409 protein-coding genes, 1 tRNA gene and 1 other RNA gene (1 of these 411 cut by a window edge) are annotated in these 448,639 nt (G+C 67.6%); 146 read left to right on the forward strand and 265 right to left on the reverse strand.

From position 1 onward, the window contains the following. The 4 genes from VHAB30_RS19900 to VHAB30_RS19915 all read right to left on the reverse strand — a co-directional run. A partial coding sequence (locus VHAB30_RS19900) for an ABC transporter permease (protein ID WP_159278390.1) occupies positions 1-553 on the reverse strand: 553 nt, incomplete at its 3' end. 3 nt (positions 554-556) lie between these two features. Next, positions 557-1,513: an ABC transporter permease gene (locus VHAB30_RS19905; protein WP_095743846.1), complete on the reverse strand. Its 957-nt coding sequence runs from the start codon at positions 1,511-1,513 to the stop codon at positions 557-559. Continuing rightward, the gene (locus VHAB30_RS19910) at positions 1,510-2,706 is read right to left on the reverse strand and encodes a lactonase family protein (RefSeq protein ID WP_235926864.1); all 1,197 of its coding nucleotides are present in this window, start codon (positions 2,704-2,706) and stop codon (positions 1,510-1,512) included. The genes VHAB30_RS19905 and VHAB30_RS19910 overlap by 4 nt, the downstream gene beginning before the upstream one ends. A gap of 91 nt (positions 2,707-2,797) precedes the next feature. Then, the gene (locus VHAB30_RS19915) at positions 2,798-4,372 is read right to left on the reverse strand and encodes an ABC transporter substrate-binding protein (protein WP_159278392.1); all 1,575 of its coding nucleotides are present in this window, start codon (positions 4,370-4,372) and stop codon (positions 2,798-2,800) included. A 190-nt stretch (positions 4,373-4,562) separates the two neighbouring features. Here VHAB30_RS19915 and VHAB30_RS19920 point away from each other — a divergent pair, with 190 nt between their 5' ends. Beyond that, positions 4,563-4,952 carry a RidA family protein gene (locus VHAB30_RS19920; protein ID WP_062473709.1) on the forward strand — a complete coding sequence of 130 codons (390 nt, stop codon included), beginning with the start codon at positions 4,563-4,565 and terminating at the stop codon, positions 4,950-4,952. Here VHAB30_RS19920 and VHAB30_RS19925 read toward each other — a convergent pair whose 3' ends face one another. After that, a complete protein-coding gene (locus tag VHAB30_RS19925) occupies positions 4,953-5,573 on the reverse strand; it encodes an ATP-dependent Clp protease proteolytic subunit (RefSeq protein WP_070059889.1) in 621 nt (206 codons plus the stop codon). 50 nt (positions 5,574-5,623) lie between these two features. Here VHAB30_RS19925 and VHAB30_RS19930 point away from each other — a divergent pair, with 50 nt between their 5' ends. Both VHAB30_RS19930 and VHAB30_RS19935 read left to right on the forward strand, forming a co-directional pair. Continuing rightward, positions 5,624-6,424: a sigma-70 family RNA polymerase sigma factor gene (locus VHAB30_RS19930; protein WP_308789336.1), complete on the forward strand. Its 801-nt coding sequence runs from the start codon at positions 5,624-5,626 to the stop codon at positions 6,422-6,424. Continuing rightward, positions 6,421-6,975: an AAA family ATPase gene (locus VHAB30_RS19935; protein ID WP_159278393.1), complete on the forward strand. Its 555-nt coding sequence runs from the start codon at positions 6,421-6,423 to the stop codon at positions 6,973-6,975. Before VHAB30_RS19930 ends, VHAB30_RS19935 begins: the two co-directional genes overlap by 4 nt. A 3-nt stretch (positions 6,976-6,978) precedes the next feature. On the opposite strand, the gene lolD is transcribed toward VHAB30_RS19935, so the two are convergent. After that, positions 6,979-7,656, reverse strand: coding sequence for a lipoprotein-releasing ABC transporter ATP-binding protein LolD (gene lolD, locus VHAB30_RS19940; protein ID WP_095950949.1), 678 nt, complete (start codon positions 7,654-7,656; stop codon positions 6,979-6,981). Next, positions 7,649-8,905 carry a lipoprotein-releasing ABC transporter permease subunit gene (locus tag VHAB30_RS19945; protein WP_095743837.1) on the reverse strand — a complete coding sequence of 419 codons (1,257 nt, stop codon included), beginning with the start codon at positions 8,903-8,905 and terminating at the stop codon, positions 7,649-7,651. The genes lolD and VHAB30_RS19945 overlap by 8 nt, the downstream gene beginning before the upstream one ends. Positions 8,906-9,028: 123 nt before the next feature. Between VHAB30_RS19945 and VHAB30_RS19950 the strand changes: the two genes are divergently transcribed. The 4 genes from VHAB30_RS19950 (at position 9,029) to VHAB30_RS19965 (ending at position 12,804) form a co-directional block, all read left to right on the forward strand. Then, positions 9,029-10,006, forward strand: a complete 978-nt coding sequence (locus VHAB30_RS19950; RefSeq protein ID WP_159278394.1) for a hypothetical protein — start codon at positions 9,029-9,031, stop codon at positions 10,004-10,006. Then, positions 10,003-11,724 carry a single-stranded-DNA-specific exonuclease RecJ gene (recJ, locus tag VHAB30_RS19955; RefSeq protein WP_159278395.1) on the forward strand — a complete coding sequence of 574 codons (1,722 nt, stop codon included), beginning with the start codon at positions 10,003-10,005 and terminating at the stop codon, positions 11,722-11,724. The genes VHAB30_RS19950 and recJ overlap by 4 nt, the downstream gene beginning before the upstream one ends. 49 nt (positions 11,725-11,773) lie before the next feature. After that, positions 11,774-12,367: a hypothetical protein gene (locus VHAB30_RS19960; RefSeq protein ID WP_062473695.1), complete on the forward strand. Its 594-nt coding sequence runs from the start codon at positions 11,774-11,776 to the stop codon at positions 12,365-12,367. An 89-nt stretch (positions 12,368-12,456) separates the two neighbouring features. Beyond that, entirely contained in the window at positions 12,457-12,804 is a 348-nt protein-coding gene (locus VHAB30_RS19965; protein WP_095743821.1) for a zinc ribbon domain-containing protein YjdM, read from the forward strand. A 67-nt stretch (positions 12,805-12,871) separates the two neighbouring features. Here the strand turns inward: VHAB30_RS19965 and VHAB30_RS19970 are convergent, their stop codons facing one another. After that, positions 12,872-16,021 carry an ATP-binding protein gene (locus VHAB30_RS19970; RefSeq protein ID WP_159278396.1) on the reverse strand — a complete coding sequence of 1,050 codons (3,150 nt, stop codon included), beginning with the start codon at positions 16,019-16,021 and terminating at the stop codon, positions 12,872-12,874. A 141-nt stretch (positions 16,022-16,162) separates the two neighbouring features. Between VHAB30_RS19970 and VHAB30_RS19975 the strand changes: the two genes are divergently transcribed. Both VHAB30_RS19975 and VHAB30_RS19980 read left to right on the forward strand, forming a co-directional pair. Continuing rightward, complete coding sequence (locus VHAB30_RS19975) at positions 16,163-16,552, forward strand: cupin domain-containing protein (RefSeq protein ID WP_062473689.1); 390 nt, start codon at positions 16,163-16,165, stop codon at positions 16,550-16,552. Next, entirely contained in the window at positions 16,549-17,364 is an 816-nt protein-coding gene (locus tag VHAB30_RS19980; protein WP_159278397.1) for a class I SAM-dependent methyltransferase, read from the forward strand. Before VHAB30_RS19975 ends, VHAB30_RS19980 begins: the two co-directional genes overlap by 4 nt. A gap of 105 nt (positions 17,365-17,469) precedes the next feature. Here VHAB30_RS19980 and VHAB30_RS19985 read toward each other — a convergent pair. The 7 genes from VHAB30_RS19985 to VHAB30_RS20015 all read right to left on the reverse strand — a co-directional run bounded on the left by VHAB30_RS19985 (position 17,470) and on the right by VHAB30_RS20015 (position 22,735). After that, positions 17,470-17,545, reverse strand: a tRNA-Thr gene (locus VHAB30_RS19985). A 58-nt stretch (positions 17,546-17,603) separates the two neighbouring features. Next, positions 17,604-18,182 carry a ClpXP protease specificity-enhancing factor gene (locus tag VHAB30_RS19990; RefSeq protein WP_159278398.1) on the reverse strand — a complete coding sequence of 193 codons (579 nt, stop codon included), beginning with the start codon at positions 18,180-18,182 and terminating at the stop codon, positions 17,604-17,606. A gap of 41 nt (positions 18,183-18,223) precedes the next feature. Next, complete coding sequence (locus VHAB30_RS19995) at positions 18,224-18,835, reverse strand: glutathione S-transferase N-terminal domain-containing protein (protein WP_062473683.1); 612 nt, start codon at positions 18,833-18,835, stop codon at positions 18,224-18,226. A 95-nt stretch (positions 18,836-18,930) separates the two neighbouring features. Beyond that, a complete protein-coding gene (locus tag VHAB30_RS20000) occupies positions 18,931-19,707 on the reverse strand; it encodes a cytochrome c1 (protein WP_159278399.1) in 777 nt (258 codons plus the stop codon). A gap of 37 nt (positions 19,708-19,744) precedes the next feature. Continuing rightward, positions 19,745-21,181 (reverse strand): cytochrome b, encoded by a 1,437-nt coding sequence (locus VHAB30_RS20005; protein WP_070059900.1) that lies wholly within the window; start codon positions 21,179-21,181, stop codon positions 19,745-19,747. A gap of 14 nt (positions 21,182-21,195) precedes the next feature. Continuing rightward, on the reverse strand, positions 21,196-21,813 hold the full coding sequence (gene petA / locus VHAB30_RS20010; protein WP_062473677.1) for a ubiquinol-cytochrome c reductase iron-sulfur subunit: 618 nt from the start codon (positions 21,811-21,813) through the stop codon (positions 21,196-21,198). A gap of 160 nt (positions 21,814-21,973) precedes the next feature. Next, positions 21,974-22,735, reverse strand: a complete 762-nt coding sequence (locus tag VHAB30_RS20015; RefSeq protein WP_235926865.1) for a response regulator transcription factor — start codon at positions 22,733-22,735, stop codon at positions 21,974-21,976. Between the two features lie 921 nt (positions 22,736-23,656). Here VHAB30_RS20015 and VHAB30_RS20020 point away from each other — a divergent pair. Continuing rightward, positions 23,657-24,274: a YjbF family lipoprotein gene (locus tag VHAB30_RS20020; protein ID WP_159278400.1), complete on the forward strand. Its 618-nt coding sequence runs from the start codon at positions 23,657-23,659 to the stop codon at positions 24,272-24,274. Continuing rightward, entirely contained in the window at positions 24,271-27,321 is a 3,051-nt protein-coding gene (locus VHAB30_RS20025) for a YjbH domain-containing protein (protein ID WP_159278663.1), read from the forward strand. Before VHAB30_RS20020 ends, VHAB30_RS20025 begins: the two co-directional genes overlap by 4 nt. 101 nt (positions 27,322-27,422) lie before the next feature. On the opposite strand, the gene VHAB30_RS20030 is transcribed toward VHAB30_RS20025, so the two are convergent. Further along, a complete protein-coding gene (locus VHAB30_RS20030) occupies positions 27,423-29,381 on the reverse strand; it encodes a polysaccharide biosynthesis protein (RefSeq protein WP_235926867.1) in 1,959 nt (652 codons plus the stop codon). 499 nt (positions 29,382-29,880) lie between these two features. Between VHAB30_RS20030 and VHAB30_RS20035 the strand changes: the two genes are divergently transcribed. Next, positions 29,881-30,315 (forward strand): low molecular weight protein-tyrosine-phosphatase, encoded by a 435-nt coding sequence (locus tag VHAB30_RS20035; RefSeq protein ID WP_159278664.1) that lies wholly within the window; start codon positions 29,881-29,883, stop codon positions 30,313-30,315. Next, entirely contained in the window at positions 30,312-32,573 is a 2,262-nt protein-coding gene (locus VHAB30_RS20040) for a polysaccharide biosynthesis tyrosine autokinase (RefSeq protein WP_159278402.1), read from the forward strand. Before VHAB30_RS20035 ends, VHAB30_RS20040 begins: the two co-directional genes overlap by 4 nt. Positions 32,574-32,643: 70 nt before the next feature. Here the strand turns inward: VHAB30_RS20040 and VHAB30_RS20045 are convergent, their stop codons facing one another. The 17 genes from VHAB30_RS20045 to VHAB30_RS20125 form a co-directional block, all read right to left on the reverse strand. Further along, entirely contained in the window at positions 32,644-33,003 is a 360-nt protein-coding gene (locus tag VHAB30_RS20045; RefSeq protein ID WP_235926868.1) for a VanZ family protein, read from the reverse strand. Positions 33,004-33,044: 41 nt separating this feature from the next. Further along, on the reverse strand, positions 33,045-33,635 hold the full coding sequence (locus VHAB30_RS20050) for a PglD-related sugar-binding protein (RefSeq protein ID WP_159278403.1): 591 nt from the start codon (positions 33,633-33,635) through the stop codon (positions 33,045-33,047). Between the two features lie 2 nt (positions 33,636-33,637). Continuing rightward, a complete protein-coding gene (locus tag VHAB30_RS20055) occupies positions 33,638-34,198 on the reverse strand; it encodes a sugar transferase (protein ID WP_159278404.1) in 561 nt (186 codons plus the stop codon). Further along, positions 34,198-35,130: an NAD-dependent epimerase/dehydratase family protein gene (locus tag VHAB30_RS20060; RefSeq protein WP_159278405.1), complete on the reverse strand. Its 933-nt coding sequence runs from the start codon at positions 35,128-35,130 to the stop codon at positions 34,198-34,200. The genes VHAB30_RS20055 and VHAB30_RS20060 overlap by 1 nt, the downstream gene beginning before the upstream one ends. Continuing rightward, positions 35,127-36,236: a glycosyltransferase family 4 protein gene (locus VHAB30_RS20065; protein ID WP_159278406.1), complete on the reverse strand. Its 1,110-nt coding sequence runs from the start codon at positions 36,234-36,236 to the stop codon at positions 35,127-35,129. The genes VHAB30_RS20060 and VHAB30_RS20065 overlap by 4 nt, the downstream gene beginning before the upstream one ends. Next, positions 36,233-37,270, reverse strand: a complete 1,038-nt coding sequence (gene galE, locus VHAB30_RS20070) for a UDP-glucose 4-epimerase GalE (protein WP_235926869.1) — start codon at positions 37,268-37,270, stop codon at positions 36,233-36,235. Before galE ends, VHAB30_RS20065 begins: the two co-directional genes overlap by 4 nt. A 72-nt stretch (positions 37,271-37,342) precedes the next feature. Beyond that, positions 37,343-38,665 (reverse strand): hypothetical protein, encoded by a 1,323-nt coding sequence (locus tag VHAB30_RS20075; RefSeq protein ID WP_216850746.1) that lies wholly within the window; start codon positions 38,663-38,665, stop codon positions 37,343-37,345. A gap of 650 nt (positions 38,666-39,315) precedes the next feature. Continuing rightward, the gene (locus tag VHAB30_RS20080; protein WP_159278408.1) at positions 39,316-40,065 is read right to left on the reverse strand and encodes a glycosyltransferase; all 750 of its coding nucleotides are present in this window, start codon (positions 40,063-40,065) and stop codon (positions 39,316-39,318) included. A 10-nt stretch (positions 40,066-40,075) separates the two neighbouring features. Beyond that, positions 40,076-41,194, reverse strand: coding sequence for a glycosyltransferase family protein (locus VHAB30_RS20085; protein ID WP_159278409.1), 1,119 nt, complete (start codon positions 41,192-41,194; stop codon positions 40,076-40,078). 240 nt (positions 41,195-41,434) lie between these two features. Continuing rightward, positions 41,435-42,505, reverse strand: a complete 1,071-nt coding sequence (gene wecB / locus VHAB30_RS20090) for a non-hydrolyzing UDP-N-acetylglucosamine 2-epimerase (RefSeq protein WP_159278410.1) — start codon at positions 42,503-42,505, stop codon at positions 41,435-41,437. Then, a complete protein-coding gene (locus VHAB30_RS20095; RefSeq protein WP_159278411.1) occupies positions 42,502-44,196 on the reverse strand; it encodes an asparagine synthase-related protein in 1,695 nt (564 codons plus the stop codon). The genes wecB and VHAB30_RS20095 overlap by 4 nt, the downstream gene beginning before the upstream one ends. A gap of 58 nt (positions 44,197-44,254) precedes the next feature. Further along, positions 44,255-45,682 carry a lipopolysaccharide biosynthesis protein gene (locus VHAB30_RS20100; RefSeq protein WP_159278412.1) on the reverse strand — a complete coding sequence of 476 codons (1,428 nt, stop codon included), beginning with the start codon at positions 45,680-45,682 and terminating at the stop codon, positions 44,255-44,257. Between the two features lie 97 nt (positions 45,683-45,779). Then, positions 45,780-46,889, reverse strand: coding sequence for a DegT/DnrJ/EryC1/StrS family aminotransferase (locus VHAB30_RS20105; RefSeq protein WP_159278413.1), 1,110 nt, complete (start codon positions 46,887-46,889; stop codon positions 45,780-45,782). After that, entirely contained in the window at positions 46,886-47,476 is a 591-nt protein-coding gene (locus VHAB30_RS20110) for an acyltransferase (RefSeq protein WP_159278414.1), read from the reverse strand. Before VHAB30_RS20110 ends, VHAB30_RS20105 begins: the two co-directional genes overlap by 4 nt. A 17-nt stretch (positions 47,477-47,493) precedes the next feature. Continuing rightward, entirely contained in the window at positions 47,494-48,441 is a 948-nt protein-coding gene (locus tag VHAB30_RS20115) for a Gfo/Idh/MocA family protein (protein WP_159278415.1), read from the reverse strand. A 32-nt stretch (positions 48,442-48,473) separates the two neighbouring features. After that, positions 48,474-49,775 (reverse strand): Vi polysaccharide biosynthesis UDP-N-acetylglucosamine C-6 dehydrogenase TviB, encoded by a 1,302-nt coding sequence (gene tviB / locus VHAB30_RS20120; protein WP_159278416.1) that lies wholly within the window; start codon positions 49,773-49,775, stop codon positions 48,474-48,476. A 139-nt stretch (positions 49,776-49,914) separates the two neighbouring features. Continuing rightward, positions 49,915-50,988, reverse strand: a complete 1,074-nt coding sequence (locus VHAB30_RS20125) for a polysaccharide biosynthesis/export family protein (RefSeq protein WP_082818073.1) — start codon at positions 50,986-50,988, stop codon at positions 49,915-49,917. A 750-nt stretch (positions 50,989-51,738) separates the two neighbouring features. On the opposite strand from VHAB30_RS20125, the gene mscL reads away from it, so the two are divergent. Continuing rightward, positions 51,739-52,170 carry a large conductance mechanosensitive channel protein MscL gene (mscL, locus tag VHAB30_RS20130; RefSeq protein WP_062473649.1) on the forward strand — a complete coding sequence of 144 codons (432 nt, stop codon included), beginning with the start codon at positions 51,739-51,741 and terminating at the stop codon, positions 52,168-52,170. Between the two features lie 22 nt (positions 52,171-52,192). On the opposite strand, the gene pdxA is transcribed toward mscL, so the two are convergent. Genes pdxA through VHAB30_RS20145 form a run of 3 tightly spaced genes read right to left on the reverse strand, consistent with a single transcriptional unit; the run spans position 52,193 to position 55,352 of the window. Beyond that, the gene (gene pdxA / locus VHAB30_RS20135; RefSeq protein WP_159278417.1) at positions 52,193-53,233 is read right to left on the reverse strand and encodes a 4-hydroxythreonine-4-phosphate dehydrogenase PdxA; all 1,041 of its coding nucleotides are present in this window, start codon (positions 53,231-53,233) and stop codon (positions 52,193-52,195) included. Then, a complete protein-coding gene (locus VHAB30_RS20140; RefSeq protein ID WP_062473645.1) occupies positions 53,230-54,003 on the reverse strand; it encodes a Nif3-like dinuclear metal center hexameric protein in 774 nt (257 codons plus the stop codon). The genes pdxA and VHAB30_RS20140 overlap by 4 nt, the downstream gene beginning before the upstream one ends. Then, a complete protein-coding gene (locus VHAB30_RS20145) occupies positions 54,000-55,352 on the reverse strand; it encodes an MFS transporter (RefSeq protein ID WP_159278418.1) in 1,353 nt (450 codons plus the stop codon). Before VHAB30_RS20145 ends, VHAB30_RS20140 begins: the two co-directional genes overlap by 4 nt. A 292-nt stretch (positions 55,353-55,644) precedes the next feature. Between VHAB30_RS20145 and VHAB30_RS20150 the strand changes: the two genes are divergently transcribed. After that, a complete protein-coding gene (locus tag VHAB30_RS20150) occupies positions 55,645-56,805 on the forward strand; it encodes a S1C family serine protease (RefSeq protein ID WP_062473641.1) in 1,161 nt (386 codons plus the stop codon). A 101-nt stretch (positions 56,806-56,906) separates the two neighbouring features. Here VHAB30_RS20150 and tatC read toward each other — a convergent pair whose 3' ends face one another. The 9 genes from tatC to VHAB30_RS20195 all read right to left on the reverse strand — a co-directional run bounded on the left by tatC (position 56,907) and on the right by VHAB30_RS20195 (position 61,844). Then, on the reverse strand, positions 56,907-57,725 hold the full coding sequence (gene tatC, locus VHAB30_RS20155; protein ID WP_159278419.1) for a twin-arginine translocase subunit TatC: 819 nt from the start codon (positions 57,723-57,725) through the stop codon (positions 56,907-56,909). A gap of 73 nt (positions 57,726-57,798) precedes the next feature. Then, positions 57,799-58,260: a Sec-independent protein translocase protein TatB gene (tatB, locus tag VHAB30_RS20160; RefSeq protein ID WP_062471652.1), complete on the reverse strand. Its 462-nt coding sequence runs from the start codon at positions 58,258-58,260 to the stop codon at positions 57,799-57,801. Positions 58,261-58,279: 19 nt separating this feature from the next. After that, positions 58,280-58,528, reverse strand: coding sequence for a Sec-independent protein translocase subunit TatA (gene tatA, locus VHAB30_RS20165; RefSeq protein WP_159278420.1), 249 nt, complete (start codon positions 58,526-58,528; stop codon positions 58,280-58,282). 65 nt (positions 58,529-58,593) lie between these two features. Beyond that, positions 58,594-58,953, reverse strand: a complete 360-nt coding sequence (locus VHAB30_RS20170; protein WP_159278421.1) for a histidine triad nucleotide-binding protein — start codon at positions 58,951-58,953, stop codon at positions 58,594-58,596. Beyond that, positions 58,943-59,332, reverse strand: a complete 390-nt coding sequence (locus VHAB30_RS20175; RefSeq protein ID WP_056572726.1) for a DUF4870 family protein — start codon at positions 59,330-59,332, stop codon at positions 58,943-58,945. The genes VHAB30_RS20170 and VHAB30_RS20175 overlap by 11 nt, the downstream gene beginning before the upstream one ends. A 25-nt stretch (positions 59,333-59,357) precedes the next feature. Next, positions 59,358-59,747 carry a phosphoribosyl-ATP diphosphatase gene (locus VHAB30_RS20180; protein ID WP_139701050.1) on the reverse strand — a complete coding sequence of 130 codons (390 nt, stop codon included), beginning with the start codon at positions 59,745-59,747 and terminating at the stop codon, positions 59,358-59,360. Further along, entirely contained in the window at positions 59,744-60,133 is a 390-nt protein-coding gene (gene hisI / locus VHAB30_RS20185; protein WP_095743771.1) for a phosphoribosyl-AMP cyclohydrolase, read from the reverse strand. The genes VHAB30_RS20180 and hisI overlap by 4 nt, the downstream gene beginning before the upstream one ends. Before the next feature lie 42 nt (positions 60,134-60,175). Next, positions 60,176-60,961, reverse strand: a complete 786-nt coding sequence (gene hisF, locus VHAB30_RS20190; protein WP_056572731.1) for an imidazole glycerol phosphate synthase subunit HisF — start codon at positions 60,959-60,961, stop codon at positions 60,176-60,178. Between the two features lie 22 nt (positions 60,962-60,983). After that, a complete protein-coding gene (locus tag VHAB30_RS20195) occupies positions 60,984-61,844 on the reverse strand; it encodes a D-hexose-6-phosphate mutarotase (protein WP_308789337.1) in 861 nt (286 codons plus the stop codon). 105 nt (positions 61,845-61,949) lie between these two features. Here VHAB30_RS20195 and VHAB30_RS20200 point away from each other — a divergent pair, with 105 nt between their 5' ends. Further along, positions 61,950-63,257, forward strand: coding sequence for a dicarboxylate/amino acid:cation symporter (locus VHAB30_RS20200; RefSeq protein ID WP_070059926.1), 1,308 nt, complete (start codon positions 61,950-61,952; stop codon positions 63,255-63,257). 11 nt (positions 63,258-63,268) lie between these two features. Continuing rightward, a complete protein-coding gene (locus VHAB30_RS20205) occupies positions 63,269-64,183 on the forward strand; it encodes an amino acid ABC transporter substrate-binding protein (protein ID WP_159278423.1) in 915 nt (304 codons plus the stop codon). Between the two features lie 19 nt (positions 64,184-64,202). Here VHAB30_RS20205 and VHAB30_RS20210 read toward each other — a convergent pair whose 3' ends face one another. The 13 genes from VHAB30_RS20210 to VHAB30_RS20270 form a co-directional block, all read right to left on the reverse strand. After that, positions 64,203-65,375: an AAA family ATPase gene (locus VHAB30_RS20210; protein WP_159278424.1), complete on the reverse strand. Its 1,173-nt coding sequence runs from the start codon at positions 65,373-65,375 to the stop codon at positions 64,203-64,205. A gap of 20 nt (positions 65,376-65,395) precedes the next feature. Then, on the reverse strand, positions 65,396-66,139 hold the full coding sequence (gene hisA, locus VHAB30_RS20215; RefSeq protein ID WP_159278425.1) for a 1-(5-phosphoribosyl)-5-[(5-phosphoribosylamino)methylideneamino]imidazole-4-carboxamide isomerase: 744 nt from the start codon (positions 66,137-66,139) through the stop codon (positions 65,396-65,398). 63 nt (positions 66,140-66,202) lie between these two features. Further along, the gene (gene hisH, locus VHAB30_RS20220) at positions 66,203-66,862 is read right to left on the reverse strand and encodes an imidazole glycerol phosphate synthase subunit HisH (RefSeq protein WP_062471685.1); all 660 of its coding nucleotides are present in this window, start codon (positions 66,860-66,862) and stop codon (positions 66,203-66,205) included. 19 nt (positions 66,863-66,881) lie between these two features. Continuing rightward, positions 66,882-67,499, reverse strand: coding sequence for an imidazoleglycerol-phosphate dehydratase HisB (hisB, locus tag VHAB30_RS20225; protein ID WP_062471688.1), 618 nt, complete (start codon positions 67,497-67,499; stop codon positions 66,882-66,884). Then, positions 67,496-68,611, reverse strand: a complete 1,116-nt coding sequence (gene hisC / locus VHAB30_RS20230; RefSeq protein WP_159278426.1) for a histidinol-phosphate transaminase — start codon at positions 68,609-68,611, stop codon at positions 67,496-67,498. Before hisC ends, hisB begins: the two co-directional genes overlap by 4 nt. Beyond that, positions 68,608-68,988: a hypothetical protein gene (locus VHAB30_RS20235; protein ID WP_159278427.1), complete on the reverse strand. Its 381-nt coding sequence runs from the start codon at positions 68,986-68,988 to the stop codon at positions 68,608-68,610. The genes hisC and VHAB30_RS20235 overlap by 4 nt, the downstream gene beginning before the upstream one ends. Positions 68,989-69,000: 12 nt before the next feature. After that, positions 69,001-69,828: a hypothetical protein gene (locus tag VHAB30_RS20240; RefSeq protein ID WP_095949881.1), complete on the reverse strand. Its 828-nt coding sequence runs from the start codon at positions 69,826-69,828 to the stop codon at positions 69,001-69,003. 37 nt (positions 69,829-69,865) lie between these two features. Beyond that, a complete protein-coding gene (gene hisD, locus VHAB30_RS20245) occupies positions 69,866-71,188 on the reverse strand; it encodes a histidinol dehydrogenase (RefSeq protein ID WP_095949880.1) in 1,323 nt (440 codons plus the stop codon). A gap of 11 nt (positions 71,189-71,199) precedes the next feature. Then, positions 71,200-71,841 carry an ATP phosphoribosyltransferase gene (gene hisG, locus VHAB30_RS20250; protein ID WP_062471702.1) on the reverse strand — a complete coding sequence of 214 codons (642 nt, stop codon included), beginning with the start codon at positions 71,839-71,841 and terminating at the stop codon, positions 71,200-71,202. Then, a complete protein-coding gene (gene murA, locus VHAB30_RS20255; protein WP_062471705.1) occupies positions 71,838-73,127 on the reverse strand; it encodes a UDP-N-acetylglucosamine 1-carboxyvinyltransferase in 1,290 nt (429 codons plus the stop codon). Before murA ends, hisG begins: the two co-directional genes overlap by 4 nt. 42 nt (positions 73,128-73,169) lie before the next feature. Beyond that, a complete protein-coding gene (locus VHAB30_RS20260; RefSeq protein ID WP_062471708.1) occupies positions 73,170-73,412 on the reverse strand; it encodes a BolA family protein in 243 nt (80 codons plus the stop codon). Positions 73,413-73,431: 19 nt separating this feature from the next. Then, entirely contained in the window at positions 73,432-74,196 is a 765-nt protein-coding gene (locus tag VHAB30_RS20265; protein ID WP_070059933.1) for an ABC transporter permease, read from the reverse strand. Further along, positions 74,193-75,140 (reverse strand): ABC transporter ATP-binding protein, encoded by a 948-nt coding sequence (locus tag VHAB30_RS20270; protein WP_070059934.1) that lies wholly within the window; start codon positions 75,138-75,140, stop codon positions 74,193-74,195. Before VHAB30_RS20270 ends, VHAB30_RS20265 begins: the two co-directional genes overlap by 4 nt. Positions 75,141-75,547: 407 nt before the next feature. On the opposite strand from VHAB30_RS20270, the gene VHAB30_RS20275 reads away from it, so the two are divergent. Beyond that, positions 75,548-76,906: a serine hydrolase domain-containing protein gene (locus VHAB30_RS20275; RefSeq protein WP_235926870.1), complete on the forward strand. Its 1,359-nt coding sequence runs from the start codon at positions 75,548-75,550 to the stop codon at positions 76,904-76,906. 10 nt (positions 76,907-76,916) lie between these two features. Here VHAB30_RS20275 and VHAB30_RS20280 read toward each other — a convergent pair whose 3' ends face one another. The 20 genes from VHAB30_RS20280 to VHAB30_RS20375 all read right to left on the reverse strand — a co-directional run bounded on the left by VHAB30_RS20280 (position 76,917) and on the right by VHAB30_RS20375 (position 99,024). Then, positions 76,917-77,192 carry an STAS domain-containing protein gene (locus VHAB30_RS20280; protein WP_062471718.1) on the reverse strand — a complete coding sequence of 92 codons (276 nt, stop codon included), beginning with the start codon at positions 77,190-77,192 and terminating at the stop codon, positions 76,917-76,919. A gap of 12 nt (positions 77,193-77,204) precedes the next feature. Further along, positions 77,205-77,867 (reverse strand): MlaC/ttg2D family ABC transporter substrate-binding protein, encoded by a 663-nt coding sequence (locus VHAB30_RS20285; RefSeq protein ID WP_062471721.1) that lies wholly within the window; start codon positions 77,865-77,867, stop codon positions 77,205-77,207. Between the two features lie 166 nt (positions 77,868-78,033). Next, on the reverse strand, positions 78,034-78,783 hold the full coding sequence (locus tag VHAB30_RS20290) for an MlaA family lipoprotein (protein ID WP_070059937.1): 750 nt from the start codon (positions 78,781-78,783) through the stop codon (positions 78,034-78,036). Next, on the reverse strand, positions 78,780-79,268 hold the full coding sequence (gene mlaD / locus VHAB30_RS20295; protein WP_062471729.1) for an outer membrane lipid asymmetry maintenance protein MlaD: 489 nt from the start codon (positions 79,266-79,268) through the stop codon (positions 78,780-78,782). The genes VHAB30_RS20290 and mlaD overlap by 4 nt, the downstream gene beginning before the upstream one ends. A gap of 41 nt (positions 79,269-79,309) precedes the next feature. Next, a complete protein-coding gene (gene mlaE, locus VHAB30_RS20300) occupies positions 79,310-80,092 on the reverse strand; it encodes a lipid asymmetry maintenance ABC transporter permease subunit MlaE (protein ID WP_062471733.1) in 783 nt (260 codons plus the stop codon). Next, positions 80,089-80,952 (reverse strand): ABC transporter ATP-binding protein, encoded by an 864-nt coding sequence (locus VHAB30_RS20305; RefSeq protein ID WP_159278429.1) that lies wholly within the window; start codon positions 80,950-80,952, stop codon positions 80,089-80,091. Before VHAB30_RS20305 ends, mlaE begins: the two co-directional genes overlap by 4 nt. 65 nt (positions 80,953-81,017) lie before the next feature. Next, positions 81,018-82,496, reverse strand: coding sequence for a glutamate synthase subunit beta (locus VHAB30_RS20310; RefSeq protein ID WP_062471739.1), 1,479 nt, complete (start codon positions 82,494-82,496; stop codon positions 81,018-81,020). A gap of 35 nt (positions 82,497-82,531) precedes the next feature. Continuing rightward, complete coding sequence (locus tag VHAB30_RS20315; RefSeq protein ID WP_159278430.1) at positions 82,532-87,277, reverse strand: glutamate synthase-related protein; 4,746 nt, start codon at positions 87,275-87,277, stop codon at positions 82,532-82,534. A 178-nt stretch (positions 87,278-87,455) separates the two neighbouring features. Continuing rightward, positions 87,456-88,157, reverse strand: coding sequence for a transposase (locus VHAB30_RS20320; protein WP_159278431.1), 702 nt, complete (start codon positions 88,155-88,157; stop codon positions 87,456-87,458). Positions 88,158-88,346: 189 nt separating this feature from the next. Beyond that, positions 88,347-89,228, reverse strand: a complete 882-nt coding sequence (locus VHAB30_RS20325) for a class I SAM-dependent methyltransferase (protein WP_159278667.1) — start codon at positions 89,226-89,228, stop codon at positions 88,347-88,349. A 14-nt stretch (positions 89,229-89,242) separates the two neighbouring features. Beyond that, positions 89,243-89,818 (reverse strand): DUF1415 domain-containing protein, encoded by a 576-nt coding sequence (locus VHAB30_RS20330; RefSeq protein WP_159278432.1) that lies wholly within the window; start codon positions 89,816-89,818, stop codon positions 89,243-89,245. Next, positions 89,815-91,095, reverse strand: coding sequence for an MFS transporter (locus tag VHAB30_RS20335; RefSeq protein WP_159278433.1), 1,281 nt, complete (start codon positions 91,093-91,095; stop codon positions 89,815-89,817). Before VHAB30_RS20335 ends, VHAB30_RS20330 begins: the two co-directional genes overlap by 4 nt. Beyond that, the gene (locus VHAB30_RS20340; RefSeq protein WP_159278434.1) at positions 91,092-92,228 is read right to left on the reverse strand and encodes a deoxyguanosinetriphosphate triphosphohydrolase; all 1,137 of its coding nucleotides are present in this window, start codon (positions 92,226-92,228) and stop codon (positions 91,092-91,094) included. Before VHAB30_RS20340 ends, VHAB30_RS20335 begins: the two co-directional genes overlap by 4 nt. Beyond that, complete coding sequence (gene aroB / locus VHAB30_RS20345; RefSeq protein ID WP_159278435.1) at positions 92,225-93,349, reverse strand: 3-dehydroquinate synthase; 1,125 nt, start codon at positions 93,347-93,349, stop codon at positions 92,225-92,227. The genes VHAB30_RS20340 and aroB overlap by 4 nt, the downstream gene beginning before the upstream one ends. A gap of 33 nt (positions 93,350-93,382) precedes the next feature. Continuing rightward, positions 93,383-93,931, reverse strand: coding sequence for a shikimate kinase (locus VHAB30_RS31185; RefSeq protein WP_062471759.1), 549 nt, complete (start codon positions 93,929-93,931; stop codon positions 93,383-93,385). 23 nt (positions 93,932-93,954) lie between these two features. Further along, the gene (pilQ, locus tag VHAB30_RS20355; protein WP_159274012.1) at positions 93,955-96,105 is read right to left on the reverse strand and encodes a type IV pilus secretin PilQ; all 2,151 of its coding nucleotides are present in this window, start codon (positions 96,103-96,105) and stop codon (positions 93,955-93,957) included. Then, a complete protein-coding gene (locus VHAB30_RS20360; protein WP_062471766.1) occupies positions 96,102-96,644 on the reverse strand; it encodes a pilus assembly protein PilP in 543 nt (180 codons plus the stop codon). Before VHAB30_RS20360 ends, pilQ begins: the two co-directional genes overlap by 4 nt. Beyond that, on the reverse strand, positions 96,641-97,321 hold the full coding sequence (pilO, locus tag VHAB30_RS20365; RefSeq protein ID WP_070059947.1) for a type IV pilus inner membrane component PilO: 681 nt from the start codon (positions 97,319-97,321) through the stop codon (positions 96,641-96,643). The genes VHAB30_RS20360 and pilO overlap by 4 nt, the downstream gene beginning before the upstream one ends. 6 nt (positions 97,322-97,327) lie before the next feature. Next, positions 97,328-97,948 (reverse strand): PilN domain-containing protein, encoded by a 621-nt coding sequence (locus VHAB30_RS20370; RefSeq protein WP_070059948.1) that lies wholly within the window; start codon positions 97,946-97,948, stop codon positions 97,328-97,330. Beyond that, complete coding sequence (locus VHAB30_RS20375) at positions 97,945-99,024, reverse strand: pilus assembly protein PilM (protein ID WP_062471776.1); 1,080 nt, start codon at positions 99,022-99,024, stop codon at positions 97,945-97,947. The genes VHAB30_RS20370 and VHAB30_RS20375 overlap by 4 nt, the downstream gene beginning before the upstream one ends. Positions 99,025-99,275: 251 nt before the next feature. On the opposite strand from VHAB30_RS20375, the gene VHAB30_RS20380 reads away from it, so the two are divergent. Next, positions 99,276-101,687, forward strand: coding sequence for a penicillin-binding protein 1A (locus VHAB30_RS20380; RefSeq protein WP_169805026.1), 2,412 nt, complete (start codon positions 99,276-99,278; stop codon positions 101,685-101,687). A 24-nt stretch (positions 101,688-101,711) separates the two neighbouring features. On the opposite strand, the gene cyaY is transcribed toward VHAB30_RS20380, so the two are convergent. Further along, a complete protein-coding gene (gene cyaY / locus VHAB30_RS20385; RefSeq protein WP_159278436.1) occupies positions 101,712-102,044 on the reverse strand; it encodes an iron donor protein CyaY in 333 nt (110 codons plus the stop codon). Between the two features lie 12 nt (positions 102,045-102,056). On the opposite strand from cyaY, the gene lptM reads away from it, so the two are divergent. Together lptM and lysA are read left to right on the forward strand one after the other, a co-directional pair. Further along, a complete protein-coding gene (gene lptM, locus VHAB30_RS20390; RefSeq protein WP_062471782.1) occupies positions 102,057-102,308 on the forward strand; it encodes an LPS translocon maturation chaperone LptM in 252 nt (83 codons plus the stop codon). Beyond that, the gene (gene lysA / locus VHAB30_RS20395) at positions 102,305-103,582 is read left to right on the forward strand and encodes a diaminopimelate decarboxylase (RefSeq protein ID WP_159278437.1); all 1,278 of its coding nucleotides are present in this window, start codon (positions 102,305-102,307) and stop codon (positions 103,580-103,582) included. Before lptM ends, lysA begins: the two co-directional genes overlap by 4 nt. Positions 103,583-103,589: 7 nt before the next feature. Here the strand turns inward: lysA and VHAB30_RS20400 are convergent, their stop codons facing one another. The 5 genes from VHAB30_RS20400 to VHAB30_RS20420 all read right to left on the reverse strand — a co-directional run bounded on the left by VHAB30_RS20400 (position 103,590) and on the right by VHAB30_RS20420 (position 109,694). Further along, a complete protein-coding gene (locus tag VHAB30_RS20400) occupies positions 103,590-104,243 on the reverse strand; it encodes a protein-methionine-sulfoxide reductase heme-binding subunit MsrQ (RefSeq protein WP_159278668.1) in 654 nt (217 codons plus the stop codon). 31 nt (positions 104,244-104,274) lie between these two features. Next, positions 104,275-105,288 carry a protein-methionine-sulfoxide reductase catalytic subunit MsrP gene (msrP, locus tag VHAB30_RS20405; RefSeq protein ID WP_159278438.1) on the reverse strand — a complete coding sequence of 338 codons (1,014 nt, stop codon included), beginning with the start codon at positions 105,286-105,288 and terminating at the stop codon, positions 104,275-104,277. Between the two features lie 116 nt (positions 105,289-105,404). After that, positions 105,405-106,724 carry a c-type cytochrome biogenesis protein CcsB gene (gene ccsB, locus VHAB30_RS20410; RefSeq protein WP_062471791.1) on the reverse strand — a complete coding sequence of 440 codons (1,320 nt, stop codon included), beginning with the start codon at positions 106,722-106,724 and terminating at the stop codon, positions 105,405-105,407. Then, on the reverse strand, positions 106,721-108,901 hold the full coding sequence (locus tag VHAB30_RS20415; RefSeq protein WP_159278439.1) for a cytochrome c biogenesis protein ResB: 2,181 nt from the start codon (positions 108,899-108,901) through the stop codon (positions 106,721-106,723). Before VHAB30_RS20415 ends, ccsB begins: the two co-directional genes overlap by 4 nt. A 121-nt stretch (positions 108,902-109,022) precedes the next feature. Beyond that, a complete protein-coding gene (locus tag VHAB30_RS20420; RefSeq protein WP_062471798.1) occupies positions 109,023-109,694 on the reverse strand; it encodes a c-type cytochrome in 672 nt (223 codons plus the stop codon). A 71-nt stretch (positions 109,695-109,765) separates the two neighbouring features. On the opposite strand from VHAB30_RS20420, the gene yihA reads away from it, so the two are divergent. Together yihA and VHAB30_RS20430 are read left to right on the forward strand one after the other, a co-directional pair. Beyond that, the gene (yihA, locus tag VHAB30_RS20425; protein WP_159278440.1) at positions 109,766-110,503 is read left to right on the forward strand and encodes a ribosome biogenesis GTP-binding protein YihA/YsxC; all 738 of its coding nucleotides are present in this window, start codon (positions 109,766-109,768) and stop codon (positions 110,501-110,503) included. A 90-nt stretch (positions 110,504-110,593) separates the two neighbouring features. Next, a complete protein-coding gene (locus VHAB30_RS20430; RefSeq protein WP_159278441.1) occupies positions 110,594-111,508 on the forward strand; it encodes an alpha/beta fold hydrolase in 915 nt (304 codons plus the stop codon). Here VHAB30_RS20430 and VHAB30_RS20435 read toward each other — a convergent pair. Then, a complete protein-coding gene (locus VHAB30_RS20435; protein WP_159278442.1) occupies positions 111,502-112,386 on the reverse strand; it encodes an LpxL/LpxP family acyltransferase in 885 nt (294 codons plus the stop codon). The two genes, VHAB30_RS20430 and VHAB30_RS20435, sit on opposite strands and share 7 nt — an antisense overlap. Then, the gene (locus VHAB30_RS20440; protein WP_095948316.1) at positions 112,383-113,282 is read right to left on the reverse strand and encodes a lysophospholipid acyltransferase family protein; all 900 of its coding nucleotides are present in this window, start codon (positions 113,280-113,282) and stop codon (positions 112,383-112,385) included. The genes VHAB30_RS20435 and VHAB30_RS20440 overlap by 4 nt, the downstream gene beginning before the upstream one ends. Before the next feature lie 232 nt (positions 113,283-113,514). Here VHAB30_RS20440 and metK point away from each other — a divergent pair, with 232 nt between their 5' ends. Further along, positions 113,515-114,699 (forward strand): methionine adenosyltransferase, encoded by a 1,185-nt coding sequence (metK, locus tag VHAB30_RS20445; RefSeq protein WP_062471813.1) that lies wholly within the window; start codon positions 113,515-113,517, stop codon positions 114,697-114,699. A 74-nt stretch (positions 114,700-114,773) separates the two neighbouring features. On the opposite strand, the gene VHAB30_RS20450 is transcribed toward metK, so the two are convergent. Genes VHAB30_RS20450 through VHAB30_RS20465 form a run of 4 tightly spaced genes read right to left on the reverse strand, consistent with a single transcriptional unit; the run spans position 114,774 to position 120,476 of the window. Next, a complete protein-coding gene (locus VHAB30_RS20450; protein WP_159278443.1) occupies positions 114,774-116,900 on the reverse strand; it encodes a TonB-dependent receptor in 2,127 nt (708 codons plus the stop codon). Positions 116,901-116,937: 37 nt separating this feature from the next. After that, positions 116,938-117,150 (reverse strand): hypothetical protein, encoded by a 213-nt coding sequence (locus VHAB30_RS20455; protein ID WP_159278444.1) that lies wholly within the window; start codon positions 117,148-117,150, stop codon positions 116,938-116,940. After that, entirely contained in the window at positions 117,147-118,349 is a 1,203-nt protein-coding gene (locus VHAB30_RS20460; protein ID WP_159278445.1) for a PepSY-associated TM helix domain-containing protein, read from the reverse strand. Before VHAB30_RS20460 ends, VHAB30_RS20455 begins: the two co-directional genes overlap by 4 nt. Before the next feature lie 30 nt (positions 118,350-118,379). After that, entirely contained in the window at positions 118,380-120,476 is a 2,097-nt protein-coding gene (locus VHAB30_RS20465; RefSeq protein ID WP_159278446.1) for a TonB-dependent siderophore receptor, read from the reverse strand. A 174-nt stretch (positions 120,477-120,650) separates the two neighbouring features. On the opposite strand from VHAB30_RS20465, the gene VHAB30_RS20470 reads away from it, so the two are divergent. Both VHAB30_RS20470 and VHAB30_RS20475 read left to right on the forward strand, forming a co-directional pair. Continuing rightward, positions 120,651-122,243, forward strand: a complete 1,593-nt coding sequence (locus tag VHAB30_RS20470; protein ID WP_095948312.1) for a phospholipase D family protein — start codon at positions 120,651-120,653, stop codon at positions 122,241-122,243. Between the two features lie 271 nt (positions 122,244-122,514). Beyond that, entirely contained in the window at positions 122,515-124,695 is a 2,181-nt protein-coding gene (locus tag VHAB30_RS20475; protein WP_235926871.1) for a TonB-dependent receptor, read from the forward strand. Positions 124,696-124,702: 7 nt separating this feature from the next. Here VHAB30_RS20475 and VHAB30_RS20480 read toward each other — a convergent pair whose 3' ends face one another. From VHAB30_RS20480 to VHAB30_RS20500, 5 genes are read right to left on the reverse strand one after another with little or no spacing between them, the layout of a single operon-like run. Beyond that, complete coding sequence (locus tag VHAB30_RS20480) at positions 124,703-125,392, reverse strand: amino acid ABC transporter permease (protein ID WP_159278447.1); 690 nt, start codon at positions 125,390-125,392, stop codon at positions 124,703-124,705. Then, positions 125,392-126,129, reverse strand: coding sequence for an amino acid ABC transporter permease (locus VHAB30_RS20485; protein WP_062471835.1), 738 nt, complete (start codon positions 126,127-126,129; stop codon positions 125,392-125,394). The genes VHAB30_RS20480 and VHAB30_RS20485 overlap by 1 nt, the downstream gene beginning before the upstream one ends. 55 nt (positions 126,130-126,184) lie before the next feature. Further along, entirely contained in the window at positions 126,185-127,111 is a 927-nt protein-coding gene (locus tag VHAB30_RS20490) for a transporter substrate-binding domain-containing protein (protein WP_139700983.1), read from the reverse strand. A 22-nt stretch (positions 127,112-127,133) separates the two neighbouring features. After that, positions 127,134-128,306, reverse strand: coding sequence for a trans-sulfuration enzyme family protein (locus tag VHAB30_RS20495; RefSeq protein ID WP_235926872.1), 1,173 nt, complete (start codon positions 128,304-128,306; stop codon positions 127,134-127,136). Between the two features lie 8 nt (positions 128,307-128,314). Further along, positions 128,315-128,767: a hypothetical protein gene (locus VHAB30_RS20500; protein WP_159278448.1), complete on the reverse strand. Its 453-nt coding sequence runs from the start codon at positions 128,765-128,767 to the stop codon at positions 128,315-128,317. Positions 128,768-128,864: 97 nt separating this feature from the next. Between VHAB30_RS20500 and VHAB30_RS20505 the strand changes: the two genes are divergently transcribed. Further along, on the forward strand, positions 128,865-129,800 hold the full coding sequence (locus VHAB30_RS20505; protein WP_095743737.1) for a LysR substrate-binding domain-containing protein: 936 nt from the start codon (positions 128,865-128,867) through the stop codon (positions 129,798-129,800). Here VHAB30_RS20505 and VHAB30_RS20510 read toward each other — a convergent pair. Both VHAB30_RS20510 and VHAB30_RS20515 read right to left on the reverse strand, forming a co-directional pair. Beyond that, positions 129,781-132,003: a copper-transporting P-type ATPase gene (locus VHAB30_RS20510; protein WP_159278449.1), complete on the reverse strand. Its 2,223-nt coding sequence runs from the start codon at positions 132,001-132,003 to the stop codon at positions 129,781-129,783. The genes VHAB30_RS20505 and VHAB30_RS20510 overlap by 20 nt on opposite strands. Positions 132,004-132,158: 155 nt before the next feature. Then, positions 132,159-132,650 carry a cupredoxin domain-containing protein gene (locus tag VHAB30_RS20515; protein ID WP_095743735.1) on the reverse strand — a complete coding sequence of 164 codons (492 nt, stop codon included), beginning with the start codon at positions 132,648-132,650 and terminating at the stop codon, positions 132,159-132,161. 377 nt (positions 132,651-133,027) lie between these two features. Here VHAB30_RS20515 and VHAB30_RS20520 point away from each other — a divergent pair, with 377 nt between their 5' ends. Then, positions 133,028-133,318, forward strand: coding sequence for a co-chaperone GroES (locus VHAB30_RS20520; protein WP_056572926.1), 291 nt, complete (start codon positions 133,028-133,030; stop codon positions 133,316-133,318). 55 nt (positions 133,319-133,373) lie between these two features. Further along, on the forward strand, positions 133,374-135,029 hold the full coding sequence (groL, locus tag VHAB30_RS20525; protein WP_042579049.1) for a chaperonin GroEL: 1,656 nt from the start codon (positions 133,374-133,376) through the stop codon (positions 135,027-135,029). 164 nt (positions 135,030-135,193) lie between these two features. Here the strand turns inward: groL and xylB are convergent, their stop codons facing one another. The 11 genes from xylB to VHAB30_RS20580 all read right to left on the reverse strand — a co-directional run bounded on the left by xylB (position 135,194) and on the right by VHAB30_RS20580 (position 146,852). After that, positions 135,194-136,660, reverse strand: a complete 1,467-nt coding sequence (gene xylB / locus VHAB30_RS20530) for a xylulokinase (protein WP_159278450.1) — start codon at positions 136,658-136,660, stop codon at positions 135,194-135,196. 52 nt (positions 136,661-136,712) lie between these two features. Continuing rightward, positions 136,713-137,654, reverse strand: a complete 942-nt coding sequence (locus VHAB30_RS20535; protein WP_062471853.1) for an AraC family transcriptional regulator — start codon at positions 137,652-137,654, stop codon at positions 136,713-136,715. 15 nt (positions 137,655-137,669) lie between these two features. Continuing rightward, positions 137,670-138,638 (reverse strand): carbohydrate kinase family protein, encoded by a 969-nt coding sequence (locus VHAB30_RS20540; RefSeq protein ID WP_095948301.1) that lies wholly within the window; start codon positions 138,636-138,638, stop codon positions 137,670-137,672. Between the two features lie 23 nt (positions 138,639-138,661). After that, complete coding sequence (locus VHAB30_RS20545; RefSeq protein ID WP_159278451.1) at positions 138,662-139,333, reverse strand: transaldolase family protein; 672 nt, start codon at positions 139,331-139,333, stop codon at positions 138,662-138,664. Between the two features lie 26 nt (positions 139,334-139,359). Continuing rightward, the gene (locus VHAB30_RS20550) at positions 139,360-140,148 is read right to left on the reverse strand and encodes an L-iditol 2-dehydrogenase (RefSeq protein ID WP_070059982.1); all 789 of its coding nucleotides are present in this window, start codon (positions 140,146-140,148) and stop codon (positions 139,360-139,362) included. After that, entirely contained in the window at positions 140,145-141,524 is a 1,380-nt protein-coding gene (gene dalD, locus VHAB30_RS20555) for a D-arabinitol 4-dehydrogenase (protein ID WP_159278671.1), read from the reverse strand. The genes VHAB30_RS20550 and dalD overlap by 4 nt, the downstream gene beginning before the upstream one ends. 90 nt (positions 141,525-141,614) lie before the next feature. After that, positions 141,615-142,652: an ABC transporter ATP-binding protein gene (locus VHAB30_RS20560; RefSeq protein ID WP_062472672.1), complete on the reverse strand. Its 1,038-nt coding sequence runs from the start codon at positions 142,650-142,652 to the stop codon at positions 141,615-141,617. Between the two features lie 17 nt (positions 142,653-142,669). Next, positions 142,670-143,494, reverse strand: coding sequence for a carbohydrate ABC transporter permease (locus tag VHAB30_RS20565; protein WP_013539656.1), 825 nt, complete (start codon positions 143,492-143,494; stop codon positions 142,670-142,672). A gap of 13 nt (positions 143,495-143,507) precedes the next feature. Next, positions 143,508-144,365, reverse strand: coding sequence for a carbohydrate ABC transporter permease (locus VHAB30_RS20570; protein WP_062472670.1), 858 nt, complete (start codon positions 144,363-144,365; stop codon positions 143,508-143,510). 58 nt (positions 144,366-144,423) lie between these two features. Further along, complete coding sequence (locus tag VHAB30_RS20575) at positions 144,424-145,734, reverse strand: ABC transporter substrate-binding protein (RefSeq protein ID WP_062472668.1); 1,311 nt, start codon at positions 145,732-145,734, stop codon at positions 144,424-144,426. 176 nt (positions 145,735-145,910) lie between these two features. Then, complete coding sequence (locus VHAB30_RS20580) at positions 145,911-146,852, reverse strand: LysR family transcriptional regulator (protein ID WP_174250264.1); 942 nt, start codon at positions 146,850-146,852, stop codon at positions 145,911-145,913. Positions 146,853-146,945: 93 nt separating this feature from the next. Here VHAB30_RS20580 and VHAB30_RS20585 point away from each other — a divergent pair, with 93 nt between their 5' ends. Next, positions 146,946-147,926: a Bug family tripartite tricarboxylate transporter substrate binding protein gene (locus VHAB30_RS20585; RefSeq protein ID WP_159278452.1), complete on the forward strand. Its 981-nt coding sequence runs from the start codon at positions 146,946-146,948 to the stop codon at positions 147,924-147,926. A gap of 40 nt (positions 147,927-147,966) precedes the next feature. Then, positions 147,967-149,031, forward strand: coding sequence for a 4-hydroxythreonine-4-phosphate dehydrogenase PdxA (locus VHAB30_RS20590; protein WP_159278453.1), 1,065 nt, complete (start codon positions 147,967-147,969; stop codon positions 149,029-149,031). A gap of 58 nt (positions 149,032-149,089) precedes the next feature. Here VHAB30_RS20590 and VHAB30_RS20595 read toward each other — a convergent pair whose 3' ends face one another. The 3 genes from VHAB30_RS20595 to tal form a co-directional block, all read right to left on the reverse strand. Next, a complete protein-coding gene (locus VHAB30_RS20595) occupies positions 149,090-149,422 on the reverse strand; it encodes a DUF805 domain-containing protein (protein WP_159278454.1) in 333 nt (110 codons plus the stop codon). Positions 149,423-149,595: 173 nt separating this feature from the next. After that, entirely contained in the window at positions 149,596-151,149 is a 1,554-nt protein-coding gene (gene pgi / locus VHAB30_RS20600) for a glucose-6-phosphate isomerase (protein WP_159278455.1), read from the reverse strand. A gap of 2 nt (positions 151,150-151,151) precedes the next feature. Further along, entirely contained in the window at positions 151,152-152,108 is a 957-nt protein-coding gene (gene tal / locus VHAB30_RS20605; RefSeq protein WP_159278456.1) for a transaldolase, read from the reverse strand. 242 nt (positions 152,109-152,350) lie between these two features. On the opposite strand from tal, the gene VHAB30_RS20610 reads away from it, so the two are divergent. Continuing rightward, positions 152,351-153,022, forward strand: coding sequence for a lipocalin family protein (locus VHAB30_RS20610; protein ID WP_159278457.1), 672 nt, complete (start codon positions 152,351-152,353; stop codon positions 153,020-153,022). Here the strand turns inward: VHAB30_RS20610 and VHAB30_RS20615 are convergent. Genes VHAB30_RS20615 through VHAB30_RS20630 form a run of 4 tightly spaced genes read right to left on the reverse strand, consistent with a single transcriptional unit; the run spans position 152,968 to position 157,964 of the window. Beyond that, positions 152,968-153,630: an HAD family hydrolase gene (locus tag VHAB30_RS20615; RefSeq protein WP_070059991.1), complete on the reverse strand. Its 663-nt coding sequence runs from the start codon at positions 153,628-153,630 to the stop codon at positions 152,968-152,970. The two genes, VHAB30_RS20610 and VHAB30_RS20615, sit on opposite strands and share 55 nt — an antisense overlap. Positions 153,631-153,642: 12 nt before the next feature. Then, positions 153,643-154,683, reverse strand: a complete 1,041-nt coding sequence (locus VHAB30_RS20620; protein WP_139700951.1) for an ABC transporter ATP-binding protein — start codon at positions 154,681-154,683, stop codon at positions 153,643-153,645. After that, complete coding sequence (locus tag VHAB30_RS20625) at positions 154,680-156,953, reverse strand: ABC transporter permease (protein WP_159278458.1); 2,274 nt, start codon at positions 156,951-156,953, stop codon at positions 154,680-154,682. Before VHAB30_RS20625 ends, VHAB30_RS20620 begins: the two co-directional genes overlap by 4 nt. Beyond that, the gene (locus VHAB30_RS20630) at positions 156,954-157,964 is read right to left on the reverse strand and encodes an ABC transporter substrate-binding protein (protein WP_095743722.1); all 1,011 of its coding nucleotides are present in this window, start codon (positions 157,962-157,964) and stop codon (positions 156,954-156,956) included. It lies immediately after the preceding gene. Positions 157,965-158,107: 143 nt separating this feature from the next. On the opposite strand from VHAB30_RS20630, the gene zwf reads away from it, so the two are divergent. Beyond that, positions 158,108-159,580, forward strand: a complete 1,473-nt coding sequence (zwf, locus tag VHAB30_RS20635; RefSeq protein WP_062472648.1) for a glucose-6-phosphate dehydrogenase — start codon at positions 158,108-158,110, stop codon at positions 159,578-159,580. 25 nt (positions 159,581-159,605) lie between these two features. On the opposite strand, the gene ygiD is transcribed toward zwf, so the two are convergent. The 9 genes from ygiD to VHAB30_RS20680 form a co-directional block, all read right to left on the reverse strand. After that, the gene (gene ygiD, locus VHAB30_RS20640; protein WP_159278459.1) at positions 159,606-160,511 is read right to left on the reverse strand and encodes a 4,5-DOPA-extradiol-dioxygenase; all 906 of its coding nucleotides are present in this window, start codon (positions 160,509-160,511) and stop codon (positions 159,606-159,608) included. A gap of 101 nt (positions 160,512-160,612) precedes the next feature. Then, positions 160,613-162,580 (reverse strand): glycosyltransferase family 2 protein, encoded by a 1,968-nt coding sequence (locus VHAB30_RS20645; protein WP_159278460.1) that lies wholly within the window; start codon positions 162,578-162,580, stop codon positions 160,613-160,615. Continuing rightward, positions 162,577-163,617 carry an ABC transporter ATP-binding protein gene (locus tag VHAB30_RS20650; RefSeq protein ID WP_159278461.1) on the reverse strand — a complete coding sequence of 347 codons (1,041 nt, stop codon included), beginning with the start codon at positions 163,615-163,617 and terminating at the stop codon, positions 162,577-162,579. Before VHAB30_RS20650 ends, VHAB30_RS20645 begins: the two co-directional genes overlap by 4 nt. After that, complete coding sequence (locus VHAB30_RS20655; RefSeq protein ID WP_062472640.1) at positions 163,614-164,684, reverse strand: ABC transporter ATP-binding protein; 1,071 nt, start codon at positions 164,682-164,684, stop codon at positions 163,614-163,616. Before VHAB30_RS20655 ends, VHAB30_RS20650 begins: the two co-directional genes overlap by 4 nt. A 20-nt stretch (positions 164,685-164,704) precedes the next feature. Then, on the reverse strand, positions 164,705-165,616 hold the full coding sequence (locus tag VHAB30_RS20660) for an ABC transporter permease (RefSeq protein WP_095948286.1): 912 nt from the start codon (positions 165,614-165,616) through the stop codon (positions 164,705-164,707). 162 nt (positions 165,617-165,778) lie between these two features. Then, the gene (locus tag VHAB30_RS20665) at positions 165,779-167,359 is read right to left on the reverse strand and encodes an ABC transporter substrate-binding protein (RefSeq protein ID WP_062472636.1); all 1,581 of its coding nucleotides are present in this window, start codon (positions 167,357-167,359) and stop codon (positions 165,779-165,781) included. Positions 167,360-167,390: 31 nt separating this feature from the next. Then, positions 167,391-168,665: a M20 aminoacylase family protein gene (locus tag VHAB30_RS20670; RefSeq protein WP_070060001.1), complete on the reverse strand. Its 1,275-nt coding sequence runs from the start codon at positions 168,663-168,665 to the stop codon at positions 167,391-167,393. 1 nt (position 168,666) lies between these two features. Next, positions 168,667-169,647 (reverse strand): ABC transporter permease, encoded by a 981-nt coding sequence (locus VHAB30_RS20675; RefSeq protein ID WP_056573001.1) that lies wholly within the window; start codon positions 169,645-169,647, stop codon positions 168,667-168,669. Between the two features lie 184 nt (positions 169,648-169,831). Further along, positions 169,832-171,076: a porin gene (locus VHAB30_RS20680; protein ID WP_159278462.1), complete on the reverse strand. Its 1,245-nt coding sequence runs from the start codon at positions 171,074-171,076 to the stop codon at positions 169,832-169,834. A 282-nt stretch (positions 171,077-171,358) separates the two neighbouring features. Between VHAB30_RS20680 and coq7 the strand changes: the two genes are divergently transcribed. Next, positions 171,359-171,988 (forward strand): 2-polyprenyl-3-methyl-6-methoxy-1,4-benzoquinone monooxygenase, encoded by a 630-nt coding sequence (coq7, locus tag VHAB30_RS20685; RefSeq protein WP_095743715.1) that lies wholly within the window; start codon positions 171,359-171,361, stop codon positions 171,986-171,988. Positions 171,989-172,016: 28 nt separating this feature from the next. Here the strand turns inward: coq7 and VHAB30_RS20690 are convergent, their stop codons facing one another. After that, positions 172,017-172,466, reverse strand: a complete 450-nt coding sequence (locus VHAB30_RS20690) for an OsmC family protein (protein ID WP_012746235.1) — start codon at positions 172,464-172,466, stop codon at positions 172,017-172,019. Between the two features lie 272 nt (positions 172,467-172,738). Here VHAB30_RS20690 and VHAB30_RS20695 point away from each other — a divergent pair, with 272 nt between their 5' ends. Next, positions 172,739-174,022: a porin gene (locus VHAB30_RS20695; RefSeq protein ID WP_174250270.1), complete on the forward strand. Its 1,284-nt coding sequence runs from the start codon at positions 172,739-172,741 to the stop codon at positions 174,020-174,022. Between the two features lie 94 nt (positions 174,023-174,116). On the opposite strand, the gene VHAB30_RS20700 is transcribed toward VHAB30_RS20695, so the two are convergent. Then, a complete protein-coding gene (locus tag VHAB30_RS20700) occupies positions 174,117-175,247 on the reverse strand; it encodes a hypothetical protein (protein WP_159278464.1) in 1,131 nt (376 codons plus the stop codon). 73 nt (positions 175,248-175,320) lie between these two features. Between VHAB30_RS20700 and ilvA the strand changes: the two genes are divergently transcribed. Then, positions 175,321-176,886 (forward strand): threonine ammonia-lyase, biosynthetic, encoded by a 1,566-nt coding sequence (ilvA, locus tag VHAB30_RS20705; RefSeq protein ID WP_235926873.1) that lies wholly within the window; start codon positions 175,321-175,323, stop codon positions 176,884-176,886. Positions 176,887-176,915: 29 nt separating this feature from the next. Here the strand turns inward: ilvA and VHAB30_RS20710 are convergent, their stop codons facing one another. Next, complete coding sequence (locus VHAB30_RS20710; protein ID WP_159278465.1) at positions 176,916-177,548, reverse strand: type II secretion system protein N; 633 nt, start codon at positions 177,546-177,548, stop codon at positions 176,916-176,918. Between the two features lie 50 nt (positions 177,549-177,598). Between VHAB30_RS20710 and gspG the strand changes: the two genes are divergently transcribed. From gspG to VHAB30_RS20805, 19 genes are all read left to right on the forward strand, one after another. Continuing rightward, complete coding sequence (gene gspG, locus VHAB30_RS20715) at positions 177,599-178,039, forward strand: type II secretion system major pseudopilin GspG (protein WP_056573020.1); 441 nt, start codon at positions 177,599-177,601, stop codon at positions 178,037-178,039. Further along, positions 178,014-178,520, forward strand: coding sequence for a prepilin-type N-terminal cleavage/methylation domain-containing protein (locus tag VHAB30_RS20720; protein ID WP_159278466.1), 507 nt, complete (start codon positions 178,014-178,016; stop codon positions 178,518-178,520). Before gspG ends, VHAB30_RS20720 begins: the two co-directional genes overlap by 26 nt. Then, positions 178,517-178,897, forward strand: coding sequence for a type II secretion system minor pseudopilin GspI (gene gspI / locus VHAB30_RS20725; RefSeq protein WP_070060011.1), 381 nt, complete (start codon positions 178,517-178,519; stop codon positions 178,895-178,897). The genes VHAB30_RS20720 and gspI overlap by 4 nt, the downstream gene beginning before the upstream one ends. After that, positions 178,897-179,589 (forward strand): PulJ/GspJ family protein, encoded by a 693-nt coding sequence (locus tag VHAB30_RS20730; RefSeq protein WP_159278467.1) that lies wholly within the window; start codon positions 178,897-178,899, stop codon positions 179,587-179,589. Before gspI ends, VHAB30_RS20730 begins: the two co-directional genes overlap by 1 nt. After that, positions 179,586-180,632, forward strand: a complete 1,047-nt coding sequence (gspK, locus tag VHAB30_RS20735) for a type II secretion system minor pseudopilin GspK (protein WP_159278468.1) — start codon at positions 179,586-179,588, stop codon at positions 180,630-180,632. Before VHAB30_RS20730 ends, gspK begins: the two co-directional genes overlap by 4 nt. Positions 180,633-180,764: 132 nt before the next feature. Then, the gene (gspL, locus tag VHAB30_RS20740) at positions 180,765-181,976 is read left to right on the forward strand and encodes a type II secretion system protein GspL (protein WP_159278469.1); all 1,212 of its coding nucleotides are present in this window, start codon (positions 180,765-180,767) and stop codon (positions 181,974-181,976) included. Then, complete coding sequence (gspM, locus tag VHAB30_RS20745) at positions 181,973-182,524, forward strand: type II secretion system protein GspM (protein ID WP_095948277.1); 552 nt, start codon at positions 181,973-181,975, stop codon at positions 182,522-182,524. Before gspL ends, gspM begins: the two co-directional genes overlap by 4 nt. 23 nt (positions 182,525-182,547) lie before the next feature. Then, the gene (gspN, locus tag VHAB30_RS20750; protein WP_159278470.1) at positions 182,548-183,351 is read left to right on the forward strand and encodes a type II secretion system protein N; all 804 of its coding nucleotides are present in this window, start codon (positions 182,548-182,550) and stop codon (positions 183,349-183,351) included. A gap of 7 nt (positions 183,352-183,358) precedes the next feature. After that, entirely contained in the window at positions 183,359-185,692 is a 2,334-nt protein-coding gene (gspD, locus tag VHAB30_RS20755) for a type II secretion system secretin GspD (RefSeq protein ID WP_159278471.1), read from the forward strand. Positions 185,693-185,719: 27 nt separating this feature from the next. Beyond that, positions 185,720-187,111 carry a GspE/PulE family protein gene (locus VHAB30_RS20760; protein ID WP_095948274.1) on the forward strand — a complete coding sequence of 464 codons (1,392 nt, stop codon included), beginning with the start codon at positions 185,720-185,722 and terminating at the stop codon, positions 187,109-187,111. Positions 187,112-187,120: 9 nt separating this feature from the next. Continuing rightward, positions 187,121-188,365 (forward strand): type II secretion system inner membrane protein GspF, encoded by a 1,245-nt coding sequence (gspF, locus tag VHAB30_RS20765; RefSeq protein WP_159278472.1) that lies wholly within the window; start codon positions 187,121-187,123, stop codon positions 188,363-188,365. Positions 188,366-188,387: 22 nt separating this feature from the next. Continuing rightward, the gene (locus VHAB30_RS20770) at positions 188,388-189,287 is read left to right on the forward strand and encodes a 5'-nucleotidase (protein WP_099795206.1); all 900 of its coding nucleotides are present in this window, start codon (positions 188,388-188,390) and stop codon (positions 189,285-189,287) included. A gap of 456 nt (positions 189,288-189,743) precedes the next feature. Further along, a complete protein-coding gene (locus tag VHAB30_RS20775; RefSeq protein ID WP_159278473.1) occupies positions 189,744-191,801 on the forward strand; it encodes a LamG-like jellyroll fold domain-containing protein in 2,058 nt (685 codons plus the stop codon). 50 nt (positions 191,802-191,851) lie between these two features. Continuing rightward, a complete protein-coding gene (locus tag VHAB30_RS20780; RefSeq protein WP_159278474.1) occupies positions 191,852-192,028 on the forward strand; it encodes a hypothetical protein in 177 nt (58 codons plus the stop codon). 32 nt (positions 192,029-192,060) lie between these two features. After that, positions 192,061-194,280 carry a phosphocholine-specific phospholipase C gene (locus VHAB30_RS20785; protein WP_159278674.1) on the forward strand — a complete coding sequence of 740 codons (2,220 nt, stop codon included), beginning with the start codon at positions 192,061-192,063 and terminating at the stop codon, positions 194,278-194,280. A 15-nt stretch (positions 194,281-194,295) separates the two neighbouring features. Then, positions 194,296-196,539 (forward strand): phosphocholine-specific phospholipase C, encoded by a 2,244-nt coding sequence (locus tag VHAB30_RS20790; RefSeq protein ID WP_159278475.1) that lies wholly within the window; start codon positions 194,296-194,298, stop codon positions 196,537-196,539. Between the two features lie 48 nt (positions 196,540-196,587). Continuing rightward, positions 196,588-197,490 carry a LysR substrate-binding domain-containing protein gene (locus VHAB30_RS20795; RefSeq protein ID WP_159278476.1) on the forward strand — a complete coding sequence of 301 codons (903 nt, stop codon included), beginning with the start codon at positions 196,588-196,590 and terminating at the stop codon, positions 197,488-197,490. Between the two features lie 119 nt (positions 197,491-197,609). Beyond that, positions 197,610-199,025: a nucleobase:cation symporter-2 family protein gene (locus tag VHAB30_RS20800; protein ID WP_159278477.1), complete on the forward strand. Its 1,416-nt coding sequence runs from the start codon at positions 197,610-197,612 to the stop codon at positions 199,023-199,025. Then, the gene (locus VHAB30_RS20805; protein WP_159278478.1) at positions 199,022-200,458 is read left to right on the forward strand and encodes an 8-oxoguanine deaminase; all 1,437 of its coding nucleotides are present in this window, start codon (positions 199,022-199,024) and stop codon (positions 200,456-200,458) included. The genes VHAB30_RS20800 and VHAB30_RS20805 overlap by 4 nt, the downstream gene beginning before the upstream one ends. 21 nt (positions 200,459-200,479) lie before the next feature. Here the strand turns inward: VHAB30_RS20805 and VHAB30_RS20810 are convergent, their stop codons facing one another. Genes VHAB30_RS20810 through VHAB30_RS20820 form a run of 3 tightly spaced genes read right to left on the reverse strand, consistent with a single transcriptional unit; the run spans position 200,480 to position 202,699 of the window. Further along, positions 200,480-201,778, reverse strand: coding sequence for a c-type cytochrome (locus VHAB30_RS20810; RefSeq protein ID WP_159278479.1), 1,299 nt, complete (start codon positions 201,776-201,778; stop codon positions 200,480-200,482). Positions 201,779-201,785: 7 nt separating this feature from the next. Next, a complete protein-coding gene (locus tag VHAB30_RS20815) occupies positions 201,786-202,511 on the reverse strand; it encodes a c-type cytochrome (RefSeq protein ID WP_159278480.1) in 726 nt (241 codons plus the stop codon). Next, positions 202,511-202,699, reverse strand: coding sequence for a DUF2970 domain-containing protein (locus VHAB30_RS20820; RefSeq protein WP_056573062.1), 189 nt, complete (start codon positions 202,697-202,699; stop codon positions 202,511-202,513). Before VHAB30_RS20820 ends, VHAB30_RS20815 begins: the two co-directional genes overlap by 1 nt. Positions 202,700-202,798: 99 nt before the next feature. Here VHAB30_RS20820 and VHAB30_RS20825 point away from each other — a divergent pair, with 99 nt between their 5' ends. Beyond that, entirely contained in the window at positions 202,799-204,217 is a 1,419-nt protein-coding gene (locus VHAB30_RS20825) for an aminotransferase-like domain-containing protein (protein ID WP_159278481.1), read from the forward strand. 47 nt (positions 204,218-204,264) lie between these two features. Here the strand turns inward: VHAB30_RS20825 and VHAB30_RS20830 are convergent, their stop codons facing one another. Further along, the gene (locus VHAB30_RS20830; RefSeq protein WP_159278482.1) at positions 204,265-205,788 is read right to left on the reverse strand and encodes a tripartite tricarboxylate transporter permease; all 1,524 of its coding nucleotides are present in this window, start codon (positions 205,786-205,788) and stop codon (positions 204,265-204,267) included. Positions 205,789-205,798: 10 nt separating this feature from the next. After that, positions 205,799-206,221 carry a tripartite tricarboxylate transporter TctB family protein gene (locus tag VHAB30_RS20835; protein WP_390904004.1) on the reverse strand — a complete coding sequence of 141 codons (423 nt, stop codon included), beginning with the start codon at positions 206,219-206,221 and terminating at the stop codon, positions 205,799-205,801. 224 nt (positions 206,222-206,445) lie between these two features. Here VHAB30_RS20835 and VHAB30_RS20840 point away from each other — a divergent pair, with 224 nt between their 5' ends. Beyond that, on the forward strand, positions 206,446-206,835 hold the full coding sequence (locus tag VHAB30_RS20840) for an energy transducer TonB (RefSeq protein WP_159278484.1): 390 nt from the start codon (positions 206,446-206,448) through the stop codon (positions 206,833-206,835). Between the two features lie 138 nt (positions 206,836-206,973). After that, a complete protein-coding gene (locus VHAB30_RS20845) occupies positions 206,974-207,714 on the forward strand; it encodes a hypothetical protein (RefSeq protein ID WP_159278485.1) in 741 nt (246 codons plus the stop codon). Between the two features lie 14 nt (positions 207,715-207,728). Here the strand turns inward: VHAB30_RS20845 and VHAB30_RS20850 are convergent, their stop codons facing one another. Continuing rightward, positions 207,729-208,994, reverse strand: coding sequence for an MFS transporter (locus VHAB30_RS20850; RefSeq protein WP_159278486.1), 1,266 nt, complete (start codon positions 208,992-208,994; stop codon positions 207,729-207,731). Between the two features lie 95 nt (positions 208,995-209,089). Between VHAB30_RS20850 and VHAB30_RS20855 the strand changes: the two genes are divergently transcribed. Next, positions 209,090-209,542, forward strand: coding sequence for a GNAT family N-acetyltransferase (locus VHAB30_RS20855; RefSeq protein ID WP_159278487.1), 453 nt, complete (start codon positions 209,090-209,092; stop codon positions 209,540-209,542). A gap of 40 nt (positions 209,543-209,582) precedes the next feature. Here the strand turns inward: VHAB30_RS20855 and VHAB30_RS30970 are convergent, their stop codons facing one another. The 6 genes from VHAB30_RS30970 to VHAB30_RS20880 form a co-directional block, all read right to left on the reverse strand. Beyond that, complete coding sequence (locus VHAB30_RS30970) at positions 209,583-209,732, reverse strand: hypothetical protein (protein WP_167394971.1); 150 nt, start codon at positions 209,730-209,732, stop codon at positions 209,583-209,585. Between the two features lie 81 nt (positions 209,733-209,813). Continuing rightward, complete coding sequence (gene phnX / locus VHAB30_RS20860) at positions 209,814-210,647, reverse strand: phosphonoacetaldehyde hydrolase (protein ID WP_159278488.1); 834 nt, start codon at positions 210,645-210,647, stop codon at positions 209,814-209,816. A 40-nt stretch (positions 210,648-210,687) separates the two neighbouring features. Further along, on the reverse strand, positions 210,688-211,821 hold the full coding sequence (locus tag VHAB30_RS20865) for a TIGR03364 family FAD-dependent oxidoreductase (RefSeq protein WP_235926874.1): 1,134 nt from the start codon (positions 211,819-211,821) through the stop codon (positions 210,688-210,690). Further along, a complete protein-coding gene (locus VHAB30_RS20870) occupies positions 211,821-213,530 on the reverse strand; it encodes a putative 2-aminoethylphosphonate ABC transporter permease subunit (protein ID WP_159278489.1) in 1,710 nt (569 codons plus the stop codon). Before VHAB30_RS20870 ends, VHAB30_RS20865 begins: the two co-directional genes overlap by 1 nt. A gap of 324 nt (positions 213,531-213,854) precedes the next feature. After that, entirely contained in the window at positions 213,855-214,928 is a 1,074-nt protein-coding gene (locus VHAB30_RS20875) for an ABC transporter ATP-binding protein (RefSeq protein ID WP_070060031.1), read from the reverse strand. Between the two features lie 22 nt (positions 214,929-214,950). Then, positions 214,951-215,985, reverse strand: coding sequence for a putative 2-aminoethylphosphonate ABC transporter substrate-binding protein (locus tag VHAB30_RS20880; RefSeq protein ID WP_062481319.1), 1,035 nt, complete (start codon positions 215,983-215,985; stop codon positions 214,951-214,953). A gap of 207 nt (positions 215,986-216,192) precedes the next feature. Here VHAB30_RS20880 and VHAB30_RS20885 point away from each other — a divergent pair, with 207 nt between their 5' ends. Together VHAB30_RS20885 and VHAB30_RS20890 are read left to right on the forward strand one after the other, a co-directional pair. Beyond that, positions 216,193-216,753: a phosphonate degradation HD-domain oxygenase gene (locus VHAB30_RS20885; RefSeq protein WP_159278490.1), complete on the forward strand. Its 561-nt coding sequence runs from the start codon at positions 216,193-216,195 to the stop codon at positions 216,751-216,753. Positions 216,754-216,865: 112 nt separating this feature from the next. Continuing rightward, complete coding sequence (locus VHAB30_RS20890) at positions 216,866-218,677, forward strand: ABC transporter ATP-binding protein/permease (RefSeq protein WP_159278491.1); 1,812 nt, start codon at positions 216,866-216,868, stop codon at positions 218,675-218,677. On the opposite strand, the gene queC is transcribed toward VHAB30_RS20890, so the two are convergent. From queC to VHAB30_RS20910, 4 genes are all read right to left on the reverse strand, one after another. After that, a complete protein-coding gene (gene queC, locus VHAB30_RS20895) occupies positions 218,659-219,363 on the reverse strand; it encodes a 7-cyano-7-deazaguanine synthase QueC (RefSeq protein ID WP_095743689.1) in 705 nt (234 codons plus the stop codon). The two genes, VHAB30_RS20890 and queC, sit on opposite strands and share 19 nt — an antisense overlap. 49 nt (positions 219,364-219,412) lie before the next feature. Further along, positions 219,413-220,126, reverse strand: coding sequence for a hypothetical protein (locus tag VHAB30_RS20900; protein WP_159278492.1), 714 nt, complete (start codon positions 220,124-220,126; stop codon positions 219,413-219,415). A 69-nt stretch (positions 220,127-220,195) separates the two neighbouring features. Continuing rightward, positions 220,196-220,678 (reverse strand): cyanophycin metabolism-associated DUF1854 family protein, encoded by a 483-nt coding sequence (locus VHAB30_RS20905; protein WP_095743688.1) that lies wholly within the window; start codon positions 220,676-220,678, stop codon positions 220,196-220,198. Then, entirely contained in the window at positions 220,678-222,966 is a 2,289-nt protein-coding gene (locus VHAB30_RS20910) for a cyanophycin metabolism-associated ABC transporter (protein WP_159278493.1), read from the reverse strand. Before VHAB30_RS20910 ends, VHAB30_RS20905 begins: the two co-directional genes overlap by 1 nt. A gap of 139 nt (positions 222,967-223,105) precedes the next feature. On the opposite strand from VHAB30_RS20910, the gene VHAB30_RS20915 reads away from it, so the two are divergent. The 5 genes from VHAB30_RS20915 (at position 223,106) to VHAB30_RS20935 (ending at position 229,573) form a co-directional block, all read left to right on the forward strand. Further along, positions 223,106-225,349: a cyanophycin synthetase gene (locus VHAB30_RS20915; RefSeq protein WP_235926875.1), complete on the forward strand. Its 2,244-nt coding sequence runs from the start codon at positions 223,106-223,108 to the stop codon at positions 225,347-225,349. Between the two features lie 87 nt (positions 225,350-225,436). Then, entirely contained in the window at positions 225,437-228,004 is a 2,568-nt protein-coding gene (cphA, locus tag VHAB30_RS20920; RefSeq protein WP_095743685.1) for a cyanophycin synthetase, read from the forward strand. A 207-nt stretch (positions 228,005-228,211) separates the two neighbouring features. Next, positions 228,212-228,628, forward strand: a complete 417-nt coding sequence (locus VHAB30_RS20925) for a hypothetical protein (RefSeq protein ID WP_095743684.1) — start codon at positions 228,212-228,214, stop codon at positions 228,626-228,628. 47 nt (positions 228,629-228,675) lie between these two features. Next, positions 228,676-229,155 carry a hypothetical protein gene (locus VHAB30_RS20930; RefSeq protein ID WP_159278495.1) on the forward strand — a complete coding sequence of 160 codons (480 nt, stop codon included), beginning with the start codon at positions 228,676-228,678 and terminating at the stop codon, positions 229,153-229,155. 148 nt (positions 229,156-229,303) lie between these two features. Then, positions 229,304-229,573, forward strand: coding sequence for a hypothetical protein (locus VHAB30_RS20935; protein ID WP_062480564.1), 270 nt, complete (start codon positions 229,304-229,306; stop codon positions 229,571-229,573). A 49-nt stretch (positions 229,574-229,622) separates the two neighbouring features. Here VHAB30_RS20935 and VHAB30_RS20940 read toward each other — a convergent pair whose 3' ends face one another. From VHAB30_RS20940 to VHAB30_RS20985, 10 genes are read right to left on the reverse strand one after another with little or no spacing between them, the layout of a single operon-like run. Continuing rightward, a complete protein-coding gene (locus VHAB30_RS20940; protein ID WP_159278496.1) occupies positions 229,623-230,540 on the reverse strand; it encodes a dihydrodipicolinate synthase family protein in 918 nt (305 codons plus the stop codon). A 9-nt stretch (positions 230,541-230,549) separates the two neighbouring features. Continuing rightward, entirely contained in the window at positions 230,550-232,286 is a 1,737-nt protein-coding gene (locus VHAB30_RS20945) for an IlvD/Edd family dehydratase (protein ID WP_159278497.1), read from the reverse strand. Positions 232,287-232,296: 10 nt separating this feature from the next. Then, positions 232,297-233,331, reverse strand: a complete 1,035-nt coding sequence (gene yjfF / locus VHAB30_RS20950; protein ID WP_159278498.1) for a galactofuranose ABC transporter, permease protein YjfF — start codon at positions 233,329-233,331, stop codon at positions 232,297-232,299. Next, a complete protein-coding gene (locus VHAB30_RS20955; RefSeq protein WP_159278499.1) occupies positions 233,328-234,362 on the reverse strand; it encodes an ABC transporter permease in 1,035 nt (344 codons plus the stop codon). Before VHAB30_RS20955 ends, yjfF begins: the two co-directional genes overlap by 4 nt. Further along, complete coding sequence (locus tag VHAB30_RS20960; protein WP_159278500.1) at positions 234,359-235,879, reverse strand: sugar ABC transporter ATP-binding protein; 1,521 nt, start codon at positions 235,877-235,879, stop codon at positions 234,359-234,361. Before VHAB30_RS20960 ends, VHAB30_RS20955 begins: the two co-directional genes overlap by 4 nt. Positions 235,880-235,883: 4 nt before the next feature. After that, the gene (gene mmsB / locus VHAB30_RS20965) at positions 235,884-237,092 is read right to left on the reverse strand and encodes a multiple monosaccharide ABC transporter permease (RefSeq protein ID WP_159278501.1); all 1,209 of its coding nucleotides are present in this window, start codon (positions 237,090-237,092) and stop codon (positions 235,884-235,886) included. Next, positions 237,079-238,605 (reverse strand): multiple monosaccharide ABC transporter ATP-binding protein, encoded by a 1,527-nt coding sequence (gene mmsA, locus VHAB30_RS20970; protein WP_159278676.1) that lies wholly within the window; start codon positions 238,603-238,605, stop codon positions 237,079-237,081. The genes mmsB and mmsA overlap by 14 nt, the downstream gene beginning before the upstream one ends. 32 nt (positions 238,606-238,637) lie before the next feature. Further along, positions 238,638-239,708, reverse strand: coding sequence for a multiple monosaccharide ABC transporter substrate-binding protein (gene chvE / locus VHAB30_RS20975; RefSeq protein ID WP_159278502.1), 1,071 nt, complete (start codon positions 239,706-239,708; stop codon positions 238,638-238,640). 12 nt (positions 239,709-239,720) lie between these two features. Beyond that, positions 239,721-240,686: an ABC transporter substrate-binding protein gene (locus VHAB30_RS20980; RefSeq protein WP_159278503.1), complete on the reverse strand. Its 966-nt coding sequence runs from the start codon at positions 240,684-240,686 to the stop codon at positions 239,721-239,723. 37 nt (positions 240,687-240,723) lie between these two features. After that, positions 240,724-242,178, reverse strand: coding sequence for an aldehyde dehydrogenase family protein (locus tag VHAB30_RS20985; protein ID WP_159278504.1), 1,455 nt, complete (start codon positions 242,176-242,178; stop codon positions 240,724-240,726). Positions 242,179-242,325: 147 nt separating this feature from the next. On the opposite strand from VHAB30_RS20985, the gene VHAB30_RS20990 reads away from it, so the two are divergent. Next, the gene (locus VHAB30_RS20990; RefSeq protein ID WP_062480583.1) at positions 242,326-243,285 is read left to right on the forward strand and encodes a LysR family transcriptional regulator; all 960 of its coding nucleotides are present in this window, start codon (positions 242,326-242,328) and stop codon (positions 243,283-243,285) included. Here VHAB30_RS20990 and VHAB30_RS20995 read toward each other — a convergent pair whose 3' ends face one another. After that, positions 243,286-244,086: an SDR family NAD(P)-dependent oxidoreductase gene (locus VHAB30_RS20995; protein WP_159278505.1), complete on the reverse strand. Its 801-nt coding sequence runs from the start codon at positions 244,084-244,086 to the stop codon at positions 243,286-243,288. 108 nt (positions 244,087-244,194) lie between these two features. On the opposite strand from VHAB30_RS20995, the gene VHAB30_RS21000 reads away from it, so the two are divergent. Beyond that, positions 244,195-245,139 (forward strand): SMP-30/gluconolactonase/LRE family protein, encoded by a 945-nt coding sequence (locus VHAB30_RS21000; RefSeq protein WP_159278506.1) that lies wholly within the window; start codon positions 244,195-244,197, stop codon positions 245,137-245,139. Here VHAB30_RS21000 and VHAB30_RS21005 read toward each other — a convergent pair. Continuing rightward, a complete protein-coding gene (locus VHAB30_RS21005) occupies positions 245,136-246,041 on the reverse strand; it encodes a LysR family transcriptional regulator (protein ID WP_159278507.1) in 906 nt (301 codons plus the stop codon). The two genes, VHAB30_RS21000 and VHAB30_RS21005, sit on opposite strands and share 4 nt — an antisense overlap. Positions 246,042-246,275: 234 nt before the next feature. On the opposite strand from VHAB30_RS21005, the gene VHAB30_RS21010 reads away from it, so the two are divergent. Further along, positions 246,276-246,521 carry a DUF2798 domain-containing protein gene (locus tag VHAB30_RS21010; RefSeq protein WP_070060049.1) on the forward strand — a complete coding sequence of 82 codons (246 nt, stop codon included), beginning with the start codon at positions 246,276-246,278 and terminating at the stop codon, positions 246,519-246,521. A 7-nt stretch (positions 246,522-246,528) separates the two neighbouring features. On the opposite strand, the gene VHAB30_RS21015 is transcribed toward VHAB30_RS21010, so the two are convergent. The 4 genes from VHAB30_RS21015 to VHAB30_RS21030 all read right to left on the reverse strand — a co-directional run bounded on the left by VHAB30_RS21015 (position 246,529) and on the right by VHAB30_RS21030 (position 254,251). Further along, positions 246,529-247,581: an aldose epimerase family protein gene (locus VHAB30_RS21015; protein WP_159278508.1), complete on the reverse strand. Its 1,053-nt coding sequence runs from the start codon at positions 247,579-247,581 to the stop codon at positions 246,529-246,531. Next, complete coding sequence (locus VHAB30_RS21020; protein ID WP_159278509.1) at positions 247,578-248,531, reverse strand: alpha/beta hydrolase family protein; 954 nt, start codon at positions 248,529-248,531, stop codon at positions 247,578-247,580. Before VHAB30_RS21020 ends, VHAB30_RS21015 begins: the two co-directional genes overlap by 4 nt. Further along, positions 248,528-253,315: a CapA family protein gene (locus VHAB30_RS21025; RefSeq protein ID WP_159278510.1), complete on the reverse strand. Its 4,788-nt coding sequence runs from the start codon at positions 253,313-253,315 to the stop codon at positions 248,528-248,530. The genes VHAB30_RS21020 and VHAB30_RS21025 overlap by 4 nt, the downstream gene beginning before the upstream one ends. A gap of 81 nt (positions 253,316-253,396) precedes the next feature. Further along, positions 253,397-254,251 carry a LysR family transcriptional regulator gene (locus tag VHAB30_RS21030; RefSeq protein ID WP_159278511.1) on the reverse strand — a complete coding sequence of 285 codons (855 nt, stop codon included), beginning with the start codon at positions 254,249-254,251 and terminating at the stop codon, positions 253,397-253,399. 143 nt (positions 254,252-254,394) lie between these two features. Between VHAB30_RS21030 and VHAB30_RS21035 the strand changes: the two genes are divergently transcribed. Next, positions 254,395-255,369 (forward strand): DMT family transporter, encoded by a 975-nt coding sequence (locus VHAB30_RS21035; protein WP_159278512.1) that lies wholly within the window; start codon positions 254,395-254,397, stop codon positions 255,367-255,369. Between the two features lie 3 nt (positions 255,370-255,372). On the opposite strand, the gene VHAB30_RS21040 is transcribed toward VHAB30_RS21035, so the two are convergent. The 3 genes from VHAB30_RS21040 to VHAB30_RS21050 are packed head-to-tail and all read right to left on the reverse strand — an operon-like array spanning position 255,373 to position 256,938. Continuing rightward, positions 255,373-255,756, reverse strand: a complete 384-nt coding sequence (locus VHAB30_RS21040; RefSeq protein ID WP_095743667.1) for a PaaI family thioesterase — start codon at positions 255,754-255,756, stop codon at positions 255,373-255,375. Positions 255,757-255,802: 46 nt separating this feature from the next. Beyond that, on the reverse strand, positions 255,803-256,333 hold the full coding sequence (locus VHAB30_RS21045; RefSeq protein ID WP_235926877.1) for a GNAT family N-acetyltransferase: 531 nt from the start codon (positions 256,331-256,333) through the stop codon (positions 255,803-255,805). A 2-nt stretch (positions 256,334-256,335) separates the two neighbouring features. Continuing rightward, complete coding sequence (locus VHAB30_RS21050) at positions 256,336-256,938, reverse strand: helix-turn-helix domain-containing protein (protein WP_159278514.1); 603 nt, start codon at positions 256,936-256,938, stop codon at positions 256,336-256,338. 159 nt (positions 256,939-257,097) lie between these two features. Here VHAB30_RS21050 and putA point away from each other — a divergent pair, with 159 nt between their 5' ends. Further along, entirely contained in the window at positions 257,098-260,838 is a 3,741-nt protein-coding gene (gene putA, locus VHAB30_RS21055) for a trifunctional transcriptional regulator/proline dehydrogenase/L-glutamate gamma-semialdehyde dehydrogenase (RefSeq protein ID WP_159278515.1), read from the forward strand. A 6-nt stretch (positions 260,839-260,844) separates the two neighbouring features. Here putA and VHAB30_RS21060 read toward each other — a convergent pair whose 3' ends face one another. Then, a complete protein-coding gene (locus VHAB30_RS21060; protein WP_062481171.1) occupies positions 260,845-261,237 on the reverse strand; it encodes a carboxymuconolactone decarboxylase family protein in 393 nt (130 codons plus the stop codon). Positions 261,238-261,403: 166 nt separating this feature from the next. Between VHAB30_RS21060 and VHAB30_RS21065 the strand changes: the two genes are divergently transcribed. Beyond that, a complete protein-coding gene (locus VHAB30_RS21065) occupies positions 261,404-262,873 on the forward strand; it encodes a YadA family autotransporter adhesin (protein WP_159278516.1) in 1,470 nt (489 codons plus the stop codon). 53 nt (positions 262,874-262,926) lie between these two features. Continuing rightward, on the forward strand, positions 262,927-263,334 hold the full coding sequence (locus VHAB30_RS21070; RefSeq protein WP_159278517.1) for an outer membrane protein assembly factor BamE: 408 nt from the start codon (positions 262,927-262,929) through the stop codon (positions 263,332-263,334). Here the strand turns inward: VHAB30_RS21070 and VHAB30_RS21075 are convergent, their stop codons facing one another. After that, positions 263,335-263,766 (reverse strand): YbaN family protein, encoded by a 432-nt coding sequence (locus VHAB30_RS21075; RefSeq protein ID WP_370869682.1) that lies wholly within the window; start codon positions 263,764-263,766, stop codon positions 263,335-263,337. Between the two features lie 118 nt (positions 263,767-263,884). Here VHAB30_RS21075 and VHAB30_RS21080 point away from each other — a divergent pair, with 118 nt between their 5' ends. Then, on the forward strand, positions 263,885-264,397 hold the full coding sequence (locus VHAB30_RS21080; protein ID WP_070060061.1) for a bacteriohemerythrin: 513 nt from the start codon (positions 263,885-263,887) through the stop codon (positions 264,395-264,397). A 32-nt stretch (positions 264,398-264,429) separates the two neighbouring features. Here the strand turns inward: VHAB30_RS21080 and VHAB30_RS21085 are convergent, their stop codons facing one another. The 4 genes from VHAB30_RS21085 to VHAB30_RS21100 all read right to left on the reverse strand — a co-directional run bounded on the left by VHAB30_RS21085 (position 264,430) and on the right by VHAB30_RS21100 (position 268,655). Continuing rightward, complete coding sequence (locus VHAB30_RS21085; RefSeq protein WP_070060062.1) at positions 264,430-265,941, reverse strand: tripartite tricarboxylate transporter permease; 1,512 nt, start codon at positions 265,939-265,941, stop codon at positions 264,430-264,432. A 33-nt stretch (positions 265,942-265,974) separates the two neighbouring features. After that, on the reverse strand, positions 265,975-266,463 hold the full coding sequence (locus VHAB30_RS21090; protein WP_062481184.1) for a tripartite tricarboxylate transporter TctB family protein: 489 nt from the start codon (positions 266,461-266,463) through the stop codon (positions 265,975-265,977). 138 nt (positions 266,464-266,601) lie between these two features. Then, positions 266,602-267,975 carry a sensor histidine kinase gene (locus VHAB30_RS21095; protein WP_159278518.1) on the reverse strand — a complete coding sequence of 458 codons (1,374 nt, stop codon included), beginning with the start codon at positions 267,973-267,975 and terminating at the stop codon, positions 266,602-266,604. Continuing rightward, a complete protein-coding gene (locus VHAB30_RS21100; protein WP_159274070.1) occupies positions 267,972-268,655 on the reverse strand; it encodes a response regulator transcription factor in 684 nt (227 codons plus the stop codon). The genes VHAB30_RS21095 and VHAB30_RS21100 overlap by 4 nt, the downstream gene beginning before the upstream one ends. Positions 268,656-268,945: 290 nt before the next feature. Here VHAB30_RS21100 and VHAB30_RS21105 point away from each other — a divergent pair, with 290 nt between their 5' ends. Beyond that, positions 268,946-270,136, forward strand: coding sequence for a hypothetical protein (locus VHAB30_RS21105; protein ID WP_159278519.1), 1,191 nt, complete (start codon positions 268,946-268,948; stop codon positions 270,134-270,136). A 13-nt stretch (positions 270,137-270,149) separates the two neighbouring features. Here VHAB30_RS21105 and glmS read toward each other — a convergent pair whose 3' ends face one another. Beyond that, entirely contained in the window at positions 270,150-272,030 is a 1,881-nt protein-coding gene (glmS, locus tag VHAB30_RS21110; RefSeq protein WP_062481190.1) for a glutamine--fructose-6-phosphate transaminase (isomerizing), read from the reverse strand. A gap of 141 nt (positions 272,031-272,171) precedes the next feature. On the opposite strand from glmS, the gene VHAB30_RS21115 reads away from it, so the two are divergent. After that, positions 272,172-272,654 carry an Lrp/AsnC family transcriptional regulator gene (locus VHAB30_RS21115; RefSeq protein WP_159278520.1) on the forward strand — a complete coding sequence of 161 codons (483 nt, stop codon included), beginning with the start codon at positions 272,172-272,174 and terminating at the stop codon, positions 272,652-272,654. Between the two features lie 18 nt (positions 272,655-272,672). On the opposite strand, the gene otsA is transcribed toward VHAB30_RS21115, so the two are convergent. The 4 genes from otsA to VHAB30_RS21135 all read right to left on the reverse strand — a co-directional run bounded on the left by otsA (position 272,673) and on the right by VHAB30_RS21135 (position 278,110). Further along, a complete protein-coding gene (gene otsA / locus VHAB30_RS21120) occupies positions 272,673-274,058 on the reverse strand; it encodes an alpha,alpha-trehalose-phosphate synthase (UDP-forming) (protein WP_159278521.1) in 1,386 nt (461 codons plus the stop codon). After that, the gene (locus tag VHAB30_RS21125; RefSeq protein ID WP_095743654.1) at positions 274,055-275,977 is read right to left on the reverse strand and encodes a glycoside hydrolase family 15 protein; all 1,923 of its coding nucleotides are present in this window, start codon (positions 275,975-275,977) and stop codon (positions 274,055-274,057) included. The genes otsA and VHAB30_RS21125 overlap by 4 nt, the downstream gene beginning before the upstream one ends. Next, positions 275,974-276,765, reverse strand: a complete 792-nt coding sequence (gene otsB, locus VHAB30_RS21130; protein ID WP_062477959.1) for a trehalose-phosphatase — start codon at positions 276,763-276,765, stop codon at positions 275,974-275,976. The genes VHAB30_RS21125 and otsB overlap by 4 nt, the downstream gene beginning before the upstream one ends. 73 nt (positions 276,766-276,838) lie before the next feature. Continuing rightward, positions 276,839-278,110: a multifunctional CCA addition/repair protein gene (locus tag VHAB30_RS21135; protein ID WP_062477956.1), complete on the reverse strand. Its 1,272-nt coding sequence runs from the start codon at positions 278,108-278,110 to the stop codon at positions 276,839-276,841. 165 nt (positions 278,111-278,275) lie between these two features. Between VHAB30_RS21135 and VHAB30_RS21140 the strand changes: the two genes are divergently transcribed. Further along, on the forward strand, positions 278,276-279,013 hold the full coding sequence (locus VHAB30_RS21140; RefSeq protein ID WP_062477953.1) for an OmpW/AlkL family protein: 738 nt from the start codon (positions 278,276-278,278) through the stop codon (positions 279,011-279,013). 16 nt (positions 279,014-279,029) lie between these two features. Here VHAB30_RS21140 and VHAB30_RS21145 read toward each other — a convergent pair whose 3' ends face one another. From VHAB30_RS21145 to VHAB30_RS21155, 3 genes are all read right to left on the reverse strand, one after another. Next, complete coding sequence (locus tag VHAB30_RS21145) at positions 279,030-279,716, reverse strand: glutathione S-transferase family protein (protein ID WP_159278522.1); 687 nt, start codon at positions 279,714-279,716, stop codon at positions 279,030-279,032. Between the two features lie 109 nt (positions 279,717-279,825). After that, a complete protein-coding gene (locus tag VHAB30_RS21150) occupies positions 279,826-280,383 on the reverse strand; it encodes an MgtC/SapB family protein (protein ID WP_159278523.1) in 558 nt (185 codons plus the stop codon). 1 nt (position 280,384) lies between these two features. After that, complete coding sequence (locus tag VHAB30_RS21155; RefSeq protein ID WP_070060072.1) at positions 280,385-282,415, reverse strand: lytic transglycosylase domain-containing protein; 2,031 nt, start codon at positions 282,413-282,415, stop codon at positions 280,385-280,387. Between the two features lie 9 nt (positions 282,416-282,424). Here VHAB30_RS21155 and VHAB30_RS21160 point away from each other — a divergent pair, with 9 nt between their 5' ends. After that, positions 282,425-283,042, forward strand: a complete 618-nt coding sequence (locus VHAB30_RS21160; RefSeq protein ID WP_095743648.1) for a 5-formyltetrahydrofolate cyclo-ligase — start codon at positions 282,425-282,427, stop codon at positions 283,040-283,042. A gap of 6 nt (positions 283,043-283,048) precedes the next feature. Here the strand turns inward: VHAB30_RS21160 and VHAB30_RS21165 are convergent, their stop codons facing one another. Continuing rightward, positions 283,049-284,032 (reverse strand): LysR substrate-binding domain-containing protein, encoded by a 984-nt coding sequence (locus VHAB30_RS21165; RefSeq protein ID WP_062477933.1) that lies wholly within the window; start codon positions 284,030-284,032, stop codon positions 283,049-283,051. A 286-nt stretch (positions 284,033-284,318) separates the two neighbouring features. Between VHAB30_RS21165 and VHAB30_RS21170 the strand changes: the two genes are divergently transcribed. Beyond that, a complete protein-coding gene (locus VHAB30_RS21170; protein WP_062477930.1) occupies positions 284,319-284,636 on the forward strand; it encodes a DUF2917 domain-containing protein in 318 nt (105 codons plus the stop codon). Between the two features lie 93 nt (positions 284,637-284,729). Here VHAB30_RS21170 and VHAB30_RS21175 read toward each other — a convergent pair whose 3' ends face one another. Continuing rightward, a complete protein-coding gene (locus tag VHAB30_RS21175; RefSeq protein WP_070060073.1) occupies positions 284,730-285,146 on the reverse strand; it encodes a BLUF domain-containing protein in 417 nt (138 codons plus the stop codon). Positions 285,147-285,239: 93 nt separating this feature from the next. Between VHAB30_RS21175 and VHAB30_RS21180 the strand changes: the two genes are divergently transcribed. Beyond that, positions 285,240-286,010 (forward strand): Crp/Fnr family transcriptional regulator, encoded by a 771-nt coding sequence (locus VHAB30_RS21180; RefSeq protein WP_174250265.1) that lies wholly within the window; start codon positions 285,240-285,242, stop codon positions 286,008-286,010. A 14-nt stretch (positions 286,011-286,024) separates the two neighbouring features. Here VHAB30_RS21180 and VHAB30_RS21185 read toward each other — a convergent pair whose 3' ends face one another. Then, positions 286,025-286,924 carry a DUF6279 family lipoprotein gene (locus tag VHAB30_RS21185; protein WP_235926878.1) on the reverse strand — a complete coding sequence of 300 codons (900 nt, stop codon included), beginning with the start codon at positions 286,922-286,924 and terminating at the stop codon, positions 286,025-286,027. On the opposite strand from VHAB30_RS21185, the gene glmU reads away from it, so the two are divergent. Further along, a complete protein-coding gene (gene glmU, locus VHAB30_RS21190) occupies positions 286,923-288,353 on the forward strand; it encodes a bifunctional UDP-N-acetylglucosamine diphosphorylase/glucosamine-1-phosphate N-acetyltransferase GlmU (protein WP_159278524.1) in 1,431 nt (476 codons plus the stop codon). The two genes, VHAB30_RS21185 and glmU, sit on opposite strands and share 2 nt — an antisense overlap. Before the next feature lie 39 nt (positions 288,354-288,392). On the opposite strand, the gene VHAB30_RS21195 is transcribed toward glmU, so the two are convergent. Further along, complete coding sequence (locus tag VHAB30_RS21195; protein WP_062477921.1) at positions 288,393-288,728, reverse strand: hypothetical protein; 336 nt, start codon at positions 288,726-288,728, stop codon at positions 288,393-288,395. A 172-nt stretch (positions 288,729-288,900) separates the two neighbouring features. Here VHAB30_RS21195 and VHAB30_RS21200 point away from each other — a divergent pair, with 172 nt between their 5' ends. Continuing rightward, complete coding sequence (locus VHAB30_RS21200; RefSeq protein ID WP_159278525.1) at positions 288,901-290,415, forward strand: aminotransferase-like domain-containing protein; 1,515 nt, start codon at positions 288,901-288,903, stop codon at positions 290,413-290,415. Here the strand turns inward: VHAB30_RS21200 and VHAB30_RS21205 are convergent. The 8 genes from VHAB30_RS21205 to VHAB30_RS21240 form a co-directional block, all read right to left on the reverse strand. Beyond that, complete coding sequence (locus VHAB30_RS21205; RefSeq protein ID WP_159278526.1) at positions 290,388-291,314, reverse strand: ROK family protein; 927 nt, start codon at positions 291,312-291,314, stop codon at positions 290,388-290,390. The two genes, VHAB30_RS21200 and VHAB30_RS21205, sit on opposite strands and share 28 nt — an antisense overlap. A gap of 40 nt (positions 291,315-291,354) precedes the next feature. Next, a complete protein-coding gene (locus VHAB30_RS21210) occupies positions 291,355-291,549 on the reverse strand; it encodes a DUF2905 domain-containing protein (protein WP_056575522.1) in 195 nt (64 codons plus the stop codon). A 9-nt stretch (positions 291,550-291,558) separates the two neighbouring features. Continuing rightward, the gene (hisN, locus tag VHAB30_RS21215; protein WP_159278527.1) at positions 291,559-292,335 is read right to left on the reverse strand and encodes a histidinol-phosphatase; all 777 of its coding nucleotides are present in this window, start codon (positions 292,333-292,335) and stop codon (positions 291,559-291,561) included. 99 nt (positions 292,336-292,434) lie between these two features. Then, complete coding sequence (locus tag VHAB30_RS21220) at positions 292,435-293,304, reverse strand: ABC transporter permease (protein ID WP_159278528.1); 870 nt, start codon at positions 293,302-293,304, stop codon at positions 292,435-292,437. Next, a complete protein-coding gene (locus tag VHAB30_RS21225) occupies positions 293,301-294,200 on the reverse strand; it encodes an ABC transporter ATP-binding protein (protein ID WP_390904010.1) in 900 nt (299 codons plus the stop codon). The genes VHAB30_RS21220 and VHAB30_RS21225 overlap by 4 nt, the downstream gene beginning before the upstream one ends. Positions 294,201-294,204: 4 nt before the next feature. Then, the gene (locus VHAB30_RS21230) at positions 294,205-295,215 is read right to left on the reverse strand and encodes an ABC transporter substrate-binding protein (protein WP_159278529.1); all 1,011 of its coding nucleotides are present in this window, start codon (positions 295,213-295,215) and stop codon (positions 294,205-294,207) included. A gap of 34 nt (positions 295,216-295,249) precedes the next feature. Next, complete coding sequence (locus tag VHAB30_RS21235; RefSeq protein WP_159278530.1) at positions 295,250-296,149, reverse strand: TauD/TfdA dioxygenase family protein; 900 nt, start codon at positions 296,147-296,149, stop codon at positions 295,250-295,252. A gap of 412 nt (positions 296,150-296,561) precedes the next feature. Continuing rightward, positions 296,562-297,674 (reverse strand): class I SAM-dependent methyltransferase, encoded by a 1,113-nt coding sequence (locus VHAB30_RS21240; protein WP_159278531.1) that lies wholly within the window; start codon positions 297,672-297,674, stop codon positions 296,562-296,564. 42 nt (positions 297,675-297,716) lie between these two features. Between VHAB30_RS21240 and VHAB30_RS21245 the strand changes: the two genes are divergently transcribed. From VHAB30_RS21245 to VHAB30_RS21270, 6 genes are all read left to right on the forward strand, one after another. Next, on the forward strand, positions 297,717-298,502 hold the full coding sequence (locus tag VHAB30_RS21245; RefSeq protein ID WP_159278532.1) for an SDR family oxidoreductase: 786 nt from the start codon (positions 297,717-297,719) through the stop codon (positions 298,500-298,502). A gap of 14 nt (positions 298,503-298,516) precedes the next feature. After that, positions 298,517-298,894, forward strand: coding sequence for a dihydroneopterin aldolase (locus VHAB30_RS21250; RefSeq protein ID WP_056576172.1), 378 nt, complete (start codon positions 298,517-298,519; stop codon positions 298,892-298,894). A gap of 52 nt (positions 298,895-298,946) precedes the next feature. Further along, positions 298,947-299,876, forward strand: a complete 930-nt coding sequence (gene ttcA / locus VHAB30_RS21255; RefSeq protein ID WP_062477895.1) for a tRNA 2-thiocytidine(32) synthetase TtcA — start codon at positions 298,947-298,949, stop codon at positions 299,874-299,876. Between the two features lie 234 nt (positions 299,877-300,110). Next, positions 300,111-300,707 (forward strand): DUF4136 domain-containing protein, encoded by a 597-nt coding sequence (locus VHAB30_RS21260; RefSeq protein WP_373866841.1) that lies wholly within the window; start codon positions 300,111-300,113, stop codon positions 300,705-300,707. A gap of 22 nt (positions 300,708-300,729) precedes the next feature. Beyond that, entirely contained in the window at positions 300,730-301,380 is a 651-nt protein-coding gene (locus tag VHAB30_RS21265; RefSeq protein WP_070060094.1) for a histidine phosphatase family protein, read from the forward strand. A 45-nt stretch (positions 301,381-301,425) separates the two neighbouring features. Then, positions 301,426-302,118, forward strand: coding sequence for a Crp/Fnr family transcriptional regulator (locus VHAB30_RS21270; protein ID WP_159278533.1), 693 nt, complete (start codon positions 301,426-301,428; stop codon positions 302,116-302,118). A 264-nt stretch (positions 302,119-302,382) separates the two neighbouring features. On the opposite strand, the gene VHAB30_RS21275 is transcribed toward VHAB30_RS21270, so the two are convergent. Both VHAB30_RS21275 and VHAB30_RS21280 read right to left on the reverse strand, forming a co-directional pair. After that, on the reverse strand, positions 302,383-305,544 hold the full coding sequence (locus VHAB30_RS21275) for an efflux RND transporter permease subunit (protein ID WP_159278534.1): 3,162 nt from the start codon (positions 305,542-305,544) through the stop codon (positions 302,383-302,385). Further along, positions 305,541-306,686 (reverse strand): efflux RND transporter periplasmic adaptor subunit, encoded by a 1,146-nt coding sequence (locus VHAB30_RS21280; RefSeq protein WP_062477963.1) that lies wholly within the window; start codon positions 306,684-306,686, stop codon positions 305,541-305,543. The genes VHAB30_RS21275 and VHAB30_RS21280 overlap by 4 nt, the downstream gene beginning before the upstream one ends. Positions 306,687-306,939: 253 nt before the next feature. Between VHAB30_RS21280 and VHAB30_RS21285 the strand changes: the two genes are divergently transcribed. From VHAB30_RS21285 to mdoH, 7 genes are all read left to right on the forward strand, one after another. After that, positions 306,940-307,398, forward strand: coding sequence for a hypothetical protein (locus tag VHAB30_RS21285; protein ID WP_159278535.1), 459 nt, complete (start codon positions 306,940-306,942; stop codon positions 307,396-307,398). 89 nt (positions 307,399-307,487) lie between these two features. Continuing rightward, a complete protein-coding gene (gene miaB, locus VHAB30_RS21290; RefSeq protein WP_159278536.1) occupies positions 307,488-308,849 on the forward strand; it encodes a tRNA (N6-isopentenyl adenosine(37)-C2)-methylthiotransferase MiaB in 1,362 nt (453 codons plus the stop codon). Further along, on the forward strand, positions 308,849-310,276 hold the full coding sequence (locus tag VHAB30_RS21295) for a sensor histidine kinase (protein ID WP_095743632.1): 1,428 nt from the start codon (positions 308,849-308,851) through the stop codon (positions 310,274-310,276). Before miaB ends, VHAB30_RS21295 begins: the two co-directional genes overlap by 1 nt. Before the next feature lie 84 nt (positions 310,277-310,360). Then, the gene (locus VHAB30_RS21300) at positions 310,361-310,972 is read left to right on the forward strand and encodes a hypothetical protein (protein WP_235926879.1); all 612 of its coding nucleotides are present in this window, start codon (positions 310,361-310,363) and stop codon (positions 310,970-310,972) included. Further along, positions 310,969-312,357, forward strand: a complete 1,389-nt coding sequence (locus VHAB30_RS21305; RefSeq protein ID WP_159278538.1) for a sigma 54-interacting transcriptional regulator — start codon at positions 310,969-310,971, stop codon at positions 312,355-312,357. Before VHAB30_RS21300 ends, VHAB30_RS21305 begins: the two co-directional genes overlap by 4 nt. Positions 312,358-312,550: 193 nt before the next feature. Further along, entirely contained in the window at positions 312,551-312,751 is a 201-nt protein-coding gene (locus tag VHAB30_RS21310) for a hypothetical protein (protein ID WP_082818265.1), read from the forward strand. A gap of 8 nt (positions 312,752-312,759) precedes the next feature. After that, positions 312,760-314,778 (forward strand): glucans biosynthesis glucosyltransferase MdoH, encoded by a 2,019-nt coding sequence (gene mdoH, locus VHAB30_RS21315; RefSeq protein ID WP_159278539.1) that lies wholly within the window; start codon positions 312,760-312,762, stop codon positions 314,776-314,778. 90 nt (positions 314,779-314,868) lie between these two features. Here the strand turns inward: mdoH and VHAB30_RS21320 are convergent, their stop codons facing one another. After that, positions 314,869-315,204 (reverse strand): ankyrin repeat domain-containing protein, encoded by a 336-nt coding sequence (locus tag VHAB30_RS21320; protein WP_159278540.1) that lies wholly within the window; start codon positions 315,202-315,204, stop codon positions 314,869-314,871. Between the two features lie 48 nt (positions 315,205-315,252). Further along, positions 315,253-316,647, reverse strand: coding sequence for a signal recognition particle protein (gene ffh / locus VHAB30_RS21325; RefSeq protein WP_095743629.1), 1,395 nt, complete (start codon positions 316,645-316,647; stop codon positions 315,253-315,255). Positions 316,648-316,808: 161 nt separating this feature from the next. Between ffh and VHAB30_RS21330 the strand changes: the two genes are divergently transcribed. The 8 genes from VHAB30_RS21330 (at position 316,809) to VHAB30_RS21365 (ending at position 327,154) form a co-directional block, all read left to right on the forward strand. After that, positions 316,809-317,621 (forward strand): cytochrome C assembly family protein, encoded by an 813-nt coding sequence (locus VHAB30_RS21330; protein WP_056575582.1) that lies wholly within the window; start codon positions 316,809-316,811, stop codon positions 317,619-317,621. Continuing rightward, positions 317,618-317,875 carry a PP0621 family protein gene (locus tag VHAB30_RS21335; protein ID WP_062480350.1) on the forward strand — a complete coding sequence of 86 codons (258 nt, stop codon included), beginning with the start codon at positions 317,618-317,620 and terminating at the stop codon, positions 317,873-317,875. Before VHAB30_RS21330 ends, VHAB30_RS21335 begins: the two co-directional genes overlap by 4 nt. After that, entirely contained in the window at positions 317,872-319,569 is a 1,698-nt protein-coding gene (locus VHAB30_RS21340; RefSeq protein ID WP_159278541.1) for a two-component system sensor histidine kinase NtrB, read from the forward strand. The genes VHAB30_RS21335 and VHAB30_RS21340 overlap by 4 nt, the downstream gene beginning before the upstream one ends. Before the next feature lie 5 nt (positions 319,570-319,574). Continuing rightward, complete coding sequence (locus VHAB30_RS21345; RefSeq protein ID WP_159278542.1) at positions 319,575-321,125, forward strand: sigma-54-dependent transcriptional regulator; 1,551 nt, start codon at positions 319,575-319,577, stop codon at positions 321,123-321,125. After that, positions 321,112-321,729, forward strand: coding sequence for a 1,6-anhydro-N-acetylmuramyl-L-alanine amidase AmpD (gene ampD / locus VHAB30_RS21350; RefSeq protein WP_159278543.1), 618 nt, complete (start codon positions 321,112-321,114; stop codon positions 321,727-321,729). Before VHAB30_RS21345 ends, ampD begins: the two co-directional genes overlap by 14 nt. 349 nt (positions 321,730-322,078) lie before the next feature. Then, positions 322,079-324,991, forward strand: a complete 2,913-nt coding sequence (locus VHAB30_RS21355; RefSeq protein ID WP_159278544.1) for a ribonucleoside-diphosphate reductase subunit alpha — start codon at positions 322,079-322,081, stop codon at positions 324,989-324,991. Positions 324,992-325,203: 212 nt separating this feature from the next. Continuing rightward, the gene (locus tag VHAB30_RS21360; protein WP_062480340.1) at positions 325,204-326,394 is read left to right on the forward strand and encodes a ribonucleotide-diphosphate reductase subunit beta; all 1,191 of its coding nucleotides are present in this window, start codon (positions 325,204-325,206) and stop codon (positions 326,392-326,394) included. A 199-nt stretch (positions 326,395-326,593) separates the two neighbouring features. Beyond that, positions 326,594-327,154, forward strand: a complete 561-nt coding sequence (locus VHAB30_RS21365) for a histone H1-like DNA-binding protein (RefSeq protein ID WP_056575601.1) — start codon at positions 326,594-326,596, stop codon at positions 327,152-327,154. A 117-nt stretch (positions 327,155-327,271) separates the two neighbouring features. On the opposite strand, the gene VHAB30_RS21370 is transcribed toward VHAB30_RS21365, so the two are convergent. The 7 genes from VHAB30_RS21370 to VHAB30_RS21400 all read right to left on the reverse strand — a co-directional run bounded on the left by VHAB30_RS21370 (position 327,272) and on the right by VHAB30_RS21400 (position 333,686). Next, positions 327,272-328,174, reverse strand: coding sequence for a carbohydrate kinase family protein (locus VHAB30_RS21370; RefSeq protein WP_159278545.1), 903 nt, complete (start codon positions 328,172-328,174; stop codon positions 327,272-327,274). Positions 328,175-328,232: 58 nt separating this feature from the next. Next, positions 328,233-329,621 carry a zinc-ribbon and DUF3426 domain-containing protein gene (locus VHAB30_RS21375; protein WP_159278546.1) on the reverse strand — a complete coding sequence of 463 codons (1,389 nt, stop codon included), beginning with the start codon at positions 329,619-329,621 and terminating at the stop codon, positions 328,233-328,235. 82 nt (positions 329,622-329,703) lie between these two features. Then, the gene (prmA, locus tag VHAB30_RS21380; RefSeq protein WP_159278547.1) at positions 329,704-330,594 is read right to left on the reverse strand and encodes a 50S ribosomal protein L11 methyltransferase; all 891 of its coding nucleotides are present in this window, start codon (positions 330,592-330,594) and stop codon (positions 329,704-329,706) included. A gap of 20 nt (positions 330,595-330,614) precedes the next feature. Continuing rightward, positions 330,615-331,964 (reverse strand): acetyl-CoA carboxylase biotin carboxylase subunit, encoded by a 1,350-nt coding sequence (accC, locus tag VHAB30_RS21385; protein WP_062480332.1) that lies wholly within the window; start codon positions 331,962-331,964, stop codon positions 330,615-330,617. A 2-nt stretch (positions 331,965-331,966) separates the two neighbouring features. Continuing rightward, on the reverse strand, positions 331,967-332,428 hold the full coding sequence (gene accB / locus VHAB30_RS21390) for an acetyl-CoA carboxylase biotin carboxyl carrier protein (protein WP_070060113.1): 462 nt from the start codon (positions 332,426-332,428) through the stop codon (positions 331,967-331,969). A 101-nt stretch (positions 332,429-332,529) separates the two neighbouring features. Next, positions 332,530-333,090: a TlpA family protein disulfide reductase gene (locus tag VHAB30_RS21395; RefSeq protein WP_095948195.1), complete on the reverse strand. Its 561-nt coding sequence runs from the start codon at positions 333,088-333,090 to the stop codon at positions 332,530-332,532. Beyond that, a complete protein-coding gene (locus VHAB30_RS21400) occupies positions 333,090-333,686 on the reverse strand; it encodes a hypothetical protein (RefSeq protein ID WP_062481235.1) in 597 nt (198 codons plus the stop codon). Before VHAB30_RS21400 ends, VHAB30_RS21395 begins: the two co-directional genes overlap by 1 nt. A gap of 101 nt (positions 333,687-333,787) precedes the next feature. Here VHAB30_RS21400 and mpl point away from each other — a divergent pair, with 101 nt between their 5' ends. Further along, the gene (gene mpl / locus VHAB30_RS21405) at positions 333,788-335,200 is read left to right on the forward strand and encodes a UDP-N-acetylmuramate:L-alanyl-gamma-D-glutamyl-meso-diaminopimelate ligase (protein WP_159278548.1); all 1,413 of its coding nucleotides are present in this window, start codon (positions 333,788-333,790) and stop codon (positions 335,198-335,200) included. Beyond that, positions 335,197-335,706 (forward strand): cupin domain-containing protein, encoded by a 510-nt coding sequence (locus tag VHAB30_RS21410; protein ID WP_159278549.1) that lies wholly within the window; start codon positions 335,197-335,199, stop codon positions 335,704-335,706. Before mpl ends, VHAB30_RS21410 begins: the two co-directional genes overlap by 4 nt. 11 nt (positions 335,707-335,717) lie before the next feature. On the opposite strand, the gene VHAB30_RS21415 is transcribed toward VHAB30_RS21410, so the two are convergent. From VHAB30_RS21415 to VHAB30_RS21440, 6 genes are all read right to left on the reverse strand, one after another. Then, on the reverse strand, positions 335,718-336,836 hold the full coding sequence (locus tag VHAB30_RS21415) for a 3-deoxy-7-phosphoheptulonate synthase (RefSeq protein WP_062481230.1): 1,119 nt from the start codon (positions 336,834-336,836) through the stop codon (positions 335,718-335,720). A gap of 235 nt (positions 336,837-337,071) precedes the next feature. Then, positions 337,072-337,611: a hypothetical protein gene (locus VHAB30_RS21420; RefSeq protein ID WP_159278550.1), complete on the reverse strand. Its 540-nt coding sequence runs from the start codon at positions 337,609-337,611 to the stop codon at positions 337,072-337,074. A gap of 80 nt (positions 337,612-337,691) precedes the next feature. Continuing rightward, a complete protein-coding gene (tldD, locus tag VHAB30_RS21425) occupies positions 337,692-339,152 on the reverse strand; it encodes a metalloprotease TldD (RefSeq protein ID WP_095743620.1) in 1,461 nt (486 codons plus the stop codon). A 48-nt stretch (positions 339,153-339,200) separates the two neighbouring features. Beyond that, entirely contained in the window at positions 339,201-340,355 is a 1,155-nt protein-coding gene (rodA, locus tag VHAB30_RS21430; protein WP_062481224.1) for a rod shape-determining protein RodA, read from the reverse strand. Between the two features lie 35 nt (positions 340,356-340,390). After that, the gene (locus VHAB30_RS21435) at positions 340,391-342,226 is read right to left on the reverse strand and encodes a sensor histidine kinase (RefSeq protein ID WP_159278551.1); all 1,836 of its coding nucleotides are present in this window, start codon (positions 342,224-342,226) and stop codon (positions 340,391-340,393) included. A gap of 6 nt (positions 342,227-342,232) precedes the next feature. Beyond that, positions 342,233-342,976 carry a response regulator transcription factor gene (locus tag VHAB30_RS21440; RefSeq protein WP_159273880.1) on the reverse strand — a complete coding sequence of 248 codons (744 nt, stop codon included), beginning with the start codon at positions 342,974-342,976 and terminating at the stop codon, positions 342,233-342,235. Positions 342,977-343,265: 289 nt separating this feature from the next. On the opposite strand from VHAB30_RS21440, the gene VHAB30_RS21445 reads away from it, so the two are divergent. Genes VHAB30_RS21445 through mtgA form a run of 5 tightly spaced genes read left to right on the forward strand, consistent with a single transcriptional unit; the run spans position 343,266 to position 348,515 of the window. Next, positions 343,266-343,859, forward strand: coding sequence for a YqiA/YcfP family alpha/beta fold hydrolase (locus VHAB30_RS21445; RefSeq protein WP_159273879.1), 594 nt, complete (start codon positions 343,266-343,268; stop codon positions 343,857-343,859). Positions 343,860-343,911: 52 nt separating this feature from the next. Next, a complete protein-coding gene (locus VHAB30_RS21450) occupies positions 343,912-345,981 on the forward strand; it encodes a ribonuclease catalytic domain-containing protein (RefSeq protein WP_159278552.1) in 2,070 nt (689 codons plus the stop codon). A 49-nt stretch (positions 345,982-346,030) separates the two neighbouring features. Beyond that, the gene (locus tag VHAB30_RS21455) at positions 346,031-346,882 is read left to right on the forward strand and encodes an energy transducer TonB (RefSeq protein WP_062481214.1); all 852 of its coding nucleotides are present in this window, start codon (positions 346,031-346,033) and stop codon (positions 346,880-346,882) included. 35 nt (positions 346,883-346,917) lie between these two features. Further along, positions 346,918-347,775 (forward strand): shikimate dehydrogenase, encoded by an 858-nt coding sequence (aroE, locus tag VHAB30_RS21460; RefSeq protein ID WP_095948185.1) that lies wholly within the window; start codon positions 346,918-346,920, stop codon positions 347,773-347,775. Beyond that, positions 347,772-348,515 (forward strand): monofunctional biosynthetic peptidoglycan transglycosylase, encoded by a 744-nt coding sequence (mtgA, locus tag VHAB30_RS21465; RefSeq protein ID WP_062474202.1) that lies wholly within the window; start codon positions 347,772-347,774, stop codon positions 348,513-348,515. Before aroE ends, mtgA begins: the two co-directional genes overlap by 4 nt. Here mtgA and VHAB30_RS21470 read toward each other — a convergent pair. Further along, positions 348,460-348,897: a ribosomal maturation YjgA family protein gene (locus VHAB30_RS21470; RefSeq protein ID WP_159278553.1), complete on the reverse strand. Its 438-nt coding sequence runs from the start codon at positions 348,895-348,897 to the stop codon at positions 348,460-348,462. The two genes, mtgA and VHAB30_RS21470, sit on opposite strands and share 56 nt — an antisense overlap. Positions 348,898-348,906: 9 nt before the next feature. Here VHAB30_RS21470 and VHAB30_RS21475 point away from each other — a divergent pair, with 9 nt between their 5' ends. Then, on the forward strand, positions 348,907-349,776 hold the full coding sequence (locus VHAB30_RS21475) for a lysophospholipid acyltransferase family protein (protein ID WP_159278554.1): 870 nt from the start codon (positions 348,907-348,909) through the stop codon (positions 349,774-349,776). A gap of 4 nt (positions 349,777-349,780) precedes the next feature. Next, the gene (locus VHAB30_RS21480; RefSeq protein WP_062474206.1) at positions 349,781-350,770 is read left to right on the forward strand and encodes a phosphatidate cytidylyltransferase; all 990 of its coding nucleotides are present in this window, start codon (positions 349,781-349,783) and stop codon (positions 350,768-350,770) included. A gap of 19 nt (positions 350,771-350,789) precedes the next feature. On the opposite strand, the gene VHAB30_RS21485 is transcribed toward VHAB30_RS21480, so the two are convergent. Next, entirely contained in the window at positions 350,790-352,874 is a 2,085-nt protein-coding gene (locus tag VHAB30_RS21485) for an ATP-binding protein (protein ID WP_159278555.1), read from the reverse strand. A 148-nt stretch (positions 352,875-353,022) separates the two neighbouring features. On the opposite strand from VHAB30_RS21485, the gene ruvC reads away from it, so the two are divergent. Beyond that, positions 353,023-353,571: a crossover junction endodeoxyribonuclease RuvC gene (gene ruvC / locus VHAB30_RS21490; RefSeq protein ID WP_062474210.1), complete on the forward strand. Its 549-nt coding sequence runs from the start codon at positions 353,023-353,025 to the stop codon at positions 353,569-353,571. Between the two features lie 4 nt (positions 353,572-353,575). On the opposite strand, the gene VHAB30_RS21495 is transcribed toward ruvC, so the two are convergent. Beyond that, positions 353,576-354,898, reverse strand: coding sequence for a serine hydroxymethyltransferase (locus VHAB30_RS21495; protein ID WP_159278556.1), 1,323 nt, complete (start codon positions 354,896-354,898; stop codon positions 353,576-353,578). A 114-nt stretch (positions 354,899-355,012) separates the two neighbouring features. On the opposite strand from VHAB30_RS21495, the gene VHAB30_RS21500 reads away from it, so the two are divergent. Continuing rightward, on the forward strand, positions 355,013-355,960 hold the full coding sequence (locus VHAB30_RS21500) for a LysR family transcriptional regulator (protein ID WP_159278557.1): 948 nt from the start codon (positions 355,013-355,015) through the stop codon (positions 355,958-355,960). A gap of 10 nt (positions 355,961-355,970) precedes the next feature. On the opposite strand, the gene VHAB30_RS30975 is transcribed toward VHAB30_RS21500, so the two are convergent. The 21 genes from VHAB30_RS30975 to dksA all read right to left on the reverse strand — a co-directional run bounded on the left by VHAB30_RS30975 (position 355,971) and on the right by dksA (position 380,399). Further along, positions 355,971-356,147: a hypothetical protein gene (locus VHAB30_RS30975; protein ID WP_167394968.1), complete on the reverse strand. Its 177-nt coding sequence runs from the start codon at positions 356,145-356,147 to the stop codon at positions 355,971-355,973. A gap of 25 nt (positions 356,148-356,172) precedes the next feature. After that, the gene (gene lpxC / locus VHAB30_RS21505) at positions 356,173-357,096 is read right to left on the reverse strand and encodes a UDP-3-O-acyl-N-acetylglucosamine deacetylase (RefSeq protein WP_056575680.1); all 924 of its coding nucleotides are present in this window, start codon (positions 357,094-357,096) and stop codon (positions 356,173-356,175) included. A gap of 226 nt (positions 357,097-357,322) precedes the next feature. Then, entirely contained in the window at positions 357,323-358,537 is a 1,215-nt protein-coding gene (gene ftsZ / locus VHAB30_RS21510; RefSeq protein WP_062474218.1) for a cell division protein FtsZ, read from the reverse strand. Positions 358,538-358,707: 170 nt separating this feature from the next. Continuing rightward, entirely contained in the window at positions 358,708-359,937 is a 1,230-nt protein-coding gene (ftsA, locus tag VHAB30_RS21515; protein ID WP_056575685.1) for a cell division protein FtsA, read from the reverse strand. A gap of 20 nt (positions 359,938-359,957) precedes the next feature. Further along, positions 359,958-360,746, reverse strand: a complete 789-nt coding sequence (locus VHAB30_RS21520) for a cell division protein FtsQ/DivIB (protein WP_062474220.1) — start codon at positions 360,744-360,746, stop codon at positions 359,958-359,960. A 3-nt stretch (positions 360,747-360,749) separates the two neighbouring features. Further along, positions 360,750-361,721 carry a D-alanine--D-alanine ligase gene (locus VHAB30_RS21525; RefSeq protein WP_139703002.1) on the reverse strand — a complete coding sequence of 324 codons (972 nt, stop codon included), beginning with the start codon at positions 361,719-361,721 and terminating at the stop codon, positions 360,750-360,752. Then, positions 361,718-363,181, reverse strand: coding sequence for a UDP-N-acetylmuramate--L-alanine ligase (gene murC, locus VHAB30_RS21530; RefSeq protein WP_159278558.1), 1,464 nt, complete (start codon positions 363,179-363,181; stop codon positions 361,718-361,720). Before murC ends, VHAB30_RS21525 begins: the two co-directional genes overlap by 4 nt. Then, on the reverse strand, positions 363,178-364,242 hold the full coding sequence (murG, locus tag VHAB30_RS21535; protein ID WP_159278559.1) for an undecaprenyldiphospho-muramoylpentapeptide beta-N-acetylglucosaminyltransferase: 1,065 nt from the start codon (positions 364,240-364,242) through the stop codon (positions 363,178-363,180). The genes murC and murG overlap by 4 nt, the downstream gene beginning before the upstream one ends. 76 nt (positions 364,243-364,318) lie before the next feature. Further along, positions 364,319-365,614: a putative lipid II flippase FtsW gene (ftsW, locus tag VHAB30_RS21540; RefSeq protein ID WP_159278560.1), complete on the reverse strand. Its 1,296-nt coding sequence runs from the start codon at positions 365,612-365,614 to the stop codon at positions 364,319-364,321. Beyond that, the gene (murD, locus tag VHAB30_RS21545) at positions 365,611-367,875 is read right to left on the reverse strand and encodes a UDP-N-acetylmuramoyl-L-alanine--D-glutamate ligase (RefSeq protein WP_159278561.1); all 2,265 of its coding nucleotides are present in this window, start codon (positions 367,873-367,875) and stop codon (positions 365,611-365,613) included. Before murD ends, ftsW begins: the two co-directional genes overlap by 4 nt. A 10-nt stretch (positions 367,876-367,885) precedes the next feature. Further along, the gene (mraY, locus tag VHAB30_RS21550; protein WP_070060130.1) at positions 367,886-369,064 is read right to left on the reverse strand and encodes a phospho-N-acetylmuramoyl-pentapeptide-transferase; all 1,179 of its coding nucleotides are present in this window, start codon (positions 369,062-369,064) and stop codon (positions 367,886-367,888) included. A 15-nt stretch (positions 369,065-369,079) separates the two neighbouring features. After that, positions 369,080-370,519 (reverse strand): UDP-N-acetylmuramoyl-tripeptide--D-alanyl-D-alanine ligase, encoded by a 1,440-nt coding sequence (locus VHAB30_RS21555; RefSeq protein WP_159278681.1) that lies wholly within the window; start codon positions 370,517-370,519, stop codon positions 369,080-369,082. Between the two features lie 5 nt (positions 370,520-370,524). Continuing rightward, positions 370,525-372,081 carry a UDP-N-acetylmuramoyl-L-alanyl-D-glutamate--2,6-diaminopimelate ligase gene (locus VHAB30_RS21560; protein ID WP_159278562.1) on the reverse strand — a complete coding sequence of 519 codons (1,557 nt, stop codon included), beginning with the start codon at positions 372,079-372,081 and terminating at the stop codon, positions 370,525-370,527. 1 nt (position 372,082) lies between these two features. Further along, positions 372,083-373,837 (reverse strand): peptidoglycan D,D-transpeptidase FtsI family protein, encoded by a 1,755-nt coding sequence (locus VHAB30_RS21565; RefSeq protein WP_159278563.1) that lies wholly within the window; start codon positions 373,835-373,837, stop codon positions 372,083-372,085. Then, positions 373,834-374,175, reverse strand: coding sequence for a cell division protein FtsL (ftsL, locus tag VHAB30_RS21570; RefSeq protein ID WP_062474236.1), 342 nt, complete (start codon positions 374,173-374,175; stop codon positions 373,834-373,836). The genes VHAB30_RS21565 and ftsL overlap by 4 nt, the downstream gene beginning before the upstream one ends. A gap of 2 nt (positions 374,176-374,177) precedes the next feature. Next, positions 374,178-375,101: a 16S rRNA (cytosine(1402)-N(4))-methyltransferase RsmH gene (gene rsmH, locus VHAB30_RS21575; protein WP_159278564.1), complete on the reverse strand. Its 924-nt coding sequence runs from the start codon at positions 375,099-375,101 to the stop codon at positions 374,178-374,180. Between the two features lie 8 nt (positions 375,102-375,109). Next, positions 375,110-375,538, reverse strand: a complete 429-nt coding sequence (gene mraZ, locus VHAB30_RS21580) for a division/cell wall cluster transcriptional repressor MraZ (protein WP_056576192.1) — start codon at positions 375,536-375,538, stop codon at positions 375,110-375,112. A gap of 273 nt (positions 375,539-375,811) precedes the next feature. Next, a complete protein-coding gene (gene hslU / locus VHAB30_RS21585; protein WP_159278565.1) occupies positions 375,812-377,140 on the reverse strand; it encodes an ATP-dependent protease ATPase subunit HslU in 1,329 nt (442 codons plus the stop codon). Between the two features lie 2 nt (positions 377,141-377,142). Further along, the gene (hslV, locus tag VHAB30_RS21590; RefSeq protein WP_056508874.1) at positions 377,143-377,688 is read right to left on the reverse strand and encodes an ATP-dependent protease subunit HslV; all 546 of its coding nucleotides are present in this window, start codon (positions 377,686-377,688) and stop codon (positions 377,143-377,145) included. A 104-nt stretch (positions 377,689-377,792) separates the two neighbouring features. Then, positions 377,793-379,460, reverse strand: coding sequence for an STAS domain-containing protein (locus VHAB30_RS21595; RefSeq protein WP_159278566.1), 1,668 nt, complete (start codon positions 379,458-379,460; stop codon positions 377,793-377,795). A gap of 48 nt (positions 379,461-379,508) precedes the next feature. Beyond that, on the reverse strand, positions 379,509-380,399 hold the full coding sequence (gene dksA / locus VHAB30_RS21600) for an RNA polymerase-binding protein DksA (RefSeq protein WP_409574652.1): 891 nt from the start codon (positions 380,397-380,399) through the stop codon (positions 379,509-379,511). Between the two features lie 442 nt (positions 380,400-380,841). Here dksA and VHAB30_RS21605 point away from each other — a divergent pair, with 442 nt between their 5' ends. Next, complete coding sequence (locus VHAB30_RS21605) at positions 380,842-382,380, forward strand: YdgA family protein (protein ID WP_235926880.1); 1,539 nt, start codon at positions 380,842-380,844, stop codon at positions 382,378-382,380. Positions 382,381-382,458: 78 nt separating this feature from the next. On the opposite strand, the gene VHAB30_RS21610 is transcribed toward VHAB30_RS21605, so the two are convergent. Beyond that, positions 382,459-383,511 (reverse strand): CobW family GTP-binding protein, encoded by a 1,053-nt coding sequence (locus VHAB30_RS21610; RefSeq protein ID WP_159273864.1) that lies wholly within the window; start codon positions 383,509-383,511, stop codon positions 382,459-382,461. Between the two features lie 101 nt (positions 383,512-383,612). Continuing rightward, positions 383,613-384,827 (reverse strand): class I SAM-dependent rRNA methyltransferase, encoded by a 1,215-nt coding sequence (locus VHAB30_RS21615; protein WP_159278567.1) that lies wholly within the window; start codon positions 384,825-384,827, stop codon positions 383,613-383,615. Positions 384,828-384,858: 31 nt separating this feature from the next. Between VHAB30_RS21615 and VHAB30_RS21620 the strand changes: the two genes are divergently transcribed. After that, positions 384,859-386,175, forward strand: a complete 1,317-nt coding sequence (locus VHAB30_RS21620; protein WP_235926881.1) for an AAA family ATPase — start codon at positions 384,859-384,861, stop codon at positions 386,173-386,175. After that, complete coding sequence (locus VHAB30_RS21625) at positions 386,172-386,762, forward strand: DUF4276 family protein (RefSeq protein ID WP_159278569.1); 591 nt, start codon at positions 386,172-386,174, stop codon at positions 386,760-386,762. Before VHAB30_RS21620 ends, VHAB30_RS21625 begins: the two co-directional genes overlap by 4 nt. Positions 386,763-386,793: 31 nt before the next feature. Here the strand turns inward: VHAB30_RS21625 and VHAB30_RS21630 are convergent, their stop codons facing one another. The 10 genes from VHAB30_RS21630 to VHAB30_RS21675 form a co-directional block, all read right to left on the reverse strand. Next, complete coding sequence (locus VHAB30_RS21630) at positions 386,794-387,705, reverse strand: tyrosine recombinase XerC (RefSeq protein WP_159278570.1); 912 nt, start codon at positions 387,703-387,705, stop codon at positions 386,794-386,796. A gap of 40 nt (positions 387,706-387,745) precedes the next feature. Continuing rightward, complete coding sequence (locus VHAB30_RS21635; protein ID WP_235926882.1) at positions 387,746-388,390, reverse strand: YdcF family protein; 645 nt, start codon at positions 388,388-388,390, stop codon at positions 387,746-387,748. Beyond that, positions 388,387-389,082, reverse strand: coding sequence for a DUF484 family protein (locus tag VHAB30_RS21640; protein ID WP_062474254.1), 696 nt, complete (start codon positions 389,080-389,082; stop codon positions 388,387-388,389). The genes VHAB30_RS21635 and VHAB30_RS21640 overlap by 4 nt, the downstream gene beginning before the upstream one ends. Continuing rightward, positions 389,079-389,963, reverse strand: a complete 885-nt coding sequence (gene dapF / locus VHAB30_RS21645; protein WP_159278571.1) for a diaminopimelate epimerase — start codon at positions 389,961-389,963, stop codon at positions 389,079-389,081. The genes VHAB30_RS21640 and dapF overlap by 4 nt, the downstream gene beginning before the upstream one ends. Positions 389,964-390,039: 76 nt before the next feature. Continuing rightward, complete coding sequence (locus VHAB30_RS21650; protein WP_159278572.1) at positions 390,040-390,861, reverse strand: alpha/beta fold hydrolase; 822 nt, start codon at positions 390,859-390,861, stop codon at positions 390,040-390,042. Between the two features lie 57 nt (positions 390,862-390,918). Continuing rightward, complete coding sequence (locus VHAB30_RS21655) at positions 390,919-392,502, reverse strand: MFS transporter (protein WP_070060141.1); 1,584 nt, start codon at positions 392,500-392,502, stop codon at positions 390,919-390,921. Continuing rightward, entirely contained in the window at positions 392,495-392,902 is a 408-nt protein-coding gene (locus VHAB30_RS21660; RefSeq protein WP_174250267.1) for a DoxX family protein, read from the reverse strand. Before VHAB30_RS21660 ends, VHAB30_RS21655 begins: the two co-directional genes overlap by 8 nt. After that, positions 392,902-394,794 (reverse strand): amidohydrolase, encoded by a 1,893-nt coding sequence (locus VHAB30_RS21665; protein ID WP_159278684.1) that lies wholly within the window; start codon positions 394,792-394,794, stop codon positions 392,902-392,904. The genes VHAB30_RS21660 and VHAB30_RS21665 overlap by 1 nt, the downstream gene beginning before the upstream one ends. An 80-nt stretch (positions 394,795-394,874) precedes the next feature. Further along, the gene (locus tag VHAB30_RS21670; protein ID WP_159278573.1) at positions 394,875-395,171 is read right to left on the reverse strand and encodes a DUF1427 family protein; all 297 of its coding nucleotides are present in this window, start codon (positions 395,169-395,171) and stop codon (positions 394,875-394,877) included. A 29-nt stretch (positions 395,172-395,200) separates the two neighbouring features. After that, on the reverse strand, positions 395,201-395,854 hold the full coding sequence (locus tag VHAB30_RS21675; RefSeq protein WP_062474264.1) for a hydrolase: 654 nt from the start codon (positions 395,852-395,854) through the stop codon (positions 395,201-395,203). A gap of 181 nt (positions 395,855-396,035) precedes the next feature. Between VHAB30_RS21675 and VHAB30_RS21680 the strand changes: the two genes are divergently transcribed. Next, complete coding sequence (locus VHAB30_RS21680) at positions 396,036-396,947, forward strand: LysR family transcriptional regulator (protein WP_159278574.1); 912 nt, start codon at positions 396,036-396,038, stop codon at positions 396,945-396,947. A 21-nt stretch (positions 396,948-396,968) separates the two neighbouring features. Here the strand turns inward: VHAB30_RS21680 and VHAB30_RS21685 are convergent, their stop codons facing one another. Further along, positions 396,969-397,598, reverse strand: a complete 630-nt coding sequence (locus VHAB30_RS21685; RefSeq protein ID WP_070060143.1) for a 2-hydroxychromene-2-carboxylate isomerase — start codon at positions 397,596-397,598, stop codon at positions 396,969-396,971. Positions 397,599-397,762: 164 nt separating this feature from the next. Between VHAB30_RS21685 and VHAB30_RS21690 the strand changes: the two genes are divergently transcribed. Next, a complete protein-coding gene (locus VHAB30_RS21690) occupies positions 397,763-398,608 on the forward strand; it encodes an alpha/beta hydrolase (RefSeq protein WP_235926883.1) in 846 nt (281 codons plus the stop codon). 49 nt (positions 398,609-398,657) lie between these two features. Here VHAB30_RS21690 and VHAB30_RS31190 read toward each other — a convergent pair whose 3' ends face one another. Continuing rightward, on the reverse strand, positions 398,658-398,861 hold the full coding sequence (locus tag VHAB30_RS31190; protein WP_235926884.1) for a hypothetical protein: 204 nt from the start codon (positions 398,859-398,861) through the stop codon (positions 398,658-398,660). Positions 398,862-399,364: 503 nt separating this feature from the next. Between VHAB30_RS31190 and VHAB30_RS21700 the strand changes: the two genes are divergently transcribed. The 4 genes from VHAB30_RS21700 to VHAB30_RS21715 all read left to right on the forward strand — a co-directional run bounded on the left by VHAB30_RS21700 (position 399,365) and on the right by VHAB30_RS21715 (position 403,610). Continuing rightward, positions 399,365-400,849 carry a DUF262 domain-containing protein gene (locus VHAB30_RS21700; protein WP_159278577.1) on the forward strand — a complete coding sequence of 495 codons (1,485 nt, stop codon included), beginning with the start codon at positions 399,365-399,367 and terminating at the stop codon, positions 400,847-400,849. 157 nt (positions 400,850-401,006) lie between these two features. Further along, complete coding sequence (locus VHAB30_RS21705; RefSeq protein WP_159278578.1) at positions 401,007-402,209, forward strand: MFS transporter; 1,203 nt, start codon at positions 401,007-401,009, stop codon at positions 402,207-402,209. A gap of 52 nt (positions 402,210-402,261) precedes the next feature. Continuing rightward, positions 402,262-403,083 (forward strand): 2,5-didehydrogluconate reductase DkgB, encoded by an 822-nt coding sequence (dkgB, locus tag VHAB30_RS21710; protein ID WP_159278579.1) that lies wholly within the window; start codon positions 402,262-402,264, stop codon positions 403,081-403,083. Between the two features lie 101 nt (positions 403,084-403,184). Then, positions 403,185-403,610, forward strand: a complete 426-nt coding sequence (locus VHAB30_RS21715) for a PaaI family thioesterase (RefSeq protein ID WP_070060148.1) — start codon at positions 403,185-403,187, stop codon at positions 403,608-403,610. 25 nt (positions 403,611-403,635) lie between these two features. Here the strand turns inward: VHAB30_RS21715 and VHAB30_RS21720 are convergent, their stop codons facing one another. Then, positions 403,636-404,019, reverse strand: coding sequence for a hypothetical protein (locus VHAB30_RS21720; RefSeq protein WP_159278580.1), 384 nt, complete (start codon positions 404,017-404,019; stop codon positions 403,636-403,638). A gap of 131 nt (positions 404,020-404,150) precedes the next feature. Between VHAB30_RS21720 and VHAB30_RS21725 the strand changes: the two genes are divergently transcribed. Then, positions 404,151-405,005, forward strand: coding sequence for a DUF7822 domain-containing protein (locus tag VHAB30_RS21725; protein WP_159278581.1), 855 nt, complete (start codon positions 404,151-404,153; stop codon positions 405,003-405,005). Between the two features lie 4 nt (positions 405,006-405,009). On the opposite strand, the gene VHAB30_RS21730 is transcribed toward VHAB30_RS21725, so the two are convergent. Genes VHAB30_RS21730 through VHAB30_RS21750 form a run of 5 tightly spaced genes read right to left on the reverse strand, consistent with a single transcriptional unit; the run spans position 405,010 to position 409,775 of the window. Further along, complete coding sequence (locus tag VHAB30_RS21730; protein ID WP_159278582.1) at positions 405,010-405,504, reverse strand: nucleoside deaminase; 495 nt, start codon at positions 405,502-405,504, stop codon at positions 405,010-405,012. A 20-nt stretch (positions 405,505-405,524) separates the two neighbouring features. Continuing rightward, complete coding sequence (locus VHAB30_RS21735; protein WP_159278583.1) at positions 405,525-406,838, reverse strand: cyanate transporter; 1,314 nt, start codon at positions 406,836-406,838, stop codon at positions 405,525-405,527. Beyond that, positions 406,835-408,037: an amidohydrolase family protein gene (locus tag VHAB30_RS21740; protein ID WP_159278584.1), complete on the reverse strand. Its 1,203-nt coding sequence runs from the start codon at positions 408,035-408,037 to the stop codon at positions 406,835-406,837. Before VHAB30_RS21740 ends, VHAB30_RS21735 begins: the two co-directional genes overlap by 4 nt. A gap of 38 nt (positions 408,038-408,075) precedes the next feature. Continuing rightward, positions 408,076-409,551, reverse strand: coding sequence for a sodium:solute symporter family protein (locus VHAB30_RS21745; RefSeq protein ID WP_159278585.1), 1,476 nt, complete (start codon positions 409,549-409,551; stop codon positions 408,076-408,078). Then, positions 409,548-409,775, reverse strand: coding sequence for a DUF3311 domain-containing protein (locus VHAB30_RS21750; protein WP_159273847.1), 228 nt, complete (start codon positions 409,773-409,775; stop codon positions 409,548-409,550). The genes VHAB30_RS21745 and VHAB30_RS21750 overlap by 4 nt, the downstream gene beginning before the upstream one ends. A gap of 167 nt (positions 409,776-409,942) precedes the next feature. On the opposite strand from VHAB30_RS21750, the gene VHAB30_RS21755 reads away from it, so the two are divergent. The 3 genes from VHAB30_RS21755 (at position 409,943) to VHAB30_RS21765 (ending at position 412,622) form a co-directional block, all read left to right on the forward strand. Beyond that, positions 409,943-410,710 carry a GntR family transcriptional regulator gene (locus VHAB30_RS21755; protein WP_159278586.1) on the forward strand — a complete coding sequence of 256 codons (768 nt, stop codon included), beginning with the start codon at positions 409,943-409,945 and terminating at the stop codon, positions 410,708-410,710. Positions 410,711-410,790: 80 nt separating this feature from the next. Then, positions 410,791-411,738 carry a DMT family transporter gene (locus VHAB30_RS21760; protein ID WP_159278587.1) on the forward strand — a complete coding sequence of 316 codons (948 nt, stop codon included), beginning with the start codon at positions 410,791-410,793 and terminating at the stop codon, positions 411,736-411,738. A gap of 50 nt (positions 411,739-411,788) precedes the next feature. Beyond that, a complete protein-coding gene (locus VHAB30_RS21765; protein WP_159278588.1) occupies positions 411,789-412,622 on the forward strand; it encodes a TorF family putative porin in 834 nt (277 codons plus the stop codon). Here the strand turns inward: VHAB30_RS21765 and VHAB30_RS21770 are convergent, their stop codons facing one another. Next, on the reverse strand, positions 412,623-413,627 hold the full coding sequence (locus VHAB30_RS21770) for a Bug family tripartite tricarboxylate transporter substrate binding protein (protein WP_095743580.1): 1,005 nt from the start codon (positions 413,625-413,627) through the stop codon (positions 412,623-412,625). A gap of 110 nt (positions 413,628-413,737) precedes the next feature. On the opposite strand from VHAB30_RS21770, the gene VHAB30_RS21775 reads away from it, so the two are divergent. From VHAB30_RS21775 to VHAB30_RS21785, 3 genes are all read left to right on the forward strand, one after another. After that, a complete protein-coding gene (locus tag VHAB30_RS21775) occupies positions 413,738-415,420 on the forward strand; it encodes an MBL fold metallo-hydrolase (RefSeq protein WP_159278589.1) in 1,683 nt (560 codons plus the stop codon). After that, positions 415,417-416,145 (forward strand): RNA pseudouridine synthase, encoded by a 729-nt coding sequence (locus tag VHAB30_RS21780; RefSeq protein ID WP_159278590.1) that lies wholly within the window; start codon positions 415,417-415,419, stop codon positions 416,143-416,145. Before VHAB30_RS21775 ends, VHAB30_RS21780 begins: the two co-directional genes overlap by 4 nt. Positions 416,146-416,230: 85 nt before the next feature. After that, positions 416,231-416,800 (forward strand): hypothetical protein, encoded by a 570-nt coding sequence (locus VHAB30_RS21785; RefSeq protein WP_159278591.1) that lies wholly within the window; start codon positions 416,231-416,233, stop codon positions 416,798-416,800. A gap of 30 nt (positions 416,801-416,830) precedes the next feature. On the opposite strand, the gene VHAB30_RS21790 is transcribed toward VHAB30_RS21785, so the two are convergent. The 7 genes from VHAB30_RS21790 to norR all read right to left on the reverse strand — a co-directional run bounded on the left by VHAB30_RS21790 (position 416,831) and on the right by norR (position 424,204). Beyond that, positions 416,831-418,312, reverse strand: a complete 1,482-nt coding sequence (locus VHAB30_RS21790; protein WP_159278592.1) for an efflux transporter outer membrane subunit — start codon at positions 418,310-418,312, stop codon at positions 416,831-416,833. Beyond that, positions 418,309-419,232, reverse strand: a complete 924-nt coding sequence (locus VHAB30_RS21795) for an efflux RND transporter periplasmic adaptor subunit (RefSeq protein ID WP_095743575.1) — start codon at positions 419,230-419,232, stop codon at positions 418,309-418,311. Before VHAB30_RS21795 ends, VHAB30_RS21790 begins: the two co-directional genes overlap by 4 nt. Positions 419,233-419,257: 25 nt before the next feature. Then, positions 419,258-419,464: a DUF1656 domain-containing protein gene (locus tag VHAB30_RS21800; protein WP_062483051.1), complete on the reverse strand. Its 207-nt coding sequence runs from the start codon at positions 419,462-419,464 to the stop codon at positions 419,258-419,260. After that, on the reverse strand, positions 419,461-421,572 hold the full coding sequence (locus VHAB30_RS21805; protein WP_235926885.1) for an FUSC family protein: 2,112 nt from the start codon (positions 421,570-421,572) through the stop codon (positions 419,461-419,463). The genes VHAB30_RS21800 and VHAB30_RS21805 overlap by 4 nt, the downstream gene beginning before the upstream one ends. Further along, entirely contained in the window at positions 421,573-422,031 is a 459-nt protein-coding gene (locus VHAB30_RS21810; protein WP_159278687.1) for a MarR family winged helix-turn-helix transcriptional regulator, read from the reverse strand. A 158-nt stretch (positions 422,032-422,189) separates the two neighbouring features. Further along, positions 422,190-422,558: RNase P RNA component class A (gene rnpB / locus VHAB30_RS21815), an RNA gene on the reverse strand. A 59-nt stretch (positions 422,559-422,617) separates the two neighbouring features. Next, complete coding sequence (gene norR / locus VHAB30_RS21820; protein WP_159278593.1) at positions 422,618-424,204, reverse strand: nitric oxide reductase transcriptional regulator NorR; 1,587 nt, start codon at positions 424,202-424,204, stop codon at positions 422,618-422,620. Positions 424,205-424,339: 135 nt separating this feature from the next. Here norR and hmpA point away from each other — a divergent pair, with 135 nt between their 5' ends. The 5 genes from hmpA (at position 424,340) to VHAB30_RS21845 (ending at position 429,931) form a co-directional block, all read left to right on the forward strand. Continuing rightward, positions 424,340-425,524 (forward strand): NO-inducible flavohemoprotein, encoded by a 1,185-nt coding sequence (gene hmpA / locus VHAB30_RS21825; RefSeq protein WP_159278594.1) that lies wholly within the window; start codon positions 424,340-424,342, stop codon positions 425,522-425,524. Positions 425,525-425,639: 115 nt separating this feature from the next. Continuing rightward, the gene (gene cysK, locus VHAB30_RS21830; RefSeq protein WP_062478599.1) at positions 425,640-426,560 is read left to right on the forward strand and encodes a cysteine synthase A; all 921 of its coding nucleotides are present in this window, start codon (positions 425,640-425,642) and stop codon (positions 426,558-426,560) included. 73 nt (positions 426,561-426,633) lie between these two features. Further along, positions 426,634-428,259, forward strand: a complete 1,626-nt coding sequence (locus VHAB30_RS21835; protein ID WP_159278595.1) for an NAD(P)/FAD-dependent oxidoreductase — start codon at positions 426,634-426,636, stop codon at positions 428,257-428,259. 2 nt (positions 428,260-428,261) lie between these two features. After that, entirely contained in the window at positions 428,262-428,819 is a 558-nt protein-coding gene (locus VHAB30_RS21840) for a VUT family protein (RefSeq protein ID WP_139701420.1), read from the forward strand. Between the two features lie 110 nt (positions 428,820-428,929). Next, complete coding sequence (locus tag VHAB30_RS21845; RefSeq protein ID WP_159278596.1) at positions 428,930-429,931, forward strand: ProQ/FinO family protein; 1,002 nt, start codon at positions 428,930-428,932, stop codon at positions 429,929-429,931. Between the two features lie 98 nt (positions 429,932-430,029). On the opposite strand, the gene htpX is transcribed toward VHAB30_RS21845, so the two are convergent. The 7 genes from htpX to VHAB30_RS21880 all read right to left on the reverse strand — a co-directional run bounded on the left by htpX (position 430,030) and on the right by VHAB30_RS21880 (position 435,398). Continuing rightward, a complete protein-coding gene (gene htpX, locus VHAB30_RS21850; protein WP_056575841.1) occupies positions 430,030-430,902 on the reverse strand; it encodes a protease HtpX in 873 nt (290 codons plus the stop codon). A gap of 148 nt (positions 430,903-431,050) precedes the next feature. Continuing rightward, positions 431,051-431,815: a DUF3025 domain-containing protein gene (locus tag VHAB30_RS21855; protein WP_159278597.1), complete on the reverse strand. Its 765-nt coding sequence runs from the start codon at positions 431,813-431,815 to the stop codon at positions 431,051-431,053. Next, positions 431,791-432,609, reverse strand: coding sequence for an NYN domain-containing protein (locus tag VHAB30_RS21860; protein WP_159278598.1), 819 nt, complete (start codon positions 432,607-432,609; stop codon positions 431,791-431,793). Before VHAB30_RS21860 ends, VHAB30_RS21855 begins: the two co-directional genes overlap by 25 nt. Then, positions 432,606-433,637, reverse strand: coding sequence for a dihydroorotase (gene pyrC, locus VHAB30_RS21865; protein WP_062478580.1), 1,032 nt, complete (start codon positions 433,635-433,637; stop codon positions 432,606-432,608). Before pyrC ends, VHAB30_RS21860 begins: the two co-directional genes overlap by 4 nt. A 133-nt stretch (positions 433,638-433,770) precedes the next feature. Next, complete coding sequence (locus VHAB30_RS21870; RefSeq protein WP_159278599.1) at positions 433,771-434,292, reverse strand: RNA polymerase sigma factor; 522 nt, start codon at positions 434,290-434,292, stop codon at positions 433,771-433,773. Between the two features lie 3 nt (positions 434,293-434,295). Beyond that, positions 434,296-434,505 (reverse strand): YgaP family membrane protein, encoded by a 210-nt coding sequence (locus tag VHAB30_RS21875; protein WP_159278600.1) that lies wholly within the window; start codon positions 434,503-434,505, stop codon positions 434,296-434,298. A gap of 149 nt (positions 434,506-434,654) precedes the next feature. Then, positions 434,655-435,398: a peptidoglycan-binding protein gene (locus VHAB30_RS21880; protein ID WP_159278601.1), complete on the reverse strand. Its 744-nt coding sequence runs from the start codon at positions 435,396-435,398 to the stop codon at positions 434,655-434,657. 176 nt (positions 435,399-435,574) lie between these two features. Here VHAB30_RS21880 and VHAB30_RS21885 point away from each other — a divergent pair, with 176 nt between their 5' ends. After that, positions 435,575-435,913 carry a Rieske (2Fe-2S) protein gene (locus VHAB30_RS21885; protein WP_070060176.1) on the forward strand — a complete coding sequence of 113 codons (339 nt, stop codon included), beginning with the start codon at positions 435,575-435,577 and terminating at the stop codon, positions 435,911-435,913. 47 nt (positions 435,914-435,960) lie between these two features. Then, the gene (locus VHAB30_RS21890) at positions 435,961-436,203 is read left to right on the forward strand and encodes a hypothetical protein (RefSeq protein WP_062478565.1); all 243 of its coding nucleotides are present in this window, start codon (positions 435,961-435,963) and stop codon (positions 436,201-436,203) included. Here VHAB30_RS21890 and VHAB30_RS21895 read toward each other — a convergent pair. Beyond that, positions 436,188-437,105, reverse strand: a complete 918-nt coding sequence (locus VHAB30_RS21895; RefSeq protein WP_062478562.1) for a LysR family transcriptional regulator — start codon at positions 437,103-437,105, stop codon at positions 436,188-436,190. The genes VHAB30_RS21890 and VHAB30_RS21895 overlap by 16 nt on opposite strands. Positions 437,106-437,262: 157 nt before the next feature. Between VHAB30_RS21895 and VHAB30_RS21900 the strand changes: the two genes are divergently transcribed. The 9 genes from VHAB30_RS21900 to VHAB30_RS21940 all read left to right on the forward strand — a co-directional run. Next, complete coding sequence (locus tag VHAB30_RS21900) at positions 437,263-439,398, forward strand: 3-hydroxyacyl-CoA dehydrogenase NAD-binding domain-containing protein (protein ID WP_159278602.1); 2,136 nt, start codon at positions 437,263-437,265, stop codon at positions 439,396-439,398. 32 nt (positions 439,399-439,430) lie between these two features. Then, positions 439,431-440,621, forward strand: coding sequence for an acetyl-CoA C-acyltransferase (locus VHAB30_RS21905; RefSeq protein WP_062478557.1), 1,191 nt, complete (start codon positions 439,431-439,433; stop codon positions 440,619-440,621). Between the two features lie 18 nt (positions 440,622-440,639). Continuing rightward, positions 440,640-441,848 carry an acyl-CoA dehydrogenase family protein gene (locus VHAB30_RS21910; protein WP_159278603.1) on the forward strand — a complete coding sequence of 403 codons (1,209 nt, stop codon included), beginning with the start codon at positions 440,640-440,642 and terminating at the stop codon, positions 441,846-441,848. Between the two features lie 13 nt (positions 441,849-441,861). Beyond that, a complete protein-coding gene (locus VHAB30_RS21915) occupies positions 441,862-443,004 on the forward strand; it encodes an acyl-CoA dehydrogenase family protein (RefSeq protein ID WP_159278604.1) in 1,143 nt (380 codons plus the stop codon). Beyond that, complete coding sequence (locus VHAB30_RS21920) at positions 443,001-443,816, forward strand: oxepin-CoA hydrolase, alternative type (RefSeq protein ID WP_159278605.1); 816 nt, start codon at positions 443,001-443,003, stop codon at positions 443,814-443,816. The genes VHAB30_RS21915 and VHAB30_RS21920 overlap by 4 nt, the downstream gene beginning before the upstream one ends. Before the next feature lie 73 nt (positions 443,817-443,889). Further along, positions 443,890-445,098, forward strand: a complete 1,209-nt coding sequence (locus VHAB30_RS21925) for a CaiB/BaiF CoA transferase family protein (RefSeq protein ID WP_159278606.1) — start codon at positions 443,890-443,892, stop codon at positions 445,096-445,098. 44 nt (positions 445,099-445,142) lie between these two features. Next, positions 445,143-446,141 (forward strand): Bug family tripartite tricarboxylate transporter substrate binding protein, encoded by a 999-nt coding sequence (locus VHAB30_RS21930; protein WP_159278607.1) that lies wholly within the window; start codon positions 445,143-445,145, stop codon positions 446,139-446,141. 47 nt (positions 446,142-446,188) lie between these two features. Next, on the forward strand, positions 446,189-448,144 hold the full coding sequence (locus tag VHAB30_RS21935) for an acyl-CoA synthetase (RefSeq protein ID WP_159278608.1): 1,956 nt from the start codon (positions 446,189-446,191) through the stop codon (positions 448,142-448,144). A 52-nt stretch (positions 448,145-448,196) separates the two neighbouring features. Beyond that, positions 448,197-448,639 carry the beginning of a Bug family tripartite tricarboxylate transporter substrate binding protein gene (locus tag VHAB30_RS21940; protein ID WP_095743556.1) on the forward strand. 556 nt of this gene lie beyond the right edge of the window, so only the first 443 of its 999 coding nucleotides appear in the window; it begins with the start codon at positions 448,197-448,199; its stop codon lies off the right edge, out of view.

The raw sequence follows: 448,639 nt of genomic DNA on the forward strand, positions 1-448,639 counted from the left end.
ACAGGATGCGAGAGGTGCGCACGCCCAGGGCCCGTACGGCTTCGACGAACAGCAGTTCGCGCACGACCAGCGTCGAGGCCCGCACCACCCGTGCGACACGCGGCGTATAGACCAGCACCAGCGCGAGCACGGTGTTCATCAGAGAAGGTCCGAGGATGGCCACCAGCGCGATGGCCAGCAGGATGTCGGGGAAGGACATCATGGCGTCGACCACGCGCATCAGCGGTGCGTCGAGTCGGCGGAAGAAGCCCGCCATCAAACCCAGCACCGTGCCGGCGATGACCGCACCCAGCGCCGTGAGCGCGGCAATGGCCAGTGAGTAACGCGCGCCGTGCACGATGCGTGAATACATGTCGCGCCCGAGTTCGTCGGTTCCGAGCAGGTGTTCGGCGCTGGGCGCCTTCAGGCGCTGCAGCACGGCGGTGTCGTTAGGGTCGGCGGAAGCGAACAGCGGCGCACCGACAGCGAGCACGGCAATCACCAGCAGCACCAGGGCGGAGACCATCACGATGCGGCGGTGCATCAGCTGGCGGAGCATTCGAGGCATGCGCATCGTTCAGACCTTCACGCGCGGATCGACCACCGCGTACAGCAGGTCGATCGAGAAATTGATGAGCACGTAGATCGCGGCGATCACGAGCAGTGCACCTTGAATCACGGGGTAGTCGCGCCGCAGCACGGCGTTGACCACGAGGTTGCCCACGCCGGGCAGGCCGAACACGGTCTCGGTGATGACGGCGCCGCCGATCATCAGCGCGACGGTCAGACCGATCACGGTGACGATGGGCACCAGCGCGTTGCGCAGCGCGTGCTTGAGCACGACGACCTTCTCGCTCAGGCCCTTGGAGCGCGCGGTGCGCACGTAGTCTTCACCCAGCACGTCGAGCATCGAGGCGCGCGTGAAGCGGATGATGAGCGCGGAGTTCAGCAGGCCCAGCACGGTGGCCGGCAGCACCAGCGCGTGCAATCTCTCGGCAAAGGGTGCATCGGGCGCGCCGTAGCCCGACACCGGGAACCACCCGAAGGACACCGCGAAGATCTGGATCAGCACGATGCCCAGCCAGAAGCTGGGGATGCTGGCACCCAGCATCGCGATGCCGGTGAAGAACTGGTCGACCACGCGGCCGCGGAACACCGCAGAGACGATGCCGCAAGGCACGCCGATGAGCGCGGCGATGGCCACGGCCAGCAGCGCGAGCAAGGTGGTGGGCTCGGCGCGCTCCCACAGTGCTTGCGTGACCGGGCGCTGCAGGAAGATCGAGGTGCCCAGGTTGCCCTGCAGCACTTCGCGCAGCCAGTAGCCGAACTGCACGGGCAAGGGTTTATCCAGGCCGTAGTCCTTCTGCACGCGGGCGATGTCGGCGGCGGTGGCCTGGTCGCCCAGCAGCACCGAGATGGGGTCGCCCGAGGCGGCGCGCGTGAGCACGAAGACCAGCACGGCCACCAGCGCCAGCACGATGAGCATGCCGCCCGCGCGCGAGGCGATGTAGCGAAGCGATGCGCTCTTGATCATGACGAGAACTCGATGGCGGCGGCGCTGCCCACGGCCACGTACTGGCCGGTGAACTGCACGTCGCCGTTCTTCTTCACGCGGAAGATGGTCACGTTGTCGCCCTGCTTGTTGTGGCACACGTAGAGAAAGCGCCCGCTCGGCTCGAGCGTGCAGCTGCGCGGGTAGTTGCCGCGCGTCCACTCCTCGCGCACGAGCGTGGGCGCGCCGGTGCGCGCATCGACCTTGAAGATGGAGATCGAATCGTGCAGCCGGTTGAGCGACACGAAGTGCGTGCCGCCCGGCAGCATGCGGATGCCCGAGGCGTAGCTGGTGCCCTTGAAGCCGGCCGGCAGCGCCGAGGTTTCGCTCACCAGCGTGAGCACGCCGGTGGCGCCGTCGTAGCGCAGGAAGGCGATGGTCGAGGCCTCTTCGTTGACGAGGTAGACCCACTTGCCATTCGGATGGAAGGCGAAGTGGCGCGCGCCCGAGCTTTCGGACACGGCCACCGTGCTCGGCTGGCTCAGCACGCCGGTGGCGCGGTCGAAGCGGTACGAGATGACGCGATCGAGCCCCAGGTCGGCCACGAGCACGAAGTTGCCGGCCGGGTCGGCCTGCACCATGTGCGCGTGCGGGCCGTCGTGGTCGCTGGTGGCAAAGCCTTCGTGCGAGCGCGCGGCCAGCGGCACGACGTCGGCGCCGGGCTTGCAGGGCGTGGCGGCGCCGCAGGCAGCGACGTCCTTGTAGACGACGGCGGCGCGGTCGGTGTCGAAGCTGCCGTCGGCACGCAGTGCGATCACGCTGACGTCGCCGCTGGCGTAGTTGGCGGCGAACACGAAGCGCCCGTCGGGATGCACGCTCAGGTGCGCCGGGTCCTTGCCGCCGCAGGGCATCTCGGCCACGAACGACAGCGCGCCGTTCGCGCCGATGCGAAAGGCCGAGACGGAGCCGGCCTCGAACTCGTTGGCCGCGTAGAGCATCGGCAGCGTCGGATGGCGCGCCAGCGATGCGGGGTTGCGCAGCTTCGCATCGCTGCCCGCGCTGGCCACGGCCGGTGGTGCACCGGGGATGGGCTTGAGCGCGCCGGTCGCGCCGTCCACCACGAACTGGTGCACGCCCAGGCCGCGCCCGCCGCGCCACGGCTTGCCACCGTCGCTGTAGGTGCCGACGTAGGCGTACACGGGGCCCGAAGTGGTGGCTTGAGCGGGAGTGGCCATGGATGGTTTGAGTCCGAGGGCGCCGAGGCCGGAGGCCAGTGCGCTGACTTGCAGAAGTTGACGACGCGACGGCATGGCGGTGCTTGCGGCCTTACTTGATCTTCGCGTTCCAGAAGAACGGCCAGGTCGCGGGCTGGTAGTTGTCCAGCGCCGGGCTCTTGGCCGAGAGGCCGTTGAACTTGCCGACGTTGATGTAGGGCACTTCGTCGTACACCACCTGCTGCACCTTGCCCCACAGCGCGCCGCGCTTGGCCGGGTCGCTCTCGGTGTTGAAGGCGCTGAGCGCGGCCTTCTTGGCGGGCGAATCCCACCAGCCGGGCGCGCCGTCGCCCAGTTGCGGCGGCGAGAGCATGGGCTCGGGGAACTGGCCCGAGTGGGTCACGTAGATGTCCCACAGCTTCGGGTCGTTGCGGCGTTGCACCAGCGTGGCCCAGTCGACCACGTTGAGGTCGACCTTGAAGCCGGCGCGCTTGAGCTGCTCGGCCATCAGGAGCGACATGTTGTAGTGGAAGTCGTACTGGCGGCTGGTGAGCACGCGGATCGGCTCGCCCTTGTAGCCGGCCTTGGCGGCGGCGTCTTTCGCCTTGGTGGCGTTGCGCTGGTTGTAGTGGTCGGCGCCGGCCGCCGAGTAGAACGGCGAGCCCTTGGGGAAGTGGTTGGCCTCGGCCACGAAGAAGCGCGTGTCGCCGAAGCCGGCCGCGAGCATCTCGCCCTGGCCCAGCGCGGTCTGCACGGCCTGGCGCACCGCCGGGTTGGCGGCCACGCCTTCCTTGGTGTTGAGCACGAGGTAGGGGAAGCCGAACGACGGCGTCATGATCGGCAGCGTCTTGCCGCCGGCCTTCTCCAGCCGCGGCAGGGCTTCTACCGGCAGCAGGTCGGCAAAGTCGTACTGGCCGGCCAGCGCACCTTCGACGCGCGTGCTCGCGTTGGGCACGGGCACGAAGCGCAATTCTTCGATGACCGCTTCGCGCTTGCCGCCGTAGCCGCTCGCAGGTTCCTTGCGCGCGGCGTACTTGTCGAAGCGCGTGAGCAGCACGAACTGGTCGGGGCGGCGCTCCTTGAACTTGTAGGGGCCGGTGCCGACGAAATCCTTCAGCGGCGAAGCGATCGAGTCCTTGGCCATGATGGCCGCCATGCCGCTGGGCAGCGCGAGCTGCGACAGCAGCGGCGCATACGGCGCCTTCAGCACGATCTCCACACCCAGCGGGCCCTTGGCCTTGAGGCTTTCGATTTCCTTGCCCACGGCCTTGCCGCGCGGCGACTGGTCCATCCAGCGCTGCAGGCTGGCCACCACGTCGTCGGCCGTGAGCTCGCGCCCGTTGTGCAGCGCCACGCCCTTGCGCAGCGTGATCGCGTAGGTCTTGCCGTCGGCCGAGATCTTGGGCATGCCCTCGGCCAGCATCGGCACCACGTTCCACTTGGCGTCGAAGGTGTAGAGCGTCTCGTACACGTGCTGCATGATGGTTCCGACCAGATCGGCCGTGGAGGCCATCGGGTCGAGCGTCTGCGGCTCGGCCACCATCGCCAGCGTGGCGAAGTTGCGCGGGCCCTGCGCGTGGGCGCTGGGGTGAGGCAGTGCGGCACACAGCATCGCGAGCAGGGAAGCTCCCAGCAGGCTGCGCTTCGACAGGCGGGGCAGGCGCTGGACAAGACCGGCGTGAGACATGGAGAACTCCTTCATGGGGCGGACTGATTTATGAAAGAAATTTTCTTTCTAGGCCGAACTCTGAAGCAGACTTCATGCCAAATCATCCGTGTTAACCCTTGTTGAGGGGTTATTCTGAAAAAGTCTTTCAATTCAGACGGATACTGCGGCCCTCACCCGCCCCTCAACCTTGTCACTCCCAGGAGTTCCCATGCCCCTCGAATACCTCGGCGCCCCGCCCATCGCTTCCGACCGCCAGGCCCGCCCCTTCTCCCCCGCCGTGCGCGCGGGCGATTTCGTCTACGTGTCGGGCCAAGTGCCCGCCAACGCGCAGGGCGAGATCGTGGCCGGCGGCATCGAGGTGCAGACGCGCCAGGTGATGGAGAACCTGAAGACCGTGCTCGCGCTGGCCGGCGCCACGCTCGACGACGTGTGCAAGAGCACCGTCTGGCTGCACGACGCGCGCGACTTTGGTGCCTTCAACCGCGTCTACATGAGCTACTTCGGTGAAAACAAGCCGGCGCGCTCGACCACCGAGGCGCGCCTCATGGTCGATGCGAAGGTCGAGATCGACGTCGTCGCCTACAAGCCCAAGGCCTGATCAGGCCGGTCGCAGTTCGGTCTTGCGCTGCACGATGCGCGAGACCAGCCCGTACTCCACGGCCTCCGTGGCCGACAGCCAGCGGTCGCGCTCGATGTCGGCCAGCACCACATCGATGGGCTTGCCGGTTTCGCGCGCGATCTCGTGCGCGATGCGCTGGCGGGCCTTGATGATCTCCTGCGCCTGGATCGCGATGTCGGTCGCCTGCCCGCCCGCGCCGCCGCTGGGCTGGTGGATCAGGAAGCGCGTGTTGGGCAGGCACACGCGGCGCTCGCGCGGCGCCGCCAGGAACAGGTGCGTGGCCGCGCTGCCCACCCAGCCGGTGCCGATCATGTGCACCGGCGCGCTGATGAAGCGCACCACGTCGTGGATCGCGTCGCCCGACTCCAGGTGCCCGCCGGGCGAGCTCACGAGGATGTCGATGGGTTTGTCGCCGCTGTCGGCATCGAGCGCGATGAGCCGGCGCGTGACGTCGGCGGCCACGCTGTCGGTGATGCTGCCGAAGATCAGCAGCGTGCGCGACTTGAACGCCTTTTCCTCGAGGTAGGAATTGCGCGGCTCGGCCGTGGCCGCGGGCGGGGTGTCGTCGTCGGTTTCCAGTGTTGAAAACATGGGCTGCATGAAGAAAGCTCCTGTGGTTGAACTGTCTTGACGAACAAGCCCACAGTTTCGTGACATTGCGCCTGCTGTGGCAAGCTGCGCCGATGCTCGACGAACGCTATCTCTCGCAATTGCCTGCGCTGCGAAGCCGGCTGGTTCGCACCGCGGCGCGGCTGCTGGGCACGCACGCCGAGGCCGAGGACGTGGTGCAGGACACCTACCTGCGCGCGCTCGAAGCCGGCGATGCCGCGCCTCCCGCATCGACCCAGGCGTGGCTGACCACGGTGGTGCGCCACCTGGCCATCGACCGGCTGCGGCGCGAGGACTGGATGCGGCGCTGGCTGCACGATGCGGGCGACGTGCACGCGCCTGAGGCATCGTCGGCGGAAGCCGATGCGGCGCAGGCCGAGTCGGTCGAACGTGCGTTGCGGCTGCTCGCTTCAAAGCTGTCGCCCGCCGACGGTGCGGCGCTGCTGTTGCATGAGGTCTTCGAGGCCAGCTTCAAGGAGATCGCGCAGGCCAGCGGCAAGACCGAGGCGGCCTGCCGGCAGCAGGTGCATCGCGCGCTGTTGCGGCTGCGGCAGGACAGGCACGCCGACGACGAGCACGAGCGCGCCGCATCGCCCGCGCATTTCCAGGTGTACCGACAGGCGCTCCTGCAGTGCGATGCCGCGCCGCTGCGCGCCCTGCTGCGCACGCCACCGACACGCGCTTTCTCTGCATCAGCTTCGGCAACCCCGGCATCGACGCCGCACACCGTCTGCCAGCTCGTGCACCTCGGTGGCCAGCTCGGCCTCGTGCTCACGCTGGGCGACAAGGTGCTGTGCGTGCTGCCCCTGGAGGCGACGCAACCCGAAGAGGTCGCGCAGTGAGCCGGGTCGTCATCGTCTCCGGGCCGCCGGGCTCGGGGAAGACCTCGGTGTCGGCGCTGCTGGCCAAGGCCGATCCGCGCGGCCTGCACCTGCCGTCCGACCTGTTCTACGACTTTCCGGCGCACCCCGTGCCGCCCTACCGCGCCGGTGCCGACGCGCAGAACACGGCCGTGATCCGGGCCGTGTGCCGCGCGGCCGCGTCGTTCGCGGCGGACGGCTACCGGGTGTGCCTCGACGGCGTGTTCGGCCCGTGGTTTCTGCCACTGGTCGCGCGCGAATTCGAGGCGGCAGGCACGCAGGTGGCGTACGTGCTGCTCGAGGTCGATCTCGAGGAAGCGCTGACGCGCGTGCGGCAGCGTTCGGGGCCGGAGCTGGACACGATGGTGCGCACGATGCACGCCGCGTTCCAGCAACCGGCGCCCGGGCTCGATGGCCATCGCATCGCGACGATGGCGCGCACGCCCGAAGCGGTCGCGCAGGCCATCGAGCAGCGGCTGGCCGGCGACGCGCTGCGCCTCGACCTGCGGTCGTGGGCGCGCGCCGACCGCTGAGGCTCAGCCCGCCAGCCGCCCCGCCACCAGCTGCAGCACGCGGTCGCAGCGCTTGGCCAGGTCCTGGTCGTGCGTGACCATCACGAAGGCCGTGCGGTGCCGGTGCGCGAGATCGAGCATCAGCGCGAACACGGCGTCGGCGGTGCTGCGGTCGAGGTTGCCGGTGGGCTCGTCGGCCAGCACGCAGGCCGGCTGCGTGACCAGCGCACGCGCAATGGCCACGCGCTGGCGCTCGCCGCCCGACAGCTCGGCCGGCCGATGATGCAGGCGCTCGCCCAGGCCCACGCTGGCGAGGATTTTTGCCGCGGCCTGCGCCGCTTCGCCGGCCTCGACGCGGCGGATCTTCAAAGGCATCGCGACGTTGTCGAGCGCGCTGAACTCGGGCAGCAGGTGATGGAACTGGTAGACGAAGCCCAGGTGATGGTTGCGCAGCCGGCCCTGCTCGGCGGGGTCGGCATGCGCGATGTCCTTGCCGAGCAGTTCGACCTTGCCCGCGGTGGGTGCGTCAAGCCCGCCCATCAGGTGCAGCAGCGTGCTCTTGCCGGAGCCGGAGGCGCCGACGATGGCCAGCGTTTCGCCGGCATGCACGTCGAGGTCGACACCGTGCAGCACGGTGAGGTCGATGCGGCCTTCATGGAAGCGCTTGGTGAGGCCACGGGCCTTCAGGACGACATCACTCATAGCGCAGGGCCTCGGCAGGATTGACGCGGCTGGCGCGCCAGCTCGGATACAGCGTGGCCAGGAAGGCCAGGATGAGGGAAATGACCGCGATCGGCATGATGTCGCTTTGCTGCGGGTCGCTCGGCATCTTGCTGATCAGGTAGATGTCCTTGGGCAGGAAGCTGGCGTGGAAGAGCTGCTCCAGGAAGGGCACGATCACGTCGATGTTGTAGGCGATGCCCAGGCCCAGCAGCAGGCCGCCGACGGTGCCGATCACGCCCACCATGGCGCCCTGCACCACGAAGATGGCCATGATGCTGCGCGGCGAGCTGCCCAGCGTGCGCAGGATGGCGATGTCGGCGCGCTTGTCGGTCACGGTCATCACCAGCGTCGAGACGAGGTTGAAGGCCGCCACCGCGACGATCAGCGTGAGGATGATGAACATCATGCGTTTCTCGACCTGCACGGCCGCGAACCAGGTCTTGTTCTGGCGCGTCCAGTCGCGGATGAGGAACTGGCCCGGCAGCGTGACGGCGAGCTGGTCGGCCACCTCGCGCGCTTCATGCAGGTCTTTCAGCTTGAGGCGGATGCCGGTCGGGCCTTCGAGGCGGAACACCTTGGCGGCGTCTTTCTCGTGCACCATCGCCAGCGCCGAGTCGTACTCGTAGTGGCCCGAGTCGAACACGCCGACCACGGTGAACTGCTTCAGGCGCGGCACCACGCCGGCCGGCGTGACCTGGCCGCCCGGCGCCACCAGCGTGACCTGGTCGCCGGGCTGCACGAACATGGAGCGCGCCAGCTCGATGCCCAGCACGATGCCGAACTCGCCCGGCACCAGCTTGTCGAAGGTGCCGCCCTTGGCGATGCCGCCGGTGTCGGTGACCTCGGGCTCGAGCGCGGGGTCGATGCCGCGCACGATGGCGCCCTTCATGTCTTCGCCACGCGCGATGAGCGCCTGCGTGTTGATGAAAGGCGCCGCGCCGATCACCTCGGGGTTCTTGCGGGCGTCGGCCATGATGGCGTCGATGTCCTGCAAGGCCTGGCCGTCGCGCGAGAAGATCTCGATGTGCGACACCACGCTGAGCATGCGGTCGCGCACTTCCTTCTGGAAGCCGTTCATCACGCTGAGCACGATGATCAGCGCCGCCACGCCCAGGGCGATGCCGAGCATCGACACGCCGGAGATGAAGGAAATGAAGCCGTTGCGTCGCGTGGCCCGGCCTGCGCGCGTGTAGCGCCAGCCGAGCTGCAGTTCGTAGGGGAATCGCATCAGCGGCCTCGCCCCGTGGCCTCAAGGGGCATGGGCGCACCCGCGGGGGGCGGCAAATACTCGGGGTGAGGAGCGAGGGGGTAGGTCATACGGTGGAATTGTGGCATCCCGGACAATAGGGAAATGGCCGAACCTCTCCCACGTCATCTGTTGATTCCCTTTGCCGGCCGCGGTTCCCCGGCTTGCCGCGCGGCGCTCGCGACCCTGCGGCTGCCGAACCTCGAAACCCTGCTGCTGCGCCTGACGCTCGCCGACACCGACACGCAGGACGACAGCACCCGCTCCCCGCCGCACGAACGCGCGCTGGCCCGCGCGCTCGGCCTGCCTCCCGCCGACGACGGCTGCATTCCCTGGGCTGCGCTCGAAGCCCGCAAGACCGGCCTGGCCGCGCCCGGCGACCCCGAGGCCTGGGGCCTGGTGACGCTGTGCAACTGGCAGGTCGGCATCGACGACGTGGCGCTGGGCGACCCGAGCGCCATCGAGATCGACGCGGCCGAGTCGATGGCCCTGCTGACCGTGGCGCAGCCGTTCTTCGAGGAAGACGGCATCGCGCTGTACCCCAGCGACACGCCGGGCCGCTGGCTCGCCCGCGCGCCCATCTTCGACGGGCTGGCCACGGCCTCCATCGACCGCGCGGTGGGGTACCCCATTTCGCAGTGGTCGCCGCTGGGCGACGCCTCGCGGCCGCTGCGCCGGCTGCAGAACGAGATGCAGATGCTGCTGTACACGCAGCGCGTGAACGACGAGCGCACCGCGCGCGGCGTGCCGCCGATCAATTCGTTCTGGCTCAGCGGCACCGGCGTCCTGAAGGACGCCGCCCTGCCCTCGCCGCCCCTGTCGCGCACGCCGGTCGTCGAACTCGCGCTGCGCGATGCCGCGCTGCGCGACGACGGCCTGGCCTGGGCCGCCGCCTGGCAGGCCTTGGACGCCGGCGCCATCGCCGGCCTGCTCGCCGACCTCACGCGCGGCGCCGACGTGGCGCTCTCGCTGTGCGGTGACCGCGGCGCGCAGCTTTTCACCGTGCAGCCGCGCGGCCTCGCCCGCTGGGCCAAGGGCCTGTTCGACCGCAACCGCGCCACCCAGGTGCTGGAGTCCCTATGAAGATCATTGCCCGGGACATCCCGCCGCGCACCGTCTGGGCGCTGGAACAGGCCGGCGTGCACCCGCTGCTGGCGCGCCTCTTTGCCGCGCGCGGCGTGCGCGGCAAGGACGAGCTCGACGACGGCCTCGCGCGCCTGCTGCCGCCCGACACGCTGCGCGGCACGCGCGAAGCCGCCGTGCTGCTGGCCGATGCCATCGCACAGGACAAGCGCCTGTGCATCGTGGCCGACTACGACTGCGACGGCGCCACCGCCTGCGCCGTCGGCGTGCGCGGCCTGCGCCTGCTGGGCGGCAAGAACGTGAGCTACCTCGTGCCCGACCGCGTGGTCGACGGCTACGGCCTGACGCCGCCGATTGCCGAGCGCGTGGCCAACGCCGGCGCCGACATGCTGATCACCGTCGACAACGGCATTGCCAGCGTCGAAGGCGTGGCCGCCGCCAAGGCGCGCGGCCTGCAGGTGCTGGTGACCGACCACCACCTGCCCGGCCCCGAACTGCCCCTGGCCGACGTGATGGTGAACCCGAACCAGCCCGGCTGCGAGTTCGAAAGCAAGAGCATCGCCGGTGTCGGCGTGATGTTCTACGTGCTGCTCGCGCTGCGCTCCGAACTGCGCACGCGCGGCGTGTTCGACACCGCCACGCAGCCCAAGCTCGATGCGCTGTTGCCTCTCGTCGCCCTCGGCACCGTGGCCGACGTGGTGAAACTCGACGCCAACAACCGCCGCCTCGTGGCGCAGGGCCTGCGCCGCATCCGCGCGGGCGCGATGCCGGCCGGCGTGGCGGCGCTGTTCAAGGCGGCGGGGCGCACCGCCTCGGCCGCGACCACCTTCGATTTCGGCTTTGCCCTCGGCCCGCGCATCAACGCGGCCGGCCGGCTGGCCGACATGACGCTGGGCATCGAATGCCTGCTGACCGACGACGCCGGCCGCGCCGACGAACTCGCGCGCATGCTCGACGGCATCAACCGCGAGCGACGCGACATCGAGGGCGGCATGCGCGACCAGGCGCTGCTGCTGGCCGAGTCGCTGTTCGCGGCCGATGGCGAAGGCGTGGAAGCGCCGCCGCCGGCCATCAGCGTGTTCGGCGCGGACTTTCACGAAGGCGTGGTGGGCATCGTGGCCTCGCGCATCAAGGACCGCTTCCATCGCCCGACCTTCGTGTTCGCGGCCAGCGCGGCGCCGGGCAAGGAGCAGGAGCTGAAGGGCTCGGGCCGCTCGATTCCGGGCTTTCACCTGCGCGATGCGCTCGACCTCGTGGCCAAGCGCCACCCCGGCGTGCTGCTGCGCTTCGGCGGCCACGCGATGGCCGCGGGCTGCACCGTGGCGCGCGAGCACTTTCCCGTCTTCGAGCGCGCGCTGGCCCAGGTGGCCGGCGAATGGCTGGCGGAGGCCGCGCTGACGCGCCAGATCGAGACCGACGGGCCCATCGCGCGCGAGTACATGCGCATCGACCTCGTCGACACGCTGCACCGCGAGGTCTGGGGCCAGGGCTTTGCGCCGCCCACCTTCAGCGAAGAGGTCGAGGTGGTGTCGCAGCGGCTGGTGGGCGAGAAGCACCTGGCGCTCAAGCTCAAGCACCAGGGCCAGCCCATCGACGCGATCTGGTTCAGCCACACCGAGCCGCTGCCGCCGCGCGTGAAGCTGGCGTTCCGGCTGGATGCGGACGAGTGGCAAGGGGTGCGACGGTTGCGCTTTCTGGTCGAAGGCGCGGAGGTGTGACGCGGGCGGCCTAGACTGGAGGCCCATCCATTCGAACGGGCACTCTCGCATGCAGCAAGAAGCCATCTCGGCCCACGACATCTTTCCGCACATCCGTGTCGTGATGGGCATGGTCATCGGCCTGGGCGTGACCCGGCTGCTGTCGGGCGTGGCGCGCATCGTGCAGCACCCGACGCAGTACCGACTCTATGCCGTGCACCTGGCCTGGGTCGCCTCGGTGCTGCTGGCGCTGGTGCATTTCTGGTGGTGGGAGTTCGGCCTGTACCAGATCGACAGCTGGACCTTCGGCACCTACGCCTTCATCGTCAGCTACGCGATCCTGCTGTTCCTGCTGTGCGCGCTGCTCTTTCCCGACAGCATGCAGGACTACGCGAGCTACCGCGACTACTTCTACGCCCGCCGCGCGTGGTTCTTCGGCTTGCTGGCCGCCACCTACCTGCTCGACGTGGTCGACACGCTGATCAAGGGCGAGGCGCACTTCGCCCGCTTTGCGATGGAGTACCTCATCCGCACGCCCATCCTCGTGGGCCTGTGCATCGCGGCGGCCCGCTCCGCCAACCCGCGCTTTCACACGGCCTTCGTCGCGGGCACGCTGGCTTACCAGCTGTCGTGGATCTTCCGGCTCTTCGACACCTTGGATTGAGCCGCTGCGGCCAACAGGAACAGGACCTGCGTCCATGAGGGCAGGCTAGTATCCACGTCCTTCAACCGATACGGACCCCACCTACCGCCGTGAGCACCCTGCCCCCTTGCCCCCAATGCCATTCGGAATTCACCTACGAAGACGGCCTCAACCTTGTCTGCCCCGAATGCGCTCACGAATGGTCCGCCTCGGGCGCTGCCGCCGAAAGCGCGGCCGATGAGGGGCGGGTCATCAAGGATTCGGTCGGCAACGTGCTGAACGACGGCGACACCGTCACCGTCATCAAGGACCTGAAGGTCAAAGGCTCGTCGCTGGTCGTGAAGGTCGGCACCAAGGCGAAGAACATCCGCCTGATCGATGGCGATCACGACATCGATTGCAAGATCGACGGCATTGGCGCGATGAAGCTGAAGTCGGAATTCGTGCGCAAGGCTTGAGACCGGCCTGACTCGTGCGGCGCAGCGTCTCGCTGTCCGCTCGTCATGCCAGTGCCGCGCGGACTTCCTAGCTGGCCAACTCCCGGCAGCGCGCGGCGTCCAGCGCATGGCCGCAGGCGTGGAACTCCCGCGCCGCCGCGGCGAAGCCTTCGCGCGCGGCAGCGGCACGGCCGGTGGCCCGTTCGATGTGGGCCTGCGCCTCGTGCAGCGACGCGTACCAGGCCGGCAGCTTCATCACCACGTTGGCCAGGTACTCGGATTGCTGCTGGTGGCTGGCCGCCAGGTCCAGTTCGTTGGCTCTCGCGGCCGCGATGGTGGCCGGGATGGCGAAGGTGATGCGGCAGCCGGGGCAGCTTTCCAACGGGCCGCGCACGTTGGCCTCGGCCTCCTCCAGCACGCCCAGCGCGGCGTCGGGCTGCGTGGCCATCGCGATGCGGGTGCCGTAGATGCGGTCCAGCAGGTGGAAGCCGACGTCGGACTGGCGCGCGACGTCGAGCGCTTCGTCGAGCAGGCCGCGCGCCCGGTCCATCTGCCCGCGGTAGATCGCCAGCTCGGAGCGGCGCTGCAGCGACAGCGCTTCGCCCGTCGCACCGCCGATCGCGCGGTGCATGCGCCCGCCGGCCACCAGGTCCTGCTCGGCGGCGTCGAGCTGGCCGCTGAGCAGCCAGGCCTCGCCGCGCAGCGTGACCGCGAACGCGTGCCCGCGCGCTGCGCCCAGCCGCTGCGCTTCCGTGGCCAGCGCATCGGCAAACGCGATGACCTCGGCATACGGCCGCGAGCCGTAGAGGAAGCGCTGCGTGATGCACAGGTGGCCGTCGAACACGCGCACCGCCAGCTGCGGCAGGTGGCTCGTCTCCTTGAGGTCGGCCCACACGCTGCCGTGCAGGTCACCGCGCGCGTGTGCCGCCGCGGCCTGCGACCAGGAGGCGATCACGAGCGTGCCTTCGTCGCCCGTCTCCAGGGCGATCCGGCGCACTTCGGCCGAGCGGCGCGTTCCTTCGGCGGGGTCCCCGAAGCCCAGGGCCGCCGCGCCGCTGTAGGCCAGCGCTTCGGCGAGGCGCCCCGCCACCGTGGTGGGATGCACATCCTTCAGATACTGCAGGGCACCGGGCGGGTCGCTCATCTTCACTTGCGCCAAGGCCCGCTTGGCGCGCAGTTCGTGGGACAGCGCCTCCGCAGCGACGGCGGCGGCCGCATCGTAGGCGGCCAACGTGCCGGGCCGGCCCAGCGCGTCCAGGGACTCGGCACGCAGCGCCAGGGCTTCCGGCTGCGTCGCCCGGTGCGCGAGCAGCGGCTCGACGTGGCGCAACACGTCCTCGTAGGCGCCGAGGCGAAAGGCCTGGCGCGCGGCCGCCAGCGCACACGGCATCGCCCGCTCGGCATCGCCCGCGGCGAGCCAGTGATGGCCCACCAGGCCCGGTGCCGCACCGCAGTGCTCGAGCCGCGCCGCCACGTCGCGATGCCACAGCACACGCCGGTGCGGCGGGATGCCTTCGGCCAGCGCGTCCCGCACGAGGGCGTGGCGGAAGCGGTAGCGGCCATCGGCGACCACCAGCACGCCCGCGGCCAGCGCCTGGTCGAGCCGCGCCAACGCGTCGTGGCCTTCGTCGGCGGCCAGCGCCACGGCCGTGGCCACGTCGAAATCTTCGGCCGACAGCGCCAACCGGCGCAAGGCCTCCGTCGTGCCGGGGTCCAGGTCGCACAGGCGTTCGGCCAGGGCCGACGACAGGCTGCGGGACATCACCGCCGTGGCGCCGTCCGACGTGGCCGCACCGCGCGCGAGCTCGACCACGGCAAACGGCAGGCCCTCGGCACGGCGCGCGATGGCGGTGGCGGCCTCGGCCGTCATCGGTGCGTCGGCCGAGCGGGCTGCGAGCAGCGCCGCTTCTTCCTCGGACAGCGGGCCCAGTTCAAGGGCCTCCAGCTGGCCGGCGCGCTGCAGGCGCGAGGTGTTCCGATCCAGCAGGGGCGGCAGCGCGTGCCGGCACGCGAGCAGCACGAACACCGGGGGGCCGCTGGCAGCCAGCTGCGTCAGCGCCTGGGCGCTCGCGTCGTCCGCCGCGTGCGCATCGTCGACGATGAGCAGCACCGGCTTGTGCGCGGCGGTGGCCAGCAGCAGCCGGCGCACGGCGCCCACCATCTGGTGGCGCCCGAGCGGCAGGGCCAGCGGCTTCACGTCGCCCGAGGCGGTCATCTGCGCCAGCACGGCCTGGGCGTGCGCACCGATGGCCTGTGCCGCGTCGGGCAGTTCGCCGAGCAAGGGCTCCACCAGGTCGGCCGCGATGCCGTAGGGCCGGGTCCAGTCGCCGGCCTGCAACGAGCGCACCTGCCAGCCCAGGCCCCGCGCTTCTTCGGCGACGCGGCGGCAGAACGCGGTCTTGCCCATTCCCGCCGGTGCGCGCACCACCGCGCCCCCCGGACGGCCCGCGAGGCTGGCGCGCAGCCACCCCAGGACACGCACCAGCTCCATGGCACGGCCGACGAAACGCGGCGCGGCGCCCTCCAGGCCCGCCACGCATTCGCGGTACAGCGCCTCGGCCGGCGGACCGGGGCGCATGTCCAGGGTCTGCTGCAGATGGTCGCGCAGGTGGCCGTACCAGCGCAGCGCCGAAGAGCGTCGCCCGGCCGCCAGTTCCTCGCGCATCAGTTGCACATGGGCCGCTTCGTCGGTGGGGTCTTCGCGCACCAGCCGTTCCAGGTCGCCGGTCTGGCGCAGCAGCTGCAGGAACTTGTCGCGCAACCGCTGGCGCGGCGCCTCGGTCCAGGTTTCGTAGCGGGCGTCCGGCAGGAGGTCGCCGCCATAGAGTTGCGCGGCCGCCTTGCAGGCCTGCGGATCGCCGCTGCGCAGGGCCTCGTCCGCTGCGCGCTCGAACTGCTCGGCGTCGCACGCCACCGCTTGGTCGGGCAGCAGGAAAACCCGGCCGCCTCGCAGCACCAGGGCGTCGGGTTGGCCGATGAACTGGCGCGCGTGGTGCGCGGCCTTGCGCAGGTTGGCGCTGCCCGCGTCGGGGTCCAGGTGCGGCCACAGGGCGTCCACCACCTGCTCGTTCGCCAGGCTGCGCCCGGGCTGCAACGCCAGCAGCTGCAGCAGCTCGGCGGCGCGCCGGGTCAGCGGCACTGGTGGAATCTGCGGGTCATCGCCGGCCACGCTCAGGTGGAACGGGCCCAGCAGCCGGATGGACACGGCTTCGGACGGCGGAGTCGGTGGGGGCGACATCGCGATTCCTTTCCCCCGGCACGGGCCGGGAACGTTTCAGGAACGCCAAGCGTGGAGCATCAGTATGCCGTCTATCGAATCTGGCGGGTGCAACGAATAGACGCACCACCCTCGCGCCCGCGGACCCTCAAGGAGTACCTCATGCATATCGCAAAAGACGCAGTCGACGTGAAGATGGAAATTCCCGGTGCCCTGATCCGGCAGCGTCTGAATTTCGGCGACGCGACCGGCTACAGCAAGATCAGCGGCGAGTACTTCACGCTGTCGGCGGGCGTCGACACGACGCCGCTGTTCCAGGGCCTGAACAACCACAACTCCTGCCAGTGCCCGCACTGGGGGTTCGTGCTCAAGGGCCAGATCACCACCACCGACGACGCCGGGGAGCAGGAGACCGTCCAGACCAACGACCTGTTCTATTGGCCGCCCGGCCACAACGTCAAGGTCGACGCCGACGCGGAGATCGTGATGTTCAGTCCGCAACACGAACACACGCACGTGATCGACCACATGATCGAGAAGGTGAAGTCATGAACCCGAACAAGGCCCTCTGGGAAAAAGGCGACTTCACCCGCATCGCCGAGAGCATGCGCGAGAGCGGTGAAGACGTCGTGCGGCACGCGCACATCACGCCCGGCATGAAGGTGCTGGACCTCGGCTGCGGCGACGGCAACACCGCCATCCCGGCCGCCAAGCTCGGCGCGCAGGTGCTGGGCGTGGACATCGCCGCCAACCTGGTCGCCGCGGGCAACCGGCGGGCGGCCCAGGCCGGGCTGTCGGCCAGCTGCAGGTTCGAGGAAGGGGACGCCTGCGAGCTGCGGCTGGAGAACAAGTCCTTCGACCTCGTCATCAGCATGTTCGGCGCCATGTTCGCGCCCAGGCCCTTCGACGTGGCACGGGAGATGGTGCGTGTCACGCGCCCGGGCGGCCGCATCCTCATGGGCAACTGGATCCCGAACGACCCCACGCTGGTGGCGCAGATCCTGAAGATCAGCTCGTCGTATGCGCCCCCGCCGCCCGAGGGTTTCGTGAGCCCGATGGGCTGGGGCTCGACCCCGAACATCATCGAGCGCTTTGGCGCGGCGGGCGTTGCCTCGGAGGCCATCAGCTGGGAACGCGACAGCTACATCTTCGACTTCAAAGGCTCGGCAGCGGAATTCGTCGACACCTTCCGGCAGTTCTACGGCCCGACCATGAACGCATTCGACGCCGCAGCCCAGGCGGGGCGCACCGACGAACTGCGCACGGAGCTGGTGACGCTGTTCCAGAGCCAGAACCAGAGCCAGTACCCCAACACCTGCCTGATCGCCGCGACGTTCCTGCGGGTGACGGTGGAGGTGGGCTGATCCGCGGCGTTCCGTCGGCTTCTGCGGCCGGTCCGGACCGCCGGACAGGTCGAGGGAGACAAAGAAAAAGCCCGGCAACGCAGGACGTTGTCGGGCTTTTTTGATTGGTGCCGCTTGTCGGAATCGAACTGACGACCTTCCGCTTACAAGGCGGGTGCTCTACCAATTGAGCTAAAGCGGCTGAAAGAAAGCAGTGCTGGCGACGATTCTAAGCGGCCGGCTTTGGGCCGACCGCATCGTCACTTGACGCGCTTGAGCGATGGCCGGGTGCCACCACCGGCCGGCGGGCGCGGCGGCTCGTCGGTCGGGTCGGTAGCATCCGAGGCGGCGTCGACCGTCTCGTCGCCCTCTTCGCCCGTCACCAGGTGGAACACCTTGCTGGCGTCGCCTTCGGTGCCGCGCGAGGCATCGCGCAGCGGCATGCGCGGCGCGCTGTTCGGCGAAGCCGCGGCCGAGGCGGCGTCATCGCCATCGTCGGACGTGGTGGCGGCCGGCACGGGGGCCGGGAACGCCATGCCCTGTCCGTTCTCACGGGCGTAGATCGCGATCACACGGCCGACCGGCACGCTGATCTCGCGCGCCGTGCCGGCGAAGCGGGCCTTGAACTCGATGAAGTCGTTGCCCAGCTTCAGCGAGCTGGTCGCGTCGAAGCTGATGTTCAGCACGATCTCGCCGTTCTTCACGTACTCGCGCGGCACCTGGACGGTGTCGTCGACCAGCACCGCGACATAGGGCGTGAACCCGTTGTCGGTGCACCACTCGTACAGCGCCCGGATGAGGTACGGGCGGGTGGAAGAGGACTCGAGCGCGTTGATCATGAAAGGCGGCGAAAAACGAAGGAAGCAAGCACGCAGCTTACTTACTTTCGCATGACCTTTTCGGAAGGCGTCAGTGCTTCGATGTAGGCCGGGCGCGAGAAGATGCGCTCGGCGTACTTCAGCAGCGGCGCCGCGTTCTTGCTCAGGTCGATGCCGTAGTAGTCGAGGCGCCACAGCAGCGGCGCGATGGCCACGTCGAGCATCGAGAAGTTGTCGCCCAGCATGTACTTGTTCTTGAGGAACACGGGTGCGAGCTGCGTGAGGCGGTCGCGGATGTGCGAGCGGGCCTTTTCGAGCGCCTTCTCGTTGCCCTTGGCGGTGCGGTTCTCGAGCGTGGCGACGTGCACGAACAGTTCCTTCTCGAAGTTGAGCAGGAACAGGCGCACGCGGGCGCGGTCGACCGGGTCGCCGGGCATCAGCTGCGGATGCGGGAAGCGCTCGTCGATGTACTCGTTGATGATGTTCGACTCGTACAGGATCAGGTCGCGCTCGACCAGGATCGGCACCTGGCCGTACGGATTCATCACGCTGATGTCTTCGGGCTTGTTGTAGAGATCGACGTCGCGGATCTCGAAGTCCATGCCCTTTTCGAACAACACGAAGCGGCAGCGGTGGGAGAAGGGGCAGGTCGTTCCTGAATACAAGACCATCATGGCGAGAGACTCCTAAAAATCAAAAAGAGTGGGTCGCCTGGGCAACCCACTCTGTGGGACCGGACGCACGAGGCGCCCGGTCGGCGTGAACGGAATTACTTGACGTCTTTCCAGTACGAGGCGTTCAGTCGCCATACGAAAACCACCGACATGGCCAGGAACAGCAGCACCCAGACGCCGATGCGCACGCGGGTGTTCTGTGCCGGCTCGGCCATCCACTGCAAGTAGCCGACGAGGTCGCCCACTGCGCTGTCGAACTGCACCGGGGTCAGCGTGCCGGGGGTCACTTGCTCCCACTTGCCCGAGAACACATCGGTGGCATGGCCATGCTGCTCGACCTTGGTGTAGATCGGCAGGCGCTCGCCCTGCAGTTCCCACAGCGGGTTCGGCATGGCGACGCTCGGGAACAGCAGGTTGTTCCAGCCGGTGGCCTTGGTGTCGTCGCGGTAGAAGCTGCGCAGGAAGGTGTACAGGTAGTCGGGGCCCGTGCCGCCGTGGCCGGCGCGCGAACGTGCGACCAGCGTCAGGTCGGGCGGCGTGGTGCCGAACCATTCCTTGGCCTGGCGCGCGTCGATGTTGGCCTTCATGGTCTCGCCGACCTTGTCGGTCGTGAACAGAAGGTTGTCCTTGATCTGCTGCTCGCTGATGCCGATGTCCTGCAGGCGGTTGTAGCGCATGAAGGCGGCCGAGTGGCAGTTCAGGCAGTAGTTGACGAACAGCTTGGCGCCGTTCTGCAGGGCCGCCACGTCGGTGGTCTTGTTGGGCGACTTGTCCCACGCCAGACCGCCCGATTCGGCGGATGCGGCCGCGGAGAAAGTCAGGCCCAGTGCCAGACCCATGACAGCGAGCCAGCCGGAAATTCTTTTCTTCATCGTGTTTCTCTCAAGCTCTCTTGCACTTGCGCGCGCATCAATGGGCGGCGAAGACCACGCGCTCGGGCACGGTCTTGAATTCGCCCTTGCGGCTCCACCACGGCATCAGCAGGAAGAAGCCGAAGTAGAAGAGCGTGCCGATCTGCGAGATGGTCTGGGCGATGTCCAGGGCGAACGAGCCGATGACCAGGTTGCCCCAGACGCCGGGTGCCTGGATGCCCAGGTAGCCCAGGATCAGGAACAGGAACACGAACACGCCGTAGACATACTTGTGCCAGCTCGGACGGTAGCGGATCGACTTGACTTCGCTGTGGTCGAGCCACGGCAGGAAGAACAGGATGATGACCGAGCCGCCCATGATGACTACGCCCCAGAACTTGGCGTCGAAGGTCTTGAGCAGGAAGATCACGACGGCGGCCACGACCACGGCGGCAACCTTGAGGCCCATGCCCGACTTGCCCTTGATGAAGTTCCAGACGGCGGCCGCGGCGATGATCAGTGCGAACACGTTGACCATGTCGTCGGTGGTGGCGCGCAGCATCGAATAGAACGGCGTGAAGTACCAGACCGGGGCGATATGGTTCGGCGTCTTCAGCGAGTCGGCCGGGATGAAGTTGTTGTACTCCAGGAAGTACCCACCGGCTTCGGGCGCGAAGAAGATCACGGCCGAGAAGATCGTGAGGAACACCACCACGCCGAAGATGTCGTGCACCGTGTAGTACGGGTGCGACGGGATGCCGTCGAGCGGATGGCCGTCGGGACCGCGCTTGGCCTTGATCTCGATGCCGTCGGGGTTGTTCGAACCCACTTCGTGCAGCGCGATCAGGTGGGCCACCACGAGGCCGAGCAGCACCAGCGGCACGGCGATGACGTGGAAGCTGAAGAAGCGGTTCAGCGTGGCGTCGCTCACGACGTAGTCGCCGCGGATCAGCAGGGCCAGGTCAGGACCGATGAAGGGGATGGCGGCGAACAGGTTCACGATCACCTGGGCGCCCCAGTAGGACATCTGGCCCCAGGGCAGCAGGTAGCCCATGAAGGCTTCGGCCATCAGGCACAGGAAGATCGCGCAGCCGAACACCCAGATCAGCTCGCGCGGCTTGCGGTAGCTGCCGTACATGAGGCCGCGGAACATGTGCAGGTACACTACGATGAAGAACGCCGAGGCGCCCGTCGAGTGGATGTAGCGGATCAACCAGCCCCAGGGCACGTCGCGCATGATGTACTCGACCGATGCGAACGCTTGGTTCGCGTCAGGCTTGTAGTGCATGACGAGGAAGATGCCGGTCACGATCTGGATCACAAGGACCAGCATCGCGAGCGAGCCGAAGATGTACCAGAAGTTGAAATTCTTCGGTGCGTAGTACTTGCCCCACTGGTCGTTCCAGAGCTTGGTCAGCGGGAAGCGGTTGTCGACCCAGTTGAGCAGCTTCTCGCCGGCGGGGGCGTTGGGGGAAACTTCGTGAAATTCAGCCATGTTCGTGGTCTCCCTCAGGCCTTCTTGCTGTCGTCGCCGATGAGCAGGCGCGTGTCGGACAGGTACATGTGCGGAGGCACAGGGAGGTTGTCAGGAGCGGGCTTGTTCTTGAAGACGCGACCGGCGAGGTCGAACGTGGAACCGTGGCAAGGGCAGAGGAAACCGCCTTCCCAGTCGTTCGGCAGCGAGGGTTGCGGGCCGGCCTGCAGGCGGTCGACCGGCGAGCAGCCGAGGTGGGTGCAGATGCCGACCACGACCAGCACGTCGGGCTTGATCGAACGGTGGCCGTTCTGTGCGTACTTGGGCGTGAATTCGTCGGGGTGACGCTTGGAGAGCGGGTCAGCGAGCTGGCCATCGAGCTTGGCGAGTTCGGCGACCTGGTCAGGACTGCGCTTGAGGATCCAGACCGGCTTGCCGCGCCATTCGACGGTGATCTTTTCGCCGACCTTGAGGGCCGAGATGTCCACTTCGACCGCGGCGCCCGCGGCCTTGGCCTTTTCGGACGGCTGGAATGTGCTCACAAAAGGGATTGCGGTGGCCACGCCGCCCGCTACGCCGGCACAGCTGGATGCGATCAACCACGTCCGCTTGCTTGTGTCGATCCGGGGCGAGCCGGAGGTCATGTCACTCATGGGGATCCTCTAAGTCTTCTTCGCTGGAGCAGGGGCTGACCTTTGCCACAGCAAGGTCAACCCGAGATTGTAGCGGGGCGCAAAAGGGTTTTTCAATGATTGCCGCGCGTGCGCACGGCGTCGCAGCACGTGCGCGACAGCACGCGACGGCCCTCGGCGCTCAGCTCAGCAGCCCGTACTGGGTCGCCTGCCGAACGGCTTGGGTGCGCGACTTGACGGCCAGCTTGCGGTAGATCCGCTTGGCGTGGAACTCGACCGTGTTGATCGAGAGGCAGATCGCTTCGGCGATCTGCCGATTGCTCCAGCCTTGCGCGATCAGGCGCAGCACATTGAGCTCCCGAGGTGACAGCAGCCCGGGAGCAGGCATCGGAGGCGAGACCGTGTCGCCGTCGCGCAGCGCGGACTCGACACCCTCCGGTTTCGCGGACGCCGCAATCAGGCCGAGAACGCGACGCGCGACGCGTGCGTCCATCGGCGAACCGCCGCGCTCGATCGAGCGCAGCAAGAAAGAGAGTTCAGCATCGCCGGTGCTCGTCAGCAGATAGCCGGAGGCTCCTGACGAGATCGCGGCCTCGACCAGCAGGCGGTCGTCGTCCTTCGACATGGCGATGGCGTCGATCTGCGGGTAGGTACGCCGCAGGTGCGACAGGAGCGCGACACCGCCGTCATCAGTGAGGTGCATGTCGACCAGCACTAGGTCATAGGGCAGCGCGGCCAGCAGGCGGATCGCCTCCGCGTGCGTGGAGGCGATCACGACGCGGCGTCCCGGGGCCAAGTCGCAAAGGAGGCGTCGCATGCGATCGGCCAGGGCCAGGTCGCCCTCAACGATCAGGGCACCGAAGAAGGCACAGCCCAAGGCGGCGTACCGGCCGGTGAGTGCCGGCGCCGAGTGTGCGCTGCTGGCGGACAGGTGATTCATCATGAGCAGACGCCTCCGACCACGCTGTCGGCCACGGGCCCGCACACCCGCACACCTTTCGCTCCCACACCTTCAGACAATCGAATCACGCATATCCCCTTGTTGCGCCCCGCGCGCCTACCTTGAATGTCAACTTTCGTTTCGGGGTACTGCAGGAACGATGCCTGGGAGTCGGCCATGCGGCCCATCGCAACGATGGCTCGGCGAGTGCGTTGATTTCATTGAAGAAATGCGGCGGTAACGCCCGGGACCCCGCCGGTGGAGCTGCGCGCCAGTCGCCGTCGTTACGGCCATCTTGGGCGGAACGTTACGTAGCATTGAGATACACATGCACCCGTCACACTCATCCACAACAATCGAGGCAATACGCGGTTACAAGGAGGCCGTGGCAAACGCCTCATCCTCCAGGCCAAATTAGTTGCGGCACACTTCTGATGCTGCTAACCTCAAGTCAAGAGCATAAAAACCCTTTGAGAGGATCACTGTGAAGACGAACAAACTGGTTGCTACCGTCGCCCTTGCCACCCTGGCAATCTCGTCGGCTTTTGCCCAAACGCAGGTTACCCCTGCGCCCGCAAGCACCAATCGCGCATTTACGCCGGGCCCTGCTGGCGCTCCGAGCGCAACCGCTGCTGGCCTTGGCGGCCTGACCCCCGTTCAATGGGGCGCTGTTGCAGGCACCGGCGCACTGATGCTGACCCTCGGCAGCAGCAACAACGGCAACGGCGGCGGCGGCTTCTTCGTCCCTGGCACCGGCACCACCGGCACGGGCACCACCGGCACGCGTTAATGCTGGTTGCCCTCCTGAGAGGAGGGCATTCGCTGAAAAGTCCGCGCGTCGCTTCCGCCACGCGACTCTTAGAACGTTGCCTTTTGGCAACGTTTTTCTTGGGCGTTGGCGGTTGCTCCTCCGGAACTTCAGCCATGCTGGATTCAGCTCGCCTGCTGTATCGCGGTGAGTCTGCAGCAACCCAGCCCAATTTCAATCCCAGCTATCGGTACCTGCGGGCCACCGTCGACGGGCGCGTCCTTTACATGGTGCTCGGCTACATTGACCAGCGCGCCGAAGGGCCCGTCGAGGTTTGGTACAGCGGCACGGGCGAGGTCGTCCGACTTCTGAATGGTCAACTGGTCGGCACGACCGGGCTGTCCATCGACTGGCGCGACGTTCGACTTGCCAACCCACCCGCCTGGCAAGCTCACACTGCCAACACCACGCAGACCTACGCGCGCGAACGCGACCTGATGCCCGGCTATCGCTTCGGCATTCGCGACGATATCGCGCGCACATCGATCGCGCCGCCCACCGACAGCGCGCTCGCCGGCGCGCCCGCAAGCTCCTTGCGTTGGTATGAAGAGCGCAGCGTCTCCCGCCCTGCGGCAGCCTCCGTTCCTCCCGCCCGCTTCGGCGTTTCATTTACTTCTGGCGCCCCTCAGGTCGTGTATTCGGAGCAATGTATTTCCCGCGACCTCTGCATGAGCTTCGAACAGTGGACACCCCCCACACCAGCAGCCGGCACCGCGGCGCGCGCTGGTACATGAGCCCCCTCTTTCTGCGAGCCATCAGACCTCAGCATTGGCCCCGTCGAACGGCCCTTGCCTGCGCGTTGATGGCGAGTCTTGGCGCGCTGGCGGAGCCGTCGCAGAGCGCGGCGACCGTCGAGCCCGCAAATGATGCCGAGGTGCGCCCCGGTGAGAGACTGAGCACCTGGTTGTTGCGTCAGCCCGAAGGCACCGCAGCGCCCGGACTGGCATGGCGCGTACCGCAGGAACGGCTGGCCCAGCAGTTCCTGAAGAACACCCTGCTCGTGCGCCTCGAGGCGGCCAGCAGGCGCGCACCGCGCCCCGAGCAACTCGATCGGCTGAAGCTCATCACATGGCTGCAGAACCTGCCGATCACCGGCCGCGTGGCGCTGGGCATCGTGGACCCCCGCTGGCTGCAGGCGCACCCGGATCAAGACCCCGTGCTGTCGGCCGGCCAGCAGCTCATTGCGCCCTCCCCGCAATTGAAAACCATCGCGGTTGTCCGCCCCAATGGCGAGTTGTGCCACGTGGCGCACGAGGCCGGTCGGACCGCTTGGGACTACGTCATCGCCTGCGCCCCCAACACGACTCACGATTGGGCATGGGTGGCGCAGCCCGATGGCCGAACGTCCCGCGTGGGCATCGCCCCCTGGAACGGCCACCCCTCCGATGAGCCGGCACCCGGCGCATGGATCTGGGCTGCGCCGCGCGGCATGACTGAACTGGTTGACGCATCGGAAGGCATCATCAAGTTCCTGGCGACCCAGGGCCCTTCGCCTCAGACAGCGGCGCTGGGCACCACCACCGCCGCACTTGCAACAGCCAAGCCGGCCGCAGCAATCACTACGTCCATCCCGCCGTCAGCTCCGCCGGAAAGCGTCATCTCAGTGCGCCCCGACGCATCGGCCCCGCAATACAAGGCGCCTCGCACAAGCAGCAACGACTGGGGCGAAACCGGCCTGCTCCAGACGCCGACGGCACGCATGGGCGAGGCCGGCGACTTCCGCACGTCGATCAGCCACGTGTCGCCCTATACGCGGCTGAACGTGATGTTCCAGCCGCTGGATTGGCTGGAGGCCGGCTTTCGCTACACCTCAGTCAGCAACCGCACCTATTTCGCCAATACCGCTGGTCAGAGCTACAAGGACAAGAGCATCGACGTGAAAGTACGGCTGCTGCGCGAATCGGCCTATGCACCTGAATTGGCGCTGGGCTTTCGCGACCTCGGGGGCACCGGCCTCTTCTCCTCCGAGTACCTGGTCGCCAACAAGCGCTATGGCGATCTCGACTTCAGCCTCGGCATCGGCTGGGGGTACCTGGGCAGCAGCGGGAACATCCGAAATCCATTGCTCGCACTGAGCAACCGCTTCAGAACCCGCTCCGCCAGTTCGTCGACGGGTGGCGAAGCAAACTTCAACTCCTTCTTCCGAGGCCCTGCAGCCCTCTTCGGCGGCGTCGAATGGCGTACCCCCTGGGATCCCTTGACGGTCAAGCTCGAGTACGAAGGCAACAACTACAAGAACGAGCCTCAGCAGAACAACCAGGTTCAGCGCTCGCCGTTCAACATCGGACTGGAATATCGCTACTCACCCGGCGTCGCCTTCACCGCCGGCCTGGAGCGCGGCAACAAGGTGATGGTGGGCCTGACCCTGTCCACCAACATGGCGAGCATGCGGGCCAGCAAGCCCGCAGATCCGCCGCCACCCCGCTTCACGCCGGAGGCGCCGGCCAACCCACCCGGATGGGCCACCACCGCGGCGGAGATCCAGGCACGCACCGAATGGACCGTGCAGCGCATCGCGCCGCAAGGCGACAGCGCGCACGTCTGGATCACCGAAAGCCACACGGTGTACCGCGAGGCCCGCGTGCAGCAGGTCATTGCCGTCATGCATCGCGATGCACCGGCGTCGATCAAGCACTTCATCCTTCATTACAACGAGCGCGGACTGGCGCTGCACACGCAGGTCGTCGATCGCAGCGAGTGGGTGACGGCGCACTACCAGGCACAGACGCCCGCAGAACTGCGCGCGACGGACCAGCGTGACTACGCCCCGCCGCGCGGCCGGACCGAGGACGGGCTCTACGTGCCGACATCGTCGCAGCGCGCACCCACTGATACAACCGCCACCGCATCGTCCGACGAGACGCCGGCCATGGCGCCGTGGGAACGGCGCACGGAAAGACTCACCTTCGGCCTGACTCCGAGCTTCTCGCAGATCCTCGGTGGCCCTGATGCCTTCCTGCTCTATCAGCTTGGCGTCTCTGCCACTGCGGAGTACCGCTTCACGCCGAGCACCTGGGTGAACGCCGCGCTGAACTGGCGCCTGATCGACAACTTCGACAAGTTCACCTACACGGCGCCCAGCAACCTCCCGCGCGTGCGCACCTACCAGCGCGAGTACGCAACGACCAAGCGGTTCACCATGCCGGTGTTTCAGCTGACCCACGTGGGCCGGCTGAACGAAGACCAGTACTACAGCGTCTACGGCGGCGCGCTCGAGTCGATGTTTGCCGGCGTGGGCGCCGAATGGCTCTACCGCCCGTGGCGCAGCAAGTTTGCCTTCGGCATCGACATCAACCACGTACGCCAGCGCGACTTCGCACAGGACTTCGGCCTGCGCGACTACAAGGTCAATACCGGCCACGCCACGCTCTATTGGGACACGGGCTGGAACGGCGTGCAGGCCAGGATCAGCGCGGGCCAATACTTGGCAGGCGATCGCGGCATCACCCTCGACATCAGCCGCCGCTTCGACAACGGCGTGACGATCGGCGCCTGGGCCACCAAGACCAATGTGTCCGCCGCACAGTTCGGCGAAGGCAGCTTCGACAAGGGCATCTACGTTTCCATTCCCTTCGACGCCTTGCTGCCGCGCTCGAGCAAGTTCACGGCGAACTTTGCCTGGGCTCCACTGATACGGGATGGCGGTGCCAAGCTGGGACGGATCAACCCACTGTTCGAGATGACGTCGATACGGGATCCGAAGGCTTTCAGCTTCTCGCCGCCCGACGACAAAGCACCCAAGGCGGGGGACAACATCCTCGACTTCAAGCGGGCGCAGTAGGCGCCACAGGCTGAAAACAAAAGAGCCCCGATCCGGGGCTCTTTTGTTTTCAGCATCACCCCAGTGAGTCGGGGTGGGAAAAAATGAAGCAGTCTATCGAATCAGATTGCCACGGCAATTTGATTCGGCGCGGATGGCTGGTTGGCCTCGCCCACCTGCGCAGCGCCGACTGCCGCTGCGATCGGCAGAGCACGGTCACGCACACGGTGACGCTCCACATGCACCCAATCCACCACCTCCGCATGGGGCCGATAGCCGGGCAGCATCTGCGTCAGCGTCTGCTTCAGCATCGGTACATCGCTGCTTTCGAGTGCCGCATTCAGCGTCTCGAATTGGCGCCAGAGCTCATTCCAAGGCAGGCAGGGATCGTGTGCCTTCATGACACGAGGATGCGCTGTAGGCATCGCGCTGTCACCAATCAGGAGCTCTTCATAGAGCTTCTCGCCGGGCCGCAACCCGGTCACCTGGAGTTCGATATCGCCATCCGGCGAACGTTCGTCACGGACCGTGCGCCCCGAAAGCTCCACCAGCCGACGAGCGAGGTCGATGATCCTTACCGGTTCGCCCATGTCGAGCACGAAGACATCACCGCCCTGCGCCATCGCACCCGCCTGAATTACCAGCTGGGCGGCCTCGGGAATGGTCATGAAATAACGCGTGATGTCTGCATGCGTCAGCGTGATCGGGCCGCCCGCCTCGATCTGCTTGCGAAACAACGGCACTACTGAGCCACTGGAGCCGAGCACGTTGCCGAAGCGGACCATCGAGAAGCAAGTATCGGAACTCTGCTGGGCCAGCCCCTGCAACGCCATTTCGGCGACCCGCTTGCTGGCCCCCATGATGTTCGTCGGCCGCACGGCCTTGTCGGTGCTGATCAGGACAAAGTTGGGGACCTTGCACTCCATGGCAATACGCGCCGTCGTGAGCGTGCCCATCGCGTTGTTTCGCACACCCTCTGCCGGGTTGTGCTCGACGAGCGGCACATGCTTGTATGCCGCCGCGTGATAGACCGTGTCAGGGCGCCAGGCGCGCATCACTTCACGCAGCCGCGCCGCATCGCATACCGAGGCGAGCAGTGGGACGACACGTACGTTCGGCGCCAACTGCTCCAGCTCCTGGTGGATGCCATAGAGCGCGTATTCGCTCAGCTCTACGAGCAGCAGCGTGGAAGGCGACAGTTGAACGATCTGCCGGCACAGCTCACTGCCAATGGAGCCACCGGCCCCCGTGACCAGCACCACCTGACCACGGATGTGCTTGTGCAACAAGTCGGCTACCGGCTCGACCGGATCCCGCCCCAGCAAATCTTCGATGTCGACTTCAACCAGATCATTGACCTGCACCTTGCCGTTGGCCAGATCGAGCAGCCCCGGGAGCATCCGTACATGCAGATGCAATGGCAGCAACTGGTTCAGAATTTCCACGCGGCGCCCGCGGCTGGCTGAAGGCATCGCCAAGAGCACGTCTGTGATGCCCCAACCGGCAGCGTTGTTACTGAGCCAATCCGAAGACTGAATACGCAGACCGTTGATCGTGTTGCCTTGGAGGTGCGGAGCATCATCAACAAAAGCCCGAACCACCATGTCCCGGCTCTGCGCCAGCGCAGCAGCAAGCTGCAAACCCGCACTTCCCGCACCGTAGATCACCACTTGAGGCAGTTGCTTGCGCTGCAGCGCGCTCATGTAGAGACCGCCCAACCAGTAGCGCGCAAACATGCGCGAGCCAGCGATCGCCAAGAACAAAAGCAGTGGCACCAGCAAACCGACCGTGCGCGGCACCCCTCGCACGCCGACCACCGAAAAGATCAGCGCATAGCCGAGGCCAAACAACACGCACGCGCGCACGATGGCCATGACTGCAGCCGTGCCCGCATAGCGAAAGATGGCTCGGTAGAGCCCGAAAACCACAAAGAGAGGAAGCGCAAAGGCAACAGCAACAGCGACGGCTGACCACTGAACGCCACGCGGCGTCATCCACTGCTCGAAGCGAAAACTGAATGCCAACCAGACACACAGGACGCAGAGCATTGCATCGACCCCTAGAGCCAGCATGCGCTTCATGGGGCGCGGCAAAGCGAGCAAGGGCGCAGCCAGACGATTGATCACACTGAAAACTCCTGCGGCGCTTGGAGTGCGCCGCGCTGCAACAATTGTCCGTGAAGGGTACCCACCCCTCCCCCCCAATTCAGGGGATTCGCGACACTCACAATGTCATTTTTTGTATCTTCTGCATCGACATGACTTTGGTCATAGGGCGGCTGATCAGCCCATTCGATCAGTTGCCCCGTTGGCAGCAATGGCCGATTCAAGCCCAGAGTGCTTGCTGCCTGCCCACATCCGCGAGGCAGTAGGCGTCAACGCCCTGACTACAATGCCGAGGGCGTGCTTGGTCATTCTTCGGCTCTCTTGTTTAGATGGCGCGATCCAATCGCTCGACGAAGAACAAATGGTGAGGACATTTCGGCATGACATGTGATTCATGCTGGATATGAAGCACACGGCACGCAATACGCTGAATCTGACAATAGAGGCACAAGCCTTCGCAGGGAGCCCAAGTCTCATGAAATCTGTTCTGGTGGTATGCATTGGCAACATCTGCCGTAGTCCGATGGGGGAAGCACTGATTGCTGCAGCGTTGCCGCAGGTTCAAGTCGCGTCAGCGGGAACTGGGGCCTTGGTCGGGCACCAAGCAGATCCGATTGCACGCAAACTCATGGCTGAACGTGGCATCGACATCGAGGCCCACCGGGCACGCCAACTTACAGGGCAGATGTGCCAGCAGGCCGATCTCATTCTTGCGATGGATGAAGCCCAACGGATTCACATCGGGCAGCGCCATCCGTTGACCCGAGGCAAGCTGTTTCGCCTAGGCGAAGTCGCACGCGTTGACATTCCCGATCCGTATCGCATGGGCCGTCCGGCCTTCGAGCACGCCCTGCAACTCATCGCTGACGGTGCCCAAGCTTGGGCCGAACGCATCCGCAAACTCTCATGACTCCTTCTGCTTCCACTTCGGCTCCCGCCACAGCATTCGCGCGCGACGATGACGACGATGCAATTCATCTGTCCGAGTACTTCGATATCTTGCTCGACCGAAAGTGGCTGGTGGCCGGCGTTACTGCCGTCGCTCTCGTCATCGGTACGGCCTACGCGCTCCTGGCTACACCGATCTATCAATCCAACCTTTTGATTCAGGTTGAAGACTCCGCTCCGGACGCGAAGAACTTTCTTGGCGACACCGCCAACCTCTTCGATGTAAAAACGCCAGCCACAGGCGAAATCCAGATCATCCGCTCGCGAATGGTTATCGGAGGAGCCATCGAGGCAAAGCAGCTGTACATTGATGCTCAGCCTCGCTACCTTCCGTTCATCGGCGAATGGCTCTCAAGGCGCGCCAAGGAACTGTCAAGCCCGGGCTTTCTTGGCATGGGAGGGTACGTTTCTGGCACAGAAGCGGTCAACATTGCCAAGTTTGACGTGCCTTCCACGTTCGAAGATCAAAAGCCTTTCACGATCACCGCGCTAGCCGGCGATCAATACTCGCTGAGCCATCCCGATCTTGCCGAACCATTGACCGGCACTGTCGGCAAGGTACTCAACCGACAGGCTCCCGAAGGTGCCATCACCTTGGTGGTATCGCGACTCGACGGCAAACCCGGTGCCGAATTCTTGGTCTCGCGTGCATCGTTGCTCACCACCGTCGAAGACCTTCAAAGACGTCTCCAATTGGGGGAACAGGGCAAGCAGTCGAACGTAATCAGTGTTTCGCTCGAAGACAGCGACCGTGATCGCCTCCGGAGCACACTCAACGAAATCGGCGCTCAGTACGTCCGCCAAAACGTTGAGCGCAAAGCCGCCGAGGCCGAAAAAACCATTGAATTTCTTGACCGGCAGCTGCCCGAATTCAAGCAGCAGCTCGAGGACTCGGAAGACGCATACGCGCGTTTTCGCAACCAGAACGGCACCGTCGCCTTCGATGAAGAGGCCAAGGCTGCCCTGACCATGTCGGTGCAGCTGCAAACCAAGCTGCTGGAGTCCCAACAACTGCGACGTGAACTGCTTTCGCGCTTCACGGAGAGCAATCCAAAGGTCCGAATGATCGATGGCCAGATCTCAGCCATTCGCCATGAGATCGAGGGCCTCGAGACCCGTGTCAGTGCCATGCCAGCCGTGCAACGTGACGCCTTGCGGCTCGAGCGCGATGTGCGCGTCAATGGCGAGCTCTACAAGTCGCTGCTCAATAGCTCACTGCAACTGCGCCTTGTGAAGGAAGGCAAGATCGGCAACGTGCGACTGCTCGATACCGCTGTCGAACCGAAGAAGGCCGTCAAACCGCAGAAGCCCTTGGTCGTCGCGCTTTCCCTGGTGCTCGGGTTGTTGACCGGCGTGGCCTTTGCCATTGTCCGAAGCAAGCTTTCAAGTGGCATCCAGAACCCGCAAGAAATTGAGGAACGTCTCGGCCTCAATGTCTATTCCGTTGTGCCATTGGCACTCGAGCAGGAAACGATACTGGAGCATATTGCCGGCGGCGCGAAGGGTGTGCAATTGCTGGCTGTGACCTCCCCCGAGAGCCTTGCCATCGAGAGTCTGCGCAACCTGCGTGTGTCTCTGCAATTGACTTTGATGGAGACCAGCAACAATCGCGTGCTTATCACCGGGGCCACGCCTGGTGTGGGCAAGAGTTTCGTCTCCGGCAATTTCGCCGTCATCATGGCGCAGGCCGGCAAGCGTGTTCTGTTGATCGACGCCGACCTACGCAAGGGCCACCTTCAAAAGGCCTTCGGCTTGCCGCGCAAGGGCGGCTTGGCCGATGTACTGTCGGGCGAGATGACACCCGAGCAAGCGATTCATGCTCAAGTGGTCCCCAATCTAGATGTCCTGACAACAGGCGCCTATCCGTTCAACCCCGCGAACATGATGCTGTCGTCCACATTGGGCGAACTGCTGAATGACTTCTCGGAACGCTACGACCTGGTGGTGATCGACAGCCCACCAGTGTTGGTGGCTGCCGACGCCGCTGCAGTCGCGGCACATGCAGGTGCCGTGCTGCTGGTTGCTCGCGATAACCTGACCCAGTTGGGTGAGTTGAATGAGAGCGTCAAGCGCCTTGCGCATGCTGGCCAGCAAGTTAACGGCGTGGTCTTCAATGGCATGGACCTTTCGCGCAGGCACTATGGCAGCTATGGCTACAAGTACGGTGGCTACCGTTACACCGAGTACAAGTACAAAGAAGCCGGAGTGGCCTCGGAGTAATTAACAGGACGCTGCAGGGGCACCAATTTCCATTGGGCCTCTTCAGAGAACCTCTGCAAGACAACGAAAATCAGCGAACTGCTTGTCGCTGAGCCAGCCACCACGTCAGCAGCGCGAACATCTCCCCGACAAGCAGGCCCAGGCCATCGGCCCAGAGGTCGCTCCATTCAGCGTAGCGATCAGGCGTGAAAGACTGCAGTATCTCGATGAGCGCACCGTAGGCCAACAAGCAAAACAGCCGCAGCCATATACGCCCCGGCCAAGCCTTGTGCGCCAGGAAGGCCAATATTGCGAAGGCCAAAACATGATTGCTCTTGTCCCAGCCGGTGGTGGGCATGGGGGTCGAGGGAGGCGCGAGCGACAGCGCAAGAATCGCACAAACACAGGCCCAGAAAGCCCAGACGGATAACAAAGCGATCTTCGAATTCACCTGTTTACGCTCTTTCAGGCTCGGATAGCACGGAAACTACCTCAGACATCGACCACTTCGCCCGCTCGCAGCACGCGCCCAGCGGGGACTTTAACCCCATAGGCAAGCGCCGAGCCCACAGGCATCCAGGCAGAACGTCCGAGCACACTGCCTCCAGCCATGCCCGCATTGACACCGAGATGGCCGAATGACTCCACCATGCAGTCATGATCGACAACGGCGCCACAGTTGACGATCACGCCTTCACCAAGCTGAGCCCCGGTTCCCACGATAGCCCCAGCCATGATTGCAGTGCCCTCCCCGATGGTGGCCGCAGGTGACACCATGGCTGCGGGATGGACCACTATCGCCAGCGCCAATCCCTGCGCCTTCACTTGCTGATGCGCCGCCTCACGCAATACGTTATTACCGATCGCCACGATCACCGCATCGATTCGCCCGCGGCAGTCGGCCAGCATTGCCGTTGCACCCCAAACCGGACAGCCGCACAAATGATGCTGCGGCGGCTTGGCCGCGTCGTCCAGGAACGCTGTCAATGCATAGTCCTGCCCGAGCAATGCGGCCTCGGCAACGGAACGTCCATGGCCGCCCGCCCCAATGATCAGCAAGCGCTTTTTCAACTGCTTCCCCATATTCAGTGCGTCACACCCTCGCGCCTCAGCACCTTGACGAAAGTGAGCCACAGGATGCGAATATCAAACCAGAACGAGCGACGCTGAAGATATTCAACGTCGAGCTGGACTTTGGCTGGGATAGGCAACTCATCGCGCCCATTCACTTGGGCCCAGCCCGTCAGGCCCGGCACCAATAGGTGGACACCATACTGCATCCGCAGATCGATAAGATCCTGCTGATTGAAGAGTGCCGGACGGGGTCCAACAAAACTCATGTCACCGATCAAGATACTCCAAAGTTGCGGCAGTTCGTCGAGACTACTTTTGCGCAAAAAAGAGCCAATAGGCGTCAAGTACATATTGGGATCAGACAACAAGTGTGTGGCCACTGCCGGCGTGCCAACACGCATGCTGCGAAATTTAGGCATTCTGAAAATTTGATTGTTGCAGCCAACGCGACTAGACCAATAGAGCACCGGCCCTCGCGAAGTAAGACGCACAGCGAGTGCAACAATCACTAATGGGAATAAAAATATGCCGCCACTACATACAGCCAAGAAAAAATCAAAAGCTCTCTTCATTACAGTATTGCCACAACTTTGCGCAACCCCTCATCAACTGATAAGGGAGGGACCCATCCAAGAAGCTTCCGTGCCTTGCTGATATCAATCTGCAAATTGCCGCAAATTTTTTGCAACATCGCCCGGCGGCCCACTAGAAAGGCCAGCCCCTCCAACAACCACATCGGTACTGGCAGTAACCGGGCGGGCCGATCAAGCACCGCGCCCAGACTACATATCAATTCCGTCGTGGATAGGTCTTGAGCATCACCTGTGAGAAATACCTGATTGGCTGCTGCAGGGTGCAAGATGCAGCAACTTATGAAGTCGATCAAATTATCTAGTGCCACCAAAGTGCGTCGATTCTCAATCGCGCCCAACGGAAGAATGACTCCTTTTTTAATCGCAGAGACAAGCCGATTAAAATTTCCGGGCGCACCGGGTCCGTACACCATAGGAGGTCGAATAATTACGAAATTCGTACACGAGGGCTTAAGCAAATAAGTTAGCCGTTGCTCAGCCTCCCACTTGGATATTGCGTAGGGCTCAATAGGTGCAGGCGTATCGACCTCTGTAAATGGCCGCGAACTCTGACCTCCCAGAACTCCAATAGAACTTACGAATATAAAACGCTGGACACCTGTCATAGCCGCTTGCTGAGCGAGATTCAGTGTTCCATCAACGTTGACCTCCCGGAATGCGCGAAGAGGGTCGTGAGTCGATTCCCGTTGTATATGAGCGCGCCCAGCCAGATGCACAACTACCTCCACGTCTTGGAGCGCCGATTGCCAGTCAGTATGAGCATCAATGTTCGCTATCGGCACAAAATGGGCGCGAGCATGCATGCTCACAGTACGCCGGCCGGCACACACTACCTGGTGATCACGAGCAATGAGATATTGCACCAAAGCTTTACCAACAAAACCGCTGGCTCCCGTGATCAACACCTTCATAACCGAACCTCATCAATCACAGATTGATAAATCGCCATGGTGCGTCCTTGCATAATTTCAAACGAAAAATTCTCCTCATAATGAATTCTTGCGGCTCGCCCCATCGAAATTCTTCGTTCTCTGTCATGAAGCGCAGCTTTTAGGCTTTCAATTATTTTGACCTCATCACCTCGCTCCACCAAGAATCCCGTAACTTGATCAACCACCAATTCAGGAATCCCCCCTACATTAGAAGCGACCACGGGAAGTCCCCCACGCATCGCCTCAATAATTGTCAACGGAAGCCCCTCCCATTTAGATATCAAGATCAACACATCTGATGCGGCGATTCTTCTATCAACGTCACGGCAAAATCCTGAAAAAATAACTCGCCCAGTCAAACCAAGCTCCTCCACAAGCTCTCGACAACCTAGCTCCAGCGGGCCATCCCCAACCATTTCTATAGACCATGGCTGGTCTTTTATTTTCGCCAAAGCCCGCAAGAGCAACGAGTGGTCTTTTGGTTCTTCGAAGCGAGCCACCATAATTAACTTCACAATTTCGTCAACCGATTGCTCCGCTGCGGGAAACTGAACGTCACGAACACCGTTTGGGATCGCCACCAGTAGTTTTGAATCACCAACTCCCTGTCGCAGCGCCAAATCACGATCATAATTTGAAACCGTAATTATTCTCTTTGTGATTTTTGCTAAAGCGGCCTCAATAATTCGATAAATCTTTCGTTCCCAGCGAGGTACACCATCTGTGAAAGCCCAGCCATGCGCCGTAAAAATGGCTGGCACCTTTTTCAGACGTGCGGCTATTCTTCCCAGGACTCCGGCCTTTGACGAATGCAAATGAACAATATCGGGAGAAAAATCTTCAAAAATACGCAAAATCTCCCGTATTGCTTGAAAATCGTAAAAAGGGGAAATTTCTCTGACAAGGAATTTTAACGACTGCACCGCCAGTCCTTTTCTCTCCGCCAGTTCGACAAAAACACCGTTGCCGCCGACCAGAATCAATACTTCGTGACCCAAGGCCACCATCCCCTCAGCCAAATCCAGTAAATGTACGCTGGCCCCCCCTAGCGCGTCCGAGCGGGTGATGATATAGAGAATTTTCATACGCCTGATTCTTTATATCCATCCGGATTGGTGAGCTGCCACCGCCACGCATCAGCCATCATTTCATCTAACCCGCGTTCGGCCCTCCAACCCAACTCTCGAAAAGCCTTGCCTGGATCCGCCCAGCATTGCGCGACATCCCCCTCACGTCTTGGCACAATAACGAAGTCAACTTTTCGTCCACATGCACGCTCAAAAGCAGAAATCACTTCCAACACCGAATACCCGCGCCCAGTCCCTAAATTCCAAGTAGAGAGACCCGATCTACGGCCCACCGCCTCAAGCGCGCATAAGTGACCGGCCGCCAAATCTAGCACATGGATATAGTCTCGAACCCCCGTACCATCCGGGGTTGGATAATCATTTCCAAATAGTTGCAGAGCCTTCAAGCGTCCGACCGCGACTTGGCTTATGTAAGGCAACAGATTATTGGGAGTGCCATTTGGATCATCACCAATAAAGCCGCTTTTATGCGCCCCCACTGGATTGAAATAGCGCAACACCGCGATTCCCCATCTACCCTCCGCGTCAGCCAGATCTTGCAGTAGCTCTTCCACCATGAGCTTTGACCGGCCATAGGGATTTGTTGGCACCCCCGTGGGGCTATCTTCGCTCAAAGGCATTTCATTTGAATCACCATAAACCGTAGCAGAAGAACTAAATACAAGCCTATAAATCCCAAATTCAGCCATCGCTTGGCATAGCTGCAAGGTTCCGGATACGTTATTTAGATAGTAGTTCAAAGGCTGTCGCGCACTCTCTGCGACCGACTTTAGCCCAGCAAAATGCATGACCGCTTGAATTGGGTATTTCAAGAACAAATTGCGCAAACATGCGCCATCACGAACATCACCTCGTACAAAAGTCGGTGCCCGACCCGCAAGCTGCGCGATTCGAGATAGCACAACAGCTGAGCTGTTGGAGAAATTATCTAAAACTACCACGCTATGTCCGGCCTGCAGCAGGGTCAGCACGGTATGTGAGCCGAGGTAGCCCGCGCCGCCCGTCACCAAAATGCTCATCTTGCCAACCATTAAGGGTCCTTTTCAATGCAAAAACTCTAAAGGATAAATCCCAATCAACAACTACCAAGTTCCCCTATTAGTCTATCCTCTCGCTACTCCATCCCTAACCGAACGTCCGCCAAAGAATTGCAAAGCCATTCGATATACAAAAAAAACAACCATCAAAAATCCAACTATCGCGATCAATTTCTTAAAGACCAAGAGTCCGCCGAAATCTCCGGTGAATACCGCCAGCGTTGGGATAAGCAGCGAGGTACATTTTTTTGAATTTGAAATCCCAACTCTAAAAATTCGAGCAAAGAAAAAGATTGCAATGTAGGCAATAAGGCAATAATTAAAAGCAACAAGGAACGGCGAGATATAGATCAAACCTTCTCCACCAATTGCGAGCGCCTCACCAATGAAAAACGAATTCATCACGCCAATATCTTGCAGATACATTCCATAGCCGCCTGTCAGCATCATGAGGTCTTTAGAAAAGGATTCTCGATTGAAAATCATTCCCGAAAATGGAATCTCATTTATGATGTAAGAAAAATCATGCAACCGCAAAGAAAATTGCTCATACGCACCTTGAATTTGCCCGACCCCTAACCGCTCAACCAAATACAAAACGATCTCGACTTCATCAAGGGTCGGAAATTGTATTTTCGTCACAAAATAAATCAACAGAAGAGGGCCAAGAACTAAAAATGGTGCAGCAAGGAGAACCTTCCGAGGATTCATTTTTGAATTCGTCAACCGCCCCAAAAAATACAGGATCAGCATAGCAACAAGAGGCGCCTTATCTCCCTGCAGGGTGGCCGAGTAAACAATCAAAAACATATAAAGACACCATCTGCTTCTCCCAATTTTCTCACCTATCAACCCCAGCAGTATCGCGAGCAATGTATAGGAAAATCGCATGTACCCAATCGCAAACGAAGGTGCCGATATCTCGTATTTATTCTCTAGTCGAATTTGAAGAAGATCTAATCCCGAAGACAAATTGGCTATGAAGGCATGTTTTGCGCCGAAACCATGCACGACTGCCACCAAGAAGAGCGTCAAAATGGCCGAGGAATGTAAAAGCCAAATGAAGTTCCTTGATTCAACGAGAGTTTCCTCACGAATAGATTTTCCGAAGAGCAAATATTTTTTAAAAATCGTCTTAGAAAAAAATCCGATGGCGAGAAAAAGTAGTGAAGCCGCGATCATCACTATCGGCGTAGTCTCTTCTATCGATCTTTCGGTTATATAAAATGTATTGAAAGCGTAAGGCCCGAAGATCTCGTATAAAAAAGCTCCAAGCAGCACCAAAAGGAAGATTTCCCGCCCAATGAGTACGCCGCCAAATCTATTTCTCTTCAAAGAAAACTCAAATATAGTCCCCTTTAAACAGGCGCGAAATAAATAAATCACCATCAAGAGGAGAGAAAAAATCAATAAGAGGCGCACAATGTTAAGTACTAGTTAATTAGAAAATCCCGCCGCCAATCGAAGTTTTAGGAAAACTTCAAGATCGCATGCATTTGATACTGCGTGCCAGACGAACAAGAACAAGGAGATGGGCCTTCACCCTGCAGTAAATAGGCGCCGAAAGCTCTAATCGACGTGGCCCTTATCACCTGTCGCTTCTCAATTGAGTTCCAACTGCCTTACTCTTGACAGTTTTCTGTATTACACGGTGTCAACTTTTTGGTACACCACACAGGGACTGCTTCCAGCCTCTCCGCCTATTCGCAAGTCCCGCCTTTCAAAAAATTCGGCCCCCTACCGAATCACATGCAGGGCGAACACAGCCTTCACCACGACCGCAGGGCTCTGATCAGCAATCCACCATTCGAGAGTTCAGCGGTGTGGGCACCATACCGCGTCCGACACGAGACTGGATGGATTCGTGCGCTATAGCAATACGACCGTCACATGGGGCTTTCTATTTCCCTGGAAAACAACTTCTCAAGGCTCCTCTCGTCCTTCGCGCGTGCGTGGCGGACCGCAACTCCTCGCGGCCGTGATACTGACCCGCCTCCCAGTATCACGAGTCGCGGCGCAAGCACCCTTATTGCACAAGCCTACTTGGCGCGGAAATACCTCTTGAAGATCGCTAGCAATGTCGCAAGAAAGAACTTCCCCTCGCCTCTTAAAAGAAATTCTCGAAGCATAAAACCGGCGACCTCCGCGTAGCCCAAAGGGTTGCCTCGCGCCTGATCACCACCAATTCTGTACCTTATAAGAGGCTGATCAATATTTCGAAAAATAAAACCTCTATCCGTCGACGCCCTAAGCCAGAGGTCGTAGTCCTCAGACATAAACCCTCCCAAATAGCCTCGAAGAGCGATAATCGACTTTGCGCTAATTGCACAGGCCGGATGGATCATCGGATTTCTACGCCAAAGGCCAGATCGAATTCCGCGATTGTCACAAGGAAATTGCGAAACCCCAATCTCCTCATCTTGCTCATTGATCAAGATAGCCGCCCCTCCGAGTACGTCGGGATAATTTAACTCTCTTAAATATTTTTTTGTAATAGCCAGCCTATCAGGAAGGCAAACGTCATCCGCATCAATTCGCAGAATGTAGCCATCTTTTATCAAATTAACGCCGAAATTCAAATTAAAGGCCAGCTGCCCGATCGACGTTCTATGCAGACTCAATCGAGAATCTTCGTAGCTAGCCAAAAAATCCCACAACTCGTCATCGCAATTATTTGCAACAATAAAAAACGAAAAATCAGTGCATGTCTGCTCAAGAACGCTTTCAATGGCAGCCGCCAAGAAAGGACCTTTTCTATTAACACACATGAGAAAAGAGAACTTCTCCATCGGACAACCCTTATTTCAAAGCAGTCGCTGTCAGCCACGCACTTAACTCCAGCAGGAGTTTCTTCTTCTCAATATAAGGACGGGCCTGATTTAAAATATCGCCACGATCCATCTGGACTATCTGGTCTCGAAATTCCAGAATCGCAGCAATATCAGGTCGGCCTTCCTTATAAAAAACACAACCCTCTGGAAAGATGTCTCTATGCCCGCCATAGATCGCCAATCCCTGGGCCAAATATTCTCTGCTTTTCAGCGGACACGCTTCTTTCATTCCATTTCGATGAAGAGCAAATGAAGATAATCCAACTTCCGCCACGGAAATCAGGTCCTCCAATTTCTTTTTTGTCACGTGTCCATGCAAAAAAATCCGCCTATCATTTTCTGCTCTAATGCGATCCTTTTCTTCAAGATGCCCGGCGATATGCAGTACAAAGTCAGCCTTCGATTTTTCGATACTATCCAGCAATAAATCCAAGCCATGCCAACGGCTAAATTGGCTAGCGACAAAGATAAGCACAGCCACCTGATTTTTCGATTTTTCAACTTCCCGGCGAGAGACAGCAAAATCCTCCACCATCACGCCATTCGGGTAGCAGAAATTAGGCCTATCCCCCGCCTTTATCTTAGGGCGATGCTGTAGTATTTCTTTTGTGACACCGATAAATCCCGAAGATGCTTCGTGGTTACGTGCTCTACAAATGCGTTCTAACCCTATACGAAACTTATTCGCCACTCCACCCATTGCCCGCAGCTCAGAGAGCTCAAGAGTGTGATGCACCAAATAGACGGGTTTTTGACAACCAGAAATAAAGGCATGCAAAAAAGGGTCCGACGTGCTGTATCGCAATAAAATTACGTCGTATTTTTTAGACTCGGCTTTTAGCCAAGCATAATATTCCCTTCGAAAACTCATGTAATCACGAGCTCTTCGAAGGAGATTTCTTCTTTCGCCAGGCAAAACCTTCACAGAGAATTCGAAAATTCCCGCGCTTAGAGATTTGTGAGGAAGGGAGAAAATCTTGACAGTCCAATCAATCTCGAGTGCTTCCGCGGCGAGCTGCTCCCATCTCATTTGATTAATAATCCCTGAAGAAGGATTGAGCATTAAAGCGGAATGTAATACCTTCATGTCTTACGCAAGTTAAAGCTAAGATTCACCAGGATTTCTTAGACCACCGATCGTTAACCCTCGCATGGCCTCTGGGGAATAGAAAACCAAAAAAAATTAATACTTAGTCTCAAAGACCGCTCGCCCAAATCGAAAAAATCGTTCGGCCAAAATTAGATCGCAATAATATTTCAATATCTACTGCTCTTGCAAGTAAGTCGAGGGAGACAGGAAACCGAGATGAGCGTCATCGACCTTTCCTCAGAGGAAGTCGCCTGTAAGGATTTTCGATATTCTTACAGCACTAAGTCCATCCCCATATAGCTCAGCATCTGATTGAAAAGATGTGTCGCCATCAATTGCGTCTGAGATCCTCTTGGAATCTGCCCCTACTAGAGTATTAACTTGGTGTTCGACCAACTCCATCCATTCCGTTTCCTCTCTTAGCGTAATGCAAAATTTCCTATGGAAGTAGGCCTCTTTTTGAACCCCACCAGAGTCAGTGACGATAAATTTTGAATTAGCCTCAAGCCACATCATTTCCAAATATCCGACAGGTTCCGTCACATGAACGTTTGAAGGCAATGGCGCGCCGATTTTTTGAAGCTTCAGCCGAGTTCGAGGATGAAGCGGCAGAACGAATTTCACATTCTCGCTATCCAACCCTTTTAATATTTCTTTCAAATTTTGAGGGCTGTCCGTATTTTCCGCGCGATGAATTGTGCACAAAGCAAAGGCATCTTTCCTCAGCTCGGCTTGATCAAACCAGTCAGGTTTTTTAGCATGCTCTTTAAAAAGCAACGCGACATCATACATAACATCGCCTGTTCGATGGATTGCCTCCTTTGCGACCCCTTCTTTAATTAAATTTGAGCAGGCACGATCAGTTGGCGCGAACAATAGCGATGAAAGATGATCAGTAAGAACTCGATTTATCTCTTCTGGCATTTTTCTATTAAAGGATCGCAACCCAGCCTCAACGTGGGCCACCGGAATGTGAAGCTTTGAGGCAGCCAGACTTCCTGCCAAAGTGCTATCGGTGTCCCCATAAACAAGAACTCTGTCGGGCCTTTCCAACAGCATTAAGGCTTCCAATTTCTCAAGCATCCGACCGGTATTCTCACCATGGGTTCCACCTCCAATGCCCAAGTTGTGAGTCGGACAAGGTATACCAAGCTCCGTAAAGAAAACATCCGACATATTGGCGTCGTAATGCTGGCCTGTGTGAACCAGGACCTCTTGAACATTTGAATGCATCGAACTTAAAGCGCGAGAAATAACTGACGCTTTGATGAACTGAGGTCTAGCACCTATTACTGTGAGAATTTTCATTGATGACTCGCTTGGAAGGAGGGCTTAGTCTTTTTTTTCTTTACTCTCAAGGACGAAATTTCAGCTGAGTATTTTTTCAACACCATCCAGCGCGTAAAAATCGCAACGAAATTATTTGTTCGCCTCAGGTCAGAAGTACGCAGATCAGCGTAATAAAAATCTCTGGGAATATCAAACGCGGTAGAGTCTCGACGAGCAAGGAATTCGAGTGCCACCTTAAATATTGCAACAGTTCTAAAAACCCATTTATCCGGAAGCGAGAGCTTGTAAATTTTCTCCAAAATCCTTGTTAGCCTCCCCCCTCCGGGACGAGACATTGAAATACCCAATGGAGGAAACACTCTCACTTCCAAATAACGATTGTATAAACCCGATTTTCCTCGAAATCGGTAGGGCACAGAATACCAATACTCCATCAATTCGTTATCCCAAAGAGGCATTCTCCAGCGCAGCCCAAAATATTCATAAACCCGCAAAGAATTTACAACATATTTTGCAATTTTATGCTGAGCAAAAAATGCGTCGTTGCATTGAATTATTTCCTGGGCATTCAATCTTCCACAATTCGGATCAATTCGAATCAACTCCTCTAATATGTGCTCTATCACCTCATCAGGGATTTCATCGAAAAAAGGTATTTTTAGATACAGCTGGGAATCAACGACATGATTGAGCAGTCCCTTGCGCAGCAGCAAATCCTCTCGACCAATCTTGGCTTCAAACGGAACATAGCTTCCACCCAAAAAATCCCCACAAAACCCGGGAGCAACGACGGCTCCCTCTTGAATGATGCCAAGCGAAATCAGCTCGTTCAGTGCGATGAACTCTTGGTAATGTGGCGTAGAGGAGCACAAATGCGAGTAATTTAAATAATCTGCGTGCTTCCTAGAATTCAAAAAATCCTTGTACTTCTCCTCTGTGTATTCAACAAAATGCCATTGCATTCCGAGTCGCTCTGCAATTATCTTTGAGCGGGAGACCTCAGGGCTCGAAATGGTTCCATAGGTATAGGCAACTGTATTTTTGTAGCCTGCCTTCGCCACTAGTGCCGCGATATATCGTGAGTCGTACCCCCCACTCAACGGGATGACTAATTGACGCCCTTCTAGTGAAGTGATTAAGCGATTAAGCCATCTTTCACTAATTTTATCGAGCCGATCAAATTCCACTTCATCTTCTGAGATCTCAACTATGGGATTTTTATGATCGTAGTATTGAATTGACTTCAATCCTTTTTCTTTAAATCCTTCCGCTTCGAAGATTATTTCCCCTGGTCTTAATTGAAAAACCCCTTCCAGCAAGGTGGACGCCCCGATCGTAAAGCCACTCAACATATATTCGTCGAGCGACCTGAGAAGCGGTTTTGGAGTTTCTTTTAAATTCTCGACAACTTCGCGAGGGTCATCGCTGACCAAAAATTCGCTACCAGCGGAATAGAAAAGGGGAATTGATCTAAGTCGATCAACGGCGATGAGATTCATCCCCTTAGCCTTGATCATCAACGCAAAGGAACCGTTCGCTTCTTTTATTTTTGCGATAATTTCGGCGGCATTATTGAAATTTGAAAAATAACCACATGCTTCGCTAGCCCTATAAAATCTCCCACACTTATCAAAGAAATGTCCTTTGAAAAAGATGCCGTTTGCGATAACCCAGCTATCGCCTCCGCTTCTTAGGTTTAAAACGTGCATGGGATTACCTTACTCCATCGTCAAAAAAGGCGCACAACTTCATATAATTTCATGCAGACTACTTAGATTGCTCGGAAGTAAATCCATTTTTAAAATTCACGAAGTAGTAGGCAAGAATAAAAATTGTAGTGACGGCTAAGGAAAGGATGAATGCCGAGATGCTCTTTGAAGTCGCCATTCCGCCTATCAGTGGAAGCAGACAAAAGCCCCCCCATCCAAATGAGCGAAGAGTGGATCGAATCAACGGCCCCCATTCATTTTTGAGAATTTTGTTGAGCCAAAACAACATCCAAACCCAACATATAGCGCTGCCAGTGGAAAAAAGTGCTATGGCCATCTCTAGATTTTCCTGCCACGCACCTATAGCTATTGCGCCCGCGCGGACGAGGAGTAAGACAACATGAAAGAGCAGATGCTGCTTTTGTTTTTCCATGACCTCGAACAAAGTGCTAAGCGGGGAGGTGACGAATACAAAATACAACCACGGCGCCATCCATTGAGCAAAGAATCCAGCTTGGCGCCATTCGGGGCCAAACACGAACCCGAACAATTCGGGTCCAGCCACCATCAAAACCAATGCGGGAGCCGCCGCAATTTTTGTTAGCTGTCCATGAACACGAGCCATGATGCCGGCGATTTCCCCCGTTCGATAGGCTTCAGCTGCATTTGAAAGAAAAACACTTCCAATGGCCGAACCAATCACCGACATTGGCAACATTAGCACGCGCTGCGCGAGTGCGTATAGCCCTGCAGCTATGGGGCCAAATAGTGCGGCTAGCATTAATGGGGGAATTTGACTGCCGGCTGCATTTAACAACGCCGCCCATGTGGAGTAGAGAGGAAATTGCCTATACCGATAAACAATCAACGGGATGTTCGAAAATTTTGCTTGTAAAAAATTGATATTTTTTGAAGACTTCCTACAAAGAGTTCCTCCCCCAACGGCCTGCCCTATAACTTGCCCGCCGATCAAAGCTAGAGATCCAAATTTGAAGCCAAACAATTGAACGGACAACGTACTTGCCACCTGCAAAACGCGGCCTGTCGCAATAGATTGAAACTCCTTTTTTCGAATGGCCCAATAATTCAGCGTTTGATAAATTCCAGAAAAAAACACGCCAAAGGGAAAAAGCCATAAGTATTTTGAAAGCGAAGGGGCATCCAACATCCGGGAAGCCGCATCCCCAAAGAAACCTACGACAATCGCGCTCAATCCCGCAATAATCGTGACGAGCAACGCGCAGAGGACAACTATAGAAACGGCCTCTTGATCATCTTCAGGCAAAGGAATTGCCAATTCAAACCGCAGGCTCGCCACCACGGTAAAAATACCTAGCAGCCCTGCATAAATGGCCAAGACTCCAAAGTCCTCAGGAGTAAATATTCTTGTTAAAGCGGGGGCGACAAGTATTGCTAATAGTTGTGACCCTGCGGCGCCTGCAACTAACGCAACCACGCCGCGGATAAATTTGTTATTCTTTACCATATCGGTTCACGGTTAAATAAGTTTGGCAAGACCTCCCACCAAAATTCAAGGTCAGTTGGCATTATTGCCAGCCTTTTTACCCCCTCAAAAAATCAGGTCACACTTCCATATTAGCTTTGAGTAGCGCCCTCCCAAGTGATTCGACAATTAGTTCTTGCGATTTTTCTGTCAAATATGGATGAAAGGGCAAACTCAGAACTTGCTGAGCAGCCGTATCGCCCCTAGGCAATTGAAGATTGAGGTTTGCCACAGCAGGCTGCAGGTTTAATGGAGTAGGGTAGTGAATTGCAGTTGGAATGCCTGAGATATCAAGCTGTCGTTGCAATGGATTTCGATTTAAAACCCTAATTGTGTATTGCGCATATGCGCTAATATTATGGCTTTCAATATATGGAACATCTTGAACCCCTATTTCAGGCAGCATCGATTCGTATTTTTTTGCTACAATCTGGCGCAGCGAGATTTCTTCTTCAAAAATCTCCATCTTTTGCAATAGGATTGCCGCTTGCAGAGTATCCAAGCGGCTGTTGACGCCCACACGAATATGGTGGTAGCGACGGTCTTGCCCATGCCGGGCAATCTGCCGCATTACCTTGGCTAGCTCGTCGTTGTTGGTGAAGATCGCTCCGCCGTCGCCATAACACCCCAACGGCTTGCTAGGGAAGAAGCTCGCGCAGGCAACAGTGCTCAGGTTGCCACTCTTGCGCCCCTTGTAGGTGGCGCCAAAACTTTGCGCCGCATCTTCGATCACTGGAATGCCGTACCGAACTGCGATGGCGTTAATAACGTCGAAGTCGGCGCACTGGCCGTACAGGCTCACCGGAACGATGGCCTTAGTTCGCGGAGTAATCGCAGCCTCCAACAGCGCCGGATCCAGGTTATAGGTGCGCGGATCGATGTCCACGTATACAGGCTTGGCACCCAACAGCGCCACCGTTTCGGCAGTCGCAATGTAGGTGAAGCCAGGTGTGATGACTTCATCACCAGGGCCGATGCCCAGTGCCATTTGAGCGATCTGCAAAGCATCCGTGCCGTTGGCCACGGTGATGCAATGCTTGGCGCCCGTGTAGGCAGCCAGCTTCTCCTCCAATTCGGCGACTTCAGGGCCGAGAATGTATTGACCATGCGCCAACACGCGCTGAATGGCGGCATCTATCTGGTCCTTGATGCGGGCTTGCTGGGTCTTGAGGTCGATGAATTCGATCATGGCGTCTTGGCATCCAACTTGGTCACGGCATTGCCGTCGAGTACGTAGCGCGCGCCGGTGTGCGCGCAAATGGCTTCTGCTGTGCCTTTCAGCGGCAACGCGAGTTGCTCGCCGAACTCGCTCATCCAGCCGATCTGTCTGGCGGGCACGCCGACCATGAGTGCATAGGCCGGCACGTTCTTGTTGATCACGGCGCCGGCGCCGACAAAGGCGTATTCGCCTACGGTGTTGCCGCAGACGATGGTGCAATTGGCCCCCAGCGTCGCGCCGCGCTTCACGAGGGTGCGGCGGTATTCGTCCTTGCGCGTGACGGCCGAGCGCGGGTTGTAGACATTGGTGAAAACCATGCTCGGCCCGCAGAACACGTCGTCTTCCAGGGTCACCGCGTCATAGACGCTGACGTTGTTCTGGATCTTGACGTTGTGGCCGATGGTTACGTCGTTGCCGACGTAGACGTTCTGGCCCAGCGAACAGCCTTCGCCGATCGACGCCTGTGCGCTGACGTGCACCCAGTGCCAGATGCGGGTGCCGTCGCCGATGCGGGCGCCCTCGTCGACGATTGCGGTGGGGTGGGCGTTGTATGCCATGCCGGTCTCGCGGTGCGTCAGGCGAGATGCCGCACGAACGGATGCACTTCACCCTGCTCGCCTTGAACGGGCGTGGCGCTGCGGATCACGTTCACGGTTTCGATGCAGTGGCGCGCATCCTCGAGGCCATAGCCACGGCCGGCCAGAATCTCCTTGTAGCTCACCGTGTGCAGGTCGGTGAAGCCTTCCGAAAACTCGAGCTTCTCCCCGCTGATGTCGATGTTGCGGAAGGTGGTCTTCTTGCCTTTCACATCGGCCGGCAGATCGTTGGCGTCGATGGACAGGAACCAGCGCACGCGCGCGCGTTCGTATTCAAGGTAGCCCGCCGCCTTGGCCGTGCCGCTGTAGTGCACCACGTTGCGCTGCAGCTTGCCGAAGATGAAGTGCAGCATGTCGTAGAAGTGCACGCCGATGTTGGTCGCCACGCCGAACGATTTGCGGTTGTCGCCCTTCCAGCTTTCCATGTACCACTTGCCGCGAGAGGTGATGTAGGTCAGTTCGACGTCAAACTTAGTGTCCGCGGGCGCCGCTGCCACCTTGTCGCGCAACTTCAGGATGGCTTCGTGATGACGCAGCTGCAGGATGTTGAAGACGCGCTTGCCGGTTTCCTTTTCAACACGCTGCAGTTCGTCGACGAGGTCGGGCGTGGGCACCAGGGGCTTCTCGCAGATCACGTCGCAACCCAGGCGCAGGCCCGCCGCGATGTGCGGATGGTGCAGGTAGTTGGGGCTGCAGATCGACACATAGTCCAGCGCGGTCGCGGGGTTGCGCTTGAGCTGCTGCGCGTGTTCGTAGAAGCGCTCGAACTCGGTGAAGAACTCGCTCTGCGGCGAAATGCTGTCGATGACGCCGACCGAATCGTTGATATCGTAGGCCACCGCCAGATGGTTGTCGGTGTCCTTGATGGCGCGCATGTGGCGCGGAGCGATGTAACCGGCAGCGCCAATGAGGGCAAAGTTTTTCATATTGGGGAAGAAACGGGGAAACGGGAAATGGCTTACAGGCGGAACACGGAGAAGCCGCTGTCACGGGCATCCTGCGCGTTGAACAGGCTCTTGACGTCGACCAGCACGGGCTGCTTGCCTCGGCATAAAGCACGTAGCTCAGTCAGCGTCGCGCCGCGATACTCGTTGTGACCTACAGCGACCACGAGGGCATCAACCGGGTGGTCCACATCAACCCGGCCAAGTTGAAGGCCGTACTCACGGGTCACCTCTTCAGCGTCCGCCCATGGGTCCACAATTTCTACGGAAGCGCCCCATGCCTCGAACTCGCGAACCATATCAACGATCTTGCTGTTGCGGATGTCGGGGCAGTTTTCTTTGAAAGTGATGCCCAGCACGCCGATGCGGCAGCGCGGCACGTCCATGCTGTTCTTCAGCATCAGCTTGATAGTGTTGCGGGCCACGTAGCGCGCCATGTTGTCGTTGATGCGGCGCCCGGCCAGTATCACCTGAGGGTGATAGCCGACCTGTTCCGCCTTGTGCGTGAGGTAGTACGGGTCCACACCAATGCAGTGCCCCCCCACAAGGCCCGGGCGGAAGGGCAGAAAATTCCACTTGCTTCCTGCGGCCTCGAGCACGTCGAGCGTGTCGATGCCCAGGCGCTCGAAGATCACGGACAGCTCATTGACTAGCGCGATGTTCAGGTCACGCTGTGTGTTCTCGATCACCTTGGCGGCCTCGGCCACCTTGATGCTGGCGGCCTTGTGCGTGCCGGCGGTGATGATCTCGTTGTAGAGCGCATCCACAACATCGGCCACCTCGGGCGTGCTGCCACTCGTGATTTTCTTGATCTTGGTGAGCGTATTGACCTTATCGCCGGGGTTGATCCGCTCCGGGCTGTAGCCACAGAAGAAATCGACATTGAATTTCTTGCCGCTGAATTTTTCCAACACGGGCACACACACTTCTTCTGTCGCACCGGGATAGACCGTTGATTCGAAGATGACGATCGCCCCCTTCGACATGACCTTGCCGACGGTTTCGCTGGCCTTGACCAGCGGCGTCAGATCGGGACGGTTCGCATTGTCGATAGGCGTAGGCACGGTCACGATAAAGACAGCACAGTCACGCAAATCATCGGCATGCGACGTGAATGCCAGCTGCGTCGCAGCCTTCAACTCTTCGCTGGTGGTTTCGAGCGTGTGATCGTGTCCACCCTGCAGTTCCGTGATGCGTTTGGCATTGATATCGAAGCCGACCACCCGACGCTTCTTGCCAAACTCCACAGCGAGGGGAAGGCCCACGTAGCCAAGGCCGATGATCGCGATAGGTTGAGTTGATTGAATGACTTGCATATTGAAAGCACTGGAGACGAAAAATTGGCGACAGACTCGATCAAGAGTCATGCCGCCACACCGCATTCGCGGCTGCTGACTTCAAGAGCAGTCAGACCCGTGACGCAAACCTCAAAAACTCGGCCCGGGTCAGACTCAATTAGCGATGTCTGACGTAAACCTCGCTGGCGTTGTTGACCACCTGTGCCGACGGCAGGATCAGACTGACCACGCGGTTCCACTTGACCAGCGGCACCGGGTCGACATACACGACGTCCTGCGACTGCAACCGGAACTGGCTGGCTAGAGCCATCGTCGCCGGGTTCTTGGCGTTCAGATGGAAGATGGCCGGCGCGCCGGTCGCGCCTTGGCGAATCACATAGATCTGGCCGGCGTTGGAGGTGGTCGTCATCGGACCACCCGCCTCGCCCAAGGCCTCGCTGAGGCTCAAACGCCCGTTGCTGCGCATGGACAGAGCGACAGGCGCCATGATTTCGCCCATCACGAAGACCTTGGAGTCTTCCCGGTGCGCCACACGAACGGTATCGCCGTTCTTCAGGGGGATGTTGTTCCCGTCGTAGCCGGCCTCACGCAGCCGGGTCATGTCGATCGGGACTGAGCGGCCATCGCGAATGAGCGTGACGGCCGCGCGATTGGCATTGGCCGTCATGCCACCGGCACGGTTGATTGCCTCGTTCAGCGTCATGGGCACATCAGTGAAGATCTGAGACCCCGGAACGCGCACTTCGCCTTCCACATAAGCGCGACGGCTTCGGAAGGACTGGATACGCACCGTCACCTGCGGATCGCGAACATGCGGCCGCAGCAGCTTTCCGATCAGGTCAGAAGCGTCGCCTTCGCTCAGCCCTGCCACGCGCACGCGACCTATGTAGGGAAAGGCAATCTCACCATCCGCATCGACGATGAAGCCTGGCGCCACCTGCACACCAGTCGGGTCGGCCGACTGCGAAATCACAGCACCCGCATTGGGCAGCAGCTCAGGGTGGTCGTACACGATGACGCCCACGACGTCGCCCGACCCAATGGTGTAGCGCGCGCCCTTGCCAAACAAGGCCTGCACCTCAGGCGGCACGCCCTTGGGCGACACCTCCGCCAGCGTACGCACCAGCGCCAGCGAGATCGGAGTGATTTCGCCCTCAGGCGCTTCATCAGGAAGGTAGCGGAACTGCGACGGCAACTCGCCGCCCGCTTCGTAAGGCTCCACAGAACCCATGCCGGGCACCACGGCACAGCCCTGGAGCAATACCGCGCCGGCAAGCGCTACCCACGCGAGGGCTTTCGCATCTCTTCTCAATTCAGGTCCCTTGAAAGTCAGTCAGTCGTATCAACAACGAAGCGGCGATAGAACGGCAATTCCCGGAGGCATGCGAGGCTCGCACATCCGCTCTCTTGTATCGCGCTTCTTTTTCAAACACTTGTGATCGCCGCCACTACGCGGCACCATTTATGTAAAAATTTGAACAGCTATAGTCGCGCTGAAACTGGCAAATTCAGGCAACAAAGGTGCAGAATTCATCGCAGGGTCACGCAAGAATCTGGCGCACCCAGGGCGAATGCGCTCTGACAGACAGAAGTCTTGAAGGTCGATTTCGCGCGGCCGCTCCCCACTGCTCCCCTCTCATCGTACCAGTGCAGTGCACTGTCAATGGGGCTTTGCCTGCGTTCCAGGATGCTTCCGGAATGCCCGCACTGCGCCGTTTTGCCTTCTTTTCGAGAGCAAAACACGACGTATCCGGCCGGTTCTACCCATCCCGCGAAATTGGAAACAAGACGTTCCAAAGCGTAGTCGGCAAGGTTTGGCTACGGAGACTGGGTACCCTCCGTCCGTTCCGGGCAGGAGCCGCCAGCGGTCATGCCTCAGTTGCAGTCCAGCACACCCGCCGCGCCGCCGTCTTGCCCTCCCGCTTCCGCAGGCATACTGGCACCCCTTTCAACAGCAGGTCTTCAGCACCCTTTCTGAATCATGAGCATCCTCAGCGAATTCAAGGAGTTTGCCGTCAAGGGCAACGTCATCGACCTCGCCGTCGGCGTGATCATCGGGGCGGCGTTCGGCAAGATCGTCGACTCGCTCGTGGCCGACATCATCATGCCGCTCGTGGGCATGGTGTTCGGGAAGCTCGACTTCTCGAACCTCTACGTGATCCTGGGCACGGTGCCGCCGGGCGTGACGAACACGCTGGCGGAGTTGAAGAAGGCCGGCGTGCCGGTGCTGGCGTATGGCAACTTCATCACGATTGCGGTCAATTTCGTGATCCTCGCCTTCATCATCTTCATCATGGTCAAGCAGATCAACAAGCTGCGCAAGACCGAAGAGGCCGCGCCCGCAGCGCCGGCCGCCACGCCGGAAGACATCACGCTGCTGCGCGAAATCCGCGACAGCCTGAAGCGCCCCTGAGCTTTTCTTACTGGCCGCGCGCTCAGACGCCGGCCAGCGTTCGCGCCATGCGCAGCGCCTCGACAAGGCTCGAGGCATCAGCCACACCCTGGCCCGCAATGTCGAACGCCGTGCCGTGATCCGGGCTGGTGCGCACCAGCGGCAGCCCGAGCGTCACGTTCACGCCCTTCTCCACCCCGAGGTACTTGACCGGGATCAGGCCCTGGTCGTGGTACATCGCGATCACCACGTCGAACTCGCCGCTGGACGGCACGCCGGCCTTGGCGCGCGCGCGCATGAAAACGGTGTCGGGCGCATGGGGCCCGTGGGCGTCGATGCCCTCGGCGCGCGCGGCCTCGATGGCCGGCGCGATGACGGTGCGCTCTTCCGAACCGAACAGGCCGCCCTCGCCCGCGTGCGGGTTGAGCCCGGCCACGCCGATGCGCGGCGGCCGCCCGAGGGCATGGGTCAAGGCGCGGTGGGTGATGCGCAGCGTGTCCAGCACGCCGTCGAAGCGCACGGCCTCGATGGCGTCGCGCAGCGACATGTGGATGCTCACGAGCACGGTGCGCAGCTCGTCGTTGGCCAGCATCATGCGCACGGGCACGTCGGCCACGGTGCGGCCCAGATGGGCGGCGGCCTCGGCCTGCAGCAGCTCGGTGTGGCCGGGGTACGGAAAGCCGGCCGCGGCCAGCGCTTCCTTGTGCAGCGGTGCGGTGACGAGGGCCGAGATCTCGCCGCGCAATGCGGCGCGCGCAGCCCACACCACACAGTCGCCGGCGGCGCAGCCGGCTTCGGCGCTGATGCGCCCCTGCACGATGCCCTGCGGCGGCGCGATCACCTGCAGCACCGGGATGCACCCCGGCGGCACGGCAACCACTTCAGCGACGCTGGCGATCTCCACGACAGGCCACCCCAGCCGCCCCGGCGCCGCGAGCGCCTGCGAGGCTTTTCGCAGCGTGCCGACGTCGCCGGCCACGAACGCACCGCGCACGGCGTCGGGCGCGTCGCGGAAGGCCTTGGCAATGATCTCGGGGCCGATGCCGGCCGGGTCGCCGAGCGTGATCGCGATCGGCGCCTTCATGCGGGGTTGTCGATGTCGATGAATTCGTGCTTCAGCCCGAGCTGGGCCGCCACATGGGCGGCCACGGCCTGCGCGCCGTAGCGCTCGGTGGCGTGGTGGCCGCAGGCCAGGAAGGCCACGCCCAGCTCGCGGGCGTAGTGCGCCTGCGGCTCGGAAATCTCGCCGGTGATGAAGGCGTCGGCGCCGGCCGCAATGGCGGCCTCGAAGTAGCCCTGGGCACCGCCCGTGCACCACGCGATGTTCTTGATCGGGCGATGGGCCGTGTCGACCAGCGTGACGGGCCGTTTCAGCACCTTCTCGACATGGGTCGCCAGGGCCTTGGCGCTGGCGAAGTTCTCGCCGTTTTCGCGCGCGCCCAGAAAGCCCAGCTCCTGTTCGCCGAAGCGGCCGGCCGACCCCGGGTGCGCCACGAGCCCCAGCTGCAGACCGAGTTGCGCGTTGTTACCCAGCTCGGGGTGCGCGTCGAGCGGCAGGTGGTAGGCGAAGAGGTTGACGTCGTCGCCCAGCAGCAGGCCCAGGCGCTGCTTCATCCAGCCGGTGACGCAGCCGTCCTGGCCGCGCCAGAACAGGCCGTGGTGGACGAAGATGGCATCGGCCTCGGCGTGGATCGCGGCCTCGATCAGCGCGCGGCTGGCGGTCACGCCCGAGACGATCTTGCGGACCACGGTGCGCCCTTCGACCTGCAGGCCGTTGGGTCCGTAATCCTTGAAGCGCCCGGGGGCCAGCAGCAGGTCGAATGCGTGAAGCAGTTCGTGGCGTGTGGTGCTCATCGCGACATTGTCGCGCTCCCTGCGGCCGGCGCGCCATCGCGCATCGGGTGGCCGCGTGCGGCCAGGGGCCACAGGGCCAGCAGGAAGCCCAGCGCCGCCAGCGCGGCGACGTAGTGCGCCGGCGCCATGGTGTCGTGCTGCAGCCAGAGCGTGAGGATCACCGGCGTCAGGCCGCCGAAGACGGCATAAGACATGTTGTAGGCGAACGAAAGCCCCGTGAAGCGCACCGGCGCCGGAAAGGCGCGCACGCCCGCGATCGGCACCGTGGCGATGGTGCCCACGAACAGACCCACCAGCCCGTAGTGCCAGAACAGCGTGGCCGGCGTGCCGGGCAGCCCGGTGTAGAACAGGTAGGCGGTGGCAAAGAGGCCGCCCCAGCCGATGAGCATCACGGCGCGCGTGCCGATGCGGTCGCTGGCCCAGCCGACGATCACGCAGCCGATGGTCAGGGTCAGCGTGGCGAGTGCGTTGGCCTCGAGCGCCAGCGCCGCCGGAATGTGGTGCACCTTCTGCAGGTAGGTGGGCGTGTACAGCACCACCACGACGATCGCGGCCGACAGCACCCAGGTCTGCAGCCCCACGTACACGCTCGCCAGGCGGTGCTCGCGCAGCACGGTGCGCAGCGGCAGCTCGCGGGCGACCGTCTTGCGGCCGGCCAGCTCCTTGAAGACCGGCGTCTCGTGCAGGAAGCGGCGCAGGTACACCGAGAACAGCCCGAACACGCCGCCCAGGATGAAGGGAATGCGCCAGGCGAAGTCGTGCACCTGCTCGGGCCCGTAGTAGCGGTTGATGGCCACCGCCACCAGCGAGCCCAGCAGGATGCCGCCGGTGATGCCCGAGGTCAGCGTGCCGATGCCGAAGCCGTAGCGCTTGGCCGGCACGTGCTCGCCCACGAACACCCAGGCGCCGGGCATTTCGCCGCCGATGGCTGCGCCCTGCAGCACGCGCATGGCCAGCAGCAGCAGGGGTGCCGCGACGCCGATGCTCGCGTAAGTGGGCAAGAGGCCGATCACCAGCGTGGGCGCCGCCATCAGGAAGATCGACAGCGTGAACATGCGCTTGCGCCCCAGCAGGTCGCCGAAGTGCGCGATGACGATGCCACCCACGGGCCGCGCGAGGTAGCCCGCCGCGAAGATGCCGAAGGTCTGCAGCTGGCGCAGCCAGTCGGGCATGTCGACGGGGAAGAACAGCGCGCCCAACACGGTCGCGAAGAAGACGTAGATGACGAAATCGTAGAACTCGAGCGTGCCGCCGAGTGCGGACAGGGCCAGGGTCTTGTAGTCGCGCGCATCGAGCGTGCGCGCCGGAGCGGGCGCGGTGCCGTCCGTGTAGGTAGCTTCTGAGGTCATGGCAGGCAGGGGTATCGTGGCCGCTCGCCTGCCTTGAACCGGATAGGGGCAGAGCGTGGCACGCCGACGAAAGGATCGCCTGGCCGCGTCCGCCTGGTGGGCGGCGCGGAAGGCCTGAGGGGGCGATCCGGGTCGGATCGCCTGCCGATACTAAGGGTTAGCCCGTATTCACGCCCCGAAGGCCGCGCAATCTCGACCCTGCCGCGCGGTCTATGGCGCGAGGCCGGTTGAGGGACAATTGCAACCGGCGCCGTCTTTCAGCGCTTTTCCAACGCTCTTTCTTCAAGCTTTCATGAAACGCACCTGGCTGCTCTTTGCCCAAGCCGTGACCGTCCTGCTGGCGGCCTACTTCGTCGTCGCGACGCTCAAGCCCGAGTGGATCCACAAGCGCTCGACCTCGCTGGGCGGCGTGGTGTCCATCGTGGAAGCGCCCAGCGGCGCGCCGGCCGTGCCCGCCGCGGGCAGCCTGAGCGCGGCGGCCAAGAAGGCCTCGCCGGCGGTCGTGAGCATCAACACCAGCAAGGCCGCGCAGCGCCACCCGCGCAGCAACGACCCCTGGTTCCGCTTCTTCTTCGGAGACCAGGCCGACCAGCCCCAGGTGGGCCTGGGCAGCGGCGTCATCGTGAGCACCGACGGCTACATCCTCACCAACAACCACGTGGTCGAGGGCGCCGACGAAATCGAGGTCACCCTGAACGACAGCCGCCACGCGCGCGGCAAGGTGATCGGCACCGACCCCGACACCGACCTGGCCGTGCTCAAGATCGAGCTCGACAAGCTGCCGGTGATCGTGCTGGGCAACTCCGACGAGCTGCTGGTGGGCGACCAGGTGCTGGCCATCGGCAACCCCTTCGGCGTGGGCCAGACCGTGACCAGCGGCATCGTCTCGGCGCTGGGCCGCAACCAGCTGGGGATCAACCAGTTCGAGAACTTCATCCAGACCGACGCGGCCATCAACCCCGGCAACTCGGGCGGCGCGCTGATCGACGTCAACGGCAACCTGCAGGGCATCAACACCGCCATCTACTCGCGCTCGGGCGGCAGCATGGGCATCGGCTTCGCCATCCCGGTGTCGATGGCCAAGATCGTGCTCGAGGGCATCGTGAAGGAAGGCCAGGTGCGCCGCGGCTGGATCGGCGTCGAGCCGAGCGACCTGTCGCCCGAACTGGCCGAGACCTTTGGCGTGAAGGCCGACGCGGGCGTGATCATCACCGGCGTGCTGCAGAACGGCCCCGCCGCCAAGGCCGGCATCCGCCCGGGCGACGTGATCACCTCGGTGGGTGAGAAGAAGACCGACAGCGTGCAGGCCCTGCTGACCGCCGTCGCCGGCCTCAAGCCAGGCGACACAGCACGCTTCGCGCTGCAGCGCGGCACCGACAAGATGGAACTGGACGTGACGCCAGGACTGCGACCGAAGAGTCCGATCCGGCAGCAGTTGCCCAACAACGAATAGGCGGGAAACGACAGCGGCTCCGGCCGCAGATCGGACAGCAAAAAAAAGCGGCCCTCGGGCCGCTTTTGTTTTGGGGGGCAGGAGCCGATCGATCCGGGGGATCAGGAACTGCCGGAAGACCCCGAACCCGCGCCCTCTTCTTCACTCTCGGGCGCCTTGCCCGTTCCTGCGAAATAGCGCGCCCCGATGATCCCCACCTCGTACAGCAGGCACATCGGCACCGCCAGCGCGAGTTGCGAGACCACGTCGGGCGGCGTGAGCACCGCGGCCACCACGAAGGCGATCACGATGAAGTAGCCGCGGAACGAGCGCAGCTTCTCGATGGTGACCATCTCGAAGCGCACTAGCAGCATCACCACGATCGGCACCTGGAAGGCGACGCCGAAGGCGATGTACAGCGACAGGATGGCCTCCACGTACGACGAGATGTCGGGCGTGGCCGCCACCGCCGCGGGCGTGAACTTCTGGATGAAGCCGAACATCTTGTCCAGCACGAACAGCTGCACGAAGGCGATGCCGCCGTAGGCCAGCACGCTGCCGAAGAAGATCAGCGGCAAGGCGAAGCGCTTCTCGTGGCTGTACAGGCCCGGCGCGACGAACATCCAGGCCTGGTACATGAGCCAGGGCAGCGCCAGCAGCACGGCCGCCATCATCAGCACCTTGAGCGGCACGAAGAACGGCGAGAACACGCCGATGGCGATCAGCTTGGCGTCCGGCGGCATGTGCGCACGGATCGGCATGGCGATGATGTCCATCAGCCCGCCCGGACCGGGCCAGATCGCCAGCAGGATGCCCGCGACCGCGAGGCCATAGACGCAGTACAGCAGCCGGTCGCGTAGCTCGACCAGGTGCTGCACGAACGGCTGCTCGGTGCCCGCCAGCTCGTCTTCTTCTTTGTTCTTGTTGTCGGAATCGGCCATGGGGAAAGGAGAAAGCGTGGGAGACACAGGCGCACGGGGCGCCCGGGAACGCCGCAGGGCGTGCGCGCGTACGTCAGTTGATCTTGTGGGGGCGGAAGCGGGCGACCCGCGCCGCGCCCGACAGCGCCTTGGTGCGCACGCCGTTGCGCGCCTTGTACCAATTCGGCGTGGCGCCCTGCTTCAGGCGCCAGTTCTTGCGGGGATGCCTGTATTCGGGCACCGCCTGCTCGGGCTCGGCCAGTGCCGACAGGGTGTCGCCGGACGCGCCGGAAAACTGCTTCTCGAACTCGCTGGCGCCGGTGTGGATGCTGTGCTCCACGTCGCGCGCCGCGTCCTCGACCGTGGTCTTCATCTTGCGGAGCTCGTCGAGCTCCATGGAACGGTTGACTTCGGCCTTGACGTCGTTCACGTAGCGCTGTGCCTTGCCGAGCAGGGCGCCCACCGTGCGTGCAACGCGCGGCAGCTTCTCCGGCCCGATCACGATCAGCGCCACGACGCCGATGAGCGCCAGCTTCTCAATGCCGAGGTCGATCACGGATGTGTGCCTGCGGTGCTCAGGACTTCTGGCGCGCTTCGACGTCGATCGTCGACTTGTCGCTGTTGGCCGGCTGGCCGGTCACTTGCTGCGTGGGGGTCGGTGCAGCGGAGGCGTCAGGGGAGGCCGAGCCGTCCTTCATGCCGTCCTTGAAGCCCTTGACGGCGCCACCGAGATCCGAACCCATGTTCCGCAGCTTCTTGGTGCCGAAGATCATGACCACGACGAGCAGCACGATCAGCCAGTGCCAGATGGAAAAAGAACCCATGGAGAACTCCTAAGAATGTGTCCGATTTTAGTCGGGGGGAATGTGACAGTTTGGCTTAACCCTGCTCAGCCGCGAAGCCAGGGCCGGGGGCCGCCCATGACGTGCACATGGAGATGGTGAACCTCCTGCCCGCCCTCGGTGCCGGTGTTCACGACGACCCGGTAGCCGCCGTCCGGATAGGGCCGGCAGCCCTGCTCCAGCGCCAGCTGGGGGGCCAGCGTCATGATCTTGCCCATGAGCGCCGAATCCTCGGGCGTGAGCTGCGCCATCGAGGCGATGTGCTTCTTGGGCACCAGCATGAAATGCACGGGCGCCCAGGGGGCGATGTCGTGGAAACCGAACAGGTCGTCGTCTTCGTAGACCTTGCGCGAGGGGATCTTGCCTTCGATGATTTTGCAGAAGACGCAGTTCGGATCAGATGACATCTTTGGGTTCCATGGGACGGCCGTCGTTCATCCGGATCATGCCTTTCACGATCCGGTAGAGGAACCACAGCGAAATCAGGCTCCAGGCGATCCAGCCCGGCACGAACAGCAGCAGCCAGAGCCACGAGGTGACGATGTACAGCAGGCCGGCCCACAGCACCGAGCGGATGCGCCAGCTGAAGTGCGAGGCCTGCCAGGTGCCGGCCGCGTCGTCGCGCTTCACGAAATCGATCAGGAGGGCGATGAGCAGCAGCAGCACGGAGGCCTGTGCGCCCGGCACGACCGCGCCGATGGCCACGATCAGGTGCAGCACGTAGCTGACCCAGCCCCAGGTCTTGAGGGAGTCGTCGGGTTCCACGTTCACGATGTCATTGGCCATGGTCGATGCCCTTTCAATCGATCATTCAGTCGTTGGAAGCTTCGCGGGCCTGCACCTTGCGCAGGGCTTTTTCCTCGATGCCACTGGTGCCCTCGCGGCGCTCGAGCTCCGCGACGACGTCGGCCGGCGAGAAACCGTAGTGGGCCAGCGCCACCATGGTGTGGAACCACAGGTCGGCCACTTCGTTCACTATTTTCGAGCGGTCGCCGCCGTGATCGGCATCCTTGGCGGCCATCACGACCTCGGTGGCTTCCTCGCCGATCTTCTTGAGGAAGGCGTCGGGGCCCTTATGCAGCAGCCGGGCGACGTAGCTCTTCTCGGGGTCGCCACCGTTCGCGGGCAGGCGGCTCTCGAGCACCGCGGCCAGGCGGGCGAGCGCGTCGGAGGTGTTCGAATCGTTCACTGTGGCGCTCATTTGTAGATCGACTCCGGGTCTTTCAAGACCGGTTCGACCACGGTCCACTGGCCCTTCTCGTACTTGCTGAAGAAGCAGCTGTGGCGGCCGGTGTGGCAGGCGATGCCGGGCTCGTGACCCAGCTGGGTCACCTTGAGCAGCACCACGTCGTTGTCGCAGTCCAGGCGGATCTCGTGCACGGTCTGCACGTGGCCCGACTCCTCGCCCTTGAACCACAGCTTGCTGCGCGAGCGGCTGAAATACACCGCGCGGCCCAGCTCGGCGGTCTTCTCGAGCGCCTCGCGGTTCATCCACGCGAACATGAGCACGTCGTTCGTGCCTTGTTCCTGGGCGATCACGGGCACCAACCCGTTCGCGTCCCACTTCACTTCATCGAGCCAATTCATGGGGATATTGTCGAGGATAGGAAAAGACCCTTCCGGTCCCGCTCAGGCGTCGATGCGCACGGGAATCCCGCGCTCGGCCATGCGCGCCTTGGCCTCGCCCACGGTGTGCTCGCCGTAGTGGAAGATGCTCGCGGCCAGCACCGCGTCGGCGCCGCCCTTCTGGATGCCGTCGGCCAGGTCGTCGAGGTTGCCGACGCCGCCCGAGGCGATCACGGGCACGTTGACCGCGTCGCTCACGGCGCGCGTCAGGGCCAGGTCGAAGCCGCTCTTGGTGCCGTCGCGGTCCATGCTGGTGAGCAGGATCTCGCCCGCGCCGCGGCGCGCCATCTCGGTCGCCCACTGCACCACGTCCAGGCCGGTATTCTTGCGCCCGCCGTGGCTGTAGACGTCCCAGCCCGCGCCGCGCGTGGCGGCGTCTTCGGGGCTGCGGCGCTTGGCGTCGATGGCGACCACGATGCACTGCGAGCCGTACTTCTGGGCCGCGTCGCTGATCACCTGCGGATCGGCGATGGCGGCCGAGTTGAAGCTGGTCTTGTCGGCGCCCGCGTTGAGCAGCCGACGCACGTCGGCCACGGTGCGCACACCGCCGCCCACGGTCAGCGGAATGAAGACCTGCGAGGCCACCGCTTCGATGATCGGCAGGATCAGGTCGCGACCGTCGCTGGTGGCCGTGATGTCCAGAAAGGTGAGTTCGTCGGCGCCCTGCGCGTTGTAGCGCGCGGCGATCTCGACCGGGTCGCCGGCATCGCGCAGCTCGAGGAAGTTGACGCCCTTGACGACGCGGCCGCCGGTGACGTCGAGGCAGGGAATGATGCGTTTGGCAAGCATGGGGTGGTGAACCAGGGAGAAATCAGAGAACGCAAAGCTGTTGCCAGCCCTGCCATTGGGCGCCGGGCGCCAGCACGACGGGTTCGTCGATGCGGGCCGCCTCGACGCACAGCATGTGGCGAAAGCCCTCTGCGGGCATGTCCGCGAGTGTCGCACCGAGCACGGCACCGGGGTTCCAGACCACAGTTTCGGTGCAGGTTTCGCTCTGGGTGATTTCGAGCGTGCCGCCGGGCTGGACCAGCCGCAGCGGCTGCGCCGGGGCCGTGTAGACGCTGTCGAACTCGGCGTCGAACTGCAGCGCGGCAGCGGTTTCGGTCTGGCGCACGTCACGCACCGCGTCCCAGCGGGCGGCGCCCTGCAGGCCTTCGAGGCGCACGGCGGCGATGTCGTCCACGCGCAGGTAGGTGTGCAGCGCGGCCGAAAACGGCCAGGGCACGTCGCCGGTGTTGGCCAGGGTGAGCGCTGTGCGCAGCCGGCCGGCGGCGAGCGTGGCGTCCATCCGCGCCTCGAAGGCATGCGGCCAGAGCCGGCGGGTGGCGTCGTTGTCGCGCAGCACCAGCCGCAGCGTGTCGGGCGCGCCCGATTCCTCGCGAATCCAAGGCAGATTGCGCATGAAGCCATGCTTGGGGAGCATGCCGCGCTGGTTGAACTGGGGGCAGCACAGGGGAATGCCGCCGCGGATGGCAGTTTGGCCGTCAAAAACGGCCTTCGGACTCAGATACAGTCGCTCCCCACCGCGGGCCGGGGCCCAGGAAAGCACCTGGGCGCCATGCAGCGCCACCGTCAGCGTGCTGCCATCGGCCGCCACGGCGTGCAACGCCGGCTGGCCTCGAAACTCGATCGAGCGGATATCCATGTGAGGAATTGTAGGCAGCCGCCGCATCCTGACAGCGGGCCATTGCGTGCATCCGCCTTTCTTGGATACCCTGTGCCGGGTCGGTCCCGTGCACTCGAAAAGAACCACTCTCACACGACAAAGGGGATACGCATGAAGAAAAAGCTGCCCATGGCCGCCTGGATCCTGATCGCCATGGTGCTCGGCATCATCGTCGGTTACATGATCTTCACCAGCTTTCCCGACAAGAAGGCCGCCAAGGAGATCGCGGACTACGTCTCCATCGTCTCCGACGTCTTCCTGCGCCTGATCAAGATGCTGATCGGCCCGCTGGTGTTCTCCACGCTGGTGGTGGGCATCGCGCACATGGGCGACGCCAAGTCGGTGGGCCGCGTGTTCGGCAAGGCCATCGGCTGGTTCCTCACGGCCTCGCTGATCTCGCTGGTGATCGGCCTGGTCATGGCCAACCTGCTCAAGCCCGGCGAGAACCTGGGCCTGCCGCTGCCCGACATCGGCGCCTCGGCCAACCTGGCGACCAACAAGTTCACCTTCAAGGACTTCGTGAGCCACACGGTGCCCAAGTCGTTCGTGGAGGCGATGGCCAACAACGAGATCCTGCAGATCGTGGTGTTCTCGATGTTCTTCGGCGTGGCGCTGGCCTCGCTCGGCGACAAGGCCAAGACGCTGGTGGCCGCCATCGAGGAGCTGTCGCACGCCATGCTCAAGATCACGGGCTACGTCATGAAGCTCGCGCCGCTGGCGGTGCTGGCGGCCATGGCCGCCACCGTGGCCGTGAACGGGCTGGGCATTCTCGTCAAGTTCGCCGTGTTCATGCGCGACTTCTACCTGGGCCTGTTCGTGCTGTGGGGCGTGCTCATCATGGCCGGCCTGCTGTTCCTCGGACCGCGCGTGTTCAAGCTGCTGGTGCTCATCAAGGAGGCGTTCCTGCTGTCGTTCGCTACGGCGAGCTCCGAAGCCGCCTACCCGAAGATCCTGCAGGCGCTCGACCGTTTCGGCGTGAAGCGCAAGATCTCCAGCTTCGTGATGCCGATGGGCTACTCGTTCAACCTCGACGGCTCGATGATGTACTGCACCTTCGCCGTGCTGTTCATCGCACAGGCTTACGACATCCACATGCCGATCAGCACGCAGATCACCATGCTGCTGATCCTGATGCTCACCTCCAAGGGCATGGCCGGCGTGCCGCGCGCCTCGCTGGTGGTGATCGCCGCCACGCTGAACCACTTCGACATTCCCGAGGCCGGCCTGCTGCTGATCCTGGGCGTGGACACCTTCCTGGACATGGGCCGCTCGGCCACCAACGCGGTGGGCAATTCCATCGCCACGGCCGTGGTCGCCAAGTGGGAGGGCGAGCTGCTGTCCGAGAGCGATGCCGAGGCCAACGCCAAGGTGCTCGACGAGGAAGCCGCCGCCACCCTCGCCCATCCGGCGCACGCGTGAGGCGCCACGCCATGACGCGCATCGCCACGCTGCCCTCCGCTGCCGCCGCATGGCTGCTGGCGGCCGTGGTCCTGGCCTTGCCGGCCGGCCCTGCGCAGGCGCAGGAGCTCCTCACCGGCACGCTGGCCAAGGTGCGCGAGAGCGGCACCATCGCCATCGGCCACCGCGAGGCCTCGGTGCCTTTTTCGTACCTCAATGCGCGCAAGGAGCCGATCGGCTATTCCATCGAGCTGTGCCGCGCGCTCGTCACGGCCATCGAGGACACGGTCAACAAGAGTCTCACGATCAAGTGGGTGCCCGTCACCTCCGACTCGCGCATCGACGCGGTCGTGAGCGGCCAGGTCGACCTGGAGTGCGGCTCCACCACCAGCAACCTGGAGCGCCAGAAGCGCGTGGCCTTCTCGCCGACCATGTTCGTCTCGGGCACCAAGGTGCTGGTGAAGAAGGGCGCGCCGATCCAGTCGTTCCGCGACCTGGCCGGCAAGAAGGTGGCGGTGACGGCGGGCACCACCAACGAGAAGACGCTGCGCGACCTGTCGCAGAAGTTCAAGCTCAACATCGAGCTGAAGGTGGCGCGCGACCATGCCGAGTCGTTCGCGCTCGTGAAAGAAGGCCAGGCCGACGCCTTCGCCACCGACGACGTGCTGCTCTACGGCCTGATCGCCCGCGACGCCGCCAAGGCGCAGTACGAGGTGGTGGGCGACTTCCTCTCCTACGACCCGTACGCGGTCATGTACCGCAAGGGCGACCCGCAGCTCAACAAGGTGGTGGTCGACACCTTCCAGGTGCTGGCGGAAGACGGCGAGATCCACCGCCAGTACAAGCGCTGGTTCATGCGCAAGCTGCCTTCGGGGGAAAGCCTCAACCTGCCGATGAGCGCGCAGCTGGAAACGATCATCCAGACGATGGCGGTGAAGGCCGAGTAGGCCCGTCTGCCCTTCGTCCCTAGCGCGTCGGCCAATCCCAGCGCGGGATCTCGCTCATGTCGAGGTTCGCGATGCGGGTCTCGCCGAAGCGCTTTTCGAGCACCACCGGCTGCAGGCCTTCGCTGTCGTCCAGGGCGGCGATCAGGCGCGCCGCATGCGACACCACGATCACCTGCGACGACCGCGCGGCCTGCGCGATGAGGCGGCCCAGCGCGGGCAGCAGGTCGGGGTGCAGGCTGGTCTCGGGCTCGTTGAGCACCAGCAGCGCGGGCGGACGGGGCGTCAGCAGCGCCGCGATCCACAGCAGGTAGCGCAGGGTGCCATCCGACAGTTCGGCGGCCGTCAGGGGCCGCAGCAGGCCGTGCTGGTGCATCAGTGTCTCGAAGCGGTCGCCGTTCGCCTGCACCTCGACGCGGGCGCCCGGAAAGGCGTCGTCCACGGCGCTATCGAGCGCCTCGCCGTCGCCGATCTCGCGAATGGTCTGCAGGGCGGCGGCCAGGTCGGCGCCGTCGTTGGCGAGCACGGGCGTGTAGGTACCCAGCTGCGGCTGGCGCGCCGGGGCGTCGGCGTCCGAGCGGAAGTGGTCGTAGAAGCGCCAGGAGCGCATCTGCTCGCGCAGCGTGAGCATCTCGGGCGCGTCGCGCGGGTCGGCGTGCTCGGTCATCATGCTGGCGAAGGCGGGAATCGGCCGGCCGACGGCCTGCCAGCCCTTGCCGTCGCGCAGGCGCAGCGCGGCGCCCTTGCGGTCGACCAGGTGCGTGGAGGGACGCAGCAGCGGGCCGCTCCAGATCGCCTCGTGCTTGATCTGCGGGTCGTGCGAGAAGGCCGAGGACGGGATCGGCGGCGGCAGGCCGATGTCGATGGCGTAGCCGAAATCGTCGGCCTTGGCGCCGGCGAAGCCCAGCTTCAGCGCCACCGGCTCGCTGCGCGTAGTGCCCTGCACCGGCTGTTCGCCGCGCAGCATGGCCGCCGAAAAGCGCTCGGGCCCGGCCCACAGCGTGGAAGACAGCCCGCCCTCGCGCACCAGCGAGCGGATCACGCCGCCGTTGGCGATGTCGGCCAGCAGCCGCATCGCGCGGTACACGCTCGACTTGCCGCTGCCGTTGGCGCCCGTGACCACCGTGAGGCGGCCCAGCGGCACCGTCAGCTGGCGCAGCGAGCGGTAATTGGCGATGGCGAGCGCGGAGAGCACGCGCCGCTACGGCAAAGGCGTCAGGCGCCGGCCAGCTCGTCCGCGCGCGCCTGGGCGGCGGCGAAGTCGAGGTCGCCCGAGTAGATGGCGCGGCCGCAGATCACGCCCTCGACGCCTTCGGACTCGACCGCGCAGAGCTGGTCGATGTCGGCCATGTTCGAGAGGCCCCCCGAGGCGATCACGGGGATGGTCAGCGCCTGCGCGAGCTTGACGGTGGCGTCGATGTTGATGCCCGAGAGCATGCCGTCGCGGCCGATGTCGGTGTAGATGATCGATTCGACGCCGTAGTCCTCGAACTTCTTGCCCAGGTCGGCCACTTCGTGGCCCGTGAGCTTGCTCCAGCCGTCGGTGGCGACCTTGCCGTCCTTGGCATCGAGCCCCACGATGATGTGGCCGCCGAAGGCGCTGCAGGCGTCCTTCAGGAAGCCGGGGTTCTTGACCGCGGCGGTGCCGATGATCACGTAGCGCAGGCCGTCGTCGATGTAGCGCTCGATGGTGTCGAGGTCACGGATGCCGCCGCCGAGCTGCACGGGGATGTCCTCGCCGACTTCCTTCAGGATCGCCTTGATCGCTGCGTGGTTCTGCGGCTTGCCGGCGAAGGCGCCATTCAGGTCGACCAGGTGCAGCCGACGGGCGCCGGCCTGGACCCATTTGCGGGCCATGGCGGCGGGGTCTTCGCTGAAGACCGTGGATTGGTCCATGTCGCCCTGCTTGAGGCGAACGCAGTGGCCGTCTTTGAGATCAATGGCGGGAATGAGGAGCATGGAAGTGACGCGAGTGTGCGAAAGCCGGGCTGCCAACGGTGCGGCCCGGGCGGGAATATAAGGTCAGGGATTCCAGTGGAGGAAGTTGCGATACAGCTGCAGCCCATGGTCCGCACTCTTCTCCGGGTGGAACTGGGTTGCAAAAATGTTATCGCGTGCGATGGCCGCGGTAAAGCATGCCCCGTAATCGGCCTCGCCCACGCTGTGCCGGGCATCCGCCGGACATGCGTAGAAGCTGTGCACGAAATAGAAGTAGCTCTGGTCGGGAATGCCCGCCCACACCGCGTGCGGCTGGGCCTGGCGCACCTGGTTCCAGCCCATCTGCGGCACCTTGAAGCGGCTGCCGTCGGGCTGCAGGCGACCGGCCAGGTCGAACTTGACGACCTCGCCGGGAATGAGCCCCAGGCCGTCGGTCGGGCCTTCGTCGCTGCGCGACAGCAGCATCTGCATGCCCACGCACACGCCGAAGAGCGGCTTGCTGGCCGCGGCTTCGAGCACCGATTCGAGCAGGCCCGAGTCGCGCAGCTCGCGCATGCAGTCGGGCATGGCGCCCTGCCCCGGCAGCACCACGCGGGTGGCCTGGCGCACCACGTCCGGGTCGGAGGTGACGAACACCTCCACGCCCACCTGGTCGGCCGCATGGCGCACGGCCTGCGACACGGAGTGCAGGTTGCCCATGCCGTAGTCGACGACCGCGACGGAATTCTTTGCTACAGATTTCATAGCTGTTCGCTGAGGGATTTCAGAGCGAACCCTTGGTCGAAGGAATGACGCCGACGGAGCGCGGATCGAGTTCCAGCGCGCCGCGCATGGCGCGCGCGAAGGCCTTGAACACGGTCTCGCACTGGTGGTGCGCGTTCACGCCCTTCAGGTTGTCGATGTGCAGCGTGACGAAGGCGTGGTTCACGAAGCCCTGGAAGAACTCGTAGGTGAGCTGGCTGTCGAAGGTGCCGATCATCCCGCTGGTGAAGGGCACGTGCATCACGAGGCCCGGGCGACCCGAGAAGTCGATGACGACACGGCTCAGCGCCTCGTCCAGCGGCACGTAGGCATGGCCGTAGCGGCGGATGCCCTTCTTGTCACCGATGGCCTTGGCCACGGCCTGGCCGAGCGTGATGCCCACGTCTTCCACGGTGTGGTGGCCGTCGATGTGCAGGTCGCCCTCGCAGTCGATGTCCAGGTCGATCAGCCCGTGGCGGGCGATCTGGTCGAGCATGTGATCGAAAAAGCCGATGCCCGTGGAGAGCTTGGCCTTGCCGGTGCCGTCGAGGTTGACGCTGACCGTGATCTTCGTCTCGGCGGTGTGACGGGTGACCGTCGCGATGCGATCGGTGCTGCCCGGGGTCGTGGGGGTTGTCATAGTGAGGCTTCGAGCGCCGCCAGCATCTGCGTGTTCTCGTCGGCCGTTCCGACGGTGAGGCGCAGGCAGTTGGCGAGCAGTTCATGCATTTTAGAAACGTTCTTCACCAGCACCCCGCGGGCCTTCATGCCCTCGAAGGTACGGGTGGCATCGGGCACGCGCAGCAGGATCATGTTGGCGTCGCTGGGCCAGGTCTTCACGCCCGGCAGCCGGGCCAGCGCGGCCATGAGCTGGTCGCGCCCTTCGCGGATCTGACGCGCCTGGGCCTCGAACACGGCCGCGTGTTCCAGCGCGAACAGCGCGGCCTCGCAGTTGAGCACGCTGATGTTGTAGGGCGGGCGCACCTTGTCGATCTCGGCGACCAGCGCGGCAGGGCCCATGAGGTAGCCCAGGCGGATGCCGGCCAGGCCGAACTTGCTCAGGGTGCGCATCAGCAGCACGTGGCGGTGGTTCGCGAGCCGGTCGATGTAGCTGCGGGCGGCGAAGGGCTGGTAGGCCTCGTCGATCACCACCAGGCCGCCCTGCGCGCCCTGGGCCTGCACGATCTTCTCGATGACGGCGTCGTCCCAGAGGTTGGCGGTCGGGTTGTTCGGGTAGGCGAGGTAGACGATGGCCGGCTTCTCGCGCGCGATGGCGGCCAGCATGGCGGCCTCGTCGAGCTCGAAATCGGCCGTGAGCGGCACGCCGACGAAGCGCAGGCCCTGCAGCTGGGCGCTCATCGCGTACATGACGAAACCGGGCACGGGCGCGAGCACGGCGGCGCCGGGCTGGTCGCAGGCGATGCCCAGCAGCGAGATCAGTTCGTCCGAGCCGTTGCCCAGCATCAGCCCGAAGCCTTCGGGCAGGCCCGCATGGGCGGCCAGCGCGCGCTGCAGGTCGGCGCCACGGTCGCCGGGGTAGCGGTTGAGCGCCAGCGCGCCCAGGCGCGCGCCCAGTTCGGCCTGCAGCGCGGGCGGCAGGCCGTAGGGGTTCTCCATCGCGTCGAGCTTGAGGAAGCCGCGCGCGTCCTGCACCGCGTAGGCATGCATGGCGCGCACGTCGGCGCGGATGCGGTCGAGCGGCAGGCGGGTATCCGAAGCGGAGGTGGAGGCGGAAGAATCGGAAACGGTCATCGGGTGCAGCGGTAGCTGTTGCGGAGGGCGCCGGCCATGACCAGTTGCACGGGCATGTCGGCTTCGTAGCTGTCGGCGTTGCGGCTCAGCTCGGTCTGGTAGAGCGAGCGGGCCATCGAGGGTTCGAGGCGGCGGCCCTCGATGCAGAACGGCGGCACCTGGCCGTTGCGCTGCGACGACTCAACGCCCTCGCGCAGGCCTTCGAGCACGCCGACGAGGTAGTAGCTTGCGTAGGCCTTGCCGTCCTTCTCGCTGGCTTCGAGCGTGCGCAGCTCGCGGATGCTCATTGCCTGCGCGCCGACGCCGATCGCACCGGCCGCCAGGGCGAGCAGCAGCGCCGGCAGGCGCGGCAACAGCAGGACGGCGGCGCGTTGCATGGCCTCGCTGGCTTACTTGCGGTAGCGCGGCGGCGGGGCGTACGCGCCGTCGGCCGGAAAGGCGCTGGGCTGCGACGGCGAGGCGTCGCGGCGGGTGCGGCGCGGTGCGTTCGGCTCTTCGAGCTCGAACAGCGCGGCGCCGATCACGCCGATGTTGCGCACATCGCCGGCCTCGGTGTTCGCGGCGTAGGCACGGCCCGGCGTGGCGAAACGGAAGGCGGCCACTTCGCTCTGGCTCTTGCGGAAGCCCTCGATGTTGAGCGTCTGCTGCGGGCGCAGCACGTAGCCGCCATTGCGCAGGCTGCCGGGCTTGCCGTTGAGCACGTCCAGGCCGTCGACGGTGGCGATCACCTCGTAGCTGCGGTCGCTGAGGTTGCGAAAGCGCAGCGTGTAGCGCGCGCCTTCGACGCCGGCGAGGCGGAACATGTCATTGCCGCTTCGACGTGCGCGCTGCAACGGCAACGGGCGGTCGTTCTCGTCGAGCACCGACCATTCGATGTCGCCCTGGGCCAGCTGCAGGTTCAGCCGGCGCTCGGGGTTGCTGCCCGCATCGCGGCGCACGCTGGCCGCGTCGTTGTAGCCGATCGAGGCCACGTCGTCGGGCTGGTCGGACAGGCGCTTGGCGGCGACGGTGCGGGTCTTCGACTCGATGCCTTCGCCCCATTGCGTGCCGAGCTGGGCCGGCGCCGGTGCGGGCTTTGCAGCACTGGACGTGGCCGCCATCGCCGTCGTCTCGGCGCGGTTCTGCGGCATCTGGGTGCAGGCGGCCAGCAAGGCGGCACCGGCAACGAGGCCGGTGGCGAAGCGGAAAAATCGCGAGCGATAGAGGCGTTGAATCATCTGGCGTGCTCCTCCCTGAAGCGGGGTTGTTGGAGCCTCAGATCTTACGCAGGCGCATGCGCGCGGCTTCGGCGTGCGCCTGCAGGCCCTCGCCTTCGGCCAGCGTGACGGCGATCGGGCCCAGCACCTGCGCGCCGGCCTCGCTCACCTCGATGAGGCTGGAGCGCTTCTGGAAGTCGTACACGCCCAGCGGGCTCGAGAAGCGCGCCGTGCCGCTCGTCGGCAGCACGTGGTTCGGGCCGGCGCAGTAATCGCCCAGGCTCTCGCTGGTGAAGTTGCCCAGGAAGATCGCGCCGGCGTGGCGCAGCAGCGGTTCCCAGCGGTGCGGTTCGCTGCTGCTGACTTCCAGGTGTTCGGGGGCGATGCGGTTGCTGATCTCGCAGGCCTCTTCCATGCTCTTCGTGTGGATCAGCGCGCCGCGGCCGTTGAGCGAGGCGGCGATGATCTCGGCGCGCGGCATGGTCGGCAGCAGGCGGTCGATCTCGGCCTGCACGCGGTCGATGTAGGCGGCGTCGGGGCACAGCAGGATGCTCTGGGCCAGCTCGTCGTGCTCGGCCTGGCTGAACAGGTCCATGGCCACCCAGTCGGGCGGCGTGGAGCCGTCGGCCAGCACCAGGATTTCGCTCGGGCCCGCGATCATGTCGATGCCCACGGTGCCGAACACGCGGCGCTTGGCGGCGGCCACGTAGGCGTTGCCGGGGCCGGTGATCTTGTCGCAGGCCGGGATGGTGGCCGTGCCGTAGGCCAGCGCGGCCACGGCCTGCGCACCGCCGACGGTGAAGCCGCGCGTGACGCCCGCCACGTAGGCGGCGGCGAGCACGAGCTGGTTCTTCTCGCCCTTCGGCGTGGGCACGACCATGATGATTTCGCCCACGCCGGCGACGTGCGCGGGAATGGCGTTCATCAGCACGCTCGACGGATACGCGGCCTTGCCGCCCGGCACATAGATGCCCACGCGGTCCAGCGGCGTCACCTTCTGGCCGAGCAGCGTACCGTCGGCGTCGCGGTAGCTCCAGCTTTCGCCCGAGGCTTTCTTCTGCGCCTCGTGGTAGCTGCGCACGCGGCGCGCGGCAGCTTCGAGCGCGTCGCGCTGCACAGCGGGGAGCGCCTCGAAGGCGGCCTTCAGTTCGGCCTGCGTGAGTTCGAGCTCGGGCAGCGTCTTCGCATCGAGCTTGTCGAAGCGGTTGGTGTACTCCAGCACCGCCTCGTCGCCGCGCTTTTGCACGTCGGCCAGGATGTCTGCCACCACCTTCTCGATCGCCGCGTCCGCGTCCGCGGACCAATGCAGCCGCGCCTTGAATTCAGCGTCGAAGCTGGCTGAGTTCGTGGACAGTCGGGCGGGGGCTGCTTGCAGAGTCATGGGTTTGAGGTTCAGGCGGAGGGAATGGCGGACGCGAAGGCGTCGATGATGCGGCGGATGGGTTCGCGCTTGAGCTTGAGCGCGGCCTGGTTGACGACCAGCCGGGCGCTGATGTCCATGATGCGCTCCACCTCGACGAGGTGGTTGGCCTTGAGCGTGTTGCCGGTCGAGACCAGGTCGACGATGGCGTCGGCCAGGCCCGTGAGCGGCGCCAGTTCCATGCTGCCGTAGAGCTTGATCAGGTCGACGTGCACGCCCTTGCTGGCGAAGAAGTCGCGCGCCAGGCCCACGTACTTGGTGGCCACGCGCAGGCGCGAGCCCTGCTTCACGGCCGAGGCGTAGTCGTAGTCGGCGCGCACGGCCACGCTGAGGCGGCAGGCCGCGATGCGCAGGTCCAGCGGCTGGTACAGGCCCTGGTTGCCGTGCTCTAGCAGCACGTCCAGGCCGGTCACGCCCAGGTCGGCGCCGCCGTACTGCACGTAGGTGGGCACGTCGGAGGCGCGCACCAGCACCACGCGCACGTCGGGGCGGGTGGTGTCGAGGATGAGCTTGCGCGATTTCTCGGGGTCTTCGGTGACCTCGATGCCGGCGGCGGCCAGCAGGGGCATCGTCTCTTCGAAGATGCGGCCTTTGGAAAGAGCCAAAGTGATCATGCGGCGGCTCCCGTCACGCGTTCAATGTCGGCACCGAGGCCGCGCAGTTTCGATTCCATGCGGTCGTAACCCCGGTCGAGGTGGTAGATGCGGTCGACCAGCGTCTCGCCCTCGGCCACAAGGCCGGCGATGACGAGGCTGGCGGAGGCGCGCAGGTCGGTGGCCATCACGGTGGCGCCCGAGAGCTGCTGCACGCCCTCGACCATCGCGACCTTGCCTTCGACGTGGATGCGCGCGCCCAGGCGCACCATCTCGTTCACGTGCATGAAGCGGTTCTCGAAGATGGTCTCGGTGACCATCGAGGCGCCGCGCGCGATCACGTTCAGGGCCATGAACTGGGCCTGCATGTCGGTCGGGAAGCCGGGGTATTCGGTGGTGCTGAAGCTTTGCGCCTTCAGGTGGTCGTACGCGGGGCCCTGCGAGCCGATGCGGATGCCGTCGGGCTCGGTCACGACGGTGCAGCCGGCGTCGCGCAGCTTGTCGATCACGGCGTCGAGGTGGTCGCCGCGCGCGTGGCGCAGGAAGGCCTCGCCGCCCGTGGCCGCCACGGCGCACAGGAAGGTGCCGGCCTCGATGCGGTCGGCCACCACGGCGTGTTCGCAGCCGTGCAGCTTCTCGACGCCCTGGATGCGGATGTGGCTGGTGCCGTGGCCTTCGATCTTCGCGCCCATGCGGATCAGCATCTCGGCCAGGTCGACGATCTCGGGCTCCTGCGCGGCGTTCTCGAGCAGCGTCTCGCCCTCGGCCAGCGCGGCGGCCATGAGGAAGTTCTCGGTGCCGGTGACGGTGACCATGTCGGTCAGGATGCGCGCGCCCTTCAGCCGCGTGCGGCCCTCGGGCAGGCGCGCGACCATGTAGCCGTGCTCGACCACGATCTCGGCGCCCATCGCCTGCAGGCCCTTGATGTGCTGGTCGACCGGCCGCGAGCCGATGGCGCAGCCGCCCGGCAGCGACACCTTGGCGTGGCCGAAGCGCGCCAGCAGCGGGCCCAGCGCCAGCACCGAGGCGCGCATGGTCTTCACGAGTTCGTAGGGGGCCTCGGGGTTGCCGAGCTCGCCGGCGTTCAGGCGCACGGTGCCGTTGTCGTCGGCCTCGGCCGTCACGCCCATGTTGCGCACCAGCTTGAGCATGGTCGACACGTCCTGCAGGCGCGGCACGTTGTGCAGCACCACGGGCTGGTCGGTCAGCAGCGCCGCGCACAGCTCGGGCAGCGCGGCGTTCTTGGCGCCGGAAATGAGCACTTCGCCGCGAAGCTCACGCCCGCCGCGAATCAGAAGTTTGTCCATGAAGGATCCAGCGAAATCAGGAGGCCCGCAGGGGCCGGAAAGTCATTTGTCCACGGCGGCCCATTCGGCCGGCGTGTAGGTCTTCATCGAGAGCGCATGCACCTCGTCGGTGTGCATTTTCGCACCGAGGGTGGCGTAGACCCGCTGGTGGCGCTGGATGGCGCGCTTGCCCTCGAATTCGGCCGAGACGATGGTCGCGTACCAATGTCGGCCGTCGCCCTCGAGCGTGATGTGCTCGCACGGCAGATGGGCAGCGATGATGGCTTGGAGTTCGTCAGCGGTCATGGGGTCTTGGAAGGCGGGTTCAGCCGCGGATTTTGTAGCCGATGCGCAGGAGGTGAACGGCAATCGCGCTCACCACCAGCCAGGCGGAACCGACGATGCCGAAGCTCAGCCAGGGCGAAGCGTCGCTCACCCCGAAGAAGCCGTAGCGGAAGCCGTCGATCATGTAGAAAAAGGGGTTCAGGTGGCTCACGCTCTGCCAGAACGGCGGCAGCGAGCCGATCGAATAGAACACGCCCGACAGGAAGGTCATGGGCATGATCAGGAAGTTCTGGAACACGGCCATCTGGTCGAACTTCTCGGCCCAGAGCCCGGCGATGAGGCCCAGCGTGCCCAGCATGGCCGAGCCCAGCAGCGCGAACACCAGGATCCACACCGGCGCCACGAAGCTCGGCACGGCGAAGAAGACGGTCACGGCGAACACGCCCACGCCCACCGCCAGCCCGCGGATCACCGAGGAGCCCACGTAGGCGAAGAACCAGCCCCAGTGCGACAGCGGCGTGAGCAGCACGAACACGAGGTTGCCCATGATCTTGCTCTGGATGATCGAGGACGAGCTGTTCGCGAACGCGTTCTGCAGCACGCTCATCATCACGAGGCCGGGAATCAGGAAAGCGGTGTAGCCCACGGTGCCGTAGACCGTCACGCGGCCTTCGAGCACATGGCCGAACACCATGAGGTACAGCAGCGCGGTGAGCACCGGCGCGCCGACGGTCTGGAAGCCGACCTTCCAGAAGCGCAGCGTTTCCTTGTAAAGCAGCGCGCGCCACCCAGTGACCGCCATCATCGCGACACCTCCAGCGGCGTCTGCTCGCCCGCCATCAGGTCGATGAACACGTCTTCCAGGTCGGCCTTGCGCATTTCCACGTCTTCCACCGCGACGCCGGCTTCGCGGATCGCGGCCAGCAGTTGTTCGACTTCATGCGCGTTCTGCGCCGGCAGCTGCACGATGCGCCCGGTGATGCGCGCGTGCTGGGCGATGGCCCAGGGCAGCATGGCGTCGGTCTTGAAGCGCAGCACATTGCTCGCGGCCGACTTCAGCAGCTCGCTGGTGCGGTCCAGGGCGATCACCTTGCCGAGCTTGAGCATCGCGATGCGGCTGCACAGCGCCTCGGCCTCTTCGAGGTAATGGGTGGTGAGCAGCACGGTGCTGCCCTGCTTGTTGAGCTTGGCGACGAACTGCCAGAGCGTCTGGCGCAATTCGACGTCGACACCGGCCGTGGGCTCGTCGAGCACGATGACCGGCGGCTTGTGCACCAGCGCCTGCGCCACCAGCACGCGGCGCTTCATGCCGCCCGAGAGCTGGCGCATGTTGGCGGTGGCCTTGTCGGCCAGGCCCAGGCTCTGCAGCAGCTCGTCGATCCAGGCCTCGTTGTTCTTGATGCCGAAGTAGCCCGACTGGATGCGCAGCGACTCGCGCACGTTGAAGAAGGGGTCGAACACCAGCTCCTGCGGCACGATGCCGAGCTGGCGCCGGGCTTCGGCGTAGTCACGCTGCACGTCGAAGCCATGCACGCTGATCGCGCCCGCCGTGGGCCGCGACAGGCCCGCCAGCATGCTGATGAGGGTGGTCTTGCCCGCGCCGTTGGGGCCGAGCAGGCCGAAGAACTCGCCCGGCTCGATCTGGAAGGAAACCTCGTCGACCGCACGCAGCCCCTGCTTGCCTTGGGCGCGTTGCTGACGGGAGGGAGGGTAGGTCTTGGAGACCGACTGGAATGAGATCGCGGGCATGGGAGCCCGCGATTTTACGGGCGATGGGTTTTTCGGCGCTGTTCAGGGGTGAACGCGGGGAGCCGGCCGCGCTAGGCATCGGCCCGGAGTTCACCCACAATCCCGCCGGTGCCGATTTTGCGCACCGCAACCGCCCATCGCGAGGAACGCCAATGAAGTGTTTGACCCGCAGCCCCCTCCCAACCGTTGCCGCCCTGCTCCTGGCGATGGTGCTGACTGCTTGCGGGGGAGGAGGTGGAGGTGGTGGAGGCGGAGGTGGCGGCATCGCCCTTGTCGGCGGCGGCGCAGGCGCTGGCGCAGGGGGCGGCACCGCCCAACCTTGCACTTCATCTGCCGGTTCGGTCCAGCTGCCAGCCCGCGATGCACTCATTGCGCGCGCCAAGTGCCTGGAGCTGGACACGCCCTACGTGCCGCCACCCGGCGATGTGCTGGAGCACAACACGTCCGGCTATGCCAAGGCCATGTGCTCGGCGGTCTTCATCACCGGACTCGATCCTGCAGTCGCCGCCGAAACCATCGGGTACTTCACGGGGCCGTACGAACAGCGCAAGAAGGTAGGGGCGCCGGTCGTCGACCGCACCAAGAAAGAGGTGCGGATCACGATGCCCAACGGCGGTCCGACGCTGGTGGCTCGCCACTTCGGATCGCAGGGCTGCATCACGCTGCCGCCCGGCAAGGACGACGTTTTCTTCACCCCCGTCAATGTCAAGAGCGCGCTGGCCGACCCCACGACCGTGCCCTGGCCCATGGGCGATGTGCTGCCGAACGACCCGCCGCCCGCCGACGTCGACATGGCCAAGGTGAACCAGGCCCTCAGCGCCGCCTTCGAAACCACGGAGGCCTACACCGCAGCCTTCGTGGTCACGCACAAGGGGCGGCTCATCGGCGAGCGCTACATGAGCGGCATCAGCGCGACAACGCCGCTCGAATCATGGTCGATGGGCAAGAGCGTCGTGGCCACGATGATGGGCGTGCTGATCAAGCAGGGCGTGTACAAGCTCGACCAGCCCGCGCCGATTCCCGAATGGCAAGGTGCCGGCGACGGCCGCCAGCAGATCCGCATGGCCGACATCCTGCGCATGTCCAGCGGGCTGCGCATCAAGGCCCCGGACGATCCGGACTTTGACCCCAACGGCACCTACCCCGATCACATCTACTACTACACGGGGCGGATCAACGCCTTCAACTACGCCGCGACCCGACCGCAGCAATGGCCACCCAACACGGTGGGCCGCTACCGCAACACCGATCCGGTGCTTGCCAACTACCTGGTCCGCCTTGCGGTCGAGAAGCGCGGCGAAGAGTACCTCTCGTTCCCGCAGCGCGCCATCTTCGACAAGATCGGCATCCGCTCCATGGTGATCGAGACCGATCCCTACGGCAACTTCCTCACGCAAGGCTACGACTTCATGCCGGCCCGCGATTGGGCCCGGCTGGCCAATCTCTACCTGCAGGACGGCGTGTGGAACGGGGAGCGCATTCTTCCCGAGGGGTTCGTCAATTTCGTGAGCACGGCCGCACCGGCCTGGGCCGCAGACCAGCGCCCCATCTACGGGGGATTCTTCTGGATCAATGGAACGGGGGCACTGGCGGCACCGACGACGGCCTACTACATGCTCGGCGCAGGGGGCCAGTTCGTGCTCGTGATTCCGTCGCACGATCTCGTCGTCGTGCGCATCGGCCACTCCAAGGGAGAACGATTCGCGACCTCGACCCTGAACAAGGCACTCACGCTGCTGACCGCAGCAGTGCCACGCACGCGCTAGGGTGCGGGGGTCAGGGTGCAGCGGGCAGAAGGCCCGCGATGCCGTACAGCGCGGCCAGCTCGCGCAGGCGCGGCGACAGGCCCTTGACTGAGAACCCCCGGCCCAGCGCGCTGGATTCGCGCCGGCACTCGAGCAGCACCGCCAGCGCGGAGGAATCGAACTGGGCCAGTGCCGTGGCGTCGACCACGGTGGACGACGAATCGGTCTGGCCCTTGAGCCCCTGCTGCAGCATGCGCATGCAGGCAGGAGCCTCGTCGTGGGTGAGTCGGGAGGGAAGGACCAGCATGGCGTGCGCCCGTCAGCCCTTGCCGTTGCCCTTGTTGCGCGCGGCCAGCGCGGCAATCAGGCCATCGATGCCGCTCTTGTTGATTTCCTGCGCGAACTGGGTGCGGTAGGTGTCGACCAGCCACACGCCCAGCACATTCAGGTTGTAGACCTTCCAGCCGGCGCCCTGCCCCGGCGTCTTTTCGAGGCGGTAGTCCAGTTGCACCGGATCGCCGCGGCCCTTCACCTCGGTACGCACGAGCACGTCGGTGTCGGTGGGCGCGCCGCGGAACGGGCGGATGGTGACGGTCTGGTCACTCACCTGGTCGAGCGCGCCGGCGTAGGTGCGCACGAGCAGGGTCTTGAACTCGTCCTGCAGGCGCTTTTGCTGCTCGGGCGTGGCCTGGCGCCAGGCCGGGCCGACGGCCGAGGCGGTCATGCGCTGGAAGTTGACGTTGGGCATGATCTTGCTGTCGACCAGCAGCATGATCTTGTTGATGTCACCGGCCTTGATCGACGAATCGGCCTTGATGGTCTCGAGCACGTCGGTCGACAGGCGCTTGACGAGCGCGTCGGGGGCTTCGTCGGCCGCGAATGCGCTCTGGTGCACGAAAGCGGTGGCGGCGCCGAACAGCAGCGCGCCGGCCAATGCCAGGCGGCCCAGGTCGCGTCGTTGCAGCAAGATCTTGTTGTTCATGGTGAGTCCCTCAGGTTGAATTGTCTTCCCTGCATGGTGCAGCCAATGGCCCCGTGCTGAGACAGGAACGGTTTCGACAGGCGTCAGGCCGACCGGGTTCCTGAAGCGGAGGTGAAGCCTTGCAACCGGATGCAAGCAGGGCCACCCCGTCCGCCCCCTTTTGCCGTCACTTGCCGGCGTTGTCGTCGTCCGGCGGGTTGCCGTCGTAAACCTGGTTGCGGCGGCGCTGCAGGAACGCATCGCGCGTGAACGAGTACTTGTCGAGCGCGGCTTCGTCGAGCAGGCGGGTGGCACCCAGGTAGCGCGAGCGGGTGTCCACGACACGCAGGCCTGCCAGCGAATTGCGCCAGGCGATGTCGTGGATGTGACCCTGCGCGTCGCCGTACATGTCGAGCGGCCGGGCGATCGTGTCGCGCAGCGTCGAGGGGCCGAGCAGCGGCAGCACGACGTACGGGCCGGCGCCCACGCCCCAGTAGCCCAGCGTCTGGCCGAAGTCTTCCTCGTGGCGCGGCAGGCGCGCCTCGGAAGCGACGTCGAGCAGGCCGCCCAAGCCGAAGAAGGTGTTGACGTTCAGCCGCATGAAGGTCTCGGCGCTGTTCTGCAGCTTGAGCTGGGCCACGTTGTTGGCCAGGCTCCAGATGTCACCGAGGTTGCTGAAGAAGTTGGTCACGCCCTGGCGCACCAGCGAGGGCACCACGTTCTGGTAGGCAGTGGCCACGGGCTCCAGCACGGCCTCGTCGACGGTGTCGTTGAAGCGCGTCATGCCGCGGTTGTACGGCTCGAAGGGGTCGGTCGGGCTTGCGCCGGATCCGGTGGCGCATCCGGCCACGAGGGCGAAACCGACGGTGGCGGTGGCCCAACGGGCGGAGCTAGCTACACTTTTAATAGCAGTCGACGAAAAAAGTCGTGTGGTCATTTCTTGTTGGCTGTTCCCGGCGCCGTATTCCCCTCGGCGGCCTTGCTGTACAGGAACTGGCTGATCAGGTTCTCCAGCACCACGGCCGATTGGGTCGCGGTGATGGTGTCGCCGGCTTGCAGGTTCTTTTCCTCGGCGCCCGCCTCGATGCCGATGTACTGCTCGCCGAGCAGGCCACTGGTCAGGATCTTGAGCGAGCTGTCCTTGGGAAAACTGTAACGGTTTTGCAGCGCCAGCGTCACATCGGCCTGAAAGGCCTTGTCGTTGAACGCGATGGATTCCACACGACCGACCACCACGCCAGCGCTCTTGACCGCGGTCTGGGGCTTGAGCCCGCCGATGTTGTCGAAACGCGCGGTGACCGTGTAGGTCTTCTGGAAGTTCAGGCTCAGCAGGTTGGCCGACTGCAGCGCCAGGAACAGCAATGCGGCGCCGCCGATCAGCACGAACAGGCCGACCCAGATGTCGTTGGTGGAACGTTGCATGGTTTGCACTCTCTGTCTAGAACGATGGAGCCGAGGCCCCTTTAGATACTGAACATCATGGCGGTGAGCAAGAAATCGAGCCCCAAGACCGCCAGCGACGCCATCACAACGGTGCGCGTGGTGGCGCGCGACACGCCCTCGGGCGTCGGCTGGGCCTCGAAGCCCTGCAGCAACGCGACGAAGGTCACGGTGAAACCGAACACGATGCTCTTGATGACGCCGTTGCCGACGTCGCGCCAGACATCGACGCCGCCCTGCATCTGGCCCCAGAACGCGCCCGGGTCGACGCCCAGCATCAGCACGCCCACGACATAGCCGCCCATGATGCCGACCGCGCTGAACACGGCCGCCAGCAGCGGCATGGTGATGACGCCGGCCCAGAAGCGCGGCGCGAGGATGCGCTGCACCGGATCGACCGCCATCATTTCCATGGCGCTCAACTGCTCGTTGGCTTTCATGAGGCCGATCTCGGCCGTCAGCGAGGTGCCGGCCCGGCCGGTGAACAGCAGGGCCGCCACCACGGGACCGAGTTCGCGCACGAGGCTCAGCGCCACCAGCAGGCCGAGCGCCTCGGACGAGCCGTAGCGCTGCAGCGCGTAGTACATCTGCAGCCCGAGCACGAAGCCCACGAACAGGCCCGACACGCCGATGATGGCGAGCGAGTAGTTGCCCAGGAAATGGATCTGGTCGCGCACCAGCCCGAAGCGCCGCATGATCTGCGCGCCCGGGCCGAGCAGGCGCAGGAACAGCTTGGCCGCATGGCCCATGTCGGCCAATTGGCTGCGCACGGCAAAGCCGACGTCGGCGGGCTTCCACCAGGTCATGAGCGCCCTCCTTCGCCGTTGCCGAAGTCGTCTTCGATGCTGACACCGGGGTAATGGAAGCGCACCGGCCCGTCAGGCAGTGCGTTGACGAACTGATGCACCAGCGGATCGGCGCTTTCGCGCACCTCGTCGGGCCGCCCCTGCGCGGCGATGCCGCCATTGGCCAGGATGATCACGTGATCGGCGATGCGGAAGGTTTCCTCGAGGTCGTGCGACACGATGATGCTGGTGAGGCCGAGCGCATCGTTGAGCTGGCGGATCAGCCGCGCGGCCGTGCCCAGCGAGATCGGGTCGAGCCCCGCGAAGGGTTCGTCGTACATCACGAGGTCGGGGTCGAGCGCGATCGCGCGCGCCAGCGCCACGCGCCGCGCCATGCCGCCCGACACCTCGCTGGGCATCAGGTCGCGCGCGCCGCGCAGCCCGACGGCGTCCAGCTTCATGAGCACGATGTCGCGCACCAGCGCTTCCGACAGCTGCGTGTGCTCGCGCAGCGGAAAGGCCACGTTGTCGAACACGCTGATGTCGGTGAACAGCGCGCCGAACTGGAACAGCATGCCCATGCGGCGCCGCGCCGCATACAGCGTCGCGACATCGAAGTGGCCGACATCCCTCCCGTCGAACAGCACCTCGCCGCGTTGGGCGCGCTGCTGGCCGCCGATGAGGCGCAGCACGGTGGTCTTGCCGCCACCCGATGCCCCCATCAACGCCGTCACCTTGCCGCGCGGCACGGAAAACGACACGCCGTCGAGGATCGCGCGCGCGCCGTAGCCGAACGTGACATCGCGGAATTCGACGAAGGAGGAAGACGTGGGTGTGGCTGGGTCCATCTCAATAAAAAAGCCGGGCGCCTTCTCAGGCATCCCGGCATGCGGTTTCCGCGGATGATAACGGGGCCGCGAACGGCGCCGCTTCACTGAAACAAAAATCAGCGCGGTAAGTCGCTGAATCCCATCAAAAATTCGTCGACCGAACGCGCCGCTTGACGGCCCTCGCGAATTGCCCACACCACCAGCGATTGGCCGCGGCGAATGTCGCCGGCGGCGAACACCTTGGGCACATTGGTGGCGTAGCCGCCGATGAAGTCGACCGTGGCGCGCGCGTTGCCGCGGGCGTCCTTCTCGACACCGAAGGCGTCGAGCACGGTGGCCACGGGGCTGATGAAGCCCATCGCCAGCAGCACCAGGTCGGCCTTGAGGATCTGCTCGCTGCCGGGCACCTCCTGCATCTTGCCGTCCTTCCACTCGACGCGCACGGTCTTCAGGCCGGTGACCTTGCCCTTCTCGCCGATGAATTCCTTGGTCGAGATGGCGAACTCGCGCTCGCAGCCTTCTTCGTGGCTGGAGCTGGTGCGCAGCTTGATCGGCCAGTAGGGCCAGGTCAGCGGGCGGTTCTCTTCTTCCGGCGGCTGCGGCATCAGCTCGAACTGCGTGACGCTCACGGCGCCGTGGCGGTTGCTGGTGCCCACGCAGTCGGAGCCGGTGTCGCCGCCGCCAATCACGATGACGTGCTTGCCGTCGGCGCGCAGCTGGCCCTTGACCTTGTCGCCTGCGTTGACGCGGTTCTGCTGCGGCAGGAACTCCATCGCGAAATGAATGCCGTCGAGATCGCGGCCCGGCACGGGCAGGTCGCGCGACTGCTCGGCACCGCCGGTGAGCACCACAGCGTCGAAGTCTTTCTGCAGCTGCTCGGGCGTGACGGTTTCCTTGGCCAGGTTGGTGACCTTGGAGCCCTTGCCCAGCGGGTCTTTCGCGGCACCGACCATCACGCCGGTGCGGAAGGTCACGCCTTCGGCCTTCATCTGCTCGACGCGGCGGTCGATGTGCGACTTCTCCATCTTGAAGTCGGGAATGCCGTAGCGCAGCAAGCCGCCGACACGGTCGTTCTTCTCGAACAGCGTGACGTCGTGGCCGGCGCGCGCCAGTTGCTGCGCGGCAGCCATGCCGGCCGGGCCGGAGCCCACCACGGCGACCTTCTTGCCGGTCTTGTGCTTGGCGACGCGCGGCGCCACCCAGCCTTCGTCCCAGGCGCGGTCGATGATCGCGTGTTCCAGCGACTTGATGCCGACTGCGTCGTCGTTCACGTTGAGCACGCAGGCGGCCTCGCAAGGCGCGGGGCAGATGCGGCCGGTGAACTCGGGGAAGTTGTTGGTCGAGTCGAGCACCGCGAAGGCGTTCTGCCAATCGTCGCGGTACACGAGGTCGTTGAAGTCCGGAATGATGTTGTTGACCGGGCAGCCGCTGTTGCAGAACGGCGTGCCGCAGTCCATGCAACGTGCGCCCTGCACCTTGGCCTGGTCGGTGTTCAGGCCGACGACGAATTCCTTGTAGTGCTTGACGCGCTCTTCGACAGGCTTGTAGCCCTCTTCGATGCGCTCATGCTCCATGAAGCCGGTGATCTTTCCCATCGTGCTTTCCTCTGTTCTTCGTATCTATGGCGCGCTCAGACGGCGGCCGTGGCGGGCGCGGCCAGTGCGTGCGGCTCGAGGCCGACGTGGGCGTTGTTGCCGCTGCTGGCCAGCTCGACCTGGCGGTCGTGCAGTTCGGCCAGGGCGCGCTTGTACTCGTTCGGGAACACCTTGACGAACTTGGTGCGCGACTCGGCCCAGTTGTCGAGCAGCTCGCGCGCGCGCTTGCTGCCGGTCCAGCGGTGATGCTCCTCGAGCAGCTTCTTGAGCTGCGCTTCGTCGGTCTCGCCGCCGTGCCAGATCTTGCGATGCACGCTGGCGGTCTGCTCGGCCGAGGTCAGCACCTTGTCGAGCGACACCATCGAGAGGTTGCAGCGCGAGGCGAACTGGCCGTCTTCGTCGTAGACGAAAGCGACGCCGCCGCTCATGCCGGCCGCGAAGTTGCGGCCCGTCTTGCCGAGCACGGCCACCGTGCCGCCGGTCATGTATTCGCAGCCGTGGTCGCCGGTGCCTTCGATGACCGCCGTGGCGCCCGACAGGCGCACCGCGAAGCGCTCGCCGGCCACGCCGCACAGGTAGGCCTCGCCGGTGGTCGCGCCGTACAGCGCCGTGTTGCCGACGATGGTGTTGCGCGCGGCTTCACCGCGGAAGTCCAGGCTGGGGCGCACCACCACGCGGCCGCCCGAGAGGCCCTTGCCGGTGTAGTCGTTGGCGTCGCCGATCAGGTACAGCGTGATGCCGCGTGCCAGGAAGGCGCCGAACGACTGGCCGCCCGTGCCTTCGAGCTGGATGCGGATCGAGTCGTCGGGCAGGCCCTGCGGATGCACCTTGGTCAGCGCGCCCGAGAGCATCGCGCCCACCGAGCGATTGACGTTGCGTGCCACCTCGATGAACTGCACCTTCTCGCCCTTGTCGATGGCGGGACGCGACTTCTCGATGAGCTTCACGTCCAAGGCGCGCTCGAGGCCGTGGTCCTGGTTCTCGACATGGAAACGCGGCACGTCGGCCGGCACGATCGGCAGCGCGAACAGGCGGCTGAAATCCAGGCCCGAGGCCTTCCAGTGCTCGATGCCCTTGCGCATGTCGAGCAGGTCGGCGCGGCCGATCAGGTCGTCGAACTTGCGGATGCCCAGCTGGGCCATGATCTGGCGCACTTCTTCGGCAACGAAGAAGAAGTAGTTGACGACGTGCTCGGGCTTGCCCGAGAACTTCTTGCGCAGCACCGGGTCTTGCGTGGCCACGCCCACCGGGCAGGTGTTCAGGTGGCACTTGCGCATCATGATGCAGCCCTCGACCACCAGCGGCGCGGTGGCAAAGCCGAATTCGTCCGCGCCCAGCAGCGCGCCGATGGCGACGTCGCGGCCGGTCTTCATCTGGCCGTCGGCCTGCACGCGGATGCGGCTGCGCAGGCGGTTGAGCACCAGCGTCTGCTGCGTCTCGGCCAGGCCGATTTCCCACGGGCTGCCCGCATGCTTGATCGACGACCAGGGCGAGGCGCCCGTGCCGCCGTCATGGCCGGCGATCACGACGTGGTCGCTCTTGCACTTGGCCACGCCCGCGGCGATGGTGCCGACGCCGATTTCGCTCACCAGCTTGACGCTGATGCTGGCGTGCGGCGCGGTGTTCTTCAGGTCGTGGATCAGCTGGGCCAGATCCTCGATCGAGTAGATGTCGTGGTGCGGCGGAGGCGAGATGAGACCCACGCCCGGCACGGCATAGCGTTGCTTGCCGATGTACTCGGTGACCTTGCCGCCGGGCAGCTGACCGCCCTCGCCCGGCTTGGCACCTTGCGCCATCTTGATCTGGATCTGGTCGGCCGAATGCAGGTACTCGGCGGTGACGCCGAAGCGGCCCGACGCGACCTGCTTGATGCGCGAACGCAGCGAGTCGCCATCGTTCAGCGGCAGGTCGACCTCGACGTTGGCCGCACCGATCACGCTCTTGAGCGTGTCGCCCTGCTTGATCGGGATGCCCTTCAGTTCGTTGCGGTAGCGCGCGGGGTCTTCACCGCCTTCGCCCGTGTTGCTCTTGCCGCCGATGCGGTTCATGGCAATGGCGAGCGTGGCGTGCGCCTCGGTGCTGATCGAGCCGAGCGACATCGCGCCGGTGGCGAAGCGCTTGACGATCTCGGCAGCCGCCTCGACCTCGTCGACCGGGATGGCCTTGGCCGGATCGATCTTGAACTCGAACAGGCCGCGCAGCGTGAGGTGGCGGCGGTTCTGGTCGTTGATGAGCTGCGCGTATTCCTTGTACGTGTTCCAGTTGTTGGAGCGCGTGCTGTGCTGCAGCTTGGCGATGGCGTCGGGCGTCCACATGTGCTCTTCGCCGCGGGTGCGCCAGGCGTATTCGCCGCCGGCGTCCAGCATGTGGGCGAGCACGGGGTCGTCGCCGAAGGCGGCCTTGTGCATGCGGATGGCTTCCTCGGCGATCTCGAAGACGCCGATGCCTTCCACGCGGCTGGCGGTGCCGGTGAAGTACTTGTTCACCGTCTCGGTGTTCAGGCCGATGGCTTCGAACAGCTGCGCGCCGCAGTAGCTCATGTAGGTGCTGACACCCATCTTCGACATGATCTTCGACAGGCCCTTGCCGATGGCCTTGACGTAGTTGTAGACCGCCTTGTCGGCGCTCAGGTCGCCCGGCAGGTCGGCGTGCATGGCCGCCAGCGTTTCCATCGCGAGGTACGGGTGCACGGCTTCAGCACCGTAGCCGGCGAGCACGCCGAAGTGATGCACTTCGCGCGCCGAACCGGTCTCGACCACGAGGCCGGCGGTAGTGCGCAAACCTTCGCGCACGAGGTACTGGTGCACGGCCGAGAGGGCCAGCACCGCGGGGATCGCGACTTGCGTCGGGCCCACGCCGCGGTCGCTCACGATCAGGATGTTGTGGCCGCCCTTGATGGCATCGACCGCTTCGGCGCACAGCGAGGCCAGCTTGGCTTCGACGCCTTCATCGCCCCAGCCCAGCGGGTAGGTGATGTCGAGCACGTAGCTCTTGAACTTGCCCTGCGTGTAGCGGCCGATGTCGCGCAGCTTCGCCATGTCGGCGAAGTCCAGGATCGGCTGGCTCACTTCGAGCCGCATCGGCGGGTTGACCTGGTTGATGTCCAGCAGGTTCGGCTTGGGGCCGATGAAGGACACCAGCGACATCACGATGGCTTCGCGGATCGGGTCGATCGGCGGGTTGGTCACCTGCGCGAACAGCTGCTTGAAGTAGTTGTACAGCGGCTTGTTCTTGCTGGAGAGCACGGCCAGCGGGCTGTCGTTGCCCATGGAGCCGATGCCCTCTTCGCCGGCCTGCGCCATCGGGCTCATCAGGAACTTGATGTCTTCCTGCGTGTAGCCGAAGGCCTGCTGGCGGTCGAGCAGCGCAGCCTGGCTCACGGGGATCGCGGCGGGCTCGGCCTTGACGCTGTCGAGCTTGATGCGCAGGTTCTCGATCCACTGCTTGTAGGGCTTGCTGTTGGCGAGGGTGGCCTTGACCTCCTCGTCGTCGATCATGCGGCCCTGCTCCAAGTCGATGAGGAACATCTTGCCGGGCTGCAGGCGCCACTTGCGCACGATCTTCTGCTCGGGCACGGGCAACACGCCCGACTCGGAGGCCATGATGACCAGGTCGTCGTCGGTCACGCAGTAGCGCGAGGGGCGCAGGCCATTGCGGTCGAGCGTGGCGCCGATCTGGCGGCCGTCGGTAAACACGATGGAGGCCGGGCCGTCCCACGGCTCGAGCATGGCAGCGTGGTATTCGTAGAACGCGCGGCGGCGCGTGTCCATGGTGGCGTGCTGTTCCCAGGGCTCGGGAATCATCATCATCACGGCCTGGCTGATGGGGTAGCCGGCCATCGTCAAGAGCTCGAGGCAGTTGTCGAAGGTGGCGGTGTCGGACTGGCCGGCGAAGCTGATCGGGTAGAGCTTCTGCAGGTCGGCACCCAGCACGGGCGACGACATCACGCCTTCGCGCGCCTTCATCCAGTTGTAGTTGCCCTTGACCGTGTTGATTTCGCCGTTGTGGGCGACATAGCGGTACGGGTGGGCCAGCGGCCACTCGGGGAAGGTGTTGGTCGAGAAGCGCTGGTGCACGAGGCCGAGGGCCGAGACGCAACGCTTGTCTTGCAGATCTAGGTAGTAGGTGCCAACTTGGTCGGCCAGCAGCAGGCCCTTGTAGACCACGGTGCGGCTGGACATGCTCGGAACGTAGTATTCCTTGCTGTGCTTGAGCTTCAGGCGCTGGATGTTGGCGCTGGCGGTCTTGCGGATCACGTACAGCTTGCGCTCCAGCGCGTCCTGCACGATCACGTCGTTGCCGCGGCCGATGAAGATCTGGCGCAGCAGCGGTTCCTTTTCGCGCACGGTGGGCGACATGGGCATGTCGCGGTTGACCGGCACGTCGCGCCAGCCCAGCAGCACCTGGCCTTCGGCCTTGATGGCGCGTTCCATCTCCTGTTCGCAGGCTTCGCGCGAGGCGTGTTCCTTCGGCAGGAAGATCATGCCGACGCCGTATTCGCCCGGCGGGGGCAGCGTGACGCCCTGCTTGGCCATTTCTTCGCGGTACAGCAGGTCGGGCAGCTGGATCAGGATGCCCGCGCCGTCGCCCATCAGTTTGTCGGCGCCGACGGCGCCGCGGTGGTCGAGGTTCTCGAGGATCTTCAGACCCTGCAACACGATGGCGTGGCTTTTCTCGCCCTTGATGTGGGCGACGAAGCCGACGCCGCAGGCGTCGTGCTCATCGGCACCGGAATACAGACCGTGTTCTTGGAGGTGTTGAATCTCGGCAGCCGTCGTCATGGCGCGCTCCTTCAGTTTTCGCAGGGAAAGGGAGCATATTGCGATGCACAAAGAATGCCAAACACTTTAATAGGGGTCAGATTAACATTAAATCTTGAGTTTTCTTGTCAGAATTAAATTGGGGACACATTAAAAACAGCAGCACAACGCCCAACAAGGGCGCGGCTTTCGGCCGCTTTCAGTCCGGATCTTTGGCGGGCGCAGGCGGCCGGCCGGCCTTGGCCTTGATCACGCGGCGCTCGGTGGACTTCTGCAACGTGTCCAGAAAACCGTCGTCGCCGGCCGCCCAGCCGCGCAAGGTGGCCTCGGTCAGGGCCTGCTGATCGGCCGCGCGAACCCCGCCACGCACCAGTTCGGCATACGCCGCCTCCCGCGCGAAGGGCGTGTTGCCGAGCTCCCAGTACAGCGGATGCGGCGTCAGCAGGCGGTCTTGCCGCAGGCCGGCGTAGTGGCCGTGGCTGGACCACGGGAAGTCGCGCGCCTCGGTGACCATGCCGGCGCGCACCGGATTCAGGTCGATGTAGGCCATGCAGGTCAGCAGGTAGCGCTCGGTCTGGATCAGGGTCGATCTGTAGCGCCCTTCCCACAAGGTGCCGCTGCGGCCGTGGCGGTCGTTGAAGTAGCGCACGTAGCTGCGCCCGACCGACTGCATGAACTGCGGCAGGCCCGTGGCGCTGTCGGGCGTGGCCAGCAGGTGGAAGTGGTTGTCCATCAGCACGTAGGCATGCAGCGCGATGCCGAAGCGCGCGGCGTTCTCGGCCAGCAGGCCGAGCAGCTTCTCGTGATCGGCACGGTCGACGAAGATCGGCTGGCGGTTGTTGCCGCGCTGGATCACGTGGTGCGGCATGCCAGCCAGCGTGAGACGGGGGAGACGGGCCATGGTGACGGTGGACGACGCCGTCCGGGGTCAGAAGGTGCGAATGAATCCGGCGTGGCCGAGCAGCCCGCCCAGGCGCGTCCCCTCAAGGCGCAAAGCACAGCCGTAGCAGACGCTACGGCGAGCATTTGCAACGCCGAGGGGGCGTGCCTGGGCGGGATGAGCGGGCATGGCGGGTTCGTTCACACCTTCTTAATCAGCGAGGCGGAAGCGCGTGTCGCCCAGCGTGTCGAGCCCGAACTGCGCCAGCAGCTCGCGCAGCCGCGTCGCCGCACTCGCCTTGCGCTGGCCGGTGTAGCGCGCCAGGATCAGCTCGTTCTTCATGCTGTGCTCCCAGCCGACCAGTTCGGTGACGGTGACGCTGTAGCCGTTGGCTTCCAGGTACAGGCAGCGCAGCACGTTGGTGAGCTGGCTGCCGATTTCGCGCGTGTGCAGCGGATGGCGCCACAGCTCGGCCAGTGGCGTGCGCGACAGGGCCAGCGCCTTGGTCTCGCGCAGGCAGGCCGCCACTTCGGCCTGGCAGCAGGGCACGAGCACCATGCAGCGCGCCTTCTTCGCCAGGCCGAAGGCGATGGCGTCGTCGGTGGCGGTGTCGCAGGCGTGCAGCGCGGTGACCACGTCGATCTGCGCCGGCAGCTCGCTGGCCTGCGCCGACTCGGCCACGGTGAGGTTCAGGAACGACATGCGCCCGAAGCCCAGCTGCTGCGCCAGCGCGCGGGAGCGCTCGACCAGCTCGCTGCGCGTCTCGATGCCGTAGACATGGCCGCCCTGCCGCGCGCGGAAGAACAGGTCGTAGATGATGAAGCCGAGGTACGACTTGCCCGCCCCGTGGTCGGCCAGCGTGGCCTCGGCGCCCTCGCCCGGCAGCTCGCGCAACAACTGCTCGATGAACTGGAACAGGTGGTAGACCTGCTTGAGCTTGCGCCGCGAATCCTGGTTGAGCCGGCCTTCGCGCGTGAGGATGTGCAGCTCCTTGAGGAGCTCGACGGACTGGCCCGGCCGCAGGACTTCGGCCAGCTCGGCCTCGGCCTTCGCAGCCTTGTTGGTGGGGTGGGCTTTCGCGGGACGGGGCATGGTGTTCTTGTTGTTCATGGCGTGGCGCTTCCCGGGCCGACGTCGAGCGCGGTCCAGCCGGCCGGGCCCAGGGCTTCGAGCGTCTCGATGTTGCGCTCGAAGATCGCCTCGGCCTCGGGAAAAGCCTCGACCGCGCGGTCCACGCTGTCTTCGCGCAGCAGGTGCAGCGTGGGGTACGGCGCGCGATTGGTGGCGTTGTTGATGTCGTCGGCCTCGGTGCCGGCGAACTGGAAATGCGGATGGAAGCTGGCGAGCTGCAGCACGCCGTCGAAGCCCGCGCGGGCGAGCTTGCGCTCGGCGCGCTCGGTGAAATCGTTGAAGTCGAGAAAGTCCGCCAGCGCGTGGGGGACGATCAGCAAGGTGGTGTCGCGCACCTCGGCATCGAGCGCCACGAGCGCGCGGGCCTCGGCCAGCAGCGCATCGATGAGGCGGCCTTCGTGGGTGTCGAGGTAGGTGACGTAGTGGATCTGCCCCTTCACATGCACCGCCTTGGCGAAGGGGCACAGGTTGAGGCCGATCACGGCGCGCTCGAGCCAGCGCCGGGTGTCGGCTTCGGCCTGCGTGGCGTCGGTGACCGTCGGGTCGCTCATGCCGTGGCCTCCGTCAGTCGGCGGATGCGCCCGAGGCGCGCAGCGACCGCCATGCCGGCAAGCGAACAGGCCAGCGTGGCGGTCCAGGTCCAGTGCCAGCCGCCGACGCGGTGCGCGAGCCAGGCCACCGCTGGCGGCGCCAGGAACTGGCCGAGCGACGACGCCTGCTGCATCAGGCCGACGGTGGTCGACACGGTGCTCGGCCCCGGCGCCAGCCGTACGCCCAGCAGGAACAGCGTCGCCGGCACCATGCCGCCGCCGAGCGAAAAGGCACAGATCGCGGCATAGCGCATCGCGGGCGGCAGGCCCAGCGCCTCGGCCCCCTGCCCCACCTGTGCGAAGGCGGCGACACCGCCCAGCGCCATGGCCAGGAAACCCCATTGCAGCAGGCGCTCGGGCGCCACGCCGCGCTGCAGCCAGCGGCCACCCATGAGGTTGCCGACGATGTTCATCGCCGCGGCCAGCGCAGTCAGCACCGCACTCCAGGCGGCCGGCACCTTCGCATCGGCATAGATGGCGGGCAGAAAACCGATCACGGCCATCCACTGGGACGAGTACACGGCGAAGGTCAGCGCGATCAGCCACGGCGCGCGCGCACCGACCGTCTCGCGCAGCCGCGAGGCCCAGCCGGACGATGCGGGCTGCAGGCTCGCCCCGGCCACGCGGGCCCGGTCGCGTGGCACCGCCAGCCATACCCAGAGCGCCGCGCCCGCCGACACCAGCGACAGCGTCCACCACCAGTCGGCCCAGCCGCCCCAACCGATCAGGGCCGGGCCGATGAGCAGCGCCAGCGCCACGCCGAGCGGCATGTAGGCGCCCCACAAGCCCAGCGCGGCTTTGTCGGCGCCCGCCGGCGTCAGTGCGCGGATGAGTCCCGGGCCAGGCATCACCGCCATCAGGAAGCCGATGCCTTCGGCCGCGCGCAGCACGAACAGCCACAGCACCGCGTGAGACCCGCCCAGCAGACCGGCACCGACGGCGCCCCCGAGCAGGCTGGCCGTCGTCAGCACCGCCAGCCCGACCAGCATGCTGCGCCGCAGTCCGATGGAATCGGCCGCAAGCCCGGCCAGCAGGCCGAGCGTCATGCTCGCGACCTGGACCAGCGAGAGCAGGAAGCCCGCCTCGACCAGGTCGATGCCAAGCGACGCCTGCAGCGCCGGCACGGCGGGCGGCAGCTTGCCCAGGTGCAGCGCGGCGCTGACGCCGCCCAGCACGACGGCGAAGGCCGCGGCCGGCACGCGGGCCGACGCGCTGTTCGAGCGCACGGCCGCCGTCATGCGATGCCCCGGCGACCGGTCAACCGTTCGTGCTCGCGCATGGCGAAGCGGTCGGTCATGCCGGCGATGTAGTCGGCCACGGCACGGTGCCGGTCTCGGCGCTCGGCGTACGAGGCGGGCATCTCGGCGCCGCGCGCCAGGTAGGCGTCGAACAGCCCGCGCACGACCTCGCTCGCCTGGTCGGTGGTCTGCGTGACCTGCGGATGGCGGTAGAGATTGCGGAACAGGAACTGCTTGAGCGCCTCCGACTGCGCCTGCATGACGCCGCTGAAGGCCACCAGCGGCGGCGCCTGGCGCACGGCGTCGGCATCGACGGGACCCAGCGCCTCGATGGCCGCACGCGTCGTGTCGATCACGTCGTAGACCTGCGCGCTGAGCATGCGGCGGATGGTTTCATAGAGCACGCGCCGGCCTTGGCCCTGCAGGTGCGGATGCTCGGCCAGCGCTTCGCGGCGGTAGCGTTCGAACAGTTCGACGTCGGCCAATTGTTCGACGCTGATGAGGCCCGAGCGGACGCCGTCGTCGATGTCATGCGCGTTGTAGGCGATGGCGTCGGCCAGGTTGCACAGCTGCGCCTCCAGCCCCGGCTGCGTGCGGTCGAGAAAGCGACGGGCCACGCCCTGCGGTTCGGCCGCCTCGATGCGTTCGGCGTTGGCACGCGAGCAGTGTTTGAGGATGCCTTCGCGGGTCTCGAAGCTGAGGTTCAGGCCGTCGTACTGCGGGTAACGGTGCTCCAGCGCATCGACCACGCGCAGGCTCTGCAGGTTGTGCTCGAAACCGCCGTGCTCGGCCATGCAGGCGTTGAGCGCGTCCTGGCCCGCGTGGCCGAAGGGCGTATGGCCCAGGTCGTGGGCCAGCGCGATCGCCTCGACCAGGTCTTCGTTGAGCCGCAACGCACGCGCGATGGAGCGGCCCAGCTGCGCGACTTCGAGCGAATGCGTGAGCCGCGTGCGGAACAGGTCGCCCTCGTGGTTCAGGAACACCTGGGTCTTGTAGACCAGCCGGCGGAAGGCGGTGGAATGGACGATGCGGTCGCGGTCGCGCTGGAAGGCGTCGCGCGTGGGCGCGGGCGGCTCCGCGTGGCGCCGTCCGCGCGAGCGCGCGGGGTGGCAGGCGTACGCCGCAAGGCTCATGCCGCGCAGCACTGCGCGAGCACGTCGCGCACCATCGCGTCGGGCGCGCTGCGCACGACGGCGGAGCCGGGTCGGTCGATCACCACGAAGCGGATCTCGCCGGCTTCGGACTTCTTGTCGACGCGCATCAGCTCCAGATAGCGCTCGGCGCCCAGTGCCGGTCCCACGGTGGGCAGGCCGGCGCGCTCGATCAGGCGAGTCAGCCGTTCGACGAAGGCCGCGTCGACGCCGCCGAGCCGCTGCGACAGCTGCGCCGCCATGACCATGCCGCAGCCGACGGCTTCGCCGTGCAGCCACTCGCCGTAACCCAGCCCCGACTCGATGGCATGGCCGAAGGTGTGGCCGAAATTGAGGATGGCCCGCAGGCCGGTCTCGCGCTCGTCCTGGCCGACCACCAGCGCCTTGATCTCGCAGCTGCGCTTCACGGCATGGGCCAGCGCGGCCGGGTCGCGCGCCACCAGCGCTTCGATGTTCGCTTCGATCCAGTCGAAGAAGGCCATGTCGTAGATCGGACCGTACTTGATGACCTCGGCGAGGCCGGCGCTCAGTTCGCGCGGCGGCAGCGTCTGAAGCGTGTTCAAGTCGCACAGCACGAGCTGCGGCTGGTAGAACGCGCCAATCATGTTCTTGCCCAGCGGGTGGTTGATGGCTGTCTTGCCGCCCACCGAGGAGTCGACCTGCGCCAGCAGCGTGGTCGGCACCTGCACGAAGGGCACGCCGCGCATGTAGCTGGCGGCCGCGAAGCCGGTCATGTCGCCCACCACCCCGCCGCCGAGCGCGAACAGCACCGTCTTGCGGTCACTGCCGTGGCCCAGCAGGGCGTCAAAGATCAGGTTGAGCGTCTCGAGGTTCTTGTATGCCTCGCCGTCGGGCAACTCGAGCAGGTGGACCGTGCGAAAGCGGCCGGCCAGCACGGTTTGGAGGGCTCGGGCGTACAGCGGCGCCACGGTGGTGTTGCTGACGATCAGCGCGCTGGCAGCCGCGGGAACGACGCCGAAGCTGGTAGGGTCTTCCAGCAGGCCGCCGCCGATCAGGATCGGGTAGCTGCGCTCGCCGAGCTGGATCTCGACGCGTTCGGGCTTTGGCGGGGCGGAAAGTGCAGGCGAAACAGACAGGGACATGGCCGCGAGTTTAGGCGCTCGGGCCTGCCGGGGTCAGTCCGAGGGCTCTTCCGGATGGGCGCCGGGTTCGACCACCCCGGCCAGCTCGAGCTGCATCACGATGAGGTTGACCAGCACCGCGATCGACGGCCGGCCGGTGTCGACCACGTCATGGGCCGTTTCCCGGTAGAACGGGTCGCGCGCGTCGTGCAGTTCGCGCAGCCTGCCGAGCGGGTCGGCCACCTGCAGGAGCGGGCGCTTGACGTCGTGGCGCAGGCGCCGGAACAGGTCTTCGGGCGAGGAACGCAGGTAGATGACGTGGAAATGGTCGCGCAGCTGCTGCCGATTGGCCTCGCGCAGCACGGCGCCACCGCCGGTCGCCAGCACGCCATGGGGGTGGGCGGCCAGGTCGGCGATGACCGCCTGCTCGATGTCGCGGAAGGCGGCTTCGCCCTCGCGGTCGAAGAAATCACGGATCGTGCAGCCGATGCGCTGCTCGATCACATGATCGGTGTCGATGAAGGGAGTGTTCAGCCGAGCGCCCAGCCGCCGGCCCACTGCGGACTTTCCGGCGCCGGGCAACCCGACAAGTGCGACCGCCACGCGGTGGCTGCTACGCCCGCGCGTCAGCGCGCGGCGTTGCGGTCGGTAATCATCTTCGGGGTGATAAAGACGAGCATTTCGGTCTTGTTGGCAACGCGTTCGCGCTTGCGGAACAATGCCCCCATGTAGGGGATTTCACCCAGCACCGGCACGCGCGATTCGTCATTGGTTTCGGTGAGCTCGAAGATACCACCGATGACGACCGTGCCGCCGTTCTCGACCAGCACCTCGGTCTGCACGTGCTTGGTGTTGATGGCCGGGCCCGCCGAGGTGTTGACGCCGCGGGCGTCCTTGCTCACGTCCAGCGTGAGGATGATGTTGCCTTCGGGCGTGATCTGCGGCGTGACTTCGAGCTTGAGCACCGCCTTGCGGAACGAGATCGAGGTCGCGCCGCTGGAGGTGGCCTGCTGGTAGGGGATTTCCTCGCCCTGCTCGATCAGCGCCTTGGTCTGGTCGGCCGTGATGACGCGAGGGCTGGAAACCAGCTTGCCCTTGCCGTCGGCTTCGAGGGCCGAGATTTCGAGGTTCAGCATGCGCGACAAGCTCGAGTTGAACAGCGAGATCGCGAAGGTGCCTGCGGCGTTACCGGTGCCGCCAGCGTCGCCGGCGGGCAGGTTGATGAAGTTGGAGTTGGTCCAGGTGGCTGCTGCGCCGCCGACGCCGCCGGCGTTGGTGGTGGCAGGCATGACACCGAAGGTGCCGTAGGCCGGATTGCCGTTGGCCGACGCGACGCGTTCGCGGGAGATACCGCCACCCATCCGCACGCCGAGCGACTTGCCGAAGGTGTCCGAGGCTTCCACGATGCGCGCTTCGATCAGCACCTGGCGGACGGGAATGTCCAGCTTCTGGATCAGGTCGGTGACCTGCGCCAGGCGCGAAGGAATGTCGGACACGAACAGCTGGTTGGTCCGCGATTCGGCGATCACGCTGCCGCGGGGGCTCAGGATGCGCGAGGTCGCGCCGCCGCCACCACCACCGCCGCCACCCGCCGATGCACCAGTCCCCGTCAGGCCCTGTGCAATGGCAATGGCCTTCGTGTAGTTCAACTGGAACGACTGCGTGCGCAGCGGCTCCAGGTTCTCGATCGCCGCCTTGGCTTCGAACTCGAGCTTTTCCTTGGCGTTGATCTCGTCCTTGGGCGCGATCCACAGCACGCTGCCGTTCTTGCGCATGCCCAGGTTCTTCGCCTGCATGATGATGTCGAGCGCCTGGTCCCAGGGCACATCCTTCAGACGCAGCGTCAGCGCGCCGCTGACCGAATCCGAGGTCACGATGTTGAAGTTCGTGAAGTCGGCGATCACCTGCAGCAGCGAGCGGATCTCGATGTTCTGGAAGTTGAGCGACAGCTTCTCGCCGTTGTAGCCGACGCCTTGCGTGAGCTTGCTCGGGTCGACCTTGCGCGCGCGGACTTCCACCACGAACTGGTTCTCGCTCTGGTAGGCGCTGTGCTCCCAATCGCCCTTGGCATCGATCGTCATGCGCACGCGGTCGCCCGACTGCTGCGAGGTGATCAGCTGCACCGGCGTGCCGAAATCGGCCACGTCGAGGCGACGGCGCAGGCCTTCGGGCAACGTCGACTTGGTGAACTCCACGACCAGGCTCTTGCCCTGCTGCTTCACGTCGACGCCGACCTGGTTGTTCGGCAGGTCGACCAGCACGCGGCCGGTGTTGTCGGCGCCGAGGCGGAAATCGACGTCGCGCAGCGGCAGCGTGTCGCGGTTGCGGTTCTCGGCGAAAGTGGTCGCCGCGGAAGCGGCGAGTGCCGTGCCAGCCACCGGCTCGAGCACCACCAGCAGCGACTTGCCCTGGATCTCGGCCTTGTACGCCGTGGCCTGCTTCAGGTTCAGCACCACACGGCTGCGGTCACCGGCCTGCACCACGTTGACCGAGCGCAGGTTGCCCTGGTTCACTTCGATGGCCGAACGCCCGATGGCGTTCGTCACGCCCGGGAAGTCCAGCGCGATGCGCGCCGGCGTCTGCACCGAGAACCCAGCGGGCACGGCCGTGAGCGGCTGGGCCAGGTCGATGCGGATCACTTCCGCGCCCGACTGGGTCGAGCTCGTCACCGACTCGATCGCGTTTTGCGCATGGGCGACGGCCAGGGCACCGAAAGCCAGCAGACCCAGCCCGGCGGCGCGCAGCCACTGTGCCATCGTTGATTTTTTATGGTTCATTTCGCACTCTCTTGCAACTGCAGCGTGGCTACGCGTTCGATCCATTCGCCCGCGGCGTCCTGCACGATCTCGCGCAGGGCGACTTCGGTTTCGTTGATACGGGTGATGCGCCCGTAGTTGAGCCCCAGGTATTCGCCGACGCGCACCTTGTAGAGCAGCTTGTCCACACGCACGAGCGCCACCGGCTGGCCGTTGCGGTTCATGCTGCCGACCATCGCCATCGTGTCGAGCGGGAACGCCTCGAGCGCTTCCTTGCGGCGCGCCAGCTCCGGCGCGATCAGCTCGGAGGTGCTCGGCTGGTTCGACTCCCGGCGCAGCGCCTGGGTCAGCTTCAGCATGTTGAAGGGCTCGAACGACGACGCCTCGGTGTAGGCCTGCGGCGTGAACTTCTTGGGTTCGGAGATCGGCGGCACCGAGGGCTTCACCTGCGCGCGCTGCTCGACCATCCAGCGCTGCAGGTCTTCCTGGTCGGAATCGCCGCAGGCGCTCAGGCCCAGCGTGGCCAGTGCCAGCCACAGGACTTTGGCGACCGGCTTCATTTCTTCGCCTTCGGCGCCGTGGCGCGTTTCTGGGCGGCCCGCTCGTCTTCGTCGAGGTAGCGGTAGGTGCGCGCGGTGGCGTCCATCGTCAGCACGTCCTTGTCCTTCTGCGGTGTGACGGTCACGTTGTTGAGCGTCACGATGCGCGACAGGCTGGCCACGTCGGCCGCGAAGGCGCCCATGTCGTGGTAGCGACCCGTGACGCGCACGGCGATCGGCAGCTCTGCGTAGTAATCCTTGACCGACACCTGGCCCGGACGGAACAGTTCGAACTGCAGGCTGCGGCCGAGGCCGGCCTGGTTGATGTCGGAGAGCAGTGCGTCCATTTCCGCCTTGCTGGGCAGTTGCTTCTCGAGAAGGATCACGTACTGCTGCACCTGCTCGCGCTGCTTCTTCAGCAGGTCGAGGTTGGCGGCTTGCGCCACTTTCTTCTGGTAGTCGGTCCGGAGCGTGACTTCCTTGGCGCGCTCGGCTTCGAGTTCGTCGTTGGAGTTCGTGAGCCAGACAAACCACAGGCCCGCCAACACCAGCGCGGACACGGCCAGGCACAGCGCGTAGCGCGGCACCGCCGGCCACATGGAAGGATCGTTCGGATTCAGTCCGCGGAACTGGTCGCCGAAGTTCCGCAGTGCGGTGGCGACGTCGACTTTGGGGAGGGATCGGTTGCTGATGGCCATGATCGATTACCCCTTCGCCTGCGCCTTGGCGGCCAGGGCCTTCTCGGCCTCCGCCTTCTGGGCGTCGGTGGGCCGCTTGAGGCCGATGCGCATCGTGAAGTTCGCCACGCGGCGCTGGTCGCGCTGGCTCAGGTTCACGTTGGCCGAGGTGATTTCGACCAGCTCGGGCTTCACCAGCCAGGGGCTGTTGTTGCCGAGGTTGCGCAGCAGTTCCGACACGCGCTCGTTCGACTGCGCCATGCCTTGCAGGGTCACGGTCTGGTTCTCCTGCTTCATGCTGGTGAGGTAGACGCCGTCGGGCAGTTGCCGGACGAGTTCGTTGAGCAGGTGCACGGGCAAGTTGCGGTCGCCTTGCAGGTCTTCCACGGCCAGCTGACGCGCGCGCAAGGCTGCGATTTCTTCCTGCAGTGTCGAGATTTCCTTGATCTCGACTTCGAGCTTCTTGATCTCGGCCTGGAGGAAGCCGTTCTTCGATTGCTGCGCCGAAATCTGGGCCTCGAACCACAGGTAACCGAGACCGGCGATCAGGGCGCCCAGCAGTGCGGCACCACCCAGGGTGCCGTAGAAGGCCTCGCGGCGGCGCTTGCGCGCGGCTTCGCGGTGCGGAAGCAGATTGATCAGGATCACTGCAGGAACCTCCGCATGGCCAGGCCGCAGGAGGTCAGATAGGAAGGCGCTTCGCGGCGGACCTTCTTCTCGCGAATGCTGGGGCCGAAGTCCATGCCGTCGAACGGATTCACGAGCGAGCAGGCAAAAGAGGTCTGGCGGGTCACGGCATTGGTCAGCCCCGGCAGCGACGACGAGCCGCCCGCCAGCAGCACGTAGTCGACGCGGTTGTGCGGCGTGCTGGTGAAGAAGAACTGCAACGCGCGCGCGATTTCCTGCGCGATGCTTTCGACGAAGGGCTTGAGCACGCCCGAGCCGTAGTCGTCGGGCAGGTCGCCGCTGCGCTTCTTGGCTTCGGCTTCCTCGGCGGAAAAACCGTACTGGCGCACGATCAGTTGGCTCAATTGAGCGCCGCCGAAGGCCTGGTCGCGGTCGTACAGCACTTCCTGGTTGCGCAGCACCTGCATGCTGGTCGTGAAGGCGCCGACTTCGAACAGCGCCACGATGGCGTCCACGCCCTTGCCAGGGAGCTGCTCGATCAGGCGCGCCGTCGCCAGGCGAGAGGCATACGACTCGACGTCGAGAATCATGGCCTTCAGGCCCGCGGCTTCCGCCAGGCCTTCGCGGTCCTGCACCTTCTCCTTGCGGGAGGCGGCGATCAGCACTTCCACGTCGCCGACGGAGGTCGTGCTCGGCCCCGTCACGCAGAAGTCGAGACTCACTTCATCGAGCGAGAACGGGATGTACTGGTTGGCTTCGGATTCGACCTGGATCTCGAGCTCCTGCTCGCTCATGCCGCCCGGGAGGATGATCTTCTTGGTGATGACCGCCGAGGGCGGCAGCGCCAGCGCCACGTTGCGGGTCTTGGTACCGCTCTTGCGCACGACACGGCGCACGGCTTCGGCGACTTCGTCGAATTTCTCGACGTTGCCGTCGGTGATCCAGCCGCGTTCGAGCGGTTCGATGGCGCAGCGCTCCAGAACCAGCTTGCCGCTGGCCTCACGGCCGAGCTCCACCAGCTTCACGCTGGACGAACTGACGTCCAGTCCCAGCAGGGGGGCGTTCTGACGACGAAACAATGATCCAAGAGCAGCCAAGTTAGGTCCCTCTCCCCCTGTTATTTGTAACCAATGGAAAAATATGCGTTCGGTTGCATGCTAGCAGCAGGCACAGCGCCCACCAAGCGTGCAGAAAGCCCGGAACCGACAACCGTTGTCAAAACGTGACGTCAAAGCCGCATTCTGTAACTTTCTGCTTAGCCCCTGGAGAGGGAATGCGCGAGGTAACAAAGATCCGGAGGCGCCGAGGGGGCGGCTTTTTATAATGTCCGGTGACTCTCCGGGCCCCCATGCAAGAAACTTCCAGCCCGAAAGGGCGCGCCAAGACTCCTCCACCCGAACGCCCCTTCTGGCTGAAATGGCTGTTGCGTTTCGTGTTCTGGGGGGCGGGCATCGCTGCGGCGGGCCTGCTTTCCATCCTGTGCGTGGTGGCCGTGGCCCTGGCAGTGGCCTATCCCAACCTGCCGGACATCTCGGAACTCTCCGACTACCGACCCAAGCTGCCGCTGCGCGTGTTCTCCGCCGAAGGCACGCAGATCGGCGAGTTCGGGGAAGAGCGGCGCAACCTCACCCCCATCGCCGCGATCCCCAAGGTCGTGAAGGACGCCGTCCTGGCCGCCGAAGACGCGCGCTTCTATGACCACGGCGGCGTCGACTACAAGGGGCTGGTGCGCGCCGGCCTCGCCAACCTGAACCGCGTGAAGAGCCAGGGCGCCTCCACCATCACGATGCAGGTGGCCCGCAACGTCTACCTGAGTTCCGAGAAGACGCTGACCCGCAAGATCTACGAGGTGCTGCTGACCTTCAAGCTGGAGCACCTGCTCACGAAGGACCAGATCTTCGAGATCTACCTGAACCAGATCTACCTGGGCAACCGCGCCTACGGCTTCGCCGCCGCTTCCGAGGCCTACTTCGGCAAGCCGCTGTCCGAGATGACGATCGCCCAGGCCGCCATGCTGGCCGGCCTGCCGAAGGCGCCCGGCGCGAACAACCCGGTCAACAACCCGCAGCGCGCACGCGGGCGCCAGTTCTACGTGATCGACCGCATGCAGGAGGCCGGCTTCATCACCGCCGAGCAGGCAGCCGAGGCCAAGAAGGAAGAGCTGCACCTGCGCGACGCCGCCGACCCGAACCGCCTGCACGCCGAGTACGTGGCCGAAACCGTGCGCCAGCTGATGTACGCCCAGTACGGCGACAGCACCTACACGCGCGGCCTCAAGGTCTACACCTCGCTGGTCGCCGCCGACCAGGCCGCGGCCTACAAGGCCCTGCGCAAGGGCATCATGGATTACGAGCGCCGTCAGGTGTACCGCGGCCCCGAGAAGTTCATCGACCTGCCGAACGACCCCAAGGAGCTCGACGAGGCGGTGGACGACGTGCTGAACGATCACCCCGACAACGGCGACGTGATGGCGGCCGTGGTGCTCAAGGCCACGCCCAAGGAAATCCAGGCCATCCGCGCCAACGGCGACGCCGTGCAGATCACAGGCGACGGCCTCAAGCCTGCGCAGTCCGGCCTGTCGGACAAGGCACCGCCCAACATCAAGATCCGCCGCGGCGCCGTGATCCGCGTCGCGAAGACGCCCAAGAACACGTGGGAAATCACCCAGCTGCCCGAAGTGGAAGGCGCGTTCGTGGCTATGGACCCGCGCGACGGCGCCATCAAGGCGCTGGTCGGCGGGTTCGACTTCGGCAAGAACAAGTTCAACCACGTCACGCAGGCGTGGCGCCAGCCGGGTTCGAGCTTCAAGCCCTTCATCTACTCGGCGGCGCTCGAAAAGGGCTTCACCCCCGCCACGGTCATCAACGACGGCCCGCTGTTCTTCGACGCCGGCACCACCGGTGGCCAGCCCTGGGAGCCCAAGAACTACGGCGGCGGCTTCGACGGCCCGATGTCGATGCGCACCGCGCTGATGAAGTCGCGCAACCTCGTATCGATCCGCATCCTGCAATCCATCGGCACGCGCTACGCGCAAGACTGGATCACCAACTTCGGCTTCGACAAGGACAAGCACCCCGCCTACCTGCCGATGGCGCTCGGTGCCGGTGCCGTCACGCCGATGCAGATGGCGGTGGGCTATTCGGTGTTCGCCAACGGCGGCTACCGCGTGAATCCGTACCTCGTGACCCGCGTCACCGACCACAAGGACCGCGTGCTGGTCGACGTCCAGCCGCCGCTGCTCAATGAAGCCTCGCGCGCCATCCCGCAGCGCAACGCCTTCATCATGGACACGCTGCTGCAGTCCATCACGCGCGCCGGCACGGCCGCGAAGGCGCAGGCGATGCTCAAGCGCCCCGACCTCTACGGCAAGACCGGTACCACCAACGACTCGCTCGACGCCTGGTTCGCGGGCTTTCAGCCCACCATGACGGCGATCTCGTGGATCGGCTACGACACGCCGCGCAACCTGGGCGACCGCGAAACCGGCGGTGGTCTGAGTCTGCCGATCTGGATCAACTACATGGAAACCGCCCTCAAGGGCGTGCCCGTGACCGACCTGTCGACCACGCCGCCTTCAGGCATCGTGAGCGTCGGCGGCGAGTGGTACTACGACGACTACGCGCCGGGCCGCGGCGTGTCGAGCCTGGGCGTGGAATCTTCCGCGCCGGTGGCACCGGCCGAAGCCCTGAGTGGCCCGGCGATCAGCGCGCCTGCACCGCCCGAGGAGCGCAACCGCATCCTCGACCTGTTCAGGAACTGATCAAGAAAGCGGGAAAGCGGCGGCTCAGGCCGCCGCGAACGCCAGCGGCTGCCCCGCCTGCAGGGTCGCCTCGCGCGACAGGTTGCCGAAAAACTCTTCCCCGGTCTTGGTGTCCACCCACACCCGGCCGTCGTGCCGGTAGTGATAGCCGCCGGAGCGCGCCGCCAGCCAGATTTCCTGCAGCGGCTTCTGCAGGTTCACGATCAGCTGGCTGCCGTTGCGAAACGACATCGTGATCATCCCGCCGACCCGCTGGTTGTCGATGTCGGCGTCGGTCGCGTCGTTGATGCGGTCGCAGCCCTGCTCGATGGCAGCAAGCGCCGCCTCGGCGCGGTCCATGTACTCGGTGTCGGTCATTACAATTTCAGCATGTTGAATGTTCGCCAAATTCTAGTGAGCGCTCGCGCCCGCACCGCGCTCATGGTCTGCCTTGCCGCCAGCGCGGCCGGCCTTGCGGCGTGCGGACAGCGCGGCGCGCTCTATCTGCCGACCGATCCGGCGGCCGCCCAGCGCGCCACCTTGCCCCAATTGCTCACCCCCGGCGGCTCCAAAGCCTCCGACAACGAAGCGGCCCCCAAGCCCGCCGCAGCCAGCAGCGCCCCCGCCTCCCCCCAGAAATGACGACGAACACCCCCCTGCCCGGCCACCCCCACATCGCCCACCGCGACGGCGCGCTGCACGTCGAAGGCGTCGCGCTCGACGCGCTGGCGCGCACGCACGGCACGCCGCTGTTCGTCTATTCGAAGCAGTGGATGCTCGATGCCCTGGCCGCCTACCAGCGCGGCTTCGAGGGTCGCGACGCGCTCATCTGCTACGCAATGAAGGCCAACTCGTCGCTCGGCGTGCTGCGCGTGTTCGCCGAGGCCGGCTGCGGTTTCGACATCGTCTCGGGCGGCGAGCTGTCGCGCGTGCTGGCGGTGGGCGCCGATCCGAAGAAGATCATCTTCTCGGGCGTCGGCAAAACGCGCGCCGAGATGCGCCAAGCCCTGGCGGCCGGCATCGCCTGCTTCAACGTCGAGAGCGAAGCCGAGCTCGACGTGCTCAACGAGGTGGCGCTGGCCGAGAAGGTGCGCGCACCGATCAGCATCCGCATCAATCCGAACGTCGACCCGAAGACGCACCCCTACATTTCCACGGGCCTGAAGGGCAACAAGTTCGGCATCGCGCACGACCGCGCGGTGCAGGCCTACCAGCACGCCGCCCGGCTGCCGGGCCTCGAGGTGGTCGGCATCGACTGCCACATCGGCTCGCAGATCACCGAAGCCTCGCCCTACCTGGACGCCTGCGACCGCGTGCTCGACCTGGTGGAAGCCATCGAGGCGGCCGGCGTGCCGATCCATCACCTGGACTTCGGCGGCGGCCTGGGCATCGACTACAACGGCGAAGTGCCGCCCAAGGCCGATGCGCTGTGGCAGCAGCTGCTCGCCAAGCTCGACGCGCGCGGCTTCGGCCAGCGCAAGCTGGTGATCGAACCCGGCCGCTCGCTGGTCGGCAATGCCGGCGTCTGCGTGACCGAGGTGCTCTTCACCAAGCCCGGCGAGGACAAGAACTTCTGCATCGTCGACGCGGCCATGAACGACCTGCCGCGCCCCGCGATGTACCAGGCCTTCCAGAAGATCGTGCCGCTGCGCGAGCGCGCCGGCGACGCCCCGACCTACGACGTGGTGGGCCCGGTCTGCGAAAGTGGCGACTGGATCGGCCGCGACCGCGCACTCAACGTGGTGGCCGGCGACCTGCTGGCCGTGCTGTCGGCGGGTGCGTACTGCATGAGCATGGCCAGCAACTACAACACGCGCGGCCGTGCCGCCGAGGTGCTGGTGAGCGGCGCCACAGCGAAGCTGATCCGCCGTCGCGAGACGATGGAAGACCAGTTGCGCGCCGAGATCGACGGCTGATCCGGTCTCAGCCGGTGCGCAGCGGCTTCTCGCTGCCGCGCACGGCCACTGCGGGCCTGGCCTGGCGCTTGCGCGCGAAATTCCAGACGCGCCACGCCAGCAGCACGCCGATGATCGCGGCATAGACGAACACTTCGGCGAAGTTGTTCTTGCCCGCGCGCATCCAGAAGAAGTGCAGCAGCCCGAGCCCCGCGATCACATAGACCAGCTTGTGCAGCAGCTGCCAGCGCTTGGCGCCCATCGCCTTGATCGCGCGGTTGAACGACGTGGCCGCCAGCGGTGTCAGCAGCACGAAGGCCGAGAAGCCCACCAGGATGAACGGCCGCTTGGCGATGTCCTTGGCGATCTCGCCCCACTCGAAGCCCATGTCGAACCAGCTGTAGCACAGCAGGTGCAGCACCACGTAGAAGTACGCGAACAGGCCCAGCATGCGGCGCAGCCGCGCCAGCACGTTGAGCTTGGCGATCACGCGCAGCGGCGTCACCGCCAGCACGATGCAGATGAAGCGCAGGGTCCAGTCGCCCGTCGCGCGGATCAGGAACTCGGCCGGGTTCGCGCCCAGCCCGTCGGTGAAGGCACCGAAGGCCAGCCGCGCGAACGGCAGCAGGCACAGCAGGAAGACGACCGGCTTGGTCGCCGGGTGCATGAGCAGCTTGTTCAGCATGGCGCAACGACCGGGCGGGCGCGGGAGCTCAGTAGTTCTTCTTCAGGTCCATGCCGGCGTAGAGCTGGCCGACCTGTGCCTCGTAGCCGTTGAACATCTCGGTCTTGCGCCGCTTCGCGAACAGGCCGCCGCCGTCGCCGATGCGGCGCTCGGTCGCCTGGCTCCAGCGCGGGTGGTCGACGTTCGGGTTCACGTTCGAATAGAAGCCGTACTCCTGCGCCGCCGCCTTGTTCCAGGCCGTGCTCGGCTCCTTCTCGACGAAGCGGATCTTGACGATCGACTTGGCCGACTTGAAACCGTACTTCCATGGCACCACGAGCCGCACCGGCGCGCCGTTCTGGTTGGGCAGCACCTCGCCGTACATGCCGAAGGCCAGCAGCGTGAGCGGATGCATCGCCTCGTCCATGCGCAGGCCTTCGGTGTAGGGCCAGTCGAGCACGCGCGAGCCGACGAAGGGCATGGTCTTCGGATCGGCCAGCGTCACGAACTCGACGAACTTGGCATTGCCCTGCGGCTCGACCTTCTTGATGAGCTCGGCCAGCGAATAGCCCACCCACGGGATCACCATCGACCAGCCCTCGACGCAGCGCAGGCGGTAGATGCGCTCTTCCTGCGCGCTGAGCTTGAGCAGGTCCTCGATGCCGTACTTGCCCGGCTTCTTGACCAGGCCTTCGACCTCCACGGTCCACGGCCGCGTCTTGAGGGTGCCGGCGTTCTTCACCGGATCGCCCTTGTCGACGCCGAACTCGTAGTAGTTGTTGTAGCTGCTCGCGTCCTTGTAGTCGGTGAGCTTTTCCATCGTCTGCGCGCCCGGCACGGCCGATTTGGCGCCCGGCAACAGGGCCAGCTTGTGCGGGCCGGTCGCCTGGGCGAAGGCCTCGCGCCCGGCAAAGGTGGCGAGCGCCGCACCCGCGGCACCGCCGGCCATCAGCTTGAGCAGGTCGCGCCGGCCTTCGTAGGCGGCGCGCGGCGTGATCTCGCTCGACAGCGGATGGGTGAAACCCTGGGTGTCGCGACGGTGCGAACGGGAATGGAACGACATGGCAGGCCTTTCGCGTGAATCGTTGTGCTCAGGGTAGTTCGTGACATGCCCCGGTTTGGTTACGCGCCATGGTGGCGCGTGGTTTCAATTCTTCGCAAAAGGCGCAACGCCTGCGCTTACAGCGTGCCGTAGCTGTGCAGCCCGCTCAGGAACATGTTCACGCCAAGGAAGGCGAAGGTGGTCACGGCCAGGCCGGCCAGCGCCCACCAGGCCGCCACGGTGCCGCGCAGGCCCTTCACGAGGCGCATGTGCAGCCAGGCCGCGTAGTTGAGCCAGACGATCAGCGCCCAGGTTTCCTTCGGGTCCCAGCTCCAGTAGCCGCCCCAGGCGTCGGCCGCCCACAGGGCGCCGAGCACGGTCGCGATGGTGAAGAAGGCGAAGCCGACGGTGATCGACTTGTACATGACGTCGTCGAGCACCTCGTTGGCCGGCAGGCGCGCCGCGATGCGCTTGCGTCCCAGCAGGATGCCCGCCGCGATCAGCGCCGAGATGCCCGCATAGATCACCCAGTAGCTGCCGCCGGCTTCCTGCACGCGCTGGCGGAAGGCCACCGGCACGAAGCACAGCGCCACGCCCAGGAGCCAGATCGGCGTGAGCTTGTACCAGCGGGTCTCGCTCGCCTGCTCCTTGATGAGGTAGGCGAAGGCCACCATGGCCGCGAGCGCGAAGGTGCCGTAGCCGATGAAGTTGGCGGGCACGTGCAGCTTCATCCACCAGCTCTGCAGCGCGGGCACCAGCGGCTGGATCTCGTGCGCCTCGCGCACGATCGTGTACCAGAGCAAAAAGCCCACCGCCGCGCTCACCACCAGCATCACGAAGGCACCCAGCGCGCGCGTGTTGTAGCGCTCTTCGAAGTACAGGTAGAACGCAGCCGTCAGCCAGCAGAACAGCACGAACACTTCGTACAGGTTGCTCACCGGGATGTGGCCGATGTCCGGGCCGAGCTGGTGGCTTTCGTACCAGCGCACCATGGTGCCGATCAGCGCCATCGTCACGGCCGCCCAGGCCAGGCGGGAGCCGATCAGGTCGAAGGTGTCGGCCTGCTGCTTGCCGGCGGCGAAGCCGATCCAGTAGAACAGCGTGCTCATGAAGAACAGCACGCTCATCCAGAGGATGGCCGACTGGCTCGACAGGAAGTACTTGAGCCAGAACACCGAATCGGCGCGCGCCAGGTCGCCCTGGTAGGAGCTGATGGCCAGCAGCGAGGCCGCGGCCACCACCAGCGTCAGCACCCGCAGCGGGCGCCAGAACCAGCAGATGCCGATGACCGAGACCAGCGCCGCCACGAGGATCGGCTTTTCGTAGCTGTCCATCGAGCCGGCGTGGCGCATGAAGGCGAACGCGCCGCCGGCCAGCACCAGCGCCGCGAACACCCAGTCGAACAGGTTGCGGCGGGAGAGCCAGCTTTCGTGGAGCGTGAGGGTCGTGGTGTTCATGGTGACGCCGGTTCTTCTTTCTTCAGGGCGAGCAACCTGTGCTTCAGGTGCTCGAATTCGCGATCGCTGTCCAAGGTCTTGCGGTTGACCGAGAACGCCATCGTGGCGACCGTTTCGCGGCCGTCGTTGTCTCCAGAGGCGCCGCCGCCGGGTGTCAGCCACACCCACAGGCGGCGCTCGCGCACGTACAGCATGGCAAAAATACCGACGATCAGCAACAGACACCCCAGATAGACGATGTTCTTGCCAGGGGCACGCGCCACCTGGAACACGCTGGCCTGCACCTGGGTGAAGTCGGTCATCATCATCGCGACCGGCGCCGGGTAGAAGTGCGCGTCGCTCAGGGCCAGCACGGCCTGCGTGAGGTAGCCCTGCGATTTCTCGTCGTTCGGCAGCGCGGCCAGGCCGGCGCCCTCGCGGCTCAGGTTGAGCACTTCGAACAGCACGTCGTTGAGGATGCGCACCAGCACCGTGCCGGCGCGCTCGCGCTCGGCCTCGGGCACGTTGGCTTCCATGAATTCGGCGATCGCCTGCCAGCCGCCCTGCGACGCGGCGTCGGCCTTGGCGCGCTCGGCGCCCGAGAACAGCGCCAGCGCGCGGGCGGCCGACACGCGCAGCTGCTCGGCCATTTCGGGGCGCTTCGGGTCGGTCGCCTTGGCGATGTAGCGCTGGATGGCGCGCTCGCGCGTGGCGGGGTCGCCCAGCGCGGTGCGCATGCGCACGAAGCCGTCCATCGAGCCCTGCTCGTCGGCCGGCACGCGCAGGTAGCGGAACGGCTCCTCGGGCTTCTCGCGCATGCCCAGCAGGAACACCGGCTGGCCGTCGCCGGCATCGACCGGCACCATGTAGTTCTGGTACTCGCGCGCCTGGCCGGCCGCGTCGCGCAGCTTGTAGCCGATGCTCGGGCCGATGTTGCGCAGCACCTTGGGCTTGTTGGTCTTGTTGGCGGCGCCCAGGCGCGACTCGATGCCGTGGCGCAGGTCGACCTTGCGCACGTCGGCGCCGCTGCCCATGGCGCCACCGTCGGCGAAGTTCTCGACGTTGATCACGCGCAGCGCGGCGTACTCGAGCGTGAGCTTGTCCTTGCCGTTGGTGATCTCGGTGCTCGGGCCGCCGATGATGCCCTCGACCTCGAAGGGCTTGGCCGCGGCCGCCATCGGCACCGCCTTGAGCTTCACCGTGGAGCCGCCGTCGTCGAAGCTCGACTGGTAGATCTCCACGCCCTTGTAGCTGGCCGGGTGGTTCACCTCGATGCGCGCGGGCACCTGCTCGCCGCTCTCGCGGTCGTGCAGCACCACCTCGCTGGCGAACAGCTTGGGCATGCCGGTCGAGTAGTAGTCGACGATGAACTTCTTCAGCTCGATGGTGAACGGCAGCTCCTGCAGCAGCACGCCGTCGGCCTGGTTCAGGATGGCCACGTTGCCCCGCCCCCCCTCGGGCACGAGGATGTTGCCGCGGAAGGTCGGGTTGGCGGTCGACAGGCGGTGCTCGGGCGCCACGTCGGCGATCATGCCGCCGCCCGTGAACACGCTCTTGCCGTTGAACCAGGTCTGGGCGCGCACCACCAGGTCGCCGTCGAGCAGGCCGCCGATGCAGACCAGCACGATGGCGCTGTGGGCAGCGATGTAGCCCAGCTTGTGCGCGCCGCCGGCGCGCGCCGCGACCATCCAGCCGGCCGAGGCCTTGCCGTCGGCGCTGGCGTTGCGCTGTTGCAGCTTGACCTTCCAGCCGCCGCTCACGAGCAGCTGGCCGATGCGGTTGGCCGCCATGTCGGGCGTTTCAGCCAGCCGGTTCTCGGCGCGCTGGCCGAAGGCCTTGAGGCTCTGCGCGCGGATGTCTTCCTTGAAGGTGCGCAGGTCGATCAGGATGCGCGGCGTGTTGCGCGCGACGCACAGCGACGTGCTGATCACCAGGAACAGCAGGATCAGCAGAAACCACCAGGCGCTGTAGACCGAGTCGAGCCGCGCCGTGCGGAACAGCTCGGCCCAGAAAGGCCCGAACTGGTTGATGTAGTTGTTGATCGGCTCATGCTGCTTGAGCACGGTGCCGATGATCGAGGCGATGCAGATGACCGTGAGCAGCGCGATCGCGAAGCGCATCGACGACAGCAGTTCCACCGCGGCGCGAAGCAGCTGCGGGCCGCGATGCACGCGAAGGCCATGGGTGGAAACGGTCATCGGGAGGGAACCAGGAAAGAGGAAAAAAACAAAAGGGCGGGCCATCCTCCTGGATCGGCCCGCCCTTTGTTTGGGATTTTTATCGGCGGTTAGTTCACGCTGGACAGCGCGACGGCGGAAATCAGCGCAGGCCGGCGATGTAGTCGGCGACAGCCTTGATTTCGCGGTCGTTGAGCTTGGCGGCCACGCCGTTCATGGGCGAGCTGTTCAGGCGGACGTTGTCGCGGAAGGCCACGAGCTGGGTCACGGTGTAGTCGGCGTGCTGGCCGCCCAGGCGCGGGTACTGGGCCGGGAGGCCGGCACCGTTCGGGCTGTGGCAGCCGGCGCAGGCCGGGATCTGGCGATCGCCGATGCCGCCGCGGTAGATCTTCTCGCCGAGGGCGACCGTGTCCTTCTCCTTCGAGAAGCCCGGCTTGATCTTCTTGGAGCCGACGAACCAGGCGATGTTGCGCATGTCTTCTTCGGACAGCGCCGAGGCCAGCGGCTTCATGATGGCGCTCTTGCGCTTGCCGGACTTGAAGTCCTGCAGCTGCTTGAGGATGTATTCGGGGTGTTGTTGCGCCAGCTTGGGGTTGGCTGCGATGGCCGAGTTGCCGTCCGCGTTGTGGCACGAAGCACAGCTTTGGCTGTTGGCCGGCGTCGCATTGAACAGCGTGTCGCCCTTGGCGGGATCGGGCTTGGCCGGCTTGGCGGCTGCCGCTGCGGGGGCAGCTGCATGCTCATCGGCTGCAAAACTCGCGCTGGCTGCGACGCCCATGAGGGCTGCAAGCAGAATATTGGCAAACAACTTCATATCGGGGGCTTCGAATTTATGGCGCAAAACCCCGCGATTCTACAATGGCGCCCCGTTCCGAAAGCCCATTGATGACCTCCCCGCGCGCCAAGTCCGCCGCTTATCCTCCCCGCGCGGCCCCTGCCGTGGACCCGCAGGTCGCTGAACGCGAGCGCGTGGCCCTCGGTTGGCTGCACACCGCCCACTTCCTGACCAGCGCTCCGCAGCTCGAGCACCTGCCCCCGGTCGACCTGCCCGAGATCGCTTTTGTCGGCCGTTCCAACGCCGGCAAATCGACCGCCATCAACACCCTGACGCAGCAGACGCGCCTGGCCTTCGCCTCGAAGACGCCGGGCCGCACGCAGCACATCAACCTGTTCGGCATCGGCAAGCAGAAGGTCGACGACGCCGTGCTGGCCGACCTGCCCGGCTACGGCTACGCGGCCGTGCCGAAGGAAGCCAAGCTGCGCTGGCAGCGCGTGATGGGCAACTACCTCATGACGCGCGAAAGTCTGCGCGGGGTTGTCCTGATGTGCGATCCGCGCCACGGCATGACCGAGCTCGACGAGATCCTGCTCGACGTGATCCGTCCGCGCGTCGAGCAAGGCCTGAAATTCCTCGTGCTGCTGACCAAGTCCGACAAGCTCACGCGCACCGAAGCCGCCAAGGTGCTGTCGATTACGCGACTGAACGCCGGCGGCGGCGAGGTCAAACTGTTCTCGGCCCTGAAGAAGCAAGGGGTCGGCGAAGCGGCCGAGCTGCTGTGGCGCTGGGTGCACCCCGACGACGCCGCGGCAGCGCCCGCGCCGCCACCGGCCGACGACGCCTGATGCGCTAGGGGAACCGGCTGCATCGAGCGCCTCGTCTGCGAAGTTCACTATCAAAACAATAGCAACAGTCAACCCAAGGAGACACGAAGCATGATCGAGACCTTCCAACGCAGCCTGCCCAACGGCACCACCCTCAGCTGCCGCGCCGCCGGCAAGCCGGGCCAGCCGCTGATGGTGTTCCTGCACGGCTTTCCCGAGGCCGCGTTCATCTGGGACGAACTGCTCGCCTACTTCTCGGACCCGGCCCACGGCGGCTACCGCTGCGTGGCGCCCAACCTGCGCGGCTTCGAGAAATCCAGCGCCCCCACGGAAGTGGCCGACTACAAGGCCCACCTGCTGATCCAGGACATCCAGCAGCTCGTGGCCACCGAGAGCGCCGACGGCACCATGGCCGCGCTGGTGGCCCACGACTGGGGCGGCGCCTTCGCCTGGGGCTACGCCAACGCCTTCCCGCAGCAGGTCGGCAAGCTGGTCATCATCAATTCGCCGCACCCGGGCACCTTCACGCGCGAGCTGCGCAACAACCCGGCGCAGCAGCAGGCCAGCGCCTACATGCACTTCCTGGCGCGCCCCGATGCGGAGGCGCTGCTCGCGGCCGACGACTTCAAGCGCATGTGGCCCTTCTTCCTGCTGATGAAGGCCGGGCCGGACGGTTTCGGCTGGCTCACCGAAGAGGTGAAGCAGCAGTACCGCGAGGTCTGGAGCGCGGGCCTCACGGGCGCCTGCAACCTGTACCGCGTGACCCCGATGAAGCCGCCACTGCCGGGCCAGACCGTCGACAGCATTCCGGTGCTGCCGCGCGAACGCCTCACGGTGACCATGCCGACCTTCGTGTTCTGGGCACTCGACGACGCCGCGCTGCTGCCGGGCCTGCTCGAAGGGCTGGAAGAGTACGTGCCGAAGCTCGAAGTCAAGAAGGTGCCGAACGCCACCCACTGGATCGTGCACGAGCAGCCGCAGCTGGTCGCGCGCGAGATCGAGGGCTTCCTGGCCCGCAATCAGTAGATTGGCGGCTCGCCTTCCGGGCGGGTCTTGAACCGGCGGTGCACCCAGTAGTACTGGGACGGCATCGTGTCGATGTAGCCCTGCAGGCGCTCGTTCATGAGCGCCGTGTCGGCCTCGACGTCGTCGGTCGGGAAGTTCTGCCACGCCGACAGCACCTGGATCTCGTAACCACCGGGCGTGAGCTTCGCCACCACCGGCACCACCTTGGCCTTGCCCAGCCGCGCGAAGCGCGACAGCGAGGGCACGGTGGCCGCCTGCACGCCGTAGAAGGGCACGAAGATGGTCTGGTCGCGCCCGAAATCCATGTCGGGCAGCAGGTACAGCAGGCCGCCCTTGCGCAGCCCCGCGAGGATGGGCTTGATGCCGTCCACCCGGTTGAGCGCCGCCACGTCGCCGAAGCGCGTGCGGCCTTCGCGGATCCAGGCGTCGACCATCGGGTCGCGCTGGGTCGTGTAGATCGTGGCCGACGGGCGCGCCGTGTGCATGGTGAGCGCGGTGGCCGCGGCGTCGAGCCCGTAGAAGTGCGGCGCGAACAGGATCATCGGCGCGTCGCCCTCGGCGATCTCGCGGATCTCCGAGGCAGAACCGACGATCTTCAGCCGGCTCTTCACCACCTTTTCGGGCGCATGCCAGAGCCAGCTGCGGTCCAGCCACGACTGCGCGACGAAGACGAAGGTCTCGCGCGCGATGGCGCGGCGCTCGGCCTCCGACTTTCCGGGGAAGCACAGGGCCAGGTTCCGGTCGACCACGCGCCGCCGCGGCACGGCGATGGTGTGCAGCAGGCGGCCGAGGACCCTGCTGAAGCCGCGCACGAGCGGCAGGGGCAGCGGGGCCAGCACCCGCATGAAGCCGATACCGAGTCGGGAACTGAGGCTCATGGCGCGGCGCCTCCGGCGGCGTTGGCCACCACGGCGGGTTCGCCGCGCGGCTCCTTGTAGCGCGCGTAGTCCCAGACGTACTGGCCGGGCAGGCTGTGGATCAGGCGGCCGATGCCGTCGTTCATGGCGGCGGCGGCGTCTTCGATGGACGCCTCGGGGTCGGTGAGCGCGGTGCCGACGATCGGCTCGAAGCGGATCACGTAGCCCGCTCCGCGCGGCAGGCGCTCGCACACGCTGAGGAAGCAGGCGGCGCCGGTCTGTTGGGCCAAACGGGGAAGCAGGGTCATGGTGTAGGCGGGGCGGCCGAGGAAAGGCGCCCACACGCCCTGCCCCAGCGGCGGCACCTGGTCGGGCAGGATGCCGGTGTAACCGCCGCTGCGCAGCGTGCGGATCAGGCCGCGCACGCCGGTGTTGTTGGTCGGCAGGGTCTGCAGGCCGGGCCGGTCGCGCGAGCCCGCGGCGATCAGGTCGGCCATCCATTTCTTGCGCGCCGGGCGGAACAGCGCGGTGATCGGCCCGAAGTCCGCGAGAAAGCGCTCGCCGATGGCCTGGCCGCACATCTCCCAGCTGCCCAGGTGCGGCGCCACGAGGATCACGCCCTTTTTCGCGCGCATCGCGGCCTCGAAGGCCTCGACGCCTTCCCAGCGCACCACACGCGTCAGCACGCTCTCGCCCTGCGGGCGCAGCCACAGCCAGGGCAGTTCGGACGCCATGTGGCCGGCGGCGGCGATGGCGGGACGGTACTGCGCGGGCGAAAAGCCGGCGCTCTCGGCGTTGGCCTTGAAGCGGCGGCGGTAATCCGGCGCACACCACCAGACCAGCCATCCCAGCAAGGCGCCGAGCCGATGCATCAACGGCATCGGCACGCGGGCAAGCAGGCGGAACAGGGTGATCATTGAACGGGGAGGGGGAGAGAGTCAGGGAGGGTCAAAAGGCGGACGCGCGCGCATGGTATTGCGCGGCTCGAATAGAATGCAAATTGTCGCCGAGTTACGGAACAACTTGCAGGGCGACACCCACAAGCGCGAATGCGATTGTGTCCCGTCGATACGTCGACATCTGCTAAAGCGTTCGCCAGGGCTCCGCAGAGTTGGCAACGCGCCAATTGAACTTCAAGGAGTGACCACAGTGGCGAACGACTTTCTCTTTACTTCCGAATCGGTTTCCGAAGGCCATCCCGACAAGGTCGCGGACCAGATCTCGGACGCGATCCTCGACGCGATCTTCGAACAGGACCCCCGCAGCCGCGTCGCCGCCGAAACGCTGACCAACACCGGCCTCGTGGTGCTCGCCGGCGAGATCACGACCAACGCGCACGTCGACTACATCCAGGTCGCGCGCGACACCATCAAGCGCATCGGCTACGACAACACCGAGTACGGCATCGACTACAAGGGTTGCGCCGTGATGGTCTGCTACGACAAGCAGTCCAACGACATCGCCCAGGGCGTGGACCACGCCTCCGACGACCACCTGAACACCGGCGCCGGCGACCAGGGCCTGATGTTCGGCTACGCCTGCGACGAGACGCCCGAGCTGATGCCCGCGCCGATCTACTACGCGCACCGCCTCGTGGAGCGCCAGGCCCAACTGCGCAAGGACGGCCGCCTGCCCTTCCTGCGCCCTGATGCCAAGAGCCAAGTCACGATGCGCTACGTGGACGGCAAGCCCCACAGCATCGACACCGTGGTGCTCTCCACGCAGCACAGCCCCGACCAGAGCGAAACGCCGACCAAGATGAAGGCCTCGTTCAACGAAGCCATCATCGAAGAGATCATCAAGCCCGTGCTGCCCAAGGAATGGCTGCAGAACACGCGCTACCTGATCAACCCGACCGGCCGCTTCGTCATCGGCGGCCCGCAGGGCGATTGCGGCCTCACCGGCCGCAAGATCATCGTCGACACCTACGGCGGCGCCTGCCCGCACGGCGGCGGCGCGTTCTCGGGCAAGGACCCGTCGAAGGTCGACCGCTCGGCCGCCTACGCCGCGCGCTACGTGGCCAAGAACATCGTGGCCGCCGGCCTGGCGCGCCAGTGCCAGATCCAGGTGGCGTACGCCATCGGCGTCGCCCAGCCGATGAACATCACGGTCTACACCGAAGGCACCGGCGTGATCCCCGACGAGAAGATCGCCGAACTCGTGCGCGAGCACTTCGACCTGCGTCCGAAGGGCATCATCCAGATGCTCGACCTGCTGCGCCCGATCTACCAGAAGACCGCCGCCTACGGCCACTTCGGCCGCGAAGAGCCCGAGTTCACCTGGGAAGCCACGACGCAAGCGGCCGCACTGCGCGCCGCAGCCGGCCTCAAGTAAGCACTGCGACTACCGGGTCTCAAGGCCCGCCGTCCCCTCGGGGCGGCGGGCCTTTTCCTTTCATGGCGCGTTCTTCAGAAGCGGTACGCGCCGCTCAGGCCCACCGTCCAGTTGCGACCGGGCGCGGGCTCGTAGAAGCGCGCATTGCCTTCGTTGACGATGACCGAGCCCATGTAGCGGCGGTCGAACAGGTTGTCGACGCGCGCGAAGGCGTTGAAGTCCCAGCGCTCCCACTTCTTCAGGTAGCCGGCGTACAGCGCCGCCACGGCGTAGCCGTGCGCGCTCGCGGTGTTCAGGTCGTTGGCCTGGATGCGGCTCAGCGCGCGCATCTCGACGCCGGCGCGCCAGCCCTCGGGCGGCACCCAGCCGAGCGAGGCGAACAGCGACTGGCGCGCGATGCCCGGGATGCGGTTGCCCGCGTTCACGGCATTGCTGCCCGCGCAGGGCGACGGCGAGCAGAACGCATCGCGGTAGGTCGCGTCCAGCCACGTGTAGGCGAGCTGCGTGCGCCAGTGGTCGGCCGTCTCGTGCTGCCAGCCAAGCTCGAAGCCGTTGCGCCGCGTGCGCCCCGCGTTCTGGAAGGTGGCACGACCGCCGCTGTTGGTGGCGGTGACGATCTCGTCGCGCGTGCGGGTGTGGAACAACGCCGCCGTCAGCAGGCCGCCGCCCAACCGCGCCTTCGCGCCCACCTCGAGGCTGTCGTTCACCGACGGCCGCAGCCCGAAGTTGAGCCCGCTCGCGCCACCCGGGCGGTACGACAGCTCGTTGAGCGTCGGCGTCTCGAAGCCCCGGCCGGCCGAGCCGTACACCGCGAGATCGGGCGTGGCCTGGTAGCGCAGCGAGGCCACAGGCAAGGTCTTGCTGTAGCTCGCGCTGCCGCTGTCGTCGCGGTTGGCACCACCGATGTAGAGGTCGTGCGAATCGAAGTGCACACGGCTGCGGCGCACGCCGGCCTCGAGCGTCCAGCGCTCGGAAAAACGCCACGCCGCCTGCGCATACGGATCGAGGTTCCAGACCTCGTTGCGCTCGTTGCGGCGCAACCGCCCCTGCACGCCCAGCAGGGGCGCGGCCACCGGGCCCAGGTAGTTCTCGTAGCCACGGCGGCGCTCGCGCAGGCTGTCGTAGCCCAGGCCCGCCACGAGGTCGAAGGGCCGGTCGGCCAGCTGCAGTGCGGCGGTCCAGCGCAGGTCGACGCCGCCGTACTGGCGCGTGAGGTCGATCACCCCGCCCGCATGCAGCGGGCTCTGCTGCGCCGACGGCGGGATCGACTGGAACTGCACGGTCTTGCGCTCGCCGCCATAGACCATGAACTGCAGCGCCTGCTCGGCATTCAGGCGCCGCTCATAGCGCAAGCCGACCTGCGTCTGCTCGACCGTCTTGCGCGTGTCGTACTGCAGCGCGAGCGGCGCCTTGCGCGGTGCCTGCGCGACCTGCTCGGCCGTCAGGCCCAGCGGGTCCTGCGCCTCGATGCGCACGCTGTTGAGCACCAGCGTGAGCTTGTCGCCGTTGTCGAGCGCGATGCCCAGCTTGCCGTTCGCGATGTTGCGCCGCGCGGCACTCTGCTCGCGCCAGCCGTCGGTGCGAAAGTGGCTCGCGCCGAGCAGGTAGTCGACCGCGCCCTGCGAACCACTGAGCTGCAGCGACTGGCGCCAGCTGCCGAAGCTGCCGCCCGCCAGCGAGTACGACAGGCGCGGCGCGCCCTCCCCCGATGCGGTGAACGCCTGCACCACGCCGCCCGACGAATTGCCGTACAGCGCCGAGAACGGCCCGCGCAGCACCTCGACGCGGTCGACCGAGCCGATGTCGATGTTCGAGGTCTGCCCCTGCCCGTCGGGCAAGGTGGCCGGAATGCCGTCGACGTACAGGCGCACGCCGCGCACGCCGAAGGTCGAGCGCGCACCGAAGCCGCGCACCGACAGCTGCAGGTCCTGCGCGTAGTTCATGCGGTTCTGCACCTGCAGGCCCGGCACGGCGCCCAGGCTCTCCGACAGGTTGACCTGCATCCGGCTGTCGCGCATCTCGTCGCCATCGACGCGGTCGACCGAGCCGGGCACGAGAAACGGAGACAGCGTGCCGCGCGGCGTGGAAACGGTGACATCGCGCAGCGTGCCGGCCGGCGACGTGGCGGGCTGCTGGCCATGCACGGCCAGCGGAGCGCCCAGGATCAGCAGGCGAAGCGGATAGGAGAGTGCGGCATTCATCGGCACCGATTCTGCGTCGGTGCCCTGCCCCTTTCGCCTAGCGCGAACCCGTGCGCGGCGACCGGCGCCAGCCGTACCAGGCGCACACGAGCACCGGAATGCCCAGGCCCACCCAGGCCACCATGTCGCCGAGGCCGCCGTCGCTGAACAGCGCGGTGACGAGGCCGACCGTGGTCATCACGCCCAGCGCGATGGGCCAGCCCCACATGCGCCAGAAGGACTGGTGCGGTGCCTTGTGGTGCGTCGTCATGCCTGCACCTTCATGGCCGGTGCCGGGTCGGGCTGCGGGCCCGAGGCCGAGGGCGGCGCGCGCTCCGTGGCGGGCGTCGCGGTCGGGGTCGCCCGGGCCGGCACCGTGTTGCCGCGCTTGAGCCACAGGTACAGCCCGCTGCCCAGCACGATGATGGTCGCGATGTCCAGCAGCGCCCACAGGATCTGCATCGGCATGCCGCCGTAGTCGCCGAAGTGCAGAGGCTGCGACACCAGCAGGCCCGTGAGGTACCACGGCATCTTCGGCGCTGCCGTCACCTCTGCGGTCTTGGCATCGACCAGCACCGGCTGCAGCAGCTTCGAGGTGAAGGGCTCGTTGCCGCGCAGGAAGAAGGTCGTGTGGTGCGGGCTCGAGAACGAGGTGCCCGGGAAGGCGATGAACGACAGCTTCATGCCGGGCGCCTTCTGCATCGCACCTTCCATCGAGCGCTGCAGCGAGCCGCGCTCGGCCACCGGCACCACCGGCTCGTTCTTGTAGGGCGCGAGCAGCGTGCTGAGCTGGTCGTACTGCCAGTACTTGATGATCAGGTCGGCCCAGGTGTTGATCATGCCGGTGGAGCCCACCACGAACAGCCACACCAGCGTGACGATGCCCAGCAGGTTGTGCAGGTCGAGCCACTTCAGGCGCGGACGCTTCTCGCGCCGCACGGTGCCGAAGTCGAGCTTGCGCATGAACGGCGAATACAGCACCACGCCCGAGACGATGGCCACCAGCAGCAGTAGTCCCATGAAGCCCAGGAACAGCTTGCCCGGCAGCCCGGCGAACAGGTCGACGTGCAGCTTGAACATGATGTACATGAAGCCCTGGCTGAACTCCGGCTGCGCCAGCACGACGCCGGTGCGCGCATCGACCGCCACCGACTTGAAGTCTTCGGTGGGTTCGGGCGTGGGCGTGAGCGTGACGAACCACAGGCCGTCGTCGTCCTCGGGCTGCGAGACGAACTGCACCACGCGGTCGGGGTGCTTGGCGCGGCCGATCTCGACCACCTTGTCCAGGCTGATGCGCGGCGTGTTGGCCGGCATCTTCGGCGCCTCGACCTCGGTGCCCAGCAGGTGGCCGATCTCGTGGTGGAAGATCAGCGGCAGGCCGGTGATGCACAGCAGCAGCATGAACACCGTGCAGACGAGGCTGCTCCACTTGTGCACCCAGGCCCAGGTCTTGATCTTTCGGCTGTCCATGTCGTCGTGCGTCGTTGGGTGGTGAAAAGGCTAGAAGCGGTAGGTGGCGCTCGCCACGATGTTGCGTCGCGCACCGTACCAGCAGTCGCCGCGCGACAGGCAGGTGCTGAAGTACACCTTGTCCGTCACGTTGTTGATGTTGAGCGCATAGCGCCACTGGGCCGTATCGTAAGCAAACACCAGGTCGGCCAGCGCCACACCGGGGATGCGCGGGCCGGTGCCGAACTGGGTGTCGCGGAACGAACTCATCACGCGCACGCCGGCGCCCGCCGAGAAGCCGCTCATGCCGGCCACCGAGAACCTGTACTTGGCCCAGAAGCTGGCCTGGTGCTTGGGCAGGCCTTCGATCTGCGCGTCGGCGTCGGTGTAGTTGTAGTGGGCGATCAGGTCGAGGTTGGCGCCCACCGAGCCCTTGGCTTCGAGCTCCACACCCTTGGTCTTGGTCAGGCCGCGCTGCGAGAACACCTTCGGCTGCTCTTCGACGATCTGGTTCTTCTCGCGCAGGTCGTACACCGCGGCGCTGAAGGCCATGGCGCGGTTCTTCGGCTCGTACTTGACGCCGGCTTCCCACTGCTCGCCGCGCAGCGGCGAGAAGATGCGGCCTTCGCGCGGCGACTGCGGCGTGAACGACTCGCTGTAGCTCAGGTACGGCGACCAGCCCGAGGGATGGGCGTACATCACGCCCAGTCGCTTGGTGGTGGCGCTGCTCTTTTGCTCGTCGCTGCCGGCGGCGCTGGACACGGCACGGTCATGGCGCAGGCCGGCCACGAAGATCCAGTTGTCGAGCTTGATCTGGTCCTGCAGGTACAGGCCGGTCTGGCGCTGGCGGGTGCGCGGACGCGCCACGCGCTCGGGCTCGTCCACGTGGCCGTACACCGGTGCATAGAGGTCGATGGTGTCCGCAGTGGTGCCGCCCCAGACGTTCTCGCGCTGGCGCGCGAAGTCCGCGCCCACGAGCAGCGTGTGCTGGAGCGCGCCGGTCTGGAAGTGGCCCTCGACGTGGTTGTCCAGCGTCTGCGTGCGGTTGCGCGTCAGCTGGCTGTCGAAGTAGCGGGGGAACACGCGCTTGAAGATCGGGTCGGTCGACCAGCTGTCGAAGCCGCTGAACGCGCCGCCGTAGTGGTAGCGGTTGTCGTTTTCGTTCTTCGCGTAGCGGAAGTTCTGGCGCACGGTCCAGCTGTCGTTGAACTTGTGCTCGAACTGCCAGCCGAAGGTCTGGCGCTCGCTGTTGTAGTAATCGCCGGCCTCGCCGATGAAGCGGCTGGCGGGCACGCGGCCGTTCGGGTTCGGCAGCAAGGTGCCTTCCCACGGCAGGAACTGCGAGCTGCTGCCGCTCTTGTCTTTTTGCCAGAGCCCCTGCAACGTGAGCGAGGTCGCCGCGTTGGGCCGCCAGGTGAGCGACGGCGCGATCACGCTGCGGTCGTCGGGCACGTTGTCCACTTGCGAATCGGACTTGCGCTGCAGCGCGATCAGCCGGTACGACAGCGAACCGTCGGCGTTCAGCGGACCGGTCAGGTCGGCCTGTACCTGCTTGCGGCCGAAGCTGCCGAACTGCACGCCCACTTCGCGCTGAGCCTCCTGCAGCGGCCGCTTGCTGACCATGTTGACCACGCCGGCGGCCGTGCCCGCACCGAACAGCATGCCCGACGGGCCGCGCAGCACTTCGAGGCGCTCCAGCGTGTAGGGCTCGGTGCGCGTGGTGCTGGTGTAGTAGCCGTAGGCCTGGCGCAGGCCATCGAGGTAGATGTCGGGGTAGGCGCCGCGCACGCGGATCGAATCGGTGCGCGAGTCGACACCGTAGGCGTCGGAGCGCACGCCCGCCGCGTAATTGAGGGCGTCCTGCAGGTTGTTGGCGCCCTGGTCGACCATCTGGTCGCGCGTGATCACGGTGACGGACTGCGGCGTTTCCGACAGCGGCGTGTCGGTCTTGGTGGCGGTGACGGCGTTCTTCGCGCGGTAGCCGATCACGGGCGAGGTGGCGGTCTCGGCTTCGGCGTTCGCATCGACGCGCACTTCAGGCAGCGAGCCCGTGCCGCCCGTTTGCGCCAGAACGTGCTGCTGCGCGTAGATCGCCAGGCAGCCCACCAGCACCGAAGCGGCCCTGCGCCGCGCCCTCATTCTTGCCATGTTTTTATTGCCCATTGAACACTATTGATAACAATTCGCATTCTATTGTCAAGAAAGTCGCGGTCCACGGGTTTTCCAGCACACAGGGGCGAAGCGTTGCAAAACCGCCGCGGTCGCCGCCGCGCGCCGGGCTACGATGCCGCCCGCACGCCCTTGCGTGCGCTGACAGGCCCCATGCTCAAGCTCCTCGCCTCGTTGTTTCCTGCGCTGCGCGGCCCGGCGCTGGTGCTGGTCGTGCTGGTGCTCACCGGCTGCGCCGGCCTGCCGCCGCGCCTGCCCGATGGGCCGCCCTCGATCGCCATTCCCGCTTCGGCCGCCACCCCGCTCGGCCATGCCGCCGCCAGCCTCGATTCGCCGCCCGACGGCCTGTCGAGCATGCGGCCGCTGATCGAGGCCTCGTTCGCGCTCGATGCGCGGCTGGAACTCATCCGCCGCGCCCGGGCCTCGCTCGACGTGCAGACCTACCAGCTCGGCAACGACAAGACCGGCCGCCTGCTGCTGCGCGAACTGCGCGATGCCGCCCGGCGCGGCGTGCGCGTGCGCCTGCTGCTCGACGACTTCTACACCGCCGGCATGGACCGCTTGCTGCTCGGGCTGGCCGCCGAGCCCAACGCGCAGGTGCGGCTGTTCAACCCCTTCGTGAACGCACGCGACCATTCGTCGCTGCGCTGGCTGGAATTCTTCGGCGATTTCCGGCGGCTCAACCACCGCATGCACAACAAGCTGTTCATCGCCGACGGCGCCATGGCCATCGCCGGCGGGCGCAACCTCGCGGACGAGTACTTCCTGCGCAGCGAGAGCGCCAACTTCATCGACTTCGAACTGCTGTTGGCCGGCCCGGTGGTGCCGCAGTCGGCCGGGATCTTCGACACCTACTGGAACAGCGACGTGGTCTACCCGCTGCAGCGCATGGCCGGCACGACGCTCACGCCCGACGAGCTCAAGGCCGCCTTCGACGCCGCGACCTCGCCCGCCTTCGCGCCGCTGCCCGATCCGCTGGCCGCCACCGACCTGCTGGGCGACCTGCCGCTGGGCGCGCAGCTGGACAACATCGGCGAGACGCGCTGGATCCGCGCCGAAGCCGCCGCCACCGCCGACAGCCCGAACAAGGCCCTGGGCACGATGGCGCGCCCGCAGGAGTCGCTGGCGCAGCGCTTCCACGAGATGCTGGGCGCCGCGAAGTCGAACGTGGTGGTGATCTCGCCCTACTTCATTCCCGGCGACGAGGGCATGGAGCGCATCCGCATGGGCCGCGACCACGGCCTGAGCATCACCGTGGTCACCAACTCGCTGGCCGACAGCGACGAGCCCCTGGTGAACATCAACTACAACCGCTACCGCGTCGACATGCTCAAGCTGGGCGTGAACCTGTACGAGGTCAGCACGCAGCAGCTCAAGCGCAGCGGCCAGTTCCGCAGCCTGCTCAAGAAGGCGCGCGGTCGCCTGCACGCCAAGCTGGCGCTGGTCGACCGCCAGTGGGTGCTGCTGGGCTCGATGAACCTCGACCCGCGCTCGGCCCTGCTGAACACCGAGTTCGGCGTGCGCGTGCGCAGCTTCGAGCTCACGCAGGCGCTGCTCTTCGCCTACCAGCTGGACGACATGGAAGGCGTGTACCGCGTCGTGCTCAAGCCCGACGGCCAGAACGTGCAGTGGATCGGCACCGGCGACGTGCACAACGAGGTGCTCGACAGCGAGCCCGACTCCAGCATGCTCACGCGCCTGCAGCTGCTGCTGTTCTCGTGGTTCGTGCCGACCGACCAGCTGTGAGCCGCGAGCGGGCGGCCCCGCGTCGCATCCTCGCCACAAATGCAAACGCCTCGCATTTAGCTCTTTAGAATTCAGCCCGCCGCGTCCAGCGGCCGTCATGGCGTCCCGCCACGGAGCTTCTTCCGTCCGCGCTGCGCCATTGCCTCACCCAGACATTTCCAGTTCAAGGCAGGGCACGACAACGCCCTTCGTCTCTCGCGACGAAGGGCGTTGTCGCGTACGGCTGTGCCTGCGCGGCGCCGCCCTCCAAGAACAAGCACAACCGGACAACATGAAGCCCTCTTCCCGCACAGCCACCCGCACCGCCACCCCCTCGCGCCCGCTGTGGCCCCTTTCGCTGCTGGCCGGCGCCGCCCTCGCGTCGCTGTCGGGCGTCGCGCTGGCACAGGCCGCCGCCACGACCCTGAAGGAAGTCACCGTCAGCGCCGAGGACGACAAGGGCTACGCCCCGGCCGCCACCAGCACCGCCACCAAGGGCAGCGCGCCGCTGCGCGACGTGCCGCAGGCGGTGAACGTTCTGCCCGAGCAGCTGCTGCGCGACCAGGGCGCCGTGTCGATGCAGGACGCCCTGCGCAACGTGCCGGGCGTGAGCTTCAACCACGGCGACGGCCAGCGCGACCAGGTCGTGATCCGCGGCTTCAGCGGCATCTCCGACTGGTTCGTGGACGGCGTGCGCGACGACGCGCTGTACTTTCGCGACCTCTCGGACACCGAGCGCATCGAGGTGCTCAAGGGCCCGGCCGCCGTGCTCTACGGCCGCGGCTCCTCGGGCGGCCTGATCAACCGCGTGACCAAGAAGCCCGTGTTCGAGCGCCGCTTCGGCGAGGTCTCGCTGGGCCTGGGCAGCCACCACTACACGCGCAGCACGATCGACCTGAACACGCCCATCGGCGAGAACATGGCCTTCCGCCTGAACGTGGCGGGCGAGCAGTCGGACAGCTACCGCGACCAGCAGTTCACCGACCGCTACAACATCGCGCCCTCGCTGGCGATCAAGTTCAGCCCGCAGACCGACCTGCTGCTGCAGTACACCAACCTGCGCGACCAGCGCCTCACCGACTTCGGCATTCCGGCGCTCAACGGCCGCCCGGTCGACGTGCCCATCGGCGCCTACTACGGCTCGGCGCACGGCAAGCGCGACGACACCGTGACCAGCAAGGTGCAGACCTTCACCGCCACGCTGAACCACCGCTTCAGCGACGCGCTGAGCCTGCGCAACACCACGCGCTATTCGAGCTACCACCTGGACCGCAACAACACGCTGCCCAGCGGCACCACCGACCCGGTGCGCCTGACGGTGGGCCGCACGCGCGGCATCGTCGACCGCGACGAGAGCGGCTGGTTCAACCAGACCGACCTGACCTGGCGCAACGACCTGGGCGGCTTCAAGCAGGAGTGGCTGGTCGGCGCCGAGTTCGGCGTGCAGCGCAAGCGGCTGTTCAGCGTGTCTTCCGCTACAGGAGCGCAGCGCGTGAACCTGTTCAGCCCGGTGGCGGACCCGCTGCCGATCCCGCTGGCCACCTACCTCGCCGACGGCGCGATCCCGAGCAACAGCGAGTTCAAGACCGCGGCCGTCTACTTCCAGGACCAGATCACGCTGGCGCCGCACTGGAAGGCGCTGATCGGCGGGCGCTACGACGTGTTCAAGCAGGACACCAGCTTCGAGCGCAAGCTCGCGCCGCTGGAACGCACCGACCGCAAGTTCAGCCCGCGCGCCGGCGTGGTGTGGCAGCCCGACACGGTGCAGTCGTACTACGTGTCGTACAGCCGCTCATTCCAGCCCTCGGGCGAGAACTTCGCGCTGTCCACCGGCAACATCGACAACGCGCCAGAGATCACCGTCAACAAGGAAATCGGCGCCAAGTTCGACCTGCTCGACGGCGGCCTGAATCTCACGACCGCGCTGTTCAACCTGGAACGCTCGGGCATCAAGAACACCGACCCGAACAACCCGCGCCGCCAGATCAACGTCGGCACGCAGCGCACCAACGGCCTGGAGCTCGCGCTCAACGGCCGCCTGCCGGGCCGCTGGGACGTGAGCGCGGGCTATGCCTACCTCGACGCGAAGATGACCAGGTCGCTCGCCACCGTGAGTTCGCTGCAGCTGCCCGTGGGCGCCGCGATCCCGGTGCAGGGCAAGACCGCCGCGCTCACGCCGCGTCACTCAGCCTTCGTATGGGCCATGAAGGACCTCGGCCACGGCTTCAGCGCCGGCGGCGGCCTGAACTACGTCAGCGCGCGCTACGCCTCGCTGAGCAACCTCGTCACGCTGCCCTCGTACCTGACCGCCGACCTCGCGGCCAACTACAAGACCGAGCGCTACGAGATCGCGCTGAACCTGAAGAACATCGCGAACCGCAAGTACTACGTCTCGGCCCACGGCAGCGTGGACAACCTGATCCTGCCGGGACCGGGGCGCGAGGTGCAGCTGACGCTGCGCGCGAAGTTCTGAGAAGGCCTCAGGTCGCCGCCGCCACCTTGCGCCGTTGCAGCCACGTGACCCACCAGGCGCCCGCCGTGCACAGCACCAGGTAGACGACGGCGACCAGGATGTAGACCTCGACCACGCGCCCGTCGCGTTGTCCCACCTTGCTGGCGGCGCCGAGAAAGTCGTTCAGGCTGATCACGTAGACCAGCGAGGTGTCCTTGAGCAGCGCGATGGTCTGGTTGATGAGCGAGGGCGTCATGTTGCGAAAGGCCTGCGGCAGGATCACGTGCCGCATCGCCTGCCCCGGCGACATCCCCAGGGACTGCGCCGCCTGCATCTGGCCGGCGCGCACGCTGCCGATGCCGGCGCGGATGATCTCGCAGTAGTACGCGGACTCCGCGAGCACGAACGCCACGAGCGCGGCGTAGATCGGCCCGACGCCGAGGTTCGGGTCGCCGGTCACGGCGCGCAGCACCACTGGCATCAGGAAGTAGATCCACAGGATCGTGAGGATCAGCGGGATCGAGCGGAACAGGTTCACGTACCCCGCCACGAGCGCCGCCACCGGCCGCGGCGCGAAGATCCGCGTGATCGCCAGCAAGGTCCCCAGGCCGATGCCCGCGGCCATGGAGGCCGCCACCAGCAGCGCGGTCATCTGCAGGCCCTGCAGCAGGTAGGGCCAGGCGCGCTGCAGGGCGACCCAATCGAAGTCGTAGCCCATCACGCGGCGCCCAGCAGCCCGGGCACGCGCACCCGATGTTCGATGCGGCGCATCAGCACGATCACGCCGTAGGTGATCGCCATGTAGATGAGCGTCGCCACGATGAAGGCCTCGAAGGGATGGGCGCTGAACTCGCTGAGCTGGCGCGTCTGCCCGGTGAGCTCCATGAGCCCGATCGTCAGCGCGACGGCCGAGTTCTTGAACACGTTCAGGAAGTCCGAGGTCAGCGGCGGGATGACGATGCGCAGGGCCTGGGGCAGGATCACGTAGCGGTAGGCCGCCACGGTTCCCAGGCCCATCGCCATGGCCGCCTGCTTCTGGCTGCGCGGCACCGACTCGATGCCCGCGCGCACCTGCTCAGCCGCCTTCGCCGCCGTGTAGAGCGTGAGGCCCACCAGCACGGTGAGGAACTGGTTCGCGGTCGGGTTCATCTGCTTGATCGCATGGCCCCAGGCGGTCGGCAACAGCTCGGGCACCACGAAGTACCAGAGAAACAGCTGCACCAGCAGCGGCGTGTTGCGAAAGCAGTGGATGTACACCGCCGACAGCGTGCGCGCCGTCCGGTGGGGCAGCGTGCGGGCCACGCCGGCGATCAGGCCCAGGCCCAATGCCAGCGTCCAGGCCAGCAGCGACAGCGCGACCGTCCACAGCAACCCGCGCACGAGCATCAGGCCGTACAGGCCCTCCCCCGTGACCGAGGGTTTGAAGAAGATCAACCAATCCCAGGTGTAGTGCATCGCGAAGGGTGCCGGGAGGCGGTTCGGTTCGTGAAGGGGTGGCCGCGTCCGTGCCTTACAGCGGCTGGTCGCTCGGATGGCGCACGAGCTCCTGCATGTCGGGCGACATCGGGAAGTTGACCGTCACGCTGCCCTTCACCGCGATGGGCTTGAGGAAGTACTTCTCGTACAACGCGGTGAACTCGCCCGATCGCATCATCCCGGTGATCACGCCGTCCACGAGTTTCTTGAACGCCGCGTCGCCCTTGCGCAGCATGCAGCCATAGGCTTCCTTCTGCTGCGGCACGCCGACCACCTCCCAGTCCGCCGGGTTCCTGGCGCGGGCGATGTTGCTGAACAGAATGATGTCGTCCTGCGTCGCGGCCACCGCGCGCCCCGTTTCCACGGTGAGGAAGTTCTCGTTGATGTCCTTGGCCAGGATGATCTGGATGCCCCACTTGTTCTTCTCGTTGAGCTGCCGCAGCATGCGCTCCGCCGTGGTGCCCGCGCTGACCACGACGTTCTTGCCGACGAGGTCGGCCCAGTGCTTGATGCCCGAGTTCTTGCGCACCAGCAGCCGCGCGCCCACGACGAAGAAGGTCGTCGAGAACGACACCTGGTTCTGCCGCTCGGCGTTGTTGGTGGTCGAGCTGCACTCCAGGTCGACGGTCTGGTTGGCGACCAGCGGAATGCGCGTCTGCGGCGTGACTTCCAGGGTCTTGACCTCCAGCCGGGCGAGCTGCAGGTCCTTCTTCACCTGGGCGACCACGCGCTGCGAGATTTCCCAGGCGAAGCCGGCCTGCTTGTTGTGGTCGTCCAGGTAGTTGAACGGGATCGAGGCGCCGCGCGTGGCCACCGTGATCGCCCCGGTGTCCTTGATCTTCTTGAGCGTGCCGTCCAGCGGCGATGCGGTCTGCGCGGCAACGCCGGCGCACAGCGCGAGGCCGGCCATGGCGAGGAAGGAACGGATCAACGCGGCGTGAAGGGTCGGCTTGAAAGTCATCGCGGGCTCCAGGTGTCGGGGATCAGAGATCGAAACGCGTGGCGCAGGCGTCCAGCGCGCCCAGCAGCTCGTCGCGCAGGGCCTGGGGGTCGTCCAGGCCGATCGACAGGCGGACGACCGGCCCTTCGACATCGCAGAAATTGCGCCTGGCGAGTTCCTCCGCCGGGTAGAAGGCCGCGATGCTGCGCACGCCGCCCCAGCTGGCGCCGATGGCAAAGCGCTTCAGGCCGGCGAACAGCGCCCGGTAAGCGTCGTAGGGGCAGTCCACGAGCTGCAGCGACATCACGCAGCCGGGCTGCGCGAAATCGCGCGCCCACAGCGCATGGTCCGGCGCGCCGGGCAGCGCCGGAAAGAGCATGCGGCGCACGAGGCGGTGCGCGGCGAGTTGCCCGGCGATCAGGCGCGCGCTGGCGGCCTGGCGCTCCATGCGCACCTGCATCGTGTCCAGGCCGCGAGCCACCAGGAAGCAGTCCTCCGGGCTCACGGCCAGCCCCATCAGCGACTGCAGGCTGCGCAAGGACCGGTACAGGCCTTCGTCCTGGGTGGTGACGCTGCCCATCAGCACGTCCGAATGCCCGCCCATGTACTTGGTGCATGCGTGAATGCACAGGTCGACGCCGTGCGCCAGCGCGGCAAAGCCCAGCGGGCTGGCCCAGGTGTTGTCGATGGCGGTCAGCACGCCACGGGCGCGCGCCACGGCGGTGATCGCCGGCACGTCCTCCACCTCCATCGTCACCGTGCCGGGCGACTCCAGCCAGATGAGCCGCGTGTTCGGGCGCACGAGGCGCTCGATGCCCGCGCCGATGCGCGGCGCATAGAACTCGACCTCGATGCCCAGTGCCTGCAGCCGTTCGACGGCAAAGGACTTGGCCAGGCCGTAGGCGGCATCGGTCATCAAGAGGTGGTCGCCCTTCTGGAGCAGTGCGAGCAGCACGCCGCAGATGGCCGCCTGTCCGGAGGGAAAGACGATGCCGTGCGCGGCGCCGTCCAGCTCGGCGATGCGCGCCTCGAGGGCGCGCTGCGTCGGCGTGCCCGTCGTGCCGTAGCTGAAGCCGTCCGGCAGGCGGGTGCGGCGATGCACGAAATCGTCGAGCGAATCGAAGACGACCGTGGAGGCGCGCCACACCGGCGGCGCCAGGCTGGCGAAGGCGGCGTCTGCAGAGGACGTGCCGGGATGGGAAATGGATGGGTTCACGATGGAAGTCAGTTCGCGGGGGCCGATTCGATGAGCTGCAGCGCATGCTTCATCTGCTCGACGGCCATGGTTTCGAGATCGGTGTAGACCTTCATCTCCACGCCCAGGCGGGTGAAGGTTTCGCGGGCGGTGGCGATCCGGGCCGGGTCCTGGGTCTTGGGGTTGGCCAGTGCCGCCTCGAGGCGCTTGTACTCGCTGGTAAGCAAGGCCGGCTGCTCGCCGAGGGCACGCAGGCCGGCGTTGGTCATCGAACGGATGCGCAGCAGCATCTTCACGTCCGACTGCTCCATCTCGCCCTGCGCCCGCTCCAGCGCCAGCTTGGCGGCCACCGCCTGCGGGCTGTCGGGCTTGCGGGTGGCCGCAAGGGTCTGGAACCTGGCGACGTCGCTGGAAAAGTCGTGCGCCCACACGGGCGCCGCACACGCCAGGACCGTCACTGCAAGCGCTGTTCGAAGGTTCATCTCGCGTCTTTCGGGAAGTGGCTGAAGACACCGACTCTAGGACGCTGGAGATAATCCGGATCGCGCCCGAAATTCTTTCTCCATAAGCGGTTGTTATATGTTGCTCCGAGAGATCGAGGTGTTCCGTTCCGTGATGTCCGTGGGCTCCGCGAGCAAGGCGGCCGCGCTGCTGGGCGTGACGCAGCCGGCCATCAGCCAGTCGCTGCGCAGGCTGGAGGAAGCCGCGGGCTTTCCCCTGTTCCGCCGGCTGCGCGGCCGCCTGCACCCCACGCCCGAAGCGCAGGCCTTGCTGGTCGAGGTCGAGCGCGTCTTCGTGGGCCTGAGCAGCATCGAGCACCGCATGCGCAGCCTCAAGCGCTTCGGCGTCAACACGCTGCGCATGGCGGTGTACCCGGCCTTCGGCCTGAGCTTCGTTCCGCGGGTGCTGTCGCGGCTGGTGGCCGAGCGCGGCGATGCCGACGCCCGCCCGCAGATTTCGCTGCAGGTGCTCAGTTCGCGGGAGGTGCACGAGGCCGTGCTGGGGCGCCAGGTCGACTTCGGGCTGATGGCCGACGAGATGCCGACGACCGGCCTGGAGCACTCCGAATTCGCGCGCTTTCCGGGCGTGGTGGTGATGCATGCCAAGCACCGGCTGGCCCGCGCCAGGACCATCCAGCCGCATCAACTCGCCGAAGAGCCCTTCCTCGCGCTCAACCCGGAAGATGCGTCCCGGCGCCGCCTGGAGCGGGCCCTGGCGGACTGCAACGTCGCGTTGAGCGTGCTGGTCGAGACCCCTTACGCGGCCAGCGTGTGCGAGATGGCCCTGAGCGGCATGGGCATCGGCGTCGTCAACCCGGTCACCGCGCTGGAGTACGCGCAGCGCGGCCTGGCCGTGCGCCCGCTGTCGCTGGAGGTGTCCTTCGCGGGCATGCTGGTGCTGCCGCCGGGACAGCCGCTGTCCGGCCTGGCGGTGCGCGTGCTCCAGCTCATGCGCATCCAGCTGGCCGAAGACCAGAAGGCCCTGGCGGGCCTTCTCAAGCCTCGCGCCAGGTAGCGCCACGCAGGCGCAAGGCGTTGGTGATCACCGACGCCGAACTCAGGCTCATCGCCAGCGCGGCGATCATCGGCGACAGCAGCCAGCCCGTGAACGGGAACAGCACGCCCGCTGCCAGCGGCACGCCCAGGGCGTTGTAGAGGAAGGCGAAGCCCAGGTTCTGCTTCATGTTGGCGATGGTCTGCTCGGAGATGACGCGCGCCTGCGCAATGCCGCGCAGGTCGCCCTTGACCAGCGTCACCTGGGCGCTGTTCATCGCGACATCGGTGCCGGTGCCCATCGCCACGCCCACGTCGGCCTTGGCGAGCGCGGGCGCGTCGTTGATGCCGTCGCCGGCCATCGCGACGATGCGACCCTCGCGCTGCAGCCTGTCGACCAGCGCGAGCTTGTCGGCCGGCTTCACTTCGCCGTGCACTTCGTCGATGCCCAGCTTCGCGGCGACGGCCCGAGCCGTGGTCAGCCCGTCGCCCGTGGCCATGATGACGCGCAGGCCCGAGGCCTTGAGCGCGGCCAGCGCCTCCAGCGTGGTGGGCTTGATCGGGTCCGACACCGCGAGCAGGCCGGCCGCCTGGCCGTCCACCGCCAGGAACATGACGCTCGCGCCCTCGGCCCGCAGGGCCTCGGCCTGCGGCTTGAGCGCGTCGACCCGCACGCGCAGCTGTTCCATGAGCGCCGTGTTGCCGAGCGCCAGCTTCCGGCCGGCCACGGCACCGCTCACGCCGATGCCGCTGCTGGATTCGAACCCCTCGGGCGTGTCCAGCGCCAGCTGGCGCTCGCGCGCCGCCCGCACGATGGCGTCGGCCAGCGGGTGTTCGCTGCCCTGGTCCAGGCTGGCCGCCAGGCGCAGCACCTCGTCGGCCGTGAAGCCCGGCGCAGGCACCGCGCGCTCGAACTGCGGCCGGCCTTCCGTCAGGGTGCCGGTCTTGTCGACGATGAGCGCATCGACCTTGCGGAAGTTCTCGATCGCCGCGGCATCGCGGAACAGCACGCCCTGCGTGGCCGCCTTGCCGGTGGCCACCATGATCGACATCGGCGTCGCGAGGCCGAGCGCACAGGGGCAGGCAATGATGAGCACCGCCACGGCGTTGATGAGGCCGTAGACCCAGCTGGGCTGCGGCCCGAAGAACCCCCAGGCGAAGAAGGTCAGCACCGCGATGGCGATCACCGTCATGACGAAGTAGCCCGCGACCCGGTCGGCCATCCGCTGCATCGGCGCGCGCGAGCGCTGGGCCTGCGCGACCATCTGCACGATGCTCGCGAGCACGGTCTGCGAGCCGACCTTTTCCGACTGCATGACCAGCGCGCCATTGGTGTTGAGCGTCGCGCCGATGAGCTTGTCGCCCACGCGCTTGGTCACGGGCAGCGGCTCGCCGGTGAGCATCGACTCGTCGACCGCGCTGCCGCCTTCGATCACCACGCCGTCCACCGGCACCTTCTCTCCGGGGCGCACGCGCAGCTTGTCGCCGACATGCACGTGGCCGATGGGCACGTCTTCCTCGGTGCCGTCGGCGCCGATCCGGCGCGCCGTCTTGGGCGCGAGCCCCAGCAGCGACTTGATGGCCGCGGAGGTTTGCGAGCGCGCCTTGAGCTCAAGGATCTGGCCCAGCAAGGTGAGCGAAATGATCACCGCCGCCGCTTCGAAGTAGACCGACACGCGCCCCATCGACACGAACGACGCGGGGAACACGCCCGGCGCCACCGTGGCCACGACGCTGTAGACAAAGGCGGCGGCCGTGCCCAGGCCGATCAGGGTCCACATGTTCGGGCTGCGGTTCGCCACCGACTGCACCGCGCGCACAAAGAACGGCCAACCGGCCCACAGCACGATCGGCACGCTGAGCACGAGCTCGATCCAGCTTTGCGTGCCCATCTCGAACCACTGCAGGCGGTGGCCGGCCATGGCGAGCACGGTGACGACAACGCTCAGCGGCAGCGTCCAGAAGAAGCGCCGCTTGAAGTCTTTCAGCTCGGGATCTTCGCCCTCGTCGAGGGTCGGCATCTCGGGCTCCAGCGTCATGCCGCACTTGGGGCAGTTGCCCGGGTGGTCCTGCCGGATCTCCGGGTGCATGGGGCAGGTGTAGACCGTGCCTTGCGCGGCGGGCTGCGCAGGGCCCGCGGGCGCATGCCCGTGCGATGCGTGGTGATCGTGGTGGTCGTGATGACCGTGGGGGTGTCCTGCGTGCCTGGTGGACGTGTCGTTCATTCGCGTTCTCCGACAGGAAAGGGGGAAGCCCTTGAGGGGGAAGCGATCAGTGTCCAGATTGACACGATGTGAAGGTCAAGCCCTGTCGCGCGATACCCTTGAAGAAAAAGCGCCGGCATGGCGGCCGGCGCGTGAAAGACGCGTGCGCATCACGCTCACTTGCCGGCCTTGCCCACCAGCACCGCGCCCTTCATGCCAGCGTCGTAGTGGCCCGGCTGCAGGCAGCCGAAGTCGACCTTGCCGGCCTGGGTGAACTGCCAGACGATCTCGCCGGTCTTGCCCGCGGCCAGCGTGACCATGTTCGGATCGGCGTGCTCCATCTCGGGGTTCTTCTTCATGGCCTCGTAGTGCGCCAGTAGCGCCTTCTCGGTCCCGAGCACGAGCTCGTGCTTCAGGACGCCGGAGTTCTTGACGACGAAGCGCACCGTCTCCCCCTGCTTGACCTTGATGTCCGCCGGCGTGAAGCGCATCGAGTCCGTCATGTCGACCTGGACCGTGCGCGTCACCTTGGCGGCCACGCCAGGCTTGCCGACGGCGGCTTCGGCATCGTGGCCGTGGCCACCGGCATGGGTGCCCGAAGCAAAGGCGCCGGCAGCGGCCAGTGCGGCTCCTGCGGCGAAAACGGTGTTGCGGAAGGTGTGTGTCATGGTGTCCTTGGAGGTTGCCGGGATGCCGCGACTCTAGGAAGCCAAGCCCGTCCACCACCGATCACCCGGATTACAAAAAAGCAATCTGCGCGCGCGACCTCCGCGCATCGGCGACATGAGCAAGGCCTTATTTTGCCCGGGCAAAATATCTCAAAGCGTCCCGGCCGAAGGCACCCGGCCACCCGGTGTTTCCCCGGAAAAGCACGGCGGTGCCGAACGGCGGCAAGGGCGCCGCCCTTGAAAGGTCATCGAATGCCCTTATGATTAGCACTCGCTGCTGACGAGTGCTAACAGCCCTCCCATCCAGTCGACAGGTCGCCGGTTTCTCCGGCGCCCGACCACAAACAAACCCGTTTCTTACCCTTCCAGGAGATGCAATGAAACTTCGTCCTTTGGCCGATCGCGTGATCGTCAAGCGTGTTGACAGCGAAACCAAGACCGCCTCTGGCATCGTCATCCCCGACGCAGCCGCCGAAAAGCCCGATCAGGGTGAAGTCCTGGCCGTGGGCCCGGGCAAGCGCAACGACAAGGGCGAACTGGCCGCACTGACCGTCAAGGTCGGCGACCGCGTCCTGTTCGGCAAGTACAGCGGCCAGACCGTCAAGGTCGATGGCGACGAACTGCTCGTGATGAAGGAAGACGACCTGTTCGCAGTCGTCGAGAAGTAATTCTTCTCCTCCTTTCGATCCCATCCAAATTCAATCCATTCGGAGTTAATTCATCATGGCAGCAAAAGACGTAGTCTTCGGCGGCGAAGCCCGCGCACGCATGGTCGAGGGTGTCAACATCCTGGCCAACGCAGTCAAAGTGACCCTGGGCCCCAAGGGCCGCAACGTGGTGCTCGAGCGTTCGTTCGGCGCCCCCACCGTGACCAAGGACGGTGTGTCCGTGGCCAAGGAAATCGAACTCAAGGACAAGCTGCAGAACATGGGCGCCCAGCTCGTGAAGGAAGTGGCCTCCAAGACCAGCGACAACGCTGGTGACGGCACCACGACCGCCACGGTCCTGGCACAAGCCATCGTTCGCGAAGGTTTCAAGCTGGTGGCTGCCGGCATGAACCCGATGGACCTGAAGCGCGGCATCGACAAGGCTGTCACGGCCCTGGTCGCCGAGCTGAAGAAGGCTTCGAAGCCCACCACCACCTCCAAGGAAATCGCGCAAGTCGGCTCCATCTCGGCCAACAGCGACGAAACCATCGGCAAGCTCATCGCTGACGCGATGGACAAGGTCGGCAAGGAAGGCGTGATCACCGTGGAAGACGGCAAGTCGCTGGACAGCGAACTCGACGTCGTCGAAGGCATGCAGTTCGACCGCGGCTACCTGTCGCCCTACTTCATCAACAACCCCGAGAAGCAATCGGCGCTGTTGGACAACCCCTTCGTGCTGCTGTTCGACAAGAAGATCAGCAACATCCGTGACCTGCTGCCCGTGCTGGAGCAAGTCGCCAAGGCGGGCCGTCCGCTGCTGATCATTGCCGAAGAAGTCGAAGGCGAAGCCCTGGCTACCTTGGTCGTGAACACGATCCGCGGCATCCTGAAGGTCGTGGCTGTGAAGGCTCCTGGCTTCGGCGACCGCCGCAAGGCCATGCTGGAAGACATCGCCATCCTGACGGGCGGCAAGGTCATCGCTGAAGAAGTGGGCCTGACGCTCGAAAAGGTGACGCTGGCCGACCTGGGTCAAGCCAAGCGCATCGAAGTGGGCAAGGAAAACACGATCATCATCGACGGCGCTGGCGCTGCTGGTGACATCGAAGCCCGCGTGAAGCAAGTTCGCGTTCAGATCGAAGAAGCGACCAGCGACTACGACCGTGAAAAGCTGCAAGAGCGCGTGGCCAAGCTGGCCGGCGGCGTGGCAGTGATCAAGGTTGGCGCGGCCACCGAAGTCGAAATGAAGGAAAAGAAGGCTCGCGTCGAAGACGCCCTGCACGCCACCCGCGCTGCAGTGGAAGAAGGCGTTGTGGCTGGCGGCGGCGTGGCACTGCTGCGTGCCAAGCAAGCCGTGGGCGAGTCGGTCAAGGGCGACAACGCTGATCAAGAAGCCGGCATCAAGCTGGTGCTGAAGGCCATCGAAGCGCCCCTGCGCGAAATCGTGAACAACGCCGGCGGCGAAGCCTCGGTGGTGGTGAACGCTGTGCTGGCCGGCAAGGGCAACTACGGCTTCAACGCTGCGAACGACACGTACGGCGACATGCTCGAGCTGGGCATCCTGGACCCGACGAAGGTCACCCGCACCGCACTGCAGAACGCCGCTTCGGTGTCCTCGCTGCTGCTGACGACCGAAGCCATGGTTGCTGACGCACCCAAGGACGAGTCCGGCGCCGGCGGCGGTGGCATGCCCGACATGGGCGGCATGGGCGGCATGGGCGGCATGGGCATGTAATTTCGCTCGCCCCCAGGCTGCGCGGCACTTCGTGTCCGCTACGCCAACCCCCTACCGGGGGCAACACCTGCGGCCCGGCAAAGCCGGTTCCGCGGTGTTTCGCGAAATGAAAAAGCCCCGCTTCGGCGGGGCTTTTTCTATGGGCGCTCGGTATTAGATCGGGCCTATCGGAACTGGTCGCGCAGCGCCATGTAGAGCACCTGGAACCGCGCATGCCGCGTCTTGTGTCCATCGGCTCCTTCGGATGAAGGCTCCAGCGTCTGCTTCACCGGCGGCAGCGTGCACACCTCGGCGACCTCGCCCCCATCGGCCAGCCACGCCAGCCGCGCCGCACCGAGCGCCCCGCCCGTTTCGCTGCCCGCATACAGCGTCAGCGGCACCTGGAAGATGTCGGCCAACAACTGCCCCCACCAGACACTGCGCGCACCGCCGCCCACGAGCGCGACTTCGCGCAGCGGCATGTCGGCCGGCAGGCGCAGCGTGTCGAAGCCATCGCGCAAACCGAAGCTCACGCCCTCGACCACGGCATAGGCGATCTCCGCCGGGCCATGCGCATGCGTGAGGCCGAACAGCACCCCTTGCGCATTCGGGTTGTTGTGCGGCGAACGCTCGCCCGACAGGTACGGCAGGAACAGCGGGCAGCGCGCCCGGTCCGCCAGCGCGACCGACGCCGCGGCTTCGAGCAGCGCCGCCTCGTCCGCGAACTTGAAGGTCTTCGCCGCCCAGCTCACCGCGCTGGCGGCCGAGAGCATCACCGACATCTGGTGCCAGCGCCTGGGCAAGGCATGGCAGAAGGCGTGCATCGCCTGCGCGGGGTTCGGCAGGAAGCGGTCGGTCGAGACGAACACCACGCCCGAGGTGCCGAGCGAGACGAAGCCCTGCCCCGGCTCCACAAGCCCCATGCCGACCGCGCTGGCGGCGTTGTCGCCCGCGCCGCCGGCGATCTTCACGCCCTCGCGCAATCCCCAGCGCGCCGCCAGTTCCGGCTTGAGCAGCGCGGAGACTTCGCTGCCTTCGACCAGCCGCGGCATGTGAGCGCGCGTGAGCCCCGTGGCGGCGAGCAGTTCGTCGGACCAGTCGCGCGCGCCCACGTCGAGCCACAGCGTGCCGGCCGCGTCGGACATCTCGCTGACCGCTTCGCCGCTGAGCATGAAGCGCAGCCAGTCCTTGGGCAGCAGCACGCGCGCCACGCGGGCGAAGACCTCAGGCTCGTGCTCGCGCACCCACAGCAGCTTGGGCGCGGTGAAGCCGGGCATCGCGAGGTTGCCCGCGATCTCGCCCAGGCGCGGCACGGCGCGCGTGAGCGCCTCGCACTGCGCACCGCTGCGGCCGTCGTTCCAGAGGATGGCCGGGCGCAGCACCTCGCCCGCCGCGTCGAGCAGCGTGGCGCCGTGCATCTGGCCCGACAAGCCGATGGCGCGCACCTGCAGCAGCGCCTCGGCGTGCGTGGTGTGCAGCTCGGCCATGACCGCCTCGAGCGCCTGCCACCACTGGGCAGGCGCCTGCTCGGACCACAGCGGTTGCGGCCGGTCGACCGTGAGCGGCGCGCGTGCCACGCCGACGATGCGGTGATCGTCCGCGAGCAGCAATGCCTTGAGCTCGGACGTGCCGAGGTCGAGTCCCAGATACAAGATGGTCTCCCTGATGGCGCCTTCGGAGCGGGCGCGTTCGCCTTGAAAGAAGTCAGCCGAAGCGCGTGTCGGCCTGGCGCCTGAACTCGCTGGGCGTCATGCCCTTGATTTCGAGAAAGCGCCGGTTGAAGTTCGCCACGTTGTTGAAGCCCACCTGGTAGCAGATGTCGGTCACGTAGTGGTCGGTCTGCATCAGCAGGTGGCAGGCGCTGTTGATGCGCACGCGGTTCACGAAGTCGGTGAAGCTGTTGCCGGTCGAGCGGCGGAAGAAGCGGCTGAAGCGGCTCTCGCTCATGCCCAGCTCGGCGGCCACGTCCGACATCGAGATCGAGTCGGTCATGTTGTTGGTGATGCGGTTCACGATGTCGTTGATCTGGTCGACCTGCGCATCGCCGTCGCTGCCCTGCACGCCCTGCATCTGCACGCTCGACAGCAGCCGGTAGTCGGTGCACTGGGCCAGGTCGGCCATGAACTCGCAGAACAGGCCCAGGCGGCGCACGCCGCGCGCGGCCTTGATGGCGTCCCAGTGCGCCAGCGCCTGCGCCGACATGCCGAAGAACTCGATGCCGTGGCGCGCGCGGTCGAGCAGCGGCATCACGTCGCGCAGCTCGGGAATTTCGGCCGCCGCGCGCTCGATGGGTTCGTGGCGGAACTGGATCACGCGGTCGCGCCCGGCGGCGCCTTCTTCGGGCACGTCCAGCGAGATCCAGTTGTGCGGCAGGCGCGGCCCGCACAGCACGAGGTGGCCGGGCTGGAACGGCCCGATCCAGTCGCCGATGAAGGCCTTGCCCGAGGTCTCGGTGATCAGGTGCAGCTCGTAGTCTTCATGGAAGTGCCATCGCACCAGCGGGCTCGGAAAGCCGTGCGCGAGGCAGCGCACCAGGCCGGTTTCTTCCGGGGCCTCGTAGCCCAGCGACGGGGAGCGCGCGAAGTCGCGCTCCAGTTCGGGTTGGCGTTGACGAGGGATCGCGCGTTTGCGGGTGGTCGTGGTCATGGCGGCACGGATCGATCAGGGCCGGGAAGCGACGGCCTCGTTGTCTTCCTGCGAAAGCGCCGTGCGAACGGCTTCCAGCGTCGGTGGATCGGCGCCCTCGCGGGTGCAGTTCAGGGCCGCGGCGGTGGCGGCAAAGCGCATCACAGCGCGCCAGGCGTCGTCGCCCAGTTCGGCCAGTTGCGCCGGATGCTCGACGCCATGCGCCAGCAGCGCCACCGACAGCCCGGCGGTGAAGGTGTCGCCCGCACCGATGGTGTCGACCACCTCGACGCGCGGCGCGGCCACGGTGAGCGGCGCGCTGCCGGTGCGCCACAGCGTGGCGCCGGCACCGCCGCGCGTGACGACCACGGCGCGCGCGCCGGCCGTGAGGCACTCGGCCGCGAGCGCATCGACCGGCCGCCCGGGGGCGAGCAGCGCGGCGTCTTCGTCGCTGAGCTTGACCAGGTCGGCCATGGCGAACCACTCGGTGACGCGGGCGCGGTAAGCGGCCATGTCCGGGATCAGGCTGGGCCGCACGTTGGGGTCGAACACGATCACGCAGCGCCCCGTGTGGGCGGCCACGAGGTCGGCGATGCGCGACGACGCCGGCTCCTGCAGCAACGAGATCGAGCCGAAGTGCAGGAAGCGGCATTCCGCCGGCAGCTGCGGCAACGGCTCGGGCGCCCAGGTGGCGTCGGCGCTGCCGCGTGTGTAGAAGGCGTAGCGGTTGGTCTGCGGCGTGCGCTCGACAAAGGCCAGCGTCGACGGCGCGTCGCTGCGCAGGATGAGCCGGGTGTCGACGCCGTTGCGTTCGAGAAAAGCCATCAGCCGTTCGCCGAACAGGTCGGTCGACAGCTGCGTGAGAAAGCCGGTCGGCTGCCCGAGCCGCGCGCAGGCCACGGCCGTGTTCAGCGGCGAACCGCCCTCATGGCCCAGGAACGCCAGGGTCCCACCTTCGCCGGCGGTGAAATCGATCAGGGCCTCGCCCGTGAGTGCAATGCGCATGGTGCTTGGATTTTCTTCTTCTGTCAGGGCAAGGCGCGGGCGTCGGCCAGGAAACCCGCTTCGGCAGCCAGGGTGGCGGGATGGTCGAGCAGCTCGGCAAAGAGGCGCGGCGGGATGGTGATGGCGCCCACGCCCAGCCCGAGCAGCGACAGGTAGGCCGCGCGCGAGCGGATGCTCGCCACCAGCAGCCGCGTGCCCGAAGAAGGCCGCTGCGCCACCAGCGACTGCATCTGCGCGATGAGCGCCAGCCCGTCGATGCCGGCGTCTTCGAGCCGGCCGAGGTACGGCGCCGCATAGGCCGCGCCCAGTTGCGCGGCGAAGTGCGCCTGCTCGGGCGCGTACACGGCGGTCCAGGTGACGGGCACGCCCTGGGCGATGAGCCGTGCGCCGGCGTCCAGGCCCTGGCGCGTGGCGGGAATCTTGATGACGAGCTGGCCGGGGTCGAACTGCGGCAGCAGGACGGCGGCGTCTTCCAGCATGCCGTCGACCTCGCTCGAATACACCTGGGCCTGCACCTGGCGCGCGCCCAGGTCGATGCAGCGTTTCAGCAGGCCTGGCACATCGGCGCGCCCGACGCCGGCGCGTTGCAGCAGCGTCGGGTTGGTCGTCACGCCGTGCACCACCGGGTGCGGCAGGCAGGCCTGCAGCTCGGCCAGGTCGGCGCTGTCGAGGTACAGGTGGAAGTCGTCGTTCATGCAGAAATGCGGAAGGAAGGTAGGGTTCAGCTCATGACATTGCCGCCGTCGACATTGAGGGTCTGCGCCGTGATGTAGCGCGCCTCGTCGCTGGCGAGAAACACCGCCGCCCCGGCGATGTCGCCCGGCACGCCCATGCGCCCGAGCGGCACCGCGAGGCCGACACGCCGCTTCTTCTCGCCCGGCGCCAGCCCTTCGGCCTTGGCGAACAGGCTGTCGACATGGTCCCACATCGGCGTGTCGACCACACCGGGGGCGATGCCGTTGACGCGGATGCCGTGCGGCGCCATGGCCAGCGCGGCGCTCTGCGTGTAGCTGATGACGGCCGCCTTGGTCGCGCAGTAGTGCGACACCAGCGCCTCGCCGCGGCGCCCGGCCTGCGAGGCCATGTTGATGACAGACGCGCCCGGCGTGCCGGCCTCGACCATGTGGCGCAGCACGGCCTGCATCACGAAGAACATGCCCTTCACGTTGACGGCGAAGAGCTTGTCGAACGAGGCCTCGTCGCTGTCGAGCAGCGGCGCGAGGTCGAACACGGCGGCGTTGTTGAACAGCGTGTGGACAGGGCCGAAGGCGACCTGCGCCTCGGCCAGCATGTGCGCGATGGCCTGCGTGCCGGTCACGTCGGCCGCGATGTAGGCGAGCGCGTCGGGGTGGGCTTGCTGCAGTGCGCGCACGGCCTCGGGCGCGGCGGTCGCGCGGTCGATCACGCTGCAGCGTGCGCCCTCGGCGATGCAGGCCTCGGCGACCGCCAGGCCGATGCCGCCGCCGGCACCGGTCAGCAGCACATGGCGGTCCTGCAGGCGGCCGCTCATGGCGCGGCCTTCTCTTCGATGAAGCGCGCCACGCGCTTGCCGGCACGGCGCACCGCATCGACCAAGCGCGCATCGCCCGCGAGGCTGCCCCACAGCCCGGCATCGGCGCACAGCGCCGCCACCGGGTCGGCCGCGTCGCAGATGGCGTGCGCGGCGGCGTCGTCCATGCTCTGGTCCTGGTAGGCATAGGGCAGCGTGCCCCGGCGCCAGCGCTGCAGGAACGCGAGGAACAGCGCGGGCAGCATCGCCACGCTGTCGATGCCCTGCCCGGCCGCGAGCCGCTCGCGCACGGTCGGCGCGATGAAGCCCGGGATCTTCGAGAAGCCGTCGGCCGCCACGCGCTGGTTGGTGTCGCGGATCGCGGGGTTGCCGAAGCGGTCGAGCACCACGTCGCGGTAGGCCGCGAGGTCGATCGGGCTCGGGCTCAGGCACGGGATGACGTCGTCGGTCACGTAGTCGAAGGCCATGCGGCGGATGGCCGCATCGTGCGTGCCTTCGTGGATGAAGCCCAGCCCGGCCAGCGTGCCGGCCCAGGCGATGCAGCTGTGCGTGGCGTTGAGGATGCGGATCTTGGCCTCTTCGTAGGGCTGCACCGATTCGACCAGCTCCACGCCCACGCGCCCCCAATCGGGCCGGCCGGCGATGAAGTCGTCTTCGATCACCCACTGGATGAAGCTCTCAGCCGTGACCGCCGCGCCGTCGTCGCGGCCCGTGGCTGCGCGCACGCGCGCGCGCAGCTCGGGCGGCGGGCGCGGCGTGATGCGGTCGACCATCGCGTTCGGGCAGCGGGTGTTCGCATCGACCCAGGCCTGCAGCGGCACGTCGCCAACGAGCGCGATGAATTCGAGCAGGCCCGCGCGAAAGCGGTCGCCGTTGTGGCGCAGGTTGTCGCAGTTCAGCAGCGTCACGGGGCCTGCCTGCGCGGCATGCCGTGCTCGCAGGATCGCGCAGACCGCGCCGTAGATCGTCTCGCCGGCCTCGCCGCGCCGCGCGCGTTCGATGTCGGCCGCGAGATCGGCGAACGACAGGTCGAGCTTGCCCTTGGTGTCGAGGTAGTAGCCGGCCTCGGTCACGGTGAAGGAGACGATGCGCGTGGACGGCGCGGCGCCGCGTGCGATCACCGGGGCCAGCGAGGGCTCGTAGGGCAGCACCTCGCGGATCGCCTCGATCTGCTCGTAGCGGTACTCGCCCGCGGGCGACACCGTCTCGAGCGTGTAGCGCCCGCCCTGGGCCTGCAACGCCGCGACCACCTCGGCCATGTCGGGCCGGATGTTGGCGCCCGACAGCGACCAGCGGGTGTCGCCCGCATCGATCAGCCGCTGCAGGTAGACGGCCTGATGGGCGCGATGGAACGAGCCGAGGCCGAGGTGAAGCACCGTGAATTCCGAAGGCGCCGGTGGGGTGGGCACGAGGCCCGCTGCTGCGAGGGTCACGGGGAAGGTCCGTTGAAAGTAAGGGGCGTCGGATCAGGCGGCCACCGCGCGGCCTTCGCGGCTGAACAGGTGCAGCACGGACGGGTCGAGTTCGACCGCCACGTCGTCGCCGGCCTGCAGCGGCGTGCGTTCGTTCTGGCGCGCGATGAGCGGCACGCCGCCCACGTCCACGTGGATCAGCGTGTCGGCGCCCAGCGCCTCGATGAGCTCGACGCGGCCCGGCACGCCGGCGGCCGCGCCCTGCTTCGGATGCACGCGCAGGCCTTCGGGGCGCACGCCCAGGAAGCCGTCGCTGGGCAGGCGCCCGCCGGTGGCGGCGGAAAAACTCGGGATGGCGCTCGCCGCCACCATGTTCATCGACGGCATGCCGATGAACTGCGCGACGAACTGGTTGGCGGGGCGGTCGTACAGCTCCAGCGGCGTGCCGACCTGCTCGATGAGCCCGTCCTTCAGCACCACCACGCGGTCGGCCAGCGTCATGGCCTCGACCTGGTCGTGCGTGACGTAGATGGTGGTCGCCCCCAGTGCGCGGTGCAGCTTGTGGATTTCGACGCGCGTGTTGCCACGCAGCGCTGCATCGAGGTTCGACAGCGGCTCGTCGAAGAGGAACACCTTGGGCGCGCGCACGATCGCGCGCCCGATGGCCACGCGCTGGCGCTGGCCACCCGACAAATCTTTCGGCGTGCGGTCCAGGTACTGCGTGAGGTTCAGCGTCTTGGCCGCGTACTCGACCTTGGTCCTGATCTCGTCCTTGGCCACGCCCGCGAGCTTCAGCGCGAAGGACATGTTGTCGTACACGCTCATGTGCGGGTACAGCGCGTAGCTCTGGAACACCATCGCCAGGTCGCGCTTGCCCGAAGGCGTCCAGGTGATGTCCTTGCTGTCGAGCAGCAGGTTGCCGCTGGTGATGGGCTCGAGCCCCGCGATCAGCCGCAGCAGCGTCGACTTGCCGCAGCCCGAAGGCCCGACGAAGACGATGAACTCGCCCTTCTGGATCTGCAGGTCGACGCCCTTGATGATGTGGACGTCGCCAAAGCTCTTCTTGATGTTCTTGAGTTCGAGGTAGGCCATGAGATGTCTCCCTTTCTTTACTTGACGGCGCCGAAGGTCAGGCCTTGCACCAGTTGCTTCTGGCTGAACCAGCCGAACACGACGATGGGCGCGATGGCCATCAGCGAGGCGGCCGACAACTTGGCCCAGAACAGGCCCTCGGGGCTGGAGTACGAGGCGATGAGCGTGGCCAGCGTGCCGGCCTTGGCGGAAGTGAGGTTCAACGCCCAGAAGGCTTCGTTCCAGCTCAGCACCAGGCACAGCAGGCCGGTCGATGCGAGCCCGCCGACCGACAGCGGCATCACGACATGGCGGAACTCGGTCCACAGGCTCGCGCCGTCCATGCGCGCGGCTTCGAGGATCTCGTTCGGAATGTCCTTGTAGGCGCTGTAGAGCATCCACACCATGATCGGCAGGTTCGACAGCGTGAACACGATGGTGAGCGCGGTGAGCGAGTCCAGCATGCCCGCGGTCTGCGCGAGCACGTAGATCGGCACCAGCGCACCGACGGCCGGCATCATCTTGGTGGAGAGCATCCACATGAGGATGTCGCGCGTCTTCTTCGTGCGGAAGAACGCCATCGAGTACGCAGCCGGCGCCGCGATCAACAGGCCCAGGATCGTCGAGCCCAGGCTCGTGATCAGCGAGTTGCGCGCGTACAGCAGGTAGTCGCTGCGGCGCTGCACTTCGCCGAAGTTGTCGAGCGTGGGCTCGAAGATGAACAGCGGCGGCACGTGGATGGCTTGCAGCTCCGTCTTGAAGGCCGTGAGGAACAGCCAGCCGAGCGGGAAGAACAGGAGCAGCGCCACGGCCCACGCACCGACGGTGCGCAGCAGCTGGGGAAGGAAGTTGCTGGGTTGCATGGTCGTTCCTTCTTCAGTCGAGGTTCTTGCCGATGATGCGGATGAGGAACACGGCCACGATGTTGGCCAGCACCACCGCGAACAGCGCACCCGCGGAGGCCACGCCCACGTCGAAGTTCATGAGCGACTGCTTGAAGATCATGTAGGTCATGTTCGTGCTCTCGTTGCCGGGGCCGCCATTGGTGGTGATGGCGATCTCGGCGAACACGCTGAGCAGGAAGATCATCTCGATCATGATCACCACGGCCATCGGGCGGCCGAGGTGCGGAATGGTGAGATAGAAGAAGCGCTGGAACGAACTCGCGCCGTCCATGCGCGCGGCTTCCATCTGTTCGCGGTCGAGCGACTGCAACGAGGTGATGAAGATCAGGCAGGCGAAGGGCAGCCACTGCCACGCCACCATGATGATCACCGAGAACAAAGGCACGTCGGTGAGCCAGTCGACCGGCTGTGCGCCGAAGAAGCGCCACACATCGGCCAGGATGCCGTAGATGGGGTTCATCATCATGTGCTTCCACAGCAGTGCATTCACTGCGGGCATGACGAAGAAGGGCGAGATCAGCAGCACGCGCACGATGCCGCGGCCCGGGAAGGGCTCGTTCACCAAGAGCGCGAGCAGCACGCCGAACACCACGGTGATGACGATGACGCTGCCGATGAGCAGCAGCGTGTTCCACGTGGCCGGCCAGAAGTCGGGGTCGGTGACGAAGTAGTGAAAGTTCTCGAGGCCCGCGAACGTGCGTTCGCCGGGTTGCATGAGGTTGTAGTTCACGAAGGAGAAGTACAACGTCATCAGCAGCGGCACGATCATCCACAGGAAGAGCGTGAGCACGGCGGGCGCCATGAGGGCGCGGGGCAGGAGTCTTTTCATGGTCTGTTCCTCTCAGGCTGCGGCCCTCTCCCCGCGGGGAGAGGGGAAGAAGCGCGGCTTACTTGTAGTAGCCCGCTTTCTTCATCTCGCGCTCGGCGGCGAGCTGCGAGGTCTTCAGCGCCTGGTCGACCGTGACCTTGCCCGACAGCGCCGCGCTCATCTGCTGGCCCACCGCCACGCCGATGGCCTGAAACTCGGGAATGGCCGCGTACTGCACGCCGACGTACGGCGACTTGGGCAGGGTGCTGTCGCTGAGGTTGGCGCTGTCGATGGCCTTCTTCTCGGCGGCGGCGAACTTGGCGACCTTCTGGAACTCGGGGTTCGCGTAGGTCGACTTGCGCGTGCCGGTGGGCACCGTGCCCCAGCCGTGCTCCTTGGCGACGAGGTTGACGTACTCCTTGGAGGTCGCCCACTTCACGAAGGTCTGCGCGGCGGCGCCCTTGGTCGAACTGGCGGGAATGGCCAGGTTCCAGGTCCACAGCCAGTTCGCGCCCTTCGGCGTGACAGCGACGGGTGCTTGCGCGAAGGCCACCTTGTCGGCCACCTTCGACTGCTTGGGGTCGCTGATGAACGAGGCCGCGATGGTCGCGTCGACCCACATGCCGCACTTGCCTTCGTTGAAGAGCGCGAGGTTCTCGTTGAAGCTGTTGGCCGAGGCGCCCGGCGGGCCGTAGGCCTTCATGAGGTCGACGTAGAAGCCGATCGCGTCCTTCCAGGGCTTGGTGTCGATCTGCGGCTTCCACTGCATGTCGAACCACTGGCCGCCGTTCGTGTTGACCAGCGTGGTCAGGAAGGCCATGTTGTCGCCCCAGCCCGGCTTGCCGCGCAGGCACATGCCGTACAGGCCGCCCTTGGGGTCATGGATCTTGCCGGCCAGTTCCTTCACCTGCGCCCAGGTGGGCTGCTCGGGCATCTTGAAGCCGACCTTGTCGGCCAAGTCCTTGCGGTACATGAGCATCGAGCTCTCGCCGTAGAAGGGCGCGGCGTACAGCTTGCCTTCGTGCGACAGGCCGGCGCGGATGGCGGGCAGCAGGTCGTCGGCATCGTAGGCGGCATCGGTGGCGATGGGCTGCAGCCAGCCCTTCTTCGACCAGATCGGCGCTTCGTACAGGCCGATGGTCATCACGTCGAACTGGCCGCCCTTGGTGGCGATGTCGGTGGTCACGCGCTGGCGCAGCGTGCCTTCCTCGAGCGTGACCCACTTGAGCTTGATGTCGGGGTTGGCCTTTTCGAAGAAGGGCGTGAGCTTCTGCATCTCGATCATGTGGCCGTTGTTGACGGTCGCGATCACGAGTTCGGTGGCGGCGTGGGACACAAGGCCCGTGCCGATGAGTGCGAGGGCGAGGCCCGCTTTCAGAAAGCGCTTCATGGTGTCTCCTTGGGTGAGCGACGCCTCGGTATCGTGGTCGCCGTGCCCGGATTCTGGAGAAACGCGCTTGCAGCTTTGGTATTTCGAGAGTCACCACCAGTACTCTCATGCACCAGTTGGCTAGTGAAATCCCTAGTTGATGCAATTCAGGATGGAAAACTGTCTGTCTGAAGTTCTCATGCGTGCCCGCCGCCGCCCAGCAGCTGGCGCCGGAACTGCGCCGCCGCCGGCGACAGCGCGCGGTCCTCGCGGGTGATCAGGCAGATCGGCGGCACGCGCACCGGCAGCTCCACCGGCACGGTGCGCAGCACGCCCAGCCGGGCGTAGTGGCTGGCCTGGGAAGCCGGCATGACGGCGGCCATGTCGGAGTTCTCCAGCAGTGCCGTGATGGCGATGGGCGATGCCGTTTCGATGATGTCCAGCCGCGCCTGGATGCCCGCCTCGCGCATCGCCGCCTCGAAGCGCCCGCGCTGCGGCGAGCCCGGCGGCTGCAGCACCCACGACCAGCTCGCCATCTCGGCCAGCGTGACCGTGGCCGCGCGCTCGAACACCGGGTGCGCGGCGCGCACCACGACCACCTGCGACTCGCCCAGGAGCGGCACGCTCGCGTACTTGGCTTCGTCGTGGCCGTCGGTAAGGCGGCCCAGCACGAGGTCGACGTCGCCCTGCTCCAGCTGTGCCTGCATCAGGTCGCTGGTCTCGACCACCACCGACACGGCCACCTGCGGATGGCGCAGGTGGTACTCGACCAGCGCCGGCGCCAGCAGCTCTGGCACCGCGCCCGGCACGCTGCCCACGCGCAGCGCGCCGCTCAGGCCGGAGCGCAGCGCGAGCATTTCCTCGCGGGCGGTGCCGAAGTCGCTGAGCACGCGGTGGGCATAGCGGATCAGGATCTCGCCGTAGGGCGTGGGCGCCATGCCGCGCGCTAGGCGCTCGAAGAGCTGTTCGCCCAGCGACTCCTCCAGCTGCTGCAGCAGCTTGGTGGCCGCGGGCTGGCTGATGTTCATGGCCTCGGCCGCGCGGCCGAGGTGGCGGTGCGCATCGAGCCGGGCCAGCAAAAGCAGCTGGCGCGGCCTCACATGCAGCATCAGCGAGGCGTCGGTGAGGCCGGGTTTCATGCACAAAAGTATATGGAGCTTCGGCCTTTTTCGATTGGATCGCGCGACCGAAGCTCCGTAGGCTCGGGCCCACAACAAGCAGGAGACGACGCGATGACCCTCTTTCCCCTGGCCCGCGGTGCCGGCCTGGCGGCGCTGCTGGCGCTGGCCGCCTGCCTGAATGCGGGCGCGCAGCCGGCCTACCCCGACAAGCCGCTGCGCATCCTGGTCGGCGCCTCGCCCGGCGGCGGCACCGACATCCTTGCGCGCGTGCTGGCCGACAAGTTCGCGCCCGTGCTCAAGCAGCCTGTGACGGTGGAGAACCGCCCCGGCGCATCGAACACCATCGCCGGCGAACTCACGGCGCGCGCGCCGGCCGACGGCGCCACGCTGCTGCTGGCCACCAACACGGCGCAGGCCGTGGCACCGCACATCCTCAAGCTCAAGTACGCCCCGCTGAAAGACCTGCAACCCATCGGCCTCGTGGCCGTGATGCCCAACGTGCTGGTGGTGTCGGCCAGCTCGCCCTACAAGTCGGTGAAGGACCTGCTCGCCGCCATGGCCGCCAGGCCGGGCGGCTTCAAGTACGCGTCGTCGGGCATCGGCAGCACGCAGCACGTGGGCGGCGAAGCCTTCAACCTGGCCACGGGCATGACCTCGATCCACGTGCCCTACAAGGGCAGCTCGCAGGCGCACATCGACATCATCTCGGGCGAGGTCGAGATGATGTTCGACAGCACCTCGTCGGCCATGGGCCAGATCCGCGCCGGCAAGTTCCGCGCGCTGGCCGTGAGCGCACCGCAGCGCTCGCCCGAGCTGCCCGACGTGCCGACGCTGGCCGAGCAGGGCGTCAAGGGGGCCGACGTGTCCACCTGGTACGGCCTGTACGTGACGGCCGGCACGCCGCGCCCGGCGGTCGAGCGGCTGAGCGCCGAACTCACGCGCACGATGGGGCTGGCAGACGTGCAGTCGCGCATCAAGGCCCTGGGCGGCGAGCCCGGCACGCTGACCGGCGAACCCTTCGCGGCGATGAATCGGCAGGAGTTCGACCACTACGGCCGGCTCGTGCGCGACGCGCGCATCAAGGCCGAGTGAGGCCGCCCTTCCCCCTTCTTCTTTCCTCAGACATCCGACCATGCCCACCCCCTCCTCCTCCCCGCGCGTGACCTCCGCCAAACCCCGCATCGCCGTGCTGCTCGGCGACCCCAGCGGCGTCGGCCCCGAGATGGCCGTGAAGCTGCTCGCGCGCCAGCGCAACCTCGACGCCGCGCGCGTGCTGCTGATCGCCGACCCCGTCGTGCTGGCCGCGGGCGAGCGCGTGGCGGGCGCGAAGCTGGCGCCGCTGCAGGTGAACACCCTCGACAGCCTGCGCTTCGAGGACGGCCGCCCGAGCCTCCTCGTGCGCGACTGGATGGCGGGCGAGGAACCGGTGCTCGGCGAGTCGAATGAGCGCTCGGGCCGGGCCTCGTTCGAAGCGCTGGAGCTGGCCACGCAGGCCGTGCGAAACGGCCAGGCCGACGCGATCCTCTTCGCGCCGCTCAACAAGCATTCGCTGCGCCTGGGCGGCCTCGTGCACGAGGACGAACTGCGCTACATGCAGGAGCGCTTCGCGGTCACGGGCTTCGTCTGCGAGTTCAACCTCACCGGATCGCTGTGGACCTCGCGCGTGACCTCGCACATCCCGCTGAAAGACGTGGCACGGCACATCACGGTAGAAGGCGTGCGCGACGCCGTGAAGATCATCGCGTCGGCACTGCGCCGCGCCGGCGTGGCACACCCGCGCATCGCCGTGACCGGGCTCAACCCGCACGCGGGCGACGGCGGCTCGATCGGCATGGAAGAGATCGAGATCATCGCGCCCGCCATCGAACAGCTGCGCGTCGAAGGCCACGACGCGCGCGGTCCGTTCTCACCCGACACCGTGTTCATCGGCGCGCGGCGCGGCGACGTGGACGCGGTGGTATCGATGTACCACGACCAGGGCCAGATCGCGATGAAGCTCATGGGCTTCGAACAGGGCGTGACCTTGCACGGCGGCCTGCCCGTGCCCGTGGCCACCTCGGCCAGCGGCAGCGCCTTCGACATCGCCGGCCAGGGCGTGGCGCAGATCGAAGGGCTGCAGCAGGCCTTCGACCTGTGCGTGCGGATGGCAAGCGGTGCGCCTGCTGCACCTGCGTCCGTCGAGGCGGCAGTGGCCTGAGCCGCCTGGCGCCCCAAAGAAAAAGGGCCGCGTGTGCGGCCCTTTGAAGGGAAAAAGCTCAGGCGCTCGGCGGTGGGCCGTAGTCGTTGCTCTCCGGCTGCGTCGGCTGAACGAAGAAATAGATCAGCACGAGATTGATCAGCGGGATGATCGACAGCAGCAAGAACCAGCCGCTCTTGCCGATGTCGTGCAGGCGACGCGCACCCACGGCGAGTGCGGGCAGAAGCAAGCCCAGCGCTGCGATGAAATACACGTATTGATGGATCAGGCCGGTGATGATGAGCACCCCGAACTGGGCCAAAAAAAACCACCAGAACTCCGAACGCGACGCACGACCGCTGAAGTCGGTGTACTTGGCGATGCACGTCTTGACCGCTGTTTGAAAGTCCATTGACTCGCTCCTCTTGATGAATCCCAGGGAAATTTCCCCGGGGCCATCATATCGGCGCACTGTGCAACGACAAACTCGGCCAAACCGGCCACCGCGCTGCAAACCAATGGCCTAAAGGCCTAGTGGATAGAGCCTTTGGCCAAGGCTCGCAAGCCTTGCGATGAGGTGCGCCGTCAGGCGCTCAACCGCTTCAGCAGGCCGGCCGTCGAGGCATCGAGCCCCGACACATCGCCCGAGGCCAGGCGCGGTTCGATGTCGCGCGCCAGCACCTTGCCGAGTTCCACGCCCCACTGGTCGAAGCTGTTGATGCCCCACAGCGCGCCGCTGGTGAACACGCGGTGCTCGTACATCGCGAGGAAGGCGCCCAGTGCTTCGGGCGTGAGCTTCTCGAACACGAAGAAGGTGCTCGGCCGGTTGCCCGGGAAGTTCTTGTGGCCGCCTTCGTCGAGCTTGCCGACCATCAGCGCCTGCGCCTGCGCAAGCGCATTGGCCAGCAGCTTGGGGTGGTGGCCGTCGAGGTCGTGCGAGGCGTCACGCACCGCCATGAACTCGAGCGGGATCACGTCGGTGCCCTGGTGCAGCATCTGGAAGTAGGCGTGCTGGCCGTTGGTGCCGGGCTCGCCCCAGAGCACGGGCGAGGTGCCGAAGGCCAGCAGCGCGCCGCTCGCATCGACCTGCTTGCCGTTGCTCTCCATCTCGAGCTGCTGCAGGTAGGCCGGCACGCGCTTCAGGGCGCTGTGGTACGGCGCGATGCTGCGGCTCGTGAAGCGGTGGAAGTTGCGGTACCAGACATCGAGCAGGCCCAGCCGCACGGGCAGGTTCTGCTCGAGCGGCGCGGTGCGGAAGTGCTCGTCCATCGCATGCGCGCCCGCCAGCAGCCGGCGAAAGCCGTCGGCGCCGATGGCCAGCGCGATCGGCAGGCCGATGGCCGACCACAGCGAATAGCGGCCGCCCACCCAGTCCCAGAAGCCGAAGGTGGTGTCGATGCCGAACTGCTTCGCGGCCTCGACGTTGGTGGTGAGCGCGGCGAAATGGCCGGCGATGTCGGTGCCGCCCGACTGCTCGTACCAGCGCTTGGCCGAGAGCGCGTTCGTCATCGTCTCGGCCGTGGTGAAGGTCTTGGAGGCGACCAGGAACAGCGTGTGCTCGGGCGCCAGGCCCTTGAGCACGCCCGCCAGTTCGTGGCCGTCGACGTTCGAGACGAAGTGGAAGCGCTTGCCCGGCGCCACGAACTCCGCGAGGGCCAGCACGGCCATCTGCGGGCCGAGGTCGGAGCCGCCGATGCCAATGTTGACCACGTCGGTGATCGTGTGGTCGCCGCGCACCTTCTCGGCGTAGGCCAGCATGGCGTCGAGCGTGGCATGCACCTCGCGCAACTCGTGGGCCGTCTGGCGGCCGGTGGCCGCGTCGGCTGGCGCGCGCAGCAGCGTGTGCAGCACGGCGCGGTCTTCGGTGTTGTTGATGTGCGCGCCCGCGAACATGGCGTCGCGGTGGGCCTCGAGGCCGCATTCGCGCGCCAGCGCGAACAGCAGCGCCTCGGTGCGCGCGTCGATGAGGTTCTTCGACAGGTCGGCGAAGACGTGCGGCGCCTCCTGGCTGAAGCGCGCGAAGCGCCCGGCGTCGTCCACGAAGGCATGGCGAAGGTCGAACTGGCGACCGGCCGTGTCGAAGCTGGACTGCAGTTGCGCCCAGGCCGGCGCGCGGTCACAGCGCAGGGTCATGGTCATGTTTACTTGCCGCTTTCCTGCATGAGCTTTTCGAGCTTCACGGCGTCGGCCGCGAAGGCGCGGATGCCCTCGGCGAGCTTCTCGGTGGCCATGGCGTCTTCGTTGAGCGCAAAGCGGAAGCCGGCTTCGTCGTAGCTCACCTTCTCTGCGTTGCCGCTTGCGGCAGCCTTGGCGTCGAGCGCGTGCGTGAGCGGCGCGTTGCTCGCGGCCAGCTCGGCCAGCAGCTCGGGGCTGATGGTCAGCAGGTCGCAGCCAGCGAGCGCCTGGATCTGCCCCACGTTGCGGAAGCTCGCGCCCATGACCTCGGTCTTGATGCCCTGCTGCTTGTAATAGTTGAAGATTTCGCGCACCGACTTCACGCCGGGGTCGTTGGCGCCCGCGCTGGCGGCTTCGTCCCACTTCGCACCGGCCGACTTCTTGTACCAGTCGTAGATGCGGCCCACGAAGGGCGAGATGAGCTGCACGCCGGCCGCGCCGCAGGCCACGGCCTGCGCGAACGAGAACAGCAGCGTGAGGTTGGTGCGGATGCCCTTCTGCTCGAGCAGGCGCGCGGCCTCGATGCCTTCCCAGGTGGAGGCGACCTTGATCAGCAGGCGCTTCTCGGTGTCGATGCCCTCGGCCTTGTACAGCGCCACGATGCGCTCGCCGCGGGCCACGGTGGCGGCGGTGTCGAAGGACAGGCGGGCGTCGACTTCGGTGGACACGCGGCCCGGGATGATGGAGAGGATTTCGGTGCCGAAGCGCACCAGCAGGCGGTCGATGACCTCGTCGAGCGGCTTGCCGGCATGGGCCTTCACGGTTTCATCGAGCAGCGGCCGGTACTCGGCCTTCTGCACGGCCTTGAGGATCAGCGACGGGTTGGTGGTCGCGTCCTGCGGCTTGGAAATGCTGAGCTGCTTGAAGTCGCCGGTGTCGGCAACCACGGTGGTCCACTGGCGGAGTGCATCGAGTTGGTTCATGAAATCAATTATCCGGGGAGGGGTGTGACAAGTCCTGCACGCAGTTGCGCGGCGGTCGATGTTTTCATGCGAACCGTAGCACGGGTTTTCGCGAAGCTCCATCGGCCTGCAGCGCGAAGGGTTGTCGGCCGCCCTGCCCTACAGGGGCTGTGGTCCCCGGCTGACGGCAGCCAGCCGCGGCCCGGGGCACCCTGAACGGGACGCGGCATCCACGCCGAGAACGACTTTCCCCAGGAGCCCTCATGACCCCTCGCCCCCCACGCCCCGCGACCGTCGCCGGTCGCGCCTTCGACGACCGCCGCACCAGCCACGCGATCGGCACCATGGCCACCGCCTTCGTCGTGGGCGGCGTGGCCACCTGGTACGCGCTGGGCGCCGCACGCACGGCCCGTGCCCGGCCCGCCGGCCCGGCCGACGGCGCCCCGCTGATGCGCGCGCCGCTGCAGGTGGTGGCGCCGGTCGACCTGCACCGCTACGCCGGTGTCTGGCACGAACAGGCGCGGCTGCCCAACCGGTTCCAGCAGCAGTGCGCCGGCCCGGTGAGCGCCGAGTACACGCCGCAGCCCGACGGCACCGTGCAGGTGCGCAACCGCTGCGTGCGCGACGACGGCAACTTCGACGAGGCCATCGGCAGTGCGCGCGTGGTTCCCGTGGCCGGCCAGCCCGGCGCGGGACGGCTGCAGGTGCGCTTCGCTCCCGCCTGGATGGGCTGGCTGCCGCTGGTGTGGGGCGACTACTGGATTTTGAAGCTCGACCGCGACTACCAGGTGGCGCTGGTCGGCACGCCCGACCGTGAGTACCTTTGGGTGCTGTCGCGCGCGCCGCGCCTGGAGGACGACGCGCTGCAGACCGAGCTGGACTACGCCCGCAGCCTGGGGTTCGACACCGACAAGGTGGTGCTCACCGGCAGGTAGCGCTGCAGTTGCGCCGGCAGCTTGTCGGGCGCGGTGCAGTGGATGGCGTGCCAGCCGAAGGCGCGGGCCATCTCGACGTTGGCGGCCGAGTCGTCGATGAACACCGTCTGCTCGGGGTCGAGGCCGTGGCGCATGGCCAGCAGCTCGTAGATCTCGCGCTCGGGCTTGAGAAACTTCACGTCGCCCGAGAACACGCCGCCGTCGAAGCGCCGCATGAAGGCATGCCGGCGCTCGAGGGCGCGGGCGAACGGCACGGGCATGTTCGACAGGTAGTACAGGCGCAGCGGCTCGCCGGCGTCGCGCTGCACGAGCAGCTCTTCGAGCATCGCGACCGTGACGTCGATCGGCGCCAGCCGCTCCCCGAGCCCGTCGAGCATGGCGTGCAGCGACTCGGCAGGCAGCGCCAGCCGCGCCGACATGCGGGCGATGGCATCGTCCAGCGTTCGGGTGCCGCAGTCGAAGCCGGTCCAGTCGTCGTGATGGAAAAGGGCCCGGCCCAGGGCCGCGGCGGCGGCGTCAGTGGGGGCGTGAGAGGGGAGATGGGCCTGGACCAGCCGTGCCGGCTCCCAGGCGAACAGCACGGCGCCAAGATCGAAAACCACGTTCATGGCGCCATTGTTTCATGCGCCGGGCACCACGCTCACGCCATGGGTTCCGAGCGACAGGGTGGTCTGCGTGCCGGCCGCCAGCGGGCGCGACAGGTCGGTCGAGACCACGAAGACCGGCCCCAGCGGGGTGTCGAAGCCGTATTCGTAGAAGCTGCCCAGGTACGCCGACTTGCGCAGCGTGGCGGGCAGGCCATCGAGCGCGCCGATGTCCCAGGCCTCAGGCCGCACCGCCACCTTCACCGTGCCGGGCGCCACCGCGTAGCGCGGCTGCAGCCGCAGCGGGCCGAGCGTGACGCTGCCGTCGGCCTGCGCCACGGCCGGAAAAACCATCGCCTCGCCCATGAAGCCGGCGACGAACTCGCTCTCGGGGCGACCGTACAGCTGCTCGGGCGTGCCGCGCTGGGCGATCACGCCGTGGTCCATGACGATGATCTGGTCGCTCACGGCCAGCGCCTCGCTCTGGTCGTGCGTCACGTAGGCCACGGTGAGCTTCAGGCGCTGCTGCAATGAGCGGATTTCCTCGCGCATCTCGCGCCGCAGGCGGGCGTCGAGGTTGGATAGCGGCTCGTCGAACAGCAGCACCGCCGGCTCGAGCACCAGCGCGCGCGCCAGGGCCACACGCTGCTGCTGGCCGCCCGACAGCTCGCTGGGCAGGCGCTCGTCGAAGCCGACGAGGCCCACGCCCCTGAGCGCCTCGCGCGCCCGCGCCGTGGCCTCGTCCCTCTTCACGCCGCTCATGCGCAGGCCGTAGCCCACGTTCTCGATCACGTTCATGTGCGGGAACAGCGCGTAGCTCTGGAACATCATGCTCACGTTGCGCTCGCCCGGGCCGAGCGTGGTGACGTCGCGCCCGCCCATGAAGATCGAGCCCGAGGTCGGCGATTCGAGCCCCGCGATCATGCGCAGCGTGGTCGTCTTGCCGCAGCCCGAGGGGCCGAGGATGGTGGTGAGCGTGCCTACGGGCACCTCGAAGCTGATGCCCTTGACGGCCATCGGGCCGTTCTTGTCCGTGCCGTAGCGCTTGGTGACGTTGCGGAATTCGATGCCGTTCATGCTGCCAGGCTTTCCATTTTGTGATGACCCTCATGCGGAGGCGCCGTGCCGCGCCGCCCCAGCTTGCGCTCCCCCACCACGAACTGCACCAGCGCAATCGCCAGCGACATCAGCACCATGAGCACCGTGCAGTACGCGAGCGCGATGCCGTAGTCGCCATTGCCGACGCGGCCGATGATGTAGGTGGTGGCGAGTTCGTTCTCGGCCGTGACCAGGAAAATCACGGCGCTCACCGTCGTCATGGCGCGCACGAAGCTGTAGACCAGCGCAGCCACCAGCGCCGGCTTGAGCAGCGGCAGCACCACCTTGAACAGCGTCTGCGACGTGGACGCGCGCAGCATCAGCGAGGCTTCGTCGAGCGAGCGGTCCAGCTGCTTGAACGCCGCCGTGCCGGCCCGCACGCCCACCGGCAGATTGCGGAACATGAAGCACAGCACGATGATGAGCCCCGTGCCCGTGAGCTCGAAGGGCGGCACGTTGAAGGCCAGGATGTAGCTCACGCCGAGCACCGTGCCCGGGATCGCAAAGGCCAGCAGCGCGCCGAACTCGAAGGCGCCCTGCCCCTTGAACTCGTTGCGCGCCAGCAGCCAGGCGATCAGCAGGCCCAGCGCCGCGGTGATCGGCGCCGAGATGCCGGCCAGTTTCAGCGTGGTGATCAGCGAGTTCCACGCGGTGCCGGCCCACACCAGCCCGAACTGGCCCCACTCCAGCGCGAAGGCGCTCTTGAAGTGGTTGAGCGTGAAGCTGTAGTCGCGGCCCCAGGTCTGCACGAAGCCGCCCGCGAAGGCGAACAGGTAAACCACGGCGGTAAAGGCGATCCACGGCAGCGCGATGCACTGGATGGTGCGGCGCACGCCGTCGGGCAGCGCCATCGCGATGCCGGCGTCGCCCTTGCCACTCACGGTCGTGTAGTTCTGCTTGCCGAGCAGGCCGCGCTGCAGCGCGAACACGCCGAGCGCGAACAGCGTGAGCACCCAGGCCAGCGACGCGGCGCGGCCCTGGTCGTACTGCGCGCCGACGATGGCAAAGAAGATGTCGGTCGACAGCACCGAGAACTGCCCGCCCACCACCACCGGGTTGCCGAAGTCGGCAATGCTCTCGATGAAGCCGACCAGGAAGGCGTTGGCCAGCCCGGGCTTGAGCAACGGCAGTGTCACGGTGAAGAAAGCGCGGCGCCGGTCGGCGCGCAGCATCTGCGCGGCCTCTTCCAGGCTCGGCGCGATGCCCTGCACCACGCCGCGCATGATCATGAAGGCGATGGGCGTGAAGGCGAACAGCTGCGCCACCAGCACGCCGGGCATGCCGTAGAACCATCGCGTGGGCTCGATGCCGAACACGTTTTCGAGCACCTGGTTGACGATGCCCGCGCGGCCGAACAGCAAGATGAGGCCCAGGCCGACCACGAACGGCGGCGTGATGATCGGCAGCAGCGCCAGCACCCGCAGCACGCCCTGCCCACGCCGGCTGCCGCGCTCGGCCATCAGCGCCATCAGCGTGCCCAGGAAGGTGGTGCCGGCCGCGGTGAGCAGCGCCAGCACCAGCGTGTTCCAGGCCACGCCGCAGCGCACGCCACCCGCCAGGCAACCCAGGCCCCAGATGCGCTCGGTGAACACGCGCGCCGCGAAGGCCGTGATCGACCACTGCCCGTCTTCGTTGAAGAAGGCGCCCGACAGCGCCCGGCTCACCGGGTAGGCGATGAACAGCGCCATCAGCACGCCGCAGCCGACCACCGAGGCAGCCACGAACAGGTCGCCCTTGAACAGGCCGAGCCGCGCGACGCCGAAGGCCGCCAGCAGCACCAGCGCCGTGAGCGCCACGAAGCCGCCGGCGCCGATGCCGAACTGGTTGACGGCCAGTTCGCCGAACTGGGTGTTGAGTGCCGCGACGCTCCAGCCGCGCGCGCCGATGGTGAAGCCCGCCACGGCCAGGCCGATGGCGCCGATTGCGCCGCCCGCCAGCAGCCAGCGCCCCTGCGCCTTGCCGGCCGGCAAGGCCGCGCCGACAGCGCACAGCAGCAGCCCGGCCAGCCCGATGAAGAGCCAGCTGCGGCCCTGCGTGGCCGCCTGCATCAGGCCGTTGGCGCCCTCGGCTTGGCCGAAGACCTGCGGAACGGCTTCGTACCAGGTCGCGTCCTGGATCGCATACCAGGGCAGCACGAGATAAGCCGCCAGGCCCAGCGCGACCCAGGCCCAGATCCATCGCCGCGCGCGCCGGGCGGCGGCCAGGGACGCCGGGTTGGCCGGCGCGCCTTCGTTGGAACGCGCCTGCACTTAGCGCGGCAGCGAGTTGACGTCTTTTTCCCAGCGCGCGATCAGGCGGCGACGCTCGGCGCTGGCGCCGTACTTGGCGTAGTCGTAGTTGATGAACTTGATCTTCTTGAAGTCAGGAATGCGCGGATCGAGTTTGGCGCTCGCATTGCTGGGCAGCTGGAACTGCTTGTTGGCGGCGCCCAGTTCCTGCGCGGCGGGCGTGAGCGCCCATTCGTAGAACTTCTTGGCGGCGTCGAGGTTGCGCGCGCCCTTGATGACGCTCATGGAGCCGATCTCGGCGCCGGTGCCGTCGGCGGGCGTGATGGTTTCGACGGGGAAGCCCTGCATCTTCTCGCCCGGGCCGTCGTGCACGAAGCTGATGGAGATCGCGGTTTCGCCGCGCGCCACCGCCTTGATCGGGCCGGTGCCCGAGCGGGTGTACTGGCCCACGTTCTTGTGCAGCGCCTTGAGGTAGTCGAAGGCCTTGTCCTCGCCCATGAGCTGCACCAGCGTGGCGATCATGGTGTAGGCCGTGCCGCTGGAGGCCGGGTTGGCCACCTGGATGTCGCCCTTGTACTCGGGCTTGAGCAGGTCGGCCCAGGTCTTGGGCACGGGCAGCTTCTTCTTGGCGAGCAGCTCGGGGTTGTAGCCGAAGCCCAGCGGGCCCGAGTAGATGCCCACGGTCTTGTAGCCCGACTGCTTGGCCTGCTGCTGGGCCCAGGGATGCAGCTGCGTGAGCGTGGGCGACTTGTATTCGAGCGTGAGCCCCTGCTCGGCCGCCTGCAGGTGCGGGTCGCCCGTGCCGCCGAACCAGACGTCGGTCTTGGGGTTGTCCTTCTCGGCGATGAGCTGGGCCAGCGCCTCGCCCGAGCCCTTGAGCGCCATGTTGATGCGCACGCCCGTGGTGCGGGCGTAGACGGTGGAGATCACGTTGCACCACTCGGCCTGCACCGAGCAGATGACGTTGACGGTCTGCGCCGACGCGGCGGCCGACAGACCCAGCAGCGCGGCTGCCGTGAAAAGCTTCTTCATTGGTATTCCCCTGCCTCGGCAATAAAAAAAGGCCTCGCGGCCATGGGACAGCGTAGCTTTAGTACAGGTGTGCCGAATCGGTACAAGTACCATCGCGACTGGCACGTTGCCTGCTCGGCATTCAGACAAAGGAAAGTTTTCTCATGAGCTTCGATCTCGTTCTGTTCGGCGGTACTGGCGACCTTGCGTGGCGCAAGCTGATGCCCGCGCTGTTCCAGGCCTTCAGGCACGGCAGCCTGCCGCAGGACGGGCGCATCGTCGGCGTGGCACGCGACGACCTGTCCGACGACCAGTACCGCGAGCTGATCCAGTCGCGCTTCAGCGCCGTCGAAGGCGCCAAGCGCCCCTCCCCCGAGGAGTTCAAGAAGTTCGCGTCCATGCTGCACTACCTGCGCATGGACCTGTCCAAGCCCGCCGACTACGCCAGCCTGGCCGACCTGCTCAAACAGCGCGACGCCAAGACGGTCGTGATGTACGTGGCCACGGCGCCCGCGCTCTTCACGCAGGTGGTCGAGCAGATCGCCGCCGCCGGGCTCAACGGCCCGCGCACCCGCGTCGTGCTCGAAAAGCCGCTGGGCCACGACCTGGCTTCCAACCGCGCCATCAACGCCGCGGTGGGCAAGGTGCTCGAGGAGAAGCAGGTCTTTCGCATCGACCACTACCTGGGCAAGCCCTCGGTGCAGAACCTGTTCGCGATGCGCTTCGGCAACGCGCTGTTCGAGCCCATCTGGCGCCGCGAGCACATCGCCAACATCCAGATCACCATGGCCGAGGACCTGGGCGTGGAAAAGCGCGGCGCCTTCTACGACCAGACCGGCGCGCTGCGCGACATGGTGCAGAACCACGCGCTGCAGCTGCTGTGCGCCGTGGCCATGGAGCCGCCCATCAACGCGCACGCCGACGCCATCCGCGACGAGAAGCTCAAGGTGCTGCGCGCCCTCAAGCCCTGGACGCCCGAGAGCCTGGGCCTGCACGCGGTGCGCGGCCAGTACACGGCCGGCACGGCCTACGGCGAGCGGGTGCAGGGCTACCGCGACGAGCCGGGCGTGAACCCCGACAGCCGCACCGAGACCTTCGTGGCGCTGCGCACCGAGATCGCCAACTGGCGCTGGGCCGGCGTGCCCTTCTACATCCGCACCGGCAAGCGGCTGGCCTCGCGCGACGCGCGCATCGAGGTCAACTTCCGCCCCACGCCGCACGCCATCTACCGCGCCCCCGCAGGCAACGTGAACAAGCTGGTGATCAACCTGCAGCCCAAGGACGGCCTGGAACTGCACATGCTCGCGCAGGCGCAGGACAACCGCCAGCGCGGCGGCAACGGCCACGCCAGCGCCGCCCAACTGGCGCCGGTGCAGCTCGACCTGGACTTCGACAAGCGCTTCGGCGCCGAGCGCGTGGGCGCCTACGAACGCCTGCTGCTGGACGTGATCGACGGGCGCCTCAACCTGTTCGTGCGCAGCGACGAGCAGGAAGAAGCCTGGCGCTGGGTCGAGCCGCTCATCGACTCCTGGGAGTCCGACGGCGGTCCGCGCCCCTATGCAGCCGGCACCTGGGGCCCCAGCGCGTCGAGCGCCATGATCGCCCGCGACGGCTTCGCCTGGGGCGAGGAGCAGTAACGCAGCAAGGCTGCGCGGCCTTCCTTCAGCCGAACTGAAGGCAGCGCATGCTGAGCGTGCCCGACTGGAAACCTTCGTAGACCGTCTTCGCACGCTCGCCCGGCGCCGCAGCGCCCAGGGCATACAGGAAGGGAAAGTAGTGGTCCGGCGTCGCCACGGCGGTCGACGCCCCTTCGAGTTTCTCGTAGCCGATCAGCGCGCGGTCGTCCCGGCCGGCCAGCGCGGCCTTCACCGCCTCGTCGAACGACTGCGCCCACGGGCGGCTGGCCTTGAGCCCATCGGGCGTGCCGCGGTCGGTGGCGCGCAGGTTGTGCACCACGTTGCCGCTGCCCATCACGAGCACCCCCTGGTCGCGCAAGGCCGCCAGGTCGCGCCCCACCGCATGGTGGAACGCCGCCGGCTTGTCGTAGTCGATGCTGAGCTGGAAAACCGGCACGTCGGCTTTCGGGTACAGGTGCTTCAACACGGTCCAGGTGCCGTGGTCCAGCCCCCACTGCTCGGTGGCGATCACCGGCGCCTGCTTGACGGCGCCGATCGTTTCGCGCGCCAGTGCGGGATGACCGGCCGCGGGGTATTCGATGTCGAACAGCGCCTGCGGAAAGCCGCCGAAGTCGTGGATCGTCTTGGGCCGTGTCTGCACCGTGACCCCGGTCGCGCCCTGGCTGAGCCAGTGCGCCGACACGCTGAGGATCGCCGTGGGGCGCGGCAGCTCGCGGCCCCAGGCGGCGAGGCGGCGCGTGAAGGCGTTGTCCGCCAGCGCGTTCATCGGCGATCCGTGGCCGATGAAGATGACGGGCATGCGGCGCGCAGGTTGAGCGCCGGCCGCGTGCGCGATCTCGGTCATCAACGCGAACGCGGCGGTTGCGCCCAGCGCCGAGCCCATGAGAAAGCCGCGGCGGCCGAGCAGGCGGGTCATCGGGGTGGAGGTCATCGTGTCAGGGGGTGTGGATTCGGGGCCAACCCAAGACTGTGCAACAAAGTGAGGGCTTGGAAAGTGCGTTTACGCACACCGCCCGGCGCACGCACCATGGTTCACGGCACGAATGCACGCAGGCGCTCGCCCAGCGGCGCCAGGAAATCGCGCAGCAAGGGCTCGCGCATCAGCCTGTCGAGGTAGCCCGGCGCCAGTCGCCCGTTCTCCGCATACACCGCCAGCACGCGCAGGCTTTCACCACGCAGCACGGTGGTCGCGTGGACGTCGCCCTGCCGCGCGCAGGCGCCCGCCATGTCGCGCAGCAGCGCCGTGGCATCGTCGGCATCGGGCGCCCATTGCTGGCCGTAGAGCCGGGCCAGCCGCTGCGCCTCGGCGGACGGTACGTCGGGGAAGACCAGGGGCAGCAGACGCTCTCGCACACGGGTCAGCGCCGTCACATCGGTTTCCGTGAGGCCCGTGGCGTGGCGGCGCGTCAGTCGGCTCAGACTCATGCCGAGGTTGGCGAGCCGCACACCGCCGCGCACCAGTTCCAGCAGCAGGCCGAGCCATGCGAACCGGCCGAGCGTGGCGTCGAAGCCGAGCCCGCGTTGCTGGATGCGCGGCAACGACAGCATCAGGCCGCCCATCAACAGCGGTTGTTCGTGCGGCAGATGCGCCAACAGCGCGGCCAGGATCTGGTCGTGCATCTCCGGCAGGCGCTGCATCGGCGGCGGCTCCGCTTCGCCATCGCGGGTGTACCAGGCACCGACCGCGCCGATCTCCGGCGACGCCCGCAGGAACGCGGACTGCACCTGCAGGCGCTCGGGCGCACAGCGCACAGTCGGCGACCACAGCGCCAGCGCGTCGCCGCGCGCCTGCATCAACCCCCATTGCGCGGCCGCTGCCCAGCCCATCGGGACGGGCGCCTGCAACAGCAGCAGTTCGGTCAGCCGAGGGTCGGCGGCCATGCGCGCGCGAACCACGTCGACGGTGGCATCGGTGGAGCCGTCGTCCACCACGATGATCTGGTGCGGTGCGAGGCTTTGCTCGGCGATCGATGTCAGGGCCTCCGCGACATCGGCTTCGCCGTCTCGCGTCACCATCAGGACGGACACCTGCGCGGCGGGCTCAGCCGTGCTCAGTGCCTGTTGGGCCACCCATCGCTGCCGGGCCCCCGCAAGGTAGCGCTGCATCGCACCCGCCAGCACCTCATGCTGCGGCGGCAAGGACTGCAGCGCCCGCGGCCCGGCGATTTCCAGCGCACGCCGCCGCGGCGCATCGGCCACCAGCGCGCGCACGCGGTCGACCAGCTCGTCCTTCGTACACCCTTCGACCGCGTCGCGCAGCACCTGCGGAATCTCGGAATGGGGATACAGCTCCGACACCACGGCCTTGCGATGCCGCAGCAGGATCGACAGGCGCGGCAACTCGACGGTGCTGGAGTGATCGGCCTTGCGCATGTTCAGCCCGACCTTGGCGCGCGGCAGCAAGGCGTCGCGCTGCGCCGGTGTCCAGGCGGTGCCGAAGGGATAGGCGACCCGCAGTCCGGCAGCAGTCAGCGCTTCCAGCACCTGCAGCCGCCGGGGCGTCGTCTCGCCGAAGAAGATGACGTCGATGTCCTGCTGCGCATCGTCCAGCACCGCGGACGCCGGCAGCAGCGGCGTGGCCAGCGGCTCGAAGCCCGGGCCCACGTAGTCGGCGCGGTAGATGCCCAGTGCCGGGTGGTGCACCATGTTCTCGAGGCTGTACTCCCACACGTGGGCGCGCTGCAGCAGCCGTTGGTAGCCGGGCATCTCCGCGAGCAACGCGGGCAGGGCCGGCTCGAAGTTGACGACGATCGCGTTCGGCGGCAGCTCGTCGTCCGAGGGCAGGCTCAGGCCCATCGCGAAAAAGAAGAGGTTGATGTCGTCGTTGTCGACACCCGGGCCCGGCGCGATGCTCGTGGTGTAGCCGAGGCGTTCGCTGGCGAGGCGAAAGCCCTCCATCACCTCCCGCACGTTCTCGTTACCGAGCGAGCAGAAGCGCAGGTGCGGCCGGTACGGAAAGTTGTCCGCCGGCCAGCCCTGCGGACTGCCGCCTTCACTCACAAACGGCCTTCCTCCACGGCATGGCAAGCCACCTGCACGCCCTTCAGACTCAACAGCGAAGGCCGCTCCGACGAGCAGCGCGCATTGGCATGCGGGCAGCGCGGATGAAAGGCGCAACCGGTCGGCGGGTTCAGCGGATTCGGCACTTCGCCCTGCACCGGCGTGCGCGCACGGCCGGTGTGCTTCATCTGCGGGATCGCGTCGAGCAGCATGCGGGTGTACGGATGCTGCGGCTCGGCGAAGAGCTTCTGCTTGTCCGCCACCTCGACCAGCCGGCCCAAGTACATCACGCCGACCTGGTCGGCCACGTGGCGCACCACCGCGAGGTTGTGCGAGATGAAGAGATACGTCAGGCCCTGCTCGCGCTGCAGGTCCTTCATGATGTTGAGCACCTGCGCCTGCACGCTCACGTCGAGCGCCGAGGTGGGCTCGTCGCACACGAGGAACTCGGGCTGCGTGGCGAGCGCGCGCGCGATGGAGATGCGCTGGCGCTGGCCGCCCGAGAACTGGTGCGGGTACTTGCTCATGTCCAGCGGCGAGAGGCCGACCGACTGCAGCAGCTCGCCCACGCGCTGGCGCAGCGCGTCCTTGTCGCTCAGGATGCCGTGCTCGCGCAGCGGCTCGCCGATGATGTCCTCGACGATCCAGCGCGGGTTGAGGCTCGCGTAGGGGTCCTGGAAGATCATCTGGATGCGGCGGCGCAGCTGACGGCCTTCGGGCGTCTTGAACGCGGCGTGCGCGTCCTGCCCGTCGAACTGCAGGCCGCCGCGCGTGGGCGCATACAGGCCGACCAGCAGTCGCGCGACCGTGCTCTTGCCGCAGCCCGATTCGCCGACCAGCGCGAGCGTCTTGCCGCGCTCGATGGAAAAGCTCACGCCGTCCACGGCATGCAGCAGCACGCGCGGCTTGCGTTCGAGCACGCGGTTGAGCCAGGGCGGCGAGACGTCGAAGGTGCGCGCGAGGTCGTGCGCGACCACGAGCGGCTCGCCGGTCTTTGCCGCTGCGGCGTCCTTGCGGGGTTCGATCACGGCGCTCATCGGGTCACCTCTGCCAGGGGTTCGGCCGCCTCGGGCGTGGCGCGCTCGCCGGCCGCCAGGGCGTCGTGGTGCTGCGCGGCGATCTCGGCCTGGCCCGCGTGCGGGTCGGCGGCATCGTGCAGCCAGCAGGAGGCGCGCGTGGCGCCCGCGTGCATCAGCTCGGGCCGTTCGGTCAGGCAACGTGCGAAGGTGCGCGGGCAGCGCGGGTTGTAGGCGCAACCGGTCGGGATGGCATTGAGCCGCGGCATGGCGCCGTCGATCTGGTTGAGCCGTTCGCGGTCGCTGGTCATGTCGGGGATCGACGCCATCAGGCCCGAGGTGTAGGGGTGCGCGGGCTGGTGGATCACCTCGTGCACCGGGCCGATCTCGGCGATGCGGCCCGCATACATCACGGCCACGCGGTCGCAGGTCTCGGCGATCACGCCCATGTCGTGCGTGATGAGCATCACCGCCGCGCCGCGTTCCTTGCAGACCTGCTTGAGCAGCTGGATGATCTGCGCCTGGATCGACACGTCGAGCGCGGTGGTCGGCTCGTCGGCCACGATGAGCTTGGGTTCGGCCGCGAGCGCCAGGGCGATCACGACGCGCTGGCGCATGCCACCCGAGAACTGGTGCGGGAAGTGGTCGATGCGCTGTTCGGCGGCGGGAATGCCGGTGTCCTGCAGCAGGCCGATGGCGCGCTTGCGCGCTTCCGATTCGGTCACGGGCAAGTGGGTGCGGATGGTCTCGATGAGCTGGCGGCCCACGGTGTACAGCGGGTTCAGCGAGGTCAGCGGATCTTGAAAGATCGCGCCGATCTTGCGGCCGCGGATGGGGCGCATCGCATCGAAACCGAGGTTGTCGATGCGCTGGCCCTCGAGCAGGATCTCGCCGCCGGCCACGCGGCCCGGCGGTTCGAGCAGGCCGATGATGGCCGCGCCGGTGAGCGACTTGCCCGCACCCGACTCACCCACCACGCCGAGGATTTCTCCGGGCGCGATGTCGAAGGAAATGCGGTCGAGCGCGCGCAGCGTGCCGCGGCGGTTCGGAAATTCGACGACGAGGTCTTTGACCTGGAGCAGCGTCATGAGGCGTTCTCCTTTTCTGTTCAGCGCAAGCGCGGATTGAGCGCGTCGCGCAGCCAGTCGCCGAGCAGGTTCACGCTGAGTGCGATCAGCACCAGCATCAGGCCCGGGAACACCGTGATCCACCATTCACCCGAGAACAGGTACTGGTTGCCGATGCTGATGAGCGTGCCCAGCGAAGGCGAGGTCGGCGGCACGCCGACGCCCAGGAACGAGAGCGTGGCCTCGGTGATGATCGCGGTCGCGACCTGGATGGTGGCCAGCACCATCACCGGCCCCATCACGTTGGGCAGCACGTGGCGCAGCATGATGCGCAGCGGCGCCACGCCGGTGACGCGCGCGGCCTGCACGTACTCCTTGTTGCGCTCCACCAGCGTGGAGCCGCGCACGGTGCGCGCGTACTGCACCCAGCCCGTGAGCGAGATCGAGATGATCAGCACGCCGAAGGCCAGCGATTCGTGCGCGCCCGGAAAGAGCGCGCGGCCGACGCCGGCGATGAGCAGCGCCACGAGGATCGGCGGGAACGACAGCATCACGTCGCACACGCGCATGAGGAAGGAGTCGAGCCAGCCGCCGAAGAAGCCGGCCAGCAGGCCGAGCACCACGCCGACCACGACCGACAGCACCACCGACACCACGCCGACGATCAGCGAGATGCGGGCGCCATAGATCACGGCCGAAAGAATGTCGCGGCCCTGGTCGTCGGTGCCGAGGATGTATTTGGTGGAGCCTTCGGCGCTCCACGCCGGCGGCAGGCGGGCGTCGCCGAGTTCGAGGGTGGCGAGGTCGAAGGGGTTGTGCGGCGACACCCATCCGGCGAACACCGAACAGAAGACGCACACCAGCGCAATGACGGCGGCGGCGATCGCCACCGGCGAGGTGCGGAAGCTGTAGCCGACATCGCTGTCGAGCCAGCGAGCAAGGGTTTTTTTCATCGCCGGGCCGCCCCAAGAGAAAAAGCGGCCCCCTCGGGGGGCAGCAGACCTTGCGCAGCAAGGGGAGCGTGGGGGTTAGTTGTCATCGTGAAGCAAAAAAGGAATGGGCCCGCAAGAAGCGGGCCCATGGTCGGGCCGCTCTGGCAGCGGCCCACGGTCGACTTACTTGATGCTCATCCACTTGAAGTACATGAAGTTGTCGGCCAGCTGCACCAGCTCGACCTTCTTGCTCACGCCCCAGGCCAGCGACTGCTGATGCAGCGGCAGGTGGCCGATGTCGTCGGTGTGGACCTTGAAGGCTTCCTTGATCATCTCGTTGCGCTTGGCCTTGTCCGACTCGGACTGGATCTTCTTGGTCAGCTCGTCCAGCTTCGGATTGCAGTAGGCGCCCAGGTTGAACTGGCCCGTGCCCTTGTCGTCGGGGCACGAGGTGAGCGAGCTCAGCGCGTTGTGCGAGTCGTAGGTGGTCGGGGTCCAGCCCAGCATGTAGAAGCTGGTGTCGCGACGCAGGATCTTCGGGAAGTAGGTGCCCTTGGTCTCGGCCACGAGGTTGATCTTGACGCCGATCTTGGCCAGGTTGGCGGCCACGCTCTGGCAGATCTGGCCGTCGTTGACGTAGCGGTCGTTCGGGCAGTTCATCGAGACTTCGAAGCCGTTGGGGTAGCCGGCTTCGGTCAGCAGCTTCTTGGCGGCATCGACGTCGAAAGGCAAGCGCTTGTCCTGGTCGGCGGTCCAGCCGTTGATGCCCGGGCCGACGAGCAGCGCGGTGGGCTTGGAGGCGCCGCGCATCACGGTGCGCTGGATGCCGGCGATGTCGATGGCCTGGTAGAAGGCCTGGCGCACGCGCTTGTCCTTGAACGGGTTCTTGCCCTTCACGTTCGAGTACTGCAGCTCGTCGCGCTTCTGGTCCATGCCCAGGAAGATGGTGCGCATCTCGGGGCCGGTGATGACGCGGGCGTTGGGCGCGGCGTTGATGCGCGCGATGTCCTGCACGGGCACGGGCTCCATCACGTCGACTTCGCCGGAGACCAGCGCGGCCACGCGGGTCGCGGGGTTGGCGATGGGCGTGAACACGATCTCCTGCGCGTTGCCGTCGATCTTGCCCCAGTAGGTGCCGTTGCGCGTGAACACGGTGCGCACGTTGGGCTGGCGCTCGCGCACGCGGAACGGGCCGGTGCCGTTGGCCTTGAACGAGGCTGTGTTCTCGATGCCCTTGCGGCGGTCGACGGGCTTGGTGGCCTGGTTTTCCTCGCACCACTTCTTGCTCATGATCATGGTGAGCGAGATCACGTCGGGCAGGATCGGGAACGGGCCGTTGGTTTCGATTTCGACGGCGAGGTCGCCGACCTTGCGCACGGCCTTGATCTCGCTGAGCGTGGCCTTCATGTCGGAGCCGTCGCCCTGCGCACGCGCGAAGCTGAACACGACGTCGTCGGCGCTGAACGGCGTGCCGTCATGGAACACCACGCCCTTGCGCAGTTCGAAGCGCCACACGTTCGGCGAGGTCTGCTTCCAGCTCGTGGCCAGCAGCGGTGCCAGGCTCAGGTCCTTGTTGCGGCCCACGAGAGTTTCATAGACGTTGGCGGTGACGCTCAGTTGCAGCGACTCGTTGAGCGAGTGCGGGTCGAGCGACAGGGCGTCGCCCTGGTTCGCGATGCGGATGGTCTGCGCGCTGGCGACCATGCTGACGGCGCTCAGAGCGCACAGGACAGCGACCGCAGCCGCTTGCTTCTTGAAACTCATGGGAACACTCCTCGGGTTGAAATCGAACACATCACGGCGCCGCGGTGGCGGCGGCTTTCCCTGGCTGCAGGCTGCGGGTAGCAGCCAGCGGCATGCCCTGCTCGATCAGGCCCGCATGCAGTGCGGCGCCCAGCGGCAGGATCTCGTCGTTGAAGTCGTAGCGGCTGTTGTGCAGGAAGGCGCCACTGCGGGCGTCCTGGCCGATGCGCAGATAGGCACCGGCCTTCTTCTGCAGCATGAAGGAAAAATCTTCGGCGCCCATGCTGGGCTCCAGGTTGCGATCGACGTTCTTCGCGCCGACCAGCGCCTGCGCCACATCGGCCGCGAACATCGCTTCGGGCGCGGTGTTGATCGTGGCCGGGTAGATGCGTTCGTACTTGATCGTCGCGGTCGCGCCAAAGCCGGTGGCAATGGCCGTGCACAGCTCGCTCAGTCGCTGCTCGACCTGCGCCTGCACGCGCGCGCTGAAGGTGCGCACGGTGCCGACCAGCGTGGCCTCGCCCGGGATCACGCTCATGGCGCCGAGGTCGCCGGCCTGCACGGCGCAGATGCTGACGACGGCCGCGTCGATGGGGCGCACGCTGCGCGACACGATGGTCTGCGCCGCGGTGATGATGTGCGCGGCCACCACGACGGGGTCGATGGTCTGGTAGGCATGCGCGCCGTGGCCGCCCTTGCCCTTGATCTCGATCGTCACGCGGTCGGCCGCAGCCATCATCGCGCCGCGGTTGATGCCGACGGTGCCGGCCGGCATCGCGGGCCAGTTGTGCATGGCGTAGACGGCGTTCACCGGGAAGCGGTCGAACAGGCCGTCTTCGATCATCACGCGCGCACCGGCAAGGCCTTCTTCGCCGGGCTGGAAGATCAGCACGGCGGTGCCGTCGAAGTCGCGCGTCTCGGCCAGGTAGCGCGCGGCGCCGACGAGCATGGCGGTGTGGCCGTCGTGGCCGCAGCCGTGCATCAGGCCGTCGTTGGCGGAGCGCCAGCCGAAGTCGTTGTCCTCGCGCATCGGCAGCGCATCCATGTCGGCGCGCAGGCCGATCATGCGGCCGCTGGCCGTCGACTTGCCGCGGATGACGCCGACCACGCCGGTCTTGCCGATGCCCTCGTGGATCTCGTCCACGCCGCAAGCCCGCAGTGCTTCGCGCACGCGGCCCGCCGTGTAGACCTCTTCGAAGCCGAGCTCGGGGTGGGCGTGCAGGTCGCGACGAAAGGCCGTGATCTCGGGGTAGAAGCTGGCGATGTGCGCGAAGGCCCGGCCGGAGGCCTGCAGGCGCGGCGTTGCGGCAGCGGTTGCGACACTCACCTCAATGGCCTCCCGCCTTGCCCACGCGCAGCCGGGGATCGACCACGAAGTACAACAGGTCGACCACGAGGTTGATCACCACGAAGATCAGTGCGATCAGGCACAGATAGGCGGCCATCACGGGGATGTCCGCGAAGGTCACGGCCTGGATGAAGAGCAGCCCCATGCCGGGCCACTGGAACACCGACTCCGTGATGATCGCGAAGGCGATCAGGCCACCGAGCTGCAGGCCGGTGATGGTCATGACCGGCACCAGCGTGTTCTTGAGCGCATGGCCGAAGTGGATCGCGCGGTTCGACAGGCCCCGTGCACGCGCGAACTTGATGTAGTCGGTGCGCAGCACCTCGAGCATCTCGGCGCGCACCAGCCGCATGATCAGCGTGAGCTGGAAGATCGCCAGCGTCACCGCCGGCAGGATGATGTGGTGCCAGCCGTCGGCCTTGAAGAGGCCGCTGGTCCACCAGCCAAACTGCACCGTATCGCCGCGCCCGAAGCTCGGGAACCAGCCCAGCGTCACGGCGAAGACGAGGATCAGCAGGATGCCGATGAGAAAGGTCGGCAGCGACACGCCGAGCAGCGACACGGTCATGAACACCTGGCTCATGAAGGTGCCACGGCGCAGGGCGGTGTACACGCCCATCGGAATGCCGACGAACAACGCCAGGGCCGCGGCCACGAGTGCGAGTTCGAGCGTGGCCGGGAAGCGCTCGCCGATCAGGCGCGACACCTTGGCACCCTGGCGCAGGCTCAGTCCGAATTCGCCTTGCGCGGCGTTGACGAGGAAGTGCCAGAACTGCACGAAGAAGGGTCGGTCGAGCCCCAATGCGGCGCGCATTTCACGGATCTGGTCGGGCTTGGCATCCTGCCCCAGCAGGAACACGACCGGGTCGCCGACATATTGAAAGAGGAGGAAGGCAATGAACGCAACCGCGATCATCACGATCACGGCCTGGATCAGGCGGCGCAGTACAAAGGCAGTCATTCAGCAACAAGAGTGATCGCGGCATGCTAGCAGTGCAAGCAGCGTGCCCGCACGGGGGTTCCCCGGGGGTGGAGGCGCAATTTTTACGAGTGAGAACAGGCGCGCGCCAAAAGAAAAAGCCACCCGGCTTGCGCCGGGTGGCTTTCAGTCTTTCGATTCGAAGCTGGCTTGCGCCAGCATCAAATTAGAAAGCGTGACGGATACCGAAGTCGTAGCCGGTCGAGGTCTTCGGGGTGAAGCCACCCGTGGTCACGAAAGCCGGGCCGCCGACGGTCAGAGCTGCACCGTTCTTGTTGCTCACGCGAGCAACGGTAGCGTACAGAGCCGTGCGCTTCGACAGGTTGTGCACGTAGCCGATAGCCAGCTTGTTGGCCTTCGGGTCAGCAACTGCGGGCTGGAACAGCACTGCGGGCTGGTTGTAGTCGTACTTGACGCTCGAGTACGAAGCGCGGATCAGGCCAGCACCGACCGGCACGGTCACGCCGAGCAGGTAACCGGTCAGGTCGATGTCAGGACGGCCACCGGCGAACGGGGTGACTTCGTAGTCAACCTTGTTCTTGGCGCGCGACAGTTCACCGAACAGCTTCACGGGACCGAAGTCGTACGAAGCGCCCAGGTTCAGCGTGTTGACCTTGGTGGTCGTGCCGACGTAGAACTGGTCACCAACGGTGCTGCTGCCGTAAGCCAGAGCAACGTCCAGGGGGCCGTTGGCGTAGCCGAAGCGGCCGCCGACGTAACGACCTTGACGCTGGCTGTTAGCCACATCAGGCGTTGCCAGGCCAGGGCTGTACTTGGTCTTCTCAGCGAAGCCGTACTGCACTTGACCGTAGAAACCACCCAGGTTCGGCGGCAGGAAGTAGCCGATGGTGTTGCTGGCGCGGACGTAGTTGCTGGAGCCAACGTTGGTGAACGGAGCGGTCGAAGCAGCGGGGGTACCGAATGCGCCGAACGAGCCATTGGCCGTCGAGATCAGGTTGGTGCCAACGCCGTTGGTGCCGAACGGATCGAACACGGTGTCGTTCCAGAACGTCGGGGTGTAGTCACGGCCCAGACGGATTTCACCGAAACCGCCCGACAGGCTCACGGTCGAACGACGTGCGAACGTGGCGATGCCTTCTTGGCCGTTGTCGTTGCTGATCGGAGCTTCGAGCCAGAAGCTGGCGGCCAGGCCACCACCGAGGTCTTCCGTACCACGGAAGCCCAGACGGCTGGAGTTGTAGCCCGAGTTAGCCAGTTCGCGACGGCTTGCCTTGACGCTGCCCTTGTTCAGGTAGAACGGGTTCAGGAAGGTGGCACCGTTCAGGTCACGCGAGGTGGACGAGTAGCCGCTGATCGACGCGTCGACCACACCAAACAGCGTGACGGACGACTGAGCCGAGGCAACACCGGCAACAGCCAGGGCAGCCAGAGCAACTAGAGATTTTTTCATTGCAAGTTTCTCCAAGGTTAAACATAGGGCTCCGGTGCGAAGGGCTCACCGTGACTGGCACTTTTGTGCTCCCACCGGACCCCGGGCCAACCTCCTTTTGGGAAGTTGATGCTATTGCACCAGAGCCGCTGCGGCAGGGCAAAACAAATCGCCCTAAATCTTGGAAGCCCCGTGTGTTTCGTTGCAGTCGTGCAACAAAGGACTTAGACGGGTGGTTTTGCCACGATATGAAACGAAATGTGCTGTCCTTGCATCGCCGGACAGGTGCGTTCAAATAGACCCATGACCGCCCTGCTCGACCCCGCCCTCACAGCCGCCGATGCGGCTTTGCGCACGCTTTTTGCCCGATCTCACGCCACCCGGGCGCTTCCGTCCGCGATCCAGCCGCAAGGTGAATTGAGCGAATCGGAGCGCCGCGAGGCCGGTGCGCTGATGCGCGTGAATCATGTCGGCGAAGTCTGTGCACAGGCGCTGTACACCGCCCAGGCCGCCGTGGCGCGGGACCCGGCGTTGCGCGCGCACTTCCTGGAAGCCGCGCATGAAGAAACCGATCACCTGGCCTGGACCCGGCAGCGGCTGGACGACCTGGGCGCCCGCCCGTCCCTCCTGAATCCGCTCTGGTATGCAGGCGCCTTCGGTCTTGGCCTGATTGCTGGACGCCTGGGCGATCCCCTGAGCCTCGGTTTTGTTGCCGAAACCGAACGGCAGGTGGAAGCGCACCTCGAAAGCCACCTGGACCGCCTGCCGTCGACCGATCACGCGTCCCGCGCCGTGGTCGAGCAAATGAAGATCGACGAAGCCCGCCACGCCACTCAGGCCGTCGACGCGGGCGCCGCGGAACTGCCGGCCCCGGCCAAGGCCCTGATGCGCCTGGCATCGCGGGTCATGACGACCGTCGCCCACCGAATCTAGGGCCTTCGGTCGCCATCCAACGGGGGTTTCAGGTCTCGATCAGATCGAAGCTGGTCGTGATTTCCGCCGTCTTCGCCAACATGATGCTGGCGGAGCAGTAGGTTTCGTGGCTGAGGGCGATCGCCCGCTCCACGGCGGCGGCCGGAATGCCCTTGCCCGCCACGGTGAAGTGCATGTGGATCTTCGTGAAGACCTTGGGATCCTTCTCGGCGCGCTCGCTGGTCAGTTTGACGCTGCAGCGCTCGACGCGATGGCGCCCCCTCTTCAAGATGAGCACCACGTCGTAGGCGGTGCAACCGCCCGTGCCCGCGAGCACGGTTTCCATCGGCCGTGCCGCCAGGTTCTGGCCGCCGTTCTCGGGCTTGGCCGCGTCCGGGGCGCCGTCCATCATCAGGACATGGCCGCTGCCGGTCTCGGCCACGAAGCCCATGGCCGATCGAGTGCCTGCGTCACCGGTCCAACTTACTGTGCATTCCATGGTGTTCAGCTCCAATTGGGATGAATTCGTGCGGAAAAATGCGCACCAAACATCAACTTGTGTGTGGGAAAAGCATCGCCTGCTTGTTGCATCGCAACAAAGGGTGGGTATACTCTATTTCATTGCTGCGCACTTCATGGTGCGCACCCAGTTGTCTCCTCCACCCTTCCAATTGGTGGATTTAGCCCCGAGTCGCAAGACTCGGGGCTTTTTTCTTTGTGCGCCCCGATGGCCGCGCCACTCTAGCTGCCCACTGCGAAAGGGCAGCTGCTCTGGCTGCCCTGGCTGTTGCCGGTGTTGCCTCGGCTCAGTCGTCCGTCACGCTGTTTGGTGTGGTCGACGCGTCGATCAGCGGCTACTCGTCCACCTCGCGTGACCTGGGCAATGGCGTCGCGTACGACAGGCTCGGCTTCCCCATCTACAACCCGTTCTACCTGAACCGCGGCAGCATCAAGGCGAGCCGCCGTGAACTGGCCCACTCGGGCTACAACTCCAGCCGCCTGGGCTTCCGTGGCACGGAAGACCTCGGTGGTGGCTTGGCCGCCAGCTTCTGGCTCGAAGCCCCGATCAGCAACGACGATGGCCAGACGGGCGTCTCGACATTCACGCGCCGTTCGACCGTGAGCCTGTCGGGCGGGTTCGGTGAAGTCCGCCTCGGCCGCGACTACACCCCGACGTTCTGGAACGACACCGTGTTCGACCCGTTCGGCACCAATGGCGTGGGCACCAACCTGGTCTCGACGGCCAACGGCTCGTTCGGCGGTTTCACCGGCTATGCCGACGGCAAGAAGCTCCCCGACGCCCTCAAGAACGTTCCGCAGCTCCCCGATGCCGGTGGAAGCAACTACGTTCGCGCCGGCAACAGCATCGGCTACTTCCTGCCGCCGAACCTGGGTGGTTTCTACGGCCAAGTGATGTACGGCTTCCACGAGAAGACCAAGTACAGCCCGGGCACCGCAACGCCGCCCCTCGCCGAAAACGCCTCGCGCACCGGTCGCTATGTCGGCGGTCGCTTCGGCTACGCCAACGGTCCGCTGGATGTTGCGCTGGCTTACGGCAGCAGCACCGTGGGTGACCAGTTCTATGTCGGCACGACCACCAAGGTCAACACACTGAACCTGGGCGCTTCGTACGACTTCGGCCCCGTGAAGCTGTTCGGTGAACTGTCGCGCGCCAAGAACAAGGTTGACTACGAAGTCGAACCGTACCTCGGCGGCCGTCCGGACATCGATCTGACCGGCTACCTGCTCGGCGTGACCGTGCCGGTCGGTGCTGGACTGATCCGCGCTTCGTACTCGAGCGTCAAGTACGACGAGAACCTGGTTGCCCGCAACCCGTGGGAAGTGCTGCCCGCAGACAAGAAGGCCAACAAGCTGGCCATCGGCTACGTGCACAACCTGTCGAAGCGCACGGCCCTGTACGCCACCGTTGCTCGCGTGAGCAACAAGAACGGCGCATCGCTGACCGTCGGCGGCCCGGGCTTCCAAGGCACCGGCAACGGCTTCACGCCGAAGACCTCGACGGGCTACGACTTCGGCATCCGTCACGCCTTCTGATCGTTCGCTGTTGATTCACATGCTGGCCCACGCCAGTTTGAATCTGCAAACGCTCAAGCCGCCCGGTTCAAGCCGGGCGGCTTTTTGTCCTTCCTCAATTCATCCGGCCACGCCTGCTCTGCAGCAGCCCCACATTCATTTCTCCGCTCAGCACCGATGCGTAGAAACGCTCGACCATGTTGACGCTCGTTCGCGCGTTGCGCGCCAGTGTCAGCATGTCGATCCCCTGCCCATACAAGAGCCGCAACGTGATGGCCGTATGGCGCAAGCAATACAGCGTCCTCGACTGACCCAGCGGTCCTTTCTCGAGACCGGTCTTTTCGAGCACCCAGTGAAAGAAGAAATTGAGAACCGCCAGCGCGTGCTCGCGGTTCTTCAGGTGCGGCATGAAGATGTAGTCTTCCGCCCCGCCGAAACCATGGGTCTCGCGGTACGCGACCAGGCATTCATAGACACGAACGGCAGGTCGCAGGCTCACGATGGGCTGGCTGTGCCGCTTGGTCTCCGGCAGGTTCATCCGCAGGTAGACATGCTTGCCTCGCACCACCTCGATGTGCTTGTGTTTCATGAGCTTGATGTCGCTGGGGCGCACGAAGGTGTTGACCATCCAGCGGATCAGCCACGGCAACTCGTCGGGCATGACGAGCAATTCGCGAGCGATCCAGAAACGTTCGCCGGCCGTCAGCCGATCCAGCACCGGGTGCGAATGGCCGCGCAAGCTGCGCGCCGCCGCGATCAGCGCACGGTACTCCGCCACGCTGAAGCTGCCGCGCGGCTGGCTGCGCACCTTGACCTTCGGGAACACGGGGGCCTCGCGCAATGCACCGACGTGCACGCCATGCATGACCACCTTGCGGAGCAACACGAGGTACTGCGCGATCGTCGTGCTCGTAAAGCCTTGTTCCCCGAGGTGATCGATCAGGCGCTGCACGTCCGCGGTCGCGAACACGGCCACCGGCACATCGCCCAGCAACGGAACGATGTGCGCACGCAATCTGTTGCCCATGACCTGCCATGTGGGCCGTCCGATTTCGCCGCGTTGCACGCGCGCGGCCTCGGCCTGCATCAGTCCCTTCGAAAGGTCACTGACAGAAACTGATAACAAATTCTGCCCAACTGTTAGTGAATTAGCGGGCGTATGAATCGCGGGATAGGTGCGCGCAAAAAAACCGGAATCATTTGCAGCAGGAGCCTTGCGGAATAGGTTTATGACATTTGTGTCCATGCCATTCCCCGCATGCAATACCGATGCCTCTTATGATTGATGGTTAGCAAATGAAAACTCCCTGGAAAAGATCTTGCGCAATGCACCCGTTACTGCGGCGTTAACGCCCGCCGACTATCTCAGAAAAATCCTCAATGCGCGGGTCTACGACGTGGCTGTCGAGTCCGCTCTGGAGAAGGCGCGCGCGCTCAGCGAGCGGCTCGGCAATACCGTGTTGCTCAAGCGCGAGGACCAGCAACCCGTATTCAGTTTCAAACTGCGCGGTGCCTATAACAAGATGGCGCACCTGAGCAAAGCGCAATTGGCGAGCGGTGTGATTTGCGCATCGGCCGGCAATCACGCGCAAGGCGTTGCGCTCGGCGCGCGCAAGCTCGGCACGCGCGCAGTGATCGTGATGCCCGTGACCACGCCGCAATTGAAGATCGATGCGGTGCGTGGTTTCGGCGGCGAGATCGTGCTGCACGGCGACAGCTATTCCGACGCCTACCTGCATGCGCTCGAATTGCAGACGCAGCAGAACCTGACCTTCGTCCATCCCTTCGACGACCCCGACGTCATCGCGGGCCAGGGCACCATCGCGATGGAAATCCTGCGCCAGCACCAGGGCCCGCTCGACGCGGTGTTCGTGGCGATCGGCGGCGGCGGCCTCATCTCCGGCGTGGCCAACTACATCAAGGCCGTGCGGCCCGAGATCAAGGTGATCGGCGTCCAGATGAGCGACTCCGACGCGATGATGCAATCGGTCGCCGCGCACCAGCGCGTGAACCTGCCCGACGTCGGCCTGTTCTCCGACGGCACGGCCGTCAAGCTGGTCGGCGAGGAAACCTTCCGCATCGCGCAGAACCTGGTCGACGGCTACATCTCGGTCGACACCGACGCCGTGTGCGCCGCCATCAAGGACGTGTTCGTCGACACGCGCAGCATCGTCGAGCCGGCCGGCGCACTGGCCGTGGCGGCCATCAAGCAGTACGCGGCCGAGCATGGCCGCCAAGGCGAGACCTACGCAGCGATCCTGTGCGGTGCCAACATGAATTTCGACCGGCTGCGCTTCGTGGCCGAGCGGGCCGAGGTCGGCGAGGAACGCGAGGCGCTGTTCGCCGTGACCATCCCTGAAGAGCGCGGCAGCTTCCGTCGCTTTTGCGAACTCATCAGCCAGCTGCCGGCCGGCGGCGCGCCGCGCAACGTGACCGAGTTCAACTACCGCATCAGCGATGCCGCCAAGGCCCACGTGTTCGTCGGCCTCACGACCTCGGCGCGTGGCGAGTCGGCCACCATCGCGAAGGTCTTCATCGAACACGGCTTCGACGCACTCGACCTCACGCACGACGAGCTCGCCAAGGAGCACCTGCGCCACCTGGTGGGTGGCCGCACGGGGCTGGCGCACGACGAGCGCCTGCTGCGTTTCGTGTTCCCCGAGCGTCCCGGTGCGCTGCTCAAGTTCCTGAGCCTGATGCGGCCGAACTGGAACATCAGCCTGTTCCACTACCGCAACCAGGGCGCCGACTACGGGCGCATCCTCGTGGGCCTGCAGGTGCCGGCCGAAGAGTCGGCGGCCTTCGACAGCTTCCTCGAAACGCTGGGCTATCCCTGCGTCGAGGAAACGGCCAACCCGGCCTACCGCCTGTTCCTCCAGGCCTGAAGAAAAGAGAAAGAAAGCGACCGCTGCGCTTACTGCGCAGGGGTCTGCGCCTGCGGCGGCGGCTCCATCGCGGCGCCCGCCGTGGCGGCAGGTTGCAACTGCTGCTGCGGCGGCATCACCACTGCCGGCATCGTGGCCGGCAACGGGCCGGCAGGCACAGCCGGCGACACCGACGGCAGACCAGCAGGTGGCGTCGGAAGCCCCATGCTCAGCGGCGCACGCACCGGCAGCTGCAGCGTGAACGCCGCCGGCCCGTCGCGCTGGGCACCGAGCGTCGCCGCGCGCACGCCCACCGACTGCAGCACATAGCTCTCGCCGACCTTCGAGCCGACGCGGAACGGCCGCGGCGGCTTGCCGTCGATCGAGATCAGCGCCGCGCCCTGGTTCGACGGGTCCGCCACCACGCCCGACAGCGCGAAGCGGCTCGCGGCCTCCGGCGCCACGGGCGCGTTCGACGTCACCGTGACCACGCCCAGCAACCGGGCCACCGCCTCGGCATCGGCCGCGACCGGTGCGCGCGGCATCGTGGCCGCCGCAGCCACGGCGTCGGCCGGCGAGGCCAGCCGCAGCGCCCAGAACACCGCGGCGCCCGCGGCCAACGCCCAAAGCCCCGTCGTTGCAAGTGGGGCATGCCAGCGGGCTGCGGAGTAAGGACTTGTCATGGCCGCGGATTATCATGCAGCGCGCTTACCGCCTCATGTCCCCGCAAGCTATGAACAAACTCCTTCGTTCCGTCTCCCGCACCGCACAACGCGGCTTCACGCTGATCGAACTCATGGTGGTGCTTGTCATCATCGGCGTGCTCGCTGCGCTGATCGTGCCGAACGTGATCGAGCGCGCCGACGACGCCCGCGTCACCGCCGCCCGCACCGACATCAACAACCTGATGCAGGCCCTCAAGCTCTACCGCCTCGACAACCAGCGCTACCCGACCGCCGAGCAGGGCCTGCAGTCGCTGCTGACCCGCCCCACCGCGGGCCCGGCCGCGCCCAACTGGAAGCCCTACGTCGAGAAGCTGCCCAACGACCCCTGGGGCCATCCGTACCAGTACATGAACCCCGGCATCAAGGGCGAAATCGACGTGCTCTCCTTCGGCGCCGACGGACAGAGCGGCGGCGAGGGCAAGAATGCCGACATCGGCAGCTGGCAGTAAGCGCATCGCCCCCGGCCGCGTGGTGCTGCCACCGCCTCGCGCAGCGCGCGGCTTCACGCTGCTGGAGCTGATCGTGGTGATCGCGATCATCGCCATCGCGACCGCCAGCGTGAGCTTCGCGATGCGCGACACCAACGCCGCCGCGCTCGACCGCGAGGCCGACCGCCTCGCCGCCCTGCTCGAATCGGCCCGCGCCCAGTCGCGCGCCAGCGGCGTCATGGTGCGCTGGCGCCTCGTCGAAGGCGGCGGCTTCGTCTTCGACGGCCTGCCCGCCGACGCGCTGCCCACCGGCTGGACCCACGCAGGCATCACGGCCCAGCCCCTGCTGGGCGGCGACACGCCGGTGGCGGCGCTGCAGCTCGGTCCCGACCCCATCATTCCGGCGCAGCAGGTCATGTTGCACAGCGACGGCCCACCCGCGCGCGTGCTGCGCGTCGCCACCGACGGGCTGCGGCCCTTCACCGTGTTCGCCGTGCCATGACGCAACGGCTGCGGCGCGCCGGCTCCAGCCACGGCTTCACGCTGGTCGAGGTGCTGATCGCGCTGGGCATCGTCGCGCTCGCGCTGGCGGCCGGCTCGCAGGCCACGATGTCGCTCACGCGCAATGCGCAGCGCCAGTCCGACCTCGTGCTGGCCGGCCTGTGCGCGGAAAACGAACTCGCCAAGGCGCGCCTGTCGCGGCAGATGCCGGCCGTCGGCGACTCGGGCTCCATCTGCCTGCAGGCCGGCCTCACCTTCCTGGTGACGACCACGACCGTGCCCACGCTCAACCCGAATTTCCGGCGCGTCGACGTGCAGGTGCGCGACGAAGGCAGCGCACCGCTGCTGCGCGTGTCGACCGTGGTGGGGCGCGTCTGATGACGAAGCTCAGCCGCAAGCCCCCGCGCGCACGCGGCTTCACGCTGATCGAGCTGCTGGTCGCCATCGCCGTGATGGCGCTGCTCGCACTGGTGAGCTGGCGCGGCCTGGACAGCATGTCGCGCGCCACCACGCAGAACCAGCAGCGCGCCGACGCGGTGCTCACGCTGCAGGCCACGCTCGCACAGTGGAGCGCCGACCTCGACGCCATCACCCTGCTCGCGCAGACCCGCCCGATCGACTGGGACGGCCGCGTGCTGCGCATGACGCGCCGCGGCAGCGACACCAGCACGCCGACCGTGCAGGTCGTCGCCTGGACGCTGCGCCCCGGCGCGGACGGCACGCGCTGGCGGCGCTGGCAGTCGGCGCCTTTCGCCACGCGCGGCGAATGGGTGCAGGCCTGGAACCTCGCGGCCGCCTGGGCACAGGACGGCGCCGCCCCCACCGGCGGCGCCACCGATGTGGCGCTGATGCCGGTCAACAGCTGGCAGCTCGCGTACTTCCGCAACAACGCCTGGGTGCCGGCGGAGCCGCTGCCCGTGGCGGCGGCGAACCCGTCCAACCCGGCCGGCGCGCTCATCGCCATGCCCGACGGCGTGCGGCTGGTGCTGACCCTGCCGCCCGGCGACGGGCTCTCGGGCACGCTCACGCGCGACTGGGTGCGCCCGACGCTCGGGGGGCCGCGCTCATGACCTCGCCGCAACGCCATCGCGTGGCCAGCACGCGCCGCCAGCGCGGCGCCGCGCTGCTCGCCGCCATGCTGACCGTGATGCTGGTCGCCACCTTCTCCGCCGCTGCGCTCTGGCAGCAGTGGCGCTCGGCCGAGGTCGAAGGCGCTGAGCGCGCGCGCGTGCAGGCGGCCTGGGTGCTGATCGGCGCGCTCGACTGGTCGCGCCTGATCCTCGGCGAAGACGGCCGCGCCGGCGGCCCCGACCACCTCGGCGAGCCCTGGGCCGTGCCGCTCGAAGAGGCCCGCCTCACCAGCTTCCTGTCGGCCGAGAAGAACGTGGCCAGCGACAACCTCGAAGGCCTGCCCGACGCCTTCCTGTCGGGCCGCATCATCGACGCGCAGTCCAAGCTCAACGTGCTGTCGCTGGTGGACGCCGGCAAGCCGGTGCCGGCCAGCGTTGCCACCTTCACGCGCCTCTTCAACCTGCTCGGCCTGCCGGCGGGCGAGCTGACCCAGATGACCGCGCGGCTCGCGAGCGCGCTGCACACCGGCAGCACCGACGCCGCCTCAGGCGGTAGCGGCGGTGGCGGCAGCAGCGGCGGTGGCGATGCCAGCGCCGACACCGGCGCCGCTCCGCTGATGCCGCAGGAAGTCGCGCAACTCGTGTGGCTCGGCCTCTCGCCCGCCACCGCTGCCGCGCTCGAGCCCTACGTGACGATCCTGCCGGAGCGCACCACGCTCAACCTCAACACGGCCAGCGCCGAGGCCATCAGCGCGAGCGTCGAATCGCTGGGCATCGCCAGCGCGCGCCAGCTGGTGGAGCGGCGCAGGCGCTCCTTCTTCAAGAACATCGAGGAAGCCAACGCCGGCCTGCCCAGCGGCGGCTCGCGCTTCAACGCGGCCCAGCACGGCGTGGGCACCCAGTATTTCGAGGTGTACGGCCGGCTGCGGCTGGACCGCACCTGGGTGGAAGAGCACTCGCTGCTCTTTCGCAAGGGCCTGGCCGTGACCACCGTCTGGCGCACCCGTGGCGCGGGCGCCACCATGCCCCCGGCAAAACCCTGACGCCGCTTTCCTTTTCTCTGATCAAAACACCGTCAAACGCACGTAGTCTCTGCAAGATATGCTATTCAAACAATAGCAACAACTTGTAAGCCACCCTCCTACAATCACCGGCTTTTCCGACACCCCCCCGACATGACCCCGCTGCTGCTCCTTGCCCCCCTCCCTCCGGCCGATGCCGCGGGCGAGTACGACTGGGCCCAGGCCGGTGAGGACGGCATCGCCCTGCGCGACCAGGGCCGCGCGCTGCTGACGCTGCTGCCGTCGGGCCCCGAGGTCACGCTCGGCATTCCGTCCTCGGCGCTCTCATGGCACCGCGTGACCTTGCCCAAGGGCAGCATGGGCAGCACCTCGAAGCTGCGCGCCGTGCTCGACGGCCTGCTCGAAGAGCACCTGCTCGACGACCCGGAAGCCCTGCACTTCGCGCTCGCGCCCGACGCCAAGGCCGGCGAGCCGGTGTGGGTCGCGGCCTGCAACCGCATCTGGCTGCGCAGCGTCGTGCAGGGGCTCGAAGCCGCCGGCCGGCGCGTCGTGCGCATCGTTCCCGAATTCACGCCGCAGCCGGCCGACGCGCCGCCGCTGCTGCAGGTCACGGGCGAGCCCGAGGCGCCGCAACTCACGGTGTGCGACGGCGACGGCGTGGTCTCGCTGCCGCTGGCCGGCGCGGGCCTGGCCCTGTCGAACGGCCTGCCGCTGGACACCGCCGTCATCACCACCGAACCCGCCGTCGCCGAAGCGGCCGAGCACCTGCTGCAGCGCCGCGTGCCGATCGTGCAGGCGCCGCAGCGCTGGCTGCACGCCACGCGCACGCCCTGGGAGCTCGCGCAGTTCGACCTCGCCGTGACGGGCCGCGCCCGCGCCGGCAAGAAGTTCGCCTCGGTGCTTCAGACGCTGCGCTTCGCGCCCGAATGGCGCGCCGCGCGCTGGGGCGTCGTGGTGCTGCTGCTGACCCAGCTCATCGGCCTGAACGCCTGGGCCTGGAAGGAGCGCAACGCGCTCGAGTCCAAGCGCCAGGCCACGCGCGCCATCCTGACGCAGACCTTTCCCTCGGTGAAGATCGTGGTCGACGCGCCGCTGCAGATGGGCCGCGAGGTCGCCGCGCTGCAACAGGCCGTCGGCGACGTGGCACCGAGCGATTTCGAACCCATGGTCGGCGCCATCGCCACCGCCCTGCCGCCCGGGCGCTCCCCGAGCGCCATCGACTTCAGCGCCGGCCAGCTGCGCCTGCGTGGCCTCGGGCTGCAGCCGCAGGAGGTCACGCAGATCACCGCCGCGCTGTCGCCGCGCGGCTACCAGGTGCGCACCGAAGGCGACCTGCTGCTGGTACAGGCCGAGGCCAACCGATGAACTTCAGCGAACAACTCAAGGCCCGCTGGGCCGTCCTCGGGATGCGCGAGCGCCGCCTCGTCATCGGCGCCGTCGCGCTGGTGGCACTGGCCTTGCTCTGGTGGATCGCGCTCGCCCCCGCGCTGCGCACGCTGGCCGCGGCACCGGCCGAACACGCACGGCTCGACGCCCAGCTCCAGCAGATGGCCACCTTGCAGAACCGCGCGAAGGCGCTGCAGTCGCAACCGCGCCTGGCGCGCGACGACGCCCTGCGCGCGCTCGAAAGCTCGGTGCGCGACGGCCTCGGCGTCACGAACGCGCAGCTCATGACGGCCGGCGGCGACGGCGCCGCCACCGTCACGCTGCGCGGCGCGCCGGCCCAGAACCTGGCGCAATGGCTCGCACAGGCGCGCGGCAATGCCCACGCCGTGCCGCGCGAAGTGCACCTGACGCGCGCGCCCGTCGCACCGCCGCCGCCAGGCGCCAAGCCTGCGCCCGCCACGCCCGACCAACCTCCGCAACCCCGCTGGGACGGCACGCTCGTGATGGCGCTGCCCGCCCCGCGCTGAAGCAGCCCCACGCACCGCACGGCATGGCGAGACGTCCCCCGGTCCCCGACCTCCAGCCGCGCCGCGGCAGCTGGCGCTGGGCCGTGCTCGGCGCCGCGACCGGCATGCTGGTGGCGGTCGTGCTGTTCGCACCGGCGCGCTGGCTGGCCTCGGCGCTCTCGGGCTGGACGCAAGGCCGCCTGCTGCTGGTCAACCCACGCGGCACGGTCTGGAACGGCACCGCCGCCGTCGTGTTCGCCAGCGGCGCCGGCGGCACGCAGGCCGTCTCGTTGCCGGGCCTCTTGAACTGGCGCATGTGGCCGAACTGGCGCGGTCTGTCGGCGCGCCTCGACCTCTCTTGCTGCGCAGCGCAACCGCTGGGCCTGCAAGCCAGCCCGCGCGCCAACGGCCTGCAGCTCGCCTGGCAGGACGCCCGCTCGCGCTGGCCCGCCACGCTGCTCACCGGCCTGGGCGCGCCCTGGAACACGCTCAAGCTCGAAGGCGCGCTCGACCTCAACACCCGCGCTTTCGCCATGCAGTGGGACGGCCCCGCCTTGCGCATCGAGGGCCAGGCCACGCTCGACGCCACCGATGTGTCATCCGCCCTGTCGACCCTGCGGCCGATGGGCAGCTACCGCCTGTCGCTCGAAGGCGGCACGCGCCCCACGCTGCTGCTGAGCACGCGCGAAGGCAGCCTCGAACTGAACGGCAGCGGCGACTGGAGCGGCACCGCGTTGCGCTTCAACGGCGAAGCCAGCGCGGCACCGGGCCGCGAAGACGCACTTTCCAATTTGTTGAACATCATCGGGCGGCGCGACGGTGCGCGCTCGATCATCACCCTGGGTTGATCCGACCATGAAGAAGCCTCTGTCCTCGTCCGGCACCCGCCCCGGCCTCGTCGCGCTCGCGGTACGCCTGCTGATCGCGGCGTCGTTCGTGCCGGTGCTGCCGCCCGCCTACGCGCAGACCGGCGACGCCCCGCGGCGCGGCGAACCGATCACGCTGAACTTCGCCGCCGCCGACATCGAGGCCGTGGCCCGCACCATGGCCGTGGTCACGGGGCGCGACGTGGTGGTCGACCCACGCGTCAAGGGCACCATGAACCTGGTCACCGACCGCCCGCTGGCGCCGGCCGCTGCGTTCAACCAGTTTGCCGCTGCTCTGCGCCTGCAGGGCTTTGCGGTGGTGGAAGCCGACGGCCTGTACAAGGTGGTGCCCGAGGCCGACGCCAAGCTGCAGACCAGCACCGTCAACACCACGATCAGCGGTGCCAGCTCGGCCGCGGGCAACCAGATCGTCACGCAGATCTTCCGCCTGAACTACGAATCGGCCAACAGCCTGCTGCCCGTGCTGCGCCCGCTGATCCCGCCGAACAACACCATCAACGTGAACCCGGGCAACAACTCGCTCGTGATCACCGACTACGCCGACAACATGCGCCGGCTGGCGCGCATCATCGCGTCGCTCGACGTGCCCAACGCGTCCGACATCGAAGTCATCCAGCTCAAGCATTCGGTGGCCACCGACATGGTGCCGCTGGTCACGCGGCTGGTCGAAGGCGGCGGTGCGAGCGCGCCCGGTGCCGCCGCGCCGGGCGGGGCCGACGCGTCGTTCCGCACCACGCTGATGGCCGACCCGCGCAGCAACTCGCTGATTCTTCGCGCCGCCAACCCGGCACGCGCGCAGCTCGTGCGCACGCTGGTCGAGAAGCTCGACCGTGCGCCGGCCGAAAGCAGCAACGGCGCGGCCGGCAACATCTACGTGGTCTACCTGAAGAACGCCGATGCGGTGCGCCTCGCAGCCACGCTGCGCGCCGCCATGGCCGCGAGCCAGCAGCAGTCGCAGGTGCCGGGCGCGCCCGGCGCCGCGGGCAGCGCCGGCTCGTCGGTGCCGCCGGCCAGCATGCCGATGACGCAGGCCAGCTTCGGCGGCAGCAACACCCAGGGCGGCGGTTCGGCCGCGGCCAACGCGCCGCTGAACAACGCCAACCAGCCGTCCACCGGCGGCCAGATCCAGGCCGACCCGAGCACCAACTCGCTCATCATCACCGCGCCCGAGCCGCAGTACCGCCAGATGCGCGCCGTGATCGACAAGCTCGACGGGCGCCGCGCGCAGGTGATGATCGAGGCGCTCATCGTCGAGGTCAGCGCCAAGAAGGCCGCCAACTTCGGCGTGCAGTGGCAGAGCGCGCTGGGCAACAACGCCGTCATCGGCACCAACTCCAGCCTGGCCAGCGCCAACATCCTGGCGCTGACGCAGGCCCTGGCCACGCGCGACGTCGCCAACGTGCGGCCCTCCACCGGCCTGAACCTGGGCATCGCCGGCAAGATCGGCGGCCAGTACATCCTGGGCGCCATCGCCAACTTCTTCAACAGCGACGGCGACGCCAACGTGCTGTCCACGCCCAACCTGCTGACGCTGGACAACGAAGAAGCCAAGATCGTCATCGGCCAGAACGTGCCCTTCGTGACCGGCCAGTACGCCAGCACCTCGGGCTCGGTCGGCATCAACCCGTTCACCACGGTGGAGCGCAAGGACGTGGGCCTCACGCTGCGCGTGCGCCCGACCATCAACGAGAACGGCACCGTGAAGATGACCATCTTCCAGGAGACCTCCACGGTCGACCAGAACACGGCCAAGGACCCCAACGGCCCGACCACCAACAAGCGCTCCATCGAGTCGAGCGTGCTGGTGGAAGACGGCGGCCTCGTGATGCTCGGCGGCCTGCTCTCCGACAACTACGGCAACACCGTCGAGAAGGTGCCCGTGGCCGGCGACATCCCGGTGCTCGGCAACCTGTTCAAGAACGAGGTGCGCACGCGCGACAAGAGCAACCTCATGATGTTCCTGCGCCCCGCCGTGATGCGCGACGGTGCCTCCACCGAAGCCTTCGCCTACGACCGCTACGACGAGATCCGCGGCATGCAGCAGCGCACGCAGCCCAACACCGACAACATCATGCTGCGCGGTGTCGACTCGGCGCCCGTGCTGCCCGAGGCGCCGCTGGTGCGCATCAACCGCCTCAACAGCAGCGACAGCGGCAAGAAGAACAGCGAGACCCGCATGGAAGGCACGCAGCTCATCCCGCCGCCGCGCCCCGCCACCGACAACCGCCGGCTCGCGCCCAGCCCGCTGCGCGGCGCGCTGCCGCCCACCGCCGACCCGACCAGCTCGCGCGAGCTGCCCTGAGCCCCGTTTCGCACACGCCATCCCCCCATGCGCTATCCCCTGCCCTACGCGTTCGCACGCAGCCAGCAACTGCTGCTCGAAGCCACGGACGACGGCCGCCACACGCTGTGGATGTCTTCCCATCCGGCACGCAGCGCCGTCGGTGAAGTGACCCGCAAGTACGGCGTGCAGGCCTTCGAGGTGCTCGACGACGGCCCGCTCGCGCAGCGCATCAGCGCCGCTTACGCCCAGGGCGAATCGAGCGCCGCCGCGGTGGTCAGCGAAGTGCAGAACGACGCCGACCTCTCGCGCATGATGCAGGAGCTGCCGGCGGTCGAAGACCTGCTGGCCAGCGCCGGCGACGCGCCCATCATCCGCATGCTGAACGCGCTGCTCACGCAGGCCGCGCGCGACGGCGCCAGCGACATCCACATCGAGCCCTACGAGCGCACGTCGTCCGTGCGCTTTCGCATCGACGGCACGCTGCGCGAAGTGGTGCAGCCCAACCGCGCGCTGCACGCCGCGCTGATCTCGCGCCTGAAGATCATGGCCGACCTCGACATCTCCGAGAAGCGGCTGCCGCAAGACGGGCGCATCAGCCTGCGCATCGGCACGCGCGCGGTCGACGTGCGGGTGTCGACGCTGCCCAGCGCGCATGGCGAACGCGCCGTGCTGCGCCTCCTGGACAAGAGCGAATCGAAGCTCACGCTCGAATCGGTCGGCATGCAGGGCGACTCGCTGGCGCGCTTCGAAAAGCTCATTGCGCAGCCGCACGGCATCATCCTCGTGACCGGCCCTACCGGCTCGGGCAAGACCACCACGCTGTATGCCGCGCTGGCCCGGCTCGATGCGAGCCGCAGCAACATCATGACGGTGGAAGACCCCATCGAGTACGAGCTGCCGGGCGTGGGCCAGACGCAGATCAACGCAAAGATCGAACTCACCTTCGCCAAGGCCCTGCGCGCCATCCTGCGGCAAGACCCCGACGTGATCATGATCGGCGAAATCCGCGACTTCGAAACCGCGCAGATCGCCATCCAGGCCTCGCTCACCGGCCACCTCGTGCTGGCCACGCTGCACACCAACGATTCAGTGAGTGCCGTCACGCGCCTGACCGACATGGGCGTGGAGCCCTTCCTGCTGAGTTCGTCGCTGCTCGGCGTGCTGGCCCAGCGCCTCGTGCGCAAGGTCTGCACCGCCTGCGGCGGCCCGGGCTGCGAGGTCTGCGGCCAGACCGGCTACCAGGGCCGCACCGGCATCTTCGAGCTGCTCGTGGCCGACGACGAGGTGCAGGCACTCATCCACGGCAAGGCCGCCGAGAGCGCGCTGTTCGAAGCCGGCGCACGCGGCGGCCTGCGCTCCATGCGCGAAGACGGCGAACGGCTGGTGCAGGCCGGCATCACCTCGCGCGCCGAACTCTTGCGCGTCACCCGCGAGTAGCGACCCGCGATGCCCGCCTATTCCTTCGAAGCCATCGATGCCAGCGGCCAGTCGCGCGAGGGCGTGCTCGAGGCCGACACCGCGCGCGCCGCACGCGGCCTGCTGCGGGCGCAGGCGCTCATCCCGCTGTCGGTCAAGCCGGTCGGCGGTGGCGATGCGGCCGGCGGTGGCGGCAGCGCAGGCAGCACGCTCACGCGCTGGCTCGGGGGCGGCAAGCGCGTCTTCAATTCGACGAACCTCGCCGTGTGGACGCGCCAGCTCGCCGGCCTCATCTCGGCCGGCCTGCCGCTGGAACGCGCGCTCACGGCCCTCACCGACGAAGCCGAATCGGAACCGCAGCGCAACCTCGTGGCCTCGCTGCGCGCCGAGGTCAACGCGGGCTCGCCCTTCGCGCGCGCGCTGTCGGCGCACCCGCGCGAGTTCTCGCCCATCTACACCGCTGTGATCGGCGCCGGCGAGCAAAGCGGCAACCTCGGGCTCGTGCTCGAACGCCTCGCCGACGATCTCGAAGAGCGCCAGGTGCTGCAGCAGAAGCTGATCGGCGCCGCGCTGTACCCGGCCATCGTCACGCTGGTGGCGATCGTGATCGTGATCTTCCTCGTGAGCTACGTGGTGCCGCAGGTGGCGCAGGTGTTCGCGGGCACCAAGCGCTCGCTGCCCTTCCTCACGACCGTGATGCTGTCGCTGAGCGCGGCCGTGCGCAACTACGGCTGGTGGATGCTGGGCGCCGTGGTGATCGCGGCCATCGGTGCGCGCATCGCGCTGGCGCAGGAGGCCTTCCGCCTCAAGTTCGACGCCGCCTGGCTCAAGCTGCCGCTGGTCGGCAAGCTCGCGCGCGGCTACAACGCGGCACGTTTCGCCAGCACGCTCGCCATGCTGGCCACCGCCGGCGTACCCATCCTGCGCGCGCTGCAGGCCGCCTCCGAAACGCTGGGCAACCGCGCCATGCGCGCCGACGCGCTCGACGCGCTGGTGCTGGTGCGCGAAGGCGCCCCGCTGGCCTCCGCGCTGGCGCAGAAGAAACGCTTCCCGGGGCTGGTGTCGATGTTCGCGCGCCTGGGCGAACAGACCGGCACGCTGCCCGTGATGCTGCAACGCGCCGCCAACCAGCTGGGCGCCGAAGTGCAGCGCCGCGCGATGCACCTGGCCACCATCCTGGAGCCGCTGCTCATCGTCGCAATGGGCGGCGTCGTGATGCTGATCGTGCTGGCCGTGATGCTGCCTATCATCCAGCTCAATCAGTTCGTCAAGTGACGACGGACGGGGAGCCCCTCACATGCCCGTAACGCTCGAAGACAAACTCGTGGTCGCGATCTCCTCGCGGGCCCTGTTCAACCTCGAAGAAGAAAACAAGATCTTCGAGGCCGGCGACAACGAGGGCTACATGAAGCTGCAGCTCGACCGCATCGATGAACCGGCCGCCCCCGGCATCGCGTCGTCGCTGATCCGCAAGCTGCTGCGCTTCAACGAAGACGGCGTGCAGCGCGTCGAGGTGGTCATTCTTTCGCGCAACGACCCGGTGTCGGGCATGCGCATCTTCAAGTCGAGCGCCGCGGCCGACATCAAGCTGCAGCGCGGCGTGTTCACCCAAGGCCGCCCGCCCTTCGGCTACCTGCGCCCGCTGCGCGCGCACCTGTTCCTGTCGGTCAACGCGCAAGACGTGCGCGAGGCACTCGCCGCAGGCTTCCCCGCCGCGCGCGTGCTGGTCGAATCGGTGAAGGCCAGCGATGCGTGGCCGAACGAAGTGCGCATCGCCTTCGACGGCGACGCGGTGCTCTTCAGCGACGAGGCCGAGCGCGTGTTCCAGGCCGAGGGCCTCGATGCCTTCCAGGCGCACGAACTCAGCAAGGCCGACCTGCCCCTGCCCGAAGGCCCGTTCAAGCCGCTGCTGATGGCCTTGCACCGCCTGCAGATGGCGGGCAATGCGCAGATGCGCATCCGCACCGCACTGGTCACGGCGCGCAGCGCACCGGCGCACGAGCGCGCGATCCGCACGCTCATGAAATGGAACATCCGCGTCGACGAAGCGATGTTCCTGGGCGGCCTGCCCAAGGGCGAGTTCCTGCGCGAGTTCGAGCCCGACTTCTTCTTCGACGACCAGACCGGTCACGTCGATGCGGCCTCGCGGCATGTGCCTGCGGGGCATGTGTCGAGTGGCATCAGCAACGAGTCCTGACGCCGTTCAGGGCGCGATCCCGCCGACGGGGCACCTTGCTCCGCGAATGTCCTCCGGCCTGCGGCCTCCCCCTTGATTTCGCTGCGCAAGGCACCCCATCGACGTGATCGATGGGCAGTACGGCCGTTGATCGGCCGCACCCCCACGCTGCTTCCCGTGCCCAGGGCACTGGGTGCTTCCCGCAGCGAAATCAAGGAGGAGGCCGCAGGCCGGGGGACATTCGCGGAGGGAAGTACCCGGTGGCCTGGGCACGCGCCCCAGCCCTTCTCTCGCCACCTCAAAGACCAGCGCGTTGTCACGCGCGTTTCGTCCCACTGTCATCGCTCGTTCACTGCCGAGTAACGGGTTCTCCCTAGTCTTGTCGCCTGTCCGGTGCGCAGTGCCTTCGTGGCACTTTTTTTTCGCGCCGGCCTTTCACCTCCCTCGACAGACAACAAGAACCGAACGGCTTTTCCGATGCGTCCGAACTCCCTCACGCACGCCGCGCCTCTCACGCGCTGGCTGTTGCCCCTTGCGATTTCCGCCGCGCTCGCGGCCTGCGGCGGTGGAGGCGGCGGTGGCGTTGCCTTTCCCCCGATCAGCGGCACCCCGACGCCGCCCCCGGCCAGCACGCCCAACGAAGGCAAGAGCGGCCCGAAGGCGCTGATCGTCGAGATCGACGGCCTCACGCATGCAGCATTGCGCGACGCCATCGCACAGAAGAAGGTGCCGGCCGCGCTGCAATCGCTGCAGCTCGCTCCCGCATGGACCGGCGGCACCGACGGCGCGCTCAGCGAGCAGCCCGCCACCGACGGCCCCGGCTGGGCCACGCTGCTGACCGGCACCTGGGTGCCGCGCCACGCGGTGCGCGCCGACACCGCGGACCAACGCATCGACGCCAAGCTCGCGCCCTCGGTCTTCGCCTTCGCGAAGCAGAAGAAGGACGCGGGCTACCTCACCGCATCGGTCACCGCCAACACGCTGTATCCGAACCTGCTGCTCGCGGAAACCGGCACGCTCGACACCGCCGTCGACTGCGCCGGTGCCGACGCCTGCGTGACTGCCAACACCACGCGCCTGATCGGCGCAGGCTACGACCTGCTCGTGGCGCAGTACAGCGCGCCGGCCGCCGCGGCCGCCAACGGCCTGCGCAGCGACAGCTACCAGCGCGCCGTCTCCGACACCGCAACGGCCGTCAGCCAGCTGCTCGCGCGCATCGCGCAACGCACGGCCAACGATGCGAAGGAAGACTGGCTCGTGATCCTCACGACCGGCCACGGCCTCGATGCCTTCGGCGGCGTCACCAGCCTGAAGGACGTCGACAACAAGACCGTCTTCATCGCCAGCAACAAGACCCTGCCCGCGCTGCCCGCCGTCGGCGCCGCCTCGCCGGCCGACGACACCGCGCTGCGCCAGTCGGCCGCCGCGACCGACATCGCGCCCACAGTGCTGCGCCACCTCGGCGCGCTGCCCGCGACTGCGGCCTACAACCTCAACGGCCAGGCCCTGCAGGCCACCACCGCCGTGCAGCAACTCGCGGCCCGCACCAGCGCCGACCGCAGCAGCATCGAACTCTCGTGGACGCTCGCGGGCGACCTCGGCGACCCGGTGCAGGTGCTGCGCGACGGCAAGCCGATCGCCACGCTGCCGGCCGGCGCCACGCGCTACACCGACCCCGTCAAGGCCGCGGCCGACGGCCTCTACGCCTTCCAATACACGGTCGCCGCCGGTGGCGCCAACGTCTCGATCTCCGCGCAGATCGCCTACGTGAAGGTGGGCCTGGTCAACCTGTTCCCGCTCGACGCACTGCCCGCGCTGGACCTCAACGCCACCGCGACGCTCGCGCCCATGGCCGCGGATGCCGACAGTGGCTCGCTCGTGGCCGACGACAACTTCCAGCCGCCCTACCGCGTGCAGGCGCTGCGCGTGGACAGCCGCATCAAGAACGCGAGCGGCATGGCCGGCTACAAGCTGCTGCAGACGCGCGACGTGACCACGGCCTCCGCCGTGGCCGCCTTCACCTTCGGCTTCTGGCTGCGCACCGACGCCACCTGCAGCCAGGGCGTGAGCAACGGCGCCTCGGTCATCGCCAACAAGAACTACGACACCGGCGACAACGCCGGCCTGGCACTCGGCCTGTTCAGCAACTGCGAGCTGCGCTTCAACACCGGCACCGGCAGCGGCCGCGGCGAGATCAAGGGCAAGCACTTCCTGAGCGCGGGCCGCTGGGCCTACGTGGCGATGGTCGTCGACAAGGCCGGCAAGAACATGAGCGGCTATGTGTTCGACCCCGTGAAGGGCACGCAGACCGGCAGCGTCGCGCTTTCGAATGCGCTGGTCGCCGCACTCGGCGGCCTGGGCAAGGGCATCGCCCTGAACGAAGACGCCACCGGCCTGTACTACCAGCGCTGGTCGGCCTCGCCGCGCGGCGCGATGGACTTCAACGACTTCGCGATCTGGAACCGCGCGCTCACCGCCGAAGAGCTCACGGCCATATACACCTCGGGCCAGCCGCTGTCGGCACTGGCGCCCTGATTACTCCGATCACCCCGATCTCCACGACATCACAAAGAGAGGATCACCCCATGCTGCTCCAAGCTTCCCTCCCCGCGCGCCTGCTGGCCGCCTTCCTCCTGGCCTGCACGCTGTCCGCCTGCGGCGGCAGCGACAACGGCGGTGGCGGCATTCCGCCCATCATCACGCCGCCACCGCAGCCCCAGCCCGAACCCGGCGTGAAGCCCGAAATGCGCTGCGCACCGTGACACGCGACGTCATGACATCCCACGACAAGACCATGAATTCACGCCGCAAATTCCTCACGGGCACCGCCACCACCGGCGCGGCCGCCCTCGCCCTCTCGGCCTTCCCGCCGAGCATCCGCCGCGCCCTGGCCATTCCGGCCAACAACAAGACCGGCACCATCAAGGACGTCGAGCACATCGTCATCCTGATGCAGGAGAACCGTTCGTTCGACCACTACTTCGGCACGCTCATGGGCGTGCGCGGCTTCGGCGACCGCTTCACGATTCCGCTGCCGGGCGGTCGCAACGTCTGGCAGCAGGCCGACGAGACGGGCGCGCCCGTGCTGCCCTACCACCTGGACCAGACCAAGGGCAACGCGCAGCGCGTGGCCGGCACGCCGCACGACTGGAACGACGGCCAGAACGCCTGGGACGGCGGCCGCGCCTACCAGTGGGTCAGGTACAAGAAGACCGGCACCGCGCCGTACACCCAGGCCATGGGCTACCTCGAGCAGGCCGAGCTGCCGTACCAGTTCGCGCTGGCCAACGCCTTCACGCTGTGCGACGGCTACCACTGCAGCATGCACACGGGCACCAACTCGAACCGCATGTTCCACTGGACCGGCACCAACGGCCCCACGGGTGCGAACGTGGCCTCGGTCACCAACGAGTGGGACGACAGCTACACGCCGCCCTCGACCACCGGCTACGAGTGGAAGACCTTCCCCGAGCGCCTGCAGGCCGCCGGCGTCAGCTGGATCGTGTATGAAAACATGCGCGACAACTTCGGCGACAACCCGCTGGTCGGCTTCAAGCAGTACCGCCAGGCCAGCGAGGCCTCGGGCAAGCCGATCAAGAACACCGGCCCGGTGCCGGCCTACGACCCGGCCAGCGACGATGCCGGCAACCCGCTGTACAAGGGCATCGCCAACACGATGCCCGGCGCCAATGTGGACGAGTACCTGAACGCCTTCCGCAACGACGTGAAGAACGGCAAGCTGCCGCAGGTGTCGTGGATCATCGCGCCCGCCACCTACTCGGAGCACCCCGGACCGTCGAGCCCGGTGGAAGGCGGCTGGTACATCCAGGAAACGCTCGATGCCCTCACCGCCGTGCCCGAGGTGTGGAGCAAGACCGTGCTGCTCATCAACTTCGACGAGAACGACGGCTACTTCGACCACTACCCCTCGCCCGCCGCGCCCTCGCTCAACCCCGACGGCTCGCCCGCCGGCAAGACGACGCTGCCCGAGGCCGACATCGCCTTCGAGCGCTTCACGCACCCCAAGCCGCCGGGCACCACCAGGCAGCCCGCGCCCGACGGCCGCGTCTACGGCCCCGGCGTGCGCGTGCCGATGTACGTGATCTCGCCCTGGAGCCGCGGCGGCTGGGTGAACTCGCAGGCCTTCGACCACACCTCGGTGATCCGCTTCATCGAGGCGCGCTTCGGCGTGAAGGAGCCGAACATCTCGCCGTTCCGGCGCGCGGTGTGCGGCGACCTGACGAGCGCCTTCAACTTCGCCACGCCCAACAACGAAGTGCTGCCGACGCTGGCCGGCCGCACGAGTCGTACGCAGGCGAACGACAAGCGCGCGGCGCAGGAAGCCCAGGCGCAGGTCCCGATGCCTGCCACGCCACAGCTGCCGCGCCAGGCCGCCGGCACGCGCCCCTCGCGCGCCCTGCCCTACGAGCTGCACGTGAGCGCACGCAACGACGCCACCAGCGGCAAGGTGCGGCTGCTGTTCGCCAACACCGGCAAGGCCGCCGCCGTCTTTCACGTGTACGACAAGCTCAACCTGGAACGCCTGCCGCGCCGCTACATGGTCGAGGCCGGCAAGACGCTGGACGACACCTGGAACGCGATGCTCGACAACACGGGCTTCTATGACCTGTGGGTGCTCGGCCCCAACGGCTTCCATCGCCATTTCCGCGGCGACCTGAACAGCCTGCGCGCCGGCGATGCGCCCAACCCCGAAGTGCGCGTGTGCTACGACATCGCCAACGGCAATGTCTACCTGCAGATGCTCAACGGCGGTCGCAACGCCTGCAAGTTCACCGTGCGGCCCCGGGCCTACCGCACCGACGGCCCCTGGACCGCGACCGTGGCCGGCGGCACCTCGGCCGAGCAGCACTGGGACCTGGCCGCCAGCGGCGCCTGGTACGACTTCGAAGTGACCTGCGACGCCGACACCAGCTACTACCGCCGCTTCGCGGGCCGCGTGGAAACCGGTCGGCATTCGGTGAGCGACCCGGCCATGGGCACGGCCGCCGCCTGAGGTCAGGGTGACACCATGACCTCCCGCCGCAACTTCCTCACCGGCCCCGCCACCACCGGTGCCGCCGCGCTCGCGCTCTCGGCCTTTCCGCCGAGCATCCGGCGCGCGCTGGCCATTCCGGCCAACAACAAGACCGGCACGATCAAGGACGTCGAGCACGTCGTGATCCTGATGCAGGAGAACCGTTCGTTCGACCACTACTTCGGCACGCTGGCCGGCGTGCGTGGCTTCGGCGACCGCTTCCCCATTCCGCTGCCCAAGGGCCTCAACGTCTGGCAGCAAAGCGATGCCAACGGCAACGTGGTGCTGCCGTACCACTTCGACAGCCGCAAGGGCAACGCACAGCGCGACGGCGGCACGCCGCACGACTGGGACGACAGCCAGCAGGCCTGGGGCGGCGGCCGCATGAACGAATGGGCGCGCTACAAGACGCCCAAGGCCATGGGGTATCACAAGCAGGCCGAGATCCCGTTCCAGTTCGCGCTGGCCGATGCCTTCACGCTGTGCGACGCGTACCACTGCGCGATGCACACCGGCACCGACGCGAACCGCTCGTTCCACATCACCGGCACCAACGGCCCGACCGCGCAGAACGTGGCCTTCGTCAGCAACGAGTGGGACTGGCTGGACGCCACCCCCAGCAAGGTCGACACCGGCTACACGTGGAAGACCTACGCCGAGCGCCTCGAAGACGCCGGCGTGAGCTGGATCTGCTACCAGAACATGCCCGACGAGTGGGGCGACAACATGCTGGGCGCGTTCCGCCAGTTCCGCCGCGCCAATCGCGCGTCGCCCTACCCGGTGACCAGCGGCTACTACAAGGCGCCGTTTTCCGACACGGGCCAGAAGCTTCCCTTCCACGCCTACGACGCGGCCAGCGACAACCCGGGCAACCCGCTGTACAAGGGCATCGCCAACACGCTGCCCGGCGACAAGCCCGAGGACTACCTGGACGCGTTCCGGCGCGACATCAAGGCCGGCCGCCTGCCGCAGGTCAGCTGGATCAACGCGCCCTCCGCCTACTGCGAGCATCCGGGCCCGTCCAGCCCGGTGCAGGGCGCATGGTTCCTCCAGGAAATCCTCGATGCGCTCACCGCCGTGCCCGAGGTGTGGAGCAAGACCGTGCTGCTGGTCAACTTCGACGAGAACGACGGCTACTTCGACCACATGCCCTCGCCGTCGGCGCCTTCGCTCAACCCCGACAAGACGCCGGCCGGCAAGACCACGCTCGCCGCCGACGCCCTGAAGCCCGAGTACTTCACGCAGCCGGCACCCGACGGCAGCACCTCGCAGCCGAAGCCCGACAACCGCGTCTTCGGCCCCGGCCCGCGCGTGCCGCTGTACGTGATCTCGCCCTGGAGCCGCGGCGGCTGGGTCAGCTCGCAGGCCTTCGACCACACCTCGGTGCTGCGCTTCCTCGAAACGCGCTTCGGCGTGAAGGAGCCCAACATCTCGCCCTTCCGGCGCGCGGTGTGCGGCGACCTCACGAGCGCCTTCAACTTCGCCACGCCGAACACCGAGGCCCTGCCCACTCTCGCGGGCAAACTGAGCAGGACCGACGCCGACAAGGTGCGCAACGACCAGCAGGCGTTGCCGCTGGTGCCGCTGCCGACCGATCCGCAGCTGCCGCGCCAGGCCACCGGCACGCGCCCATCGCGCGCCCTGCCCTACGAGCTGCACACGAGCGCCAGGGCCGACACCCTCGCCGGCACTGTGAAGCTGATCTTCTCGAACACCGGCAAGGCCGCGGCCGTGTTCCACGTGTACGACAAGCTCAATCTCGACCGCCTGCCGCGCCGCTACATGGTCGAGGCCGGCAAGACGCTCGACGACAGCTGGACCGCTGCGATCGACAACAGCGGCTTCTACGACCTGTGGGTGCTCGGCCCCAACGGCTACCACCGCCACTTCAAGGGCGACCTCAACCGCCTGCGCGCCGGCGGCGTGGCCGCGCCCGAGGTGCGTGTCTGCTACGACATCGCCAACGGCAACGTCTACCTGCAGATGCGCAACGACGGCAAGGCTGCGTGCAAGTTCACGGTGCGCGCCAAGGCCTACCGCGACGACGGCCCGTGGAACGCGACAGTGAACGGCGGCGCGCAGGCCGAGCAGCACTGGGAACTGGCCGCCAGCGGCCAGTGGTACGACTTCGCCGTCACCTGCGACAGCGACCCGGCCTTCTACCGCCGCTTCGCCGGCCGCGTGGAAACCGGCAAGCACACGGTCAGCGATCCGGCGATGGGCTTGCCCGACCTCTGAAGACGTAGGCATGATCCCCCCGCGCCCGCCAGCGGCGCGGGGGAATTCATGCACGCCAAGGTCATCCGGTACTTCGTCGAAGTGGTTCGCGCGGGCTCGATCCGCAAGGCGGCCGAGCAGTTGCACGTCGTGCCCACGGCCGTCAACCGCCAGATCCTCAACCTCGAGGAAGAACTGGGCGCGCCGCTGTTCGAGCGCATCCACAACACGCTCAAGCTCACGCCCGTGGGCGAGATCGTGCTGGCGCATGCGCGCGGCACGCTGCGCGAGTTCGACCTCGTGCGCCAGCGCATCGAGGACGTGCGCGGCCTGCGCCAGGGCGAGGTCACGCTGGCCACCACGGCCGGTCTGGCCGACGCCTTCCTGCCGGCCGTGGTGCAGCGCTTTCGCGCCGCGCACCCGGGCATCCAGCTGAAGCTGCTGGGCCTGCCCATCGCGGCCGTGCTGCGCAGCGTGGCCGAAGGCGATGCCGACCTGGCGCTGGCCTACGACGTGCCCGGCACGGCCGGCTTTCGCACGCTGTTCAGCAGCGAGTGGCCGATCGGCGCGGTGGTGCCGCCGGGCCATCCGCTCACGGCGCATGCGACCGCGCTGCTGGCGGAGTGCGTGGGCTACCCGCTGATCCTGCCCGCGCCCTCGCTGTCGATCCGCCCGATCCTCGATGCCGCCTTCGAGCGCTCGGCCATCCGCGTGTCGCCCGTGGTCGAGACCACCTCCACCGCGCTGATGCGCCGGCTGGTGCGCGACGGCGGCGGCATCACGCTGCTCAATCGCCTGGACGTGGACGAAGAGCGCAACGACGGCAGCCTGGTCTTCGTGCCGCTGCGCGACCCCACGCTGCGCGCCCAGACGCTCACGCTCGAGACCCGCGCCGCGCAGCCACCGAGCGCGGCGGCCGAGCTGTTCGCGAACCATGTCGTGGCCTGCCTGGACGACCTGCTGGCACCCTGAAATTCCCCTCTGAATGACCGTCCACTTTTTGTGCACAGGGCGCGTCATTTATTGACTTTGCATGTGCAAAGACATCGCTCCTAGACTGCCGCGCCGGTTCATCGGCAGGAAAGGTTCCCATGTTCTCGAACGATAAAAAGACCCCCGCAGGAGACGGCGAAGGGGTCGACCAGAAGCTTCCGCTCGCTCGCTGCGGCGCACTGAGCCTGCAGCACGTGCTCGTGATGTACGCAGGCACAGTGGCCGTGCCGCTCATCGTGGGCGGCGCGCTCGGCCTCTCGAAGGCCGACATCGCCTTCCTCATCAACGCCGACCTGTTCGCCGCCGGCATCGCCACGCTGGTGCAGGCCATCGGCTTCTGGCGCTTCGGCATCCGCATGCCGGTGATGATGGGCGTGACCTTCGCGGCCGTCGGGCCGATGATCGCCATCGGCATGGACCCCTCGCTCGGGCTGCCCGCGATCTACGGCGCGACCATCGTGGCGGGCGTGTTCGGCATGCTGGTCGCGCCGCTCATGGGGCGCGTGCTGGGCGTGTTTCCGCCGCTGGTCACGGGCACGGTCATCACGCTGATCGGTGTGTCGCTCATGGGCGTGGCCATCAACTGGGCCGCCGGCGGCCAGCCCACCGCGACCCGCATGGTCGACGGCGTGGCGCACGCGGTGGCCAACCCGGCCTACGGCGAGCCGGTGAACCTGGCAATTGCCACGGCGGTGCTGGCGGTGATCATCGCGATCACGCGCTTCGGCAAGGGCCTCATCGCCAACATCGCGGTGCTGCTGGGCATCGTGTTCGGCGTGGGCCTGTCGCTGGCGCTCGGGCGCATGCATTTCGACGGGCTCGAGGAAGCCAGCTGGATGGCCGTGACCACGCCCTTTCATTTCGGCCTGCCGCGCTTCGAGCTCACGGCCATCGCCTCGATGTGCATCGTGATGCTCATCACGCTGGTCGAATCGACCGGCATGTTCCTCGCGCTGGGCGAGATCACCGGCCGCAAGGTGACGACCGACGCACTCACACGCGGGCTGCGCGCCGACGGGCTGGGCACGGTCATCGGCGGTGTGTTCAACACCTTTCCCTACACCTCGTTCTCGCAGAACGTGGGGCTGGTCACGGTGACGGGCGTGCGCTCGCGCTACGTGGCCGCGGGCGGTGGCCTGATGCTGATCGCGCTCGCGCTCTTTCCGAAGATCGCGCACATCGTGGCCTCGGTGCCGCAGTTCGTGCTCGGCGGCGCGGGCATCGTGATGTTCGGCATGGTGGCGGCCACGGGCGTGCGCATCCTGGGCGCGATCGACTATGCGCACAACCGCCACGCGCTGTACGTGATCGCGATTTCCATCGGGCTCGGACTGATCCCGACGCTGTCGCCGAACTTCTTCCAGCACTTCCCCGCCTGGACCCATCCGCTGACGCACAGCGGCATCGTGCTGGGCACGCTGGCCGCGGTGCTGCTCAATCTTTTCTACAACGGCGTGCTGTCGAAGGAACGCTCCTTCGCGATGGCGGCGCGCACTTCGCACGGTACCGAATGACCTTCCAGAACCCTTCGTCCTCTTCACCGCAGCGCCCGCCGCTGCTGATCGTCCGCCACGCGGACGTGCTCGTCACCATGGACGCCGCCCGGCGCGAGATCCCCGACGGCGCCGTGGTGATGGACGGCCCCGCCGTCGCCTGGGTGGGCGCCACGGCCGAGCTGCCGGCGCCCTACCTCGACGCGCTGCGCAGCGGCCAGGCCGAGGCCATCGACATGCACGGCCATGTCGTGATGCCCGGGCTGGTGAACACGCACCATCACATGTACCAGAGCCTCACGCGCGCCGTGCCCGAGGCGCAGGACGCCGAGCTCTTCGGCTGGCTCACGAACCTGTACCTGCTGTGGGCGCGGCTCACGCCCGAGATGATCCGCGTGTCGACGCAGACCGCCATGGCCGAGCTCATGCGCTCGGGCTGCACCACCAGCAGCGACCACCTCTACCTGTTCCCCAACGGCTCGCGGCTCGACGACTCGATCGAGGCCGCCGACGCCATGGGCATGCGCTTCCACGCGGCGCGCGGCAGCATGAGCGTGGGCCGCAGCGCCGGCGGCCTGCCGCCCGACGAGGTGGTGGAGACCGAGGCCGCGATCCTGCGCGACAGCGAACGCCTCATCGACCGCTGGCACAACCCCGCGCGCCATTCGATGCGCCGCATCGTGCTGGCGCCCTGCTCGCCGTTCTCGGTGTCGCGCGACCTGATGCGGCTGTCGGCCGAGCTGGCGCGCGAACGCGGCGTGTCGCTGCACACGCACCTGGCCGAGAACGACAACGACGTGGCGTACTCGCGCGAGAAGTTCGGCATGACGCCGGCCGAGTACGCCGAAGACCTGGGCTGGGTCGGCCACGACGTGTGGCACGCGCACTGCGTGAAGCTCGACGACGCCGGCATCGCGCTCTTCGGTCGCACCGGCACCGGCGTGGCGCACTGCCCGTGCTCGAACATGCGGCTGGCCTCGGGCATCGCGCCCATCGGCGCGATGCGGCGCGCGGGCGTGCCCGTGGGCCTGGGCGTGGACGGCAGCGCATCGAACGACGGCGCCCACATGCTGGGCGAGACGCGCCAGGCCATGCTGCTGCAGCGCGTGGGCTACGGCCCCGCCGCCATGACGGCGCGCGAGGCGCTGGAGATCGCCACGGTCGGTGGCGCGCGCGTGCTCGGGCGCGACGACATCGGCGCGCTGGCGCCGGGCATGTCGGCCGACCTCGTGGCCTTCGACATGCGCGGCGTGGACCACGCGGGCGCCTGGCACGACCCGGTGGCGGCGCTGGTGTTCTGCACGCCGGTGGCGGCATCGCTGAGCGTGATCGACGGCGTGGTCCGCATCCGCGACGGGCGCTTCACGGGCTTCGAGCTGGCGCCGCTGCTGGCCACGCACCGCGACCTGGCGCGCACGCTGTACGAGAGTGCGCGGCATCCGCACACCGCCTGAAAAAGCGGTGCGCCGTGCGCGTCAGCGCCGCATGGTGTCCAGCTGCGTGACCGGCGCGGCGTTGTTGCCCCACGACCCACGGATGTAGGTGAGCACCTCGGCCACCTCGGTGGCGTCGAGCGCGTGCCCGAACGGCGGCATGCCGTAGGGGCGCGGGTTGCCGGCCGTGGCGGGCAGGAAGCCGCCGTGCGCGACCACCTGGATCAGGTTGGTGGGCCGCGCCATCGTCACCGCGCGGTTGCCCGCGAGCGGCGGGTAGGCGCCGGCCGCGCCCTGGCCCTGGTCGCCGTGGCAGTAGGCGCAGCGCTGGTCGTAGATCTTCGCGCCACGCACCATCGCGCCGGCGTCGCGCTGCACCGGCGCGGCGGGGGCCTTGGTTGCTTCGGGGGCGTCCTTCTTCACGGCCTCGGGCAGGTCCTTCAGGTAGATCGCCATCGCGCCCAGGTCGGCGTCGCTCAGGTACTGCGTGCTGCGGAACACGACGTCGGCCATCGGGCCCATCACCGAGCCGCGCGGGGAGGTGCCCGACTTGAGCAGCGCCACGACGTCGGCCGCGGGCCAGTCGGCCACGCCCGCTTCGTGCGGATCGGCCAGCGAGGGCGCGTACCAGTTCTCGACCGCGATCAGGCCGCCCGACAGCCCGAGCTTGGTTTCTGTGGCGCCCAACGAGTTGCGGCTGCCGTGGCAGGCGATGCAGTGGCCCAGCCCGCCGACCAGGTAAGCGCCGCGGTTCCATTCGGCCGGCTTGTTCGCGTTGGCCACGAAGGGCTGCGGCTTGAACGAGAGCGCGCGCCACACCGCGAGCGCGGCCTGCGTGTCGTACGGGAAGCGCAGGCGGTGCGCCTTGTTTTCGGTGTCGGCCGGCGCCACGCTGCGCAGGTAGGCGTAGAGGGCGTCGGAGTCTTCGCGCGTGACCTGCGTGAAGTTCGGGTACGGGAAGGCCGGGTACAGCAGGCGCCCGTCCTTGCTGCGGCCGTTGTGCATGGCGCGCCAGAAATGCGCGCTGCTCCAGCCGCCGATGCCGTGCGTCGCATCGGGCGTGAGGTTGGTCGCGTAGATGGTGCCGAACGGCGTTTCGAGCGGCACGCCGCCCGCATAGGGCTGGCCGCCGCGCGTGGTGTGGCAGCCGGCGCAGTTGCCCGCCAGCGCGAGGTAGCGCCCGCGTTCGACGAGCTGCGGCGTGGCTTCGAAGGCTTCGGCGCGTTCGGGCAGCGGGTCTTCGCCGCGCAGGTTCAGCGCCAGCACGACGCCGGCCAGCACGGCCGCCAGGGTGACCAGGCCCAGCAGGGCCCAGCCGAAATGTCTCAGTCGCGCGGTCATCGGGTTCTCAAGGTTTCGCTGCGGTCGGCATGCCGCCGCAGGTCACGGGCAGCGGCGCGGGCAGCGAGGCCGCCGGGCGGGTGTCGGCCGGCATCGGCTGCACGGCCAGCCAGCTGGCCACGGCGTTGATGTCGGCGGTGGTCATGCGCTGGCCGATCTGCGCCATGCAGTCGGGCGCGGGCGCGTGGCGCTCCTTGGTGAGCCAGGCGCCGAGCTGCGACGACACATACAGCCGCGGCAGGCCCAGCAGGCCCGGAATGGCCGGCTGCACGCCCGTGAGCGCGGCGCCGTGGCACTGCACGCAGGCCGGGATCTGGCGCGCGGCGTCGCCTTCGAGCGCCAGCTGGCGGCCGCGCCGCAACTGCTCGGGCGAGGCGTCGCTCTGCGGCGAGACCGCCGCGTACGGCAGCGACAGGTTGGCGAAGTACTCGGCCATCTCGCGCAGGTAGTCGTCCGACAGGTGCTGGACCATGTAGGTCATGTCGCTGTTGAAGCGGCGCCCGTCGCGAAAACTCACGAGCTGGTTGAACAGGTAGCCCGCCGGCTTGCCCGCCAGGCGCGGGAAAAAGCCGGCGTTGGTGGTGGCGCCTTCGCGCCCGTGGCAGGCGATGCAGGCGGCCACGCGCTGCTCGATGGTGTCGGGCACGGTGGTGGTGGCGGCCTGCGCCGCGATGGGCGCAAGCGGCAACAGCAGCGCCAGGGCCAGCGCGGCCCGGTGGAGCACGGCCTTCATCACGTGCCTGCCGCGAAATGCGCCAGGGCCAGCAGGCCCGCGATCAGCAGCAGGGCCATGCACAGCCCCACGCCGATCAGCGGCAGGATGCCCAGCTGGGCGGTCCGCTTGTCGGCGTCGGCCCGGCGGCCGCCCAGCCCGATGAAGCTCCAGAGTACGGCGCGCACCGCGCGCATCAGATTGAACATGGGTCCACTGTCGCGCAAACGGGTCAAAAAAAACAGATGCAGATCCAGCTCGATTCACCATATCAGATTAGAGTCCCCGCGAATGACAACGGCCCACCGATGAAGCGTTATGAAGCCCTGGCCTCGGACATCGAGGCCTCGATCCGCAACGGCACCCTCAAGACCGGCGACCGCCTGCCCTCCGTGCGCCACACGGGCAGCAGCCGCGGCGTGAGCGCCTCCACCGTGTTCCAAGCCTACTACCTGCTGGAGGCGCGCGGGCTGGTGCGCGCGCGCGACCGCTCGGGCTACTACGTGGCCGGCGGCGGCCTGCGCGACGCGCCGCCCGAGACCACCCTCACCTCGCGCCCCGCCGAAGGCCCGCGCGCGCTCGAGGTGAGCGACCAGGTGTTCGACATCCTCGAAGCCAGCATGTCGCGCCAGGTCGTGCCCTTCGGCTCGGCCTTTCCGAGCCCGCTGCTGTTTCCGCTGGCGCGGCTGGGCCAGTTCATGGCGGCCAGCGCCAAGGCGCTCGACCCGTGGCGCACCGTGGACGACCTCACGCCCGGCAGCGCCGCCCTGCGCCGACAGATCGCGCTGCGCTACCTGGCCGACGGCCTGCCGGTGCCGGCCGAGGAGATCGTCGTCACGAACGGCGCGCTCGAAGCGCTCAACCTGTGCCTCTCGGCCGTGACGCGGCCGGGCGACGCGGTGATCGTCGAGTCGCCCACCTTCTATGCCGCGCTGCAGGCGCTCGAGCGCATGGGCCTGCGCGCCATCGAGGTGCCGACGCACCCGGGCGAAGGCATCGACCTCGACGCGCTGGCGCAGGCCATCGCCGCGCACAAGCCGACCGCCTGCTGGCTCATGACCACCTTCCAGAACCCGCTGGGCAGCCTGATGCCCGATGCGAAGAAGAAGGCGCTGGTCGAACTGCTCGCGCGGCACGAACTGCCGCTCATCGAGGACGACGTGTACGCCGAGCTCTACTTCGGCGAGCGCCGCCCGCCGCCGGCCAAGGCCTTCGACACGCAGGGGCTGGTGCTGCACTGCTCGTCGTTCTCCAAGAGCCTCGCGCCCGGCTACCGCATCGGCTGGGCCTCGGCCGGGCGCTTCGCGCGCACGGTGGCGCGCCAGAAGCTCACGACCACGCTCAGCACCTCGGTGCCCGCGCAGCTGGCGCTGGCCGACTACCTCGAGAAGGGCGGCTTCGACAAGCACCTGCGCAAGCTGCGCCAGACGCTGGCGATGCAGCAGGCCAGCTTCACGCAGGCCGTGGGCCATTACTTTCCGGCCGGCACGCGCGCCACGCGGCCGCTGGGCGGGTACTTCCTGTGGGTGGAATTGCCGGCGCAGGTAGACGCGCTGGAGATCCATCGCCAGGCGCTGGAGCGCGACATCAGCGTCGCGCCCGGCCCGATCTTCTCGGCCACGCGCGCGTTCTCGAACTGCCTGCGGCTGAACTACGGCCACGCGTGGGACGCGCACAGCGAGCAGGCCTTGCAGACCCTGGGGCGGCTGGTGGCAGAAGCAAGCTGAAACGACAACGCCCGCCGAAGGGGCGGGCGTTGTTCGGGCATGTCGACCTACTCTTGCGGTTCCAGCGCGACAGACGCCTGTGCCCCGTTCTTCCTGCGCGCCTGCAGCACGAACGCCACCAGCTGCCACACCACGAAGATCGCGATCAGCCCCAGCAGCGTGCCGCTGATGGGCCGCGACACGAAGGTGCCGAAGCCGCCGCGGCTCAGCAGCATCGCGCGGCGGAAGTTCTCCTCGAGCATCGGCCCGAGGATGAAGCCCAGCATGAGCGGCGCGGCGTCGAGCTCCAGCCGCATGAACATGTAGCCCATGAAGCCGAACGCGGCGGTGATGAACACGTCCTGCAGGTTGTTGTTCACGCTGTAGGTGCCGATGCAGCAGAAGAACAAAATCGACGGGAACAGCACGCTGTACGGGATCTTGAACACCGAGAGCCAGTAGCGCACCAGCGGCACGTTCAGCACCAGCAGGAACACGTTGCCGATCCACATGCTGGCCACCAGGCCCCAGAACAGCTCGGGGTGGCTGGCGATCATGTTCGGGCCCGGCTGAATGCCCTTGATGATGAAGGCCGCCAGCATCAGCGCCATGACCGCGTTCTCGGGAATGCCGATGCTCATGAGCGGAATGAAGCTCGTGCGCGCCGCCGCCTCGTCGGCCGCCGCCTGGCCGGCCACACCCTCGATGCAGCCGGTGCCGATCTCGTGCTTGTACTTGCTGACCTTCTTGTCCAGCGCGTACGCCGCGAACTGCGCAATGGTCGGGCCGCCGCCGGGCAGGATGCCCAGGATGGAGCCGACCACGCTGCCGCGCAGCGCGCTGGGAATGATCCGCTTGAACTCCGCCCAGGTCGGAATGAGGTTGATCTTGCCGTTGAAGGGCGAGCGCTCCTCGCGCGAGTCGAGGTTCTTCGTGATCTCGGCGATGCCGAAGCAGCCCAGCGCGATGCTCACGATGCCCACGCCGTCGGTCAGGAACGGCATGTCCATCGTGAAGCGCGCCATGCCGCTGTTCACGTCGGTGCCGATGGTGCCCAGCAGCACGCCGATCATGCACATCGCCAGCCCGTTCAGCAGGCTGCCCGTGGTCACGAAGCTCACGCACACGAAGCCCACCAGCATCATCGCGACGTAGTCCGCCGGGCCGAACAGGAAGGCCACCTCGCCCAGCGTCGGTGCCAGGAACGACAGCACCAGGATCGCGACCGTGCCGCCGATGAAGCTGGAGAAGCCCGCCGTGAACAGCGCCAGGCCCGTCTGGCCCTTGAGCGTCATCGCGTAGCCGTCGATGCAGGCCACGATGCTGCTGGCGTGCGGGATCTTCATCGTGATCGCGCTCACGCTGTCGCCGTACTGCGCACCGTAGTAGATGCCGGCCAGCATGATCAGCGCGCCGGTGGTGGGAATCGAATACGTCAGCGGCAGCAGCAGGCTGATGGTGGCCAGCGGCCCCAGGCCCGGCAGCAGGCCGACCAGCGTGCCCACCGTGCAGCCGATGGCGCAGTACATCAGGTTGTGGAGTGTCAGGGCGTGCGAGAAACCGAACGCCAGGTTGTTCAGGACTTCCGTCATGGTCGTGGCCTCAGAACAGCGGCAGGTTCAGGCCGAGCAGCTTCTGCAGCGCCAGCGCCATGGCGATCAGGCCCGCCGAGATCTTCACGTTGCGCACCCACGAGTTGGAGCTGCCCGCGAAGGCCGAACAGAACACCATGAAGACGATGCCCGCGATCATGTTCACGTACATCGAGATCAGCGCGAACCCGCACAGGCTCGACAGGATGAGTCCGATGTTCTTGAAGTTCAGGTCCAGCGTCACCGGCGCCACCACGAACGACCGGACCACCGTGGCCACGCCGATCAGCAGCAGCAGGCTGCTCACCATCACGGGGAACAGGCCCGGCCCCGCCCGGCTGAAGTCGCCGATGGGATAGCGCAGCGCGGTCAGGCCGAAGGCCAGCGCGATCGCCATGAGGAACAGACCTCTGACAAGGTTTCTATTTTTCATTCATACGCTCACGGAGTGTTGTGATTCGAATGCGCCCGCGACCGGTGCAACCGGTGCGGGCGTGTCTCCGTCCGGAGGGAGTCGCCGGACGGATCGATGCTCTTTTTGCAAGCTGATCGGAATCTGACGCAGCCGCGAGGGGAACTACGTACCGGGCGCGAAGGCGGCGAACGCGCCCGGGTCACAATGCGCGGGGCCTCCTTTCGAAGGATTGCGGAACGCCGATGAAGACACCACGCCACGCTCCCCGACACGCGCTCCTGGCGGTCGCCACCACCGCCGCGCTGCTCGCCGCCTGCGCGGCACCGCCGCCGCCGGCGCCCGGCGAGTGGTCGCCGCAGCCCCCCAACCCGAACGCGCCCTACCCGGCCGAATCGCGGATGAACGGGGAGCAAGGCATGGTGCTGCTGCGCGTGCGCACCACGCCGGCCGGCCTGCCCACGAGCGTCGAGGTGAAAGAGTCGAGCGGCCACGCACGGCTGGACCGCTCGGCCGTCGAGACCGTCCGCACATGGCGCTTCAAGCCGATGCCGGACGATGGCACGGTGGTGTGGCGGGAGGTGCCGATCCGGTTCTTCATCACGTCGCCGCCGCAGCAGCCGACGATGAATTAGGAAGCGGGGCATGCTGAGACAGCGACGTCTCGCGGCCCAACGCCTATCGGCTAGGGCCAGTCATCAGCGGCACCGCATTGGTTTTACGATGACATTCAACGCTGATCTGACGCACTAAGCGAACAACTAGGACCGGGCATGCCCATCTCTCTGGCCATCGAAGAAAATTTCAATGAATTCGTCCGTAGGTTTGGAGGAACAGTTGTCTCAGATGTCCTAGGACCATCGCCAAATCACCCGAATGCCGACTACTACTTCCCACAGCATTCTGTGGTGGCCGAGCTCAAATGCCTAGAAGACGACAAGAGCGAAGACGAGCTACTACAGGCCAAGATTCAAACACTGTTTGACAAGTGGATGGCAGATGGGACCATTCCGACGTACTACGGTGAATCTGTCCGAATCGAATCCAAGACGCTGCCCCCCATCTGTCAACACGCACTACTTGAGGTCTACAAAACACCGATTCAGCGCCGAGTACTCAAAGCGAATAAGCAGATCAAAGCAACCGCTGAGCGACTCGGGTTGCAAAACTATCAGGGGCTTCTTCTCGTAGCCAACGATGGAAACTATGCGCTGGAAGCAGATGCAGTGATTTATCTGATCTGGCGAATACTGGGGCAGAGTTTTCGGAACATCACGAATGTCGTGTACTTCACTGTGAACATGCCGGCGACTCACCCATCGACGTCGAAGCCATGCCTTGTCATGGCGAGAGCCCAGCGGAATCATCTTGAATGCATAGATCCCATCTTCATGCAGAACCTAACTTCAGGATGGATCAAGTATTTCGAAGAACTAGTAGGTGAGCCCGTTGAAGAAAGGCGCATTGATGGTCTGGGGGATCTTGCTCTTCTGCGCTATCAACCGCGAGCCTAGGCCCGGCAAGAACATCAAGCCGCCACCGCCACCCCACCCCGTCGCATCCGGCTCACCCTGAACAGCAGGAACGCCGCGATGCTCACGTTCACCAGGTTCCATCCGATGCCGTTCAGGAAGGCCGCGTGGTAGCTGCCCGTCAGGTCGAACACCTTGCCCGACATCCAGCCGCCCAGCGCCATGCCGAACAGCGTGAACATCAGCACCGTGCCCACGCGCGCACCGGCTTCACTGGGCGGGAAGTGCTCGCGCACGATGATCGCGTACGAGGGCACGATGCCGCCCTGGAACAGGCCGAACAGCGCCGAGATCACGTACAGCGGCACCAGCCCGTCGAAGGGCAAAAACAACAGCAGCGCCACGCACTGCAGCACGCCGCCCAGCATCAGCGTGCGCAGCCCGCCGATGCGGTCGCAGATGGCGCCCGACACCAGCCGGCTCACGATGCCGAAGCCCAGCATCAGCGACAGCATCATCGCGCCCTGCGCCGGGCCGTAGCCCAGGTCGCCGCAGTAGGCCACGATGTGCACCTGCGGCATCGCCATCGCCACGCAGCAGGCCACGCCCGCCACGCACAGCAGGCCCTGCGCCGTGCCCATGCTCAGGCCGAAGGGGCGCGTCATGTCGCGCACCAGGGTGCTGCCCGGGGTCTGCGACATCGGTGCCACCTCGACCAATACCGGCGGCCGTGCGCGGAAGAACAGTGCGAGCAGCGCCATCGTCACGCCGCAGAAGATGCCCATGCCGATGTAGGTCTGGCGCCAGCCCACCTGCTCGACGAAGTGCTGCGCAATGGGCGGCCACACGGCGCCCGCGAGGTAGTTGCCGCTGGCGCACACCGCCACCGCGATGCCGCGCCGCTTGACGAACCACAGCGAGGTGTCGGCCACCAGCGGCGCAAAGGCCACCGAGCTGCCGAGCAGGCCGACCAGCAGCGCCTGCGCGATGGTGAAGGACACGATGCCTTGCGACAGGCCCGTGGCGATGTAGCCGGCGGCCAGGAAGACCGAGCCCATCAGCAGCGGCTTCATCACGCCGATGCGGTCGGCCAGCTTGCCCATGAGCACGCCGCCGAAACCGAAGCCCAGCATCAGCAGCGTGTAGGGCATGGAGGCATCGGCGCGCGCCACGCCGAACTCGGCCTGCACGGCAGGCAGCATCACCGACACCACGTACATGCCGCTGCTGCCGACCGTCATGACCAGCAGCGTGAGCGCCAGGCGCACCATGGCGTAGCGCGAGTCGGGCTGGTGGACGATGGTTGTCTCTTGCGTCTTCATTCTTGTCTCCACGCATGCATCGGGCGGCGCATGTCGTGTGGCATTCTCGCGGAAGGCCGCGCCGCCTGCTGCGCGCGCCCTCGAGCACCCGACGCATGCCCATCACCTACAGACAAGCCATTCCCGAAGACACACCCGCGTGCCTCGACCTGCGAGGCCGCACGCGAGAGAACGCCTTCTCGGTCGACGAGTTGAAGGCGCTCGGCATCACCCTGGAGAGCTGGCAAGCCGGCATCGCCGACGGCTCGCTGCCCGGCTACGTGGCCCTCGCCGATGGCGTGCTGGCGGGCTACTGCTTCGGCGAGCGGGACACCGGCGAGATCGGCGTGCTGGCGCTGCTGCCTGCGTATGAAGGCCAGGGCATCGGCAAGGCGTTGCTCGCGCTGATGGTCGAAGAGTTCAAGGGGCTGGGCTTCCAGCGGCTCTTCCTGGGCTGTTCGCCCGATCCGCAGGTGCGCTCGCACGGGTTCTACCGGCACCTGGGCTGGAAGCCCAAGGGCGAACTCGATGCAGCGGGCGATGAAGTGCTGGCGTACGTCCCGTCCTGAGACGTTCGCCGCGGCCGGTGCGCTGAACGCTCCGGCAGCCTCAGCCCACGAACGGCGCAGGTGCCATCACCACCACGACGCTCGACGACAAGAAGGCCTTCGGCATCGGAATGCCGGGCTTGCGCTTGCCGTCGCAGGCCGCGGTCAGCAGGCCGAGACAGAGCAGAAGAACAAAGGCTGTGCTTCGCATGCGGCGCATGCTAAGCCTGCGAAATGACGCGTCAAGTCGGACGGCAGCGCCAGCCACCGTCGGTAAAGCGAGCTTTCTGCTTCAGCGCAAAAGGACTTCCGGCCGCTCGCCGGCCTGCAGGCGGCGCTCGATGTCTTCGAGCACGTTCGGCAGGTCAGCCACGCTGTCGATCACGTAGTGCGCGCCGGCGGCCTGCAGCTCGGCGGTGGCGCGGGCGCGGCGGGCCTGCTGGCTGTCGGCGTCGAGCGCCTGCCACTCGGCCAGCGTCAGGCCGTTGACGTTGCCGCTGACCGACACGCCGACCGCCCAGGTGCCGGCGTTCAGGCCTTCCTGCAGGCCCACGCCGGTGTCGTCGACCTTGACGACGGCGTGCGGCGGCCACACGCCGAGGTCGGCGAAGCAGCGGTACATCATGAGCGGCGACGGGCGCCCCGCCGCGAGGTCGCCCGCGCACACGAGGTTGTCGGGCGCATAGCCGCCGGCCGCGGCGATGGGCGTGACGACGTCCATGATCGGGCGGTTGTAGCCGGTGGTGGAGCCGATCTTCAGGCCGCGTTCGCGCGCCGCGTTGACGGCCTCGATCGCGCCCGGAATGAAGTCGGTATGGTCGCGCACGCTGGCCGCGTTCATGGGCGTGAACACCTCGTACAGGCGGTCGACGTCGGCGTCGCTGAGGGCATGGCCGTGCTCGGCTTCCCACTGCGCGGCGATGCGCGGCTGCGTGCCCAGGGCCTTGATGTGGTCCCACTTGGCCATGCCCATCGGGGCGCGGGCCTCGTCGATGGTGATGTCGATGCCGAACTGTGCGAACAGCTTCACGAAAGCGCCCATGGGCGCGCAAGAACCGAAGTCGAGGATGGTGCCGGCCCAGTCGAAGACGACGGCCTGCAGCCTGGCATGGGGGTGGGCGTTCATGGCGACGGAAGAAGAAAAGGGATGAAGAAGGCGGTGGTGCTCACCACGCGTCGAACACATCGGCGGCAATGCCGAAGCCCGTGCTCGCGCCGCTGCCGCTGGTGACCAGCACCACGCGCGTGGCGTCGTCGGGCGCGTCGATCACGCAAGGTGTGGTCTTCGAGGACGGGTACACGCCGGTCCAGCGTTCGGTGACCTGCGCGGTCTCGAGATTCAGCGTGCTGCGCAGGTGCCGCAGGATGAGCTGGTCGACCGCCTCGATGGTGAAGGGTTCGGGCGCGTCGCCGTAGTGGTGCGAGTCGCCGACCACCAGCGAGCCGTCGGCGCTCTGCACGACGATCAGGTGGATGCCGTGGTCGAGCGAGGCGCGCTCTTCCTGCATCAGCCGCGCGCGCAGCGCCGCCGCTTCAGGCAAGCTGCTGTAGCCCTCGTAGCGCACCAGGCTCAGGTCGGTCATCACCGCGCCCGGCAGGCGAAAGCCGGCCTCGGGCTGCACGCGCAGCATCTGCAGGCGGCACAGCGTGAGGTCGTGCGCGGCGATGCGGCCGGCGAACAAGCCGTGCAGCTCGGTGTTGGTGCAGACCACCACGCGCTCGCCGCGCAGGGTGCCGCGCGAGGTGCGCACGCGCGGGGTTTCGATCTCGTGCACCGTCTCGCCGAAGCGGAACACGACGCCGTGCACCTCGGACAGCCAGCGCGCGAGCAGGCCGACGGCGGTGCGCGATTCGACGCGCAACTCGTGCGGGCTGAACAGCACCGAGCGCGCCTGCGCGAGGTTGAGGCCGGGCGCGCGCTCCTGCGCGTCGGCGGCGTCGATGAGCGCGCAGGCCTCGGCCATCGGCGTGCGCAGGAAGGCTTCGAGCACGGCATGCGCCTCGGGCCGGTACGCCGCGAGCCAGAGGTGGCGGTGCACGATGTCGATGCCCGCCTGCGGCGCAACGGCCTGCCACACGTCGCGCGAATGCATGGCGCGGCGCCACATGTCGCCCGGCGCCTGGCCGGTGACGGTGATGAAGCCGAAGTTGCGGATCGAGGCGCCCAGGCACGCCGCATCGCGCTCGACCACGCACACGCGCAGGCCGCGCTGCGCGGCGGTGTAGGCATGGGCCAGGCCGACGATGCCGGCGCCGACCACGATCACATCGAAGCTGTCGACGGACATGCTGGGGTTCATCAACGTTGTCTCCAGGCTTGCGTGCGCTTCAGCGCCCAGTGCCCGGCCAGCGCGAACAGGCCGCGGCCGACGGCGGCCGTGAGCATGATGAGCGAGGCCATGGCGGCGGCGGGCGCCACGTCGCCGGCATCGTCCATGTTGAGCACGGCGATGGCGGCCAGCGTGGTCTGCGGCGAATAGAGGAACACGACGGCCGACACGGTGGTCATCGCGTTGACGAAGAAGTAGCCGGCCACGTTGAGCACGGTGGGCAGCGCCACCGGCAGGTGCACGCGCCACAGCGTGCGCCAGAACGGCACGCCCATCGACTCGGACACCAGCTCGTACTCGCGGTCGAGCTGGCGCAGCGCGGTGAGCGAGGTGAGGTGCGCCACCGAGAAGAAGTGCGCCACGGTGCAGATCACGAGGATCGCCATGCCGCCGTACAGCCCGTGCAGCGGGTTCGCCGCCGAGTTGAAGAAGAAGATGTAGCCCACGCCGAGCACGAGCCCCGGCACCGCGAGCGGCAGGTTGGCCAGCAGGTTCAGCAGCTCGCGCAGCAGGCCGAAGTGGCGCGGCTTCTCCACGAAGTAGGCCGACACGAAGGTGGCGAGCGCGCCCGCCACGGCCGCGCACAGCGCCAGGCGCAGCGAGTTGCCGTAGCTGCCCCAGCCGCCGCCGTCCATGTTGCTGAAGTCGTAGTTCTTCAACGAGGGCGTGAGCTTGTAGGGCCAGTAGCTGGCGAGCGAGGCGAACACGGCCATGCCGATCATCACGACGATGGCGATGGCGGTGAGCGTGCAGAACACGAGCAGTGCGCGGTCGCGCGTCTTCACGGGCTCAGGCTGGTAGGGCGTGGCGCGCGCCGACAGCGCCGCGGCCTGCTTGCGGCGCACGCGCCGCTCGACGAGGAACGACAGCACGGCCGGAATCAGCAGCACGAGGCCGACCACCGCGCCCATCTGGAAGTTCTGCTGGCCGACCACCTGCTTGTAGATGTCGGTCGCGAGCACGCCGGTCTGCCCGCCCACGACCTTGGGCACGCCGAAGTCGGTGATGACGAGCACGAACACGACCATCGCGGCCACGATGAGGCCGTAGCGTGACGACGGCAGCGTGACGGTGCGGAAGATGCGCCAGCGCGAGGCGCCCAGGGTCTGCGCGGCTTCGTACAGGCGCCCGTCCGAGGTGGCCATGGCGGTGGTGAGGATCAGCAGCGCATGCGGCAGCGTCCAGAACACCGAGCCGAGCACGATGCCCAGCGGGCCGTAGATCGACAGGTCGCCCAGCAGCCCCTTGAACAGGCCCTGGTTGCCGAACAGGTAGATCAGGCTGATGGCCGGCAACAGCGAAGGCGCCAGCAGCGGCATGAGCGCCACGGCGCGCAGCAGGCCCTTGGCGGGCATGCACGAGAGCGTGAGGCCGTAGGCGTACACGTAGGCGATGGCGGTGCACAGCACGGCGCTGATCACCGCGAGCAGCACGCTGTTGAAGGCCGACTGCACGAGTGCGGGGCTCTCGAGGTAGCGCGCGAAGTTGGTCAGGCCGACGAAGCTGCCTGCGCGGTCGTAGAAGCTCTGGCCGACCAGCGCGCCGACGGGGAGCGCGACGATCACGACGAGCAGCAGCACGACGAGCAGCACGGCGGCGCCGGTGAGCCAGCGTTCGCGGTCGAAGTGATTCGAACGCGGGATGGCGATCGGGGCTAGGGCTTCGGAAGGGGTGCTCATGTTGTTGTTCTTTTGGTGTCGTTGTTCAGGGCGCGTGCACAGGCCACCGGGTACTTCCCTCCGCGAATGTCCCCCGCCTTCGGCTCCTCCTTGATTTCGCTGCGGGAAGCACCCAGTGTCCTGCGCACGGGACGCAGCGCTGGTGTGCGGCCGATCAACGACCGCTGTGCGTCACGCTCACGCCGATGGGGTGCCTTGCGCAGCGAAATCAAGGAGGAGCCCGAAGGGCGGGGGACATTCGCGGAGCAAGGTACCCCGTCGGCGGGAGCGCGCCCTAGATGGCTGCGCACCACGCGACAAGGACCTCGCACACGCGATGTCATGTCATTGCGCCAGGACCGACAGCGCGTTCAAAGGCAGTTGGATGTGCACCATGCTGCTGGGCACCAGCGGCTCTTCGCCGCCGCTGCGCGCATCGGCGGGCAGCTCGGCCTCGATCTCGATGCCCAGCGGCTCGCAGGCCAGGCGGGCCGAGGTGCGGTTGCCGAAGAACTCGGTGTCGAGCAGGCGCGCGGCGAAGCTGTTGGTGCCGAGCTCGGAACCGAAGCGCTTCACCACCACATGCTCGGGCCGGATGCCCACGGTGGCCTGCGAGCCGACGCTGAGACTGCCGGGCGCGCAGAACAGCTCGCTGTCGCGCACGCGCACCTTGCCGTCGGCCAGCACGGTGGCGGGCAGCATGTTCATGCGGCCCACGAAACCCGCCACGAAGCGGGTGCGCGGCTTGCGGTACAGCTCGTCGGGCGTGCCGGCCTGCTCGATGCGGCCGTTGTGCATCAGCACCACGCGGTCGGCCATCGAGAGGGCTTCTTCCTGGTCGTGCGTGACCATGATGGTGACGATGCCCAGGCGCTTCTGCAGCGCGCGGATTTCACTGCGCAGCGTGGCGCGCACCTGCGCGTCGAGCGCGGACAGCGGCTCGTCGAGCAGCAGCAGGCGCGGGTTGGGCGCCAGGGCGCGCGCCAGCGCGATGCGCTGCTGCTGGCCGCCCGAGAGCTGCACGGGGTACTTGTCGGCATGCGCGGTGAGGCCGACGAGGTCGAGCATTTCGCGCGAGCGCTTGGCCATCTCGCGCGCCAGCGCGCCCGTGGGGTGCAGGCCGTAGGCGATGTTCTGCGCCGCCGTGAGGTTGGGGAACAGCGCGTACGACTGGAACACCACGCCGAAGCCGCGCGCCGCCGGCGGCAGGCCCGCAATGTCCTGGCCGCCGAGCAGGATCTGCCCGCTGTCGGCGCGCTCGATGCCGCACACGATGCGCAGCAGCGTGGTCTTGCCGCAGCCCGAAGGACCGAGCAGGCAGACGAACTCGCCGGGCTCGATGTCCAGGTCGATGCCGTCGAGCACGCGCGTGGCGCCAAAGGACTTGCCGATGCCGCGAAGGGAAAGAAAGCTGGTCATGTGCGGCTACCCGAAACCCAGATCACATTGGCTTTTTCTCGGCCTTGGCGTCGTAGCGCTTCGACCATTCCGTCAGGATGCGGTCGCGGTTGGCGGCAGCCCAGTTGAAGTCGTTCTTGGCCAGCAGCTTCTCGACGTCGCCCGGCACGAACTCCAGCTTTTCCTGGATGCCCGGCAGCGCGAGCACGGCGAAGTTCTTCGCGTACAGCTCGTTGGCCTGCTTCGTCACGGCCCAGTCGGCCAGCGCCTTGGCGGCATCCTGCTTCTTGCTGGTCTTGATGATGCCGGTGGCTTCCATGTCCCAGCCCAGGCCTTCCTTGGGCAGCACGATGTCGATGGGCGCGCCATCGCGCTTGGTCTTGTTGGCGCGGTATTCGAAGGACATGCCGAGCGCGAACTCGCCGGCGCCGGCCTGGCGGCAGGGCTTGCTGCCCGACAGGCTGTACACGCCGATGTTCTGGTGCAGCGCGTCCATGTACTTCCAGGCCTTGTCCTCGCCCATCATCTGGATCCAGCCCGACACCATGAGGTAGCCGGTGCCCGAGGCGGCCGGGTTGGGCATGGTGATCTGGCCCTTGTAGACCGGGTTGGTCAGGTCGGCCCAGCTGGTGGGCTTGGGCAGGTTCTTCTTCGTGGCTTCGGCGGTGTTGAAGCAGATGGCCGACGACCACACGTCCATGCCGACCCACTTGGGCGGGTTGGCGGTGTCGCGCATGGTGGGCTTGATGGCGTCCAGGCCCTTGGGGGCGTAGGGCTGGAGCATGCCTTCCTTGTCCAGCAGCATCAGCGAGGTGGCGGCCAGGCCCCACACCACGTCGGCCTGCGGGTTGGCCTTTTCGGCCAGCAGCTTGGCGGTGACGATGCCGGTGGAATCGCGCACGAACTTCAGCTCGATGGCCGGGTTCTCCTTTTCGAAGGCGGCCTTGTAAGCCTGCACCTGGTCGGCTTCGAGCGCGGTGTAGACCAGCAGCTCGGTGCGGCCTTGGGCCGAGGCGGCGAAAGCCAGCGAGAACAGGGCGGCGGGCACGGCGGCCCACATCAGACGACGATGCAGCATGGGAGATTCCCTCGAGGTAAGAACAGGCGGTGTACGCAAAAAGAAAACACGGCCGGGGCCGTGAACGCAGCGATGCTCGCAGCGCTATGTGACAAAGGTTTGTCACACGGCCGTACCCGCGCTGCGGCGTTTGCACTTTCGTCACACGGCTGTCATCGAGCGACGCGAGCCTGTACAGGCTGTCGCACACCGTTCTTTTGCAATCCCATGACACTCGACCTCGCCGAGATCGCTCGCCTGTTCGCCGAACGCGGCGCGCTGGCGTACGCGAGTGAGCCGGTGTCGCAGCTCGAACACGCGTTGCAATGCGCCTGGCTGGCCGAACAGGCCGGCGCCGGCGACACGCTCGTGACGGCCGCATTGCTGCACGACCTGGGGCACCTGCTGATCGCCGAGCACCAGACGCTGTCGCACTCGCCCACCGAACTGGGCATTGACGACCGCCACCAGTACATCGCGCTGCCGCTGCTGCGCGGCGCCTTCGACGTGGCGGTGCGCGAGCCGATCCGCCTGCATGTGGACGCCAAGCGCTACCTGTGCGCGACGCGCCCGGGCTACGTGTCGAAGCTCTCGCCCGATTCGGTGCGCAGCCTGGCGCTGCAGGGCGGCGTGATGGACGACGAGGCGGCGCAGCGCTTTGCGGGCCTGCCGTGGTCGGGCGACGCGGTGCGGCTGCGGCTATGGGACGAAGCGGCCAAGGCCGAGGGGCTGCGAACGCCGCCGCTCGCGCATTTCCTGGCGACGGCGGCGCGCGTGATGCTGCGCTGAGGGCCGGCGGGACGAAGGGACGGGGGCCGACTTTCAGCCCCGTTTAAGAAACATTTGTCTACGATGGTTTCCTCACGAGGTCCGGCGCCCCTGCGCCTGCGAGGAAATCCGCATGTCATCTGTTCCATCCCCCACCATCGCGGCGCGTGCCGGCGCATTCGTCCAGGTCCTGCGCCGCGTGCTGCGGCTCGCGGCGCCCTACTTCAGTTCGGACGAAGAAAAATGGCGGGCGCGCCTCATGTTCGCGGGCATCGTGGCGCTGAACCTGGCGTACGTGTACGCGCTGGTGCTCTTCAACCAGTGGTACGGGCGCTTCTATGACGGGCTGCAGAACAAGGACGCGGTGGTCTTCTGGCGCGAGATCCGCGTGTTCGCCTGGCTGGCCTTCTTCAACATCGCGATCCAGGTGGCGAAGTTCTACCTGACGCAGCTGCTGCAGCTGCGCTGGCGCTCGTGGATGACCCGCCACTACCTCGGCCGCTGGATGGCCGACCGCACCTTCTATCACCTGGAGCTGGCGCGCTACGCGCAGGCCGACGGCGCCACGCCCGACAACCCGGACCAGCGCATCCAGGAGGACATGCAGATGTTCACCAACGCCACGATGACGCTGTCGATGGAAATCCTGAACGCGGTGGTCACGCTGCTGAGCTTCATCGGCATCCTGTGGGGCCTGTCGGGCACCTTCGACCTGTCGCTGGGCGGCAGCACCTACCAGGTCGCCGGCTCGATGGTGTGGCTGGCGCTGGTCTACTGCGTGGTCGGCACGGTCATCACGCACTTCATCGGCCGGCCGCTGATCGGCCTGAACTTCCGCCAGCAGCGCTTCGAGGCCGACTTCCGCCACCACCTGGTGCGCGTGCGCGAGTACAGCGAAGCCATCGCGCTCGACCGCGGCGAGACGGTGGAGCGCGGCCAGCTCGACACGCGCTTCGGCGCCGTGCTGCGCAACTACCTGCAGCTGATCAAGAAGCAGAAGAACCTGGTCACCTTCACCGCGATGTTCGGACAGGCGTCGGTGATCTTTCCGTTCATCGTGTCGGCGCCGCGTTTCTTCAGCGGGGCCATCCAGCTGGGCGCGCTGATCCAGATTTCATCGGCCTTCGACAAGGTGCAGGAGTCGCTGAGCTGGTTCGTCGCCAACTACGACCGCGTGGCCGTCTGGCGCGCCACCACCGACCGCCTGATCAGCTTCGACGACGCGATGCGCGCCCACGCCGCGCGCGAAGACGCCCTGCAGCGCGAAGAAGGCGCCGCCGCGCTGGGCACCAGCGACCTCACGCTCGCGCTGCCCAATGGCACGCAGCTGCTGGCCGGCGCCGCGCTGGCGGTGCGCCCCGGCGACAGCGTGCTGCTGCAAGGCCCCTCGGGCAGCGGCAAGTCGACGCTGTTCCGCGCCTTCGCGGGCATCTGGCCGTTTGCGCGCGGCAAGGTGCAGGCCCCGGCCGACGCGGTCTTCATGCCGCAACGCCCCTACCTGCCCGACGGCAAGTTGCGCGAGGCGCTGACCTACCCGCACCCAGCCGCCGGCTTCAGCGACGACCAACTGCGCCAGGCGCTGGTCGATGCGCTCTTGCCCGACCTCGTGAACCGGCTCGACGACAGCGACGCCTGGAGTCAGAAGCTCTCGGGCGGCGAGCAGCAGCGGCTGGCGATCGCGCGGGTGCTGCTGAAGAAGCCGGCGTGGCTCTTCGCCGACGAGGTGACCAGCGCGCTCGATGCACCGGCCGAAGCCGTGCTCTACCAGCGGCTGGCCGACACGGTGCGCGCGGGCGGCGGTGCGATGGTGTCGATTGCGCACCGGCCGGCGGTGGGCGATTTCCACGGCCAGCGGTGGACGCTGGTGCCGCAGGACGAAAGTGCGGCCGGCGGCGCGCGCTACCGGCTCGATACCTCTACAACTGCTCAGGCCGCAGCGACGTAACGCTCCCAGCCCTTCTTGCGCAGGTCGCAGGCCGGGCACTCGCCGCAGCCGTAGCCCCAGGCCTGGCGGTGTTCGCGGTCGCCGAGGTAGCAGGTGTGGGTTTCTTCCACGATCAGGTCGACCAGCGGCTGGCCGCCCAGGCGGTGGGCCAGCGCCCAGGTCTCGGCCTTGTCGATCCACATGAGCGGCGTCTCGATCACGAGGCGGCGCTCCAGGCCGAGCGACAGCGCCAGCTGCATCGCCTTCATGGTGTCGTCACGGCAGTCGGGGTAGCCCGAGAAGTCGGTTTCGCAGACGCCGGTGACGATCACCTGCAGCCCGCGCCGGTAGGCCAGCGCGCCCGCGAGCGTGAGGAACAGCAGGTTGCGCCCCGGCACGAAGGTGTTGGGCAGGCCGTCGGCCTGCATGGCGAAGGCGACTTCTTCAGTGAGCGAGGAGCCGCCGAGCTGCGCCAGCGCGGCCAGCGTGAGCACGTGGTCTTCGCCCAGGCGCGGCGCCCATTCGGGAAAGCGCTCGCGCATCTTCGCGAGCACGGTGCCGCGCACGTCGAGTTCGACGCGGTGGCGCTGGCCGTAGTCGAAGCCCAGGGTTTCGACACGCTGGTACTTGGACAGGGCCTCGGCCAGGCAGGTGGCCGAGTCCTGGCCGCCGGAGAAGAGAACGAGGGCGGTGGTGTGCAGGGGCATGGGGCCTCCGGAAAAATAGGGAAAGGAAAACGGTCGGCGCGCCGCCAAGTCAATCTTCGAGCATCGCGCCGCTGCCGCCGGCAGGGCCGCGCACGCCGATGGACTCGACCTCCGCGATCCGCTCTGCCGGGAAGAACTTGCACAGGCAATGCTCGATGTCGATGTACTCCCCGGCATGGATCACGGCCAGCATGTGGGCCAGGATCTGCTGGTAGACGGCCACGACGTGGTCGATCAGCACCGCGTCGAAGCTCCACAGACGGCTCATGTACTGCCCCGGAATGCCGGCAACCGCCTTGACGTCGCCCGGCGGGCGCCGCTGGGCGAATACCACCTTGCCCGAAAAACGGGCATCGGCATAGCGGCCGATGTCGGCGCGCTCGGTGAGCTGGTAACGGCCGCTGACCTTGAACACGCGCGACACGTCGGACAGCAGTCCCTCGGAGCGCAGGAAGCCGAACACGACATCCAGGCACAGGGTCTCGGTCACGTTCTTGACGATGCTGAGGTCCTGCGACGCGGCAATCTGCTGCACCTCGCGGTCGCCCGTGAAGTCGAGCACCCGGTCCGCCGCCCGCGCCAGCACGGCGCGCTGGAGGTCGTTGTAGGGCACGGCCCCCATTTCCACCAGGTAGATGCGGGCCTGCGGGTCCTGCAGGCGGATGCTGGCCAGGGTGTAGAGCGTCTGCGCCAGGCGCTGGTCGCTGTCGAAAACCCCGATCTTCGTGTTGAGCGCACTGGAGACGAGGTAGAGGTTGACCATGGCGGGCGATTTTATTTTTGATTCCGCGCTCGGCGCGCCACGCACCGGCGGCGGCGTTCTCTGGTGCTTCTAGAGAAAGCGCTCCAGCAGCTTGCGCGACGCGCGATCCAGCGCCTTCGCATCGGGAATGCGGAACTGCACGCCGTGCGCGCTCGCGATCAGCAGCGCACCGCCTTCGAGGCGGCGGATGTCTTCCTCGGCCTTGAGCACGAAGCTGGTGTCGCCGCGGTCGGTGCTCACGGTCCAGGTGCTGGGCACGCCGAAGCTGGACACGCCGTGCAGCTTCAGCAAGGTGGGCGCAAAGTCGCGCACGGCGAGTTCTTCGGTCAGCAGCGCCTGGGTGGGCGCGGGCAGCTGGTCGACGCGGTCGACCCACACGAGTTCGCGGCCTTCGCTGCCGACGAGCGACACGCCCTCGTTGGGCGCGCTCAGCGGAAAGGCGCGCACGGGCGTCACGCCCACGTGGTGCTCGCCCTGTGCGTCGGTCAGCACGAGGCGCCCGAACGTGTCGCGGGCGAGTTCGAAGCTGATGTTGGTATTGGTGCTGCTCATCACACGTCCCCTGCCGGATGGGCGGCGTGGCTCACGGCCAGCGGCGCCTGGGCGTTGGCGCGCTCGTCGGCGGCGCCTTCGCTCACATCGTCTTCGTCGCCCTGGCGCAGCTGCGCCTGGTACAGGCGCCAGTAGGCGCCCTGCTTGGCCATGAGCGCGTCGTGTGGCCCGACCTCGACCACCTCGCCGCGGTCCATGACCACGAGGCGGTCGGCCTTGCGCAGCGTGGACAGACGGTGGGCGATGGCGATGGTGGTGCGGCCCTGCACGAGGTTGTCGAGCGCCTTCTGGATTTCCTTTTCGGTCTCGGTGTCGACGGCCGAGGTGGCCTCGTCGAGGATCAGGATGCGCGGGTCGATGAGCAGTGCGCGCGCGATGCTGATGCGCTGGCGCTCGCCGCCCGACAGGCCCTGGCCGCGCTCGCCCACCAGCGAGTCGTAGCCGTGCGGCAGGCGCAGGATGAAGTCGTGCGCATGGGCCGCGCGGGCCGCTGCGACGACTTCTTCGCGCGTGGCATCGGGCTTGCCGTAGGCGATGTTCTGCGCGATGGTGCCGAAGAACAGGAACGGCTCCTGCAGCACCAGGCCCACGTGGCGGCGGTAGTCGGCCACGGCGAAGCGGCGGATGTCGGTGCCGTCGACCTTGATGGCGCCGTCGGTCACGTCGTAGAAGCGGCAAATCAGGTTGACCAGCGTGCTCTTGCCCGAGCCGCTGTGGCCCACGAGGCCGATCATTTCGCCGGGTTCGATGGTCAGGTCGAGGTCGTGAATCACGGCGCGCGAGCCGTAACGAAAGCCCAGCCCGCTCATATCGATGCGGCCCTGCACGCGCTCCACCTTCACCGGGTTGGCCGGCTCGGGCACGTTGCTCACGTGGTCGAGGATGTCGAAGATGCGCTTGGCGCCGGCGGCGGCCTTCTGCGTGACCGAGACGATGCGGCTCATCGAATCGAGCCGCGTGTAGAAGCGGCCGATGTAGGCGATGAAGGCGGTGAGCACACCCACCGTGATGCTGCCGCGCGCCACCTGCCAGATGCCGAAGGCCCAGACCACGAGCAGGCCGATTTCGGTCAGCAGCGACACGGTCGGCGTGAACAGCGACCAGGTGCGGTTGAGCTTGTCGTTGACCTGCAGGTTGTAGGCGTTGGCGACGCGGAAGCGCTCGGCTTCGCGGCGCTCCTGCGCAAAGGCCTTCACCACGCGGATGCCGGGGATGGTGTCGGCCAGCACGTTGGTCACTTCGGACCAGACGCGGTCGATCTTCTCGAAGCCGGTGCGCAGGCGGTCGCGCACGACGTGGATCATCCAGGCGATGAAGGGCAGCGGCACCAGCGTGACCACGGCCAGCAGCGGGTTGATCGAGATGAGGATGGCCGCCGTCATGACGATCATCAGCACGTCGTTGGCGAAATCGAGCGCGTGCAGCGACAAGAAGACGTTGATGCGGTCGGTTTCCGAGCCGATGCGCGCCATGAGGTCGCCGGTGCGCTTGCCGCCGAAGTAGTCCAGCGGCAGGGTCAGCAGGTGCTCGTAGGTGGTGGTGCGCAGGTCGGCACCGATGCGTTCCGAGACCAGCGCCAAGAGGTAGGTGCGCGCCCAGCCCAGCCCCCAGCCGACCAGCGCCGCAATCAGCAGGCCACCCAGGTAGAGGCCGACCCGGGCGGAGTCGATCTTCTGCCCGTTCTGGAACGGGATCAGGATGTCGTCCATCAGCGGGATGGTCAGGTACGGCGGCACCAGCGTGGCGGCGGTGGAGATCAGGGTCAGGACAAACCCGAGGATCAGCTGCTTGCGGTACGGCCCGGCAAAGCGGCCTAGGCGCAGCAGCACCCAGGTCGAGGGCGGGGTCTGGAGCTCGGTGTCGGTGCCGTCGACGTCGAGAAGTTCGGGCACCTCTTCTGTCGCCTTCGCGACAGCGGGCGCGGCGCGCTGGCCGAACAGCTTGAGCAGCTTGAGCGCCGCCGGCTGGCCGGCCAGGGTGTAGCGCCAGCGGGCGAGCTGTCCGGCGGGGCCGATGAGGTCGAGGGTTCCGACGCCGGCATGGTCGGAAAGACGCATTTCCAGGGCCTGATCGGTGAGTGGCCACTCACGCCACTCGCCGCCGGGCTCCAGGGCGATGAGCCGCTGGTCGGTCAGGGCGACGAGGCCGGTGGCGAAGCGAAGTTGGTCGTCGAGGTCAACCGCAAGTGTTACCGAAACGTTTTCAGCGCCTGCGAGTCGGCTTTTCAGCACGCCTGAGACCGCCTCCGTTTCGCCCGCCTGGGCGCCGACTGGATCGTGATGTTGCATTGTGTTTATTTGACTCTTGCCCGTCGCGGGCCGCTGGGACCGCGTCATGGCGTCCTTGGTCGGGCGCCGATTCTGACCGATCGCCATGGGTGCGCTTGAAGGCGCCGTGGTGCTCGGCCAAAGCACATCGAACGTTTGCATGACCCGTTTCGACGACATCCAATTGCTGCGCATCAACTATTTGCGCGGTCCCAACCTCTGGACCTACCGTCCGGTGCTCGAAGTCTGGCTCGACCTGGGCCAACTGGAAGACTTCCCCTCCAACAAGATCGACGGTTTCACCGACCGGCTGACCACCCTGCTGCCGGCGCTCATCGAGCACCACTGCGGCGTGGGCGAGCGCGGCGGGTTCATCCAGCGCCTGACCGAAGGCACCTGGTCGGGCCACGTGCTGGAGCACGTCGTGATCGAACTGCTGAACCTGGCCGGCATGCCGACCGGCTTCGGCCAGACCCGCAGCACCTCGGAACACGGCGTGTACCGCATGGTGTTCCGCGCGCGTGACGAGCAGGTCGCCCGCGTGGCGCTCACCGAAGGCCACCGCCTGCTGATGGCGGCCATCAACAACGACCCGTTCACCGCCGCCGACGTGCAGACCGCCGTCGAGGCCGTCAAGGCCAAGGTCGAGGACTGCTACCTCGGCCCGAGCACCGCGGCCATCGTGTCCGCCGCCACCGACCGCGGCATTCCGCACATGCGCCTGAACAGCGGCAACCTGGTGCAGCTGGGCTACGGCGCCAACCAGCAGCGCATCTGGACCGCCGAAACCGACTACACCAGCGCCATCGGCGAATCGATCGCCAGCGACAAGGAACTGACCAAGTCGCTGCTCGCCAGCTGCGGCGTGCCCGTGCCGCACGGCCAGGTGGTCGAGTCGCCCGAAGAAGCCTGGGAAGCCGCCGAGGACATCGGCCTGCCCGTGGTCGTGAAGCCGTCGGACGCCAACCATGGCCGCGGCGTGTCGCTCGAGCTGACCACGCGCGAGGAAGTCATGGCCGCCTTCGCGGTCGCCGAGCCCGAAGGCAGCGACGTGATGGTCGAGCGCTTCATCCGCGGCCACGAACACCGCCTGCTGGTGGTGGGCGGCGAGGTGGTGGCGGCCGCGCGCGGCGAGATCATCACCGTGACCGGCGACGGCACCAGCACCGTGGCCGGGCTGATCGACAAGCAGCTCAACAGCGACCCGCGCCGCGGCGCCGAAGAAGAATTCCCGCTCGACGTGATCGTGCTGGCCACCGACGCCAAGCTGCAGCTCGAACTCAAGCGCCAGGATCTGGACGGCACCTCGGTGCCGGCCGCCGGCCGCGTGGTCACGATCCAGCGCAACGGCAACATGGCCTACGACTGCACCGACCTCGTGCACCCCGAGGTGGCGCACGCCGCCGTGCTCGCCGCCCGCGTGGTCGGCCTGGACATCGCGGGCATCGACATGGTCGCGCAGGACATCTCCAAGCCGCTGGGCCCGCAGGGCGGCGCGATCGTCGAGGTGAACGCCGGCCCCGGCCTGCTGATGCACCTGAAGCCGGCCATCGGCTCGCCGCGCCCCGTGGGCCGCGCCATCTGCGACCACCTGTTCCCGAACGACGCGCCCGGCCGCATCCCCGTGGTGGGCGTGGCCGGTTCGCGCGACACCGCCGTGCTCGCACGGCTGGTGGCCTGGCTCATCAACCTCGGCGGGCGCCACACCGGCCTGGCCTGCCGCGACGGCCTGTTCCTGGAACGCCGCCGCGTCGACGCACGCGACAGCGCCAACTGGGACGCCGGCCACCGCCTGCTCGTGAACCGCGCCGTCGAGGCCGTGGTGATCGAGAACGGCGCCGAGACCATCCTGCGCGATGGCCTGGCCTACGACCGCTGCGAAGTCGGCATCGTGACCGACCTCGAAGGCTGCGAAGCCCTGGCCGACTACGACATCACAGAGAGCGACCAGATGGTCAAGGTGCTGCGCACCCAGGTCGACGTGGTGCTGGGTGAAGGCACGGCCGTGCTGAACGCCGACGAGCCGCGCATCGCCGCGCTGGCGCCGCTGTGCGATGGCGCCGTCATCCTCTATGCGGCCGACCCGCAGGCCGCCGCGCTCGCCGCGCACCAGGCCGAAGGCGGCAAGGCCGTGCTGGTGCGCCAGGACCGCGTGGTGCTGGCCAACGGCACGAGCGAATCGTTCCTGCCCGGCCTGGGCCGCCTGACCATCTGGCGCGCGACCCACGTCGGCGTGAGCCTCGAAAGCCTGCTGGCCGCCGTGGCCGCCGCCTGGGCCATGGGCATTCCGCTCAACCTGATCGGCGCCGGCGTCGAAGCCTTCGAAGCCGACCTGCAGGCGGCCCTGGCCTCGCTGCAGCTGTCGCAGGCCTCGCCCCTTTCGCCCCAACTACAACTGGCATGACACGATGCGCCGCCCCGCCACCCGCGGGGCCGGCGCCCTGGTCACACCGCAAGATCACCGCAACCGCGCGCCCCGTGCCGTAGCCCCATGAAAGTCACCCGCATCCGCGCCCTGCGCGGCCCCAATCTCTGGAGCCGCCACACCACCATCGAGGCCGTCGTGGCCTGCGAAGGCGACGAGAACGCCGTCGGCAAGCTCGACGGGTTCGAAGCCCGCCTGCGCGCCCGCTTCCCGACCATCGGCGAGCTGCACCCGATGGTGCTCGGCCAGCCGCTGGCGCTGGCCCACGTGCTCGAGAACGCCGCCGTGGCGCTGCAGGCCCAGGCCGGCTGCGCCGTCAACTTCGGTAACACCGCGCCCACGACCGAAGAAGGCGTCTACCAGGTCACCGTGCAGTACACCGAGGAAGACGTGGGTCGCCGCGCCCTCGCGCTGGCCGAGGCACTGATCCAGGCCGCGCTGGCCGACACCGCCTTCGACGCCGACGCCGCCATCACCGAGCTGCGCGACCTCGACGAGTCGGAGCGCCTGGGCCCGAGCACCGGCTCCATCGTCGACGCCGCCGTGGCGCGCGGCATTCCGTACCGCCGCCTTACCAGCGGCAGCCTGGTGCAGTTCGGCTGGGGCTCCAAGCAGCGCCGCATCCAGGCCGCCGAGATCGACAGCACCAGCGGCGTGGCCGAATCGATCGCGCAGGACAAGGAACTCACCAAGCAGCTGCTCAACGCCGCCGGCGTGCCGGTGCCGCTGGGCCGCCCCGTGAGCAGCGCCGACGACGGCTGGGCCGCCGCCGAAGAAATCGGCCTGCCGGTCGTGGTCAAGCCGCAGGACGGCAACCAGGGCAAGGGCGTGACGGTGAACATCACCACGCGCGAACAACTCACTTCGGCCTACGACTCGGCCGCCGTGTACGGCGAGGTGATGGTCGAGAAATTTTTGCCCGGCTTCGACTTCCGCCTGCTGGTGGTGGGCGACCGCCTCGTGGCCGCCGCGCGGCGCGACCCGCCGCAGGTGATCGGCGACGGCAGCTCCACCGTGCGCCAGCTGGTCGACACCGTGAACCTCGACCCGCGCCGCGGCGAGGGCCACGCCACCTCGCTCACCAAGATCCGCCTGGACGACATCGCCATCGGCCGGCTCGAGTCGCAGGGCCTCACGCCCGAGAGCGTGCCCGAGCTGGGCCAGCGCGTCGTGCTGCGCAACAACGCCAACCTCTCGACCGGCGGCACCGCCACCGACGTCACCGACACCGTGCACCCCGAAGTGGCCGCGCGCGCCGTCGATGCGGCGCAGATGGTCGGCCTGCACATCTGCGGCGTCGACATGGTCTGCGAGAACGTGCTGCGCCCGCTCGAAGAACAACACGGCGGCGTGGTCGAAGTGAACGCCGCGCCCGGCCTGCGCATGCACATCTCGCCCTCGTTCGGCCGCGGCCGCGCGGTCGGCGAGGCGGTGATGGACACGCTCTTCGCCCCCGGCGACGACGGCCGCATTCCCGTGGTGGCCGTCACCGGCACCAACGGCAAGACCACCACCGCGCGCCTGATCAACCACATCATTGCCTCCAGCGGCCTGCGCACCGGCATGACGAACACCGACGGCGTGTACGTCAACGGCCGCCAGACCGACAGCGGCGACTGCAGCGGCCCCAAGAGCGCGCGCAACGTGCTGATGCACCCCGACGTCGACGCGGCCGTGTTCGAAGTGGCCCGCGGCGGCGTGCTGCGCGAGGGCCTGGGCTTCGACCGCTGCGAGGTGGCCGTGGTCACCAACATCGGCAGCGGCGACCACCTGGGCCTGAACTACATCACCACGGTCGAAGACCTGGCGGTGCTCAAGCGCGTGATCGTGCGCAACGTGGCGCCCGACGGCTACGCGGTGCTCAACGCGGCCGACGTGAACGTCGCCGCCATGGCGGCCGGCTGCCCCGGCAACGTGATCTTCTTCACCGCCGACCGCATGCACCCGGTGATGGCCACGCACCGCGCGCAGGGCAAGCGCACCGTGTACGTCGACCAGGACACGCTGGTGGCCGCCGAAGGCTCGTGGCGCGAACGCATCGCGCTGCGCGACGTGCCGATCACGCGCGGCGGCACCATCGGCTTCCAGGTCGACAACGTGATGGCCTCGGTGGCCGCCGCGTGGGCCGTGGGCCTCGATTGGGACACCATCCGCAGCGGCCTGTCGAGCTTCATGAACGACGCGGCCGGCGTGCCCGGGCGCTTCAACGTCATGGACTACCGCGGCGCCACCGTGATCGCCGACTACGGCCACAACACCGACGCCATGAAGGCGCTGGTGTCGGCCGTGGACACCATGCCCGCCAACAAGCGCTCGGTGGTCATCAGCGGCGCGGGCGACCGGCGCGACTCCGACATCCGCGACCAGACCGCGATCCTCGGCCAGGCCTTCGACGACGTGATCCTGTACCAGGACGCAGCGCAACGCGGCCGGGCCGACGGCGAAGTGATGGCGCTGCTGCGCCAGGGCCTGCAGGGTGCCTCGCGCACGCGCCAGATCGACGAGATCCGCGGCGAGTTCGTCGCCATCGACGCCGCGCTGGCGCGGCTGCAGCCGGGCGACCTGTCGCTCATCCTCGTCGACCAGGTCGAAGAGGCGCTGGCCCACCTCGCGCAGCGCATCGCGCAGGGCTGATCCGCCCGCCCCGCAGCGCAGGAGGCCCGCCCTCCTTGCGCTGACGGACGTGTCCCACACGCAGGGGCGCGTCCGGCCCGCTCCACGGCGTGCGGCTTGTCCCACAGCCCGGCCCGGGCGCCCGGCCCACACTGGGGACCGGTCGCGCCCTGCGTGCTTTTGTCTTCCTCATGTCCGCTCGCACGGCGCGCCTTTCCAGGAGCCCCGATGACGACCCATTCCCTCCGTTCCACCGTGTCGACCGCCGCCCTCGTGGCGTTCGGCGGCTTCTTCATGGCCTGTGCGCCGCTGGCCTCGGCCCAGGCGCCCGGCAGCGACGCGCGGATGCAAAAGGAACGCGCCACCTGTGACGGCGTGCAACAAGACCGCGCGGCCTGCCTGCGCGAAGCCGGCGCCGCGCGCCAGGAAGCCGGTCGCCACGGCCTGACCACCCCCGGTGCGGAACGCGAAGACGCCAACGCACTTGCACGCTGCCGCGAACAACCCGTGGCCGACCGCGCCGATTGCGAAGCGCGCATCCGCGGCGGTGCGCGCACCTCCACCGAAGGCAGCGTGATGGGCGGCGGCGTGATCCGCGAAACCGTCACCCCGCTGCCGCCGCAGCCCGTGCAGCCGGCGCGCTGACCGAGCGAGGCCGGCCTTCACCCCGATACGCCAACAAGGAGCACACCATGCCAAACAATGCGCGTTCGATGATCTTTGCCCTGCTCGCACTCAGCGGGCTGGCCACCACCACCATCGCCACGGCCGCCCGTGGCGATGGCGGCGGCAGCACCTACCAGCAGGAGATTGCGGTCTGCGGCCACAACCAGCAGGACCGTGCCGCCTGCATCCGCGAAGCCGGCGCCGCGCGCCAGGCCGCGGCGCGCGGCGGCCTCACCTCCGCGCCCGACTACCGCGCCAACGCCGTGGCCCGCTGCGGTCTGCAGCCGCCGGCCGAGCGTGCCGACTGCGAAGCCCGCGTGCTGGGCAGCGCAGGCAACATCCGCAGCAATGTCGATGGCAGCGTGATGGGTGGCGGCGTGATCCGCGAATCAGTCTCGACCCGCGTGGTGAACATACCGGCCGCAACATTGCCGCCGCCGATGCCGGCACCGATGCCTGCGGAACCGATGCCGATGCCCATGCCGCGCCCCGTGCCGGTGCAGTGACCCGGTGCGCATCGCCCGGAATGCGCCTCGGTGATAACACCGACGACACGTTCGCGGGCGATGCCCTCGTTTGTCATCAAATCGTCACAAAATACAGGCATGTGCTAGCTATAGTTCCCGGTCCCTGCCAACCGAGGAACACTTTCCCATGAATGCCATCAAGGTCGCTCGCCGATTCATTGAAACGGACCCGGCCAACGAATCGGCCAAGATCCTTGCCCAACTCGTGCTGGCGCTCGAAGCCGAACGCAGCTTCGAGTTGATCACGCTCTACAGCCTCGACTACAAGAGCTTCCAGCTTGCGATGGACATCCTGAAGGAGTGGCGCCTGGACCGCTACTACGCCAGCAAGTCCAAGCTGTTCGATCTCTCGCTGCAAGTCACCGAGCTCGAAGCGGGCAACAGCGCCGCTTCCTGAGCCCGTCCCATGGCGGTCCGGTACCCGGCGTACCCGGGCCCGCCTGTTTTCATTTTCCCCAGCGCAACACCAACGGATCGAGCCGCCGCGCGGTCTCGATGAGGCCGGCGCGCGTCTCGGGATGCAGCGCGGGCAGCGGATGCCGTGGCGCTTCGCAGGCGATCACGCCGCCTTCCTTCATGAGCGCCTTGCAGGCCAGCAGGCCCGCCTGGCGGTTCTCGCAGTTGATGAGCGGCAGCCACCGCTGGTACAGCGCGAAGGCCTGGTCGCGGTCGCCGGAACGGTGCGCCTCGATGATCGGGCGGATGCCGTCGGGGTAGCCGCCGCCGGTCATCGCACCGGTCGCGCCGGCATCGAGGTCGGACATCAGCGTGATGGCCTCCTCGCCGTCCCACGGGCCTTCGATGGCATCGCCGCCCAAACGGATCAGCTCGCGCAGCTTCGACGCGGCGCCGGCGGTCTCGATCTTGAAGTACGCGACCTGCTCGATCTCTTTCGCCATGCGCGCGAGAAACGGCGCCGACAGCACCGTGCCGCTCGCGGGCGCGTCCTGAATCATGATCGGAATCGTCACCGCATCCGAGAGGCGCGCGTAGAACTCGTAAATCTGCGGCTCGGGCACGCGGAAGGTCGCGCCGTGGTACGGCGGCATCACCATCAGCATCGCCGCGCCCATCGCCTGCGCGCGGCGGCTGCGCTCGGCGCAGACCTGGGTGCTGTAGTGCGTGGTGGTCACGATCACCGGCACGCGGCCCTTCACATGCTCGAGGATCGTGCGCGTGAGCACCTCGCGCTCCTCGTCGGACAGCACGAACTGCTCGGAGAAGTTCGCGAGGATGCACAGCCCGTCGGAGCCCGCGTCGATCATGAAATCGACGCAGCGCTTCTGGCTCTCCAGGTCGAGCGCGCCCTGTTCGGTGAAGGTGGTGGGCACCACCGGGAAGATGCCGCGGTATCGGGGGGTCATGACGTGTGATCAGTGGGAGTGACGGGGAACGGCCGAGCCTCTGCAGCCGACCAGGAAATCGAAGTCGCAGCCTTCATCGGCCTGCAGCACATGGTTCACGTAGAGCTTCTGGTAGCCGCCGCCGCGCGTGCTCATGGGCTGCGTATCGGACGCGGACAACGACGCGAGGCGCGACGCCAGTTCCTCGTCGCTGATGTCCAGGTGCAACCGCCCCGCATCGCAATCGAGCTCGATCCAGTCGCCGTCGCGCACCGCCGCGAGCGGCCCGCCGTCGGCTGCTTCGGGCGCGACGTGTAGCACCACCGTGCCATACGCCGTGCCGCTCATGCGCGCGTCGGAGATGCGCACCATGTCCTTCACGCCCTGGCGCAGCAGCTTCGGCGGCAGGCCCATGTTGCCCACCTCGGCCATGCCGGGGTAACCCTTGGGGCCGCAGTTCTTCAGCACCATCACGCAGCTCGCGTCGATGTCGAGGTCTTCATCGACGATGCGTGCCTTGTAGTGCTCCAGATTCTCGAACACCACGGCGCGGCCGCGGTGCTTCAGCAGCTCGGGCGTGGCGGCCGAGGGCTTGAGCACCGCGCCGCGCGGCGACAGGTTGCCGCGCAGGATGCGGATGCCGCCGTCGGCGATCAACGGGTTGTCGAGCGGGCGGATCACCTCGTCGTTGAGGCTCGGCGCCTCGCGCACGTTGTCCCAGAGCGATTGGCCATTGACGGTGAGCGCCCCCGGGTGCGGCAGCAGCCCGTTCTCGCCGAGGCGGCGCAGCACGGCGGGCAGGCCGCCCGCGTAATAGAACTCTTCCATGAGGAAGCGCCCCGAAGGCATGAGATCGACGATCGTCGGCGTGTGGCTGCCGATGCGCGTCCAGTCTTCCAGTTCGAGCTCGACGCCGATGCGCCCCGCGATCGCCTTCAGGTGGATCACCGCATTGGTCGATCCGCCGATCGCCGCGTTCACGCGGATCGCGTTCTCGAAGGCCTCGCGCGTGAGGATCTTCGACAGCGTGAGCCCGTCCTTGGCCATCTGCACCGCGCGCGCACCCGACATTTGCGCGAGCACATAGCGCCGCGCATCGACCGCCGGAATCGCCGCGTTGTGCGGCAGCGAAGTGCCCAGCGCCTCGGCCATGCAGGCCATGGTGGAGGCCGTGCCCATCGTGTTGCAGGTGCCCGCCGAGCGCGACATGCCGCCCTCGGCCGAGAGGAACTGGTGCAGGTTGATCTCGCCCGCCTTCAGCGATTCGTGCAGCTGCCACACGGCCGTGCCCGAGCCGATGTCCTTGCCGTCGAGCTTGCCGTTGAGCATCGGCCCGCCCGTGACCACGATGGCCGGGATGTCGCAGCTGGCCGCGCCCATCAGCAGCGCGGGCGTGGTCTTGTCGCAACCCGTGAGCAGCACCACCGCATCCACCGGGTTGCCGCGAATGGCTTCTTCGACGTCCATGCTCGCGAGGTTGCGCGTGAGCATCGCGGTGGGCCGCAGGTTCGATTCGCCGTTCGAGAACACCGGGAACTCGACCGGGAAGCCGCCCGCCTCCGAGATGCCGCGCTTGACGTGCTCGGCGATCTTGCGGAAGTGCGCGTTGCACGGCGTGAGTTCCGACCAGGTGTTGCAGATGCCGACGATGGGGCGGCCGTCGAACTCGTGGTCCGGGATGCCCTGGTTCTTCATCCAGCTGCGGTACATGAAGCCGTTCTTGTCGGCGGAGCCGAACCATTCGGTCGAGCGCAGTTTCTTTGTCATGGGGAAATGGTCAGCGGCGCGGAGCGCGCGAGGTGAAGAAGCGTTGGAGCAGGCAGAAAACGAAGAGCAGCGCGCCGACCACGATGCGCGTCCACCACGAGCTCAGCGTGCCGTCGAAGGAAATCAGCGTCTGGATGATCCCGAGCATCAGCACGCCGAAGAGCGTGCCCGCCACGTAGCCCACGCCGCCCGTGAGCAGCGTGCCGCCGATCACCACCGCCGCGATGGCGTCGAGCTCCAGCCCGAGCGCATGCAGGCCGTAGCCCGAGAGCATGTAGAAGGTGAAGATCACGCCCGCCAGCGCCGAGCAGAAACCCGAGAGCGTGTACACGCCCACGAGCGTGCGGCGCACCGGCAGGCCCATCAGCATCGCCGAATGCTCGCTGCCGCCGATGGCGTACACCGCGCGGCCGAAGGGCGTGCAATGCGCGATGAAGATCGCGGCCAGCAGCACGGCGATGGCGATCACCGCGCTGACCGACACCGAGGCCTCACCCCAGATCGGAATGCGGATCTGCGAGACCTCCGAATAGAACGCGTTCGTGATGCTGATCGAGTCGATGCTGATGAGGTAGCACAGACCCCGTGCGAGGAACATGCCCGCGAGCGTGACGATGAAGGGCTGCAGCCGGAAGCGCTCGATGAGCAGCCCCATGAACGCGCCGAAGGCCGTGCCCATCGCCAGCACCAGCGGGATCACCACCGCCGGGCTCCACCCGTGCTTCTCGACCAGCGAGGCCGACACCATCGTGGTGAGCGCGATCACCGAGCCCACCGACAGGTCGATGCCGCCCGACAGGATCACGAAGGTCATGCCGACCGCGACGACGATGAGGAAGGCGTTGTCGATCAGCAGGTTGAGGAACACCTGCGCCGAGAAGAAGCCGTCGTAGAACACCGAGCCCAGCGTCGCCATCAGCACGAACAGCGAGATGGTCGCGGCGAGCGGCAGGTACTTCGGATTGAGCCCCTTCTTGCCCCCTCTCCCGATTGCGGGAGAGGGTTGGGGTGAGGGTGCCGCGTTGGCGTCGATCACCGCACTCATGCCCTGCTCCCGTCATGTACCGGCCGCTGCACCAGCGTGCGAACCTCTGCCCGGAACTCCGGCGACTGCATCAGCATCACCACGAACACCACCACCGCCTTCACCACGAGGTTGATCTCCGGCGGCACGCCCAGCGAATAGATCGCGTAGGTGAGCGTCTGGATGATGAGCGCGCCGATCACGCTGCCCACGAGGCTGAAGCGCCCGCCCGTGAGCGCCGTGCCGCCGAGCGTGACCGCGAGGATCGCATCGAGCTCCAGCAGCTGGCCCGCGTTGTTGCCGTCCGCGCTCTTCACGTTCGAGCTGATCAACAGGCCCGCCACGCCCGCGCACACGCCGCAGAACGCATACGCGCCGACGACCAGCCGCCGCGCCTGGATGCCCGCCACGCGCGCCGCCGTCGGGTTGATGCCCACCGCCTGGATGAACAGGCCGAGCGCCGTGCGCGTGATCGCGAGGTACAGCAGCGCGAACACCGCCGCCACGATGAACAGCGAGAACGGCAGCCCCAGCAGGTAGCCGCTGCCGAGGAAGAAGAAGGGCTTGTAGTAGATCGTGATGATCTGCCCGTCCGCGACCAGCTGCGCGATGCCGCGCCCCGCCACCATGAGGATCAGCGTCGCGATGATCGGCTGCATGCCGACCTTGGCGACCAGCAGCCCGTTCCACAGGCCGCACAGCAGCGCGACACCGAGCGCCGCGAGGATCGCGAGCGGCATCGGGAAGCGGCTCACGTCGCTGGACACCGAGCCGCCGATCATCCAGGCCGCGACCGACGCCGCGATGGCCACCACCGCGCCCACCGAGATGTCGATGCCGCGCGTGGCGATCACGAGCGTCATGCCGAGCGAGACCAGCACCAGCGGCGCCGCGCGGTTCACGATGTCGATCAGGCTGCCGTAGAGATGGCCGTCGCGCCATTCGAGGTGCAGGAAACTCGCGTTGAACGCGGTGTTGATGGCGAGCAGCAACAGCAGCGTGATGACCGGCCAGGCGAGCCGGTGGCTCATGAGGGACGAGAAGCGGTTCATGCGGCGGCAATCATTTCGTAGACCTCGTCCTCCGTGGAGCCACCCGGCAGCTCTCCCACCTTCTGCCGGTCGCGCAGCACCACGATGCGGTGCGCCACACGCACCACCTCGCTCATCTCCGACGAGATGAAGATCACCGCCATGCCAGCGCGCGCGAGCCGCAGGATCTCTTCCATGATTTCCTGCTTGGCAGCCACGTCGATGCCGCGCGTGGGCTCGTCCAGGATCAGGAGGCGCGGCTCGGTCGCGAGCCAGCGCGCGATCATGGCCTTCTGCTGGTTGCCGCCCGAAAGCAGGCCGATGGGCGTTTCGACACTGGCGGTCTTAATGCCCAGTGAGGCGACGAAGCGCTCGGCCATCGCGGTCTGCTCGGCATGCGAGAGAAATTTCCGCGTGCCCAGGCGGGCCTGCAGCGCCAGCGCGATGTTCTCGCGCACCGACAGCTCGGCCACGATGCCATCGGTCTTGCGCTCTTCAGGGCACAGCGCGAGGCCTTCGCGGATCGCATCGGCCGGGTTCGAGAAGCTGACGGAGCGGCCGTCGATCTTCAGCACGCCACGGTCGGGCGATTCGAGCCCGAACAGCAGGCGCGCGAGTTCGGTGCGGCCCGCGCCGAGCAGGCCGGCGATGCCGACGACCTCGCCGGCACGCACGCGCAGGTCGACCGCCTGCAACTGGCCGGCTTGCCCCAGCCCTTCGGATTGCAGCAGCGCGGGCGCCGCCTCGTCGAACGCAGGCAGCGCGGCAGGTCGTGCCGATTGCGCCGCCAACTCGCGACCCAGCATCGCCGCGATCAGCGCCTGCGGGCCGAGGTCCGCCGCCTTCCATTCGCCCACCCAGTTGCCGTTGCGCAGCACGGTGATGCGGTCGGACACCGCGTACATCTGGTTCAGGAAGTGCGTCACGAAGACGATCGCGAGCCCTTCGCCGCGCAACCGGCGCAGCACCTCGAACAGCTTCTCGACTTCATCGTCATCGAGGCTCGACGTCGGCTCGTCGAGGATCAGCACTTTCGACGACACGCCGAGCGCGCGCGCGATCGCCACCATCTGCTGCACCGCGACCGAATAGCTCGACAGGAGCCGCGTCACGTCGATGTCGAGCCCGATGCGCACCAGCAGCTCCGAAGCCCGGCGGTTCACCGCGGCCCAGTCGATGCGAAAGCCCTGCAGCGCGCCGCAGCGCGGATAGCGCCCCGCGAACACGTTCTCCGCCACCGAGAGGTTCGGGCACAGGTTCACTTCCTGGTAGACCGTGCTGATGCCCAGCTTCTGCGCCTCCAGCGGCGAGCCCGGACGGATGGCCTCGCCGCCCAGGAACATCTCGCCGCCGCTCGAAGGCAGCACGCCCGTGAGCACCTTGATGAGCGTCGACTTGCCCGCGCCGTTCTGCCCCATGAGCGCATGGATCTCGCCCGGGTAGAGCTTCAGCTGCACGCCGTTGAGCACCGGGATGCCGGCGAACTGCTTGTGGATGCCCCGCAACTCCAGCACGGGGGTGACGCCGCTGTCGGTCATGCGTTCACTTGTTCTTGTTGTAGACGTCGATGAACACCGCCGCCAGCAGCACCAGCCCCTTGATGACCTGCTGATAGTCGATGCCGATGCCGAGGATCGACATGCCGTTGTTCATCACGCCCATGATGAAGGCGCCGATCACCGCGCCCATCACGCGGCCCACGCCACCCGAGGCCGAGGCGCCGCCGATGAAGCAGGCAGCAATCACATCGAGCTCGAAACCCAGGCCCGCCTTGGGCGTGGCGGTGTTCAGGCGCGCCGCGAACACGAGGCCCGCGAGCGCCGCCAGCGCACCCATGTTCACGAAGGTGAGGAACGCGAGCCGCTGCGTCTTCACGCCCGACAGCCGCGCGGCCTTCTCGTTGCCGCCCAGCGCATAGATGCGCCGGCCGATGGTCGTGCGGTTGGTGACGAAGTCGTACACCACGATCAGCACCGCCATCACCACCAGCACGTTGGGCAGGCCCTTGTAGGTGGAGAGCAGGTAGCTGAAGAACAGGATGATCGCCGCGAAGAACAGGTTCTTCACGAGGAAGAAGGCGTAGGGCTCCTGCTCCATGCCGTGCGCCTTGAGCTTGGCGCGCCCGCGCAGCTTGAAGAACACCAGCGCCGCTGCGGCCAGCGCGCCAACGACCAGCGAGGTGATGCGCAAGGTGTCGCCCCCGAGCGGATCGGGAATGAAGCCCGAACTCAGGCGCTGGAACTCGACCGGAAACGGCCCCACCGACTGCCCCGCCAGCAGCGCCAGCGTGAGCCCCTTGAACACCAGCATGCCCGCGAGCGTGACGATGAACGAGGGGATCTTGCGGAACGCGACGAACCAGCCCTGCGCGGCGCCGATCACCGCACCGGCCGCGATGCTGACGATCGCGGTCGGCACGAAGTGCCATTCGTACTCGACCATCAGCACCGCCGCGAGCGCGCCGATGAAGCCGCAGACCGAGCCCACCGACAGGTCGATGTGCCCCGCCACGATCACCAGCAGCATGCCCAGCGCCATGATGACGACGTAGCTGTTCTGCAGCAGCAGGTTGGTGAGGTTCAGCGGGCGCAAGAGCGTGCCGTCGGTCAGCACCTGGAACAGCACCATGATCGCGACCAGCGAGATCAGCATGCCGTATTCGCGCAAGTTGTTCTTCAGGAAGCCCACGTGGAGCTTCGGGGCGGCGGTGGGTGCGGCGCCCTGCACCGCGTTGGCTTCAGGCGGCGACATGAACAGAACTCCCTGCGCTCACGATCGCATGCATGATGCGCTCCTGCGACGCCTCGGCCGCCGTGAACTCGGCCACGAAGTGGCCCTCGTTCATCACGTAGATGCGGTCGCACATGCCCAGCAACTCGGGCAGTTCGGAAGAAATCATGAGAATGCCTTTGCCCTCGCTCGCGAGCTGGTCGATGATGGTGTAGATCTCGTACTTGGCGCCCACGTCGATGCCGCGCGTGGGTTCGTCCAATATCAGCAGTTCGGGTTTCGTGAAGAGCCACTTGCTCAGCACCACCTTCTGCTGGTTGCCGCCCGACAGGTTGACCACCAGCTGTTCGACGCCCGAACAGCGGATGTTCAATGCCTTCCTGAAGTCGTTGGCCACCTTGAACTCCCGGCCGTCGTCGATCACCGCGCGTTCGGCAATCGCGTCGAGGTTCGCGAGGCTGATGTTCTTGCGGATGCCTTCCTCCAGCACCAGCCCGAGGCCCTTGCGGTCTTCGGTGACGTAGGCGATGCCGTGGTCGATGGCCTTGCGCACAGTGCTCACGTCCACGGGCTTGCCGTGCATCAGCACCGAGCCGCTGATGCGCTGGCCGTAGGACTTGCCGAACACGCTCATCGCCAGCTCGGTGCGCCCCGCGCCCATGAGGCCCGCGATGCCCACGATCTCGCCCTGGCGCACCTGCAGGTTCACGCCCTTGATCTGTTCGCGGTCGGCATGCAGCGCGTGGTGCACGCGCCAGTCGCGCACCTCCAGCACCGTCTCGCCGATCCTCGGCGAGCGCTGGGGGTAGCGGTGTTCCATGTCGCGGCCCACCATGCCACGGATGATGCGGTCTTCGCTGATCGGCGCGCTGCGGCAGTCCATCGTCTCCACCGTCGCGCCGTCGCGCAGCACGGTGATCGAATCGGCCACCTTGGCGATCTCGTTGAGCTTGTGCGAGATGAGGATCGACGCGATGCCCTGGCGCTTCAGCTCGAGCAGAAGCATCAGCAGCGCATCGCTGTCGTTCTCGTTCAGGCTCGCGGTGGGCTCGTCGAGGATCAGCAGCTTCACCTCTTTCGCCAGCGCCTTGGCGATCTCCACCAGCTGCTGCTTGCCCACGCCCAGGTCGGTCACCAGCGTGGTGGGCGGCTCCTTCAGGCCCACCTTGGCGAGCAGCTCGCGCGTCTTCGCGTAGGCGGCGAACCAGTCGATGACGCCGCCGCTCGCGATCTCGTTGCCGAGAAAAATGTTCTCGGCAATCGAGAGCAGCGGCACCAGCGCCAGTTCCTGGTGAATGATGATGATGCCCAGCTTCTCGCTGTCGGCAATGCCCTTGAAGCGGCGCAGCTCGCCCTCGAAATGGATCTCGCCGGTGTAGGAGTCGCACGGGTAGACGCCGCTCAGGACCTTCATGAGCGTCGACTTGCCCGCGCCGTTCTCGCCGACCACCGCGTGGATCTCCCCCGCGCGCACGGCGAGGTTGACGTTGCTCAGGGCCTTCACGCCCGGGAACGTCTTGGTGATCCCGCGCATCGCGAGGATCGTGCGCGCTTCGCCGGCCTGGCTCACTTGACCTGGCTTTCCTTGTAGTAGCCGCTGTCCACCAGCACCTGCTTCCAGTTGGAGCCGTCCACGCTCACCGGCTTGAGCAGGTACGAGGGCACGACTTTGATGCCGTTGTTGTAGGTCTTGGTGTCGTTCACCTCGGGCGTCTTGCCAGAGAGCATGGCGTCGACCATCGCGACCGTCACCTTGGCCAGCTCGCGCGTGTCCTTGAACACGGTGGAGGTCTGTTCCTTGCGCAGGATCGACTTGACCGACGGCACCTCGGCGTCCTGGCCCGACACGATCGGCATCGCCTGCGAACCCGAGCCGTAGCCCACGCCCTTGAGCGACGACAGGATGCCGATGGAGAGGCCGTCGTAGGGCGACAGCACCGCATCCACGCGGTCCTTCGTGTAGTAGGCCGACAGCAGGTTGTCCATGCGCGCCTGCGCCACCGCGCCGTCCCAGCGCAGCGTGCCGACCTTGTCCATGCCCATCTGCTTGCTGCGCACCACGAGCTTGCCGCTCTTGATGTACGGGTCGAGCACCGACATCGCGCCGTTGTAGAAGAAGAAGGCGTTGTTGTCGTCCGGCGAGCCGCCGAACAGCTCGATGTTGAACGGGCCCTTGCCGCTCTTCAGGCCCAGCGCCGCCTCGATGGATTGCGCCTGCAGCACGCCGACCTGGAAGTTGTCGAAGGTGGCGTAGTAGTCGACGTTCTTCGAGCCCTTGATGAGCCGGTCGTAGGCAATGACCTTCACGCCCTTGTCAGCAGCCTTTTGCAGCACGTCGGACAGCGTGGTGCCGTCGATGGCGGCAATGACCAGCACCTTCGAGCCCTTCGTCACCATGTTCTCGATCTGCGCAAGCTGATTGGGAATGTCGTCGTCCGCGTACTGCAGGTCGGTCTTGTAGCCCTTGTCCTTGAAGTACTTGACCATGTTGGCGCCATCGGCGATCCAGCGGGCCGACGACTTGGTGGGCATCGAGATGGCGATCAGGCCCTTGTCCTGCGCCTGGGCCAACGGCGTGAAGCCGACGACGGCGAAGGCCAGGCCCGCGAGCGAGGCCTTGAGGAAGTTGCGTTTCATGTCGGTCGGTCCTCAGTACTTGCGATTGGGAAACTCTTTGGCGGCGACTTCCATCGGGAAGATGCCTTCTTCGGTCACGATGCGCTTGGGCAGCGTCTTGCCGGCCTTGATGTCCTTCACCGCGCTCATGAGCTGCGGCCCGAGCAGAGGGCTGCATTCGACCGACACGTTGAGCTTGCCGGCGATCATGGCTTCGAAGGCGCCCTTCACCCCGTCGATGGAGATGATGGTGATGTCCTTCGCGGGCTTCATGCCGGCCTCTTCGATGGCCTGGATCGCGCCGATGGCCATGTCGTCGTTGTGCGCGTAGAGCACGTTGATCTTCTTGCCCTCGGCCTTGAGGAAGGCTTCCATCACCTCCTTGCCCTTGGCGCGCGTGAAGTCGCCGGTCTGCGAGCGGGTGATCTTGAATTTCGGGTCGGCCTTGATGATTTCCTCGAAGCCCTTCTTGCGGTCGATGGCCGGGGCCGAGCCCACGGTGCCCTGCAGCTCGACGATGTTCACGTCGCCCTTCTGGTCCTTCATCTTCTCGACCAGCCAGCGGCCGGCCTTGCGGCCTTCCTCGGTGAAGTCGGAGCCCATGAAGGTCACGTAGAGCGAGTCGTCCTTGGTGTTCACGGAGCGGTCGGTCAGCACCACCGGGATCTTGGCGGCCTTGGCTTCGCGCAGCACGGTTTCCCAGCCCGACTCGACCACGGGCGAGAACGCGATCACGTCGACCTTCTGCGCGATGTACGAGCGGATGGCCTTGATCTGGTTCTCCTGCTTCTGCTGCGCGTCGGAGAACTTGAGCTCGATGCCCGCCTCCTTGGCCGAGGACTTGATCGACTCGGTGTTGGCGGTGCGCCATTCGCTCTCGGCGCCGACCTGCGCGAAGCCGAGCACGAGTTTCTTCTGCGCGAGGGCGGACACGGGCAGCATGCTGCCCAGGGCTGCGGCGGCGAGCGCGGTGTTGAGGGTGCGGCGATTCATGGTCATGGTTGTCTCCTTCTTGATGAGTCTGTGATGTGTTCGGTCAGGCCAGCATGTAGCCGGTCTTCACCGTCGTGTAGAACTCCGCGGCGTGGCGCCCTTGTTCGCGCGGCCCGTAGCCCGACCCCTTGCGGCCGCCGAAGGGCACATGAAAGTCCACCCCCGCGGTCGGCAGATTGACCATCGTCATGCCGACCACGGCATGGCGCCTGAAGTGCATCGCGTGCTTCAGCGAATTGGTGCAGATGCCCGCGCACAGGCCGAAGGGCGTGTCGTTGCACAGCGCGAGCGCTTCGTCGTAATCGGCGGCGCGCAGCACGCAGGCCAGCGGCCCGAAGATCTCTTCGCGCGCGATGCGGTGTTCGGGTTGGGCCAGGAAGAGCGCGGGGCTCATGTAGTGGCCGGCGGTGGCGCGCTGCAGCGCCTCGCCGCCCCACACGTGTTCCGCGCCCTCTTCGCGTGCGATGTCGATCCACGCGAGGTTCTGCGCCAGCCGCTCTTCGTCGGCCACGGGGCCGATGTCGATGCCGCGTTCCAGTGCGTGGCCGATCTTCAGTGTCTTCAACCGCTGGCGCAGCTGCGCCACGAAGGCGTCGTGCACGGCGGCTTCGACGATGAGGCGGCTCGATGCGGTGCAGCGCTGGCCGTTCGAAAAATAAGCGCCCTGCACCGCGCAGTCGACGGCGCGGTTCAGGTCGGCATCGGCCAGCACGACCAGCGCGTTCTTGCCGCCCATCTCCAGCTGCACCTTGGCGCGCCGTGCGGCGGCTGCCTGCAGCACGCGTTCGCCGTTGGCGGCCGAGCCGGTGAAGCTCAGCGCATCGACCAGCGGGCTGTCGACCAGCGCCTGGCCCGCTTCGCGGCCGCTGCCCATCACGAGGTTGAACACGCCGGCCGGCAGCGTGGCGCGGCCGATGATGTCGGTGAGCGCCCAGCCGCAGGCCGGCACCAGCTCGGCCGGCTTGAAGACCACGCTGTTGCCATGCGCCAGCGCCGCGGCAATCTTCGAGGCCGGCACCGCGAAGGGCGTGTTCCACGGCGTGATGAGGCCCACCACGCCGACCGGCTCGCGCGTCACGTCGACCTGCACGCCGGCGCGCACCGAGGCCACGTTCTCGCCCCCGCCGCCGCGCAGGGCCTCGCCCGCGAAGAACTTGAAGATCTGGCCGGCGCGCGCCACCTCGGCCACGGCCTCGGGCAGGGTCTTGCCGACCTCGCGCGCCAGCAGCAGGCCCAGCTCGTCCTTGCGGGCCAGCAGCTCGGCGCCGATGCGATCGAGCACGTCGGCACGCCGCTGCGGCGTGCTGTGGCTCCAGTGCACGAAGGCCTCGCTGGCCGCGCGGATCGCCAGCTCGACCTGGCGCCGGTCGGCACGTGCGTACTCGGCCACCACTTCGCTGGTGTCCGATGGATTGACGCTGACACCGGTGGTCGCGCTGGTTTCCCAGCGGCCGTTGATGTACTGGCGCACGCTCTGCCGAAGCTCGCCGTGGATCACCGTGGCGTTGCCTTGTCTCTGTTGTTATGGGACTGGGGCGGAAGTCTAGAAACGATTTCGATATCGATCCAATCGTTTTTTAGACAAAATGCATATCAATCGGTGGATTCTGGAAAACCCCGTCAGACCTTCGTTCGCACCCTCTTCATGAACACCTACAACCACTGGTTCATCCGCGCCCGCCTCAAGACCCGGCAACTGCTGTTGCTGGTGGCGCTGGCCGAGGAAGGCAACATCCACCGCGCGGCGCAGGTGCTCAACATGACGCAGCCCGCCGCGTCGAAATTGCTGAAGGACCTGGAAGACGTGCTCGAGGTGCCGCTGTTCGAGCGGCTGCCGCGCGGCATGCGCCCGACCTGGTACGGCGAGACCATGATCCGCCACGCCCGCGTGGCGCTGGCCAGCCTGAACCAGGCGCACGACGAGCTCACCGCGCTGAAGGCCGGACGCCTCGGCCAGGTGAACGTGGGCGCCATCACCGCGCCGGGCCTCACGCTGATGCCGCCGGCCGTGGCGATGGTCAAGCGCGAGCAGCCCGACCTGCGCGTGTCACTGGAGATCGAGACCAGCCCGGTGCTGCTCGAGCGGCTCGAGCAGGGCAAGCTCGACATCCTCGTGGCGCGGCTGTTCGCCGAGCACGACAAGTCGCAGCTGCGCTACGAGGCACTCACCGAGGAGCCCGTGTGCGCGCTGGTGCGCCCCGGCCATCCGCTGCTGGGCGTGAGCGGGCTCACGCTGCGCGACGTGGTCGGCGCCGGCTGGATCGTGCCGCCCGCGGGCAGCGTGCTGCGCCACCGCTTCGAGCTGATGTTCCAGGAGGAAGGGCTGGCGCCGCCGGGCAACATCATCGAGAGCCCGGCGCTGCTGTTCATCACGCGCATGCTGCAGCAAAGCGACATGGTCGCGGTGCTGGCGACCGACGTGGCGCGCTACTACGCGGCGCACGGCATCGTGTCGCTGCTGCCGCTGGACATGCCCTGCCACATGGACGCCTTCGGCATCATCACGCGCACCGACCGGCTGCTGTCGCCGGCCGCGAAGGTGATGATGAAGGCCTTGAAAACGGCGAGCATGAGCGTCTACGGACGCAAACTCGAGATGGACTGATCAGGTCCAGCCGGCGTCCACGGTGAACTCCTGCGCCGTGCACATCTTCGCGTCGTCCGACGCGAGGAACAGCACCATGCGCGCGATGTCTTCCGGCATCAGCTTGTCGGGCAGGCACTGGTTGCGGTGCAGCGCCTTCTCGCCCTCCTCGTCGAGCCACAGTGCCACCTGCCGCTCGGTCATCACCCAGCCGGGCGAGACGGTGTTGATGCGGATGCGATCGCGGCCCAGCTCCACCGCGAGCCCGCGCGTGAGGCCGTTCACCGACGACTTGGCGATCGCGTAGCAGGGGTAGCCCGAGCCCTTGGTCTGCCAGCCCGTGGAGCCGAGGTTGATCACCGAGCCGAAGCCCAGGCGCTTCATGCCCGGCACCACCGACTGGATCGCGAACAGCGCGGGCCGCTCGTTGATGGCCATGCGGTTGTCGTAGTAGTCGGGCGTGACCGATGCGAGCGTGTGGCGGTCGTCGCTGGCCACGTTGTTGACCAGCACCGCGAAGTCGCCGAGCTCGGTGGCCGCGTCGGCCATGGCCTGCTGCAGCGCGCCGATGTCGCGCACGTCGCAGGCACGCCACCACGGCGCGGCGTGGCCGGCCCCGACGATCTGCGCGGCGAGCGCTGCGCTGGCCGCTTCCGCGATGTCGACGAAGGCCACGCGCGCGCCCTGCGCCGCGAACGCGGCGACGATGGCCGCGCCGATGCCGCTGCCACCGCCGGTGACGAACACGGTGCGGCCCTTCAGGCTGGGATGGATGGAAAGCTGGGGGGAATTCAAGGACAAGGTCTCCAGGGGGCATCTCATGACATTGCAAAACACATATCAATCGATGCAGTTATTTTCAATTTCTATTATCAATATGCCTTGATACGATCCGCCGCGTCAAGGCGACATGACCGACAGAAAGAACAAATGAACATGCAAGAGACAAGCGCCCCTTCGTCCCCGCTCGCGGCCCCGCGCGTGCTCAGCACCCCCGAGTGCCTCTGGCCGGCCGCCGCCGACCTCGGCGAAGGCACGCTGTGGTCGGTGCGCGAGCAGGCGCTGTACTGGATCGACATCCTCCAGCCGCGCCTGTTCCGCTACGACCCGGCCACGGGCGCGCAACGCACCTGGCACTTCGACGAAGAGATCACCGCCATCGCCGAGCGCGCGTCGGCGCCGGGTCTGTTCCTCACGCTGCGCCGCGGCTTCGCGCTGTTCGACACCACCGTGCCCGGCGACACCACGAAGCCGCGCTACCTGCACCAGCCCGAACCCGAGCGCACCGGCAACCGCTTCAACGACGGCAAGTGCGACAGCCGCGGCCGCTTCTGGGCCGGCAGCATGGACTTCGACTGCAAGGCGCCCACCGGCGCGCTCTACCGCTTCGACGCCGACGGCCAATGCACCCGGCACGACGACGGCTTCGAGGTGACCAACGGGCCGACATGGTCGGGCGACGGCCGCACCATGTACTTCAACAACACGGCGATCAACAAGCTGTACGCCTACGACTTCGACATGGACGCCGGCGCGGTGTCGAACAAGCGCGTGTGGCACCGCTTCCCGAAGGGCGACGGCCTGCCCGACGGCATGACCACCGACGCGGCCGGCCGCCTGTGGATCGCGCACTGGGACGGCGCCTGCGTCACCTGCCACGACCCGGTGAGCGCCACCGAGCTGTGCCGCATCTCGCTGCCCGCGGGCAACGTGACCGACTGCGCCTTCGGCGGTGCAGACATGCAGACGCTCTACATCACGACCGCGCGCAACGGCCGCACCGAAGAGCAGCTGCAGGGCGAGCCATTGGCCGGTGGGCTGTTCTCGGTGCGCATCGACGGCCCGGGCGTGCCGGCGGCGATGTTCGCCGGCTAGGCGCCCTCGCGCGGCTGCAGCGACGGCAGGTGCGCCGCCGCGAAATCGGCGAACAGCCGGGCCCGCGCGAAGCTGCCGCGGGATGAAGGCCACACCGCGTGGACCGGAATCCTCGGCGACTCGAACTCGGTCAGCACCAGCTCGGCCTGCCCGCTGTCGAGCAGGTCGCGGATCTGCCACAGCGGCGTGAAGAACAAGCCCAGCCCGCTCAGCACGGCCGCATAGATCGCGGCGGTGTTGTCGGCCCGGAAGCGCCCCGCCACCTTGACGCGCTGCAGCTTGCCGTCGACCGTGAAGGGCCAGTGCGCGTCGCTGCCGTGCGTGGTGCGCACCACGCACTGGTGTTCGGCCAGGTCTTCGGGCCGCTGCGGCCGCCCGTGCCGCGCGAAGTACGCCGGTGAGCCGAACACCACCAGCCGCAGCTCGCCGAGCGGCTTGGCCGCCAGTTCGGAATCGGGCAGCTCGCCGATGCGGATGGCCAGGTCCAGCTCGCCTTCGATCAGGTCCACGAAACGGTCGGAGGCCGTGAGCTCGACCTCCATGTCCGGGTAGCGCTGCATGAACGCGCCGATCAGCGGCACCACGAAGGCCGGCGCGAACTGCACCGGCGCGGCCACGCGCAGCAGGCCCCGCGGCGAGGCGAGCTGGCTGCTGGCCTCGACGGCCGCCGCATCGAACTCCGCCAGCGCGGCCTGCACGCGGCGGTGGTAGGCCAGCCCCACTTCGGTGACCGACGACTGCCGCGTCGTGCGGCGAAGGAGTTGCACGCCGAGACTGCGCTCGAGCACGCTCAGCGAGCGGCTGATCGACTGCACCGAGCGCCCCAGGTGCCGGGCCGCCGCGCTCTGGCTGCCGTGGTCGACGATGGCCACGAAGGCCCGGATGTCCTGAATCTGGTCCATGGATTCTCTCGGTCTGGATGAAGGTCTATGGCGGCGCGCGTGGATTCCCGATGGCGCCTGCCGTTCGTATCTTCGAGGCCTCGCGGTCGCAGGCCGCATGGCCAAAAAACGAAGGAATCATTCCATGAAACGACGACACAGACCCACCGTGCCGGTGATCGGCGCCGACGACTCAGAGGGGCTGCAACCCCGTCCGCGCACCTTGAACAACCACATCCAGGAGCTTGCCCAACCATGACCACAAGAAAACTGCCGGCCCGTTATGCGGGCATCGCCATGCCCTTCCTGCTGTCGATCTTCATGTCGTGCATCGTGGCGGGCATCTCCACGCTCAAGAGCGTGGGGCTGGCCTCGGGCCTCTTCCAGATGTGGATGGCCGCATGGGGCGTGTCGTGGCTGGCCGCGTTTCCGTCGCTGCTCGTGGTGCTGCCGGTGGTGCGCCGGATCGTGGCGGCGACGGTGCAGAGCCCGCAGCGCTGATCCGTGGTCAGCCGATGCCGAAGCGGTGCTCGGTCGTGCTGGCGAACACCTCGCCGGGGCGCAGCACGGTCGACGCAAATTCCTGCCTGTTCGGCGCATCGGGAAAGTGCTGCGTCTCCAGGCACAGGCCGTCGCCCTGGCGCAGGCTCGCGCCCGCGCTGCCGAGCAGGCTGCCGTCGAGGAAGTTGCCCGAATAGAACTGCACGCCGGGCTCGGTGGTGTGCACGTCCATCACGCGGCCCGAGGCCTCGTGGGCGAGGCGCGCCGCAAACGCCAGGCCCGTGCCGCTGCGATCGCCGTCGAGAACCCAGTTGTGGTCGTAGCCGTGCGCGCGCAGCAGCTGCTCGTGGCTGTCGCGGATGCGCGCGCCGATGCGCGTCGGCGTGCGGAAATCGAAAGGCGTGCCGGCCACCTCGCCCAGCCCGAGCGGAATGAGCGTGGCATCGACCGGGCAGTAGCGGCTCGCGGGCAGCGTCAGCACATGGTCCATCACCGAACCGCTGCCCGCGAGGTTGAAGTAGTCGTGGTGGCTCAGATTGAGCACCGTGGGCCGGTCGGTGGTGGCGCGGTAGTCGATGCGCCAGGTGTTGGCGGTGGCACTCAAGGTGTAGCGCACCGTCAGCTGCACCTCGCCGGGATAGCCCTCTTCGCCGTCGGCGCTGGTGTAGCGCAGTTCAAGGGCGAGTTCATCGGGCACCGGCACGATCTCCCAGTAGCGCTTGCCGAAGCCGGTGGTGCCGCCGTGCAGCGTGTTCACGCCGTCGTTCAGGCCCAGCTGGTGAGCGGTGCCGTCGAGCGTGAAACGGCCCGCCGCGATGCGGTTCGCGTAGCGGCCGACGATGGTGCCGAAGTGCGGGTGCGGCTTCAGGTAGTCGGCCAGCGAGGGCAAGCCGAGCACCACGTTGGCACTGCGCCCCTGCCGATCAGGCACGTGCAGCGCGGTGACGATGCCGCCGAGGTGGATGGCGCTCAAGCGCAGGCCGTGGCCGTTGTCGAGCGTGTATTCGGTGACGGGCCGGCCGTCGGGCATGGCGCCGAAGGGGCGCGAGGTGAGCGTCATCGGGCTTCTTGCGACTGCAGTGCCTCGCGCGCGCACTGCGACGCGGTGCGCAGGCCGATGCGGTCTTTCAGGTCGTGGAAGGTCGGCGGCTCGGCCGCGTAGGTCATCACCTCGACGCGGTGGCCCGCCTTGCGCACCGCCTCGGCAAAGCGCTGCTGCAGCGCGAACGGCGTGTTGCGGTCGTCGGGGTTGCCGATGAGCACGATGCGCCGCTGCGGGTCGCGCGGGATGCCGGCCACATGGTCCAGCGGGTCGTAGACCTGCGAACTGCCCGTGGTGTCGGTGCGCCCGTCCTTCGAGCGGCCGAGCAGCCGCGCGCGCTCCAGCAGGTCGAACGCGCCCGAGGTGAGCACCGCGCAGGCCACACGCGTGCGCCCAAGCGTGAGCAGCGCGGCGCCGGCCGTGGCGCCGCCGCTGTGGCCGAAGAGCACCACGCGCTGCAGCCGGTGGCGCTGCATCAGCGCTTCGAGCGCCGCATCGAGCGCATGGAACTCCACCGCCTCGCGCCGCTGGCGGTGGTCGCCCGACGAGCCGTAGGTGCCGGGGCGCGCCATGAAGATCCACGGCATGCCCGCGCGGTCGCTCGCGGCCTGCGCGTCGAGCGTGCGCAGCGGTTCGGTGTTGCCGGGAATGCGCGTGGGCGACAGGTTCATCACGCTGTCGCGGTCGCCCGAGAACTGCACGATGGCGATGCGCGCGTCGTCGATGTCGCGGCTCGCGAAGTAGCGGATGCACGACGGCCCCTCGACCGCCTGCACCCAGAGAAAGCCCGAGCGGTCGGGGCAGTTGGCGCGCACGGCGGGCTGGTTCCAGTGCAGCAGCGCGCCCTCGGCCGAGGCGGAGGCCACCGGCTCGCGCGGCGCTGCGGCCTTCGGCGCATCGGCACGCTGCGCGCAGGCCGTCTGCACGAGGGCCAGGAGTACACAGGCCAGGCGCGCGCGCGGGCTCATAGCTTCTGCAGCAGTTCGGAGATGAGGCCGAAGTCCGACTGCTGGCGGTCGCCCTTCACCAGCACCAGGTCGCCATCGCGCAGGAACTCGCCGAGGTAGCCGGTGAGCTGCGCGGCGTCTTCGAAGTGTGGGCCGAGCAGCTCGGCCGGCACCTCCTCGCGCAGCCAGCGCATCTCGGCGCCGTGCGTCACGAGGTGCTGGATGCCCGAGGCCAGCAGCGGCGCGGCCAGGCTGCGGTGCATCGCCTCGGCTTCCTTGTCGAGGTTGATGATGCGCCCGAGCACGCCGATCTTGCGCGTCACCGGCCCGTGCGCCGCATGCTGGCAGGTGCGCACGAACTCCATCGCGTTGCGCATCGACATGACCTCGGCGTTCCAGCTGTCGTCGATCAGCGTGGCCTGCACGCCGCCCTGCGTGCGCAGCGGGCGCAGCTGCATCACCGAGGCCGGCAGGCGCACGAAAGGCATGCGCGCGCACGCGGCCTCGGCATCGAAGCCCAGCGCCAGCAGCGCCGCAAAGGCCAGCGCCGAATTGCGCACCAGCCCGGCGCTCGCGATCGGGAACAGGTACTCGACCGTGCGACCCGGCAGCGCGATGCGCACGCGGCAGCCGCCGTCGGGCTCGGGCCGCGTGTCGACGATGCGGATGTTGGCGTCGGGGCTGCTGCCCACCACCCAGATGGCGCCCGCCGTGCGCGCGGCCGCCCGCACCACCTGCATCAGGCAGGGGATGTGGTCGGGCACGATGGCCACGCCGCCGGGCTCCAGGCCCAGGAAGATGCGCGACTTGAACTCGGCCGTCTGCTCGAGCGTGGCGGTCTGGCGGGTCTGCGACAAGCCGATCTCGGTGAGGATGGCCACGTGCGGGCGCGCCACGAGCGAGATCGGGCCGCGGTCCATCCACAGCGCGCTCTGCGCCATCTCGAGCACGCACACGTCGGCATCGGCCGCGAGGTTGGCCAGCATCGCCGGCACGCCCACGCGCGAGTTGTAGTTGTCGATGGTGGTGTGCACGCGCGCCGCCTCGGGCAGCAGGTCGCGCAGCATGGCGATGGTGGACGACTTGCCGACCGTGCCGGTCACGCCCACCACGCGCCCCTGGAAGCGTGCACGCGCGGCCACACCCAGGTCGATCATGGCGCGAATCGGGTCCTCCACCTGCAGCAGCGGGAACGACGGGTCGAGACCGTCCACCGGGTGCGCGACCACGGCGCCCGCGAGCGCGTGCTGCAGCACGGGCACGTCTTCGTGGCGGTCGGGGTTGTCGGCGCGCGGCTTGCTGTAGTTCTCGTGCCTGGCGAGCGTGCGGTAGTCCGATGCAATGAACAATGCCGGCTTCGGCAGCCGCGCCATGTGCGTCGGCCCGCGCACCACCGCGTTGACGAACCAGCCCGGCGGCGGCGGCACCAGCCACTGCCCGCCGGTGACACGCTGCAGGTCGTCGGCGGTCCACACGGGCGACGGCTGCGCCGGGGCACCGGGGCGCAGCGCCGCGAGCACGGGCGCGGGGCGCTCGGGCAGCGGCGTCGGAAACTTCGGCACGCGCAGGCCGCACCACACGGGCAGCCGGCGCGCGCCCGGCAGGTCGGGCACGCTGCCGCGCACGCGCACCTCGATCTGCAGCACGTCGTTCTCGAGCAGGCCCAGGCGCGGCGCGCGCAGGCCGTAGCGGTCGCGGTAGATGCGCCCCGGCGTCCAGCGGCTGGTGGGCCACATCCAGTCGCAGGGGTCGTGGTCCATGGCCTCGCCCCAGGCCGGCATGGTGGTGCTGCGCATCGGCAGCGCGCGGAACTGCACGCGCAGGTCGGCGCTCACGGGCGCATCGGCGGTCCAGAACGACTCGACCCACAGCAGGCGCCGCCCGATGATCTGCGTCGGCGCGAGGCGGATGCCCACGAGGCGCAGCGGGCCGAACTGCAGCGGGCGAATCTTGGCGTCCTCGGGCACGGCATCGACCGACCACTCGGGCCGGGGCGCGAGCACGGGGCCGACCAGCGCGGGCGGGCGCGACGCCGACAGCGGCGCCAGCGGCGGGCGCCCGGCCGGCGCGGTGCGTTCGGGCGGCGACAGCTGCAGCGCGCAGCGCCCGTCGGGCCGCTGCGTCATCTCGGTGCCGAGCGCGCGGCACAGTTCAGCGAAGCGCGCGCTGGCGGCTTCGGCTGCCTCACCCGCGAGCTGCTGCGAGAAACCGAAGCCCACGCCCACCGGCGTGAACACCACCTCTTCCACGCCGTGCGGTCCCAGGCGCAGCGAGAACACGCCGGAGTCCGCGAGGTCGTTGCGGATGGCGTCGAACAGCAGGTCGCCCGCGTCGTGCAGGATCGGCCGGCCCTGATGGACCTCGATGCCCTGCAGCACGTGGGCCGAGGTGCCGAGCACCGCGTCGGCGCCGGCTTCGACGATGGCATGGCCGACGGCGATCTCGGCGCGCGACGGCGCGGTCTCCAGGTTCTCGCCCCAGTGCACCGCGACCAGCACCACGTCGGCTTCATGGCGCGCGGCGGCGATGCGCGGCGCGAGCGTGGCGCGCCAAGCCGCCGGGTCGTCGAGCGACAGCCAGGCCGCGCCGGGGCGCTGCGCGGTGGCGGCGAAGCGCGGCTGCGTGGCATCGAGCGAGAACAGCGCCACGCGCAGCCCACCGGCCTGGCGGAAGGCGGGGCTCAGCGCGGAATCGAGGTCGGGCCCGGTGCCGGCGAACGCGATGGCGGCGGCGTTCAGCAGCCCGTGCTGCTCCAGCAGCGCCTCGGGGCCGTAATCGCCGCTGTGGTTGTTGGCCGTGGCGACCATGTCGATGCCGGCCTCGGTCAGCACCGCAAGCATCTCGGGCCGCGCACGGTAGTAATAAGGGCCGCCCTCGTCCTTCTCGACGCCCTGCTCACCCGTGGTGGCGACCACGCATTCGAGGTTCACGATGCGCAGGTCGGCCTCGCGCAGCGCGGCGATGTCGCCGAGCATGCGGGCGGGGCCGCCGAGGTCGTGCATGCGGTAGTGCTGGCGCCGGCCCAGGTTGACGTCGCCGCCCCACAGCACGATGCCCTCGGCGCCGCGCGGCGCAGTGGGCTCGGCCGTGGCCAGCGTGAGCTGCGCGCTCAGCTGCTGCGCCTCGCGCGCTTCGAGCAGCCGGTGGTAGGCCACGTAGCCCGACAGGTAGTGCTCCACGTCGTCGATGCGCACGCGGAAGCTGTGGTGCTTGATGAAGAACGAGCCCGCGATGCGGTCGGGATGGCGGAAGAACATCGCCAGCTCGGGCCAGAAGTGGCCGTTGGCGAGGTAGCGCGCGCGGTGCTCCAACGCGCGGTCGAACTTGTGGCGGTCGAGCCCCGCGAGCAGCGGGCGCAGGGCAGGGTCGGCTTCGAGCCGCAGCACCATCTCGCGCGCGGCCATCATCAGCTCGAGCAGCGTGGGGAAGGTGGTGATGCGCTCGAGCACGAAGTCCAGGTGGCCCGCCATGTTCTGCAGGCCGAACTGGTAGTAGCGCGTCTCGGGCTTGAAGCGCGTGAGTTCGTTGACGCAGTAGCTCAGCCAGTGGTCGTGCGCGCGCCAGTGGCCCGCGGCGATGAAATGCTCGAAGGCCTTCTCGACCACCGCGAGCCAGCGCGCGTCGCGCGTGAGGCCGTACAGCCGCATGAGCCCGAAGGCCGCCTCGCCGTCGTAATAGATGATGCGGTAAGGCTCCTTCACGTCGAGCCCCGGGTGGTTGAGCACGTGCACGAAGCGCCCGGTCTCGGGGTCCTGCATGGAGCGGATGCCCAGCGCGAGCTGCTCCATCAGCGGCTGGTACTGCGCATCGCCGGTGAGCTCCGTGTACTTCACCAGCGCCAGCAGGCACACGGCGTTGCCGCCGAGCTTGATCTCGTTGCCGATGTCGACCAGGAACGCGGCCTGCGTGCCGTCGGCCAGCGTGGCGCGGCGGATCAGCCGCTGGCTCAGGAAGGCCAGCGCGCGGTCGATGGCGGCCTTCTGCACGTCGCTGCGCGTGAGCTCCCAGCCTTCGAGCATGGCGTAGGTGGAGCTGGCGTGGCGCAGCGTGTTGTAGGTGGGAATCGCGCGGTCGAAGCAGGGGAACCAGCCGTAGTGGAACTCGCCCGTGGGCTTGACCTGTTCGGCCAGGTAGTCGCTGGCCGAATCGACCAGCGTGCGCACCTGCGCCGCGTTCCAGTCGGTGAGCGTGCGAAAGCCCGCGGCCTGCCCTTCGGCCGTGAGCGGCCAGGCGCCCTCGGCATCGACGTACACGGCGCGCGTGGTGAAGCACCACACGGGCGCGGCGTCGTCGGGGGGAAAGTCGCGCTCGTCGCCGAAGCGGCGTTTCGTGTGCGTGCGCAGGTTGCCGTTGTTGGGCTCCGCGTGGTCGACCGTGCCGTTGTAGAGCACGGCGCTGCCGTGCATCTCCTGCGCGAGCAGCGCGGTCTCGAAGCGCGCGTCGAGCGCGATGCCTTCGTTGAAGTAGTTGCGCTTGGTCTGCGCCAGCCGCGCCTTCAGTTCGCCCCAGGTCATGGGCGTGGCGCGCTCGACGATCTCCGCGCGCAGCCGCTGCGCCGGTCGCTCGGCGCGCTTTGCCTTCACGGTCAGCGCCTCGGCGGCGGCCTGCCACGCGGCCTCGGTGTCGGGGCCGCGGCCCATGACGACGCGGGCGCGGCTTTCGCCCTCGCCCATCGCGAGGAACACCACGCAGCCGGCCTCGTCGGTGGCGGGCGGGGTCGGGGGCAGCGCCCCGTCCGGGGTGGCCAGGGCCTGCCTGGCGCGGTTCAACAGATCGGCGAGGGGGACGGGAGCTTGGTGAGTCATGCGCCGCGAATGATGACAGGCCACGGCGCAGCCTGCCACTGCGGAAATCCGGGGCGGCGTCGGACCCGGATCAGGCCCGGGTCACGCCCAGGCGTCGAACACCGCGCCGCGCACGGCCTCGGCCGGCGCGATCCAGCACAGCCAGGTGTGTGAGCGCCAACCGTTCCAGATCTTCAGTTCGCCCTGGCGCTCGCCCTGCTCGGCCTGGTCCAGCCGCATCAGGCCCGCGCCCATGCCGCTGGCGACCATGCTGCGGATGGCGCTCTCGCCGTCGGCGGTGACGCCCTGGCGGTAGTCGCGCCCGGCCGAGGCGAACAGCTTTTCGAGGTGCGCACGCAGGATGCACGAGGGCGGCGTGCCGACCCAGGTCAGGTCGGTGAGCTGCTCGAGCGTGAGCTCGGGGTGCGCCTGCGCCACCGCCAGCGGCAGGCCCACGGCCAGGTCGACCACGCCCAGGCGCCGCAGCTCGAAGCCTTCGAGCCGCTCGGCATCGCTGAGCACGTAGGCGCAGTCGAGTTCGCCGCGCTGCACGGCTGCGAGGGTTTCGTACGACAGCCCCTGCTTGAGCTGCAGCGTGACCTGCGGATGCTGCTGCGCCAGCGTGACCAGCACGCTGCCCAGCCGCAGCGCCACCGGATCGACCACCGTGCCGAAGCGCACCACGCCCTGCGCCGCACCGCGCAACTGGTCGGCGGCCGACTGCATGCGCATCGCCGAGGCCAGGGTGCGCTCGGCCTCCTCGAGCAGGCGTCGGCCGGCCGCGGTGGGCGACATGCCGCGCGGCGTGCGCTCGAACAGGCGCACGCCGAGTTCGTCTTCGAGCGCCTTGAGCTGCGCGCTGGCGGCCGGGGCGCTGGTGAACACGCGTTCGGCGGCGCGGGTCAGGTTGCCCTCCTTCGCGATGGCAACGAAGGTCTTCAGTTGGTACAGCTCCATGACCGCGGATTGTGAGCGCGTGCGGCGCGGCAGTCCGTTCGCTTTTTCGGAAGCCCCTGTCCAAAGAAACGAATGGCCTTCGCGGCGGGGCGTCCCCATCCTTCAGGCCACGCGCTCCCTCTTTTTTCTTGAAAGGCCTTCCCGTGCCCTCCCCTTCCTCACGCCTGCCGGGCATCGCGGCCCTGCTCTTCGCCACCGCCAGCTGGGGCAGCCTGTTCCTCGTCGGCAAGGGCGTGTTGCAGCACGTGGCGCCGGTGTGGCTCACGCTCATCCGCTACACCCTGTCGGCGTTGGTGTTCGCCGCGCTGCTGGGCCTGCGCGGCAGCGGCGGCTGGCACAAGCTGCGGGAGCACGCGGTGCCGCTGGCGCTGCACGGCTTTGCGGGCTTCGGCGTGTTCAGCATCCTGCTGTTCGTCGGGCTCTCGCACTCGGTGCCCTCGCACGGCGCGGTGCTGATCGCCACCACGCCGATCACCACGCAGCTGCTGCGCTGGTGGCTCGATGGCGTGCGCCCGACGCGCACGACCCTGCTGACCGCCGCGCTGGCGCTGGCCGGCGTGGCGACGGTGGCCGGGCTGCTGTCGCCCGGTGGCGCAGGCCTGTCGCACGACACGCTGCTCGGCGACGCCATCGCCTTCGTCGGCACGCTGGGCTGGGTGGTCTACACGCGCGGCGCGGCGCGCTTCCCGACGCTGGACACGGTGGACTACACCGCGCTCACGGTGCTGGCCTCGTGGCCGCTGCTGCTGGCCGTGGCGGTGGGCATGACCGCGCTGGGCGCATCGCCCGCGCCCGACGCGCAGGGGCTGCGCCTGTCGTGGCAGGTGCTGCTGTACGTAGGGCTGGTGCCGTCGGCGCTCGCGGTGCTGGCCTTCAACCACGGCGTGCGCGCGCTCGGCGCGGTCACGGGCACGGCCTTCCTGAACTTCGTGCCGGTGTCGGCCTTGCTGATGGGCGTGGCGCTGGGCAAGCCGCCCGCCACCCACGAGATCGTCGGCGTGGCGATGGTGGTGGTGGCGCTGCTGCTGCATGTGGCGGCAGCGAAGCGGGCAGCGACGCCGGTGGCGCCGGTCCGCGCGCCGGCGCCAGGCCAGCGCACCTGCGGCGTCACGCCCTGAACATCAGCCCTCGGCGCGGCTGCGCCGGAAGATCGCGTAGTTGCCGTTCGCCATCCCCACGAGCACCTCGCCCACGTACAGCCGCGACTCCAGGTTGGCGACGGTGCGCCCGCGGTTGAGCAGCGTGGTCCTGCAGACGACCTGGCCTTCGAACACGGGCTTGAAGTAGTTCATCTTGATCTCGATGGTGGCGCAGATCTCGCCCGCCTCGAGCGTGGGGTACAGCGCCGTGCCCATGCCCGTGTCGGCCAGCGCATACAGCACAGCGCCGTGCACGACCTCGTGCGGGTTCAGATGCTGCGGCGCGACGACCAGCGTCATGGTGCTGGCGCCGGCGGTGGCTTGCTCGCAGTGCAGGTCGATCAGTTCGGCGAAGGGGTGTTTCATGGCGACGGGAAATGAACGGACCGGCCGACTGTAGACCGCACGGCCGTCAGTCGCCGAGCGCGCGATAGAAGTAGGTGGTGCCGCACGGCGTGCCGTCGGGCAGCAGCGCGTACCCGGGGATGGTGCCCACGCGCTGCCAGCCGCAGCGGGTGTACAGCCGCTCGGCCTCGGGGCTGGAGGTGTCGAGCACCAGCAGGGTCTTGCCGTGGTCGCGCGCACGCTGTTCAGCGCCCTTCATCAGCAGCGCGCCGAGGCCGAGCCGGCGTGCGCGGCGGTGCACCAGCATCTTCGCGACCTCGCCGCGGTGCGGCTGGTTCTCGGGCTGCGCCAGCACCAGCTGCACGGTGCCGACGATGCCCGCGTCGTCCTCGGCCACGAGCAGCTCGCGCTCGCCGCGCGCCACGCCGTCGGCCACGTGGCGCCAGAAGGCCCGCGCGCGTTCGGGCGTGAGCGGCTGCATGAAGCTCACCGAGGCGCCGCCGTCGACGCAGTCGATGAGCACGTCGGCCAGCGCGTTCAGCTCGGCCTCGGTGACGGAAGAAAGGGCGCGCAGGCGCGGGGTGGTGGCAGCAGTCATGGTCATTTCCGGTTGGCGTGGGAAGGCGCGCTGGTGATGACGACCGCGTAGCGCGCCGTCTCGCGGGTGGGGTTGAAGTAGCTCGTCGGCTGGTCGAGCACGAGCGCCAGGCAGTCGCCGGCCTCGAGCCGGTGCTGCTGGTCGCCGACCGCGAGTTCGATGCAGCCTTCGAGCACCCACACCTGCTGGTGGATGCGCGGCTCGCGCGCGCCGGTTTCGTAGGCCACGCGCGCGCCGGGCGGAAACAGCACCTCGACGATCTGGATCGGCGAGGCGTCGCCGCCGGCCGAGACGTTGCGGCGCAGGTAGCCCGAATGCGGATCGCGCCATTCGAGCTGGTCGGCGCGGCGCGACACCGGGCTGGCGGTGGGCGCGTCGGACTCGAACAGCGAGGCCAGCGGCACGCCCAGGCCGGTCGCGAGTTTTTCGAGCAGCACGGCCGTCGGACTGCTCTCGCCGCGCTCGATCAGAGAGATCATGGAGCGGCTGACGCCGCAGTGCGTGGCCAGGGCGTCGAGCGAGAGATCGCGCGCGGCGCGCAGGGCGCGCACGCGCTGGGCGATGCGGTCGTTGAGGCTGGGGGTCGAAGCTGATTCTTCTTTCATATTGGATTAAATATCCAATGAAATAGAAATTCAGTCAACCCCGGGGTCGAAGCGGCTCGTCTTGGCCACAGAGACTTGCTCGTCGAAGTGACTGTTCTTTGGAGAAATATTCATGCCCATCGCTGAAATCATCCAACACATCACCACCACCGACGCACCATGAGCGCCAACGATCCCGCCCCCCTGCCCTCGACGTTTGCCACCTTCGCCGACGGCCCCGCCGCGCCTTCCGCGCTGCGCGCCCGCATCACCGCCGCCTGCCGCCCCCCCGAAGCCGAGGCACTGCAGCCGCTGCTCGACCAGGCCCGGCTGCCGGCCGATCAGGCCGCCGAAGCCCACGCCCTGGCCCATCGCATCGCCCACCAGCTGCGCCAGCGCAAGCACGGCGGCGGCCGCTCGGGCCTGGTGCAGGGCCTGCTGCAGGAGTACGCGCTGTCGTCGCAGGAAGGCGTGGCGCTGATGTGCCTGGCCGAGGCGCTGCTGCGCATTCCCGATGCCGACACGCGCGACGCGCTCATTCGCGACAAGATCGCGCAGGGCCAGTGGCAGGCGCACGCGGGGCACAGCCCGTCGGTGTTCGTCAACGCCGCCACCTGGGGCCTGCTGCTCACGGGCAGGCTGGTGGCCACGCACAGCGAGACGGGCCTGTCGGCCACGCTCACGCGGCTGATCGGCAAGGGCGGCGAGCCGCTGATCCGCAAGGGCGTGGACATGGCGATGCGCATGATGGGCGAGCAGTTCGTCACCGGCGAAACCATCGCCCAGGCGCTGGCGCATGCGCGCACGCTCGAGGCGCAGGGCTTTCGCTATTCGTACGACATGCTCGGCGAGGCCGCGCTCACGGCCGACGACGCGCGCCGCTACCGCGCAGCCTACGAAGACGCCATCCACGCCATCGGCCGCGCTTCGAGCGGGCGCGGCGTGTACGGCGGGCCGGGCATCTCGATCAAGCTGTCGGCGCTGCACCCGCGCTACAGCCGCGCGCAGTACACGCGCGTGATGGCCGAGCTGTACCCGGTGCTGCGCGACCTGGCGCTGCTGGCGCTGCACTACGACATCGGCCTGAACATCGACGCGGAAGAAGCCGACCGGCTCGAACTCTCGCTCGACCTGCTGGAGCGCCTGTGCTTCGAGCCCGCGCTCGCGGGCTGGCAAGGCATCGGCTTCGTGGTGCAGGGCTACCAGAAGCGCTGCCCCTTCGTGATCGACTGGGTGATCGACCTCGCCCGCCGCAGCGGCCACCGGCTCATGGTGCGCCTCGTGAAGGGTGCCTACTGGGACAGCGAGATCAAGCGCGCGCAACTCGACGGGCTGGCGGGCTACCCGGTCTACACACGCAAGGCCTACACCGACGTGTCGTACCTCGCATGCGCGCGCCGCCTGCTCGACGCGCCCGACGCGGTGTACCCGCAGTTCGCCACGCACAACGCCCACACGCTGGCCGCGATCTACACGATGGCCGACCCGTCGCGCTACACGCCGGGCCAGTACGAGTTCCAGTGCCTGCACGGCATGGGCGAGCCGCTGTACGAGCAGGTGGTGGGGCCGCTCGGGCGGCCCTGCCGCATCTACGCGCCGGTGGGCACGCACGAGACGCTGCTGGCCTACCTGGTGCGGCGGCTGCTGGAGAACGGCGCCAACACCTCGTTCGTGAACCGCATCGCCGATGCGTCGATTCCGCTCGACACGCTGGTGGAAGACCCGGTCGCGACCGTCGAGCGCATGGCTGCGCAGGAAGGTGCGATGGGCCTGCCGCACGCGGCCATTCCGCTGCCGACCTCGCTCTACGGCGCGCAGCGCGCGAACTCGCAGGGCCTGGACCTCGCGAGCGAAGCCACGTTGCATGCGCTCGCGGCCACGCTGCAGGCCAGCGCGAGCGAACCGTGGCGCGCGACGCCGATGCTCGCCGCGCCACGCGCCGAAGACGAAGCCGACCGCACCTGGGCCGAGGTGCGCAACCCCGCCGACCGCCGCGACCTCGTCGGCCAGGTGCAGGACGCGGTGCCGGGCGACGTGGCCTCGGCCATTGCGCAGGCCGAAGCCGTTGCCGGCGCATGGGCCGCCACGCCGCCCGCCGAACGCGCCGCCGCGCTCGAGCGCGCCGCCGCCCTGCTCGAAGCGCAGCTGCCGCGCCTGCTCGGCCTCTTGATGCGCGAGGCCGGCAAGAGCGGCGCCAACGCCATCGCCGAGGTGCGCGAGGCGGTCGACTTCCTGCGCTACTACGCGGCGCAGGCGCGCACCGACTTCGCCAACGCCACGCACCGCCCGCTCGGGCCGGTGGTGTGCATCAGCCCGTGGAACTTTCCGCTCGCGATCTTCACCGGCCAGGTGGCCGCGGCGCTCGCGGCCGGCAACCCGGTGCTGGCCAAGCCGGCCGAGCAGACGCCGCTGGTCGCCGCCGAAGCCGTGCGCGTGCTGTGGGAAGCCGGCGTGCCGCGCGCGGCGGTGCAGCTGCTGCCGGGGCGCGGCGAGACCGTCGGCGCCGCGCTGGTGGGCGACGCGCGCGTGCAGGGCGTGATGTTCACGGGCTCGACCGAGGTCGCGCGCCTGCTGCAGAAGACGCTGGCTACGCGCCTCGGTGCGCACGGCGCGCCGGTGCCGCTGATCGCCGAGACCGGCGGGCAGAACGCGATGATCGTGGACTCGTCCGCGCTGGTGGAGCAGGTGGTGGCCGACGTGATGGCCTCGGCCTTCGACAGCGCGGGCCAGCGCTGCTCGGCGCTGCGCGTGCTGTGCGTGCAGGAAGAAGCGGCCGACCGCCTCGTCGCGATGCTGCAGGGCGCGATGGCCGAGAGCTGCATCGGCAACCCCGCGCGGCTCGCGGTGGACGTGGGCCCCGTCATCGACGACGAGGCGCGCGACGGCATCGAGCGCCACATCGCCGGCATGCGCGGGCGCGGCCGGCGCGTGTTCCGCCAGGGCCGCGAGTTCGGCCACGACACGCGCCACGGCACCTTCGTGCTGCCCACGCTGGTCGAGCTGGAACACCTGGGCGAGCTGCAGCGCGAGGTGTTCGGCCCCGTGCTGCACCTGCTGCGCTACCGCCGCCGCGACCTGGGCGCGCTCATCGGCCAGATCAACGGCAGCGGCTACGGCCTCACGCTGGGCGTGCACACGCGCATCGACGAGACCATTGCGCAGGTGGTGGCGCAGGCGCAGGCCGGCAACGTGTACGTGAACCGCAACATGGTCGGCGCCGTGGTGGGCGTGCAGCCCTTCGGCGGCGAAGGGCTGTCGGGCACCGGGCCGAAGGCCGGCGGGCCGCTGTACATGGCGCGCCTGCTGTCGGCGCGGCCCGACGACGTGCTGGCGCGCGCCGTGGCCGAAGACCGCCCCGTGGCACCTGCCAGCGGCCTCGCGGCGCTCGAAGGCTGGGCGCGCGACACGGGCCGCGACGCGCTGGCCGCGCAGTGCCGCCGCTTCGCAGGCCTGGCGCACGTCGGCCGCGCACGCACGCTGGCCGGCCCGACCGGCGAGCGCAACGTCTACACGCTGCAGCCGCGCGAGGCCGTGCTGTGCCTCGCCGATGCAGAGGCCGACCGGCTCGTGCAACTGGCGGCGGTGCTGTCGGTCGGCAGCACCGCCATCTGGCCCGCCGATGCGCCCGGCGCACACGCGCTGCTGGCCGCGCTGCCCGACGAGGCGCGCCACACGGTCGTGCTCGCCAACGACTGGCGCGCGCCCACCGTGGTCTTCGATGCCGTGCTGCACCACGGCGACGCCGGCCACCTTGCCGGCGTGCTGCAGCAGGTGGCGGCGCGGCCCGGCCCCATCGTCGGCGTGCGCGGCTTCGCGCCGGGCGACACCGGCATCCCGCTCGAAAGCCTGGTGCTGGAGCGCGCGCTGAGCGTCAACACGGCCGCGGCCGGCGGCAATGCGAGCCTGATGACGATCGGGTGAACGGGCTTATTTGTCGAAGGCTGGATCGATCGGCACGCGGTAGCCGTTGACCAGCCGGTTCGTCTCGTTCGCCATGCCGACCACGGCCATCAACTCGGCGAACATGGCCGGCGTCATGCCGGCCTTCTCCGCGCCCGCGTGGTGGCTCGCGATGCAGTAGCCGCAGTTGTTGGTGACGCTCACCGCCAGGTAAATCATTTCCTTCACCACCGGGTCGAGCGCGCCCGGCGCCATCACCTCCTTGAGGCTGGCCCAGGTGCGCTTCAGCGTGGCCGGGTCGTTGGCCAGGTACTTCCAGAAATTGTTGACGTCGGGCACGTTGCGCGACGCCTTGATGTCGTCGAACACCGCGCGGACCTCGTCGGAAGCGGCGGCGTGCTCGATGGGCTGGGGTTTCATGCGATCTCCTGAAGTGTGAATGCGCGATGGAAAGCAACATTTGCTTTCGGTACCTTCACATTTATTGTGAATTAGGTCCTAGGTTCGCGCGCCCTGCGGTTCATACAGTCGAAGCGTCACACATCAAGCGCGCCATCAGGCGCCATCTCAGGGAGAAGAGAGAACCATGGAACACGTCACACAGCACGTGGGGGGCGGTGCGCGCGCCGCATTCGTCTGCAAGAAGAAAACCAGGGGCATCGCGGGCGCCGTGCTCGCACTGGCCGCCGGCCTTGCGGGCCCGTCGGCCTGGGCCGACGTGAGCCTGGGCGGCACCAGCTACACCACCGGCTCGGGCGCGGTCTGCAGTTCGGGCGGCGCCGGTCCCACGTGGGCCTGCCAGGTGCCCAACGGCAGCGGCGGCTTCGCGCTCATCACCGGCGTGCCGACCGACCCCGTGAACGGCGGCCCCGATGCCGCGGCCTTGCAAGGCATGGTGAGCGGCAACCTCGGCGGCGACGCGCTGCTGCTCGGCGGCACGGCGGCCAAGGCCACCGGCTTCGGCAGCGTGGCGGCGGGCTCCGACGCACGCGCCACCGAAACCTACGCCACCGCCATCGGCTCCACCACCGTGGCCGCGGGCGTCAGCAGCACGGCCGTGGGCAACGTGGCCCAGGCCTTCGGCACCAACGCCACCGCCATCGGCGCCAACAGCACGGCTGTCGCCACCAGCAGTGTCGCAGTGGGCGACCGCGCCACCGCGAGCGACATCAATTCGACCGCGCTCGGCGCCAACACGCAGGCACGCAAGAAGAGCAGCCTCGCGGCCGGCGACAAGGCGATTGCCGACGGCATCAACGCCGCCGCGCTGGGCGCGAACACGCAGGCGCTGGCCGACAGCGCCGTGGCCGTGGGCGACCGCGCCACCGCGGGTGCCGAGTCGGCCGTGGCCGTGGGCCGCCAGAGCACGGCCTCGGCCGCCTCGGCCGTCGCCATCGGCACGGGCGCGACGGCGAGCGCCGTCAATGGCGTGGCACTCGGCGCCGGCGCCACCGCCGATCGCGCGGGCATGGGCGGCCAGCAGGAGCGCTTCTCGAACGTCGCCGTGGGCTCCACGCAGGGCGCGGTCTCGGTCGGCAGCGCGGGCGGCGAACGGCAGATCACCAATGTGGCGGGCGGCACGCAGGCCACCGACGCGGTCAACGTGCGCCAACTGCAGGCCGTGCAGGCCGGCGCGGTCAACTACGTGACCAACGTGGACGGCAGCGTCAACCACAACCAGATCGTGCTGGGCAACGGACAGGCACCCAACGGCACCACCGTGTCCAACGTGGCGCCCGGCGTGGCCGGCACCGACGCCGTGAACGTCAACCAGCTGAACGCGCAGAGCGCGCAGTGGCGCGACGCCATCCGCGTGAACCAGCGCGACGCCAACGCCGGCACCGCCGGTGCGATGGCCATGGCCGGCATGCCGCAGGCCTACATGCCGGGCAAGAACATGATCGCGGCCGGCATCGCCGGCTACGAGGGCCAGAGCGCGCTCGCGGTCGGCTTCTCGAGCATCTCGGACAACGGCAAGTGGGTGATGAAGTTCACCGGCTCGGCCAACTCGCGCGGCAACGTCGGCGTCTCGGCCGGCGCGGGCTTCCAGTGGTGAGCCGCATGAACCCCAGCACCGCCATCGCTCCAGGCCCCACGCATTCCTCCTTCATGACACGCACCTCTTTTCTGCCCACCGCCGCGCTGCTGGCCCTGCTCACCCTCGCCGGCTGCACCTCGTACGTGAGCCGCGGCATCGACAGCGACGGCAAGGCCGCCGAACTCGTCTGGCCCGGCGCCGACCAACAGCAAACGTGGCAGACCGAAGGCAGCTTTCCGAACCGCGAGAACCTGCGCGCCATCGGCCCCGGCGCCACCAAGGACCAGCTCTACGCGCTCATCGGCCGCCCGCACTTCGACGAAGGCATGGCCGCCGTGCGCGAGTGGGACTACGTCTTTCACTTCCGCTCGGGCGGCGGTGCGACGAGCTGCCGCTACAAGGTGATCTTCGACACGGCCTACAAGGCGCGCAGCTTCCACTGGAACCCGGCGATCTGCGCCGAGCTGGCCAAGGGCTGATCAGCCGCCCTGCGGCGGCTCCGGCCGCCGCCACAGCCACGTCAGCACGACCGCCATCGAGCCGATGGCGACGCCTGCGAGCCACGGCTTGTGCGCCGTCAACACGATGACGACCGCGCAGAACGCCATCGCCGCGGTGGCGCTCCACTTGGCGCGCCGGCTCACGGTGCGGCCGTTCTCCCAGTTGCGCAGCAGCGGACCGAAGAGCCGGTGGTTCAGCAACCAGCGGTGCAGCCGCGGCGAACTGCGCGCCGCGGCCCAGGCGGCCATCAGCACGAAGACCGTGGTCGGCATGCCCGGCGCGACCACGCCGATGGCGGCCAGCACCAGGCACAACGCGGCAAAGACCATCAGCAGCCAGCGCACGAGCAGCGGCAACGGCCGGGGCTCCACGGCAGCGGGCGGGTTCTGGGGGTCTTCGGCGGGCGTCACGGGCCGATTGTCTTTCTTTCTCTTTCACCGCACCGACGCGCTTGATTCAGATCAACCGCGCGCCGCTTTCGGCTGCCGATACTGGACTTTTACATCCACCTGCAAAGTTCTGAAGACCATGGCCCACCTTGTATGGAAGACCGAGCTCAATACGGGGATCCATGAGATCGACACGCAGCACCAGCGCATCGTGCAGTACATCAACGCGCTGGACGATGCCCGGCGCACGAACGACCGCCAGGTCGTGGGCCGGATCATCGAAGAGACCATCGACTACACCGCCTCGCACTTCGCGTTCGAGGAGGCCATGATCGAGGACGCGGGCTACCCCTTCACGGGCCCGCACCGGAAGGTGCACGAGATCTTCGTGCGCCGCGTCACCGAGTTCCGCGCGCGCTTCGAGCACGGCGAAGAGGTGCTGGCCGAGCTGCACGACATGCTCTCGCGCTGGCTGTTCAACCACATCCGCCACGAAGACGGCGCGTACGTGCCGACCGTGAAAGCGCACCTGCACACGACGGATTCGTCGGCGGAAGTGCTGGTGCATGCGCAGGTGCGCAAGGCGGTGCAGCAAGGCGGCGCCGCGGGACAGGTCAAGATGGGCTGGATGCGGCGCCTGTTCGGCGGGTGACGCGGCCCTGACAACGCCGCGCCACCGCATCGTCACTCCTCGACGAAGGCTTCTTCGCGCTTGGCCTTCACCGAAGGCAGCAGCACCACGATGAGCAGCAGCGCCGCGGCGGCCAGCAGCCCCGCCGACAGCGGACGCATGACGAACACGCTCCAGTCGCCGCGCGACAGCAGCAGCGCGCGGCGCAGGTTCTCTTCCATCATCGGCCCGAGGATGAAGCCCAGCAGCAGCGGCGCGGGCTCGCACTTGAGCTTCAGGAACAGGTAGCCCACGATGCCGAAGATCGCGACCATCCACACGTCGAAGGTGTTGTTGTTCTCGGAGTACACGCCCACCGCGCAGAACAGCACGATCGACGGAAAGAGCCACTTGTAGGGAATGGTCAGCAGCTTGATCCAGATGCCGATCATCGGCAGGTTCAGCACGATGAGCATCAGGTTGCCGATCCACATCGAGGCGATCAGGCCCCAGAACAGCTCGGGGTTGCTGGTCATCACCTGCGGGCCCGGCTGGATGTTGTGGATCGTCATCGCGCCCACCATCAGCGCCATCACCGCGTTGGGCGGAATGCCCAGCGTCAGCAGCGGAATGAACGAGGTCTGCGCGCCGGCGTTGTTGGCCGACTCCGGCCCCGCCACGCCGCGGATGTTGCCCTTGCCGAAGGGCACCTCGCCCTGCTTGAGCTTGATGCGCTTCTCGATCGTGTAGGCCGCGAAGGCCGACAGCAGCGCGCCGCCGCCCGGCAGGATGCCCAGGGCCGAACCCAGCGCGGTGCCACGCAGCACCGCAGGCGTCATGCGCCGGAAGTCTTCCTTGGTGGGCCACAGGCCCTTGACCTTGGCGGTGAACACCTCGCGCTCGTGCTCGGGCACGGCCAGGTTGGCGATGATCTCGCCGTAGCCGAACACGCCCATCGCGATCGCGATGAAGCCGATGCCGTCGGTGAGCTCGGGAATGTCGAAGCTGTAGCGCGCTACGCCCGAGTTCACGTCGGTACCCACGAGCCCCAGCGCCAGCCCGAGCAGGATCATCGTGATGGCCTTGAGCAGCGAGCCCGAGGCCAGCACCACGGCGCCGATCAGGCCCAGGATCATCAGCGAGAAGTATTCGGCCGGGCCAAACTTGAAGGCCAGCTCGGTCAGCGGCGGTGCGAAGGCCGCAAGAATGAGCGTGCCGACGCAGCCTGCGAAGAACGAGCCCAGGCCCGCCGCAGCGAGCGCCGGCCCAGCCCTCCCCTTGCGCGCCATCTGGTAGCCGTCGATCACGGTCACCACCGACGACGATTCGCCCGGCAGGTTGACCAGGATCGCAGTGGTCGAGCCGCCGTACTGCGCGCCGTAGTAGATGCCGGCCAGCATGATCAGCGCCGACACGGGCGGCAGCGCGTACGTGGCGGGCAGCAGCATCGCGATGGTGGCCACGGGGCCGATGCCCGGGAGCACGCCGATCAGCGTGCCCAGCAGGCAGCCGACGAAGGCATAGACAAGGTTCTGCGCGGTGAAGGCCACGCCGAAGCCGATCGAGAGGTTGGTAATCAGGTCCATTGTTCTCTTGGATTTCTTGTTGTTCTGCGCGGGTCAGCCGGCGATGAAGGTGGGCCACACCTGGAACTGCAGCTTCAGCGCCACCACGAAGGCCAGGTAGCTGCCGAGCGCGAGCACGGTCGCCAGCAGGGTCACGCCCTTCCAGCCGAAGCTGTCGCCCGCCAGGCTCGCGATGAAGGTCAGCGCATAGATCGCGACGATGAGCCCCATCGACGGCAGGCCGATGCTCGGCAGCCCGCCGAGCAGCACGCCGAACACCAGGTTGGCGCCGATGATGAACAGCAGCGGCTTCCATGCGATGCGGCCCACGGGTTCGCCGTCGGCGGTCTCGACCGTGAGGGCCTTGAACGTGATCAGCACGCCCATGCACGCGATGAGGATGCCCACGATGAGCGGAAAGTAGCCGGGGCCCATGCGGGCGCCGGTGCCCACGTTGTAGGTCGTGGCGCCCCATGCGAAGGCCACGCCGAAGGCGCTGAAAAGCACGCCCGAGCAGAAGTCTCTCTGACTCTTGATTCTCACCGTTGATGTCTCCTGGAACTGCGTTGATCGGCACAGGATGTGCGTCAGCGATCCTAGGAATTCAGCGCGGCGGTGTGTATGAACAAAGCATTGCCGTTTGGCAATGTTCGAGGCGCGACGAGACGAAGAAGGTGCCGCTCAGGCGTCTGCCGTCGGCAGGTCGATGCAGGCGCGCAGGCCCGGTCGGGCATCGTCGAACTGCAGGCGCCCGCCATGCAGCGCCACCACCGCCTGCACGCTCGCGAGCCCCAGGCCGTGGCCCGGCGTGCTGTGGTCCAGCCGATGGAAGCGCACGCCCAGTCGCTCGTACTCGGCGCTCGGAATGCCGGGGCCGTCGTCCTGCACGAACAGCTGCGCGCGCCCGTCGACCGTGTGCGTGCCGATGCGCACCGTGGCGCCGGCCCCGCCGTACTTCAGCGCGTTGTCGAGCAGGTTGGCCGCCGCGCCCGCGAGCAGGTCGCGGTCGCCAAGTGCGATGGCGCGGTCGGCCGGCTCGCGCAGCAGCGCGATGCCCCGCACCTCGGCCACCGCCTCGTACAGCTCCGCCACGTCGTCGGCGATGACGTGCAGCGCCACCGGCGCGAACTGCTGGCGCCGCGCGCCGGCCTCGACTTCGGCGATCTGCAGCAGCTTCTCGAACATCACGGCCAGCTCCTCGAGCTCGCGGATGGCGGTGGCCACGGGCTCGCGCTGCGGATGGTGGGCGTCGCCCAGCCCCGCCTCCACCGCACGCAGGCGCACCAGCACGCGCGTGAGCGGCGTGCGCAGGTCGTGCGCGATGGTGTTGGACACATGGCGCACGCCGTCCATCAGCGACTGGATGCGGTCGAGCATCGCGTTGATGTCGCCCTCCAGCAGCGCGAACTCGTCCTCCTGGCCCGAAGGCGCCACGCGCTCCTGCAACTCGCCCGCCGCGATGCGCGCGGCCGTGCGCCGCACCGCGCCCACGCTGCGCTCCAGCTCCTGGCGAAAGACGAAGGTGCCGCCGATGAGCAGCAGCACCGCCACGATGCCCGCCGCCGCGCTGGCGCTCGCCACCAACGATTCGATCGACTCCTGGTCGCGCAGGTCGTGCCCCACCACGAGCATGCCGCCGTCGGGCAGCGGGCGCATCACGAGGTAGGCGATGACGGTCTGGCCCGCACGCACCACGCGTCGGTGCACGCCATCGCCCGCGTCGGGCGCCAGCGAGGGCATCTGGTCGAGGTTGCCCGCGCGCTTGTGGCCTTCGCGGTCGGTGAGCAGGTAGATCTCGTTGTCGGAGTTGCGGCCGTCGGAAAGCGCATGGGCGATCTCGCCCGCCACGCCTTCGGCGCCGCGCGCTTCGTAGCGCACCACCAGCTGCTGCATGCTGGCGGCCACCTGCCGCACCATGCGCTGCTGCAGCACGCCCACGGTCTGCATGTAGACGATGGCCAGTGCGGCCAGCATCGTGATGGCCACGAGCAGGCCGTAATAGAAGGCCAGGCGGAAGCCGACCGAGCGCCACAGTTGGCGCAGGGCCCGGGTCATTGCGGCGCGGCCAGCGTGTAGCCCACGCCGCGCACGGTGTGGATCAGCGTCGGCGCGCCGCCCGCATCGAGCTTGCCGCGCAGGCGGCTCACCTGCACGTCGATCACGTTGGTCTGCGGATCGAACTGGTAGTCCCACACGGCCTCCAGCAGCATCGTGCGCGTGACCACCTGGCCCGGATGCATCATGAGATAGGCCAGCAGCCTGAACTCGCGCGGCTGCAGCGCGATGGGCCGGCCGCCGCGCTCGACGTGGCGGCGCGCAAGGTCGAGCGTGAGGTCGGCCAGCTGCAGCGTGCGGATCTCGGGCCCGCTGCGCGAGCGCCGCACCAGCGCCTCGGCGCGCGCCGCGAGTTCGGAAAAGGCAAAGGGCTTGGCCAGGTAGTCGTCGCCGCCGGCCTTGAGCCCGCGCACGCGCTCGTCGAGCGCGCTCAAGGCGCTGAGCACCAGCACCGGCGTCTTCTTGCCGAGGGCGCGCATCGTGGTGAGGATCGACAGGCCGTCCACGTCGTTGGGCAGCATGCGGTCGAGGATGACCAGGTCCCACGTCTCGCCCGTGGCGCGCGCGAACGCATCCGCGCCGTCGCGGCTGATCACCGCCACGTGGCCGAGCGAACGGAAGCCCTCGGCGATGTAGCGCGCGTTGTCGGCATCGTCCTCGACGATGAGGCAGTTCCAGATGACGGTGGGGCCGAGCACGTCAGTCGGTGCGGCCACGGCAAGAAATACCCATGGATGGCGGTGCGCTTGGACTCAGGTTGTGCCCCTGGGATGCAGGGGCTGCGACATGAATCCTAGCCCAGGTGGAAGCGGGAAAAGCCTGCGCTTCATTACCGTTTGTCCATGAAGGCTGCGCGGTCCTGCTCTGCGAACGCCGGACCTGCGCAGCGCGGTCGCGTCACACGTTTATCTGATTGCGGGCGCAAAAGCTGTCTGCGATGTTGAGCCTCCACCAACACAGGGAGGTTCCTATGGGAAGGACGACCGAGCGCGCGCTGATCGCGTGCACCCTCGCGCTCTGCGCCTTGCAGGCGCACGCATTCAAGATGGGCTTCCAGGGCCAGCTCGATGAGCTTCGCGCAAATGCATCGGGCAACCTGAACGCCAAGCTCGACGAAGAGCCTCACCAACTCCAGTTCGGCGACCCCATCCACGAGGACATGACCCAGGCCTCCATCGAGATGGCGGCAGCGAACGCCGACCGCATGCAATGCACCACCAGTCGCGAGAAGGTCGAGGCCTTCGTCCGGCAAGCGGCGCAACCCCGACTCAGCCATGGCCTGTGCTGCCACAAGGGGGCAGTTTCCAAAGCGTGCTCGGTGATAGGCATGCTCGGAGGCAACCAGGCCTTCGCCGACGTGCTCAAGCCGATGCAGTCGGGTGTTCGTTGGAATGACGACCCTTGCCACATGACCCACGAGGCCGTGTCCAGGGTGAGCTGGGCTCTCTGGATGACGGGGAACAACTACATGGAATACAACAACTCGAACTATGCGAGCCACTTCCACGAGCACCAGTTCCTGCATGCCATGGCACCTTCGGCCCGCAACGATCCCAAGCCACTGACGGCGAGGGAGACGCGCAAGCGCATCCTGATGTGGGCTGAGTTCGCCCTTCGGGTGGCCGACGGATCCATCCCGCCGGGTACAAAGCTGAAAGATGTGCGCGCACTGCTCAGCACGCAGATGCAGCACGACTTCAGTCTCGCATTCGGTAGCGACGGCCCACGCACCGTCGCCCTGTTGTTCACAGGCCTGGACGACGGCGACCCGCAGCTCGTGCGCCAGACCGCGCTGGGCGCGTTGTTTCACACCGTGCAGGACTCGTACTCGTCAAGCCACGTGGAACGGGCCAACGACCCGGTCAAGGACGGCGCACCCGGGGTCCTGAACAAGGGGGACATCGTGCGCTTCTACACCTACCGTGGGCAGGACGGCGGCAAGCACGGCAAGGCGGACCGCCGCCCCCACGATCTGGCCGCTGCGCAGATCGATGACCTGCATCCCGTGTCGATCGGCGCGCAGCTGCTCGCATGCACTGCCGCATCCCAGAACGCGCCCTCGCAATGGGAAGAAGGCATGAAGATCGTTCAACGCAACTTCACGCTGCGGGACGCCGACATCAATCGGGCATCGACGCCTGGGAAAGACTACGCGAAGTAGCCTTTTTCGCCCCTCACTCCACCGTCACGCTCTTCGCCAGATTCCGCGGCTTGTCCACGTCCGTCCCCCGCGCGCACGCCGTGTGGTACGCCAGCAGCTGCAGCGGCACCACGTGCAGCAGCGGCGACAGCGCGCCGTAGTGCTCCGGCATGCGGATCACGTGCAGGCCTTCGCCGCTGGCGATCTGCGTGTCGCCGTCGGCCAGCACGTAAAGCACGCCGCCGCGGGCGCGCACTTCCTGCAGGTTGCTCTTGAGCTTTTCGAGCAGGGCGTCGTTCGGCGCCACGGCAACCACGGGCATCTCGCTGGTGACGAGCGCGAGCGGGCCGTGCTTGAGTTCGCCGGCGGCATAGGCCTCGGCGTGGATGTAAGTCACTTCCTTGAGCTTGAGCGCGCCTTCGAGTGCGATCGGGTAGTGCAGGCCGCGGCCCAGGAACAGGGCGTTGTCCTTGCGCGCGAAGTCTTCGGCCCAGCCGATGATCTGCGGCTCGAGCGCGAGCACCGACTGCAGCGCGACGGGCAGGTGGCGCATTTCCTTCAGGTAGCGCGCTTCGTCGAGCGCGCTCAGGCGGTTCTTGGACTGCGCGATGGCCAGCGTGAGCAGGAACAGGCCCGCGAGCTGGGTGGTGAAGGCCTTGGTCGAGGCCACGCCGATTTCGACGCCGGCGCGCGTGATGTAGGCCAGCTTGCACTCGCGCACCATGGCGCTGGTGGCGACGTTGCAGATGGTCAGGGTCTGCTCCATGCCCAGCGAGCGCGCGTGCTTGAGCGCGGCCAACGTGTCGGCGGTTTCGCCCGACTGGCTGATGGTGACGACCAGCGTCTTGGGGTCGGGCACGGAGTCGCGGTAGCGGTACTCGCTGGCGATCTCGACCTGGGTGGAGATCTTCGCGATGCTCTCGAGCCAGTACTTGGCGGTGCAGCCGCTGTAGTAGCTGGTGCCGCAGGCCAGGATGAGGATCTTGTCGATGTCCTGGAACACGCGGTGCGCGCTCGCGCCGGTGGCGCCGTCCTGGCCGATGCCGTCGAACAGCTCGGGCACGATGCCTTCCACGCCTTCGAGCGTGTCGCCGATGGCGCGCGGCTGCTCGAAGATTTCCTTTTGCATGTAGTGGCGGTACGGGCCCAGCTCGGCCGCGCCGCTGTGGGCGTGCACGGTGCGCACGGTGCGCGTGACGGGCTTGTGGTTCTTGTCGACGATCCAGTACTTGCCGGGCTGCAGGTCGACCACGTCGCCTTCTTCGAGGTACACGATCTGGTCGGTCACGCCGGCCAGCGCCATCGCGTCGCTGGCCAGGAAGTTCTCGGTGCCGTCCTTGCCGGCGCCCAGGATCAACGGCGAGCCGGCGCGCGCGCCGATCACGCGCTGCGGTTCGTCGCGGCAGATGACGGCGATGGCGTAGGCGCCGTGCAACTGCAGCACGGCGGCCTTGACGGCTTCGAACAGGTCGCCGTTGTAGAGGCTGTCGACGAGGTGGGCGATGACCTCGGTGTCGGTCTGGCTCTCGAACACGTAGCCCTTGGCCTCGAGCGCGGCGCGCAGCGGTTCGTGGTTCTCGATGATGCCGTTGTGCACGAGCGCGATGCGGCCCGGGCGCGCGGCGGGCGCGTCGGCGCCGACGCCGTGGCTGAAGTGGGGGTGCGCGTTGTGCACGGCCGGTGCGCCGTGGGTGGCCCAGCGCGTGTGGGCGATGCCGGTGAGGCCTTCGACCTTGTCGTCGCGCACCTGCGTCAGCAGGTCGGCCACGCGCGAGGTGGTGCGTGCGCGGCTCAGGCCGCCGGCATGCACCGCGACGCCGCAGGAGTCATAGCCGCGGTATTCGAGCCGCTGAAGGCCCTGGACCAGGACCGGAACGATGTCGCGATGGGAGGCTGCGCCGACGATGCCGCACATGGGGTGTACCTTGTCTTGAAGAACAGAAGGGCTCGATGGTAGGGAGACGCACAAGAAATATGGCGTCTAAATTTCCTAGATTTCGGACTTTTATTTCACCAAAACCCATAGATGGAGTTTTATTCCATAATTTCAATTCATATGGAATCAATCTCCCTCGACGCCATCGACCTCAAGCTGCTCGACGCGCTCCAGAACAACGCCTCGCAGACCAACCAGCGCCTGGCCGCCGAGGTGGGCATCTCGCCGCCGACCTGCCTGCGCCGCGTGCAGCGCCTGCGCCAGGAAGGGCTCATCGAGCGCCAGGTCGCCCTGCTCTCGCCCGACCGGCTCGCCACGGTGCTGGGCCACGGCCTGCAGGCGGTGGTGGAGATTTCGCTCGACCGGCAGGACGCCGCCGCGCTCGACGCCTTCGAGGCCCGCGTGATCGCCGACGACGCCGTGCAGCAGTGCTGGCGCGTGTCGCCGGGGCCCGATTTCGTGCTGGTGGTGGTGGCGCGCGACATGCCCGGCTACGGCGCGCTGACGCAGCGGCTGTTCACGGCCGACGCCAACGTGCGCAACGTGAAGGCGTTCTTCAGCCTCAAGCGCGCGAAGTTCGGGGCCCGCGTGCCGCTGGGCTGACGCGGGTTCCCGACCCGATCAGCGCTCGCTCGCCGCCTCGCGCAGCGCTTCGAGGAAGGTGCGCCGCCACCAGTGGATGTCCTGCGCCCGGATGCGCGACAGCAGCTTCTGGTGCCGCTCGCGCCGCTCTTCCAGCGGCATCTGCAGCGCCTGCTGCACCGTCTCGGCGGTGCCGTGCGTGTCGTACGGATTCACCAGCAGCGCTTCCTTCAGCTGCTCGGCCGCGCCGGCAAAGCGCGACAGCACCAGCACGCCCGGGTCGGCCGGGTCCTGCGCCGCGATGTACTCCTTGGCCACGAGGTTCATGCCGTCGCGCAGCGGCGTCACCAGCCCCACGGCCGCCGCGCGGCACAGGCCGGGCACGCGGCGGCGCGCCACCATGCGGTGGATGTAGCGCACCGGCATCCAGTCGAGCTCGCCGTAGTCGCCGTTGATGGCGCCGCACAGCGATTCGAGCTCGCGGCGGATGTCGGCGTAGGCATCGACCGTCTCGCGCGTGGGCGAGGCGATCTGGATCAGCGTGGCGCTGCGGCGGTTCTCGGGGTAGTTGGCCAGCAGCTCGCGGAACGAGCGCACGCGCTGCGGGATGCCCTTCGAATAGTCGAGTCGATCGATGCCCAGCAGCAGCCGGCGGCTCGAGTACTCGCGCTTCATGGTCTCGTACATGTCGCGCGACTCCTTGGCGTGCGTGAGCGCCGCGAACTCGTCCACATCGATGCCGATGGGGAAGGCGTTGCAGCGCACCGTCTGCCCGTAGGCGCGGTACATGTCGTTGCCCAGGTACTCGCCATGGGCCTCGTTGCGCACGTAGTGCTCGAAGTGCTGCACGTCCTGCTGCGCCTGGAAGCCGATCAGGTCGTACGAGAACAGCGAACGCATCAACCATTCGTGCTGCGGAATGGCCGCGATGATGATCTGCGGCGGCAGCGGAATGTGCAGGAAGAAACCGATGCGCTGCTTGCAGCCCATGGCGCGCAGCTCGGCCGCCAGCGGCATCAGGTGGTAGTCGTGGATCCAGATGATGTCGTCGTCCTTCAGCAGCGGCATCAGCTTGCGCGCGAACAGCTGGTTCACGCGGCGGTAGCCGCCGATGAAGCCGGCATCGAAATGCGCCAGGTCCAGGCGGTTGTGGAACACCGGCCAGAGCACGTCGTTGCTGTAGCCCAGGTAGTAGCTGTCGTGGTCGTCGCGGCTCAGGTCGAGCGTGGCCAGCGTCACCTTGCCGGCCTGCTGCTTGTGCAGCTCGCCTTCGCCCGTGGGGCCGCCTTCGACGATCTGCCCGCTCCAGCCGAACCACAGGCCGCCGCTTTGCTGCAGGCTCTCACCCAGGGCCACGGCCAGGCCGCCGGCGGCGGGCTTGCGCGGGTCGGCCACGCGGTTCGAAACAACGACGAGACGACTCATATGCACGAATCCCAGGGAGCGGACAGGCGCACGGCCGCGTTGATGATGCCGACCATCGAATAGGTCTGCGGAAAGTTGCCCCACATCTCGCCCGTGACCGGGTGCGTGTCTTCCGACAGCAGGCCCAGCGGGTTGCGTGCCGCCAGCATGGTCTCGAAGATCTGGCGCGCCTCGGCCTTGCGGCCGATCTTGGCCAGCGCGTCGATGCGCCAGAAGGTGCAGATGTTGAAGGCGGTTTCGGGCTTGCCGAAGTCGTCGGCCGCTTCGTAGCGGCGCATGTAGGGGCCGTCGCACAGCGACTTTTCCATGGCGTCGACGGTGGAGATGAAGCGCGGGTCGCGCGCATCGATCAGGCCCACCTCGACCATCAGCAGGATGCTCGCGTCGAGCTCGTGCCCGCCGAAGCTTTCGGCAAAGGCCTGGCGCTCTTCGCACCATGACTTGGCAAGAATCTCTTCCTTCATGCGCGCCGCATGGCCGTGCCAGTAGGCGGCGCGTTCGGGCAACTCCAGCGTGCGCGCGATCTTGGCGAGCCGGTCGCAGGCGGCCCAGCTCATGAGGGCCGAGCTGGTGTGCACGCGTGCGCGCGTGCGCAGCTCCCACATGCCGGCGTCGGGCGTGCCGTAGACGCGCACGGCCTGCTCGCCCACGGCTTCGAGGTGCGGAAACTCCGCCACGCCCGCGCGGCTGAGCAGCCGGTGGTCATGAAAAGCCTGCGCCGCGCCGAGCACGATGTTGCCGTACACGTCGTGCTGGAAGTGCTCCTGCGCCTGGTTGCCCACGCGCACCGGGCCCATGCCGCGGTAGCCGGGCAGGCCGTCGACGAAGGACTCGGGCAACTCGCGCTCCAGCCCGATGCCGTACAGCGGCTGGATGTGTTCGCCGTGCGAGCCGATCACCACGTTGCCGAGCCAGCGCAGGTAGTCTTCCATCGTGCCCACCTCGCTCAGCGAGTTGAGCGCGCGCACCACGAAGAACGCGTCGCGCAGCCAGCAGTAGCGGTAGTCCCAGTTGCGCTGGCTGCCCGGCGCCTCGGGGATGCTGGTGGTCATGGCGGCCACGATGGCGCCGGTGTCCTCGTACAGCGAGAGCTTGAGCGTGATGGCCGCGCGGATCACCGCGTCCTGGTACTCGAAGGGAATGGCCAGGCGCTTGCTCCAGGTGCGCCAGTAGGCGATGGTTTCCTGCTCGAACTTGCGCGCGGTGTCGGCGATGCCTTCGAGCAGCGTCTCGTCCACGCCGAACATGAAGTTGTACTCGCGCGAGATCACGAAGGGCTGGCGCGACAGGATGTGCGAGATCGACGCGTCGGTGTTCAACCGCAAGGTCACGTCGGGCCCGACATAGCGGATGTGGTTGCTGCCGCGCGTGACCTCGGTCGGCGCCGAGGCGCCCCACTGGAAGCGCGGGTCGAGCGCCACGCGGATGCGCGGCGCGCCGGCGATGGGGCGCACGCGGCGCACCATCATGAGCGGACGGAAGTAGCGCGAGCGGCTGTGAAAGCGCGGCGCGAAATCGGTGATCTCGATGCCCTGCCCCGCGCTGTCGAACAGCTGCGTGCGCAGCACGGCGGTGTTGGGCTCGTACCACTGCTTGCTGGAGGCGAAGTCCTCGATCTCGATGGCCCAGGCGCCGGCCTCCTCGCCGGGGTGCAGCAGCGCGTTGAAGACCGGGTCGCCGTCGAAACGCGGCAGGCAGCACCAGACGGCGCGGGCGCGCGCATCGATGAGCGCGCTGTAGGCGCAGTTGCCGATCACGCCGACATTGAGCGAAGGCTCGGCCGGCGGCGCGAAGCCGCGCGGCGGGGCCGCAGCCACTTTCGCGGCGTCGACGGGCGCCTGGTCGTCGGGGCCTGCCGCGCCGGCCAGGGCGTCGCCCGCGCGGTCCTCCGGAGCCTTCGGCAGTTGTTGTTCGCTCATGCGGGCTTCCTCGGTGATGGTGTCTTGGGGGCAGGTGCGGCCAGCAGGTCGCGCGCCTGCACCAGCCATTCGTAGACCGCGCGCGGCGATTCGAGCCGGTGCAGCGCCAGGCTCGGCCCGGCGCCCACCTTGATCGCGACGCCGCCGCGCGGCTGCACGACGGCGAAGCCGCTCTCGTCGGTGGTGTCGTCGCCCGCGAAGACCGGCGTGCGGCCCGCGAACGGCGCTTCGGTCATGAAGGCTTCGATGGCGAGGCCCTTGTTGACGCCCGAAGGCTTGACCTCGAACACGAACTTGCCGTGCATGAGCTCGAGCTGCGGACGGCCTTCGATGGCGCGCGCCATCGCGTCGCGGCACACGGCCTCCAGCTGCGGCGCGAGCCGGTAGTGCAGCGCGATGGCGCCGTGCTTGCGCTCGACCAGCAGGCCTTCGTGGATGCGCGCGAGTTCGTTGGCCACGTCCAGGATCGGGACGAGGTCGGGCGGGCGCTGCTCCTGCATGCCGCCTTTGGCATCGCGGCGCTGCACGCCATGCTCGCCGGCCGCGGGCAGCCGCAGCGGCGCGAGAAAGCGGTCGATGGCATCGATCTGGCGCCCCGACACCACGGCGAGCGCGCCGCCGAGCAGGTCGCGCAGGTCGCTCAGCAGAGGCACGAGGGCGGGCGGCACCTCGATGGCTTCAGGCGTGGCGGCGAGGCCGACCAGCGTGCCGTCGAAGTCGAGAAAAAGGGCGGCGTCCCGGCCCGGCGGAGGTGGCAACTGGGCGTTGCTGCTGGAGGACTTTGGCATTGGGAAAAACCATAGCACGGCTCGCACGCGGCGCGTGTCGGCCAAAGTCCCGGCATGCGCCGATGGCGGGGATTCAGTCGGCCGTGGCCGGCAACGAGGCCTTCACCGCCGCGATGCGCGCGCGGTGGATCGCCTCGCCGATGCGCGGCCCGGTGGCGCCGGCCTGTTGCGCCTCGCGCGCCACCACGTCGGTGGCCACGGCCTGGGCCGCCGCGAGCACCGCGAGCAGGCGTGGGCGCTGCGGGTAGGCGGTGTCCTCGAAGCCGAGCCGGCCGCGCGCATCGCATTCGCAGGCCAGCAACGCCTCGGCGAAGCGTGCCGGCTTGCGGAAGGCGTCGCAGCGCTCCAGCAGGCGCACCAGCGGCGTTGCGTCGAGCGCGCCGCTGCGGTGGATGTTGCCGTGCTCGCGCGCCACCACCTCGGCCAGCTCGCGCAGCTCCACCGGCACGCGCCAGCGTTCGCACACGGCCTGCAGCAGGTCGACGCTGCGCAGCTCGTGGTTGATGTGGCGCGGCAGCATGTCGGCGGGCGTGGTGCCCTTGCCGAGGTCGTGCATCAGGCAGGCGAAGCGCACGGGCAGCGTGGCGCCCAGCCGCGCGCTGGTGTCGAGCACCATCATCAGGTGCACGCCGGTGTCGATCTCGGGGTGGTGCTGCGCCGGCTGCGGCACGCCCCACAGCCGGTCGACCTCGGGCAGCAGCACGGCGAGCGCGCCGCAGTCGCGCAGCACCTCGAACATGCGCGAGGGCCGTGTTTCCATCAGGCCGCGCGCAAGCTCCTGCCACACGCGCTCGGGCACCAGCGCATCGACCTCGCCGGCCGCGACCATCTCGCGCATGAGCGCCATGGTTTCGGGCGCGACGGTGAAGTCGTCGAAGCGCGCGGCAAAGCGCGCCACGCGCAGGATGCGCACCGGGTCTTCGCGGAAGGCGTCGGTCACATGGCGCAGCACCTTGTCGCGCAGGTCGCGCTGGCCGTGGAAGGGGTCGGCCAGGGTCTCGGGACGAGGGTCGAAGCTGCCGTCGGCGCCCACGTGCTCGGCGGGCAGCGCGATGGCGTTGACGGTCAGGTCGCGCCGGGCCAGGTCCTGCTCCAGCGTGACGTCGGGCGCCGCATGCACGACGAAACCGCGGTAGCCCGGCGCGCTCTTGCGCTCGGTGCGGGCCAGCGCGTACTCCTCGCGCGTGCGCGGATGCAGAAACACGGGGAAATCGCGCCCCACGGGCAGGTAGCCGCGCGCCACCATGGCCTCGGGCGTGGCACCCACCACCAGCCAGTCATGGTCGGAAACGGGGCGGCCCAGCAGCCGGTCGCGCAGTGCACCGCCGACGAGAAAAATGTTCATGAGTGCAGTGTAGGGATACTCTCCCTGCACAAAAAGAACGGTCGTTCGATAATCGCCGAGCGATGCGAACGACCGTTCGTAAATTCGTGTCGCGCGAAGCACCGGTCGCTGGCCGGTGCCCCCGTGCGCGGGGCTGTTTTCAACACCCAAGGAGCATTCACAGCTATGAAGAAACTCACAACAACAGCATCGTTGGCATTGGCGGCACTCGGGGTCCTGGCATCGGGCAGCGCCCTGGCGCAGAACGCCGGCGACTGGGTCGTCGGCACCGGCTGGTTCCACCTGTCGCCGCAGGATTCGAGCAAGCCGCTGACCGTGACCTCGCCCGTGCACAGCGTGCTGGCCGGCTCGGGCGCCAGCGTCACCAACTCGGACACGCTGGGCCTGAACGTCGCGTACTTCATCGACCCCCACTGGGCCGTCGAGGGCGTGCTCGGCGTGCCGCCCAAGTTCAAGCTCAACGGCAGCGGCACGCTGGCGCGCGTGGGCGAACTCGGCCAGGCCCGCCAGTGGAGCCCGACCGTGCTGGCCAAGTACTACTTCAACGAAGGCAACGACGCCTTCCGTCCGTTCGTGGGCCTGGGCGCCACCTACGTCTGGTACAGCGACGTGAAGCTCACGTCGAACCTGCAGGGCGCGCTGGCCAGCCAGTTCCACGTGCGTCCGTCTTCGGTGAACACCACCGCCAAGCTCGACAGCTCGTTCGCGCCCGTGCTCAACGCCGGCGTGGCCTACCAGTTCGACAAGCACTGGGGCGTGTCGTTCTCGGTGTCCTACATCCCGCTGAAGACCAAGGCCAAGCTCACCACGACCAGCATCACCGGCCTGCCGGTGGCGCGCAGCGAGGCGAGCCTGAAGCTGAACCCGATCGTCACCTACCTGGCGGCGACGTACCGGTTCTGACGAAGTCCGACGGGCCTCAGTCGCGCGAGGTGCGGTAAGGCTCGTCGAAAGCCACGAAGGTTTTTTCAGCCAGGGCGCCGTCGATCCACGCGGCGACGCCCGGCAGGGCCGCCACACGCGCGATGTACGCGTCGATGGCCGGCGGCACCGGCAGCCCGTAGCCGCGGATGCGCATGCCCACCGGCGCGAAGAAGGCGTCGGCGATGGTGAAGGCGCCGAACAGCATCGGGCCGCCGTGGCGGTCGAGCAGCTCGGTCCACATCTGCACGATGCGGTCGAGGTCTTCCTGCACGCCGGGCTGCTCGGCCAGAAGCCGCGCGCCCACCTCGGGCAGCGAGGCCTCGATGTTCATCGGGCAGTTGCCGCGCAGGTTGGTGAAGCCCGAGTGCATCTCGGCGCAGATGCTGCGCGCGCGGGCCCGCTCGGCCACGCCCTGGGGCCACAGCTGCTTCTCGGGGAAGCGCTCGGCCAGGTACTCGGCGATGGCCAGCGTGTCCCAGATGGCCAGGTCGCCGTCGACCAGCACCGGCACCTTGGCCACGGGGTTGATGGCACCGATCACGTGCTTGAACTGCGAGGTGGCGTCGAACGAATCGAAGCGCACCATCACCTCCTCGAAGGGAATGCCGGCCTGGGTCATGAGCACCCAGGGGCGCATGGACCACGACGAGTAATTCTTGTTGCCGATGTAGAGCTTGGACATCTGTCAGGGTCTCCGGGTCAGTGCGGGAATGCGGGGAAAAGCCGTCGATGCTAGCCGGGCGGCGGGCTGCGATTGATGACGAAGGCGGCGCGAATTGATGCGGGCCGCTTCAGCGCTCGTCGCCCTGGCGGGATTCGGGCGGGACGATCACGCGCGGGCCGGAGGCGTCTGCGGATGGCTTCACGACGCGCTCGATCAGGCTCACGAGGCGCGGCACCAGCGACAGCACCGCGAGCGCCAGCAGCGCGCTGAACACGGCCGTGACCTCGCGGCCGAGCCCGCAGGCCATGCCGATGGCGGCGGTCATCCACAGCCCCGCGGCGGTGGTGAGGCCCTGCACGTGGGATTCGTCCTTGCCCTGCTTGAGGATGGTGCCGGCGCACAGGAAGCCCACGCCGGCCACCAGCCCCTGGATCACGCGGCTCATGTCGGCGGGCACGATGCCGGTCTGCTGCGGGATCAGCACGAACAGCGCCGAGCCGATGGCCACCAGCATGTGCGTGCGCACGCCGGCCGCCTTGCCCTGCTGCTCGCGCTCGAAGCCGAGCAGGAAACCCAGCACGGCCGCCAAGAGCAGCCGCACCGAGATGCGCGTGAGTTGCGCGACATCGCCCACGTCCGAGAATTCGGACGCGACGGTGTCTAGCACCTCGTCGCGCCAGGTCATGTCAGGGGAGGTCCTTGTTGGGTTCCGGCTCGTTGGCGTTGCGCGGGCCCACGCGGCCCAGGCGCTCCTTCAGCGACTGCGGCTTGCCGCTGATGATGGCGGCGTAGTTGGTGGTGTTGGCCAGCACCTTCTTCACGTAGTCGCGCGTCTCGTTGAAGGGCACGTTCTCGGCCCAGATGGCCGCGTCGATCACCGGGCCGTTGCGCCAGTTGCGCGGGCGGCCCGGGCCGGCGTTGTAGGCCGCGGCGGCCAGCGCCATCGAACCGTCGAAGTCGTCGAGCGCGAGCTTCAGGTAGTTGGTGCCGATGGTGATGTTGGTTTCGCGGTCGTTGATCTGGCCGGGCGTGAAGTCGGTCAGGCCGATCTTGCGGGCGGTCCAGCGCGCCGTGGCGGGCATGACCTGCATCAGGCCCGAGGCGCCGACGCCAGAGCGTGCGTCCATGATGAAGCGGCTTTCCTGGCGGATCAGGCCGTAGACGTAGGCCGGGTCCAGGCCGATGTCCTGGCTCTTGCGCAGCACCGTGTCGTGGAAGGGCATGGGAAAGCGCTGCTCGACGTCGATCACGCCCTTGGTGCGCTCGCTGGTGTTGATGCAGCGGTCCCACACCTCGCGCTGGCAGGCCAGGTCAGCGGCGGCCAGCAGAGCGCGGTCGTCCATGCCGCCCTTGTCGTGCAGGTTGGTGGCGTAGTTCCACTCGCGCGTGCCTTCGGAGCGCAGGCCCATGCCGATGGCTTGCAGGCCGCGCTGCAGGCCCGGGTTGGTGCGCGCGGCGTTCTTTTCCTCGGGCGTGAGCGGCGCGGGCCGCGTGGCCGCGACAACGCGCTGGCCCAGCTCTTCGAGCGCCAGCATTTCGTAGAAACCGCGCGTGCCGGCGATGCTGGTGTACAGCTCGCGGGCCTGGGCGCGGCGCTCGTCGCCGCCGGCGCTGCTCAGTGCGCGGGCCTTCCAGTAGACCCAGGTCGGGTCTTGCTGGGCGGCGTCGCTCATGGCGTTGATGGCGGGCGCGACGTCCTTCCACTGGCTGGCGCGCAGGGCGGCGCGCACGCGCCAGCCGAGCATGTCGTCGGACAGGTCGCTGTTCTTCGTGACGTTGCCGAAATAGCTCACAGCCATCGGCGAGAGCTTGTTCGCGGCCGCGCGGCCGATGGTGCCCCAGACCCAGTTGCGCTCTTCGGCGGAGAGCATCGGGCCCCACTTGCCGTCGAGCTGTGCAGCGCCCTGGTCGGGGTCGGCGACCGCGATCTTGATGAGCGCGAGCACCACCAGTTCCTTGCGCGACTTGGCGGCCACGAAGGCGCGGCCGGTGAGGAACTTGGCGGCGCTGGCGTTGACCTCTTCGAACAGCGGCAGCGCGTCGGGTGCGGCGATGGTGACCGCGCCGCGCGCGGCCGCGGGCCGGTTGGCCTCGATGGCCAGGCGCGCCTTCTTCCAGGCGTCGTTGGTCGTCATCAGGCGGGCCGCCACCATGCGGTCTGCGGCGGTGAGGCAGCCGTCGTCGCTGTCTTTCTGGGCGAACCAGTTGCGGCGCACCTCGTCGGCCTGCGCCTGCGTGGCCGTGCCGGTGCGCAGCGTGTCGACCAACACCGCGTAGCAGCGCACCTGGGCGTCGTCGCCCATGCGGAAGCCGGCGATGTTGGCGGCAAAGCCGTCCCAGTCGCGGCGCTGGCCGAGCAGCAGCAGCCAGTCGTTGCGCAGGCGGTCTTCCTGGTACGTGTTGGGGTAGCGGGCGTAGAAGTCCTGCACCTCGTTGGGCGCGGCCTCCTGCAGGCGAGCCTTGAGCTCCCAGTAGGCGGCCCAGGGTTCGAGTGCATGGCCGCGGGCCTGCGGCAGCAGGGCCGTGAGGCGGGCCTTGTCGCCGCGCTGGAAGGCCTGCTTCATCTGGACCAGCACGTCGTCGTTGGTGTTGTTCTGCGCGGCGGCGGGCTGTTGCGACAGCAGCGCGGCGAGTGCGAGAACGGCGGAAAAAACCAGGGCGGGCGCGCCGCGACGCTGACGAGCGCGCGCGGATGCCAAAATGCTTGGGAACTGCATCGGGGGATTATGGACAAGTCAAAGGATGCCGACACCTCGGCCACGGCGAGTTTTCTGAAGGGTCAACTGCGAAAGGCGCTCATCGAGCAGCGGCTGGCGCTGCCCGACCGCCTCGCGCGAGCCGACCTGTTGCAGCGGGTGATGCGGATCTGGCTGGTCGGCCGGCCCGACACCGTGATCGGCGCCTACTGGCCGATCAAGGGCGAGTTCGACCCGCTGCCCGCACTGCATCGCTGGAAGGAAGACGGCGAACTCATGGAAGAAACGCAGCGCCGCCGCATCGGACTGCCGGTGATCGACAAAGTTCACAAGACGCTCACCTTCCATGCCTGGTACCCGGGCTGCCAGATGGAAGAAGACGCCTACGGCATTCCCAAGCCCAAGGACACCGAGCTGATCGTGCCGACCCTGCTGTTCGTGCCCTGCGTGGGCTACAGCGCGGGCGGCTACCGGCTGGGCTACGGCGGCGGTTTCTACGACCGCACGCTGGCGGCGCTCGAGCCCCGGCCTTTCACGGTGGGGCTGGGCTTCACGAACGGCTTCCTGGAAGACTTCGAGCCCGAGGCGCACGACCTGCCGCTCGATGCCATCCTGAACGACAACGGCGTCGTCTGGCCGACCTCCTGAGCCGGCTCAGTCGAGGTTGTCGACGGTGTCCGGGTCGGGCACCTCGCCGATGGTCTGGCGCGTGGTGACGGCCTGCGCCTCCAGCCAGTCGGAAAAGGCCTTGATCTCGGGCCGCAGCGCGTTGCGCGGCCCCGAGATGAGCCAGTAGGCCATCGGTGAATCCAGCCGGTGCTGCGGCAGCACCTCGATCAGGTCGCCGTTGGCCAGGCTTTCGGCAATGAGCGAGCTGCGCGCCAGCACCAGGCCCTGGCCCGTGAGCGCGGCCTGCACCATCTGGTAGGCATAGTTGAAATAGAGCCAGCGCTTGGGCTGCGCGCGCTCCAGCCCGTTCACTTCGAACCAGCGCCGCCACGTGAGCCATTCCAGGTGCGTGCGGTGCGCGTCGCCCGCCTCGATGAGCGTGAAGCGGGCGATGTCGGCCGGCGTCTTGATCGGCGGGTTGCTCTTGATGAGCCACGGGCTCGCCACCGGCGTCAGCGTTTCGCCGAACAGCCGCACGGCGCCGGGCGGCATGCCTTCGGGCGGGCCGTAGCGCAGCGCGATGTCCACGTCGGCCACGTCGAGGTCGACCGCGATGTCGCTGGCGTCGATGCGGATGTCGATCTCGGGGTTGTCGCGCTGGAAGGCTTCCAGCCGCGGGATCAGCCACATCGAGGCGAACGAGGCAAAGGTGGTGAGCGCCACGCTCTTGCGCCCGGCGCTCTGGCGGATCTGCCGCACCGCCATGTCGATGCGCGGCAGCGCCTGCTGCACCGACAGCAGCAGCTGCGCCCCGGCGCTGGTCAGCTCCACGGCCCGCGTGTGGCGCAGGAACAGCGACACGCCCACTTCTTCCTCGAGCGACTGGATCTGCCGGCTCACGGCCGACTGGGTGAGCGCCATTTCCTCGGCCGCGGCGCGGAAATTGAGGTGCCGCGCGACCGCCTCGAAGGCCCGCAGGTGCCCCGCGGAGATGGGCCGGGAGCGCAGGTGGGTTTGCGAATGTTGCATGGATGAGCCTTGGAAAGACCGCTCCGCATCAACCTGCGCTCCCTTCGTGGAACACCGCGGAACCGGCTTTGCCGGGCCGCTGGTGTTGCCCCCGGCGAGGGGGGAGGAGAAGCGACACGAAGTGCGCGAAGCCTGGGGGAGTACTTTGATTGATGCGGGAATCGCATCAGTAGGCTACCTCGTTTTCATTGGACCTCCAAGGCCGCAAAAACGATCATTCATTCCCGAACTGCGCCAACCTCTCTGTCTGTCAAAGGCGCTTCGGATCAGCCAAGGAGTCCTCATCATGTCCACCGCCGTCTGCACCAACGAATCGCTTGCTTCCCTGTCCCGTTCCACCCGCACCGCGGCCATTCCGCCGGCCGTGCGCCGTGGCGCCTGGCAGATTGCGCCCGGCGAGGCGATGAGCCTGAAGGCGCGGTCGGCGAGCGTGCTGCGCGTCAAGCAGGGCCGCGTGTGGGTCACGCCCGACGCCACCGCCCACGGCCCCAGCGAAGACATCGTGCTGGCCCCGGGCGAATCGCTCACCGTGGCCGCCGGCCAGCGCATCGTCATGGAAGCCTGGGATGGCTACGGTGCCACCTACGTGTGGGACCCGGTCTGATCGACCGCCTGCACTCCCGGCTCTTCTGAACAAAGGCGGCTTCGGCCGCCTTTTTCTTTGCCCGTCGTTTTCAGTTTTCCGTCAGTCAGCCGGTCAGGTGCTGATGTCGAAGCTGGCGCGCAGCGCCAGGAAGTGCGCCAGCGCCGCCTCGCCGCGTAGGGCCCGCAGGCCGGAGACCGGGTCGGGGCCCTCGCATTCGGCCAGGCCCATCGCAAACCCGCTGTAGCGCCGGGCGGCCAGCGGGCCGTCGTGGACCACCACGAGCGCCACGTGGCGCGGATCGCGCTGCAGCCGCGCCATCAGCGCCTGCACCGCCTCGCGCGGCCCCTCGAAATGCTGGCAGAAGCACTGGCCGTCGAACACCAGCAGGCCGGAGATGCCGTCCTCGGCGTTGCGCGCGCGGGCCTGGGTGACGATCGCGCCCACGGTGGCGGGCGGCAGGTCGGGGGCGAGCAGGCTGCAATAGAGGAATTCGTACAGGAGTTCTGCAGAGGCTTGTTCTGGTGTCATGCGGTGCAAAAAGGGGACATCGTTTCGAGTCTAGGGGGCCATCCTGCACCCCGAAATGTCAAAAGACATAGCCCCGCCAGCCTATAGTGCGGCGTGAAGTTCGAGGACTACCCCGTTGCCGCCTCCCCGCCGCAGGGTGCGAACCCCTGCGAACACTGCGCGCTGCGGCGCCTGGAGGCCTTCCTGCCGGTGACGGCGCAGCAGCTGGAGGCGATCCAGTCCTTTCGCAGCGGCACCCGGCGCGTCGAGGCGGGCGGCACCATCGTCGACGAGCACCGCGCCAGCCCGCAGCTGTTCACGCTCTACGCGGGCTGGGCCTTCCGCTACAAGACCCTGAGCGACGGCCGGCGGCAGATCCTGGGTTTCCTGCTGCCCGGCGACTTCATCGGCCTGCAGGACGAGTTTGCCGACGGCCAGACCCACGGCGTCGAGGCCGTGACCGACGCCACGCTGTGCGCCTTCGCCCGCGAGCGGTTGTGGGCGCTGTTCCAGACCCAGCCCCGGCTCGGCTACGACATCACCTGGCTGGCCGCGCGCGAGGAAAAGCTGGTGGACGACCACCTCGTCACCGCCGGGCGCCGCAACGCCGGCGAGCGCGTGGCCATGCTGCTCATGCACCTGTACCGCCGCGCCCAGCGCGTGGGCATGGTGCGCGACGGCTGGGTGGAGTTTCCGTTCAACCAGCAGCACATCGCCGACGCGTTGGGGCTGTCGCTGGTGCACACCAACAAGACGATGCGGCGCTTGCAGCGCCTGGGCCTGTACAAGCTCGACGGCGGCTGGCTGCGCATCCTGGAGCCGCATGCGCTCGAAACGCTGGGCGACTACTTCGAGCGCCCGCTGCGCCCGGTGCCGATGATCTGAAGGCGTCGCCTGCCTCAGCGCGCCGCCACCAGCTGCCGCAGGTCGCCCAGGTAGGCCTGCAGCCGCCGCACCGCCTGCTCGCGCTGCGTGGCGCTGGTGGTGTTGTGCAGCGCCGCCAGGTTGCGGCAGCCTTCCTGCAGCAGCGCCTGCTGCTGCTCGCGCCAGGGGCCAGGCGGCGGATCGGCGATGCGCTGGATGTAGGCATGCAGCGCGGCGCGGGCCTCGGCCGGCGAGGCCCGCGGGCCGCCGTTGCTGCCCTGGAAGCCGCGCAGCAGCACCAGCGCCTCCTGCTGGCGCTGGCGCCGCTCCTCGTACGCCAGCTTCGGGCTGAACACCGACTGTGCCACCTGCTGGCGCAGCAGCGCGCGCTGCTCGGTCGTGAGGCGGCCGTAGAAGTCTTCTTGGCGCTCGAGGAACTGGTCGTAGCGCTTCTCCTGCACCTGCGCGGGGCTGCGGTCGAGCCAGTCCTTGCGGTAGTCGGTGTTGTTCTTCGCGTACTTGCGTTCGAGCTGCTGCAGTTGGGCCTCGCTCAGGCTCAGCACGAATTCGGCGCTGGCGGCCTCGGCACGCTCGGTGACGGCGAGCAGGCGCTCGCGGACCCGGTCGGCCAGCTGGCAGGCCTGGGCCGGCGTCACGTCGGCGCTCGCCAGGCCCTGGGCCTCCTGCAGCAGGCCGATGATGCGCGGCAGCTCGTTCTGGCGGTGCCAGGCCAGCAGCTGGGCGAGCTCGTCGCGCACCTTGGGGGTCTGGGCACCGTCGAAGTCGAAGTAGCCGTCGAGCCACCAGTAGCTGAGCTCGGGCAGGTTGTTGTAGGCGAGCTTGACCGCGCTGCAAGCCCCCAGGGCAGCGGCCAGCAGCAGCACACCGATAATTCGGGCCAGTCCAGCACAACGAATCCGGGAAGAAAAGCGCATGAATCAGACTCCGCAGCAGAGCAACCAGGGACCGGTCGACGTCGTCATCATGGCGGCCGGCAAGGGCACGCGCATGAAGAGCAAGCTGCCCAAAGTGTTGCATCGTTTGGCCGGCCGCGCCTTGCTGGCCCATGTGACCGACACCGCCGCGCGCATCGGCGCGCGCCACGTCGTGGTCGTGACGGGCCACGGCGCCGAGCAGGTCGAGTCCGCCATCAAGGCCACCGCCGTGAACGCCGCCGCCCTCGGTTTCGCGCGCCAGGAGCCCCAGCTGGGCACTGGCCACGCCGTGCAGCAGGCCACGCCGCAGCTGCCGGACGACGGCACCGTGGTGATCCTGTCGGGCGACGTGCCCCTGATCGCCGAGGACACGCTGCGCACCCTCATCGCTGCCAGCGGCGGCGAGCGGCTGGCGCTGCTGACCATCGAGCTCGACGACCCCACGGGCTACGGCCGCATCATCCGCACCCGTGCCGGCGGCGAGGTGACAGCCATCGTCGAGCACAAGGACGCCACCGAGGCGCAGCGCGCCGTGCGCGAGATCAACAGCGGCGTGATGGCCGCGCCCGCGCGGCTGCTCAAGGGCTGGCTCGCGCGGCTGGACAACAAGAACACCCAGGGCGAGTACTACCTGACCGACATCGTGAAGTTCGCGGCCGACGACCGCGTGCCGGTGGTGGCGCATGTCACGACCGACGCGCTGCAGGTGGCGGGCATCAACAGCCCGGCCCAGCTCGCGGCGCTGGAACGCGCCTGGCAGCTGCGCCAGGCGAATGCGCTGATGGAACAGGGCGTGCGCCTGGCCGACCCGGCGCGCTTCGATCTGCGCGGCACGCTGAGCTGCGGCGCCGACGTCGACATCGACGTCAACTGCGTGTTCGAAGGCACGGTGTCGCTGGGCGAAGGCGTTCGCATCGGCGCGAACTGCGTGATTGCCAACGTGCGCATCGAGGCCGGCGCGGTGATCCATCCCTTCACCCACATCGACGGCGAGAAGGCCGGCGTGACGGTGGGCGCGGGCGCGCTGGTCGGGCCGTTTGCGCGGCTGCGGCCCGGTGCCCAGCTGGGTGCCGAGGTGCACATCGGCAACTTCGTCGAGGTCAAGAACTCCACGCTGGCAGCGGGCGCCAAGGCCAACCATCTGGCCTACCTGGGCGACGCCACGGTGGGCGAGCGCGTGAACTACGGCGCGGGCAGCATCACGGCCAACTACGACGGCGCCAACAAGCACCGCACCGTGATCGAGGCCGACGTGCACGTGGGCAGCAACTGCGTGCTCGTGGCGCCCGTGACCATCGGCGCGGGCGGCACCATCGGCGGCGGCTCGACGGTGAACAAGTCGACCGAGCCCGGCGCGCTGACCGTGGCGCGGGGCAAGCAGGTCAGCTTCGCGAACTGGAAGCGGCCGCAGAAGTTGCCGAAGAACTGACGGCGGCTTTGGTTCGAGGCAGGCGCCCTGCCCCGGACCTCACCAGCCCGTCAGCAGGCGCACGAAGCGCATCACCGGCCGCGCCGCCACCGGCGCCGTGGCCCGGGCCGCGCGCTGGGGCGCATGCACCCGCAGGTGCACCGCCGTCACCGCCGACACCTCGATCCACCCGCCCTGCGGCACGCAGTGCATGTCGCCCTCGCCGAGCAGCGTCTCGGTCATGAACACCGTCTCGCCCAGCCAGCCCGGCGGCGACACCACGCGGGCGCGGCCCTCGGCCAGCTGCAGCCAGGCGCCCGCATCGACGGCGGTGCGCAGCGACTGGCCGGGTTCGAGGACGATGGAATCGGGGGCTTCGGACAGGGTGGTGATCATGGCGGACCTCGGGTGGATGTGGGCTTCATCGTAGGAATTCCGCCGCTCGAAAAACAGGCACACCCGACGGCTATTGCGACCGGAACAGCCGGGCCGCCACGCCATCTGTTATGGTCTTTTTCCCAATCAACTGCATCTGTTTTCGGATGCCCGATGCGGGGAACATCGACCCATGGACTCGCTACCGCTCTACCGCCAGCTCGCGGCGCACTACGTGGACGCGATCCACGCCGGTTCGCTCAAGGCTGGCGACAAGCTCCCCTCGCTGCGCAGCCTGATGCGGCTGCACGACATCAGCCTCTCGACCGCGCTGCAGGTGTGCCGCGCCATGGAAAGCGAAGGCTGGGTCGAGGCGCGCGACCGCTCGGGCTACTTCGTGCGCCGTCCGCAGCGCCTGGCCATCGCGGCCATGGAAGAGCCCGTGTCCGGCCTGCCGCCCGACCCGGCGCAGTTCGTCAACATGCGCACCCGCATGGCCAACTTCATGGCGCGCGGACGGCTCAACGACGTGAAGCTCAACTTCGCGATCTCGCGCGCCGCCCCCGAGCTCTACCCCGCCGAGGCGCTGCGCAACGCCATGACGCGCGCGCTGCGCCAGCGCCCGGAGCTGCTGACCACCGCCTCCTCGCAAAAAGGCCACGAGCAGTTCCGCCAGGTGGTGGCCCAGCGCAACCTGCGCGTGGGCATGACGGTGGCACCCGACGACGTGCTGGTCACCAACGGCTGCATCGAGGCGCTGAACCTCGCGCTGCGCGCCATCGCCAAGCCCGGCGACACCGTGGCCGTCGAATCGCCCACCTTCTACGGCCTGCTGCAGGTGCTCGAAAGCCTGGGCCTGCGCGGGCTGGAGATTCCGACCAGCCCGCAGACCGGCATCTCGCTGGAAGCGCTCGACCTGGCCATCCACACCTACGACGACATCAAGGCCGTGGTGGTGGTGCCGCACCTGCAGAACCCCATCGGCAGCGTGATGCCCGACGCCCACAAGCAGCGGCTGGTGCAGCTGTGCGAGAGCCACGGCATCGCGCTGGTCGAGGACGACACCTACAGCGACCTGGTGGAAACCGAGGTGCCGCCGCGTGCCATCAAGTCCTGGGACCGCACGGGCAACGTGGTGTATTGCGCCTCGCTGCACAAGGTGCTGGCGCCGGGCCTGCGGCTGGGCTGGATCACGGCCGGGCGCTGGCACGCACAGGTCGAGATGCTCAAGTACGCGCAGACGCGCAACAACGAGGCGCTGGCGCAGATCGCCGCGGGCGAGATCATTGCCAGCGGCGGCTACGACCGCCACCTGCGCCGCCTGCGCGAACGCCTGCACACGCAGCGCGACCAGACGGCCGACGCCATCGCCCGCTACTTTCCGGCCGGCACCCGGCTGAACCTGCCGCGCGGCGGCTTCCAGCTGTGGGTGGAACTGCCCGAGCGGCTGTCGTCGGTGGCGGTGTTCGAGGCGGCCCTGCGCGAGCACATGCTGGTGGCGCCGGGCGCGCAGTTCTCGAACGCCTCGCGCTTCGACCACTACCTGCGCATCAACTGCGGCTGGCCCTTCAGCGAAGCGGTCGATGCGGGGCTGCGGCGGCTCGGACGGATCGTCGAAGAAGGCTGCGCGGCGCAGAAGAACCAGCCAGCCACGCTGGTCCGGTCGCCGCGCGCTGCAACTCAGTCGAGCAGCGCCAGGGCCGCGTAGTCGCCCACCTTGTCGCCGAGTCCGGCGGGCACCAGCAACACGCCGCGCGTGAGCGGCGGCAGCTTGCCGTCGACCTGCGCCTGCAGCCGCGGCAGCACGAAGTCGCGGTGGTGCCAGAACACGCTGCCGCCCAGGCTGACGCGCTGCAGGTCGAGCGTGATGACCAGGTTGTAGAGCATGCGGCCGATCACGCGGCACAGCGCGTCGGCCTTCTCGAGGGCCGCGGCGTCACCGGCCGCGGCGGCCGTGAACAGATCGGCCGCGGGTTGGCCGAAGCGGTGCGCGATCGAATTGCCGCCGGCCAGCGCTTCCACGTCGCCCAGGTTGCCGCAGCCGCACAGCGCGCCGCTGTCGTCGTCGACCACGAAGCTGTGGCCCGCATGGCCGGCGTTGCCGTTCTTGCCGCGCAGTGCCTTGCCGTCGACGCACAGGCCCACGCCCACGCCCGTGCTCCAGGTGGCGTAGGCGCAGTTGTCGAGCCCCTTCAGCGCGCCCCAGTGGCGCTCGGCCTCGAGCGCGGCCACGGCGTCGTTCTCGACGCGCACGCGGGCGAAGCGGCGCGCCAGCGGCGCCTCGACGATGGCCGTCATCCAGTTGTTGGGCAGCCCGCGCGAGGGGCCGGCGATGCCGCCGCAGATGTTGGGCGTGGCCAGCTCGACCATGCCGTCGTGCAGCTCGAAGGGCCCGGTCGACGACACGCCCACGCGGTCGATGCTCGCCGGGTCGATGCCCTGCTCGGCGCACACCTCGTCGATGAGCCGCAGGATCTGCACCGCCACGGCGTCGTTGCTGCCGGTCTTGGCGGTGGGCTCGCTGCGGCGGCCGATCAGCGGCGCGTCGCTCGAAGCGGAAAGGCTCACGGCGACCTTGGTGCCGCCGATGTCTACGCAGGCTCTCATTGCGGGGTTCTCTTCTTTCTCAGTCGTCGCCGCGCCGTGCTCAGAGCAGCCGCGCCACCAGCGCCGCGATCATGCTGAGCACCACCGTGCTCGCGATCGGCAGCTGCCAGTCGCGGCCGAAGGCGCGAAACTCGAAATCGCCGGGCAGCCGTCCGAAGCCGAAGCGGCGCAGCCAGGCGGTCAGGCCGCTCATGAGCACCAGCGCCAGGACGACGACGATCAGCCAGCGGAACATGCAGACAGTCTAGGCCGCCAGCACGGCCAGGGCTTGTCGGTGAAGTTCGGGTGTGGCTGCCGCGATCACGCGCTGGTCGGGGTTCAGCCCCAGCGGCCGGCCCTCCCAGTCGGTGACGACGCCGCCCGCGGCCTCGATCAAACCCGCCGGGCCCAGGAAGTCGTAGGGCTGCAGCCCCGTCTCGACCACGAGGTCGATGGTGCCGCCCGCGAGTTGGGCGTAGCCGTAGCAGTCGCCGCCGAAGCGGCGCATCGCGCACTGGCGGCTCAGGCGGTCGAAGGCGCTCCAGTCGGCCGGCGAGAAGATGTCGGGCGAGGTGGTGACGATGCGGGCCTTGGCGATCTCGGTGCAGTTGCTCACGCGCACGGGCTGGCCGTCGCGCGTGGCGCCCTTGCCGGCCTCGCCGATCCAACGTTCCTTGAGCACCGGCATGTCGACCATGCCCAGCACCACGCGACCGCCCTGCAGCACGCCGATGAGCGTGCCCCACAGCGGCGAGCCGGTGATGAAGCTGCGCGTGCCGTCGATCGGGTCGAGCACCCAGATGCGGTCGGCGTCGAGGCGCTCGGGGCCGTGCTCCTCGCCGAAGATGCCGTCGGCGGGCACGCGCGCACCGAGGATCTCGCGCATGGCTGTCTCGGCGGCGCGGTCGGCCAGCGTGACCGGGCTTTCGTCGGCCTTGGTGATGATGTCCAGCGGCGTGCGGAAGTAGCGCATCGACTGGGCGGCGGCCGCATCGGCCAGCGCACCGGCGATCGCGAAAAGGTCGGGGGCGGAAGAGCTCATGGGAAGGAGAACGCGTGCCAAAAGCTGCGATTAGACCCGAGCCCACGGCCCTTGCGCCATCGCCGGGACATTCGTCCGCCCGGCCCCTTCACCTGCGGGCTAGCGCTGCTGGCCCCAGCGCCGCACCGTGAGCCGCTCCAGCGTGCGAAAGCCCAGGCTTTCCACCAGCAGGCCGATCAGCACCACCAGCGCGAGGCCGGCGAACACGCGGTCGGTGTACAGCTCGTTGCGGTTCTGGAAGATGTACCAGCCCAGTCCGCCCTTGCCTGACGAGGCGCCGAACACCAGCTCCGCCGCGATCAGCGTGCGCCACGCAAAGGCCCAGCCGATCTTCAGCCCCGAGAGAATCGACGGTAGCGCGGCCGGCACCAGGATCTGCAGCACGTAGCGCAGCCCCTTCAGCCCGTAGTTGCGCCCCGCCATGCGCAGCGTCTCGGGCACGCCCTGAAAGCCCGCGTAGGTGTTGAGCGCCAGCGGCCACAGCACCGAATGGATCAGCACGAACACCAGGCTGCCGCGGCCCAGCCCGAACCACAGCAGCGCCAACGGCAGCAGCGCAATGGCGGGCAGCGGGTTGAACATCGAGGTCAGCGTGTCCAGCAAATCGCGCCCGATGCGCGTGGACACCGCCAGCGTCGTGAGCCCGAAGGCCAGCAGCACGCCCGCCAGGTAGCCCTGCAGCAGCACGGCCAGCGAGATGCGCACCTTCTCGACCAGCTCGCCGCTGGCCAGCCCTTCGGCCAGCGCGCGGGCGGTGGCGGTGAAGGTGGGCAGCAGCAGGTCGTTGTCCTGCCAGCGCGCCGCCAGCTCCCACAGCACGGCGATGACGGCAAGGATCAGCCCCTTGCGCAGCCAGGTGTGCGAGGCGAGGCGCATGGCCAGCGGCAGCGCGCGCTCCACCGGCAATTCTGTGAAGGGCTCGAGCGTGCGTTCGTACTCGGGGCGGATGGGTGGCGTCAGGGTGCTCATGGGGTGCCCTGCTCTTCCTCGAACAGCATGTCGTGGATGCGCCGCGCCGTCGCCTGGAAGTCCGCACCGCCCAGGCTGTCCAGCGAGTAACCGTGGCTGTTGAGTTCGGCACGCATGCGCCCCGGGTGCGGCGACAGCAGCGCCACGCGGTTGCCCACCACCAGCGCCTCCTCGATCGAGTGCGTGACGAACAGCAGCGTGAAGCGCACCTCGTCCCACAGCTCGAGCAGCTCCTGCTGCATGCGGCGGCGCGTGAGCGCGTCGAGCGCGGCAAAGGGCTCGTCCATCAGCAGCACGCGCGGCTGCATCGCCAACGCCCGCGCGATCGCCACGCGCTGCTTCATGCCGCCCGAGAGCTGGTGCGGGTGCACATCGGCGAATTTCGAGAGGCCCACCTTGTCCAGGTAATGCAGCGCACGCTCGGCCGCCTCCTTGCGCCCCAGCGTGCGCGAGGCGAGCAGCGGGAACATCACGTTCTGCTTCACCGTCTTCCACGGCGGCAGCTGGTCGAACTCCTGGAACACGACGATGCGGTCGGGGCCCGGCTGCGTCACGCGCCGGCCGTCGAGCCGGATCTCGCCCTCGACCGGCGGGATGAACCCGGCCACGGCCTTGAGCAGCGTGGACTTGCCGCAGCCCGAGGGCCCGAGCAGCACGAAGCGGTCGGCGGCATGCACGTCGAAGCTCACGCGGTGCGTGGCGCGCACCACGCGCTCGGGCGTGCGGTACTCGAGGCTGACGCCGTCGACCTGCAGCAACGCCTCGTGCACGTACGGCGGTGCCGCATCGCCCGTGGCCACCACGCCGCGCCGCCGGGCCGGCCGCTGCGGCGCCACGCTGCCGCCTAGGAAGGCCGCGGCGGGCGACCCTGCCAGGCGCTCGAGGCGGGACAGCATCGCGTCAGTTCCCCGAGGCCGTGTGCGCGTCGTCGAAGAAATAGTCCTTCACCGACGCCGGCTTGTTCTTGATCGCCCCCACGCGGTGCATGAACTCCGCGAACACGTAGGTGTTCTGCGGCGCGGTCTTGAACTGCACCTCGGGGTTCTTGATGATCTTGAGCAGCAGTTCGCGGTCGAGCTTGGCGTTGCTCACCTTCAGGTAGATGTCGGCCGCCTTCTCGGGATTGGCCGTGACGAACTTCGCCGCCTCGTCGAGCGCATCGACGAAGGCCTTGTAGGTCTTGGGGTTCTCGTTGCGGAATTTCTCGGTCGCGTACAGCACCGTGGCCGACGACGGCCCGCCCAGCACCTGGTACGAGTTCAGCACGATGCGCGCATTCGGGTTGCCCGCGAGCTCCTGCTCCTGGAACGGCGGATTGCCGAAGTGCCCCGTGATCTCCGTGCCGCCCTTGATGATCGCCGCCGCCGCATCGGGGTGCGGCAGCGCCACGCTGATCTTGTCGAGCCGGTTGAATTCCTTGTCGCCCCACAGCTTGGCCGACGCGATCTGCAGCACCCGCGACTGCACCGACACGCCCACCGCGGGCAGCGCGATGCGGTCCTTGTCCGTGAAGTCGGCGATCGACTTCACGTTCGGGTTGTTGCTCACCAGGTAGTACGGGAAGTTGCCCAGCGAGGCCACGCCCTTCACGTTCTGCTTGCCCTTGGTGCGGTCCCACAGCGTGAGCAGCGGCCCCACGCCGGCGCCCGCGATTTCGATGTTGCCCGACAGCAGCGCGTCGTTCACCGCCGAGCCGCCCGAGAGCTTGACCCACTCCACCTTCGCATCGACCCCTGCGGCCTTCGCGTGCTTCTCGATCAGCTTCTGTTCCTGCGCCACGTTGAGCAGCAGGTAGACGATGCCGAACTGCTCGGCGATGCGGATCTGCCCTTCGGCGTGCGCGGCCAGGCTGCCAGCGAGAAGGCCGAGGCCGGTGACGAGCGCGGCGGCGCTGCGGGTGAAGCGGTTCATTGGAAAGTCCGGAAGAGAAGGAGAAAAGAGGAAATCAGAAAGGCGTGTCGCCCACGATGGTGGTGCGGTTGAGCCGGCGGCGCAGGTGGTCGGGCGTGCCTGCCGCGAGGTGCATCAGCGAGCGGTTGTCCCAGAACACCAGGTCGTGCGGTGCCCACGTGTGGCGGTACACGAACTCGGGCTTCACGCTGTGCGCGAACAGCTCGGCCAGCAGCGCATCGCTCTCGCCTTGCGGCAGGCCGACGATGCGCGTCGTGAAGTGCTCGCTGACGAACAGCGCCTTGCGCCCCGTCTCCGGGTGCGTGCGCACCACGGGTTGCACGGCGGGTGCGACCTGATCGATCTGCGCTTGAGACAACTTGGGCCGCCACGGATTCTTCGCACGCAGCTCCTCGTACTTCGCGAGGTAGCTGTGCTCCGCCTTCAGCGGCAGGATGCGCTGCTGCAGCTCGACAGGCAGCGCCTCCCATGCCAGGTGCTGGTCGGCAAACAGCGTGTCGCCGCCTTCGCTCGGCAGCTCTTGCGCGTGCAGCAGCGAGCCCAGACTGGGGTTGGGCTTGTACGAAATGTCGGAGTGCCAGTACACGCCCGCGTCGCCGAGACCGATCGGCTCGCCGTTCTCCTTGATGTTCGAAACGATCAGGATCTCGGGGTGGTTCTTCAGCTGGAACTGGTGCAGCACGTGGATCTCCAGCGGCCCGAAGCGGCGGCTGAAGTCGATGTGTTGCGCGGGCGTGATGCGCTGGTCGCGAAAGACCAGCACGTGGTGGTCCAGGTGCGCGCGGTGGATGCGTTGGAAGTCGGCGGCGTTGATCGGCTCAGCGATGTCGAGCCCGACGATCTCCGCACCGACCGGCGCATCGAAAGGCCGCACCTCGAAGGGCTGCGCGGGAGCCTCTGTGGTGGAGGTAGCGCGGGAAAGAACGGCAGTCATGCCGCGAATGTAGAAGCGCGCCCTCCATTCCCCAACGAAGTCTTTGTTGCTTGCTTATGACCAACTCTTTCCGTTGAAAGCACAAGCACAAGGCGCCCAAAGCGCGCAGCGCCTTTGGCGCCGTGGTGGCCGAGCGCAGCGACGGCCCGCCCGGCATCCAAGCCCCTCTGGCTGCGCCGAGGAGCGCAGCGTTTCGCGGATCAGGGCTCGCAGCTGTTTGAGCCGAAGGCGAGTTCTGCGAGACCCCGCGAAACGCGAGCACCGCAGGTTGCCCGCAGCGAAGCGGAGGGACGCAGACAGTGGGGTCGCCTTTTCTTTGCTTACTTTCTTTTGGCGAAGCAAAAGAAAGTGAGTCGCCCGCCGGGGCGAGTCCCGGCCCCGGGAAGCAATCACTCAGCCAAGAACAAAGCCCTCAGAGCGTGTGACTCCGATCCCCCTCAGCGAACCCGACGGCATCCCAGGCTTCACCCACAGCAAACCCCACCACCTTGAACAACTCCCCCATCTCATGCTCATGAATCAACCGAGCCGCCATCCCCCGCTGCGCCACAGTCCCCCGCTCCATCCGCCCCAAGATCCCGCAATTCAAGAGAAACCGCGCCTGGCTCGTGTAGCCAAGCACAGAAAGCCCTGCCTCCTGCCCCGCCACAGCAATCCCCGTGAAGTCCACATGCGCCGTGATGTCCTTGTACCCCACCTCCGACAGAGGATCGCCATCCGCCTGATGCCCCCGATGGCACATCACCGTCCCCATGTGCCGCTGCGGGTGGTAGTACTCGCCCTCGGGGAACCCATAGTCGATGAGAAAAGCCGCCCCCTTCTCGAGCCGATCCGCCAGCGTCGCAATGAAAGCCTGAGCCTGCGGATGCACCTCGGTCAGGTAGTCATGCACCCCAGACACCTCGACCGGCGGCCGCAACTCGGTAGCCCGGTCCGCCCACGTCCACCCATCCCCCGCCGGATTACGCACCACCCCCCGCTCGAACCAGGCCCCCTTCACCCGCGCCAGCAACTGCACCGGCATCGCATCGAGCACTTCATTGCCGACCACCACGCCCTGCATGGACTCAGGCAGCTCCCCGAGCCACTCGACCCGCCCCGCATACCCCGCCAGCGCCTGCTGCTGCCGCTCACGCAAGGTGCCCGACAGGTCGACGATGCGATAGCGCACATCGCCGCGCCCCATCTCGCCCAGCGCATGCAGCAGCTGCACCGCCAGCGCCCCCGAGCCCGCGCCGAACTCCCACACGGTGTCGGTGCCGGTCTTCTCCAGCGCCTCGAGCACCTGCACCGCGAGCGTGTGCCCGAACATCGGCGTCAGCTCGGGCGCGGTCACGAAGTCGCTGCCGGATGAAGGCATGTGGCCGAACTTGGCCGAGGTGTTGGCGTAGTAGCCGAGCCCCGGCGCATACAGGGCCAGAGCCATGAAGCGGTCGAAGCCGATCCATCCGCCCGCGCGCTCGACGGAGCGGGCAATCAGATGGTCGAGGGCGATGGGTAAACTGTTTGTCGTTGGCGTCGTCACGGCGCCATTGTCCTCTTCCTGTCTTCTGTCTTCTTCCTCCGAATGAGCGCCATCCCACCCTCCTCCCCCGATCGCCGCCGCACCGTCCTCGTCACGGGCGCGGGCCGCCGGCTGGGCCGCGAGATCGCGCTGGCGCTCGCCGCGGGCGGCTGGCAGGTGGCGGTGCACTACCGCAGCTCGCGCGCCGAGGCCGAGCAGACCGTGGCCGACTGCGCCGCGCGCTCGGGCGACTCGGCCCTGTTCGAGGCCGACCTCGCCGACGAGCAGGCCACGCGCGCCCTGCTGCCGCGCGTGGCGGCGCGCTTTCGTGCCGTCGACGCGGTTGTGCACAGCGCCGCCCTCTTCGAACACGACGACGCCGCCAGCTTCAGCTACGCGCTCATGGAGCGCCACGCGCGCAGCAACACCGGCGCGGCCATCCTGCTGGCGCAGGCGCTGCACGACCACCTGGCCCGGCGCGACGCGCAGGGCGGCGCCGTGGTGCACCTGCTCGACCAGAAGCTGTGGAACCCGAACCCCGACTTCCTGAGCTACACGCTCTCCAAGGCCGCGCTCGAAGCCGCCACCCCCATGCTCGCGCTGGCGCTCGCGCCGCGCGTGCGCGTGGTGGGCGTGGCGCCCGGCCTCACGCTGGCGAGCCATATGCTCGATGACGACAAGTTCGCGCAGCTGCACAAGCTGTCGCCGCTGGGCCGCTCGTCCACATCGGACGACGTGGCCGCCACCGTGAAGTTCGCGCTGGAGAACAGCTCGATCACCGGCACCACGCTGCTCGTCGACGGCGGCCAGCACCTCATGAAATTCGAGCGCGACTTCTCGCTCATGTGACGAGCACCACCACCATGTCCACGAACACACCGCACGGCCACCAGACACTCACCCTCCAGGGCCTGCGCTTCGACGCCAACCTGGGCATCCTCGAGCAGGAAAAGACCGCGCCGCAGCCGATCCTGGTGGACGCCGAACTCAACCTCGGCCCGCAGCCGCTGCTGCCGCAGGACGACGACATCTTCCACGTGCTGGACTACCGCAAGGTGCGCCGCATCATCATCGACGAGTGCACTGCCGAGCACGTCAACCTGCTCGAAAGCCTGATCGGCAAGCTCGCGCAGCGCCTGCTGCAACTGCCCGGCGTGCGGGGCGTGCGCGTGAAGATCGCCAAGCTCGAAATCTTCGACGACTGCGAAGTCGCCATCCGCATCGAAGCCGGGGAATGGTGATCCAAGGCAAAATCGGGGGTCTTTCCCCTGATTTGCCCGAAGTAGCCCCCCAATGAACGCCGTCTGGATCGACGATACGCCCGAAGCCGGTGCGCCCTCCAACTCGCTGAAGATCGAACGCGAGACGCACAAGCTCGAAAAGCGCCTGTGCCGCCAGGTCGGCCAGGCCATCGTCGACTACAACATGATCGAAGAGGGCGACAAGGTCATGGTGTGCGTCTCGGGCGGCAAGGACAGCTACGCGCTGCTCGACATCCTGCTCAAGATGAAGGCGCGCGCGCCCATCCACTTCGACATCGTCGCGGTCAACCTCGACCAGAAGCAGCCCGGCTTTCCCGAAGAGGTGCTGCCCAAGTACCTGAGCGAGCTCGGCGTGGCCTTCCACATCGAGAACCAGGACACCTACAGCATCGTCAAGCGCGTCATTCCCGAAGGCAAGACCACCTGCGGCCTGTGCAGCCGGCTGCGCCGCGGCATCCTGTACCGCGTGGCCGACGAGCTGGGCGCCACCAAGGTCGCGCTGGGCCATCACCGCGACGACATGCTGCAGACCTTCTTCCTCAACATGTTCTTCGGCGGCAAGCTCAAGAGCATGCCGCCCAAGCTGGTGAGCGACGACGGCAAGCACATCGTGATCCGTCCGCTGGCCTACGTGGCCGAGAAAGACACGGTGCGCTGGGCGCAGCACCGCGAGTTCCCGATCATTCCCTGCACGCTGTGCGGCAGCCAGGAGAACCTGCAGCGCAAGCAGGTCGGCGAGATGCTGCGCGAGTGGGACAAGAAATACCCCGGCCGCGTGGAAAACATGTTCACCGCGCTGCAGAACGTCGTGCCTTCGCACCTGCTGGACGGAACGCTGCACGACTTCCAGGGTCTGAAGGCGACGGGCGTGGCCGACGAGAACGGCGACAAGGCCTTCGACACGCCCGCTTTCGACCTGCTCTCCCAGGCACCCTCCGCCCTGCGCATCGTCCAGGGCTAAGAAGGTGTAAACGAACCCGACATGTCCGCTCATCCCGCCCAGACACGCCCCCTCTTCGTTGCAAATGCTCGCCATAGCTTGGGCTATGGCTGCGCTTTGCGCCTCGATGGGACGCGCCTGGACGGGCTGCTCGGCCACGCCGGATTCATTTACACCTTCTGACGGGCAACCCAGGGGACTTTGAGGGCCGCAGGCCCGGAGACCCTTATGTATCGTGCATTTTCAGCTCTATTTTTGGTAGCAACCCTGAGCGGCTGCGCCACCTCCTGGGTGGTAGACAGCAACGTCAAGAGCTTTGCCACGCCGGGCACGACCGTGCCGCCCGGCGCCACCTACCGCTTCGAGCGCCTGCCTTCGCAGCAGGCCGACACGGCGCGCCAGGAAGGCCTGGAGGCCATGGCCGCGGCCGCGCTCGACAAGGTCGGCCTGCGCCGCGACGACACAAGGCCGCAGTACACGGCGCAGATCGGCGCGCGCGTCACGGCGGCGCTGTCGCCCTGGGCCGATCCGTGGCTGTACGGGCCCGGCCCCTGGGGCTACGGCTACGGCGGCTACTACGGTCACCGCTGGTATGGCAGCGGCTGGTACGGCGGCCCGATGTTCACGCCGCCGGCCAACCCCTGGTACCAGCGCGAGGTCAGCCTCGTGCTGCGCGAGGCGGGCGGCAGCCACCGCGTGGTGTACGAGACCCGCGCGCGCAACGACGGCCCCTACAGCTCGAGCGCGGCGATCCTGCCGGTGATGTTCGAGGCCGCGCTGCAGGGCTTTCCGAACCCGCCGCCGGGCGAGCGCCGCGTGAACATCGAGCTCACGCCGGCCGCCAGGAAATGACGCACTTCTAGAATTCGGACGGATGGAAGCCAATCTCACCCGCCTGATCGCCGTGCGCCACGGCGAAACCGCCTGGAACGTCGACACCCGCATCCAGGGCCACCTCGACATCGGCCTCAATGCCACCGGCCTCTGGCAGGCGCAGCGCGCCGGACAGGCGCTGGCCGACGAGCCAATTGCGGCGGTGTACGCCAGCGACCTCTCGCGGGCCTGGCAGACCGCGCAGGCCATCGCCGAGCCCCACGGCCTCGAGGTGCAGCCCGACCTGGGCCTGCGCGAGCGCGCCTTCGGCCGCTTCGAGGGCATGAGCTTCGCCGAGATCGAGGCCACGCTGCCCGAAGACGCCCGCCGCTGGCGCGAGCGCGACCCCGAGTTCGAGCCCGAAGGCGGCGGCGAAAGCCTGCTGACCTTTCGCGACCGCGTGACCGGCACCGCCTCGGCCATCGCCGCGCGCCACCCGGGCCAGCTCGTGGTGCTGGTGGCCCACGGCGGCGTGATGGACGTGCTCTACCGCGCCGCCACGCGCCAGGAGCTGCAGGCGCCGCGCACCTGGCAGCTCGGCAACGCGGCCATCAACCGCATGCTGTGGACGCCCGAGGGCTTCAGCCTCGTCGGTTGGAGCGACATCGCCCACCTGGCGACGGACGCGCCGCTGGACGAGACCACGACCTAGTGGGGTGAGCCGCTTGCCTTTCTTCGCCCCGGGCAAGACGCTCCCATGAAAAGAACGAATTCCACGCCCTCGGCGTACGCCAGCTGGGACGCCTCCCAGTCGCTGTCCGCGCCGTGGATCGACGCCACGCACCTGGGAAGCTTCGTCACCCTGGAGGCCGGCGACACCATTGCGCGCGAAGGCGAACGGCACGATTACTTCTATCTCTTGCGATCGGGCTTCGTGCATTCCACGATCCACCGAAGCAACGGCTCGGAGTTCCTGCTCGAGATCTTCGGGCCGGGTGCGATCTTCGGCGAAGGCCCGGCGTTTGCCGACAGCCCCCGACCGACGACGACCCGGGCGGTCGCGCCGGCCCTTCTCAGCCGCTATCGCCCGGCGGATGTCGCGCAGCAGTTTTCGGCGCTGCCCGAGCTCGCGACCTCGTTGATCCAGCTGCTCGGCTTCAAGAACCACATGATCGTCGCCAAGCTCGCCGGGGTGGCCTCGGCGGCACCGAAGGAGCGGGTCATCGACTTGCTGCTGCGGGTGGCACGCCCGCCATCGGCGCAGGCACCGAAACAACTCACCGTCGATCTGACCCACGAGCAGATCGGCGCCATGACGGCCCTGAGCCGCGTCACCGTCACGCGCACGTTGAATGCGCTGGCGAGAGAAGGGCTCATTGAAACGCGGGCCCGGCAGGTCGGCATTCCGAATGCGCTGGCCTTGCATCGTTTCCGCGACGCGACACCGTAAGGAAAAAGCCCGCTTCCTGTATCGCTGGATACCGTCGACACCCTCTCCCCCTCGCGATCATTCATCCCGTCACACACATGGGAAGAGCAGCGGCGGAGGGAATGGAGAGAGCCGTTGAGGAGAGAGGCCGGAGCGCCTTCAATGGGCGATGGTCCGGGTGTGGCTTAGCGCTGGACTGCACAAGTCCTTCCTGGCCGGGTGGCTCACGCTCATGGCCATCCGGCATCTTTTGAATCGCCGTCAGGCGTGTGATTTGAACCGCCGTCAAGCGTGCGAGGCCGCGTGCCCCGCCGCAGCCTCGGCCTTCGCCTCGCCCGGCAGCTCCACCATCGGCCCGCTGCCGCTGTAGCGGTCGAGCGCCAGGTAGATCGCGGGCGTGATGTACAGCGTGATCACCTGCGAGAAGATCAACCCGCCCACCACCGCCACGCCCAGCGGCTGGCGCAGCTCGGCGCCGGCGCCCAGGCCCAATGCGAGCGGCAGCGCGCCCATCAGCGCGGCCAGCGTGGTCATGAGAATCGGGCGGAAGCGCAGCCGGCAGGCCTCGCGGATCGCGTCGACCGGCTTCATGCCCTCGGTGCGCTGCGCGTCGAGCGCGAAGTCGATCATCATGATCGCGTTCTTCTTCACGATGCCGATCAGAAGCAGGATGCCGATGGTCGCGATCAGCGTGAGGTCGAAGCCGAAGAGCTTCAGCGAGATGAGCGCCCCCACCGCCGCCGAGGGCAGGCCCGCCAGGATGGTGAGGGGGTGGATGTAGCTCTCGTACAGCACGCCCAGCAGCACGTAGATGACCAGCACCGCGAGCACCAGCAGCACGGCCTGACTGCCCTGCGAACTCTGGAACACCGCCGCATCGCCGCCGTAGGTCGTGATGATCGACTGCGGCATCTTCAGCTCGTCCTTGAAGCGGTCGATCTTCGCGGTCGCGTTGCCCAGCGGCACGTCGGGGCCGAGGTTGAACGACACCGTCACCGCCTGCAGCTGGCCCTGGTGGTTGACCGAGGTCGGCCCCACGGTGCGCTTGACGGTCGAGAAGGCCGACAGCGGCACCAGCTTGCCGGTGGTGCTGCGCACCGACAGGCGCGCCACGTCTTCCTCGAACTGGCGGTCGCTGTCGGCCGCCGACAGGATGACCTGGTAGGTGTTGCTGGCGCCGTAGATGCTGCCGATCTGGCGGTCGCCGTACGCGTTGTACAGCGCGGTGCGCAGGTCGCCCACGGCCACGCCGAGCACGCCGGCCTTGTCGCGGTCGATCTCCAGCGTGGCCTGCAGGCCGCGGTTCTGCGAGTCGCTGGTCACGTCGCGGAAGTCGGGATCGGCGCGCATGCGCTCCATGAGTTTGGTCGACCACGGCACCATCTCGCCGGCGTTCACGCTCTGCAGCGTGTACTGGAAGCGCGCCTTGCTCTGGCGCCCGCCCAGGCGCAGGTTCTGCACCGGCTGCATGTAGACGGCAATGCCCGGGATCTCGCGGAAGCGCTGGCGCAGCGACTCGAGCACCTTGGCCATCTTGGGGCGCTCGCTGCGCGGCTTGAGCACCGCGAACAGCCGGCCCGAGTTCTGCGTGGCGGTCGGGCCGCCCACGCCGACGAAGGAACTGACGTAGTCCACGCTCGGATCGGCCTTGAGCGCGGCGGCCACGCGGTCCTGCAGCGCCTTCATGGCGGTGAACGAAATGTCTTCGGCCGCCTCGGTGGTGATCTGGATCTGGCCGATGTCTTCCTCGGGGAAGAAGCCCTTGGGAATGCTGATGAAGAGCCAGGCCGTGACCACGAAGGTCAGCCCCGCCATGACCAGCATCAGCGCGCGGTGCCCGAGCGTCCAGTCGAGCGTGCGCATGTAGCCGCCATGCACCGCGCGGTAGCCGCGCTCGAAGGCACGGCCGATCGCCGTGCCAGGCTCGGGGTGCTCTTCCTCGTGGTCGAGCGCGCCGGCCTTGCGCGGCACGTGCCTGAGCAGCCGGCTCGCGAGCATGGGCACGAGCGTGAGCGACACCACGGCCGACACCAGCACGGCCAGCGCCACCACCACGGCGAACTCGTGGAACAAGAGGCCGATCACGCCCGGCATGAAGAAGATCGGGATGAACACGGCCACCAGCGAGATCGAGATCGACACGATGGTGAAGCCCACCTCGCGCGCGCCGCGCAGCGCGGCGGCCATCGGCTCCATGCCCTTCTCGACGTAACGCATGATGTTCTCGAGCACCACGATGGCGTCGTCCACCACCAGGCCCACGGCCAGCGTGATGCCCAGCAGCGAGACGTTGTCCAGGCTGTAGCCGAAGGCGTAGAGCAGCGCCACCGCGCCAATGAGCGAAATGGGAATGGTGGCCGCCGGAATCAGCGTGGCCACCAGCCGGTGCAGGAACAGGAAGATCACCAGCACCACCAGCGCGATGGTGCCCAGCAGCGTGAGCTGAACGTCGTGCACCGCCTCGCGGATCGAGATCGAGCGGTCGTTGACCATCTGGATCTCGACCGACTGCGGCAGCTCGGCCTTGAAGCGCGGGATGAGCGCGCGCACCGCGTCCACCACCTGCACGGTGTTGGCATTGGGCTGGCGCTGCACGGCCAGCGAGATCGAGTCTTGCCCGTTGAAGCTGCTGGCGGTCTTGACCGACTCGAAGCTGTCTTCGAGCGTGGCCACTTCGTCCAGCCGCACCGGCGCGCCGTTGCGCTGCGCGATGATCAGCTTGGCGAAGTCGGCTGCCTTCATGAGCTGGCGGTTGGCCTGGATGGTGAGCGTCTGGCGCGGGCCGTCGAGCGTGCCGACCGGCGTGTTGGCGTTGGCCGAATTCACCGCCTTGGCCAGCTCGTCGAGCGTGATGTTGCGCGCGTTGAGCAGGTCGGCGTTGGCCTTGATGCGCACCGCGAAGGCCTTGCGCCCGTACACGCCCACCTGCGCCACGCCGTCGATGGTCGAGAGCGTGGGCGAAATCAGGTTCTCGGCGTAGTCGTTGAGCTCCGACGGGTTCATCGACGGCGAGATCAGCGCGATGAACAGCACCGGCGCGTCGGCCGGGTTCACCTTGCGGTACGAAGGCAGCTGCGTCAGTTCTTGCGGCAGCTGGCGCTGGGCGCGCAGCAGTGCGGCCTGCACGTCGACGGCAGCGGCGTCGATGTCGCGGCTGCTGACGAATTCGAGCGTGAGCGAGGTCACGCCCTGCGTGTTCACCGAGCTGATGGTCTGCAGGCCGGGGATGGTCGAGAACTGCTTTTCGAGCGGCAGCGCCACCGAACTCGCCATGGTGTCGGGGCTGGCGCCCGGCAGCTGCGCGTTGACGTTGATGACCGGCGTGTTGTAGCTCGGCAGCGCCGCGACCGGGATGCTGAAGTACGCAAAGATGCCGATGACCACGACGGCCGCCGACAGCAGCACCGTCATCGCCGGACGGCGGATGCAGAGCTCTGAAATGTTCATGCGCGTTCTCGTGCCGGCTGAACATCCGACGAAGCCGCGCTGCCGGGCGTGACGCCCGTGGTGCCGTTGGCAGGCGCCCCGCCCGGTCCGGCCGGAGCCTTCACGTCGATGCGCACCTTGCCACCCGGGCGCACGTTCTGGCTGCCTTCGATCACGACCTGCTCGCCGGGCGTCACGCCGCTCACGGCCACCTTGGTGCCGAAGGTGTGCAGCACCTTGACCTGGCGGCGCGCCGCGTTGCGCTCGGCATCGACCACGTACAGCGTGGCGCCGTCGGACAGCATCATGAGCGCCGCGGCCGGCACCACGGTGACGCCGTCGAGCATGCGCACCGTGATGCGCGTGTTGACGAACTGGCCGGGCCACAGGCTCTGGTCGGCGTTGGCGAACACGGCCTTGGCGCGCACGGTACCGATCTGCGGATCGACCGTGTTGTCGACGAAGTCGAGCGTGCCGAACAGCGGCTCGCGCCGGCCCGTGACCAGCGCCTCGACCTTGGCGCGCGTGCGCGCCGCGGCCAGCAGGTCCTGCAGGTTGCCCTCGGGCACCGGGAAGCTCACGGCGATCGGGTCGAGCTGGGTGATGGTGACCAGCGACAGCGTGGGCTGCACCAGCGTGCCCGGGTAGATGTTCACGGCGCCGATGCGCCCCGCGATGGGCGCGCGCAGCGTGGCGTAGCCCAGCGCCACCTGCGCCGACTGCACGGCCGCGCGGTCGGCCGCCACGGCGGCGCGCTGCGCCTGGAGCTGCGACAGCGTGGCGTCGGCCGCGCTCTTGGCAATGAAGTTCTGTGCCACCAGGTCCTGGCTGCGCTTGTACTGGCGCTCCAGGTCGGCCATGGTGGCCTCGTCCTTCTGCTGCTGGGCCCGGGCGCGGGCCAGGTTGGCCTGGTCGTTGCGGTCGTCCAGCGTGAAGAGCAGCTGCCCCGCTTTCACGAACTGGCCTTCCTTGACGTGCACCGCGCTCACGGTGTTGGTGACCTGCGGGCGCAGGTCGACGCTGTTGAGCGAAACCACGCTACCGTTGACCTGCACCGTCACCGGCACGTCCTGCTTTTCGGCCGTGGCCAGCGTGACCAGCGCGGCCGGAGGCCCGGCGTTCGCGGACTTGGCATCTTTCGTGGCCGGCCGATCGCCCGACATGCGCCACCAGCCGCCTGCGACGGCTACGATCAACACGCCCGCGAGGGCGAAGGCGGCAGATTTCTTCATGGGTTCTTGTGCACTTTGGGCTGACAGCAGCTATTGGAGCAGTGGCCGACGCACGGTGTTCACGGGCGCCGTAAAGAAATGTAAAGCAGGCCGACGCAAAGCCCCCGCACCACCCGCTGCACCCGGTATGAGGGAAAACACCCCCTCGCTAAAATCGCCGGTCCACAGCCTCTGGATATACCCCATGAACCGCTGCAAGACACCCACGAAAACGCTCACTTCCCTCGCTATCTGCGCCGCCCTTGCCGGCGCCGCCGGTCTTTTCTCCCTCCAGGCCAGCGCCCAGGACGAGGTGCCCCGTCCGCAGACCCAGAACGAGTCGCTCAATGGCGGGCGCAACTTCCCCATCGGCGCGCTGCGCGGCAAGTTCATGGTGACCAGCGCCCCCGACGTCGAGCTCGACGGCCGGGCCGACCGCCTGGGCGCCGGCGCGCGCATCCGCAGCCCGCAGAACATGCTGGTGATGCCCGGCGCGATCATCGGCCAGAAGTACCTCGTGAACTACACGCGCGACGCCGCCGGGCTGCTGCGCGAGGTCTGGATCCTGACGCCCGACGAGGCCATGGCCAGCCGCGAATCGCTGAACAAGCCGTTCCTGAACATCTGGCCGTTCGTCTCGAACGACACGCTGAACACGCAGTAACGCGGCCGGGCCGCAAGCAAGCAAAAATCCGCGGGCGCCACGCGCGCCCTGCAGCCCTTCCTCTTTGCGAAGGGCACAGAGAGCTCCCCATGAAAAAAGTATTCATCAAGACCTTCGGCTGCCAGATGAACGAGTACGACTCGGACAAGATGGCCGACGTGCTCCACGCCGCGCAGGGCTACGAGCCCACGCAGAACGTGGACGAGGCCGACCTCATCCTGTTCAACACCTGCTCGGTGCGCGAGAAGGCGCAGGAGAAGGTGTTCTCCGACCTCGGCCGCGTGAAGCACCTGAAGGCCAAGGGCGTGAAGATCGGCGTGGGCGGTTGCGTGGCGAGCCAGGAAGGCCAGGCCATCATCGCGCGCGCGCCCTACGTCGACATCGTGTTCGGCCCGCAGACGCTGCACCGCCTGCCCGAGATGCTGAACGACCGCGAGCGGCTGGACCGCCCGCAGGTGGACATCAGCTTCCCCGAGATCGAGAAGTTCGACCACCTGCCGCCCGCGCGCGTCGAAGGCGCCACGGCCTTCGTGTCGATCATGGAAGGCTGCTCCAAGTACTGCAGCTACTGCGTGGTGCCCTACACCCGCGGCGAGGAAGTGAACCGCCCGCTCGACGACGTGCTGGTCGAGATCGCCGGCCTGGCCGACCAGGGCGTGCGCGAGATCACGCTGCTGGGCCAGAACGTGAACGCCTACCGCGGCAAGATGGGCGACACGGCGGAAATCGCCGACTTCGCGCTGCTCATCGAGTACGTCGCCGAGATCCCCGGCATCGAGCGCATCCGCTACACCACGAGCCATCCGAACGAGTTCACGCCCCGGCTCATCGAGGCCTACGCCAAGGTGCCACAACTCGTCTCGCACCTGCACCTGCCGGTGCAGCACGGCAGCGACCGCATCCTCATGGCCATGAAGCGCGGCTACACGGCCATGGAATACAAGAGCACGGTGCGCAAGCTGCGCGCCATCCGCCCCGACCTGGCCCTTTCCAGCGACTTCATCGTCGGCTTCCCCGGCGAGACCGATGCCGACTTCGACAAGATGATGAAGCTCATCGACGACTGCCAGTTCGACAACAGCTTCAGTTTCATCTTCAGCCCGCGCCCCGGCACGCCCGCCGCCGCGCTGCAGGACGACACGCCGCACGAGGTGAAGCTGGCGCGCCTGCAGACGCTGCAGCGCGTGATCGACGGCAACGTGCGCCGCTTCGGCGATGCGCTGGTGGGCAGCACGCAGCGCGTGCTGGTCGAGGGCGCCTCGCGCAAGGACGCCAACGAACTCATGGGCCGCACCGCCTGCAACCGCGTCGTCAATTTCGAAGGCGACGCCCGCCTCGTGGGCCAGATGGCCGACCTGCGCATCACCCGCTCGCTGGCCTACACGCTGCGCGGCGAGGTGGTCACGCGCGAATCGGCCCTGGCTGCTGCCGCCACGGTGCTCGCCCACTGATGGCGAAACGACCGTCCGTCCGGGGCTCGTTCCAGCAGCTCCTGCTGTTTGCCTTCCTGCTGATCACCGCGCTGCTGGTGGGCGTGGCGCTGCGCTCGGTGCTGCAGTACGACGCGCTCGTCACGCAAAGCCGCGACGCCGCGGCGCGCGCGCTGCGCCTGTCGGGCGCCTCGCAGTCGCTGGCCGAACGCAGCGCGGCCATGGAGCGCGCGGGACGCCAGTCGCTGGTGCTCAACGACGCCGTGCTGCGCCGCCGCTTCGACGAGGCGGCGCGCGAAGCCCACCAGGTGCTGGAGCGCCTGGAACGCAACGGCCTGCCGGCCGCCGGCATCGACATGTGGCGCAGCCAGCTCGGCGTGATCGAAGGGCTGCTCGGCGGCAGCCCCGACAGCGCCCTGGCGCGCGAAAGCACGATGGCGATGCAGTTCCGCGAACTCGACGCCCTCAACACCAACATCGCCCAGCAGGCGCAGTTCCTGATCGAAACGCAGAACGACGCGCTGGCCAAGCGCATCGAGAACGCGCGCCGCCGGCTGATGCGCGAGGTGGTGGCTGCCAGCGTGCTGGCCGTGTCGCTGGCGCTGGCCTTCGGCATCTGGCTGGCGCGCCCCTTCAAGCGGCTCGAGAACGCCATCGTCGGCCTGGGCCAGAACCGGCTCGACGAACCGATCGACATCCGCGGCCCGGCCGACGTGCGGCGCGTGTCGCAGCAGCTCGAATGGCTGCGCCTGCGCCTGACCGAGCTCGACGCCGACAAGGCGCGCTTTTTGCGCCACGTGTCGCACGAACTGAAGACGCCGCTGGCGGCGCTGCGCGAAGGCGTGTCGCTGCTCGAGGACGGCGTGACCGGCCCGCTGAACCCGGCCCAACTCGAGGTCGCGCAGATCCTGCAGCAGAACACCGTGTCGCTGCAGAACCAGATCGAGGCGCTGCTGCGCTTCAACGCCGCCGCCTTCGAGGCGCGCGAGCTGCGCCGCGAGCGCACCGAGCTGCTGCCGCTGATCGAGGAGCAGATCGAGGCCCAGCGCCTGCAGTGGCAGGCGCACGGCCTGCGCGTGCGCGCCGAGGGCGAGCCGATCGCCCTCACGGTCGACCGCACCAAGCTCGGCACCGCCATCGCCAACCTGCTGTCGAACGCGATCCGGTTCTCGGCCGCGGGCGGCGTGATCACGCTGGCCGTGTCGGGCACGCCCGAGGCGGTGCACATCGACGTGTGCGACGCCGGCCCCGGCATTGCCGTGAACGACCGCGACCGCATCTTCGAACCCTTCTTCCGCGGCGAGCGCCAGCCCGAGCACACGGTGAAAGGCACCGGCATCGGACTTTCCATCGTGCAGGAGTACATTGCAGCCCATGGGGGCCGCATCGCCCTGCTGCCGGACGGCCCCGGTGCACGCTTTCGCATCGAACTGCCGCGCACGACCTGACCCCGGACACCCCACCCACACCGCCCCGCGCCTTTTCGACCCATGTTCCTTTCGTTCGTCCGCAGATCCACCTTCGCCGGGGCCATGGCCGTGCCATGCGCCCTGCTGCTGGCGGCCTGCGCCTCCCAGCCCAAGCCGCCGGCCGAAGCCGACGCGCTGCCGCCGCCCGTGGCCGCGCCGCGCGTCGTGCCGGTCGAGGCCGAGCCCCGCGCGCCGGCCACGCAGCCGGCCTCGCTCTTCACGCAGCTCACCCAAGGCCCCGTCGCGACCATGCTGGCCTATGCCGACAAGGTGCGCCCGCTGGGCGGCGCCGACCTGAGCGCGGAAATCGCGCGCGTCGGCGAACAGGGCGAAACGCCCGCGGCGCAGATGCAGCTGGCGATCCTGCTCGCACAGACCCGCGTGCCGGCCGACCTGGCGCGCGCGCTGGGCCTGCTGCAGCGCGTGATCGCCAACCCCGCGCCCGAGGCGCAGCCGCTGCATCCGCTCGCGCGGGCGCTGGCGGCGCGCTATGTCGAGCAGCGCCGCGTCGAGGACGACCGCGACAAGCAGGTGCAGCAGCTGCGCGACAGCCAGCGCCGCATCGACCAGCTCAACGAGCGCATCGAGGCGCTGCGCGCCATCGAGCGCAGCTTCGCCCGGCCGAACACGCCGGCACCCACGCCCTCCTCCAACGGAAGCAGATCCAATCCATGAGTACAGCTGGTGCCCGCCTCCTCGTGGTCGACGACGACCCGGACATGCTGCGGCTGCTCTCGATGCGGCTGGTGTCGGCGGGCTACCAGGTCACGGCCGTCACTTCGGCCGAGACCGCGCTCACGCAGCTCGAGATCGAGCACCCGCAGCTGGTGCTCAGCGACGTGCGCCTGCCCGGGCGCGACGGCCTGCAGCTGTTCGACGAGATCCGCAAGCGCCACCCGACGCTGCCGGTGATCCTGCTGACCGCGCACGGCACCATTCCCGACGCGGTCGAGGCCACGGCGCGCGGCGTGTTCACCTACCTCACCAAGCCTTACGACGCACGCGAACTGCTCGAGAAGATCTCGCAGGCGCTGGCGCTCGGTGCGCCCACCACCACGCCGAGCAAGACCGGCGACGACAGCTGGCGCTCGGAAATCGTGAGCCGCAGCAACCGCATGGCCGAGCTGCTGGCCGAGGCGCGCATGGTCGCCAAGTCGGACGCCTCCGTGCTGCTGCGCGGCGACTCCGGCGCCGGCAAGGAGCTGCTGGCGCGCGCCATCCACAAGGCCAGCGCGCGCGCCGACAAGCCCTTCGTGGCGGTCAACTGCGGCGCCATTCCCGAGGCACTGCTCGAATCCGAGCTGTTCGGCCACATGAAGGGCGCCTTTACCGACGCCCACGCGAACCACAAGGGCCTGTTCCAGCAGGCCGACGGCGGCACGCTGCTGCTCGACGAAATCGGGGACATGCCGCCCGCGCTGCAGGTCAAGCTGCTGCGCGTGCTGCAGGAGCGCGCGGTGCGTCCGCTGGGCGCGAGCCAGTCGATCGAGGTCGACGTGCGCATCGTCTCGGCCACCCACCGCGACCTGGACGCCGCGATGGAAGCCGGCCAGTTCCGCGAAGACCTCTATTACCGCCTGAACGTGGTGACGCTCACGCTGCCGCCGCTGTCGGCGCGGCGCGAGGACATTCCGCTGTTGGCCAACCACTTCCTGCAGAAGCTGTCGACCAAGTACGGCAAGCGGCTGTCGGGCTTCGCGCCCGAGGCGCTGAAGGCGCTGACCACCGCCGCGTGGCCGGGCAACGTGCGCCAGCTCTACAACGTGGTGGAGCAGGTCTGCGCGCTGTCGGGCTCGCCGCTGATCCCGCTGGCGCTGGTGCAGCGCGCGCTGCGCGTGCCGAGCGTGGAGGTGCTCACCTACGCCGAGGCCAAGCAGCGTTTCGAGCGCGACTACCTCGTCGGCCTGCTCAAGCTGACCGACGGCAACGTGGCCGACGCCGCCCGCCTGGCCGACCGCAATCGCACCGAGTTCTACCGCCTGCTGCAGAAGCACGAGCTCACGCCGGGCAACTTCAAGGCCGACGTTGTCGCTCCCGGGGGCGACCCTGTCGCCGAGTAGCGACAGGCCTAAGTCGTTGATTTGAAAGGCTGTTTCCCGAGGGCCTCCCCGGCTTGTCGGGATTCGGCGACAAAAACGGGGGTTTCGGGGGCCCGACAGGCCCCTCCCCCACGGAAAACGGTTTCGAATCGCGCCAAGTCGTTGATTTGAAAGCGTTTTTCCAGGCTGGCACAGGGTTTGCCCCTGTACTGGCATGACAGCACTTACCAGCCCATCTTTCGCACTGCGTCCGCAGCGCGACGGCCTGCGTCAAAAGCAGTTTTCCTCCTCGCGGCCCCGTGCCGCGGGCCATTCGCTGACCGCGCTCTCCGGCGTCGGCGGCGCCGCCACGGACTGCGTCTTCAAGCGCCTTCCGGCCATTGGCGACACCCCCCTCGACAAGCAACGTTGGTGAATGAACCGATGAAGCCGAACGACTTCTCCCACCTCAACGTCCTCGCCGAATCCGATTTCGCACGCCGCAGCGCGCTGCGCGAGGAACGCCACCCCAACGCCGTGACCGCACCGCCGGTCAACCGCGGTTCCATGGCCCCGCGCCCCTGGCGTGGTTTCTGGAACAGCATCGGCACCGCGCTGCTCGTGCGCCTGGGCGCCGGCCGCAATGCCGACAGCGCCCCCGCCGCCAAGCAGGCCGCCCCGGCCCCGCAGGCCTGGGAACGCGCCGCCGGCCAGCGCCGCCTCGCCTTCATGCTGCTCACGCTGCTGAGCACCGTGATCGCGTCGTCGCTGTTCGCCAGCGTGCAACCCGACTACGACAACGTCTGGCTCGAATACGGCCAGATCGGCCTGTACGGCCTGCTCTCGGGCTGGGTCGTGACCGGCTTCGTGACCGCGCTCATGGGCTTCTACGTCTCGGTGCGCGGTGACAAGCACGCCCTCTCGGCGAAACAGGTGGCCCACCACCCGATGAACCCCGAGGCACGCACCGCGATCATCATGCCGATCTGCAACGAGGACGTGGCCACCGTGTTCGCCGGCCTGCGCGCCACCTGCGAATCGGTCGCCTCCACCGGCCACGCCAAGCAGTTCGACGTGTTCGTGCTGTCCGACAGCTACAACCCCGAGACCGCCGCCGCCGAGCGCGCCGCCTGGGAAGACCTGCGCGCCGCCCTGGCCGAAAGCCCCAACCAGCCGCAGGTCGAGGTCTACTACCGCCTGCGCACCCGCCGCACGCACCGCAAGGCCGGCAACGTCGCCGACTTCTGCCGCCGCTGGGGCAAGGACTACCGCTACATGGTCGTGCTCGACGCCGACTCGGTGATGAGCGGCGACTGCCTGGCCTCGATGGTCAAGCTGATGGAAGCCAACCCCACCGCCGGCATCATCCAGACCGCGACGCAGGCCATCGGCCACGTCACGCTGCACGCCCGCGCCCAGCAGTTCGCTTCGCGCGTGACGGGTCGCCTGTTCACGCTGGGCATGCAGTTCTGGCAGCTCGGCGAGTCGCACTACTGGGGCCACAACGCGATCATCCGCGTCGAAGCCTTCATGAAGCACTGCGCGCTGGCCCCGATCAAGGGCACCGGCGGCATGTCGGGCGGCATCATGTCGCACGACTTCGTCGAAGCCGCGCTGATGCGCCGCGCCGGCTACCACGTGTGGCTGGTGTCCGACCTGGTCGGCAGCTACGAACAGCAACCGCCGGACCTGCTGGCCGAGCTGCAACGCGACCGCCGCTGGTGCCAGGGCAACCTGCAGAACGCCCGCCTGATGGCTGAGCCCGGCATCCACCCGGTGCACCGCGCAATGTTCGTGACCGGCACCATGGCGTATGTCTCGGCCCCGCTGTGGCTCGCCTTCCTGACGCTGGGCACCGCCCTGTGGCTGAGCGGCTCGAGCCTCGTGTCGAGCTGGAACGTGCTGCCCGCCGAACTGGCCGGCCTGTGGGTCTGGACCCTGTGCCTGCTGTTCCTGCCGCGCGTGCTGGGCATCGCCGCTGTGCTGATGCGCGGCGAACAACGCCAGTACGGCGGCGTGTGGGGCCTGGTGAAGAGCTCGGTGCTCGAAGCCGGCCTGGCCATCGTGCAGGCTCCGGTGCGCATGCTGGCCCACTCGCTGTTCGTGCTCGTCGCCCTCACCGGCATCAAGCTCGACTGGAAGTCGCCCCCGCGTGAAGCCAACGCCGTGCCGTGGAAGGTCGCTGCCTCGCAGCTGGCCCCCATGACGCTGGTGATCGCCATGCTGGCCGTCGGCGTCGCGATGATCGACCCGAGCGCCCTGATCTGGCTCATGCCCGTCGGCCTGCCGCTGCTGCTGGCGATCCCGCTGACCGTGCTGACCAGCCAGATCGCGCTGGGCACCACGCTGCGCGACCGCGGCTTCCTGCTGATTCCCGAGGAATCGCGCTCGCCCGCCGTGCTGCGTCGTGCGTGGATGCATGCGCTGCGCCTGGCGCGCCCGGCGGCACTGGCCACGGCCTGATGCGATCTCAGCCCTGCGGCTGATCGCTCCAAAGAAAAAGCCCGCTTCGGCGGGCTTTTTGCTGGGCGGTACGCGATGCGCATCGATATGTCAGAAGGGCAGCCAGCGGCGCCAGAACGGCGGACGGGGTGCGCGGGCGCCGCGCGCCACCAGCGCCGCGACGAGCGCCTCGCGGCCGTGCTTGCGGGCGGCCTGCAGCGGCGTGAGCCCGTCGAATTCAGACAGCAGGTTCGGATCGGCGCCGTGGTCCAGCAGGTAGCTGGCGATCTCGCCGTGCCCCTGGACCAGGCTGGCCACCAGCGGCGTGCACAGGATCTCGGGGTGCTGGTAGTTCGGATTCACGCCCGCACCGATGTGATAGCGCACCAGGTCGAGGTCGCCGGTCAGTGCGCCCTGGTAGAGCTCTTTCCAGTCGCCTGCGGACATGGCGGGGCTGCGCGCCTCTCTATATATGCATGCGTCGAGCGGCCGGGCTCAGAACGGCAGCTTGCCGCCGCCTCCGCCCATGCCGGGCATTCCGCCCATGCCCTTCATGCCGCCCATCTTCTTCATCATCTTCATCAGGCCGCCGCCCTTCATCTTCTTCATCATGCCCTGCATCTGCTCGAACTCGTTGAGCAGGCGGTTCACTTCCTGAACCTGCACGCCGGCACCGGCCGCGATGCGGCGCTTGCGCGTGGCCTTGAGCAGCTCGGGCTTGCGGCGCTCCAGCGGGGTCATGCTCTGGATGATCCCTTCCTTGCGGCGGATGTCGCGCTCGGCGCGCGTCATGTCGGCCTCGGTGGCCTTGGCGGCCATCTGCTGGGGCAGCTTGTCCATCAGGCTGGAGAGGCCGCCCATCTGCTTCATCTGCTGCAGCTGGCCGAGGAAGTCGTTCAGGTCGAAGCCGGCGCCGCTCTTGACCTTGGCGGCCAGCTTCTGCGCCGCCGCCACGTCGACGCCGGCCGTGACCTGCTCGACCAGCGCGACGATGTCGCCCATGCCCAGGATGCGGCCCGCATGGCGCTCGGCGTCGAACACCTCGAGGCCGTCGATCTTCTCGCTCACACCGGCGAACTTGATTGGCACGCCCGTGACCTGGCGCACCGACAGCGCCGCACCGCCGCGCGAATCGCCGTCGGTCTTGGTCAGGATGATGCCGGTGAGGGGCAGCGCCTCCTTGAAGGCCTTGGCAGTGTTGATCGCGTCCTGGCCCTGCATGGCATCGACCACGAACAGGGTTTCGACCGGATCGAGCTCGGCGTGCAGCTGCTTGATCTCGGTCATCAGCACTTCGTCGATCGCGAGGCGGCCGGCCGTGTCGACCAGCAGCACGTCGAAGTAGTGGCGCCTGGCGTGGTCGAGCGCGGCGCGCGCGATGTCCAGCGGCTTCTGGTCGGGCGTGCTCGGGAACCACTCGGCGCCGGCCTGCTTGGTCACGGTCTTGAGCTGCTCGATGGCGGCCGGGCGGTACACGTCGCCCGACACGGTGAGCACCTTCTTCTTGCGCTTCTCGATCAGGTGCTTGGCCAGCTTGGCGGTGGTGGTGGTCTTGCCGGCGCCCTGCAGGCCGGCCATGAGGATCACGGCCGGCGGCTGGGCAGCGAGGTTGATGTCGGACACACCCTCGCCCATGGTGGCGGCGAGTTCGCGGTTGACGATGCCGACCAGCGCCTGGCCCGGCTTGAGCGAGCCCAGCACTTCCTGGCCGAGCGCCTTCTCCTTCACGCGCGCGACGAAGTCGCGCACCACGGGCAGCGCCACGTCGGCCTCCAGCAGCGCCATGCGCACCTCGCGCAGCATGTCCTGCACGTTACTTTCGGTGATGCGCGCCTGGCCGCTCATCGTCTTGACGAGGCGGGAGAACTTTTCGGTGAGGGCGGTGGCCATGAAGGAAATACCTTGTTGTCCGCGGCAGCGGACCGATGGAAAGTCGTGAAAACCTGGAAGCGGTATGTGGGCCCGCTCTCTCGCGGGGGGTGCCCCCGGCGGGGGTGGGCGAAGCGACGCGACGTGCGCGAAGCCGGGGGGCGAGCCTATACACTCCACCGATGATTTTAGCGATCCCCTCCCCACTCGGCGTGGCGCTGGGCATCGCCACCGCGGCAGCCTACGGTTTTGCCGCTGCCGCCGGTGCGCGGCTCAGCCGCCAGACCACCCAATGGGCGCTCGGCATCGCATGGCTGCTGCATGCCGCGGTGCTGGGCCACGGGCTGATCGGCGGCGACCCTCGCTTCGGTTTTGCGCCGGCGCTGTCGGTCACGGCGTGGCTGGTGCTCACGGTCTACGCGGTCGAAAGCCGCCTGTACCCGCAACTGAAGGCACGCCGTGCGCTGGCCTGGCTGGGCGCGGCCGCCGTGCTGCTGGCGCTGCTGTTCCCCGGCACGCCGTTGCATGTCAGCGCCTCGCCGTGGCTGCCGCTGCACCTGGCGCTGGGCATCGCCTCGTACGGCCTGTTCGGCGCCGCCGTGGTGCACGCCTGGCTGATCACGCGGGCCGAAAAGCAGATTCGCCTGGCCAGCGCCGATGCACAGGCCGGCGTACCGCTGCTCACATTGGAACGGCTCACCTTCCGTTTCGTCACGGCGGGCTTCGTGCTGCTGTCGGCCACGCTGCTGGCCGGCCTGCTGTTCAGCGAGCAGCTCTACGGCGCCGCCGGCCGCGCCTGGAAGTGGGACCACAAGACCATCTTCTCGGTGCTCGCCTGGCTCAGCTTCGCGGTGCTGCTGACCGGCCGCGCACGCTTCGGCTGGCGCGGACGCACCGCGCGGCGCGTGCTCTACGCGGGCGCGGCGCTGCTGCTGCTGGCCTACGTGGGCTCGCGCTTCGTGCTCGAAGTCGTGCTGACGCGCCTGCCCGCATGAAGTACCTGCTCGTCCTCGCGGTGGTGTGGGTCGCGATATGGCTCTGGCGCAAGAACCGGCGCGAAGAGATGCGCGACGCGCAGCAAGAACGCGCCAAGAAGGCGCAACAGCGCACGCCGGCCGTCGGCCCGCCGCAGGCGATGGTGCGCTGCGCCCACTGCGGGCTGCACCTGCCTGCGGCCGACGCACTCCCCGGGCCGGACGGCGCGGTGTTCTGCAGCGCCGCGCACCGCCAAGCCGGCACCTCCGCATGAGTTCGTTGCGCCGGTCGCGCGGCGAGCCGGCCACCGACTGGGACGTGCTCGACCTGGGCGCCGGCGACAGCACGGCCCTGCTGCGGCTGTGGCGCGGCTTCATGGCGGCGCGCTGCTTCGTGGCGGTGGTGCTGGTGCTGCTGCAGGGCGTGGCCTTCGCCATCGGGCAGGCCGTGCAGCCGCTGCCGATCGTGCTCTCGGGCGGCTACCTCGTGCTGGCCTGGCTGGAGATGCGCTACGCGCACTTCGAGCCGCCGATCCGCGGCTTCTCCACCCTCTGGCTGCTGACCATCGGGGTCGACCTGGGCATCTTCAGCGCCTTGCAGGTGCTGCAGGGCGGCAGCGTCAACTACACGCCGCTGTTCGCGCTGCCCGTGCTGATGAGCGCGGTGCTCGGCACGCTGCTCGTGGGCCTGGGCACCACGGCCACCGTGACGCTGCTGCTGCTGGCCGACGCCGGCTGGCACTGGCTGCAGCAACCCGGCGATCCGTCGGCGCGCTTCGTGCAGGCCGCCCTCACCGGCACCGGCCTGTTCGTGGTGGCGCTGCTCGCGCACGAACTCGCGCGCCGGCTGGCACGCGAAGAAGCGGTGGCGCAGCGCAGCCGCAGCCACGCGCAGATGCAGGCGCAGGTCAACGACCTGGTGATCGAAACCCTGAGCGAAGGCGTGCTGGTGATCGACACCGACGGCCTGGTGCACGCGGCCAACCCGGCGGCCGACGCGATCCTCGGCCAGGGCCTGGCGCAGCTGCCGCTGCCGTTCCCGCTGCACACCCAGCCGGCCTGGCATGCGCTGGCCGCGCTGGCGCGCCAGACCTTCGCGCGGCGCGCCCCGCAGACCGAAGAGATCCCGGTGGCGCAGGCCCGCGGCGCGGCGCGCGAGGTGCGCGTGCGCACCCGGCTCACGCCCACCGACGACCGCCGCGCCGACAGCCTGTGCGTGATGTTCCTGCAGGACCTGCGCGAGCTCGAGGCCCGCATCCGCACCGAAAAGCTCGCCGCGATGGGCCGCATGTCGGCCGCGGTGGCGCATGAAATACGCAACCCGCTGGCCGCCATCGCACAGGCCAGCGCGCTGCTCAGCGAAGACCTGACCGACCCGGCGCACCGCAAGCTGACCGACATGGTGCAGCACAACGCGCAGCGCCTGGCGCGCATCGTGGACGATGTGCTCGACGTCTCGCGCGCGCGCCAGCAGCGCGTGCTGTCGCTGGGCGAACAGCTGGTGCTCGACCCGGCCGCGCAGATCCTGGCCGAGGAATGGATACGCCAGACCCAGCGCAAGGGCGTGCGCGTGGCGCTCGAGGCGCCGGGCAGCGAGGTGCGCTTCGAGGCCGAGCACCTGCGCCGCCTGCTGGTGAACCTGCTGGACAACGCGGCCCGCTACGCCAGCCAGCGCGAGGGCGCGATCCAGGTCATCACCACCTTGCAGCGCGCCGGCGTGCAGCGCGCCGCGTTGCTGGTGTGGAGCGACGGTGCGCCGCTGGAACCGGCGGTGCAGCGCCACCTGTTCGAACCCTTCTTCTCGTCCGAGAGCCGCTCCAGCGGCCTGGGCCTGTTCCTGTGCCGCGAGCTGTGCCGGCGCCACGGCGCCACCATCGGCTACGAACGGCGCGCGCTGGTGCCGGGCGGCCCCGAGGGCAACGAATTCTTCGTCAGCTTCGCACCGAGCGAAAACCGGCTGACACAATAGCGGCCGTGAGCTCCCTCCCGTCTTCCGCCGCCGCCCCGCGCCCCGCGCAGATCCTCGTCATCGACGACGAGCCCGACCTGCGCACGCTCTACGAACTCACGCTGCTGCGCGAAGGCTACCGGGTGGAAGCCGCGGGCAGCGTGTCCGAAGCCTGGCAGCACCTGGAAGCCGGCCGCTTCGACGCCGTGATCACCGACATGCGGCTGCCCGACGGCGAAGGCATGGAGATCATCCACCGCATCCAGAAAGACCAGCGCAGCGAGCGCTGCGTGGTCATGACCGCCTACGGCTCCGCCGAGAACGCGGTCGAAGCGCTGAAGGCCGGCGCCTTCGACTACCTCACGAAGCCGGTCGACCTGAAGCAGTTCCGCGCCGTGGTGGCGTCGGCGGTGCAGGCCAACCGCGCCGCGGTGGTCGTGCCGCAGAAGGCGCCGCCGCAGGCCGCCGGCCAGGGCGGCGAACGCCCCGACGCACTGGCCGTGACGCGCAGCGGCGCGACCGCGCTCGACCGGCTGGTCGGCGACTCCGACCCGATGCGCCTCGTGAAGTCGCGCATCGCCAAGGTGGCGCGCGGCATGGCGCCGGTGCTGGTGCGCGGCGAATCGGGCACCGGCAAGGAGCTGGTCGCGCGCGCCGTGCACGGCTGCAGCCAGCGCAGCGAAGGCCCCTTCGTCGCGGTGAACTGCGGCGCGATCCCCGAGAACCTGCTCGAGGCCGAGTTCTTCGGCGCCAAGAAGGGCTCGTACACCGGCTCCTCGCAGGACCGCGACGGCTACTTCCAGGCGGCGCGCGACGGCACGCTGTTCCTGGACGAAATCGGCGACCTGCCGCTGGCCATGCAGTCGAAGCTGCTGCGCGCCATCCAGGAGCGCAGCGTGCGCGCCATCGGCTCGACGCAGGAAGACGCGGTCGACGTGCGCATCGTGAGCGCCACCCATAAAGATTTGCACGCCGAGGTGCTGGCCGGCCGCTTCCGGCAGGACCTGTTCTACCGGCTCAACGTGATCGAGATCGCCGTGCCCGCGCTGCGCGAGCGCCGCGAAGACCTGCCTGCGCTGTGCACCGCGCTGCTCGCGCGCATCGCGCAGGACGGCGGCCTGCCCGTGCCGCGCCTGTCCGACGCGCTGCTGCAGCGCCTGGCCCAGCACCCACTCGACGGCAACGTGCGCGAGCTCGAGAACCTGCTGCACCGCGCCGTGGCGCTGAACGACGGCGACGAGCTGCACATCGACCTGATGGGTGCGATGACGCCGATGCCGGCCACGCCGCGCAGCGAATCCGCTGAAGCGCCAGCCGCCGTTGCGGTGGCTGCGCCCCCCGCGCCGGCGGTCGAGCCCAAGCCCGCGCCGCCGCCGCTGCCCTCCGACCTGCAAGCCTGGCTCGACCAGCAGGAGCGCGAGATCCTCGTGCGCGCGCTGCACGAAAGCGGCTTCAACCGCACGGCCGCCGCCGCGCGGCTGGGCATGAGCCTGCGCCAGATCCGCTACCGCATCGCGCGCCTGGGCATCTCCACGCCCAACGGCGACGACGGCACCACCGCGCATGCCGACGACTGACGACCTCGCCACGACACCGGCCAGCGACGATGGACTCTGGCGCGCCGGCTGGTACCGCTTCGCCAAGGCCCTGCCCTCGCCCAACTTCGGACCGCGCCCCGTCGGCGCGCAGACCGACCTGATCGTGCTGCACTCCATCAGCCTGCCGCCGGGCGAATACGGCGGCGACGCCGTGCAGCAGCTCTTCACCAACCGGCTCGACTGGGACGCGCACCCGTACTTCCAGTCGATCCGCGGGCTCGAGGTGTCCTCGCATTTCTATGTGCGGCGCAATGGCGAGCTCTGGCAGTTCGTGAGCTGCGACGACCGCGCCTGGCACGCCGGCGTGTCGTCGTGGCGCGGGCGCGGCAACTGCAACGACGACTCCGTCGGTATCGAGCTCGAAGGCCTCGAGGGCGAGCGCTTCGAGGAGGCGCAGTACGAAACGCTGGCCAGCCTCTGCGCCGCGCTCGCGCAGCACTACGCCATCGCCCACATCGCCGGCCACGAGCACATCGCGCCCGGCCGCAAGCAGGACCCCGGCGCCGGTTTCGACTGGCGCCTGCTGCGCGAACAGCTCGGCTGGAATCCACAGATGTTTCCCGAGCAGGTGGTCGCGCGCTAATTTTTTCAATCGCTCCGTGGCCCGCGATGCGCCGCTCTCGCAGCGCAGCAATCTCGCAAGCGCAGGCACGCGACGTAGCAACCATGCGGCCTGCAGGCCCAAATCGCCTTGCAAGCCGCGCCCCATGCGGGTTGCGCCACCATGGGCCAGTATTCACGCGGCATCGCTGGCGATGCGCTGAGTGCGGCGCAATTCCTGTCAGGGTTGCATCCATAGGAAAACACTACCTGTAGTGGCTTGTAGGGCACAGACACCCTAGATATAGTGTCTTCCCGTTCGGCAACAACGCCGACGCAAGGCCCGCGAGGCCTTGCCAACCAACAAGAATTGCACAACCGAGAGGAAGCGAATGCAAACTGCACTGAACACCCCGTCGACCCCCCGCGCCGTCCCCGCGACGCCGCAGCAGCAACAAGACACTGCGGGCTCGCCCACCGGTCAGAACCTCGCGCACTACCAGATCATCCGCCGCAACGGCGCCGTCGTTCCCTTCGAGCCGAACAAGATCGCCATCGCCATGATGAAGGCCTTCCTGGCGGTGCACGGCACCCAGGGCGCGGCTTCCGCCAGCGTGCGCGAGACCGTCGACACGCTGACGCAAGGCGTGATCCGCGCCATGGTCCGCTCGCGTCCGGGCGGCGGCACCTTCCACATCGAAGACGTGCAGGACCAGGTCGAGCTCGGCCTGATGCGCGGCGGCCACCATGAAATCGCGCGCGCCTACGTGCTGTACCGCGAACGCCGTACCCAGGAACGCTCCAAGCAGGGCGAGCAGGACGTGCCCGCCGCACCGGCGCTGCACGTGCTCGACAACGGCGAGCGCGTGGCACTCGACCTGAACGAGCTCAAGGGCCTGATCGAATCGGCCTGCCAGGGCCTGGGCGACAGCATCACCGCCGCCCCCATCGTCGCCGAGACGATGCGCAACCTGTACGACGGCGTGCCGCTGGACGAGGTCTACAAGGCCTCCATCCTGGCCGCCCGCACGCTGATCGAGAAGGACCCCGACTACACCTTCGCCACCGCGCGCCTGCTGCTGCACACGATCTTCAAGGAGATCATCGGCCGCGAAGTGATGCCGGCCGAGCGCGCCACCGCCTACGCCGACTACTTCCCGCAGTTCATCAAGAAGGGCGTCGAGAACGAGCTGCTCGACGAGAAGCTGCTGCAGTACGACCTGCCCCGCCTGGGCGCCGCCCTGAAGGCCGAGCGCGACAACCAGTTCGACTACCTGGGCCTGCAGACCCTGTACGACCGCTACTTCCTGCACGTGCGCAAGACCCGCATCGAGCTGCCGCAGGCGTTCTTCATGCGCGTGGCCATGGGCCTGTCGCTGAACGAAATCGACCGCGAAGCCCGCGCCATCGAGTTCTACGAAGTGCTGTCGTCGTTCGACTTCATGTCGAGCACGCCCACCCTGTTCAACGCCGGCACGCTGCGTTCGCAGCTGTCCAGCTGCTACCTGACCACCGTGCCCGACGACCTGGACGGCATCTACGAGTCGATCAAGGAAAACGCGCTGCTGTCGAAGTTCGCCGGCGGCCTGGGCAACGACTGGACCCGCGTGCGCGCACTGGGCAGCCACATCAAGGGCACCAACGGCGAATCGCAAGGCGTGGTGCCGTTCCTGAAGGTGGTGAACGACACGGCCGTGGCCGTGAACCAGGGCGGCAAGCGCAAGGGCGCCGTCTGCACGTACCTGGAAACCTGGCACCTCGACATCGAGGAGTTCCTGGAGCTGCGCAAGAACACCGGCGACGACCGCCGCCGCACGCACGACATGAACACCGCCAACTGGATCCCCGACCTGTTCATGCGCCGCGTGATGGAAAAGGGCACCTGGACGCTGTTCTCGCCCTCCAACGTGCCTGACCTGCACGACCTGTTCGGCGCCGACTTCGAGAAGGCCTACGTCGCCTACGAAGAAAAGGCCGCCCGCGGCGAGATCAAGCCCGCGCGCACCCTCCAGGCCTCGGACCTGTGGCGCAAGATGCTCACGATGCTGTTCGAGACCGGCCATCCCTGGATCACGTTCAAGGACGCCTGCAACGTGCGCTCGCCGCAGCAGCACGCGGGTGTCGTGCACTCGTCGAACCTCTGCACCGAGATCACGCTGAACACCAGCGACACCGAGACGGCCGTCTGCAACCTGGGTTCGGTGAACCTGCTGCAGCATCTGAAGGACGGCAAGGTCGACCAGGAAAAGCTCAAGCGCACCATCTCGACCGCGATGCGCATGCTCGACAACGTGATCGACATCAACTACTACGCCGTGAAGAAGGCGCGCGACTCGAACCTGCGCCACCGTCCGGTCGGCCTGGGCCTGATGGGCTTCCAGGACGCGCTGTACGAACTGCGCATTCCCTACGCCTCGCAGGAAGCCGTGCAGTTCGCCGACGAGTCGATGGAAGCCATCTGCTACCACGCCTACTGGGCCTCGACCGAGCTGGCCAAGGAACGCGGCAAGTACTCCAGCTACAAGGGCTCGCTGTGGGACAAGGGCATCCTGCCGATCGACTCGCTCGACCTGCTCGAGAAGGCTCGCGGCGGCTACGTCGAAGTGGACCGTTCGGCCACCCTGGACTGGGATTCGCTGCGCGCCAAGATCAAGGCCGACGGCATGCGCAATTCGAACTGCGTGGCCATCGCCCCCACGGCGACCATCTCGAACATCATCGGCGTGGACGCCTCGATCGAACCCTGCTTCGGCAACCTGTCGGTCAAGTCGAACCTGTCGGGCGAGTTCACCGTGATCAACCACTACCTGGTGCGCGACCTGAAGCGCCTGGGCCTGTGGGACGACGTGATGGTCATGGACCTGAAGCACTTCGACGGTTCGCTGCGTCCCATCGACCGCGTGCCGCAGGACGTGAAGGCGCTGTACGCCACCGCGTTCGAAGTCGAGACGACGTGGCTGGTGGAAGCCGCCGCGCGTCGCCAGAAGTGGATCGACCAGGCGCAGTCGCTGAACATCTACATGGCCGGCGCGTCGGGCAAGAAGCTCGACGACACCTACAAGCTCGCCTGGCTGCGCGGCCTGAAGACCACCTACTACCTGCGCACGCAGAGCGCGACGCACGCTGAAAAGTCGACGGTGCAATCGGGCCGTCTCAACGCGGTGTCGTCGGGCAACGACGCACCCTCGGGCATGAGCGCACTCGAAGCCGCCGCTGCTGCAGCGAAGGCACAGATGAGCGCGATGCCCGCCACCGACATCGCGTTCTGCGGTGTCGACGATCCGACCTGCGAAGCCTGCCAGTGATGTGCAAGTGAAGCGTCAACACACAAGACGCTTCGATCGATCAGCGAGGTGCTCGCACAAGTGAAAAGCGCGCGACGTTCAATCAATCAAGGCATTGACTGACGTCGCGCGATGCATGCGAGCAACATAACAACCCCATAAATGGCGCACGATGTGAACGAGCACTTTGCAACTCACATCGTTGCTCCGATAATTGCGCATTGGATTTTTCTATGTTGACCTGGGACGAAGAAGTCAAGCCCTCCTTACCAAAGGATATGCAACAAGGATTGCAGCAGCACCACGCATCGACCGGCGGTCTTTCCGCTGGCCGCGCGGTCGCCGCTCCGACTTCGTCGCTTGCACAACCCGCCACTGCCACCGCACCGGTGGCCGCCGCTGCAGGCCAGCGCGTCAAGGCTTCCGACAAGCGGATCATCAACGGCCAGACCGACGTCAACCAGCTGGTGCCGTTCAAGTACAAGTGGGCTTGGGAAAAGTACCTCGCCACCTGCGCCAACCACTGGATGCCGCAGGAAGTGAACATGACGCGCGACATCGCGCTGTGGAAAGACCCGAACGGCCTGACCGAAGACGAGCGCCGCATCGTCAAGCGCAACCTCGGCTTCTTCGTGACCGCCGATTCGCTGGCCGCCAACAACATCGTGCTGGGCACCTACCGCCACATCACGGCCCCCGAGTGCCGCCAGTTCCTGCTGCGCCAGGCCTTCGAGGAAGCGATCCACACGCACGCGTACCAGTACATCGTCGAGTCGCTCGGCCTGGACGAGAGCGAGATCTTCAACGCCTACAACGAAGTGCCGTCGATCCGCGAGAAGGACCAGTTCCTGATCCCGTTCATCGACGCCATCAGCGACCCGAACTTCAAGACCGGCACGCACGAGACCGACCAGACGTTGCTCAAGTCGCTCATCGTGTTCGCCTGCCTGATGGAAGGCCTCTTCTTCTACGTCGGCTTCACGCAGATCCTTGCGCTGGGCCGCCAGAACAAGATGACCGGTGCTGCCGAGCAGTACCAGTACATCCTGCGCGACGAGTCGATGCACTGCAATTTCGGCATCGACCTGATCAACCAGCTCAAGCTCGAGAATCCCGGCCTGTGGACCGCAGAGTTCAAGGCCGAGATCAAGGACCTCTTCATGAAGGCCGTCGAGCTCGAGTACAAATACGCCGAAGACACCATGCCGCGTGGCGTGCTCGGCATGAACGCCTCCATGTTCAAGGGCTACCTGCGCTACATCGCCAACCGGCGCGCGCAGCAGATCGGCCTCGAAACGCTCTTCCCGAACGAGGAAAACCCGTTCCCCTGGATGAGCGAAATGATTGACCTGAAGAAAGAGCGCAACTTTTTCGAAACCCGCGTGATCGAGTACCAGTCGGGTGGTGCGCTCTCCTGGGATTGAATTTTTCGATACACAACAATTCATGAATTCAAGAATTGCCCTTGCCACCGACTGCGCCAAAGAGCGCGGCATGGACGAGGGCTCAGGTGTTCATGGTGCTGGGGCTCAGATTCCAACGCCATGAATCGCTTCACGCTCCCAACGCGCGTGGAGTGCTTCAATAGGTTGATTTTTTCAACTTGATCAAGGAGAAATAGAAATGGCAACTGCAAAGAAAGCGCCGGCCAAGAAGGCCGCTGCAAAGAAGGCTCCGGCTAAGAAGGCTGTCGCCGCGAAGAAGGCTCCGGCAAAGAAGGTCGCGGCCAAGAAGGCTCCGGCTAAGAAGGCTGTCGCCAAGAAGGTCGTAGCGAAGAAGGCTCCGGCAAAGAAGGTCGCGGCCAAGAAGGTTGCAGCCAAGAAGGTCGTAGCGAAGAAGGCTGCACCGGCGAAGAAGGCCGCTGCCAAGAAGGCTCCGGCAAAGAAGGCCGCCGCCAAGAAGGCGCCTGCCAAGAAGGCCGTAGCGAAGAAGGCGCCTGCCAAGAAGGCTGCTGCCAAGAAGGCCCCTGCGAAGAAGGCTGCCGCCAAGAAGGCCCCTGCCAAGAAGGCCGCGGCCAAGAAAGCCGCGAAAAAGCCCGCTGCCAAGCCTGCCGCTGCTGCCAAGAAGCCTGCTGCCAAGAAGGCCGCCGCGCCTGCGAAGGCTGCCGTAGCGCCTGCCCCTGCGGCGCAAACGACGCTGAATCCCCAGGCAGCCTGGCCGTTTCCGACGGCCAGCAAGCCCTGAGTGAATTCTCAGCGGCCTTGAAAGGCACGAAGCCCGGCACCGCAAGGTGCCGGGCTTTTTTCATGGGCGCCCGCTGTCGCCGAATCGCCGAAGCGATGCGGGCAGGTCGTCAGCGAATCACAGGTCGAGCGTCGCGCGGTCGATCTGGTAGTTCTGCGGTCCGCGCTGCGCGATCTTGAGCGCACCGATGCGGTTGCCAAGGGCTGCGCAGCGCGCCAGCGGCCATTCCTTTTCCAGGCCGTACAGCAGGCCGCCGCGCCATGCATCGCCGCAGCCCGTGGGCTCGATCACCGCCGTGGGCACCACGCCGGGCACGTGCTCGCGCTCGCCGCCGGTCCACACCTCGCAGCCCTCGGCGGCCAGCGTGACCACGAGGCCGCGCACGCGCTGCGAGATCTCGGCCAGGCTCCAGCCGGTGCGCTGCGACAGCATCTTGCCTTCGTAGTCGTTGACCACGACCCAGCTCGCGAGCTCGATGAAGTGGCGCAACGCGTCGCCGTCGAACATCGGCAGGCCCTGGCCCGGATCGAACACGAAGGGAATGCCGGCGGCGGCGAACTGCTCGGCGTGCTGCAGCATCGCCTCGCGGCCGTCGGGCGCGATGATGCCGAGCTTGATGTCCTCGCGCGCCACCACCTTCGTGATGTGCGCCTGCTGCATCGCGCCGGGATGGAACGCCGTGATCTGGTTGTTGTCCGTGTCGTTCATGATCATCGCCTGCGCGGTGAAGGTGTCGTCGAGCTGACGCACGAACTCCGTGCTGATGCCCAGCGTGCGCATGCGCTCGGCGTAGTCGGCGCCGTCACTGCCCAGCGTGGCCATCGGCAGCGCCGTGCCGCCCAGGGCGTTGAGGCTGTAGGCGATGTTGCCGGCGCAGCCACCGAAGTCACGGCGCAGGCCCGGCACCAGGAACGACACATTCAGGATGTGCAGCTGGTCCGGCAGGATCTGGTCGGCGAACCGGCCTTCGAAAGTCATGATGGTGTCGAACGCGAGGGAACCGCAAATCACTGCTGCCATGGGTGGACCGTAGGTTGGATGAGAAAGGGAACGAACGGCGCGCGTGTCGGCGCTCCGTTCAGGGATAGAAAGCCTCGACGCGGTAGCCCGCGATCGGCGGCAGTGCCGCCGCCTCGCTGGCCGACAGGGTCAGCGGCAGCGAGGCCGCGCGGTCGGCACGCGCCGCCAGCACGCCCGGCGCGCCGTAGTCGGTGGGCGTCAGCACGCGCCGCACGACGGCCTGCTCCTGCGTGTCGAGCAGCGACAGCTCGATCGCCGGCATCGCGAGCGGCACGGTCGCGGCATTGCGCAAGGTGAAGCTCAACCGGTAGTCGTTGCCGCCGCTCTTCTCGCGCGCGAAGGCCGCGCCTTCGATCACGATGTCGCCGATCTGGCGCAGCGCCGCGAGCTCGCAACCGGTGTACTGGCACAGCGCCGACAGGGCGGGCCGCAGGTTCGGCTGGCGCGCCACGATGCCGTCGCGCTCGTGGCGAACGATCTGCACGATGAGGGCCAACGCCGCGAGCACGGCCAGCAGCACGAGCAGGCGGCGCACGCCCTTGCGTTGCCAGAAGCCGATGGCCTTTTCGGCTGGCTCGTCTTCTTCGGCGAAGGGATGGTCTTCAGGCGCCTCGAAGGTCGCGGAGAGCGAGAAATCCGGCTCGCCTTCGGCACGGATGCCGGGGCCCGGCAGCGGCGCGGACGCCTCTTCGTGTTGCGCATCGCGGGCCTTGGCGTTCGCGATCTTGGCCGACTTGGCGCGCGCGCGGCGCAGCGCCTTCTGGATCAGGAGCTGGTCGTGGTCCTTCTCTTCCTGCTCGCGCTCCGCGGCCGCGCCGTCGTCGTTCTCGCCGGTCGCTGCAACCAGCCCGCGCAGCGCTGAGCTGCGCGGCAGGTCGGGCAAGGGCGGCGCAGGCGGCGGCGATGCGGGCGGCGGCGCGCCCAGGTTCAGGTCGATGTTCGGAAACGGCGGCAGCGAACTCGCGGGCGGACGCCATGCGGGCTCGGTGGCGTCGAGGTCGGACCAGGGCTCGTCCGCGGCGAGGCCGTGTGCGGGCAGCGTCAGTTCGAAAGGCAGCGGGGATGCAGCCGGCGCGACGTTGGTGGCGGTGGTCGACAGCCCGGCCTCCTCTGGAGGAGCTGGCGGCGGCACCTGCGGCTCGGACTCGTCGTCGAGAAAGTCGGCCTCCTCGACCGCCGGCCGTGCGGCCGCCAGGTCGAGGCGTACGTCGTCGAAAGACGCCACCAGTGCGGCCATCGACGACATCGGCGAAGGTGCCGGTGTGGGCGCGGGTGCCGGCGCGGCAGGCGCGGACACCGCACCGTCGGGTGCCTCCTGCAGGTCGAGCGTGGCATCGAACACATGGCTGCAGCGGCCGCAGCGCACCCAGCCGTCCGAGATGCGAAGCTGGTCGCGCACCACCTTGAAGGTGGTGGTGCAGGCAGGGCAACGCGTGACGAGGCTCATGACCGGGCGATTGTAGGGTTGGGCCCTCGCCGTGCAGGCAGGTGCCCGGGGCGCTCGCGGTGCGAGCACCCGGCCGCGCGCTTCAGCAGCGCGCGGTCATGAGGATCCAGCCGTCCTCGGTGTCGCTGACCTCGAGCGCGGCGTACGGCGCATAAGCCGCCTTGAGCTCGTCGGCCTGGCGCTCGAGGATGCCGGCCAGCACCAGCGAACCGCCGGCGGCCACGTGGCTGCGCAGCAGCGGCGCCAGCACCTTGAGCGGTGTCGCGAGGATGTTGGCGAGCACCGTCTGGTACTCGCCCTTCGCTGCTTCGGGCAGGCCCGCGTTCAGCTGCACGCCGTTGGCCTCGGCGTTGAGCCGGGTCGAGGAGACCGCGGCTTCGTCGATGTCGACGGCGTCGATGTTGCGCGCACCGAACTTGGCGGCGCCGATGGCCAGGATGCCGGAGCCGCAGCCGTAATCGAGCACGCGCTGGTCGGCAAAAGCGCCCTCGCCTTGCGTCGCGATCCAACGCAGGCACATGCGCGTGGTCGGGTGCGTGCCCGTGCCGAAGGCCAGGCCCGGGTCGAGCCGGATCACCTGCTTGGCTTGCGCGGGCGGTTCGTGCCAGGTCGGCACGATCCAGAACTCGGGCGTGATCTCGACCGGTGCGAACTGCGATTGCGTGAGCCGCACCCAGTCCTGATCAGGCACCGGCGCCACGCCGAGCACCGCGCAGCCGTCGAAAAAGTCCTGCAGCGCGAGCACCGAGGCCGCCTCGTTGGCGGCATCTTCATCGGGGAACAGCGCGATCACGCGCGAACGCTGCCAGCCCTCCTTGGGCGGCGGCATGCCGGGCTCACCGAACAGGGCCTGCTCGGCATCGGTCTGCGCGTCGGCGTCTTCTACCGACACGCTCAGCGCATCGAGTGCGTCGAGCGCATCGCCGAGCATTTCGACCCGGTCTTCCGGCGCCATGAGGCGGAGTTCAAACATACAGGGCGTTGCGCGTGGACTCAGCGCTTGTGCGCTGCGAGCCACTCTTCCAGGTAGTGGATGTTCGTGCCGCCGCTCATGAACTTGGCGTCGACCATCAGCTCGCGGTGCAGCGGCATGTTGGTCTGGATGCCTTCGATCACCGTCTCGTTCAGGGCCGTGCGCATGCGCGCCATGGCCTGTTCGCGGGTGTCGCCGTACACGATGATCTTGCCGATCATCGAGTCGTAGTTCGGTGGCACGAAGTAGTTGGTGTACACGTGCGAGTCGACGCGCACGCCCGGGCCGCCCGGTGGGTGCCACATGGTGATGCGGCCCGGCGACGGCGTGAACTTCCACGGGTCTTCGGCGTTGATGCGCACCTCGATGGCGTGGCCGCGCATCTCGATCTGGCGCTGCGTGAACGGCAGCTTCTCGCCGGCGGCGACCATGATCTGCGTCTTCACGATGTCGATGCCGGTGGTGAACTCCGTGACCGGATGCTCCACCTGCACGCGCGTGTTCATCTCGATGAAGTAGAACTCGCCGTTCTCGTACAGGAACTCGAAGGTGCCGGCGCCGCGGTAGCCGATCTTCTTGCAGGCGGTGGCGCAGCGTTCGCCGATCTTCTCGATCAGCTTGCGCGGAATGCCGGGGGCCGGCGATTCCTCGATCACCTTCTGGTGGCGGCGCTGCATGGAGCAGTCGCGCTCGCCCAGGTAGACCGCGTTCTTGTGCTTGTCCGCGAGGATCTGGATTTCGATGTGGCGCGGGTTCTGGAGAAACTTCTCCATGTACACGGCCGGATTGTTGAAGGCCGCGGCGGCTTCCGCCTTGGTCATCTGGATCGCGTTGACCAGCGCCGCCTCGGTGTGCACCACGCGCATGCCGCGGCCACCGCCGCCCCCTGCCGCCTTGATGATCACCGGGTAGCCGATCGCACGGGCGATGCGCTTGTTGGTGGCGGCGTCGTCGGACAGTTCGCCTTCCGAGCCGGGCACGCAGGGCACGCCGGCCTTGATCATGGCCTGCTTGGCCGAGACCTTGTCACCCATCGTGCGGATGTTGTCGGGCGTCGGGCCGATGAACTGGAAGCCGCTTTGCTCCACGCGTTCGGCGAAATTGGCGTTCTCGCTCAGGAAACCGTAGCCGGGGTGGATGGCTTCGGCGTCCGTCACCTCGGCGGCCGAGATGATGGCCGGCATGTTGAGGTAGCTCAGGCCCGAAGGCGCCGGGCCGATGCACACGGCTTCCTGCGCCAGCTTGACGTACTTGGCTTCGCGATCGGCTTCGGAATAGACCATCACGGCCTTGATGCCCATTTCGCTGCAAGCGCGCTGGATCCGAAGGGCGATCTCCCCCCGGTTTGCAACCAGAATCTTCTTGAACATGCTTACTCGATGATGAACAGCGGCTGGCCGTATTCGACCGCCTGGCCGTTTTCGCCGAGGATCTGCGTGACCGTGCCGGCCTTGTCGGCCTCGATTTCGTTGAGGATCTTCATCGCCTCGATGATGCAGAGCGTGTCGCCCTCGTTCACCTTGCTGCCGACTTCGACGAAGGCTGCGGCGCCCGGGCTGGACGAACGGTAGAAGGTGCCGACCATCGGCGACTTCACGGCATGGCCGCTCGGTGCGGCTTCAACCGCAGGGGCAGCGGCGGCCGGGGCGGCGGCACCGGCCACGGCGGGCGCCGCAACAGCGGGCGCGGCGGCCAGGGTCTGCACGTACTGCACGGGGGCGGCACCGCCACCCTTGACGATGCGGACCTTGCCTTCGGTCTCGGTGATTTCCAGTTCGGAAATATTCGATTCGGACACCAGATCGATCAGTGTCTTGAGTTTGCGCAGATCCATGGGACTCCAGTGCCAGCTTTGCCGGTCTTTAGGAAAGAACTTGACCGAAAACCGTCGATTTTCGGCGTTTGGCGTCTAACGCCAGCTTGTGTATTTAAATTCTAACCGTGAACAAGTTGGCGTCGCCAAGCGTCCAGGTCGGTCGTTTCAAGCTTGCCCATTTTACGAGCCAGCACCGAACCGTCGGCATGGAGCACCAAGGTGAACGGCAGGCCGCCCCCCGTATTGCCCAGATTCTTCACCAGTTCCATGCCCTGCAAGCCGGCCAGCGCGGTCGGATAGGTGACCGGCGTGCGCTGCAGGAACTTGCGCACGGCGCTGGGCTGGTCAATGGCCAATCCCACCACTTGCCAGCCGTTGGCGCCGTGTTCACGGAAAAAGGCGTCGATCATCGGCATTTCTTCGACACAGGGCGGGCACCAGGTGGCCCAGAAGTTGAGCAGCACGGGCTTGCCGCGCAGGCTCGACAGGACCAGCTCGCCGCCCTCGGGGCGCTCGAAGCGCTGGTCCCAGAACATGGCGGCATCGAGCTTTTCGCCGCCGGTGGCCGCGACGCCGCTGTCATTGCGCTCCCGCCACCAGGCGCCGGCAATGCCGGCCGCGGCAGCGACTGCCGCCACACCGGCATACAGCATGCCGCGTCGTGTGGGCGTTGAAGTCATTACTGGTCCTTTTCTTGTTCAATGCGTCGGCGCAGCGCGTTCAGGTCGCCGCGCGGCGCGCGCCCCTGGGCGTCTGGCTTGAGGGCGCCGCGCAGGTCGTCGAGGTCGTACACCAGCAGATGCACCCCGATTTCCTCGCCCAGCGCCCGGCTCGGCGCATGGACGCTGAGGGCTTCGACCTGCTCGCCATGGAAGCCGGTCACCATGCGCGGCTCGTAGTCCACGTGGTGATCGATCAGGGCGATTTCGGCCGACTTGGAATCATCGCAGAACAATTGAATATAAATGTCTGACAAACGTGTGGCCGTGCCGTGCCAGACGGCGCCGCCCACATGCGGCCGGAACACGGCCATGCGCTCCATCCACTCGAGCGCGAGCAGGCGCAGCGCGTGCAGTTCCTGGGGCTGGGTGTCGGCGCAGAAGACCGCGATGTAGTCGCGCACCTCGGCCTCGACCTCGTCGTTGTTGGGCAGCGCGGTGCGCGTCGGGAGGCCGAGTTCGCGCAGCGCCCGGCGCTTGGCCGGGCCGTACTCGAGCCCCTCCTCGACGACGAGTCGGGCGGCAACGGCGGCGATTTCACGCTTGGACGTGTCCATCGGGGCATTTTGCCCGCTGCGGACGTCCCTCACATGAACATCAGTACGGCGCCCGGGGCGAAGCCGCCGGGGCACCCGCAGCGCCTCCCTAGAATTGGCCGATGCACATTCATATTCTGGGTATCTGCGGCACGTTCATGGGCGGTGTGGCCGCCCTCGCACGCGAAGCAGGCCACCGGGTCACGGGCTGCGACGCCGGCGTGTACCCCCCGATGAGCGACCAGCTGCGCGCGCTCGGCATCGACCTGATCGAAGGCTTCGGCGCCGACCAGCTGGCCCTCGCCCCCGACATGTTCGTGGTCGGCAACGTGGTCTCGCGGGCCCGGCTGCCCGACGGCAGCCCCAAGTTCCCACTGATGGAAGCCATCCTGGACGCCGGCAAGCCGTACACCAGCGGCCCGCAGTGGCTGGCCGAGCACGTGCTGCAGGGCCGCCATGTGCTGGCCGTGGCCGGCACGCACGGCAAGACGACCACCACCTCGATGCTGGCCTGGGTGCTCGAACAAGGCGGCAAGGCGCCCGGCTTCCTGGTCGGCGGCGTGCCGCTGGACTTCGGCGTGTCGGCCCGATTGGGCAACGGCCCGGCCTTCGTGATCGAGGCCGACGAGTACGACACCGCCTTCTTCGACAAGCGCAGCAAGTTCGTTCACTACCGGCCGCGCACCGCCGTGCTGAACAACCTGGAGTTCGATCACGCCGACATCTTCGACGATCTGGCCGCCATCGAGCGCCAGTTCCATCACCTCGTGCGCACCGTGCCCGGCACCGGACGCTTGGTGGTGAACGCCACCGAAGAGAGCCTGCAGCGCGTGCTGGCCCAGGGCTGCTGGAGCGAACTCGCCCGCTTCGGCGACGGCGGCCCGGCCACGGAATGGCAGGCGCGCGGCACGCACGACGCCTTCGACGTGCTGCACCGCGGCGAGGTGGTCGGCCGGGTCGAGTGGGCGCTCTCGGGCCTGCACAACCAGATGAACGCGCTGGCCGCCATCGCGGCGGCCGACCACGTGGGCGTGCCGCCGGCCGATGCGGCCCGTGCGCTCGGGCGCTTTCGCAACGTGCGCCGCCGCATGGAGCTGCGCGGCACGGTCGAGGGCCAAGGCGGCGCGATCACCGTCTACGACGACTTCGCGCACCACCCGACCGCGATCCGCACCACGCTCGACGGGCTGCGCAAGAAGCTCGACGACGCCGGCAAGCAAAGTGAGCGCATCCTCGCGGCCTTCGAGCCGCGCAGCAACACGATGAAGCTGGGCGTGATGGCCGCGCAACTGCCGTGGAGCCTGGAATCGGCCGACCTGTCGTTCTGCCACACGGCCGGCCTCGACTGGGACGCGGCCGCCGCGCTGGCACCGATGGGCGCACGCGCCCAGGTCGCCGGCGCCATCGAACCGCTGGTGCAGCAGGTCGTGGCCGCGGCGCGGCCCGGCGATCACATCGTCTGCATGAGCAACGGCGGCTTCGGCGGCGTGCACGAGAAACTGCTGGACGCCCTGCGCGCCGCCCACGGATCATGAACGGCATGCGCGCGCGCGAGCTGATCGACACCCTGAAGCTCCAGCCCCACCCCGAGGGCGGCTGGTACAGCGAGGTATTCCGGTCGGCCGCGAGCGTGACGCCCGCCGACGGACGCGCGCCCCGCAGCGCGCTGACCAGCATCTATTTCCTGCTCGAAGTTCAACAGCATTCGCGCTGGCACCGGGTGCTGTCCGACGAAGTCTGGGTGCACCTGGAAGGCGTGCCACTGGCGCTGTGGACCTGCGACGCCGCGATGCTGACCGCGCCGGCCCACGTGAAGCTGGGCCCGGTCGATGTGCACGGCACCCGGCCGCAGCACGTGGTGCCTGCCGGCCAGTGGCAGGCCGCACGCCCGATCCAGGGCCACGCGGCCGGCGACTACACGCTGGTCGCCTGCATGGTCGGGCCGGGCTTCGACTTCGCGGACTTCTCGCTGGTGCCGCAGGGCAGCGACGAGGCGGCGTCGATGCGGCACCACTGGCCCGACCTGGCCAGCATGCTCTAACTAATAGCGCTTCAGCCCCGGCGCTGCTTGACGGCTTGAGACAGCGTCTCGAGCACCTGCACCGAATCGTCCCAGCCGATGCAGGCGTCGGTGATGCTCTTGCCGTACTCGAGGCCCGACAACTGGTCCTTGCCCGGCGTGAACTTCTGGGCGCCCGCCTGCAGGTGGCTTTCGATCATCACGCCGAACACGCGCTTCGAACCGCCGGCGATCTGGCCGGCGATGTCCTTCGCGACGTCGATCTGCTTCTGGTGCTGCTTGGAGCTGTTGGCGTGGCTGCAGTCGACCATGAGCGTGGGCGGCAGCTTGGCGGCTTCGAGGTCCTTGCAGGCCGCTTCGACGCTGGCGGCGTCGTAGTTCGGCGTCTTGCCGCCGCGCAGGATCACGTGGCAGTCGCGGTTGCCGTTGGTCTGCACGATCGCGACCTGGCCGTTCTTGTGCACCGACAGGAAGTGGTGGCCGCGCGCCGCCGCCTGGATGGCGTCGGTGGCGATGCGGATGTTGCCGTCGGTGCCGTTCTTGAAACCGATGGGGGCCGACAGGCCCGAGGCCAGTTCGCGGTGCACCTGGCTTTCGGTGGTGCGCGCGCCGATGGCGCCCCAGGCGATCAGGTCGCCGATGTACTGCGGCGAGATCACGTCGAGGAACTCGCTGCCCGCCGGCAGGCCCAGGCGGTTGATGTCGATCAGCAGCTGGCGCGCGATGCGCAGGCCTTCGTCGATGCGGTAGCTCTCGTCCAGGTACGGGTCGTTGATGAGCCCCTTCCAGCCGACCGTGGTGCGCGGCTTCTCGAAGTACACGCGCATCACGATTTCCAGCGTGCCGGCGTACTTGTCGCGCTCGGCCTTGAGGCGGCGGGCGTATTCGAGGGCCGCGGCCGGGTCGTGGATCGAACACGGGCCCATGATCACCAGCAGCCGGTCGTCCTTGCCGGCCATGATGTTGTGGATGCCGCGGCGGGTGCCGGTGATCAGCGTTTCGATCGGCGTGCCGCGGATCGGGAAGAAGCGGATCAGATGTTCGGGAGGGGGGAGCACGTTGATGTCCTTGATGCGTTCGTCGTCGGTCTTGCTGGTTTTTTCGACGCTCGCATACCAGCTGTCGCCGGCGGGAGGGGTGTTCGTGCTCATGGTTCTCTTCCTTGTTGGTGTGAATGAAAAATCGTCAGGGCATAAAAAAACCGCCGGGGGCTGGAAGCCACCGGCGGTTCTGGGAGGGTGTTCGTTTGCTTTACGCGCTCGCCTCTCGTCCGCCGGAAACCGGGAACCAAAAGTAGGCAAAAAAGTAAGCGCGGAGGGCGGACATGTGGGCGGAATGTAGCACGGAAAACAAAAACCCGGCCAGGCGGCCGGGTCGGTGTTGTTTTTACCTGTAGCCCGATTCGTTGGCGTTGTGGATGATCCAGATCAGGTTGCCGCTGCTGAAATCGCCCATGCCGCCGCCCGCGAAGATCAGGCGGCCCTGGCCCTTGTAGGTCATCTCGAAGCGGTGGCGATCGCTGCCGAAGTAGAACGGAATCCAGGCCTTGCCGGTGATGTAGGCGCCTTGGTCGGTGGGCTGGCCGGCGAGGTCGGTGACCTGCTTGGTGCTCATGCCGATCTGCAGGCGCGTGAACTTGCTGTTGCGCGCCGGATTGCCGGTGATCTCGCCTTCGAAACCGTTCAGGCCCTTGACGGTGCGGCCGCTGCCGGCCTCGACCTTGGAAGAATCCACCACGTTGCCGCGTGCGTCCATGCCGGCCTTCGAACCGCTGGGCGCCGCAGGCGCGGCGGCGGCCGGGGCGGGTGCCGGTGCGGCGGCGGGCTGGCTGCCCGAACCGCCGCGCGATGCGCAACCGGCTGTGGCCAGCGCGACCACGGCGGTCACGGCCCACAGCACGGCGGGCGAATTGATCCTGTTCCCCATTGAAATGCTCCTTGATTCGTCGTTCGCAAAAGGAGCGCAGCTTAGCAACCGAATGAAACAACCGGCAAGTGCCGAAAGTCCTAAGCCGTTCCACCTACCGTCAGGCCGTCGATGCGAAGGGTCGGCTGGCCGACGCCCACGGGCACGCTCTGGCCTTCCTTGCCGCAGGTGCCGACGCCCGAATCGAGCGCCATGTCGTTGCCGATCATGGTCACGCGGGTGAGCGCGTCGGGGCCGTTGCCCACGATGGTCGCGCCCTTCACCGGGTACTGGATCTTGCCGTTCTCGACCCAGAAGGCCTCGCTGGCCGAGAACACGAACTTGCCGCTCGTGATGTCGACCTGCCCGCCGCCGAAGTTGGTGGCGTACAGGCCCTTCTTGATGCTGGCAACGATTTCCTGCGGGTCCTTGTCGCCGCCGAGCATGTAGGTGTTGGTCATGCGCGGCATCGGCACGTGGGCGTAGCTCTCGCGGCGGCCGTTGCCCGTGGGCTTGACCTTCATGAGGCGGGCGTTCATCGAATCCTGGATGTAGCCCTTGAGGATGCCGTCCTCGATCAGCACGTTGCGCTGGCTGGCGTGGCCTTCGTCGTCCACGTTGAGCGAGCCGCGGCGGTCGGCGATGGTGCCGTCGTCGAGCACCGTGACGCCCTTGGCCGCCACGCGCTGGCCGATGCGGCCCGAGAACGCGCTCGAGCCCTTGCGGTTGAAGTCGCCCTCCAGGCCGTGGCCGATGGCTTCGTGCAGCAGGATGCCGGGCCAGCCCGAACCGAGCACCACGGTCATCTCGCCGGCCGGGGCCGGACGGGCGTCGAGGTTGGTCAGCGCGGCCTTCACGGCGTGGTCGACGTACTCGGCGATCTGCGCGTCGGTGAAATAGGCCAGGCCGAAGCGCCCACCGCCGCCGCCCGAGCCGACCTCGCGGCGCCCGTTCTGCTCGGCGATCACGGTGACCGACAGCCGCACCAGCGGCCGCACGTCGGCGGCCAGCGTGCCGTCGGCGCGCGCCACCATCACCACGTCGTACTCGCTGGCCAGGCCGGCCATGACCTGCGCCACGCGCGGGTCGCGCGAGCGGGCGAGCTGCTCGACCTTCTCGAGCAGCTTCACCTTGGCCGTGCTGTCGAGCGTGGCAATGGGGTCGATGCCGCCGTAGAGCGAGCGGCTGGAGGCGATCTTGCGCGGCACGGTCTTCACACGCGCGGTGCGGCCGGCGGAGGAAATGGAGCGGACCGTGCGCGCCGCGTCGAGCAGCGAGGCCTCGGAGATGTCGTCCGAATAGGCAAAGGCGGTTTTCTCGCCGCTCACAGCGCGCACGCCGACGCCCTGGTCGATGCTGAAGCTGCCCGTCTTGACGATGCCTTCCTCGAGGCTCCAGCCCTCGCTGCGGGTGTACTGGAAGTACAGGTCAGCATCGTCCACGCGGTGCGCGGTGATCTCGGCCAGGGCCTTGCTCAGGTGCGATTCGTCCAGGCCGAACGGCGTGAGCAGGAGCTGTTGCGCCGTGGCGAGGCGCTCGATGGTGGGTTCGCGGGAGATCATGGCTGCCATTCTAGGCAGCCGCCCCCGTCCGTGCCGCCCCGGGGGACTCTAGTTCTGGGCGAGTTTGCGGGCCCGCGCGATCGACATCAGGATGCCCAGCCCCAGCCCCAGCGTGACCATGGCGGTGCCGCCGTAACTGATGAAAGGCAGCGGCACGCCCACCACCGGCAGGATGCCGCTGACCATGCCCATGTTCACGAAGGCGTAGGTGAAGAAGATCATGGTCACCGCCCCGGCCAGCAGGCGCGAGAACAGCGTGGGCGCGTTCAGCGCGATGGTCAGCCCGCGGAAGATCAGCAGGATGAAGGCCGCGATCAGCGCCAGGTTGCCGATCAGGCCGAACTCCTCGGAGTACGCCGCGAAGATGAAGTCGGTGGTGCGCTCGGGAATGAATTCGAGGTGCGTCTGCGTGCCCTGCATGAAGCCCTTGCCGCCCACGCCGCCCGAGCCGATGGCGATCATCCCCTGGATGATGTGGAAGCCCTTGCCCAGCGGGTCCTTGCTGGGGTCGAGCAGCGTGCACACGCGCTGCTTCTGGTAGTCGTGCAGCACGCGCCAGTCGACGCCGTCGACGCACAGCTGCGACTCGAAACCCACGATCAGCGTGATGGCCACCGCGCCGAGCACCACCGGCGGCACGATCAGCTTCCACGGCAGCCCGGCAAAGAAGATCACCGCCAGCCCGGCCGCCAGCACCAGCAGCGAGGTGCCCAGGTCGGGCTGCTTCATGATGAGCCCGACGGGCACCGCCAGCAGCAGCGTCGCCACCACGAAGTCGAGCGGGCGCAGCTGGCCTTCGCGGCGCTGGAACCACCAGGCCAGCATCAGCGGCATCGCGATCTTGAGGATTTCGCTGGGCTGGATCACCACGCCCACGTTGATCCAGCGCTGGGCGCCCTTCTTGGTGATGCCGAACAGCGCCACCGCGATCAGCAGCGCCACCCCGGCCGCATACAGCGGCACGGCGAAGGCCATGAGCCGCTGCGGCGGCACCTGCGCCACCACGAACATGATGCCGCCGGCCAGCAGCATGTTGCGGCCATGGTCGAGAAAGCGCGTGCCATGGTCGTAGCCGGAGGAATACATGGTGAGCAGCCCGGCAAAGGCGAGCAGCATCACGGCAAAGGCCAGGAAGCCGTCGAAGCCCTGGAAGATGGGCGCAATGCGACGCGCCAGGGAGGGCTGGTTGAACACGGCAGACATGATGGGGGCGGATTATCCCCGCCCCGCTCGCCCCTTCAGTCGAAAACGAGCTGAACGACCGTGCGCCCCGGTCGGCTTTCGATCGCCAGCCGGGCTCCGATGGCGGCGGCGCGCTTGGACAGCGCCTCCGGGACCTCGGCGGCGTCGAAGCCCACGCCGTTGTCGATCACCCGCAGGCGCACGGCGCCGTCGCGCGCGTCGGCCTCGATGCGCAGCGCGCTCGCATGGGCGTGCTGCAGCACGTTCGAGATGGCCTCGAACAGCAAGAATTGCAGCTGCCGCGTGGCGTGGGCGTCGAGCTGCGTCACCGGGGGCAGCTCGTCCACGCCCCATTCGAAGGCGATGTCCGCGGCCGCCAGCCGGGGTTCCAGCCGGTAGCGCAGCGCCGCCAGCAGCGCGCCGATGTCGCCGGGCGGCAGGTGGATGGAGTCGATCGACAGCTTGAGCTGGTCGAGCGAGTCGCGCAGGGTGCGCAGCAGTTCCTCGGGGCTGGTCTGGCCCGACTGCAGCTGGCGGATCGCCGAGCTGATGTGCGAGCCCACGCCGTCGTGCATGTCGCGCAGGATGCGCTCGCGCTCGTGGGTGCGCGCCTGGTCGCGGGCCACCTCCTCCAGTTCGGCGTAGGTGGAGGCCAGTTCGCGTTCGCGCTGCGCCACCCGGTCGGCCAGCGTCTTGACCCAGCCGCGCGCCTGCACGCTCGCGAAGTGGAAGCGCCGCAGCACGATCAGCAGCAGCGCCACCCCGAACATCACCGAGGAATAGCGCACCCAGGTGGTCTCGCCGTAGGCGTCGCTCAGGCGGATCACCAGCCAGTCGCGCGTGCCGAAGGCCACCGTGACCAGCGCGGCGCCGGCCACCAGCAGCCGCTCGACGCTGGGCCGGCGCACCGTCGCGACGGCAAAGGCGATCACGAAGCCGACGACGATCGTGATCTCGACCGCCAGCCAGGCCGTGAGCCAGCGCGGCTCCTCGCGGTTCAGCGCCAGCCAGGTGAACACCACGGTGCCGGCCACCACGGCCGCCGTCGGCCAGCGCATCCAGCGCGTGCGCGGGCTCTGCGCCCAGTCGGCCAGGTGGTAGCAGAACATCATGGCGGACGCGGCCCAGCCCGCGTAGCAACCGGCCATCAGCACGCCCCACAGCTGCCACGGCAGCGGCGGCTCGGGAATCATGGCGTCGGCCACCCGCAGCGCCCAGCAGAACTCGGCGACCGCGGCCCAGAAATAGAGGGCGTCGCGCTGGCGGCGGCCGGTCGCGCCGGTGTCGACCTGGGTGAACCACAGCGCCAGCGCGATGCTGCCGACGATGAGGCTGAACGCGGTCAGCAGCACCGACCCCGTGAAGCGCCAGGCGTAGGCGCCTTCGAACAACGCGGTGCGCACCGGCGTCGCCGGCCCGATGGTGACGCGCGAGAGGCCGGCGCGCCGTTCGCTGTCGGCGCGGATGCGGATCTGCAGCAGGTTCTCGCCCTCTTTCAGCAGCCGCCCGGGCACCGGCACGTAGACGGGCGCCTTCGCGTAGTCGGCGCGGTTGCCTTGGCCGAGGTCGCCGTAGGACTGCAGCAGCGCGCCATTGAGCTGCACCTCGAAGACGCTGCCGGCACGGGGAATGAAGACGCCCCAGGGCACCTCGGGCAGGGCCTCGACCTGGAACGGCAGCTCGAAGCTCGCGAAGCCGGTGCGGCCGCGGTGCCGGCGGTCCCAGTGGTAGGACAGGTCGACCGCTTCGGTCTGCACGACACCGTCGATGGTGGTGGTCACCCTGGCGTGGCGCAGCTCGATCGGGCCCTGCGTCTCCCCTGCGGCCGCGCGCCCCGCGGCAAGCAGCGCCGCCAGCCCGAGCAGGCACAGGAACGCCAGCCGCCGCAGCATCCGCCCTCAGCCCGGGTGGGACAGCAGGCCGAGGCGCGTGGCCTCGAACACCGCTTCGCTCTTGGAATGCACCGCGAGCTTGCCGTAGAGGTTCTTGATGTGGGTCTGCACCGTGTGCACGCTCAGGCCCTTGAGGCGCGCGATCTCGGCGTACGAGAAGCCGCGCGCGATCAGCGTCAGCACCTCGTGCTCGCGCGCCGAGAGCAGGCCGCGGTCGGTCTCGTCGAGCGCCGTCTCTGCCGGCGCCGCGCCTGCGGTGCCCGGCACGGCCGCCTGCAGGCTGCGGTACTTGGCGAGCACGCGGCGCGCGATCATGGGCGAGATCGGCGAGGCGCCGGCCTTCATCTCGACGATGGTCTGCGCGATGTCTTCCGGTGCGGCGTCCTTGTGGATGTAGCCGACGGCGCCGGCCTCGATGCTGGCGAGCACGTTCTCCTCGTCGCCGAAGACCGACACCACCAGCGGCTCGCAGCCGGGAAAGCGCGCGACGGCGTCGCGGATCACGTCCAGGCCGGTGCCGTCGGGCATGCCGAGGTCGACCAGCAGCACGTCGGGGATGGTCGCGGTCGCGGCCAGCCAGCTGCGCGCTTCCTGCACGGTGCCGGCGCTGCCCAGCCAGAACAGGCGCGGGCTGCGCTGCACGCTGGCCTCGAAGAAGGCGCGTGCGCGGCTGTCGTCCTCGACCACGAGCACGCCCCAGCGGCGTGGCATCCCGTCATCCTGTACCTCGGTATTCATGGGATGGAGCATAAGCCTGGGCACCCACCGCCACGCGGGGCCTGCCTCCCTCGTTCATGGGATGCCCCCTGCCAGATGCGTCACGAAACTTGTCTCTTCTTTCTGCCCTTGCGCCGCACCGCCACCCCTGCGCGGCCGCACCGTGAATACTTTCGAATTCCAGCCACGCCCTCCCGGCCTTCTCATGGGCCGATTCGCAGGGATTTGTGGGGTCACCGCGCCGTAGGCGGTGCGGACCTCATGCAAAATTGTCTGAATCCGGCCACGGGGCGCGAGCAGCGCACCCCAGTCACCTCCTCCCATGGAACCGCAAACCACCCATCTGTTGTATCTGCACGGCTTCCGCTCGTCGCCCCGCTCGACCAAGGCGCGGCTGGTGGCGAAGCACGTGGCGCGCGAGCACCCGAACCTGGAGTGGTGGTGCCCGCAGCTGCCGCCGTCGCCGCACGATGCGATCGACATGGTGATGAAGGGCATCGCGCACTGGCCGCGCAAGTCGATGGCGGTGATCGGTTCGTCGCTGGGCGGTTTCTACGCCACCTACGTCGCCGGCATGACGCGCTGCCGCGCCGTGCTGCTCAACCCCGCGGTACACCCGGCGCGCGACCTCACGCGCTACATCGGCAGCCAGACCGCCTGGCACGATCCGTCCGAGCACTTCTATTTCCAGCCGGAATTCATCCAGGAACTGCGCGCCATGGAAATCGGCGCGCTCACGCGGCCCGAGCGCCTGTTCGCGATCATCGCCAAGGGCGACGAGGCGCTCGACTGGCACGAGATGTCGGCACGCTACCCCGACAGCCGCATCAAGCTGCTCGAGGGCGGCGACCATGCACTGTCCGATTTCGAAAAAGCGCACCTCGACGACGTGATGGCCTTCATCAACCCCGTCTAGCGTCCGCCCCGGGCCCGGAAGCGCGCCCGATCCCGCGTGGGAGAATCGCCGGATGTTTGTATTGTTTGAAGAAGCCGGCAAATACCTCGGCGGCCGCATCCTGTCGGAAGCCGAAGCCTCGGCACAGGTCGAGCTCGAGACCGGCAAGCGCGTCAAGGTCAAGGGCGCCAACATCGTTCTGCGTTTCGAAAAGCCGTCCCCGGCCGAGCTGATGGCCGAGGCGCGCACGCTCGCCGCCGCCATGGACCTCGACCTCGCCTGGGAATTCGCAGCCGAAGGCGAGTTCGGCTTTGCCGACCTGGCGGCCGACTATTTCAGCGAGAAGCCCACGCTGGCGCAGCAGGCCGCCGCGCTGTTCGCGCTGTTCGAGGCGCCGCACTACTTCCGCCGCGCGGGCAAGGGGCGCTTCAAGAAGGCGCCGGCCGAGATCGTGCAGCAGGCGCTGGCCGCCATCGAGAAGAAGAAGGCCATCCAGGCGCAGATCGTCGAATGGGCGGGGCAACTGGCCGAGGGCGTGTGCCCGCCGCCGATCCGCGAGCAGCTCTACAAGATCCTGTTCAAGCCCGACAAGAACGCGCCCGAGTACAAGGCCGTGGTCGACGCCGCGCGCGCCACGCAGCGCCCGCCACTCGACCTGCTGGAGCGCGCTGGCGCCATCGATTCGCCCTACCAGTTCCACTGGCGGCGCTTCCTGTTCGAGAACTTCCCCAAGGGCACCGGCTTTCCCGCGCTCGCGGCACCGGCCGTCGCCGACGACCTGCCGCTGGCCGAAGGCGTGCGGGCCTTTTCGATCGACGACTCGCAGACCACCGAAATCGACGACGCGCTGTCCGTGCAGGGCATGGGCAGCGGCACCATCACGGTCGGCATCCACATCGCCGCGCCGGGCCTGGCGCTCACGCCGGGCAGCGCCATCGACGCCGTGGCGCGTGCGCGCATGTCCACCGTGTACATGCCGGGCTACAAGATCACCATGCTGCCCGACGAGGTGGTCGACACCTACACGCTGCTCGAAGGCGGCGACCGCCCGGCCGTGTCGCTCTATGCGCGCTTCGACGAAGCCACGCTCGAGCTGCAGGCCACCGAGACCAAGCTCGAACGCGTGCCGATCGTCGCCAACCTGCGCCACGACCAGCTCGACGCCGTCGTCACGCAGCCATGGCTCGAAGACGCCACCTTCAACTCCGACAACACCCCCGACGCCGCCGCGAAGCTGCGCGCGCCGCTGTCCTTCCTGTTCCGCCTGGCCAAGCACCTGAAGGCGCAGCGCGAAGTGGTGCGCGGCAAGCCCGAGAACTTCAGCCGGCCCGACTACAACTTCCGCCTCGTCGGCAACGACGGCGCGGAGCCCACCGGCAACGAGCAGGTGCAGATCAGCACGCGCCAGCGCGGCGCACCGCTCGACCTGATCGTGTCCGAGGCCATGATCCTGGCCAACAGCAGTTGGGGCGGCTGGCTCGGCGAGCTCGGCGTGCCGGGCCTGTACCGCAGCCAGGCCAGCCTGGCGCCCGGCATCAAGGTGCGCATGGGCACGCGCGCGCTGCCGCACGCGGGCCTGGGCGTGAAGAGCTACGCCTGGAGCACCTCGCCGCTGCGCCGCTACACCGACCTCGTGAACCAGTGGCAGATCATCGCGGCCGCGCGCCACGGCAAGACCGCCGCGCTGGCCGCGCCCTTCAAGCCGAAGGACGCCGACCTGTTCTCCATCCTCTCGGGCTTCGACGCGGCCTACGCCACGTACAACGCCTACCAGGGCGGCATGGAGCGCTTCTGGACGCTGAAGTACCTGCAGCAGCAGGGCATCACCGAGCTCGAGGCCACGGTCATCAAGGACATTCCCAACGGCGCGCTGGTGCGCGCCGACACGCTGCCGCTGGTGTTCCCGGTGGCCGGCCAGCAGGAGCGCGGCGCGCGCGTGCGCGTGAAGCTCGGCGAGATCGACGAGATCGCGCTCGACGTGAGCGGCACCGTGCTCGAACGCTTCGACGTGCCGCAGGCCGATGCCGCAACCGCTGACGGCGGCGAGGACAACGAAGAAGAAGTCGCCGGCCCGATCGCCATCGCGGTCGACCTGAGCGACACCGAGGCCGCACCCGACCCCGCGACGACCACGCCTGCATGACCCCCGGTCGAACGACCGGAGACACGCGACCCCTGGAGGAGTTTCGAGAATGAATCTCAAGGACCTCAGCACGCTGCAGATCGCTCTGGGCGTGTCGGTCATCGCGCATGCCGCGTTGCTCGCGGTGCGCTTCGTCGATCCCGAATCGTTCAACCGGGTCTTCAGCGAAACCCCGCTCGAGGTGATCCTGGTCAACAGCAAGACCAACGACAAGCCCGACCCCGCTGCCCGCGTGATGGCGCAGACCACGCTCGCGGGCGGCGGCGACCTCGACAAGGGCCGGGCCACCAGCCCGCTGCCGCCGTCGAGCTTCACCACCATGGGCGACTCGTTCGAGGAGTCGCGCCGCCAGGTCGAGGCCATGCAGGCCCAGCAGATGCAGATGCTGGCGCAGCTCAAGCGCGAGTTGGCCGCCATGCCCGTGCCCGATCCGCGCCAGGCCGGCGACCCGACCGAGGCCGCCGCGCGCGAGGAAAAGCGCCGCCAGATGGTCGCGCTGCTCGCCGAGATCGAGCGCCGCGTGAACGAGGAAAACGCGCGCCCCAAGAAGCGCTACCTGAGCCCCGCCACGCGCGAGGCGGCCTACGCGCTGTACGTCGACACGCTGCGCCGGCGCATCGAGGTCAAGGGCACCGAGAACTTCCCGACCGCGGCCGGCAAGAAGCTCTACGGCGAACTCAAGATGACCGTCACCATCAACCACGACGGGCGCGTGCTCGACACCGTGGTCGACGAAAGCTCGGGCAACACCACGCTCGACCGCCGCGCCCAGGCCATCGTGCGCAGTGTCGGCAACTTCGGCAAGTTCACCGACGCGATGCGCAAGCAGACCGACCAGATCGTGCTGCAGTCGCGCTTCAAGTTCACGCGCGACGAGACCATCGAGCTGTCGTCCCAATAGCAACAGCACCCCCAGCAGAACACGGAGCATCGGCCATGGATCAGTACTGCGTCATGGGCAACCCCGTCGAGCACAGCCGCTCGCCCCGCATCCACGCACGCTTTGCCGAACTCTGCGGCCAGCCCATGGCCTACGGCCGGCGCCTGGTGCCGATCGGCGCCTTCGCCGAAGGCATCGCCGCCTTCCGCAGCGAAGCGGCCGCGCAGGGCGACACCGCACGCGGCTGCAACGTCACCGTGCCCTTCAAGTTCGACGCCGCCGCGCTCGCGCAGCACACCAGCGAGCGCGCCACGCTGGCGCAGGCGGTGAACACGCTGCGCTTCGAGGCCGACGGCAGCATCCACGCCGACAACACCGACGGCATCGGCCTGGTCAACGACATCGTGCGCAACGCCGGCGTGCCGCTGGCGGGCCGGTCGCTGCTGCTGATCGGCGCCGGCGGCGCCGCAGCGGGCGTGCTCGGGCCGCTGCTCGACGCGGGCGCCGCGCACGTCGTGGTGGCCAACCGCACGCTCGACAAGGCCATCGCGCTGGTGCAGCGCCACGCCGCGCTCGCGCTGCGCCACGGCGCCACGCTCGAGGCCTGGGCGCTCGACGACGTGCCGGGCGACTTCGACGTGGTGGTCAACGCCACCGCCTCCAGCCTCGCGGGCGACGCGGTGCCCGTGCGCGCGCAGGTGCTGCGCCCCGGCGCACTGGCCGTCGACATGATGTACGGCCCCGCCGCCGCAGGCTTCATGGCCTGGGCCGAGGCGCACGGTGCGGTCGCGCGCGACGGCCTCGGCATGCTGGTGGAACAGGCCGCCGAGGCCTTCGAATTCTGGCGCGGCGTGCGCCCGCCGTCGGCGCAGGTGCTGGCCGAGCTGCGCGCCTCGCTCGCCGCCGGCGCATGAAGGGCCTGCTGCGCCTGATCGCCTGCCTCGTGGTGGCGGGCCTGGCGCTCGAACTGTTCTTCGTGGTGCGCATCGCGGCCATGGCGGTGATCGATCCGCAGAGCACGGCCTTCCAGCGCTCCGAAGCCTGGCGCGTCGCCCTCTCGCAGGGCCGCGACGGCGGATGGCGCCAGGACTGGGTGCCGTACACGCAGATCAACGACACCCTCAAGCGCGCCGTGATCGCGAGTGAAGACGCCGGCTTCGTCGACCACAACGGCGTCGAGTGGGAAGCCATCGAGCGTGCGCGGCAGCGCAACGCCCGCGCCGAACAGCTGGCCGCCAAGCGCATGGCGCGCGCGGCGGCACGCGGCAAACCGGTGCAGCCGGCCCCGCTGCGCGGCGGCTCCACCATCACGCAGCAGCTCGCGAAGAACCTGCTGCTGTCGGGCGAACGCACCATGCTGCGCAAGGGCCAGGAGCTGGTGCTCGCCACACTGCTCGAGGTGCTGCTCGACAAGCGGCGCATCCTCGAGATCTACCTGAACAACGTCGAATGGGGCGAAGGCGTGTTCGGCGCCGAGGCCGCGGCGCAGTACTACTTCAGGAAGCCGGCCGCGCGCCTGAGTTCCTACGAGGCCGCGCGCCTGGCCGTGATGCTGCCGAGCCCGAAGTTCTTCGAGCGGCGGCCCAACTCCTCGTACATCAACGGACGGGCATCGACGATCGTGGCGCGGATGCCGGCGGTCGACCTGCCCTGAGCTTGCGCACCGCGCCTTCCACCACCAGCACGGCGACGAAGCCGATCGCGTAGGCCAGCACGTCCCACCAGTCGGCGGTGGCGCCGAGCACGATGCGCAGCGCGCGGTTCGGAATGTGCAGGTGCCACGTCGACGCAAGGAACTGCCCCAGCTCGACCAGCAGCCCCACGCCGAAGGCCGCCAGCGCGAGCGGCAGCACGCGCGCGGCAACGAAGGTCTTGAACACGAGGTACACCCACGCCACGGCCAGCACGTCGCCGAAGAAGCTTCGCACCCAGCCCCAGCGCGCGCCGACGGTGGCCAGCAGCACGAGCAACACGAAGAGGGCCACCGCCCACGCCAAGGAAAGAAGATCGAATCGCCATCGCATGGCCCGTATCATCGCCTCCATATGCTGGCAAAGCTCACAGGTTGGTTGCTGCTGGGAATCGTCCGATTGCTCACCGGCGCGCAGGCGCGCTGGTACGGCTGTCCACCGAAGGCCGAGCAGCGCATCTACTTCGCGAATCACCAGAGCCATGCGGACCTCGTGATGATCTGGGCCGCGCTGCCCGAGGAGCTGCGCAGCATCACGCGGCCGATCGCGGCGCGCGACTACTGGGCCAACACGCCGGTCAAGCGCTGGATCACGACGGAGGTGTTCAACGCGGTGTATGTGGAGCGGGCGGCCACGGGGGCTGCACCGGTGGCGCCGCCGCCGGAAACACCGCCTCAGGCACCGCCGCCCGCGGCGCCCATCGCCCCGGCCGAGCGCATCGAGCCGTCGATGGAGCCGCTGCTGCCGATCGAAACTGTGTCTCACCCACCAGTTGCCGAAGGCCCGCAGGAGATTCAGGGACAGCTCGACCTTCCCGCGCCCCCGCCGCCTCCACCACCGGTCGCACCGCCGCCGGTCATCGAACCCGAAGCACCGGCCGCCGCGCCCGAGCCGCCCACCGCCGACCCGCTGGCCCCGCTCATCGACGCGCTGCGCAGCGGCGACTCGATCATCATCTTCCCCGAAGGCACGCGCGGCCACACCGGCGAGCCGCAGAAATTCAAGTCGGGCCTGTACGCACTGGCGACGATGTTCCCCGACGTGGTGCTCGTGCCGGCCTGGATCGACAACGTGCAGCGCGTGATGCCCAAGGGCGAGATCGTGCCCGTGCCCATCCTGTGCTCCGTCACCTTCGGCGCGCCGATCCGCGTCGAAGCAGGCGAAGAGCGCCGCCCTTTCCTCGACCGAGCACGTGCCGCCGTGATCGCATTGCGCGACGTCTGAAGGTATGAACCAGTTCCTGCGCAGCCTCAGCCCGACCCAGCAGGTCGCGGCCCTTTTCCTGATCGTCTTCGGCCTGCTCGTCATCGTGAGCACCGCCGTCTTCTTCCTGAGCTTCAAGGAACGGCGCAACCCCGTGCACGACGAGTCGTGGCAGGCCGAGCTGGCGCATTTCCGCGCACTGCTGGGCACCACCTGGTTCATGGTGATCGTGTTCTGGATCGGCTGGGCGCTGGGCGAAACGGTGGCCACCGTGCTGTTCGCGCTGATCGCGTTCTTTGCGCTGCGCGAGTTCATCACGCTCTCGCCGACGCGGCGCGGCGACCACCGCAGCCTGATCCTCGCGTTCTTCGTGGTGCTGCCGATCCAGTTCTGGCTGGTGGCCACCGCACGCTTCGACCTGTTCACGGTGTTCATCCCGGTCTACGTGTTTCTCGCCATTCCGGTGGCGAGCGCGCTGGCCAACGACCCCAGCCATTTCCTCGAGCGCAACGCCAAGCTGCAGTGGGGCATCATGGTCTGCGTCTACGGCATGAGCCACGTGCCCGCGCTGCTGCTGCTGACCTTCCCGGGCTACGAAGGCAAGAGCGCCTTCCTCGTGTTCTTCCTGGTGTTCGTGGTGCAGACCTCGGTGCTGGTGCAGCACCTGATCTCGCGGCGCATGCAGCGCACGCCGTTCGCGCCGAACGTGAGCCGCAGCTTCAACTGGACCAGCTGGGGCGTCGGCATCGTCGTGGCCAGCCTGGTGGGCGCGCTGTTCTCGTTCATCACGCCGTTCAAGTTCGGGCAGGCGCTCGCGGTGTCGATCATTGCGTGTGTCGCGGGCTCGATGGGCCACCTCGTGATGAAGGCACTCAAGCGCGACCGCGGCATTCCGAACTGGGGCCAGAAGGGCGTGGGCGTGACCGGCGCCAACGGCCTGCTCGACCGCGTCGACGCGCTGTGCTTCGCGGCGCCGATCTTCTTCCACTCGATCCGCTGGTACTTCAACGTCTGAAGCACCGGGCGGCGGGCGATCAGGCCTTGCGCAGCACCACCCGGTCGAAGGCCTGCTTTGCGCGCCGTCCCAGGGCCTTCGTCTTCAGCGCCTGAAGCTCGCGCTTGAGCCGCGTGCGCTGCTCAGCCGACAGCGCGGTGCCGAAACGCCCGAGTGCCAGCTCCAGCGCCTCGCGCTGCGCCGCCACCCGCCCCTGCCGCCCTTCGGCCTCGGCCAGCCATTCGCACGCATTGGCGACGCGCTCGCGCAAGGCCGTGTCGCCCGACTCGCCGAAGCGCGCGATGAGCACGCGGTAGGCCTTGGCCTGGCCCGGCAGGTCGTCCATCTTGTCGAAGGCCTTGGCCTTGTTGATCATCGACTTGGCGGCCCACAGCTGCAGGGCGCTGTCCCGCGCCATCGCCGTGCGCGCGATCACCTCGTCGTAGCTGGCCACGGCCTCGGCGAACCGGCCCGCGCGGCGCAGCACGGCGCCTTTGCGGAACAGCGCGCCGGCCACGCGCGCGCGCAGGTCGGGCAGCTCGGAATTGCCCCAGCGCGCAACGATCTCGTCGTGCACGCGCATCTCGTCCGCGGGCCGCGCCAAGCGGTCGAGCGCGGTGCTCTTGTATTGCAGGCACAGCGCCACCTGCGACTGCATTTCGGTGGAGGCATCGGCGCCGTAGCGCGCGTCCATCGCGTCGGCGGCCTCGACGACCTCGGCGAAGTGTTCGAGCGCCAGCAGGCAGAAGGTCTTGTGCGACAGGGCGCGGGCGCACTGGCGGCGCATCAGCGGGTGCGGCGAGGCGGCATGCGCCGCGAGCACCTCGTCGAACAGCGCGATGGCTTCGCGCGATGCGCCCGCGTCGCCGAGCTTGCGGCCTTCGCGGACGGTGTCGCATGCCGCATCGAAGAGCTCGGTCGGCAACTCGCCGGCGTCGAGGCCGCCGGTCTTGCGCAGCCGCTTCAGGCAGGCCTCGCGCCCGGCCATGGCCTTCACGCGCAGCTCGCGCAGTTCGGGCGTGGCGCCGTCGCGCGACGCCGCCACGAGCGGCTCGTACACCGCAAGCGCCGCCTCGGGCCGCCCCAGCAGGTCGAGCAGCACGAAGCCCTTGTGCAGCAAGGTGGTGGCCACGGTGCGCTGCACCATGGCGTCGCTGTCGCGGGCGAAGGTGTCGAGCAGGCGCTCGCAGGCGGCCAGCGCGGCCTCGCCGTCGCCCTGGTCGCGCAGCCCCACGGCCCACCCGTGGGCGCGCACGGCCGCGAGGCGGCGCACCTGCGCGGAGGCGTCGTGGCCGTAGCGGTCGAGCAGCCAGCCGACCAATTCGGCGCGGCGCGCCACCTCGTCGAGCCCGAGGCCGTCGAAGAACAGGGCCAGCGCGCGCACGCCTTCCAGCCGCAGCTCGGGCGCGGCGTCGGCCAGGCCGGTCTCGATCTGGTCGGCCACCTGCAAGCACAGCACCTGCGCCTGCGTGTGCTGCGCCAGCTCGCGCAGGTTGAGCACCGCGGCCAGCCGGGCCCGCGCCACGCGCAGGACCACGCCGGCGTCGGCGCCGCCCTCGAAACGTTCGATGGCCGCCTCGAGCGTGGCCAATGCGTCCTGCGGCAGGCCACGGTGGTGTTCGATCTCGGCCTTCAGCAGGCGCGCGTCCAGCCGCCATGCATCGAGCGCGGCGTCGGCCTGTGCGTCGAGCTGCTCGCTCATGAAGTCGCAGGCCTCGCAACGCGCCGCCGCGTCGTCGATGAGCCAGGTGCGCTGGTACAGCGCGTGGGCGATGTGCGCGCGGATCTCGGGCTCGCTGCGCCCGCCGTGCGCGGCCACCAGGCGGTCGAGCGTGGCCAGCGCGTCGGCCGGGCGATGCAGCTGGCGCAGCACATGCGCGAGCAGCCGCAGCGCCTGGCAACAGGGCACGACCACGGCGGCGTCGGGCAGCGCGCCGAACTCGGCGATCAGCCGGCTGCAGGCGGCGATCGCCTCGCGGCGGCGGCCGAGGTCGCTCAACAGCTCCGCCTGGCGAAAGCTCGCGGCGGCACGTTCGGCGGGAGATTGCTGCAGCTGCGCGGGCAAGACCGGGGCGTCGTTCAATGGCTTCGGTTGCTGCTGCGCGGAGGACTCGACTACATTCACCTTCGCTTCCTTGTGTGGCGCGCCCCGCGCGGAGCGGGGCGGAATGCAAGAACGGCGGATTCTGCCCGCGATCCCCCACGCATCGCGCGCGAATTCGCACCTTCTTCAACCTTCCTCACCCAGGCTTAGGCCTTTACGCTTCCTTTTCATGCGGATCCTCGGCATCGACCCCGGTTTGCAGACCACCGGCTTCGGCGTGGTCGATGCGGACGGCCATGCGCTGCGCTACGTGGCCAGCGGCACCATCAGCACCCGGCACCTGGGCAGCGGCAACCTGCCGGCGCGCCTGAAGGTGCTGTTCGACGGCATCGGCGAGATCACGGCGCGCTACCAGCCCGAGGCGTCGGCGGTCGAAATCATCTTCGTCAACGTCAACCCGCAGTCGACGCTGCTGCTGGGCCAGGCGCGCGGCGCGTGCGTGACGGCGCTGGTGAGCCACAACCTGTCGGTGGCCGAGTACACGGCGCTGCAGATGAAGAAGGCCGTGGCCGGCCATGGCCAGGCCGCGAAGGCGCAGGTGCAGGAGATGGTGAAGCGCCTGCTCGACCTGCCCGGCCTGCCGGGCGCCGACGCGGCGGACGCGCTGGGCATCGCGATCACCCACGCGCAGGTCGGCCGTTCGATGGCGCGGCTTGCGGAGGCGGCCGAGCTGTCGAAGACCCACGCCGGCACCTACCGGCAAGGGCGTTCGCGCTGAGGCTTCAGCGCACGATGTAGCGCAGGTCGCCCAGGCGCCGGCGGCGCTCGCGCACCTCGGCGGCCACGGCGGGCGCGTCGCCTGCTAGCGCCCGCGCGATCCAGTCGGCCAGTTGCGGCATGTCCTCGGGCGTGAAGCCCAGCCGCACGATCTCGGGCACGCCCAGGCGCAGGCCGTTGATGTCGCCGTCGACCGGTGCGATCGGCAGGCCGATGCCGCAGGCCAGCAGGCCGCCTTGGGCCAGCTGCTTCGCTGCACGTTGCCCGCCGCCCCAGCGCGCGGCCTCGAGCGCGAACTGGTGCGACTGCGTGAAGCCGCGTGCCTTGGCGAACACCGGCAGGCCTTGCGCATCGAGCGCGCGTGCGAGCGCCTGCGCGGTGTCGCGCATCGCCGCCGCATAGGCCGCGCCGTGCACCTTCCAGTCGAGCAGGCCGCGCGCCAGCGCCGCGGTGCGGCCCGCGTCCGAGTTGGCCGTGAGGCCGGGGTAGGCGATGGCGTCGATGCGCGCCATCAGCGCCGCGTCGTTCGACACGATCAGTCCGCCGGCCGGGCCGCCCAGGCTCTTGTAGGTGCTCATGGTGATCGCGTGCGCGCCCTCTTCGAGCGGCTGCGGCCAGGCCTTGCCGGCCACCATGCCCGAGAGGTGCGCGGCATCGAAGAGCACCTTGGCGCCCACGCTGTCGGCCACCTCGCGGATCGCGGGCACCGGGTGCGGGAACAGGTTCAGGCTGCCGCCGATGGTGATGAGCTTCGGCTTCACCTCGCGCGCGAGCTTGGCCAGCGCCACCACGTCGACCGAGTAGCCGTCGGCATCGACCGGCGCCGGCACGGTCTTCAGGCCGTAGAGCCCGGCCGCGCCCGCCGCATGGTGCGTCACATGGCCGCCGATGGCGGGCGGCGGCGCGATGACCGTGTCGCCGGGCTGGCAGGTCGCCATGAACACGTACAAGTTCGACAGCGCGCCCGAACTCACGCGCACCTCGGCGAAACGCGCGCCGAACACCTCGGCCGCCAGCTCGGCGGCGACGACCTCGATGCGCTCGATGGCTTCCAGCCCCATCTCGTACTTGTCGCCCGGGTAGCCCAGCGACGGGCGCGAGCCCAGCCCGCGCGACAGCAGCGCCTCGGCGGCGGGGTTCATCACGTTGGTGGCGGGGTTGAGGTTCAGCCCGTCGACGTCGTGGATGCGGTGGCTGTCGGCCACGAGGCGTTCGATCTCGGCGGCCACGCCCGCCGCGTCGCGCGCGGCGGCGTCGGTGGCAATGGCGAGCACGTGGTCCTCGCTGGCGGCGGGAACCCAGGAACGGCGGTGAAGGGCTGCGGGCATGCGGTGTCTCGCTGGGAGTGGTGGAGGGGAATGACCGCATGGTCGCGCCCCGTGTCCCAACGGGCAACACGGATAAACTGGGCCCGAGCCCTAGAAAAACTTGGCCTCCAGCGCATGTCCCTCGCCCCACCCCGCCCTCGCCTGCCGCCGCACACGGCCGTGCGCGCCTTCGAGGCCGCGGCGCGCCACGGCAGCTTCGCGCGCGCGGCCGAGGAGCTGTTCGTGACGCCCGCCGCCGTCGCGCAGCAAATCAAGGCGCTCGAGACCTGGGCCGGCGGTGCGCTGTTCGAGCGACACAGCCAGGGCATCCGGCTCAGCGCGCACGGGCGGCGCGCGCTGCCTGCGCTCAGTGCGGCGGTCGACCAGCTCGGCCTCGCGGTGCAGGCGCTGCGCCAGGAAACGCAGACCGCCGCGCGCCGCAGCACGCTGCAGGTGGCGGCCCTGCCGGCGATGGCGCAGCTGTGGCTGTCGCCGCGGCTCTCGCGGCTGAAGGCCGCGCTGCCCGGCGTGCAGGTGTCGGTGACGGCGCTGGAGCAGCCGCCGAACTTCCGGCGCGAGCCTTTCGATCTCGGGCTGTTCTATGCGCGCGGCGCCGAAGCCGCCGTTGGCGCGACGGGCATCCCGCTCGCACGCGACCGCCTCGTGCCCGTGTGCAGCCCGCGCGTGCGGCCGTCGCTGGACAGCGGACGCCCGCGCCCGCTCGACGACCTCCTCGACGTGCTCGCGCGTTGCGGCGGCCTGCACGACACGGTGTGGCGCGACGACTGGTCGCGCTGGCTGCAGGCCGTGCGCCCCGGCACCACGGCGGCCGAGGCCGATGCACTGGCCGCCGGCCCGGATTTCTCGCTCTACAGCCTTGCGCTGCAGGCCGCGCTCGACGGCGAAGGGGTGCTGATGGGTCGCGAACGGCTGGTGGCGCCGCTGCTGGAGAAAGGCCGGCTGCACGCGCCCTGGGGGCGGCCGAAGGCGCTGGGAGACACGCTGATGCTGCTGGTGCCGGCGCACCGCAAGGGGCCGCTGCTTGCGCAGCAGGTGCAGGCCTTGCAGGCCCTCGTCGACTGAACGGCTGGCTCTACGCGACGCGCTCGGCGATCAGCACGGCGAAGAAGCCGAGCGCCGCCAGCACCGTCCACTTGAACACGATCCACCCGAAGCGGCGGTACTTGACCTGCCCCGTCCCCGCATAGAACGCGAAGGACACGCCCGCCACCAGCAGAAGCAGCAGGATGGCCCAGCGAAAGAGAAGCATCGGAAAGAAAAGGCGTGCGCCGGGTTTACCAGGCTCGCGCCACTTCGCCAAAGCCGCGCGGTGCGCGCTTCTCGTCCTCGAAGGTCACGACCTCGTAGGCGTCGCTGTGCGAGAGCAGCTCGCGCAGCAGCTTGTTATTGAGCGCATGGCCCGAGCGGAACGCGGTGTACGCGGCCAGCAGCGGCTTGCCGATGATGTACAGGTCGCCCATGGCGTCGAGGATCTTGTGCTTCACGAACTCGTCGTCGTAGCGCAGGCCACCGGCATTGAGCACCTTGGTGTCGTCCATGACGATGGCGTTGTCCAGGCCGCCGCCGAGTGCGAGGCCCTTGCTGCGCATGTACTCGACCTCTTTCGTGAAGCCGAAGGTGCGCGCACGCGCGATGTCGCGGCTGTACGAGTCGGTGCCCAGGTCGAACTCCACGCGCTGGCCGGTGGAGTTGACGACGCGGTGGTCGAAGTCGATCTCGAAGCTCAGCTTGAAGCCGTGGTACGGCTCCAGGCTCGCCCACTTCTCGTTGGCGCCCTCGCCTTCGCGCACCTCGACCTTGCGCAGCACGCGGATGAAGCGGCGCGGCGCCTTCTGCAGCTCGATGCCCGCGCTTTGCAGCAGGAACACGAAGGACGAGGCCGATCCGTCGAGGATCGGCACTTCGTCGGCCGTGATGTCGATGTAGAGGTTGTCGATGCCCAGGCCCGCGCAGGCGGACATGATGTGTTCGACGGTCTGCACCTTGGCGCCGCCCGTGGAGACGGTGGACGCCAGGCGCGTGTCGGTGACCGATTCGGCGGTCATGCGGATCTCGACCGGCTCGGGCAGGTCGACGCGGCGGAACACGATGCCCGTGTCGGCCGGGGCCGGTCGCAGGGTCAGCTCCACGCGTTGGCCGCTGTGAAGCCCCACGCCCACGGCGCGGCTGATCGACTTGAGGGTTCGTTGTTGCAGCACGCCCGAGATTTTAGGCGGGCGGCGACCGTGACGCCCTATTCCCTTCGCTATGGCCGCGATAGACATGGACCGGTCAGACAAGAAAAAACAAAAAGCCGGGAAGCCCCCGGCGGTGGACGCAAGGGGCACGAGGTGGACGCAGCGCCTAGAGCCGGGGGGCAGTCCCTTTCAGGTCTTCCCCGTCCCCTTGCGAACCCTCGTGCCCTCTGCGTTCGGTGGCCTGCGGTCAGTCGGCCTGACGGCGCAGGAATGCGGGGATCTCGAAGTCGTCCATGCCACCCGACGACAGTGCGTCGACCTTGGCGGCGGCCATCGTGCGGTTGGTGCGCCACACGCTGGGCACGGCCATGCCGTCGTAGTTGGGCTGGCTGCCCGAACCACCACCCGCGTGGCCCACGCCGCCGAGCGTCGGCACGGTGAACGGGATGTTGTCGGTGCCGGTGCGGATCACTTCGAGCGTCGGGGCCTGGCGGCGTGCGTCGGCGCGCGACAGGCCCGTGGCCACCACCGTGACGCGCATCTGGTCGCCCAGGCTTTCGTCGTAGGCGGCGCCGTAGATCACGTGCGCGTCCGGCGAGGCGTAGGCGCGGATGGTGTTCATCGCGAGCTTCGACTCGTTCAGCTTCAGCGAACCCTTCGACGCCGTCACCAGCACCAGCACGCCCTTGGCACCCGAGAGGTCGATGCCTTCGAGCAGCGGGCAGGCCACGGCCTGTTCGGCGGCGATGCGCGCGCGATCCGGGCCTGCAGCCGCGGCCGTGCCCATCATGGCCTTGCCGGGTTCGCCCATCACGGTGCGCACGTCTTCGAAGTCGACGTTCACGCCGCCGTACTCGTTGATGATTTCCGAGATGCCGCCCACGGCGTTCTTCAGCACGTCGTTGGCGTGCGCGAAGGCTTCGTCCTGGGTGATGTCTTCACCGAGCACGTCCAGCAGCTTCTCGTTGAGCACCACGATCAGCGAGTCGACGTTGGCTTCGAGTTCGGCCAGGCCGGCGTCGGCGTTGGTCATGCGACGGCCGCCTTCCCAGTCGAAGGGCTTGGTCACCACGCCCACCGTCAGGATGCCCATTTCCTTGGCCACGCGCGCGATCACGGGCGCCGCGCCGGTGCCGGTGCCGCCGCCCATGCCGGCCGTGATGAACAGCATGTGCGCGCCGTCGATGGCGGCGCGGATGTCGTCCACTGCGGCTTCGGCCGCGTCACGGCCCTTCTCGGGCTTGCTGCCGGCGCCCAGGCCGCTGATGCCCAGCTGGATGTTCTTGTGCGCGTTGCTGCGTTGCAGGGCTTGCGCGTCGGTGTTGGCGCAAACGAACTGCACGCCTTGCACACCACGCTCCATCATGTGGGCGACCGCATTGCCACCGCCGCCGCCGACACCGATCACCTTGATCTGCGTGCCCTGGTTGAATTCTTCGACTTCGATCATTTCGATGGTCATTTCTAACTCCTTGAATATTGCAGTTGCCGTTATGTGTCTATGAATATTTCTTTTGCCGTGACGTGATCAACGGGATCGCCGTCGCGATGGTGGACCGGTGCGTCGCCATCGCTCGTTGAAATGCAGCGGAGGACCCGCGCGTGCGAGCCAGAGTGGGGAGTGGTTCATGGTCAGAAGTTCCCCACGATGAAGTCCTTGAAACGTCCGAACGCAGTCTTTACGGACCCGTTCTTCTGTGCGACCTTGAAGCCACGCATGCGTGCAAAACGTGCCTCCTCGAGCAGGCCCATCACGGTGGCCGCGCGCGGCTGCGCCACCATGTCCGAGAGCGCGCTCGAGTACTTCGGGATGCCGCGGCGCACGGGCTTGAGGAAGATGTCTTCACCGAGCTCGACCATGCCGGGCATGACGGCGCTGCCGCCCGTGAGCACCACGCCCGACGACAGCACTTCCTCGTAGCCCGACTCGCGCACCACCTGCTGCACCAGCGAGAAGATTTCTTCGATGCGCGGCTCGATCACGCCGGCAAGCGCCTGCTTGCTCAACATGCGCGGGCCGCGATCGCCAAGGCCGGGGACTTCGACCTGCGATTCAGGGTCGGCCAGCAGCTGCTTGGCGTAGCCGTGCTCGACCTTGATGTCCTCCGCGTCCTTGGTGGGCGTGCGCAGGGCCATCGCGATGTCGCTCGTGATGAGGTCGCCCGCGATCGGGATCACGGCCGTGTGGCGGATCGCACCGTTGGTGAAGATCGCCACGTCGGTGGTGCCCGCGCCGATGTCGACCAGCACCACGCCCAGTTCGCGCTCGTCTTCGGTGAGCACCGCCTGGCTCGAGGCCAGCGGGTTCAGCATCAGCTGGTCGACCTCCAGGCCGCAGCGGCGCACGCACTTGATGATGTTCTCGGCCGCGCTCTGCGCGCCGGTCACGATGTGCACCTTGGCCTCCAGGCGCATGCCGCTCATGCCGATCGGCTCCTTCACGTCCTGGCCGTCGATCACGAACTCCTGCGGCTCCACCAGCAGCAGGCGCTGGTCGCTCGAGATGTTGATGGCGCGCGCCGTCTCGACCACGCGGGCCACGTCGGCGGGCGTGACTTCCTTGTCCTTCACCGCCACCATGCCGCTCGAATTGATGCCGCGGATGTGGCTGCCGGTGATGCCGGTGTAGACGCGGCTGATCTTGCAGTCGGCCATCAGCTCGGCTTCTTTGAGCGCCTGCTGGATGCTCTGCACGGTGGCGTCGATGTTCACCACGACGCCGCGCTTGAGGCCGTTGCTGGGCGCGATGCCCAGGCCGGCCAGCTTGAGCTCGCCGCCTTGCAGCACCTCGGCCACGACCACCATCACCTTGGCGGTTCCGATGTCCAGGCCTACGACCAGGTCTTTGTATTCTTTGGGCATGTAGATGTCCTCGGTATTCGCTACTTGATTTTTCTTGGGGCCTCGGGCGAGACCGTGGTGACGCCGCGCAGCCGCAGGGCATACGCGTCGTTGTGGCGCAGATCGGCGCGTTCGACGTCGGCCACCGTGCGGCGGTACTGGCCCGCGACCTGCGTCACGGTCTTCAGGAACCGCTGCAGGCGCGCCGACACCTCGTCGCTCTGGCCGCGGCCGAGCTCGATCTCGGCCCCGCTGTCCAGCAGCACCTTCCAGCTGCCGCGGCTGGACAGCCGCAGCTCGGCGATGTCGAAGTCATAGGGCTCGAACATCGGCGCGAGCACGCGGTACATGCCCAGCACCTGCCCGGCCTGCTCGATCGGGCCGTCCAGGCGCGGCAGGTCGGCATCGACCTCGGCCACGTTGGCCTCGAACACGTCGCCGAAGCCGTTGATCAGCTTGGAGCCGGCCTCGTCGCCCCACACCGCCACCGGCACCTGCTCGGTCAGCGTCACGCGCAGCTTGTTCGGGAACTCGCGCCGCACCACCGCGCTGCGCACCCACGGCACCGTCTCGAAGGCGGTGCGCGCACGCGCCAGGTCGATGGTGAAGAAGTTGCCCTTGAGCTGCGGCGCCACGTTGGCGCGCAGCGTGACCGCGTTGTTGTGCGTGACCTCGCCGTCCACCTTGATGCCCGAGATCGGGAAGAAAGGCTGGCGCAGCACCCACCACGCGCTCGCCGCCAGCAGCATGAGCGCCACCAGCACGAACGCAACGTTCGCGACGATGTTCATCAGCTTGACGTCGAAGGGAGCGGGGATGCTGTCGGCCATGGCTTAGTTCGCGCCTCCCTTGGCATCGAGCGCGGCCGAAGCCAGCACGCGCACGCACAGCTCTTCGTAGGGAATGCCCGCCGCGCGCGCCGACATCGGCACCAGCGAATGGCTGGTCATGCCGGGCGAGGTGTTCATCTCGAGCAGGAAGGGCTTGCGGTCGCTGGCGCGGATCATCACGTCGGCGCGGCCCCAGCCGCGGCAGCCGAGCGTGTGGTACGCGGCCAGCGTGATGCGCTGGATCTCGCGTTCCTCGGCTTCGGGCAGGCCGCTCGGGCACTGGTACTTCACGTCGTCGGTGAAGTACTTGTTCTGGTAGTCGTAGGCGCCCTCGGGCGCGGCGATGCGCACCACCGGCAGCGCGCGCGCATCGAGGCCCTGGCCGAGCACGGCGCAGGTGACTTCCTCGCCGTCGATGAACTCCTCGCACAGCACGTCGGCGTCGAACTTGGCCGACAGCGCCACGGCGTCCTGCATCTGCGAGTAGCCCTCGACCTTGGTCACGCCGATGGACGAACCCTCGCGCGGCGGCTTCACGATCAGCGGCAGGCCAAGCACGTCGGGCACGACCATGATCTGCTCGCGGCTTTGCTGGTCGAAGGCCAGGCGCACGTACTTGGGCGTGGGCAGGCCGTCGGCCTGCCAGATGCGCTTGGTCATGACCTTGTCCATGGCCACGCTCGAGGCCATCACGCCCGAGCCGGTGTAGGGAATGCCGAGCAGCTCGAGCGCGCCCTGCACGGTGCCGTCTTCGCCGTGGCGACCATGCAGCGCGACGAAGCAGCGCGCGAAGCCTTCGCGCTTCAGGTCGGTCAGCTCGCGCTCCGACGGGTCGAAGGCATGCGCGTCGACGCCGCGCGAACGCAGGGCCTGCAGCACGCCGGCGCCGGACATCAGCGACACCTCGCGTTCGGCGGAACTGCCGCCGAACAGCACGGCCACTTTGCCGAAAAGTTGTGGATCCTGAAGGCTCACGCGGCCCTCCCCTTGCGCGCAGTGCGCTCTGAAGTTGTTGATGAGGGTGCGGGCGGCGTGCCGAGTTCGACCACCTTGCCCGGCACCGCGCCGATGGAGCCCGCGCCCATGCACAGCACCACGTCGCCCGCGCGGGCGTTGTCCAGGATGGCCTGCGGCATGGCGACGATGTCGTCCACGAACACCGGCTCGACCTTGCCGGCCACGCGCAGCGCGCGCGCCAGCGTGCGGCCGTCGGCGGCCACGATGGGCGCCTCGCCCGCGGCATAGACCTCGCCCAGCAGCACCGAGTCGGCCGTGCCGATGATCTTCACGAAGTCCTCGAAGCAGTCGCGCGTGCGGGTGTAGCGGTGCGGCTGGAAGGCCAGCACCAGCCGGCGCCCCGGGAAGGCGCCGCGCGCGGCCGCGATGGTGGCCGCCATCTCGACCGGGTGGTGGCCGTAGTCGTCGATGACGGTGAAGCGCCCGCCTGCCGTGTCGTTCGGCACGGCCACGTCGCCGTAGCTCTGGAAGCGGCGGCCCACGCCCTTGAAGCCGGCGAGGCCGCGCTGCACCGCTTCGTCGGCAATGCCGAGCTCGACCGCCATGGCGATCACCGACAGCGCGTTGCGCACGTTGTGCTCGCCCGGCAGGTTCAGCACGATGGGCAGGTCGGGCAGCGTCACGCCGTTGCGGCGCTGCGCGGTGAAATGCATCTGGCCGCCGACGGCGCGCACGTCGATGGCACGCACCTGGGCGTCCTCGCCGAAGCCGTAGCTGGTGACCGGGCAGGTCACGTCGGCCACGATCTCGCGCACCGCCGGATCGTCGGTGCACAGGATGGCCACGCCGTAGAACGGCATGCGGTGCAGGAAATCGACAAAGGCTTTCTTCAGCTTCGCGAAGTCGTGCCCGTAGGTCTCCATGTGGTCGGCGTCGATGTTCGTGACCACTGCCATCACGGGCAGCAGGTTCAGGAACGAGGCGTCCGACTCGTCGGCCTCGACCACGATGTAGTCGCCGCTGCCCAGCTGCGCGTTGGCGCCGGCGCTGTTCAGGCGCCCGCCGATCACGAAGGTCGGGTCGAGCCCGGCGGCCTCGAGCACGCTGGCGGCCAGGCTGGTGGTGGTGGTCTTGCCGTGCGTGCCGGCGATGGCGATGCCCTGCTTCAGGCGCATCAGCTCCGCGAGCATGAGCGCGCGCGGCACGACCGGAATGCGCTTTTCGCGCGCGGCCAGCACCTCGGGGTTGTCCGACTGCACGGCGGTGGAGGTGACGACCGCGTCCGCGCCGTCGATGTGCGCGGCGGCATGGCCCACGAAGGTGCCGATGCCCAGGCCCGCGAGACGGCGCAGCGTGGCGCTGTCCGACAGGTCGGAGCCCGTGATCTTGTAACCCAGGTTCAGCAGCACCTCGGCGATGCCGCTCATGCCCGAGCCGCCGACGCCGACGAAGTGGATGTGACGGATCGCGTGCTTCATTTCGCAAGCTCCTCGCAGGCGCGGACGACCGCGTCCACTGCTTCGGTCTTCTGCAGGGTCTTGGCCTTGGTGGCCCGGTCGATCAAGGTCGTGCGTTTGGTTTTCTGTAGCAAATCAGCCAGCAATTCAGGGGTGAGGTCGGTCTGTTGCACCAGCCAGCCGCCGCCCGCGTCCACGAGGAAGCGCGCGTTGGTGGTCTGGTGGTCGTCGACCGCCGAGGGGAAAGGCACGAACAGCGCTGCTGCGCCGACGGCCGCGATTTCGGTGACGGTGCTGGCGCCAGCGCGCGCGACGATGAGGTCGGCCTCGGCGTACGCCTGCGCGGTGTCGTCGATGAAGGGCGTGAGTTCGCCCTCGACGCCGGCCGCCGCATAGTTGGCGCGCAGCTCGTCGATCTGCTTGGCGCCGCTCTGGTGCAGCACCTGCGGGCGGGCGTCGGGCGCGATGCGCGCCAGCGCCTGCGGCACCACGGTGTTGAGCGCACGCGCGCCCAGGCTGCCGCCGACCACCAGCAACTTGAGCGGCCCCGTGCGGCCCGCGAAGCGCGTGGCCGGATCGGGCTGCGACGTGAACGCCGCGCGCAGCGGATTGCCCACCCACTGCGCCTTCTTCAGCACGTTCGGGAAGGCCGTGAACACGCGGTCGGCCACGCCCGCCAGCACCTTGTTGGCGAGACCGGCCACCGAGTTCTGCTCGTGCAGCACCAGCGGCTTGCCCATCAGCACGCCCATCATCCCGCCCGGGAAAGTGATGTAGCCGCCCAGGCCCACCAGCACGTCGGGCTTCACGCGGCGCACCACGGCCAGGCTCTGCCAGAAGGCGCGCAGCAACTTCAGCGGCAACAGGAACAGCGTGAGCGGACCCTTGCCGCGCACGCCGCCGAACTGCACCGGCTCGAAGGCGAAGCCGCGCGGGGGCACGAGCTTTTCTTCCATGCTGCCGGGCGCGCCCAGCCAGTGCACGCGCCAGCCGCGCTCGCGCAGGGCCTCGGCCACGGCCAGGCCCGGGAAGATGTGGCCGCCCGTGCCGCCTGCCATGACGAGTGCCGTGCGGCCGGTCATACGCGACCTCCCCGCATGAGCGGCGCATTCGCGCCGCAGCGCTGCGCGCTGACGCGGTTGTAGCGAAACCACGTTCTCATACGCGGCCTCCGCGCATGAGAACGCGGTTTTCGTAGTCGATGCGCAGCACCACGGCCAGCGCCACGAGGTTCATCAAGATCGCCGAGCCGCCGAAGCTCATCAGCGGCAAGGTCAGGCCCTTGGTCGGCAGTGCGCCGAGGTTCACGCCCATGTTGATGAAGGCCTGGAAGCCGATCCACACGCCCACGCCCTGCGCCACGAGGCCCGAGAACACGCGGTCCAGCGCGATCGCCTGGCGGCCGATGTGCATGATGCGGCGCGTGAGCCAGAGGAACATGCCGATGATCAGCAGCACGCCGACCAGGCCGAACTCTTCGCCGATCACGGCCAGCAAAAAGTCGGTGTGCGCTTCAGGCAGCCAGTGCAGCTTCTCGACGCTGCCACCCAGGCCCACGCCGAAGACCTCGCCGCGGCCGATGGCGATCAGCGAGTGCGACAGCTGGTAGCCCTTGCCCAGTGCGTGCTCTTCGCTCCACGGATCGAGGTACGCAAAGATGCGCTCGCGGCGCCACGGGCTGCTCGCCACGATGGAGCCGAAGGCCACCACCACCAGCGTCGCGATCACGAAGAACATGCGCGCGTTCACGCCGCCCAGGAACAGGATGCCCATGGCGATCACGGCGATCACCATGAAGGCGCCCATGTCGGGCTCGGCCATCACCAGCATGCCGACCACCACCACCGCGATGCCCATCGGCAGCACGGCGCGGAAGAACCGCTCCTTGATCTCCATCTTGCGCACCATGTAGCTGGCGGCGTAGAGCACCATCGCAAACTTGGCCAGCTCCGACGGCTGGAAGCGCATGAAGCCCATCGGCAGCCAGCGGCGCGCGCCGTTCACGTTGATGCCGATGTGCGGAATGAGCACCGCCACCAGCAGCAGCAGCGAAGCCACGAAGAGCCAGGGCGCGGCGCGCTCCCAGGTCTTCATCGGGACCTGGAAGGTCAGCAGCGCGGCGATGAAGGCGATGACCAGCGACGCCGCATGCCGCGTGAGGAAGTACGAGGCGCTGTAGCCGGCGCGTGCGAAGCGCGGGTTGTCGGGCAGCGCGATCGAGGCCGAATACACCATGATCAGGCCCCAGGTCATCAGCGCGACCGTGACCCAGACCAGCGCCTGGTCGAAGCCCAGCACGCGCATCGGCGTGGCCTTGGTCTGCGCGACGCCGGCGCCGCCCAGCCGCACAGGCAGGTGCACGGGCAGCGAATCCATGCCGCTGCGGGCGCGCCGGAACCAGCCGCCGAAACGGCTGCCGGTGCTGGTTTCCTGGCCTGCGGCTGCGGAGTTCAAATCGGGTCCTCCATCGATCCGGTGGTGGACAGCGACGCGCTGGGCACGTACGACACCACCGCGTCGTCGCCACCCACGGCCTCGCGCGGGCTGTCGGCGTAAGCCTCCACGGCCTCGCAGAACACCTCGGCGCGGTGCGCGTAGTCCTTGAACATGTCGAAGCTCGCACAGGCCGGTGACAGCAGCACGGCATCGCCGGGGTGGGCGCGCGCGGCGGCGAGCTTCACGGCCTCTTCCATCGAGCCCGCGTGCTTCAGCGAGACGCCGGTGGAGGCCAGCGCAGCCTCGATCAACGGGGCGTCGCGGCCGATGAGCACGACGGCGCGCGCGTACTGGCGCACGGGGTCGGCCAGTGGCTCGAAGTCCTGGCCCTTGCCTTCGCCGCCGAGGATCACGACCACGCGGCGTTCTTCACCGAGGCCGCTCAGTGCGGCCACGGTGGCGCCGACGTTGGTGCCCTTGCTGTCGTCGAAGAACTCGACCTCGTCCACGATGGCGATCGGCTCGACGCGGTGCGGCTCGCCGCGGTACTCGCGCAGGCCGTAGAGCATCGGGCCCAGCGGGCAGTCGGCGGCACTGGCGAGCGCGAGCGCGGCCAGGGCGTTCATGGCGTTGTGGCGACCGCGGATGCGCAGCGCGTCGGCGGGCATGAGGCGCTGGAAGAAGAGCTCTTCTTCCACCACCGCGCCGCGCTTGCGCTTCTGCGTTTCGTCGGCTTCCAGCGCGCGCACCAGCCAGGCCACGCCGTTGATGCGTTCGATGCCGTAGTCGCCGGGGCGCAGCGGCATCGCGCCGCCGAAGGTGACGTGGGTGCGGATCTGCGGACGCTGCAGCCGCACCTTGACCGGCGGCGGCAGCATGGCCATCACGCCGGCGTCGTCGCGGTTCAGGATCATCAGGCCCTTGGCGCCGAAGATGCGCGCCTTCGCGGCCGCGTAGGCCGGCATGTCGCCATGCCAGTCGAGGTGGTCCTGCGTGAGGTTGAGCACGGTCGCGGCCGTGGGCTCGAAGCCCTGCACGCCGTCGAGCTGGAAGCTCGAGAGTTCGAGCACCCACACGTCGGGCAGCGTGCCGGCGTCGAGGTGCCCGGCCAGCGTGTCGAGCAGCGTGGGGCCGATGTTGCCGGCCACGGCCACGATCTTGCCCGCGCGTTCGACCAGCTGGCCGGTGAGCGAGGTGACGGTGGTCTTGCCGTTGGTGCCGGTGATGGCGAGCACGGCGGGCGTGTAGCCCTTGGGCGCTTCGGGCTCGGGTTCGGGCACGAGTTCGAGTTGCGGCGTGGCCTCTTCCTCGACCGCGGCCGACGCCGGGTTGGTGGCGGACAGCTCGGCGATCTTGGCGACGAACTCGGCGGCCTCGCGCGCCGCGGTGGGCACGTAGGGCTTGCCGGGGGTCGGGAGGCGGGAGATGGTGGCGGCGGGCGCGGGCGACTCGGCGGGCGTTTCGGCGGCGGCTGGTGCTGCGCCGTCTTCCGTGGTGGCGTCTTCCGTCGTGGCGCCTTCGGCGACGACGTCTTCGGTGGGCGGCGTCACCGGCACACTCAGCGATGCATCGCGCGGCATGGCTTCGGCCATGGCGGGCGGTGTGGCTTCAGCGGCTTCGGTCGGTTCGACGGGAGCGGTGGGCTCGGCTTCTGCGGCAGGCGCATCGACTGGCAGTGCGGCTTCGGTCGGCTCTGCCGTCGGCTCGGTCGCCACAACGTCAGTCGCTTCAACAGCTTCAGCGGGCGCTGCCGTTTCGGCCTCACCCTCAGCCATCGGTGCGGTCACTTCCGGTATCTCGACCACCGCAGCCTCCGCCACAGGGACTTCTTCGCTCAAGGCCAGCTCGGCCTGGGCCGGCGTCTCGACGACAGGCTCGACCACGGCGGTTTCGACCGGCACTTCAGCTTCGGCTTCCACCACCGGCACCTCGACCGTCTGCAGATCGAGCAGCGCGCGCGCGAACAGGTCCAGCTCGCCGCCAACCACGAGGCCCACGGCCTTGGCGGCGTTGACGACCGGCGCCAGCGTCGCGGGCGACAGGCCCGGCGAGCGGTACACGGCACGGATCGGCGTGCCTTCGACCAGCGCGGCCGTGAACGGCCCGCCGATGAAGGTGGCGTCGGGCAGCTCGGCCTGCAGCGTCGCGAGCGAGGCCGGCGCCTCGCGCGTGTCGGCCACGGTCACGACCGCGCCGTGGCGCGCGCACCAGCGCGCCATCGCCAGCCCGGACGCGCCGAGGCCGAGGATGAGAACGGGGAGGTCTTTCAGGTGCCGCATGGTTGTGTTGTTACCGCAGCTTCAGCGTCGACAGGCCGATGAGGCACAGCAGCATCGTGATGATCCAGAAGCGCACCACGACCTGCGTCTCGCGCCAGCCGCTCTTCTCGAAGTGGTGGTGCAGCGGCGCCATCTTGAGCACGCGCCGGCCTTCGCCATAACGCTTCTTCGTGTACTTGAAGTACATGACCTGCGCCATCACCGAGATCGCCTCGACCACGAAGATGCCGCCCATGATGAAGAACACGATCTCCTGGCGCACGATGACCGCGATGGTGCCCAGCGCGCCGCCCAGCGCGAGCGCGCCCACGTCGCCCATGAAGACCTGCGCCGGATGGGTGTTGAACCAGAGGAACGCGAGCCCCGCACCGGCCATGGCCGAGCAGAACACCAGCAGCTCGCCCGAGCCCGGGATGTTGGGGAACAGCAGGTACTTGGAGTACACCGCGCTGCCCGTGACGTAGGCGAACACGCCCAGTGCCGAGCCCACCATCACCACCGGCATGATCGCCAGGCCGTCGAGGCCGTCGGTCAGGTTCACGGCGTTGCTCGCGCCCACGATCACGAGGTACGTGAGGATCACGAAGCCGATGCCGCCCAGCGGGTAGCTCACCTCCTTGAAGAAAGGCACCAGCAGGTTGATCTTGGGTGGAAAGTCGAGGTCGAAGCCCGAGCGCACCCAGGCGTAGAACAGCTCGAGCACGCGCCAGTTGGAGCTCTCGGAAATGCTGAACAGCAGGTAGAAGCCGGCGAGCAGGCCGACCAGCGATTGCCAGAAATACTTCTCGCGCGAGCGCATGCCTTCGGGGTCCTTGCGCACCACCTTGCGCCAGTCGTCGACCCAGCCGATGGCGCCGAAGCCCATCGTGACCCACAGCACGATCCACACGAAGCGGTTCGAGAGGTCGAACCACAGCAAGGTGGCGAACGCGATGGCGAACAGCACCAGCACGCCGCCCATGGTGGGCGTGCCGCTCTTGGTCAGGTGCGTTTCCATGCCGTAGCCGCGGATCGGCTGGCCGATCTTGAGCGCGGCGAGGCGACGAATGACGTACGGGCCGGCCACCAGGCCGACCACGAGCGCGGTCAGCGCGGCCATCAGGGCGCGGAACGTGAGGTAGTTGAAAACGCGCAAGAACCCGAACTCGGGCGACAGCGTCTGCAGCCATTGGGCCAGGGACATCAGCATGGTGTGTTGCGCGGCTCATGCGTCATGACCGGCCTCCTTTTGTTGTTGTGCTTCGATCGCCTGCACCACGCGCTCCATCTTCATGAAGCGCGACCCCTTGACCAGCACGCTGCCCAGCTGCGGCAGGCGGGCGAGCACGGCCGCGCGGAGCGTGTCGAAATCGTCGAAATGGCGTCCATCGACACCATCGTTGTTGTTGAAAGCCGTCGCCGCATGCACGGTCTCACCGCCCAGCGTGTAGACGGCGTCGAGGCCGCGCTGGCGCGCCCAGGCGCCGACCTCGGCGTGGAATTCCGGCGAGCGGTCGCCGACCTCGCCCATCTCGCCGAGCACCAGCAGGCGCGGCGCGGGCAGGCCGGTGAGCACGTCGATGGCGGCAATCACGGAATCGGGGTTGGCGTTGTAGCTGTCGTCGACCAGCGTGAGCGCGTGCCCGCCGGGCAGCACGACCTCGCTGGCGCGCGAACGGCCCTTGACCGGCTCGAAGGCCGACAGGCCCGCGGCGATGGTGTCGAGCGACACGCCGGCCGCCAGCGCGCAGGCGGTGGCAGCAAGCGCGTTGCCCACGTTGTGGCGGCCCGCGATGTGCAGGCGCGCGTCGAAGGCGCCCAGCGGCGTGCGCACGCGCACGCGCCAGGCGCCCTGCTGCCATTCGGCGCTGTCGAGCGAGATGTCGGCGTCGGCGTGCTCGCCGAAGGTCAGGCAGCGGCGCGAACCGCTCTGGCGCGCCAGGTCGGTCCACAGCGAGGTGAAGGTGTCGCCGTAGGGGAACACGGCGGTGCCGTCGTCGGGCAGCTCAGCAAACACGGCGGCGTTCTCGATGGCGACCGCCTCGACGCTGGCCATGAACTCCTGGTGCTCGCGCTGCGCGTTGTTGACCAGCGCGATGGTCGGGCGCGACATGGCGGCCAGCCGCGCGATCTCGCCCGGATGGTTCATGCCCAGCTCGAGCACCGCCAGCTGGTGCTGCGCGCGCAGGCGCATCAGCGTGAGCGGCACGCCGATCTCGTTGTTGAAGTTGCCGGCCGTGGCCAGCGCGCGGTCGGCGCGGAAGGCGGCGAGCACGGCCGCGATCATCTGCGTGACCGTGGTCTTGCCGTTGCTGCCGGTGACGGCGATCAGCGGCAGGTTGAACTGCGCGCGCCAGCCGGCGCCCAGCGCACCGAGCGCGATGAGCGAATCGGGCACCTCGAGGCCTGCGAGGCCTGCGGCTTCGAGGCCGCCGTGCGCAATGGCGGCGACGGCGCCCTGCTTCTTCGCATCGGCCAGGAAGTCGTTGGCGTCGAAGCGCTCACCCTTGAGCGCGACGAACAGGTCGCCGGCGGCCAGGGTGCGGGTGTCGGTGTGGACGCGGGCGATCACGGTGGCCGGGTCGCCCACGAGGCGCGACCCCGGCACCCATTGCTGCGCCTGCGCCAGCGTGAGGTTGAGCGGTGTGGAGATGGGCGTGGCCATGGCGGTCATGCAGCACCCCGCTTCGCGAGTGCGTCGAGCGCGTGGGTCTTGTCGGAGAACGGCAGGCGCTGGCCGGCGATCTCCTGCCACTCTTCGTGGCCCTTGCCGGCGATCAGCACCACATCTTGTGGCGCGGCCTGGGCGATGGTTTCGGCGATGGCGCGCGCACGGTCGACCTGCACGCGGGCCGCCTCGACGCGCGTGAAGCCGCGCAGCGCCTGGCTGATGATGGCGTCGGGGTTCTCGTTGCGCGGGTTGTCGCTGGTGAGCACGACATGGTCGGCCTGCCGTTCGGCGACGGCCGCCATCAGCGGGCGCTTGATCGGGTCGCGGTTGCCGCCGCAGCCGAACACGCACCAGAGCGCGCCGCCGCGCTGTTTGGCCAGCGGGCGAAGGCCGGCGAGGGCCTTGTCGAGCGCGTCGGGCGTGTGGGCGTAGTCGACCACGGCCAGCGGCGCGCCCTCGGTGGGCTGCACGCGGTCCATGCGGCCCGGCACGCTGCTGAGGTGGGCGCAGGCGGCCACGGCCTGGGCGAGCGTGAGGCCCAGCGCACGCAGGGTGCCGAGCACGCCGAGCAGGTTGGCGACGTTGTACTGGCCGATGAGCCCGGTGGCGACCCGTTCGGCCGGCGCCGTGCTGCCGTGTTCGGCCACGGTGAACTGCAGGCCCTGCGCGTCGTAGCCGATGTCGCGCGCCACGAGCCGCGCGGGCTTGCCGCCGGCCGAGACGGTCCAGACGTCGAGTGCGCCGATGCCGGCGTCGAGCAGGTTGGCGCACAGGCTGGCGCCGTGCATGTCGTCGATGTTGATCACCGCGGCGCGCAGGCCAGGCCAGCGGAACAGCTCGGCCTTGGCCTGCCAGTAGGCGTCCATGCTGCCGTGGTAGTCGAGGTGGTCCTGCGTGAAATTGGTGAACACGGCGACCGCGATGCGGCAGCCGTCGAGCCGGCGCTCGGCAATGCCGATCGACGAAGCCTCGATGGCGCAGGCGCCGAAGCCTTCGGTGACGAAGTCGCGCAGCGCGCGCTGCAGCATCACGGGGTCGGGCGTGGTCAGGCCGGTGTAGGTGAGCTCGGGCGGCACGCCGATGCCCAGCGTCCCCACCACGGCGCAGGGCGACGGAGCGCCGCGCTCGATGGTGCCGTCGGGGCGCATGGCGCGCACGCCGCCGGCCGCGCGCAGCGTGGACAGCGATTCGGCCAGCCACCACGCGGTGGAGGTCTTGCCGTTGGTGCCGGTCACGGCCAGCAGGTCGAGCTGGGCCGAGGGGTTGTCGTAGAAGGCGGCGGCGATCGGGCCGGTGGCGGCCTTGAGGCCGGGGTAGCTCACGATGCGCTCGTCGCCGTCGAAGCCGAAGGCGTCCACGCCCTCGTGCTCGACCAGGCAGGCCACGGCGCCCTGCGCCAGCGCGGCCGCCACGTGCTGGCGGCCGTCGGTCGCGGCACCGGGCCAGGCGATGAAGGCATCGCCCGGGGCGACCGCGCGGCTGTCGGCCTGCAGCGCGCCCTGCACGCGCTCTTTCAGCCAGAACGCGGCGGTGGTGGGGGAAGTGAATGTCAGCATGTCAGAAGCTCTCGGGGACGTCTTGCGTCTGCACGAGGGGTTTGACCGCCAGATCGGGCGGGACGTTCATCATGCGCAGGGTCTGCTGCACGACTTCGCTGAACACCGGCGCCGCGGCGAGGCCGCCGAAGTACTGGCCGTCGGTCGGCTCGTCGATCATCACCGCGACGATGATGCGCGGCTTCTCGATGGGCGCCATGCCGGTGAACCAGGCGCGGTACTTGTTGCTGGCGTAGCCCTTGCCGACCTGCTTGTGGGCCGTGCCCGACTTGCCGCCGACCGAGTAGCCCACCGTTTGCGCGCGCGTGCCGGTGCCGCCCGGGCCGGCGGCCATCTGCAGCATCTTGCGCACCGCGAGCGCGTTGGACGGCGAGAACACCCGCACGCCGACCGGCGGCTCGGTGTTCTTCAGGATGGTGACCGGAATGATGGAGCCGTCGTGCGCGAACGAGGTGTACGAATGCGCCATCTGGAACAGCGAGGCCGACAGGCCGTAGCCGTAGGCCATGGTGGCCTGCTCGACCGGCTTCCAGGTCTTCCACGGACGCAGCCGGCCCGTCACGGCGCCGGGGAACTGGATCTGCGGCTTCTGGCCGTAGCCCAGCGCGGTGTAGGTGTCCCACATCTCGTGGGGCGTCATCTTCTGGGCGATCTTGAGCGCGCCCACGTTACTCGACTTCTGGATCACGCCCTCCACCGTCAGCGAGCCGTAGTTGTGGGTGTCGCTGATGGTGAAGCCGCCCAGCTGATAGCGCCCGGGCGCGGTGTCGATGACGGTCGAAGGCTTGACGCGGCCGGCCTCCAGCGCCATCGCCACGGTGATGGGCTTCATGGTCGAGCCGGGCTCGAAGGTGTCGGTGAGCGCGCGGTTGCGCAGCTGCTCGCCGGTGAGGTTCTGGCGCTTGTCGGGCACGTAGCTCGGGTAGTTGGCCAGCGCCAGCACCTCGCCGGTGGTGCTGTCGAGCACCACCACGCTGCCGGCCTTGGCGCGGCGCGCGGTGACGGCATCGCGCAGCTTCTGGTAGGCGAAGAACTGCACCTTGCTGTCGACGCTGAGCTGGATGTCGCGGCCCTCGACCGGCGGCACCTGCTCGCCCACGCCCTCGACCACGCGGCCCAGCCGGTCCTTGATGACGCGGCGCGAGCCGGCCTTGCCGGCCAGTTCCTTGTTGAACGCCAGCTCGATGCCTTCCTGGCCGTTGTCTTCCACGTTGGTGAAGCCCACCACGTGCGCCGCCGCCTCGCCCTCGGGGTACTGGCGCTTGTATTCCTTGCGCTGGTAGATGCCCTTGAGGTTGAGCGCCGCGATCTGCTTGGCGATGGGCTCGTCGACCTGGCGCTTGATCCAGACGAAGGTCTTGTCTTCGTCTTCGAGCTTCTTGTCGAAGTCCTTCTGCGGCATGCCGAGCAGCTTGGCCACCTGCTTGAGCTTGGCGCGCACCTCGGGGTCGTCGCGCTCCACGTCTTCGGGAATGGCCCAGATGCTGGGCGCCACCACGCTGGACGCCAGGATGAGCCCGTTGCGGTCGAGGATGCGGCCGCGGTTGGCCGGCAGCTCCAGCGTGCGCGCAAAACGCACCTCGCCCTGGCGCTGGAAGAAGCTGTTGTTGAAGACCTGCACGTACGCGGCCCGCCCCGCCAGCATGACGAAGCCGAAGGCGATGCCGGCGACGATGAACTTGCTGCGCCACACCGGCGTCTTGCTCGCGAGCAAGGGACTGGTGGTGTAGCGCACGCTGCGGTTGCCGCGGCTCATCGGGCGGGCCTCGCGGTGGTGCCGGGCTTGGGCGGCGTGGTCGGCGGCAGCGGCGCCACGGCCGGGATCACCGAGCCGTCGGGGCGCACGTACTGCGTGATGGCCGGCGAGGCCGTGCGCATCTGCAGCTGTTCCTTGGCCAGCTTCTCCACGCGCAGCGGCGTGGCCTGGGCGCGCTTCTCGACCTGCAGGCGGTCATGCTCGGTTTCGAGCTTGCGCGTCTCCTGCAGCGCGCGGTCGAACTCCGTGTAGAGCTGGCGCGACTGGTACTGGGTGTGCACAAGGTACAAAGCCGTCGCAATGACGGCCAGCAGAAGAAGCAGGTTGATGCGCGCCATGGCTACCCGGCCTCCGTGCGTTCGGCCACCCGGAGGATGGCGCTGCGCGAGCGCGGGTTGCCGCGCACTTCTTCTTCGGACGGCTTGATGCGCTCCAGCGCGTGCAGCTTCATCACCTTGGGCGCAGCGAAGGGCGCGCGGCGGTCGTAGACCTCCTTCGAGTGCTTGGCGATGAACTGCTTGACGATGCGGTCTTCGAGCGAATGGAAGCTGATCACCGCGAGCCGGCCGCCGGGCGCGAGCACCGACAGGCTGGCTTCTAGCGCTTGTTGCAGCTCCTCAAGCTCGGCGTTGATGAAAATCCGAAAAGCCTGAAATGTGCGCGTTGCAGGGTTCTGGCCCTGCTCGCGGGTTTTGACCGTGCCAGCCACGAGCTCGGCCAGTTCGGTGGTGGTTGAAATTGCGCCCCGTTCTTGTCTGCGAGCAACAATCGCCTTTGCAATCTGAACAGCAAACCGTTCTTCGCCATAGTCACGGATCACCTCTGCAATTTGTTGAAGTTCGGCCGTTGCCAGCCACTCGGCCACGCTCTCGCCGCGCGTGGTGTCCATGCGCATGTCGAGCGGACCGTCGAAACGGAAACTGAAACCGCGCACCGGGTTGTCGATCTGCGGCGAACTCACGCCCAGGTCCATCAGCAAGCCGTTGACGCTGGCGTCGGGCAATTCGCCCAGCGAGCGGAATCCCTGGTGGCGGATAGAAAAACGCGCATCCGAGATGCGCGCTGCTTCGGCCACCGCTTCTGCATCCTTGTCGAATGCGATGAGCCTGCCTTCCGGCGCCAGCCGCGCGAGGATGGCGCGCGCATGTCCTCCGCGGCCGAAGGTGGCGTCCACGTACGTGCCCGTGGCTGCCGCGCTGCCGGAAAGAAGGGCTTCCACCGCCTCGTTCAACAAGACGGTCGTGTGGGTCAGGGGGGTGCTCACGGGGCTCCTCAGAACGCGAAGTCCTGAAACACATCCGGCATCTCGCCCTGGGTGGCCTCGGCCTCCTTGGCCTCGTAGGTCGCCTTGTCCCAGAGTTCGAAGTGGTTGCCCATGCCCAGCAACAGCGTCTCGCGGTTGATGCCGGTGGCGGCGCGCAGCTCGGGCGACACCAGCACGCGGCCGGTGCCGTCCATCTCGACGTCCATCGCGTTACCGAGGAAGACGCGCTTCCACCACTGCGCCGACATCGGCAGCGCAGCAATGCGTTCGCGGAATTTTTCCCATTCGGGACGGGGGAACACCATCAGGCATCCGTGCGGATGCTTGGTGATCGTGAGCTGGCCGCCTGCCGTGGCGCTCAGGACGTCGCGATGCCGGGTCGGCACGGAGAGCCGCCCCTTGGCATCCAGACTGAGCGATGAAGCGCCTTGAAACACGACCACGAAACCCCTGTGGTGGGAGGTGCCGCGACACCCGGAAGGGGCGTTGCCCGCACTTTTTCCCACTTAACTGCACTTTTTTCCACTGTAGCAGGAAACACTTGCGACGCAACTGGGGCTCGGGGGTATTTTTTGTAATGGAATCAACGACTTAGCGCCGATTTCCAAACCTGGAAATCGGCGAATTGTGTTGAAAATGAAGTACTTAGCTCACGCAGTGAAAGTGATGCGTGAAGGACGACCCCGTTACAGGGGCCGAGGGAGGCGGCTTCAGAGGATGAAGCGCGAAAGGTCTTCGTCGTGACTTAGTGCCGCGAGGCGCTCGTCGACATAAGCGGCATCGATGCGGACCGTCTGGCCCTCGATGCGGGTGGCATCGAAGCTTACCTCATCGAGCAGGCGCTCCATCACGGTCGACAAACGGCGTGCGCCGATGTTCTCGGTGCGCTCGTTCACCTCGAAGGCGATGGCCGCCAGCCGCGTGATGCCGTCGGGCGCGAAGTCGAGCGTCACGCCTTCGGTGGCCAGCAGCGCCTGGTACTGCTTCACGAGCGAGGCGCGGGTCTGCGTGAGGATGCTCTCGAAGTCCGACACCGAGAGCGATTGCAGTTCGACGCGGATCGGAAAGCGCCCCTGCAGCTCGGGAATGAGGTCGCTCGGCTTGCTCAGGTGGAAGGCGCCGCTCGCGATGAACAGCATGTGGTCGGTGCGCACCACGCCGTACTTGGTGGACACGGCCGTGCCTTCCACGAGCGGCAGCAGGTCGCGCTGCACGCCCTGGCGCGAGACGTCGGAGCCCTGCGCTTCGCTGCGCGTGGCGACCTTGTCGATCTCGTCGATGAAGACGATGCCGTTCTGCTCAGCATTGGCGATCGCCTGCGTGCGGATCTCGTCCTCGTTGACCAGCTTGGCGGCCTCTTCGTCGATCAAGAGGCGCATCGCCTCGGCGATCTTGAGCTTGCGCGTCTTGCGCTTGCCGCCGCCGAGCTGGCCGAACATGCCGCGCAGTTGCTCGGTCATTTCTTCCATGCCGGCCGGGCCCATGATCTCCAGCGGCGCACGCGTTTCGGCGAGGTCGAGCTCGATTTCCTTGTCGTCGAGCTGGTGCTCGCGCAGCTTCTTGCGGAAGGCCTGGCGCGTCGGGTTGGGGCTGTCGAGTGCGGGCGCAGCGCCATCGGCGCCGCGCGCCGGAGGCAGCAGCGCATCGAGGATGCGCTCCTCGGCCGCGTCTTCGGCGCGGGCGCGCACCTTCACGCTTTCGGATTCGCGCGTCTGCTTGACGGCGATTTCGGCGAGGTCGCGAATGATCGAGTCGACGTCCTTGCCCACGTAGCCCACCTCGGTGAACTTGGTGGCCTCGACCTTGATGAACGGCGCATCGGCCAGGCGGGCCAGGCGGCGGGCGATCTCGGTCTTGCCGACGCCCGTCGGGCCGATCATGAGGATGTTCTTGGGCGTGATCTCGTGGCGCAGCGAGTCGTCGACCTTCTGGCGGCGCCAGCGGTTGCGCAGCGCAATGGCCACGGCGCGCTTGGCGGCGGGCTGGCCGACGATGTGGTTGTCCAGCTCGGAGACGATTTCCTGGGGGGTCATGGACATGGTCAGAGCGCTTCCACCGTGTGGTTCATGTTCGTGTAAATGCAGATTTCTCCGGCGATCGCCAGCGATTTGCGCACGATCTGCTCGGCCGAGAGCTCGGTGTTGTCGATCAGCGCCTTGGCCGCCGACTGGGCGTAGGCACCGCCCGAACCGATGGCGATCACGCCGTCTTCAGGCTCCAACACGTCGCCATTGCCGGTGATGATGAGCGAAGTCGTGGCGTCGGCCACGGCCAGCATGGCTTCGAGCTTGCGCAGCACGCGGTCGGTGCGCCAGTCCTTGGTGAGCTCGACCGCTGCGCGGGTCAGGTGGCCCTGGTGCTTCTCGAGCTTGGCCTCGAAACGCTCGAAGAGCGTGAAGGCATCGGCCGTGGCGCCGGCGAAACCCGCCAGGACCTTGCCGTGATAGAGCCGGCGCACCTTGCGCGCCGTGCCCTTGATGACGATGTTGCCGAGAGTGACCTGCCCGTCCCCGCCGATGGCGACCTGATCGCCTTGGGGGGTCTTGCGGCGCACGCTCACGATGGTGGTGCCGTGAAACTGTTCCATCGCAGCCATCTGGGGATGGCCCCCGCCAATGCAACCCTTGCGGTCGGACAAACTGCTGGCGGAAAACACGGCCGCGCAGGGGCCGTGGAACCCCTGTGACGGGGTCAGTTCTTGCGGACGGCGACCGTGGCGTGGTCGGTGATGCCGATCAGCCCGAACAGCGCGGCAATCAGCCGGTGGGCGTCGACGAACTGCACCCGCTCGCCGTTCGCATCGCGCTCGCGGACCCAGCTCAGCAACGTGCCGGCCGCCGTCAGGTCCATGCGCAGCAAGGCCGCGCACGAGATGACCGGCGCCGTCGTGTGGCGCAGATCGTGGTCCAGTCGCTGCCAGCACGACAGCGAGTCGCCACGCAGGTCGCCCGCCAGCGCGGCAAAGCCGCTGTCGGTGGACGGGAAGCTCTCGGAATCGCCCCCGACCGACAGCAGCGACCACACCGAGCTCGGCCGGCTCGCCGGCGGCGCGGCCAGCGAGGTGCACTCGCCCTTCGGGTCCTGCCAGGAGGGCGGCGACACCTCGTAGGTGATGCAGTAGTTGAGCGCCACCAGCTCGAAGTCGTCGGGCAGGTGCATCATGCGCAGCGCCGCCAGGCGCAGCTGCCACCAGGCGTCGTCGGGATGGCGCTCGTTGTTGGGCGTGGCCGCGGCCAGCACGGCCATGAGCTGCGAAGCACCGAAGAAGCGCAGCTGCACCGGCGAATCGGACCAGTGCGCGAACAGGATGCGCAGCGGCGCGGCGGCCGGCGGATCGATCTCGGTGAGCGCGCGCCAGTCGAGCGTCCAGACCATGCCGGCCTGCGAGAGCGCGCGCGTGAGCGCCATGAGCCCCTCGCGCGTCAGGTGCGCGGGGCTGGCCCAGTCGGCGGCGCCGGTGGTGTCGGAGGCCGCTTCGGCGTCTTCGCTGGCGGTGACGGCCTTCACGCTGCGCGCGAGTTCGTCGAGCGAAACCCAGTCAGGACCCATGCGCTTCATGCGCTGCGCATAGCGCATGCGGGCGGCCGCGAACTTGGCGGCGTCGCCGGTGGCGCGGTACAGGTCGAACAGCGCGCGCCAGCGGGCGTCGTCGCGCTCCAGCGTGACGGCTGCGGTCGCGTCGTCGGCGGAGAACACACTTTCGGCGGCCAGTGCCTGCAGCAGGATGGCCTCGGCGCCGGTGTCGTCGCCGTGCGCGAAGCGGATCACCGCCTCTTCGAGCGCGCCGTCATGCGCGAGGCGCGACGGCTGCGGTGCCGGGGCGGCTGCCGCAGCGGCAACCGCTGGCGCTGCGCCCACGGGTGCGGAAGCGGCCGGTGCGCTCTGCCCGGCCGGCTCAGCCGGCAGCTGGTCGCCGCCGCTGTCGACCGGCGGCAGCGTTTCAGCGCCTGCGTCGGGCGGCGGATTGACCAGCGTCTCGCCGTTCGGCCCGCGGCCCTTCCACCACTGCTGCGACATCTGCTCTTCGATCTCGTCGATCTTCTTGAGCGTGAGTGCGCGGCCTTCGGATTTTTCGGAGGTGCTGTTGAGGTTGAACGACGAGGGCGTGACCGTCGCCTCGAAGGCATGGGCCGCCGCCTCGCGCTGGCGCAGCTTGCGCAGCATGTCGAACTCGCGGCGGCGCACGAAGTCGTTGCGCTGGCGCCGCTCGATCATTTCCTTCAGCATCTCGCGGCTGTAGGTCTGCTCGGGCAGCGACGAGTCGGAGGATGGCGTGTCCAGCTCCGACCAGTCTTTCAGGGGATTTCGAACGAACTTGGCCACCTTCGAGAAAAGGCGGCCTGACTCTTCCTTTGGCATTCAGAGAAGGTTATCGAAAGCGCGGGTTCCGTTCTACCGTGCTGCCGTTCAATCCCCGAACATTTTCTGCTTCAGCTCGCGGCGCTGCTGCGCTTCGAGCGAGAGCGTGGCGGTCGGGCGGGCCAGCAGGCGGCCGACGCCGATGGGCTCGCCGGTCTCGTCGCAGTAGCCGTAGTCGCCGGCGTCGATGCGCTGGATCGACTGCTCGATCTTCTTGAGCAGCTTGCGCTCGCGGTCGCGCGTGCGCAGTTCGAGCGCGTGCTCTTCCTCGATGGTGGCGCGGTCGGCCGGGTCGGGCACGACCACGGTGTCTTCGCGCAGGTGCTCGGTGGTTTCACCGGCGTTCTCGAGGATGCCGCGCTTGAGTTCTTCGAGCTTCAGGCGGAAGAACGCCATCTGCTTGTCGTTCATGTACTCGTCGTCGGGCATCGCGATGACCTCGGCGTCGCTCAACTCGGCGGGCGTCTTGGTCTTCCAGTTGTTGGCCAGCTTCGGGTCTTTCTTGACGGCCAGGGGCGGCGGCGGCACCAGCGCGGTGGAAGGCGCCTGCGAGAAGCTGGATTTGGCGGCGGTCGAAGCCACGGATTGCGGCATCGAGGGCACGGTCAGTTGCGACAGCCGGGACACGCGGCCACCACGCGCAGCGGGAGCGGGCGTAGCGGGGATCGAGGGTGTCGCCGGGGCGGAAGAAGAGGCGGCAGCCGTTTTTTTCATGGGGGTCGGGGGAGCAGAAAGGGCGGCCGCAGGACGGCCGACCGGTTGGGATGACGTAGGCGCCGCGCCCGCGGACTTGGTTGCGGGCTTGGCGGACTTCTTGGCAGCCGCGGTCCCGGTCTTGGCCGGGGTTGCCGCAGGCTTCTTGGCAGCGCTTTTCTCTTTCGCGGCAGAGGCAGCAGCAGCGGTGGCAGAAACCTTCTTCGTCGCGGGTACAGCCTTCACAGCCGTCGCCTTCTTTGCGGCGGGCTTGGTGGCTGGCGTGGCCTTGGCGGCGGGTTTCTTCACGGTGACTGGCTCCTTGTACGAACTGGAACGCGCTTTCACTGGGTGTCTCCTCCCAAGGGAACCGTTGCGGGTGTCAGGCCGCGTCGGCTCACGTTGTCGGGGGCGTCCTCAAGTGGTGAACCCCGGGGTTATACCCCCGAAAGCCCGCCAAAAACCCTTGGCGCCCCGTGCCGTAAGTCATATCTCGCCCCTGTGGACGAAGCATGGCTCCCGGAACAGGCGCGCGATTGTATAGAGAACTCGAAACGCAAGGCCATCGGGTGACGCACTGCCCTGCTCCGGTAGCATCGCCCGGCGCCGCCACAGGGGGTGGCGCAGGCACGCCGCGGGTCGGGGAGACACCGCGGCGGCCCTTCAAACAACCGATCGGAAAATAATCTTGAGCAAAAAAGCAGTATTGGGAGTCCTGGCCGCGGCCATCGCCGTCGCCTACGGCGGCAGCACCTGGTGGGCCGGCACGCAAATCAAATCGAGCTACGACGTCGCCCTGGGCGAACTGCCCAAGCAGACCGCGCTGGTGCGCGTGATCGAGCGCAGCTACGAACGCAACTTCCTCGGCGCCGTGAGCACCGTGACGCTCGAACTGGGTTGCCCGGCCGAAGCCGAAGCCGCCACCGCCCCTGCCGCGTCGGCACCCGCCGCCGCGCCGGCCGCCGCCACGACCGATGTCGCCGAGGCCGCGACCGAAGGCGACGAAGAAGAACCCGCCGAAGACGACAGCGACGCCGCGGCCACCCCGCCCAAGCCCGTGCGCATCACCATCCGCGACACCATCCGCCACGGCCCGATCGCCGGCGCGACGCTGGCCGCGGCCGTCATCGACAGCGAGCTGGTGCTCGACGCCAAGGCGCAGGCCGAGGCCGAGAAGCTGTTCGGCAAGGCCAAGCCACTGACCGCGCGCACCCAGGTCGGCTTCGGCGGCGGCTTCACCAGCGACTTCACCGTCGCGCCCGCCAAGCTGGCCGAAGAAGGCAAGGGCGAGTTCGCCTGGCAAGGCGCGCAAGCCCGCCTGGACATGAACGCGGCCCGCACCCACCTGCGTTATGACATGACGATGCCCGGCCTGGACGTCAGCACCGCCTCCAAGGGCGTGCAGCTGAAGATGGGCAAGTTCACCGCCAAGGCCGACATGGACGGCAGCGCCGGCTGGATGCTCGCCACCGGCAAATCCGAAGGCCGCCTCGACAGCTTCGAGCTGAACGCGCCCAAGGGACTGGGCCTGGGCGCAGGCACCGAGGCCGCCCCCGCCAAGGCGATCAAGGTGCTGCTGCAAAGCATCGACCTGACCGGCGAAGCCACCATCAAGGACGGCCTGTACGCCTCCGAAGGCGCCTTCAAGGGCAAGGGCAAGGTCAACGAGACCGCCATCGACAAGTTCGAGATCGCCAGCAGCGCACGCCGCATCCAGGCGGCCGGCTACAAGAAGCTGGCCGACGCCTGGTTGCAGTCGACCGCCGGTGCCGGCTGCGGCCAGCGCAGCAAGGCCCAGAAGGACGCGATGCAGGCGCTCATCGAACAGCTCGCACCCGACCTCAAGGCCATGGCCAAGCACAGCCCCGAAGCCGGCCTGGACCGCATGCTGGTCGAGATCGGCGGCCACAGCGCCGAGCTCAGCTACTCGGTGGCCCTCGCCGGCGTGACCGACGAAGACCTGCAGCTGCCCGGCAACGCGCTGGTGCTCAAGCGCGGCGTGCTCAAGGCCAACGCGCGCCTGCCCGTGAAGTGGATCGAGAAGCTGGCCGAAACCGGCGCCGAGAGCGGCCGCACGCCGCCGCCTGAAATGCTCGCGGGCCTGATCGAACAGGGCGAAGCCAACGGCTACGTGAAGCGCACGGGCGACGACCTGGTCAGCCAGGTCGAGTTCAGCGAAGGCCAGCTCAAGCTCCTGGGCAAGCCGATGGGGAATTTCGGCAAGTAAGCACGGCCCGCCCCATGAAAAACGGCGCTGACCGCAAGGCCAGCGCCGTTTTTATTTCGTCAACTCAGGCGAACGTGCTCAGACCAGGCACTGCTCCAGACCCTGCTCCAGGATCTCGCGCGGCAGCTCGATGCCGATGAACACCATGCGGCTCTGGCGCGCCTCGTCCTTGCCCCACTCCGGGCCCAGGTCGCTGCCCATGAGCTGGTGCACGCCCTGGAAGATCACCTTGCGCTCGGTGCCCTTCATGTTCAGCACGCCCTTGTAGCGCAGCATGCGCGGGCCGTAGATGTTGACGATGGCGCCCAGGAAGTCTTCCAGCTTGGCCGGGTCGAAGGCGCGGTCGGCCTTGTAGACGAAGCTCTTCACGTCGTCATCGGTGTGGTGATGGTGACCGTGCCCTTCGTGCTTGTGCGAGGGGTGGTCGCACGCCTCGCCATGCGCGTGGTCATGGTCGTGATGGTCGTGGTCGTCTTCCTTGAGGAAGTCGGGGTCGATGTCCAGCTTGGCGTTCAGGTTGAAGCCGCGCAGGTCGAAGATGTCCTTCAGCGGCACGTCGCCGAAGTGCGCCTTCTGCTGCGGCGCGCGCGGGTTCATGTGCTTCAGGCGGTGAATGAGCGCCTCGGTCTCTTCGGCCGACACCAGCTCGCTCTTGCTGATGAAGATCTGGTCGGCGAAGCCCACCTGGCGGCGCGCTTCCTGGCGGTCGTTGAGTTGCTGCGGCGCGTGCTTGGCATCGACCAGCGTCAGGATCGAGTCGAGCAGGTAGCTCTCGGCGATCTCGTCGTCCATGAAGAAGGTCTGTGCCACCGGGCCGGGGTCGGCCAGGCCGGTGGTCTCGATCACCACGCGGTCGAAATCGAGCAGGCCCTGGCGCTTCTTGGCGGCCAGCAGCTGCAGCGCTTCGCGCAGGTCTTCGCGGATGGTGCAGCAGACGCAGCCGTTGCTCATCTGCACGATCTGCTCCTTCGACTCGGTCACGAGGATGTCGCTGTCGATGTTCTCCTCGCCGAACTCGTTCTCGATGACCGCGATCTTCTGGCCATGGGCCTCGGTCAGGATGCGCTTGAGCAGCGTGGTTTTGCCCGAGCCGAGAAAGCCGGTCAGGATGGTCGCGGGAATGAGGGCCATGGAAAAGTGCTCCGGAAACGGAAAACAGAAAAAGGCGGGGGATTGGCGGGCAGTTTAGCCAATGCCACTGAGTTGCGTTGCCGACGGGGTCAAGCCCTCGTTCACAGGGGCTTTCTGACCACCACCAGCCCCTTCAGGTACTCCCCTTCCGGGAACTCGATGGTCATCGGGTGGTCGGGCGCGGCGCCCAGGCGTTCGGCAATGTAGCCGTCCACGCCGGCGTCCAGCCCCGCCGAGGCCACGATCTTGTGGAACAGGTCGGCGCTGATGCCGCCCGAGCAGGAAAACGTGAGCAGCACGCCGCCCGGCTCCAGCAGCTTGAGCGCCAGGCGGTTGATGTCCTTGTAGGCACGCGCCGCGCGCTCGGCGTGCGCCACCGTGGGCGCGAACTTCGGCGGGTCGAGCACGATGGCGTCGAAGGTGCGGCCCTGGTCGATGAACTCGCGCAGCACCGTGTTCACGTTGGCGTCGAGAAACTCCGTGGCAATGCCCTGCCCTTCGAAACCGTTGAGCGCCAGGTGCGCGCGCGCCCGCTCGAGCGCGGGTTGCGACGAATCGACCGACACCAGCGAAGCGCCCTCGAGCGCCCCGGCCGCCTTCAGGCCCGCGAGCGCGGCCACGGTGAAGCCGCCCGTGTAGCAGAAGCAGTTGAGCACGCGGCGAAAACGCCGGTGCTGCGCCAGCTCGGCAAAGCGCTGGCGGCTGTCGCGCTGGTCGAGGTAGAAGCCGGTCTTGTGGCCGGTGGCGATGTCCAGCGACAGCTGCCAGCCGTGCTCGCGGATGGTGATCTGGGTGGGGCCCTCGCCGCGCAGCCAGCCCGTGACCGGCTTCAGGCCCTCGCGCTCGCGGCCGCTGGCGTCCGAGCGCTCATACAGTCTGGTGAGCCCCGTGGCCTTGAGCAGCGCATCGGCCAGCACGTCTTTCCAGCGCTCCACGCCGGCCGACAAAAACTGCGCCACCAGCGTATCGCCATAGCGGTCGACGATCAGCCCCGGCAGGCCGTCGGCCTCGCCGTGCACCAGCCGCACGCCGTCGCTCTGCAGGTCGAACAGGCCGCGCGCGTTCACCGCGCGCGTGCAGACCGTGGAAAAAAAAGCAGCGTCGATGCGCTGCTTCTCGTCAAAGCTCCAGGCCCGCGCCCGGATCTTGGAGGCGGGGCCGAAGGCCGCCCACGCGAGAAAGTGGCCGTCGTGCGACTCCACGCGCACCGTTTCCCCCGAGTCCGCGCCGCCGCGCGCAATGGCGGATTCGAAGACCCAGGGATGGCGGCGTTGGAGCGAGCGCTCCTTGCCCGGCTTGAGGCGGAGGGTTTTCATTGTCTGGTGGGTCTTGAAGGATTGTCGTTGCGTGCGAAAACTCGAGCGACGGACGCAGCATGCGAAACTACACCGGCTGTACCGCGCTGAATATTCTTCAACTTGCATTTTCAGCGACATCCGATCCCGAAAGGCCCACAAGGTGAGCGCTCCTATTTTCCTCAAGCGCGTCGTGCTCAGAAACTACCGAAGCATCGGTAGCTGCGACGTCGAACTTGGTCCGTTGACGTATCTGGTCGGAGCCAATGGCTCCGGGAAGAGCAATTTCCTCGACGCGCTTCACCTCGTCGGCGACGCCCTCACCGGATCGCTCGACAACGCGCTGAACAAGAGAGGGGGACTCTCCGAAGTACGTCGAAGATCGAATGGTCACCCAACTCATTTTGGTGTTCGGCTGGAATTTGTTCTGAACGACGGAACCCCAGGCCACTACGCGTTTGAAGTTGGAACCCGACAGGGACTCGGCCATGAAGTGCAAACCGAAGAGTGCGCGATTGGTGGCATTGGGAAGGGCCCATTCTTCCGGATAGAACGCGGGTCGCTGATAAAAACCAGTGAGCCAACATTTCCCGCTGTAACGTCGGATCGACTCGCGCTTGTAAGCCTCTCAGGCCTCACCGCATTTCGACCCGTTTTTGACGCGCTTACGGCAATGGGGTTCTACAACTTGAATCCCAAGTTGATGCGGGAAATGCAAAACCCTCAAGATGGCCGGCTGCTCAAACCCGTGGGGGAAAACATTGCCAGCGTCATTGGGCACCTTGAGAGGTTCGCGCCCGAAGCCATGACTGTGATCCAGGAGTATCTGCAGACCGTCGCGCCCATGGTGCATGGCGTAGAAAGAAAAAAGATTGGTCCGATGGAGACTTTGGAGTTTCGTCAGGATATGGCCGGATCAAAACACCCCTGGCGCTTCTTGGCACAAAACATGTCGGATGGAACATTGCGAGCACTCGGCGTATTGACCGCGCTGTTTCAAAGCAATCGGGACTACGCCCCATCTTTGATTGGTGTCGAGGAGCCAGAAACAGCACTCCATCCGGCCGCAAGCGCTGCTTTGCGTGGCGCGTTGGTACTGGCATCGAAAAAGACACAAATCATCGTAACAAGTCACAGCCCTGACCTGTTGGACGACCGGAGTCTGGATGCAAGTTCTCTTCTTGCCGTCATTTCGGAGGGAGGAGAGACGAAGATTGGCCCCTTGGACCCTGCATCCCGCGAGTCGATGCGAAGCCATCTTTTCTCAGCTGGTGAACTTTTGCGCATGAATCAGCTAGTCCCAGATAGAGACATTCTGGATGCACAAGGTCTACGACAAGTTGAGCTTTTTGGACGAGCCGCATCTTGATCAACGTAGTTTGCATCGTTGAAGGCGATGGCGAAGTAGCCGCCTTGCCGGTGCTACTTCGCCGAATATGCGAGTGGCAAACACCAGCTGCACCCGCTCGTATTCCTGTCCCAATCCGGGTCTACAAGGATCGCTTCCTGAACCGCGACGCGGAGTTTCGTCGGCACTTGCTGCTCGCTGCGGCGAAATGCGAGGCCAGCGGCTGGGTACTTGTTTTGCTGGACGCCGACGACGACTGTCCTGCCACCCGTGGAGCCGAGATTCTTCGCCGGGCAAAAGAAATCGTGCCGCATCGCAATATCTCCGTGGTGCTTGCGAATCGCGAGTACGAAGCTTGGTTCATTGCTGCCGCGAGGTCCCTGCACGGACTGCGGAACTTCACCCTAGACAACCCCGAGGATGCTGCCACCCCGGAGGTTCCCAGGAATGCAAAGGGCTGGCTTGCCAGAAGAATGAGCGGAGCGGGCTACAACGAAACAACGGACCAGCCGGCTTTCTCCGCCCGAATGGACCTTCAACAAGCTTTCGATTCGAGCCGCTCGTTCAGGAAGCTCTGTAGCGAATGGCATAAACACCACCGCAACTGACCCTGGCTTCCAGGGCTCACGATCGCTCAGCTTAATCGTTCTTTTTGGCCTTGGCGCGCGGATGCGCCGCGTCGTAGACCTTGGCCAGGTGCTGGAAGTCCAGCCGCGTGTAGACCTGCGTGGTCGCGATGTTGGCATGGCCCAGCAGCTCCTGCACCGCGCGCAGGTCGCTGCTCGACTGCAGCACGTGGCTCGCGAACGAGTGGCGCAGCATGTGCGGATGCACCGGCGCGGCCAGGCCGGCCTTCAGGCTGCGCTCGCGCAACAGCTTCCACACGGCCTGCGACGACATGCGCGCGCCGCGCGCACTGACGAACAGCGCCGGCTCCTGGCGCTCGCCGCGCACCGCGAGCCAGTCGCGCAGCGCCTCGGCCGCCTTGCTGCCCACGGGCACGCTGCGCCGCTTGCTGCCCTTGCCGAGCACGTGGGCTTCCATGGCGTCGAGGTCGACCCAGCCGAGCGCCGTGGCGCTGGCCTGGGCGTCGAGCCCGGTGAGCTCGCTCACGCGCAGGCCGCAGCCGTAGAGCATTTCGACGATGGCGCCGTCGCGCGCTTCGGTCCAGGGGTCGGCCTCGGGGTCGTACAGCTCGGCCAGGCGCACCGCGTCGTCCACGCCCAGCGCCTTCGGCAGCGGGCGGCCCGCCTTGGGCGCGTGCACGTCCTGCACCGGGTTGAAGCCGATCAGCCCTTCATGGCCGAGCCAGCGGTAGAAGCTGCGCCAGCACGACAGCACCAGCGCGATGCCGCGCGGCTCGCGCCCGGCGCTGTGCAGCTGTGCCATCCAGCGGCGGATGTGGGCGGTCTGCACGCGGTCCAGCAGCAGGTTGGCCTCGGCCGCGTGGTCGGTCAGCGCGCGCAGGTGGAAGGCGTACAGCTCGACCGTGCGCGGCGCGAGCCGACGCTCCACGCGCACGTGTTCGAGGTATTTGTCGATCCATTCCATGGTGTCGTCGTGCTCCGTGCGCTGCCCGGGGCCGCGCTAGCTAGAACAGATAACCGAGCGATGCATTGTTCACGATGGCCGCCGGCTCACGCAATGCGCCCTTGAACAGCATGCCCCAACGGCGCCAGCACGAGGTGGGCGCGGCGGCGTACTGCACGTCGAAGGCCTGGTCGAAGCCGCTGGCACGCACCAGCCGCTCGATGCGCCACAGGTGGTACGGCTCCGACACGATGATCACGCTGCGCACGCCCTTGGCCTCCAGCAGCGTGCGCGACAGCGACAGGTTGGCGCGCGTGGACGACGACACCGACTCCAGCACCATCGGCCCCGTGTAGCCCTCGGCCGTGGCGTGGTCGCGCATGACCTCGGCCTCGATGCGGCCGTCTTCCACGTCGACGCCGCCCGAGAACACCAGCGTCTGCGCGCGACCGGCACGCGCCAGCACGATGCCCTGGTCGACCCGGCCCGTGAGGCAGGGATTGGGCTTGCCGTCGAGGTAGGCGCGGTTGCCCAGCACCAGCGCCACGTCGGCCGCGCGCGGCATCGGGCCGGCCAGGGCCGCCTCGGCACGCTGCCAGATCACGCCCGCGATGGCGGCGTAGGTGAGCACACCGGCCAGCAAGACCACGCACAGGCCGGTCAGCCAAGGCCGGCGGCGCCACCCGCTTCGCGCGGAACGGCTCAAGGGCGCAGCCGCGACAGCGCGCCCGACGACAGCTCGGCGATGCGCTCGAGAAAGTCCGTGCCCATTTCGGCGTTGAAGCGCTGCGCGTCCGGCGAGGCCAGCACCAGCAGGCCGAAGGCCGGCGACTCGGCGTCGGGGCGCAGCGGAATCAGCGCGATCGACGCGGCGCCCTGCGGCTCGGGCAGCCAGTTGGCCGCCTCGAAGCCCGCGTTGAGCCCGCAGTAGGGCGAGGTGAGCGAGGTGGCCAGCGCCTTCACGTCGTCGCTCACCCACTGGGCATAGGCTTCGTTCAGGTACTCGGTGCCGCAGTCCCACACCTTGATGGCCGTTTGCGGCACCAGGAACAGCGACTGCAGGTCGACCGCGATGCGGTACGGCAGGCTGCGCGGGTCGCGCGTGGTCAGCAGGCCCTTGGTCCAGCGCTGCAGGCGGTCGGCGATGACGACGTTTTCGGTGCCGTGGCGCACCATGTCCATCAGGCGGTGCTCCAGCGCCTTGATCTTCTCGCGCAGCATCTCGGCCTGGCGCTCCTGCAGGCTCACGGCGCGGTTGCCGTGCGGGCTGGTGAGCTGCACCTGCGCCAGCAGCTGGGCGTGGCGCTCGAAGAAGTCGGGCGTGTTCGACAGGTAGTTCGCGATGTCGTCTTCGGTGATCGGGTTCATGGCGTTGTTGTCGTGGGTGAATTGGGTCATGGCTGTTCCGAAATGTCGGGCACGTCGATCTCGCCCTCGAACACCGTCGTGGCCGGTCCTGTCATGAGCACCGGCCGGCCGTCGCCCTGCCACTCGATCGTGAGAATGCCGCCGTGCGTCTGCACGTCGACACGGGAATCCAGCAGCCCCAGGCGGATGCCCGCCACCACGGCCGCGCAGGCGCCCGTACCGCAGGCCAGCGTTTCGCCGGCGCCGCGCTCGAACACCCGCAGCTTGATGTTCGTGCGGTCGACCACCTGCATGAAGCCCGCGTTCACGCGCTGCGGAAAACGCGGATGGTGCTCGATCTGCGGGCCCTGCTCGGCCACGGGCGCGGTGTCGACGTTGTCGACCACCTGCACCGCGTGCGGGTTGCCCATGGACAGCACCGCTACCGAAACGATAGCGCTGCCGGCCCGGGTGCCCAGCGCCAGGTGCCACTTCTGCCACGCGCCTTCGTGCTGCGGGTCGAGCCCCGCCGTGTCGAAGGGCACGCGCGCCGGCTCGAAGACCGGGGCGCCCATGTCGACCGTCACGCGGCCGTCGTCGCCCATGCGGGGTTCGATCACGCCGGCCAGCGTCTGCACGCGCACGTCTTTCTTCTCGGTCAGGCCGTGCTCGCTCACGAAGCGCATGAAACAGCGCGCCCCGTTGCCGCACTGCTCCACCTCGCCGCCGTCGGCGTTGTGGATCACGTACTGGAAGTCGATGCCTGCGGCGGGCGACGGGCGCACCGTGAGGATCTGGTCGGCGCCGACGCCGAAATGGCGGTCGGCCAGGAAGCGGTACTGCGCGGCCGTGAGGCCCAGCGTGCCGCGCGTTTCGTCCAGCACGACGAAATCGTTGCCGGCTCCCTGCATCTTGGTAAAGCGGATTCGCATCGCCGGATTATCGCCACCGGCGCCGCCCTTCGCGCCGGAAGGGCCGCAGGGCGCGGCCCTTTCGACACACCCGGCCTCAGCCCTGGATGAACGCCAGCAGGTCGGCGTTCACCTGCGCCGCGTGCGTGGTGCAGGTGGCGTGCGGCGCGCCGGCGTACAGCTTGAGCTGGCTGCCCTTGATCATTTCGGCCGCCAGCTTGCCGGTGGCCTCGAAGGGCACGACCTGGTCGTCATCGCCGTGGATCACCAGCGTGGGCACGTCGATCTTCGCCATGTCGGGGCGGAAGTCGGTCTCGGAGAACGCCGTCACGCAGTCGATGGTGGCCTTGATCGAGGCCTGCAGCGCGATCTGCAGCGTCTGCTTGAACACGCCCTGCGACACCTTCGCGCCCGGGCGGTTGGTGCCGTAGAACAGGGTGCTGAAGTCGTCGATGAACTGCGCCCGGTCGGCGGCCAGCCCGGCGCGGATGCCCGCGAAGAGCGAGGCCTCGGGGCCCACGGGATGGTCGGCGGTCTTCATGAACAGCGGCGTCACCGCGCTGATGAGCGCCAGCTTGGCCACGCGCGCGCTGCCCTTGCGCGCGATGTAGCGCGTGACGTCGCCGCCGCCCATCGAGAAGCCCGCCAGGATCACGTTTTTCAGATCGAGCTTTTCGATCAGCTCGGCGATGTCGTCGGCGAAGGTGTCGTAGTCGTAGCCGGTCCAGGGCTGGCTGGAGCGGCCGAAACCGCGGCGGTCGAACGCGATGACGCGGTAGCCGCGCTCGGCGAAGAACAGCATCTGGGCGTCCCACATGTCGGCGCTCAGCGGCCAGCCGTGGCTGAAAAGAATCGGCTGGCCGCTGCCCCAGTCCTTGTAATAGAGCTCGGTGCCGTCGCGAAGGGTCAGTGTGGTCATGGTTTTTCCTTGAGATGGACGAAAGGGTGAAAGGGAAAGAGAAAGAATCCGCGCTGCTCAGAGCGCCAGGAAGTGATGCACCTCGGGCTTGCCCGGGCCGATGTGAAAGCGCAGCGCCTCGGCCTGCAGGTCGGCGTCGGCGTGCGACACGCGGTGGTGCTGGCGCAGGTGCTCGGCCCACGACTCCACGAGGAACCACTCCATCACGCGCTCGGCGTCGGCCGTGTGCTCGTGCACGCCCCAGGCGTAGGCACCGTCGCGGCGGCGCTCCAGCGACAACCGCTTCATCGCATCGAGGAACGCCGGCCGGTCTTCCTTGCGGATGCGGTACTCGACCTGGATCATCACGGGCCCGCGGTCGTGCGCCACCGGCTCGGCCAGGAGCGGCTCGGGCCAGTGGTTCGAGGCCTGCAGGTCGGCTTCGCCGGCGGGCAGCCGCACGCGATGGAACACCAGCCCCATCACCACCAGCCCCACGGCGCCCGCCACCAGCGTGGCCGGCACGCCGATCTGCTGCGCGACCAGGCCCCAGCCCAGGCTGCCGGCGGCCATGGCGCCGTTGAACACCGTGAGGTACACGGCCAGCCCGCGCCCGCGCACCCAGTTCGGCAGGATCGACTGCGCCACCCCGTTGAGCGTGGTCAGCGCAATGATCCAGCCCAGCCCCAGCACGCCCAGCATCGGCACCGCCAGCCATTGCGGCGGCGCGAACACCAGCGCGCCCATCACCGCGGCCGTGAGCAGCGAGGCCAGCAGCAGCATGCCGTCGGCATCGAGCCGGGCACGCAGCCGCGGCATCACCAGCGCACCGCCGATAGCGCCTGCGCCCACGGCGCCCAGCAGGATGCCGTAGAAGCTCGCCGTGCCGCCGAGCATCTGGCGCGCCACCAGCGGCAGCAGCGCCCACACCGAACTGGCGAACAGGAAGAACACCGCCGCGCGCAGCAGCACCACGTGCAGCTCCTTGCTGGCCCGCGTGTAGCGCAGGCCGGCGCGGAAGGCGCCGAAGAAGTTCTCGGACAGCCCGCTGTCCACCGCCGCCGGGCGCTTCCACCACAACAGCGCCGCGATCACGAACACATAGCTCAGCACGTCCAGCCCGTAGGTGGCGGCCGCGCCGAAGCTCGCGAGGATCAGCCCGCCCGCCGCGGGCCCGATGGAGCGCGCGATGTTGATGCCCAGCGAGTTCAGCGCCACCGCGCCCTTGAGCTCGCTGCGCGGCACCAGCTCCGGCACGATCGACTGCCAGGTCGGCCCCATGAGCGCCGCGCCGATGCCGCCCACGAAGGTCAGCGCAATCAGGTACTCGACCGTGAGCGTGCCCGTGTGCGACAGCACCAGCAGCGTGCCGCTCACCGCGGCCAGCAGCACCTGCACGAAGATCAGGAAGCGCCGGCGGTCGAGGATGTCCGACAGCACGCCGGCCGGAATCGCCAGCAAAAAGATCGGCAGCGTCGCCGCCGTCTGGATCAGCGCCACCGCCGTCGGGCTGGCCGACAGGTCGGTCACCAGCCACGAGCTGGCCACGTCGCGCATGAAGCTGCCGATGTTGCCCAGCACCGTGGCGGCCCACAGCACGGCGAAGACCGGCTGGCGCAGCGGCGCGAACGCGCCGGCGGCTTTGGCTTGGGGCTCAGTCATCGTGGCGCTCCTGGAGGTCGAGCCAGGCGACGAGCACGAAGCCGCCGACCAGGCCCAGGTGTTCGAAGAAGGCGTTGGCCGCCATGAAGCGTTCCTGCCCCAGCGGCATCTCCCAGAAACGCAGCGCGACGAAGGTCGCCATGAGCGTGAAGCCGCCCAGCGCGAGCGCGCCGAGCCAGCGCCAGAAGCCGGTGAGGATGAGCGCCGCGGCGCCCAGCTCCAGCACGATCACCGCCACGGCCAGCGGGCCGGCCGGCGACAGGCCGAAGTGGTTCATCTCGGCGATGGCGGCGTTGAAGTCCAGCGCCTTGTTCAGGCCGCCCTGCAGGTAGGCCGCGCACAGCAGCAGCAAGGCGATCCAGCGCACGGCGGGCGAAAGGGTCCAGTGCAGGGCCTTCATCACACCGCCCAGCAGGCGCAACCCAGCGCGCCCCAGAAGCTCTTCAGGTCGGCGATGGGCAGCTTGCTGCTCCAGGCCGTCGCATGGCTGTGGCCGTGCACGTTGCAGTCGTTGGCGCAGGCGCACGACATCGCGGCGTTGCGCATCACCTTCTGCAGCGGCGCCCCCTCGGCCGTGTCGGCCCACCCGGCATAGCCGCCGAAGGTGCGCGCGGGCGACCAGTCGGGCATGGCGGGCGGCAGGCCACCTTCGTCGTGCGCGGCGAACGGGCCTGCGCCGTAGACCACCTTGCCGCCCACCATCGTGAGCAGCGCCGTGGTGTCGGCAATCTCCGATTCGGCGCAGGCGAAGAAGTCGCGGTCGGGCACCACCAGGTCGGCCAGCTGGCCTTCCTGGATGCGGCCCTTCTTGCCCTCCTCGTTCGAGAACCAGGTGACGTTCTCGGTCCACATGCGCAGCGCGGCCTCGCGGTCCAGGCAGTTGCGCTGCGGGTACAGCTGCATGCCGCCCACCGTCTTGCCCGTGACCAGCCACGACAGCGACACCCACGGGTTGTACGAGGCCACGCGCGTCGCGTCGGTGCCGGCCGACACCTTCAGGCCGCGCTCCAGCATCTTCTTGACCGGCGGCGTGGCCTCGGCCGCGCCGGGGCCGTAGCGCTCGACGAAATACTCGCCCTGGTAGGCCATGCGGTGCTGCACCGCCACGCCGCCGCCGAGCGCGGCGATGCGGTCCATCGACTTTTCGGAAATCGTCTCGGCATGGTCGAAGAACCAGTTCAGGCCGGCCAGCGGCGTGTCCTTGTTGACCTTCTCGAACACGTCGAGCGAGCGGCTGATGGTTTCGTCGTAGGTCGCGTGCATGCGCCAGGGCCAGCGGTTCTGCGCCAGGATGCGCACCACGCCTTCGAGGTCGCCTTCCATCTCGGGCGCCATGTCGGGGCGCGGCTGGCGGAAGTCTTCGAAGTCGGCGGCCGAGAACACCAGCATCTCGCCCGCGCCGTTGTGGCGGAAGTAGTCGTCGCCCTGCTTGTATCTGGAGTTCGCGGTCCAGTTCAGGAAGTCGTCCTTCTCGGCCTTGGGCTTCTGCGTGAAGAGGTTGTAGGCCAGGCGGATCGTGAGCTGCCCGTCGTCGTGCAGCTTCTGGATCACTTCATAGTCGTCGGGGTAGTTCTGGTTGCCGCCGCCCGCGTCGATGGCGCCGGTCACGCCCAGGCGGTTGAGTTCGCGCATGAAGTGGCGCGTGGAGTTGAGCTGGTAGTCGAAGGGCAGCTTCGGCCCCTTGGCCAGCGTGGCGTACAGGATGGCCGCGTTCGGCTTGGCCAGCAGCAGGCCCGTGGGGTTGCCGGCGCTGTCGCGCACGATCTCGCCGCCGGGCGGCGCGGGCGTGTCTTTCGTGTAGCCCACGGCGCGCAGCGCGGCGCCGTTGAGCAGCGCGCGGTCGTACAGGTGCAGGATGAACACCGGCGTGTCGGGCGCCACCGCGTTCAGCTCGGCCAGGGTCGGCAGGCGCTTCTCGACGAACTGGTGCTCGGTGAAGCCGCCCACCACGCGCACCCACTGCGGCGCGGGCGTGATCGCCACCTGGCGCTTGAGCATGCCCATGGCATCGGCCAGGCTCCTCACGCCGTCCCAGCGCAGCTCCATGTTGTAGTTCAGCCCGCCGCGAATGATGTGCAGGTGGTTGTCGATGAGGCCCGGCAGCACGCGCTGGCCCTGCAGGTCGATCACGCGAGTGTGGCTGCCGGCCAGCGGCAGCACGTCTTCGGCGCGGCCCACGCGGGTGAAGCGGCCGTCCTTGATGGCCACCGCGTCGGCCGTGGGGTTGGCACGGTCCAGCGTGGTGAAGCGGCCGTTGCGCAGGATGAGGTCGGGGGTCTGGGTGGTGGCCATGGTGGATGCGGGGGCGAGGGAGGTGGCTGCAAAGGCGCCGAGGGCGCCCAGGAAGTGGCGGCGTTGCGGGTCGGGGGCGTTCATGCGTCGCTCCGCTCGGACGGGCGGCTGCCGGTGGCGGCAGTCTTCACCGCCCCGGGCTGCGCACAGGTCGGCAGCTTGCCGAACACGTGCGGCTTGACCTGGTCATGCAGCCACGAGCTGGCGGCCGGCCGGTCGAACACCTGCCGCACCAGCGGCGGGATCTGCTCGCCGAGCAGGATGCCCAGCAGGCCCACCAGGGCGATCACCGGCGGCGCCGGCGAGCGCACCTGGAAGAGCGCGTAGATCACGCCGACCAGCAGGCCGAGCGCGAGGGAAACGACATAGGTCTTCATGGTCGGTCGGCCTTCCGGGTGCTCTGCGCTCAACCCTCGTGGGCGCCGAACATGGTCTTGGCGTACGTCACGCCCAGACCGTAGGCGCCGCCCACCTTCTTCGCAATACCGGTCGTCAACTCGTAGGTGTCGCCACGCGCCCAGTCGCGCTGCAGCTCCAGCAGGTACTGCAGCGAGGTCATCGGCTGCGCGCCGGCCTGCACCATGCGCTCCATGGCGCGGTTGTGCGCCTCGGTGGACACGTCGCCGCAGGCGTCGGCAATCACGTACACCTCGAAGCCCTGGTCCAGCGCCGACAGCGCCGGGCCCACGATGCACACGCTGGTCCACAGGCCGGCCAGCACGATGCGCGGCTTGCCGATGGCGTTCACGCGCTCGATCACGGCGGCGTCTTCCCAGGTGTTCATCGAGGTGCGGTCCAGCATCTTCTGGCCGGGGAAGGCGTCGGTGATCTCGCTGAACATCGGGCCCGAAAAGCTCTTCTCGGCCACGGTCGTGAGGATGGTCGACACCTTGAAGCCCGCCGCCGCCTGCGCCACCAGCGCGGCGTTGTTGCGCAGGTTCACGGCGTCGATCGAGTGCGTGGCAAAGGCCATCTGCGACTGGAAGTCGATCATCACCAGCGTGTGGTCGGTGGGGGTGAGCAGCTTGGCGCCGGCGGTGGGGGTGGCTTGGACGGTCATGAAAGGCTCCTTCGGCAAAGTTGGGTGCGTGGATATTCGATTCGGTTCACAATCGCTTTCGGAGGGAATCTCCTTGGCGTGGGCTGAATCATCCAGTGCGCGCAGGGCCCCATCGACGAAACTTTTCATCATCAATGATCGAAGTTTTCGATCATTCCTTTTTTCCTGCGAGGAACGCCCCGTGCTCAAGCTCACCCTGGAAGCCATCGAGGTCGTCGACGCCATCGCGCGCCACGGCTCCTTTGCCGCCGCCGCCGCGCGGCTGAACAAGGTGCCCTCCACCATCTCCTACGCCGTGGGCAAGCTCGAAGAGCAGCTCGGCATGCTGCTGTTCGAGCGCAACGGCCCGCGCGTGACCCTCACCGCCGCCGGCGAAGAAATGCTCAAGGAAGGCCGCTGGCTGCTCGGCGCCGCGAGCGACCTCGAATCGCGCATGCGGCAGATTGCCACCGGCTACGAATCAGAGCTGCGGCTGGTGCACGACTCGCTCATTCCCACGCAGGCCTTCATGGACGACATCCGCGCCTTCGAAGACCTGCGCTGCGGCACGCGGCTGCGCGTCGGCTGCGAGGCGCTCACCGGCAGCTGGGAGGCGCTGCGCGAGGGCCGCGCCGACATCGTCGTGGCCGCGGGCGAAGGCCCGGCCGGCGGCGGCCACCAGGCCGTGGCCGTGGGCAGCCTGGCGTTCGCCTTCTGCGTCGCGCCCACCCACCCGCTCACGCGGCTGAAGCGCCCCGTGCAGCGCGGCGACCTCATCGACTGCAACGCCATCGTGGTCGGCGACACCGCGCGCACCCTGTCGGACCGCACCGTCGGCCTCATGGCCGGCCAGCCGCGCATCACCGTGCCGTCGATGGCCGCCAAGGTCGCCTGCCAGGTCGCCGGGCTGGGCCACGGCTTTTTGCCGCGCGCCTGCATCACCGACGAGCTGGCGCGCGGCACGCTGGTCGAACTGCCGACCGAGGAACCGCGCGCGCCCGAAGCCTTCTGGCTCGCGTGGAAGACCGGCGCGCAGGGCCAGGCGCTGCGCTGGTGGCGCGAGCGGCTGCACCGCACGCTCGTGCCCGCGCTGCTGCCACGCTCGTTCCTCTGAAGAAAAAAGAGAGGTTGCCGCTCAGCCGCCAGCGCGCAGCTTGTCGAGCGCCCGGTCGAGAAACGCCAGCCGGTCTTGTCCCCAGAAGCGCTCGCCGTTCAGGATGAACGTGGGCGCGCCGAACACGCCCGCTTCCACCGCGTCGGCGCTGTTGGCGCGGTACACCGCCAGCACCTCGGCCGACTGCTCCAGCGCCTGCAGCGCCGCGCCGTCGTAGCCGTTTTCGTCGGCGATCGCGATGCGCACCGCGGCCTGCGCCGTGTCGCGCTCCTCGGCCCACAGCGCGCGCAGCAGCGCGTGCGACAGCGGCTGCGCATCGAGGCCCTGCAGCTGGGCGGCGATCACCATCCAGCCGGGGTACTTGTTCCAGTTCGGGTCGGTCGGCGCGCCCTTCGGGTAGTGCGCGGGCTCCAGGTTCATCGGCATGCCGAGGTAATCGCGCCAGCGCGACAGCTCCAGCGCGTGGTACGTGCGGCGCGGCTCGGGGCGCGTCTTCAGCGGAATGCCGCCGGTTTGCGGCACCACCGCCTGGAAGTCGTAGGGCTTGAGCGTGAGCTGCACATGGTGGCGGCGCACGATGTCTTGCAATTGCGGGCCGCCGAGGTAGGCCCAGGGCGAGGAAAGGCTGTAGTAGCAGTCGATGGCGATCATGCGGGGATTATCTTCAGCCCCCGGCCGGCGCGCCGCGCGCTGCGGCCATACACCTCGCAACGCACCGCCTCGCGAACGCGGTGAAACTACGCCCCTTGCGCGTTGCGCATCGGCCGGGCCCTGCCCTTGCGATGCCACGCCGCCACTTTCTCGGGAGCCCTGATTTGCAGAAGAACACCCAAGCCAAGATTGCCCGCATTGCCCTGTCGGCCTCGGCCGCCGCCATCGGCAGCCTGGCCGCCTACTGGACCCTGCTCGCCACGCGCCAGGGCCACATTCTTTTCAACGCCCGCAAGCTGCCCGTGGTGCATCTGTCGGAAGATTTTTCGACCTACTCGCACCCCGTGCCCGGCGGCATGGTGCGCGGCTACGTGTATCACCCGCAGGGCGAAGACGCGCTGCAGGACCTGTTCATCTACTTCGCCGGCCGCGGCGAAGACGTGCGCGCCACCGCGCAGATGCTGCACTGGCTGCCCGAGGGCTTCGGCTTTGCCGCCCTCAACTACCGGGGCGTAGCCGACTCGCAGGGCGCGCCGTCTGAAATCGCCTCCGTGGCCGACGCCGCCCAGTTCGCCAGCCACCTGCGCCGCGCCTTTCCGCAGGCGCGCCTGCACGTGGTGGGCCGCAGCCTGGGCACCGGCGTGGCCATCCAGCTCGTGGCGCGGCAGGAGTTTGCGAGCCTGCAGCTCATCACGCCGTACGACTCGCTGCTCGAAGTCGCCAAGAAGCGCTTTCCGCTCGTGCCGCTGTCGCTGTTGCTGCGCCACCGCTTCAACTCCATCGAGCACAGCAAGGAAGTCGCCGCCAAGACCCAGGTGCTGCTCGCCGCGAAGGACGACGTGGTGCCCCACGAACGCTCCGAAAAACTCATCGCCGCCTGGCCCACGCCCGTGAGCGTGCAGACCGTGTCGAACTCGGACCACCACAACATCACCGGGCTCGAAGAGACCTGGCTGATGCTGGTGGACTTTGCGTTGACGGCGGTGTTGCCGGAGACGAAGGCGGCTTGAGGGCTGCGGGCCGGTCGTGAGGCAGAGGCTTCACGCCGGCCGCCGGGGGCTAGGCCGGCTTGAGCGAGGGGTGCGCTTGCAGCGCATCGCGTACGGCGCCGGCTGTTGCGTTGACGGTGGCGATGCGGGTCATCAACGCTTCGTTGAGCAGGCGCAGCAAGGCGCTCAGTTCGGTGCGGGTGGGGGCGAGCTCTTCGCTGTCGTTGAGGGCGCTGGTGTCTACGAGCTTTTCTAGCGCGGTGTAGGCACGCATTACTGCGTTGAGGTTGTCGGCGTCGTCGCAGGCTTGGACCGCAAGGTCGTCGAGGTCTGATGACGAGGAAGTGGGACGGGCGCTCGGTTGCGCTGGGACGGATGCAGATTCAGCCATGTGCGGCCTCCGAAGGGATTTTGGTTTGCCACAACCGACGCCCCCGCTTCCAAACGATGGCGGCAGCTCGAACGGGTTGGAAGACCGGAAAACCCCTTGTAGAGAAACCGGCAGGACTCGCGCCCTCCCGTCCGAGCCGCCTAAAAAAGCAGCGCGAACGAAAAAGCCGCAGACCATGTGCGGGTCCTGCGGCTTTCGTCGCAGGGGTTTTTGCGGGCTTCCAAACCCGATCGCGTTTTTTGCGCGACGAGGCAGTATATCTACCGGAGCACTATCACCGGAACGTACCGACCGGCAGAAATTCTCAATCTGAAGAGCACGCGCCGCACACTTTCTGCTAGAACGGTTTCTGGATTTAATGCCGGGAACAGAAGGAGAGAACGCATATGAAGATGACCGCAGGAAGACGAGCTCTTGACAAGATATATAAGAGACGTGATCGATACGACATACCCGAGTGGCAGCGACCGGAAGTATGGAATCCGGAGCGAAAGCAAATGTTAATAGATAGCATTCTTCGCGGGTGGCGACTGCCGAAATTCTATTTCGTCCGCCTCGATGACGATAGTTTTGAAGTTGTTGATGGCCAACAACGTTTGACGGCAATCTTCGAATTTTTCGCAAACGAACTTCAATTGGCGGAAGAAACCTCTCAAGAATTTGGCGGTTCCTTCTACAAAGACCTGAAGCCTAAAATTGCAGACACGTTCGATGACTTTGAGATCGATTTCGATGAAATCGAGGAAGCAAGCGAGGAAGAGTTAAAACAATTTTTTCAACGCCTGCAGCAAGGACTTCCGCTGACCAGCAGCGAAAAACTGAACTCCGTTCATAGTAAGCTTAGAGATTATTGTAGAAATCTTTCAAATCACGCCTTCTTTGCAAATTCAATTTCACTAGCAAACACAAGACTCGCACATTTCGATATCGCAACAAAAGTTGCCGCCATTGAGGTGGAAGGGATCGATTCAGGCCTTCGTTACGACGATATAAAAAAGATATTCGAAACGCAAAAATCCTTCTCACCTACGTCCGCAGTAGCAAAGCGCATACGCGCAGCATTAGATTTTCTAGCACTTGCATTTCCAACCCGAGAACCGGCTCTCAAAAACAGAACCGTAGTCCAGTCAATTATCACCCTTACCTGCCGCCTCATTGAGAGTGGAAAGCCCTCGGTTGATCCACAGACGGTAGCCGAATTCATTCAAACATTTTTAGATCAATTAACCGCACAAGTCGAATTAGGTCAAGAAGCGACAGACTACGACTACATCAGATTTCAAAAATCGGTCAACGCAAATGTGAAGGCTGGCGCTCGTGTGAGACATGAGGTACTTCTGAGAAAGGGGGTTATGCATAGCCCCGAAATGGCAGCCTCATTTGGTCCAACAGCTTTGGCTGCAAGCGGTATCGCGGCCCGTGTAAAAGAGCTTGGCAACAATGTGGCCAGTCATATCACTCGCTTCAACAGTTCGTACTCATCTGTGCATGGAGAAGATCTTTTCAAAGCGACAAACAAAACAAGTCAGGCCTTGCTTAGACTGGGAAAACCCATCAAAGACATCGCAAGCTACACAACTCTAATTGGCGACCTTTATTTCATTTTTCGCGAAAGCGTTGGACAACGCCTAGAAGGACGGATGCCTCAGTCCTTCGTTGACGTAAATGCTCTACGAACTGACCTTCAACATGATGTTGACCACGGAGAAAAGGGCAAAGTTCGAGCTAAAAGAAAGAAGATTGCCACTGCATTTTCTCGCTATTCAGGGACATCCAATCCGCAACTCCTTGATCCAACGAATTTCGTTCTTGTTCAGGCAAATTTGCTCTCAGCTCTTGAGCTTGACCTCAAGAATATGGCTATTCCGTAGTTTTTCTGAGTTCCCAATCTTCCCCGGGTTCAGATAACAACGATTCGAGGGCGGAAATTTATTATTGCTTTCAAAGCAACTATCTTCTTCTTCCAACCCCATTTATCCGCAAAGGTAACCGCAAGACACTCCTCCTCATCCCAGAAGGAGTGCTCTCATGCCAATCGCCCTGCTCGCGCTGACCCTCAGCGCCTTCGCCATCGGAACGACCGAGTTCGTCATCGTTGGCCTCATTCCCACCGTCGCTGCCGACCTCGGCATCGGCCTTCCCTCGGCGGGCCTCTTGGTCAGCCTCTATGCGCTGGGCGTTGCCATTGGCGCGCCGGTGCTCACGGCCCTCACGGGCAAGCTGCCGCGCAAGGCGCTGCTGCTCGGGCTGATGGCGCTGTTCACGGTCGGCAACCTGCTGGCATGGCAGGCGCCCAGCTATGAATCGCTGATTGCCGCCCGCGTGCTCACGGGGCTGGCGCACGGGGTGTTCTTCTCGATCGGCTCGACGATTGCCACCGGCCTGGTGCCGAAGGAAAAGGCGGCGAGCGCCATCGCGATCATGTTCACGGGCCTCACGGTGGCGCTGGTCACGGGCGTGCCGCTGGGCACGTTCATCGGGCAGCACTTCGGCTGGCGCGAGACTTTCCTGGCGGTGTCGGCGTTGGGCGTGATCGCCTTCATCGGCAGCTGGATCTTCGTGCCGGGCAACATCCGCCACACGCCGCCGGCCTCGCTGGCGCAACAAGCCAAGGTGCTGGCCGAGCCGCGCCTGCTGCTGGTGTATGCCAAGACGGCCATCGGCTACGGCGGCTCGTTCATTCCGTTCACGTTCCTGGCGCCGATCCTCACCGACGTGTCGGGCTTCAGCGCCGGCGCGGTGGGCTGGGTGATGCTGGTGTACGGCATCTCGGTGGCGGTGGGCAACATCTGGGGCGGCAAGCTGGCCGACCGCATGGGCCCGATTCCGGCGCTGAAGATCATCTTTGCGCTGCTGGCGGCCGTGCTGCTGGTCTTCAACTTCGCGGCGCCGCACAAGTGGCTGGCGCTGGTGGCAGTGCTGATGTGGGGCGCGGTGGCGTTCGGCAACGTGCCGGGGCTGCAGGTGTACGTGGTGAAGCAGGCCGAACGCTTCACGCCGCAGGCGGTGGACGTGGCCTCGGGCCTGAACATCGCGGCCTTCAACCTGGGCATTGCGGGCGCGGCCTGGGCCGGCGGCCTGATCGTGACGCACCTCGGGCTGATGCACACGCCCTGGATCGGCGCACTCGTCGTGCTGGTGTCGCTGGCCCTCACGCAGTGGAGCGGCTCGCTCGACCGCCGGGCCGGCATTCCGGTGCGCGCCTCGGGGCCGGTGCCGGTCGGGCACTGAGCTTTCCTCTTCTCTTCTTTTTCTTTCTTTGAACACAAGGCACACACACGCCATGAGCACAAACATCAACACCCCCATTCCCGCCTTCGGCCTCGGCACCTTCCGCCTGCAGGGCCAGGTGGTGATCGACTCGGTGAAGAACGGCCTTGACCTGGGCTACCGCACGATCGACACGGCGCAGATCTACGGCAACGAAGCCGAGGTGGGCCAGGCGATTGCCGAAAGCGGCGTGGCCCGCAACGAGCTCTTCATCACCACCAAGATCTGGACCGACCACTACGCGAAGAGCAAGCTGGTGCCCAGCCTGAAAGACAGCCTGGCCAAGCTGCGCACAGACCACGTCGACCTCACGCTGATCCACTGGCCCTCGCCCGCCAACGCGGTGCCGGTGGCGGAGTTCATGGGCGCGCTGGCCGAAGCCAAGGCGCTGGGGCTCACGAAGCAGATCGGCGTGTCGAACTTCAACATCGCGCTGATGCAGGAGGCCATTGCCGCCGTGGGCGCATCGGCCATCGCCACGAACCAGATCGAGCTGCACCCCTACCTGCAGAACCGCAAGGTGGCGGCCTTCGCGCAGAGCCAGGGCATCCGCATCACCTCGTACATGACGCTGGCCTACGGCAAGGTGCTGAACGACCCGGTGATCGGCGCCATTGCCACGGCGCACGGCGCCACGCCCGCGCAGGTGGTGCTGGCCTGGGCGATGCAATTGGGCTACGCGGTGATTCCGTCGTCGACCAAGCGCGCGAACCTCGAAAGCAACCTGAAGGCGCAGCAGCTGACGCTGACCGAGGCCGAGATGGCGCAGATCGCCACGCTCGACCGGGGCGAGCGGCTGACCGATCCGCAAGGGCTGTCGCCGGCGTGGGATTGAGGCGCTGGCGCGGGGCATAGCGCCGCGCGGCAGAATGCAGTGACCCCTCGGGGCGCCTCCACAGGCGCCCTTTTTCTTCTGCTTCTTTTCGCTTGCCAGCCATGACCGACCTCCACACCCGCATCTCCGACAGCTTCAACGCACAGGGCCTGATGGCCACGCTCGGCGCGCGGCTGGTGCATGTGGGCGACGGCGAGGTGCACATCGAGATGCCGTTTTCAAAAGCGCTGTCGCAGCAGCGCGGCTATGTGCATGCGGGCGCGGTGACGAGCATCGTCGACAGCGCCTGCGGCTACGCGGGGCTCACGAAGGCGCCGCAGGGCTGCGACGTGGTGACGGCGGAGTTCAAGATCAACTTCATGCGGCCCGCGCTGGGCGAGCGCTTCCTGGCGGTGGGCCGCGTGCAGAGTTCGGGCAAGCTGCTCGCGGTGTGCACGGGCGAAGTGCGTGCCTTCGCGAAGGCGGGCGACACGGACTACAAGGTGGTGGCGATGATGCAAGCGACCATCGTGAATGTGCCGCAGTGAACGAACGACACCCCGCTTCGCGCGGCTAGCAGCGCGGCGTGGTGGCTTCGCTCTGTTCTTGTTGTTGCTGCTGCTTCTGCTGCTCGGCGATCACCGCACGGCACAGCGCCTGCAGTTCGGCCGCGACGATGTCGGGCGCCTTGCGCAGCTCGGCAATGTCGCGCTCGCCGACGCAGTGGCCTTCGAGGCGCACGTAGATGCGAGTGAAGTTGCCCCCGAGCGCGCGCGCAATGTCGCGCAGGCAATCGGCGACGCTGGCAAAGCCGGTGTGGCTGTACGAGCTGGGCGGGATCACGCCCTTGGAGCGCGGCGCGCGCACGGAATACAGGTACGACGCGCCTTCAGACCGCAGCTCCACCACGGGCTGCAGACCGCGCTGAACGTCGTTGCTTCCTTGCTTTCCTTGCATGGGGCGGAGTGTAAATCTGGCGAAGGCAGAATCTGCCGACCAGGCCGAAGGCCGCTTCGCGAGGGGTGGCTCTTCTTCATTCTTGTCACGGCGACGCGCTCGCATTGCAGCCGCCATTCACACTTTGATCCATGGCCAATCGCTCTTACCTCTACAGCCTCACCAACCGGCCCACGGCGTACACGGACCGGCCCGAAACCATCTCGGGCATCTCCGAATGGAACTACGACATTCCGTTCATGTACCGGCTGCTGATGTCGGGCGATCCGCAGCTGTGCGCGTCGCTGATCTCCGACGGCCTCGACAGCGACGAAGGGGATGAGAAGGTCCGGCTGTACGCGATCAGCGGCCGCTTCGAGCCGGGCTTTGCGCGGGTGAAGCGGCTCATCGACATCATGCGGTACCTGGCGGCGCAGGCGCCGGTGCCTGCGCCCGTAGCAGCGCCCGTCGTGGCCGCGCCGAAGGCCGCGTCGTTCGTCGACCGGCTCAAGGGCTGGTTCTCGCCGTCCGCCGCACCGAAGGCGACTCCGGCGGCTGTCGCACGCGCAGCGGCCACACCCGCGACGGGCTCGACGCAGCTGCCGGGCTGGCTGGACGAGACCCTGGCTTTTCTCGAAGCCCACCGCAACGAGCACCTGCTGCTGGAGACGGTCGAGCTCGACACCATGACCGAATCGGAAGAGGCTCCGCTGCGGGCCTGCGTCGAGAAGGAGCTTGCGCGCTGCCAGCAGGCCGGCGCCGCGCTCGATGCGCTGCCGCAAGACATCGTGGCGGCGGCGCAGTTGCTGCGCGAAGCCGGTGCGAAAAAACAGGCGGCCCCGCTCGATGCGTTCTTCGGGCTGCGCTTCGACGACGACTGCGACAGCACGCGCAGCCGCGCCACGGAATATCCGCTGGGGCTGCAGTGGTACGACGTGCTGTACTTCGGCCTGCTCAACCGCGCCGAGTTCGAAGCCGCGACGCGCGGCGACGCTGCCGCTGCGTAGCGCTTCAGTCGCCGCGCCGCGGCTCGGCCCATGCCGACAGGATGCGCACGGCTTCGGCGTCCATCTTCTGTTCGGCCGGCTGCGCACGCGCGGCCAGCGGTGCGCCGGCTTCGGTGCGCAGCACGTCGACGTCGATGGGGTGGCGCGCCGCCACGGTCACGCCTTGGAATGCCTCGCCCGACTGCGCGAGCGTGGCCGCGTAGTACAGCTGGCCGATGCCCGCGATGTGCATGGCCGCCACGCACATGGCGCAGGGCTCGCACGAGGTGTAGAGCTCGCAGCCCGACAGGTCGACGGTGCCCAGCCGGCGGCAGGCATCGCGAATGGCCTCGACCTCGCCGTGCGAGGTGGGGTCGTGGTGCGCGACGGAGTGGTTGAAGCCCTCGCCCACCACCTCGCCGTTCTTGACGACGACCGCGCCGAAGGGCTCGGTGCCGGGTTCCTGGAGTGCCCGGGCCGAGAGGGCCAGGGCGCGTTGCATGAAGTGTTCTTGGTACATGGGTCGGATCTCCTGGGGTCTCAAGCCTTGCGGGCCTGGTCGATGGGGGACGGCGCGGGCGCAGCCTGCACGCCGAACAGGCCGGCGGTGGCGCTCGCGTAGCGGCGCGGGTCGAAACGCAGCACGGCGGGCAGCAGCAACACGGTGACGGCGGCCAGGTAGGCCCAGGCCATGGTGAAGCCGCCGGTCTGCTCGCGCACCCAGCCGGTGACGAAGGGCGCGAGCGCCGCGATCATGAAGCCCACGCCCTGCATGAAGCCCGCGAGCGCACCAGCCTGCGCGGGGTCGGGCCGGTGGTCGAGCGCGAGCACCATGCACAGCGAGAACGCACCGCCCAAACCGGCGCCGAGCACGACGGCGATGACGGCCGCCGGCACGGGCAGCGCAAGCCCGAGCGCCGCAAAGCCCACGAGCTGCGCCAGCAGCGCGCCGACCAGCCAGCGCCGCAGGTCGCGCTGGCCGCCGCGCCGCGCGAGCGCCGGCAAGGTGAGCGCGCCGACGACCTGCGCCAGCGTCATGAGCGCGAGCACGGCGCCGCCCTGCTGCGCCGTCCAGCCGCGCTCGGCATGGAAGTAATGCGGCAGCCACGCGACGAGGCTGGTGTAGCCGCCGTTGATGAGGCCGAAGCACAGCGCCAGCAGCCACGCGCGGCGGTGGCCGAAGCAGCGCAGCCAGGCGCGGTCGAGCGAGGGGTCGGCGGCGCGCACGGATGACGACGCAGACGGCAGCTGCCGCGCACCGCGCAGCCACGCCACCAGCGCCACGATCGCGAGCACCGCCCACATCGCGAGGCCGGCGTGCCAGTCGAGTTGGGCATCGCCGCCCACGGCGCGCGCGAGCCACGGGCTGGCCATGGCACCGAGCCCGCCGCCGCCCATGATGGCGGCCGAGTAGAGCCCGGTCATGAGACCGAGCCGCGCGGGGTAGGCCTGCTTGACCACGCCGGGCATGAGCGCCTGCACCAGCCCCACGCCCGCGCCCGCGAGCGCGGCGCTCCACAGCAGCGCCGCGGCGCCGCCCGCCACGTAGCGGCCGGCGCAGGCCAGCGCGATGGCGCCGAGCCCGAGCGCGATGCCGCCGCGCGCGCCCAGCCGCTGGCCCACGGCCGCGCCCGACAGCGACACCGCGCCCATCGCGAACATCGGCAGCACGGTGAGCAACGCGACGGCATGGAAGCCGATGCCGGTCGCGGCGCGGATCGGTTCGAGCAAGGGGCTGCTCGACGTGAGAAAGGCGCGCAGGTTGAGCGCCACCAGCACGACCACGCAGGCGAAGAAGACCGGGCCCGCGCCGGTGCGCGGGTTGTCGGAGGCGGAAGAGGCGGCGCGGCTCACGCGGGCACGGCGCCGGGCACGAGCGTGCCGTGGCGCGCGACCACGCGGCCGCCCGACACCACGAGCTTGCGCACGGGGCGGCTCACCACGGCCTGCGCGGGCGTTTGCGCGTCGACCAGCACGAGGTCGGCGCGGCAGCCCACATCGAGCCCGTAGGCCGCGAAGCCGCAGCCGCGCGCGCCGGAATGCGTGACGGTGTCGAGCGCCACGTCGAGCTCGTCGTCGCGGCGCAGGTTGTAGCGCAGGCCGATGAGCATGGCGCGCTCGAGCATGTCGGGGTTGCCGTAGGGCGACCAGGTGTCGCGGATGCCGTCGTTGCCGCCGAGCACGGTGACGCCGGCGGCGCGGCACGCCATGAGCGGCGGCACGTTGCGCGAAGCCGGCGCGCTGGTGATGAGCACCACGCCGAGCTTGGCCATGCGCGCGAGCAGCGCGTCGCGCTCGCGTTCGCTCACGTCGCCCAGGCAGAAGCCGTGGCTGATCGCCACCTGGCCCTGCATGCCGAGCGCCTCGGTGCGCTGCAGGATCAGCTCGAGCGAGAAGGCACCCATGGCGCCGGGCTCGTGCAGGTGGATGTCGACGGGGCGCTGGTGCTTGTGGGCGATGCCGAAGAGCACGTCGAGCGACTTCACGGGGTCGCCGTCGATGGCGCAGGGGTCGAGGCCGCCGAGCACGTCGGCGCCCAGGGCCAGCGACTGGTCGAGCAGCTCGGCCGTGCCGGGACGCCCGAGCAGGCCCGACTGCGGAAAGGCGACGACCTGGATCTGCTGCACCTCGCGCAGCGTCTCGCGCGTGCGCAGCGTGCCTTCGAGGTGGCGCAGGCCGGCCTGGGTGTCGACGTCGACATGCGTGCGCAGGCGCGTGGTGCCAAGCGCGAGAAAGGCCTTGGCCAGCACCAGCGACTGCGCGGCGGCGTCGTGCCCGCTGGCGTGGCGGAAGGCGCGCTCGTTCTCGATCTTGTCGGTGAGGTTCGTGCCGACCTCGTTGCGGTACCAGTCCATGCCCCACATGGTCTTGTCGAGGTGGGTATGGCCTTCGACGAGGCCGGGCAACAGCAAGGCGCCCTCGCCGTCTTCGACGGTGGCGCCGGCCGGTGCGGTCAGCGCCGCGCCGATCTCGGCGATGCGGCCGTCGTGCACGCGCACATCGACAGGAGACGCACCCAGGGGGCGCACGTTGCGGATCAGGAGCTGGGTCATTCGATTTCGTTCGTGGGTCAGGGGCAAGAGAAGACCGGTCAGGCGGGTTGCGCCGCCACGGTGCGCGGCAGCACGCGCGGCGTGACGAGCGCCACCGCCACGAAGACCAGCGCGTTGACCGCCAGCGCCACCAGCCCGGTGTTGAGCGACTTGAAGACCACGGGCGCCGCCGGGAACAGCGTGCCGAGGTTCGCGCCGGTGGTCATCGTGAAGGCCAGCACCGCACCGCCCGCGAGGATGCCCGCAAAGGCGGCGTGCTTGCTGCCGAAGGGTTTCTTCATGAGGCTGAACAGCAGCGAGGGCAGCAGCTGCGTGAGCAGGCTCGACGCGAAGATGGCCACGGCCACGATGGTGGTACCGCCGCGCAGCACGAAGTACACGGCGACCAGCGCGAACACGGGCAGCACGCCGCGCGCCACGCGCGAGACCTGCTTGTCGGTGGCATGGGGCGCGAAGCCTTCCTTGTAGACGTTCTTGCCGATCACGGTGGAAGCGGTGAGCAGGATCATCGAGCCCGGCACCAGCGCGGTGAGCACGCCCGTGCCGCCGATGACGCCGACGAACCACGGGTCGAAGGTGTGCTTCACGAGGCCGAACAGGGCCAGGTCGACCTCGGAGCCCTTGAGCCCCGGCACCTGCAGGATGGCCGCGAAGCCCACCAGGAACAGGAAGGCGATGACCACCTGGTACAGCGGCATCAGGATGGTGTTGCGGCGCACCGCGCTCGCGCTGCGGGCGGCATACACCGAGGTCAGGTTGAACGGGTACAGGTAGTAGCCCAGCGCCGTGAGCAGGATGGTCGAGTTGTACCAGGTGAGGTTCAGGCCCTCTTTCGGAAACTCGAAGAAGCTGGGGTTGGCCGCGTGGATGGCACTGAACATCGGCGTGACGCCGCCGTAGTAATGCCACGGCAGGTACACGCCCAGGAACACGGCGAGCACGAGGATCAGGATGTCCTTCACGATGGCGATGCTGGCCGAGCCGTGGATGCCCGAGAACAGGATGTAGCTCACCATCACCAGCGTGCCGATCCAGATCGCGACCTGCGGCGCGATGGAGCCGTACGAGGCCTCCGACACGATGATGCCCAGCCCGCGCAGCTGGATGGTGAGCAGCGCCACCATGCCCATGAGCGCGACCACCGACACCAGCACGCCGAGCGGGCGGCTGTCGTACTTGTGGGCGAAGAAGTCGGAAAACGACACCAGCTTGTGCGCGGTGGCGTAGCGCCAGATGGCCGGCAGCATCCAGAAGGCCATGAGGTAGGCCAGGCCGCCGTAGGCCAGGATGTAGAAGGCCGGCGAGCCCTTGCTGTACGACCAGCCGCTGGCGCCCAGGAAGGTGAAGGTCGAGAACGACTCGCCCGCCATGAGCAGGAACACCATGATCGTGCCCAGCCCGCGCCCGCCCAGTGCCCATTGCTCCAGGCTCATGGTGCGCCCGCGGCGCGCGAGCACGGCCAGGCCGAGGGCGCCGGCCACGAACAGCGCGATCACGCCGAGTGCGGCGTTCATCGCGCGTCTCCTGCGGCCTGGGCGGCCTGCGCGTCTTGCGCATCGAGGTCGCCCTCGGCGCGGTCGATGACCACCATGACCAGCGAGGTCAGCACCAGCCAGCTCACGTTCCAGACCATCAGGAAGGGCATGCCGAGCACGAAGGTGGGCGCGACGGACGACAGCCATCCCCCGCTGAAGAAGGCGGCGACCGGCAGCAGGGCCAGCCATTTGGCGAGTTTCATGGGATGTCTCTGTGTGTTCGGGTGGTTGGAAATTCGATCTTCTTTTGGTTAACCATTTTATATATTTTGGTTAACCAAACGGCGCGAATGGTACGAAGCCCGGCGGGCCGCGTCAATCCGGGGGCTTTCCCGGAGGTGGCGGGGTGCAGGCAATAATCCGCAGGCCCATGCCTGCCGCCACCCGCCGATCCGCCGCGCCCGCCCCTTCGACTGAACCCATCGAGTCCGCTGACGACACGAACGTGGACGAGCGCGTCTACGCCGCCGTGTCCAAGGCGCTGCTCAGCGGCAAGCTGCGCCCCGGCACGCCGCTGCGCGAGCGTGCGCTGGCCGAGGCGCTGGGCTGCACGCGCGGCGCGGTGCGCAAGGTGCTGGCGCGGCTGGGCTCCGAGAAGCGGCTGGTGCTGGAGCACAACCGCGGCGCCTTCGTGCCCAACCCGTCGATCGACGACATGCGCGGCATCTACCGCGCGCGCCGCATCGTGGAGGCCGGGCTGGTCGCCACGCTGTTCGGTCGGCTGGCGCGCGAGCAGGTGGCCGCGCTGCGCAAGCACGTGCAGGCGGAGCAGAAGGCGTTCAAGGAAGGCCGGCGCGAGGACGCGATCCGCCTGGCCGGCGACTTCCACCTGCTGCTGGCGCAGATGGCGGGCAGCGACGAGCTGCTGTCGTACATCCGGCGACTGATTGCGAACACCGAGCTGTACAAGGCGCTGTACGACTCGGCCGAGGCCGCGAGCTGCGCGCCGCGCGAGCACGAACAGATCATCGAAGCGCTCATGGGCGACTCGCTCGACGCCGCGCTGGCCGTGGCGCTGGAGCACCTGGACGAGCTGGAGCAACGCGTGATCGCAGGGGCGGCGGCGGAGCAGGAAGTCGACCTGGCGGCGCTGCTGAACGGCGCTGCGCCGGCGCGAAGCCACGGGCACGGTCACTGAGGCTTTCGCGCCCACGTTTCGCCCACACTTCGTCCACCAGCGAAGTGTCGAGGGGCCGGTCTCGCGAAGATCGGCGCACCATGCCAACGACCCCGCTCGCCGCCTCAGTCCGACCCCACGCCCCTGCCTTCGAATGGGCGCTGCTCGCGGTGCTCGCGACCTGCTGGGGCGCCTCGTACACCTTCATCAAGCTCGGCGTGGCGACGATCCCGCCGGTCACGCTGATCGCGGCACGCACCCTGATCGCCGGGTTGCTGCTGCTCGCGGTGCTGCGCCTGCGCGGCGTGCGCTTGCCGAAAGATGGCGCGACATGGCGGCGCTTCGTGCTGCAGGCTGGTCTGAACAGCGTGCTGCCGTTCACGCTGATCGCGTGGGCCGAACGCAGCGTGGATGCGGGGCTGGCAACCATCCTCAACTCGACCTCGCCGATCTTCATCTTCCTGCTGGGGTGGGGCCTGGGCGGGGCGGGCAAGCCCACGTTGCAGCGCCTCTTCGGCGTGGGAGCGGGGCTGGCGGGCATCTGCCTGATCGTGGGCTTCGAGGCGCTGCAGGGGCTGGGGCATTCGCTGCTGGCACAGCTGGCGCTGGTGGTGGCCGCTGTCTGCTACGGCTGCGCCGCGATGTTCGGCCGCGTGTTCAAGGGCCTGGACCCGATGGTGCCCGCGGCCGGTTCGCTGCTGAGCGGCGCAGCCCTGCTCGTGCCCGCGAGCCTGGCGATCGACAGGCCCTGGACGCTCGCCCCCTCCGCCGCCTCGATGCTCGCCGTGCTGGCGCTGGCGGTGCTCTCCACGGCGCTGGCCTTCACGATCTACTTCCGGCTGATCAAGACGCTGGGGCCGATGTCGACCTCGGCGCAGGCTTATCTGCGCGTGCCCATCGGCGTGACGATCGGTGTGGTGTTTCTGGGTGAGACGCTGGCGGCCACGGCATGGATCGGGCTGGCCTGCGTGGTGGTGGGCGTGGTCGCGATGACGCTGCCCGACACACAACTTTTGCGCCGGGGCCTTCGTTTTTTACGCGGCTTTTAGACCCGCGCTTCTACGCTGCCGGCTCCTCCATCCGTTAGCGAATTCTTTCGATGAAACACCTCCTTCGCACCGCCTTGCCGGTGCTCGTTCTTCCCACCCTGTTCGCCCTGCCGATGCTCGCCAATGCGCAGCTCACGGGCAACGTGGCGCTGACCACGAACTACAAGTTCCGCGGCCAGGACCAGGACATGCTGGGCAAGAACGACTACGCCAAGACCCGCGGCTTCAAGCCCGCCGTGCAGGGCGGCTTCGACTACGCCTTCGGCGACAGTGGCTTCTACGTCGGCAACTGGAATTCGAGCGTCAACTGGCTCAAGGGCAACAGCCTGGAGAGCGACCTCTACGGCGGCTACAAGTTCAAGGCCGGCCCGCTCGACATGGACGTCGGCGCCCTCACCTATCTGTACCCGGGCAATTCGACGGGCAACACGACGGAGCTGTACGCCAGCGCGGGCTACACCGACGCCACGCTCGGCTCGTTCACGCTGAAGTACTCGCACACGGTGTCGAAGGACTACTTCGGTTATGCCGGCGCCAAGACCGGCTCGGGCCGCACGGGCCGCAACACCGGCTACCTGAACCTGGCCTACAGCAAGGAGATCGTGTCCAAGGTCACGCTGAAGGCGGCCGTGGGCTACACGAACATGTCGAGCGACATCCGCAGCCTGGGCTACAGGAGCTACGTCGACTACAACGTCGGCGCGACCTACGACTTCGGCAGCGGCCTCACGCTCACGGGCTCGGTGCAGGGCGCCAACAAGAAGAGTTCGTACGTTTCAGTGGCCAACCCGGGCATCGAGATCCCCGAGTTCGGCACCTTCGGCCAGACGACCTACTCGCCGAACAAGGCGCGCTTCATCCTCACGCTGACCAAGACGCTCTGATCAGTCGATGCTGATGTTCGCCGCCTTGGCGACTTCGGCCCACTTCACGCGGTTGGCGTGCACGGTCTTCTTGAACTGCGCGGGCGACTCGATGCGCACGGTGTTGCCCTGGCTCTCGAAGCGCTCGCGGATCTCGGGCTGCTCGAGCACGGTCTTCACGGCGGCGTTGAGCTTGTCGACGATATGGGCGTCGGTGCCCTTGGGCGCGAAGATGCCGAACCAGATGGCGCTGTCGAAGCCCTTGGTACCGGGCAGGCCGCTGGAGGCGATGGTCGGCACCTCCTTCACGGCCGGCACCGCCGTGGCGGTGGTCACGCCCAGCAGGCGCACCTTGCCGGCCTTGTAGTGCGGCAGCACGGTCTGTACCTGGTTCATGATGCAGCAGGTCTCGCCGCGCACCACCGAGGTGATGGCCTCGGGGCCGCCCTTGTAGGGCACGTGGACCATGTTCAGGCCCAGGCGCGAGTTGAACTCGGCAAAGGCCATGTGCGTGCCCGCGCCGTTGCCGGTGGAGGCGTAGTTGTACTTGCCGGGGTTGGCCTTCACCAGCTCGACGAACTCCTTGAGCGTGCGCACGTTGATCACGTCGGGGTTGATGGTGAGCACGTTCGACACGTCGAGCACGGGCGCCACGGGCACGAAGTCGGCCTCCACGTCGAAGGGCAGCTTCTTGTAGAGCGCCGCATTGCTGCCGTGCGTGGCGGCGGTGCCGAACGAGAGCGTGTAGCCGTCGGGCTTGGCATGGGCGACGTACTCGCTGGCGATGTTGCCGGCGGCGCCCGACTTGTAGTCGATGATCACGGGCTTGCCGAGCTGGCGCGACAGCGGCTCCTGGATGGCGCGGGCGACCACGTCGACGCCCGAGCCGGCCGGGAAGCCCATGATCAGTGTGACGGGTTGTTGCGGCCAGTCGGGCTGGGCCAGCGCCAGGGTCGATGCGGCGGCGGTGCAGAGCAAGGCGCCAGCGGCCAGCAGGGCGCGACGCGGGAAGGGAGAATGGGCCATGTCGGTCTTTCTTCGAGGCGGACGGTGCAGGCGCCGATTGTGGCGCGCGGCTGATATCTGTTTGCACATGTGCTTATGCACCGCGCCCCTTGCCTCTCCATAATCGCTCCATGGTCCGCCCCACACAACAACTCCACACCCATCGCGAACCGGTGCCCGTGCGCGCCGCCGCCACCGTCCTGCTGCTGCGCGACACCGACACCGGCCTGGAGGTCTTGATGACCCGCCGCTCGGCCACCGCGAGCTTCGCACCCGGTGCCTACGTCTTTCCGGGGGGCCACATCGACGCGGCCGACGCCGCCGCCGCGCGCATCGCGGCACGCCGCGCCACGCAAAGCGACACGCAGCACACGCAGGCCATCGCCGCGATCCGCGAGGCCTTCGAAGAACTCGGCATCCTGCTGGCCCGCCACGCCGACGGCCGCGCGGTGAGCGCCGGCGAGGTCGCCGCCATGGACCGCAACGCCACCGCCGGCACGGCCTTCGCCGACCAGTGCGCCGCGCGCGGCCTGGTGCTGTCGGCCGACCAGGTCTTCACCTTCGCGCACTGGATCACCGACCGCGACCTGCCCAAGCGCTTCGACGTGCCCTTCCTGGTGGCGCGCATGCCCGAGGGCCAGGAGCCCACGGCCGACGAGAGCGAGCAGTTCGAGCCCTGCTGGGTGCGCCCGGCCGACGCGCTGGCGCGCCACGAGGCGGGCAGCTTCTTCATGATCTTCCCGACCATCCGCACGCTGCAGCGCATGGCGGCCTACGCGACGGTCGATGCGGTGCTCGCGGCCTGCGCGCCCGGTGCCGACGGCCAGGAGAAGCCGCTGTGGACCAGCTGCCCGCGCGCCGGCCTGCTCAAGGGCGAGGACGCGCGCTACATGGAACACGAGTCGCCCTTCGGCGAGCTCGCGCTGGTGTGCCCCGACGGCCAGATCGCGCATGCGCTCGACTGGCAGAGCACGCAACCCGTGGCGCTGCTGAGGAACGTGCAGCGCCTCACCGCGCCGAACCCCAGCGCCATGACCGGCCCGGGCACCAACACGTATCTCGTGGGCGACGCGGCCACCGGCTACCTCGTGATCGACCCGGGCCCGAACGACGCGACGCACCTGGCGCGGCTGATGGAAGCCACGCAAGGCGACATCCGCCTGATCGTCTGCACGCATTCGCACGCCGACCACTCGCCGGGCGCCGCGCCACTGCAGGCGCTGTGCGCGGCGGGGCGCAAGCCGCCGATCCTCGGGCTGTCGTCCGCGCCCACGGCCCGCTCCACCGCGCGCTTCAGTGCCGAGCGCGAGCTGGCCGACGGCGAACGGCTGGAGCTCTCGGGCACCGCGCCCGACGGCACGCCGCTCACGCACACGCTGCGCGCCATCCACACGCCCGGCCACGCGGCCAATCACCTGTGCCTGGTGCTCGAAGAAGACGGCCTGCTGTTCTCGGGCGACCACATCCTCAACGGCAGCACGACGGTGGTCGATCCGCCGGACGGCGACATGACGGCGTACCTCGATTCGCTCGACAAGCTCGACGCGGCCTGCGCGGCCGGCGGCATCGACTTCATCCTGCCGGCGCACGGCTACGTGATCGGCTTTGCGCGCACCGCCATCGCGCACCTGAAGGCGCACCGCCTCAAGCGCGAGGCCAAGATCGCCGCCGCGATGCAGCGGCTGCCCGACGGCACGCCCGAGCAGTGGCTGCCGCTCGCCTACGACGACGTGCCCGAGCGCATGTGGCCGGTGGCGGCGCGTTCGCTGGCGGCGCACGTGGCACGCATCCGGCAACTGGCCGACGCGCGATGAACCGCTCGAACCGCCCCTCTGCGCCCGACGACGAAGGCGTGCGCCTGGCCAAGCGCGTGGCCGCGATGGCCCAGGTGTCGCGCCGCGAGGCCGAGCTGCTGATCGAGAACGGCGCGGTGCGCGTGGACGGCGTGCCCGCCCTGCTGCCGCAGTCGCGCGTGCAGCCGCACCAGCAGGTCGAGATCGCCGCCGGTGCGCGGCCCGAGCCCGTGGTGCCGGTGACGATGGTGCTCTACAAGCCCGCCGGCATGCCGACCGACAACGCCCACCAGCTGCTGGTGGCCGCCAACCACCACGAGCCCGAGCGCGAGGGCCAGCGTTTTCTGCCGGCGCATGCGCGCGGCCAGCGCTGCATGACGCCGCTCGAAACTGGCGCCAGCGGCCTCGTGGCCTACACGCAGGAATGGCGCATCGAGCGCAAACTGCAGGAAGACGCGGGCATCCTCGAACACGAAGTGATGGTCGACGTGGCCGGCCCGGTGAGCCCCGAGGTGCTGGCGCGGCTGGAGCGTTCGCCCGCGCGCGTGAGCATCGGCCGGCAGTCGCCCGAGCAGACCGGCCTGCGCTTTGCGCTGAAGGGCGCGCGGCCCGGGCAGATCGCGCACATCTGCGACGGCGTGAACCTGCGCATCGTCGCCATGCGGCGCCTGCGCGTGGGCCGCGTCTCGCTGGCCGGGCTGCAGCCGGGCCAGTGGCGCTACCTGGCACCGAACGAGCGTTTTTGAAAGCGGCTTGAGGACGACGAGGCAGCACCGCAAACTGCCACCTGAAGACAGCGGCCCCGCGCCGCACACGGGAGATACCAGCACCATGAAGTTCGGCACACCGATCCGCACCCTGGCCTGCACCCTGCCCCTGACGCTGCTGGCGGGCTGCAGCTACCTCACGGCCTTGCTGTTCCCCGACGCGCCGGTCGGTTCGCCGACCGAAGCGACAACAGCCGCCCCACCCGCCGTGGTTTCCAAGGACGGCCTCGCACCGATCACCGCGGTGCAGGTGGAGCGCATCCGCGAAGCCGTCGGCGGCAAGCCCCCGAGCCCCGCGGTGGGCAAGGTGGTGGGGAGCGCGTCGCCGACCATCGAATCCTTCCTGCGCACCGAAGGCTGCATCACGGCGCGCAACGGCGCGGTGCTCAACCCCTTCGCGGCGCCCGGCCGGCTGTTCGACGGCACGGGCTTCCAGGGCGGGCCGATGGCCGAGATGCAGTACCACGACAAGACCGCCTGCGTGACGGTGCAGCGCATCCAGAACTGGAAGCTGGTGTCGCCCCGGCTGCTGCGCTTCGACGTGGTCTACGTGGGCGACGACGGCGAGGAGCGCGCGATCAAGCGCCACGAACTGATGCGCCAGCCCAAGGGCGGCTGGCTGTTCACGCGCTGAGCGTTGCGGCCGGCGAGCGGCACGTGCCGCTCAGCGGACGGTCGTGGCGGGCTTGCCTTGTTGGCTTTGTGCGACCGCGTCATCGGCCGGCTCCCAGCCGCCGCCGAGCGCCATGAACAGCACGACCTGGTCGTCGGCCAGTTGCGCCTCGCTGGCGGCCAGTGCGGCGTCGGCGCCGGCCAATGCGCGCTCGGCGTCGAGCGCGTCGAGGTAGGCGGTGCGGCCGTTGCGGTACAGCTGGCGCGCCTGCGCGGCGACCTTGGCGCTTTCGTCGCGCGAGGCCTGCAGGGCGGTGCGGCGGTCGAGTTCGCGGGCGTAGGTGCCGAGCGCGGTCTCGGTCTCGCGCAGCGCCGTCAGCACGGTGCCGTCGAACTTCGCGAGCGCGGCGCGCGTGCCGGCCTCGGCCTGCGCGATGCGGGCCTGCGCGGCACCGGTGTTGGGCACGGTCCACGAGATCAGCGGGCCCACGCTCCAGGCCAGCGTGTCCTGGCGGCCGAAGCCGGTGGCATGGCCGGCCGACGAGCCCGACAGGCCCAGCGTCACCTTCGGATAGAGGTCGGCCGTGGCCACGCCGATGCGCGCAGTGGAGGCAGCCAGGCTGCGCTCGGCCTGCCGGATGTCGGGCCGGCGGCGCAGCAGCGCGGCGCCGTCGCCCACCGGCAGTGCGCCGGCCACGCGCGGCGGCGTGGTGCAGTCGGCCACCTCGCGCGGAAAATCTTGCGGCAGTGCGCCGGTGAGCGTGGCCAGGCGGTAGAGCGCACCCTGGCGCTGGGCCTTCAGCGGCGGCAGCGCGGCGTCGAGCTGTGCGAGCTGGGCGCGCGCACGGCCGGCGTCGATGGCACCGGCGCGGCCTGCGCGTTGCAGGCGTTCGGTGACGTTCACGGCGTCTTGCTGCAGCGCGACCGACTTCTGCGCGATCTGCAGCCGCAGGCCGGCCGAGCAGGCTTCGGCGTAGGCGCGCGCGGTGCCGGCCGCGACGTTCACGCGCACGAGGTCGAGCGCGGCTTCGGCGGCCTGGCTGCTGGCGGCCGAGGCCTCGATGGCGCGGCGGATCTGGCCGAACAGGTCGACCTGGTACGACAGCGACGCGCCCGCGCTGTAGTTGAAGGTGTTCGGCGGCTCGTAGCCCTTTTGCAGCAGCGACAGGCCCGAGACGTGGCCGAACGACGGCCCGCCGTTCACGCCGATCGTCGGGTACTTGGCGCCGGCCACTTCGGTTTCGATGGCGCGTTCGCGCTCGAGGTTGGCGACGGCCTGGCGCAGGTCGGTGTTGTGCGCGAGCGCCTGGGTGACGAGGCGGTCGAGCAGCGGGTCGTGGTACAGGCGCCACCAGTGCGCGGGCAGCGGCGCAGCATGGGCCGGTGCTTCGGCGAACGGCTTGCCGGCAGCGGGCTGGCTGGCCAGCGCCTCGGGCGGTTGCCGGTAGTCGGGGCCGACCGCCGCGCAGGCCGCGAGCCCGGCCGCGACCGCGAGCGAAGCCATGCGAAAGGCGAAGCGGGTCATGGCGGTCATCCCTTCTTCGGCGTAGCGGCAGCGTGGGCCGCGTCGTGTTCGAGGACCTGCACGGTGACCGTCTGGCCGGCCACGAGGCGCGCGCCTTCGGGCAGCGGGTCGAGCTTCACGCGCACCGGGATGCGCTGCGCCAGCCGCACCCAGTTGAAGGTCGGGTTCACGCTGGGCAGCAGGTTGGCGCTGGTGGAACGGTCGCGGTCGGCGATGCCGGCGGCCACGCTGTCAACCGCGCCTTCGAGCACCGCGCCACCGCCCATCGGCGTCACGCGCACGCGGTCGCCCAGGTGGATGCGCGGCAGTTTCGTTTCTTCGAAGTAGCCCTCGACGTAGAACGACTGCGCATCGACCAGCGCGAGCACCGGCCGGCCGGCGGCGGCGTAGCTGCCCTGGCGCAGGTCGAGGTTGGTGACGAGGCCGTCGGCCGGCGCGCGCACTTCGGCACGCTGAAGGTTCAGGCGCGCCGAATCGAGCGCCACCTCGGCCTGCGCGACGGCGGCCTGCGCCTGCTCGACGCGGGCGCGGGTCTGTTCGCGCGACTCCTTCGACACCAGCTCGTCGAGCCCCGTGTTGCGCGCGTTCTCGCGCTGGGCCTGGGCGCTCACGGCGCGCTGCGCGGCGAGCGCGGCCTGCGCCTGGCGCACGGCGAGGTCGTAGCGCGCGCGGTCCACCTCGAACAGCAGCGTGCCAGCGGCGACCGGCTGGTTGTCGCGGATCGGCACGGCCGTGACGAGGCCCGACACGTCGGGCGCGATCTGGACCACGTTGGCGCGCACGCGGCCGTCGCGCGTCCACGGCGCGAGCTCGTAGTGGTCCCACAGGCGAAAGCCCGCCCAGACGGCGGCGGCCACCACGGCCACGGTGAGGAGAACGCGCAGCAGGCTCTGGGCCCGGGGGTTGTCTGCGAAGGGGTTGGCTTTCATGGAAATCTCTGTGTGGTTTGCGTTGTCATTGCAGGTGCGCCGTGAGGCGGCTCAGGCCGTACAGCAGCAGCAGGTACAGCGCCATGTCGAACAGCGCCGGGTGCCACACCCAGCGGTACAGGCCGGTGGCGGCGAGCAGCCGGCGCACGCCCCACAGGGCGAGCAGCGCGGCGCCGGCCAGCAGCATGAGCCAGGGCACGTAGAGCCCGTAGAAACTGGCTTCGCCGATCATGCGGAAGCTCCTTGCGGTGAAGAGGAAGACACGCCTGCCAGCGAAGGCGGCGCGTCGGGGAACAGGTTGCGGCGCAGGCCGACCAGCGCGGTGACGGCGGCGCGCGACGCGGTGGAGCTGTCGCGCGCGGCGAGCACCGCCGCCAGCGCCTCGTCGATCTGCGGCAGCAGCGCCGCCGGGCGCGGCGCCATGCGGCCTTCACCGCGCTGGCGGAAGAAGCGCGCAATGCCGCCGAGCAGCGCGGCCGAGGTGGCCATCGGCAGCTGGGCGCGCACGCGCTGCAGCACGGCGATGTCGGCGCCCATGCGCAGGTCGCGCAGCGCGTCGTTGGCGGCCACGCCTTCCACGGTGCCGCCGGCCTGCGCGATGCGCGGCGCCAGCAGGCCGATGCGGTCGAGCATGCGCACGGCGTAGGCGTTGCTCTGCGCGTACTGCGGCTGCGTGGAGGCGGCCATGTCGCCGAGTTCGCGCCAGGTGGCGCGCTGGATGCGGCGCGCGCTCCAGTCGGCGCCCACCGAGCGCACCAGCCGCGTGACGCGCGCGGCCATCACCACGCCGACGATCTGGCCGGTCATGCTGTTGATGAAGCTCACGAGGTCGGCACTCGCGGTGTCGTGCATCGCCAGCGTGCCCGACACGCCGAAGACCAGCGCCATCGCGGCCATGAAGTGCGTCGGGCGCGGCAGGTACAGGCCCAGCACCAGGAACAGCGGCGCGCAGACCAGCGCGAGCATGCCGAAGTCCTGCACCGTGGGCATGAGCACGAGCACGTAGACGGCAGAGATGGGAATGGACCACAGCGTCCACTTCAGGAAGCCGTGCATCGCGGGCACGGGGTCGTCCATGGTGGCGAAGAAGCAGCAGAAGACGGCGGCCATCATGGTGGCGGCCGAGCCCATGGTCCAGCCGGTGAGGATCCAGAACGCGCCGCACACGCAGATGGCGATGACGGCGGCCAGCGCCGACAGCAGCGCCATGCCGTGGTCGCGGTGCATCGCGCGCTGGCCCAGCGCGGCCGTGCGGCGCAGCGGCGCGCCGCCCTTCAGGCCTTCGTCGATGTCGCGGCGCAGCCGGGCGCAGGCGGTCCAGCCGTCGACCAGTTCTTCGAGCCGCCCCGCGAGGCCGATGCGCAGCGCGCGGGCCCAGGGCGTGAGCCCCGTGTCTTGTGCGGTGCCCAGCGCGGCGATCGCCTGGCGCAGCGCCTGCAGGCGGGCCGACGCATCGACGGCCGGATCGCTTTCGTCGCGCAGCCATTGCGCGGCCAGCGCGAGCACGGCGGTGACGTCGGGCGCGAGGCGGCCTTCGGCTTGCGCCAGCGCCTGCAGCCGGTCTTCGACGGCCGACAGCGCGGGCGTGAGCGCCGCCACGCGGTCCTGCATGGCGCGGATCGCGCCGGCGGTCCAGCGCAGGTGCGTGGTGTCGAAGGGCACGTGGGTCGAGAGCAGGCGCAGCTGCGTGATGTCGCCCGCGAGGCGGCGGCGGTCGTCGTCCAGGCGCTTCGGGTCGGCGTCCTTGGGGGTGCTGCGGTCGCCGGGCTGGAACAGGTCGCCGAGCCACTGGCGCGCGTCTTTCAGCGTGCGGTCGAGCAGGCCCAGCACGGTGGGCGCGAGCCCCGCGGGCAGCACGAGGCTGTGGACCAGCGTGGCGCAGAAGATGCCCAGGCCGATCTCTTCCACGCGCGCCACGGCGGTGTCGAACAGCACGAGCGGCGTCTGCACCGACGGAAAGCCGATCAGCGCCGCCGTGTAGCCCGCGAGCATGAAGACGTACGAGCGCGGCGTGCGGTCGAGCAGCGACACATACAGGCACAGCCCGACCCACAGCGCGAGCACCAGCGTGAGCAGCTCGGGCGCATTGGACAGCGCGGGCACCATCAGCACGGTGGCGACGCTGCCGATGAGCGTGCCGCAGAAGCGGAACACCGCCTTGGAGCGCACGGCGCCGGCCAGCGGATGGGCGACGACGTAGGTGGTCATGAGCGCCCAGAACGGGCGCGGCAGGCCGGCGCGGCTGGCCAGGTACATCGCCAGCATCGCGGCGGCGAAGCTCTTGACGGAAAAGAGAACTTCCGCGCGGGTGAAGCGCGGCAGGGCCATCGACAGTGCCATTTACTGGCCGCGCCCTTCCTGCTGCAGGCTCTGCATGCCGGAGGCACTGCGGCCGAGCTTGGCCTCGAGCGCGCCGAAGACGCGCAAGGTGGCGGCGATGTCCTCGTCGGGAATGCCTTCGAACAGCGCGGCGCGCATCTGGCGCAGCGCGGCCTCGATGGGCTCGCAGACGGCGCGGCCGGCGGGCGTGAGGTGCAGCGTCTTGGCGCGGCGGTCGGCCGGGTCTTCGCGGCGCTCGACGAAGCCGGCCTCGACCAGCTGGTCGAGCGAGCGCACCAGCGAGGGCCCCTCGATGCCCAGCGCCTCGGCCACCGTGCCCTGGCGCACGCCGTCTTCCATGCGCCCGAGCACCACGACCGGCCAGGCCAGCGTCTGCGACAGGCCCACATGCGCCACCGCCTTGTCGGCCGCCGCGCGGTAGCCGCGCTGGAGCACCGACAGCGAGGTGCCGAGCCGCATCAGCGCGTGTTCGCGCAACGGGGAGATGGGTTCGGTATCGGCCACGGCGTTATCAATTAGTTAGCTTGCTAACAATTGTACGGGTTTCTACCGAGTTCTGCACGCAGCCGCGCACGACGTCAGTGCGCGGCCCAGGGAAAAGGGGGAGAGAAAGAAAAGTGTGAAGCTCGCCGATAAGCCGGATTCTGTGCACCGGAGCCCTCTTGCGAAGACCCCGGCGTGACCGCCATTACTCTGGGCCGTTTGTCGCCAAACGGCTCGATGCCACCTACCCGCCAGCTCAGCGGAACCACCTCAATACTGGCCTACTTGGTGTTGCTGCGCGCAGAGATTGCCCGTTTCACCCGAACTGAATCGGCTCGTCTCTGTTGCTCTGATCCTCACCTCACGGTGGAGAGTCGTTAACTCCTGCGCTGTCCTGTGCAGTCCGGACGTTCCTCCAGTGCGATCTTTCGACCCGATGCTGTTGCCCGAAGGCAGAGCGTCGTCCCTTTCGGGCTTGCACCAGCGGCGGTCTGGCGTGCTTCACAGGTCGATTATCGCCCGCTCCATCAATGACCCTTCAGGCGATGCCGCGCGCCGGCTGTCAGCCGGGCGTTTCGCCGTCGCCGGCCTGCACTAGGCCCAGCTTGCGCAAGGTCCGGTGGAAGTTGCTGCGGTCGATGCCGGCCTCGCGCGCGGCGCTGGCCACGCGGCCGCCGTGGCGGGCGAGCAGTTCCAAGAGCCAGGTCCGCTGGAAGGCCTCGGTCGCCTCGCGCAGCGTGCCGCCAGCGATGGCAGGCCCCGCGTGTTCGTTCGCCGGGGCCTGCACGGGCGCTGCCACGGCGCTTCCCACGACGGCAGCGCTGTCCAGCGCCAGGTGATGCGGTTCGATGGCCGTCCAGCGCGAGCCGCGCGGCTGCTCCCTGAACGCCCGCAGCGAGGCGCGGCTGATCACATGCTCGAGCTCGCGCACGTTGCCCGGCCAGCCGTGCGCCAGCATGGCGGCCTTCGACGCCGGCGAGAGCCGCAGGTTGCGCGCGCCCAGCCGGTGCTGGTTCTCCTCGAGAAAGCTGCCGGCGAGCACGAGCACGTCGCGCCCCCGTTCGCGCAGCGGCGCGACGACCAGCGGATAGACCGACAGCCGGTGGTACAGGTCGGCGCGAAACCGGCCCTGCGCGATCGCCGCGGGCAGGTCGCGGTTGGTGGCCGCGATCACGCGCACATCGACCTTGCGCATGCGGTCGCTGCCGGGGCGCTGCACCTCGCCGCTTTGCAGCACGCGCAACAGCTTGGCCTGCACGCTCAGCGGCAGCTCGCCGACCTCGTCGAGAAAGAGCGTGCCGCCGTCGGCGATCTCGAACTTGCCGTCGCGGTCCTGCACGGCGCCGGTGAACGCGCCGCGCTTGTGGCCGAAGAGTTCGCTGTCGGCCAGCGTCTCGGGCAGCGCCGCGCAGTTGACCTGCACGAGCGGCTGCTCGCTGCGGCGCGAGCGCGCGTGCAGGCGCTGCGCGACCAGGTCCTTGCCGACGCCGGTTTCGCCGAGCAGCAGCACCGTGAGGTCGGACACGGCGACCGTGTCGATCTCGTGGCACAGCTGCTTCATCGCCGGGCTGCTGCCCAGCAGCTCGCGCGGCGCGCCACGCCCCGCACGCAGCGCTTGCGCGACGGCCTGCTCGCGCATGGCGCGCGCCTGCATCTCGCGGATCGTGTGGGCGGCCTCGATGCCGGTTTCGACGAGGGCGATCAGTGCCTCCATCTGCGCCGGGCCCACGGCATCGAAGGCGTGCGGTTCCAGGGCGTCCAGCGTGAGCAGGCCCCAGACGGCGCCGCGCAGGCGCAGCGGCGCGCCCATGCAGTCGTGCACCGGCAGGATGCCCGGCTGGCCGGCAACGAGGCCGTCGTACGGGTCGGGCAGGTTGCTGTCGTGGGCGAAGCGCAGGCCCCGTTCGCTGTCGAGCAGGCGCGCGAAGCGCGGATGGGCGGCCACGGGAAACTGGCGCCCCAGGGTTTCGTCGCTCAGGCCGTCGACCGCGACGGGCTTCAGCACGTCGACGTCGAGCTGCAGCAGCGCGGCGGCATCGCAGCGGACCAGTCCGCGCGCGGCGGCGAGCAGCGATCGGTAGCGGGCGGCCTCGGCTTCGGGCTCGGGTGGTGAGGCCTCGGTGGTCGAATCGACACGCAATGTGGTCATAAGTACAACGCTGGAGTTGTTGTGAATTTGACCACGCCCGGTAAATCCCCAATGACGTCAAGCACTTGCAGAGGCCCTCCGGCTGGCACGGATCGTGAGATGACCAACGCATCTCAACAGAGGAAGCGCCAGACCATGCACCCGCAAACCATCGCCATCGTCAAGTCCACCGTGCCCGCGCTCCAGGCCCACGGCGAGGCCATCACCAGCCACTTCTACAAGATCATGTTCGAGGGCCATCCGCAGGTGAAGGCCTTCTTCAACGAGGCGCACCAGGGCGCCGGCACGCAGGCGCGCGCGCTGGCGGGCGCGGTCATCGCGTACGGCGCGCACATCGACCGGCTCGAAGCGATCGCCGGCGCCCTGCCCCGCATCATCCAGAAGCACGCCGCGCTGGGCGTGCTGCCGGAGCACTACCCGATCGTCGGCCACTACCTGCTGCGCGCCGTGAAGGAGGTGCTCGGCGATGCCGCGACCGACGAGGTGATCGCCGCGTGGGGCGAGGCCTACGAATCGCTGGCGGGCCTGCTCATCGCCGCGGAAGAAGCCGTCTACAGCGCCAATGCGGCGCAACCCGGGGGGTGGCGCGGCACGCGCGAATTCCGCGTGGCCCGGCGCGAAGACGAAAGCGAGGTCATCACCTCGTTCTACCTGGAGCCCGTGGACGGCGGCGCGCTGCTGGCGTTCTCGCCGGGGCAGTACCTCACGCTGGTGCTGGAGATCGACGGCCAGCCGGTGCGGCGCAACTACTCGCTGTCCGACGCGCCGGGCAAGCCGTGGTACCGCATCAGCGTGAAGAAGGAAGAAGGCGGTCGCGCCTCGAACTGGCTGCACGAGGCCGCCGTGATCGGCACGCAGCTGCAGGCGCAGGCACCGTGCGGCGACTTCGTGTTGCAGCCCGCCGGCGAGCAGGCGCGCCCGCTGGTGCTGGTGACGGGCGGCGTGGGCATCACACCCGCGATGAGCATGCTCGAATCGATGGCGCACACGGGCCGGCCGGTTCACTTCGTCCACGCGGCCCGGCACGGCGGCGCGCATGCGTTCCGCGCCCGCGTGGATGCGTTGGCAAAGCGGCATGCGAACGTGAAGCCGCTGTATGTCTACGACGCGCCGCGCGACACCGACACGCCGCACGCGACCGGCTTCGTCACCCGTGAGCTGCTGGCCGGGCTGCTGCCGGAAGACCGTGACGTCGACCTGTACTTTCTCGGACCGAAGCCCTTCATGAAGGCGGTCTATGCCAACGGGCTGGCGCTCGGCGTGCCGAAGCAGCAGCTTCGCTACGAGTTCTTCGGGCCGCTGGAAGCCCTGGAGGCCTGAACCGCAACGGCCTGCCATCCCCTCGTGCTGAAACGGTCGCGGGCCGGGTGCAACCCGGCCCAGGGGGCGCCACAATGCGCGCTGACCATCCGACCCTCGCACCCAAGGAGATTCCATGAAGGCCCAGAACATCCTCCAGACCATCGGCAACACGCCGCACATCCGCATCAACCGCCTGTTCGGCCATGCGAAGCAGCAGGTCTGGATCAAGTCGGAGCGCGCCAACCCCGGCGGCTCGATCAAGGACCGCATCGCGCTGTCGATGGTGGAAGACGCCGAGAAGAGCGGCGCGCTCAAGCCCGGCGGCACCATCGTCGAGCCGACCTCGGGCAACACCGGCATCGGCCTGGCGATGGTCGCGGCCGTCAAGGGCTACAAGCTGATCCTGGTGATGCCCGACAGCATGTCGGTGGAGCGCCGCCGCCTCATGCTGGCCTACGGCGCCACCTTCGACCTCACGCCGCGCGCCAACGGCATGAAGGGCTCCATCGCCCGCGCCGAGGAAATCGTGGCCGGCACGCCCGGCGCGTGGATGCCGCAGCAGTTCAACAACCCCGCCAACGTCGACGTGCACGTGCGCACCACGGCCGAAGAGATCGCGGCCGACTTTCCCGAGGGCATCGACGTGCTCATCACCGGCGTGGGCACGGGCGGCCACATCACCGGCGTGGCGAAGGTGCTGAAGAAGAAGTGGCCCAAGCTGCAGGTGTTCGCGGTGGAGCCGGTGGCCTCGCCCGTGATCTCGGGCGGCGCGCCGGCACCCCACCCCATCCAGGGCATCGGCGCGGGCTTCATCCCGAAGAACCTCGACACCTCGCTGCTCGACGGCGTGCTGCAGGTCGACGCCGAGCCGGCGCGCGAAATGGCGCGCCGCTGCGCGGTCGAGGAAGGCATCCTGGTCGGCATCTCGTCGGGCGCGACGCTCGCGGCCATCGCGCAGAAGCTGCCCTCGCTGGCGCCCGATGCGGTGGTGCTGGGCTTCAACTACGACACCGGCGAGCGCTACCTGTCGGTCGAAGGCTTCCTGCCCGCCTGATCCAGCTACAAGTTTCATAGCGCCCCGGGCGCTTAAAATCGTCGGTCTGCTTGATAACCACAAGCCCCACGACATGCTGCGAATCTCCGAACTCAAACTCCCGCTCGACCACGCCCCAGAGGCGCTGGCCACCCTGATCGCCCGGACGCTCGACGTTCCGACCGAAGCGATCGCCTCCCACACCGTCTACAAGCGCAGCTTCGACGCCCGCAAGGTCGACCTGCTCACGGTCTACATCTGCGACGTGCAGCTGGCCGACGCCGCGCTCGAAGCCGCGCTGCTGGCCAAGCACGCCAGCCACCCGCACATCCAGCCCGCGCCCGACATGCGCTACACGCCGCCGGGCCAGGCGCCCGCGGACGCCACGCGGCCCGTGGTGATCGGCTTCGGCCCCTGCGGCATCTTCGCGGCGCTGATGCTCGCGAAGATGGGCTTCAAGCCCATCGTGCTCGAACGCGGCAAGACCGTGCGCCAGCGCACCCGCGACACCTGGGGCCTGTGGCGCAAGAGCGTGCTGAACCCCGAGTCGAACGTGCAGTTCGGCGAAGGCGGCGCCGGCACCTTCTCGGACGGCAAGCTCTACAGCCAGATCAAGGACCCGCGCTTCCTCGGCCGCAAGGTGATGGAAGAGTTCGTGAAGGCCGGCGCGCCGCCTGAAATTCTGTACGTCGCGCACCCGCACATCGGCACCTTCAAGCTGGTGAAGGTGGTGGAGAACATCCGCGAGCAGATCGTCGCGCTCGGCGGCGAGATCCGCTTCGAGCAGCGCGTGACCGACGTGCACATCGAAGACGGTCACCTGCGTGGTCTCACGGTGCTGGACCAGACCACCGGCACCAGCGGCGAACTGCGCGCCGACCACGTCGTGATGGCGCTGGGCCACAGCTCGCGCGACACCTTCGAGATGCTGCATGCACGCGGCGTGCACATCGAGGCCAAACCCTTCTCCATCGGCTTTCGCGTCGAGCACCCGCAGGGCCTCATCGACCGCGCCCGCTGGGGCCGCCACGCGGGCCATCCGCTGCTGGGCGCGGCCGACTACAAGCTGGTGCACCACGCCAGCAACGGCCGCTCGGTCTACAGCTTCTGCATGTGCCCCGGCGGCACCGTGGTCGCGGCCACCAGCGAGCCGGGCCGCGTGGTCACCAACGGCATGAGTCAGTACTCGCGCAACGAGCGCAACGCCAACGCGGGCATCGTGGTGGGCATCGACCCGCGCGACTTCCCGGGCGATGCGCTCGCGGGCATCGCGCTGCAGCGCCAGCTCGAAAGCAACGCCTACGTGCTCGGCGGCAGCAACTACCACGCGCCCGGCCAGCTGGTGGGCGACTTCATCGCCGGCAAGCCATCGACCGCCCTCGGCAGCATCATCCCGTCGTACAAGCCTGGCGTGACGCCGACCGACCTGCACCAGGCCCTGCCCGCCTACGCCATCGAGGCGATGCGCGAAGCCTTCCCGGCCTTCGGCCGCAAGATCAAGGGCTTCGACACGCACGACGCCGTGCTCACGGGCGTGGAAACGCGCACCTCGTCGCCGATCAAGATCACGCGCGGCGACGACTTCCAGAGCCTCAACGTGCGCGGCCTCTATCCGGCCGGCGAGGGCGCGAGCTACGCGGGCGGCATCCTGTCGGCCGGCGTGGACGGCATCAAGGTGGCCGAGGCCGTGGCGCGCAGCGTGCTCGGCAGCGCCGTTTGACGATGCACTTCCACCGTCCCACCACCGGCCAGCTGGCCGTCGCCACGCTGGCGATGGCCGCCGTGGTGCTCGCGTCCAACCTCCTGGTCCAGTTCGCCATCAACGACTGGCTCACCTGGGGCGCCTTCACCTACCCGGTGGCCTACCTCGTGAGCGACCTCGTCAACCGGCGCTTCGGCCCCGGCATGGCGCGGCGCGTGGCGTGGGTCGGCTTCGCGGTGGCCGTGGCGGTGTCGCTGCTGCTGGCGCCGGCGCGCATCGCTGCCGCTTCGGGCCTGGCCTTCATCGCCTCGCAGCTGCTCGACATCCGCGTGTTCGACCGCCTGCGCCGGGGCCTGTGGTGGCGCGCGCCGCTGGTGGCCACGGTGATCGCGGCCGTGCTCGACAGCATCGTCTTCTGGGGCATCGCCTTCGCGGGCACCGACGGCCCCTGGCTCACCTGGGCGCTCGGCGACCTGGGCGTGAAGCTCGGTGTCGGTGTGCTGATGCTGCTGCCGTTCCGGCTGCTGATCGGGCGGCAGGTCCCTGACCGAGGTGACCGAGGCGCTGCACGCGCATGACCATCCGCCCTGACAATACCCGCAGGATGTTCCGGCCGCGCTGACCGCGCGGGACCGGTTGTTCTTTTTCTTCCCTTTCCATCCCTCGCGCCCATCGCCGAGCCTTCCGTATGACCGACGCATCCACCGCCGCCCCGAACACGAACTCGCGCAACGCACGGCGCCAGCGCCCGGACATGGCCGAGCAGCTGCAGCAGCTGAAGGCCGGCACGGGCACCGACGCAGGCGCTGACGCGTCGGCGGCGCAGCCCGCCCCCGCGCAACAGCAGCAGCAACAACGCCCGCCGCGCGCCAAGCAACAGCGCCCGCATGGGCAGCAGCAGCCGCAGCAAGGGCGCAAGCCGCGCGGACAGCAGCCGCAACAGCAACAACAGCCCGAAGCCCAGCGCGCACCGCGCAAGGTCAATCCGGTGCTCGAGCGCCTGTTCGAGCTGTACCCGCAGCTGTTCGGCGCACGCTTCGTGCCGCTGAAGCTCGGCGTGTACGAAGAGCTGATCGCGCGCCACCCCGAAGACTTCAAGGCCGAAGACCTGAAGATCGCGATGGGCCAGCATGCGCGCTCCACGCGCTACCTCGAGAGCGTGGCCGCCGGCCATGCGCGCCACGATCTGGACGGCAACGCGCTCGACCCGGTCGCGCCCGAGCACGTGCACCACGCCATCCTCGAACTGCACCGCCGCCGCTCGCACCGCAACCCCGGCGAAGACCTGCGTCCCCAGCTGGTGACGCGCATCGCCAAGGCCATCGAAGCCTCGGGCCTCGACCACGAGGCCTATGCCGTGCTGGTGCGCTCGCGCGACGCCAACAACAACGCCGTCGTCGACGAAGCCCTGGCCGAACTCGCCCAGCAGGCCGCCAAGCGCGAAGCCCTGCTGCGCGCCTTCGAAGCCAGCGGCCGCAGCGAACAGGAGTTCGCCGACATGTACGGCATGAAGCCCGGCGACGTGACGCGCACGCTGCAACGCGTGCGCGACGACAAGAAGCGGGCCGAGGCTGCGGCCGCTGCCGCAGCGGTGGCCGCTGAAGCGGCGGCAGCCGCAGCGCCTGAAGTGCAGGCGGCGCCCGAAGCAGAAGCCGCCCCGGCCGCCCCCGAAGCGCCCGCCGCGGACTGACGCAACACGCCCGCCCCAACGAAAAAAAGCCGCCACATCACTGTGGCGGCTTTTTTCATGGGCGACGGCGTTATGGGCCGCCGTGCCCTGCAGCTTGCTCAGCGCGCGTTCTGCAGCGCCGCGATGCGCTCTTCGATCGGTGGGTGCGTGGCAAACAGCTTGCCCATTGCGCCCGTGATGCCCATGGCTTCCACGGCCTTGGGCAGTTCGCCGGCCGGCAGGCCGCCCAGGCGGGCGAGTGCGTTCATCATCGGCTGGCGGTTGCCCATGAGTGCGGCGGCGCCGGCGTCGGCGCGGAACTCGCGCTGGCGCGAGAACCAGGCCACCACGATCGCGGCGGCGAAGCCGAGCACGATGTCCAGCACGATGGTGCTCACGTAGTAGCCGATGCCGGGGCCCGACGAGCGGTCGTCGCCGCGGCGCAGGAAGCTGTCGACCGCGTAGCCGATCACGCGCGAGAGGAACACGACGAACGTGTTCATCACGCCCTGGATCAGCGTCATCGTGACCATGTCGCCGTTGGCGATGTGCGCGACTTCGTGGCCGATGACGGCCTCGACCTCTTCACGCGTCATGCCCTGCAGCAGGCCGGTGGACACGGCCACGAGCGACGAGTTCTTGAACGCGCCGGTGGCGAAGGCATTGGGCTCGCCTTCGAAGATGCCAACCTCGGGCATGCCGATGCCGGCCTTGTCGGCGAACTTGCGCACGGTGCCGACGATCCAGGCCTCGTCGGGCGACTGGGGGTTGTCGATCATGCGCAGGCCGGCCGTCCACTTGGCCATGGGCTTGCTGATGAGCAGCGAGATGATCGCGCCGCCGAAGCCCATCACCAGCGCGAAGCCGAGCAGCGCCGTCAGGTTGAGCCCGTTGGCCGTGAGAAAGCGGTTGACGCCGAGCAGGCTGGCGACCACGCCGAGCACCGCGACGACCATCACGTTGGTCAGGACAAACAGAAGGATACGTTTCAAGTTGAATTCTCCGTGGGGAACACTGCCGTCCAGATGAGGGCCAGAAGGCCCGCTTCAAGCCTGCCCGGTCGGGAATACCGCTGTTGTCATAGGTTGTGACGGGCGCGGCGCGGTGGCGTGCGGTAGAGCAATGATAGGAGTAAAAGTTCTACGAACGGGGCCGGAAGACCTTCGGATCGTCGTAGTAATCGGGTGTTTCGTTGGCGCCGCACCACCCCGGAACGCCGAGCACCGGCAGCGGTGCGAAGGGCTTGCGTGCCATGTGCTCGGGCGTGAGGCAGCGCGCCAGCGCCGCGTCGCCGAGCGGACCTCCGGCTGCAGGCAGCAACAGCACATGCGCGGTCGCGGCCTTGCGCGGCACCACCAGCTTTTCGAGCAGCGCATGGCCGAACACGCGCAGCCGGGCCTGCGCCCAGAGTGGGCGCCGCGTGACGAACAACGCCTGCCAGTCGCGCGCCACCAGCGCCTCCCACAGCGCGGGCGGTGCATCGAGCACCGCGCCGTTCTCGTCGAACAGCGTGAGCGCGTCGCGCAGCGGCCCGCGCGTGGCGCCGACGCCGGCGCGCGCGATCTCGGTGGCCTGCAGTTCGTTGAGGCGGCGCTTGGTTTCGGGAAAGGCCAGCCAGACGAGGCCGTTGAAGAAGTCGTGCAGGTTGTCGCGCGTGGGCACGGTGCGCGTGCGGAAGATGTGGGCCTCGTAGGCTTGGCCCTCGGGCAGCGCGTCCTGCGTGACGAAGTCGGGCACGGCGGGTGGCTTGGCCGCCTGCAGCGCGGCGGCGACGGTGCCACCCTGTGCGATGGTCCGCGCCACGGCTTCGCCGGGATCGCGGTACGGGGCCAGCCAGGGTGCAGCCCACTCGATGGCCGCGACCGCCGGCAGGCCCGGGCTCAAGGCGCGGGCGCCCCCGTCCATCGGATGCGGTCGGGATGCTGCATCACCGCGAACTCGCCCGTGAGCTTGTCGAAGAGCTTGAGCGAGCTGCCGCTCTTGCTGAGCAGGCCGGCGGTGCGCAGGGCCTTGGCCACGTCGTTCAGCGGCACGTCGGTGCCACGGCGCAGCGCGGGCACGGCCTGCAGGATGAACTCGGCGGCTTCGGAGATTTCAGGCTGCTGGGGCGGTGGTGGTGCCACCGGCTTGGCCGCTTTCGCCGTCGTCTTGCGCGCGGTCTTGGCCGCCGCCTTCTTCGCGGGGGCGGTCTTCGCGGCCGGCGTCTTCTTCGCAGCCGCCACCTTCTTGGCCGGCGCGGTGCGCACGGCCGGCTTGATGCCGTGGTGCGCGAGGTCGATGAAGCTGTCGTAGACGCCGACGGTCTCTTCGCCGGTCTTGCCCTGCTGGCCGATGCCGCAGACGCGGCAGCCCTTTTCGCGCAGGCGGATCACCAGCGGCGCGAAGTCGGAGTCGGACGACACCAGCACGACCACGTCGGGCCGCTCGGCGATCACGAGGTCGATGGCGTCGACGGCCAGCGCGATGTCGGTGCTGTTCTTGCCCGCCGACAGGTTCACCATCGGCCGCACCGACAGCCGCTTGAACAGCGCCTGGCGGTTCACGGCCATCTCGGCGTTGCAGTAGGCGCGGCGCACGTGGATGGCGCCGTAGTCCTCCATCGTGCGCTGCACGGCCTGCTCGATCACGTCGGCCGAGACGTTGTCGGCGTCGATCAGCAGCATCACGCGCAGCGACGACAGGGGCACCGGCGCCGTCATGCGAGCTTCCATTGCACGGTCTCGCCGCCGCGCAGCGGCTTGAGCGTGGCTTCGCCGTAGGGCACGGTCTCGGGCAGGGTCCAGGTTTCGCGCTTCAGCGTGATGGTGTCGGTGTGGCGCGGCAGGTCGTAGAAGTCGGGGCCGTGGAAGCTGGCGAAGCCTTCGAGCTTGTCGAGTGCGTTCACGCTGTCGAAGGCCTCGGCGTACAGCTCGATGGCGGTGAGCGCGGTGTAGCAGCCGGCGCAGCCCAGTGCGTGCTCCTTCAGGTGCGCGGGGTGCGGCGCGCTGTCGGTGCCCAGGAAGAAGCGGTCGCTGCCGCTGGTGGCCGCCTCGACGAGTGCGACGCGGTGCGTCTCGCGCTTGAGCACGGGCAGGCAGTAGTAGTGCGGGCGGATGCCGCCGGTGAAGATGGCGTTGCGGTTGTACAGCAGGTGGTGCGCCGTGATGGTGGCGGCGGTGAAGCGGTCGGCGTCGCGCACGTAGTGGGCGCCTTCCTTGGTGGTGAGGTGCTCGAACACCACCTTGAGCTCGGGGAAGTCGCGGCGCAGCGGAATCATCACGCGGTCGACGAACACGGCTTCGCGGTCGAACAGGTCGATGGCCGGGTCGGTCACTTCGCCGTGCACCAGCAGCAGCAGGCCGTGCTTCTGCATGGCCTCGAGCGTCTTGTAAGTCTTGCGGATGTCGGTCACGCCGGCATCGCTGTTGGTGGTGGCGCCGGCCGGGTACAGCTTGAGCGCGCGCACGCCGGCTTCGGCGGCCAGCGCGATTTCTTCGGGCGGCAGCTTGTCGGTCAGGTAGAGCGACATCACGGGCTCGAAGGACGTGCCCGCGGGCACGGCGGCGCGGATGCGGTCGCGGTAGGCCACGGCCTGGGCGGCGGTGGTCACGGGCGGACGCAGGTTCGGCATGATCAGCGCGCGGCCGAACTGGCGGGCGCTGTGGGGCACGACGGCTTCGAGGGCGGCGCCATCGCGCACGTGCAGGTGCCAGTCGTCTGGGCGGGTGATCGTGAGGGTGTCTGTCATTGCGGCGAGATTGTCGCTGGAATGGAACTCCCCCAGGCTGCGCGCACTTCGTGTCGCTTCGCCAACCCCCTCGCCGGGGGCGACACCTGCGGCCCGGCAAAGCCGGTTCCGCGGTGTCCCCCCGCGACGGGCCCTACCCCAGCAGGTACTCGCGCACCAGCAGGCGCGCCCGGTGCAGCCGGCTCTTCACAGCGCCCGGCGGCTCGCCCAGGCGCTCGGCGATCTCGGCGATGGTGAGTTCCTCGAAGTCGCGCAGCAGCACGACCTCGCGGTAGTGCGCCGGCAGCGATTCGAGCGCGTGGGCCAGGTCGATGCGCAGCGCATCGTCGCTGCGGGCCGCGAGCTGGCGTTCGACCACGTCTTCGTCGAGCGGGTCGTGGCGGAACATCGCGCGCTGCAGGCGCAGGCATTCGCGCCGGATGACGGTGAACAGCCACGACGAGAACGCCGCGGCCGCCTGCAGCCCGCGCACGCGGCACGCGACCACCAGCAGCGACTCCTGCACCGCGTCGTCCACGTCGCTGGCCTGGCAGTGCCGGCGGGCGTAGCGACGCGCGTCGGTCTGGCAGGCGGCGAGCAGGCCCTCGATGGCGACAGGGTCGCCGGTCTGCGCGGCCAGGATCAGGCAGGTGCGGTCGATCGCTGCGGGGGCCATGGGTCAGCGGCCCTTGTCGAGGGTGCGCCCGACCATCGCGCACATCGGGCAGAAGCCGACCAGCCCGGTGAGGGCCAGCATCGCGCCCATGAGGCCGACCGCGACGGCCAGGGCATTCGCCGGCCAGTTCATGGCGGCGAAGGCGAGGCCGGCGAGGCCCAAGGCGATGCGCAGGGCGCGTTCCCAGCCGGGAACATTCTTGACGTAGAGCATGGTGGTTTCCTTCGATCCGTGACGTGTGAATGCGGGAGGAGCAGAACGCCCCTCCCGCATGGAAAGAGGCGGCCACCCGCCGAAACGGTTCGCGGAAAGTCAGGATTTTTTCATGCGCCGGTGCCAACGGCCACCGCAGCCAGGCGCCACTACCGCTGGAACACCCCGCAGATGCGGTCCGCCACGGCCTGCATCCAGCGCACATGGCTGGTCGAGCTGCGCGCGCCCCGGCCCGGCGGCCAGGGGTCGAACAGGCGCAGCGTGGTGCCGCCCCCGCCGGGGTCGTTGTCGCCGCGGATGCCCGCGAGCACGACCATGTGGCCCGGCTGGCCGGCGGGCGCGCCGCCCTTGGCGCCCCAGCACAGGTCGAACATCAGCGGCCCGGCGTGCAGCGCGGTGCGCAGCGCGGCGACGGTCCACGGGCCGTGGGGCCGCAGCGTGAGGCCGTGCGCGGCGGCGAAGCGGCGGTTGTCGTCGCCATCGGGGTCGCTGCCCTGCGCATGGCGGTCGCTGTCCACGCGGCGGCGCAAGGCGCCGTCGGCGCCCATCAGCTCCGAGGGCGTGCGCGCCAGCACGGTCTGCACGGTGGCGCGCGTGAGCATCGCGGTTGCGGCCGCCCAGCACAGCGCGGGCGCCGGTTGCGGGATCAGCGCCACGGGGTGCAGCAGGGGGGCGTGGGTTTCGTTGTCGAAGGCCACGTTGCGGGTGCAGGGGCCGGCTTCGCCGTCTTCGCACAGCCAGTGCGCGGCCTGCAAGCGCAGCACGGCCGCCCGGGTGACGGGGCCGTAGTCGCCGTCGGGCGCGAGGCCGGGGCTGGGCTGCAATTTGCGGTTCAGGGCCTCCTGCAGGCGACGGACATCGGCCCCGCGCCAGCCCTGTTTCAGCGTGCTCATCGGTGGGAATCCCCCTTGAGACAAGGATGCACGGACGAAGGAAAGCGAGCGGATGCATTGTGAAAACGGCACGCCCCTGCGTCTATTGGTCGGATGACATAGCCGAAACATGTGATGACGCGGGGGTGTCCCCCCGGGCGCCAGCACGGCGGCGGACCTTGGTAGGCTCGCTCCCCATGACCGCGCCCGCCCCGACCGCCCAGCCCATCGCCACCGAACTCGCCGACGGCGGCCTCGCGGCCCTGTTCACCGCCCCCGGCGGCGCGCCGGCCTTCGCGGTGCGCTGGCAGGGCGCGGTGCACGGCTACCTGAACCAGTGCCCGCACGCCGGCGGCCCACTCGACTTCGAAGGCCAGATCCTCGAAAGCTCCGGGCGCTACCTGATGTGCGCGCGGCACGGCGCGATCTTCGAGCCCGACACCGGGCGCTGCGTGGGCGGCCCCTGCCGCGGCGCGCGCCTCACGCCGCTGGCGTTGCGCGAGGCGGCGGACGGCAGCGTGTGGCTGGCCGACTGACGCGGGCGAGCGGCTACAGTCGCGACCTCTTCTTTCCGCCCTGCCCCATGCGCCGATTCGCTGCTGTCTCCGTCCTCGTTCCGGCCCTGCTCATCGGCGCGGGCTGCGTCTCGCGACCCGCGCCGCGCGTCACCTTCCTGGCCGACGGCGTGTTCAAGTCGCCCACCGCGCAGGACGCCGAGAACTACTGCCGCAACTTCGGCGCGCCGATGCGCTTTTTGAGCAGCACGCTGTCGGAGGTGCCGGCGCAGGGCGTGCCGGCGGGGGAAGTCGTCTACCGCTGCGACTGAGCTTCTTCGGCTTCTTCCGGTCGCACCCGCGCCAGGATGAAATCGATGAACGTCCGGATCGCCCGCGTGTGCTGGCGGTTCGGCATGTAGAGCATGAACATCTGGGTGCCGAAGATCGACAGGCGCCAGTCGTCCAGCGTGGTCACCACGTCGCCGCGGCGCACGTCCTCCTGCACCACGTAGTCGGGCACGAGGCCGACGCCCAGGCCCGCGAGGATGGCCTGGCGCAGGAACAGAAAGTTTTCCGAGATCAGCGTCGGCTCCAGGATCACCTCGCGTCGCGTCTCGCCCTGGTAGGCCGAGATGCGCAGCTGCCGACCGATGACGGCGGCCGTGACCACCGGCGTGGCGCGCAGCGCGTCCAGCTGCACGGGCAGCGGGTGGCGCTCGGCGTAGGCGCGCGTGGCGCAGGCCACGTAGCGCACCGGCCCCATCTCGCGCGCCACGAGGTTCTGCGGCGGCTCGGGGATCACGCGGATGGCGATGTCGACCTCGTCGCGCAGCAGGTCTTCGATGCGGTTCTCGAACACCACGTCGAGCACGATGCCGGGGTACTGGCGCTTGAAGTCGATGAGCCAGTCGGCCATCACGAGCTGGCCGTAGCCGCTGGGCACGCTCAGGCGCACGCGGCCCTGCAGGCCCTCGCCCAGCGCGGTGACCGACTCGCGCGCCGCCAGCAGTTCGCCCTGGATGGCCACGCCGTGCTGGTACAGCCGCAGCCCGATCTCGGTGGGCTCGGCGCGGCGGGTGGTGCGCCGGATCAGCTGCGCGCCCACCGAACGCTCCAGCTGGTTCAGGTGGTAGCTGACGTTGGCGCGGGTCATCTTGAGCCGGCGCGCCGCCGCGCTCAGGTTGCCCGCGTCAAGGATTTCCACCAGCAGGGTGAGCGATTGCAGGTCCATGGGCGGATTGTGTCAAAAATTCTTTGACAGTCTGTCAACCACCTATGGAATTGTCAAAGCGCCGATGCCGGCCAAGAATGCAGGGCTCCCCAGAGCCCCGGACCCCTCGAAACTTCACGAGGGCCTGCCACGCAAGCAAGAGACAAGCGACACGCACATGGCCACCCCCACTCCCAGCCCTTCCACGTCCAACGGTCCCGTCACCTTCCAGCGTCAAGGCGACGTGTGCGTGGTGACCATCGACAACCCGCCCGTCAACGCCCTGGGCGTGGACGTTCGCCGCGGCCTGGCCGCCGCCATCGATGCGGCCGAGGCCGACAGCGGCGCCAAGGCCGTGCTGATCGTCGGCGCGGGCCGCAACTTCATCGCCGGCGCGGACATCCGCGAGTTCGGCCAGGCGCCGCAGCAGCCCTCGCTGCCCGAGGTCTGCCTGAAGATCGAGAACTGCAGCAAGCCGGTGGTCGCCGCCATTCACGGCGCGGCGCTCGGCGGCGGGCTGGAGATTGCGCTGTCGGCGCACTACCGCCTCGCCGCGCCCACCGCCAAGCTGGGCCTGCCCGAAGTGGCGCTGGGCCTGCTGCCCGGCTCGGGCGGCACACAGCGCACGCCGCGCCTCATCGGCGTGAAGCCCGCGCTCGAACTGATGCTCAGCGGCCGCCATGCGGGCGCCAAGGAAGCGTTGTCGCTCGGCCTCGTGGATCGCCTCGGCGCTGAAGCCGACGCGCGCGCCGAAGGCCTGGCCTACGCGCAGGAACTGGTTGCCGCCCACGCCCCGGTGCGCCGCACGCGCGAAGCCGCCGGCCTGGCCGACAAGGACGCCGCCCGCGCCGCCCTCGAGGCCGCGCGCGCCGACACCGCCAAGAAGAGCCGCGGCCTGTTCTCGCCGATGAAGATCATCGAAGCGGTCGAAGGCGCGCTCACGCTGCCCTTCGACGAAGGCATGGCGCTCGAACGCAAGCTGTTCCTGCAATGCATCGACAGCCCGCAGCGCGCCGGCCTGATCCACGCCTTCTTCGCCGAGCGCGAAGTGCTGAAGGCGCCCGAGACCCGCTCGGCCAGCCCGCGCCCGCTCACCTCGGCCGGCATCGTCGGCGGCGGCACCATGGGCGCGGGCATTGCCGTGGCGATGCTCGACGCGGGCCTGCCCGTGACCATGGTCGAGCGCGACGAGCCCAGCCTGGCGCGCGGCCGTGCGCACGTCGAGAAGGTGTACGACGGCCTCATCGCCAAGGGCCGCATGACACAAGAGGCCAAGGCCGCCGTGATGGCGCGCTTTTCGGGCTCGACCAGCTACGACGCCTTCGCCAACGTCGACATCGTGGTCGAGGCCGTGTTCGAAGAGATGGGCGTCAAGAAGGCCGTGTTCGCCGAACTCGACCGCGTGTGCAAGAAGGGCGCCGTGCTCGCCACCAACACCTCGTACCTGGACATCGACGAGATCGCCGCCAGCATCTCGCGCCCGCAGGACGTGGTGGGCCTGCACTTCTTCTCGCCCGCCAACATCATGAAGCTGCTGGAGATCGTGGTGCCCGCCAAGGTGAGCGCCGACGTGGTCGCCACCGGCTTCGAACTCGCCAAGAAACTCAAGAAGGTGCCCGTGCGCGCCGGCGTGTGCGACGGCTTCATCGGCAACCGCATCCTGGCCGTGTACCGCCAGGCCGCCGACCACATGATGGAAGACGGCGCCTCGCCCTACGACATCGACGCGGCCGTGCGCAACTTCGGCTACCCGATGGGCCCGTTCCAGGTGTCCGACCTGGCCGGCGGCGACATCGGCTGGGCCACGCGCAAGCGCAAGGCCGCCACGCGCGACCCGCAGGCGCGCTACGTGCAGGTGGCCGACCGCATCTGCGAGCGCGGCTGGTTCGGCCAGAAGACGCAGCGCGGCTACTACCTGTACCCCGAAGGCGCGCGCACCGGCGTGCCCGACCCCGAGGTGCTGGCCATCATCGACGCCGAGCGCGTGCGCGCCGGCATCACGCCGCGCACCTTCACCGAAGAAGAAATCATGCGCCGCTACATGGCCGCCATGGTCAACGAAGGCGCCAACGTCGTGCTGCAGCGTATCGCGCTGCGCCCGCTCGACGTGGACGTGACCTTCCTCTATGGCTACGGCTTCCCGCGCCACCGCGGCGGCCCCATGAAGTACGCCGACACCGTGGGCCTGCCCAAGGTGCTGGCCGACATCCGCGAGTTCGCCAAGGCCGACCCGATCTTCTGGAAGCCGTCGCCGCTGCTCGTGGAGCTGGTCGAGCGCGGCGCCGATTTCGCCAGCCTGAATCAATCCGAGTAACCGTTAGAGCCCACCGTCCAGGAGACAACCCCATGCGTGAAGCCGTCATCGTTTCTACCGCCCGCACCCCGCTCACCAAGGCGCACCGCGGCGAATTCAACATCACCTCCGGCGCCACGCTGGCCTCGTTCGCGGTGAAGGCCGCGGTCGAGCGCTCGGGCCTGGACCCGGCCCTGATCGAGGACGCGATCCTCGGCTGCGGCTACCCCGAAGGCACCACCGGCCGCAACATCGCGCGCCAGTCGATCATCCGCTCGGGCCTGCCGATCAGCATCGCCGGCACCACCGTGAACCGCTTCTGCGCCTCGGGCCTGCAGGCCATCGCCATGGCCGCCGGCCGCATCGTGGTGGACGGCGCGCCGGCCATGATCGCGGGCGGCGTGGAAAGCATCTCGCAGATCCGCGGCCGCAGCCCCGGCGACGGCGGCGACCTCAGCCTGGACCCGTGGATCGTCGAGCACAAGCCCGAGCTCTACATGGCGATGATCGACACCGCCGACATCGTCGCCAAGCGCTACAACATCAGCCGCGAAGCCCAAGACCGCTTCTCCGCCGAGAGCCAGCGCAAGACCGAAGAAGCGCAACTGGCCGGCCGCTACAAGGACGAGATCGTGGCCTGCACCACCACGATGGCCGTGACCGACAAGGAGACCAAGGAGGTCACCCACCGCGAAGTCACCGCCACGGAAGACAACTGCAACCGCCGCGGCACCACCTACGAGGCGCTGGCCAAGCTCAAGCCCGTGATGGGCGACGACAAGTTCATCACCGCCGGCAACGCCTCGCAGCTGTCCGACGGCGCCTCGGCCTGCGTGATGATGGAAGCCAAGGACGCCGAGCGCGCCAACCTGAAGCCGCTGGGCGCGTTCCGCGGCCTGGCGCTGGCCGGCTGCGAGCCCGACGAGATGGGCATCGGCCCGGTCTTCGCCGTGCCCAAGCTGCTCGCGCGCCACGGCCTGAAGGTGCAGGACATCGACCTGTGGGAACTCAACGAAGCCTTCGCCTCGCAGTCGATCTACTGCCAGGAGAAGCTGGGCATTCCGTCGGAACGCCTGAACGTGAACGGCGGCGCGATCTCCATCGGCCACCCCTTCGGCATGACCGGCGCGCGCCTCACGGGCCACGTGCTGCTCGAAGGCAAGCGCCGCGGCGCCAAGTACGCCGTGGTCACGATGTGCATCGCCGGCGGCATGGGTGCAGCCGGCCTGTTCGAAATTTATTGATTCATTGAGGAGTCCGCGATGGACCTGAACTTCACGACCGAAGAAGAAGCCTTCCGCAGCGAAGTGCGCACCTTCCTGGCGAACAAGCTGCCCGCGCGGCTGTCCGACAAGGTGCGCAGCGGCAAGATCCTGGAAAAGGCCGACATGCAGGAATGGCACGCCATCCTGAACGAACGCGGCTGGCTCGCCAACCACTGGCCCGAGCAGTACGGCGGCCCGGGTTGGACCGCGGTCGAGAAGTTCATCTTCGAGAACGAATGCGCGCTGGCCTTCGCGCCGCGCATCGTGCCCTTCGGCGTCAACATGCTGGGCCCGGTGCTCATCAAGTACGGCAACGAAGCGCAAAAGAGCTACTGGCTGCCGCGCATCCTGAGCGGCGCCGACTGGTGGTGCCAGGGCTACTCGGAACCCGGCGCGGGCTCCGACCTGGCCGCGGTGAAGACCACGGCCGTGCGCGGCATCGACGCGCAGGGCGACCACTACATCGTGAACGGCCAGAAGACCTGGACCACGCTGGGCCAGCACGCCAACATGATCTTCTGCCTGGTGCGCACCAACCGCGAGGCGAAGAAGCAGGAAGGCATCAGCTTCCTGCTGGTCGACATGACCTCGCCCGGCGTGGAAGTGCGCCCGATCATCACGCTGGACGGCGAGCATGAAGTCAACGAGGTGTTCTTCTCCGACGTGCGCGTGCCCGCCGAGAACCTCGTGGGCGAAGAGAACAAGGGCTGGACCTGCGCCAAGTACCTGCTGACCTACGAGCGCACCAACATCGCGGGCGTGGGCTTCTCGGTGGCCGCGCTCGAACAGCTCAAGGGCATCGCCGCATCGCAGACCAAGAACGGCAAGCCGCTCGCGGACGACCCGGCCTTTGCCGCACGCCTGGCGCGTGTCGAGATCGACCTGGAGAACATGAAGACCACCAACCTGCGCGTGATCGCAGCGGTGGCCGGCGGCGGCGTGCCCGGCGCGGAAAGCTCGATGCTGAAGATTCGCGGCACCGAGATCCGCCAGGAGATCTCGTCGCTCGCGCGCCGTGCGATGGGCGTATACGGACGGCCCTTCGTCGAGGAAGCGCTGCACGATGGCTTCGACGGCGAGACCTTCGGCCCCGCCTACGCATCGGCCGGAGCCGCGCGCTACTTCAACAACCGCAAGCTGTCGATCTTCGGCGGCTCGAACGAAATCCAGAAGAACATCATCTCCAAGATGATCCTCGGGCTGTAAAGGAGACACGCACATGAACTTCGAACACACCGAAGACCGGCGCATGCTCGCCGACAGCCTGAACCGCTTCATCGCCGAGCAGTACGCCTTCGATGCGCGCGACCGCATCGCGAAGTCGGCGCATGGGTTCAGCAAGGAAATCTTCCAGAACTTCGCCGAGCTCGGCGTGATCGGCGCGCTGTTCAGCGAGGCCGACGGCGGCTTCGGCGGCAGCGGCTTCGACATTGCCGTGGTCTTCGAAGCACTGGGCCGCGGCCTCGTGGTCGAGCCGCTGCTGGGCGCCGTGATGGTCGGCGAGGCGATCAGCGCCGCCGGCAGCGACGCGCAGAAAGAGAAGATCGGCGACATCGTCAACGGCGTGACCGTGGCGGCCTTTGCGCACGATGAAGCCGACACGCACTACGAACGCACGCGCGTGGCCACGACCGCCGAGCGCCGTGGCGATGGCTGGGTGCTCCAGGGCGCCAAGGCCGTGGTGCCGCAAGGCGAGCAGGCCGACCTGTTCCTGGTCTCGGCCCGCACCTCGGGCAACGTCGATGACGAAGCCGGCATCTCGCTCTTCCTCGTGCCTGCCAAGACCGCCGGCCTCACCGTGCGCGGCTGTCCCGCGATCGACGGTGGCCGCGTGGCCGAACTCACGCTCGACGGCGTGACGCTCGGCGCCGACGCGCTGCTGGGCGCCGAAGGCCAGGGCGCCGCCACGCTGGAACGCGCCATCGGCCGCGGCGTGCTCGCGCTGTGCGCCGAAGCCCTGGGCGCGATGGAAGCCGCCAAGACCGCCACGCTCGAGTACCTGCGCACGCGCAAGCAGTTCGGCATTCTCATCGGCAGCTTCCAGGCCCTGCAACACCGCATGGCCGACCTGCTGCTCGAGATCGAACAGGCCCGCTCGGCCGTGATCAACGCCGCCGCCGCCATCGACGGCAGCGACCGCGTCGCGCGCGAGCGCGCGCTGTCGGCCGCCAAGTTCAGCATCGGCCGCATCGGCGCGCTGGTGGCCGAGGAAAGCATCCAGATGCACGGCGGCATCGGCATGACCTGGGAGCTGCCGCTGCCCCACTACGCCAAGCGCCTCGTGATGATCGACCACCAGCTCGGCGACGAAGACCACCACCTGCAGCGCTACATCGCTCTGGGCAAGGAGGTCGCGGCATGACGGACAAGACCGTCCTCATCTCGCAGGAAGGCGCCGTCCGCATCCTGACCAACAGCAACCCGGCCGCGCGCAACGCGATCACGCCGACGCTGTACGCCGAGCTCTCCGCCGCGCTCACCGATGCGCAGAACGACCCCGAGGTCGGCGCCATCGTCTTCACCGGCGCCGGCGACTTCTTCTGCTCGGGCGGCGACCTGAACCTGCTGGCGAAGCGCCGCGAACTGCCCGAGGCCGAACGCCGCGAGAAGCTCGAAGGCCTGCACGACCTGATCCGCGCGCTCCGCGACTGCGGCAAGCCCGTGATCGCGGCCGTCGAAGGCGGTGCGGCCGGCGCGGGCCTGTCGATGGCGCTGGCCTGCGACATGCTCGTGTCGGCGCGCGATGCGTTCTACACGGTGGCCTACGTCAAGGTCGGCCTCACGCCCGACGGTGGCGCCACGGCCTTCCTCGCGGAGTTTGTCTCGCGCCAGCTGCTCACCGAGCTGTGCCTCACCGGCGACCGCCTGTCGGCCGAGCGCCTGCACGCGATGGGCGCGGTGAACCGCCTGACCGACAAGGGCGGCGCGCTGGCCGAGGCCATCGCACTCGCCGCCAAGGTGGCCAACGGCCCGCAGCGCGCGAGCGCACGCATCAAGACGCTGTGCCGCCAGGCCCATCGTGCAACGCTCGAGGAACAACTCGAGGCCGAAGCGGTCTACATGGTGACGTCGCAGGCCGACGCCGAAGCCGCCGAAGGCATCGGCGCCTTCCTCGGCAAGCGCAAGGCCGACTTCGTCGCGTTGCGCCACGCACCCCAGCCCGACGCGTCCTGACGCGCTGAGCCCCTCCCCGCCCGTGCATGCCGATGCAGATGCGGGGGCCTTTCGTTTTCCTGGAGTTGTTCCCATGCCCTCGCTGAATTCCTCGCTGCCGCTCGCCGGCGTGCGCGTCCTCGATCTGTCCCGCATCCTGGCCGGCCCCTGGTGCGGCATGGTGCTGGCCGACATGGGCGCCGAGGTGATCAAGGTCGAGCACCCGGGCCGCGGCGACGACACGCGCGACTGGGGCCTGCGCGTGGGCAAGACCGAGACCGCCTACTTCAACAGCGTGAACCGCAACAAGCGCTCCGTCACGCTCGACCTGCAGACGCCCGAGGGCCAGCAGATCGCACGCGACCTCGCCAAGCAATGCGACGTGGTGCTGCAGAACTTCAAGTTCGGCGGCATCGACAAGCTGGGCCTGGGCTACGAGCAGCTGCGCAAGGAGAACCCGGGCCTCATCTACTGCTCGATCTCGGGCTACGACCGCACCGGCCCCGAAGCCGCACGCCCCGGCTACGACCTCGTGGTGCAGGGCGAGGCCGGCCTGATGGCACTGAACGGCGAAGCCAACCAGCCGCCGCTGAAATTCGGCGTGGCCGCCGTCGACCTGTTCACCGGCATGTACTCGGCGCAGGCCGTGCTGGCCGCGCTCTACCAGCGCGAGAAGACCGGCACGGGCCGCCACATCGAGATGGCGCTGTTCGACTGCGGCCTGATGATCACCGCCTACTACGGCCTCGAAGCGCTGCTGATGGGTGAAGACCCGCCGCGTTATGGCAACTCGCACCCGTCGATCGTTCCCTACGGCGTGTTCGACGCGGCCGACGGCCCGCTGGTGATCACCGTGGGCAACAACGCGCAGTTCATGCGCTTCTGCACCGAGGTGATCGAGCGCCCCGACCTGGCGGCCGACGAGCGCTTCAAGACCAACATCCTGCGCTCGGCCAACCGCGCCGCGTTGCTGCCCGAGCTGAACGCCGAACTCGCGAAGCGCCCGCGCGCCGCGCTGCTCGAAAAGCTCAACGCCTCGGGCATTCCCTGCGGCGAGGTGCTCGGCCTGCTGGAGGCGCTGAACTCCAAGCGCGCCACCGACGCCGGCCTGGTGACCAAGCAGCCGCACCCGGTGGCCGGCGAAGTCAACGTGCTGGCGCCGCCCTACCGTTTCGATGGCGAGCGCCTGCCCGTGCGCAGCGCGCCGCCCACTTTGGGCGAAGGCACGCACGACGTGCTGAAGTCCCTGCTCGGCCTGTCGGATGAAAAGCTGGCAGCGCTGAAAACGAATGGCGTCGTCTGATCGCACCACGCGAAGACAACGCCCGCATCCCTGAAGAGAAATCCATGGCCTTCCCGTTCCTCCGTACCCCCCGCAACCCCGTGCGCCGCGCCCTGCTCGCGCTGGCCCTTCCCCTGCTGGCCGGCAGCGCCTTCGCCCAGGCCTGGCCGACCAAGCCCATCACGCTGGTCGTGCCCTTCCCGCCCGGCGGCCCGACCGACGTGGCTTCGCGCATCGTGGCGCAGAAGATGTCCCTGTCGCTCAAGCAGAACATCCTGGTCGACAACCGCAGCGGCGCCTCGGGCACCATCGGCGCGGCCTTTGCGGCCAAGGCCGCACCCGACGGCTACACCTTCGTGATGCTGGCCACGCCGACGCTGCTGGCCTCGCACCTGTACGGCACCGTGCCCTACGACATCTTCAAGAACTTCACGCCCGTGGGCACGGTGTACGACCTGCCGATCGTGATGGTGGTGAACCCGAAGGCCCTGCCCGGCGTGAACGGCCTGCAGGACCTGATCGCCAAGGCCAAGGCCGACGGCGGCAAACTCAACTACACGACCGCCGGCGCGGGCAGCTTCGGCCACCTGACGACCGAGCAGCTGAAGAACATCGGCAAGTTCGAGATGCAGCACGTGCCCTACCGCGGCAGCGCCCCGGCCGTGACCGACCTCATCGGCGGCCAGGTGCCCGCGATGTTCTCCGACCTCGTCGCCGTGATCCCGCACATCCGCGCCGGCACGCTGCGCCCCATCGCCGTGGGCTCCGGCAAGCGCGTGAGCCTGCTGCCCGACGTGAAGACCGTGGCCGAGCAGGGCTTCCCCGGCTTCGACGCCACCTCGTGGGGCGGGCTGCTGGCCCCGGCCGGCACGCCGCAGGCCGTGGTCGACCGCATGAGCGCCGAGCTGAAGAAGGCGCTGGCCGACAAGGAAGTCGGCGAGAAGCTGCAGAGCGTGGGCTCCTTCGCGGCCTACGGCACGCCGGAGCAGACCGCCACGCGCATGCGCCAGGACTTCGAGCGCTGGGGCAAGGTCATTCGCGACAACAAGATCACGACCCAGTAAGACACGGCCTCCGTCCGCAGCCGACAAGACCCCCTCAAGGAGACAACATGACAACAGGCAACGACAAGAACAACCCCACGGGAACGGCCGGCGCGCCGTTCCGCCCCCTGTTTCCGGTGCGCGGTCTCGCCGACATCCGGCGGCTGGAGGAGACGCCGCTCGAAGAAGCGCTCACGGTGCGCAGCACCTACGAGCTCTTCCGCAACTCCGGCGCGGCCTTCGGCGACAAGACCGCGCTCACCTTCCTGCGCAGCGGCAACCCGGCGGACGAGCCCATCCGCTGGTCGTACGCGCAGCTGCTCGCCGGCATCCACCAGACCGCCAACCTGCTGCACACGCTGGGCGTGGGGCCCGACGATGCGGTGGCGGTGCTGCTGCCCGGCTGCCTCGAGTACCACCTCGCACTCTGGGGCGGCGAGGCGGCCGGCATCGTGCAGCCGCTGAACCCGCTGCTCACCGATGAGAAGCTGATCGCGCTCATGACCGCGGGCCGCGCCAAGGTGCTCATCGCCTACGGCTCCGACGCGGAATCGGGCATGTGGTCGAAGGCGATGCGCCTGCGCGGCCAGGTGCCCACGCTCACCACCGTGCTGCGCGTGGCGCCGCACGACGAAGCGCCGGGCGCTGCGGGTGCGTTACCCGAAGGCGTGGCCGAGTTCGACGTGCTGCGCGCCGCGCAACCGAGCGACCGCCTCGTGAGCGGCCGCGACATCGCCCCCACCGACATCGCCGCCTACTTCCACACCGGCGGCACCACGGGCGCACCCAAGCTCGCGCGCCACAGCCACGGCGCTCAGGTGTTCACCGCCTGGGCCAGCGTGCAGCTGGCGGGCATGAACGAGCAGGGCATCTCGATCAACGGCTACCCGCTGTTCCATGTGGCGGGCGTGCTGCCGGCCTCGCTGTCGTCGCTGTCGGCGGGCGTAGAGGTGATCATTCCGACGCCCTCGCTGCTGCGCAACAAGGAGGTGCTGGCCAACTACTGGAAGCTGGTCGAAAAGTACCGCCCGACCTCGCTGTCCGCCGTGCCCACGGTGCTCGCCGCGCTGGCCAACGTGCCGCTGGACGGCGCCGACATTTCTTCCATCACCTACTGCCGCACCGGCGCCGCCGTGCTGTCGCCCGAGCTGGCCGCGCGCTTCGAGCGCCTGTTCGGCCTGCACGTGCACGAGAGCCTGGGCATGACCGAGATGGCCGGCATCTCGACCATCACGCCGCCCGGCGTGAACGGGCCCGCGGGCTGCGTCGGCTTTCGCCTGCCCTATGCGCAGGTGCGCATCGTGGCGCTGGACGAAAACGGCAACGCCAGCGACCGCGAAGTGGCGCAAGGCGAGACCGGCATGGTGCTGTTCAAGTCGCCCAACGTGTTCTCGGGTTTCGTCGATCCGGCCGACAACGCCAAGGCCTTCACGGCCGACGGCTGGCTCGCGACCGGCGACCTGGGCTGGATGGACGCCGAAGAGCGGCTGCACCTCACGGGCCGCTCGAAGGACCTGATCATCCGCAGCGGCCACAACATCGACCCCAAGACCATCGAGGACGCACTGGGCGCGCACCCGGCCGTGCAGCTGTGCGCCGCCGTCGGCGCCCCCGATGCCTACGCGGGCGAACTGCCCGTGATCTTCGCGACGCTGGTGCCCGGCGCCTCGGCCACCGAAGACGAACTGCTGGCCTTCACTTCTGCGCGCGTCGACGAAGCGCCCGCGCGCCCCAAGTGGGTGTCGGTGATCGCCACGATGCCGATGACCAACGTCGGCAAGATCTACAAGCCCGAGCTGCGCGCCATGGCCGCGCGGCAGGTGGTGGCGGCCACGGTCGCCGAGGTCTGCGCCGCGCTCGGCGTGGGCGACCCCGCCCGGCCGGCGGTGAGCACCGAAGGCGAAAGCCTCGTGCATGTGCAGATCGACGCCGCCGCAACGGGCGCACAAGCCGCGGCACTGCAGGAGCGGCTGCAGAAGGCCCTGGAGCCGCTGCCCTTCAAGACGCGCATCGCGCTGAAGTGATCTTGATCTGCTTCTTCACAACGATTTTCTGAAACCGAACGGGAGACAAACCATGACCCATCAACCCTCGACCCGCCGCGCCCTGCTGTGCGCGGCAGCATCGACCGCCGCGCTGTTCGCACTGGCCCCCGCGCATGCGCAGGCGCCCTACCCGAACAAGCCGATCCGCCTCGTCGTGCCCTTCCAGGCCGGCGGCGCGACCGACGTGCTGGCGCGCGTGCTCGGCCAGAAGATGTCGGCCAGCATGGGCCAGCCCCTCGTGGTCGACAACAAGCCCGGCGCGGCCGGCATCATCGGCACCGACGCGGTCGCCAAGGCCGCACCCGACGGCTACACCATCGTGCTGTCGCTGAGCAACTCGCTCATGACCAACGAGTTCCTCTACGAGAAGCTGCCCTACGACACGCAGCGCGACCTCACGCTGGTCTACCAGATCGCGATGGCGCCGCTGGTGCTCGTGGTGCACCCCAGCGTGCCCGCCAAGACCGGCCCCGA

This window comes from Variovorax boronicumulans, assembly GCF_009811375.1.
GTDB classification, from domain to species: Bacteria; Pseudomonadota; Gammaproteobacteria; order Burkholderiales; family Burkholderiaceae_C; genus Variovorax; species Variovorax boronicumulans.

Excerpts from the sequence above, each read along its gene's own strand:
- VHAB30_RS20050 (WP_159278403.1), bottom strand. The coding sequence starts at position 33,635 with ATGGGGAAGCAGTTGAAAAAGCGCTTGCTGATCATTGGGGCGGGCGGC.
- VHAB30_RS21140 (WP_062477953.1), top strand. The coding sequence starts at position 278,276 with ATGAAGAAACTCACAACAACAGCATCGTTGGCATTGGCGGCACTCGGG.
- VHAB30_RS20870 (WP_159278489.1), bottom strand. The coding sequence starts at position 213,530 with ATGAGCACCCCTTCCGAAGCCCTAGCCCCGATCGCCATCCCGCGTTCG.
- VHAB30_RS21750 (WP_159273847.1), bottom strand. The coding sequence starts at position 409,775 with ATGAAACTCGCCAAATGGCTGGCCCTGCTGCCGGTCGCCGCCTTCTTC.
- accB (WP_070060113.1), bottom strand. The coding sequence starts at position 332,428 with ATGGATCTGCGCAAACTCAAGACACTGATCGATCTGGTGTCCGAATCG.
- VHAB30_RS21410 (WP_159278549.1), top strand. The coding sequence starts at position 335,197 with ATGAACGGCATGCGCGCGCGCGAGCTGATCGACACCCTGAAGCTCCAG.
- VHAB30_RS21885 (WP_070060176.1), top strand. The coding sequence starts at position 435,575 with ATGACCGCGCCCGCCCCGACCGCCCAGCCCATCGCCACCGAACTCGCC.
- VHAB30_RS21375 (WP_159278546.1), bottom strand. The coding sequence starts at position 329,621 with ATGAGCCTCGTCACGCGTTGCCCTGCCTGCACCACCACCTTCAAGGTG.
- VHAB30_RS20320 (WP_159278431.1), bottom strand. The coding sequence starts at position 88,157 with ATGGCCCGTCTCCCCCGTCTCACGCTGGCTGGCATGCCGCACCACGTG.
- VHAB30_RS20055 (WP_159278404.1), bottom strand. The coding sequence starts at position 34,198 with ATGAAGAGAGCTTTTGATTTTTTCTTGGCTGTATGTAGTGGCGGCATA.
- VHAB30_RS20615 (WP_070059991.1), bottom strand. The coding sequence starts at position 153,630 with ATGAACGTGGTTTTCGATCTTGGCGCCGTGCTGTTCGCCTGGGAGCCG.
- VHAB30_RS21650 (WP_159278572.1), bottom strand. The coding sequence starts at position 390,861 with ATGACCACACTGACCCTTCGCGACGGCACCGAGCTCTATTACAAGGAC.
- VHAB30_RS21300 (WP_235926879.1), top strand. The coding sequence starts at position 310,361 with ATGGCCGTGCCATGCGCCCTGCTGCTGGCGGCCTGCGCCTCCCAGCCC.
- VHAB30_RS20990 (WP_062480583.1), top strand. The coding sequence starts at position 242,326 with ATGAACACCTACAACCACTGGTTCATCCGCGCCCGCCTCAAGACCCGG.
- VHAB30_RS21890 (WP_062478565.1), top strand. The coding sequence starts at position 435,961 with ATGCGCCGATTCGCTGCTGTCTCCGTCCTCGTTCCGGCCCTGCTCATC.
- VHAB30_RS21740 (WP_159278584.1), bottom strand. The coding sequence starts at position 408,037 with ATGACCCAGCTCCTGATCCGCAACGTGCGCCCCCTGGGTGCGTCTCCT.
- VHAB30_RS21565 (WP_159278563.1), bottom strand. The coding sequence starts at position 373,837 with ATGAGCCGCGGCAACCGCAGCGTGCGCTACACCACCAGTCCCTTGCTC.
- VHAB30_RS21935 (WP_159278608.1), top strand. The coding sequence starts at position 446,189 with ATGACAACAGGCAACGACAAGAACAACCCCACGGGAACGGCCGGCGCG.
- VHAB30_RS20430 (WP_159278441.1), top strand. The coding sequence starts at position 110,594 with ATGATCGAGACCTTCCAACGCAGCCTGCCCAACGGCACCACCCTCAGC.
- VHAB30_RS21005 (WP_159278507.1), bottom strand. The coding sequence starts at position 246,041 with ATGGACCAGATTCAGGACATCCGGGCCTTCGTGGCCATCGTCGACCAC.
- VHAB30_RS20770 (WP_099795206.1), top strand. The coding sequence starts at position 188,388 with ATGCCCGTAACGCTCGAAGACAAACTCGTGGTCGCGATCTCCTCGCGG.
- VHAB30_RS20660 (WP_095948286.1), bottom strand. The coding sequence starts at position 165,616 with ATGAAAAAAACCCTTGCTCGCTGGCTCGACAGCGATGTCGGCTACAGC.
- VHAB30_RS20005 (WP_070059900.1), bottom strand. The coding sequence starts at position 21,181 with ATGGCTGAATTTCACGAAGTTTCCCCCAACGCCCCCGCCGGCGAGAAG.
- VHAB30_RS21205 (WP_159278526.1), bottom strand. The coding sequence starts at position 291,314 with ATGAGAGCCTGCGTAGACATCGGCGGCACCAAGGTCGCCGTGAGCCTT.
- putA (WP_159278515.1), top strand. The coding sequence starts at position 257,098 with ATGAGCGCCAACGATCCCGCCCCCCTGCCCTCGACGTTTGCCACCTTC.
- galE (WP_235926869.1), bottom strand. The coding sequence starts at position 37,270 with ATGGTTGGCAAGATGAGCATTTTGGTGACGGGCGGCGCGGGCTACCTC.
- VHAB30_RS21610 (WP_159273864.1), bottom strand. The coding sequence starts at position 383,511 with ATGGCCCTCATTCCCGCGACCATCCTGACCGGCTTTCTCGGCTCGGGC.
- VHAB30_RS21470 (WP_159278553.1), bottom strand. The coding sequence starts at position 348,897 with ATGATACGGGCCATGCGATGGCGATTCGATCTTCTTTCCTTGGCGTGG.
- VHAB30_RS20810 (WP_159278479.1), bottom strand. The coding sequence starts at position 201,778 with ATGACCGCGCGACTGAGACATTTCGGCTGGGCCCTGCTGGGCCTGGTC.
- VHAB30_RS21560 (WP_159278562.1), bottom strand. The coding sequence starts at position 372,081 with ATGCTGACATTCACTTCCCCCACCACCGCCGCGTTCTGGCTGAAAGAG.
- pilQ (WP_159274012.1), bottom strand. The coding sequence starts at position 96,105 with ATGAACCATAAAAAATCAACGATGGCACAGTGGCTGCGCGCCGCCGGG.
- VHAB30_RS21745 (WP_159278585.1), bottom strand. The coding sequence starts at position 409,551 with ATGAACGCCGCACTCGGCGTGATCGCGCTGTTCGTGGCCGGCGCCCTC.
- mpl (WP_159278548.1), top strand. The coding sequence starts at position 333,788 with ATGCACATTCATATTCTGGGTATCTGCGGCACGTTCATGGGCGGTGTG.
- VHAB30_RS21175 (WP_070060073.1), bottom strand. The coding sequence starts at position 285,146 with ATGACACCAGAACAAGCCTCTGCAGAACTCCTGTACGAATTCCTCTAT.
- mmsA (WP_159278676.1), bottom strand. The coding sequence starts at position 238,605 with ATGCGCGGGATCACCAAGACGTTCCCGGGCGTGAAGGCCCTGAGCAAC.
- VHAB30_RS19960 (WP_062473695.1), top strand. The coding sequence starts at position 11,774 with ATGCAGCAAGAAGCCATCTCGGCCCACGACATCTTTCCGCACATCCGT.
- ftsZ (WP_062474218.1), bottom strand. The coding sequence starts at position 358,537 with ATGACCATCGAAATGATCGAAGTCGAAGAATTCAACCAGGGCACGCAG.
- VHAB30_RS21355 (WP_159278544.1), top strand. The coding sequence starts at position 322,079 with ATGCAAACTGCACTGAACACCCCGTCGACCCCCCGCGCCGTCCCCGCG.
- yjfF (WP_159278498.1), bottom strand. The coding sequence starts at position 233,331 with ATGAGTGCGGTGATCGACGCCAACGCGGCACCCTCACCCCAACCCTCT.
- VHAB30_RS20000 (WP_159278399.1), bottom strand. The coding sequence starts at position 19,707 with ATGAAGAAAAGAATTTCCGGCTGGCTCGCTGTCATGGGTCTGGCACTG.
- VHAB30_RS21810 (WP_159278687.1), bottom strand. The coding sequence starts at position 422,031 with ATGCGGCTCGGCACCTCGCTGTCGGTGCTCCAGCGCGGCTACCGCGCG.
- VHAB30_RS21115 (WP_159278520.1), top strand. The coding sequence starts at position 272,172 with ATGGAATCAATCTCCCTCGACGCCATCGACCTCAAGCTGCTCGACGCG.
- VHAB30_RS21235 (WP_159278530.1), bottom strand. The coding sequence starts at position 296,149 with ATGACTGCCGTTCTTTCCCGCGCTACCTCCACCACAGAGGCTCCCGCG.
- murC (WP_159278558.1), bottom strand. The coding sequence starts at position 363,181 with ATGAAGCACGCGATCCGTCACATCCACTTCGTCGGCGTCGGCGGCTCG.
- VHAB30_RS20340 (WP_159278434.1), bottom strand. The coding sequence starts at position 92,228 with ATGAGCCTTGCGGCGTACGCCTGCCACCCCGCGCGCTCGCGCGGACGG.
- VHAB30_RS21835 (WP_159278595.1), top strand. The coding sequence starts at position 426,634 with ATGCTGCGAATCTCCGAACTCAAACTCCCGCTCGACCACGCCCCAGAG.
- VHAB30_RS21440 (WP_159273880.1), bottom strand. The coding sequence starts at position 342,976 with ATGCTCCATCCCATGAATACCGAGGTACAGGATGACGGGATGCCACGC.
- VHAB30_RS20095 (WP_159278411.1), bottom strand. The coding sequence starts at position 44,196 with ATGCACGTTTTAAACCTAAGAAGCGGAGGCGATAGCTGGGTTATCGCA.
- VHAB30_RS21880 (WP_159278601.1), bottom strand. The coding sequence starts at position 435,398 with ATGAGCACGCTGAAACAGGGCTGGCGCGGGGCCGATGTCCGTCGCCTG.
- VHAB30_RS21715 (WP_070060148.1), top strand. The coding sequence starts at position 403,185 with ATGACCGACCTCCACACCCGCATCTCCGACAGCTTCAACGCACAGGGC.
- VHAB30_RS20475 (WP_235926871.1), top strand. The coding sequence starts at position 122,515 with ATGAAGCCCTCTTCCCGCACAGCCACCCGCACCGCCACCCCCTCGCGC.
- murD (WP_159278561.1), bottom strand. The coding sequence starts at position 367,875 with ATGCGGCACCTGAAAGACCTCCCCGTTCTCATCCTCGGCCTCGGCGCG.
- VHAB30_RS21330 (WP_056575582.1), top strand. The coding sequence starts at position 316,809 with ATGATTTTAGCGATCCCCTCCCCACTCGGCGTGGCGCTGGGCATCGCC.
- VHAB30_RS21125 (WP_095743654.1), bottom strand. The coding sequence starts at position 275,977 with ATGAGCGAACAACAACTGCCGAAGGCTCCGGAGGACCGCGCGGGCGAC.
- VHAB30_RS20820 (WP_056573062.1), bottom strand. The coding sequence starts at position 202,699 with ATGTTCAATCTGATGCGCGCGGTGCGCGCCGTACTCTGGAGCTTCATC.
- VHAB30_RS20060 (WP_159278405.1), bottom strand. The coding sequence starts at position 35,130 with ATGAAGGTGTTGATCACGGGAGCCAGCGGTTTTGTTGGTAAAGCTTTG.
- VHAB30_RS20330 (WP_159278432.1), bottom strand. The coding sequence starts at position 89,818 with ATGAGCGACCCGACGGTCACCGACGCCACGCAGGCCGAAGCCGACACC.
- VHAB30_RS20175 (WP_056572726.1), bottom strand. The coding sequence starts at position 59,332 with ATGGCCAATGACATCGTGAACGTGGAACCCGACGACTCCCTCAAGACC.
- VHAB30_RS20115 (WP_159278415.1), bottom strand. The coding sequence starts at position 48,441 with ATGAAAAACTTTGCCCTCATTGGCGCTGCCGGTTACATCGCTCCGCGC.
- glmU (WP_159278524.1), top strand. The coding sequence starts at position 286,923 with ATGAATCAGACTCCGCAGCAGAGCAACCAGGGACCGGTCGACGTCGTC.
- mraY (WP_070060130.1), bottom strand. The coding sequence starts at position 369,064 with ATGCTGATGTCCCTGGCCCAATGGCTGCAGACGCTGTCGCCCGAGTTC.
- VHAB30_RS20505 (WP_095743737.1), top strand. The coding sequence starts at position 128,865 with ATGTTGCTCCGAGAGATCGAGGTGTTCCGTTCCGTGATGTCCGTGGGC.
- ftsL (WP_062474236.1), bottom strand. The coding sequence starts at position 374,175 with ATGGCGCGCATCAACCTGCTTCTTCTGCTGGCCGTCATTGCGACGGCT.
- VHAB30_RS20955 (WP_159278499.1), bottom strand. The coding sequence starts at position 234,362 with ATGAACCGCTTCTCGTCCCTCATGAGCCACCGGCTCGCCTGGCCGGTC.
- VHAB30_RS20550 (WP_070059982.1), bottom strand. The coding sequence starts at position 140,148 with ATGAGCGGCCGCCTGCAGGACCGCCATGTGCTGCTGACCGGTGCCGGC.
- VHAB30_RS21230 (WP_159278529.1), bottom strand. The coding sequence starts at position 295,215 with ATGAACCGCTTCACCCGCAGCGCCGCCGCGCTCGTCACCGGCCTCGGC.
- aroB (WP_159278435.1), bottom strand. The coding sequence starts at position 93,349 with ATGTCCCTGTCTGTTTCGCCTGCACTTTCCGCCCCGCCAAAGCCCGAA.
- VHAB30_RS31190 (WP_235926884.1), bottom strand. The coding sequence starts at position 398,861 with ATGCGTGCCTACACCGCGCTAGAAAAGCTCGTAGACACCAGCGCCCTC.
- VHAB30_RS20435 (WP_159278442.1), bottom strand. The coding sequence starts at position 112,386 with ATGAGCCTCAGTTCCCGACTCGGTATCGGCTTCATGCGGGTGCTGGCC.
- VHAB30_RS21415 (WP_062481230.1), bottom strand. The coding sequence starts at position 336,836 with ATGAGCACGAACACCCCTCCCGCCGGCGACAGCTGGTATGCGAGCGTC.
- VHAB30_RS20700 (WP_159278464.1), bottom strand. The coding sequence starts at position 175,247 with ATGGACACAAATGTCATAAACCTATTCCGCAAGGCTCCTGCTGCAAAT.
- pyrC (WP_062478580.1), bottom strand. The coding sequence starts at position 433,637 with ATGACAGACACCCTCACGATCACCCGCCCAGACGACTGGCACCTGCAC.
- VHAB30_RS21245 (WP_159278532.1), top strand. The coding sequence starts at position 297,717 with ATGAGCGCCATCCCACCCTCCTCCCCCGATCGCCGCCGCACCGTCCTC.
- tal (WP_159278456.1), bottom strand. The coding sequence starts at position 152,108 with ATGAACCAACTCGATGCACTCCGCCAGTGGACCACCGTGGTTGCCGAC.
- petA (WP_062473677.1), bottom strand. The coding sequence starts at position 21,813 with ATGAGTGACATGACCTCCGGCTCGCCCCGGATCGACACAAGCAAGCGG.
- cyaY (WP_159278436.1), bottom strand. The coding sequence starts at position 102,044 with ATGACCGACACCGAGTACATGGACCGCGCCGAGGCGGCGCTTGCTGCC.
- VHAB30_RS20905 (WP_095743688.1), bottom strand. The coding sequence starts at position 220,678 with ATGAGCAGCACCAATACCAACATCAGCTTCGAACTCGCCCGCGACACG.
- hisC (WP_159278426.1), bottom strand. The coding sequence starts at position 68,611 with ATGACCGTTTCCGATTCTTCCGCCTCCACCTCCGCTTCGGATACCCGC.
- gspF (WP_159278472.1), top strand. The coding sequence starts at position 187,121 with ATGCCCGCCTATTCCTTCGAAGCCATCGATGCCAGCGGCCAGTCGCGC.
- VHAB30_RS20515 (WP_095743735.1), bottom strand. The coding sequence starts at position 132,650 with ATGACACACACCTTCCGCAACACCGTTTTCGCCGCAGGAGCCGCACTG.
- rodA (WP_062481224.1), bottom strand. The coding sequence starts at position 340,355 with ATGTCTGCCGTGTTCAACCAGCCCTCCCTGGCGCGTCGCATTGCGCCC.
- yihA (WP_159278440.1), top strand. The coding sequence starts at position 109,766 with ATGACCTCCCCGCGCGCCAAGTCCGCCGCTTATCCTCCCCGCGCGGCC.
- hslU (WP_159278565.1), bottom strand. The coding sequence starts at position 377,140 with ATGTCCATGACCCCCCAGGAAATCGTCTCCGAGCTGGACAACCACATC.
- VHAB30_RS30975 (WP_167394968.1), bottom strand. The coding sequence starts at position 356,147 with ATGCTTCTCTTTCGCTGGGCCATCCTGCTGCTTCTGCTGGTGGCGGGC.
- VHAB30_RS21705 (WP_159278578.1), top strand. The coding sequence starts at position 401,007 with ATGCCAATCGCCCTGCTCGCGCTGACCCTCAGCGCCTTCGCCATCGGA.
- VHAB30_RS20450 (WP_159278443.1), bottom strand. The coding sequence starts at position 116,900 with ATGAATGCCGCACTCTCCTATCCGCTTCGCCTGCTGATCCTGGGCGCT.
- VHAB30_RS20540 (WP_095948301.1), bottom strand. The coding sequence starts at position 138,638 with ATGCGCATTGCACTCACGGGCGAGGCCCTGATCGATTTCACCGCCGGC.
- tldD (WP_095743620.1), bottom strand. The coding sequence starts at position 339,152 with ATGATCTCCCGCGAACCCACCATCGAGCGCCTCGCCACGGCGCAACAG.
- VHAB30_RS20110 (WP_159278414.1), bottom strand. The coding sequence starts at position 47,476 with ATGGCATACAACGCCCACCCCACCGCAATCGTCGACGAGGGCGCCCGC.
- pdxA (WP_159278417.1), bottom strand. The coding sequence starts at position 53,233 with ATGAAGGCGCCGATCGCGATCACGCTCGGCGACCCGGCCGGCATCGGC.
- VHAB30_RS20630 (WP_095743722.1), bottom strand. The coding sequence starts at position 157,964 with ATGAAGAAGCTTTTCACGGCAGCCGCGCTGCTGGGTCTGTCGGCCGCC.
- VHAB30_RS20900 (WP_159278492.1), bottom strand. The coding sequence starts at position 220,126 with ATGGTCAACCTCTACCTCGTCTCCAGTGCGCTCAACACGAAGATCGGG.
- VHAB30_RS20085 (WP_159278409.1), bottom strand. The coding sequence starts at position 41,194 with ATGAAGGTATTACATTCCGCTTTAATGCTCAATCCTTCTTCAGGGATT.
- VHAB30_RS21065 (WP_159278516.1), top strand. The coding sequence starts at position 261,404 with ATGGAACACGTCACACAGCACGTGGGGGGCGGTGCGCGCGCCGCATTC.
- VHAB30_RS21555 (WP_159278681.1), bottom strand. The coding sequence starts at position 370,519 with ATGGCCACGCCCATCTCCACACCGCTCAACCTCACGCTGGCGCAGGCG.
- gspG (WP_056573020.1), top strand. The coding sequence starts at position 177,599 with ATGAACAAACTCCTTCGTTCCGTCTCCCGCACCGCACAACGCGGCTTC.
- VHAB30_RS21900 (WP_159278602.1), top strand. The coding sequence starts at position 437,263 with ATGGCCACCCCCACTCCCAGCCCTTCCACGTCCAACGGTCCCGTCACC.
- coq7 (WP_095743715.1), top strand. The coding sequence starts at position 171,359 with ATGACCGCCCTGCTCGACCCCGCCCTCACAGCCGCCGATGCGGCTTTG.
- VHAB30_RS21775 (WP_159278589.1), top strand. The coding sequence starts at position 413,738 with ATGGTCCGCCCCACACAACAACTCCACACCCATCGCGAACCGGTGCCC.
- VHAB30_RS20930 (WP_159278495.1), top strand. The coding sequence starts at position 228,676 with ATGCCAAACAATGCGCGTTCGATGATCTTTGCCCTGCTCGCACTCAGC.
- VHAB30_RS20180 (WP_139701050.1), bottom strand. The coding sequence starts at position 59,747 with ATGAGCGCCACAGTGAACGATTCGAACACCTCCGACGCGCTCGCCCGC.
- VHAB30_RS21070 (WP_159278517.1), top strand. The coding sequence starts at position 262,927 with ATGACACGCACCTCTTTTCTGCCCACCGCCGCGCTGCTGGCCCTGCTC.
- VHAB30_RS20775 (WP_159278473.1), top strand. The coding sequence starts at position 189,744 with ATGCGTCCGAACTCCCTCACGCACGCCGCGCCTCTCACGCGCTGGCTG.
- VHAB30_RS20675 (WP_056573001.1), bottom strand. The coding sequence starts at position 169,647 with ATGACTGCCTTTGTACTGCGCCGCCTGATCCAGGCCGTGATCGTGATG.
- VHAB30_RS20510 (WP_159278449.1), bottom strand. The coding sequence starts at position 132,003 with ATGAACGACACGTCCACCAGGCACGCAGGACACCCCCACGGTCATCAC.
- VHAB30_RS21630 (WP_159278570.1), bottom strand. The coding sequence starts at position 387,705 with ATGGAATGGATCGACAAATACCTCGAACACGTGCGCGTGGAGCGTCGG.
- groL (WP_042579049.1), top strand. The coding sequence starts at position 133,374 with ATGGCAGCAAAAGACGTAGTCTTCGGCGGCGAAGCCCGCGCACGCATG.
- VHAB30_RS20490 (WP_139700983.1), bottom strand. The coding sequence starts at position 127,111 with ATGACTTTCAAGCCGACCCTTCACGCCGCGTTGATCCGTTCCTTCCTC.
- mlaD (WP_062471729.1), bottom strand. The coding sequence starts at position 79,268 with ATGCAACGTTCCACCAACGACATCTGGGTCGGCCTGTTCGTGCTGATC.
- VHAB30_RS20780 (WP_159278474.1), top strand. The coding sequence starts at position 191,852 with ATGCTGCTCCAAGCTTCCCTCCCCGCGCGCCTGCTGGCCGCCTTCCTC.
- VHAB30_RS20080 (WP_159278408.1), bottom strand. The coding sequence starts at position 40,065 with ATGGAGAAGTTCTCTTTTCTCATGTGTGTTAATAGAAAAGGTCCTTTC.
- VHAB30_RS20565 (WP_013539656.1), bottom strand. The coding sequence starts at position 143,494 with ATGCAACCCAGCAACTTCCTTCCCCAGCTGCTGCGCACCGTCGGTGCG.
- hisN (WP_159278527.1), bottom strand. The coding sequence starts at position 292,335 with ATGAGCTCTTCCGCCCCCGACCTTTTCGCGATCGCCGGTGCGCTGGCC.
- VHAB30_RS20290 (WP_070059937.1), bottom strand. The coding sequence starts at position 78,783 with ATGACCACACGACTTTTTTCGTCGACTGCTATTAAAAGTGTAGCTAGC.
- VHAB30_RS20465 (WP_159278446.1), bottom strand. The coding sequence starts at position 120,476 with ATGGCAAGAATGAGGGCGCGGCGCAGGGCCGCTTCGGTGCTGGTGGGC.
- hslV (WP_056508874.1), bottom strand. The coding sequence starts at position 377,688 with ATGGAACAGTTTCACGGCACCACCATCGTGAGCGTGCGCCGCAAGACC.
- murG (WP_159278559.1), bottom strand. The coding sequence starts at position 364,242 with ATGACCGGCCGCACGGCACTCGTCATGGCAGGCGGCACGGGCGGCCAC.
- tatA (WP_159278420.1), bottom strand. The coding sequence starts at position 58,528 with ATGGGTTCTTTTTCCATCTGGCACTGGCTGATCGTGCTGCTCGTCGTG.
- VHAB30_RS20595 (WP_159278454.1), bottom strand. The coding sequence starts at position 149,422 with ATGGACTTTCAAACAGCGGTCAAGACGTGCATCGCCAAGTACACCGAC.
- VHAB30_RS20925 (WP_095743684.1), top strand. The coding sequence starts at position 228,212 with ATGACGACCCATTCCCTCCGTTCCACCGTGTCGACCGCCGCCCTCGTG.
- VHAB30_RS20730 (WP_159278467.1), top strand. The coding sequence starts at position 178,897 with ATGACGAAGCTCAGCCGCAAGCCCCCGCGCGCACGCGGCTTCACGCTG.
- gspL (WP_159278469.1), top strand. The coding sequence starts at position 180,765 with ATGACCCCGCTGCTGCTCCTTGCCCCCCTCCCTCCGGCCGATGCCGCG.
- VHAB30_RS21265 (WP_070060094.1), top strand. The coding sequence starts at position 300,730 with ATGGAAGCCAATCTCACCCGCCTGATCGCCGTGCGCCACGGCGAAACC.
- VHAB30_RS20325 (WP_159278667.1), bottom strand. The coding sequence starts at position 89,228 with ATGCCCCGTCCCGCGAAAGCCCACCCCACCAACAAGGCTGCGAAGGCC.
- phnX (WP_159278488.1), bottom strand. The coding sequence starts at position 210,647 with ATGAACGCCCACCCCCATGCCAGGCTGCAGGCCGTCGTCTTCGACTGG.
- VHAB30_RS21760 (WP_159278587.1), top strand. The coding sequence starts at position 410,791 with ATGCCAACGACCCCGCTCGCCGCCTCAGTCCGACCCCACGCCCCTGCC.
- VHAB30_RS19950 (WP_159278394.1), top strand. The coding sequence starts at position 9,029 with ATGGCCGAACCTCTCCCACGTCATCTGTTGATTCCCTTTGCCGGCCGC.
- VHAB30_RS20845 (WP_159278485.1), top strand. The coding sequence starts at position 206,974 with ATGCCCATCTCTCTGGCCATCGAAGAAAATTTCAATGAATTCGTCCGT.
- VHAB30_RS20960 (WP_159278500.1), bottom strand. The coding sequence starts at position 235,879 with ATGACCGACAGCGGCGTCACCCCCGTGCTGGAGTTGCGGGGCATCCAC.
- VHAB30_RS21435 (WP_159278551.1), bottom strand. The coding sequence starts at position 342,226 with ATGCTGCGGCGGCTGGCGTTCCTGTGCCTGCTCGGGCTGGCGGCGCTG.
- VHAB30_RS20720 (WP_159278466.1), top strand. The coding sequence starts at position 178,014 with ATGCCGACATCGGCAGCTGGCAGTAAGCGCATCGCCCCCGGCCGCGTG.
- ygiD (WP_159278459.1), bottom strand. The coding sequence starts at position 160,511 with ATGACCTCCACCCCGATGACCCGCCTGCTCGGCCGCCGCGGCTTTCTC.
- VHAB30_RS21675 (WP_062474264.1), bottom strand. The coding sequence starts at position 395,854 with ATGACCGTCCAAGCCACCCCCACCGCCGGCGCCAAGCTGCTCACCCCC.
- VHAB30_RS20145 (WP_159278418.1), bottom strand. The coding sequence starts at position 55,352 with ATGACCTCAGAAGCTACCTACACGGACGGCACCGCGCCCGCTCCGGCG.
- VHAB30_RS21930 (WP_159278607.1), top strand. The coding sequence starts at position 445,143 with ATGGCCTTCCCGTTCCTCCGTACCCCCCGCAACCCCGTGCGCCGCGCC.
- VHAB30_RS20170 (WP_159278421.1), bottom strand. The coding sequence starts at position 58,953 with ATGTCATCTGATCCGAACTGCGTCTTCTGCAAAATCATCGAAGGCAAG.
- VHAB30_RS20360 (WP_062471766.1), bottom strand. The coding sequence starts at position 96,644 with ATGAAGCCGGTCGCCAAAGTCCTGTGGCTGGCACTGGCCACGCTGGGC.
- VHAB30_RS20945 (WP_159278497.1), bottom strand. The coding sequence starts at position 232,286 with ATGACAAAGAAACTGCGCTCGACCGAATGGTTCGGCTCCGCCGACAAG.
- aroE (WP_095948185.1), top strand. The coding sequence starts at position 346,918 with ATGGATCAGTACTGCGTCATGGGCAACCCCGTCGAGCACAGCCGCTCG.
- VHAB30_RS21640 (WP_062474254.1), bottom strand. The coding sequence starts at position 389,082 with ATGACCCAATTCACCCACGACAACAACGCCATGAACCCGATCACCGAA.
- pgi (WP_159278455.1), bottom strand. The coding sequence starts at position 151,149 with ATGACCATGACCCTGCGCTGTGACCGCGCGCCGGCCTGGGCGCAACTG.
- VHAB30_RS20535 (WP_062471853.1), bottom strand. The coding sequence starts at position 137,654 with ATGACCACGACCACCCGCAAACGCGCGATCCCTCGTCAACGCCAACCC.
- VHAB30_RS20270 (WP_070059934.1), bottom strand. The coding sequence starts at position 75,140 with ATGCCCGCGATCTCATTCCAGTCGGTCTCCAAGACCTACCCTCCCTCC.
- VHAB30_RS20520 (WP_056572926.1), top strand. The coding sequence starts at position 133,028 with ATGAAACTTCGTCCTTTGGCCGATCGCGTGATCGTCAAGCGTGTTGAC.
- gspM (WP_095948277.1), top strand. The coding sequence starts at position 181,973 with ATGAACTTCAGCGAACAACTCAAGGCCCGCTGGGCCGTCCTCGGGATG.
- glmS (WP_062481190.1), bottom strand. The coding sequence starts at position 272,030 with ATGTGCGGCATCGTCGGCGCAGCCTCCCATCGCGACATCGTTCCGGTC.
- hisF (WP_056572731.1), bottom strand. The coding sequence starts at position 60,961 with ATGCTTGCCAAACGCATCATTCCCTGCCTCGACGTCACCGGCGGCCGC.
- prmA (WP_159278547.1), bottom strand. The coding sequence starts at position 330,594 with ATGTTTGAACTCCGCCTCATGGCGCCGGAAGACCGGGTCGAAATGCTC.
- VHAB30_RS20015 (WP_235926865.1), bottom strand. The coding sequence starts at position 22,735 with ATGATGAATCACCTGTCCGCCAGCAGCGCACACTCGGCGCCGGCACTC.
- VHAB30_RS20830 (WP_159278482.1), bottom strand. The coding sequence starts at position 205,788 with ATGACGGAAGTCCTGAACAACCTGGCGTTCGGTTTCTCGCACGCCCTG.
- hisG (WP_062471702.1), bottom strand. The coding sequence starts at position 71,841 with ATGATCACTTTGGCTCTTTCCAAAGGCCGCATCTTCGAAGAGACGATG.
- VHAB30_RS20030 (WP_235926867.1), bottom strand. The coding sequence starts at position 29,381 with ATGAAGCGCATGCTGGCTCTAGGGGTCGATGCAATGCTCTGCGTCCTG.
- VHAB30_RS21765 (WP_159278588.1), top strand. The coding sequence starts at position 411,789 with ATGAAACACCTCCTTCGCACCGCCTTGCCGGTGCTCGTTCTTCCCACC.
- VHAB30_RS20815 (WP_159278480.1), bottom strand. The coding sequence starts at position 202,511 with ATGAAGGCCGTGCTCCACCGGGCCGCGCTGGCCCTGGCGCTGCTGTTG.
- VHAB30_RS21790 (WP_159278592.1), bottom strand. The coding sequence starts at position 418,312 with ATGACCGCCATGACCCGCTTCGCCTTTCGCATGGCTTCGCTCGCGGTC.
- VHAB30_RS20865 (WP_235926874.1), bottom strand. The coding sequence starts at position 211,821 with ATGAACCCCAGCATGTCCGTCGACAGCTTCGATGTGATCGTGGTCGGC.
- VHAB30_RS21050 (WP_159278514.1), bottom strand. The coding sequence starts at position 256,938 with ATGAAAGAAGAATCAGCTTCGACCCCCAGCCTCAACGACCGCATCGCC.
- VHAB30_RS21160 (WP_095743648.1), top strand. The coding sequence starts at position 282,425 with ATGGACAAGTCAAAGGATGCCGACACCTCGGCCACGGCGAGTTTTCTG.
- VHAB30_RS20785 (WP_159278674.1), top strand. The coding sequence starts at position 192,061 with ATGAATTCACGCCGCAAATTCCTCACGGGCACCGCCACCACCGGCGCG.
- VHAB30_RS21340 (WP_159278541.1), top strand. The coding sequence starts at position 317,872 with ATGAGTTCGTTGCGCCGGTCGCGCGGCGAGCCGGCCACCGACTGGGAC.
- VHAB30_RS20440 (WP_095948316.1), bottom strand. The coding sequence starts at position 113,282 with ATGATCACCCTGTTCCGCCTGCTTGCCCGCGTGCCGATGCCGTTGATG.
- VHAB30_RS21800 (WP_062483051.1), bottom strand. The coding sequence starts at position 419,464 with ATGATCGGCGAAGCCAGTTTCTACGGGCTCTACGTGCCCTGGCTCATG.
- chvE (WP_159278502.1), bottom strand. The coding sequence starts at position 239,708 with ATGAAACGCAACTTCCTCAAGGCCTCGCTCGCGGGCCTGGCCTTCGCC.
- VHAB30_RS20480 (WP_159278447.1), bottom strand. The coding sequence starts at position 125,392 with ATGGGCTACGACTTCGATTGGGTCGCCCTGCAGCGCGCCTGGCCCTAC.
- VHAB30_RS21285 (WP_159278535.1), top strand. The coding sequence starts at position 306,940 with ATGAACCGCTGCAAGACACCCACGAAAACGCTCACTTCCCTCGCTATC.
- VHAB30_RS20580 (WP_174250264.1), bottom strand. The coding sequence starts at position 146,852 with ATGAAACCCGGCCTCACCGACGCCTCGCTGATGCTGCATGTGAGGCCG.
- VHAB30_RS21730 (WP_159278582.1), bottom strand. The coding sequence starts at position 405,504 with ATGTACCAAGAACACTTCATGCAACGCGCCCTGGCCCTCTCGGCCCGG.
- VHAB30_RS20205 (WP_159278423.1), top strand. The coding sequence starts at position 63,269 with ATGACGCGCATCGCCACGCTGCCCTCCGCTGCCGCCGCATGGCTGCTG.
- tatC (WP_159278419.1), bottom strand. The coding sequence starts at position 57,725 with ATGGCCGATTCCGACAACAAGAACAAAGAAGAAGACGAGCTGGCGGGC.
- VHAB30_RS21280 (WP_062477963.1), bottom strand. The coding sequence starts at position 306,686 with ATGTCGGGCGATCGGCCGGCCACGAAAGATGCCAAGTCCGCGAACGCC.
- VHAB30_RS21595 (WP_159278566.1), bottom strand. The coding sequence starts at position 379,460 with ATGCCAAAGGAAGAGTCAGGCCGCCTTTTCTCGAAGGTGGCCAAGTTC.
- VHAB30_RS20235 (WP_159278427.1), bottom strand. The coding sequence starts at position 68,988 with ATGCAACGCGCCGCCGTCCTGCTGTTGCCGCGCCTGCCGGCGCTGCTG.
- VHAB30_RS19910 (WP_235926864.1), bottom strand. The coding sequence starts at position 2,706 with ATGGCCACTCCCGCTCAAGCCACCACTTCGGGCCCCGTGTACGCCTAC.
- VHAB30_RS21455 (WP_062481214.1), top strand. The coding sequence starts at position 346,031 with ATGAATCTCAAGGACCTCAGCACGCTGCAGATCGCTCTGGGCGTGTCG.
- VHAB30_RS21795 (WP_095743575.1), bottom strand. The coding sequence starts at position 419,232 with ATGAAAGCCAACCCCTTCGCAGACAACCCCCGGGCCCAGAGCCTGCTG.
- VHAB30_RS21045 (WP_235926877.1), bottom strand. The coding sequence starts at position 256,333 with ATGACTGCTGCCACCACCCCGCGCCTGCGCGCCCTTTCTTCCGTCACC.
- VHAB30_RS20545 (WP_159278451.1), bottom strand. The coding sequence starts at position 139,333 with ATGAACGACGACTTCCACCTGTACCTCGACAGCGCCGACCTGGCCGAG.
- VHAB30_RS21165 (WP_062477933.1), bottom strand. The coding sequence starts at position 284,032 with ATGCAACATTCGCAAACCCACCTGCGCTCCCGGCCCATCTCCGCGGGG.
- VHAB30_RS21915 (WP_159278604.1), top strand. The coding sequence starts at position 441,862 with ATGAACTTCGAACACACCGAAGACCGGCGCATGCTCGCCGACAGCCTG.
- VHAB30_RS21010 (WP_070060049.1), top strand. The coding sequence starts at position 246,276 with ATGACCACAAGAAAACTGCCGGCCCGTTATGCGGGCATCGCCATGCCC.
- VHAB30_RS21370 (WP_159278545.1), bottom strand. The coding sequence starts at position 328,174 with ATGGCAGCAGTGATTTGCGGTTCCCTCGCGTTCGACACCATCATGACT.
- dapF (WP_159278571.1), bottom strand. The coding sequence starts at position 389,963 with ATGCGAATCCGCTTTACCAAGATGCAGGGAGCCGGCAACGATTTCGTC.
- VHAB30_RS21400 (WP_062481235.1), bottom strand. The coding sequence starts at position 333,686 with ATGGACACGTCCAAGCGTGAAATCGCCGCCGTTGCCGCCCGACTCGTC.
- mscL (WP_062473649.1), top strand. The coding sequence starts at position 51,739 with ATGAGCATCCTCAGCGAATTCAAGGAGTTTGCCGTCAAGGGCAACGTC.
- VHAB30_RS20040 (WP_159278402.1), top strand. The coding sequence starts at position 30,312 with ATGACTCCTTCTGCTTCCACTTCGGCTCCCGCCACAGCATTCGCGCGC.
- ffh (WP_095743629.1), bottom strand. The coding sequence starts at position 316,647 with ATGGCCACCGCCCTCACCGAAAAGTTCTCCCGCCTCGTCAAGACGATG.
- VHAB30_RS21785 (WP_159278591.1), top strand. The coding sequence starts at position 416,231 with ATGAAGTTCGGCACACCGATCCGCACCCTGGCCTGCACCCTGCCCCTG.
- otsA (WP_159278521.1), bottom strand. The coding sequence starts at position 274,058 with ATGAGTCGTCTCGTCGTTGTTTCGAACCGCGTGGCCGACCCGCGCAAG.
- VHAB30_RS20800 (WP_159278477.1), top strand. The coding sequence starts at position 197,610 with ATGTTCTCGAACGATAAAAAGACCCCCGCAGGAGACGGCGAAGGGGTC.
- VHAB30_RS21700 (WP_159278577.1), top strand. The coding sequence starts at position 399,365 with ATGAAGATGACCGCAGGAAGACGAGCTCTTGACAAGATATATAAGAGA.
- VHAB30_RS20195 (WP_308789337.1), bottom strand. The coding sequence starts at position 61,844 with ATGCGGCGGCTGCCTACAATTCCTCACATGGATATCCGCTCGATCGAG.
- VHAB30_RS21220 (WP_159278528.1), bottom strand. The coding sequence starts at position 293,304 with ATGAGCACCCTGACGCCACCCATCCGCCCCGAGTACGAACGCACGCTC.
- VHAB30_RS20240 (WP_095949881.1), bottom strand. The coding sequence starts at position 69,828 with ATGATTCAACGCCTCTATCGCTCGCGATTTTTCCGCTTCGCCACCGGC.
- wecB (WP_159278410.1), bottom strand. The coding sequence starts at position 42,505 with ATGAAAATTCTCACAGTAATAGGTGCTAGACCTCAGTTCATCAAAGCG.
- VHAB30_RS21000 (WP_159278506.1), top strand. The coding sequence starts at position 244,195 with ATGAACATGCAAGAGACAAGCGCCCCTTCGTCCCCGCTCGCGGCCCCG.
- VHAB30_RS20590 (WP_159278453.1), top strand. The coding sequence starts at position 147,967 with ATGCCCACCCCCTCCTCCTCCCCGCGCGTGACCTCCGCCAAACCCCGC.
- VHAB30_RS20125 (WP_082818073.1), bottom strand. The coding sequence starts at position 50,988 with ATGGGTTCTGTGGAGCCTTACGAAGCGGGCGGCGAGTTGCCGTCGCAG.
- VHAB30_RS19925 (WP_070059889.1), bottom strand. The coding sequence starts at position 5,573 with ATGCAGCCCATGTTTTCAACACTGGAAACCGACGACGACACCCCGCCC.
- VHAB30_RS20620 (WP_139700951.1), bottom strand. The coding sequence starts at position 154,683 with ATGAACGGCATCGAATTCCGCAACGTCACCAAGCGCTACGGCACGGAC.
- VHAB30_RS20025 (WP_159278663.1), top strand. The coding sequence starts at position 24,271 with ATGAGCCCCCTCTTTCTGCGAGCCATCAGACCTCAGCATTGGCCCCGT.
- ampD (WP_159278543.1), top strand. The coding sequence starts at position 321,112 with ATGCCGACGACTGACGACCTCGCCACGACACCGGCCAGCGACGATGGA.
- VHAB30_RS20485 (WP_062471835.1), bottom strand. The coding sequence starts at position 126,129 with ATGCACTACACCTGGGATTGGTTGATCTTCTTCAAACCCTCGGTCACG.
- VHAB30_RS20020 (WP_159278400.1), top strand. The coding sequence starts at position 23,657 with ATGCTGGATTCAGCTCGCCTGCTGTATCGCGGTGAGTCTGCAGCAACC.
- VHAB30_RS21895 (WP_062478562.1), bottom strand. The coding sequence starts at position 437,105 with ATGGACCTGCAATCGCTCACCCTGCTGGTGGAAATCCTTGACGCGGGC.
- VHAB30_RS21295 (WP_095743632.1), top strand. The coding sequence starts at position 308,849 with ATGGCGAAACGACCGTCCGTCCGGGGCTCGTTCCAGCAGCTCCTGCTG.
- VHAB30_RS21770 (WP_095743580.1), bottom strand. The coding sequence starts at position 413,627 with ATGGCCCATTCTCCCTTCCCGCGTCGCGCCCTGCTGGCCGCTGGCGCC.
- VHAB30_RS20795 (WP_159278476.1), top strand. The coding sequence starts at position 196,588 with ATGCACGCCAAGGTCATCCGGTACTTCGTCGAAGTGGTTCGCGCGGGC.
- VHAB30_RS20575 (WP_062472668.1), bottom strand. The coding sequence starts at position 145,734 with ATGAAGCGCTTTCTGAAAGCGGGCCTCGCCCTCGCACTCATCGGCACG.
- VHAB30_RS20940 (WP_159278496.1), bottom strand. The coding sequence starts at position 230,540 with ATGACCCCCCGATACCGCGGCATCTTCCCGGTGGTGCCCACCACCTTC.
- VHAB30_RS21395 (WP_095948195.1), bottom strand. The coding sequence starts at position 333,090 with ATGACTTCAACGCCCACACGACGCGGCATGCTGTATGCCGGTGTGGCG.
- hisD (WP_095949880.1), bottom strand. The coding sequence starts at position 71,188 with ATGACTCTGCAAGCAGCCCCCGCCCGACTGTCCACGAACTCAGCCAGC.
- VHAB30_RS20650 (WP_159278461.1), bottom strand. The coding sequence starts at position 163,617 with ATGAGCGCCGTGATCGAACCCCGCAAGGACGCCGCAGCGGCAAAGACC.
- VHAB30_RS20260 (WP_062471708.1), bottom strand. The coding sequence starts at position 73,412 with ATGACCGCTGACGAACTCCAAGCCATCATCGCTGCCCATCTGCCGTGC.
- VHAB30_RS20875 (WP_070060031.1), bottom strand. The coding sequence starts at position 214,928 with ATGACCAGCTTTCTTTCCCTTCGCGGCATCGGCAAGTCCTTTGGCGCC.
- VHAB30_RS20065 (WP_159278406.1), bottom strand. The coding sequence starts at position 36,236 with ATGAAAATTCTCTATATCATCACCCGCTCGGACGCGCTAGGGGGGGCC.
- VHAB30_RS19920 (WP_062473709.1), top strand. The coding sequence starts at position 4,563 with ATGCCCCTCGAATACCTCGGCGCCCCGCCCATCGCTTCCGACCGCCAG.
- VHAB30_RS21335 (WP_062480350.1), top strand. The coding sequence starts at position 317,618 with ATGAAGTACCTGCTCGTCCTCGCGGTGGTGTGGGTCGCGATATGGCTC.
- VHAB30_RS20825 (WP_159278481.1), top strand. The coding sequence starts at position 202,799 with ATGAAGCGTTATGAAGCCCTGGCCTCGGACATCGAGGCCTCGATCCGC.
- murA (WP_062471705.1), bottom strand. The coding sequence starts at position 73,127 with ATGGACAAACTTCTGATTCGCGGCGGGCGTGAGCTTCGCGGCGAAGTG.
- hisB (WP_062471688.1), bottom strand. The coding sequence starts at position 67,499 with ATGACAACCCCCACGACCCCGGGCAGCACCGATCGCATCGCGACGGTC.
- VHAB30_RS21615 (WP_159278567.1), bottom strand. The coding sequence starts at position 384,827 with ATGAAAACCCTCCGCCTCAAGCCGGGCAAGGAGCGCTCGCTCCAACGC.
- VHAB30_RS21145 (WP_159278522.1), bottom strand. The coding sequence starts at position 279,716 with ATGTCCAAGCTCTACATCGGCAACAAGAATTACTCGTCGTGGTCCATG.
- VHAB30_RS20585 (WP_159278452.1), top strand. The coding sequence starts at position 146,946 with ATGACCCTCTTTCCCCTGGCCCGCGGTGCCGGCCTGGCGGCGCTGCTG.
- VHAB30_RS21840 (WP_139701420.1), top strand. The coding sequence starts at position 428,262 with ATGCACTTCCACCGTCCCACCACCGGCCAGCTGGCCGTCGCCACGCTG.
- VHAB30_RS20285 (WP_062471721.1), bottom strand. The coding sequence starts at position 77,867 with ATGAACAACAAGATCTTGCTGCAACGACGCGACCTGGGCCGCCTGGCA.
- VHAB30_RS21480 (WP_062474206.1), top strand. The coding sequence starts at position 349,781 with ATGAACCAGTTCCTGCGCAGCCTCAGCCCGACCCAGCAGGTCGCGGCC.
- VHAB30_RS20690 (WP_012746235.1), bottom strand. The coding sequence starts at position 172,466 with ATGGAATGCACAGTAAGTTGGACCGGTGACGCAGGCACTCGATCGGCC.
- VHAB30_RS21670 (WP_159278573.1), bottom strand. The coding sequence starts at position 395,171 with ATGAAGACCTATGTCGTTTCCCTCGCGCTCGGCCTGCTGGTCGGCGTG.
- VHAB30_RS21870 (WP_159278599.1), bottom strand. The coding sequence starts at position 434,292 with ATGGCCCCCGCAGCGATCGACCGCACCTGCCTGATCCTGGCCGCGCAG.
- VHAB30_RS20280 (WP_062471718.1), bottom strand. The coding sequence starts at position 77,192 with ATGCTGGTCCTTCCCTCCCGACTCACCCACGACGAGGCTCCTGCCTGC.
- VHAB30_RS21360 (WP_062480340.1), top strand. The coding sequence starts at position 325,204 with ATGTTGACCTGGGACGAAGAAGTCAAGCCCTCCTTACCAAAGGATATG.
- hisH (WP_062471685.1), bottom strand. The coding sequence starts at position 66,862 with ATGAAATCTGTAGCAAAGAATTCCGTCGCGGTCGTCGACTACGGCATG.
- VHAB30_RS20835 (WP_390904004.1), bottom strand. The coding sequence starts at position 206,221 with ATGAAAAATAGAAACCTTGTCAGAGGTCTGTTCCTCATGGCGATCGCG.
- gspD (WP_159278471.1), top strand. The coding sequence starts at position 183,359 with ATGAAGAAGCCTCTGTCCTCGTCCGGCACCCGCCCCGGCCTCGTCGCG.
- VHAB30_RS21495 (WP_159278556.1), bottom strand. The coding sequence starts at position 354,898 with ATGCCCGCAGCCCTTCACCGCCGTTCCTGGGTTCCCGCCGCCAGCGAG.
- VHAB30_RS20655 (WP_062472640.1), bottom strand. The coding sequence starts at position 164,684 with ATGACGCTGCTCCAGGTCAAAGACCTCGTCGTCGAATTTCCGAACCGC.
- VHAB30_RS21155 (WP_070060072.1), bottom strand. The coding sequence starts at position 282,415 with ATGCAGTTCCCAAGCATTTTGGCATCCGCGCGCGCTCGTCAGCGTCGC.
- VHAB30_RS21920 (WP_159278605.1), top strand. The coding sequence starts at position 443,001 with ATGACGGACAAGACCGTCCTCATCTCGCAGGAAGGCGCCGTCCGCATC.
- VHAB30_RS20995 (WP_159278505.1), bottom strand. The coding sequence starts at position 244,086 with ATGAGATGCCCCCTGGAGACCTTGTCCTTGAATTCCCCCCAGCTTTCC.
- miaB (WP_159278536.1), top strand. The coding sequence starts at position 307,488 with ATGAAAAAAGTATTCATCAAGACCTTCGGCTGCCAGATGAACGAGTAC.
- VHAB30_RS20760 (WP_095948274.1), top strand. The coding sequence starts at position 185,720 with ATGCGCTATCCCCTGCCCTACGCGTTCGCACGCAGCCAGCAACTGCTG.
- VHAB30_RS21225 (WP_390904010.1), bottom strand. The coding sequence starts at position 294,200 with ATGCTGTCCCGCCTCGAGCGCCTGGCAGGGTCGCCCGCCGCGGCCTTC.
- VHAB30_RS19970 (WP_159278396.1), bottom strand. The coding sequence starts at position 16,021 with ATGTCGCCCCCACCGACTCCGCCGTCCGAAGCCGTGTCCATCCGGCTG.
- VHAB30_RS20665 (WP_062472636.1), bottom strand. The coding sequence starts at position 167,359 with ATGAGTTTCAAGAAGCAAGCGGCTGCGGTCGCTGTCCTGTGCGCTCTG.
- VHAB30_RS21845 (WP_159278596.1), top strand. The coding sequence starts at position 428,930 with ATGACCGACGCATCCACCGCCGCCCCGAACACGAACTCGCGCAACGCA.
- VHAB30_RS21310 (WP_082818265.1), top strand. The coding sequence starts at position 312,551 with ATGACAGCACTTACCAGCCCATCTTTCGCACTGCGTCCGCAGCGCGAC.
- tviB (WP_159278416.1), bottom strand. The coding sequence starts at position 49,775 with ATGCAAGTCATTCAATCAACTCAACCTATCGCGATCATCGGCCTTGGC.
- VHAB30_RS20200 (WP_070059926.1), top strand. The coding sequence starts at position 61,950 with ATGAAGAAAAAGCTGCCCATGGCCGCCTGGATCCTGATCGCCATGGTG.
- VHAB30_RS20470 (WP_095948312.1), top strand. The coding sequence starts at position 120,651 with ATGCTCAAGCTCCTCGCCTCGTTGTTTCCTGCGCTGCGCGGCCCGGCG.
- VHAB30_RS21060 (WP_062481171.1), bottom strand. The coding sequence starts at position 261,237 with ATGAAACCCCAGCCCATCGAGCACGCCGCCGCTTCCGACGAGGTCCGC.
- VHAB30_RS21015 (WP_159278508.1), bottom strand. The coding sequence starts at position 247,581 with ATGACGCTCACCTCGCGCCCCTTCGGCGCCATGCCCGACGGCCGGCCC.
- VHAB30_RS21080 (WP_070060061.1), top strand. The coding sequence starts at position 263,885 with ATGGCCCACCTTGTATGGAAGACCGAGCTCAATACGGGGATCCATGAG.
- VHAB30_RS21720 (WP_159278580.1), bottom strand. The coding sequence starts at position 404,019 with ATGCAAGGAAAGCAAGGAAGCAACGACGTTCAGCGCGGTCTGCAGCCC.
- gspN (WP_159278470.1), top strand. The coding sequence starts at position 182,548 with ATGGCGAGACGTCCCCCGGTCCCCGACCTCCAGCCGCGCCGCGGCAGC.
- VHAB30_RS21185 (WP_235926878.1), bottom strand. The coding sequence starts at position 286,924 with ATGCGCTTTTCTTCCCGGATTCGTTGTGCTGGACTGGCCCGAATTATC.
- VHAB30_RS21855 (WP_159278597.1), bottom strand. The coding sequence starts at position 431,815 with ATGGACGGGGGCGCCCGCGCCTTGAGCCCGGGCCTGCCGGCGGTCGCG.
- VHAB30_RS20150 (WP_062473641.1), top strand. The coding sequence starts at position 55,645 with ATGAAACGCACCTGGCTGCTCTTTGCCCAAGCCGTGACCGTCCTGCTG.
- VHAB30_RS21105 (WP_159278519.1), top strand. The coding sequence starts at position 268,946 with ATGGGAAGGACGACCGAGCGCGCGCTGATCGCGTGCACCCTCGCGCTC.
- VHAB30_RS20420 (WP_062471798.1), bottom strand. The coding sequence starts at position 109,694 with ATGAAGTTGTTTGCCAATATTCTGCTTGCAGCCCTCATGGGCGTCGCA.
- VHAB30_RS20315 (WP_159278430.1), bottom strand. The coding sequence starts at position 87,277 with ATGACGACGGCTGCCGAGATTCAACACCTCCAAGAACACGGTCTGTAT.
- cphA (WP_095743685.1), top strand. The coding sequence starts at position 225,437 with ATGAAAGTCACCCGCATCCGCGCCCTGCGCGGCCCCAATCTCTGGAGC.
- VHAB30_RS20610 (WP_159278457.1), top strand. The coding sequence starts at position 152,351 with ATGACCCCTCGCCCCCCACGCCCCGCGACCGTCGCCGGTCGCGCCTTC.
- VHAB30_RS21420 (WP_159278550.1), bottom strand. The coding sequence starts at position 337,611 with ATGGGGAACAGGATCAATTCGCCCGCCGTGCTGTGGGCCGTGACCGCC.
- VHAB30_RS21660 (WP_174250267.1), bottom strand. The coding sequence starts at position 392,902 with ATGAAGGCCCTGCACTGGACCCTTTCGCCCGCCGTGCGCTGGATCGCC.
- VHAB30_RS21910 (WP_159278603.1), top strand. The coding sequence starts at position 440,640 with ATGGACCTGAACTTCACGACCGAAGAAGAAGCCTTCCGCAGCGAAGTG.
- ftsA (WP_056575685.1), bottom strand. The coding sequence starts at position 359,937 with ATGCCCAAAGAATACAAAGACCTGGTCGTAGGCCTGGACATCGGAACC.
- VHAB30_RS20570 (WP_062472670.1), bottom strand. The coding sequence starts at position 144,365 with ATGAAAAGACTCCTGCCCCGCGCCCTCATGGCGCCCGCCGTGCTCACG.
- VHAB30_RS19990 (WP_159278398.1), bottom strand. The coding sequence starts at position 18,182 with ATGATCAACGCGCTCGAGTCCTCTTCCACCCGCCCGTACCTCATCCGG.
- VHAB30_RS20880 (WP_062481319.1), bottom strand. The coding sequence starts at position 215,985 with ATGCTGCATCGTCGTCTGATGTGGGCCGCCGTGCCCGCCGCCCTGTTC.
- zwf (WP_062472648.1), top strand. The coding sequence starts at position 158,108 with ATGAGCTTCGATCTCGTTCTGTTCGGCGGTACTGGCGACCTTGCGTGG.
- VHAB30_RS21665 (WP_159278684.1), bottom strand. The coding sequence starts at position 394,794 with ATGGCCACCACCCAGACCCCCGACCTCATCCTGCGCAACGGCCGCTTC.
- hisA (WP_159278425.1), bottom strand. The coding sequence starts at position 66,139 with ATGCTCCTCATTCCCGCCATTGATCTCAAAGACGGCCACTGCGTTCGC.
- ruvC (WP_062474210.1), top strand. The coding sequence starts at position 353,023 with ATGCGGATCCTCGGCATCGACCCCGGTTTGCAGACCACCGGCTTCGGC.
- VHAB30_RS21305 (WP_159278538.1), top strand. The coding sequence starts at position 310,969 with ATGAGTACAGCTGGTGCCCGCCTCCTCGTGGTCGACGACGACCCGGAC.
- VHAB30_RS21040 (WP_095743667.1), bottom strand. The coding sequence starts at position 255,756 with ATGAAACACCCCTTCGCCGAACTGATCGACCTGCACTGCGAGCAAGCC.
- VHAB30_RS21320 (WP_159278540.1), bottom strand. The coding sequence starts at position 315,204 with ATGTCCGCAGGCGACTGGAAAGAGCTCTACCAGGGCGCACTGACCGGC.
- VHAB30_RS20560 (WP_062472672.1), bottom strand. The coding sequence starts at position 142,652 with ATGGCCTACCTCGAACTCAAGAACATCAAGAAGAGCTTTGGCGACGTC.
- gspK (WP_159278468.1), top strand. The coding sequence starts at position 179,586 with ATGACCTCGCCGCAACGCCATCGCGTGGCCAGCACGCGCCGCCAGCGC.
- otsB (WP_062477959.1), bottom strand. The coding sequence starts at position 276,765 with ATGCCAAAGTCCTCCAGCAGCAACGCCCAGTTGCCACCTCCGCCGGGC.
- VHAB30_RS20890 (WP_159278491.1), top strand. The coding sequence starts at position 216,866 with ATGTCATCTGTTCCATCCCCCACCATCGCGGCGCGTGCCGGCGCATTC.
- VHAB30_RS21445 (WP_159273879.1), top strand. The coding sequence starts at position 343,266 with ATGGAACCGCAAACCACCCATCTGTTGTATCTGCACGGCTTCCGCTCG.
- VHAB30_RS20680 (WP_159278462.1), bottom strand. The coding sequence starts at position 171,076 with ATGAAAAAATCTCTAGTTGCTCTGGCTGCCCTGGCTGTTGCCGGTGTT.
- recJ (WP_159278395.1), top strand. The coding sequence starts at position 10,003 with ATGAAGATCATTGCCCGGGACATCCCGCCGCGCACCGTCTGGGCGCTG.
- VHAB30_RS21195 (WP_062477921.1), bottom strand. The coding sequence starts at position 288,728 with ATGATCACCACCCTGTCCGAAGCCCCCGATTCCATCGTCCTCGAACCC.
- VHAB30_RS19905 (WP_095743846.1), bottom strand. The coding sequence starts at position 1,513 with ATGATCAAGAGCGCATCGCTTCGCTACATCGCCTCGCGCGCGGGCGGC.
- VHAB30_RS20885 (WP_159278490.1), top strand. The coding sequence starts at position 216,193 with ATGACACTCGACCTCGCCGAGATCGCTCGCCTGTTCGCCGAACGCGGC.
- VHAB30_RS20460 (WP_159278445.1), bottom strand. The coding sequence starts at position 118,349 with ATGGACAGCCGAAAGATCAAGACCTGGGCCTGGGTGCACAAGTGGAGC.
- VHAB30_RS21655 (WP_070060141.1), bottom strand. The coding sequence starts at position 392,502 with ATGACTGAGCCCCAAGCCAAAGCCGCCGGCGCGTTCGCGCCGCTGCGC.
- VHAB30_RS20455 (WP_159278444.1), bottom strand. The coding sequence starts at position 117,150 with ATGACGACGCACCACAAGGCACCGCACCAGTCCTTCTGGCGCATGTGG.
- hmpA (WP_159278594.1), top strand. The coding sequence starts at position 424,340 with ATGCACCCGCAAACCATCGCCATCGTCAAGTCCACCGTGCCCGCGCTC.
- VHAB30_RS19975 (WP_062473689.1), top strand. The coding sequence starts at position 16,163 with ATGCATATCGCAAAAGACGCAGTCGACGTGAAGATGGAAATTCCCGGT.
- VHAB30_RS20310 (WP_062471739.1), bottom strand. The coding sequence starts at position 82,496 with ATGGGAAAGATCACCGGCTTCATGGAGCATGAGCGCATCGAAGAGGGC.
- VHAB30_RS20305 (WP_159278429.1), bottom strand. The coding sequence starts at position 80,952 with ATGCCTGAGAAGGCGCCCGGCTTTTTTATTGAGATGGACCCAGCCACA.
- ccsB (WP_062471791.1), bottom strand. The coding sequence starts at position 106,724 with ATGAACACCACGACCCTCACGCTCCACGAAAGCTGGCTCTCCCGCCGC.
- VHAB30_RS20035 (WP_159278664.1), top strand. The coding sequence starts at position 29,881 with ATGAAATCTGTTCTGGTGGTATGCATTGGCAACATCTGCCGTAGTCCG.
- VHAB30_RS20265 (WP_070059933.1), bottom strand. The coding sequence starts at position 74,196 with ATGATGGCGGTCACTGGGTGGCGCGCGCTGCTTTACAAGGAAACGCTG.
- mlaE (WP_062471733.1), bottom strand. The coding sequence starts at position 80,092 with ATGACCTGGTGGAAGCCCGCCGACGTCGGCTTTGCCGTGCGCAGCCAA.
- lolD (WP_095950949.1), bottom strand. The coding sequence starts at position 7,656 with ATGAGTGATGTCGTCCTGAAGGCCCGTGGCCTCACCAAGCGCTTCCAT.
- VHAB30_RS20850 (WP_159278486.1), bottom strand. The coding sequence starts at position 208,994 with ATGAAGACGCAAGAGACAACCATCGTCCACCAGCCCGACTCGCGCTAC.
- accC (WP_062480332.1), bottom strand. The coding sequence starts at position 331,964 with ATGTTCAAGAAGATTCTGGTTGCAAACCGGGGGGAGATCGCCCTTCGG.
- VHAB30_RS21925 (WP_159278606.1), top strand. The coding sequence starts at position 443,890 with ATGCCCTCGCTGAATTCCTCGCTGCCGCTCGCCGGCGTGCGCGTCCTC.
- VHAB30_RS20380 (WP_169805026.1), top strand. The coding sequence starts at position 99,276 with ATGCAAGAAACTTCCAGCCCGAAAGGGCGCGCCAAGACTCCTCCACCC.
- VHAB30_RS21860 (WP_159278598.1), bottom strand. The coding sequence starts at position 432,609 with ATGACGGCGCCGGTGCCCCTGTCGTCGCTGCGCGTGATGCTGCTGATC.
- VHAB30_RS21030 (WP_159278511.1), bottom strand. The coding sequence starts at position 254,251 with ATGGAGCTGTACCAACTGAAGACCTTCGTTGCCATCGCGAAGGAGGGC.
- ttcA (WP_062477895.1), top strand. The coding sequence starts at position 298,947 with ATGAACGCCGTCTGGATCGACGATACGCCCGAAGCCGGTGCGCCCTCC.
- VHAB30_RS21135 (WP_062477956.1), bottom strand. The coding sequence starts at position 278,110 with ATGAACATTTTTCTCGTCGGCGGTGCACTGCGCGACCGGCTGCTGGGC.
- VHAB30_RS21200 (WP_159278525.1), top strand. The coding sequence starts at position 288,901 with ATGGACTCGCTACCGCTCTACCGCCAGCTCGCGGCGCACTACGTGGAC.
- VHAB30_RS21755 (WP_159278586.1), top strand. The coding sequence starts at position 409,943 with ATGCCTGCCGCCACCCGCCGATCCGCCGCGCCCGCCCCTTCGACTGAA.
- VHAB30_RS20805 (WP_159278478.1), top strand. The coding sequence starts at position 199,022 with ATGACCTTCCAGAACCCTTCGTCCTCTTCACCGCAGCGCCCGCCGCTG.
- VHAB30_RS21275 (WP_159278534.1), bottom strand. The coding sequence starts at position 305,544 with ATGAACATTTCAGAGCTCTGCATCCGCCGTCCGGCGATGACGGTGCTG.
- VHAB30_RS21025 (WP_159278510.1), bottom strand. The coding sequence starts at position 253,315 with ATGACTCACCAAGCTCCCGTCCCCCTCGCCGATCTGTTGAACCGCGCC.
- hisI (WP_095743771.1), bottom strand. The coding sequence starts at position 60,133 with ATGAATTGGCTCGATGAAGTGAAGTGGGACGCGAACGGGTTGGTGCCC.
- VHAB30_RS19995 (WP_062473683.1), bottom strand. The coding sequence starts at position 18,835 with ATGATGGTCTTGTATTCAGGAACGACCTGCCCCTTCTCCCACCGCTGC.
- VHAB30_RS21725 (WP_159278581.1), top strand. The coding sequence starts at position 404,151 with ATGGCCAATCGCTCTTACCTCTACAGCCTCACCAACCGGCCCACGGCG.
- VHAB30_RS20100 (WP_159278412.1), bottom strand. The coding sequence starts at position 45,682 with ATGGTAAAGAATAACAAATTTATCCGCGGCGTGGTTGCGTTAGTTGCA.
- VHAB30_RS21150 (WP_159278523.1), bottom strand. The coding sequence starts at position 280,383 with ATGACCTGGCGCGACGAGGTGCTAGACACCGTCGCGTCCGAATTCTCG.
- VHAB30_RS21520 (WP_062474220.1), bottom strand. The coding sequence starts at position 360,746 with ATGGCCGACAGCATCCCCGCTCCCTTCGACGTCAAGCTGATGAACATC.
- VHAB30_RS21095 (WP_159278518.1), bottom strand. The coding sequence starts at position 267,975 with ATGACCCGGGCCCTGCGCCAACTGTGGCGCTCGGTCGGCTTCCGCCTG.
- VHAB30_RS21475 (WP_159278554.1), top strand. The coding sequence starts at position 348,907 with ATGCTGGCAAAGCTCACAGGTTGGTTGCTGCTGGGAATCGTCCGATTG.
- mtgA (WP_062474202.1), top strand. The coding sequence starts at position 347,772 with ATGAAGGGCCTGCTGCGCCTGATCGCCTGCCTCGTGGTGGCGGGCCTG.
- mmsB (WP_159278501.1), bottom strand. The coding sequence starts at position 237,092 with ATGTCGCCGCCTGAAGCCAACGCGGTGCAGGGCGCCGCACCCACCGCC.
- VHAB30_RS20855 (WP_159278487.1), top strand. The coding sequence starts at position 209,090 with ATGCCCATCACCTACAGACAAGCCATTCCCGAAGACACACCCGCGTGC.
- VHAB30_RS21085 (WP_070060062.1), bottom strand. The coding sequence starts at position 265,941 with ATGGACCTGATTACCAACCTCTCGATCGGCTTCGGCGTGGCCTTCACC.
- VHAB30_RS20935 (WP_062480564.1), top strand. The coding sequence starts at position 229,304 with ATGAATGCCATCAAGGTCGCTCGCCGATTCATTGAAACGGACCCGGCC.
- VHAB30_RS21210 (WP_056575522.1), bottom strand. The coding sequence starts at position 291,549 with ATGTTCCGCTGGCTGATCGTCGTCGTCCTGGCGCTGGTGCTCATGAGC.
- VHAB30_RS20500 (WP_159278448.1), bottom strand. The coding sequence starts at position 128,767 with ATGAACCTTCGAACAGCGCTTGCAGTGACGGTCCTGGCGTGTGCGGCG.
- mdoH (WP_159278539.1), top strand. The coding sequence starts at position 312,760 with ATGAAGCCGAACGACTTCTCCCACCTCAACGTCCTCGCCGAATCCGAT.
- VHAB30_RS20710 (WP_159278465.1), bottom strand. The coding sequence starts at position 177,548 with ATGACAAGTCCTTACTCCGCAGCCCGCTGGCATGCCCCACTTGCAACG.
- VHAB30_RS19915 (WP_159278392.1), bottom strand. The coding sequence starts at position 4,372 with ATGTCTCACGCCGGTCTTGTCCAGCGCCTGCCCCGCCTGTCGAAGCGC.
- VHAB30_RS20415 (WP_159278439.1), bottom strand. The coding sequence starts at position 108,901 with ATGACCGTTTCCACCCATGGCCTTCGCGTGCATCGCGGCCCGCAGCTG.
- VHAB30_RS21500 (WP_159278557.1), top strand. The coding sequence starts at position 355,013 with ATGTCCCTCGCCCCACCCCGCCCTCGCCTGCCGCCGCACACGGCCGTG.
- VHAB30_RS20980 (WP_159278503.1), bottom strand. The coding sequence starts at position 240,686 with ATGACCATGAATCGCCGCACCCTCAACACCGCGCTCGCCGCCGCAGCC.
- norR (WP_159278593.1), bottom strand. The coding sequence starts at position 424,204 with ATGACCACATTGCGTGTCGATTCGACCACCGAGGCCTCACCACCCGAG.
- VHAB30_RS21780 (WP_159278590.1), top strand. The coding sequence starts at position 415,417 with ATGAACCGCTCGAACCGCCCCTCTGCGCCCGACGACGAAGGCGTGCGC.
- VHAB30_RS21875 (WP_159278600.1), bottom strand. The coding sequence starts at position 434,505 with ATGCTCTACGTCAAGAATGTTCCCGGCTGGGAACGCGCCCTGCGCATC.
- queC (WP_095743689.1), bottom strand. The coding sequence starts at position 219,363 with ATGCCCCTGCACACCACCGCCCTCGTTCTCTTCTCCGGCGGCCAGGAC.
- gspI (WP_070060011.1), top strand. The coding sequence starts at position 178,517 with ATGACGCAACGGCTGCGGCGCGCCGGCTCCAGCCACGGCTTCACGCTG.
- VHAB30_RS30970 (WP_167394971.1), bottom strand. The coding sequence starts at position 209,732 with ATGCGAAGCACAGCCTTTGTTCTTCTGCTCTGTCTCGGCCTGCTGACC.
- VHAB30_RS21450 (WP_159278552.1), top strand. The coding sequence starts at position 343,912 with ATGTTTGTATTGTTTGAAGAAGCCGGCAAATACCTCGGCGGCCGCATC.
- VHAB30_RS21020 (WP_159278509.1), bottom strand. The coding sequence starts at position 248,531 with ATGAGCCCGCGCGCGCGCCTGGCCTGTGTACTCCTGGCCCTCGTGCAG.
- VHAB30_RS21685 (WP_070060143.1), bottom strand. The coding sequence starts at position 397,598 with ATGATCGCCATCGACTGCTACTACAGCCTTTCCTCGCCCTGGGCCTAC.
- dkgB (WP_159278579.1), top strand. The coding sequence starts at position 402,262 with ATGAGCACAAACATCAACACCCCCATTCCCGCCTTCGGCCTCGGCACC.
- VHAB30_RS21170 (WP_062477930.1), top strand. The coding sequence starts at position 284,319 with ATGTCCACCGCCGTCTGCACCAACGAATCGCTTGCTTCCCTGTCCCGT.
- VHAB30_RS20105 (WP_159278413.1), bottom strand. The coding sequence starts at position 46,889 with ATGATCGAATTCATCGACCTCAAGACCCAGCAAGCCCGCATCAAGGAC.
- VHAB30_RS21805 (WP_235926885.1), bottom strand. The coding sequence starts at position 421,572 with ATGGCACTGTCGATGGCCCTGCCGCGCTTCACCCGCGCGGAAGTTCTC.
- pilO (WP_070059947.1), bottom strand. The coding sequence starts at position 97,321 with ATGGCCATCAGCAACCGATCCCTCCCCAAAGTCGACGTCGCCACCGCA.
- VHAB30_RS20075 (WP_216850746.1), bottom strand. The coding sequence starts at position 38,665 with ATGGTGATTTATTTATTTCGCGCCTGTTTAAAGGGGACTATATTTGAG.
- msrP (WP_159278438.1), bottom strand. The coding sequence starts at position 105,288 with ATGTCGTTCCATTCCCGTTCGCACCGTCGCGACACCCAGGGTTTCACC.
- lysA (WP_159278437.1), top strand. The coding sequence starts at position 102,305 with ATGACGACGAACACCCCCCTGCCCGGCCACCCCCACATCGCCCACCGC.
- VHAB30_RS20910 (WP_159278493.1), bottom strand. The coding sequence starts at position 222,966 with ATGCAACATCACGATCCAGTCGGCGCCCAGGCGGGCGAAACGGAGGCG.
- VHAB30_RS21270 (WP_159278533.1), top strand. The coding sequence starts at position 301,426 with ATGAAAAGAACGAATTCCACGCCCTCGGCGTACGCCAGCTGGGACGCC.
- VHAB30_RS21365 (WP_056575601.1), top strand. The coding sequence starts at position 326,594 with ATGGCAACTGCAAAGAAAGCGCCGGCCAAGAAGGCCGCTGCAAAGAAG.
- VHAB30_RS19980 (WP_159278397.1), top strand. The coding sequence starts at position 16,549 with ATGAACCCGAACAAGGCCCTCTGGGAAAAAGGCGACTTCACCCGCATC.
- VHAB30_RS20140 (WP_062473645.1), bottom strand. The coding sequence starts at position 54,003 with ATGAGCACCACACGCCACGAACTGCTTCACGCATTCGACCTGCTGCTG.
- VHAB30_RS20335 (WP_159278433.1), bottom strand. The coding sequence starts at position 91,095 with ATGACGGCGGCCGTGCGCTCGAACAGCGCGTCGGCCCGCGTGCCGGCC.
- VHAB30_RS21905 (WP_062478557.1), top strand. The coding sequence starts at position 439,431 with ATGCGTGAAGCCGTCATCGTTTCTACCGCCCGCACCCCGCTCACCAAG.
- VHAB30_RS20790 (WP_159278475.1), top strand. The coding sequence starts at position 194,296 with ATGACCTCCCGCCGCAACTTCCTCACCGGCCCCGCCACCACCGGTGCC.
- VHAB30_RS20915 (WP_235926875.1), top strand. The coding sequence starts at position 223,106 with ATGACCCGTTTCGACGACATCCAATTGCTGCGCATCAACTATTTGCGC.
- lptM (WP_062471782.1), top strand. The coding sequence starts at position 102,057 with ATGTTGAATGTTCGCCAAATTCTAGTGAGCGCTCGCGCCCGCACCGCG.
- VHAB30_RS20840 (WP_159278484.1), top strand. The coding sequence starts at position 206,446 with ATGAAGACACCACGCCACGCTCCCCGACACGCGCTCCTGGCGGTCGCC.
- VHAB30_RS21250 (WP_056576172.1), top strand. The coding sequence starts at position 298,517 with ATGTCCACGAACACACCGCACGGCCACCAGACACTCACCCTCCAGGGC.
- cysK (WP_062478599.1), top strand. The coding sequence starts at position 425,640 with ATGAAGGCCCAGAACATCCTCCAGACCATCGGCAACACGCCGCACATC.
- VHAB30_RS19945 (WP_095743837.1), bottom strand. The coding sequence starts at position 8,905 with ATGCGATTCCCCTACGAACTGCAGCTCGGCTGGCGCTACACGCGCGCA.